The sequence below is a fragment of the Alkalispirochaeta americana genome (assembly GCF_900156105.1).
Lineage (GTDB): Bacteria > Spirochaetota > Spirochaetia > DSM-27196 > Alkalispirochaetaceae > Alkalispirochaeta > Alkalispirochaeta americana.
Map to the genome: position 1 here is coordinate 1 of NZ_FTMS01000001.1, position 365035 is coordinate 365035.

325 protein-coding genes, 6 tRNA genes and 1 CRISPR repeat array are annotated in these 365035 nt (G+C 58.9%); of the genes, 200 read left to right on the plus strand and 131 right to left on the minus strand.

Annotated features, from left to right (window positions below):
• Window positions 1-41: 41 nt before the first annotated feature.
• Window positions 42-7271 (plus strand): FlgD immunoglobulin-like domain containing protein, encoded by a 7230-nt coding sequence (locus BW950_RS00005; RefSeq protein ID WP_234968984.1) that lies wholly within the window; start codon window positions 42-44, stop codon window positions 7269-7271.
• Window positions 7272-7323: 52 nt separating this feature from the next.
• Here the strand turns inward: BW950_RS00005 and BW950_RS00010 are convergent, their stop codons facing one another.
• Window positions 7324-8637: a hypothetical protein gene (locus BW950_RS00010; protein WP_143559073.1), complete on the minus strand. Its 1314-nt coding sequence runs from the start codon at window positions 8635-8637 to the stop codon at window positions 7324-7326.
• A gap of 56 nt (window positions 8638-8693) precedes the next feature.
• A complete protein-coding gene (locus tag BW950_RS00015; protein WP_076487251.1) occupies window positions 8694-9992 on the minus strand; it encodes a DEAD/DEAH box helicase in 1299 nt (432 codons plus the stop codon).
• Between the two features lie 513 nt (window positions 9993-10505).
• On the opposite strand from BW950_RS00015, the gene BW950_RS00020 reads away from it, so the two are divergent.
• Both BW950_RS00020 and BW950_RS00025 read left to right on the plus strand, forming a co-directional pair.
• A complete protein-coding gene (locus tag BW950_RS00020) occupies window positions 10506-10775 on the plus strand; it encodes an amphi-Trp domain-containing protein (RefSeq protein WP_076487252.1) in 270 nt (89 codons plus the stop codon).
• A gap of 137 nt (window positions 10776-10912) precedes the next feature.
• On the plus strand, window positions 10913-12073 hold the full coding sequence (locus BW950_RS00025) for an ROK family transcriptional regulator (RefSeq protein ID WP_076487253.1): 1161 nt from the start codon (window positions 10913-10915) through the stop codon (window positions 12071-12073).
• A gap of 55 nt (window positions 12074-12128) precedes the next feature.
• Here the strand turns inward: BW950_RS00025 and BW950_RS00030 are convergent, their stop codons facing one another.
• From BW950_RS00030 to BW950_RS00045, 4 genes are all read right to left on the minus strand, one after another.
• On the minus strand, window positions 12129-15203 hold the full coding sequence (locus tag BW950_RS00030; RefSeq protein ID WP_076487254.1) for an efflux RND transporter permease subunit: 3075 nt from the start codon (window positions 15201-15203) through the stop codon (window positions 12129-12131).
• Entirely contained in the window at window positions 15200-16336 is a 1137-nt protein-coding gene (locus tag BW950_RS00035; protein ID WP_076487255.1) for an efflux RND transporter periplasmic adaptor subunit, read from the minus strand. The genes BW950_RS00030 and BW950_RS00035 overlap by 4 nt, the downstream gene beginning before the upstream one ends.
• Window positions 16333-18750 carry a TolC family protein gene (locus BW950_RS00040; RefSeq protein WP_083943592.1) on the minus strand — a complete coding sequence of 806 codons (2418 nt, stop codon included), beginning with the start codon at window positions 18748-18750 and terminating at the stop codon, window positions 16333-16335. The genes BW950_RS00035 and BW950_RS00040 overlap by 4 nt, the downstream gene beginning before the upstream one ends.
• A gap of 205 nt (window positions 18751-18955) precedes the next feature.
• Window positions 18956-19885, minus strand: a complete 930-nt coding sequence (locus BW950_RS00045; RefSeq protein WP_076487257.1) for a helix-turn-helix transcriptional regulator — start codon at window positions 19883-19885, stop codon at window positions 18956-18958.
• A gap of 105 nt (window positions 19886-19990) precedes the next feature.
• Between BW950_RS00045 and BW950_RS00050 the strand changes: the two genes are divergently transcribed.
• The 11 genes from BW950_RS00050 (at window position 19991) to BW950_RS00100 (ending at window position 26903) form a co-directional block, all read left to right on the plus strand.
• Complete coding sequence (locus BW950_RS00050; RefSeq protein ID WP_327077614.1) at window positions 19991-22177, plus strand: ATP-dependent helicase; 2187 nt, start codon at window positions 19991-19993, stop codon at window positions 22175-22177.
• Entirely contained in the window at window positions 22174-22854 is a 681-nt protein-coding gene (locus BW950_RS00055; RefSeq protein WP_076487258.1) for a hypothetical protein, read from the plus strand. Before BW950_RS00050 ends, BW950_RS00055 begins: the two co-directional genes overlap by 4 nt.
• Window positions 22835-23137: a hypothetical protein gene (locus BW950_RS00060; RefSeq protein ID WP_076487259.1), complete on the plus strand. Its 303-nt coding sequence runs from the start codon at window positions 22835-22837 to the stop codon at window positions 23135-23137. Before BW950_RS00055 ends, BW950_RS00060 begins: the two co-directional genes overlap by 20 nt.
• 38 nt (window positions 23138-23175) lie before the next feature.
• Window positions 23176-23448: a hypothetical protein gene (locus BW950_RS00065; protein ID WP_438938425.1), complete on the plus strand. Its 273-nt coding sequence runs from the start codon at window positions 23176-23178 to the stop codon at window positions 23446-23448.
• Between the two features lie 88 nt (window positions 23449-23536).
• Window positions 23537-23983 carry a 50S ribosomal protein L13 gene (gene rplM, locus BW950_RS00070; protein WP_076487539.1) on the plus strand — a complete coding sequence of 149 codons (447 nt, stop codon included), beginning with the start codon at window positions 23537-23539 and terminating at the stop codon, window positions 23981-23983.
• Between the two features lie 4 nt (window positions 23984-23987).
• The gene (rpsI, locus tag BW950_RS00075) at window positions 23988-24374 is read left to right on the plus strand and encodes a 30S ribosomal protein S9 (protein ID WP_076487261.1); all 387 of its coding nucleotides are present in this window, start codon (window positions 23988-23990) and stop codon (window positions 24372-24374) included.
• Window positions 24340-25053: a regulatory protein RecX gene (locus tag BW950_RS00080; protein ID WP_076487262.1), complete on the plus strand. Its 714-nt coding sequence runs from the start codon at window positions 24340-24342 to the stop codon at window positions 25051-25053. The genes rpsI and BW950_RS00080 overlap by 35 nt, the downstream gene beginning before the upstream one ends.
• Before the next feature lie 60 nt (window positions 25054-25113).
• Entirely contained in the window at window positions 25114-25734 is a 621-nt protein-coding gene (locus tag BW950_RS00085; protein ID WP_076487263.1) for a response regulator, read from the plus strand.
• Between the two features lie 9 nt (window positions 25735-25743).
• Window positions 25744-26124: a response regulator gene (locus tag BW950_RS00090; RefSeq protein ID WP_076487264.1), complete on the plus strand. Its 381-nt coding sequence runs from the start codon at window positions 25744-25746 to the stop codon at window positions 26122-26124.
• Window positions 26125-26131: 7 nt separating this feature from the next.
• Window positions 26132-26431: an acylphosphatase gene (locus BW950_RS00095; protein WP_076487265.1), complete on the plus strand. Its 300-nt coding sequence runs from the start codon at window positions 26132-26134 to the stop codon at window positions 26429-26431.
• A 10-nt stretch (window positions 26432-26441) separates the two neighbouring features.
• The gene (locus BW950_RS00100) at window positions 26442-26903 is read left to right on the plus strand and encodes a PPC domain-containing protein (RefSeq protein ID WP_083943594.1); all 462 of its coding nucleotides are present in this window, start codon (window positions 26442-26444) and stop codon (window positions 26901-26903) included.
• 172 nt (window positions 26904-27075) lie between these two features.
• Here the strand turns inward: BW950_RS00100 and eno are convergent, their stop codons facing one another.
• The gene (gene eno / locus BW950_RS00105; RefSeq protein WP_076487267.1) at window positions 27076-28371 is read right to left on the minus strand and encodes a phosphopyruvate hydratase; all 1296 of its coding nucleotides are present in this window, start codon (window positions 28369-28371) and stop codon (window positions 27076-27078) included.
• A gap of 149 nt (window positions 28372-28520) precedes the next feature.
• On the opposite strand from eno, the gene proS reads away from it, so the two are divergent.
• On the plus strand, window positions 28521-30242 hold the full coding sequence (gene proS / locus BW950_RS00110) for a proline--tRNA ligase (RefSeq protein WP_076487268.1): 1722 nt from the start codon (window positions 28521-28523) through the stop codon (window positions 30240-30242).
• On the plus strand, window positions 30235-31200 hold the full coding sequence (locus BW950_RS00115; protein ID WP_076487269.1) for a GNAT family N-acetyltransferase: 966 nt from the start codon (window positions 30235-30237) through the stop codon (window positions 31198-31200). The genes proS and BW950_RS00115 overlap by 8 nt, the downstream gene beginning before the upstream one ends.
• A gap of 3 nt (window positions 31201-31203) precedes the next feature.
• Here BW950_RS00115 and BW950_RS00120 read toward each other — a convergent pair whose 3' ends face one another.
• Window positions 31204-32139, minus strand: coding sequence for a lysophospholipid acyltransferase family protein (locus tag BW950_RS00120; RefSeq protein WP_076487270.1), 936 nt, complete (start codon window positions 32137-32139; stop codon window positions 31204-31206).
• A 99-nt stretch (window positions 32140-32238) separates the two neighbouring features.
• Window positions 32239-33066 (minus strand): early set domain-containing protein, encoded by an 828-nt coding sequence (locus tag BW950_RS00125; RefSeq protein ID WP_076487271.1) that lies wholly within the window; start codon window positions 33064-33066, stop codon window positions 32239-32241.
• A 104-nt stretch (window positions 33067-33170) separates the two neighbouring features.
• Here BW950_RS00125 and flcA point away from each other — a divergent pair, with 104 nt between their 5' ends.
• Entirely contained in the window at window positions 33171-36530 is a 3360-nt protein-coding gene (flcA, locus tag BW950_RS00130; protein ID WP_076487272.1) for a periplasmic flagellar collar protein FlcA, read from the plus strand.
• Here flcA and BW950_RS00135 read toward each other — a convergent pair.
• Entirely contained in the window at window positions 36527-37564 is a 1038-nt protein-coding gene (locus BW950_RS00135) for a succinylglutamate desuccinylase/aspartoacylase domain-containing protein (RefSeq protein ID WP_076487273.1), read from the minus strand. The two genes, flcA and BW950_RS00135, sit on opposite strands and share 4 nt — an antisense overlap.
• Before the next feature lie 193 nt (window positions 37565-37757).
• On the opposite strand from BW950_RS00135, the gene BW950_RS00140 reads away from it, so the two are divergent.
• The 7 genes from BW950_RS00140 to BW950_RS00170 are packed head-to-tail and all read left to right on the plus strand — an operon-like array spanning window position 37758 to window position 43309.
• A complete protein-coding gene (locus BW950_RS00140; RefSeq protein WP_076487274.1) occupies window positions 37758-38252 on the plus strand; it encodes a SoxR reducing system RseC family protein in 495 nt (164 codons plus the stop codon).
• Window positions 38253-38257: 5 nt separating this feature from the next.
• Window positions 38258-39127 carry an RnfABCDGE type electron transport complex subunit B gene (locus BW950_RS00145; protein WP_076487540.1) on the plus strand — a complete coding sequence of 290 codons (870 nt, stop codon included), beginning with the start codon at window positions 38258-38260 and terminating at the stop codon, window positions 39125-39127.
• A gap of 30 nt (window positions 39128-39157) precedes the next feature.
• Window positions 39158-40537, plus strand: a complete 1380-nt coding sequence (rsxC, locus tag BW950_RS00150; RefSeq protein ID WP_076487275.1) for an electron transport complex subunit RsxC — start codon at window positions 39158-39160, stop codon at window positions 40535-40537.
• The gene (locus BW950_RS00155; protein WP_076487276.1) at window positions 40534-41544 is read left to right on the plus strand and encodes an RnfABCDGE type electron transport complex subunit D; all 1011 of its coding nucleotides are present in this window, start codon (window positions 40534-40536) and stop codon (window positions 41542-41544) included. The genes rsxC and BW950_RS00155 overlap by 4 nt, the downstream gene beginning before the upstream one ends.
• Window positions 41541-42107: an RnfABCDGE type electron transport complex subunit G gene (locus BW950_RS00160; protein WP_076487277.1), complete on the plus strand. Its 567-nt coding sequence runs from the start codon at window positions 41541-41543 to the stop codon at window positions 42105-42107. Before BW950_RS00155 ends, BW950_RS00160 begins: the two co-directional genes overlap by 4 nt.
• Window positions 42104-42727 carry an electron transport complex subunit RsxE gene (gene rsxE / locus BW950_RS00165; RefSeq protein ID WP_234968985.1) on the plus strand — a complete coding sequence of 208 codons (624 nt, stop codon included), beginning with the start codon at window positions 42104-42106 and terminating at the stop codon, window positions 42725-42727. Before BW950_RS00160 ends, rsxE begins: the two co-directional genes overlap by 4 nt.
• Window positions 42728-42736: 9 nt before the next feature.
• Entirely contained in the window at window positions 42737-43309 is a 573-nt protein-coding gene (locus BW950_RS00170) for an electron transport complex protein RnfA (protein WP_076487278.1), read from the plus strand.
• An 82-nt stretch (window positions 43310-43391) separates the two neighbouring features.
• Here the strand turns inward: BW950_RS00170 and BW950_RS00175 are convergent, their stop codons facing one another.
• Entirely contained in the window at window positions 43392-44366 is a 975-nt protein-coding gene (locus tag BW950_RS00175; protein ID WP_076487279.1) for a dihydroorotate dehydrogenase-like protein, read from the minus strand.
• Between the two features lie 36 nt (window positions 44367-44402).
• Window positions 44403-45458, minus strand: coding sequence for an Ldh family oxidoreductase (locus BW950_RS00180; protein ID WP_083943635.1), 1056 nt, complete (start codon window positions 45456-45458; stop codon window positions 44403-44405).
• A 115-nt stretch (window positions 45459-45573) separates the two neighbouring features.
• Between BW950_RS00180 and trxB the strand changes: the two genes are divergently transcribed.
• Window positions 45574-46590, plus strand: coding sequence for a thioredoxin-disulfide reductase (gene trxB / locus BW950_RS00185; protein ID WP_083943596.1), 1017 nt, complete (start codon window positions 45574-45576; stop codon window positions 46588-46590).
• 34 nt (window positions 46591-46624) lie between these two features.
• On the opposite strand, the gene BW950_RS00190 is transcribed toward trxB, so the two are convergent.
• The gene (locus BW950_RS00190; protein ID WP_076487543.1) at window positions 46625-47449 is read right to left on the minus strand and encodes an HD domain-containing protein; all 825 of its coding nucleotides are present in this window, start codon (window positions 47447-47449) and stop codon (window positions 46625-46627) included.
• Here BW950_RS00190 and BW950_RS00195 point away from each other — a divergent pair.
• A complete protein-coding gene (locus BW950_RS00195; protein ID WP_200796767.1) occupies window positions 47448-49370 on the plus strand; it encodes a MinD/ParA family ATP-binding protein in 1923 nt (640 codons plus the stop codon). The two genes, BW950_RS00190 and BW950_RS00195, sit on opposite strands and share 2 nt — an antisense overlap.
• Here BW950_RS00195 and BW950_RS00200 read toward each other — a convergent pair.
• The 3 genes from BW950_RS00200 to BW950_RS00210 all read right to left on the minus strand — a co-directional run bounded on the left by BW950_RS00200 (window position 49351) and on the right by BW950_RS00210 (window position 51617).
• On the minus strand, window positions 49351-49929 hold the full coding sequence (locus BW950_RS00200; protein WP_499697471.1) for a LemA family protein: 579 nt from the start codon (window positions 49927-49929) through the stop codon (window positions 49351-49353). The genes BW950_RS00195 and BW950_RS00200 overlap by 20 nt on opposite strands.
• Before the next feature lie 63 nt (window positions 49930-49992).
• A complete protein-coding gene (locus tag BW950_RS15050) occupies window positions 49993-50883 on the minus strand; it encodes a TPM domain-containing protein (RefSeq protein ID WP_076487281.1) in 891 nt (296 codons plus the stop codon).
• Complete coding sequence (locus BW950_RS00210) at window positions 50880-51617, minus strand: nucleotidyltransferase domain-containing protein (protein WP_076487282.1); 738 nt, start codon at window positions 51615-51617, stop codon at window positions 50880-50882. Before BW950_RS00210 ends, BW950_RS15050 begins: the two co-directional genes overlap by 4 nt.
• 189 nt (window positions 51618-51806) lie before the next feature.
• Between BW950_RS00210 and BW950_RS00215 the strand changes: the two genes are divergently transcribed.
• On the plus strand, window positions 51807-53912 hold the full coding sequence (locus BW950_RS00215; protein WP_234968986.1) for a DUF4954 family protein: 2106 nt from the start codon (window positions 51807-51809) through the stop codon (window positions 53910-53912).
• 3 nt (window positions 53913-53915) lie between these two features.
• On the opposite strand, the gene BW950_RS00220 is transcribed toward BW950_RS00215, so the two are convergent.
• Entirely contained in the window at window positions 53916-55388 is a 1473-nt protein-coding gene (locus BW950_RS00220; RefSeq protein WP_076487283.1) for an MATE family efflux transporter, read from the minus strand.
• Window positions 55389-55618: 230 nt separating this feature from the next.
• On the opposite strand from BW950_RS00220, the gene BW950_RS00225 reads away from it, so the two are divergent.
• Both BW950_RS00225 and BW950_RS00230 read left to right on the plus strand, forming a co-directional pair.
• Window positions 55619-56806 carry a hypothetical protein gene (locus BW950_RS00225; RefSeq protein ID WP_143559075.1) on the plus strand — a complete coding sequence of 396 codons (1188 nt, stop codon included), beginning with the start codon at window positions 55619-55621 and terminating at the stop codon, window positions 56804-56806.
• Window positions 56807-56813: 7 nt separating this feature from the next.
• Window positions 56814-57719 (plus strand): HAD-IIA family hydrolase, encoded by a 906-nt coding sequence (locus BW950_RS00230; protein WP_083943600.1) that lies wholly within the window; start codon window positions 56814-56816, stop codon window positions 57717-57719.
• On the opposite strand, the gene BW950_RS00235 is transcribed toward BW950_RS00230, so the two are convergent.
• Both BW950_RS00235 and BW950_RS00240 read right to left on the minus strand, forming a co-directional pair.
• A complete protein-coding gene (locus BW950_RS00235; protein ID WP_076487285.1) occupies window positions 57720-58556 on the minus strand; it encodes a sensor domain-containing diguanylate cyclase in 837 nt (278 codons plus the stop codon). It lies immediately after the preceding gene.
• Between the two features lie 6 nt (window positions 58557-58562).
• On the minus strand, window positions 58563-59183 hold the full coding sequence (locus BW950_RS00240) for a PAS domain-containing protein (protein WP_159438689.1): 621 nt from the start codon (window positions 59181-59183) through the stop codon (window positions 58563-58565).
• A gap of 148 nt (window positions 59184-59331) precedes the next feature.
• Here BW950_RS00240 and BW950_RS00245 point away from each other — a divergent pair, with 148 nt between their 5' ends.
• Window positions 59332-59913 (plus strand): hypothetical protein, encoded by a 582-nt coding sequence (locus tag BW950_RS00245; protein ID WP_076487287.1) that lies wholly within the window; start codon window positions 59332-59334, stop codon window positions 59911-59913.
• Between the two features lie 20 nt (window positions 59914-59933).
• Window positions 59934-60197 carry a hypothetical protein gene (locus tag BW950_RS00250; RefSeq protein ID WP_076487288.1) on the plus strand — a complete coding sequence of 88 codons (264 nt, stop codon included), beginning with the start codon at window positions 59934-59936 and terminating at the stop codon, window positions 60195-60197.
• On the opposite strand, the gene BW950_RS00255 is transcribed toward BW950_RS00250, so the two are convergent.
• Window positions 60118-61068, minus strand: a complete 951-nt coding sequence (locus BW950_RS00255; protein ID WP_076487289.1) for an AraC family transcriptional regulator — start codon at window positions 61066-61068, stop codon at window positions 60118-60120. The two genes, BW950_RS00250 and BW950_RS00255, sit on opposite strands and share 80 nt — an antisense overlap.
• A 116-nt stretch (window positions 61069-61184) precedes the next feature.
• On the opposite strand from BW950_RS00255, the gene BW950_RS00260 reads away from it, so the two are divergent.
• Complete coding sequence (locus tag BW950_RS00260) at window positions 61185-62792, plus strand: FGGY family carbohydrate kinase (protein WP_076487290.1); 1608 nt, start codon at window positions 61185-61187, stop codon at window positions 62790-62792.
• Here BW950_RS00260 and BW950_RS00265 read toward each other — a convergent pair.
• The 3 genes from BW950_RS00265 to BW950_RS00275 all read right to left on the minus strand — a co-directional run bounded on the left by BW950_RS00265 (window position 62749) and on the right by BW950_RS00275 (window position 66654).
• Entirely contained in the window at window positions 62749-64824 is a 2076-nt protein-coding gene (locus BW950_RS00265) for a cation:proton antiporter domain-containing protein (RefSeq protein ID WP_234968987.1), read from the minus strand. The two genes, BW950_RS00260 and BW950_RS00265, sit on opposite strands and share 44 nt — an antisense overlap.
• A gap of 178 nt (window positions 64825-65002) precedes the next feature.
• Entirely contained in the window at window positions 65003-65800 is a 798-nt protein-coding gene (locus BW950_RS00270; protein WP_076487292.1) for a substrate-binding periplasmic protein, read from the minus strand.
• Window positions 65801-65883: 83 nt separating this feature from the next.
• Window positions 65884-66654, minus strand: coding sequence for a substrate-binding periplasmic protein (locus BW950_RS00275; protein WP_159438690.1), 771 nt, complete (start codon window positions 66652-66654; stop codon window positions 65884-65886).
• 289 nt (window positions 66655-66943) lie between these two features.
• Here BW950_RS00275 and BW950_RS00280 point away from each other — a divergent pair, with 289 nt between their 5' ends.
• Window positions 66944-67666, plus strand: a complete 723-nt coding sequence (locus tag BW950_RS00280; protein ID WP_083943604.1) for a substrate-binding periplasmic protein — start codon at window positions 66944-66946, stop codon at window positions 67664-67666.
• A 90-nt stretch (window positions 67667-67756) separates the two neighbouring features.
• A complete protein-coding gene (locus BW950_RS00285; RefSeq protein WP_076487294.1) occupies window positions 67757-69529 on the plus strand; it encodes a methyl-accepting chemotaxis protein in 1773 nt (590 codons plus the stop codon).
• A gap of 82 nt (window positions 69530-69611) precedes the next feature.
• Here BW950_RS00285 and BW950_RS00290 read toward each other — a convergent pair whose 3' ends face one another.
• A complete protein-coding gene (locus BW950_RS00290) occupies window positions 69612-70346 on the minus strand; it encodes a substrate-binding periplasmic protein (protein ID WP_076487295.1) in 735 nt (244 codons plus the stop codon).
• Window positions 70347-70549: 203 nt separating this feature from the next.
• Here BW950_RS00290 and BW950_RS00295 point away from each other — a divergent pair, with 203 nt between their 5' ends.
• The 5 genes from BW950_RS00295 (at window position 70550) to BW950_RS00315 (ending at window position 75864) form a co-directional block, all read left to right on the plus strand.
• On the plus strand, window positions 70550-71959 hold the full coding sequence (locus BW950_RS00295) for an OmpA family protein (protein WP_076487296.1): 1410 nt from the start codon (window positions 70550-70552) through the stop codon (window positions 71957-71959).
• A 124-nt stretch (window positions 71960-72083) separates the two neighbouring features.
• On the plus strand, window positions 72084-73259 hold the full coding sequence (locus BW950_RS00300) for an ABC transporter substrate-binding protein (protein WP_076487297.1): 1176 nt from the start codon (window positions 72084-72086) through the stop codon (window positions 73257-73259).
• Complete coding sequence (locus BW950_RS00305) at window positions 73256-74632, plus strand: sensor histidine kinase (protein WP_076487298.1); 1377 nt, start codon at window positions 73256-73258, stop codon at window positions 74630-74632. The genes BW950_RS00300 and BW950_RS00305 overlap by 4 nt, the downstream gene beginning before the upstream one ends.
• A complete protein-coding gene (locus BW950_RS00310; protein WP_083943606.1) occupies window positions 74625-75050 on the plus strand; it encodes a response regulator in 426 nt (141 codons plus the stop codon). The genes BW950_RS00305 and BW950_RS00310 overlap by 8 nt, the downstream gene beginning before the upstream one ends.
• A gap of 28 nt (window positions 75051-75078) precedes the next feature.
• The gene (locus BW950_RS00315; RefSeq protein WP_159438691.1) at window positions 75079-75864 is read left to right on the plus strand and encodes a substrate-binding periplasmic protein; all 786 of its coding nucleotides are present in this window, start codon (window positions 75079-75081) and stop codon (window positions 75862-75864) included.
• A gap of 21 nt (window positions 75865-75885) precedes the next feature.
• Here the strand turns inward: BW950_RS00315 and BW950_RS00320 are convergent, their stop codons facing one another.
• The 3 genes from BW950_RS00320 to BW950_RS00335 form a co-directional block, all read right to left on the minus strand.
• Window positions 75886-79014, minus strand: a complete 3129-nt coding sequence (locus BW950_RS00320; protein ID WP_076487300.1) for an efflux RND transporter permease subunit — start codon at window positions 79012-79014, stop codon at window positions 75886-75888.
• A gap of 9 nt (window positions 79015-79023) precedes the next feature.
• Window positions 79024-80133, minus strand: coding sequence for an efflux RND transporter periplasmic adaptor subunit (locus tag BW950_RS00325; RefSeq protein WP_076487301.1), 1110 nt, complete (start codon window positions 80131-80133; stop codon window positions 79024-79026).
• Window positions 80134-80318: 185 nt separating this feature from the next.
• On the minus strand, window positions 80319-81251 hold the full coding sequence (locus BW950_RS00335) for a helix-turn-helix domain-containing protein (protein ID WP_076487303.1): 933 nt from the start codon (window positions 81249-81251) through the stop codon (window positions 80319-80321).
• A 126-nt stretch (window positions 81252-81377) separates the two neighbouring features.
• On the opposite strand from BW950_RS00335, the gene BW950_RS00340 reads away from it, so the two are divergent.
• The 6 genes from BW950_RS00340 to BW950_RS00365 all read left to right on the plus strand — a co-directional run bounded on the left by BW950_RS00340 (window position 81378) and on the right by BW950_RS00365 (window position 87482).
• Window positions 81378-82646, plus strand: coding sequence for a Gfo/Idh/MocA family protein (locus BW950_RS00340; RefSeq protein ID WP_076487304.1), 1269 nt, complete (start codon window positions 81378-81380; stop codon window positions 82644-82646).
• A 108-nt stretch (window positions 82647-82754) separates the two neighbouring features.
• Window positions 82755-84023 (plus strand): ABC transporter substrate-binding protein, encoded by a 1269-nt coding sequence (locus BW950_RS00345; RefSeq protein ID WP_076487305.1) that lies wholly within the window; start codon window positions 82755-82757, stop codon window positions 84021-84023.
• A gap of 77 nt (window positions 84024-84100) precedes the next feature.
• On the plus strand, window positions 84101-85012 hold the full coding sequence (locus tag BW950_RS00350) for a carbohydrate ABC transporter permease (RefSeq protein WP_234968988.1): 912 nt from the start codon (window positions 84101-84103) through the stop codon (window positions 85010-85012).
• Window positions 85005-85850: a carbohydrate ABC transporter permease gene (locus tag BW950_RS00355; RefSeq protein ID WP_076487307.1), complete on the plus strand. Its 846-nt coding sequence runs from the start codon at window positions 85005-85007 to the stop codon at window positions 85848-85850. Before BW950_RS00350 ends, BW950_RS00355 begins: the two co-directional genes overlap by 8 nt.
• Before the next feature lie 38 nt (window positions 85851-85888).
• Complete coding sequence (locus BW950_RS00360; RefSeq protein WP_076487308.1) at window positions 85889-86401, plus strand: nitroreductase family protein; 513 nt, start codon at window positions 85889-85891, stop codon at window positions 86399-86401.
• Window positions 86402-86426: 25 nt separating this feature from the next.
• Window positions 86427-87482, plus strand: coding sequence for a GGDEF domain-containing protein (locus BW950_RS00365; RefSeq protein WP_083943609.1), 1056 nt, complete (start codon window positions 86427-86429; stop codon window positions 87480-87482).
• Between the two features lie 32 nt (window positions 87483-87514).
• Here the strand turns inward: BW950_RS00365 and BW950_RS00370 are convergent, their stop codons facing one another.
• Both BW950_RS00370 and BW950_RS00375 read right to left on the minus strand, forming a co-directional pair.
• Window positions 87515-88666 (minus strand): MFS transporter, encoded by a 1152-nt coding sequence (locus tag BW950_RS00370; RefSeq protein ID WP_076487309.1) that lies wholly within the window; start codon window positions 88664-88666, stop codon window positions 87515-87517.
• A complete protein-coding gene (locus BW950_RS00375; protein ID WP_076487310.1) occupies window positions 88663-89418 on the minus strand; it encodes a YaaA family protein in 756 nt (251 codons plus the stop codon). Before BW950_RS00375 ends, BW950_RS00370 begins: the two co-directional genes overlap by 4 nt.
• Before the next feature lie 97 nt (window positions 89419-89515).
• Between BW950_RS00375 and BW950_RS00380 the strand changes: the two genes are divergently transcribed.
• Window positions 89516-90478, plus strand: a complete 963-nt coding sequence (locus BW950_RS00380; RefSeq protein WP_076487311.1) for an HRDC domain-containing protein — start codon at window positions 89516-89518, stop codon at window positions 90476-90478.
• On the opposite strand, the gene BW950_RS00385 is transcribed toward BW950_RS00380, so the two are convergent.
• The 4 genes from BW950_RS00385 to BW950_RS00400 all read right to left on the minus strand — a co-directional run bounded on the left by BW950_RS00385 (window position 90475) and on the right by BW950_RS00400 (window position 95274).
• A complete protein-coding gene (locus BW950_RS00385) occupies window positions 90475-91053 on the minus strand; it encodes an anaerobic ribonucleoside-triphosphate reductase activating protein (RefSeq protein WP_076487312.1) in 579 nt (192 codons plus the stop codon). The genes BW950_RS00380 and BW950_RS00385 overlap by 4 nt on opposite strands.
• The gene (locus BW950_RS00390) at window positions 91043-93169 is read right to left on the minus strand and encodes a ribonucleoside triphosphate reductase (protein ID WP_076487313.1); all 2127 of its coding nucleotides are present in this window, start codon (window positions 93167-93169) and stop codon (window positions 91043-91045) included. Before BW950_RS00390 ends, BW950_RS00385 begins: the two co-directional genes overlap by 11 nt.
• Window positions 93170-93525: 356 nt before the next feature.
• A complete protein-coding gene (locus BW950_RS00395; protein WP_076487314.1) occupies window positions 93526-94440 on the minus strand; it encodes a DUF7973 family transport facilitator in 915 nt (304 codons plus the stop codon).
• 327 nt (window positions 94441-94767) lie between these two features.
• Window positions 94768-95274, minus strand: coding sequence for a flavodoxin (locus tag BW950_RS00400; RefSeq protein ID WP_076487315.1), 507 nt, complete (start codon window positions 95272-95274; stop codon window positions 94768-94770).
• A gap of 158 nt (window positions 95275-95432) precedes the next feature.
• Between BW950_RS00400 and BW950_RS00405 the strand changes: the two genes are divergently transcribed.
• Window positions 95433-96674, plus strand: a complete 1242-nt coding sequence (locus tag BW950_RS00405; RefSeq protein ID WP_076487316.1) for a GGDEF domain-containing response regulator — start codon at window positions 95433-95435, stop codon at window positions 96672-96674.
• A gap of 32 nt (window positions 96675-96706) precedes the next feature.
• Here the strand turns inward: BW950_RS00405 and BW950_RS00410 are convergent, their stop codons facing one another.
• Window positions 96707-97855, minus strand: a complete 1149-nt coding sequence (locus tag BW950_RS00410) for a GAF domain-containing protein (RefSeq protein ID WP_083943610.1) — start codon at window positions 97853-97855, stop codon at window positions 96707-96709.
• Window positions 97856-98130: 275 nt separating this feature from the next.
• On the opposite strand from BW950_RS00410, the gene BW950_RS00415 reads away from it, so the two are divergent.
• From BW950_RS00415 to BW950_RS00425, 3 genes are read left to right on the plus strand one after another with little or no spacing between them, the layout of a single operon-like run.
• Window positions 98131-100353 (plus strand): methyl-accepting chemotaxis protein, encoded by a 2223-nt coding sequence (locus tag BW950_RS00415; protein ID WP_076487318.1) that lies wholly within the window; start codon window positions 98131-98133, stop codon window positions 100351-100353.
• A 9-nt stretch (window positions 100354-100362) separates the two neighbouring features.
• Entirely contained in the window at window positions 100363-100719 is a 357-nt protein-coding gene (locus BW950_RS00420; RefSeq protein ID WP_076487319.1) for an STAS domain-containing protein, read from the plus strand.
• Complete coding sequence (locus tag BW950_RS00425; RefSeq protein ID WP_076487320.1) at window positions 100719-102866, plus strand: chemotaxis protein CheA; 2148 nt, start codon at window positions 100719-100721, stop codon at window positions 102864-102866. Before BW950_RS00420 ends, BW950_RS00425 begins: the two co-directional genes overlap by 1 nt.
• 80 nt (window positions 102867-102946) lie before the next feature.
• Here the strand turns inward: BW950_RS00425 and BW950_RS00430 are convergent, their stop codons facing one another.
• Window positions 102947-104023 (minus strand): GGDEF domain-containing protein, encoded by a 1077-nt coding sequence (locus BW950_RS00430; protein ID WP_076487321.1) that lies wholly within the window; start codon window positions 104021-104023, stop codon window positions 102947-102949.
• 212 nt (window positions 104024-104235) lie between these two features.
• On the opposite strand from BW950_RS00430, the gene BW950_RS00435 reads away from it, so the two are divergent.
• Window positions 104236-105882, plus strand: a complete 1647-nt coding sequence (locus tag BW950_RS00435) for a MutS-related protein (RefSeq protein WP_076487322.1) — start codon at window positions 104236-104238, stop codon at window positions 105880-105882.
• Window positions 105879-107609, plus strand: coding sequence for a MutS-related protein (locus BW950_RS00440; RefSeq protein ID WP_159438692.1), 1731 nt, complete (start codon window positions 105879-105881; stop codon window positions 107607-107609). The genes BW950_RS00435 and BW950_RS00440 overlap by 4 nt, the downstream gene beginning before the upstream one ends.
• Here BW950_RS00440 and BW950_RS00445 read toward each other — a convergent pair.
• The 3 genes from BW950_RS00445 to BW950_RS00455 form a co-directional block, all read right to left on the minus strand.
• Complete coding sequence (locus BW950_RS00445; RefSeq protein WP_076487323.1) at window positions 107606-108613, minus strand: adenylate/guanylate cyclase domain-containing protein; 1008 nt, start codon at window positions 108611-108613, stop codon at window positions 107606-107608. The genes BW950_RS00440 and BW950_RS00445 overlap by 4 nt on opposite strands.
• Window positions 108614-108842: 229 nt before the next feature.
• A complete protein-coding gene (locus BW950_RS00450; RefSeq protein ID WP_076487324.1) occupies window positions 108843-109958 on the minus strand; it encodes a hypothetical protein in 1116 nt (371 codons plus the stop codon).
• A gap of 219 nt (window positions 109959-110177) precedes the next feature.
• Entirely contained in the window at window positions 110178-110477 is a 300-nt protein-coding gene (locus BW950_RS00455; protein WP_076487325.1) for a hypothetical protein, read from the minus strand.
• 355 nt (window positions 110478-110832) lie between these two features.
• On the opposite strand from BW950_RS00455, the gene BW950_RS00460 reads away from it, so the two are divergent.
• On the plus strand, window positions 110833-111306 hold the full coding sequence (locus BW950_RS00460) for an ASCH domain-containing protein (protein WP_076487326.1): 474 nt from the start codon (window positions 110833-110835) through the stop codon (window positions 111304-111306).
• 81 nt (window positions 111307-111387) lie between these two features.
• Here the strand turns inward: BW950_RS00460 and BW950_RS00465 are convergent, their stop codons facing one another.
• Entirely contained in the window at window positions 111388-112116 is a 729-nt protein-coding gene (locus BW950_RS00465; protein ID WP_076487327.1) for a copper homeostasis protein CutC, read from the minus strand.
• Between the two features lie 161 nt (window positions 112117-112277).
• Between BW950_RS00465 and BW950_RS00470 the strand changes: the two genes are divergently transcribed.
• Together BW950_RS00470 and BW950_RS00475 are read left to right on the plus strand one after the other, a co-directional pair.
• Window positions 112278-112349, plus strand: a tRNA-Gly gene (locus BW950_RS00470).
• Window positions 112350-112527: 178 nt separating this feature from the next.
• A complete protein-coding gene (locus BW950_RS00475) occupies window positions 112528-114060 on the plus strand; it encodes a hypothetical protein (protein WP_076487328.1) in 1533 nt (510 codons plus the stop codon).
• A 24-nt stretch (window positions 114061-114084) separates the two neighbouring features.
• On the opposite strand, the gene murB is transcribed toward BW950_RS00475, so the two are convergent.
• Window positions 114085-115005: a UDP-N-acetylmuramate dehydrogenase gene (gene murB, locus BW950_RS00480; RefSeq protein WP_076487329.1), complete on the minus strand. Its 921-nt coding sequence runs from the start codon at window positions 115003-115005 to the stop codon at window positions 114085-114087.
• Between the two features lie 42 nt (window positions 115006-115047).
• Between murB and BW950_RS00485 the strand changes: the two genes are divergently transcribed.
• The 15 genes from BW950_RS00485 (at window position 115048) to phnE (BW950_RS00555) (ending at window position 131015) form a co-directional block, all read left to right on the plus strand.
• A complete protein-coding gene (locus tag BW950_RS00485) occupies window positions 115048-115578 on the plus strand; it encodes an RNA polymerase sigma factor (protein ID WP_076487330.1) in 531 nt (176 codons plus the stop codon).
• Window positions 115559-116233 (plus strand): hypothetical protein, encoded by a 675-nt coding sequence (locus BW950_RS00490; protein WP_143559077.1) that lies wholly within the window; start codon window positions 115559-115561, stop codon window positions 116231-116233. Before BW950_RS00485 ends, BW950_RS00490 begins: the two co-directional genes overlap by 20 nt.
• Window positions 116230-116760: a hypothetical protein gene (locus BW950_RS00495; protein WP_076487332.1), complete on the plus strand. Its 531-nt coding sequence runs from the start codon at window positions 116230-116232 to the stop codon at window positions 116758-116760. The genes BW950_RS00490 and BW950_RS00495 overlap by 4 nt, the downstream gene beginning before the upstream one ends.
• Before the next feature lie 62 nt (window positions 116761-116822).
• The gene (locus tag BW950_RS00500) at window positions 116823-118466 is read left to right on the plus strand and encodes a transglutaminase domain-containing protein (RefSeq protein ID WP_076487333.1); all 1644 of its coding nucleotides are present in this window, start codon (window positions 116823-116825) and stop codon (window positions 118464-118466) included.
• 33 nt (window positions 118467-118499) lie between these two features.
• Window positions 118500-119786 carry a serine hydroxymethyltransferase gene (glyA, locus tag BW950_RS00505; RefSeq protein WP_076487549.1) on the plus strand — a complete coding sequence of 429 codons (1287 nt, stop codon included), beginning with the start codon at window positions 118500-118502 and terminating at the stop codon, window positions 119784-119786.
• A gap of 78 nt (window positions 119787-119864) precedes the next feature.
• Window positions 119865-121091 (plus strand): cyclic nucleotide-binding domain-containing protein, encoded by a 1227-nt coding sequence (locus BW950_RS00510; protein WP_076487334.1) that lies wholly within the window; start codon window positions 119865-119867, stop codon window positions 121089-121091.
• Between the two features lie 25 nt (window positions 121092-121116).
• Window positions 121117-122025: a DMT family transporter gene (locus BW950_RS00515; RefSeq protein WP_076487335.1), complete on the plus strand. Its 909-nt coding sequence runs from the start codon at window positions 121117-121119 to the stop codon at window positions 122023-122025.
• Window positions 122026-122111: 86 nt separating this feature from the next.
• Window positions 122112-124313: an MFS transporter gene (locus BW950_RS00520; RefSeq protein ID WP_076487336.1), complete on the plus strand. Its 2202-nt coding sequence runs from the start codon at window positions 122112-122114 to the stop codon at window positions 124311-124313.
• A gap of 147 nt (window positions 124314-124460) precedes the next feature.
• Window positions 124461-125126 carry a metal-dependent transcriptional regulator gene (locus BW950_RS00525; RefSeq protein ID WP_076487550.1) on the plus strand — a complete coding sequence of 222 codons (666 nt, stop codon included), beginning with the start codon at window positions 124461-124463 and terminating at the stop codon, window positions 125124-125126.
• 155 nt (window positions 125127-125281) lie between these two features.
• Window positions 125282-126196 (plus strand): cation diffusion facilitator family transporter, encoded by a 915-nt coding sequence (locus BW950_RS00530; RefSeq protein ID WP_076487337.1) that lies wholly within the window; start codon window positions 125282-125284, stop codon window positions 126194-126196.
• 61 nt (window positions 126197-126257) lie between these two features.
• Window positions 126258-127247, plus strand: a complete 990-nt coding sequence (locus BW950_RS00535; protein ID WP_076487338.1) for a hypothetical protein — start codon at window positions 126258-126260, stop codon at window positions 127245-127247.
• A gap of 264 nt (window positions 127248-127511) precedes the next feature.
• Window positions 127512-128522 carry a phosphate/phosphite/phosphonate ABC transporter substrate-binding protein gene (gene phnD, locus BW950_RS00540; protein WP_076487339.1) on the plus strand — a complete coding sequence of 337 codons (1011 nt, stop codon included), beginning with the start codon at window positions 127512-127514 and terminating at the stop codon, window positions 128520-128522.
• A gap of 75 nt (window positions 128523-128597) precedes the next feature.
• Window positions 128598-129389: a phosphonate ABC transporter ATP-binding protein gene (phnC, locus tag BW950_RS00545; RefSeq protein WP_076487340.1), complete on the plus strand. Its 792-nt coding sequence runs from the start codon at window positions 128598-128600 to the stop codon at window positions 129387-129389.
• Complete coding sequence (gene phnE / locus BW950_RS00550) at window positions 129382-130185, plus strand: phosphonate ABC transporter, permease protein PhnE (protein WP_076487341.1); 804 nt, start codon at window positions 129382-129384, stop codon at window positions 130183-130185. The genes phnC (BW950_RS00545) and phnE (BW950_RS00550) overlap by 8 nt, the downstream gene beginning before the upstream one ends.
• Window positions 130182-131015 carry a phosphonate ABC transporter, permease protein PhnE gene (gene phnE / locus BW950_RS00555; protein WP_234968990.1) on the plus strand — a complete coding sequence of 278 codons (834 nt, stop codon included), beginning with the start codon at window positions 130182-130184 and terminating at the stop codon, window positions 131013-131015. The genes phnE (BW950_RS00550) and phnE (BW950_RS00555) overlap by 4 nt, the downstream gene beginning before the upstream one ends.
• Before the next feature lie 184 nt (window positions 131016-131199).
• Here phnE (BW950_RS00555) and nifJ read toward each other — a convergent pair whose 3' ends face one another.
• Window positions 131200-134409: a pyruvate:ferredoxin (flavodoxin) oxidoreductase gene (nifJ, locus tag BW950_RS00560; protein WP_076487342.1), complete on the minus strand. Its 3210-nt coding sequence runs from the start codon at window positions 134407-134409 to the stop codon at window positions 131200-131202.
• Window positions 134410-134640: 231 nt separating this feature from the next.
• Between nifJ and BW950_RS00565 the strand changes: the two genes are divergently transcribed.
• On the plus strand, window positions 134641-135909 hold the full coding sequence (locus BW950_RS00565; protein ID WP_076487343.1) for an alpha-amylase family protein: 1269 nt from the start codon (window positions 134641-134643) through the stop codon (window positions 135907-135909).
• 42 nt (window positions 135910-135951) lie between these two features.
• Here BW950_RS00565 and BW950_RS00570 read toward each other — a convergent pair whose 3' ends face one another.
• On the minus strand, window positions 135952-136473 hold the full coding sequence (locus tag BW950_RS00570) for an isochorismatase family protein (protein ID WP_159438693.1): 522 nt from the start codon (window positions 136471-136473) through the stop codon (window positions 135952-135954).
• A gap of 41 nt (window positions 136474-136514) precedes the next feature.
• Here BW950_RS00570 and BW950_RS00575 point away from each other — a divergent pair, with 41 nt between their 5' ends.
• Window positions 136515-137741 (plus strand): mechanosensitive ion channel family protein, encoded by a 1227-nt coding sequence (locus BW950_RS00575; protein WP_083943614.1) that lies wholly within the window; start codon window positions 136515-136517, stop codon window positions 137739-137741.
• On the opposite strand, the gene BW950_RS00580 is transcribed toward BW950_RS00575, so the two are convergent.
• The gene (locus BW950_RS00580; RefSeq protein ID WP_076487346.1) at window positions 137668-138147 is read right to left on the minus strand and encodes an RrF2 family transcriptional regulator; all 480 of its coding nucleotides are present in this window, start codon (window positions 138145-138147) and stop codon (window positions 137668-137670) included. The two genes, BW950_RS00575 and BW950_RS00580, sit on opposite strands and share 74 nt — an antisense overlap.
• A 98-nt stretch (window positions 138148-138245) precedes the next feature.
• Between BW950_RS00580 and BW950_RS00585 the strand changes: the two genes are divergently transcribed.
• Window positions 138246-139109 (plus strand): aminotransferase class IV, encoded by an 864-nt coding sequence (locus BW950_RS00585; protein WP_076487347.1) that lies wholly within the window; start codon window positions 138246-138248, stop codon window positions 139107-139109.
• Here BW950_RS00585 and BW950_RS00590 read toward each other — a convergent pair.
• The gene (locus tag BW950_RS00590; RefSeq protein WP_076487348.1) at window positions 139018-139788 is read right to left on the minus strand and encodes an NUDIX hydrolase; all 771 of its coding nucleotides are present in this window, start codon (window positions 139786-139788) and stop codon (window positions 139018-139020) included. The genes BW950_RS00585 and BW950_RS00590 overlap by 92 nt on opposite strands.
• Window positions 139789-139888: 100 nt before the next feature.
• On the opposite strand from BW950_RS00590, the gene BW950_RS00595 reads away from it, so the two are divergent.
• Genes BW950_RS00595 through BW950_RS00605 form a run of 3 tightly spaced genes read left to right on the plus strand, consistent with a single transcriptional unit; the run spans window position 139889 to window position 143734 of the window.
• Entirely contained in the window at window positions 139889-141331 is a 1443-nt protein-coding gene (locus BW950_RS00595) for a lyase family protein (protein WP_076487349.1), read from the plus strand.
• 37 nt (window positions 141332-141368) lie between these two features.
• On the plus strand, window positions 141369-143054 hold the full coding sequence (gene purD, locus BW950_RS15275; protein WP_076487350.1) for a phosphoribosylamine--glycine ligase: 1686 nt from the start codon (window positions 141369-141371) through the stop codon (window positions 143052-143054).
• Entirely contained in the window at window positions 143051-143734 is a 684-nt protein-coding gene (locus tag BW950_RS00605; RefSeq protein ID WP_200796769.1) for an HD domain-containing protein, read from the plus strand. The genes purD and BW950_RS00605 overlap by 4 nt, the downstream gene beginning before the upstream one ends.
• Here BW950_RS00605 and BW950_RS00610 read toward each other — a convergent pair.
• From BW950_RS00610 to BW950_RS00645, 8 genes are all read right to left on the minus strand, one after another.
• Window positions 143690-145450, minus strand: a complete 1761-nt coding sequence (locus tag BW950_RS00610; protein WP_076487351.1) for a response regulator — start codon at window positions 145448-145450, stop codon at window positions 143690-143692. The genes BW950_RS00605 and BW950_RS00610 overlap by 45 nt on opposite strands.
• A gap of 126 nt (window positions 145451-145576) precedes the next feature.
• Window positions 145577-146494: an AMP-binding protein gene (locus tag BW950_RS00615; protein ID WP_076487352.1), complete on the minus strand. Its 918-nt coding sequence runs from the start codon at window positions 146492-146494 to the stop codon at window positions 145577-145579.
• On the minus strand, window positions 146487-148001 hold the full coding sequence (locus tag BW950_RS00620) for an AMP-binding protein (protein WP_076487353.1): 1515 nt from the start codon (window positions 147999-148001) through the stop codon (window positions 146487-146489). Before BW950_RS00620 ends, BW950_RS00615 begins: the two co-directional genes overlap by 8 nt.
• Window positions 148002-148036: 35 nt before the next feature.
• Entirely contained in the window at window positions 148037-149566 is a 1530-nt protein-coding gene (locus BW950_RS00625) for a sodium:solute symporter family protein (protein WP_076487354.1), read from the minus strand.
• 18 nt (window positions 149567-149584) lie between these two features.
• Window positions 149585-149818, minus strand: coding sequence for a hypothetical protein (locus BW950_RS00630; protein WP_076487355.1), 234 nt, complete (start codon window positions 149816-149818; stop codon window positions 149585-149587).
• A 160-nt stretch (window positions 149819-149978) separates the two neighbouring features.
• The gene (locus BW950_RS00635) at window positions 149979-150965 is read right to left on the minus strand and encodes a carbohydrate kinase family protein (protein WP_076487356.1); all 987 of its coding nucleotides are present in this window, start codon (window positions 150963-150965) and stop codon (window positions 149979-149981) included.
• Between the two features lie 168 nt (window positions 150966-151133).
• A complete protein-coding gene (locus BW950_RS00640; RefSeq protein ID WP_076487357.1) occupies window positions 151134-152489 on the minus strand; it encodes an MFS transporter in 1356 nt (451 codons plus the stop codon).
• Window positions 152477-152878 (minus strand): DUF2721 domain-containing protein, encoded by a 402-nt coding sequence (locus BW950_RS00645; RefSeq protein WP_076487358.1) that lies wholly within the window; start codon window positions 152876-152878, stop codon window positions 152477-152479. Before BW950_RS00645 ends, BW950_RS00640 begins: the two co-directional genes overlap by 13 nt.
• An 88-nt stretch (window positions 152879-152966) precedes the next feature.
• On the opposite strand from BW950_RS00645, the gene BW950_RS00650 reads away from it, so the two are divergent.
• Window positions 152967-154280, plus strand: coding sequence for a glycosyltransferase (locus BW950_RS00650; protein ID WP_076487359.1), 1314 nt, complete (start codon window positions 152967-152969; stop codon window positions 154278-154280).
• A gap of 42 nt (window positions 154281-154322) precedes the next feature.
• Here the strand turns inward: BW950_RS00650 and BW950_RS00655 are convergent, their stop codons facing one another.
• Window positions 154323-154811 carry an FKBP-type peptidyl-prolyl cis-trans isomerase gene (locus BW950_RS00655; RefSeq protein ID WP_200796770.1) on the minus strand — a complete coding sequence of 163 codons (489 nt, stop codon included), beginning with the start codon at window positions 154809-154811 and terminating at the stop codon, window positions 154323-154325.
• Window positions 154812-155076: 265 nt separating this feature from the next.
• Between BW950_RS00655 and BW950_RS00660 the strand changes: the two genes are divergently transcribed.
• A complete protein-coding gene (locus tag BW950_RS00660; protein ID WP_076487361.1) occupies window positions 155077-156828 on the plus strand; it encodes an AMP-dependent synthetase/ligase in 1752 nt (583 codons plus the stop codon).
• A gap of 105 nt (window positions 156829-156933) precedes the next feature.
• Window positions 156934-158568 (plus strand): ABC-F family ATP-binding cassette domain-containing protein, encoded by a 1635-nt coding sequence (locus BW950_RS00665; RefSeq protein ID WP_076487362.1) that lies wholly within the window; start codon window positions 156934-156936, stop codon window positions 158566-158568.
• A 50-nt stretch (window positions 158569-158618) separates the two neighbouring features.
• On the opposite strand, the gene BW950_RS00670 is transcribed toward BW950_RS00665, so the two are convergent.
• Window positions 158619-158692 (minus strand) — tRNA-Ala (locus tag BW950_RS00670).
• A 167-nt stretch (window positions 158693-158859) separates the two neighbouring features.
• The gene (locus tag BW950_RS00675; RefSeq protein ID WP_076487363.1) at window positions 158860-159216 is read right to left on the minus strand and encodes a Dabb family protein; all 357 of its coding nucleotides are present in this window, start codon (window positions 159214-159216) and stop codon (window positions 158860-158862) included.
• Between the two features lie 147 nt (window positions 159217-159363).
• On the opposite strand from BW950_RS00675, the gene BW950_RS00680 reads away from it, so the two are divergent.
• The 9 genes from BW950_RS00680 to BW950_RS00720 all read left to right on the plus strand — a co-directional run bounded on the left by BW950_RS00680 (window position 159364) and on the right by BW950_RS00720 (window position 168518).
• The gene (locus tag BW950_RS00680; RefSeq protein ID WP_076487364.1) at window positions 159364-160140 is read left to right on the plus strand and encodes a sensor histidine kinase; all 777 of its coding nucleotides are present in this window, start codon (window positions 159364-159366) and stop codon (window positions 160138-160140) included.
• Between the two features lie 4 nt (window positions 160141-160144).
• Window positions 160145-160864 carry a response regulator transcription factor gene (locus BW950_RS00685; RefSeq protein ID WP_076487365.1) on the plus strand — a complete coding sequence of 240 codons (720 nt, stop codon included), beginning with the start codon at window positions 160145-160147 and terminating at the stop codon, window positions 160862-160864.
• Between the two features lie 151 nt (window positions 160865-161015).
• Window positions 161016-161924 carry a phosphate/phosphite/phosphonate ABC transporter substrate-binding protein gene (gene phnD / locus BW950_RS00690; RefSeq protein WP_076487366.1) on the plus strand — a complete coding sequence of 303 codons (909 nt, stop codon included), beginning with the start codon at window positions 161016-161018 and terminating at the stop codon, window positions 161922-161924.
• A 115-nt stretch (window positions 161925-162039) separates the two neighbouring features.
• Window positions 162040-162810 carry a phosphonate ABC transporter ATP-binding protein gene (gene phnC / locus BW950_RS00695; protein WP_076487367.1) on the plus strand — a complete coding sequence of 257 codons (771 nt, stop codon included), beginning with the start codon at window positions 162040-162042 and terminating at the stop codon, window positions 162808-162810.
• On the plus strand, window positions 162803-163603 hold the full coding sequence (gene phnE, locus BW950_RS00700) for a phosphonate ABC transporter, permease protein PhnE (protein ID WP_076487368.1): 801 nt from the start codon (window positions 162803-162805) through the stop codon (window positions 163601-163603). Before phnC (BW950_RS00695) ends, phnE (BW950_RS00700) begins: the two co-directional genes overlap by 8 nt.
• On the plus strand, window positions 163600-164397 hold the full coding sequence (phnE, locus tag BW950_RS00705; protein WP_076487369.1) for a phosphonate ABC transporter, permease protein PhnE: 798 nt from the start codon (window positions 163600-163602) through the stop codon (window positions 164395-164397). The genes phnE (BW950_RS00700) and phnE (BW950_RS00705) overlap by 4 nt, the downstream gene beginning before the upstream one ends.
• A 117-nt stretch (window positions 164398-164514) precedes the next feature.
• A complete protein-coding gene (locus tag BW950_RS00710) occupies window positions 164515-165528 on the plus strand; it encodes an ABC transporter substrate-binding protein (protein WP_076487370.1) in 1014 nt (337 codons plus the stop codon).
• A gap of 119 nt (window positions 165529-165647) precedes the next feature.
• On the plus strand, window positions 165648-167336 hold the full coding sequence (locus BW950_RS00715) for an ABC transporter permease (RefSeq protein ID WP_076487371.1): 1689 nt from the start codon (window positions 165648-165650) through the stop codon (window positions 167334-167336).
• 21 nt (window positions 167337-167357) lie between these two features.
• Window positions 167358-168518: an ABC transporter ATP-binding protein gene (locus BW950_RS00720; RefSeq protein ID WP_200796771.1), complete on the plus strand. Its 1161-nt coding sequence runs from the start codon at window positions 167358-167360 to the stop codon at window positions 168516-168518.
• A gap of 93 nt (window positions 168519-168611) precedes the next feature.
• Here the strand turns inward: BW950_RS00720 and BW950_RS00725 are convergent, their stop codons facing one another.
• The 5 genes from BW950_RS00725 to BW950_RS00745 all read right to left on the minus strand — a co-directional run bounded on the left by BW950_RS00725 (window position 168612) and on the right by BW950_RS00745 (window position 174217).
• The gene (locus tag BW950_RS00725; RefSeq protein WP_076487372.1) at window positions 168612-169715 is read right to left on the minus strand and encodes an ABC transporter ATP-binding protein; all 1104 of its coding nucleotides are present in this window, start codon (window positions 169713-169715) and stop codon (window positions 168612-168614) included.
• The gene (locus tag BW950_RS00730; protein ID WP_076487373.1) at window positions 169712-170782 is read right to left on the minus strand and encodes an ABC transporter ATP-binding protein; all 1071 of its coding nucleotides are present in this window, start codon (window positions 170780-170782) and stop codon (window positions 169712-169714) included. Before BW950_RS00730 ends, BW950_RS00725 begins: the two co-directional genes overlap by 4 nt.
• A 1-nt stretch (window position 170783) precedes the next feature.
• Entirely contained in the window at window positions 170784-171683 is a 900-nt protein-coding gene (locus BW950_RS00735; protein WP_076487374.1) for an ABC transporter permease, read from the minus strand.
• Complete coding sequence (locus BW950_RS00740) at window positions 171673-172593, minus strand: ABC transporter permease (protein WP_076487375.1); 921 nt, start codon at window positions 172591-172593, stop codon at window positions 171673-171675. The genes BW950_RS00735 and BW950_RS00740 overlap by 11 nt, the downstream gene beginning before the upstream one ends.
• 76 nt (window positions 172594-172669) lie before the next feature.
• On the minus strand, window positions 172670-174217 hold the full coding sequence (locus BW950_RS00745; RefSeq protein WP_076487376.1) for an ABC transporter substrate-binding protein: 1548 nt from the start codon (window positions 174215-174217) through the stop codon (window positions 172670-172672).
• Between the two features lie 197 nt (window positions 174218-174414).
• Between BW950_RS00745 and BW950_RS00750 the strand changes: the two genes are divergently transcribed.
• The 3 genes from BW950_RS00750 (at window position 174415) to pcnB (ending at window position 177287) form a co-directional block, all read left to right on the plus strand.
• A complete protein-coding gene (locus BW950_RS00750; protein ID WP_076487377.1) occupies window positions 174415-175167 on the plus strand; it encodes an HAD family hydrolase in 753 nt (250 codons plus the stop codon).
• A gap of 106 nt (window positions 175168-175273) precedes the next feature.
• Complete coding sequence (locus BW950_RS00755; RefSeq protein ID WP_076487378.1) at window positions 175274-176101, plus strand: Mrp/NBP35 family ATP-binding protein; 828 nt, start codon at window positions 175274-175276, stop codon at window positions 176099-176101.
• A 7-nt stretch (window positions 176102-176108) separates the two neighbouring features.
• A complete protein-coding gene (pcnB, locus tag BW950_RS00760) occupies window positions 176109-177287 on the plus strand; it encodes a polynucleotide adenylyltransferase PcnB (protein WP_076487379.1) in 1179 nt (392 codons plus the stop codon).
• Here the strand turns inward: pcnB and BW950_RS00765 are convergent.
• From BW950_RS00765 to BW950_RS00775, 3 genes are all read right to left on the minus strand, one after another.
• Window positions 177255-178550 carry a tetratricopeptide repeat protein gene (locus tag BW950_RS00765; RefSeq protein ID WP_076487380.1) on the minus strand — a complete coding sequence of 432 codons (1296 nt, stop codon included), beginning with the start codon at window positions 178548-178550 and terminating at the stop codon, window positions 177255-177257. The genes pcnB and BW950_RS00765 overlap by 33 nt on opposite strands.
• 125 nt (window positions 178551-178675) lie before the next feature.
• On the minus strand, window positions 178676-179542 hold the full coding sequence (locus BW950_RS00770; RefSeq protein WP_076487381.1) for a hypothetical protein: 867 nt from the start codon (window positions 179540-179542) through the stop codon (window positions 178676-178678).
• Entirely contained in the window at window positions 179539-180627 is a 1089-nt protein-coding gene (locus BW950_RS00775) for an RluA family pseudouridine synthase (protein ID WP_076487382.1), read from the minus strand. The genes BW950_RS00770 and BW950_RS00775 overlap by 4 nt, the downstream gene beginning before the upstream one ends.
• A gap of 28 nt (window positions 180628-180655) precedes the next feature.
• Between BW950_RS00775 and BW950_RS00780 the strand changes: the two genes are divergently transcribed.
• The 8 genes from BW950_RS00780 to BW950_RS00815 all read left to right on the plus strand — a co-directional run bounded on the left by BW950_RS00780 (window position 180656) and on the right by BW950_RS00815 (window position 188942).
• On the plus strand, window positions 180656-181171 hold the full coding sequence (locus tag BW950_RS00780) for a divergent PAP2 family protein (RefSeq protein ID WP_234968991.1): 516 nt from the start codon (window positions 180656-180658) through the stop codon (window positions 181169-181171).
• A gap of 1 nt (window position 181172) precedes the next feature.
• Window positions 181173-182810 (plus strand): hypothetical protein, encoded by a 1638-nt coding sequence (locus BW950_RS00785; RefSeq protein WP_076487384.1) that lies wholly within the window; start codon window positions 181173-181175, stop codon window positions 182808-182810.
• Window positions 182811-182815: 5 nt separating this feature from the next.
• Complete coding sequence (locus tag BW950_RS00790; protein WP_083943620.1) at window positions 182816-184192, plus strand: RnfABCDGE type electron transport complex subunit C; 1377 nt, start codon at window positions 182816-182818, stop codon at window positions 184190-184192.
• A complete protein-coding gene (locus tag BW950_RS00795; protein WP_076487386.1) occupies window positions 184189-185190 on the plus strand; it encodes an RnfABCDGE type electron transport complex subunit D in 1002 nt (333 codons plus the stop codon). The genes BW950_RS00790 and BW950_RS00795 overlap by 4 nt, the downstream gene beginning before the upstream one ends.
• Window positions 185169-185654 (plus strand): hypothetical protein, encoded by a 486-nt coding sequence (locus BW950_RS00800; RefSeq protein ID WP_076487387.1) that lies wholly within the window; start codon window positions 185169-185171, stop codon window positions 185652-185654. Before BW950_RS00795 ends, BW950_RS00800 begins: the two co-directional genes overlap by 22 nt.
• On the plus strand, window positions 185651-186223 hold the full coding sequence (locus BW950_RS00805) for an Rnf-Nqr domain containing protein (protein WP_076487388.1): 573 nt from the start codon (window positions 185651-185653) through the stop codon (window positions 186221-186223). The genes BW950_RS00800 and BW950_RS00805 overlap by 4 nt, the downstream gene beginning before the upstream one ends.
• Window positions 186224-186225: 2 nt before the next feature.
• Window positions 186226-186822, plus strand: a complete 597-nt coding sequence (locus BW950_RS00810; protein WP_076487389.1) for an Rnf-Nqr domain containing protein — start codon at window positions 186226-186228, stop codon at window positions 186820-186822.
• 92 nt (window positions 186823-186914) lie between these two features.
• A complete protein-coding gene (locus tag BW950_RS00815; protein WP_076487390.1) occupies window positions 186915-188942 on the plus strand; it encodes an alpha-amylase/4-alpha-glucanotransferase domain-containing protein in 2028 nt (675 codons plus the stop codon).
• 60 nt (window positions 188943-189002) lie between these two features.
• Here BW950_RS00815 and BW950_RS00820 read toward each other — a convergent pair whose 3' ends face one another.
• From BW950_RS00820 to BW950_RS00835, 4 genes are all read right to left on the minus strand, one after another.
• Window positions 189003-190319: a fibronectin type III domain-containing protein gene (locus tag BW950_RS00820; protein ID WP_076487391.1), complete on the minus strand. Its 1317-nt coding sequence runs from the start codon at window positions 190317-190319 to the stop codon at window positions 189003-189005.
• A 176-nt stretch (window positions 190320-190495) separates the two neighbouring features.
• Window positions 190496-190951, minus strand: coding sequence for a cytidine deaminase (cdd, locus tag BW950_RS00825; RefSeq protein ID WP_234968992.1), 456 nt, complete (start codon window positions 190949-190951; stop codon window positions 190496-190498).
• Window positions 190952-191001: 50 nt separating this feature from the next.
• On the minus strand, window positions 191002-191502 hold the full coding sequence (locus BW950_RS00830; RefSeq protein WP_076487392.1) for a hypothetical protein: 501 nt from the start codon (window positions 191500-191502) through the stop codon (window positions 191002-191004).
• A gap of 14 nt (window positions 191503-191516) precedes the next feature.
• On the minus strand, window positions 191517-192740 hold the full coding sequence (locus tag BW950_RS00835) for an LL-diaminopimelate aminotransferase (protein ID WP_076487393.1): 1224 nt from the start codon (window positions 192738-192740) through the stop codon (window positions 191517-191519).
• A 150-nt stretch (window positions 192741-192890) separates the two neighbouring features.
• Between BW950_RS00835 and BW950_RS00840 the strand changes: the two genes are divergently transcribed.
• Window positions 192891-193418, plus strand: a complete 528-nt coding sequence (locus BW950_RS00840) for a GAF domain-containing protein (RefSeq protein ID WP_076487394.1) — start codon at window positions 192891-192893, stop codon at window positions 193416-193418.
• On the opposite strand, the gene dinB is transcribed toward BW950_RS00840, so the two are convergent.
• Complete coding sequence (dinB, locus tag BW950_RS00845) at window positions 193415-194677, minus strand: DNA polymerase IV (RefSeq protein ID WP_076487395.1); 1263 nt, start codon at window positions 194675-194677, stop codon at window positions 193415-193417. The two genes, BW950_RS00840 and dinB, sit on opposite strands and share 4 nt — an antisense overlap.
• On the minus strand, window positions 194655-196763 hold the full coding sequence (locus BW950_RS00850) for a hypothetical protein (protein WP_076487396.1): 2109 nt from the start codon (window positions 196761-196763) through the stop codon (window positions 194655-194657). Before BW950_RS00850 ends, dinB begins: the two co-directional genes overlap by 23 nt.
• A 58-nt stretch (window positions 196764-196821) precedes the next feature.
• On the opposite strand from BW950_RS00850, the gene BW950_RS00855 reads away from it, so the two are divergent.
• Window positions 196822-197331: a nitroreductase family protein gene (locus BW950_RS00855; RefSeq protein ID WP_076487397.1), complete on the plus strand. Its 510-nt coding sequence runs from the start codon at window positions 196822-196824 to the stop codon at window positions 197329-197331.
• A 37-nt stretch (window positions 197332-197368) separates the two neighbouring features.
• Here BW950_RS00855 and BW950_RS00860 read toward each other — a convergent pair whose 3' ends face one another.
• From BW950_RS00860 to hflK, 4 genes are all read right to left on the minus strand, one after another.
• Complete coding sequence (locus BW950_RS00860; RefSeq protein WP_076487398.1) at window positions 197369-198505, minus strand: D-alanine--D-alanine ligase family protein; 1137 nt, start codon at window positions 198503-198505, stop codon at window positions 197369-197371.
• 10 nt (window positions 198506-198515) lie between these two features.
• Window positions 198516-200069 (minus strand): UDP-N-acetylmuramoyl-L-alanyl-D-glutamate--2,6-diaminopimelate ligase, encoded by a 1554-nt coding sequence (locus BW950_RS00865; protein WP_159438694.1) that lies wholly within the window; start codon window positions 200067-200069, stop codon window positions 198516-198518.
• Between the two features lie 78 nt (window positions 200070-200147).
• Window positions 200148-201149 carry a protease modulator HflC gene (gene hflC, locus BW950_RS00870; RefSeq protein ID WP_076487399.1) on the minus strand — a complete coding sequence of 334 codons (1002 nt, stop codon included), beginning with the start codon at window positions 201147-201149 and terminating at the stop codon, window positions 200148-200150.
• Complete coding sequence (gene hflK, locus BW950_RS00875; RefSeq protein ID WP_076487400.1) at window positions 201146-202156, minus strand: FtsH protease activity modulator HflK; 1011 nt, start codon at window positions 202154-202156, stop codon at window positions 201146-201148. The genes hflC and hflK overlap by 4 nt, the downstream gene beginning before the upstream one ends.
• Window positions 202157-202332: 176 nt before the next feature.
• Between hflK and BW950_RS00880 the strand changes: the two genes are divergently transcribed.
• The 4 genes from BW950_RS00880 to BW950_RS00895 all read left to right on the plus strand — a co-directional run bounded on the left by BW950_RS00880 (window position 202333) and on the right by BW950_RS00895 (window position 208939).
• Complete coding sequence (locus BW950_RS00880; RefSeq protein ID WP_159438695.1) at window positions 202333-203376, plus strand: peptidylprolyl isomerase; 1044 nt, start codon at window positions 202333-202335, stop codon at window positions 203374-203376.
• A gap of 67 nt (window positions 203377-203443) precedes the next feature.
• A complete protein-coding gene (metG, locus tag BW950_RS00885; RefSeq protein ID WP_076487402.1) occupies window positions 203444-205762 on the plus strand; it encodes a methionine--tRNA ligase in 2319 nt (772 codons plus the stop codon).
• Between the two features lie 7 nt (window positions 205763-205769).
• The gene (locus BW950_RS00890) at window positions 205770-206804 is read left to right on the plus strand and encodes a lipid II:glycine glycyltransferase FemX (RefSeq protein ID WP_234968993.1); all 1035 of its coding nucleotides are present in this window, start codon (window positions 205770-205772) and stop codon (window positions 206802-206804) included.
• Window positions 206801-208939, plus strand: coding sequence for a formylglycine-generating enzyme family protein (locus BW950_RS00895; protein ID WP_076487404.1), 2139 nt, complete (start codon window positions 206801-206803; stop codon window positions 208937-208939). Before BW950_RS00890 ends, BW950_RS00895 begins: the two co-directional genes overlap by 4 nt.
• A gap of 12 nt (window positions 208940-208951) precedes the next feature.
• Here BW950_RS00895 and BW950_RS00900 read toward each other — a convergent pair whose 3' ends face one another.
• From BW950_RS00900 to BW950_RS00910, 3 genes are all read right to left on the minus strand, one after another.
• Window positions 208952-210160 (minus strand): adenosine deaminase family protein, encoded by a 1209-nt coding sequence (locus BW950_RS00900; RefSeq protein ID WP_076487405.1) that lies wholly within the window; start codon window positions 210158-210160, stop codon window positions 208952-208954.
• Window positions 210161-210247: 87 nt separating this feature from the next.
• Window positions 210248-211777 (minus strand): UDP-N-acetylmuramoyl-L-alanine--D-glutamate ligase, encoded by a 1530-nt coding sequence (gene murD, locus BW950_RS00905; RefSeq protein WP_234968994.1) that lies wholly within the window; start codon window positions 211775-211777, stop codon window positions 210248-210250.
• Window positions 211774-212736 carry a hypothetical protein gene (locus BW950_RS00910; protein WP_076487407.1) on the minus strand — a complete coding sequence of 321 codons (963 nt, stop codon included), beginning with the start codon at window positions 212734-212736 and terminating at the stop codon, window positions 211774-211776. The genes murD and BW950_RS00910 overlap by 4 nt, the downstream gene beginning before the upstream one ends.
• A 113-nt stretch (window positions 212737-212849) precedes the next feature.
• On the opposite strand from BW950_RS00910, the gene BW950_RS00915 reads away from it, so the two are divergent.
• Entirely contained in the window at window positions 212850-214163 is a 1314-nt protein-coding gene (locus BW950_RS00915; RefSeq protein ID WP_076487408.1) for a FecR domain-containing protein, read from the plus strand.
• Window positions 214164-214189: 26 nt separating this feature from the next.
• Here the strand turns inward: BW950_RS00915 and BW950_RS00920 are convergent, their stop codons facing one another.
• The 6 genes from BW950_RS00920 to BW950_RS00945 all read right to left on the minus strand — a co-directional run bounded on the left by BW950_RS00920 (window position 214190) and on the right by BW950_RS00945 (window position 221258).
• Window positions 214190-215617: a serine/threonine-protein kinase gene (locus BW950_RS00920; RefSeq protein ID WP_076487409.1), complete on the minus strand. Its 1428-nt coding sequence runs from the start codon at window positions 215615-215617 to the stop codon at window positions 214190-214192.
• 50 nt (window positions 215618-215667) lie between these two features.
• A complete protein-coding gene (gene amrB / locus BW950_RS00925) occupies window positions 215668-216468 on the minus strand; it encodes an AmmeMemoRadiSam system protein B (RefSeq protein ID WP_083943621.1) in 801 nt (266 codons plus the stop codon).
• A 164-nt stretch (window positions 216469-216632) separates the two neighbouring features.
• Complete coding sequence (locus tag BW950_RS00930; protein ID WP_076487411.1) at window positions 216633-218054, minus strand: NFACT RNA binding domain-containing protein; 1422 nt, start codon at window positions 218052-218054, stop codon at window positions 216633-216635.
• Window positions 218045-219490 carry a bifunctional folylpolyglutamate synthase/dihydrofolate synthase gene (locus tag BW950_RS00935; protein WP_076487412.1) on the minus strand — a complete coding sequence of 482 codons (1446 nt, stop codon included), beginning with the start codon at window positions 219488-219490 and terminating at the stop codon, window positions 218045-218047. The genes BW950_RS00930 and BW950_RS00935 overlap by 10 nt, the downstream gene beginning before the upstream one ends.
• Window positions 219487-220812 (minus strand): histidinol dehydrogenase, encoded by a 1326-nt coding sequence (gene hisD / locus BW950_RS00940; RefSeq protein ID WP_076487413.1) that lies wholly within the window; start codon window positions 220810-220812, stop codon window positions 219487-219489. Before hisD ends, BW950_RS00935 begins: the two co-directional genes overlap by 4 nt.
• A complete protein-coding gene (locus BW950_RS00945) occupies window positions 220809-221258 on the minus strand; it encodes a hypothetical protein (protein WP_076487414.1) in 450 nt (149 codons plus the stop codon). The genes hisD and BW950_RS00945 overlap by 4 nt, the downstream gene beginning before the upstream one ends.
• 224 nt (window positions 221259-221482) lie before the next feature.
• On the opposite strand from BW950_RS00945, the gene fabV reads away from it, so the two are divergent.
• The 4 genes from fabV (at window position 221483) to BW950_RS00965 (ending at window position 226835) form a co-directional block, all read left to right on the plus strand.
• A complete protein-coding gene (fabV, locus tag BW950_RS00950) occupies window positions 221483-222655 on the plus strand; it encodes an enoyl-ACP reductase FabV (RefSeq protein WP_076487415.1) in 1173 nt (390 codons plus the stop codon).
• Window positions 222656-222731: 76 nt separating this feature from the next.
• Entirely contained in the window at window positions 222732-224546 is a 1815-nt protein-coding gene (locus tag BW950_RS00955) for a DEAD/DEAH box helicase (protein WP_076487416.1), read from the plus strand.
• Between the two features lie 127 nt (window positions 224547-224673).
• A complete protein-coding gene (gene rpsD / locus BW950_RS00960; protein ID WP_076487417.1) occupies window positions 224674-225288 on the plus strand; it encodes a 30S ribosomal protein S4 in 615 nt (204 codons plus the stop codon).
• Between the two features lie 272 nt (window positions 225289-225560).
• The gene (locus tag BW950_RS00965; protein WP_076487418.1) at window positions 225561-226835 is read left to right on the plus strand and encodes a cyclic nucleotide-binding domain-containing protein; all 1275 of its coding nucleotides are present in this window, start codon (window positions 225561-225563) and stop codon (window positions 226833-226835) included.
• 17 nt (window positions 226836-226852) lie between these two features.
• On the opposite strand, the gene BW950_RS00970 is transcribed toward BW950_RS00965, so the two are convergent.
• The 15 genes from BW950_RS00970 to BW950_RS01035 form a co-directional block, all read right to left on the minus strand.
• Window positions 226853-227146: a heavy-metal-associated domain-containing protein gene (locus BW950_RS00970; RefSeq protein WP_076487419.1), complete on the minus strand. Its 294-nt coding sequence runs from the start codon at window positions 227144-227146 to the stop codon at window positions 226853-226855.
• Between the two features lie 67 nt (window positions 227147-227213).
• Complete coding sequence (gene mutL, locus BW950_RS00975; RefSeq protein ID WP_076487420.1) at window positions 227214-229154, minus strand: DNA mismatch repair endonuclease MutL; 1941 nt, start codon at window positions 229152-229154, stop codon at window positions 227214-227216.
• Between the two features lie 7 nt (window positions 229155-229161).
• Complete coding sequence (locus BW950_RS00980) at window positions 229162-231609, minus strand: FecR domain-containing protein (protein ID WP_076487421.1); 2448 nt, start codon at window positions 231607-231609, stop codon at window positions 229162-229164.
• Between the two features lie 33 nt (window positions 231610-231642).
• Window positions 231643-232983: a hypothetical protein gene (locus BW950_RS00985; RefSeq protein WP_076487422.1), complete on the minus strand. Its 1341-nt coding sequence runs from the start codon at window positions 232981-232983 to the stop codon at window positions 231643-231645.
• Between the two features lie 232 nt (window positions 232984-233215).
• Window positions 233216-233386: an IS66 family insertion sequence element accessory protein TnpA gene (gene tnpA / locus BW950_RS15630; RefSeq protein WP_438938424.1), complete on the minus strand. Its 171-nt coding sequence runs from the start codon at window positions 233384-233386 to the stop codon at window positions 233216-233218.
• Between the two features lie 503 nt (window positions 233387-233889).
• Window positions 233890-235238: a CRISPR direct-repeat array (repeat unit 32 nt; unit sequence GTTTCAATCCACGCCCCCGCGCGGGGGGCGAC).
• A gap of 190 nt (window positions 235239-235428) precedes the next feature.
• Window positions 235429-235719, minus strand: coding sequence for a CRISPR-associated endonuclease Cas2 (gene cas2, locus BW950_RS00990; RefSeq protein WP_076487423.1), 291 nt, complete (start codon window positions 235717-235719; stop codon window positions 235429-235431).
• 4 nt (window positions 235720-235723) lie between these two features.
• Complete coding sequence (gene cas1c / locus BW950_RS00995; RefSeq protein ID WP_076487424.1) at window positions 235724-236755, minus strand: type I-C CRISPR-associated endonuclease Cas1c; 1032 nt, start codon at window positions 236753-236755, stop codon at window positions 235724-235726.
• On the minus strand, window positions 236752-237411 hold the full coding sequence (gene cas4 / locus BW950_RS01000) for a CRISPR-associated protein Cas4 (protein ID WP_076487425.1): 660 nt from the start codon (window positions 237409-237411) through the stop codon (window positions 236752-236754). Before cas4 ends, cas1c begins: the two co-directional genes overlap by 4 nt.
• A gap of 26 nt (window positions 237412-237437) precedes the next feature.
• Window positions 237438-238028: a Fic family protein gene (locus BW950_RS01005; protein ID WP_200796772.1), complete on the minus strand. Its 591-nt coding sequence runs from the start codon at window positions 238026-238028 to the stop codon at window positions 237438-237440.
• A gap of 60 nt (window positions 238029-238088) precedes the next feature.
• Window positions 238089-238970: a type I-C CRISPR-associated protein Cas7/Csd2 gene (gene cas7c, locus BW950_RS01010; protein WP_076487427.1), complete on the minus strand. Its 882-nt coding sequence runs from the start codon at window positions 238968-238970 to the stop codon at window positions 238089-238091.
• A 38-nt stretch (window positions 238971-239008) separates the two neighbouring features.
• Window positions 239009-240766, minus strand: coding sequence for a type I-C CRISPR-associated protein Cas8c/Csd1 (gene cas8c, locus BW950_RS01015; RefSeq protein WP_076487428.1), 1758 nt, complete (start codon window positions 240764-240766; stop codon window positions 239009-239011).
• On the minus strand, window positions 240763-241482 hold the full coding sequence (gene cas5c, locus BW950_RS01020; protein ID WP_076487429.1) for a type I-C CRISPR-associated protein Cas5c: 720 nt from the start codon (window positions 241480-241482) through the stop codon (window positions 240763-240765). Before cas5c ends, cas8c begins: the two co-directional genes overlap by 4 nt.
• 16 nt (window positions 241483-241498) lie before the next feature.
• Complete coding sequence (locus BW950_RS01025) at window positions 241499-243754, minus strand: CRISPR-associated helicase/endonuclease Cas3 (RefSeq protein ID WP_083943622.1); 2256 nt, start codon at window positions 243752-243754, stop codon at window positions 241499-241501.
• Window positions 243755-243876: 122 nt separating this feature from the next.
• Complete coding sequence (locus tag BW950_RS01030) at window positions 243877-244932, minus strand: helix-turn-helix transcriptional regulator (RefSeq protein WP_200796773.1); 1056 nt, start codon at window positions 244930-244932, stop codon at window positions 243877-243879.
• Window positions 244933-245236: 304 nt separating this feature from the next.
• Complete coding sequence (locus BW950_RS01035) at window positions 245237-250210, minus strand: hypothetical protein (protein WP_076487431.1); 4974 nt, start codon at window positions 250208-250210, stop codon at window positions 245237-245239.
• A 61-nt stretch (window positions 250211-250271) separates the two neighbouring features.
• Here BW950_RS01035 and BW950_RS01040 point away from each other — a divergent pair, with 61 nt between their 5' ends.
• Both BW950_RS01040 and BW950_RS01045 read left to right on the plus strand, forming a co-directional pair.
• On the plus strand, window positions 250272-251177 hold the full coding sequence (locus BW950_RS01040; RefSeq protein WP_076487432.1) for an ion transporter: 906 nt from the start codon (window positions 250272-250274) through the stop codon (window positions 251175-251177).
• Between the two features lie 2 nt (window positions 251178-251179).
• A complete protein-coding gene (locus BW950_RS01045; RefSeq protein ID WP_234968995.1) occupies window positions 251180-251575 on the plus strand; it encodes a DUF503 domain-containing protein in 396 nt (131 codons plus the stop codon).
• A 37-nt stretch (window positions 251576-251612) separates the two neighbouring features.
• Here BW950_RS01045 and BW950_RS01050 read toward each other — a convergent pair whose 3' ends face one another.
• Genes BW950_RS01050 through BW950_RS01065 form a run of 4 tightly spaced genes read right to left on the minus strand, consistent with a single transcriptional unit; the run spans window position 251613 to window position 254824 of the window.
• The gene (locus BW950_RS01050; protein WP_076487433.1) at window positions 251613-252293 is read right to left on the minus strand and encodes a late competence development ComFB family protein; all 681 of its coding nucleotides are present in this window, start codon (window positions 252291-252293) and stop codon (window positions 251613-251615) included.
• The gene (locus tag BW950_RS01055) at window positions 252280-252738 is read right to left on the minus strand and encodes a hypothetical protein (protein WP_076487434.1); all 459 of its coding nucleotides are present in this window, start codon (window positions 252736-252738) and stop codon (window positions 252280-252282) included. The genes BW950_RS01050 and BW950_RS01055 overlap by 14 nt, the downstream gene beginning before the upstream one ends.
• Window positions 252739-252771: 33 nt before the next feature.
• The gene (locus tag BW950_RS01060) at window positions 252772-253554 is read right to left on the minus strand and encodes a tRNA lysidine(34) synthetase (protein ID WP_234968996.1); all 783 of its coding nucleotides are present in this window, start codon (window positions 253552-253554) and stop codon (window positions 252772-252774) included.
• Entirely contained in the window at window positions 253544-254824 is a 1281-nt protein-coding gene (locus tag BW950_RS01065; protein WP_076487435.1) for an HD domain-containing protein, read from the minus strand. Before BW950_RS01065 ends, BW950_RS01060 begins: the two co-directional genes overlap by 11 nt.
• A 38-nt stretch (window positions 254825-254862) precedes the next feature.
• On the opposite strand from BW950_RS01065, the gene BW950_RS01070 reads away from it, so the two are divergent.
• The 3 genes from BW950_RS01070 to BW950_RS01080 all read left to right on the plus strand — a co-directional run bounded on the left by BW950_RS01070 (window position 254863) and on the right by BW950_RS01080 (window position 258508).
• Window positions 254863-255426, plus strand: a complete 564-nt coding sequence (locus tag BW950_RS01070) for a hypothetical protein (RefSeq protein WP_076487436.1) — start codon at window positions 254863-254865, stop codon at window positions 255424-255426.
• A 72-nt stretch (window positions 255427-255498) separates the two neighbouring features.
• On the plus strand, window positions 255499-258357 hold the full coding sequence (locus BW950_RS01075; RefSeq protein WP_159438696.1) for a tetratricopeptide repeat protein: 2859 nt from the start codon (window positions 255499-255501) through the stop codon (window positions 258355-258357).
• 78 nt (window positions 258358-258435) lie between these two features.
• Window positions 258436-258508, plus strand: a tRNA-Met gene (locus BW950_RS01080).
• Between the two features lie 134 nt (window positions 258509-258642).
• On the opposite strand, the gene nrdR is transcribed toward BW950_RS01080, so the two are convergent.
• Window positions 258643-259104, minus strand: coding sequence for a transcriptional regulator NrdR (nrdR, locus tag BW950_RS01085; RefSeq protein WP_076487438.1), 462 nt, complete (start codon window positions 259102-259104; stop codon window positions 258643-258645).
• Between the two features lie 152 nt (window positions 259105-259256).
• Window positions 259257-260900 (minus strand): methyl-accepting chemotaxis protein, encoded by a 1644-nt coding sequence (locus tag BW950_RS01090; protein ID WP_076487439.1) that lies wholly within the window; start codon window positions 260898-260900, stop codon window positions 259257-259259.
• Window positions 260901-261002: 102 nt separating this feature from the next.
• Here BW950_RS01090 and cysS point away from each other — a divergent pair, with 102 nt between their 5' ends.
• Window positions 261003-262673: a cysteine--tRNA ligase gene (gene cysS / locus BW950_RS01095; RefSeq protein WP_076487440.1), complete on the plus strand. Its 1671-nt coding sequence runs from the start codon at window positions 261003-261005 to the stop codon at window positions 262671-262673.
• On the plus strand, window positions 262673-263218 hold the full coding sequence (locus BW950_RS01100) for a SufE family protein (RefSeq protein WP_076487441.1): 546 nt from the start codon (window positions 262673-262675) through the stop codon (window positions 263216-263218). Before cysS ends, BW950_RS01100 begins: the two co-directional genes overlap by 1 nt.
• A gap of 134 nt (window positions 263219-263352) precedes the next feature.
• Here the strand turns inward: BW950_RS01100 and BW950_RS01105 are convergent, their stop codons facing one another.
• Window positions 263353-264834: a ketol-acid reductoisomerase gene (locus BW950_RS01105; RefSeq protein ID WP_076487442.1), complete on the minus strand. Its 1482-nt coding sequence runs from the start codon at window positions 264832-264834 to the stop codon at window positions 263353-263355.
• A gap of 160 nt (window positions 264835-264994) precedes the next feature.
• Here BW950_RS01105 and BW950_RS01110 point away from each other — a divergent pair, with 160 nt between their 5' ends.
• The 7 genes from BW950_RS01110 to BW950_RS01140 all read left to right on the plus strand — a co-directional run bounded on the left by BW950_RS01110 (window position 264995) and on the right by BW950_RS01140 (window position 271429).
• Window positions 264995-266476: an aminoacyl-histidine dipeptidase gene (locus BW950_RS01110; RefSeq protein ID WP_076487443.1), complete on the plus strand. Its 1482-nt coding sequence runs from the start codon at window positions 264995-264997 to the stop codon at window positions 266474-266476.
• A 65-nt stretch (window positions 266477-266541) separates the two neighbouring features.
• On the plus strand, window positions 266542-267543 hold the full coding sequence (locus tag BW950_RS01115) for a sugar ABC transporter substrate-binding protein (RefSeq protein WP_076487444.1): 1002 nt from the start codon (window positions 266542-266544) through the stop codon (window positions 267541-267543).
• 182 nt (window positions 267544-267725) lie between these two features.
• Complete coding sequence (locus BW950_RS01120) at window positions 267726-268091, plus strand: response regulator (RefSeq protein ID WP_076487445.1); 366 nt, start codon at window positions 267726-267728, stop codon at window positions 268089-268091.
• Window positions 268092-268102: 11 nt separating this feature from the next.
• The gene (locus tag BW950_RS01125; RefSeq protein ID WP_143559082.1) at window positions 268103-268615 is read left to right on the plus strand and encodes a hypothetical protein; all 513 of its coding nucleotides are present in this window, start codon (window positions 268103-268105) and stop codon (window positions 268613-268615) included.
• Between the two features lie 93 nt (window positions 268616-268708).
• Window positions 268709-269968 carry a zinc-binding dehydrogenase gene (locus tag BW950_RS01130; RefSeq protein WP_076487447.1) on the plus strand — a complete coding sequence of 420 codons (1260 nt, stop codon included), beginning with the start codon at window positions 268709-268711 and terminating at the stop codon, window positions 269966-269968.
• 67 nt (window positions 269969-270035) lie between these two features.
• Window positions 270036-270518 carry a low molecular weight protein-tyrosine-phosphatase gene (locus BW950_RS01135; protein ID WP_076487558.1) on the plus strand — a complete coding sequence of 161 codons (483 nt, stop codon included), beginning with the start codon at window positions 270036-270038 and terminating at the stop codon, window positions 270516-270518.
• Window positions 270515-271429, plus strand: coding sequence for a fructosamine kinase family protein (locus BW950_RS01140; protein ID WP_159438697.1), 915 nt, complete (start codon window positions 270515-270517; stop codon window positions 271427-271429). The genes BW950_RS01135 and BW950_RS01140 overlap by 4 nt, the downstream gene beginning before the upstream one ends.
• Before the next feature lie 8 nt (window positions 271430-271437).
• Here BW950_RS01140 and BW950_RS01145 read toward each other — a convergent pair whose 3' ends face one another.
• Entirely contained in the window at window positions 271438-272013 is a 576-nt protein-coding gene (locus BW950_RS01145; RefSeq protein ID WP_159438698.1) for an NAD(P)H-dependent oxidoreductase, read from the minus strand.
• A 167-nt stretch (window positions 272014-272180) separates the two neighbouring features.
• Here BW950_RS01145 and BW950_RS01150 point away from each other — a divergent pair, with 167 nt between their 5' ends.
• Genes BW950_RS01150 through BW950_RS01175 form a run of 6 tightly spaced genes read left to right on the plus strand, consistent with a single transcriptional unit; the run spans window position 272181 to window position 277380 of the window.
• Window positions 272181-272483: a metal-sulfur cluster assembly factor gene (locus tag BW950_RS01150; RefSeq protein WP_076487448.1), complete on the plus strand. Its 303-nt coding sequence runs from the start codon at window positions 272181-272183 to the stop codon at window positions 272481-272483.
• A gap of 42 nt (window positions 272484-272525) precedes the next feature.
• The gene (gene sufC, locus BW950_RS01155; protein ID WP_076487449.1) at window positions 272526-273317 is read left to right on the plus strand and encodes a Fe-S cluster assembly ATPase SufC; all 792 of its coding nucleotides are present in this window, start codon (window positions 272526-272528) and stop codon (window positions 273315-273317) included.
• Window positions 273289-274689 (plus strand): Fe-S cluster assembly protein SufB, encoded by a 1401-nt coding sequence (gene sufB / locus BW950_RS01160; protein ID WP_076487450.1) that lies wholly within the window; start codon window positions 273289-273291, stop codon window positions 274687-274689. The genes sufC and sufB overlap by 29 nt, the downstream gene beginning before the upstream one ends.
• Complete coding sequence (gene sufD, locus BW950_RS01165; protein ID WP_076487451.1) at window positions 274686-275990, plus strand: Fe-S cluster assembly protein SufD; 1305 nt, start codon at window positions 274686-274688, stop codon at window positions 275988-275990. Before sufB ends, sufD begins: the two co-directional genes overlap by 4 nt.
• 6 nt (window positions 275991-275996) lie before the next feature.
• Window positions 275997-276299, plus strand: coding sequence for a Rieske (2Fe-2S) protein (locus BW950_RS01170; RefSeq protein ID WP_076487452.1), 303 nt, complete (start codon window positions 275997-275999; stop codon window positions 276297-276299).
• Between the two features lies 1 nt (window position 276300).
• Window positions 276301-277380: an L-threonylcarbamoyladenylate synthase gene (locus BW950_RS01175; protein ID WP_076487453.1), complete on the plus strand. Its 1080-nt coding sequence runs from the start codon at window positions 276301-276303 to the stop codon at window positions 277378-277380.
• Here BW950_RS01175 and mtaB read toward each other — a convergent pair.
• Both mtaB and miaB read right to left on the minus strand, forming a co-directional pair.
• The gene (gene mtaB / locus BW950_RS01180) at window positions 277346-278701 is read right to left on the minus strand and encodes a tRNA (N(6)-L-threonylcarbamoyladenosine(37)-C(2))-methylthiotransferase MtaB (protein ID WP_076487454.1); all 1356 of its coding nucleotides are present in this window, start codon (window positions 278699-278701) and stop codon (window positions 277346-277348) included. The genes BW950_RS01175 and mtaB overlap by 35 nt on opposite strands.
• Window positions 278698-280101 carry a tRNA (N6-isopentenyl adenosine(37)-C2)-methylthiotransferase MiaB gene (gene miaB / locus BW950_RS01185; protein WP_076487455.1) on the minus strand — a complete coding sequence of 468 codons (1404 nt, stop codon included), beginning with the start codon at window positions 280099-280101 and terminating at the stop codon, window positions 278698-278700. The genes mtaB and miaB overlap by 4 nt, the downstream gene beginning before the upstream one ends.
• 250 nt (window positions 280102-280351) lie before the next feature.
• Here miaB and BW950_RS01190 point away from each other — a divergent pair.
• From BW950_RS01190 to BW950_RS01455, 54 genes are all read left to right on the plus strand, one after another.
• Window positions 280352-280424 (plus strand) — tRNA-Thr (locus BW950_RS01190).
• Window positions 280425-280457: 33 nt separating this feature from the next.
• Window positions 280458-280531 (plus strand) — tRNA-Trp (locus tag BW950_RS01195).
• Between the two features lie 51 nt (window positions 280532-280582).
• Complete coding sequence (gene secE / locus BW950_RS01200) at window positions 280583-280762, plus strand: preprotein translocase subunit SecE (RefSeq protein WP_076487456.1); 180 nt, start codon at window positions 280583-280585, stop codon at window positions 280760-280762.
• A gap of 26 nt (window positions 280763-280788) precedes the next feature.
• The gene (nusG, locus tag BW950_RS01205) at window positions 280789-281346 is read left to right on the plus strand and encodes a transcription termination/antitermination protein NusG (RefSeq protein WP_076487457.1); all 558 of its coding nucleotides are present in this window, start codon (window positions 280789-280791) and stop codon (window positions 281344-281346) included.
• A gap of 111 nt (window positions 281347-281457) precedes the next feature.
• Window positions 281458-281889 carry a 50S ribosomal protein L11 gene (gene rplK, locus BW950_RS01210; RefSeq protein WP_076487458.1) on the plus strand — a complete coding sequence of 144 codons (432 nt, stop codon included), beginning with the start codon at window positions 281458-281460 and terminating at the stop codon, window positions 281887-281889.
• A 1-nt stretch (window position 281890) separates the two neighbouring features.
• On the plus strand, window positions 281891-282565 hold the full coding sequence (gene rplA / locus BW950_RS01215; protein WP_076487459.1) for a 50S ribosomal protein L1: 675 nt from the start codon (window positions 281891-281893) through the stop codon (window positions 282563-282565).
• Between the two features lies 1 nt (window position 282566).
• The gene (gene rplJ, locus BW950_RS01220; protein ID WP_076487460.1) at window positions 282567-283106 is read left to right on the plus strand and encodes a 50S ribosomal protein L10; all 540 of its coding nucleotides are present in this window, start codon (window positions 282567-282569) and stop codon (window positions 283104-283106) included.
• 87 nt (window positions 283107-283193) lie between these two features.
• Window positions 283194-283580 (plus strand): 50S ribosomal protein L7/L12, encoded by a 387-nt coding sequence (gene rplL / locus BW950_RS01225; protein ID WP_076487461.1) that lies wholly within the window; start codon window positions 283194-283196, stop codon window positions 283578-283580.
• A gap of 100 nt (window positions 283581-283680) precedes the next feature.
• Window positions 283681-287181: a DNA-directed RNA polymerase subunit beta gene (gene rpoB, locus BW950_RS01230; protein ID WP_076487462.1), complete on the plus strand. Its 3501-nt coding sequence runs from the start codon at window positions 283681-283683 to the stop codon at window positions 287179-287181.
• A 14-nt stretch (window positions 287182-287195) separates the two neighbouring features.
• Window positions 287196-291422 (plus strand): DNA-directed RNA polymerase subunit beta', encoded by a 4227-nt coding sequence (gene rpoC / locus BW950_RS01235; protein WP_076487463.1) that lies wholly within the window; start codon window positions 287196-287198, stop codon window positions 291420-291422.
• Window positions 291423-291508: 86 nt separating this feature from the next.
• A complete protein-coding gene (gene rpsL, locus BW950_RS01240; protein ID WP_076487464.1) occupies window positions 291509-291883 on the plus strand; it encodes a 30S ribosomal protein S12 in 375 nt (124 codons plus the stop codon).
• A 15-nt stretch (window positions 291884-291898) separates the two neighbouring features.
• Window positions 291899-292372 carry a 30S ribosomal protein S7 gene (rpsG, locus tag BW950_RS01245; protein ID WP_076487465.1) on the plus strand — a complete coding sequence of 158 codons (474 nt, stop codon included), beginning with the start codon at window positions 291899-291901 and terminating at the stop codon, window positions 292370-292372.
• A gap of 323 nt (window positions 292373-292695) precedes the next feature.
• A complete protein-coding gene (gene tuf / locus BW950_RS01250; protein ID WP_076487466.1) occupies window positions 292696-293886 on the plus strand; it encodes an elongation factor Tu in 1191 nt (396 codons plus the stop codon).
• A 70-nt stretch (window positions 293887-293956) separates the two neighbouring features.
• Complete coding sequence (gene rpsJ, locus BW950_RS01255; RefSeq protein WP_018527807.1) at window positions 293957-294265, plus strand: 30S ribosomal protein S10; 309 nt, start codon at window positions 293957-293959, stop codon at window positions 294263-294265.
• A gap of 13 nt (window positions 294266-294278) precedes the next feature.
• A complete protein-coding gene (rplC, locus tag BW950_RS01260; RefSeq protein ID WP_076487467.1) occupies window positions 294279-294911 on the plus strand; it encodes a 50S ribosomal protein L3 in 633 nt (210 codons plus the stop codon).
• 16 nt (window positions 294912-294927) lie between these two features.
• On the plus strand, window positions 294928-295569 hold the full coding sequence (gene rplD / locus BW950_RS01265; protein ID WP_076487468.1) for a 50S ribosomal protein L4: 642 nt from the start codon (window positions 294928-294930) through the stop codon (window positions 295567-295569).
• Window positions 295566-295850, plus strand: a complete 285-nt coding sequence (locus tag BW950_RS01270; RefSeq protein WP_076487469.1) for a 50S ribosomal protein L23 — start codon at window positions 295566-295568, stop codon at window positions 295848-295850. The genes rplD and BW950_RS01270 overlap by 4 nt, the downstream gene beginning before the upstream one ends.
• Before the next feature lie 12 nt (window positions 295851-295862).
• Window positions 295863-296690, plus strand: coding sequence for a 50S ribosomal protein L2 (gene rplB / locus BW950_RS01275; protein WP_076487470.1), 828 nt, complete (start codon window positions 295863-295865; stop codon window positions 296688-296690).
• 9 nt (window positions 296691-296699) lie between these two features.
• A complete protein-coding gene (gene rpsS / locus BW950_RS01280; RefSeq protein WP_018527812.1) occupies window positions 296700-296981 on the plus strand; it encodes a 30S ribosomal protein S19 in 282 nt (93 codons plus the stop codon).
• An 11-nt stretch (window positions 296982-296992) separates the two neighbouring features.
• Window positions 296993-297343 (plus strand): 50S ribosomal protein L22, encoded by a 351-nt coding sequence (rplV, locus tag BW950_RS01285; protein ID WP_076487471.1) that lies wholly within the window; start codon window positions 296993-296995, stop codon window positions 297341-297343.
• A 1-nt stretch (window position 297344) separates the two neighbouring features.
• The gene (gene rpsC, locus BW950_RS01290; RefSeq protein ID WP_076487472.1) at window positions 297345-298055 is read left to right on the plus strand and encodes a 30S ribosomal protein S3; all 711 of its coding nucleotides are present in this window, start codon (window positions 297345-297347) and stop codon (window positions 298053-298055) included.
• Complete coding sequence (gene rplP / locus BW950_RS01295) at window positions 298055-298480, plus strand: 50S ribosomal protein L16 (protein ID WP_076487473.1); 426 nt, start codon at window positions 298055-298057, stop codon at window positions 298478-298480. Before rpsC ends, rplP begins: the two co-directional genes overlap by 1 nt.
• 1 nt (window position 298481) lies before the next feature.
• Window positions 298482-298688, plus strand: a complete 207-nt coding sequence (gene rpmC, locus BW950_RS01300) for a 50S ribosomal protein L29 (RefSeq protein WP_076487474.1) — start codon at window positions 298482-298484, stop codon at window positions 298686-298688.
• Between the two features lie 20 nt (window positions 298689-298708).
• Complete coding sequence (gene rpsQ, locus BW950_RS01305; protein WP_281109828.1) at window positions 298709-298963, plus strand: 30S ribosomal protein S17; 255 nt, start codon at window positions 298709-298711, stop codon at window positions 298961-298963.
• A gap of 13 nt (window positions 298964-298976) precedes the next feature.
• The gene (rplN, locus tag BW950_RS01310; protein WP_076487475.1) at window positions 298977-299345 is read left to right on the plus strand and encodes a 50S ribosomal protein L14; all 369 of its coding nucleotides are present in this window, start codon (window positions 298977-298979) and stop codon (window positions 299343-299345) included.
• 9 nt (window positions 299346-299354) lie between these two features.
• Complete coding sequence (gene rplX, locus BW950_RS01315; RefSeq protein WP_076487476.1) at window positions 299355-299663, plus strand: 50S ribosomal protein L24; 309 nt, start codon at window positions 299355-299357, stop codon at window positions 299661-299663.
• On the plus strand, window positions 299663-300214 hold the full coding sequence (gene rplE, locus BW950_RS01320) for a 50S ribosomal protein L5 (protein ID WP_076487477.1): 552 nt from the start codon (window positions 299663-299665) through the stop codon (window positions 300212-300214). Before rplX ends, rplE begins: the two co-directional genes overlap by 1 nt.
• Before the next feature lie 15 nt (window positions 300215-300229).
• On the plus strand, window positions 300230-300415 hold the full coding sequence (locus BW950_RS01325; protein ID WP_076487478.1) for a type Z 30S ribosomal protein S14: 186 nt from the start codon (window positions 300230-300232) through the stop codon (window positions 300413-300415).
• Between the two features lie 9 nt (window positions 300416-300424).
• A complete protein-coding gene (gene rpsH, locus BW950_RS01330) occupies window positions 300425-300823 on the plus strand; it encodes a 30S ribosomal protein S8 (protein WP_076487479.1) in 399 nt (132 codons plus the stop codon).
• Window positions 300824-300836: 13 nt separating this feature from the next.
• Complete coding sequence (rplF, locus tag BW950_RS01335; RefSeq protein WP_076487480.1) at window positions 300837-301376, plus strand: 50S ribosomal protein L6; 540 nt, start codon at window positions 300837-300839, stop codon at window positions 301374-301376.
• 14 nt (window positions 301377-301390) lie between these two features.
• Window positions 301391-301750, plus strand: coding sequence for a 50S ribosomal protein L18 (rplR, locus tag BW950_RS01340; RefSeq protein WP_076487481.1), 360 nt, complete (start codon window positions 301391-301393; stop codon window positions 301748-301750).
• Between the two features lie 23 nt (window positions 301751-301773).
• On the plus strand, window positions 301774-302256 hold the full coding sequence (rpsE, locus tag BW950_RS01345) for a 30S ribosomal protein S5 (RefSeq protein ID WP_076487482.1): 483 nt from the start codon (window positions 301774-301776) through the stop codon (window positions 302254-302256).
• A 3-nt stretch (window positions 302257-302259) separates the two neighbouring features.
• Complete coding sequence (gene rpmD / locus BW950_RS01350) at window positions 302260-302439, plus strand: 50S ribosomal protein L30 (RefSeq protein WP_076487483.1); 180 nt, start codon at window positions 302260-302262, stop codon at window positions 302437-302439.
• Window positions 302436-302900, plus strand: a complete 465-nt coding sequence (rplO, locus tag BW950_RS01355) for a 50S ribosomal protein L15 (protein ID WP_083943627.1) — start codon at window positions 302436-302438, stop codon at window positions 302898-302900. The genes rpmD and rplO overlap by 4 nt, the downstream gene beginning before the upstream one ends.
• A gap of 5 nt (window positions 302901-302905) precedes the next feature.
• A complete protein-coding gene (gene secY / locus BW950_RS01360) occupies window positions 302906-304228 on the plus strand; it encodes a preprotein translocase subunit SecY (RefSeq protein ID WP_076487484.1) in 1323 nt (440 codons plus the stop codon).
• Window positions 304229-304243: 15 nt separating this feature from the next.
• On the plus strand, window positions 304244-304360 hold the full coding sequence (gene rpmJ, locus BW950_RS01365; RefSeq protein WP_076487485.1) for a 50S ribosomal protein L36: 117 nt from the start codon (window positions 304244-304246) through the stop codon (window positions 304358-304360).
• Between the two features lie 3 nt (window positions 304361-304363).
• Window positions 304364-304729 carry a 30S ribosomal protein S13 gene (gene rpsM / locus BW950_RS01370; protein ID WP_076487486.1) on the plus strand — a complete coding sequence of 122 codons (366 nt, stop codon included), beginning with the start codon at window positions 304364-304366 and terminating at the stop codon, window positions 304727-304729.
• Window positions 304730-304744: 15 nt separating this feature from the next.
• Entirely contained in the window at window positions 304745-305128 is a 384-nt protein-coding gene (gene rpsK / locus BW950_RS01375) for a 30S ribosomal protein S11 (RefSeq protein WP_076487487.1), read from the plus strand.
• A gap of 25 nt (window positions 305129-305153) precedes the next feature.
• Window positions 305154-306206 carry a DNA-directed RNA polymerase subunit alpha gene (locus BW950_RS01380; protein ID WP_076487488.1) on the plus strand — a complete coding sequence of 351 codons (1053 nt, stop codon included), beginning with the start codon at window positions 305154-305156 and terminating at the stop codon, window positions 306204-306206.
• Window positions 306196-306693 (plus strand): 50S ribosomal protein L17, encoded by a 498-nt coding sequence (gene rplQ / locus BW950_RS01385; RefSeq protein WP_076487489.1) that lies wholly within the window; start codon window positions 306196-306198, stop codon window positions 306691-306693. The genes BW950_RS01380 and rplQ overlap by 11 nt, the downstream gene beginning before the upstream one ends.
• A gap of 173 nt (window positions 306694-306866) precedes the next feature.
• Complete coding sequence (locus BW950_RS01390) at window positions 306867-308225, plus strand: amidase (protein WP_076487490.1); 1359 nt, start codon at window positions 306867-306869, stop codon at window positions 308223-308225.
• Between the two features lie 38 nt (window positions 308226-308263).
• Window positions 308264-309658, plus strand: coding sequence for a sensor histidine kinase (locus tag BW950_RS01395; RefSeq protein ID WP_076487491.1), 1395 nt, complete (start codon window positions 308264-308266; stop codon window positions 309656-309658).
• Complete coding sequence (locus BW950_RS01400; RefSeq protein WP_076487492.1) at window positions 309655-310344, plus strand: response regulator transcription factor; 690 nt, start codon at window positions 309655-309657, stop codon at window positions 310342-310344. Before BW950_RS01395 ends, BW950_RS01400 begins: the two co-directional genes overlap by 4 nt.
• A gap of 135 nt (window positions 310345-310479) precedes the next feature.
• Window positions 310480-311760, plus strand: coding sequence for an ABC transporter substrate-binding protein (locus BW950_RS01405; RefSeq protein ID WP_076487493.1), 1281 nt, complete (start codon window positions 310480-310482; stop codon window positions 311758-311760).
• A gap of 96 nt (window positions 311761-311856) precedes the next feature.
• On the plus strand, window positions 311857-312747 hold the full coding sequence (locus BW950_RS01410; RefSeq protein WP_076487494.1) for a carbohydrate ABC transporter permease: 891 nt from the start codon (window positions 311857-311859) through the stop codon (window positions 312745-312747).
• On the plus strand, window positions 312737-313636 hold the full coding sequence (locus BW950_RS01415) for a carbohydrate ABC transporter permease (RefSeq protein WP_234968997.1): 900 nt from the start codon (window positions 312737-312739) through the stop codon (window positions 313634-313636). Before BW950_RS01410 ends, BW950_RS01415 begins: the two co-directional genes overlap by 11 nt.
• Before the next feature lie 124 nt (window positions 313637-313760).
• Window positions 313761-314636, plus strand: coding sequence for a MurR/RpiR family transcriptional regulator (locus tag BW950_RS01420; RefSeq protein WP_076487495.1), 876 nt, complete (start codon window positions 313761-313763; stop codon window positions 314634-314636).
• Window positions 314629-315930, plus strand: coding sequence for an ABC transporter substrate-binding protein (locus BW950_RS01425; RefSeq protein ID WP_076487496.1), 1302 nt, complete (start codon window positions 314629-314631; stop codon window positions 315928-315930). Before BW950_RS01420 ends, BW950_RS01425 begins: the two co-directional genes overlap by 8 nt.
• A gap of 96 nt (window positions 315931-316026) precedes the next feature.
• Window positions 316027-316893, plus strand: a complete 867-nt coding sequence (locus tag BW950_RS01430) for a carbohydrate ABC transporter permease (RefSeq protein WP_234968998.1) — start codon at window positions 316027-316029, stop codon at window positions 316891-316893.
• A complete protein-coding gene (locus tag BW950_RS01435; RefSeq protein WP_076487498.1) occupies window positions 316883-317728 on the plus strand; it encodes a carbohydrate ABC transporter permease in 846 nt (281 codons plus the stop codon). The genes BW950_RS01430 and BW950_RS01435 overlap by 11 nt, the downstream gene beginning before the upstream one ends.
• 77 nt (window positions 317729-317805) lie before the next feature.
• A complete protein-coding gene (locus BW950_RS01440; RefSeq protein ID WP_143559083.1) occupies window positions 317806-318201 on the plus strand; it encodes a hypothetical protein in 396 nt (131 codons plus the stop codon).
• A gap of 28 nt (window positions 318202-318229) precedes the next feature.
• Entirely contained in the window at window positions 318230-318877 is a 648-nt protein-coding gene (locus tag BW950_RS01445) for an HAD family hydrolase (RefSeq protein ID WP_083943628.1), read from the plus strand.
• A 152-nt stretch (window positions 318878-319029) separates the two neighbouring features.
• On the plus strand, window positions 319030-319878 hold the full coding sequence (locus BW950_RS01450; protein WP_076487501.1) for a hypothetical protein: 849 nt from the start codon (window positions 319030-319032) through the stop codon (window positions 319876-319878).
• Between the two features lie 147 nt (window positions 319879-320025).
• Window positions 320026-321333, plus strand: a complete 1308-nt coding sequence (locus BW950_RS01455) for a hypothetical protein (RefSeq protein WP_076487502.1) — start codon at window positions 320026-320028, stop codon at window positions 321331-321333.
• A gap of 53 nt (window positions 321334-321386) precedes the next feature.
• On the opposite strand, the gene BW950_RS01460 is transcribed toward BW950_RS01455, so the two are convergent.
• Together BW950_RS01460 and BW950_RS01465 are read right to left on the minus strand one after the other, a co-directional pair.
• Window positions 321387-323300: a bifunctional 2',3'-cyclic-nucleotide 2'-phosphodiesterase/3'-nucleotidase gene (locus BW950_RS01460; RefSeq protein ID WP_076487503.1), complete on the minus strand. Its 1914-nt coding sequence runs from the start codon at window positions 323298-323300 to the stop codon at window positions 321387-321389.
• 157 nt (window positions 323301-323457) lie between these two features.
• Window positions 323458-324693, minus strand: coding sequence for an ROK family transcriptional regulator (locus BW950_RS01465; RefSeq protein WP_076487504.1), 1236 nt, complete (start codon window positions 324691-324693; stop codon window positions 323458-323460).
• A gap of 144 nt (window positions 324694-324837) precedes the next feature.
• Between BW950_RS01465 and BW950_RS01470 the strand changes: the two genes are divergently transcribed.
• The 6 genes from BW950_RS01470 to BW950_RS01495 all read left to right on the plus strand — a co-directional run bounded on the left by BW950_RS01470 (window position 324838) and on the right by BW950_RS01495 (window position 331902).
• Window positions 324838-325884, plus strand: coding sequence for an ABC transporter substrate-binding protein (locus tag BW950_RS01470; protein WP_083943629.1), 1047 nt, complete (start codon window positions 324838-324840; stop codon window positions 325882-325884).
• Window positions 325885-325982: 98 nt separating this feature from the next.
• Window positions 325983-327497 carry a sugar ABC transporter ATP-binding protein gene (locus BW950_RS01475; RefSeq protein ID WP_076487505.1) on the plus strand — a complete coding sequence of 505 codons (1515 nt, stop codon included), beginning with the start codon at window positions 325983-325985 and terminating at the stop codon, window positions 327495-327497.
• Between the two features lie 6 nt (window positions 327498-327503).
• Window positions 327504-328511 carry an ABC transporter permease gene (locus BW950_RS01480; protein ID WP_143559084.1) on the plus strand — a complete coding sequence of 336 codons (1008 nt, stop codon included), beginning with the start codon at window positions 327504-327506 and terminating at the stop codon, window positions 328509-328511.
• The gene (locus BW950_RS01485; protein WP_083943631.1) at window positions 328501-329481 is read left to right on the plus strand and encodes an ABC transporter permease; all 981 of its coding nucleotides are present in this window, start codon (window positions 328501-328503) and stop codon (window positions 329479-329481) included. Before BW950_RS01480 ends, BW950_RS01485 begins: the two co-directional genes overlap by 11 nt.
• A gap of 20 nt (window positions 329482-329501) precedes the next feature.
• Window positions 329502-330683 carry a Gfo/Idh/MocA family protein gene (locus BW950_RS01490; protein WP_076487507.1) on the plus strand — a complete coding sequence of 394 codons (1182 nt, stop codon included), beginning with the start codon at window positions 329502-329504 and terminating at the stop codon, window positions 330681-330683.
• Window positions 330684-330771: 88 nt separating this feature from the next.
• Window positions 330772-331902, plus strand: coding sequence for a sugar phosphate isomerase/epimerase family protein (locus BW950_RS01495; RefSeq protein WP_076487508.1), 1131 nt, complete (start codon window positions 330772-330774; stop codon window positions 331900-331902).
• On the opposite strand, the gene BW950_RS01500 is transcribed toward BW950_RS01495, so the two are convergent.
• Genes BW950_RS01500 through BW950_RS01525 form a run of 6 tightly spaced genes read right to left on the minus strand, consistent with a single transcriptional unit; the run spans window position 331894 to window position 339812 of the window.
• Window positions 331894-333282, minus strand: a complete 1389-nt coding sequence (locus BW950_RS01500; protein ID WP_076487509.1) for a sensor histidine kinase — start codon at window positions 333280-333282, stop codon at window positions 331894-331896. The genes BW950_RS01495 and BW950_RS01500 overlap by 9 nt on opposite strands.
• A complete protein-coding gene (locus BW950_RS01505; protein ID WP_076487510.1) occupies window positions 333279-334040 on the minus strand; it encodes a response regulator transcription factor in 762 nt (253 codons plus the stop codon). The genes BW950_RS01500 and BW950_RS01505 overlap by 4 nt, the downstream gene beginning before the upstream one ends.
• Before the next feature lie 42 nt (window positions 334041-334082).
• A complete protein-coding gene (locus tag BW950_RS01510; RefSeq protein ID WP_076487511.1) occupies window positions 334083-334394 on the minus strand; it encodes a PG0541 family transporter-associated protein in 312 nt (103 codons plus the stop codon).
• On the minus strand, window positions 334391-337564 hold the full coding sequence (locus tag BW950_RS01515; protein WP_076487512.1) for an efflux RND transporter permease subunit: 3174 nt from the start codon (window positions 337562-337564) through the stop codon (window positions 334391-334393). The genes BW950_RS01510 and BW950_RS01515 overlap by 4 nt, the downstream gene beginning before the upstream one ends.
• Window positions 337561-338508: an efflux RND transporter periplasmic adaptor subunit gene (locus BW950_RS01520; protein ID WP_076487513.1), complete on the minus strand. Its 948-nt coding sequence runs from the start codon at window positions 338506-338508 to the stop codon at window positions 337561-337563. Before BW950_RS01520 ends, BW950_RS01515 begins: the two co-directional genes overlap by 4 nt.
• Before the next feature lie 17 nt (window positions 338509-338525).
• Complete coding sequence (locus tag BW950_RS01525; protein WP_159438699.1) at window positions 338526-339812, minus strand: TolC family protein; 1287 nt, start codon at window positions 339810-339812, stop codon at window positions 338526-338528.
• A gap of 397 nt (window positions 339813-340209) precedes the next feature.
• Here BW950_RS01525 and BW950_RS01530 point away from each other — a divergent pair, with 397 nt between their 5' ends.
• Window positions 340210-342147: an aldehyde dehydrogenase family protein gene (locus BW950_RS01530; protein ID WP_143559085.1), complete on the plus strand. Its 1938-nt coding sequence runs from the start codon at window positions 340210-340212 to the stop codon at window positions 342145-342147.
• A gap of 133 nt (window positions 342148-342280) precedes the next feature.
• Window positions 342281-343657, plus strand: coding sequence for a hypothetical protein (locus tag BW950_RS01535; protein WP_076487516.1), 1377 nt, complete (start codon window positions 342281-342283; stop codon window positions 343655-343657).
• Window positions 343658-343749: 92 nt separating this feature from the next.
• Here BW950_RS01535 and BW950_RS01540 read toward each other — a convergent pair whose 3' ends face one another.
• Together BW950_RS01540 and BW950_RS01545 are read right to left on the minus strand one after the other, a co-directional pair.
• Window positions 343750-344127, minus strand: a complete 378-nt coding sequence (locus BW950_RS01540; RefSeq protein WP_076487517.1) for an FHA domain-containing protein — start codon at window positions 344125-344127, stop codon at window positions 343750-343752.
• Between the two features lie 99 nt (window positions 344128-344226).
• Window positions 344227-345144, minus strand: coding sequence for an HU family DNA-binding protein (locus tag BW950_RS01545; RefSeq protein ID WP_083943634.1), 918 nt, complete (start codon window positions 345142-345144; stop codon window positions 344227-344229).
• 146 nt (window positions 345145-345290) lie between these two features.
• Between BW950_RS01545 and BW950_RS01550 the strand changes: the two genes are divergently transcribed.
• From BW950_RS01550 to BW950_RS01565, 4 genes are read left to right on the plus strand one after another with little or no spacing between them, the layout of a single operon-like run.
• Window positions 345291-345821 carry a hypothetical protein gene (locus tag BW950_RS01550; protein WP_076487566.1) on the plus strand — a complete coding sequence of 177 codons (531 nt, stop codon included), beginning with the start codon at window positions 345291-345293 and terminating at the stop codon, window positions 345819-345821.
• A 7-nt stretch (window positions 345822-345828) separates the two neighbouring features.
• Window positions 345829-346905: a metallophosphoesterase gene (locus BW950_RS01555; RefSeq protein ID WP_076487518.1), complete on the plus strand. Its 1077-nt coding sequence runs from the start codon at window positions 345829-345831 to the stop codon at window positions 346903-346905.
• Complete coding sequence (locus tag BW950_RS01560; protein ID WP_076487519.1) at window positions 346889-348481, plus strand: serine/threonine-protein kinase; 1593 nt, start codon at window positions 346889-346891, stop codon at window positions 348479-348481. The genes BW950_RS01555 and BW950_RS01560 overlap by 17 nt, the downstream gene beginning before the upstream one ends.
• Window positions 348482-350752: an FHA domain-containing protein gene (locus tag BW950_RS01565; protein WP_076487520.1), complete on the plus strand. Its 2271-nt coding sequence runs from the start codon at window positions 348482-348484 to the stop codon at window positions 350750-350752.
• Between the two features lies 1 nt (window position 350753).
• Here the strand turns inward: BW950_RS01565 and BW950_RS01570 are convergent, their stop codons facing one another.
• Together BW950_RS01570 and BW950_RS01575 are read right to left on the minus strand one after the other, a co-directional pair.
• Window positions 350754-351485 (minus strand): PEGA domain-containing protein, encoded by a 732-nt coding sequence (locus tag BW950_RS01570; protein ID WP_076487521.1) that lies wholly within the window; start codon window positions 351483-351485, stop codon window positions 350754-350756.
• 15 nt (window positions 351486-351500) lie between these two features.
• Window positions 351501-352619 carry a hypothetical protein gene (locus tag BW950_RS01575; protein ID WP_076487522.1) on the minus strand — a complete coding sequence of 373 codons (1119 nt, stop codon included), beginning with the start codon at window positions 352617-352619 and terminating at the stop codon, window positions 351501-351503.
• Between the two features lie 246 nt (window positions 352620-352865).
• Between BW950_RS01575 and BW950_RS01585 the strand changes: the two genes are divergently transcribed.
• Window positions 352866-354374: a PEGA domain-containing protein gene (locus BW950_RS01585; RefSeq protein WP_076487524.1), complete on the plus strand. Its 1509-nt coding sequence runs from the start codon at window positions 352866-352868 to the stop codon at window positions 354372-354374.
• A 383-nt stretch (window positions 354375-354757) separates the two neighbouring features.
• Here the strand turns inward: BW950_RS01585 and BW950_RS01590 are convergent, their stop codons facing one another.
• The 12 genes from BW950_RS01590 to BW950_RS01645 all read right to left on the minus strand — a co-directional run bounded on the left by BW950_RS01590 (window position 354758) and on the right by BW950_RS01645 (window position 361166).
• Window positions 354758-354937 (minus strand): hypothetical protein, encoded by a 180-nt coding sequence (locus tag BW950_RS01590; protein WP_076487525.1) that lies wholly within the window; start codon window positions 354935-354937, stop codon window positions 354758-354760.
• Between the two features lie 117 nt (window positions 354938-355054).
• Window positions 355055-355909, minus strand: a complete 855-nt coding sequence (locus tag BW950_RS01595) for a major capsid protein (RefSeq protein ID WP_076487526.1) — start codon at window positions 355907-355909, stop codon at window positions 355055-355057.
• A 2-nt stretch (window positions 355910-355911) separates the two neighbouring features.
• Complete coding sequence (locus tag BW950_RS01600; protein ID WP_076487527.1) at window positions 355912-356466, minus strand: hypothetical protein; 555 nt, start codon at window positions 356464-356466, stop codon at window positions 355912-355914.
• A 472-nt stretch (window positions 356467-356938) separates the two neighbouring features.
• Complete coding sequence (locus BW950_RS01610; protein WP_076487529.1) at window positions 356939-357208, minus strand: hypothetical protein; 270 nt, start codon at window positions 357206-357208, stop codon at window positions 356939-356941.
• Between the two features lie 271 nt (window positions 357209-357479).
• A complete protein-coding gene (locus tag BW950_RS01615; RefSeq protein ID WP_076487530.1) occupies window positions 357480-357968 on the minus strand; it encodes a hypothetical protein in 489 nt (162 codons plus the stop codon).
• A complete protein-coding gene (locus BW950_RS01620; RefSeq protein ID WP_076487531.1) occupies window positions 357968-358438 on the minus strand; it encodes a helix-turn-helix domain-containing protein in 471 nt (156 codons plus the stop codon). The genes BW950_RS01615 and BW950_RS01620 overlap by 1 nt, the downstream gene beginning before the upstream one ends.
• A gap of 7 nt (window positions 358439-358445) precedes the next feature.
• The gene (locus BW950_RS01625) at window positions 358446-358625 is read right to left on the minus strand and encodes a helix-turn-helix domain-containing protein (protein ID WP_076487532.1); all 180 of its coding nucleotides are present in this window, start codon (window positions 358623-358625) and stop codon (window positions 358446-358448) included.
• A gap of 23 nt (window positions 358626-358648) precedes the next feature.
• Window positions 358649-358960: a hypothetical protein gene (locus BW950_RS01630; protein WP_143559086.1), complete on the minus strand. Its 312-nt coding sequence runs from the start codon at window positions 358958-358960 to the stop codon at window positions 358649-358651.
• A 291-nt stretch (window positions 358961-359251) separates the two neighbouring features.
• Window positions 359252-359608: a hypothetical protein gene (locus BW950_RS01635; protein WP_076487534.1), complete on the minus strand. Its 357-nt coding sequence runs from the start codon at window positions 359606-359608 to the stop codon at window positions 359252-359254.
• Entirely contained in the window at window positions 359605-360849 is a 1245-nt protein-coding gene (locus tag BW950_RS01640; RefSeq protein WP_076487535.1) for a tyrosine-type recombinase/integrase, read from the minus strand. The genes BW950_RS01635 and BW950_RS01640 overlap by 4 nt, the downstream gene beginning before the upstream one ends.
• A complete protein-coding gene (locus BW950_RS15055) occupies window positions 360846-360995 on the minus strand; it encodes a hypothetical protein (RefSeq protein WP_159438700.1) in 150 nt (49 codons plus the stop codon). The genes BW950_RS01640 and BW950_RS15055 overlap by 4 nt, the downstream gene beginning before the upstream one ends.
• A 97-nt stretch (window positions 360996-361092) precedes the next feature.
• A tRNA-Asp gene (locus BW950_RS01645) sits at window positions 361093-361166 on the minus strand.
• A gap of 219 nt (window positions 361167-361385) precedes the next feature.
• Here BW950_RS01645 and BW950_RS01650 point away from each other — a divergent pair.
• From BW950_RS01650 to BW950_RS01660, 3 genes are all read left to right on the plus strand, one after another.
• Window positions 361386-362594: a hypothetical protein gene (locus BW950_RS01650; protein WP_143559087.1), complete on the plus strand. Its 1209-nt coding sequence runs from the start codon at window positions 361386-361388 to the stop codon at window positions 362592-362594.
• A gap of 14 nt (window positions 362595-362608) precedes the next feature.
• Complete coding sequence (locus BW950_RS01655) at window positions 362609-363853, plus strand: hypothetical protein (protein WP_076487537.1); 1245 nt, start codon at window positions 362609-362611, stop codon at window positions 363851-363853.
• Window positions 363854-364097: 244 nt separating this feature from the next.
• Window positions 364098-365035 (plus strand): cache domain-containing protein (locus BW950_RS01660; protein WP_200796774.1); only part of this gene is annotated, 938 nt, incomplete at its 3' end.

A 365035-nucleotide genomic window follows, 5' to 3' on the forward strand; every position in this document is an offset into this window, starting at 1 on the left:
CAGGAGTTGGCATTGGTGCCGGTGACGCCCTTGAGACGACGGTGAACACGGTGAGTGCGCGCTCGACCTCCGGGGGCATCTTCCTGCTTGAAACAGACGATCTGATCGTGGGCGACGCTGGGGTAACGGTGCAGCGGGTGGGTGCCAACGCGGGCGTGACGCCGACAACCGACGCCACACAGAGCGATGTACGCACCACGGCGGACAACGGAGCGATAGTACTACGCACAACCGATGGGTCGATCACGCTGAACGAGGGAACAGCGCCAGCAGGCAACACCGCAGTTGTAACCCACGGCAGCGGGAACGTCCTGCTTCAGGCCCAGGGAACGAATCAGGACATCGCCGTGAATGCGGACGTGCTGAGCACCAGCGGGAACATCAGCGTGCTTGCTACGCGCAACATCGACACAGCAGTGACGGTGGACATTGCGACTGGGGACACCGGCACGATAGACGTTGAGGCGACAGCCGGCAGCGTGACAATGGCTGACAACAGCCGGATCACCACAGAGGAAGGTGATATCCGGGTCCTGGCAGGGCAGGACATCGCAGTAGCTGGTATCGCCACCGACGGAGCAGCTGGCTCGGTATCGCTGACGGCAACTGCTGGCTCGATTACTGATGCCGGTGATACGAACGTTGATGTGGTGGCGAACCAGCTGCGGATGGTGGCAGGAGTTGGTATTGGTGCCGGTAACGCCCTTGAGACGACGGTGAACACGGTGAGTGCGCGGGCAGCAGGAGGGGGAATCTTCCTGCTTGAAACCGACGATCTTATTGTGGGCGACACGGCGGTAACGGTGCAGCGGGTGGGTGCCGATGCGACAAGCGGTGATCTGACCGACGCCACACAGAGCGATGTACGCACCACGGGGGATAATGGGTCGATAGTGCTGCAGACAACGAACGGGTCGATCACGCTTGACGATGGATCTGCAGCGGCAATCGGAGGTGACGACGGCAACAGCGTGGTAGCCCACGGCAGTGGAAATGTGCTGATCCAGGCGGTTGCCGGTACGGTGACGGGGAATGCCGATATCCGCTCGGGCACGGGCCACATCACGGTGAAGGCTGATAATGACATAGCGCTGAACGCCGACGTGAATGTCACGACCGGGACGCCGGGAACGGTATCGCTGGACGCGGAAGATGGAGCCTTGACGATGGCCGGGAGCGCTGCGGTGACGGCGACGGGTTCTTCGGCACGGGTTGCAGCGCAGAATGATATTACGCTGGGGAACGTGAGCGCGGCGGATATCTCGATCATCTCGCAGGCGGGCGCGGTGATAAACGCGACTGACAGCACGAAGAACGTGACGGGGACGAACCTGCGCCTCGCGGCAGCTGAATCGATCGGCGCATCCGATCGGCACCTCACCACGGCGACCGACCGGGTGACGGCACGATCGACGAGTGGGGACATCTTTATCACCGAGGACGATGGACTGCGGATCGACGCGGTAACGGTTACGGTGACGGAGGTACAACCGGACGCCGGGACGAGCGACATTGAAGATGTGTCTCAATCCGCCTTGGTGTCGCAGGGTGGTAACGGAGAAGTCAGATTGCAAGTTCTATCCGGCGACCTCGTACAGGACTCCGAGAACGGAAACATCGCGACGACGGGAACCGGTGAGATTCACGTAACGGTAGTTGTCGGCAGTATAGAGATGGAAGACGGCGCCGTTACGGAGACGACAGACGGTACCATTACCTATGAGGCGGAAGTCAATATAACGGTCGGTGAGTTAATTAGCGCTACCGGGGCCGTTGATATAACGGCAACGACCGGGAGCATTCTTGCTCAGCAAACTCTGGATGCGAACCGGGGATTGCGGGAAACTCCCGTATCGGAAATAACGACTACCGGTGTTATCGATCTGCGGGCCGGATCGACGATCGGCCGGGGCGAACCGTCTTCCGACACTGACCCGGACCCCGTAGACGGCCCCTTCCAGATCAAGACCGGCCACACTGCCGTCAACGTGCTGAACGCCCCGGAGGGTGTCTGGCTTGAAGGTGTCGGCGGCGAAATCGTGATCGGAGACATAATCGGCGATGTGGGGCCTGTCACGCTGACGGTGTTCGATAATCTTGCCTTTATTCGCCTGACGAAGACTGTTATAACCGACGGGCAGGATATCGTCTTTGGACGCCCGGTCCGGGTCGATGAATCGGGAATTACCGTATCCACGGGACCCGGCGGTGGTCATATCGATTTCACCGCAACCCTGGACAGCCTTTCCGGCGAGGGCAACGACCTGACCCTCACGGCGGGAACCGGCGACGTGTTTTTCCGCGCGGCGGTGGGGCGCGACGGCTCCGGTTTTACTGGTGATGGGGTAGCCGGCTTTAACGAACCCGCCATGGGTTCGATCACCATCAGCAGTGCCGACAATGTGCTCATTGGTGCAGGCATGACGACCCGGGTAGGCACAGGCAGTAGCACCGCCGATCTTGCTATTACGCTCTCGGGGACACTGACGATTATTGACACCGATGGTGATGAAGACACCGATACCTTTGACGTTGACCTGGGAGGTTCCTTCACACAGACCGATTCTGGCGAAGACGCGACAGTGGAGATTCAGGGAGACATCAGAACTGGTGTAAACGCTGATCCTGATCCTCCGATCGAAGGAACGGTGAGCTTTGATGCGCCGATCACCCTGACCGGACACGTGCGAATCGACACCGATGGAGATAGTAGCGACACCGGCGCAACGGTGACCTTCGCCAACAGTGCAACCATTGCAGGCAACGGCAGTACCGAGGATGGAGAGACTGGCGGTCCCTGGGATCTGCGGATTAACGCGCCCGCGGCTACGGTGAGCTTTGGGCAGAATGCAGGAGCAGAGAACGGTCGTCTTGGGGGTGAGGACGGCGTTTCCCGGCTACGTGATATCCAGATTGATGATGCGCAGGAGATGACCTTCAACGGCGAGGTGTTTGCACGATCGTTCACGCAGCTTGCGGCGACGGAAGACACGGGACAGACCACCTTTGAGCGAGCCCAGGATTATCGCATAGCAAACTCTGGGTTCAGCTTCGCCGGGCATGGTTTGACTATCAATGACGAGTTGTCGTTGATCGGCGGTATGTCGGTGGCAAATGCGGGACCCTTTGAGACGAAAGCGGCAAACGGAGGCGATCCTCGTCGTGGTGAAATCATCGCCGATGGCGGGGTTGCCCAGACCGGAGATGGTGTAAACAGCATCGGGGCCGACATAAAGACTGATGGAACCGACATTGAGGTTACCACTGCAATCACGTTGACCGATGGTATCACGATGACGACGGTAGATGGTGCAGGGGAGGGAAATATTTACCTCACCGGCGCGGTAGATGGCACGAGCGAGGGAGGCCAGCCCCTGACGCTTTTGGCCGGCGCGGGTGAGATTTCCGTTCAAGGAGCGATTGGCGCGGCGACAGAACTTGCCACCCTGATAATCGACGCGATGTCCGTCACGCTGAGCGGGATCGGCGATTCGAGTCAGCCTGGTGTGGCCGGTGATGTCAACGTAGACGCTCGGGAACGCATAACCCTGGCAGGCTCCGATGTTACGTATTGGACCGGTGGAAGGCAGCGCTACGATGTGCCGGATGCCGGCATAGGGACTATCCTTGCTGTAGAGAACACGGGGTCCAATCAAACGCTCATCCGGTCCGGTGCCGGCGAAGACGATGGGACCATCCTGTTCCGGGATCTCTATATCGATTCCCCCGACGCGCAAATCGTCTTTCAACACGAATCAAGCGCGAAAATCTCATTACGAAACCTCTTCTTCTACCGAGGAACGGTTGATCTTGGCACTCATAACGTAACGTTGGCAACCGATCGATTCGGTGGCGGGCCAGGCGCCGGCGACGTCGCGATCTTTGGGGAGTTCTACGACGGTGAAGACCCGGACCGCGCCCCGGACGTGCCGAACAACAATTTCTTTGCCTACCCCGGTTTTGATCTGTTGTACGGAGGTTCAGACCCGGCGTACACACCTGGCAACGCGGGGTACACCGTCGCGACCGGTGTGTTCGGAACAGATCCAGCCGGAAACTGGGCAGCTTTCGCTGACCTCACCGGTTCCACGATCACCGTAACGGGTAACTTTTACGTCAACGGCGCCGGGATGACGGTTTCTGATCCAGCAGGTGAGACCTGGACCCTGACCATCCAGGATAACTCCAGCGCCGACATGATCTCGCCGGCTCCCAATCCACGTTTCGGCTCACCCTATGCGGTGGCGTTCAACATGGAAGTCAGTGGGAGCCAGGCAGCCGGAGGCACGGTTTCGGCCGCGGCGGGACTGCCGGCCGGTCCTCCCGGTTTGCCTTCACCTTACGCGGACGAGCACAATAACGGCGTCCAGGACAGCGGCGGCACGGCAAACTGGGTTTTCTCGCGCCCGCAGATCACCGCGGCTTATACGATCAGCGACAGGGTGGTCCGGATCGAGTTCAGCGAGCCCCTTGCCAATCAGAACGACGAAATACGCATCGCGATTGAAGGTAACGACGCGCTGACCTACGCGGATGCCGGTACGCCTGCGGACCCCGGTGGTACCGGTGGCACGCGCATATTTGCCGAAGCCTACCGTGCGCCGGCAGGACACGTGGTGGGCGATCCCCTGGACGAGAGTCTGCTGAATGCGAGTAACACCACCACCGGTGCAGGCAACCTGGACGTGATCTACGTGCGCCTCGACGCATCGAGCGAAGCCGTGCACGAGGCCCTCCGCTGGAAGACCGACGCCTCCGGTTCCGCTTCCCCGGATGATCCGGTCAACGCGGGTGCGGGCGGCGCAGATAGCACCGACCGGGTCGGCAACGACGCGCTCGACAACATCCCCGATCTCTTTTTCCTGAAAGGGGCCTTTCACGGTGCCGAGGGCCGCACGCCCGCGCGCAACTACGGTCACAACGCCTTCGATCGTTACGACCAGACCCGGGACCGGGCCGGTCCAGTCCTCTACCGCGTGGAATACGGTCGGGCTGTGCATAACAATCCGGCCATCCATCCCTACGACGCCCACAACTACTTTCAGCTGTCCTATTCGGAGCCGGTCAATTTCGGTGACTCTGCGGGACTCACCATCGATGACCGCACCGCGAACAATCTGCAGAGCAATACCACCTTTGAAGAGAGCGGGCAGAGGGGCGGCGACATCGTGACTGCCGGTGAGGGCCGGGCGAGCGTTGTGGGTTACTTCGATTATGATGCGGGGGGCTCCAGGGAGATGGAACGGGGCAGCCGGCCAGGTACTGTATCGGACGGGGAGGCCAACGCATTGTATCGACATGACGAGGATAATCCGCTGCCTCGGCCCGAGCACCAGCTGCGTATCTTCCTTTCGGGCTACCTGAATGGAGCAATAGGCAGCGGGCTTTTTCCCGGCTGGCACGCGGACGTACCCGATCCGGGCGCCGACGGAGCAACGATTGAGGTTCAGGAAAATGCTTTTATCGAGGACGCGCTCGGAAACCAGGTAAATCACCTCATTCATCCGCCGGGTTTCACCGCCGGTCCCGACAACGACGAGTTCCTCCCGGAGTGGGACGTAGACCCGCCCCGGTTCAGCACCTTCAACGTCAGTGGCGACGATCTGGTCTTCGAGATCGTGGCGATCACGGACCCCGTGACAAACCTCATCAACCGTCTGGAGTTCCACGTCCTGGACAACAGCCGCATCGACTTTGCAGGAACCCACCCCGAGGCGGTTCCCGAAGCAGAGCGCTGGGACCCTCGCGACGAGGGCAAGACCGACAGTCAGGGCTTCCCCCTGACCCACACCAATACCCGTCCCCACGAGGGAATCCGGGAGAGCACCTGGAACCGCGAGGCCTTCACCATCGGCGAGGCCGGGTCCGAAACCTTTCCCGTGGTGCCTCTGGAGATGGTGAGGGACGTGAACAACTCCCTCTTCGGCGAGGGAATCAACATCCGGGACGACTCCTACTTTGCCCTGCGCATCCCCGAGGGGGGCGGAGATAACAGAAACTGGGGTCTCCTGACCGACCTGGAGGTTCGCTACAACCACACCGAGGCCTTCACCACCGATCTCGCCGGGAACCTCCTGCCGAGCTTCGGCTTTGATGGAGTGCCCCCCATGCGCGTGATCCAGCGTGTCCCCCCCCGGATGCAGCTTGTTTTGGGCCGCGCGGGCGGGCGGGACCTCTACGTCAAGTTCAACGAGCCCGTCATCGGCCCGGACAATGACCAGATAACCCGCCAGGCCTTCCGGGTTCGCCGCGAAGGAGGGGACTGGGAAACACCTGCAGGGCTCGAGGTGGTCAGGTCCGGTGATGGCAATTCGGTCTGGGAGGTGCTCCTCCGTCTGGCAGAGCCCGCCCTTGGAGCAAATGACTTTTTTGCCGGCAGGATCGCCCCCAGTGGGACTCCAGAGCACCCGATCCGGGACCGCTCGGGGAACGCCATGCCCCAGGAGGATACGAGGCGCCTGAGTGATCTGCTCCTGGGCGTGGTGGAGCCCCTGTGGGCAACCGATTCTCTGGGGATAAACGACGCGGGCCAGGGAGGCTTTCGCACCCTTCGGGAGTTCGATGGCCACCAGGAACTCTCCCGCACGGATATCACCCTCCAGGCCAGGCTCCATACCGAGCCCCCCTACGAGGGAATCCCCCTGCGGCTGATTGTCGACGCCGATGTTCCCTCGTCCCGCAAGTGGGGCCCTGAAGGGGCGACGGGCCGGTTCTGGATGCCCGAGCTCCTGCCCGGCCTGATCGATCCCGGTGTTGAGGGGGGTGTCCCGCCCCACTCGGGAGCGATGGAGATCGTCCCCTACGACGTGGACGGTGGCTTGCGGACCTTCCGCATTCCCGGTTCATCGGGACCGGTCTCGTCGGGCCAGGAGCTGGAGTTTCTCTTCCGGGCAGGGGGAGTCGGTGCGGCGCGCCTTCTGAACCCCGAGGATCTGCTCTCGCTTGCGCCCTGGCGGATCGCCCTGGGCACGGGTTTTATCGCCCAGCGCGCCAACGTGACAATTCTGAATAACGTGATCTATCCCGAAGCGGGGGAAAGCACCGTCCTGGTCTACGAGCTCTCACGACCGGGGATGGTAACGGTCCAGGTCTTCTCCCTGGACGGAAGCCTCATCCGGACGCTCCAGCGCGGCCGTCAGGGCCGGGGAACCTTCCGTCTTGCCTGGGACGGACGAAACAACAGCAACCAGATCGTGGCCCGGGGAATATACTTTATCCGTGTGGTTGCTCCCGGGGTCGACGAGTACCGGAAGGTCCTGATCGCGAAGTGATGGCGCGGCGCGTGCACGTCGCCCGCCGTCGGTGCCGAAGTTGGGCGTCCGGTTATTTGGGCGACCAGAAAAGTTCAGGAGCCGCCACCAGCACCGATCCCGCGTCCAGGTAGCGTGGATCGCCGGAGTCACCGGGCTCCACCACCAGAAAAAAGGCAGTCTCCCCGGGCGGTGCCGGGAAGGGCACCTTCACTCCCGAAAAGGTCCATTCGAGCCGTTGCCACCCGGCGGCATCGTTCACGGGCAGAACCTTCCTCGTGGCCGTTCCTGCAGGGAGAATCTCGGCCGATCCGGCCTGGACGATTCCCGCCGAGATGAATCGGGCGGGGAACCGGTTTCTTCCCTCCTCGGGATCGTTCACGGTGGGGTCATTTCTCACGTGCAGACGAAACCGGTAGGTCCCCCCTCCCGTGAGATCGGGGCGCCCCTCCTGGACGTAGGGCACGGCCAGGACCAGATAGTGGGGCTGCTCCCGGACAAAGCGGATGTTGTCAAAGACTCCCTGGATCTGGTCCTGATCCAGCGAGGTTGTCACCGAGTTGAAGGAGAAGAACAAGGGAGTCCCCTCGATGCGGTTCAGGGTATTGGGGTTCTCCGGTCGGGCCGGGAGCTTTCCGTCGTCCTCGGTGAGGGAGGTTCCCGGAAAGGAGTAGATCAGATTATCGCCGGGGGTTTGGGGCTGGAGAAGCCACTTTTGAAGGTGATCATCGGTGTCAACGTTGTTATTCAGCTCCAGCCGGAACTGATCGTTCTTCAGGCGGTAATCCAGGTGAAAGGCGTAGGATACAGCCTCCCCTTGGGGAACGTCTTGAGGAAATCCGTCTGTCAGGGCTTCTTCCAGATTTGCGGCGTAGCGGGCGGCGGCTCCGGCGAAGTCCAGCCCCAGCGACCGCTCGCCCCCGATGGGGTCCAGATCAATCCGGTTCGGCCCCTCCTCCAGGGAGGGGTTCGCTTCCGGAGCAGTCGTCGCGCTCCACCAGTTGCCGCCGGGCAAGCCGGGCAAACTGTCGTCTTCAAAATCACCGTTCCGAAAAAGGTTGGGAATCTCCAGGCGGTACACCGCCTCGCCGGGGAAGTCCGGTGGCGGATCGACCCCACCCGGATCACCCGGATCGGGGAGCCTCTCCCAGCGGAGGAAATCCACCGTGCCCCCTGTAGCCTCGGTGAGGCCGGGCATGGGAAACCAGGGCTGGCCTGTGACGAGGTTCTCACCGCCAAAGGTCTGACCTCCCAGCAGATTAACGCCGGTGTAGTCGCTCCAGTCCGTACCCGTGGTGTCCCAGGGGCACGAAGAGAGCAGGAACAACAGCGCCCCCGCCGCACCGAGCGCGGCCAGGGAGGCACAGGAACATCGCCGATACATCACACTAGATAATATATCGGCAAAGAAAGAAAAAATCTAACGGTCTTAACTAGACTGTCTTAACTGGCCTGTCGCAGCGGCCGGGCAGCCTGGGGACGTCCCGGGCGGGACCGGGAACCCTGGGGCTTGCGGAAGTTTCTGCCGCCCCTGTTTCCGCCGCCTTGTCCGGGCCCGCGAGACGGGCGATCCCGGCGGGTCGCTGCCGTGGCAATGGAGGTGGAGTGAAAGGGATGATCGGCAAAAACGGGAATCGCCTTTTTCAGCGCCCGTTGAATCAGGGAAAGACAGTTCAGCTCCGTCTCGTCGCAGAGCGAGAGAGCGATCCCCGATTTTCCCGCCCGGGCGGTGCGGCCGATACGGTGAACGTAGCTCTCGGACTCGTTGGGCAGCTCGTAGTTGATCACGTGGTCGATATCCTTCACGTCGATACCCCGGGATGCCACGTCGGTGGCTACCAGCACCTGGACCCGCCCCCGATCAAAGTTTGCCAGTGCCCTGGACCGGGCGTTCTGGCTCTTGTCGCCGTGGATATCATCCGAGGGGATCCCGCTCTTGGAGAGGTGCTTCGCCAGGTCCCGGGCCCGGTGCTTTGTCCGGGTAAAGACCAGGGCGCGGAAGCAGCCCCCCTCGGTGAGGATCATCTTCAGGGCGTCCTTTTTCTCCTCGCGGGAGACAAAGAGCACCTTCTGGTCGATGTCGGGATCGCTGGAGCGGTCCGATTCAACGCTGATCCGTATCGGATCGTGCAGAAGCTGGTCTGCCAGCTGGGCAACCGGGCCGGGAACGGTGGCAGAGAAAAAGAGGGCCTGCCGCTTTTCGGGAAGCTCCTGGATAATCCGTTTCACATCGGGGATAAATCCCATATCGAGCATGCGGTCTGCTTCGTCCAGGACGATCATCTGAATGTCTTTCAGGGTGATGAATCCGCCACCCATAAGATCCAGAAGGCGTCCCGGGGTTGCCACCGCGATATCCACACCCCGCCGGAGGGCGCTGATTTGAGCAGATTTGCTTACGCCTCCGTAGATCACGGCTGTGCTCATGCGCAGGGGGCGGCCAAAGGTGGTAAGCACCGTGGCAATTTGTCCCGCCAGTTCCCGGGTGGGCACCAGGATGAGAGCCCGGGGAGCTCCCCGGCGGGGTCTGGTCTGTTCTTCAGCAAGCTGACTCAGCAGGGGCAACGCGAAGGCTGCTGTCTTTCCGCTACCGGTCTGGGCCGAGGCAAGAATGTCGCGTCCCTCAAGTACGGGAGGAATGGCCTGGGCCTGGATGGGGGTAGGGGTGAGAAATTGGTTCGCCTGGAGTGTTTTCTCCAGTCCGCTCTGCAGACCGAGTTCGAGAAATGATTTCTGGTTCAAAAGTGTGTCCTTTCGCTCACGGTCTCCTTGCGCTGAGGCCCTCGGTATTGCATGTACCGGGGCGCAACGATGGAGCCGGGCCGAGTAATAATGTGAGAAGATGTGGACTGCGCTACGCTTCGCCTGTGATGTGACGGGAAGCCGGTAAACAGGACAACTGATCGCGCCGCTTCAAAGCGACGGGGTTGTATCGTACAGGGAGTCGACACAATCTCACCATCGGGCGCGGAGGGATCTCTTCGTTAAACTGGAACCAACAATACCGGAATCGATTCTTCTCGTCAAGACCCCGGCATCGGACCCGCCAGTGGTCCCGGCATCAGAGCACATCAGAGCAACCGTGACCCCGGCATCAGAGCAACCGTGGCCCCGGCGTCAGACCCACCAGTGGCTCTGGCATCAGACCCACCAGTGGCCCTTCGGGGAGTCCTGGTGTCGGCTGTACCCGTGGAGTATCTCCGGGTTATACTCCGGGTATAGTAATGGAGACCATCCGGGAGGTATCTGATTATCATGAAAATGAACGTCTTTAAGGGAAAAGAGACCCAAAGCAGAAAAGAGGCGGCCGATTTTCTGAGACAAATCGCCGAGCGGATCGAGGCCGGACGGATTGTTCTCGGCAGCGGCACTCAGGAAGCGTCCCTGGACATTCCCGAGACGGTGAAACTCGAGGTGGAGATCGATCAAAAGCGGAAAGACTCCCGGGGCCTCAGGCACAAACTGGAGCTTGAACTCACCTGGTACGAGGGAGATACTTCACATCAAGGGGTAGAAATCCGCTAGCCCCTTGATTGTGCCGAGGCGGTGAATAATACTCGAGGGGAGCGCTTTCGGGAGAGCCTTTTCGCGAGTGTCTGTACGCAAAGACCTGCTCTGTGGTACCTTGCGTATATTTTTATTCTCAGGAAGTAACGGACGTTATGGACCATCCCCTACGAAGTTATGATATCAGGCAGAGTAACGAGAAGCTTGTTCTGAAGATGCTCTTTGACCACGCCTCGATCTCCCAGTCCCACATTGTGCACCAGACGGGGCTCAAGGCCCCCACGGTGTACCGCATCTTCTCAAAACTGGAGAAAGCCGGCTTTATTGAACCCTGCCGAAACGAAGATGTCCCCGAGGACATGATCCCCCCCGAACGCAAAGGGCGGCGCCCCAGTTTCTACCGCGTTGTCTCCAGCAGCGCCTATGCCCTGGGGGTCGATTTCTCCAGCCTCGGCGTGGCGGTGATCCTCGTGGATTTTCGCAACAACGTGATCTTCCGGGAAAACCAGGAGTTCGCGGCAGGGCCGGATCGGGGGCAGATTCTCACGGTGATCGAAAAGATGATTCGCCGGGCTCTGGATAAAACCGGAATCGCCACGGAAGCCATCCTCGGGATCGCTCTGGCTGCCCCGGGAGTGGTCAACACCGAGGAGGGCTTTGTCCAGGAGTACCCCAGGATAACCGATCTGGAAAGATTCCCTCTACGGGAGCACTTCGGCGCAATTTTCGGTGTGCCCGTCTTTGTTCACAACAACGCCGCCGTTATAGCCTCAAGCGCCTTCCGTTACGGTGCTGCCCGCAATTCCGGCAGTCTGCTGGCCCTGCTGGTTCGTTCCGGCATCGGTGGAGCCTTGATCAATCAGGGGCAGATTTTTCTCAGCGGGGCTTCCACGGCTCTGGAGGTGGGGCGCACCACCCTGGAGGTGGGCTCCTGGGATGATCTGGCCAAAGACAGGCGTCCTCTGGAAGCCCGGGTTGCCGAGATCCCCCTTTTGCAGCGTCTGCAGGAGCGCTTCCCGCTCTCCAGCTGGACCGAGGCGGGGCAAGGACTCTCTCTGGAAGAGGTAGAGGATGTCTTGCAGGAGGAACAGCTCCTGTTTGGGGCTGCCCTGCGGAATATGGTGCACCTGCTGAATCCCGAGGCGTTGCTGGTCATGTCCCGGTTTCGCCTTCTCTCGGATTTCCTCGCCCGGGCCGCCGAGCGTGCCGTGCCGCACAAGAAGGTGATCTCCCTGGTCTACGATCCGGTGCAGGCCTGCTACGGTGCAACGGACATCGTCTTTCAGCAGTTTTTTCGGGTGATCCCCGGAGAATAGCGCCTCCCGAGACTCCGGGCAGCCCCGTCAGGGGCCGCCCGGAACAGCAAAGAGATCAGGCCTTTTGCTTCTTGCCCGGCAAAGGCGGAACGTCCACCTTAAAGAGCAGCGAATACATGGCCGGCACGAATCCCAGGGTGAGAATCGTCGAGAAAATCAATCCGAAGATGATAGCGATGGTCATACTCTCCCAGAGCGGACTGCCCCCGAACCACAGCGGCAGAAGCCCGAAAATCGTGGTCAGCGTGGTGAGCAGGATCGGCCGGATTCGCCGTTGCGAGGCCGTGACAATCGCCTGGTAAGGCTCCAGCCCGTTCTCGTCGATCTCGATCTTGATCCTGTCCAGCAGAACCACGGCGTTCTTGATCACGATTCCCGCCAGAGAGATAACCCCCAGGAGCGTCATGACCCCGAAGATCGACCTGGTCACGATCAACCCGAAGACAACCCCGATCAGACCGAAGGGAATCGTCAGAAGGATGATGAAGGTCTTCCGCAAGGAGTTGAACTGGAGAATCAGCAGCAACAGCATGATCAGCGCCGATATGGTGAGCTTGTCGAAGATAGCCTTGTTCGCCTCGGTGGTGGCGTCGGCCTCACCGGCGATCTCGTAGTGGTATCCCCCTGCCCAGCGTGTGCTCTCCTGGGCCAGCCACTCATCCAGATCGTTCGCAATGGCAATCGCGTTAAACCCTTCGTAGGCATCGGCTTGGATCGTCACCGTTCTGGCCAGATCCCGGCGCATGATTCGCGAGGGAGTCCACTCCAGGTTGAGGTTGGCGATCTGCTGAAGCGGCACGGACCGTCCCGTGGTGCTTGAATAGACCGAGACAGTCTCCAGCTTTGACACGTGTCCTTCGGGTGCCAGATCTGACCGCAGCGTGATGGGTATTACCTCGTCGGCACCGCGATACTCCGAGACCTGCAGACCCGTGAGCGCTGTCTGGAGCGAGATCGCCACTTCCTGACTTGTTATCCCCGCCGCCTTGGCCCGGGCCTCGTCGATATCCACAGCGAGTTGTTTTGTCCAGGGGCCCCAATCGTCGCGTACCCCGTAGATTCCCTCGATAGAGCGCATGCGATCGCGCACCAGATCGGCGTATTCGAAGATACGGTCCTGATCAGATCCGGAGATACGAACCTCCACGGCCGCATCCACGGGAGGTCCCTGCACCAGGGGTCGGGCCCGCACCCGCACCTCGGGATGATGTTTCTCGAGATAGGCGTTGGTCTGGTTTATCACCTCGGGGATATGCCGCTGGTGAGTCAGGTTCACCACCATTACAGCGTATTCCGATCGGGGTGGTTCCGGGGTAAAGGGCAGATAAAAGCGCGGCGCATCGCCTCCGATGTAGCTGTGCCAGGTTTTAACCGAATCCTCCAGGGGCCCGCCGTAGAAGGCTTCTATCTCTTCCACCAGATCGCGGGTTCGTTCAAGCCGCGTTCCTGCGGCGTATTCCATCTCCACGGTGATCACCGCCCGGTCGTTGTTGGGAAAGAACTGACGCTCCACCAGCTGGAACGCATAGAAAGCCCCCACAAGGCTCACCGTGAGAATCACGATGATCATCACCCGGTGGTGCAGGAAGAAGTGGAGAACCCCCGCGTACCACCGCTGGAAGGGGGTGTCGAACTCGTCGGCGCCCCCCTCGGGCTGGGCCTTCAGGTATCGCGCCGCCATCATGGGGGTCATGGTGAGCGCAAAAACCCAGGAGAGAAGAAGCGTAATCGTGACTCCCCAGAAGACGGGGCTTGCGTACTCACTCAGGGAGTGTTCTGCCAGAAGGGCCGGCAGAAAAGCCGCACAGACGATGAGGGAGCTGATCAGAAGGGGCGAGCCCAGCTCCTTGGCCGAGCGGATCGCTGCCTCCCGGGGCGAGAGCCCTCCCGCAGAGAGGACCATGGTGGATTCAGCGATAACGATGGAGTTGTCCACCAGCATCCCCAGGGCGATGATCAGCGAGGCCAGCGAGACCTGGTCGATCCCGATCCCGAAGAGGAGAAAGACAAAGAACGTGGTGAGCATGGTCACCGGTACCAGGGAGGTCACCACCATGCCCATGCGGAAGCCGATGCTGATCAGCATGACCGCCATGATCGTCACCATGGCCTGAATGAGGTTGATTCCGAAGTTGTTCACCCGGTCCCGGACGTGATCGGCCTGGATCGCCACAAAATCGAGGTTAATCCCGATGGGCAATTCCTGCTGGTACCGGGCCACCACCTCTTTTACGTCATCGCCCAGAATATTGATGTTCCCCCCGTCGCGGAGGCTGACGCCCACGGCAACGGCCGGTTTTCCCGTGGTGTGCACGTGGGTCTGGGCCGGTTCCTGGTATCCCATATGGACGCGGGCAATATCCTGAAGAAAGAGCACCTCTCCCCGGGCAGGCAGGGGAATAAGAAGATTTTGCAACTCTTCCAGGGACTCGAAGTTACCCGTGGGGCCCAGGATGATCCGCTCCCATTCCGTGAAGACCTCTCCACCGGGAAGGACGATGTTCTGGGCGCGAATCAGTTCTCTCAATTGATAGGGAGTGATGCCGAGCTCTGCCAGGCGCTCGTCGGAGTAATCCACGTAGACACGGCGGTCCTGAACGCCGTGGAGGCTCACCGAGGCCACCTCGTCGGTGGCGATCACCCGCTCCCGAAGCTCCTTGGCGATCTCCTCCAGTTCCTCGTAGCTCACGCCCTCGCCGCTGACGGTGACGATCGTTCCGAAGACATCGCCGAAGCGGTCGTTCACAATGGGGCCGATGATCTGCTCAGGCAGGGATCGCCGGGTGTTGTCCACGGAGATCCGAACCTCATCCCAGATCGGAGGCATATCGGTATACCGTTCCGAGACGTCCACGTAGATGATAGAGACGCCTGTCCGTGATTGCGACCGGACCCGTTCCACCTCGGGGATTTCCTGAATCGATTCTTCCAGAGGCTTTGATATGAGTTGTTCGATCCGCTGGGGGCTTGCCCCGGGATAATAGGTGACCACCACGGCGGTTCGCACGGTAAACCCGGGGTCCTCCGCCTTGGGTGCCTGAATATAGGAGATTACTCCCGCTACGGAAAGGCACAGGAGAATCGCCACGGTAAAGCGGTTTTTCTCAAAGGAGATTTTGGTAATATTCACCGGGTTCCTCCCTCCATCTCGGGCAGGATGCGCACCAGCATATCCTCCGAGAGATGATTCAGCCCCAGAGTTACCACGCGCTGACCCGATTCGACTCCCTCCAGTATTTCAACCTGGTCCTGGAGCAGTCGGCCGATAGCGATGGGGCTGCGTTTCAGGCGGGCCAGGTCCACTCCGTTTTCGTCCTGCTCGTCGGTGGGCTCGATCACGTAGAGAAAGTGTCCGTCCCGGTCCTGGGCAACGGCAGAGCTGGGTACGCGCACGGCAGCGCCCTCCCACTGGATGGCCTGGGGAAACTGAACCCGCGAGACCATGCCTGCCCGCATCCATTCCGGGGCCTGGTGAAGCCGAACCGTCACGGGGAAGGTTCCCGCTCCGGCAGCAGCACCCCCGCCCACGCCTGAAACCGCTCCGGTGAGGACCTCTCCGGGGTAGGCCGAGACGATCACTTCGGCGGGATTGCCCGTGGAAAGGGAGGCCACCACCGAGTCGGGAACGGAAAGGGTCACCTCCCAGCGGTCCTGGGAGACGATCATCACAATGGGGTGTCCCACGGCGATGTTCTCGCCGGCGTTTGCCACCCGGGCCGAAACACGGCCGCTGAAGGGTGAGGTTACCCGGGCGTAGCTCAGCTGGAGATCAGCCAGTTCAAGCTGCCTCTGGGCGCCGTTCACCGCTGCTTCGGCCGATTCTGCCGTGGCCCGGGCCGAGTCGTAGTCCTGGCGGCTGGCCAGTTCCTGCTGGTAGAGGTTGCGTACCCGGTTGTAGGTGGCTCGGGCTGCCGAGGCCTGGGCCTGGGCACCTGTGAGTTGCGTTGCCGCGGCATCGCGCTGGAGCTGGAGCGGTTCAGGATCGATCCGGGCAATCAGATCACCCACCTGGACATCGTCTCCCACGTCTACCAGGATTTCCTGGATCATTCCGGCCACCTTGGGACTCACCCGGGCCTCGCTGCCCGAGCGGGTGCGCCCGACAAAACTGCGGGCCTGGGTCTCATGGGCATCCACTACATACTGCCACCGCACGGGTCGGGGAGTTTCGGTAATATCGTTGCCGTTTCCGCTGCACCCGGCCAGTGTGAGCGCCAGGGCCAGGGGAACAGCGAATACAGTGAGGAGGGAAAACTTCTTCATCGGGATTCTCCTTGTGAAATGGTTTCAAGCAGGGATCTGATCTCGGCTTCTCGTGCCGGAAGGTGTATCGCGTCGGTTGCACCCAACGCCCTGAGCAGGCGGGTGAACTCCCGCAGATATTCGTAGGTTGCGTCCTGCACCAGCTGTCCTGCTGCGCTGGCCCGGTTCTGGGTGTCCACCAGCTCGGCCGCCGAGGCAACGCCGGCGTCGTAGGCGCGGGTTGCCAGGGTGAGGGCCTCGGAGGCAGCCTCGTTGGCCTCCCGGGCGTGGAGCATCGATTCTGCCACGGCGATGGTCCGTACAAAGGCCGAGCGGAGGCGCTGTTCGATCTGGCGGCTCACCGATTCGGTCTCCTTCACCAGTTCCTCCAGCTCGGCGTCTGTTCTGGCCAGGCTGGCCCGCCTCTGGCCTCCCGAGTAGAGGGGCAGCGAGGCCTGGATTCCTATGGACCAGGAGGTGTCGCCGGGCATATCAAGGTTGTTTAGCAATCCGGCTGCCAAGGGGTCTGATGGCGTGCCGGGATCCTTCCCGCCCGACCAGTACTCGTGCTCCACCTGGCCCACCATGGCCACCGTGGGGGACCAGAAAGAACGGCTTCGCATCTGTCGCTCCCGTGTCCTGGCCGCGATAGCCTGGTTCAGAGCCTGAACCTCGCTGGAAGAATCAAAGGAGAAGCGAACGAGATCCTCCTCCAGGCGCTGGAGCGCTCCCAGGTCAGTGACCTCAAAGAAAAGTGCTCCTGCGGGAAGCACCTGGAGAGGATCCTCCAGGCCCCGTTCCCGGGGGTGCAGGTCTGTTCGCTGCGGCCGGTTCAGCAGGCGGTTTACCTGCATCTGGGCCTGTTGCTCCAGAGAGAGGGCGTCGGTAAGCTTGCGCCGGGCCAGAGCCAGCTCACTGCGGAAGCGGTAGACGTCATCGGGACCTGCCGCGCCCACCTGGCGGCGGGTCTGGGCCCGGTCCAGGTGAAACTGGAGCTGATCCACATCGTTCTGGTGAAGCTCCACCAGAGCCTGGGCACGCAGGAGGTCAAAATACGCCAGGGAGACCGCCTCGGCCGTATCCTGACGAAACCGCTCGTACTGAAAATCCTGGCTCGAAGAGATCAGCTCCTGGATCTGCAGGTTTGCCCAGGCAGGCTCGCTCCAGAGAACCTGCTGAAATGAGAGAGCTCCCACAGCAGAGAACTGGTCGGGAAAGAAAAGGCTCTCTGCCCGATCCTCGTCGAGAATGCGAAAGGTAGTAGAGGCGTTCACCTGGGGCAGCAGGTTGGACCGGGCACCAGCGACGTTGGCATCGCCTGTGGCGAGCCCCGCTTTCCGGGCCGCCAGGTCCAGGTTGTGGTCCAGGGCCGTCTCCACCGCCTCCTGGAGATTGATCCCCTCAAAACGATCTTCCCGCTGGACAAAGCGGGCCTGGAGCAGAGCTTCCCGCCGGGGAGAAACCCCGGCCCGGCGCAGGGCGTCCCGATCCAGAAGAAGCATGCCCCGGGCACGCAGGCTCTGGACCCTGCCCAGGCTGGCTCCCCGGTTGATCACCTCCCGGTATTCCGTGGCGGCCCTGGTGGCAGCGATATCCTGGACGTACTCGCGCAGAACTCCCACGGTAGCCACCTCGTGGGGGCTTCTGCCCAGGGCTGCAAAGGTGGGTATTCCCCGGGTGTGGAGGCTTCCCATAAGCGACCGGGCCTGGTCTGCCGGAGCATGGGGAAAGGGCAGCACGTAGGCGGCGCTCCCGGGAGCCAGGAGGACCTGGTCAGGGTCAATGTGTGTCTCGATCGGGACAATCTCTGCCGAGGGATGGTCCAGGCCCTGGAGGGTTTCGGAAAGATTGTCCAGAAGCACCATGTACGGGGCAGGCACCAGAATGGAGACATGGTCCACCGGAAAGAGCCGGGCGATGCGGGCCACATCCTCCTGAACACGCAGGGGAAGTTCCACGGCGATGATTCCCGGCGAGAGAGCTCTGTAGTCGGCCCTGGTGGTGCCACGTACCGCCTGGGGCAATACAAAGGGAGCAACCACCGGCACCTGCCTGGCGGGATTATCCTCTTCCAGATTGATCGCCGCCTCTCCGGCCAGGACCCCCAGAACGAAAATGATGTCCAGATCCTCCGAGGCTCCCCTCAGATCGGAGATCGTCCGGGTTGCTTCCTCAACGGTCCAGTCTCCGGTATGGCGGTGATCGGGAGAAACCTCCACGGGCCGGCGCACCGCCGCAGAGAAGGATTCAATAAATCGTTTTTCCAGATCCGGGTTTTCTTCCCAGGGGCCGTCGAAGACCACGCCGGCCCGGATTGTCTCCGGCATGGCCTCGGCCGCTTGTGCCGAGAGGCTCTCCCCGGCGGCGAACAAGCCCGCGGCCAGGATCAGGGCCACACCCCACAGGCGGGGCGCACGTAATAGGTTCCATTTCATCCTGCTACTCCTTCGTTATGACGCAAACGCGTGAGACCTGAAGATACCCCCCGGGAGGGGAGCGTTTCTATCGGCGGTTTTACGTATTTTCCCCGGAATTCAATATACGTAAAACTACGGATTTCTTCAAAAACCTCCCCAGGGGCGCGACCGCCGGGGAAAAACACCAGGAAAGACCACCAGGAAAGACCACCAGGAAGGACCATCAGGAAGGACGGGAGAGAAGCCGGAAAAGCTCGTAGCGGGAACGGACGCCGCATTTCTTGAAGGTATTCGCCACGTGGGTGTCCACGGTCCGAACGGCGATTCCCAGCTCCTGGGCGATAGCCGCGTTGGTCTTTCCCTCAAAGAGGTGTTCCAGAATCTCCCGCTCCCGTTTTGTCAGGCCGAAGGTCTCCACAAAGGTCCGGGTCGGCTTTATCTGGGAGTGGGCGGCGCTCTCTTCCCGGAGCGTGCGGATCACCGCAGCCAGAAGAAGCACGTTGGCACCGATATAGCCCGCCACAAAGATCAGGTCGGCCCGCAAGACCCGAACCTCGGGAAAGGCCACGCTGGCAATGAGCCAGTTGGGGATATGGGCCATGGCCAAAAAGGCGAAGGCCGCCCCGAATCCCCGGAAGAACTGTTGCCAGGGCGATTCGGGGAGCCTGCTTGCGCAGGAAAAGGATCCCAGGGCCACCAGCACGGCAAAGACCGCCAGAGCCATGTGAAGAAAGAACGAGGCCCAGAGCTGGATCCCCGGCACATTCAGGGCCAGGGGGGACCATTGGAGAAGTGTCACAAAAAACCAGAGCCCCGTCACAACCAGGGCCGTGGCACGCATCACCCGCACCCTGCGGCGCACCCCGGGCCAGCGGAGAAAGCGTGTCACAAAGCGGATCTGGGCAGCCAGGGTGGCTGCTGCGGCAAGACCAAAGAGCAGATCGCTCAGCACCGTGGGTATCCGGTCCACCACCGCCCAGTAGGAGGCCGAAAAGGAAACGGCCGTGATACACAAGTAGCCGGCCAGAATGTTGCGGGTGTATTTCCCCTCGGACTGGGGCGTTACCTGCCCCAGGATAACCACCGTGAGGAGAAGCCCGAAACCGGCAAAGAGCGCTGCCAGATTGAGGAAGAACCAGATCTCGTTAAGCATGGGTGGTGCTCCTGTATCGGTGCTCGTCGGTCATCTCCCAAAGATAGCACATCGGGCAGGACTCTCACAAACGCTCGACGAGGTCCGGCCCCTCCGGTATGATGGATGATGATGATGCACAACAACGCACCGGGAGTGACTGCGAGTCTGCAGCAGGCCCTGGCAGGCCTCAATCCGGGGCAGCGCGAAGCGGTTCTCCACCAATCGTCTCCCCTCCTGATCCTTGCCGGTGCAGGTAGCGGAAAAACCCGGGTAATCACCGTCAAGATCGCCTATCAGATCGAGGCGCTGGGCCACGATCCGCGGTCGATCCTGGCGGTAACCTTCACAAACAAGGCCGCCGGGGAGATGCGGGAGCGTGCTGCGGGGCTGGCGGAACGGGCAGGAGATGTCACGATCCGTACATTCCACAGTTTCGGTGCCTGGATGCTGCGACGAAACGCCGATGTCGCCGGGCTGCCCCGGGGCTTCTCGATCTACGATGATTCCGATGCGGTCTCGCTCCTCCATTCTCTTTTCCCCGAGCGGAAACGCCCCGATCTGGCCCGCTACAGCCAGGCCATCAGCCGGGCCAAGGATTACTGCCTCACCCCCGAGGATGATCTCCTGGAGATAAGCGAAGATCCCGACTTGCCCCGTATCTACGCGGCCTATCAAAAACGTCTGGAAGAAATCGGAAACGTGGATTTCGGTGATCTCATCATGCGCCCCGTGAAGCTTCTGGAATCGGAACCTGCCGTGGCGCAACGCCTCCAGAGCCGCTTTCGTTCCATTCTGGTAGACGAGTATCAGGATTCCAACGTTGCCCAGTATCGGCTTCTGCGAGCGCTCTGCGATCAGACCACCTTTGTATGCGTGGTAGGCGACGACGATCAGTCGATTTACCGCTTTCGTGGAGCTGAAGTGCAGAACATCCTCTCCTTCTCCCGGATCTTTCCCGGGACCAGGGTGGTGAAGCTCGAGCAAAACTATCGTTCCACCGCCCCGATCCTCGATCTGGCCGGTGCCGTGGTGGCTCGCAACGAAGGCCGCCTGGGCAAGCATCTCTACACCGAACGAACCGAAGGTGATGTACCCCGGCTGATCCTCCTGGGAGACCAGGATCAGGAGGTCTCCTGGGTGATCGAGCAGGTCAGGTCCTGTCAGAGGGAAGACCGCCCGGGGGTAACGGCGGTTCTCTACCGCACCAACGCCCAGTCCCGACCTTTCGAAACAGCCTTGCTTCGGGAGGGGATACCCTATCGGATCGTGGGAAGCCTTCGGTTCTACGAGCGGGAAGAGGTAAAAGACGCCGTGGCGTTCCTCCGTTTTCTGGCAAACCCCCGTGACGAGGTGGGGTTCCGCCGGATCGTGAACAAGCCTGCCCGGGGGATCGGCGCCAAAACGCTGGATCGGCTGCTTCAGCACCAGGGAGTAGCCCGGGGTGATCTGCGCCGTGCCTGCGAGTACGGCTTGGGAGAGGTGAGCAAAAAGGCTGCACTGGCCCTGAAGGAATTCCTTCAGGTTTTTGACGAGATGGAGCGCCGTCTGGAGGGGGATCAGGATGCGGAGTTGACCCCGGCAGGGGAGAAAACTCTGGCCTCTGCGGTGGAGCATCTTCTGGAAATCAGCGGCCTGAGCCGGTATCATCAGGAGCAGGATCAGATCGCTGGCACGCAGAAGCTCCAGAACCTGGAGGAGCTGGTCAATGCGGCGTCGCTCTATCCGCTCTCCCGGGAGGGGCTGGTGGAGTTCCTTGAGGCGATCGAGCTGGACAGCTCCCGCGATGTAGCATCCTCCGAGGATGCCCGGGTGGTCCTCATCACCATGCACAACACCAAGGGGCTCGAGTTTGACCGGGTGATCATCACCGGCCTGGAAGAAGGGCTCTTTCCCCGAAACGACGATCCCCGGGAACTGGAAGAAGAACGGCGTCTCTTCTACGTGGCCGTTACCCGCGCTCACCAGGAGGTGACCCTCACAAGTTGTCGCCGCCGCCGCCTTCACGGTCGCTTCATGGATCTTCTGCCCTCCCGGTTTCTGGCTGAGATCCCCCGGGATCTGGTGCAGGTAGAGTCCTTTCAGGGCGGGGACAGGGCCTCCCTGCAGGATGGCTCCCCCTGGCAGAAGGGAACACCGGTCTATCATGACGACTACGGTTCCGGAATCGTGATACGATCCTGGCAGGCCGGGGCAGAGCGTTGTGTAGAGGTCCGGTTTGAAACAGGCATGACAGGACAGTTTTTCCCCGCCTACGACAGCTCGCTGGAACGGGTCGCCGGTGCGGAGAACTCCTGGGGAGATTCCTGGTGAGCGGTGGAGCAGGGCTTTTGCCGGACGGGCGCCGGGTGCGACGGGCCCGGGGATGGCGTCTCTACGATCAGGCAGGAGAAAGGTACGCCGATTTCTGGCAGGCCGGGGGCAGTGCCTTCCTTGGCCACCGTCCGGGTTCTCTTGCCCGAACTGTGGCAGCCGAGATTGATCGGGGCCTCTGGGCGCCCCTGCCCACCCCCTGGCAGGCCCGACTGGAGCGGTCTCTGGCCCGTCTGGCCCAGAGGATCGGGTCCAGACAGCTCTTCCTGCCGGAGGACGGCCTGGCCCGGAGCCTTCCCCGCTGGTACCCGCTCTCGGAGGAACCGGCCCCTGAGGAGGCTCTGGTGATATTGCCCTTTCCTGCAGCCCGGGAGGGGGCATCGTCGTTGCTCCAGGCGGGACTGGCCGTGGCATCGGAATTGCTGCGGCACTATCTCGATTCCCCCGAAGCGCAGGAACGGCTCGATCTGGCGCGGTCCTTGCCGGTTCCCCCGGGATGGAAGCGGGACGGTCTCTACTGGATTCCCTCGCCCCAGGCGGTCCTGCCTCGGCACGAGGCGTTGCGTCGCGGGATCCTTCTGCCGCCGACCCCGGGGGAGCGGCTGATCTGCCCCGGTGAGTTGAGCCGGCGGGAACGAAAGAACTGGGAGGCCCTCTGTGGTTGCTGGACCGGGTGAGCTGAGTGTTCTGGTGACGGACCTGGCCCTGACGGGAGTGGGGGTCTTTCTTGCGATCATGCTCTGGTCCATGACGCGGGAACCGGCCTGGATGCTGGTTATTATCGGAATCATCCTCCGTTGGGGAGATCTGGTCTTCCAAACACTGGATAGATTTGGTATCATAGGTGTTGCCGATTTGCGGGTACTGAACCTACCCCTTTTCTGGGTTGTATTGCGTGCTGTCCCGATTGTGTTCATTATTGCCGGGATCGCTTCAATGATAAAACAGCTGCAGGAATAGGCAGTTCATGTTGTGTGGGAGGTAAGCACGTGGGTGCAATGGTGTTTGGTGTAGCTCTGGTTCTGTTTGCGGTGTATGCGGTGCTTCCGGCATCGGTGCCCTTCGCCGTACTCAACTGGGGAGAACAGGTTCTGGTGGTCCTGGCGGGGGGCGTACCGATCCTGGCGTTGTTTATTGGGCTTATCGCGGTTATGATTGGAATCGCCGATATCAAAGACAAGAAAGAAGCAAAAAAGGAAGAAGCGGAAGAAGCGCGGGCAGCTGCCCGGGAAAAATCCGGGGAAGTATCTCCCGAAACGGATAAATCCTGAGGTATAGATGGTCTCGCCTGTATCCCGGTTGACAAGAATCGCGGTACATGGCAAGGTGAGCGTCCAGTTTTTTCCCCGAGTTGAGAACATGAAAACGATATTTGTCAAACCGAACGATACAGAACGGAAATGGTACGTGATCGACGCCGCAGATCAGCGCTTGGGGCGTGTTGCCGTAGAGGCAGCAAAGTTGCTTCGTGGTAAGCACAAGCCCGAGTTTGCTCCTCACCAGGAAATCGGCGATTACGTGGTTATCATCAATGCGGACAAGGTCACCGTGACAGGCCGGAAAGCAACCCAGAAAATGTATTACCGCCATAGCGGGTACTTGGGGTCTTTGCGTTCCGAGTCCTTCCAGAAAATGCTCAAGCGTCGCCCTGAGTATCCCCTGGAGCACGCTGTGCGGGGCATGTTGCCCAAAAACCGCCTGGGACGCAAACTTTTTACCAACCTTAAGGTGTACGCCGGGGTCGAACACCCCCACACCGCTCAGCAACCGGAGGTCTATACGATCCCCCCGGTAAAGGAGTCGTGATCGCATGGATCAGTATGTAGGAACAGGACGCCGAAAGACGTCAGTTGCCCGGGTGTATTTGCGGCCCGGTTCAGGAAAAGTAACAGTTAATGGCCGTGAAGCGAATGACTACTTTCATCGCGCCGAGAACATGGTTGTCTTCAAGCAGCCTCTGGTGGTCACCGAGAAGGAAAGCTTGTTTGACCTCCTGGTAACGGTTCACGGAGGCGGCGAGAGTGGTCAGGCCGGAGCTATCCGGCACGGTCTTGCCCGGGCTCTGGTCAAATACGACGAGGCTCTGCTGCCAACCCTTCGGGCCAATGGTTTCATGACCCGTGATTCCCGTATGGTGGAGCGCAAGAAGTACGGACAACGCGGTGCGCGCCGTCGCTTCCAGTTCTCCAAGCGTTAAACACTATCCGCCGGACACTCCGGTTGTTATCAAAAGGATACGCCCGCACGCGAACATCGCTGCGGGCGTTTCCGTTTTTGCAGCGCTATCGCTCAATCCCTCCCCATCGGCAGAGCAAAACCGCTCAAAACCCCTGATCCGCCTCATTCGCTTCGATATCGCCCGGGATGTGATCTCCCGACATACCGGTCAGCCGGTGCAGGAAGGGCTCTCCCTTGAGATAGACCTCCTGAGAGACCTCGCTTTCCGAAGTGGCTTCCTCTTTGCCCCCGCTGTTGCCGTGGACCTTCTGGCCCGGCGCGATCACAGCCAGGCGGAACTGCGGCGCAAGCTCTCGGCCCGGGGGTTCAGCCAGGACGCCGTGGAGACGGCGCTGCGCAAAGTCCGGGACGCCTCCTGGCAGAGCGATCTCCGGTTCGCCAGCTCCTGGGTTCGTTCCCGCATGAGCGGCCGGGGTACCAGCAGAAGAGCGCTCCTGGCAGGTCTTGCTTCCCGCGGCGTAGACCGCGAAACAGCCGCAGCGGCCCTGGAAGAGTATGAGGAGGAGAACCCCGAGTGCTTCAGGCGGTCCCTTCAGCTGACATATGAGCGCCTTGCAGGTCAAAACAAAGAAACTATCATTCGAAAGCTTCTCAGAAAAGGATTCGAGGTCGTGGAGATCAATAAAATTGTTCGTTGACATTATTGAGTTTTTTATATTATCATAGTAGGACGATCAGATAGAAAGAGGAAATAACGTATGGCACGAACAAACAAGAAAGAACGTGTATTTTCGGCACACGAGGTGGCGAACATATGCGGAGTGGTCAATCAGACCGCAATCAACTGGATCGACAAGGGACATCTTGAGGCCTACACAACTCCTGGTGGTCAGTACCGCGTCTATGCCGATATCCTGGCAAAGTTTCTCCAGAAGCAGGGAATGCGCCTCCCCGATGAACTCAAGCAGATTCTGGCCGAGCAGGCCCGGATAGAGCAGGTTCTTATTGTTGACGATGATAACGATTTCAACGATCTGGTGAAGCAGTTCCTGGACAAGCGCTACCCCGACTACAAGGTGAACCAGGCCTTCGACGGCTACGATGCGGGCAAGGCAATTTCCGAGTTCAAGCCCGATGTGGTTCTTCTTGACATCAATCTTCCCGGCGTTGACGGTTTCAAGCTCTGTCGCCAGATCAAATCGGACGACAACCTTTCCCGGCCCATAGTAGTCACCATCACCGGTATGGCCGACGACGGGACCCGCGAGCGGGCTCTTGAGGCTGGCGCCGATGCCTTCCTGCAAAAACCGATTGACGTAGAGTCCCTCCCTGCCCTCATCGAGGAGCTTGCCGAAAATCGGGCTACCCGCCGAGCCTAGGGGGAAACCATGGCAGGGGATGCCCGAGTTCTGCTGGTAGAAGACGATGACACGCTTCGTTTGGACCTTCGGGATTATCTCCAGCAGAGGGGCTACCGTGTGCTGGTCGCTTCCGACGGTGTCGGGGCGATCAAGCATCTCCTGGATGAGGAAGTCGATCTGGTGGTCACGGATTATCGAATGGCCACCTTCGGGGGAGAGTACTGGATTCGGTTCCTTCAGACCTTCTGCCCCACACACCCCGTTCTTGTCACCAGCGCCTTCCTGAAACACGGCACGGCGGTTCCCTTTCCGATGGTACCCAAACCCTATGCTTTCGCCGATCTTGAACAGCATATTTCGGAGATCCTCGCTGCGGCACTTCCTGCCGAAGAGGAATCCTCCCGATGAGGCCCGCATGAACGGCGATGCCACAACTCACGAAGCCTTTGAGGCGGTGGTCCGGGGCCGGGTGCAGGGAGTGGGCTTTCGCTACAGCACCCGTCGGGTTGCGCTCCGCCAGGGCCTGGTGGGGTGGGTCATGAACAATTCCGACGGCTCTGTCCAGGTCTACGCCGAAGGGCCGCCGGAGGCGCTGCAGAAGCTGGAATCCTTCCTCCGGGAGGGGCCTCCTGCAGGAGTTGTCACGGCCTGTTCTATTGTTTCGCGACCGCTTCCTGCGGGAAGGTTCACCACATTTTCTATTCGGCATGGCTAGGAGCAGATTTGTGAGGCCTCTTTTCACCGCCCTGGTGGTGGTGCTTCTGGGAACAGTGCAAGCCCATGGGCAGGATTGGCAACTTGCTCCTGCCTACGGAGACCGGCAACTCTCGGCGGGTTTTCTCCCGGATCCACACCTTGTCCGTGTCGTTGCGGGGGGCGATGTCGATCTCTCGCAGGTGGGGTATCAGGGGTTCATTTCCGAAGCTCCCGACTTTGATCTCTGGTACAAGGCGGGCGATGAAGGGCTCACCATAACCGTGGAGAACGCTTCGGGGGGCACGGTGCTTCTGGTGAACGACCCCCGGGGTCACTGGCATTTCAGGAGCAGCTCCGGAGGTTCCCCCCCGCTGATACGCTTCCCGACCCCTCCCGAGGGGCTCTACAACATCTGGGTTGGTTCCCTCAGGCGGGGCACGTATCCCTCGGCCTCGCTGGTTATCACAGAGTTCTATCCCTATCCCCGCTGATCCGCCCTGATTCCTGCCCTGCCTCGAGTCTGTCGCCTCCAGGCTTCTCCCGGGTTCCCTTGGGTTCCCCCGGGTTCCCCGGGGATAGCGTTAATGCCAAAAAAAAGAGCACGGAACGTGTGTTCCGTGCTCCCTGGTTCAGACAAAGCTCCTTCAGTCGCCCCGGTGGTCCTTAGCGCTTGATGGAGTTGAAGGCCTTCATGCCGGGGTACTCGGCGGTACGATCCAGCATCTCCTCGATCCGCATGAGCTGGTTGTATTTTGCCAGTCTGTCGCTGCGGGAGAGGGAACCTGTCTTGATCTGTCCTGTCTCCAGGGCCACCACGAGATCAGCGATGAAGCTGTCCTCGGTCTCGCCGCTTCGGTGGCTCACCACAGCGGTATATCCGGCGCGCTTGGCCATATCCACAGCCTCGAAGGTCTCCGTGAGAGTTCCGATCTGGTTCACCTTGATCAGAATACTGTTGGCGATGCCCTTCTCGATTCCCATGCTCAGGCGCTTGGTGTTGGTCACAAAGAGGTCGTCACCAACCAGCTGTACCCGGTCTCCGATCTTGTCGGTGAGGATCTTCCAGCCTTCCCAGTCGTTCTCGTCCAGACCATCCTCGAGAGAGATGATGGGGTACTTGCTTGCCCAGTCGGCCCAGTAGTCGGCCATCTCGGCGCTGGAAAGCTCGCGGCCGTCGCTCTTCTTGAAGACGTACTTCTTCTTGGCTGCATCGTAGAACTCGCTCGCTGCGGGGTCCAGGGCGATCATGATGTCCTCGCCGGGGACGTAGCCTGCTGCCTCGATCGCCTTGAGGATGACCTGAACGGCCTCTTCGTTGCTCTTGAGGTTCGGCGCAAACCCGCCCTCGTCGCCAACGGCAGTGCTGTAGCCTGCGTCGTGGAGGATTTTCTTGAGGTTGTGGAAAACCTCGGTGATCATGCGGACACCGTTGCGGAGGCTGTCGGCGCCAACGGGCATAACCATGAACTCCTGGAAGTCCACGGAGTTATCGGCGTGGGAACCGCCGTTGATGATATTTGCCATGGGAACGGGAAGAACCGTGGAGTGGTAGGCACCCAGGTACTTGAAGAGGGGAAGTCCCAGGTGATCGGCGGCAGCACGGGCCACGGCCATGGAGACACCGAGGATCGCGTTCGCACCCAGCCGTGCCTTGTTGTCGGTACCGTCCAGCTCGATCATGGTGCGGTCAACCTCGACCTGATCCAGCGCGTCCAGACCCTCAACCTCTTCGGCAATCTCGCCGTTCACGTTCTCGATCGCCTTCAGAACACCCTTGCCCATGAAGCGGCTCTTGTCACCGTCGCGAAGCTCCACTGCTTCGTGCTCACCCGTGGAGGCTCCCGAAGGTACCGCGGCGCGGCCCATGGATCCGTCTTCCAGGTATACGTCCACCTCAATGGTCGGGTTTCCCCGGGAGTCGAGAATCTCGCGGGCTTCTACTGTTTCTATCATGCTCATAGGTCTCTCCTGATTTTTTGTGTGTTCCCAAGACTATGGAGAGGTCCGGCGGTTCGTGTCAAGGTTAAAACCGGAAGAGGTGCTATTCGCCATCCCGGGGGCGATGTAATGGTTGCTCCAAGGCCATCATTGGCCTACAATTTTCGGACATGCTGTATTCAAGGCAATTTACAAAAACAGTTCTCTCCGTCCCCAAGGATGTTCGCACGTCGGGGTATCGATATCTCCTTCAGGCCGGGTACATCCGTTCTCTGGGGCCGGGGCTCTTTTCCTACACTCCTTTGGGAATGAGGGTCCTCCGGAACCTGCAGGGAATAGTCCAGGAAGAGATGGAACGCCTGGGAGGTCAGGAGGTTCTGACACCACTGGTGAACCCCCGGGATATCTGGGTTTCCAGCGGGCGCGACAGTCTTATCGAGCAGGAGATGGTGCGGTTCAACGACAGGAGCGGACGGCGTCTGGTTCTTGCCCCCACCCACGAGGAGGCCATGGTCGAGCTTGTCCGGCAGGGCCTCCGCAGCTATCGGGATCTGCCGATCTTCCTCTATCAGTTCCAGACCAAGTTTCGTGACGAGTCACGGCTTCGCAACGGACTGGTGCGGACTCGAGAGTTTCTCATGAAAGACGCCTATTCCTTCCATCGGAGCTTTGCCGATCTGAATGGATTTTTCCCCAAGGTCCATGCCGCCTACCAGCGCATCTTTTCGCGCTGCCAGGTGCCGGTGATCGCTGCCCAGGCCGGGGTCGGCTATATGGGGGGCGAGCGAAGCTACGAGTTTCTTATGCCCTGCGACAGCGGCGATGACGATCTGGTCCAATGCGATTCCTGCGGCTACGCGGCAAACGGTGATGTGGCCTGCGGTGATGTAGATAACGTCCAGAATCCGCCGCTGCCCATGGAGCCCGTGGGCCCCCCCGAGGGCAAGACGGTACGCACCCTGAACGGGATGCGTCAGGCCCGGGATATCCCCCGGGACCGACTGGCAAAGGCGATGCTCTACAGAACCAGCCATGGCTTGGTCATGGCCGTTATCCGGGGTGATCACCAGGTGAGCCAGGAGAAGCTGAACCAGGTGATAGCTGAACCGATTCTGGGTCCCGCCGATGGTAAGGATCTGGCCGGGATTAACCTCTCGGGGCCCTGGCTTTCGCCGCTGGATCTGCCCGACGAGGCTCAGGAGGCTCTTTCCATCGTGGTGGACGAGAATCTTGCGGCAGGATGCAACCTCTTTGCGGGGTCCAACAGGCCCGGTGAGTGTTACCGCAATGTGAACTTCGGCCGCGATTTCGGAGCCGATCACGTGGCAGACATTATCCGCATTCCCGAGGGGGCCCAGTGCCGGCATTGCCTGGACGGGGTGCTGCGCAGGGTGCGGGCCGTGGAGTTGGGGAACATTTTCCGACTCGGCACCTACTACACCGCGGCGATGAATCTCTCCGTTCGCGATGAACGGGGCCGACAGATTCACCCTCACATGGGGTGCTACGGCATCGGTATGGGACGGCTCATGTCGGCGATCGTCGAGGCAAATCACGACGACCGGGGAATTATCTGGCCTTCCGAGGTGGCTCCCTTCTCGGTCTATCTCATGTCTATCGGAAAATCTCTCTCCGTGCGGCGGCTCGCTCAGGAGTTGTATCAGGAACTCCAGGAGATCACTCTCTACGACGACCGCTACGAGTCGATCAGCCACAAGTTGAAGGATGCGGACCTTCTCGGGATACCCATTCGGGTGGTAATATCCCGGGAGTCCGTCACGGACGGGGTAATAGAGGTGGCTCGTCGCTCCGGCACCGAACCCTTGCGGGTTCCCCGGGAGGAGCTTGTTGCCACTGTGAGGTCCCTGCTATCGGAGGAGTCTCGTGTTTGAACTGACCGACGAACTGGTCCGGCAGATTATCTTTGCCATGGAAAATCAGAATATCCACTATATGCTGGATACGGAACTGGGAGTTTTGGTTCGGGAGGAGCTGGTCCCTCCCGAAGAGCGCCCTCCCCAGGAGGAATCTCCCGAGGAGGAACAGCTTCTGGAACCTTCGCGACGCTACCAGCCCCTTCCCGGTTGGACCAGTGCCGACGGGTTCTATCTCATGGAGCGGTTTCTCGGCGAACTCCACAATCCCGTGGCCCGAAACGCGCTTCAGGAGATTCTTCTCAGCGGAAAACGGGTCTTCCGCCGGTTCAAGGACACGATCCGGGAATACCCCGAGGTGGAAAAGCGCTACTACCGCTTCAAATTTGTGGAGATGCGCCGCTACGTTCGGGAGTGGTATTCCCGTCTCATGGAACTTGCCGGTCTGGATACCCGGGAACTGGAGGCTGATCAGGATCTGGACGATCTGGTCCTGACCGATATCTCCCTGGTTTCATTGGACCAGGCTACGCGGCAGGAGTTGTCACGGCTGTTCTGTTCTCTGGACCAGGAGGCCTTCACCGAAGCCTATCCCGACCTGCCAGAGGATCTGCGCTTCTACCTCCAACGCAACCGGTTCGGATCTTTTTCGGGCGACCCCGGATGCGAAAAAAGCAGGATCTTCGGAGCCTTTACTCCCCAGGAAACACTCTGCGGATTCTTGTGGCTCTTCAGGGAGGCCCTGGAAGGAGATGATATTGTCTGGGAGATCCATCAGCTCTACGTGTATCCCGAGCACCGGGGGCTGGGGGTTGCCTCGTCGCTGCTGGACTGCGCGATAGACCAGGCCAGGGCCGAGGGGGTCTCGCACCTGATCTCGCGCCTTCCCGGCACGGCCACGCCCCAGAAGGCGTTGTTGCGCCGGGTTGAGGGAGAACCCCTTCGGCGGGACCATCTTGTTCCGCTCGCCCCCTGATTGCTATTGGGGGGAGAGATCGATGCTTGTGGGCTGAACACCCTTCTCGGCCAACCCCTTGAGCGCGACCTGGCGGGTCTGCTCGGCCTGAAGGTGGAGCCTCTCAAACTCTTTTTCGATAGCGCCGGTGACGGCCCGCTTCGCTTCGTCGCCCCCCTCGGGGAAATTCTGGCGGGCCTTGGCACGGAACTCCTTCGTGCTGGTTACGGGGCTCACGTTGTAGACCATCACGTCCGTGCCGGGGGTATCCTGCTCCATTGTTCCCGAGGGATTCACCCGCAAGGTGTTGCCTGCGATCCCCACCATCACCATGTGGTCAAACCCTTTGATATAGGAGTCGGTTTCCAGGAGGATCTGCTTTGTTTCGGGTTGTCCCGGGCGGTAGCGCGTTCCCCCAGGAAAGAGCAGCACCATATGGCCGGAGTTCTTGAGGCGGATCATCTCCCTCAGGGCGCTTCGGTTGATGCTGCGGCTCCAGGCCCGGGCGTCGTCGTATTCCGGTGTTCCCTCCAGGGCAGCCAGGGATCGGGCCGGATAGATCACGATTCTCGTGTAGGCCTCGGTAAAGGCCAGGACGAAGCGGCTTTCTTCGTTGAGTTTTGCCCCTGCCATGGCCACGATTGAGTCCAGGACCTCCTGGCCCTGATCGTAGTTCTGGGCAAGATAAAAAAAGCAGGGTATGTCAAAATTACTGTAATGTTCCAGAAGGAGAATGCAGGACTCGCCCTTTTGGGCATGGTGAAAGAGCTCCTGCAGGTGCTCGTAGCCGGTTATCCGGCTCCCGGGAAGAACCAGTTTGGAGATGATCTTTTCCACCAGAACACGGTTGGGTATGTTTGCCGGCTGAAAGACGCACTCCGGGTTTACCGTTTGCTGTTGCCGCGAGTTGCGGATCAGCTGCTCTGTAATCTGCTTGAACTGCTCGTCAATATGAATCATTGTTACTCCCACCCTCGATTAAATGTTTCAATCGTAACTACCAAATACAGTAGACCCGGCCCCTGCCTGTTGTCAACGCGCTTCTGCCGCGAGGGCTGGTTAGTTCCGGCGGGAGCGTGCGGGGACCGTCACCGAGGACACCAGGGTGCCGTGCTGTCGGTCCCGGGCGTAGTTGCGGTGAAAGGGGTCCAGCACACGTTCGCCGTCCACCAGGAAATAGTAATAATGCTGACCCGGGGGCAGGGGAATGCGGACGGAGTAGAAGGCCGGATCCTCCGGATCCCGCCGCAGGGGGTGACGAAAAGGGTCCCAACCGGAAAAGCTTCCCATCAGGGTTATCCGTGGTTCGTGAAAAGACGAGGCGCTCACCTGTCTCTGCGTTACTGTCTGGAGCGTCGGGGAGATTCGCTGATCAAAGGAGAAGCGGAAGGTCACCGTTCCGTCGGAGTGGAACCGGGGTGATTCCTCACGATAGAGGGGTTGCTCCGGCAGGGAGATCAGTCCCAGGGTAACGCCCCGTGGATCGGTCCGTTTGCCCGGGGCGTGGGGATCTGTGATCCATACCCCGTCGACAATGAGTCGGTATTCCAGCGTTTCCTGGCCCCGGGAGTAGGGGTAGGCCAGGTAAAAGAGATCGGAGCGGTCCTGGCGAGCCCGGGCCGTGAAGGTATGCTTCTGTTCGAAGTTTTCGTGGGCGAAGGCGATGGCCACGTGGCGGGCGTAGCTCTTTTGCTCGTAGGTAAAGATGACAAAATCGTCCAGCACCCGGGGAGGACCTGCCTCGGTGATGCCGGCAACGCGAAGAAAGGAATCAATCGAGAGCAGCTGTTGTTCCCTCGCAACGACGGTTCCGCCGGCAGAGCCCCCCCAGGGAGTTCCCGCCCAGGGAAAAAGAAGAAGAAACAAGGCAAACGAAAAAGCTTTCATGTGTTACTCTCTATCGGTATCTTCCTGGTCCCGCTTGATGAAGCCCGGGTGAAAATCCCTGCTTGAAAATCAGGAAGAATGCGCCGAAAAGGTATCCAGGAACTATGCCGTCAATTGAGCGAATCGAAGAGTTTCATGCATCTCTTGCACAGTTAGGCAACGAACCGGAGATCGCTGCGAACCGGGGCGAGATAATCGAGCCACCGGTTCCGCCCAAGTCTGCCCTGGACGATGATGATCTGTCGAGCCTTCTGGGCGACGCCTCGGAAGACAGTGAATCCTTTGCCCGCAATCAGGCCGAACGGTCACAAGAGGAAGAGCTTCAGGATACGTCGGCTCTTCTGGCCGATCTGGATACGCTCTTTGATGACGGGAATGGTACTGACGATGGTGCCCCTGACGGGAAAGGCCCTGATCCAGGCGACAGAACCGACGACAGCGATGCCGGGGCCGATGACGATCCCTTTGCAGCTGTGGACTTTGGCGACGACGATATCCCGGGACCTCCTGATTTTTCTTTTGACCCCGACGAGTCTTTCGATTCAGAAGGGGCTTTTGATTCGGAAGATGCCTTCGATCTTGAAGAGGCCTTCGCATCCGAAGACGCTCCTGATCCTGTGGCCGATGATGAGGAATCGCTTTTTGGTGAGGATGATTCTCCAGGCGATGATTTCTTTGGTACCGACGAACCCGGCGACGATCCCCTTGGAGAAATCGAAGACCTCGATTCCCTGGAAGATGCCGATGGGCCGGGCGACTTCGATTCCCCGGATGACTTTGGTACCGACGAACCCGGCGACGATCCCCTTGGAGAGATTGAAGACCTCGATTCCCTGGACGATGCCGATGGGCCGGGCGACTTCGATTCCCTGGATGACTTTGAAGCCCCGGACGACTTCGATTCCCCGGAAGACCTGGACTCCCTGGAAGACCTGGACGAACTCGATGAGACCGAGGAGCTGGATCCGGAGCTGGAAGCGCTCTCCCAGGCCGCTCTGGGAGCTGACCTCCCGGCCGGGGAGGGAGATGATCCCTTCGCCGATCTCCAGGATTTCCAGGTGGGAGATTCCTTTGACGACGGCTTTGGCTCCCAGGTGGATGCCGAGTTTGGTGATCTGCTGGATTCGGATAGCGCCGAAGGCGAGACAGATGACCCACAGGCCGCTGGTCCGGAGATGGACCCTGACGAGCTGAGCGATGATCCCTTCGCCGATGACGATGACCCCTTCGATCTCCCCTCGGTGGATGACGACCTGAGCAGTCTCTCCGACGAGGGCTTCAGTCTGGGAGATTTCGGTGAAGAGTTTGATATCGACGAAGATTCGATCGATGAGTTCGCCGGTCTCGAGGTGGATGAGGATGTCCTGGACGACGACGGAGAGGACCTGGAGGCGGCTCCCTCGGCCCTGAAAGACCGCCAGTTTTCTGACCAGGAGTTTTCGGCAATCCAGAAGACCCTGAACTCCCTCCCCTTGAATGTTCGGATTGCCGCAGAGGAGGCGATCGGTTCCGGCAAGGGAGCTGCCCAGGCCGTGGAAGCTCTCCTGAAGGGGCTGATCCAGGGGGAGAGCCCTTCGGTTCTGGCTGAACGAGTTTCAGACATAACGGGAAAACCCCTTGTTGTCCCCAAGGGCTACCAGAAGCTCACCGGGGCAGCCTTTGATGCCTACCGGCGATCGGTCCGCTATCGTCTTGTCCACGTGGTGCTTCCCCTGGTGCGGGTGGCGGCCCTGGCTACCGTGGCAGCCCTTATCCTGGGGTTTTTCGTGCACCGCTTTGTCTACCGGCCGATCCACGCGGGAATGCTCTACCGCCAGGGCTACGCCCACGGCCAGGAGGATCGCTTCCACCGGGCAAATGAGACCTTCCAGCGCGCCTGGGAACTGCGTCCCCGACGAATCTGGTTTCTCCGCTACGCCCGGCTCTACGCAGAAAAACGCCAGTACGATCTGGCTGTGGAAAAGTACGACCAGCTTGTTTTCGGCATGGATGCGCAGGATCGGGATTTCCTACGGGGCATGGCCGCCCGGGGCCTCCTGGCCGAGGTGGTGACGGTGGATTCCCGGGGACGGGGGAAGACCGTCTACGATTTCCTTCGGGTGGATCGCGAGGCGATTCTCGAGCATGGTCTGCTTCAATCGGAGGTCCTGGCGAATTACGAACGAGCCGACCAGCTCTATGAGATTTTGCTCTACGGCGATGAGTTTGATTACGATGGCTTGATGGGCCGTGGAGATAACGCCCTGCGCTGGGCCCGGGAAGATTCAAGCCAGTACGAACGGGCTCGCCTGGCCTACGCTGATCTTTTGGCTCGCTATGGCGACATCGATCCCGTTCTCATGCGGTTTCTGCGGTATTTTGTTCGGACCGATAACCTGGAACGAACCCGTGAACTGGTTCACCTCTTTGAGGTTCAGTCTCCCCGGACCGAGGTGGATCCCCGAATCTACGCCGAAGCGGCAGGCTATCTTCTGGACAAGGGAATCCGCGCCGATGTCCGGTCCATGCTTGTGCGGGCCATGGGGGTGGAGCGGGAGACTCCGGAAATCCATTATCACATGGCTCGCTACGCCCGGGAGATGCAGGCTCCCCTGGAGGAACGCCGCGCCCTGGATAACGCCCGCATGACCTTTGCGGCCGCTGAACCACTCTCGCGAGAGCGATTGCGCCAGCAAATTGATACCGATATCCGAAGCGCCGAGTACTGGTTTGTCCGGGATGAGCTGCTCAAAACTGTATCCGATTCTGATGCCGCCCTGGAGCGCTATCAGGAGGCACTCTCGGCAGGGCTCCTGGCCCCCGATCGGGAGCTGGCACGGGTTTTTGCAGTGCGGGCCGATGTGGAATATTACGCTTCGGGAGATTTTGAGCGCGCCCTGCGTCTCTACGATCGCGCTGCTTCCCAGGGGTATCGGCCCGACGAGGTTGAGTTTAAACGGGGGTTTATCAACTACGAGTTTGGCCGCTTCGATCGGGCCATGGAACAGTTTCTCGCGATTGGCTCGGGTAACGCCCTGGAGGGAGGCGATAACGTTCTCTTCGCCCGGGGAAACACCCTCTTTCAGCGCGGTAACTACGTTGCTGCCGAGGCAACCTATCGCAGTCTCATGGGTCGGCTCCTGATGCGTCGCGACCGGATCCAGACGCTCCTGGTGGAGGAAGATTCAGCCCACCGGGGCCTTGTGGAGTATCTCTACCGGGTCAAGAATAACCTGGGCGTCACCCTCCATCGCCAGACTGAACGGAGTCTCTCCTCGGAGAACCTCCAGGCCGAGGCGCTGGTATTCCTTCAGCAGTCGGCGGAGATCGCCGAGAACTACCTTCGGGATCGCGATACGGGGGAACGGGCTCTTGCCCGAAATCTGGCGTACCTCAACGTTCGGGAAATCCTGAACCCCACTCGGGACTACCGGCCCCAGATTTTTCAGCGCTTGCCCCGGGATATGGAACAGGTGCTCTTTTAGCGGGGCACCAGGGGCAGGGTCTGTTCTTCCGTGAGGGTGAAGGCCGTTCGTTTTTCGTAGTACGAGGCCTCGTTGATGAAAACCGGCCTCAGCCCTCCCGGTCCCTGGTACGGGATGGTGTTCCCCTGAAAATCAAGAAAAAGCGGATCTCCCGGGGCAAGGATCGAGAAATCCCTGCCCTGGAAGTCGGGGTGAATCATGGCGGTGATGGCTCCCCGGTGATCGCGGGGATAATCCTGGTCTCCCGTGAACCGGTAGACCAGGAGTGTCTCGGGGATTTCCAGGGGGGTGTCCCGGTTCCAGGAGTCCACGGTTTTCACCAGGCTGTTCACGATGCGTTCGTTCATGATCTGGGTATCCCCCCGGACAAGGCCTTGCGGTATCGGGCCAATCTCCACCTCGATTCCCGAAGTGGTGATCTCGGCAAGGTAGGGGTAGTCTCCGGGGTGGTGTGACGCCGCCGGGCCGCCTCCGCCGGGCGCCCCGGCTCCGGCGGAAGTATCCCGCAGGGCCTTGCCGCCCGGTGCCGCGAAGTAGCTCAAGACCCGTAGCTGCGGTAGCTCTGCCTGAACCGCCGCTGCCAGAAGGCGGGCAAAGAGATCTTCCTCGTTGATAATCACCGTAGGCCCCAGATCGGCCGTGGTGGTGTGAAGATCAATGAGCAACTGGCAGGCAGGATCGGACCCGCCCTTGGGGCCAAAGCGCTGATTCAGGACACCCGCCCTTTGTCGCTCGTAATCGGGCCAGTCCTGGCAGGAAAGATCCTCTGTGGCAAAACAGCGGTTCAGATCGAAATCAACGTAACGCCGATTCAGGTGGACCGCTTTGGGGTTTGCGATCACCGGGGTGAGCTGGAAGGTCTCGGGCTGCTGTGGCCGGGGAAGCAGATCCGGAGAAGGCTCCCGGTCAGGTTCTTCGCCCTGACGCCGTCGCACGCAGGTAACCCCCGTACGTTCGTTTCCGTGAGTTCCTCCGCAGAGGACTGCGGAATGAACGATGAAGGAAGAGAGAAGAGGGTGTTCGGAGCGTCTCATGGTATATGATTCTGGCTCAACTTCGGCTCAATGACAACTCATTTCTTTGTGTGATTTCTTTTGCACTGCAATAAAGAATTATTCATTTTTAATAGTGCATTAAATTACGATTTATCGTGAAAACAGTTGCAAAAACACCGCTCTGCCCGATATAATCGCGCCACACAAGAGTCGATCCCGATCGGGGAAATCTATGGATATAAAAGAATGGGGCTGTCGCGAGGTATCGCGACAGGGAGTTGTGGCGGCTGTACAAGACACCGTCGCCGATGTCGAGATTCTTCAGCGCAGCGCCTGCGCCGGATGCCACGTGAAAGTCCTCTGTGCTGCCGGAGAGTCGGCAGTGAAGACGGTCCAGGTTGCTCACCAGGGGAATTTGCGTCCGGGCATGACCGTCAGGGTCTCTCTGGAAGAACGCATCGGCTGGATCGGTGTGGCTGTGGGGTTTGTGCTCCCCCTGGTTCTGGTGGTGACGGTCCTCTTTTCCCTGAGCCGGGTCGTGCCCCGGGAGGAGCTGGCGGGACTGGTTGCAGTGGCCTCGCTGGTTCCGTATTACGCTCTTGTCTATGCGTTTCGTGGGTTTTTTGCCCGGATCGTTCATTTTCGGGTTTCCGAGGTGGACACCGGGACGGAGGAGCAGCGAGGTGGTGCTCCATTCCATATCGTGCGGAAGGAAGGTACGTCGTGAGCCAGATGATTCTCTTTTCGGTACTTACTCTTGGTGCCGTGGCCGCGCTCTTTGCCACAATCTTATACGTGATCTCGCGTGTGTTTGCTGTGGAGGAAGACCCGCGGGTGGCGGAGGTAGCCGAGATGCTGCCTGGGGTGAACTGTGGAGCCTGCGGATTTCCCGGGTGTCCCGGTATGGCGGAAGCGCTGGTGGCGGCTGCCGACACGGGCGATATTTCTCACATGACCTGTCCCCCCGGGGGTGCAGAGACGATGAGCAGGATCGGGAGCTATTTCGGGCTCGAGGTCGGGGCTGTAAAGGCCAGCGTTGCCGTTCTTCGCTGTGGCGGAACCCGTGAGTGTGCGCCGCCCAAGACCGCCTACGATGGTCCCCGTAGTTGCGTTATCGCCCACAGTACCTTTTCCGGTGAAAGCGGGTGTCCCTTCGGGTGTCTGGGCTACGGGGATTGCGATGTGGTCTGTCCCTTCGATGCAATCACCATGAACGCCGAGACAGGATTGCCCGAGGTTGATCAGGAGCTATGCACCAGTTGCGGAGCCTGCGTGAAGGCCTGCCCCCGTTCGCTTTTTCAGATTCGGCCTGTGGGACGCCGGGATCGGCGGGTCTGGATCAACTGCCGCAACCGGGAGCCTGCACTGGTGGCAAAGAAGAACTGCTCCGTGGCGTGTATCGGGTGCGGCAAGTGCAAGAAAGTTTGTGACACCGTGGTTCAGGCGATCACTGTGGAAAACAGCCTGGCCTTCATCGATTCCGACAAGTGCATTGCCTGCGGAAAGTGTGTTGCGGTGTGTCCCACCAAGGCGATCGCTGCAACCTTTGATCCTCCCAAACCCAAGCCCAAGAAAGCAGAGACGGAGCCCTCCTCCACCTGATGGCGGGGGCTGTGCAATTAAGGAGCAAACATGTCCAGAGTCAAGACCTTTTCCGTCGGCGGGGTTCACCCTCCGGCGAACAAGCTGACCGGCCACATGGCGATTGCGGAGCTTCCCCCTCCGGCCACGGTGATGATTCCTGTGAGTCAGCACATCGGCAAACCCGCAGAAATTGTGGTGGAGCGCGGGGCTCAGGTTCGGGTAGGAACCGTCCTCGCCAAGGCCAGCGGATTTATTTCAGCAGCGATTCACTCCTCGGTTTCGGGGAAGGTGAAAAAGATCGACACCGTGATCGATGCCCAGGGACACCGCCGCGATGCGGTGATCATCACCGTTGAGGGCGACGAGTGGGATGAAGCGGTGGATACCTCGCCGGAGCTGGTGGAAGAGATATCCATGGATCGGGGAGCGATCGTCTCCCGAATCAGCGAAGCCGGGATCGTCGGAGCTGGCGGGGCTACCTTCCCCACGGCGGTGAAGTTCTCCATTCCCGAGGGCCGCACCGTGGATACGCTGCTCATCAACGGCGTAGAGTGCGAACCCTACCTCACGGCTGATCACCGGATGATGCTGGAGCAGGCCGACGAGCTTATCGTCGGGATCCGTCTGCTCATGCAGGCATCGGGAGCAGCCCGGACGATCATCGGGATCGAGGTGAACAAACCTGACGCGATCGAGCTGCTTGAGAAACGACTCAAGGAGAAGGCCTCGGCGGGGAAGATCCCCGAAGGCTTTGTCTCGGTGGTGGCCTTGAAGGAACAGTACCCCCAGGGTGGAGAAAAGCAGCTCATCGAAGCAACCACGGGCCGGGAAGTTCCCAGCGGAAAGCTCCCTCTGGACGTGAACTGCGTGGTGAGCAACGTGGGAACGGCCATTGCCGTGTACCAGGCGGTACAGAAGAACCGTCCCTTTATTGATCGCGTGGTCACCGTTACCGGCAAGGAGCTGGTAGCCCGTGGCGGCGGAGGCAATTTCCGGGTCCGTCTGGGAACCCCCCTGCGGGACCTGGTGGCCGCAGCCGGTGGGGTCCCCGAGGGAACGGGCAAGATCGTGATGGGCGGACCCATGACGGGACGGGCCGTGACAAGCCTGGATGTGCCCATCACCAAAGGATCGGGGGGGCTCATCATGCTCCCGGAAGCGGAGGCTCGCCGCTTTGCGGTGTGCGCCTGCATCCGTTGTTCCCGGTGCGTTACAGCCTGCCCCATGGGCCTTGAGCCCTATCTGCTGGAGAAGCTGGTCCAGCGGGAGCGCTTTGAAGAAGCCGAGCAGGAAGGAATCATGGATTGTATTGAATGCGGTAGTTGCAACTTTGATTGCCCCTCCAACCGGCCCATCCTGGACTGGATGCGCCTGGGGAAAGCAAAAGTGGGCGAGTTGCGGCGTGCACGAGTGAGGGGGAACCAGTGAGTACGCAGGTTACAGACCCGAAGGGGCTGGTGGTTGCGCTTCCGCCCCATGAGCGGGCAAACCAGTCGGTGGCACGGATCATGTGGACCGTAGCCCTGGCACTGGTGCCGACAACGCTGGCGGGAGTGTGGTTTTACGGAATCCGGGCGGTGATTGTTACCGCCGTGGCTGTTCTTGCGTCGGTAGCCGTGGAGCACCTGATTGTGCGCTACGTCTTCAAGTGGGAGACCACCACCGTTACCGATGGTTCTGCCGTGGTCACGGGGCTGCTTCTGGCCTTCAACGTTCCTGCCAGCCTTCCCTTGTGGCAGATGGTGATCGGCGCTGTGGTGGCGATTGGTATCGGCAAGATGGCCTTCGGCGGGATTGGCAACAATCCTTTTAACCCCGCTCTGGTGGGCCGGGCCTTCCTGCTCATCAGTTTCCCCGTGGAGATGAACACCTGGCCCGTTCCGGGAGCGGCTCGTCTGAGCCTCGATCTCTCGGCTGTCACGGGGGCAACCCCCCTGGGGCTGGTGAAAGACCCCGGTGCGGCGGGGCTCTCCGGTGTGGATCTGCCCTCATATCTGGATCTCTTTATCGGGAATATCGGGGGATGTATCGGTGAGGCCAGCGCGCTGGCGGTTATTCTGGGTGGCCTCTTTCTGGTCTGGCGGGGCTACGTGCCCTGGCAGATGCCCCTGGTTTTCCTTGGAGGCCTCTCCCTGGTAACGGGGATCGCCTGGGTTGTTGATCCCGGTGTCTACATCGACCCCCTCTATCACGTCCTGGCCGGCGGGGCCATGCTGGGGGCCTGGTTCATGGTTACCGATATGACGACCTCGCCCATGTCGCTCACAGGGCGGATCATTTTTGCCGCTTCGGCGGGGGTCCTCACGGGAGTCATCCGCCTTTTCGGCGGCTTTCCCGAGGGTGTAAGTTACTCGATCCTCATCATGAATGCCCTGGTGCCGGTGATCGACCGCCACGTGAAGCCCCGGAAGTTCGGGTACGGAGGTGAGAAATGAAAAAACTCGAGTCAACGCTTCCGAACATGTTTATTGTTCTTACCCTGATCGCCCTGGTGTCGGCCTCGGCCCTGGCGGTGACCAATTTCAAGACTGCTCCCATTCTGGAAGAGCTGGCGCGGCAACGCCGGATCCAGGCGGTTGCCCAGGTTGTGCCCGCCTTTGACAATATCCCCACGGAGGAGTCCTTCTTCTCTGCTGAAAATCCGCAGATCGAGATTTTTCCTGCCACCCGGGAGGGAGAATCCGTAGGGTACGCCGTGCAGTCCCTCTCGACAAACGCCTATTCCGGTTCAATCGAGCTGATGGTGGGCTTTGACCGGGAAGGAGCCGTGACGGGGCTGAGCATTCTCCGGCATCAGGAGACTCCCGGCCTGGGGGCACGGATTACCGAAGAAGAGTTTCGCTCCCGCTTTGTGGGGCTGCGCCCCGCCGAGCAGCCCGTGGCGGTAGTGAACGATGGCGGTACGGTGGACGCCATAACGGCGGCCACCATCAGTAGCCGCGCCGTGGCTGAGGCTGTTCAGCGCGGCTGGAAGGCCCTTGAGGGAGGTGCCCAATGAGCGATATCAACATGAAGAAGGAGTTTCTCAAGGGCTTCCTCAAGGAAAACCCCGTCTTTGTTCTGCTTCTGGGAATGTGCCCCACCCTGGGAGTCACCTCCAGCGCCATGAACGGCCTGGGCATGGGGCTTGCAACCACGGCAGTTCTCCTGGGGAGCAACGTCGTGGTCGCTCTGGTGAAGAACCTCATTCCCGACAAAGTGCGTATTCCGGCTTTTATCGTGGTTATTGCCAGCTTTGTCACCATAATTGACCTGACGATGGCTGCCTTTCTGCCGCCGCTTCACGAGCAGCTGGGGCTCTTTATCCCCCTGATCGTGGTGAACTGCGTTATTCTGGGGCGGGCCGAGGCCTTTGCGAGCAAAAACGGTCTGGTCGCCTCGGTGGTGGACGCCCTGGGTATGGGCTTTGGTTTCACCTTCGCCCTGACCCTTCTGGGGGCGGTTCGGGAAATGCTGGGAGCAGGGGCTCTCTTCGGACTTCCCCTGCCGTTCCTGAGCGATAACCCGATTCTTCTCTTTGTGATGCCTCCCGGGGCGTTTCTGGCACTGGGATTTCTGATTGCTGCCGTGGAAGCGGTGCGGAAAAAAGCCGCCGCCCTGTCGGCGGGCAAGGCCTAGGGGGATAGTATGGACTATATGGTAATTATTATCGGGGCGGTCTTGGTAAACAATATCGTCCTTTCACAGTTTCTCGGGATCTGCCCCTTTCTGGGTGTCAGTTCCCGGGTCTCCACCGCTGTTGGCATGGGGGCTGCCGTTGTCTTTGTCATGACCATGGCAACGATTGCCACCTTCCTGATTCAGACGTTGATTCTGGAGCCCCTGGGGCTGGTCTTTCTCCAGACCGTCTCCTTCATTCTGGTGATTGCCAGCCTTGTGCAGCTTGTAGAGATCGTGCTGAAGAAGGTGAGCCCTGCTCTCTATCAGGCTCTGGGGGTCTTTCTGCCTCTGATTACCACGAACTGCGCCATTCTTGGTGTGGCGATTATCGTGGTTGGTCAGGGGTACACCCTGGGGCAGGGCGTGGTATACGCGATCGGCAGTTCTCTGGGGTTTGTCCTGGCCCTCTATGTCTTTGCGGGATTGCGCGAGAAGATGGATCTCCTGGATATTCCCAAGGCGATGCGTGGTGCTCCTATCTCTCTGGTAACAGCAGGGCTTCTGGCGCTGGCCTTTGGAGGCTTCGCCGGCTTGGTCTAGGAAGTTCTCCTTCCACCAAAAAAAGCGCCCTCTCTGCGGAGTGGGCGCTTTCTTTTTAACCGCGTAATCGGGGTGGTGGGGGTTATTCGTGCCCCACCAGAGCCTTGATATACTGCAACCGTTCGAACGCCTCGGGGGTGGAGCTTTTCTTCTGGCTGAGCTTTCCCCGGAACTGGCCTATGGTGGAGTAGCCGTGGCGATCCATCCAGGAGGCAATCTCGTCGCGCATTGTTGTCAGATGGCTGTACTGGTTCTGGTAGAGGGTGGAGCAGACCTGAGTCACCTCGGCACCTGCCAGAAGGGCTTTTACCGCATCGGCTCCGGTGTGGATTCCCCCGTTCGCTGCCAGCTGGGCCTCGGTCTTTCCGTAGGTCACGGTGAGCCACCGGAGGGTGAGGGCCAGGTCAGCGGGGATGCTCAAGGGGGAGCCGCTCTGAAGGCGCAGGGTTTCAATGTCTATATCAAGCTGGTAAAAGCGGTTGAAAAGCACCACTGCCTGGGCACCGGCCCAGCGCAAGCGATCCACCAAAGCGGGGATAGAGGTGAAGTGCTGGCCAATCTTCACTGCGATGGGAATATTCACCCGGGCCCGAACCGCTTCCACAGTCCGGATATAGAAATCCAGGATATCGGCCTCGTTGCTTTTATAGTCGTAGGGCATGAGGGAGATGTTCAGTTCCAGGGCGTCGGCCCCGGCTTGGGCGATCTCGGCCACGTGGTCTTCCCACCAGTTGCGGGTTACGGCGTTGATGCTGGCAATAACAGGGATGTTCACGGAAGCCTTTGCCTCGTGAATCACCTTGGTATAGCCTTGGATTCCTGCATCGGTTTCCAGTTCCCGAATGTAGTCCAGGGCTTCGGTATGCTCCGCTCCTCCCGATTCATCGTCGATGTGAGCCTGGATCTCCTCCTCGAAGAGCGATTTCAGGACAACCGCTCCTGCTCCGGCGGCCTCGCATTGTTTTACCTGTTCCGCTGTGCGGGTCAGACCGGAACTTGAGACAACCAGGGGGTTCTCCAGCTGGAGCCCCATATACTGTACGCGTAGATCGGCCATGTAGCTTCCTTCAGATAATGGATAATTTGTTATATATTAGACCCTATGGTCCGGGGTGTCAATTATCCCGGGGGGCAAGGGGGCAATCCCCGGGGCATTATCTCCCGGAGGGCCAACGCCCAGGGTTTCGCTCCACCCCTCCAGGGCCGCCCAGGTTTCTTCCCTGACGTGGATCTCCTCTCGCGGACCAGGATTCGCCCCGGCTGCGCCGGGAAGGCGTTCTCCCCGGGCTGCCATCTGTTCCTCCAGCGTCTTGACCCCCCGGGAAAATGATTCCGGGCAGGATCCATCGGGAGCGATGGCGATCACGGTCTGGCTGTGACTGTTGATGCCCCCCGGCCGCTGGATCGCCGTGGTGGTTTCTCCACCTGCCAGAACCGCCGTGAGGACTTCCTGCATCAGGGCCAGGCCGAAGCCCTTGTGCTCCCCGATGGGCCGCAGACGCCACCCTTCAAGAGCCTCCCCGGGGTCCGTGGTGGGCGTTTCATCAGGACCCAGAGCCCAGTGGGGCGGGATCGATCCCCCTTCCCGGCGGAGTGTCTGAAGATGACCGATAGAACTGTAGGCCAGGCATGAATCGAAGAGCAGGGGAGGCGTCCCGGGGGCACCAAATCCCAGGGGATTGTTTCCGATAATCGCCTCGGTTCCGCCAGGGCCTGTCATGGTGGGGTCGGTGTTGCTCAGGACCAGGACCAGAGCTCCCCTTTCGGCACCGCGCTGCACGTAGGGGTAGGCAGCCAGGAAGTGGTTGCTTCGGCGTACCGTGGCCAGGCCGATTCCGTAGTGCCCGGCCCGTTGCAGTGCCCCCTCCAGGGCGTGGCTGCAGCAGAGTTCTCCCGGGCCGCCGTCGCCGTCGAAGGCCAGAAGCGCCGGCTCATCCCGCAGGACGGTGAAAGAGGGGGCAGGGTTGATCCGGCCGGAATGGAGCAGCTCCAGCCGGTGGGGAAGATCATGGATATCGTGGTGGCCCAAGCCTCGCCGGGAGGAACGGATGAAAACGTCCGCGATCGTTTCGGCTGACACCAGGTCTGTTCCGGCAGCCTGCAGAAGCCGGGTGATCCAGGGCCGCAGGATGTCTTGGTGGATGTCCATAGCCCGGCACTCTACCATGTCTTCCCGGCGCTGTTCGACCCTCTTGGTCAGGTACTGTTGATAGTGTTGATCGGTTGCTGTTGATAGGTTTCGAATATTTCCCTACCTTAGAGGTATGGCATATTCTTTCAAGGTGGATTCTCTCCAGGAGTCCAGGACAGAGTCTCTAAAAAAACAGAGCGAACAGGACCGGGTCGAAGAGGTTATTATCGTGGGGTCAGGGCCTGCAGCCCACACCGCAGCGATCTACGCTGCCAGGGCTGATCTGGAGCCGCTCCTCTTTGAAGGGTTCATGGCGGGCGGGGTCGCTGCGGGGGGGCAGCTGACCACAACTACGGAGGTGGAGAACTTTCCCGGTTTTCCCCAGGGCATCACCGGGCCGCAGCTCATGGAGGCCATGCGCGACCAGAGCTCCCGTCTGGGTACCCGAATAAAGACCGAGACAGTTCAGGAGGTGGATCTCTCGCAGACCCCCTTTCTGGTGAGCACGGGCAGTGCCGCCTATCGGGCCAGAACTCTTATCGTGGCCACGGGGGCCACGGCACGCCGCCTGGAGTTGCCGGGAGAGGATCAGTACTGGCAACGGGGCGTTTCAGCCTGTGCGGTCTGTGACGGTGCCCTTCCCATTTTTCGCGACAAACCGCTGGTGGTGATCGGCGGTGGCGATTCTGCCTGCGAGGAGGCCTCGTATCTGGCGAAGTTCGGGAGTTCCGTCACCATGCTGGTACGCCGTGATGTCCTGCGCGCCTCCCGGGCCATGCAGAAGCGGATTCTGGAGCATCCCCGGATTACGGTCATGTGGAATACCAACGCTCTGGAGCTTCAGGGAGACGGGAAACTCCTCTCCCATGTGCTGGTTCGGAACAATGTGAGCCAGGAAGAACAGATCCTGCCGGCCAGCGGGCTCTTCTACGCCGTGGGTCACGAGCCGAATACTGCTTTTCTGGGGGGGCAGGTGGAGCTTGACGAAACGGGCTATATCCTCACCCGGGGGCAGTCCATGGTTACCAGCGTTCCCGGCGTCTTTGCCTGCGGCGACGTGCAGGACAGGACCTATCGCCAGGCCATAACCGCAGCCGGCACGGGTTGCATGGCCGCCTTGGAGGCTGAACGGTACCTGGCCGGCCAGTAAGGCGCGGCCACAGGCCAGCCCCGGGGAAGATCCGCTAGAGGTAGCGCCGGGGTGTCTCGCCGATGATCCCTGCCGTGAGTTCAATGTGATCCCGGGCAGGGCTCACGGAGAGTTTCGGAAAGAGCACCTCCTCAACCTGGAAAAACCCGACGGACTGGGTCATTTCTATCTCGATGCGGATCGGCTTTTCCCGGCCCGCCGAGAGAGTGATCCGTTCCACCGCCGAAGAGGAGTATTTGTGGATATCCCCAACCCGGGCCTCGGTGTTGATCAGCAGGGGTATCCGCGCCCGGCCCTTCTCCATATCACAGCCGTCGGCGATAAGAATGAGCCCCGCCTCGACGGAGTGGATCCTGATCGTCCCCATATGCCCCACAATGCACTCGGTGATGAGAGAGCGAAGCATCACGTGGCGCCCCACATCGTCCGGGCAGTACTGGTTCAAATAACGATCCACGATGGGTCTGCCCAGCTCGGTGCTGTAGCGCTCGTGATCCTGGCGCGTTACGGACATGCCGATATCGTGGAGGAGCCCCGCCGTGAAGAGGGCAAAAACGCTATCCTCGAAGGAGCCGATCCCCTCCTGCTCAAGACTCATGGGAATACCCGCCTCCCGGAGCAGGCTGGCAAAGGTCAGGGCGTTCTTCACCACTTTTCTCATGTGCACCGGGCCATGATCGTTAAAACCCAGGCGGCGGATGCTGACGATGTTGGCGTAGTCCTGGAGGGCCTTGATCTCCTCGTCCTGGAGCATCGCCCGGGCGATGGCTGTCAGAGACGAGGGGACCAGCTCCAGAATGTGCCGGTCCAGACTCGATTCCTTGGGAGACTTCCCGGAGGGGCGTATTGCGTCGCTCATGCCAGAACTGTACCGCTCCTGCCCGTCTTGGTCCACGGGGGGCAGGGCGGGAATTCTCCGGGGATCGGCTCTCATGGATCGGCTCCTGCGCTCCGATACACAGAAAATGGACGCAGACCTTGTCAGAGAGCTCCGGGAGCGGAGTATTGCTATAGGATCGGGAAAAGGGGGTGTGGGAAAATCCACCACGGCCCTCAACATCGCCTTGCTTTTGGCACGGAAACAGCTTCGGGTGGGGCTGGTTGACCTGGACCCCCTTTCGAACGTAGCCGTTATTCTGGATCTGCCCGAGGGGGCTCTCCAGAAGGTGCTTTCTCACCACGAGGACCAGGGAAGTCTGGGGAAGTTTGTTATCCCCTATACGGATTATCTTGATCTGGTGTTTCCCCACCCCGGGTCGGCCAAGGACAAACTCTTTACCCGCTTTGCCCGGCAACTGGTCGAGGCCTACGATATTCTCATCTACGATATGCCCGCAGGGATCAGCGTCGAGGAAAACCTGGGGTTTCTCCCGTCTACGGGTTCCCTGGTGGTGGTGACCAACGCCGAACCCACGGCCCACGTTTCGGCCGGAGGATACCTGCGGAGCGTCTTTGAGATCGTCCCCGACATGCCGGTGATGATCTGGCACAACCGGTATCAGCCTGCCGGTGAGAGCGGTTTTGATCCTCGTGCCGTGGCAGCGAATTACAACAAATACGTGGAGCCTGAGCTTCAGATCACCCGACAGGAGGAAGCCCGCCTGAAGGATGTGGCTTTTGTTCCTTCCGATCCTGCCCTGAACCTCCTGCAGACCGAGCTTGATCCGACGGTGACCATTCTGAGCAAGTTGCGGGAACTCTTTTCCCTCATTCTGGACCAGCAGGTGCGGGACCGGGTCTCTCTTGTTCCCGCCGGGGCCAGGAGTCGAGATCTGATTTCCTATTATATCACCCGGAACCCCGCTCCCGAGGATACCGCCCGGGCAGTGAGGGATTTGGACACCTTCCTCCTGGGTTTGCTCCAGGGAAGCGCCCGGGAAGCGGTTCGCTCCCTCCTGGCGAGTCTGGGCGAGACGGCCCGGGAAGGAAATAGTCCGGGCCAGGCGGCCTCCGGGGAATACCGGATACTCTCGGAAAAGCAGGCCGAAGCGGTGGGAGATGTCCTGGGGGCGTTACGTCGCAGCGAGCTCCATCAGGAGCTTCTGCGGGTTCTGAGGATTCTCGACGAGGCCATAACGGCGATTGTGGAACAGTCCCGGGGATTTCTTCCGGCGGGCTCCCTCGATCACAGCCGGATTGTGCGCGGTGCCGTACCCCGGCTTCTGCGGCTTCTGGCGCAGGAGGCCGAGATGCTCCCGGGATTCTCCCGGAACGCTGCCTCGGTGGCACTTTTTCTGATCGCCGCCGACAAGGAGTTTGACGATGCCGAGACGCGGACCCTTCTGCTTCGCCTGGTGCCCGAGCGGCGTTCTTCCCGGGGAGTTGTCCAGCGCGATCGGTATCGCCAGATCCTGAGGCTCTTGAGCCGGGACAATCACTACCACACCCTCTTTTTCCAGGTGGTGAAGGCAATTTTCCCCGGTATCACCCGGCGGATCTCTTCCCTGAACCAGGAGTTTTCCCTGGGCCCCCTGCTTCTGCGCGACGACCAGGGAAAGATTAACGCTCCAGCCTACGTAAAACTGAGCACCCACCTTTTGCACGACACGGTGAACGCCGGGTTGGGAGTGTCGATCAGCGCCACCTACAACGCCGCGAGTCAGGCGATTCGCCGGGGCGTGGAAGCGATTCTTCAGGAGCGTGGTTGGTCTCAGGGCGGATCAGGAGAGGGGCCTCGTCGGGAGGGATCAGCCCCCCCGACGGGCTCTGTTGCCGGGCCCGACACCGCTGCGGCCCTCTCGGTCAGTTCTCCAGCCTCGGTCAGTCCTGCTGGAAATTGACCTGGGGCACGGTGCGGGCGCTCTCGCTGATCTCGAAGTATTCCCGCTGGCTCAGACCGAACCGGGGGGCCAGCATTGAGGCGGGGAACGTCCGGATCCGCGTATTGAACCGACGGACCGCCTCGTTGTAGCGGTTTCGTGCCACGGCGATGCGGTTTTCCGTTCCCGCCAGCTCATCCTGGAGCCGGATGAAGTTCTGGTTTGCCTGAAGCTGGGGATAGTTCTCCACCACCACGAGAAGTCTGCTCAGGGCACCCTGGAGTTCCTGGTAGTGCTCTGCCGTCTCGCTCACCGTGGATGCTCCGGCCAGGCGGGCCCGGGCCTGGGCGATATCGGAGAAAACCGCCCGTTCGTGTCCGGCGAAGCCCTGTACCGTGGCTACCAGATTGGGGATCAGGTCGCTCCGTCGCTGGAGCTGGTTGTCCACCTCGGACCAGGCTGCCGAGACCGTTTCATCGGCCACGATCAGGCCGTTCCGCTGGTTGATCATCCACCCCGACACCACCAGGATCACCACCAGGATAATCAGGATTTTCTTTGTGCTTTCTGTCATTTTCATGTTGAGTTCGCTTTCCGGGAGCCCCTGGCGGGGCTCCTCCCGAGAGATATATTCACCGGGGATCTAAAACCCCCGGGAGGCTCCACCGCCACCAAAACCACCGCCGCCGAAACCGCCAAAACCGCCGCCGCCGCCGCGGAATCCTCCGCCAAAGCTGCTGCCATGGAAGGATGTGCTGCGATGGTATCCACGGTACTGGCTTCCGAAGCCGCCGCCGTAGAACCCCCGGCGGAAGCGGCCGAACACCAGGGGCCAGAAAATAAAGCGCCCCCCGCCGAAGAGGAAAAACACCAGAAGCAGCACCAGAACCTGTCCTGCCTCGTTGCCCGAGGAGGCTCCCCGGGCGGGGGCTGCCGCTTCGGTTCTTTCGGTAGCTGCGCCGACATCGGAGAGGTCTGTTCCCGTCTCCTCGCCGATGATGCCCGCCAGGACCCTGGTTGCTTCCAGAAAACCCTCGCCGTAACGGCCTCGCTGGAAGGCAGGAACCAGGACCTGGTCGATCACCGCCCCGGCGCGTCCGTCGGGGAGAACCCCTTCCAGGCCGTAGCCCACCTCCAGGCGTATCTGACGTTCCTCCATGGCCAGGATCAGGATAACCCCCCGATCAGATCCGGCCCCGCCCACACCCCAGGCATCGGCCAGGGCAATTCCAAGATCTCCCACCGTGGCAAACCCCAAATCTTCAAAGCTCTTTACCGTCACCAGGGCAATTTCTGCGTCGGTCCGGTCGGCCACGGCCCGGGCGATCAGCTCTATCTGCCGGGCTGCATCCCGGGGAATAACACCAGCGAAGTCGCTCACGTAGCCCCGGGGCGAGGGAAGGGAACCCCGGGCCTGGGCTTCGAGCACACCGCCGCCGGTGTGAGCGTTGCCGCCGGGAAAAAAGGCCCCTCCGGAAAGCGACAGAGAGAGCAAGAAAAGACAGGGCAGAGCCCGTCTCCCGAAGATTCTCATCCGTCACCTCCCGATTCCAGGGTGTTCCTCAGGGAGTCCACGTGCTGCGAGAGGTCCGAGAGTCGTTGATCAAGCTCCCAGCTCAAAGCAACCGGATCGAGCGATCGGTTGTCCCTCAACTCAAGAAGTTTTCGGAACGGTCCCGGCTCCAGGTCATAGAGGCGGTTCACGGCATCAATCAGCTCCCGGGGTTCTCCGGGGATCGTCTCCTCGCCGGCAAGACGGACCAGCCCCCGGAAAACCGCCGCCAACGGACCAAACCAGTCCAGCAACTGGGCTCTCACCACCCGCTTGCGCCCCCGCGCGGCCAGCACCATCTGACGCAACGATACCAGGTTTCCACGAAGCTGGTGCTCCAGCTGGTGCCGCAGGTTTCTGTCCTGCAGGTTCAAAGCCTCGGTAGGGTCCTCGCCAAAGATCGTCCGGTGGGTCTGGCGGATATCGGCGTATTCCAGGGGGAACACATCGGCCGAGGAGAGAAACTCCGTTTTGGTGAGGATCAGGGGGGTGATTCGCTCGGACCGGAGAAACCGGCGGGCATCGCTGCCGAAGCGCTGGATCTGGGCCCCAGCGGGCTGGTTCAGCAGGATCAGGGCGTTGATATCGGAGACGCCCTTCTGAAAGGTGCCCCGCACATAGCTTCCGTAGAGGGTAACCGAATCAAGATTATCTCCGAAGGAGGAAGAAAGCCGCTGGGTCAGGGCCTGTTCCATTCCGTGTTGTATTGTTTCCATGGCCTTAAGATGACTCATGACGGCCCTGTTGGCAAGTGATCTGTTGGCAAGTAATCGGCTGACACGTGATCTGCTGACACGTTTTTCTTTCTTCGGGGTGATCAGAAAGGCTCGAAATGTACTATTCTGGGAGATATGCCGAAGGATACGCAAAACGACGCAGAAGTACACGACGCAGGATCAGAGCAGGTGAAAATAACAGAGAGGACGGCGATGCGCCAGGGCTTTGTTCCCGGCGACGAATACGCCCTCAGAAACACCCAGGTCCAGCCTCCCCCGGGGGGCTGGCGGAATCTCACCTCCCAGGAGGTGGAGCGGCTGGTAAAAAACAACAACTACGCTGAAAACTGGGATACCCTGCTGGTAGCGGACCCCTTCGACGCCGGGCAGATTCGCAACAACCGGTTTTTCGGACTTGTCCGGCTGGGGGCTGTCCGCGATGTGGTCCTGGAGTACCACGACCTGCTCCTGCCTGCGGGTATCTCCAACAGTCTGATTATCTCCTGCGATATTGGCAACGATGCAGCGCTTCACAACGTCTCCTATATCGCCCACTACATTGTGGGCGACCGGACGATTCTCTTCAACCTCGACGAGGTCCATACTACAAACTACGCCAAGTTCGGCAACGGCATCGTCAAGGACGGGGAGGCTGAAGATGTTCGCATCTGGCTGGAGGTGATGAACGAGGGTGGAGACCGGAAGATCCTGCCCTTTGACGGCATGCTCAGCGCCGACGCCTATCTCTGGGCACGCTACCGCGACGATCGGGCGCTTCAGCAACGGCTTGTGGAGATCACCCAGAAGTCCTTTGATTCGCGCCGGGGCTACTACGGAACCATCGGGAACGGTTCGGTGATAAAAAACTCGCGAATCCTGAAAGACGTCAAGGTGGGCGACGGCTGCTATATCAAGGGAGCCAACAAGCTCAAGAACCTGACGATCAATTCCTCTCTCCAGGAGCCATCCCAGATCGGCGAGGGGGTCGAGCTGGTGAACGGAATCATCGGCTACGGCTGCAGTGTCTTCTACGGGTGCAAGGCCGTGCGGTTTATCCTGGGAAACAACTCGGGCCTGAAATACGGGGCCCGTCTGATAAACTCTTTCCTGGGAGATAACTCCACCATTTCCTGTTGCGAGGTGCTGAACAACCTGATCTTTCCAGCCCACGAACAGCACCACAACAACTCCTTCCTCGTGGCTGCCGTGGTCAAGGGACAAAGCAACATCGCCGCCGGGGCAACCCTGGGGTCCAACCACAACAGCCGGGCCAACGACAACGAGATCGAAGCGGGGCGGGGCTTCTGGCCCGGCCTTGCCACAAGTCTCAAGCATAGCTCCCGCTTTGCCTCCTTTGTCTTGTTGGCAAAAGCCGATTATCCGGCAGAACTGAACATTCCCTTTCCCTTCGCCCTGGTCTCCAATAACGTATCCCGGGATCGCCTGGAGATTGCCCCGGCCTTCTGGTGGCGTCACAACATGTATGCCCTCCAGCGGAACGGCTGGAAGGTGCGCCACCGGGACCGCCGCCTCTCTCCCGGCCAGGCAATCGAGTTCGATGTGCTGGCCCCGGACACCACCGAAGAGATCTGCCAGGCCCTGACGATTCTGGAGCCCTGGAAGGACGCCGAAGGCCCCGTGGAAATCTCCCGGGAGGGCCTCTCCGGGGAGAGCTTCGGCTACGAACGTTCGCGCCGGCCCGTGGTGGTCCATAACCCCGCAGGGGCTTGCCAGGCCTACCGGGAAATGCTCGTCACCTACGCTGTTACCACGCTCCTTCCTCTGGCGGAGGAACTGCTTCAGCAGGGCCTGCCCCGGGGCGGTGTCCCGGAAGCGCTGGACGCCGCCGCTGAGGGAGCCGCCCGGGAGTGGGTGAACCTGGGGGGACAACTTGTGCCGGAGGACGAGGTGAAGCGGTTGCGCCAGGATATCGGCCAGGGCATCCTGGCCGACTGGGACTCGATCCACCAACGATACCAGGATCTGTGGAACCGCTACGAAGCCCAAAAGCGCAGCCACGCCGCAGAGTTGCTACGCTTTTGGGGGGGACAGGAAAGGATCGACGAACCCCTCTGGGCCCGGGCCTGCCGGGAGGCGATCGCCCTTCAGGAGATGATCGCCGAGCGGGTCTATCTTTCCCGTCAGAAGGACGACCTGAACCCCTTCCGCCGCGCTACCTACCGCTGCGCCGAAGAAATGTACGCCGTGGTGGGGTCGGCCGGGGAAAACTCCTTCGTCCTGCAGGTGCAGGCAGACACAAAAGAGCTGGCCCGCCGCATCGCCGGGGTAGGGTGATCGCTAGAGAGGATACCCCGTTGCATCGGAAGGATCCGGCACGGGGTGCAACAGAGCCTCTTCGGGATCGGTCAGGACGTTGATCCACCGACCCGAGCGAACCCGGTTGATCCCCATGATCAGCTTGCCGATCTCTTCCAGGCCAATGCAGAGATACACCAGGTGTGCAGGCAGACCCAGGAAGAGCCCCGATATGAAGGCTGCCGGAACCCCCACGAGCCAGAGAAATCCCACGTCTACCCCCAGGGCAAAGGAAGTGTCTCCACCGCCCCGGAGAATTCCCACGATCAGGTGGAGGTTCAGCACCTTGGCAACCATCACCAGAGCGAAGGCGCGCATCAGGTTTGTCACCATGGTCCGGACCTCGGGCGTGACGGAAAAGAATCTCGGCACCAGGGGCGCCACCCCGAAGAACACCACCACTCCCACCAGAGCCGATACCAGGGGCAGTATCTTGAGCAGGGCCAGACCGATTTGCTGCGCCGGGTTCTCGTCGATGCTGGAGTAGCCCAGCCTGCCCTGGTGGGCACCCTCGCCGATCCGGTTTCCAATGAGAATCGCCGTGGCATTGGCGGAGCCGATAAAGAAAACCAGCATCAGGCGCCCCACGGTATCGGAGATGGTATAGGCCGCCAGATGCCCCGTACCCATCCGGGCAAAAACCACCGTATAAAGGGTGAACCCGATGGACCAGAAAATCTCGTTGAAAATAACCGGCGCGGCCCTGCCGAAAAACCGGCGCGCAAAGATCCTGTCAAAACGGAAGAGCTCCCGTGGCGAGGCCGCCACAGGGCCTTTTCGGCGGTAGACCACCACGAGGATCACCGCGAGCTCCAGAACGCGCGAGACCGCCGTGGCGATGGCGGCGCCCCGTACTCCCAGAGCGGGGAAAAAGCCCACCCCGAAAATGAGCAGGTAATTTCCCAGGATATTCAGACAGATCGAGACGGCCGTGGCCAGAAGTGGCAGTCGCGAGTCGCCCACGCTGCGCAGGGCGTGGGCGTAGCCCATGGTGATCGCCGTAAAGAGGTAACTCATGGCCACGATCCGGAGATACCGGGCTCCTTCGTGGATCACTGCCTGATCGGGGGTGAAGAGCGAGAGCAGCTGTCGGGGGATCACGACGCCTGCGACAGTGAAGAAAAGCGCTCCCCCGCAACCCAGGGACAGGGAGAGCCCCATGGCCCGGCGGACGCCCGAGATATCCCGGCTGCCCCAGAACTGGGAAGAGAAGACGGCGCTGCCGCTCCCCACACCAAAGAGAAAGAGCGCCAGAAGGAAAAATATCTGGTTTCCCAGGGCGATAGCGCCGATCTGGACCTCGCCAAGCTGGCCGATCATGAGGGTGTCGGCCAGATTGAGACTGGTCATGAGCAGATGCTGCAGCGAGATGGGAATAGCCAGCTTGAGCAGGGCCGGAACAAAAGATAGATCGACCCCCAAGGGGCCTGGGCGGGCAGAGAGAAGTGTCTTCATAGGCGTGTACTCCCGAAGACTACTCCTCTTTTTGTGCTTGGGCAAGATGGTTGCCGGAACACCTCGGGGTGCTGAGGGCCGATGAAGTCCGGGCCGGGGAAAACCGGGAGGAAGAGCGCCGAAGGAAATAAAAAATTTCACAAAACGGTTGCAGAAAATCAGCTCAGGACCGATAATGAAGAATCCTTCTCGGCCATGGGCCGACAGTTCTTAAGGAGAATCGACAGATCATGAAACAATGTATGCAAAACAGGCGGTTTTTCGCCTCTCTCCTGGCCGTGGCGCTTCTTCTGGGGGTTGCCGGAGTTCATCTTTCGGCTGATCACGCCCGAACCCTGCCGGCCCGGGTGTTGCGAACCCACGTTATCCCGATCTATTCCTTCGCCCGGGAGGATTTCAAGGACGACTTCCGTTTTGATATCGAGAGCGCCTCGGCCGATGTGGATATTTTCTCCATCGGTTTTGCCCTGGAATACGGTATCACCGACTGGATCACCGCGGCGGCCCAGTGGACCCCCACGGCGGTGCTCTGGTCAAAGATCGATGCGGATATAAAGCTTCCAGCAGTTCCACCAGCGGGAGAACCCGCTGGCGATCCCCAGGTCGGCACCTGGTTCGATCTCTTTCTGGGGGCCAAGGTGCAGGTTGTGGGAGAGCGGGCCCCGGTGCGGAGCGACCGCATCAGGTTTGCCCTGGCCCCGGGGGTCAAGATCCCCACCTCGGGCGAGATCGACTGGGACGATGAGTGGGACAATGCGAAGGATGGTGACGACTATATCCTCACCGCCCCCGACAGGAACATCTTCGGCTTCGGGGGCCGCTTCTTTCTGGACTACATCGTCTCGCCCTCGCTCTTCATCAACTTCTACGGCGAGGCGATCTACTACCCCGGCACGGGGAACGCCCCCAGTCTGCCCGTGCACGCGATTGCTTCCACAGCTAACCTGGACACGGACGACTTCAGCTACGGCTACGATATCACCCTGGAGGTGGAGCCCCACTACATCCATACCGCCTCGCCGGGCCTCCAGATCACGGGGAGCCTCCCCGTGACCTTACGAGTTTGCTCCCGAGGTCCGCCACGACGGCACCCGCCTGAGCAAGGTCGAGGGCAAACCCTTCTCCGCCCTCGACCCAGGCCGTTCCTCGCGGCTCTCGGTGGAACCCACGGTGGAGTTCTTCTTCCGGGGCCTCACGGTGCCCACGGCCCTGGAGGTGAGCTACCGCCGGTCCATCGCCGGGGAGAACGCCAACGTCCTCAACGCCGTGGTGATCAAGATCAAGAACTACCTCCGTATCTGATCCTGCCCCCTCCCTCCGGTCGCCTTCAGGGGCGGCCGGGGTGCCCCCTTTTTCTCTCATGTGTTAAACTTTCTTGTGTTAAAATAGTTCCATTCTCAGAGTTGCGAACGGAGTAATATAACCATGACAGGCGATAACAAACCAGAAAGCACGAAACCAGCCGGCACCGCAGGGGCCGTGGCGAGCCTCGGCGCTGCCGCAGAACGCCCGGATCGGCTCTACGAAGGCTACATCTTCGATCTGGACGGCACAATCTACCTGGGATCGGAGCTCCTGCCGGGGGCGCTCCGGCTGATCCAGGCCCTGCGGAGCTGGGGAAAGCGGGTGATCTTCCTCTCCAACAACCCCACCCGGGATGTAGACATGTACGTGCAGAAACTTCAGGGAATGGGTCTCGAGGCGGACTCCTCGGAAATCATCACCACGGTCTTTACCACCACCCAGTGGATTCTGCAAAACGCCCCGGGTGCGGTGGTCTATCCCATCGCCGAGGAGCCCCTGGTACGGGCCTTCCGCGCGGCGGGGATCACCATCTCCGATGATCCCTCAAAAATCGACATCGTCGTGGCCAGCTACGATCGGGACCTGACCTGGAAAAAACTCCAGATCGCCTTCGAAGCGATCTGGTATCACCGGCGGGCCAAACTGATCACCACCAACCCCGACCGGTTCTGCCCCTTCCCCCGGGGCCACGGCGAGGTAGACTCCGGGCCCGTGGTGGCAGCCCTGGAAAACGCCACGGGTCGCCCCCTGGACGTGAACTGCGGCAAGCCCAGTCCGGTGATGCTCCAGACCATCATGACGGCCCTGGACCTGCCCGTGAAAGAGTGTCTCACCACGGGGGACCGGCTCTACACGGAGATCAAGATGGGAATCGATTCCGGCATGGACACGGCCCTGGTTTTTACCGGCGAGACCACCCCGGCCATGCTGGAGGAAGAACCCCGGGAGCGGTGGCCCACGTGGCACCTGGAGAGGATCGATCAGCTCCTGCCCCAGCGGTGCTGGGAGGAGCTGGGCTGGGACTGATCACGCCAGATTGACCCGGTCCCGCCCCGCCTCCTTGGCCTGATACATGGCGCGGTCGGCCCGGGTAATAAAAGCGTTCAGATCCTCCCTGCGCCGGGGGATACCTCCGGCGACACCGATGCTCACCGAGACGGTCTCCTTCAGCCCCGGCACATGGAGGCGGGCTATCTCCTGCCGAATTCGCTCGCAGGCGATCCGTGCCGTGGCGGGGCGCGTTCCGGGAAAGAGCAGGACAAACTCCTCGCCTCCATAACGTGCCAGAACGTCGGAGGAGCGGAGTTGCTCCGTGCAGCAAGCGGCGATCGCCTGGAGCACCCGATCCCCCAGATCGTGGCCGTAGCGATCGTTGACGGCCTTGAAGCGATCCACATCGACCATGGCAACCGTCAGTGGCTGGCCGCTGCGGGTGGCCGTCTCAAAGAGAAGCCGCCCCTCAATAAGAAGACGGTGACGGTTTGCCAGCCCCGTCAGGGCGTCGGTCATGGCCATGGAATAGGTCTTCTCGTGGAGCCGGGCGTTTTCCAGAGCAATCGCAATATGATCGGCGAGGATTGCCGCCAGTTCCACGTGGTGGTCCGTGTAGACCCCCCGCTCGCGGTGATCGGCCGAGACCAGCCCGATGGCACTGCCGTGGCGTATCAGGGGAATCCCCATCCAGGACTGGATCGTCTCCTCTCCCGAGGGCTGGATAAAGGCAGGGAAGTCTGTGGTCACATCGAGGGAGATGAACGGTCTCTGCTCCTGGATAGCTCGGGTACTGAGACTTCCCGCTTCGGGGAAGGGGAACCGCAATCCAACCACCTTCTCGGGGTTCCTGAACCCCGTGCAGCCGATCACCTCCAGTTATGTGTCCTGAAGGATCTGGATCGAGGCCGTCTGGCAGGGGATGATCTTTCGGGTCTGTTCCAGGATTCGCTGCACCGTATCGTGAATACTCAGGGAGGCTCCGATCACGGCAGCGGCCTCGCGGAGCACCAGAAGCTCCCGGTTTTTCTGCTGCAGGGCTTCCTCCAGTTCCTTGTGGGCGGTGATATCCGTTTCGGTCCCCACATACAAAAGGGGCGAGCCCTCTTCGGTGGTGCCCCGGGACTCACCCTTGCTGACAACCCATCGGTAGGTGTCGTCGGGGTTGCGAATGCGGAAGGTTTCTTCAAAGGATCGGCTCTCGCCGGTGTATATCTTTCGGGCCGCCCGGGCGATCCGGTCCCGGTCCCGGGGATGGAGGCTCTCCAGAAAATTCTGCCAGGCCTCCTGGGGTTCTATTTTTTCTCCCCTGGGCAGGGGGCGTCCAGGGAAAAAAAGGCCCTCCCCGTAGTGTGTTGCGTGCACCCCCAGGCGGGAGAGGAGTTCCACCAGCTCCGCATCGGCGAACAGGGCCGTCCAGCGGGGTGCCTGGTCCCGTGGTTGATCACGAGCCTGGCCATGCGTCTGGTCATGCGTCTGGTCACGTGGTTGATAACTCATACCTGAAAAAAGTGTAATCTGCCTTCCGGGGTATTTCCAGCGCTTTCCGATCTTGCGTTTCGAGCCACACCATCCCTTGCGGGACAGAACTCTTCCGGGTACCCTGAAGTGCTTTCGGGTACCTTGAGCAAAACGAAAGGGAGTTATCATGAAACGATTATCGGGACTGATCGTCCTGTTTACTCTGACGGGGCTCGCCGCAGCCGTAGCCGATGCTGATGGGGTCATAACCCTTCGGAACATCGGGTCCGAGGGATGGCAGGTTACAGATGTCCAGGGCCGGGGCGTCTCGGCCAGCGGGGTTGGCCTGGTTCGGATCGGGTTGGAAGTGGGAAACCGCTATCACTTCGACCTGTCCTCGGTGGACAGCGATCTCTTTGCCATGGAAATCCGCGATCGAAGTGGTCGGGTGCTCTTTTCACAGAAGGACGACGACCCTCCCCAGGGGTGGGAGGAGGCCGCTCCCGTTATTACCGACGAAGGAATCACCTTCACCCTCACGGAAGAGCTCGCCGGGCGCATCGGAACGTACCGTGCCGTAAGCTATCCCGCCATGGTGGGCTTTCTGCGGGGAGTTGATCCCGCAGCAGTGGAGCGTGCCCGGAGAGACCGCCAGGAGGCGGCCACCCCCGGTGCAGAGGAGACTCCCGCCCCAGGGGAGCCGTCCCCCGACGCAGACATCCCTGACACCGACGTCGCCCCCGACGCAGAAGCGCCCGAGGCCTCCTGAGAATCCCCGGAGAGGACTCAATGGAACTCTATGTGTTACGCGAGCCCGGCCTCGGCCCCCGGGGCTATCTCAGGATACGCTCCGGGGAAGCCACCTTCACAGCCCTGGAGAAGGCCTCGGTCTACCCCCGGGAGGGGCTGATCGCCCTGGGACAGACCCTGGAGGAACTCTTCCGGCGCCATCCCGGCCTGCAGGTGAAACGGATCACCGTTGTCGAGGAGGATCATCCCCTTTCCCGGGAAGATCTCCAAACCCTCGGGATCGGGAGCCTTCGGGAGGTTTGACCATTCTGGTGTCGTAGCCCGTGGGATTCTGGCGGTAGTATTGTTGCCGGTAGGTCCGGGGGCTCATCTGGGCGTAGCGACGGAAGCTCCGCGAAAAGTGGAAGGGGTTTTGGTACCCCAGTTCCCAGGCTATCTCCTTGATCGAGAGGGTCGTGTCCAGAAGCAGCGACGTGGCCACGTCCATGCGCAATCTCCGGTAGTATTGCAGCGGTGAGACCCCCAGGTGCTGCGTGAAGAGCCGGGTCAGGTGTTCCCGGGATATGTCCAGAGAATCGGCTACGGCCTCCATGGAAATTCTCTCCCTCAGATGCTGTTCGAAAAGACGAATTGCCCGGCTGATATGGACGTTGTAGTCCTCGGGACGGTCCCGGGAAATCCTGCGCTGTCGGGACCAGGGCGCTGGTTTGTCCCCAGGGCTGATCTCGGCGGCCAGCTCCCATAAAAACGCCTGAAGCAGGTGGGCTGCTGCCTGGCGCCGGGCTGGATGGGGGTGCGCAAAGCCGTTCTTGCAATCCTCAAAGAGGAGCCGTTGCCGGGCTCCCCCGTCCCGGGGAAAGGCTTGCCTGAAAAGATCATCATCCAGAATTCCCCTCAGCGGGTCTTCCGAGGCAGGAGTAAAGAGCAGGGCATAATAGGAAACCGGAGTACTCTCCGCTTCGGGCCGGATCGCGTGGCGCTCTCCCGGAGGGGAGAAGAAGAGCCGTCCCTGGGACAGGACAAAGCGGTCCCGATCCCGTTCAAACCGCCCTTCGCCGCCCAGGAAAAAATGAAGTTCGTACTCGTCGCTGTCGTGGCTATGGTGCCGGGAATGCCAGGCGAGCAACTCCGGCGAAGAGAGCCGGTACACAAAGACCACGTCTTTTATCTCCACCCTGGGAGCCTCCTGTGTCAAAATATGGTTCATAGTATCAAAAAAAGGAATGTTTGCATCGCTGGAGTCCGGGTACTATCAGAAGAAGACCCGATCATATCCGGAGGATAGCGACGATGGAACGAGCATTGACCCTGGGGATCGATATCAGTACCCAAAGTATTTCCGCTGTAGTTCTGGACCCTCGGGAATCTCCCGCCAGAGCCGTGGCGCACCTGAGCCTTTCCTACCGGGACGACTCCCGGCTAAACCGCTTCGGAATCCATCGGGAGTCGCTCCTGGTGCCGCCTCGCGTGCCCGGCGAGGCCGATCAGCCGCCGGAGATGTTTCTTGCAGGGCTGGATGCTCTCCTGGGAGACCTGGCAGCGGCGGGGGTTCGCCTGGGGCAGGTAGGAGCCGTCTCGGTGAGCGCCCAGCAGCACGGCCACGTGTATCTCACGGAGGCCGGCCTGGAGGCGATCGCTGCCCTGGGCCGGGGAGGGGAATCCCCTCTGGTGAAGCGCTTCGACGGGGCCTTTTCCTACGGAACGGCCCCCATATGGCAGACCTCCAATTCCCAACCCCAGGCGGAGGAAATCAGGGACGCCCTGGGAGGCGTGCTCCCCGTGGTGGAACGTTCGGGATCAAACAGCCCGGCCCGCTTCACCGGGGCAGTAATCCGGCGTACCGCCCAAACCGTTCCTTCCATCTGGGAGAAAACGGCCCGAATCTCCCTGCTGAGCAGTTTCTTTTCGGCTATCCTTTCGGGAAACCCCGATTGTCCCATAGACTGGGGGAATGGTTCGGGAATGACCCTCATGGATTATCACACACGGCAGTGGTCTCCGGAGCTTCTCCAGGCAGTAAGCCAGGGCTTGCCGGGCGGGGCTGATGCCCTGAGGGCAAAGCTCCCCGGACTGGCTTCCCCCGTGGCAGAGTCGGGCAGAATCGCCCGGTATTTCCAGGAGCGGTTTGGATTTTCGCAGGATTGTATTGTAAACGCCGGAAGTGGCGATAACCCCCAGTCCAAGGTGATGATCCGGGGAGATTTGCTCTCTTTGGGAACCAGTTTCGTCTATATGGTCGATACAGGAACACCCCTGGTGGACCGCAGTGGCTACGCCAACAGTATGTACGACGGTCTGGGAAACCCCTTCGTCTTTGCCTGCCGAACCAACGGGGCCATGGTCTGGGACCGGCTCAGAGGTATCTACGGAGCTGACCTTGCCCGGGCAGAGGCAGCTCTGGAGAAGGTCCGGCCCGGGGCGGAAACGATAGTATGGCAACCCTACGCCGAAAGTTATCCCCAGGTTCCCCCGATCGATCTGGAAGAGGCCCGTTCGGGAGGGGGCGATTTTTCCCGCCTCTACAGCGGGATTGTCGATTCATCGCTGGTTCTGACCAGGCATTACGCAGGAACTTTCGAGGTGAGTCGGGAACCGCTGGCGCTCACGGGGGGGCCCTCGGCGAGCCTTGCCATCAGGCAACGGGTTGCTGCCATCTTCGAGCGTCCTGTGATCGTTCTGGAGAGTTCCGGGGCTGCCCTGGGGAGCGCCCTGGCAGCATGGCAGACCCTGTGCAACGCCCGGGGGCACAAAGCTGAACTGGATCGTCTGCGGCAGGACCTGGTTCCTTCGGGAGAGATGGTCTATCCCGATTCAACCATGGCCTCGGCCTACCGGGAGCTGGCCTCGCGACTGATCAGGCGCGCCCCTTTCGCGAGCTCTCCGTCAGCGTCTGGATAACCTCACCGGCGCTGCGTGAGGCCAGAAGCTTTTCCCGGGCCTCTGCCTTGTGGAGTGCCCCGGATATTGCTGCCAGGACCTGCAGATGGGGACTCGCCTCGTGATCGGGGCTCACCAGGAGAAAAAAGATCGTGCTGGGCTTCCCGTCCAGGGCCTGAAAGTCCACCCCCTCCGGGGCCAGCCCCAGGGCAAGACGAAGCCGGGAGGTGCCACCGGTCCGGGCATGGGGGATAGCAACCCCCTCCTGCATGCCGGTGCTCATGACAGATTCCCGGGAAAACACGTCTTTTTCGGCGATCCTTCTGTCATCCAGGGGATGTTCCCGTTCCATAATATCCAGTAACTCCCGGATGATCCCGTCCTTGGTGGTCGCCGTGAGGCTCAGGGAGATCGCCGGAATCGCAAGGTACCGGTTCCAGTCAAAGGTCATGCGTGATATCTCCTCCACCCGGTTTGCCTGCAATTCCGGGGGCGCGGAAAAGTTTTTGAGCCTGGTCACAGTATACTGCAGATTCACGATGGATTCGTAGACCAGGTTATTGATAAAGGTAACGTCCTTCTTCTGGCTGGTGAAGTGAATCCCCCGGGAGACAGCCTGAAGGACGATGAAGACCGAGTCCTTGCGGATCTGGTACATCTGCTCGCGGTGGTTTCCCAGGTGAATGAAAAAGCCTTCGTTCCCCAGGGCCGTGAGAACTTCCGAGGTCAGCATGGTGCTGATCCGGTTGGAGCCAAAGTCAAAACGGGTTATCACCGAATCGTCCCGGGGTGCCTCGAAGGTGGTTCCCCGGGCGGGGTGTTTCAGGGCTTTTTCCAGGAGCGGAGGCGCCGCAATGGTGGAGACCAGGGTCATGAGCACGGCCACGCCGAAAAGCTCTTGCGAGAGAATGCCACTGCCGATCCCGATACCGGCGATGATCAGGACCACCTCTCCCCGGGGGACCATGCCCAGACCGATCCGGAGGCTTCCCAGGTTGGTAAAGCCCAGCAGTCGTGCCGGAAGGGCGCTGCCCAGAAGTTTTCCTGCCACGCCCCCTGCCAGAGCGTAGACCAGGCCAAAGCCGATTACCTGGGGTGACGAGAAGGCCCGGAGATCCACGAGCATTCCCATGACCACAAAAAAGATGGGAACAAAAAATCTCTGGAGGGGTTCCATCTGCTCCTGGAGCAGATAATTGATATCGGTGTTGGAGAGGGAAAGGCCCATCACGTAGGCCCCGATAATCATGGCCAGCCCGGCGGCTTCGAAAATCCCCGCCAGAAGAAGGGCGAGGCCGAAAGCAAGAACAGCAATCTGGCTGGGAGCCTTCACCAGCTTGAGGATGCGGCTGATCTGACGGGCCATGAGAAGCCCCGCCAGGGTGAAGCCGATCCACATCCCAAAGGCCTGGAGGGCGATGGTGGAGACGGTTTTCCATTGAAAGGCCTCTGCCCCCGGGGCGGCGAGAACTCCGGCCAGTCCCACGATGACTGCCACCAGAATGATTCCCAGGACGTCGTCGATAACGGCAGCAGCCAGGATGGTGACCCCCTCGGGAGAGTCAAGCTTCCGGTGCTCCGAAAGAACCCGGGCGGTGATCCCCACCGAAGTGGGAACGCAGAGAAGCCCCAGAAATAGCGCCTGCGGAGAGAGCCAGGCTCCTCCCAGCCAGATTGCTGTCAGGGCATAGCCCGCACCAAAGGCGATCATCATCCCCCCCAGCCCCACCAGAGAGCCTTTCAGGGCGAAGCGAAGGAACATCTTGATATCCGTCTCGAGGCCGCTGAGAAAGAGCAGGATAATCGAGGCTATTGTGGCGAGGCCGTAGAGCTCGGGCGATACCGGTATCTCTCCAGGATGAAGAGGAAAGAGCCCCCGGGGCAGCAAGGGAAGCGGGAGTGATCCCAGCAGGTAGGGGCCAAGGAGAACTCCTGCCCCGATCTCTCCCATCACACCAGGAAGATTGTATCGGCGGGCCAGGTGTCCTGCTCCATGGGCAGCAAAAAGAATAAGGGCAAGTTCCACCACCAGGTAGGTCATTCGGTGTGTCATAAGGCGAATGATACTTCTCTTTCGTGTTTCAGAGAAGATTCAGATTTGAGAAAAGATTTTTATTTGAGAAAAAATTCTGATTTGAGAAAAGATTCGGGAGACGGGATGGCTTCCGGGAGAAGAATTTCTTGTTTTTGAAAATCTCCGGCCTTTCTTCGGATGCCCTGTGCCCTGTGCCTTATGGCGGGAGGATTCCGGGGGATTGGTCGAGGTAGTTTTCTGCGATCTGCCGGATCTCGCCGCTGGCGCGCATTTCTTCAAGAATGGATCCAAAGGTGGAAACAAAGTCCTCCTTGAAGACGTACCGGTCTCCTCCTTCCCTGGTGATTCCCAGGTGACCTGCTTCGGAGCCCAGAAGGGGACCTTCCCGAAATTCGGGCAAAGGAATACCGCAGGCTTCTATCTCTGCGATTGCGGCTTGTATTGACAGGCGGTCGTTGGCGTAGCCGTCAATTCGTTGCTGTGCAAGTTTCAGTATACCCGATCTGGTATTGCGCGATTGATCGATAGTGAATATCCCCCGGTCTCTCCAGGGCTCCAGGGCCATGAAACCATCGTTGGTGCCCAGGACTGTTCCCCGGAAATCCTCGGGCCAGGAAGAGTCTCGGGTGAAGAGGCTCTCTGCCCGGACGAGGAGTATCAGTTCTTCATCAAGCATTTTCAGGGAATAATCCATAAAGGGGCGTTCCCGGGGGCGCTCGTAGGGAGGGAATAGGGCAAAGCCCTCACCGGTTTCCATGTAGAGCACACCGCGCCTCCAGGGAACTGGCTCAATTGTAATCACATAGGAGGGCATCCTCTCCGTTACAGCCCGCACGATCTCTGTGTATATTCCCCGGGGCTGTCCCTTTTCACTGTACGAATAGGGGGGATACCCATCATCGCAATAGATCGTTACCTCCCAGGGCGGACCACCCCCGGGTGCGCTTTCTCCAGGCTGACCCGGGAGAAAGGGGGGCGTGAGGAGGAGAACCATACAACAAGCGATACCTCGTGGGATCACAAGAGACTCTCTCTTTCTTCCCTGCCTCTCCCGCAGGCCCGGTTCTTCGGGATGCTCTATTGATAGTTCCTCATGATGTTATCAATGGTGCCGTCGCGTTTCATTTCATTTATCACCGTAACAAAGGTTGCGGTGAAATCTCGCCTGAAGGGAAACGCAGCGTCCGCAGTATTGGCGATTCCCAAATAGCCCTGCTCTGTGCTTATGAGTAAAATCTTTTGCAGGGATTCCAGGGGTCCCCGTAAGGAGCGATCACTCTCCCGCAGCTGACTGGCGGACCAGCGGATGGAGTTCGGGTCGTTGATAAAGTAGTCGATGCGGCCAGCCACCAGTTTTCGCAGATTGACTTCATTGTTCTCTGCCTCATCGAGGATGATACCATAGTCATCCCGGGCTTTTTCTCTGTCCGGTACGGAGAATCCTGCGTTTATACCAACCCGTTTTCCCGCAAAGTCTTCGGGCCAGCGGGTTCCGGTATCCGGGCTCAGTGCAAACAGGGCATACCCTTCGTCGAGTATCGCAACGGGATAGTCCATGTACGGTCGGTCCTCCGGTCTGTAATACGGAGGTAGCAGACCAAAAGCCCGTCCTGCTTCCACGAGCTGAAGTCCTCTTCTCCAGGGAACCCCGGTTAACCGGAGGGTGTATCGATCCATGCGGTCGATGGCCTCCCTGATAACGTCGATGTAGATCCCCTTTGCCTCTCCGCCCGCAGCTTCCCAGGTGTATGGCGCATAGTCGTCGTCATAGAGGATTTCCACCTCCTGAGCCCCTGCCAGGGAAATCATGAACCCTGCACAGATCAATCCACAGGTCAGTATCTTCATTGTAAGGCCCTCCTCCATCACGTGCTAAGACATAATGAAATTCTCGTTCATTGGGGTGTGGGTGTGCAAACCTGGTTTCCCAGGGATTTAGAGCCCGATGTTCGATCGCTTTGCATACGATTTGCTCATGCATTATGGTTTTTGCATCAGGCCTAGAGCCTGAAGGGGGATTCGCGCATTCTGTTCCCTCTGATTTTGATAGGCAGGTGGTTGGCCGGTTTTTTATGAATTTTGTGGTAAACTATCGAATTCAGGAAAAGGCAGCAAAGAATGCGAAAGGAGCCCGACGATGATGAAGAAAGCTATCTTGTTGATGATTGCATTGATTGTGATAACAGGAGTTGCCCATGCCCGGCGGGGGGTCACCGTGGCCAGCGGAGACTGGGCACCCTACCAGGGAGATACCCTTCCCGGCGGGGGGCCTGCCGGGGTGATCGTGGCCGAAGCCTTTGCCTCCCAGGGGTGGGAGGTGACCTTCGAGTACCTTCCCTGGGCACGGGGATTAACCCTGGCGCAGCAGGCCCGGAACGATGGAACCTTCCTCTACGGCTACAGCGAGGAGCGGGACGAGACCTTCCTCTACAGCGATCCCATCATTACCCTGGATACGGTTATCTTCTACCGGAAGGATCGGCCCATAGATTGGACCACCCCGGAAGATCTGAAGCGCTACACCCTGGGGGCTGTGCTGGAATACAACTACGGCTTCATCCGCGAGAGCGACGGCTTCACACTGGACAGAATCTCTGACCCGGTGGGCAACTTCCGCAAGCTTGCCGGCGGACGGGTCGACGGGGTTCTGGAAGAGCTCCTGGTGGGGTGGGATCTGGCAGAACGGGCAGGTGTGGCCGACAGAATCGCCTATCATCCCAAAGCGATCGATTCGGAACCTTTCCACTTCATTGTCTCCCGAAGCCATCCCGATGCAGAGCGGATCATCAGCACCTTTAATGAAGGTCTTTCTGCGCTTCGTGCCTCGGGACGACTTGAAGAGGTGCTTTCCAGGAATTAGAATCAATATGACGGGCCCCGGGCGTGGGCCGTCCGGGGTGGCAGGGGCCGGGAAAAGCGGCTCTAATTGGTGATACAACGGGGGATATGGATGAAGAACGGGAGAAGCGGATCGCTGCTGAGAAAGATCGTCCTGGTTCAGGTGGCCTGTGTTTTTTTGATCATGGCCGCCGTGGGGTTCCGGGACTATCGCGTGCGGGCCGTACAAACTCGCCGGCAGATGGAAGAGAACGCAGGGTACGTTGTGGAGCGAGCGGCCAACAGTCTGGGGCCGCACATGTGGAACTACGCTCACGACGCAGCCGCTGTGCAGCTTGCTGCCGAGCTGGGTGCCTGGGACGTCCTGGGTTTTGTGGTGAACGAGGGCGATTCCCTCTGGCTGGCCGTCGCCCAGGACGGGGCAGGCGAATTGATCCGCCTCGAAGCAGAGCAGGATATAGCCGCCCTCCAGGGCCGGGCCTCCCTGGAGAGGGTGAGTGCGGTCCATCATAACGAGCAGGAGCTGGGGTCTGTGCAGGCCCTCTTCACTGATGAGCCCCTGCGGGCGGAACTCGCGGGGCAGCGGCGGCGCGCGATCCTGAATACCCTGATGATCGGTTTCGTCTTGTCGGTCTCTCTCAGCCTCGCCTTGAGAAGCATGGTGGTCAAACCCCTTCGGAGCATTGTCTTTCGGCTTCGGGACATCGCCGAAGGTGAGGCCGATTTGACGCAGCAGTTGATGATCCGCAGCAAGGACGAGGTCGGGGAGTTTGCCTCGCTCTTCAACCGCTTTGTTGAGACCATCCGTGAACTGGCGGCCAGTATCAAGTTTTCGGTCAACCAGACCGCTGCCACATCAAGCCAGGTGGAGGAGCAGTCCCGCCTGGCCTACGGGGCAACCGAGAATATATCTTCCGGAGTCGGAGAGATCCAGAACTCCTTCGAGGGGCTCAGCGGCAATATCGACGAGGCCACTGCTGCGGTGGAGCAGATTCTCGGGAATATCCACGAGCTGCGCAACACCATACAAAGCGAGACGGCGGCGGTCACCGAGTCTTCGGCATCGATTGAAGAGCTTCTCTCGTCCATCAGGACCATCTCCTCCAGTACCGACCGCAAGGCGGAATTGGCCAAGGTTGTCCAGAGCCGCACCGACGAGGGGGACGGGCGTATCAGCGACACCACGGCCGTGGTTCAGGAAATTGGTGCCGATGTTGGCCAAATGACTGAAATTGTCGATGTGATCAACAATATTACGGCCCAAACCAACCTGCTCGCCATGAACGCGGCGATCGAGGCGGCCCACGCGGGTGAGAGCGGTCGGGGCTTTGCCGTTGTTGCCGAGGAGATTCGCAAGCTCGCCGAATCGACCAGCGAAAACTCCAAAGTGATAACCGAGACGTTGCGCAAGGTGGTGGAGCGTATCCGCCGGCTGGAGGAGACGTCGGAGCACACCGCCGAGGTCTTTCAGGAAATCCGCTCGGGCGTCCAGGAGGTCTTCCTCTCTTTCAGTGAGATATCTTCGGCCATGTCCGAGATGAAGGACGGCACCGACAGCATTAACGAGGCCATGGTGTTGTTAAACAACATGAGCCATCAGGTCCAGGGTGGAGCCGATGAGATGCAACGCGGTGCCGAGACGATCAATGCATCGATGCAAAAGATCAGTTCCGTCAGCGGTGACGTGGGAGATCGCATCGCCACGGTGAAAGGCGAGAGTCAGTCCATATTTGGTGCCATGGAGTCGATCCTGTCGCTGGTAGACGATAACCAGAAGCGGGTTCGCCTTCTCAAGGATGAGACCGCCCGATTCAAGACCGATTCTGATTCCGGGGCATCTGATTCCGGGGCAGAAGGAGAAGAAGGGCAGGGCTCGAAGCAATAACGGCAGGTGATCCGGACTGTGGATACCAACGTGCCCACAGTCCGGCTTGCCGCCACCGTTCCGGCCCCTCCGGGAAGGATCTTTACCGAGGGGCGTATTTTCTGATTATTGCGTCGTACCTTCCGTTGGCCCTGATCTCTGCCAGGCCCTCGTTGAAATCCCGCATATGCTGCTCGTTGACAAAGGCAACCCGGTAGGGAGTTTCGGGGAACACGGCAAACTCCTCTGTGGCAACGCCGGTATCCACACCCGTTTCGGGGTCGTGAATGAAGTGCTGGAGTATCCTGGATTCACCCACGGCCACGTCGACCCTGTCTCCAAAAAGCATCCGGATCTGGACTCGCTGGTCGGCAACCTCGGAATATCCCGGGCTGTTGCGGGCCGCCGATGCGAAGTCGGAACCCAGGACGATCGTGGCCCGCTGGAAGGAAACCATCCGCAGGTTGCCCAGGTCCGATATACTGCTGACATCAAGGTTTCTGTTCCGCAGTCCCACGGCAACGTTGTTAAACACCAGATAGACGTCGGAGAGGTGCCGCCCCGTGTCGTGGGCCTCCAGGATTCTTGCCCCAGCCTGGGTGTTGCCCTGACGGACAGTCTCGATAACGCGGGCAAGCGGAAACAGTTGTGGCCGCAGGGTGTGCCCCCTGGCTGCCAGGGCTTCCTTGATGATCTCGTACTCCAGCCCGCTCAGGGAGCCGTCGCTGGCTTCCATTACATAGGGAGGAACGGGAGCAAAGCCCATTGTTATCTCCGCAGCCGATACCGCACCCGCCCAGAAAGCGACAAGAACAGCGAAACATGCAATCTTTTTCATGGAATCTCCTTTTTTTTGTGACTCAATCTCCATTGAACCGTTACGCCTGAGGAAATTGTATTTTGATTTTCCCAAAAGTCAAGTAATACAATGGAATGATTTTTTTGGAGTATTGATAATTCAGTCTCTGATTGACCGGGTTTTTGAAGCACTTTTTTCCAGATCTGCCGGATTCAGGTGCATCATGAGCTATACTCATTCCCATGGTGGTGAGACTCCGTTGCATTCTTCCTGTCCTGGTTGTGGCCAGGCTCCTCTTCTCCTCTGTGCCGTCGCTCCTGTCTCAGGAATCCTCCGGGGGGATGCTCTTCGGAATCTCTCCGGGAGACCGAATGACGATTGTCACTCGCAGTAATCTTCGAATATCCCGGGACGGCCGGTATCTGGGGTTTCGTTTTGGCGAGGAGCGGGTAATCCTCGATGAAGACCAGGGGGTATCGCTCGAGGAACGACGGGGGCTCCCTCCAGGAACCTTCTACCGGGGCACTGCCTTCAGACTCTCCTCGACCGTGCGGGACCAGCGTTTGCTGGCGCGTTCCCTCGATGAGGTCATCCCCCTGAGCGTCCACGTGAGTTACGATGGAACCTACAGCGTCTCCTCGCCGGGCCAGGCCCTGGCGGTTCGCTCCATTCCCTCCTTTCCTGATGGGGAACTCTTTCCCGGGGATGTCTGGGAAGCCTTTGGCGAAGTGGTGGTCGATCCTTTTGAGGACAGTCTGCCCACCCGCGTGAGGGTCTATATCGCCTATCGCTTTGAGGGGCCTGCCGAATATCAGGGTCAGGAGGCCCTCCTCGTATCGGCCCAGTACGCTCTGCGCTACCGCAGCGGCGACGATCGGGCCGGGGACCCCGATCTTTTGCAGGCTCAGGGGCGGCACCGTCTTCAGATATATATGAGCGCCGACGGCAGGAACCCCCTTTTTATCAGGGATACCCTGGAGGATCAATTTCTCTACCGCGATGGCACCCGTCTGGATATGAGCGGCTTTCGCCTCACCTTTTTTGATACTCCCCGGCCGCGGACCGCAGGGATTCTGCGGGAGCGTCTTCAGGAGATTCTGCCGGGGATCGCCCAATCTCCCGGCGACCATCCCCCTCTGGAGAGGCCTGTCGTTCCGGGAGATCAGCCCCTTGCGGAAGAATCCCCTCTCCCTGAGGATCCTCTTCGCCCTGAGGCCCCCCTTCTCCCCGGGGACCAGCTCCTTCCAGAGGACCAGGCCGTTCCGGAAGAGAGGATAACCCTGGAAGAGACAGACCTGGGGCTGCGATTCACCCTGCCAGCGATCCGCTTTGTGGCAAATCAGGCGGTGATTCTCCCCGAGGAAGGTGATCGTCTGCAGCAGCTTGCCCAGGCTCTGGAGGAGGCCTGGAAACTGAGCCCCCAGGGAACCTTTCTGGTGGTGGGCCATACCGCCGATGTGGGCACCCCCGAGGGGCAGCAACGCCTCTCTGTCGAACGAGCCCAGGCGATTGTCCGGGAACTGACGCGGCGGGGCCTGGCCGAGGACCGCTTTCTTTACCAGGGCCGGGGAGCTTCGGAACCCCGGGCAGACAACGCGACCGCCCAGGGGCGAGCCGTGAACCGGCGGGTTGAGGTCTATCTGCTGGAATAGAGCTGGAATAGAGCTGGAATAGAAAGGACGCCTGGCAGAGCCTGACGGTCCAGACGAAAGAGGCATCCCGAGGGTTGCATCCACCGGGGATTGCATTAGACTGGAATAGCAGAGGGTATGGTCTATGGTTTTGCCACAGTTTCATCGTCTGCTGGTCCTCTGTGGGGCCCTGTTCTTCCTGATATCTGCTGCGCCGGGTGAGGTCGCCTCTGCAGAGACAGATTGTGGGAGTTCCTTTCTGGCGGTCTTCACTCCCACTACCGAGGGAAACACCTATTGGCCCGAGGTCCACCGCGCCATGGCGGCGGCAGCCGATGACCTGGGAATCGGGATACGGTTTTTCGAGTTCCCCGTGGACGATCGGTTTGCCAAATCCCTTGAGGGAGTTCGCCTTTTGCAGGAAGACCCAACCCCGGCGGCAGCCATTTTCTCCGTAGCTTTCGGGCAGGCTCAACCCCTGGCTGTCGCAGCGCACCAAAGAGGTATACCCTTTCTTATCCAGGGTCCTCTTTTCCCCGGCGATCGTGAAGCTCTGGGCGGAGGCCCCGGGCAGGATATCTCCTCCTGGATTGGCACCTTTCAGGAGGACGAGGAGGCAAAAGGATTCTTCCTGGGGCAGGCGTTGATCGAGGCTGCTGAAGCCCGGGGCCGGTATGACAGGGACGGCTTCATCCAGGTGGTGGGAGTAGGTGGTGATACTTCCTGGTTTGGCTCCCGTCTTCGGGAAGAGGGGTTGCGTCGAGCCGTGGAAGATCATCCCCGGGCCAGACTTCTTCAGACTGTGCCCACGCGGTGGACCCCCGAGGAGGGGCGGCTCATGACGGTTCGTCTCCTCCAGCGTTATCCCCAGGTCTCGGTGATCTGGGCCGCCAGTGACCAGCTGGCCCTGGGCGTGCTCCAGGGGATACGGTCGATGGAGGGAGTTCCCGGCGAGACTCATTTCACCGGAGGGCTCGATCTCTCCCGGGTCGGGCTTCAGGCGGTTCTGTCGGGGGAGTTCACCGCCACGGTGGCGAGCTCCAGTTATTCCTACGCAGAAATGGTGGTGTACCTCTACGATTACCTCCAGGGAATCGAATTTTTCCGTGATACCGGCCGTGAGTTCTCCCCCCGGCCCTACGGTGCCACCCGTGATAACGCCGAACAGATCCTGGCGCTCCAGGATGTATACCGGGACGTGGACTATCGCCTTTTTTCAAAGCACTATAACCCTGAAATGACCCGCTATGATTTTGCTCTCTCCCGAATCCCCGATCTGGTCGGGGAGGATGCCGAAGCCACGAAGGAGAAACATCAGTGAAGGCGTATCCCCTGAGTCTCTCTCTCCAGTACCTGCTGGTTGTGGCCGTGGCCAGTGTTTTCTTTTCGGGGGCAGTCATGGCGTATCAGGTGAGAACGTATTATCAGCGGGGACTGGCCGACCGTGAAGCCCTTCTTGAGACGATCGGGAAAAGTTATCTTCCCCTGATCTCGTCACGTCTCTTCTATTTTGATGAAGAAGAGCTGGAGCTTCTTCTTCAGGGGCTGGTTCTTTTGCCCCACCTGGAGTACGGGGCCATTCTGGAAGCCCGGCAGGACGAAGCGTTCCTCCTTCTGGAGAAGGGCAGGGAACCCTCCCGGGGAGGGCGCAGGGATATCTTCCCCTTGGTGTACCGCTTCGGTCAGGAGGATCGTTTGATCGGAGAGCTCCAGGTAACAACCAGCCTGAAGGAGTTTCGTCAAATTCTTCTGCGTCAGACCTCAGCGATCGCCGCCGCCAGCGTGGTGCAGATCTTTGGATTTGCTCTGGTCGTATTTTTTGCTGCCCGGAGGCTTATCTTCGTGCCTCTCCGAAAAATTTCGGAATTTCTTCACACCCTTGATCCGGCCCGGCCTTCGGGAAAAAGACTGGATCTCTCTCGCAGCCCCTGGGAGGGCACCTTTCCCGATGAACTGGATGAGATATCCCGGGCTCTGAACGCCATGCTTTCCCGCGCCGATCAGGCGATCCTGAGCCTGGAACAGACTCAGGACAATCTTCGTTCTACCCTGGAAGAGAAGCAGTCTCTGCTACAGGAACTCTATCACAGAACCAGAAATACCCTCCAATCGGTTCGGGCTATTCTCAAGCTTCGGGCTGCCCAGGCTCGGGATAACCGGGAGCTTCAGGAGACGGTGCGCGATGTGGATAACCAGATTCTTGCCATGGCTCTGGTGCAACAGGCGCTCTACGAATCGCAACACCTTTCCCGCATCGATATGGAACCGTACTTCCGAAAACTCCTGGAAGAGATCCTTCAGAGCTACGGGATGTCAGATTTCCGAAACCATGTTGTCATGAAGATCGATCCTGTGTCGTTCCTGATCGACACAGCCGTCCCCTGCGGCACGTTGCTGGTGGAACTTGTATCCAACGCCCTGAAACACGCCTTTCCCGAGGGGCGTGGCGGAATGATCTGGATCATCCTGGAAGTGTTGGAGGGTTCGCTCTTTCGCCTCACCGTGGCCGATGATGGTGTCGGGGTTGGTGCCGATTTTGACTGGCGACGGGTGAGCACCATTGGTTTTCAGACCCTTCGGGCGATAGGAGAAAACCAGTTACAGGGGCAGGTGAGCTTTGCCGGGACCGGTGGTGTCCGCTGGGATATCGTCTTTTCCACCGAGGGTTACACCGAGAGAGTTTCTCATGGCTGAGAGGTCGCTGGCAGTTCTTATTGTGGAGGACGAGGTCTTTATCGCTCTTCACCTTGCTCTGGAGCTGGAAGCGGAAGGCCATTGCGTGGTGGATCGGGTCGCTTCGGGGCAGGAAGCGCTCCGGTGCCTCCGGTCCCGGCCGGTGGATCTCGTTCTCATGGATATCGGCCTGGCTGGCCCCCTGGATGGGATACAAACCGCCGGGCAGATCAGGGATTTTTCCCGGGTCCCCATAGTGTTCATGACGGGCTATGCCGATCGGCTTCATCAGGAGGCGGTGACAGCTGTAGATCCTCTGGGGTGCCTGGTCAAACCCGCGGGGGTCCGGGAGCTCAAACCCCTGCTGGAGAGAGCTTCTACCCCGCAATCCAGCAGGACCATGTCAGACCGGAATGCATCGGAGGAACCCCTTGGATAAAAGGAAAAGCCCGGTCCCGAGGCACGGAATGTTTTGTGCAATGCTTTTTTCGGGGCTTCTGGTGTGCCTTGCTCCCCTGGGAGCTATCCAGGAAGATTCTCGCCAGGTGATCCGTCTCGGGGTTGATGATTTCCCCCCTTACATCTCTCGGGACCAGCCGGGATACGGTGTTCTGGCCGAGATAATAACCGAGGTTTTCGCGCAGGCCGGCCTTGAGGTCCGCTATCTTTTCATGCCCTGGAACCGGGCTCTCCTGCATACAGAAGAAGGTGATCTTCTGGAGGGTACGCCCGGATGGTTTCGCACCCCCCAGCGAGAAGAGGTGTTTCTTGTCTCGGACCCGATCGTATCTGACTGCCAGTCCTTTTTCCACCTGAAGGACCGTTCCATTTCCTGGAACACCGTGGAGGATCTGAAGGGGTTTGTTATTGGAGCTACCCGCGGCTACGATTACGGGGCTGCTTTCATGAAGGCCCGGGAGGAGGGAACCCTGGATGTGGAGTGGGTTTCCCGTGATATCTATAACTTTCGCAAACTCTTGCTCGGCCGCATCGACCTCTTTCCCATGAACACCCTGGCCGGTTACAGTCTTCTTGGGGAGCACTTCCCGCCAGAGGAGGCGGCCCGGGTGACACATCATGACACACTCCTGAGAAGCCAGGATCTCCATCTCCTGCTCTCACGAAACCCCGGGGAGAACCGAACCCGTCTGGAGCAGTTCAACCGGGGGCTTCAGGAATTGAGGCAGAGCGGCCGGCACGCCGAACTGCTTCAACAGGCGAATGTTCCCGTGAGTTGTCCCCACGCTGATTGAGAACTTCGATCCGGCCAAAGATCAGGCGCTTTCGGCGTTGTGAGCAGCCTCTCGGGGCTCCTTCCGCTGGCGCAATCGCTCCAGAGCCCGATATTTGATGGTCAGCAGGGCCGGAACCACCACCAGGGTTGTTATCGTGGCAAAAGAGAGACCGTAGAGCATCGTCCAGGCGAAGGCCGTCCAGTACTCGCTGGATTCGCTGCCCACAATAACCCGGAACTCGTGAACACTGAAACTTATCCCCAGCGCCATGGGAACCAGGGCCAGCACCGTGGTGAGAGCCGTCAGCAAGACCGGCCGCAGCCGGGTTCGCCCCGCCTCGACCACGGCAAGACGCCAGGCCATGCCCTGGGATATGAGCCTGTGGGTGTAATCCACCAGAACGATACAGTTATTCACGGCAACTCCTGCCAGGGCTATGGACCCAATGCCGGACATGATCACGATGAAGTTCTTCCCGCTCAGGGCAAATCCCCAAAAGACGCCTCCCAGGGAAAGGAAAACCGCGAAAAGGATAATAAACGGATCCATCACACTGTTGAACTGCGCCACCAGGACAATAAAGATCAGAAATACCGCCACCAGAAAGGCCTGCATCAGAAACGTTGTAGATTCATCGCGGATATCGAATCCCGCTCCTGCGCCGATGGAGTAGCCCGGAGGGAGATCCTCCTGGATGGCTTGGATCTCCCCTTCCACCTCGGCGATCACCGCTCCCCTGTTTTCTACCTCCCGGTTGAAGTTCGCCCAGACGCTGACGGCCCGGTTCATGTTTCGCCGCTTGATGACGCTCACCGTGGAATGGGGTTCCACCGAGGCTACGGCGCTCAAAGGAACACGCCGGCCATCGCGGGCCACAATCTGGACACCCCGGAGCGTGCGCAGGGAGTCCCGGGCATCGTCGCGGTAGCGCACATTGATATCGTATTCCTCGTCGTCGAACCGGAAGGTCCCGGCCCTGGTGCCGGTTACGGCGGAACGAATCGTCCCGGCTATTTCGGCGGTGCTGATCCCGAAATGGGCTGCCCGCGCTCTGTCAATGGTGATGCGGTACTCCGGCTGGTTGGCCTCGTGGTCGTTATCGAGGTTCCGGAAAAGATGATCCCGGGCCTGAAGGACCTCCATAACCCGGGAAGCGATTTCTCCCATAACCTGATAATCGTCACCACGAATCTCGTAGGAGATATCATCCCCCGTGGGAGGCCCTGAATCGTCTTCTGTTACCGTTACAACCGCTCCGGTGATCGCCTGCACCTTCCGGCGGAGCTCGTCCAGGGCGGTCCGTCCGGGGATCTCGCGCTGGGCGTAGGGGCTGAAGGTGAGATCCACCGTCCCCAGATGGCTTTCGGTATCGCCACCACTCCTGCCGGAGAGGGCTGAATAACTCTGGATCGACATGGCCGTTTCGGGAATCAGGGCCTCGATCTGACGGACCGTCTCGTCGGTTCGGGCCAGAGGCGTTCCCTGGGGAGCCTCCACCCGGATACGGCCCCGCTCCGGATCAAGATCGGGAAAAAAGAGAACCTCTGCCCCGAAGGTACCGTAGGCGGCAAAGCCGGCCAGAACCAGTACCGTTATGAGGGCCACGGTCTTTGCTGCATGCCGGGTTGCCCGTTGCAGAATCCAGGTATACCAGTTTTGAAATCGGAGGAACCCTCCGCCTCCCTCCTCCATGCGCCGGCGCTGCTTCTCGTTCAGCGAGAGAAAACGGGCGCAGAAGACGGGGTTTATGGCCAGCGCCACAAAGAGCGACGCCGAGAGGACCACGATCACCGTCATGGGAAGAAACCTCATAAAGTCCCCCATGACTCCCGGCATGAAGATGATCGGGAAAAAGGCCAGGAGGGTGGTGACCGTGCTGGCCGCGATGGGACCGGCCACTTCGCCGGCGCCGTCGATCGCGGCCTGGGCCGGTGTTTTCCCCTGGGCCTGGTGACGGAAGATATTTTCCACCACCACGATCCCGTTGTCCACAAGCATCCCCAGGGCCAGAATCAGGCTGAAGAGAACAATGGAGTTGAGCGTTACCCCCATGATCTGGAGCACAAAGAAGGAGAGAAGCATCGCCAGAGGAATAGCCAGTGCCACAAAGAGGGCGTTGCGTTTTCCCAGAAAGAGCACCGTCACCAGCAGGACCAGGACAAAGCCTGTGGCCATGTTATTCTCCAGATCCATGAGCATATCCCGGATATAGACAGACATATCGTAGGAAATGGCCACCTCTGTTCCTGCCGGCAGATCAGCCGCCGCTTCCTCGATTCGGGCGGAGAGGGTATCCGCCAGGTTGATAATATTTGCACCCAGGCGTTTTTTGACGCTCAGCGTTATCGCCGGAGTGCTGTTGAAACGTGAGAGGGTCTGGTCGGGGGTATTCTGGAACGCCACATGAGCCACCGTTGAAAGGGGCACCCGTCGATCGCCCTGGGAGAGAATAATCTGGCCGAAGTGGGCGGGGTCGGAGATCTCTCCCGTTACGGAGAGGGCGTAGTTTTTCTCCTGGCTCTCCAGGGAGCCTGCGGGAATTGTCACGTGCTCGCGCTGGATCGCTCCGGTGACATCGTCGATGGAAAATCCGTAGCTTTCCATGCGGAAGGGGTCCAGTTCAACCGCCACCTCTCGCAGGGGATGCCCGGCGCGTTCCACATCGAGTACGCCCGGAATCCGCTGAAGATCTTCCTGGAGGAGTCGCGATGCCTGATCAATCGCCTCCACGCCATCGGGGTGGGAGAGAACCGCCACAAAAACGGGCCAGTCGGAAAAACTGAACTCCCGCACGTTGGGGTGATCGGCGTCGTCGGGAAGTTCCGGTATGGCCAGATCCACCCGGTCCTTGGTTCTCCGCAAAGCCTCTTCCACGGACACATCGGAGGTGAACTCGGCAAAAATGAAGGAGACGTTCTGACGGCTCTGGCTGCTCAGTTCCTTCAGGCCGTTCAGGCCCTCCAGCTCCTGTTCGATCCTCTGAGTTACCAGAGTCTCGATATCATTGGCGGGAACCCCGGCGTAGGTGGTGGTGATGAAGATGTAGGGCTGTCGAACCTCGGGCGAGGATTCCCTGGGCAAGGTGATGTAGGCGATGACGCCCACAACGGCAATGAGGACCGTGAAGCAAAAAACGGCCATGTATTTTTCTATGCAGAGGCGTATCATGACGGGCTCCTAGTCTATTATGGCAACGCGGGTGCCGTGGCGCAGGCGGTTGAATCCCTCGGCGACCAACAGTTCGTCCCCGTTGAGCCCCTCGAGGACGACCGTTCCCGTTTTGTCGGAAGGACCCGGTTGAATCGGTTGTTCCCGGGAAACTCCCTCCTCCACGGTCATGACAAAGGACTGGTTGCCGCGGGTAAAGATCGCCCGGTTGGGGACAACGACAGCCTGGGGGTGGTTCCTGAGCTCCAGCTGCACCCGGGCGGTTTGTCCTTCCAGCAGAACTCCCCGGGGATTGTCGATCTCGATTTCCACACGGTAGGTCAGGGTGCGGTCGGACTTGCGGCGCGAGAAGGTTCGGGGAACACCCTCGAAGGAACCATCGGGGATGCTCGAGAAGAAAACCTTTGCACGAGTCAGTTCGCGAAGGCCGGCGATGTCAGCTTCGGGCACTCCCACGGAAACGACCATCCGGGAGAGATCTGCCACGTGGAAGGTCACGTCCCCCGGCTCAAGGTGGTCGTTCAGTTCGATATGTCGGGCCACCACCGTTCCCGAGATCGGTGTAATTGCCAGGGAATCTTCTCGCAGTCGGCGTGTGTCCAGGAGGCGGGATTGCGCCTGGAGCCATTCCAGACGGGCCTGATCAACCCGGACCTGAAAGGATGAACCCTGTTCCAGAAAGCGCTGCTCCCGGCGGTAGCTCTCCCGGGCCAGTTCCTCGGACAGCAGGGCCGTGCGGTAGCGCAGTTCGGCCTGTTCCGGATCGATCTCTGCCAGGGAATCACCTTTTTGGACCAGGTCTCCCTCCCGGGCGTGGAGGGCAACCACCCGGCCTGCTGTTCCGGCGCTGAGCGCGGCCTGGGCAATACCCCGGACTTCACCGAAGTATTCGCCGTATTCGGTAAAATCACGGCGCTCCGGTGCAATAACGCGAACCAGCCTGGGCTCGGCTTGTCCGTCCCGATCTGCCAGCGTTGATTTGTTCTCCTCCTGGGCCTCCAGGGGGGTCGATCGGGCGGAGCCGATGATGAAAACAGCAGCCCCCACAGCGGTGAGCGTTGCCATGCTCAGGAGCAACTTCCTCGAAATTCTCGGATGCTTCAGTGTTCGTTTCCTCATGGTTTCTGATCCTTGCCTTCGGGGTCTTGAGACCGGACAGGTTTTTCTTCCAGGTGCATTGTCCGGAAAATTCTGCGCTGCCGATGGGGAAAGGCATCCTCTAAAGCGAGGGAATGGGTGGCCGCATCGGTATCGTCCTGGAGAAGGCTATCGTGTTTTAACGATAAAATCCACAAATATAAAAATTATCCTGTGAATTTTTCAGACCGCTCCTGATCTCTCGGGGCGCCATCTCGAGGAGCTTGCCGTCGTTTTCGGTATGCCGAGGGATTTTCTCCGGCAAAATCCTTAAAGGCTCGGCTGAAGGTGTAGATACTCTCATAGCCGCAGCACTCGGCGATTGCTCCGATGGGAGTAGTTCCCTGGGAGAGCAGGCGCATCGCCTCGGTCATGCGAACCTCAATGATGAAACGCCCCAGGGTCTGCCCCATGGTTCTTTTAAAAAGCGTCCGGAGATAATTCTCGGAGTATCCCAGAGTGGCGGCAAGACCCCTCACGGTTCGCGTTTTCTCGTGGTACACCGTTTTCAATATTTCTCCCGTGAGCGTCTCGGTCTGGGCTCGCTGGTATACCTGGTGATCGGTCTCATCGAAGGATTCTGCGATATGGGAGAGCAGGAGTGCGGTGCAGTAGGGAAGCGTTCTGGCCTGGTTCAGAATAAAGGTCCGGGCAGTCTCTTCCAGCAGTAGAAGCGTCTCATCGCTGTAGGTGAAGGGGGTATAGCGCAACCCCTCAAAATAAATTGTCGGGGGAATTTCGAAGGTCAGAAAGGCCAGCGAGAGCCAGCCCTGACCCTCGCGTATGAAGCGATGGTACTGATAGGGGAGAATCAGCAACCCCTCTCCCTGGTGGAGATGAATTATAGAGCCGTCCAGAAAAATCCTGATGGGTCGGGCGAGATTAAACAGGAGAACGTGGCGGTAGTGAAAACTTGTTTCTGCTCCCAGGCTCTGGGGGTGAAATCGGTCCCGGTAAAAAAGAAGAATGTTTTCCGGCACGGGGAAGAGAACAGTTCCCTTCCCCTTGTAATAGTTGCCCGGGTTCTTGATACCCGACCAGAGAGATTCCACCGATTTGTGGAGACAGTGCGAAAGGGACGAAATCTCGGGATCGCTCATGGTTCCAGTATATCATGCCTGCACCATCGGAAATGGTAAATAAACCTGCGTTTTTGCCATGGTTTTTCTTAAAAGGAGGTTCATACTGACCCTGTATAAAATCAACAACCAACGCGGGGGTTTTTCATGGAACCAGTAACAGCAGTAGTAATCGGCGCCGGCAGCAGGGGCCGCGATGCCTATGCCTCCTACGCTTTGCGTCATCCCAACGAATTACAGATTGTGGGAGTGGCCGAGCCGGATGAGGCCCGACGGAACCAGCTCGTGCAGGAACAGCAAATTCCCGAGTCGGGGGCCTTTGAATCCTGGGAAGGCCTTCTGGAAAAAAAGAAGTTTGCCGACGCCGCCTTCATCTGCACCCAGGATCAGATGCATCTGGAGCCGGCTGTGGAGGCCATGAAGAAGGGCTATCATCTTCTTCTGGAAAAACCGATCGCCCCGACGCTGGAAGAGTGTCTGGAAATTCATGGAGCGTCCCGGAAATATGGCGTCAGCGTTGCTGTTGCCCATGTGTTGCGCTATTCGCCTTTCTTTATGGCCCTGAAACGGATTATCGATCAGGGTGCGATCGGAGCCGTTCGGGGTATTCAGCATAACGAAAACATCGGGCATATTCACTATTCCCACAGTTTTGTGCGGGGCAACTGGCGAAGCCGGGCCGATTCCTCGCCCATGATTCTGGCCAAAAGTTGCCACGATCTGGACATTCTCTCCTATCTTGTCGACGGCGAGGGCATTTCCCTGGCATCGATGGGGACGAGGGGCACTTTCTCTGGCCAAAACGCCCCTGCTGGTGCTCCCCGGCGCTGTCTGGAAGGCTGTCCTCAGCAAGTACCCTGTCCCTACTATGCCCCGAAGGTCTATCGCCAGGGAGAAACGGGGTGGCCCGTGAACGTGATCACCACCGATCTTTCTCCCGAGGGTATCCTGCGGGCCCTGAGAGAGGGGCCCTACGGGCGATGCGTCTACGCCTGTGACAATGACATGGTCGAACACCAGGTGGTATCCCTGGAGTTTTCCCGGGGTATCACGGCGGCCTTTACCATGAGCGCCTTTACCCACGATACCAGTCGCACCCTCAAGGTTATGGGAGAAACGGGCGAGATTCGCGGTCACATGGAGCGGGAAGTCCTGGAGGTGCACGATTTTCGAACCGGCGAAGTTCAGACGATCTCGCTTGGGGGGTGTCATAACGGCACCCGCCACGGTGGAGGCGACGAGGGTATTGTGCGGGACCTGGTCCTCCACCTTCGGAGCGATCGGAAGACTCCTCTGAAGACAACCCTGGATCTGGCCATGGAGAGCCATGTCATGGCTTTTGCAGCCGAAGAGTCCATGCAGACCGGCAAGACGATCGATCTGGGGGTCTACAAGAAAGAACATGGAGTTTTGTGATGGCCCAGGGCGGGATCTGATGCCGGGGACATCCCCCTTCAGAGGACCCTGTTGAGGAGCCTCAGCAAAAAGAACCAAACCAGCAGAACCAATCAAGGAGGATCTGGCATGAAAAAGAAACTGGTTGTGTCGGGAGCCGTTATGGCAGGAATGGTCCTGGCTTTTTCAATCATGAGTTGCAACTCCGGCGATGATCGCCCGGTGACATTGCAGATCATGTACTGGGACAATGTGCAGAAACCCGTAATCGATGCGGCCATAGCGGAATTTCAGGAAATTCACCCTGCCATCCGTGTTACTTCAACTATTGTGCCCTGGGGGCAGTATTGGCAACGGTTGCAGACTACCATGGTGGGGGGGACGGCTCCTGACGTATTCTGGATGAACGTACCCAACTTTCCCCGCTATGCAGAAAACGGGCACCTTTTGAATCTTCAGCCCTACCTTGATGCAGCCGGGATAGATCCCTCGGTGTATCCGCAGGATCTGATCGATCGATATCGCCTGGATGGGGAAATTCACGTCATACCCGAGCAATTCGATACGATCGCCTTGGCCTACAATCGGCGACTCTTCGATGAAGCTGGTCTGTCGTATCCCGATGAGACCTGGGACTGGAACACCTTGCGGGAAAAAGCGTTGCTTCTGACAAAGGATCGCTCTTCGGGAAGACAATACGGGTTTATAGCAAACTCCGACAGTCAGGCCGGCTATTACAACTTCATGGTCATGAACGGAGGACGGATCATCTCGGAGGATCGAAAAACATCAGGTTTCCGGGATACCGGGAGCATTGAGGCGATTCAGTTTCTGGTTGATCTGATGTACAAGGATCGGTCGGCACCGCCAGGACAGGAGCTTTACGAGCTGAACAATCCGCTGGATCTCTTCGTTTCCGGCAGCGCAGCCATGGCAACGATCGGTGCCTGGTCTGTCCCGGTTGTGTACGGGGCATTGGGCGAGGATGTAAATGTTGCGCCTCTTCCCAAGAGTCCCTCCACGGGGGAACGACGCTCCATTATCCACGGCCTTGGCTGGGCTGGATCGGCTCGCACGAAATATCCCGATGAGACATGGCTGCTGCTGGAACACCTGATCTCTCCGGAATTTTCTGCCCGGCTGGCTGAGGAGGGGGTCACCATTCCCAGTTACGAAGGGATGGCTGATGACTGGGTACAAGCGATTCCTTCAATGGATTTGCAGGTCTTCATCGACGCCCAGGGCTACTCCTGGCCCTATCCTGTCTCCCGAAACACCTCGGAGTGGATGAGTATCGAGATGCGGGAAATGCGTGACGTCTGGCTGGGAGCCTCGGAGGTTTCCGAGGCTATGGAAGCCATAGCCGAAGGAATGGACCAGGTTCTGGCTGCAGAATAACCACTATTCAGGTTATACGGCGCGTCGGGGTTAACCGGCCGCGCCGGATGTATGAAAAAGGGGATGCGATGAAGGGTGTGCCAAAAGATCGGAACTGGCTTCGGTGGATCGAGAAGGAATCAACCCAGGGGTATTTGATGATCGCCCCGAACTCGATAGGACTTCTGGTGTTCTACATAATACCGATTTTGTGGTCGGTGCTCCTGGCCTTTCACCAATGGGACGGACTCTCTGCCATGGAGTGGGCGGGGATAAACAACTTTCGCGTTCTTGTGGAGGATGTGAATTTTCTGTCAGCCCTTCGTAATACCGCCGTCTATACGGCTCTGGTTGTTCCTGCGATTCTTCTCCTGGTTCTCTCTTTTGGAATGCTTCTGGCTCATGATGTCCTTGCGGTAACCAGGCATCTGAGGACCCTCTATTTCCTTCCTCTTATGACGATGCCCGTGGCCGCCGCCCTTGTCTGGAAGTGGTTGTTGAATATGCGATTCGGACTGGTCAACAGGGTTCTGGCAGGTCTGGGCATAGACCCCGTTCCCTGGCTCTCCTCCTCTTCGTATGTGCTTTATTCCATTGTTTTCATAGGGATCTGGCTTGGAGTGGCATACAACCTCATCGTCATCATCGCGGGGATCCGAGGTATTCCCCGCGGCTATTATGAGGCTGCCGAGATTGATGGAGCGTCCGGGTTGGATCGCTTCTTTCGCATTACCCTCCCTCTTTTGACACCCTCCATTTTCTTTATCCTGGTCACGCAGCTGATCACCTGTTTTCAGGTTTTTGACACTGCCTTTGTTATTTTGGGGTCCGACCCTCCCGGTTCTCTGCATCGGGCTGGAAGCACTGTCGTCATGAGCATCTACGAACAGGGTTTTGTGTTCTTCAACATGGGGTATTCGTCAGCTCAGGCGGTAGTGCTCTTTGCGGTTGTCCTTTCCATCACGATCGGGCAATTTTCTTTCCAGAAAAGGTGGGTTCATTATGGGTAATCGAATAAATCGGCAAAAAGGTGATGTTGCAAGAAAAGTCATCTATGGAATTGTCGTTCTGGGAGGCGGAATCCTGATGGCCCTCCCTTTCATCTGGATGACTTTGTCCTCCCTGAAAACCGAGGCGGAGCTGATGATGACGCCTCCTTCGTTTTTCCCCCGCAACCCCGTTACAGAAAACTATGCCCTGGTAATGCGGGATCTTCCTTTTCTGCTGTTCTATCGAAATACCATCATGGTAACGGTCCTGCGCTCTGTCTCACAGATTCTGTGTTGTTCCATGGCGGCTTTCGCCTTTGCAAAGATTCGATTTCCCGGAAGAAACATGATTTTTCTGGGCCTTCTGGCAGTTCTGATGGTGCCCCATCAGATGATCCTGGTTCCCAATTACATTATCATGAGGTTTCTGGGGTTATCGAATACCCTTCTGGCTGTGGCCCTGCCGGGAATGTTCAGCGCCTTCGGTATGTTCCTGTTGCGGCAGTTTTACCTTACCTTGCCCGATGAGTTCCTCGACTCGGGTAAAATTGATGGATGCACCCACTTCGGGATCTTTGCGAAGCTCTACTTTCCCCTCACCCAGACGGCTGTAATGGCGCTGCTGATTTTCACGGTGATGTACTCCTGGAACGATTTTATCTGGCCTCTTATTATCAGCTCTTCCGACAGAACCCGGGTCCTCTCCGTGGGAATCGCTTTGCTCCAGGGGCAAAGCCGGATTTTTTATAACCAGATCATGGCAGGGGCGGTGATGGCCACGTTGCCGGTGATCGCGCTGTTTGTCTCGCTTCAACGATATTTCGTGCAGGGAATTGCTCTCACGGGAGTCAAGGGATAAGACTGGCCCCTTTCTCTCTGGTTGATTACACTAGAGGCATGACTGTACAGGAAGCAATCAGAACACGGAAAAGCGTGCGGGCCTTCTCGGATCAGCCCGTGGAACACAGCAAGATAGAGGCCGTCCTGGAAGCGGCGCGCCTGGCACCCTCGGCGAGAAATCGCCAGGAATGGCGTCTGGTGGTGGTCACCGGGGAAGAGACCCGGAAGCAGCTCATGCACGCCGCAGGAAATCAGCCCTTTGTGGGCGAAGCCCCGGTGGTGATCGTCTGCTGCGCCGAAACGGCCAGGGAGAAGATGACCTGTGGCCTTGAGAGCTACCCCATTGATGTGGCGATCGCCATCGATCATATGACCCTGGCGGCCGTGGAGCTGGGTCTGGGCACGTGCTGGATCGGAAAGTTCGATCCTTCGGCGGTTCGGGAGATCTGCGGAATCCCCCGGGAGATCGAAGTGGTGGAGCTGCTCCCCCTGGGATACCCCAAAGATCCCCAGGTGACGGAAAAACCGCGTCTGGCCCTGGACGAGATCGTCCGGTGGGAGCGCTGGTAAAAGGCCGAGAGGATACAGCCGTTTCATGGGTCGGCACAAGCGGGGTGGTCCACGCCATAACCTGCGTCACACCAAAGAGCTGGAACAAGCCTTTCTCGGATTCCTTGAGGTGTACCTGACCGAACGGAATATGGACGGGATAATACCCTTCCTGAGTCCCCACATGACGGGGTTTGGAACGGCTTTAAACGAGCGGGGCGATTCCCTGGAGCAGTCCCTGGAACTCTTTGCCCGGGATCTGGAGCAGGCCCCCGATCCGATTCCTCACGAACTGCTCTTTCTTGAGGCCCTTCCCCTTGGCCGTGATTCAGGCTTTGTCCGCGCCGAGGCCGATCTTCATGCGTCTGTTCTGGGTCAACGGGTGGATCTTCTCAACTGTCGGTTCACGGCTGTTTTTCGGGACTGCCCCAACCGGGGGATGTGGTGCATTGAGCATTTCCACATCTCTCTTCCCTCGGTGGGTGAGGGAGATTACGAATCCTATCCCGTGGCAAAACTGGAGGAGCAGGCAACTCTTTTGGAGCGGCTGGTCCAGGAGCGAACCAAAGAGCTCCGGCAGGCCCGGGATCGGCTGGAGGTGGTGGCTGCCACAGATACGCTTACGGGTATTTCCAACCGTCTCAAAGCTGGTGAAGTGTTGCACCGGGAGCTGGCCCGGTTGCAACGGTACGGAGGGGTTTTCTCGGTTGTTCTTCTGGATATCGATTTTTTCAAGACCGTCAACGATCGCTTTGGTCATCACGGGGGTGATCAGGTCTTGCGGGAGACGGCAAGGCTCTTGCGGGAGGGGGTTCGTGATACCGATACGGTAGCGCGCTGGGGTGGAGAGGAGTTTCTTCTGCTCTGTCCGGAGAACTCCGTCGGGGAGGCCGCTGCCTTGGCGGAGCGGCTCCGGGGAACCTGTGCTACCCATGATTTTGAGATACCCCGTCGCGTAACGGCAAGCTTTGGGGTGGCTCAGGCCGTTCCCGGCGATTCGCCTGAATCGCTGGTGGAGCGGGCCGACCGGGCGCTCTACCGGGCCAAGGAAGGCGGAAGAAACCGGGTGGAGGCCGACGAAGGGCCTTCTCATCCTGGCTAGTCCCGGGGTGGCCTGGAGAGGAGCCCCGAAGTTCAGGGTCGAGCCCTTCTCCAGAGCGCAGTAAAAAGTGCCGTGGCGACGACGATCACCAGGCTTCCTCCCATAAAGAGCGCCTTCAGCCCCCACCCCTGGCTCACCGGTCCTGCTGCCAGGAGCAGGACCAAACCGAGAACCTCGGCAATCAGCGATACCAGCGAGGAGACTGTCGCCCTGCCTTCGGAGCTGATTCGTTCCTGGATCCATCCCTGGTAGATAACCTCGGCGGCCGCCATCATGAGATAAAAACCGAAGTAGAGGGGCAAGAGGAGGCGGTGCCCGGTGATCACGCCCATCCATAGCGCCGCCGCTGCCAGTGCGATCCACCAGGCCAGCCGGAGTGGATTATCCAGCCTGAATCTGCGTTGCAGGGGGGCCGCCAGTCCGGAGCCCAGGGCCTCCAGAAAGAACCGGGTTCCTCCCCAGAGACCGATCGCTGCCAGGGGAACGCCCAGGGTGTGGCCAAAGAGAAAATCGTACTCATCCAGGACCCCCCAGACAACAGTGGCAAGGCTTCCGTAGAGAACGAACTTGATGAGCCCCGGGATGGCCATGGCCAGAGACACCTCCTCTTTCAGGGAGAAGGGGGGCTTGTCGGGGGATGCCAGGCAGGATCTCTCTTCCGGGAGTGTCGCCGCGCAGAGCGCCGCCGCTGCCATGGCCAGAGATGAGAGAAGCATCACCGCCGACGGGCTATGTGCAAAGAGCAATCCTCCCCCCAGGAGAGAGAGTAATATGGCCCCCCGGGCTGCGGCGGCTCCCCAGCCTGCTATTTCAACAAAGCGCGCCTCCCTGTTTCGGGATTTCAGGGCATCGTAGAGAAGTGCCTCGGTTGTTCCGGTATTGATCGCCTCTTGCAGTCCCCAGAAGATAAACCCCAGGGCAAAGCCGGGAAAGTCCGGGCGGATATGCCAGACCAGAAATCCTGTTCCTTTCAGGGCCATACCGATCACCAGAGACCACTTCCTGCTCCACCGGTCGGCGATCATTCCCGAAGGAACCTCAAGGAGGATTACGGGGACGCTCCAGATTGCCAGGAGCCACGATACCTGCAGGTAATCAAGACCCGATTCCCGGAAAAGGATCACGTAGACGGGATAGACCAGAACAAGGTCCTGAAAAAAACGAAAGAGAATGTAGCGGATCATCCCGGCACGGTCCGGACGAAGACCGGCTGGTCCGGCTTCGAGAGATCCTGCCGGTACCGATAGCCGTCGGCGCAAAAGCTCTGCAGATCTTCAACCCCCTGGGGCCGATTGGTGACTATCCACCGGGCCATCTTCCCCCGGGCCCGCTTTGCATGGATGGCGATCGTCTTGCAGGTGTCTCCCCGGTCCTCCTTGAAGAGGGGGGTGATAAAGCTCCCCTGGAGCATCGCCGGGACGATGATGCGGGAATACTCCTGGGAAGCCAGGTTGATAACGGGAGCTCCTTCGTCTCCCAGGGCCGGGGTTATTTTTTCTCTCCAGTAGTGGTAGAGGTTTTTCTTCTCTCCCACGGCGAGGGGAGTGGCCATTTCCAGGCGGTAGGGGCTGATCGAATCCAGGGGCCGCAGGAGGCCGTAGAGCCCTGAGAGGATGCGCAGATGGTTCTGGGCGTAGAGGATATCGGCTTCGGATATGCTCGGAGCGTCCAGCGCCCGGTAGACCTCGCCGGTGTAGGCATAGATCGCCTGGAGGCGGGGGGCCCGTTCCTCCTTCCAGAGGCGGAACGCCTCGGCTGTCTCCCCGGACAAGCGATCGCTTGTTTTCATCAGGCGGGCCAGCTCCCGGGGAGATAAGGCCTGAAGACAGCGGGCAATTTCCCGAGCTTCCCTGTCAAAGCGTGGTTCCGAGGATTCTTTCACGGACGGGTGATACTGGAAGTTCTGGGTCTTGGCGGGTGAGAGCAGGACAATCATGGCAGGGAAGGTACAATTTTTTTAGGGTTTTGGCACGTGGGGCCGAAGGTCCCCTGCAACGCTTGCGGGGTTTTTCCGGAACGGATAGGCTGGTGCGATGAAAGAGACTTCTCCTTTGCAGAACGATACCAGGGAGTATCGCTATATTGACTCGGACCCGCTCTTTGCTTCCTACCGGGATAGTCTTGCGCAACGGCGTGTCGGAATTGTGGCCCTTGATCTGGAAGCGGAGTTTAATCTTCACGTCTACGGGGAGCATTTCTGTCTGCTCCAGATCTTCGATGGCCACGAGGCCGTCCTGGTAGATCCCCGGAGGGTTTCCATGGACCCGCTTCGGGCGTTTCTGGAGGATCGGGACCTGCTCAAGATCACCTATGATTCGGCAAGCGACCGGGCCTTGCTCTTCCGGACCCAGAACATACGTATGCGGGGGCTTCTTGATCTGCGTCCCGCCGTGGAGCTTCTGGAGTTTGAAAAGCGTGGTCTTTCGGCGGTCCTCGAGGCGACTCTTGGCATTGCCCCGGTGGGAGGAAAGAAAAAATATCAGCAGTACAACTGGATGCGCCGCCCTCTTGATCCCGGGGCTATCGTCTATGCTCTGGAAGACGTGCTTCACCTCTTCGAGCTTCAAAAGCATCTCTTTGCCCTTCTTCAGGAGAAGGGCCTCCTGGAGCGGTATATCCTGGAGAACCTGAAAGTTCAGGATCTGGATCCCCAGGTAGGGCGCAGGCCCGGCTTTCTTCGCACACGGCGGTTCTACAGCCTTTCCTCCCGGAAACAGGCCCTTCTGGAGGCCCTGTACCAGGTTCGGGAGGGCTATGCCCAGGGAGAAAACGTGCCCCCCGACAGGGTGCTCCCCAACCGAACGCTCCTCGACATAGTGGATGAAAAGGTCCGTCTGGAAGACCTCCGGCCGGGGCGCGGGATCACGCGTGGTGTCTTCTCTTCCATGATATCCGAGATGATCCAGGCGCGGGACGGAGAGGCCTTGCCTCGGGAGACGTCCTCTTCCCGGCCAGTGATCCCCGGTCAGAAAGATTCTGCCGGGGTATCCCCCTAATCTCTCAGGGGCTGGTGGTTCCACTCCTCGCCGGGGAGCACCAGGTTTTCCAGGCAGGCAAGATCCTGGTCTGTCACCACCTGGGGGGCCAGGGTGGTTCGAAGCAGATAGCGCCCGCCCCAGGAGCGCAGAACCTCCAGTGACTGGAGTATCGCTTCGCCGCTGCCTCCCACTCGGTGGTACTGGCCGGGTGCCGTCTTGAGATCCAGAGCGACCAGATCGATAGGGTGATTCCCGAGTATCTCCTGAAGGCGCTCCGGAAAAGCTCCCGAGGTATCCAGTTTTACTGCCAGTCCCAGGGAGGCGATCTCCTCCACCAGGTCGCCCAGGTCCTGGTGGAGCAGGGGTTCTCCCCCGGTGATGACCACCCCTTGCAGGAGATGCTTCCGGCGCTCCAGGATTTCGAAAATCTCTCCCCGGGGAATGAATGAATCCGGTTCGGGGCCGGTGATTAACTCCGGGTTGTGGCAGTAGGGACAGCGCAGGGGGCACCCGTGGGTAAACAGCACCGCCGCCACGCGCCCCGGATAATCAAGGAGCGTTGTTTTCTGTATCCCCAGTCTCTCAAGAGGCATGGGGTTCCAGGGCGGTGCGCTCTCCCTTCTTGATCTGGTAGGTCTCACGCTCCGAGAACTCGGCCCGTTTCCCCTTGTTCCAGTTTTTCAACGAGCGATAGTACCCCACGATGCGGGAATAGACCTCGGCTTCCTCACCGCAATGGGGACAGGTGTGATGCTCGCCACTCAGGTATCCGTGACTCGGGCACACCGAGAAGGTGGGGGAGATGGTGAAGTAGGGTACGTGGTAGTTCTGGGCGATTATCCGCACCAGCGAGGCACAGGCCTGCCAGTCCTCGATGGCCTCACCCAGAAAGGCGTGAAACACCGTGCCCCCTGTGTATTTTGTCTGGAGCTCGTCCTGAATATCCAGGGCATCGAAGAGATCCCGGGTGTGCTCCACGGGCAGATGCGAGGAGTTTGTATAATAGGGGGTGTCGTCTCCGGCGGTGATGATCGTGGGATACCGCTCCGTGTCGTGTTTTGCCAGACGGTAACTGGTTCCCTCGGCGGGAGTTGCCTCCAGGTTGAAAAGATCTCCCGTCTCCTCCTGGTATTTCACCAGGCGCTCGCGCATGTGGTCCAGGATTTTTCCGGCAAAGGATCGGGCCTCGGGATCGCTGATGTCCTTATCCATGAAATTGCGCAGGGCCTCGTTCATCCCTACCAGGCCAATGGTGGAGAAATGATTGTTCAGGTGTCGCAGGTACCGGCGCGTATAGGGAAAGAGCCCGCTCTCCATGAGCTGGTTTACCACCTTTCGCTTCATGGTGAGGCTCTCTGCGGCCAGGTCCATCAGGTGATCCAGGCGCTGGAAAAACTCCGTTTCTGATCGGGCCAGAAAGCCGATGCGGGGCAGGTTGATGGTAACCACGCCGATGGATCCAGTGAACTCGTCGGATCCGAAGAGCCCGCCCCCCCGTTTCCGAAGTTCCCGCTTGTCCAGTTGCAACCGGCAGCACATGGACCGCACATCACAGGGGTCGAGGTTGCTGTTGAGGAAGTTCTGAAAATAGGGGGTGCCGTAGCGGGATGTCATCTCGAAGAGGAGCCGGGCGTTCCCTGTTTCCCATGCAAAATCCTGGGTGATATTGTAGGTGGGAATCGGATACTGAAAGCCCCTGCCGTTGGCGTCGCCCTCTATCATCTGCTCCAGAAAGGCTCTGTTGATAAGGTCCATCTCTTCCTGGCATTCGTTATAGGTGAAGTCAAGGACGCGGCCTCCCACCACGGCGGGCTGATCGCGCAAATCGGGGGGTACCGTCCAGTCCAGGGTAATATTGGTGAAGGGCGCCTGGCTTCCCCACCTGCTGGGTGTGTTCACGCCGAAGACAAAGCTTTGTATCGCCTGTTTCACCTCGTCGTACCCAAGATTGTCTACCTTTACAAAGGGAGCCAGATAGGTGTCGAAGCTGGAAAAGGCCTGGGCTCCGGCCCACTCGTTCTGCATGACTCCCAGGAAGTTCACCATCTGCTGAACCAGCGTTCCCAGGTGTTTTGCCGGCTTGCTGGCGATTTTGTCCGATATGCCGCCAAGGCCTTCCCAGATGAGTTGCCGCAAGGACCAGCCGGCGCAGTAGCCGCTGAACATGGAGAGATCGTGAATGTGGAAATCGGCGTTGCGATGCGCCTCGGCCACGGCTGGAGAATAGACGTTGCGCAACCAGTAGTTGGCGGTGATGGTTCCGGAATTGTGGAGGATAAGGCCGCCCAAACTGAAGTTCACGTTGGCGTTCTCGTTGACCCGCCAGTCCGAGCGGTCCAGATAGCCGTCCATGGTATGCTCTATGTCCAGCATGAGTGAGCGGGTTGAGCGGATCGCTTCGTGGCGGGCCCGGTATATGATGTAGGCCTTGGCGACAGCCACCTGGCCTGAGAGAATCAGGGTCTCTTCCACCACGTCCTGGATCTCTTCGATCGCGGGGGCTGAATTGGGGTGACGTCCCTCCAGGTGCCGGGCCAGCCGGTTTTCGGCATCCTCTACCATGCTATAGAGTTGTTCCCGGGAAATCGGTTCATTTTGTGCCTTGAAGGCTTTCTCGATGGCCAGGGCAATTTTATGATTGTCGTAGGGCTCCAATTGTCCGTTTCGTTTTACCACACTGCGGAACAGGTGAGTGGTGGTGGTCTCCATGGGGTTCCTCCCGGAAAAATTGTTTTAGGCTATATGGTGTCTGAAAGCTTGTTTTGAAACTTATACACACTGTATATGGTGTTCATGTTGAGGTCAAGCGGAATGGTGGCGGATGTGATTACACCAGCTGTGACGATTTCCGGACGATTTCCGGACGATTTGCGGTAGAGGCCTGATCAAGACAGGCCATTGCAAGGATAGCCGCTGGAACGGGGAAAGACAAGCACTCTGCGACAGGTCTCCGGGAGTATTGACGACGGTGGGCCGCCGGCGGGCCTGCCGGGATTCGGGGCACAAAAAAAGAGCGACCCGGGCTGTGTGCCGGGCCGCTCCCGATGTAACCGGAAAGGAGTTTCTTAGAACACCAGAATTACAACGGTTGTCATGACGAAGATGGCGAAGGCCGGGGGATCAATGAAGGTGTCACCCCAAACCAGGAAGAACCGGGTGTGGAGTTCTGCCAGGAAGGCAGAGATAACACCGATCAGTCCTGCCGCCAGCACTGCCACCAGTACGGGAGCTCCGCCTCCGAAAACCGCCAGAGCGGCCAGGGCTGCGGGGAGAGCGATGTGGTGCGTTACCGGCATGGGTCCCTTGGTTTCAAGGAAGATCAGGGAGAATGCAGCGATACCGAAACCGATGACTGCGCTTCCCGTGAGGATGGAAATCCATCCCGAGACCATACCAACACTGATACCAACCAGGAAGATGAGTTCGGGGCGGCTCATGAAGGGGAGCCATGCGTTCGAACGATCTTCTGCGAGAGCCATGCGGCTGGGGGAGACGCTTGCGTCGTGCTTGCCAAAAAGGCCGGTGTTTCCGAAGGCCAGACGGGCGATAAGGGCACTTACCCAGACACCAACGGCGATCGTATCGGTGGGAGCCCCAACCGTGACGAGAGAAGCGTTGATGATGTGACCGATGATTCCGAAGATACCACCAACCACGAGGACCTGCCAGAAATCGCTCTTTACGCCGAAGGTCATCAGGGGAGTGGCGATGTCTTTTCCGTTGTCCAGCATGCCTTTTTTGGCCGCAAAAGCTGCCGCAGCCACACCACCACCGAAGGCGATGTTGGGTGCAAAGAACGTACCGAAGGCGATTCCGCCAGTTACCCAGTCAACCCCGCCGTTTATTGCCAGCATCTCACCGGCAATGACCATGATACCGGTAAAGATAAAGGCCGGCAGAGCGCCGATCGATGCACCGAACAGTCCTCCACCAAAAGCGGTGAGAAAAACTACAGGATCCCACAAACCAAATTCTACCATTTCCTGCTCCTTATTAAGTAGATGTAAACCACAGCACCGAAGAATTTCTTCGACCGTATGTATTGTAGAGCTACCTGTAACAATCGTCAACAAAAAAGTTTCTTTTGAATCGCCAGTATGTGGTATGTCAAATTATGTCGTTTTCACGTTACGCCGGTATCGTGGCCAAAGGTGAGGCCGGTGGCGCCAGTAAGATGCGGGAAAGCGAGAGGCGGGAAAAAATGATAAATGGGCGGATAAGGATCGAGGGGTCCTGGCCCCGGGAGTTGCAGTCCGGGTGCTGGACCCCTCGAAAAGGTGAGCCGACACAAACAAACAAGCCGTGGATTAGACGGCGGCTTTAATCGTGGAAATCCAGTTGGCTATTCTCTCCTCGGTGAGCTCCGCCTGGTTGTCCTGGTCTATGGCCAGCCCCAGGAAGAGACCGTTCCGCACCCCCCGGGATTCCTCGTGGGTGTAGCCTTCGGTTGAGGTCTGGCCGATGATTGTCGCTCCCGCCTGTTCTGCTGCCTCGGCCAGTATTCCCAGGGCGTCCACAAAAGAGTCGGGATAACTTTCCTGATCTCCCGTGCCAAAGAGGGCAACCTTTTTCCCCGCCAGGGGTGCCTGTTCCAGAAGGCCGAGCTTCACATGCCAGTCGTCCTGGAGATCGCCAATTCCCCAGGTGGAGGCTCCCAGCAGTATCAGGTCAAAGGACCCCAGCTCCTTCAGGGAGTCCTCATTCCAGTCGGTGACGTTCACAACGTCGGCGTTTTCCAGGGCTTGTGCGATCGACCGGGCCACATCCTCGGTGGCGCCCGTGGAGGAGCCGAATACAATCAATGTCTTTGCCATACCTGTTTCCTTTCGTGCTCTAGTTAATCATGCCTAACAAAATTAATCAATAGGAACTTCGTGGTTTTTTCGGCACCCCGGGGATCAGCGAGGAGATTTTTTTGTGCCGTTGGAGTATACTTTCCCGGACAGGTAGAACCCCACAGCGAGAGGTGCTTATGCTCAGGATACTGCATATTGACAGAAGCGAGCTTTTCAGGAAGGTAATGCGGGAGCTGGTGACCCGGTGCGGCCATTCCGTGGTGAGCGTGCCCACCAAAGAGGACGCTCTCGAGACGATGGCTCAGGAAGAAATCGATCTGGTTGTCACGGCGCTGAAACTCGACGATGGCGGAGCGGAATCACTTATCACCGCCATGGCCGGTACGCCAAGCCGGGATATTCCCGTCATTGTTGTTACATCGACCGATTCCCTGGAGCAGCGGGAGCGGCTCTTTTCGCTGGGTGTGGTGGAGTATATGCTCAAGAACGAGCTCTCGGAAGACCGCTTTATCCGGTATCTGGAGACGCTGGCCTCGGACGATGAGCTCTCCCGTTTCATGCGAACCCTCAAGATAGCCGTTGTGGACGACTCCCAGGTAACGCTCAAGATCGTATCGCGCATCCTCTCCATGAACGGGTTTTCCTCGGTGACCCTCTTCGATCACCCCGAAAAGCTCCTCCAGGAAAAGGATCCTTTCGATCTCTACATTTGCGATATCGTTCTTCCCGGCATCTCCGGGGATCATCTGGTCTCGCTGATCCGCCAGGAGCATCAGGACGCGATCATTATCAGCATGTCCCAGTTCAGCGGAGAGCGGTCGCTCTCGAACATTCTGGGCGCCGGAGCCGACGACTACATCCACAAACCCTTCGATTCGGCGGGACTCATGGCCCGAATAAAGGTAAACGTCCGGTCCTACCAGCTCAAAAAACGGTTGGAGATGCTGGCCGTAACGGATGGCCTCACGGGGCTGTACAACCACCGCTATTCCTATGATCGGCTGGAGCAGGAGATTTCCAAGGCCAAGCGGTATCAGCGCGAGCTTTCGGTCGCCATGATCGATGTGGATGACTTCAAAGGCGTGAACGATACCCAGGGGCACCGAAAGGGCGATGAGGTCCTGGCGGGGATCGCCCGGCTTATGGAGGAAAACCTCCGCAAGTGCGATATCGTGGGGCGTTACGGGGGGGAAGAGTTTCTGGCAATCTTCCCCGAAACCGATCTGGACGATGCCCGGGTGGTTGCGGACAAACTCCGGCGTGTCCTGGCCGATCATGACTTCCAGGGATCGGGAATCACCGTCTCCGCCGGCGTGGCCGCCTTTGACGGAAAGGAGAGCGCCCAGGTCCTGGTATCGCGGGCCGATGCGCTTCTGTACCGGGCAAAGCACCAGGGCAAGAACCGCATCGAGGGGTGATCGCTGCCACAGGCTGGTCGGGCGCTTTGGGGCTACACCGGGAAAATCAGCCTGAAAACCTGCCCGGGACACTTCCGGGGGGCTTCCACCGCCCTAAGCCGCTCCCGCAGGGGGCGGAGCATAAGGAAGGCCATTCCGTCGGGGGCAAAGGTGTGGGAAGAGCCGGAGGGGGGCTCGTTGCGGGCAGACACGGCAAGTTCTCCCTGGTGATGGTTGTCCGTGAGGGCGATGCTCAGGGTCAGGCTTGCCCCGTCGATCTCCCTCGATCGCCCCAGGATGGCCAGGACCTCTGTTACCGTAAGGACCAGATCCAGGGCCCGGGCCAAGGGAAGGCAAAAGGCCTCGATCTCCAGCTCCAGAGGCGGCAGGGGAACTCCCAGGGCGACACTCTCGTCGCGAAGGGTCTCAAAAAAGGGTTGTATCGCTCCAAAGAGATCCTTCACCTCCACCTGGGGGGCCGGGGGGCGGGTGCTGAAGAAACGGTAGGCTTGAACCAGCGAACTGATTCGTGCGCAGGTGCGCTCGGCCAGTTCCTGCTCGGAAAAGCTGGAGAACATGGTGACGTGGATCTCCCGCATGCGTCCGATAAAGGCGATCAGCTCCATCGTCGCTGATTCGGAAGCGAGCAGTGTTGCTCCGGAAAAGACTCTGTCCAGGACGATGGTAAGTGAAAAAAGAAGATCTATCTCCGTCGCAGACCATTCCCGCTGGTCGGTGCAGTCATCGAAACCCACAAACCCCCAGAGTTTTCCCTCGGCAAAGATAGGAAGAATGAGGAGCGATTTGATCTTCTGCTCCTCCAGAATGGGACGCTCGGGAGCGGGAAAATCGCAGATATTTCCGAAGACGGGCTTGTTTTCAAGAAACAGATCAAGCCAGCGGCCGTAGCCGGATTCCCGCAGGGGCAGATCCTGGAGTGTCTCGTTGTCGATCTCGCGGGAGACCCCCGATGCTGCCCACTCAAAGCGATGGGACGTACAGACAACGCCCTCCGGGGAGGTGTGATTCTGGAACACGTAGACCCGGTCCACGTGAGCGGCTTCGCCCACTCTTCCCAGAGCTTCGCCGATTGCCCCCTCGGGCAGGGACTCCGACAAGAGTTCCTGATGGGCTTTCAGAACTTTTTCCAAAACAGCGCTCACCCTGTCGCTGGAGCAGGGACGAGATAGTGAAGATTCCACAGGCGGCCTCCCGGAGTGTTATTATTACATCATCTGCAGACCAGCCACGCCTGCAGACCTCCACCGTGCATGAACCCGGCGGATTCCAATATTATACCACGGGTTTCCCTGCACACAACGGCTTTCCCGCCACCACGATGCAAAGATAGGGAACTTCGGGGGAGTTTCGTCCGGCCGTTGCGTTCAGGCCGGTCTTGTCTCATACTTTTTACTGTGCACAAGATTTTTCAACACAGGATTACAACACAGGAATCAACAGAAAGGGTAAAGCTGTTATGAGGGAAAAGGAAAAATATCGGGTATCCGGTCTGCAGACCTTGCGGGGCAGGATGATTTTTCTCTTCGGAGGCGTCTCGGCCCTGTTGCTCCTGCTTATGGGTGCTTTCCTGCTGTGGCAGGGAGGACGCGCCCAACGAAGAACGGTGGACGAACTGGTTCAGGAGATTGTCCTTGCCCGCGCAGCCGAGGCGGGGCGATGGATCGAGGGAAACCGGGAGATCCTGCGCCAGGTCTCGGCGTCGCCCGAGTTTTTTCGGGGAGATTTTGAGGCAGTCACGGACACCCTGATAGCCCGGCATGACCGGCGGCCCGAAGAATACGAGGATTACTTTTTCCTGGATCTTCAGGGCGATTTTGTGGATAGCGCTGCCTACACAGGAAACCTCATGCACCGCGATTACGCCGAGGCCATCCTGAAGAGAGGCGCCTCGTTTTATGTCGACAACGGGCTGGTGAGCTCCACCACGGGAAACGGTATCACCGTGATTGCCCAGGAGGTTCGCGATGATCGCGGTGTGCTCCAGGGCGCGCTGGCTGCGGCGGTCTCCCTGGACGCCATAGTGGAGATGACCCGGGGAATGAACTTTGGAGAGGCTGGCCACGGTGTTATCGTCGATGGGGCCGGCCTGGTGATCGGCCATCCCGATCCGGCGCTGGTTATGAACCTGAATACGCTGGACGCACCGGACTGGCCGGGACTTGAGACGATTGGACGCCGGATTACCGAAGGATCTGCCGGTGCCGGGGATTTCCGGAATCCCCTGGGAGAACGGTATCACGGTATTTTTGCCCCCATCCCGGGTTCAAACAACTGGAGTGTTGCTTTTTTCCTGCCCTATTCCGATATCAACGCTCCCGTATATCGTCTGGCCTGGGTGATCGTTGGAGCGGTGATCCTTGCGCTGGCAGGTGTGGTGATAACCACGGTTCTTGTAGCAGGGCGTATCGCCGCGCCGATCAGAAGCGCTGCCCAAAGGCTGGAGGAGCTTGCCCAGGGCTCCCTTGATTCCGCCGGAGATCCGAAAGCGGCCAGCCGGCCCGACGAGATCGGTGTTCTGGCGCGTGGCCTTGATTCCCTTCAGGAGCGCCTGCGCCAGGTGGTCCTTCAGGTGAAGGGTTCAGCCCGGAAGGTTGCCCACGGAAGCAGCAGCCTTACGACTATCGGCAATCACACTGCCCACGGTGCAGGCGAGATGGCCAGTGCCGCCCAGCAGCTTTCCCAGGGGGCCTCGGAGCAGGCCGCTTCGGTGGAAGAGGTCTCGGCCTCGATAGAGCAGATGACCTCAAATATCCAGCAAAGCGCTGACAACGCCGAGGCAACAGAAAAGATTGCCACCCAGTCGGCGATAAACGCCGAGCAGAGCGGGGCTGCCGTGGGAGAAACGGTCCTGGCCATGAAGCAGATTGCTGAAAAAATCAGCATCATCGAGGATATTGCCCGGGAGACAAACATGCTCTCTCTGAACGCCGCCATCGAGGCGGCCCGGGCGGGTGAACACGGAAAGGGCTTTGCTGTTGTCGCTACGCAGGTACGAAAACTGGCGGAAAACTCCGCTGAAGCGGCCAAGGAGATCAGTGAGCTGAGCATCTCCTCGGTGAAGGTTGCCGAAGGAGCCGGCCGTCTTCTGGAGGAGACCGTTCCCAATATCCGGAAAACCTCGGAGCTGGTGCAGGAGATAAGCGCCTCCAGTCGGGAGATGAGCGTCGGGGCAAAGCAGGTGAACCAGGCAATTCTCCAGCTGGACCAGGTAGTGCAGCAGACTGCAGCCTCTTCCGAGGAAGTTGCCTCGGCAAGCGAGGAGCAAACTTCCAGAACCGGGGAGTTGGCGGCTGCTTCGGAGGGGCTTTTGCAACAGGCCCGCGCGCTGGAGGCGGCGATCTCCTTTTTCAATACCGGTGCTGACGGTGACGACGGCCACGATACTGATACCGATGTCGGGCCGGCCGACAGGCCGGCAAAACCCGACAGGTCCGGGAAAACCGGGATCGCCGAAAAAACAGAACCCCCGAGAACCACTCTCCCGAGACCGGGGGCGGCCGGAGAGAGTGCTTCCGGCAGGGCCTCGTCTTCTGGCCCACTGAGCCCGTCCGGGCCACAAGCTTCACCCCCGGCCGGAAATAAGTCCCGGGAGGTACCCCGGATCACGGGGATAACCCTTCCCCAGGATACAGGCAAGGGGCTGCCCGACGATATCGATCTTGAGTTTGAGGATATGTAGGGGTGTTATATGGCAAAGGTTGAAATGCAGGACCAGGATGGTCTTCGGACGGTTGTGGTTCAGGGCGGTGTGACAATCGGCGATGTGGACGAGCTCTACCAAATCCTTGGCGAAGCTCTGGATCAGAAAGAGGGCACGTTGCTCCGGGTAGATACCCGGGGCGTCACCTTTGCAGAGCTTCCCTTCGTCCAGCTCCTTCTTGCGCTGGTGCGGGAGGCCTCGGCCCGCTCGATCCCGCTCGACTTGACCTCTGCGGCGGGAGCTGTCTTTGAGGAGGCTCTTCATGAGTTGGGGTGCACCCAGTTCTTCCGACCCGCCGGGGAAGGATCATCCCGGCCCGGCGGACAGAGAGAGGACAGAACATAATGGATTTTTCCAGCGAACCCTTTTGTATCGAAACACGGGAGCTTCTGAAAAAGCTCGAGCAGGATCTGGTTACCCTTGAAGAGAATCCCCGGGACGAGGAATTGCTGAATCGGATTTTCCGCAACGTTCATACCATGAAGGGATCGGGGAGTATGTTCGGGTTTGAGAACATATCGGAACAGGCCCACGTCATGGAGAGCGTCTTCGATTCACTCCGCTCGGGGGCGCTCCAGGTAACAAAGGAGATCATCGACGCATCCTTTGAGGGGCTGGATCGGATAGAGGTCATGCTGGACGATCCGGATTGCAGGGCCGACACCGGAAGATGGAGGGATATTCTGGATCTCCTCCCCTCCAGGACAGAGGAGCAGCCCCCCCTGGCGGAGGCTGCCGGGGGATCGGCCTCGCCCGATTCTTCCCGGGGCGGGGCGTTGCAAGACGGGTCGGGCAGGCCCGGTCTGGAAAAGCAGGATCAACGAAAGAGGAAAAAGGGCCCGTTAACGGTCTTTCATATCCGCCTCCGGCCAAAGGAGTCGGCTCTCCAGAGCGGTAATAGCGTGATCCCGCTCTTTCGGGAACTGGCCGAGCTGGGCGAGCTATTGATCTTCGCCAACGATCGTCGTCTTCCTGCCTGGAAGGAGCTGAAACCGACCCACTGCTATATCGACTTCGATATACTCCTTTCCTCCACGGCGGTGAAGGAAACCGTGGAGGAGGTGTTCATCTTTATTGCGGCCCACAGCGCCGTGGAGGTGACGCCCGTGGCCTTTGTGGAGGAAGGGGATGACCCGCCACGGCTGGGTGAGATTCTCCAGAGACGGTGCAATCTCTCGGAAGAGCACGTGGAAAAACTTCTGGAAGAACAGAAAAAAAACAAGCGCCTGGGAGAGCTGGCAATAGAGAAGGGTTACGCACGGGAAAGCGATGTGGCCGTTTCCCTGGAGGCTCAGAACTTTTTCAAGGATCAGCACAAGAAACATCAACAGAAGGTGCAGTCCTCGTCCCTGATGGTTCCCGATCACAAAATAAACAGCGCCGTTAATCTGGTGGGTGAGCTGGTAACGCTCAAGGAACGGCTTCTTCGCCGGGCCTCGGAGCTGAAAGATCCCGCTTTGAACACTATCGCGGAGAACCTGAACTTCCTCACGGGAGATCTCCGCGAGGGGATTATGGAGATGCGTCTGGTGCCGCTCCAGGACACCTTTGTAAGCTTTCGGCGACTGGTGCGGGATATCTCCCAGGATATGGGTAAAAAAGTGGATCTCCAGGTAGAAGGGGGCGACACGGAGCTGGACAAGAATGTGATCGATGTTCTCAAGTCGTCGCTGGTGCACATGATCCGCAATAGTGTCGATCATGGGATTGAATCTCCCGAGGAACGGGTTGCTGCAGGAAAGTCTCCTGTGGGAGAGATCCTGCTCCGGGCCCAGTACGTAGGGTCCCAGGTGCAGATAGAGGTTTGCGACGATGGTCGGGGGATCAATCTGGAGAAGGTTCGGAAAAAAGCTGTCGAGCGGGGTGTTCTTCCTCCCGAGGCGGAGTTGAAAATGGAGGAGGTTCTCTCGATCCTGGCTGCTCCCGGGTTTTCTACGGCCGATCAGGTCTCCTCGGTATCGGGCCGGGGAGTTGGAACCGACGCAGTTCTCACCGAAGTGGAGCGTTTGTCGGGGCAACTGTTCCTGGAGTCCGAGCAGGGCCGGGGGTCTACCTTCACAATCCGTCTGCCCCTCACCCTTGCCATCATTGACAGCCTCCTGGTTCGTCTGGACCGGAAGTTTTTCACCATCCACCTGAACGATGTGAAGGAATGTTTTATCCTTCGCGATGCCCCGGCCCTGCTGGGTCAGGGACAGCAGGTTATAAACCACGAGGGACATCCCTTGCCGCTGGTGAACTTGCGCAGACACATGAAGATGGGAGGAGATGTTCCCGACATCGCCAATGTGGTGGTGGTTGATTCGGGATCACAACGGGCGGGAATCGTGGTTGACCAGATCATGGGGCAAAGTCAGGTGGTGATAAAGCCCCTGAACGGGGCGGTCCGCACCGTTCCCGAGATCAGCGGGTCCACCATCCTGGGAGACGGCAGTATCTCCTTTATTCTGGACGTGCCCCGGATGATCACGGGGCTCTATGCACCCCGGTGAGGTCTGCCGAGCCTGACGAAGGGGGACCGCTGGTGCGGGCTCCTATCCCGGGAGGATCCAGGTTTTCAGGAAGCGCTCTTTCAGGAAGAGCGCTCGCTGGAGCAGGCCTCGTCCATAAACTCGATGATGTGCTCGCTCAATTCGTCCAGGCTCGTTTCCCGTTTCCGGTCTTTCTCGCTGTAGAGGTGGATATCGGCTCCCTGGAAGAGTTCTTCCGGTGACGCCGGGGTTCCGGAGTAGACGCCAATGCTGACGCTGTAGGGAACGGGGGCCTGCCCCTTTCCCCGTTCCAGGGCCTCTTCCAGCCGCCTTCTGGCCTCGGCTGCTCCTGACTGATCGGTCTCGGGCATGACCACGATGAACTCATCCCCTCCATAGCGCGATACAAAGTCTGTTTCACGGACCGATTCTTTCAGAATTGAGGCCAGGTGCTGCAGGACCATGTCGCCGGCAGCGTGCCCCCAGGAATCGTTGATAGCCTTGAACTGATCCAGATCGATCAGGAGGGCCGCCAGGGGAGCCCCTGTTCGCGTGCATCGCCGGATCTCCCGCTCCAGGGTGCGCCCCAGGCTCCGGCGGTTCTGAAGCCCCGTGAGGCAATCCTCCAGGGCAGCCCGGCGGAGGGCTCTGAAATAATAGGCCTTCTCGATTGCGATTGCGGCAAAATCGGCGATTGTGCAGAGCACCTTCATATCCAGGGCGGTGAAGGCCTCGCCGTTGACCTTGTTGATCAGTTCAATTACCCCAAAGACCCGATTCCGCGCAATCAGCGGCACCCCGATGATGCTCTTTGTCTTGAACTTGGTGAGTTCGTCGATGGACGGATCGAAACGGGCATCCCGGGAGACATCCTCGATTATCAGAGGTTGACGGTTATCAGCAATCCAGCCCACGATCCCCGTTCCCGGGGGAAGCCGCTTTCCCCGAAGGGCAGCGACGTTTTCGCCGCCGATCGCTACGGCGAAGACCATCTCCCCGGTTTGATTGTCTTTCAGCAGGAGCGACCAGTTGCGGGGGGCAAAGACGTTGCCAATATGCTTCATTACCTGCTGGAGCGTTGCCTCCAGAGTGGTAGCGGCAGCGATATCCCGGGCCATGTCGGTGAAGAAGCTCAGACGAATGAGGTCTTCCGTGGCGGTATTCTGTGCAGAGACCATGGTTCCTAACTATACCCCCTTTGACGTGTCTGTCCAGAGTAATCCTGTAAAAGAGGAAAAGAATTCAGGAAAATAATTTTATGGGCGATATCCCCGTGGCCCTCGTGGCCCTCGTGGCCCTCGTAGCCCCCTGGGCTTACCGGGCCTTCCCGTGGCCGGTTTGATGAAAGATGATTCTTCCGTTATCCTCGCACCCGAGGAGTCCCTACTGTATGAGTTCAATTCTCCGGGCTGAAAACGAAGCGGACCAAAAGACCGGGGCCGAAGCCTTGTCGCACCAGACCCTGGTTGACCTGAACCTTCACCGGGCGGTGGCCGATATCACAGCCGGCAAAACAGAATACTGCCTGGAACCTCTCTACGCGCTTCCCCTGACCACTCCCGACGAAGTGCTTTTCCGACAGGAGGTATTCCGGGATCTGGAGAACCCCCGGTTGTCCCAGGGACTCAACGCCTTTGCGCGGCAGCTGTGGGCGGTGCGGCGCAACCAGGCCCTGGGCCGGGCGGCCTCGTATCCAAAAGAGCAGCACCGTTGGTACCTGGATTCGGTCACGGACTATTGCGAGGCCCTGAAGGGGCTTGCCCGGACCCTGGCGGAGGCTCCCCTCGTGTCGGCTGGTCTGAAGGGGTTCCGCGACTGGCTTGGTTCGTACCGCGAGAGCGAACCCTTCAGGCAGTTGTCGGCCCGTCAGGAAGCCCTGCAGCAGGAACTGGGAGCTATCAGGTTTTGTATTCTTCTGGACCCTCCCGATATCCAGGTTCGTCCCTGGCAGGAAGAGGAAGAGCTGGAAGGGCCGGTGTACAACCTGTTTGAAAAGTTTCGCCAGGGGACCTCCCGAAACTATCTGAAAGACTATCAGGGTTCGGGAGCGATGAACCACCTGGAAGCGCAGATTCTGGACCGGGTCGCTCTGATGCACCCCGAAACCTTCTCCCGCCTGGAATCGTTTTGTGCATCCGCTCAGGATTGCATCGATCCCGGAATAAAGACCTTCGATCGGGAAATCCAGTTCTATTTGGCCTATCAGGACTATCTGGCCCCCCTGCGGCAGGCGGGGCTTCCCCTCTGTTATCCCCTGGTGTATCCCCTGGTGTATCCCCTGGCGTATCCCCTGGCCGGTGAACCCTCCTCATCCTGCCGGCAGCAGGCCAGTCTGCAAGGGGACCACCAGGCCGGCGACCTGCCCCGGAGCAAGCCGGAAGAGCCGCCACGGATCATCTGTCGGGGTCTCTACGACCCGGTCCTGGCCCGGGAGCTGATCGATCAGGGCATGAAACCCGTGGAAAACGACCTCTCCCTCTCCCCGGAGGAGCAGGTTCTGGTCGTCACCGGTCCGAACCAGGGAGGCAAGACCACCTTTGCCCGGGCCCTGGGACAGCAGTTCCACCTGGCCGCGCTGGGGTGCCCTGTCCCCGGTCGGGAAGCCCGCTTTCCCCTCAGCCCCCGGGTTCTTACCCATTTCGGAAAGGAAGAGAACCTCCAGGAACTTCGCAGCGCCCTGGAGGACGACCTTCACCGTCTGGAAGAGATCCTGGATCAAACACAACCCGGCTCGGTTGTGGTTTTGAACGAGATCTTTTCCTCCACAACTCTGGAAGACGCCCTGGAATTATCGCGCCATGTTCTGGAAGAGCTCCGTGCCCGGCGAGCCCTGACGGTGATGGTCACCTTCCTGGACGATCTGGCAGAGGAGACCCCCGGTCTGGTGAGCCTGGTGGCGGGAATTGATCCTTCCGATCAAGGAAGTCGCACCTTTCGAGTCATCCGTGCCCCCGCAGACGGTCGCTCCTACGCCGCCGCCGTGGCCGCCCGGTACGGACTAACCTACGAGCAACTATGCCAAAGGATAGGATCATGAGAGTCTTTCTCCTTCACAGCCCCCATGACACGCCCACCCCGGCTACCCCGGCTACCTCGGCTACCTCGGCTACCTCGACCACTTCGGCTACCTCGGCCACCCCGGCTACTTCGGCCGCTTTAACTACCTCGGTCACTGCCGGCGGCAGTGCGCCTCCGGGCCACGATGGGCCGGGCCAGACACCCCGGCAGGAAGCACCAAAGCCTCAGAACCTCCGCACGGATGACCTCATGAGCGATCTGGAACTGGAACCGCTCTTGCAGCACATGGCCCAGGGAGATCCCCTCATCCGAAAAACCATGGAGAACCAGCTCCTTCAGAACACCCTCACCCTTGAAACGATCCACTATCGCCAGCAGGTGATGCGCGACACCCTGGAGAACCCCCAGGTGGTCCGCGCCCTCTATGAACAGATCGGAGCAGTGATGGAAGAAGAGGGGCGGCTCTATCAAGGAATCTTCTCCACCCAGCCAGCCTCGGTCCTGCAAAACGCCCTGATGCCCATGGAAGCCTTCACAAACCTGCTGGAAGAACTCTGCCGGACAGCCCGGACCGAGCAGGACCACTTCCGGTCGGAAGGGTTTCGGCACCTCTTCGGAATGCTCCAGGAGGAGCTGCCCCGGGAATACCTGGAAGAGATCCGGTCCATGCTCAAAATCCTGCGGCTGGATCAGGGAACCCTCCTGGGAGCAACCCTGGGGCCGGGAAACAGGTGCACCCGATTCTCCCTCCTGCGGCCCCGGCGGGAACGACGATGGAAAGGGTGGCTTCGCAAGAAAATCCCCTCGCCCTATACATTCTCCCTGGCCGAAGGAGACGAAATAGGCTATCGCATCATCGAAGAAATCAAGAACCGGGGACTCAACAAAGCCTCTCACATTCTCCTGCAATCGGCTGACCATCTCGTGGGATTCCTGGGTCGCCTCCGGGAAGAACTCTCCTTTTATGTGGGAGCCCTGAACCTGCGAGACGCCCTGGAAGCTGGTGGAAACCCCCTCTGCATGCCCCTCTGCGAACCCTGCTCCATACCCCCTGGAAGCGACCCTCCCAAACCGCGGGAACACCGTTTCTCGGGGCTCTACGACCCCGCCCTGGCGGTGCAACTTGCGGAACCTCTGGCGGGAAACGACGCGATCCTCGACGGATCAACCCTGGTAATCGTAACCGGCGCAAATAAGGGGGGGAAATCCACCTTTCTCCGGAGCATTGGCACGGCCCAGCTCATGATGCAATCGGGAATGTTTGTCCCGGCCCAAACCTTCCGGGGCTCTCTCTGTCGCGGCCTGTTTACCCACTACCGGCGGGGAGAGGCCCACACCATGAACAGCGGAAAACTTGACGAAGAACTCCGTCGCATGAGCGAGATCGCCGACGCCCTGGTCCCGGGATCCCTGGTCCTCCTGAACGAAACCTTTGCCGCCACCAACGAGGGGGAAGGTTCCGAGATAGCCCGGGGCGTTGTTCAGGCTCTGGTAGACAGGAACATTACTCTCTTCTTTGTGACGCACCTCTATGGATTGGCAAAAAGCCTTCACGACCAGAACCGACCGGACTGGGTCTTTCTTCGGGCTCACCGGGACGATCAGGGAGGACGAACCTACCAGGTCACACCGGGAGAACCCCTCTCGACCAGCTTCGGAAAAGACCTCTGGCACAACCGCTACCGGGAGCCATCGCCACCCCAGCCGGCAAACCAGCCGGCAAACCAGCCGGCACCCCGGCCCTAGGACTCGCCTTTAGCGCAGGACTCTCCTCCGGGACAGAACTCCTCTCCAAAGACAAAAACCTCCTGGGAATTCCTGCGCCCCTTCAAGTGAAGCGTTGTGGCACGGCCCGTACGGCGCGTCCGCATCTTCCCGTGAGCCTCGCCGGACACAAAAATGCAGCCCCCCGGACAGGAAGCCGATAACCGCGACGCCGTGTTCACCACATCACCCATCACCGTCCAGTCCAGGGAATCGCGGCCCCCCACAGCCCCCACCACACCCGTGCCATGGTGAAGGCCAATACCAAGAGAAAGAACCTCTTCGCGGCCACTATTGAAAACCCCCATCCTTTTCTGGATCTCCCAGGCAGCTCGAAAAGCCTGACCCGGGTTCGGAAAAACCGCCATCACCGCATCGCCCACAAACTTGTCGATATCCCCGTCGAACCGCTGAATCTGATCAACCTGGATATTGAAAATCTCGTTCACCGTGGTAACAACATCAAAGGAATCGCTCTGCTCGGCGTAGCGCGTGAACCCCCGGATATCGGAGAAAAAAATGGACACCTCCTGGCGGTGCGGAGCCGTGGAAAACTCCCCCGTCTTGAGACTCTCCACCATCTGGGCCGTGGACCTGGACACATACTTCTCCACAGCAATCTTCTTGCGAAAAATCCTCACCATCTGGTTAAACCGGTTCCCCAGATGCTCCCACTGGCGACTCCCGCCCAGACGCACCTTGGTGGCATAATCACCCTGGATCACCTGCTCTATGGCCCGGGCGATCCTCCCCACAGGATGAAAATGAAGAAAACTCACCACCCCCGACCAGCAGACAAAAAAAAGCACCCCCGCGCCCGGAGCCAGAACCCGTCCGGGAAACCCCTCACGGAACCCTGGAAAAAAGAAATCAACCCCCGCCGCCACAGCCCCGGCCAGGACGAACCCCGCCAGAACCCACACCCAATGCACCAGGGCAAAAGTAGCACGCCGCCCCGTCTCGCTCGTCCCGGGCAGAAACTTCATGACCCCTCCTCACGAAGATCAAGTCTATCCCCGGGAAGGTGAAAAAACAAAAAATCACCGCACATCGGCATATTCACAAAGCAAACCCCGGGCCTCTCCCGGGCGTGCCCCCGGCCCTTCGGCCGGGGTCGCGTGCTTCGGGGGTCCCGTACGGCCCCTCATCGGGGCCGCACCGCCTGCGGCGCCCCTGCGCCCGCTCACGCATCCCTCCAGGGATGGCCTCTGTCAATCAGTCGCCCATGATCCCCATATCTTCCAGGAACCTGCCAAAACGGAACAACTTCTCGGCATCATATTTTCTGGTGTCGGTGATGACCCACCCCGTGGCTTCTCCCGGTATAGCATCTTCCTTGAGGTCGCCCAGGACTAACCCTCCTGCGCCTTCGGCGCCAAAGCCGATATAGCCCAGGGAGTGGCCCTGGATAGTCAAGGCTCCATCAAGTTCAATCGTCTCCCAGTCTCCATTGTCTTTCGTCGTAATAGTCATGTCAAAACGTCCCCGGAGTGTTACCCCGTCCCCCGGCCGGAACCCGTCCAGATGAATCGCCAGCTTCCCCTCTTCCCGGTTCAGCCACTCCACCAGGACAGCGGAATCCTTTGTTACACTCTCCTTGGAGGGATCTTCCATGAGAGCCTGCGCGCGCTTCACCAGGATGCCTTCGATAAGGTTTCCCGTGCTGCTTACTGCGCGAAGGGCATCGACAATTCCTGACATTTCGTGCCAGGTCCCGTCTTTTCCAAATCGCACCTGTCCCGATCCTCCGCGCGGTTCCTCGCCGTGACCATCCAAAGGAAGTTTGGTGAAAATCAGTTGTGCATCATCAAAAGAGAGGTGCGATATATCACCCTCCAGTCCGGTCTCCAGGGGCGTGCTTGTGGACAGGGTAAGGGATTGCTCTTCATCCGCGATGGAAACCTCCACGGTGATCGTTCCATCCAGTTTAAGGCCCTTCAGGTCTGGAGGAAATCCCTCATCAGGGGTAGTTGGTTTGAACTGGTTAAACTCTATGCTGACGGTGCCTCCATTCTTCAGAATCGTCTTTAGTTCCTCGCCATCGGGGTCCACCGTCACAGACCCTGTGTGCTGTGACATCTCCTCATCCAGCGCCTCGATTACAAAGTGAATCACCCCGATCGTCCCGCCTGCCTTGATATCGGAGATCAGAGACGCCTCTTCAACCCCTTCCGGTGGCGCCGGAACCTCCTGGCGTCGCGGTCCCGAGCTCGAACTGGTTCCCGTATCGCAGGCAACCGCTGTTATCATGGCCGCCAGCACCACTCCCATCACGGCCGCATTTCTGAGGCGCCCCGTCACGCGCCAACCCCTCTTTGTTACCTGGTTCATGACAAACCCTCCTGATATGTATTGGTTCATACACAAAGCCTAGCCCCGGAAAAGCAAAGAGGCGTGCCAAAAACGTAATTGGGACATAATTGGGACCTCTAACGCGCTGAATCGGCCATGATCTGTAGCTGGAAGAGGATCGTCATGACAGGCCTGGGGGGAAGAGGAACGCCGCGCCCGCCCGGAGAAGGGCACGCGCGGTCTCGAGAAAGGGAATCCTCAGGATTGAGGTTTCTTCATCTCCTTGATCTTGATACCCAGGAACGCTACCAGAATAAGCAGGATACCCACGTGGGTAAAGACCATGATGGGCATATACTCCAGGTGGTGATGAATCCGGTGAAGCTCCCGACGAATCTCCCAGGTTCTCCACTCGTCAAGACGCTCCACGGCTGTGATGAGCGCCTCTTCTCCGGTCTGGGGGGGCTGCACCGTTTCGGCAAAGGCAATTCCCGAAGAGAGCAGGACCAGCAAGAGCACAAGAGCTCCAACAAACAGGGTTCGGTTTTTTCCAGGCATAAGGTCGTCCTCCTTGTGACGTTTCCGCATAACGGTAATTGATGTGTCGCAAGCCAATATAGTTCGGCTTAACTAACAATAGTTGTGTACCCTAACTAAGCCGACCCTGTCAAGCCTCGGGGCGAAACATTTTTCCAGACTCCGGGCTCCAGACTCCAGACTCCAGACTCCAGACTCCAGACTCCAGACTCCGGGCTCGGCAGCAGGTGGTGACGACCGATATATTTCCCGCAGGTAAACCCTGACCCGCCTGACTCCCTATCGGTGAATCCCGATTTTGTTTTTGCCCCCCCCCAGGGCCTGCCTGAGATGGTACAGACGGGCCCGTTCCTGATAAACTGTTAGGGAGGTGTACATGGAAGAGCGAAGCCAGGCCTGTTTGGAAAAATATCTCGAATCGTTACCCCCGGAAGATGCGAAAAGGTATACTTCCTTCTGTGCCGACTGTTTTTGTTCGGATGAGTACAACGCAAATTTGTGCGCTGATCTGATTCTTCGCGGAGAAAAGCGGGCAACCTGCTCCATGGACTACTGGTACACCCATGCAGGCGAAGCGTTGCCGGAAGTTGGGAGCCTTCAGGTAGTTACCAATTGGGACGGCGAGCCCCGCTGCATCATAGAGATCACCTCCGTATCGAAGTGTCGATACAACGAAGTTACTGCCGATTTTGCCGAAGAGGAGGGCGAGGGCGATAAAACCCTGGCCTGGTGGAAAAAAGCTCATTGGGATGCTTTTTCGCTTGAATGCAAAGAGGTGGGAATACAGCCCGATGAAGGGATGATGCTCGTTTTGGAACGCTTCAAGGTGGTCTTCCCGGAGCCCCGCTGACCGAGGGGGCATCCCGAAAAAGTCCCGGGATATCGCCAGGTCCGCCTGGTTGTACCGTTAAAACCACCCGGTAAACCCACCTTATTCCGACAGGATTCCCACCATTTTTCGAACCTCTTCCTCGTCCGCAACGTAGACATCGCCGTAATCGAGAACCTGGGTGTTGATGTAGCGCAGCGGATTGGGCGCAACCGTGCGCGTCGAGGCGTGGTATTCCACGGCACCGGTCCTTCGGCGCAGTTCCGCAAGGTTGTTGCTCTTGAGGCCAGCCCCGGGCATTACGCAGATGCGATCCCGCGCGTTCTCCACCAACCGGGCGAGGATGTCTGCCGCATCGGGGGCGCTGCTTTTCCCGCCGGAGGTAAGGATCCGTTCACACCCGCACTGAACGAGGTCTTCCAGGGCTTTAAACAGATCCGGTGTGCCGTCGAAGGCCCGGTTGCAGGTGACCCCCAGGGGATATGCCCACTCAACGATGCGCTTCATCTGCTCTGTATCTATTTCCGCATCGATCGTGGCAACTCCAACAGAGATACCATCGCAACCAAGATCCTTGCAGGCCTCTATATCCTGCCTGATAATCTCGAACTCGTCGTCGTTATAATAGTAATTCCCCGAGCGTGGCCGGATAATGGGATAGAGCTGGATATCAAGGTGTTCCCGGGCTTGCCTGATGGTGCCATAGCTTGGCGTGGTCCCGCCTTCCACGGGGTTATCGCAGAGCTCTATCCGCGCTGCTCCGGCCCGTTGGGCAATTCGACAGGATTCAACGTTAAAAGCACATATCTCAAGCAGGTTGGTAGCAGGCATGGTGTCTCCTCGGTTTCGTTTTGGCCGGACCCGTCAGGGCATGGATCTTCCGGTAGTTCGGGCCAATCATAGGAGTAGCGTGATCAAGGTCAAGAGTCAACGAGTCAAGGGGATTTCTTGACGACCCCCGATCGGCGTGATAATCTTTGTGTCGGTATCGTGCGAGCGTCGTATAGTGGTTATTACCTCGGCTTCCCATGCCGAAGACGTGGGTTCGATTCCCATCGCTCGCTCTTCCCGGGGATCACGCCTCGGGCCTTCCGCGATCATTCACTTTTCTGGTTCTTTTTCTCCTGGTTCTCCTCCTTCCGGTCTGCATGCCGCACAAGACACCTGCTCGTTGCAGGGGTATCTCCGGGATAGTTTCTCCGGGATCAAAGCGGCAGGTTCGGAAAACCGGTCTTGCAGGTCGTGCGATCACGACACCCGATAGTTCAGCGGTGGTGCCGCCTGGCGATCTTCCTCTTTCTTGCTTCCCTGACGGGCCCGGGAGGGCATGCCCGGGAACAGCAGCAGAGTGTCCCTCGAAGCGGTGAAGTCCGGTTGCGCCTGGATCAGGAAGGGCTCATCCAGGGGCGTTTCGATTGGACCTGGGGGCCGGTTCGCTGGTTCGGTCTTGGCAGTTCGGAGATCATGCTCCAGCAGGAGGAGGCTGCTCCTGCGGGGTATCAGCAAAAGTCGGTATCCCTGCGCTCGCCCCTGGAGGACCTCTCCTGGACCATGGGGGTCCAGGCTGGCCCGCTTCTTCTGGGACCGATCAGGGGCAGGGGAATATACCACCGTTTTCTTGATCCCACAGCGGGGGGCGTCCGCTGGGGAGCGCTTTCCGAGGATTCCCGGTTCGTTCCAGCCCTTCATGAGGGGGCTCAGGATCGCCTTGGTGCGGCTCTCTCTTTTGGAGGGGGGGCTGTTCCTCTGGGGCTTGATATCTGGTATCTGGCCCGGGAGGATCGGTACCAGACGGAGGGTCTCCGGGGGTGGTTTGATCTGTGGCCTGGAGGATCGGCAGGGCGTGTGGGGGTTCTTCTGTCGCGGGTCACCCTGGATGAGCAGCGTCTTCGGCCTCTGGTGGAGGAGGGGTGGCTCTTTCCCTCGCCGCCCCTGAGGGAGCCTCAGGGCGAACGCCAGGCGATCACCTGGGAGCTGGATCGCCGGCGAAGACCGGGCGACGATGGGCTGTGGGCACGGTCTCTGGGACCCCGGGCACTGATCGAGATGTGGCGCTATCAGGGCGGAGGCACGGTTGTTCCCCGCCTGGCAGGAACCGCTTCGGCCTCGGCGGGGCCACCGGTCTTGCGCTGGTCCGGCCGGGTCTCGGCCGCCGAGAGGGGGTTTCGGACTGTCGAGGGCGGGAGGCCCCGCTACTCCCGGTTCTCTTCCCTTGAGGCCGCTCATCGGAGTATCCATCGCGCAACGATTCTGGAAGGCCATGTGCGGTGGGCCGAGACCCGGGGGTGGCAGGAGGAGCAGCCGGGGCCGCAACGGCAGGAGCTGGACGGGCTGGTCTCGGCGGGCAGACTTCGCCTTGCCGGGGCTCCCTTTCTGGATCGGGTCGCTCTGGCGGGCACGGTCCGGCAGTATCCCCGGGAGGAAATCGCTACCCTCTACCGGGGCGAGGCCCGGCTTCATCTGCGTTCGCCCGGCGGGGGCGTCCGGTTCCGGGTGTCGGGCGGAGGTGATAGCCGCGATCAGCGCAGCCTGGCGGGAGTTTTCTCTCTCCTGGCTCCTTTGGGCGCGCGCCGACGGTCTCTCTCGGTGAGCGCCGCAGGACGGGTTCAGTGGGATTCCCGGGAAGGACCAGCCCACTGGTACGGTTCCCTTGATGCGGGAGTTCCTCTGGGAAAGGGATGGCGGTTTATACCGCGTGTGCGGGTGGACCAGGATGTTCGCCGCGACGATCCCCGGGAGCTGACCGGATCGATCACCCTGGAAGGGCGTTTTTAGGAGATGGAGGGTGTTCCCGGGAGATCAGTCCCCCAGGAAAAGTACTTCCGGCTCCAGAAGAATGCCTCGTGCCTGATGGACCCGGCTTTGTACCTCCAGGACCAGGTCTCGGATCTCCCGGGCCCGGGCGTTGCCAGTGTTGATAATGATGTTGCCGTGGCGGGGACTGACGAGGGCTCCTCCTCGCTGGAGGCCGCGCAACCCGACCTCGTCGATGATCTGCCCGCTGGGAGCCCCGAAGTCGCGGTTGTTCTTGAAGATGGATCCTGCACAGGGGGCCTCGAAATGACCCTTGGCGCGGCGGTCTTCCTCGTTGCGGCGCATCTCTTCCCACAGGGGTGAGCGCTCTCCCCGGTGCAGCGCAAAGGTTGCTCCCGTGATGAGGCGGCTCCCCTCCTGAAAGGGAGATCGCTTGTAGGAGAAATCCTCGGGCCGGGAGGTGTAGACCCCGGGAGTGCCGGCCTGGCTTCCCGTAAGAGCCAGATAGGAGACCTCTTTCAGGACATGAGATATTTCCCCTCCGTAGCACCGGGCGTTCATCCACACGGCGCCTCCCACACTGCCCGGCATGCCGTAGATGAAAGCCAGCCCTGCCAGGTTTCGGTCTGCTGCAGCGGCGGCCAGGGTGCTCACGGAGGTTCCCGTTTCTGCCCGGAGAAGGTCGCCCTCCTGGCTGATACGGTTGAGTCGACCCGTGTGAAGGACGATTCCGCGCAGACCCCTGTCGCTGATCACCACGTTGGCACCGCCTCCCAGGACGGTGAGGGGCACCTTCAGTTCCTGGCTGATGCGGATAAGTTGCGCAGCTTCCTCTTCCGAAGAGGGCTGCGCCAGCACCTCGGCGGGGCCGCCTACACGAAAAGTGGTATACGGTGCCAGAGGTTCTTGGGAGGAGAAGGGTATGGCGAGGTTGCATTTTTCCAGTTCTCGCTGTAGGTTGGCCATTATCAGAGGATACTATGTAACCTTTGCCGGGGTCCATGTGTTATGAATACCAGCAGGGATGAGCAACGTTTTTTCAATCAGGTCTACGCATCGTCCTTCCCCGTGGTCTTTCGGGTGGTACTCCGGATCGTTGGTGATCAGGAGTCGGCAGAGGAGATATGTCACGACGCCTTCATCAAGTTTTTTCAGCACAGCCTCTCCCTTCCCGACGAAAATCAGGCGCGGTACTGGGTTATCCGGGTTGCCAAGAACCTGGCCTTCAACCTGGCAAAGCGCAGGGGTCGGGAACGTACAGCCTTTGAGAAAGCCTTTTTCGAGCCGCAGCGGCCGTCACGTTCCGCCGATTCCGACACGCTTGAGAGCGAGTCCCAGATGCTGATTCGGCAGACCGTGAATCGGTTGCCCAAGAGTCTTCGGGACGTGATTGTGCTGAAGGAGTACGGGGACCTTCCCTACGCGGAGATTTCCCAGGTTCTGGGCATCACCGTGAGCAATGTGAAGGTCCGGGTATATCGGGCGCGGGAGCGCCTGGCGTCGATGCTGGAGGAGAAGGATGTTCATATTCCAGAGTAGATTGGCCCGGCAGGAAGAGGTTATCTCTGCCCTGGTGGATGGGGAACTCCCCCCTGAAGAGGAGGAACTGCTCCGCAGGGATCTTCCTCGGAAAGAAGGCCTGGAGGAACGGATGATACGACATCGGGCGCTTCAAAGGGCTCTTTCCGGTACCCCTCCCGAAAGCGATCTCTGCGATGAGGCGCAAAAACGGGTTCACGAGCAGGTGTTTCGCACGCTTCGGGTGCGTCCCTTCCGGACTCCCTGGTGGCAACAGTCCCTTTCGGTTCCCCTGCCTGTGGCCTCTGCGGCCGTGGCGGTATTCCTTCTTGCGGGGCTTCTGGCAACGGGGTTGTTTCAGGGGGCCTCTGTTCCGGGTCAGGACGGGTCTGCGCGGCAGGGGCTGGCGGGACTCTCCCTGGAGGATCGGAATATTCATGTCCAGGTCAACGTGGACGCAACCCAGACAGAACAGTTTCTGCAGTGGCTGAACGACCAGGGTCAGGCGCAACAACTCACCATTCAGCTGCCCGAGCAGGCCCGGTTCCAGTTCCGGGGTGATCCGGTCATGGTGCGCCGGGATCCCGTTCATGATCTGGAAATTCTGCCTCTTGACGAATACACCCATGGGGAGCATCAGCTTCAGGAGCTCCAGACCGGGGAGTTCCCGGAATGATTGTGCCTTCCGCCAAGCCTGTGCCGATCGTTCTTCTGACGGCCCTTCTTTTGCTGGGCGGTGCCGCCGAAGCGCGGGCGATATCGGCGGATGATCTGGCGGAGTCCATTGACGCCTTTGTCCAGGGTGCGTTGCGCCTCCACATTAACGCACGCCTGGTATCGCCCGATCAGGAGGAGGCCGTCTGGTCCATGGACCTTACCCGGGCAACCATCGGGGGGCGGTCTGTGCGGGTCCGACTGGACGGCACGGGAATTGTGGTGGTGGCCGACTTTACTCCCTACTGGGAGAGTGAGAACGAATTGCTCCTGGTTGCCCAGGGGCAGACCTGGATATCCGATTCCCGGGACGGGGGGGAGACCACCTATCGGACCTCATTCATTACCTTGCCTATCCGTTTGGGGGAACCCATCATCTTTTTACCCCTGGGAGCCGGTACAGCCGGGGCCGACGAGGGGATTGACACGGACCTGGCCGATCATCTCAATATCGAGCTTGAGGTCTCTGTGGAGCGGTATCAATCCTGAAACGGTCAAAGACATTTCCCATTCTCCCGATTCTCCTCTTTCTCGTCTTGCTTGGTGGTGCTATGGCCCTGCTCTGGAACGCCCGGCGACCGCCCCTTCTGGAGGAGCTTCGCCCCAACCAGGTTCGCGAGGGAGATCGTGTCACCCTCACGGGACGGTATCTGGGCGACGAGGGACGCCTTGAGGTAGATGGCGTTGCCCTGGACAGGACGGCTTTGACGGAGTGGAGTCCCTCCCGAATCGTCTTCACCATGCCCCCGGATTTTCCCAGCGGAATGGTGCGGGTGCGGACCGACGGGGGGCTGAGCAACGCCCTCTTTCTGACCAGTCAGCACGACATCCCGCAGCTTGTCCGGCAGAACCGTCTGCGCGTTGCCCTGCTCACTCCTCCGCAAGCAGGCCGGGGGGATCTAGTCACCATCCAGGGGGACGGCTTTGGTCCCCGAACGGCTCAGGCTCGTCTGGAGTTTCGCCCCCCTTCGGAGAAGGGGATGCAACCGGGAGAGCCTGTCTCCTTTGGAGGAGATCAGTGGTGGATCGTCTCCTGGTCGGACCGGGTGATCCGCTTTGCGGTGCCCCAGGAGCTGCCCCCGGGAGAGCTGGAACTGTTTATAAACGGCCAGCCCGGAGAGGTCTCCCTGGAGGTGACAGCTCCAGGAGCTCTTCTGGAAGAGGGGCTTCCCCGGGAGTATCTCCTGAGGCAGCGTGTTGATTTTCCGGCCCCTCCCGACGCGACAGTTGTGTTGCTTCCCCGTATTCCCCGGACTTCCGGCCAGATTCCGGGAGGTGCTGTTTCTCTCCTTGGGGATGACGAGGGGGGGCACTCCCCTGGTGCCTGGGCGTACCGGCCCGTCCCCAGGCCTGTGCGGCAGGATGAGGATAAGGCCGAATCCCGGGATGAGGAGCACCCCCGGGATCAGGGGAAGAGCGAAGATCAGCCGGAAAAACCCCGGCCCGAGGTGGTGGAACGGATTGATCGGGTGGAGCGGCGCTCCCAGCGCTGGGAGATCACGGCAAACCCCGGGCGTGCTCTTCTGGAAGATGACGGGTTTCGTCGGGCCTTCCGCCTCTTTCTTGCCGACCAGGAGGATTTGCCCGTCTCGGCGGCGGCGATCCAGCAGATACGCAGCCGGGTGATCAACCTTCGAAACCCTCCCCTGCCCAATGCGCGCAGAATTCACCAGGAAGTTTTGCGCCGCCTCACGCCCGATCCAGAGGGGACCCACTCCTGGGAGGAGGCTCTCGAGGGCGAAGGGGCTGCCCCGGGAGCATACGCCGATCTCACGGCGGCGCTCCTGCGCGCTGCCGGTATCCCCGCCCGCCGGCTCTGGGGAGTGCTTCTGAAGGATAGCGGAGAGACCGTGGATCATGCCTGGGTGGAGGCCTTCATTCCCCGGGTTGGCTGGATCCCCCTTGATACCGCCTTGGGTTCGGGAATGTACAGTAACGATTCCCGGGAAAGCGAGTTCTCCCGGGTTCTCTCATTTTACAAGGAGCCCCTGGAGAGCGATACCTTTGGCGCCCTCGATGACCGGCGTATTGCCCTGCGAGTAGAGGGGGTCTCTGACCCCCGGCGTTTTCCCCAGGGGGCTCTGGTGGAGGGGCCTCACGGGTTCTCCGGGGGAACCTTGCGGCTCGAGGCAGCGCCAGGCCGTGTCATCGACGCAGACACTCCTCTGTGGCACCGCCCGGACCTTCAGAATTGACAGAGGAGGCGCTTTGTTTCTATGCTGTCGATTATGGAAACATTACGCCACCGGGACTCCGAACTGTACGATGCAATTTGTCGCGAAGCCGAGCGCCAGAAGACCAAGCTGGAACTGATCGCCAGCGAGAACTTCACCAGTGATGCTGTCCTGGAGGCAGCGGGAACGGTTCTGACCAACAAATACGCCGAGGGGTACCCTGGTGCGCGCTACTACGGTGGCTGCGAACACGTGGACGTGGTGGAAAACCTTGCCCGGGATCGGGCTTGCGCCCTCTTTGAAGCCGAGCACAGTAATGTTCAGCCCCACTCGGGAAGTCAGGCAAATATGGCTGTCTACCTGACGTTGCTGAAACCGGGTGATACTATTCTGGGTATGGATCTTGCTCATGGGGGGCACCTGACCCATGGTGCTGCGGTAAATATTTCGGGCAAGCTCTACAACGTGGTGAGCTACGGTGTGGATCGCGAGACCGAGTTGATCGACTACGATAATGTGGCGGCCCTGGCCCGCGAACACCGACCACGCCTGATTATCGCCGGAGCATCGGCGTATCCCCGCCAGATCGATTTTGCCCGCTTTCGCCAGATAGCTGACGAGGTGGGGGCCTTCTTTGTTACCGATATGGCCCACATTGCAGGACTGGTGGCAACGGGGGAGCATCCCTCGCCGGTTCCCCACGCTCATTTTACCACCACCACCACCCACAAGACCCTGCGCGGCCCCCGGGGAGGGCTTGTGCTCATCGGAAAGGACGCCGAGAACACGATAGGAGCGGTCGCTGCCAAGTCGGGGCGGGTGAAACGATGGTCGGAGTTGCTCGATTCCGCAGTGATGCCGGGAATTCAGGGAGGGCCGCTCATGCATGTGATCGCAGCCAAGGCCGTGGCGTTCTACGAGGCGCTGCAACCGGGGTTTGCGCTCTACCAGCGGCAGGTGATCTTGAACGCCCAGGCTCTGGCAAAATACCTGACCGAGGGTGGCCTTCGCCTGGTTTCGGGGGGCACCGATAATCATCTTCTCCTGGTGGATCTCTCATCCTGGGAGGTTTCCGGCAAGGAGGCCGAGCAGATGCTGGACCGGGCGAACATCACCTGCAACAAGAACGGCATTCCCTTCGATACCCGAAGCCCTCTGGTTACCTCGGGAATTCGTCTGGGGACGCCGGCTCTTACGACCCGGGGCATGAAGGAAGACGACATGGCCTTTGTGGCTCAGGCGATTCTGGATGTGCTGAGAAGCAAGGGGACCGAGTCAACAATCAAAACCGTGGCGGATCGTGTGGACGCCTTCTGCTCGGATTTTCCGCTTCATGTGTGAACGCAGAAAAGATCGAAAAGAAAAATTGACATCTTTCCTGGAGGTGACTATGCTGATGGGCGGTAGGAACATGAGATAATGCCCACGCCACTGCAACTGAAGATAGTCAATTTCACGAAAGATGCCTATATCGTCGTCGAGGGCAAGCAGAACGCGGACCACTTCTATATTCTTCGCAGTGGCAAGGTCCGCGTCAGTAAAGAGGTGGAGGTTGTCCAGGAAGAGGGGGGCAACGTTCTGGGGCCGGGTGATTTCTTTGGCGTTGTTGCTGCCATGTCGGGGCACAGCCATATCGAGACTGCCCAGGCACTTACGGACTGCTCCGCGATTTCGGTAAACAAGGAAAACTTCGGGGATCTGATCGTTCAGAATACCCCCGTGGCAATGAAGATCATCCAGGGGTTCAGCCGGCGCATGCGCTATCTCGATGAGGCCCTGGCGAGGATCACCCTGCAGCAGAGTTCCGAGCCCGACATTGGACACCTCTTTTTTGTGGCCGAGTTCTATGCAAAGCAGAGCCAGTTCAATCAGGCCCACTATGCCTACCATCAGTATCTGCGCTATTGCCCGAACGGGCCCCATGCGGAACGGGCCCGGCAGCGTCTTGAGAAGATCCAGCCCTATTCCCAGGCGGTGTATCTCGACGGTAGCGAGACGGAGTTTACCCGGATATACAAAAAGAACACCATGATCTTTTCCGAGATGATGCCCGGGGGCGAGCTGTATATCATCCAGAAGGGGTCGGTGAAGATCACCAAGATCGTGAACGACAACGAGGTGCTTCTGGCGGTGCTCAAACAGGGTGATATTTTCGGGGAAATGTCCCTGATCGAGAACAAACCTCGCTCGGCCAGCGCGATTGCCTTTGAGGATACCCAGCTTCTGGCGGTGAACCGCGAGAACTTCGCCCGCATGGTCTCTTCCCAGCCCCAGATCATTACTCGTCTCACCCAGCTTCTGGCGGAGCGCATCTGGTTCATCTACAAGCAGCTGGCCAACACGCTCCTGAAAGACAAGGTGGGGCGCCTCTTCGACGGTCTCCTGATCCAGCTGGAGCGCAATCGGGTGCCTCTGCGCCAGGGCGAGGCCTATACCTTCGAGTTCGGGCCCAAGGAGCTTATCAACATGGTGGGGCTTCCCATGGCCGAAGGGCGTGAGGCGATGCGGGAGCTGCTCAAGAACTCCCGCATCAAGGTTCTGGAGGACCGGATCGTCATCTCCGACAGGGCCGAGATCGAGAAGCAGGCCAAGTACTATCGAAAAATGCAGAAGATAGAACGGGCCCGGCGCCAGAGCCGTCTGTAAAATCCGCAAGGAGCCATAACTCCCAATGAAATCACGACTTTTTTTCAACGATACCTTGCTCCTTCTGACAGCGGCGATCTGGGGCTTCGCCTTTGTGGCGCAACGCCTGGGCATGGATCACGTGGGCCCTTTTTTCTTCACGGGGGTCCGGTTTCTCTTGGGGGCGCTGGTTCTGCTACCGGTGGCTCTCCTTCGGGCTCGGCCTTCCCGGAGGGTTCTGGTCTTGCTTGTGCCGGGGGCGGCCCTGACGGGGCTGGTCCTGTTTGCAGGATCGGCCTTGCAGCAGATCGGGTTGGTGTATACCACCGCCGGGAACGCCGGTTTTATTACCGGCCTCTATGTCGTGATGGTTCCCGTGCTGGGCGTCTTTCGGCGCCAGACTGTGGGCGGGTTGCGCTGGGGGGCGGTGGGGCTTGCCGTGGTGGGCCTCTACCTTCTGAGCGTTCAGCGGGGGGTCTCGGTGAATCCCGGTGATCTCCTCGTCATGGGTAGCGCGTTCTTCTTTGCCCTGCACGTGCAGCTCATTGATCACCTCTCCCGGCGTTACCCGGTGCTCTGGATCTCGCTGGTTCAGTATGGTGTGGTTGCCCTGGTCAGCCTTGCGGTGGCGGCAGTGCTGGAGCCTGTTAATCCGGCGGGGTTGCGAGGGGCTGCTATTCCCATTCTCTACGGGGGAGTGGGGTCCATCGCCATCGCGTACACCCTTCAGACCGTGGCACAGCGCCGGGCAACCCCTTCCCACGCAGCAATCCTTCTGAGCCTGGAGGGGTCCTTCGCGGCTCTGGGCGGGTGGCTGATTCTCTCGGAGGTTCTTTCCGTGCGGGCTGCTTTGGGGTGCGGACTGTTGCTCTCGGGAATGGTTCTCTCCCAGGTAGCGGGGTTCCGGCGAGGGGCTCTTCCCCGGCAGGAGACGCTTCCTTCGGCGGCTTCCTGACGTCGCAGACCTCCTGATGTCGCCTGTCTTCCCGATACACCTCGCCAGGGCTATCGGAAGATTCTTTCCCCGGCTATGATAGCCCCATGAGCAGTCGCACAGCCGTACTCTCCGCTGCCGAGCGGGAACGGGGGTTCTCCTCCTTCTCCAGGCATATCAGCTGGAACGGTCTGGGGGTCTTCCTGCTGAACGACACCATTGTATCTCTCATGGCGATCCACTTCGGGGCAAGCAACCTCGAGCTGGGCTATATCAACGCAGCCTTCCACGTGACGGGGGTCGTGTCGCTGGTGGTGCCGCGCCTCTTCAAGGGGTGCAAAATCACCCGCCTCTTCGGCATGGCCTGGATGATCCGAGGCTTTGTGGTGATTCTCTACGGGGTGCTCTTTTTCCTCAGCGGCTATGCGGCCCGGGTGGCGATCATCACGATCTTCACCGTTTTCTGCATCACCCGGGCCATGGGGGTTTCCGTGGCCCATGCGGTGCAACGCGATGTCATGCGGGATCGCGAGATGGGAGGCGCCATGGTGCGCCTCAATATTCGCCTGGCCTATTCGCAGTTTGCCTCGCAGCTCTTCGGTTTTTTCCTCCTTTCCCTTGCTTTTTTTGAGGGCTTGGGCGGGTTGATCACCATCGTGTATATCGGGGCGGTGATGAACACCGTGGCATCCTTGTATCTCCTGAAAATCCCCGGCCGATCCGTGGTGGAACACCCCGGGTCGGGGGCGCTTTTACGGACGGCCAGGCGAATCCTTCGCCACCGCCACCACGTGGTGCCCCTCCTGGTTCACGCCCTGGGTATGGGGTTGCATGTGCTCTTTGCCTTCCAGGTAGCGTTTCTGCGGCGCGTTCTGGAGATGCCCGATAATATTGCAATTCTTTTTACCCTGGTGGGGGCCGCAGCGTCCATTCTGGCCAACAACTGGCTGAAACCCTTTGCCGATACCCTGGGTGAAAAACCTCTTCTGATAATCATGAATGTGGGGCTGGCTACCATGGCCCTGGTTTGGGCCTATATTCCGGCATCCCTGCCTGTGGCGGTATACTTTCTGGTGGGGTTCTTCACGTTCTTTTTCCTGCGCAGCCTGCTCACCCTGAAAAGCGCTGCCCTGGTCCGATCCATCCCCGAGCGCGATCGCGTTCCCTACACGTCCATGGCAAACATGCTTCTGGGAGTTGTGGCGCTCTCCCTGGGGTTGGCCGGGGGAATCCTGGCTGATGTCTCGGCCCGGGTTCCCTTTGTGGTTCACGAGTACAGCCTCACCTTTTTCTTTACTTTTCTGGTGGCTCTCGCCACGGCGGTACTGAGCTTTTTCCTTCCCGACGGGAGAAGTCTCTCTCTGCGCGAGACCGCCGAGATTGTTCTTTCCATCAGGAACCTGCGGGCCTTTCTGGACGCAAACCAGCTTGATTTCGCGGGAGATCCCTCCCGCCGGGAGAGCTTGCTCCTCTCGCTGGAGCGCAGCCCCACCCCCATTGCGGCGTCTCGCCTGCGGGATCGCCTGCGGGGGCCTTCGGTGGCCGAGAGAGAGCGGGTTCTGCGCATACTCTTCCGTTCGCCCCGCCCGGAGCTCCTGGAGGATATTCTGGCGGAGGCCGCTGACCGGGGCAGTTACACCCGCAGGGACGCGCTTTTCTGTCTGGGAGCCTATCCGGGCACCCGAAGCGAGGAAATGCTGAAAGAAATCGCCCGTCGGGAAGAGGGCCGCGAAGAGGGGGCGATCGCTCTGAAAAGCCTTGCCCGGCTGGATTGCCGCGAAGTGCTCCCGCAGATCCGGCGGTTGATGGCAGGTTCCCTTTCGCCCCGAATGGAGCTGGATCTGGCCGTGGCCGAGGCGATCCTCGACCCCCAGGGGCCTCACCTGGAAGAGCTTTTCAGCCGGGCCTTTCGTCGGGGAAGCCGGAGCTTTGCCGAAACACGTTTTTCCATCGCCCTGGGGCAACTGGGATTCTCTCCGGGCTTCCAGGAATACCTCCGCTCCGAGACGATGGCCCCGGGCAGGGGAATGCTGGAGCTGATCGAAGACGCCAGCGAGTTTTCCCTGATTCTGAAGCATCGAGAAGAAATGCGTGATCACCTTCGGGAGGGAGACTGGAAAAAACTCTGGGAGATGGTACAGGCCTTCTCCCGGGCGGAACTGGAAGGACTCCCCCAGGCCCCTCCCTGGGTCACAGGGCTTGCCCGGTCCATCGGCGAAGCCCACCCTCCGGACATCCTGGCGCCGGCGGGAACTCTGGCAGGATTGTATGTGTTTCATCATTGTCTCGACGCCATCGTCCAGTCCTGAGCCTGGCCGTTTTGGTGCGGTATGAATCCCGGGGTGCACAGGATCAGATGTTGCACCGGACTGACCTGCCCATGGGGGGGGGTGGCTTGCGCAGGGTGATCAGGATCGGTACCATGGCGAGTCCAGTTTTTTGGGAGGTTGCAGAGGGTGCCCACGAGCACGGTTGAGCAGTATATCAAGACAATCTACCAGCAGGAGGAGCAGCTTCCCGGAACGCTTGTCCCCATGAAGGACCTCTCGGCGGCCATGGAAGTAACTCCCGGCACGGCCACCACCATGGTTAAGCACCTGGCAGGGCTTTGCCTGGTCTTGTATGTCCCTCGCAAAGGTGTTTCTCTCACTCCCGAGGGGCGCAAGCTGGCGCTCACCATGGTACGTCGCCACCGGCTGATCGAGACCTTTCTGGAGAAGGTCCTGGGGTACGATTGGGCCGAGGTCCATGACGATGCCGAAGATCTGGAACACGCCGTTTCGGACCGCTTTGTGGAGCGCATAGACGCCTACTTGGGATACCCCGCAACGGATCCTCACGGGGCACCTATCCCCTCCGAAGAGGGGCTGGTGAAGAACTCCCGGGCGATCCCCCTGGACCAGTGCGAAGAGGGGCAGCGGTTTCGCATCTCCCGGGTGGGGGACACCCAGGAGGAGTTTCTCTCTTTCCTGAAAGCCCACCGGCTTACGCCGGGGGAGGAGTTTATCCTGGAGACCCGAAGCGCTCTGGCCGGCACCATAACGGTTCGTCACGCCCTCTCGAAGGAGTGCCTTACCTTGGGGTCTGATCAGGGTGCGCGTATCGCAGTTGCGCCCCAGTAGTCCCTTCCCGTATATTTTACATCAGTAATTTTGTGTCGGCCCTTTTGGTCAGTCCTTGGGGCAGAGGTTCAGCTCGTTGGACATTGCGCCTGGCGTGCATCAAGATGTAGCGGACATCTCGATGTGCAGACATCCAGATACAAAGAGGTGAGAATATGGCAGTGACCAGTCAATTCAAATCCGAACGCCTGGCGTTGCGGATATCGCTGGTCGGTACGATGGTGATGGCGGGATCTGACCTGGTAGTGGGCAGTCTTGTCAATTCGAACGCGATTCTTCTGGACGGAGTCTTCTCGCTCCTGAGTATGGGCATGACCGGCCTGAGCCTGTATACGGCCTTTCTGATTTCCAAGCCCGACGACGATTATTTCCAGTTCGGCTATGCCCACCTGGAACCCCTGATCAACGTGGTGAACGGGGTGTTTATCCTTTCGGCATGTCTTTTTGCCTTTGTTCAGGGCCTGCGAACGCTCTTTATGGGAGGCCGGGAGATCGCTCTGGAGTTCGCTCTGGCCTACACCGTTTTTACAACCCTCTTCTGTTTCGGCATTTTCTTCATCGAGCGTCATATCGCCCGGGTGGCAAACTCCGAGATCGTCCGGGTTGATACCCAGGAATGGCTTGTAGACGGGATCCTGAGCGGCACGATCCTGGTAGGGTTCTCGGTAGCTCTGATCCTCTCGTTTCGGGGATACGCTCACCTGAGCCCCTATGTGGACCCCGTGCTGGTAACGGGGATGTCCCTGGCAGCGTCGATCCTTCCCTTCAAGGTGCTTCGACGAAACTTTGCCGAGGTTCTTCTGGTGGCTCCCGAGGACAAGTATCAGGAATCTGTGGAGCAGCTGATAAAAGAACTCTGCAAGAAATACAAGTTCCAGGATTACACCTGCCATCTGGCCAAGACGGGGCGCGAGTACGATCTGGAGATTAACTTTTTGATCCACGATGAGGAAAAATGGTCCACGCGCCGGCAGGACCGTGTCAGAAAGATCATTTGGGATAAAACCCGCAAGCTGGGCATGAAGACCTGGCTCACCGTCAGTTTCACCATGGACAAGCGCTGGCTCTAGCTGACGCTTGCACCCCTGGTACGGCATGAATCTTTCGGACATAGCGGCTATGATAGGCGGCATGAACATCCAGCTTTACGATCAGCGGGAGCAGGCGCTTCGGGACAAACTCAAGGCCGCTCTCAGGACGATCGACCCCGCCATGTATGCCACCTGCCGGCTTATGGAGTCGGAGTTGGGAAATCTTTCCCGTGTTTTCTGCAGCTATCCCTCTATCCTGGATAACCAGCATTTCGGCGATGAAATCCACTCGGTGGATACGCTTATCGAGCGGCTCTTCCGGGACGGTTGCGATCATACGGTCCTGCTGCCCACCAAGGTCATGGTGGGGCGAACCTTCACAGTGGCCAAGTTCAATTTTTTCGGTTTTCTCAGGAAGGTCTGCGCCCGCTACGGAGCACTCGCTGAATACGAGGAAGAGATTCAGGCCCTTTGGGAACACCTGCTCTTCTCGTTGCTTATTGAGGATGTTTACCAGGTCATTATCGAACGAAACGGATTCTACTCTCCGGAACTGCGCCGGGAAGCGGCCCTGGAGCTGATCCACCTCTGGGAATACCGCTTTGATCAGACCGTCACCGAGTATGCGCCTGCCGTGGTGGAACTCTGGCGGGCGCGGCTTCAGATCGCCCCGGTCTTTGGCACCATGATGGGAACCATGGAACTCATGCGGCTCTCGTCGCTTCTTTCGGAACGGTGGTACCATTTTCTGGACGAGTTGGGGGAGAACCGGGAGGTACAGCAATCTCTGGAAGAGTTCGTCTTCGGGATTGTTCACGAGGAGGTGTGCCTGGTCCGGGAAACCATGGAGCGCCGGGGAATCACCACTGTGAATCGTGAGAGTCTGCAGGAGATGCTCTCCCAGGAGGTTCCCCTGGAGCCCATTCAGGGAGACGACCCCCGCGAGATGTACCGCTTTTATCACCGCCGCAGCCGCAGGATACTCCGGCGCCGGATCGCAGGGAACGAGGGGCCTCAACGAACACTGGAGGAGATTCTTCTGGTTTTTTTGGTACAGCACCGTCTTGCCAGCAGGAAAACCCGCTCGTGAAAACCCTGTCGTGAGAAGGCCTCTCGTGGAGATCCCCCCTGTGAAGAACCCTTCGAAGAAAAGGCAATGACAATAATCATTTTTTAATCAAAAACGAAAGTGACAAATGTAACTATGCTGTTCTGAAACGAGCCGTGGTATAATTCGGCACGTTGGTGTTGTTCCGGGATGATCTTGTCCCGGAGTATGTTGTTCCAGGAACAGCAGGCGCCGTGAACAGACTGTTCCGGAAGGCCTTCCTGTTCCACAAAAAAGGAGAACCCGATGAAGAAACTGTTTGTTGTTGCAGTGATGGCCCTGGCCCTGACCGGTGCGGTCTTTGCTGGAGGTTCACGGGAGCGGGGCGCGGCCCTGGAACCGATCCCCTCCTCGGAGTGCCCGCCTGCGGCACGGGGGCACTTCGATGCCTTCTTTTGTGATAAAGACGGAGACCTCCTGGCTGACATGCCCGAGGACGAGCGGTTCTGGCTTGATCCCCAGACCCTGGTTTTTGCCTATACTCCCGTCGAGGACCCTGCAATCTACGAAGATATGTGGCAGCCCTTCCTGGACCACCTGGCAAAGGTGACGGGACGAAACGTCCAGTTTTTTAGTGTCAGCTCCTACACTGCCCAGGTGGAGGCCATGCGAGCGGGCCGGTTGCACATAGCCGGTATCTCCACGGGGCCCACGCCCTTTGCCGTGAACCTGGCGGGATACGTTCCCATCGCTATTATGGGTGGTGCCGATGGCCAGTTCGGTTATACCCTGCAGATGTACGTTCATGTCGACAGCGATCTCCATAGCCTGGAGGATCTGAAGGGCAAGCGGGTTGCCCACGTGACTCCCACGTCCAACTCCGGCCATCAGGCTCCCATGGCGCTCTTCCCCGAACACGGCTTGACCCCCGGGGTTGATTACGAACCGGTCTTTTCCGGCAGCCACGAGAACTCTGCTCTGGGTGTTGTTGCCCGTGACTACGATGCAGCTCCTGTGGCATCGGAGGTTGTGGACCGCATGGCAGAGCGGGGGCTTTTTGATCCCGCCGATGTGCGGATCATTTTCGAAACCGATCCCTTCCCCACGACCTCCTACGGGATTGCTCACCGGCTCCATCCTGATCTGCAGGAGAAAATCCGCGAGGCCTTCTTCTCCTACAGTTTTGCAGGAACCCCTCTGGGTGACGAGTTTGAGGTGGACGGATTTATCCCGATCACCTACAAGGAGCACTGGAGAGCGGTACGCACGATCCAGGAGCACAACCAGGTTCGGTATCGCCTTGAGGATATCGATTAACCCTTTTCTCCCTTCTTGCGGAGCGGGATATCCCGCTCCGCCCTTATCCCCCTACAGTATGGAGTGACACAAACAATGCTGAAGATAACAAACCTGGAGAAGAGCTACACAAAGGGAGCCCCCGTACTGAAGGGGCTTAATCTGACAACGGATCACCGGCGGCTTACGGCGATTATCGGTTCTTCCGGAGCGGGAAAAAGCACGCTCCTGCGATGTATCAATCGTCTGGTAAAAGCCGATTCCGGGTCGATCGAGCTGAATGGGACAGAACTTCTGTCCCTCTCGGGCCGAGCGCTCCAGGATTCGCGGCGCCAGATCGGAATGATCTTCCAGGCCTACAATCTCGTGGATCGTCTGACGGTAATGGAGAACGTCCTCTCGGGGCGCCTGGGATACACCGGCTTCTTTCGCGGTGTCTTTCGCAAGTTTCCCCAGGAAGATGTTGACCGGGCCTACGCGCTCCTGAAACGGGTGGGGCTTTCCCAGTACGTGAACAAACGGTGCGATGCGCTCTCCGGTGGCGAGCGGCAGCGGGTTGGTTGCGCCAGAGCGCTGATGCAAAACCCGCAAATCCTCCTGGCCGACGAACCCACGGCATCGCTGGACCCAAAAACATCGGAGCGGATCATGGAGCTTATCGCCGGTATTACCGAAGAGCTGGATCTTCCCGTTCTGATCAATCTCCATAACGTTCCCCAGGCCACCACGTACGCCGACAGAATTCTGGGGCTGCGCCACGGTGTGATGATCTTTGACGGAAACCCCGATGAGCTCACCGAAGACTGGCTCGAGCAGATCTACGCGGGTCACGAGGATGATCTCAAGAAACAGATGAAAGTTGGGTCAGCGGAGCACGACGATGAGTGAGGCAACTACGCAGTATCGATGGCGGCGTCCCCACTTTATAGAAAATCCCTGGGTGCGTTACACCGTCCTGCTGGTGACGGTGCTGTACCTGATCTTTGCGCTTCAGATGGTGCAGGTCAGCTGGCAGCGTGTCCTGGACGGGATACCCCGGGCGTGGAACATGCTTCGCATGGCGTTCCCTCCCGATTACGGTTCGCGGGGCCGCCTGATCGTACGGGGATTCATAGAGAGTTTCCAAATGACCGTGATAGCCACGGCGGGCGGGGTGCTCTTGAGTATTCCTATCGGGTTTATGGCGGCCAAGAACATAGCACCCCTGCCGGTTTATGTGGTGGGGCGGCTCATTGTTGTGGTAAGCCGCAGTTTGCATCCTGTGGTCATGGGTGTTCTCTTTGTGGCGGCCGTGGGCTTTGGTGCGTTTGCGGGAATCCTTACGCTGATTATGTTCACCATCGGGTTTGTGGGAAAACTTCTGGCCGAGGCGATCGAGGAGATCAAGTTTGGCCAGGTTGAGGGGGTTCGATCCACCGGGGCAGGCTTTCTTTCCGTTCTGGTTTATGCAGTTTTTCCCCAGGTTCTCCCCCGGCTTGTGGGGCTTTCCATGTACCAGCTGGATATTAACTTGCGTGCCTCGGCCATCGTGGGGCTTGTTGGAGCAGGAGGAATCGGGGGAACGCTGAACACTGCCTTTGGCCGCTATGATTACGCTACGGCTTTCGCGATTCTTCTTGTCATGGTGGCTCTCATCCTGGTCACGGAGGGAATCAGCGGTTATCTACGGAGGCTGACAAAATGAGTACAGGCAACAACGGTTCCACGCTTTCACAGATGTCCCGGCCCGAATACTACCAGTGGTTTCGCTTTACCCGGTTGCAGAGAATTGTTCGAAGTATCAGCTACATCCTGGTGGTGGCGCTCATGTATTGGGCCCTCTCCACGGTGAACATCTTCTGGCCCTGGGTCTGGTCGGCGCCTGCCCAGATCGGCGATATGATGTTTCGAATGTTCCCGCCCTCGCTGGTGCAGCTCAACCCGATCCTGTACGCCCTGGTGGAGTCCATTAATATTGCGTTACTGGGCACGATCATCGCAATCATCCTTGCCCTCCCTGTGGCGTACTTTGGGGCCCAGACGGTGACCCCCAACAGGGTGACGCTCTGGCTTGCGCGGTTGATCATTGTGGGAACCCGCTCGGTCGATACCCTGGTCTGGGCACTGATCTTTGTGGCGGTCTTCGGTCCGGGTTCTTTTGCGGGAATCATGGCCGTGGCGTTTCACTCGGTCGGGTTCTTGAGCAAGCTCATCGCCGAGGCAATCGAGGAGATCGACTGGGGGCCCATCGAGGCACTTGAGTCGGTTGGGGCGTCCCGGGCTCACGTGATCGCCTACGGGATTGTTCCCCAGGTTATTCCCAGTTTTTGTGCGATCTCGATCCTGCGGTGGGATATTAATATCCGGGAATCCACCGTTCTTGGTCTGGTTGGGGCCGGAGGTATCGGGCTTATCTTTCAGGGTGCGATCGATCTCTTTCAGTGGAACACGGTCTCCATGGTGTTGATCGTGATCGTTATGGTGGTCTTTGCCGGTGAGGTGATTACCAGCATGGTTCGGCGCAAGCTGATCTAGGAAGGGTGATCAAGGCGGTGCAGGGGGTTTCCCGGAGCTGGGTCAGCTCTGGAGGAAATCCCTGGCTGTGATGATCAAGAGACCAAATAAAAACCCCGGCGGGATATCCCGCCGGGGTTTTTTATTGTTGCAGTGAGTATGGATCCGGGAGGATTGCCCTGGGGCAACCCGCCGGATCACACCATCAGGCGTCGGAGAGTTTCTTCAGATCCTCAAAGCGACGCTTGTTGTCTTTCTTGGCCAGCTCGTGCAGGCGGGCAGCCTCTTCAGGCTGGGAAAGTTCCAGAGCCCGGTAGCGGATCTCCGCACCGGTGTAGACGTTGAAGTCCACCGTGGTCTCGGGAGTCTCCCACTGGAAAGGGGCCTTTCCGGCAAGCTCGTTGGCGGGGTTGAAGCGATAGATTGGCCAGTAACCCGACTCGGCAGCGTTTTTGGACTGCTTCACGGAGTTTTTCATGTCGTAGCCGTGGGCGATACAGGGGCTGTAGGCCAGGATAATGGACGGTCCGTCATAGGCTTCCGCCTCCAGGATCGTCTCAAGGACCTGGTCCCTGTTCATGCCCATGTTCACGCTGGCCACATAGACGTGCCCGTAGGTGGTCATCATGAGCCCCAGGTTTTTCTTGCCCGTCTTTTTTCCGTCGGCAGCGAACTTGGCGATCGCTCCCCGGGGGGTGGACTTGGAAGCCTGGCCTCCGGTATTGGAGTAGACCTCGGTATCCATGACCAGAACGTTCACGTTTTTCTGCTGCGCCATGACGTGGTCCAGACCGCCGTAGCCGATATCGTAGGCCCAGCCGTCACCGCCGAAGATCCAGACCGAGCGGTCCACAAAGTAGTCGCCCAGCTCGATGATCTTGGCCAGGACAGGCTTGGTCTCGGTGGTGGCGTTTTTCAGCGCTGCCGGGAGAAGCGACCTGGTCTGGTCTGCGGCATCTTTGGCCTCGCGGCTTACCGATGTCCAGAGGTCAAGGTTCTTCTTGAGCGACGCTGCCAGTTCTCCCGTGGTGCCCTTCTCGAGGAGTGCCTCCACGTTGTGCTTCAGCTGGTTCCGGTGAGCGTCAATGGCCAGGCGCATTCCAAAGCCGTACTCGGCGTTGTCCTCGAAGAGGCTGTTTGCCCAGACAGGACCGCGGCCCTTGCTGTCGGTGGTGTAGGGTACGGCCGGGAAGGTTCCTCCGTAGATCGAGGAACAGCCCGTGGCGTTGGCGATCATCATCCGGTCTCCGTAGAGCTGGGTGATGAGACTCACGTAGGGGATTTCTCCACAACCCATGCAGCTTCCGGGATACTCGAAATAGGCTTCCTCGAACTGGGCGTCCAGGGCCTGAACCCGTTCGCTCTTGGCGGCCCACTTGGTGGTAACCGGTCCGGGGCGTCCGCCCATTTCAAGCCGCTTGGTGCCCGTGGGGATCTGTCCGTCCAGGGGCATGGCGCTCACCGGGATATCGTCGCCCTTCATCTTCCAGATCGGCTCCAGAATCTTTCGGCCAAACTCGCTGCCCGATTCGGGAACCAGGACGGTTTCGGCGACGGACTTTTCGGCCTGTGCGGGAATGGGGACTTCCTTCACGGCGTCAATGGCCATGTCGATGGCCTTCCAGTTCTTCTCGACGATTTCCTGGCCCTTGCTGGTAAACTGCTTCTCCACGTACTTCTTCACCAGCTCGATCGCCTTGTCGGGATCGATAACCTTGGCAAGCTTGAAGAAGGCCACCTGCATAACCGTGTTGATCCGGTTGCCCAGGCCCGCTTCCTTGGCCAGTTTGGAGGCATCCACGGCGTAGACCTTCACCTTGCGGTCCAGGATGGTCTGCTGCATGGAGGCGGTAAAGGTGGAAAAGACATCCTCCGGCGCAGCCGTGGTGTTGATCAGGAAGGTTCCTCCCTGGGAGATTCCCTCGAGGATGTCAAAGCGTCCGATATACTGGGGCCGATGGAGCGCGATGAAATCGCTGGTGGTGAGGAGGTATTCCGACTGGATCTTCTCTTTTCCGAAGCGCAGGTGGCTTACGGTGAAACCGCCGGACTTGTTGGAGTCGTAGCTGAAGTAGGCCTGAACAAAGAGGTCTGTCTCGGCTCCGATGATCTTGATCGAGTTCTTGTTGGCACTCACGGTACCGTCGGAACCGTAGCCCCAGAACTTGCACCGCACGATACCTTCCTGCTCGGTGTCGATTACATCGCCCACGGGAAGGCTCTTGTTGGAGACATCGTCGTTGATACCTACGGTGAAATCGTGGGTTGCTGCGCCGTCGGCGTGATCGTAGACGGCCTTGACCATGGCGGGGGTGAACTCCTTGCTGGAGAGACCGTAGCGACCACCGATGATCTCAACGTCCCGGCCCCGCAGGGAGTGAACCACGTCCAGGTAGAGGGGTTCGCCCGGTGCGCCAGGCTCTTTGGTCCGGTCCAGGACCACGATTTTTTTTGCCGAGGCGGGAATTGCCTTGGCGAGATCCTCGGCAGACCAGGGGCGGTAGAGGCGGACCTTCAGGAGACCCACCTTTTCTCCCTGTTTTACCAGATGGTTTACCGTCTCCTCGATCGTCTCGACACCGCTTCCCATGGCGATGACCACTTTCTCGGGGTTGTCGGCACCGACGTACTGGAAGAGATCGTAGGTGCGGCCCGTTTTCTCGGCGAAGAGCTTCATGTACTTCCGGATGATCTCCGGGGTGGCGTCGTAGAGGTTGTTCACCGTCTCCCGACCCTGGAAGTAGACGTCAGGGTTCTGGGCGCCCACCTTCACCATGGGCTTCTCCGGGCGAAGCGCGTTGGCGCGGAACTGCTCCACGTGCTTCATGTCGAGCATGTCCCGGAGGGTGTCGTAGTCCAGCTCCTCGATCTTTTGCATGGAGTGGCTGGTCCGGAAGCCGTCAAAAAAGTGAACAAAGGGGATTCGTGATTCCAGGGATGCCAGGTGAGCGATGGCGGCCATGTCCTGGGCTTCCTGTACGTTGGCGCTGGAGAGCAATCCGAAGCCGGTCTGGCGCACGCCCATGACATCGGAGTGATCCCCGAAGATGGAGAGAGACTGAGCTGCGATGGAGCGAGCCGAGACGTGAAAGACCGTGGGAAGGAGCTCCCCCGCGATTTTGTACATGTTGGGGATCATCAGGAGCAGACCCTGGCTGGCCGTAAAGGTGGTGGTCATGGCCCCTGCTGTAAGGGATCCGTGAACTGCACCGGCGGCACCGGCCTCGCTCTGCATTTCGATGATTTCCAGGGGTTCCCCGAAGAGGTTTTTGCGACCCTCCGCGGCCCAGGCGTCAGCGAACTCCCCCATATTGGAGCTGGGTGTGATGGGGTAGATCGCCGCCACCTCGCTGAAGGCGTAGGCGATTCGTGCCGTCGCCTCGTTTCCGTCGAGTGTGATAAATTTTTTCGGCATATTTCTTCCTTTATCTCGTGATTGTCGCCTCAGGCCATGCCGAGATACTCGGCGCGGGAGCCGACGGTTCGGGAGATTTGATGGGATAACTATAGCTCTCTTTACCGTTCAATGCAAGCGTGATGATGTTCTCCGGGATCGTTTGTTGTTCCCGATTTCACGATAACCGGCCTGGTGGCCTGGCCGCAATTTTCCCTTGCCGGGGGAGCTCCTATTCTCTATTCTGGGGGAATGACGAGCACACTTGTTGATCTTGTACAGGAGTTGTACCCCGACGCTCCAGACCTAGTTGAGCGCATTCAGGGACTGATAGATCGGGTGCGGCCAGCCCTGGAAGAACATCGGAGTCATTTTTCTTCCCTGCCGGGGGAGTTCCCCCTGGAAAGCGGCGATGCCCTGCTGGTATTGACCGGGAATGTCTCTGGCGGGACCGATCCGGAGCAGCTGCAGTACCTTCTGGAAGAGGTCTGGGAGAACACTTTCTCGGCCATTCGCCTTCCTTCGGTGGCCGATTTCTCCGACGGGGCACCGGGAGAGCTGGCCAGGGACTATCGGCTCATGACAGATCTGACCCTGGATACCGAGGGAACGGCGGAGCAAGGTCTGGTTCTGCTGGAGCAGCTGCTGAAAGATCTTTCCCGGGGGGTGCAGATTCTCGGGCTTTCCCTGTCTCCCGAGGGTTCCCGGGAGGGGTGCTTTATCAGGAAGGTGTTAAAAGAGGCCGATCCGGGGCTTCTTCTGGCGGGTGATCATTCCCGGGGCGACGATCTGGCCTGGCCCGGGGGCGAACCCCGGGGAGGTCGAGAGCCCCTGGGGGAGGTTTTGCTCGAAGCGGTCCTGAAGGAGGACACCCGGGAACTGCAGGAGTGGATTCTGGCGCTGCCCCAGCCGGAAGGGAGCCGGACCTGGATCAACCAGGTGCCGCTTCTCTTCAGGGGTGGTGAAGAAGGCTTTCGGGTGGATGAAAACCTCCCTCTGGAGCAACAGGCCCAGAGCATTCTCTCCCTTCAGACTCTGCAGTGTTCCCTGGCAGGGGTTCCCGCTTTTGTTCAGGTCCCGGCCCTTCCGAATGCACCTGATGGTGCCGACGGAACGGCCAGTGACGATTTCCGGGAGCTGGCCGGGCTGGTACTTCCGCACCTGGGGCAACTCCTGCAGATACGCTTTGGGGAGCCTGCCTTCGCTCCCCTGAGCCCCCAGCGGGTGATTCCTGCTGATCCCCGGCTCATGGTACTGGAGCGGGGCGGTGGCGGGGACAGTTCGATACTCTGCCTGCAGAATCTCTCGCGGGACTCCGTGGAGTTTCGCGATCGTCTGGACAAGTATCCCTGGCCCGAGAGCGGCGTGGTGGAAGATCTTCTCACGGGGGATCTTCTTTTTCCATCCCGGGAAGGGCCTCTCTTTTCCTTCGAGCTCCAGCCCCGGGAGGTGCTATGGCTCCGCTTCGGAGCGTCTTCCCCAGGAGAATCCGGCCCAGGAGAATCCGGGCTCTCGGGCTGATCGGGCTCCCCGGCAATGGAACGGCACCCGGTCAAGGGGGAGTCAACGGATAAGCCGGGATATATCCTTGAACTCCGGGGCGGCACTGGACCGGGTGAGCTCGAAGAGAATCGACTCCGTCGTGGTCAGGCGAGCTCCCTCCTGCTGAAGGCGGAGAAGGGCCGTCTCCCGGTCCCGGGGTGTCCGGCTGGAGACAGCATCGACGGGCACCACGGGGATGAATCCCCGTTCAAGCAGATCCAGCGCCGTCTGGAGCACGCAGACGTGGGTCTCTATCCCCGCAAGGATGACAACCTTCCGGTTGAGACCTTCCAGATGAGCCATGCAGGGGTCGTCGTCGCAGCAGCTGAAGGAGGCCTTCACCAGGAGGGCCGCCTTCTCGCCGGCGGCATCCCGTACCGAGGGAAGGGTGAAACCCAACCCCTGGGGGTATTGCTCTGTCACGGTCAGGGGAAGGTCCAGCAGGGTTAGCCCCTTGCAGAGGGTAACGATCCGCGCTGCGGTTTGATCGGCCTGATCCATAACGGGAAGTATCCGTTCCTGAACATCGATAATTACTGCCATTGTATTGTCACGGGTAATGCGCATTCTGCTATTATGAAGGAATGAACGAACTTGTTGAACTCCCGCCGCTCCTCTCTCCATTCCTGCTGGAGCCCATGAGACTGGGGGTGCTGGATCTGCCTTTTTCGCCCCTCCAGCTGGTGCTCGAGTTCTTTTTGCCCCTGCTCCTGGTGGGAGCGCTCTTGCGAATAGTCTTTTTGATCCTGCGGGGCTTCATCCGGGAGCTGGCAATCGCCGATCCAATCAAGGAACGGGCGGAACGGTGGACCCACCGGGTAACGCGCCTGGCCTGGATCACGACGATCTTTCTTCTGGCCTCGCGTTTGCTGGGAACAGAGATGGTCCGGTGGATATCCTTCGCCGTGAAGACCCTGAATCAGCCGTTTTTCCAGTCCGGGGGGACATCTATCTCGGTGGTGACGTTGCTTCTGGTGATTCCTGTCTTCTACTTTGCCGGATGGTTTTCCAGGATCACCCGCCAGTCTGTGGAACAGGGGCTCATGCGCCATCTGAATCTCGATGCGGCCCGGGCTTTTTCGCTTTTGAGCGTTGTCCGGTTTGCTGCCATGGGCCTGGCTATCGTGGTGGGGCTCAGTGTTATTGGAATCAATCTCTCTTCTCTGGCGGTCCTCTTTGGTGTGCTGGGTATTGGTGTCGGCTTTGGCCTTCAGGATGTGGTGGCTAACAGCTTTGCCGGGATCATCATTATTCTTACCAGGCCTATCAAGGAGGGGGACCGGATTCTGGTGGGCTCTCTCGAGGGAACGGTGCAGCAGATCAAGTTCATTCACACCATCGTGAACACCGTGACCAACGAGACGCTGATCATCCCCAACTCGGAGATAACCAGCACCGCCATGCATAATTATTCCTATAACGATCTCTCGATTCTGCTGCTGAACGCGGTCCAGGTGAGCTACTCCAGCGATCTCGACCAGGTGGGGGAGGTGTTGCTGGAGGTGGGGCGACGCTGCCCCTTTGCCGTTCCCGGCAAGGAGCCGCTCTACCGGGTGGTCTCCTTCGACGATTCGGGGATCACCCTGCGCCTGGGAACGTGGATACGCGATGCCCGGGAGCGCATGCCTGCTTCAAGCTGGTGCAATCTGGAGATCTGGAGAGCCTTTCGGAAGGAGGGGATCGAGATTCCCTTCCCCCAAATGGATGTGCATGTGCGCAGCGGAGTGGCTGGGCCGGTTAGTCCTGCAGACTCTTCTCCAGGAGAGCCTGAAGTTTCTCCTGATTCTCTTCAAGGATCGTTGCCAGAGTAATGGTTTCAAGGTACTGCAGAATCTGGTCAGAGATGGTTTTCCAGACGCTGCGGGCGATGCATTGTTCGGTTTTGCTGCAGGGGTCTGAATCGTCTTGCGGATCCGCTGATTCAGGCAGGGTGCAGGGAGTGCAGGGGGTCAGGTCCAGCCCCTCTTCCACGGCAAGAAAGATAGCTTTCACCGTGATCGTTGCCGGGTCCCGGTGAAGCATGAATCCGCCGCCTGGTCCGCGAACGGAGTTGATCAGGCCTGCTTTTTTCATCTTGAAAAAGATCTGCTCCAGGAACTCCGGGGATATCTTTTCTTCTCTGGCTATGGCTTTGATAGGCTTGGGTTTTCCCTGGGATGTTGCCGCCAGGTTGATCAAGGCCCGCAGGGCGTAACGGCCTTTTGTGGTTATTCTCATGGTTTGCTCCGGGGATAGGAAAAATATTTTCTGCAGTATAATAAGTGCGAGGGAAATACTCAAGTTTGTTCGGCCGTCTGTCGGCAGGAGGAGAGGGTGTGAAGGAGATACGTTTGGAACTGCGGCCGGAGGGCCTGCGGGAGGTATTGCAGGAAGCGCCAGAGCCCCTCTCTTCTCATGGAGTTTATCTGGTGGCTCGCACCTGGCAGGGCGACAAGGTTCTGGACCTGGACGGACACTTTCAGCGGCTTGAGGATTCCGCTCGTGCCCTGGGGCATGATCTGCACGTTCCCCGTGAGCAGATCCGCTCGATCCTGGCAAATCACCTTCCTGGAAGATATCAGGAGTCTCGGGAGTCTCGGAAGGCGGGAGATATCCGGTTTCGTGTGGCCGCTATGCTGGAAGACCCTCCGTGGTACGGGATTCATCTTGAGGAGGCGCGACCGGTTCCCCCGGAAATTCTCCGGGAAGGAGCCCGGTGCCGAATTCAGCGGGGAGCGGCGCGAAACCAACCCGAGGTGAAGGCTGTTTCCTGGATACACCGCCGCCAGGCCTTCTGTGCCGGAGGGGCTGAACAGGGGGGTTACGAGTACCTCCTTACCGATGATCAGGGGCGTATTCTCGAGGGGGCTACCTCAAACGTCTACGCCGTGATGGATGGAGTCTTGCGGACCGCCGGGGAGGGAGTGCTCCAGGGGATCGCCCGAAAGATCGTCCTCCGTACGGCCCGGGACCTCCTGCCTCTGGAGCTTTCTCCCGTGAAGGAGAATGACCTGCCTCGGGTGAGGGAGCTTTTCATCTCTTCAGCAACGCGGGGAGTGGTCCCCGTGAGCCGGATCGACGATCATCTGCTGGGGCCTCCGGGAGAGATTACCCGGGAGATTTCGTCCCGTTACAACCGCTGGCTTGCGGATCATCTGGAACCGCTGGTTCTGCCCGGAAGCAGGACTGACTCAGGGTAGAATACTCCCGGGATGTGCGGGGCCAGAGGGGCAGGAGGGCCAGAAGTTCTGCGAGGATCATCGCCGTGGCACCCCAGAGGGGCCGGGAATCCAGGATGTAGGCGGGGACGGTACGGGCAACTCCGTGAACCATCAGGCGTGCCGTGCCTGCCTTTTCGGTCAGGTGAGCCGGTGAGATGAGAAGTATCCTGGCTACCTCCCGGGGGTTGGGGGAGAACCGGATGGTTTCAAGGGGGCTCTCGGTAAAGGCGACCACGGGGGTTACCAGGTAGGAACTCACCGCAACGGTGAGGGGAGAGAGGCTCCCCATCACGGTGCACCGCCCGGTTTCCAGGCCTGTCTCTTCCAGGGTTTCCCGAAGTGCTGTCGCTGTGAGGTCTGTATCCTGCTCCTCCCGTCCCCCGCCGGGAAGAGCAAGCTGCCCCGAGTGGGGGCCTCCATCGCGGGAGCGCTCTATCAGGGGTATCAAAACCTCCAGGCCGTCGGGGCTGTAGCGGGGGATCAGCACAATAAGGACGGCGCCCTCCCGGCAGGATCCGGAGTGAGTCCGGTGTGGATGTGCTCCGCTAAAGGGGGCCATCTGCTTGTGGGCACGGTATCCCGGGAGGTTTGCTGCGGGACCGTGTAAAGGTGCCTGGAGGGCACCAAGCAGGCGATGAAACTGCTGCTCCTGGGTCATGGGTAGAAAGCTACTGTCGGGGTGAGGGAAAGATCAAGACGCCGCTTCTGATTTGTCGTGCCGGTCTTTACAAAGGTCCCGGTTCTTTCCATCATAGCGTATGCAAAGTGAGAATCGTTTTCGCAATCTGTCTCCCCTGGATCATCGGTATTATCTGGCAAACCAGGCTCTTTTTGACCGTCTGGCCGATATTCTCAGCGAAGAGGCCTCTGTGGCGCAGTGCGTTCAGGTAGAGGCGGTATTGTTGCGGCATCTGGTTTCCCATGTTCTTCGCGAAGATGCCCGCAAGGAGGAGTACCTTGAGAAGATCCGGGATCTGCCCCGCCGGGTCAGTGCCGGGGAGGTCTACCGGGAAGAGGAAACCACGCGCCATAATGTGCGGGCTATCGTAAATGTGATCCAGCGCCACCTTCCGCAGGAGATTCAGCACCTGGTCCACCTGGGAGCAACCTCGGTGGATATACTGGATACAGCAGCGGCGATCCGGTATCGCGAAGCGACGCAGCAGGTGGTGGTGCCGCTCCTGCTGGACCTCCAGGAATTGCTGATCAAACTGGCCGAGGATGAGGCTGAGACGGTTTCTATCGGGCGCACCCACGGTCAGTATGCGGTTCCGATTACCCTGGGCTTTGCCATGGCAGAGTATGTCTCCCGTCTGGGTGACAGCATTGCCAGAATCGCCGAAGCAGCGGGCGATCTTCGGGGAAAACTCGCCGGTGCCGTGGGGGCATACAACGCCACCAGTGTTCTGCATCCCGATCCTGAAGAGCTGGAGCGGCAGGTTCTGGCCGATCTGGGGCTTGCCCCGGGGGAACACGCCACGCAGATTGTGAGCCCCGAACCGCTCCTGCGGCTTCTTCTGGAGATGAACACCGCCTTTGGGGTGGTGGCAAACCTCGCCGACGATTTGCGGCACCTACAGCGTTCCGAGATCGGGGAGTTCTCCGAATATTTTGCCCAGGGTCAGGTGGGATCCTCCACAATGCCCCACAAACGCAATCCCTGGAACGCCGAGCATGTGAAAAGTCTCTGGAAAGCCTTCTCACCCCGGGCCATGACCTGGTTCATGGATCAGATTTCTGAACATCAGCGGGATCTTTCCAACTCTGCCTCGGGTCGTTTCGTGGTAGAATATGTAGCAGGTTTTGTGGCGGCTCTGGAGCGGATGCGTTCTATCATCGAGCGTCTCCGGGTCGATCGGGGCGGGATCGAGCGGAATCTTCGGGAGGGTGCCCGGCGGGTAATTGCTGAACCGCTATACATCCTTCTTGCTGCGGGCGGAGTTGCCGATGCTCACGAGCAGGTGCGGCGTCTCACCCTGGCGGCTGATGAGGGGCAGGGCGAACTCCTTGAACTGGTGCGGGCCGATGAGGCGGTGTGGTCCACCGTTTCTGCCACCTATCGGCGTCTGACCGGGGGAGATCCGGAAGAGTTCTTTGCGGATCCTTCCCGCTACACCGGTCGAGCCGCTGCCCGAACGCGCCGGATTTGTGCAAATCATCGAGAACGGGTGGCTCAACTTCGCAAAGACAGTCCTTCCTGAGGGAGGGCGGGCCGCTTGGTTCAGGGAGGAGGGTAACGTGAAGATTCTCATTGTCGGTTCCAGCGCCCGGGAGCACGCCTTTGCCTGGCGCCTCTCTGCAGGTGACCCCTCGGTGGAGGTGACGGTGGTCCCGGGTAACCCCGGGATCGCCCGGGAGTACCGGTGCCTGCCGACAGAGGTCACACCTGATCTCCTGCGTCAGGAAGCCCCCGATCTGGTGGTGGTAGGCTCTGCAGCCCCTCTGGTAGCGGGGCTTGCCGACGAGGTTCGTCGCCTGGGTATCCCCGTCGTGGGGCCTCCTGGGGAGGCCGCACGCCTGGGAGACAGCAAAACGGCGGCCAAGGAGATGATGGTTCGTCACGGAATCCCCACGCCCTCCTTTCGCTCCTGCACCGATACTGAAGAAGCTCTTGCGGCGGTGGATGAACTGGGTATCCCCGTGGTTGTGAAGGCCGATGGCCTCACCCGGGGATCGGGCGTGACCGTCTGCACCTCCCGGGACGCCGCCGAGGTCGCCATCGACGGGGCTCTGCGGCAACGTCGCTTCGGGGCGGCCGGCGAGCGGGTCGTTATAGAAAAACATCTGCGGGGAGACGGAGTCTCGCTTACCGTCCTGGTTGATGAATCGGGCTACCTCCTCATGCCCGTTGCCCGCAGTTACGAACAAGCAGGAGAGGGCGGGCAGGGTCCAAATACCAGCGGAATGGGGGCGATTATTCCCAACCCCGCCGTCTCGCCGGAGATTATCCAGGTTATTGAGAGTCGGATCATCAAACCCAGCGTAGAGGCAATTCACCAGGAAGCCGCCCCCGGGGCCGGCGCTTACCGGGGATTTCTCCACTTCGGTCTGATCCTCACCGGCGATGGCCCCCAGATGGTGGATTACAAGATCCGTTTTGGCGATCCCGAAGCGCAGGTGACACTTCCTCTCCTGGAGGGCAACTTTGCAACGTTGCTTCTGGGGCTGGCCCGGGGGAGGCTCATGGAGGCTGCCCGCGAAGCCTCTTTCGGGGTGCGCCCCGGTGCTGCCTGTTCGGTGGTGGCCGTTTCAGCGGGGTATCCAGGCCCGTCTGCCCAGGGAGAACTGCTTCGCGACGACGGGGGCGGGCCTGATGAAACCCGGGCGGTCTTTTACCACGAGGTCCGGGAAGAAAAACAGATCCTTTCCACCGCCGGGGGACGGGTCTTTACGGTCTCTGCCGTGGGTGACGATCCAGACCAGGCACGACTCCGGGCGTATCAGAGGATGCTGCAGATATCCTTTCGGGGGATCTCTTTCCGGCGCGACATCGGCGGGGATGCGATTATCTCCCGGGTGATGGAAGAGGGAACGGTCTTTTTGCCCCAGTTCAGCAAACGGGGGGGGATACTCCCGGTGGTGGTTCAGGAGGCTGACAGCGGCGACATTCTGATGGTGGCCTACGCGAATGCCCAGGCCCTGGAACACACCCTGGCCTCGGGGCGTGCCGCCTTCTGGAGCACCAGTCGAAACAAGCTCTGGATCAAGGGCGAAACCAGCGGCGACACCCTGACAGTGGAAGAGGTTCGGGTTGATTGCGATCAGGATGCCCTTCTTTATCGGGTCCGTCTGAACGGGCAGGGTGTCTGCCACACGCAGGATCTCCATGGAAACCACCGGAGGCGGTGCTTTTACCGATCCCTGCAGGATGATGGACAGCTCTTCTTCGACGAAGGCCCCGGACCGAAGGGGTGCTGTTCTTGAACCACACAAAGCCTCCCGGCGAGGAGACTCCTCTCCTGGATCGCCTGGACCCTCTCCTGGATCGCCTGGAACAGTTGGCGTGGCTGAAGGAGGTCCCGCGGACGGGCTGGGTTTTGCGGGGCGTGGAACGCCCCGAGTCCGTGGCTGATCACAGCTGGGGGACGGCACAACTCTGTTTGCTTCTTGCTCCGGCAGGCGTAGACCGCTTTCGTGCCGTGGCCATGGCTGTGGTCCATGACATCGCCGAGGTTGAGACCGGTGATATTCCCCGAAGGGCATCTGCCGATGCACAGCCTCTCTCGACGGTCAGAAAGGAGCAGCTCGAAGAGGCTGCCCTGGAACGACTTTGTCGGGATGGATTGGACGTGCCTGGAGGGATATCCCCCGATCTGGCGTCGGTGGGAGAGCTTTGGCGGGAGTACGCCCGGGGCGAGACGGAAACGGCTCGCTTCGTGAGAGACATGAATCTGATCGATATGTGCCTGCAGGCTGTTGTGTACGAGAGAGGCCGTCGCTATGACCCCGAAGAGAACCAGCAGGCCTTTCCCGACTATCCTCGTCTGGAAGAGTTCTTCGCTACCAGCAGGAGCCGGTTCTGTACAATTCTTGGCAAGCGTCTGTTTGGTGCCCTGGAGCTACGATACCAGAAGATCCTCGGCGAAGGCCACGGTGAAACCTAGCCCCTCGGGGAGAGTGTTCTCCTGGCAGGTGCCTCGCAGTTGACTTGCCAGGACCTCCAGCATATCGGGACAGCCCTCGTGCCAGGTCATACTGTTCGTGGAGCCCCCTGCCGGTGATGAGAGTTCATCGGCCGGACAGCTTCCGGTGATTGTGAGGACCAGCTGCTCCTCCCGGGCGACCAGAGAGACGGTGATGGCGATGCGTCTTGTTCGTTCCGGTATCAGGCGTTCCATGATTTCGGTAATGATCAGCGAAAGAGGAACGGCCGAGCGCATGGGCAAAAATTCTGCCTCCACGTGATAGGAAACATCGGCGGTTACCCGGTATTCCGGGGTGGTGAGACCCAGGCAGATGATCCGTTCAAGCAGGGGCCGGGCCTTGATTCGGGAAAATGATTGCTCCAGGTAGAGCTCGTCAAAGACCTCGCTCACCGCAGCGATCCTGGTGTCCACGTGAAGGGGGTGGCTGATGCGGACCAGGCTTGCCACCAGCTGGAGATTGTCCCGAACCCGATGCTGTACCTCGTGGAGCAGAGCCTGGCGTTCGTCTTCCAGGTGTCGCCGGGCTGTGATGTCTGTGAGGGCCAACTGGATTCCCATGATCCGGTTGGCCCTGTTCCGAAAAGGGCTGGCATGGACCTCCCCAATGATCTCGGTGCCGTTGGGTAACACCACGGGAACCTCCCAGAGATTTGTCTCGGGGGTTTCCCCCGCGAGGAACTCCGCCAGAATCTCCGAGAACTGTTCCCGGGCCTGATCCCGGTGGGAATCGGCAACGTAATCCCAGGGTTTGCGGCCGAGCATTTCCTGGGGGGATCGTCCTATCATGCGTCGGCAGGAGCGGCTCACGTAGTTGATAAACCCCTCCTGGTCGGTGGTGCAGATCAGGCTGCTCGTGCTCTCCACGATGTTCTCGTAGTATTCCTCTGACAGGAGCCGGTCCGTTACGTCCTGCCAGAGTAGAGTGGTGCAACAATCCCCCCGGGGAGGAGCGGATATTCTTCGGGCCCGCACAAGCCTGGTGCCTCCCGATGCAAGGGGAACCTCCACCTCTACAGCCAGGGTCTCCTGGTTCTCCAGGAGAGAGTCAAAATTTTGGCGGGTCTTGGGGTGGAGGAAGGTCTCCAGATCGCGCCCCAGGATGAGCTCTTCCGGTCTCTCCAGAAGATTGCTGAAGGCAACGTTCATCCATATCACCGTCCGGGATGTATCGACCCGGCAGATACCGTCAGTAATATGATCCAGAATCTTGTCTGTCTCAGCCTTGAAATCGATCAGTTCCCGGGTGATGTGGCGCGAATGGATCTCATCGGCTCCCACAACGCGACCCTTCTCGCAGATGGTTCGCATCTGCTCAAAATGGGTAATGGAGTCCTGGAGGTATTTCAGGGTGCTGGCGATGGGCCCTTTGGCGATATAGATGTCGCAGGGCACGGCCTTGCGAAGTTCCGGAGCCTCCGCTGCCACGCCGGAGATCACGATGGTCTTGAGATCGGCCCATTCCGGGACGGCGTGGATGATTTTCAGCAGTTTCTCGCCGCTGATGTTGGGCATGATCAGGTCCGTGATGAGGATATCGGGGATCTCTTCCTCAATCGCTCTGAGGGCGGCAAGACCGCTGTCGGCGGTTCGAACCTGGTATCCCAGTGATTCCAGGCCGATGCGCAAGAGATCAAGAATGTCCGGGTCGTTATCGACTACGAGAAGGCGTGCCATACAATTAGTGTGGTACCATACCCGCTTTTTTACATTCTGTCACCATACATCCTTCATATATCCTTCATTTTAAAGTCCGGGACATAAAGTCCGGGACATAAAGCCCGGACCACAAAGCCGGACGGTTTATTTTCGGTAGGCCAGGGCCCGGGTCTTTTCGTAGCCAAAGAGCTCGTCCCGCTTCAGATCGCCCGGTTCCACGGTTTCGCCAAAGGACTCCTCCAGGCGTGCCGCAAAGGCATCGCGAAACGACTCCAGGGAGGGCCGTTTTCCCGTGAGCTCCTCTACGCTGGTCAGGGGCTCCACCACTTTATCCTTGACCTCGGGTGTTACCCAAATGACCTTGAAAAAATCCTCTGTCTTCAAGGGGCCCAGGAAGCAGACTGTGTTGATTACGTAGAGATTTTCGATCTCCGAGACCAGGATGGTGGCCAGTTTTCTGCCCCGGGCACGGATGCTGCCCCGGTGCTTGTACCAGGCCTCATGGGCGCCCAAGTCATGGAGGGTTTTCTCCAGCATCTCTCCCACCCTGCGAAACGCCTCGTCTCCGTCGGTGAAACGGCTTTTTTCCACCACGAACTGAACGTTTACCGTTGCCTCGGGGCTGACAAAGACCAGCGTCCGCTGGCCCGCCAGAATTACCTGTTCCAGGGCGGGAACCTCGTCACGGATCTCGTCGAGAAGACTGACAAAGTTGGCCAGAAGGATGATCGCTCTGGCACCGCAGTCGTTCAGGATATAGGCGATCTCCCGTCCTTTGTACATGGCATTAAAGGGAACGGCCGTGGCCCCCAGTTTCTGGATTCCGTAGAAGCAGTAGATGAACTCCGGAATATTGGGGAGCATCAGGGCCACCCGGTCTCCCGGCTTGATCCCCAGTTTTTTCAGGCCGTTCGCCACACGGTTGGCGCTCTTGTCGAGTTCGCCGTAGGAGATTCGCCGGTTTGCAAAGCGGATCGCTTCCTTGCGCTTCAGTTTTCTGGCAACTTCCTGGAGAATTTCTCCCAATGGTGCGGGTTCTGTTATGATTGGCTGGTTAGACATGGCTGGAATCCTCCCGATTGATGAGTCGATCGTCCTGGGCCTCTCCGCGCAGTTCCCGGCGCAGAACCTTTCCGGCAGCGCTCTTGGGCAAGGCCGGGACGAACTCGAAGAGTTTGGGTACCTTGTAGGGTGCCAGGTGGGCTGTGCAAAATTCAGAAAGCTCCGCCTGGGTCAGGTCCTCTTCTTCCTTGAGAACCACAAAGGCTTTCACCGCTTCGCGGCCCCGCTTGTCCTGGACCGCCACAACGGCCGATTCCTGCACCGCTCGATGGGTCGCGATCGTCTCCTCCACCTCCCGGGGCGATATATTGAATCCTCCCCGGATGATCAGGTCCTTCTTCCGGTCTGTAATAAAATAGTAGCCGTCGCTATCGCGATGGCCCAGGTCCCCCGTATGAAACCAGCCGTCGAGGATCGCCTCTTCCGTGGCTTCGCGGTTGTTCCAGTACCCCCGGGTGACCACAGGCCCCCGGATCACGATCTCTCCCTCCTGGTTGTCAGGAAGCAGGGTTCCTTCTTCATCCATGATCGCCATCTCGATGCTCCCCGCAGGAGGACCGATGGACCCCTCCTTGTAGGCCTCGCCGCTGGGGTTGAGCGAGACCGCCGAGGTTGTCTCGGTGAGTCCGTATCCTTCGTTGATCCGGGTCTGGAAGAGTTCTTCAAACTCCTGAATCGTTGCCACAGCCAGGGGGGCTCCTCCGGAGATGCACCCTCGCAGAGATTTGGGGATGCTCTGTTTTCTCACGCGGGCGGATTGCAACAAATGCTGGTACATCGTGGGAATCGCTATCAGCAAGGTCGCTTCCTGTTCGGTTATGGTGGAGAGGAGGTTTGCCGGAGAGTAGTGGGACACCAGGGCCATGGAACAGCCGTTAAAGACCGATGCCACCAGTCCGTTGGAAAGTCCATAGACGTGAAAGAGAGGCAACACCAGAACGACCCGGTCTTCGGTGAGCATCTCCATCACCGAGGGAACCACCTGGGAACACTGAGAGTAAAAATTGGTGTGGCTCAGCATGACACCCTTGGGTTTTCCCGTGGTGCCCGACGTGTAGAGCAGGACCGCCGGTTGATCCATATCCACCGATTCGGCGGTGAAGGAATCGGAAGCCCCGGTCATGAGTGCGTTCAGCGAGACCGTATCCACGGGCTGCGCCCCGGAGCGGCCGCTTCGGGGCTGGCGCGCCACGTCGATTCCCTCTTTTTTTGCCGTTTCCTGATCAACCGAAAGATCTGCCCCGGCGATGATTCCCTTGCGGGACACTCCCTGGATCACCACCGTATCGGGAAGCTGATCTTTGGAGAGCATGTATTTCCCGGCGATTCTTCCCTCGGCCAACCCTGTCGCGTAGGCCAGGATGTCGGCGGCGTCACCCGAGGGGTTAAAGATGAGTCGCATTCCCCGGGAGCCGGGAGTCCTGGACTCCTCCTGTCGGGACGCCTCTTGCCGGGAATCCCTCTGCCGGGGAGTCCTGGGGGTCTTCCTGAAAAAATTGAAAGCCATCGTCTTGATCCTCCTCCCGGAGTCTTCCTCCGGAATCAGCGGGTACTCTCGGCGAGGAGAAACTCCTCGACCTCGTCGAAAAATATCGCCTCGGTCTGCTCGTCGATGGGGGGACTCAGGAGACTCACCACCACGTAGACCAGGGCGTTCACGGGAAGGGTAGGAATAACGGGGTGGAGATCAAAGAGCAGAACCCGGGCCCCCTGGGCATCTCGTACAATCAGACCCAGAATGAGATAGATCGTTCCCACCAGCGTGGCCGCTATGGCACCCTGTTTTGATCCTCGCTTCCAGAGAAGGCCTCCCACCAGAGCCGGCGCCCACTGGGCAAAGCCGGGCACGCTCACGTCGGTAAGATAGAGAGCCATCGCTTCCTGTCCCAGCCCCAGCTCAACAGCGGCGGTAACCAGAAGACTGGCCGCCACAATAGCTATTACGGCCCACCGGGCGATAGCTGTGATCTCCCGGTCTCCGGCATCGGGTTTGATCACCCCCTGCACCAGATCCCGTGCCACGAGAATGCTGGACATCATGAGTTGGACCGCAGCGGTGGAAATGGCCGCTGCAACCACCCCCATGAGGACAAAAACACCGAACCAGGGGGGCAGATAGGTTTGAATGATGGTTTGTACAATCCTGTCAGCCTCGGCAGCATCGGTTATTCCCGGCGCCACGGCAGGAGCCACCAGGGAACCCCAGATGAAAGGGATGATATAGAAGAAAAGTCCGCCCAGGGTGAAAATCAGCAAAGGGAACCACTTGAAGAGCTTTTTGTCGCGGGCCGTCATGGCACCAATGGTGATATGGGGCCACGAAAAGGCCAGAAGTCCCACAAGAAAGGTGCCAAAGATCAGCACCGGTGTGTAGGTCCCCTCCGGGCCGGGTGCTGCCAGTTTGGCTGGCTCTGCTTCAGCAATCCGGGCGGCCGCCTCGGCAAGGCCTCCCTGGGGAAAAAGCACCGCCACGATCCACAGGAGAGATCCCAGAAGCGCTGTCACGTAGACTGTTCCCAGGAAAATATTCACCCAGGCAACGATACGCATTCCCCCCAACAGCACCAGGACGATCAGCAGGACCGCCGTGTAGGCTGCGCCCACCCAGAGAGGGAGTCCGGTGAGCGCCTCAAACCCCCGTCCCACGCCCAGGGGCTGCACACCCACATAGGGAACAATGAAGGCCAGAATTGTCACCGAAAGGATGAGTCGCAGTGCTTTGGACTGATACCGCTCAGCCAGGAGCTCCACGGGGGAGAGAAACTGGTTGAGTTTTGCCAGGGCCCACAAGCGTGGCCCCAGGAACATATACAGGCCGGCAAAACCGGCAACAGATCCCCAGATGAAGAAGACGTACCCCGGACCTTCCCGGTAGAGAACTCCCGGGAAGCCGTAAAAGGTCCAACTTGAAGAGATGGCGAAGAGAACAAAGAAGAACATCACCACCACACCAATGGTTCGGCCGCCCAGCATGAAGTCCTCGGCCGTGCGGGCGGATATTTTGTATCCGTAGGCCGCCATGGCGATGATAATCAGACCGAAGAGGCCCAGGGCAAAGAGATCGAATGTCATAACGGTACCTCCCGAAGATCAGCGATAGGGCCAGAAAAAGAAAAAATAGACCACGTAGGCCACCAGCCAGGCCACCACAAAGGAGACGCCCGTAAAGAGGGGCATTGTCATCCATCCAAAAAACAGGATCGGTTCACCACCGGGGGGTAGTTCGAGCAATCCCGTGAACACTGTCGCTGCCAGGGCAACAATCGTTGCCAGAAGAAACAGGAGGTACACTCTCCCCGGGCCATGACCCAGCATTTCGCGCATGCCGCGCCTCCTTTTGAGATAAGGTGAATAGGTAAATTCAAACTACAGCGGACGGGGGGGCCTGTCAATAAAAAAGCGGTCAGTGACCGACAAAAATGCAGAAAAAAGCCCCCCTGAGCCCGGGGGGCGGTTGTATTCTTCCCCGGAAACCTCGAAATCCTCAGGAAATGGTCAGAAAAATCTCTCTGATCCGTTCCCGTTTGTCTCTGGGGCGGTGTTCGCTGGAGAGGGCCGATCCCTGGGTCCGGCAGTATTCGCTGGTGGCGATTCCCCAGCGCACCGCCTGGTGAAGGTCGCAGGCTTGTTCCCCCTGGTCCAGCTGCTCTGCCAGGGATGCTGCGAGAGCCCCCGTGAAGGGTTCCCAGTAGGCTGGCGCGGGCTGGGTGGTGAGGGTTGCTTCCAGGGGCAGAAAGGTCCCACCGGCGGTTCTGAAAAAGATGTCTCCTCCCGTGGCAACGATGATCACCGCCGACACCCCCAGGTGCAGGAAATTCTCCGCCGCTGCGGGTGCATCGGGCTGGCCCGTAAGGATCAGAGCCTGCTCTTCCGTGAGGAGTAGCAACTCCGTCGCGGCGCAGGTGAGGGGGAGATCCCCCAGGAGGGAGCCCTCCCGAGGCAGGAGCGTGTCCGATGCACTGTGGACAATCGTGAGGGCACCCGCCGAGCGGGCACGGTCCACCGCTTTGTGGAGGTCGGGCAGGAGCGGAGCCAGTGTGCCTGTTGCCTCAAAGGAGGTGATGGTGTGGTGATAAAAGGTCTCGGGGATATGGTTGAGGCAAAACTTTTCTGTTACTCCGGGGGTGTAGGTTGCTTCAGGGATATCCCTGGTTTCCTGGAGACCGGTCTCCTCCCGGGGCGGCTGGTTGTTCCGGGCAAAGTGCATCTGAGGCGTTTCCCCGGGGGTCTGAATAAAGTGATCCCAGTGGATCGATGTTCTGGAGAGGAGTTCCACCAGGCGGTTTCCGGCAGGGTCGTTCCCCCGAAGACCGTAGAGCGAAACGGGAAGGCCCCGGGGTCTCAGCAACTGCGCTGCGTGAAGAAGTGCCACTGCCACGGAGCCTCCCAGGATGCCCCGGGAGGGGTCCTGGCAGGCTTTCCGGGGGTATTCGAGATAGGGAGCCCCGATTCCCGCAATTGTCACATCCATGGGCACCTCACCGAGGCAGGTTTCCTTTGTTCCATGTTCATGTCTCCTCCCGGGCAGGTTCCGTGCAGGTCCCTGTCAGAGTTATGCGGTTGCAACCGAGTGACAGCTTACCATGGTTCGTACCGATTTTGGAGAGGACTTTCTCCGGTGATTATCCTGTCCCGGGAACTATCCTCTCCCGCCCGCCTCTTTTTCCCTGCGGGCGATCTTCTGCTGAATTTCTTCGTGGCGGGCCCGGGTAATGGGATAGAAATGAAGGATCACGATGCCTGCGATGAAACAAAGCGCCGGCAAGGGGCCTGCGATCAGGCGGATTCCCAGGAGTGCCGAAGCCGGCTGTTCAGGAACTATTCCTCCGAGGGTCTCGCGATATCCAAAAAGCGTGAGTACCCATCCGTTCAGGGCGATTCCCAGGGCCTGGCCGATCTTGGCCATGAACGTCCACTGCCCGTAGAAGACTCCCTCCCGGCGGATGCCGTTCTCGGCATAATCGTAGTCCACCACATCGGGGAGGATCGCAAAGGGCATCACGTACTGCGTTGCAAAGCCCGCCCCGGCCACGGCCATGATAAGGTAGGCCAGGCCGGGACCTGTTTTGTGTCCCAGCACATAAAAGATCAGCACCGCTGCGGCGAAGATTCCCATTCCCAGATTATAGCTGCTGCGTTTGCCGATATGCCCCGAAATCCGGACCCAGAGGGGAATCCAAACCATGGTTGAACCAAGAAGGATCGGCATGGCGATCTGAAAGGCCCCCTCGTCCTGGTATATGAAACGGAAATAATAGAGAAGCGCCCCCTGGAGAATATTTATCCCCGCGATATGCAACGACCAGGGAATCAGGGCCAACAGAAAGGGCTTGAGACGAAGAACCTCCAGGTGCGAGCGAAGAAGGTTTTTCTGTGGCACGTTTTTCCGGAGCGGTTCCTCCCGGACTGCCACCACCACCACCAGGCTGGAGGCGGCGATCACTCCGCCGATAACAACACTCATGGCAACCCATCCCGGCGCCCCGCCTCCAAAGAGGTGTACCAGGGGAAGAATGGCCACAGCCCCGATGAAGGTCCCCACCACGGCAAAGGACATGCGGTAGCCGTTGAGAAGGGTTCTCTCGTGAAAGTCATCGGTCAGGTCCGGTGTAAGCGCTCCGTAGGGAATGTTTATGAAGGTATAGCCTGTGTTCACCAGGCAGTAGGCCAGGACAACCCACAGAAAGGGCCGTCCTGGGGCCGGCAGGAACATCATGATCAGACTTGCCCAAATCAGCCAGGATCCGGCGAATATCCAGGGACGGCGGCGTCCGAACCGTCCGGGAGTCCGGTCAGAGAGATAGCCCGTGACGGGATCGCTCAGGGCATCCCAGATCTTTCCTATCATCAGGGCTGTGCCGGCTGTCGCAGCCGCCATCCCTGCCACATCGGTCAAATAAAAGAGCAGATAGAACCCGCTCATGGTGAAGAAGAGGTTTCCGCCGAGATCTCCTGCGCCGAAACCGAGTTTGACCCTCCAGGTCAGTCGTCGCATGGTTCGTCCATGTCGGCAAGCTGGAGCTGGAGCGCCCCGATAGATATGTTTACCTCCCAGAGTGAGAGAGCCAGAGAAGCCAGCATTGCCGCCAGGGCAGCAATAAAGAGAAACTCTCCTGCCAGGATGCGCCCCATGAAGAGAAGCAGCATGGTAACCACACAGAGGAAAAAGGAGGTTACCCCCATGGCCTGCATCCAGACAATGATCTTCAGACGCAGTCGGAGATTTGTGATCTGGCCTGCCACGTGGGTTTTGGGGTCTTGCTGGTACTGCTGGTGCAACTGGCGCACGAGACCCGCCAGGGTGATGAATCGGTTGGTGTAGGCGAGCAACAAGAGGGATATACCGGGAAAGAGTAACGCCGGAGTAGTGAGTGTAAAATCCATGGAAAGAATGTACTATATCGCGGGGCCTGGAGGCATCTCCTTTCCCCTCTGAAAAAGAGTGTTTATACTGTCACGGGGGGTGAAATGTATGAAAATTGTGATTTTTACGGACACGTACTTGCCCAAAATCGATGGCGTCGGAATATCGACCGATCAATTTTGCCGGCTCCTGGTGGCGAGAGGTCATGAGTTTATTATCTGCGCACCCCAGTACGGTGGTGACCACAATCAGCCCGACCAGAGTGAGGGTGAAGGCGAGGGTATCAGGATTATTCGCTTTCCCAACAGGGCCCTTCCTTCCTATCCCGAGGTCAAGCTGGCACGGCTCTCGCTCCGGAGGATCCGCGAAGCCATGGCAGATAAACCGGACCTGGTTCATATCCAGACTCCGGGGCTCCTTGGTCAATACGGCATCGCCGCCGCCCGGCTCTATTCCGTGCCCGTGGTGGGCACCTATCACACCATGGTGAACGAGGTGGGGATGTATCTCTCACCCTATCGGTTGTTCAAGCTGGACAAACTGGTGGAGAAGGTCAAGGATACCCTCTCGCTGGACCTCAGAACCGAGCTCACCCGGGCAGAGCACTCCAACCGGCGTTCTCTGGCAAATAAAATCATCCTGCGTCTTACCAACGAACTCTATAACCGCTGCGAGGTGGTTATTTCTCCCACGGAGCTGATCGCCTCAGAACTGCGCGCCGCCGGGGTCCGTCGGCCCCTGAAGATCGTCTCCAACGGTCTCGACCTCGAAACCTTCCACGGGGAGCCCCGCCAGCTCGAGGGAGGGGAAATCCGCTATCTCCACGCAGGGAGAATCTCTTTTGAAAAAAACGTGGACATTCTGCTCTGGGCATTTTCCAGAATTCTCCAGGACCAGCCCCGGGCCACGCTGGACATCGTGGGCGACGGCCCGGCGCTTCCAACATTGCGGACCGAGGCGGAGCGGCTGGGAATAGCCTCTTCTGTGTCATTCAAGGGCTTTGTCCCCCGAAGCGAGCTGGCGCAACTGTACCCCCGGTATGATTGCTTCCTGACGGCCTCCACCATGGAGACCCAGGGCCTGGTTGTCCTGGAGGCTCTTGCCAGCGGGCTTCCCGCCGTGGGCGTCGATTCTTACGCCTTGCCGGAGCTGATCCACTCCGGGGAAAACGGCTACCTGGCACGACCCTTCGACGACGAGGAGATCGCTGTGAAGGCGATTCAGGTTACCTCCGATGCCGAGCGCTACGCCCGGTTCTCCCGGCGGAGTATCGAGATCGCCCAGGGTCACGACGTGAACCGGAGCGCGGACCTGCTGGAGGAGATATACGCGGCCGCTGTGGGGGGGAGTTTCCGGACGGGCCGCCGGAAGCCCGGCCCGGATCACCCCTCGGAAACGCCGCCCCAGTTTCCCGATTTGTGACCGGCCCTGCCGGACTGCCCGGCGGGGAGCCCCGCCTGGGGTCTAGTGGTCTACGCTGCCGGGGCCCTGGTGGACGTGGCCGTGGTCCAGTTCATCCTGGGTTGCGGCCCGGATATCGGCGATCTCCACGTCAAAAATCAGGGTTTCACCCGCCAGGGGGTGGTTTCCGTCGAGGGTTACCTGCTCTTCACCCACATCAATGAGAGTTACCACCAGATCCTGTCCTTCGGCAGCTTGAGCCCGAAACTGCATCCCCGGGGTGAGTGCTTCTTCCGAAGGAAGGTTGTCGCGGGGAACGGTGAAGACCAGCTCTTCCTGGCGCTCGCCGTAGGCATCGCCCGGGGCTATGGTGGTGTTTACTTTGTCTCCCACGGCTTTTCCCTCCAGAGCCGATTCCAGCCCGGGAATGATGTTCTGGTGGCCGTGGAGGTACGCCAGCCCTCCTGTCTCGTCGGAAGAGTCGAGGACTGAGCCCTCGCCGTTGCGGAGCGTGTACTGAATTGTTACTACCGAATCGTTTGCAATGGTCATGATGGAAGCCTCCTTGCGGCTTGTGTCCGTTCTGAGTGTTCCGCAGATGTAAGTGCCCCGCAGAAAAACAAAAAGCCGGGGCTACGTGTCCGGCTTGGAGCTTCCCCAATCTGATGCGGGCGAGACACCTCTCTTCTGCCCGTTTCCTCCATTGTAGGGACCGCCCGGCCAGGGTGTCAACAGCACCTTCCCGGATGCAGCAAGATGCAGCAAGACGAAAAAGCATCCTTTCCAACAGGCCCTGGTAAGGTGTAGACTGGTACCAATGGCACACACAGCAACAAAAGGACGATCCCTTCCCTGGGATTTCCTGGATGAGTATCGAGGCGAACTTTTTTCCGGCACATGGCCAACCCTTCCTCAGTTGTTTGAGGTTTCCCTTCGCCGCTTCCCGGACCGTCCCTGTTTTACCGTGTACGAACCCGACCGGGTATCGCTCACATACCGGGAAGCTCACGACCGAATCACCGCCGTGGCGCGGCATCTGCGTTCCCTGGGAGTTCGTGAGGGCGACCGCGTCGCCGTAACAGGCAAGAACAGCCCCGAGTGGGCCGTGGCCTATCTGGCGGTGCTCTATGCGGGAGCTGTGGTAGTTCCCATCGATTACCAGCTCCACGACCAGGAGATTGCAAACCTGATCAAGGCAGGTGGGGCCGAGGTCCTCTTTGTCGACGAGGAACGGTTCGATTTCTTTCAGGCCGGAACGGTTCCCCTGAAGGCGGTCCTCAGCCTGGCCCGATCGAAAGAGCCCTATCTGTACAGCCTTCAGGATGACCTTCAGAGTCAGCAGGAGGCACTTCCTTCGGTCTCTGCCGATACCACGGCGGCCATCCTCTTTACCTCGGGCACAACGGGGCGGCCCAAGGGGGTCGTCCTCTCTCACGAGAACCTGGTGGCCGACTGCTTTCTGGCTCAGGCGAACCTGACGCTCTATCATACCGATGTGTTCTACGCGCTCTTGCCCCTGCACCACAGTTATTGCATGTTGGCGGTCTTTATCGAGAGCCTCTCCGTGGGGGCCGAGACGGTTTTTGGAAAGCGTGTGGTTATCTCCCAGGTTTTACACGATCTGCGGGCTGCCGAGGTGACGATGTTCCTGGGTGTTCCCCTGCTCTTCAACAAACTCCTGGCGGGAATAATGAGGGGTGTTCGCGAAAAAGGTCCTGTGGTGTACGGAGTTATCCGCATCCTCATGTGGAAAAGCGGTGTCGTCAAGAAACTCACCGGGATTAACCTCGGGAAAAAGCTCTTCAGCACCGTCCTGGAGAAGGCCTCGCTCTCCACAATCCGTATCTGTATCTCCGGAGGGGGGCCTCTGGCTCCCAGGGTGTTCCGCGCCTACAACCAGTTGGGGATCGATTTCATCCAGGGCTACGGTCTCACCGAGACATCGCCCATCCTCACGCTGAACCCCGTGGAACGCTACAAGGAGACCAGCGTAGGGAAAGTCCTTCCCGAGACGGATATCCGCATCATCAATGCCGATGAACGCGGCGTGGGCGAGATCGTGGTAAAGGGACCCATGGTGATGCAGGGCTATTACGAGATGCCCCAGGAGACAGCCCGGGTCTTCACCGACGACGGCTACTTCCAGACCGGGGATATGGGATACCTGGACAATGAGCAGTATCTCTATCTCACGGGGCGGGCCAAGAACCTCATCGTCAGTGAGGGAGGGAAGAACGTTTATCCTGAGGAGATCGAAAACTCCTTCCAGCTCTACGACGAGATCGCCCAGATTCTGGTGCGGGGGTACCAGTCCGAGCGGACCCCGGGGGCAGAGCTGATCGAAGCCCTGGTATACCCCAACAAGGATTTCTTCGCTGCCGGTGCTCCCGGTGGGGCAGGCCCTGAACAGGCGGCGTCACCGGAAGCGGTGGAGGCCCGCATCAAGGCAATCATCGATGAGGTGAACAAGCGTCTTCAGCCCTATCAGCGCATATCCCGGACGCAGCTGGTGGAGCAGGAGATGGCAACCACCTCCACGAAAAAAATCAAGCGTGATACGGTAGATTAGAGAGCCCCCTCCCGTTTATACTGTTCCCGCCGGGGTGCTTCTGCGCCCCGGTGGATAACCTCTGTTGTATCCTCACACCGCAACCCAACTCACAAGGATAGATATATGATTAGTGCATCAAACATAACCCTCTCGTTTGGCCAGAGAGCTCTTTTTAAAGATGTGAACATCAAGTTCACTCCCGGAAACTGTTACGGCATTATTGGTGCAAACGGAGCCGGAAAATCGACCTTTCTCAAGATTTTGTCGGGCGAGATCACCCCCGACAGCGGAACCATAGCGATCACGCCCGGAGAACGCCTGGCTGTGCTCCAGCAGGACCAGTTCCAGTTCGATCAGCACCCGGTGCTCCACACGGTCATTATGGGCTACCGGAAGCTCTACGATGTGATGGTAGAAAAGGATGCGATCTATCAGAAGGAAGATTTTACCGAAGAGGATGGACTTCGGGCGGCGGAACTGGAAGGCGAGTTTGCCGAGATGGGGGGCTGGGAGGCCGAATCCGAAGCGGCCCGCATGCTCTCCGGTCTGGGGATAGAAGAAAAGTACCACCACAAGCTCATGGCCGATCTCGAGGGAGGTCAGAAAGTGCGGGTGCTTCTGGCCCAGGCTCTCTTTGGTGAGCCCGATATTCTCCTCCTCGACGAGCCCACAAACAACCTGGACCTGGAATCGGTGTCGTGGCTCGAGGACTTTCTCTATGCCTTCCCCAACACCGTGATCGTTGTAAGTCACGACCGGCACTTTTTGAACACCGTCTGTACCCACATCGCCGATATCGATTTCGGGAAGGTCCAGCTCTACGTGGGAAACTACGATTTCTGGTACCATTCCAGTCAGCTCGTGCAGAAGCAGATGCGGGACGAGAAAAAACGCCGCGAGGATAAGGTTGCAGAACTGCGCGAGTTCATCCAGCGCTTTTCCTCAAACGCCGCCCGTTCCCGTCAGGCCACGAGCCGGCAAAAGCTGATCGACAAGCTCTCAATAGATGATATCCAGCCCTCAAGCCGGAAGCGTCCCTACGTCAACTTCGATCCCGAACGTGATCCCGGCAAAAAAGCCCTGGAGATACGGGGGCTCTCCCTCTCTGTCGAGGGGGAAGATGTGTTGAAAGATCTGACTCTCACGGTCCACCCGGGGGACAAGATCGCCTTTGTGGGGCCGTATCACCAGGCAAAGACGGCGCTCTTCTCGGTTCTTGCGGGAGTTGCGGAGGCAGAGGCGGGTGAGTACGAGTGGGGAACCACCATGACCACGGGATATTTCCCCAAGGACAACGCCTCCCACTTCGAGGCCGATCTTTCTGTCATCGAGTGGCTTCGCCAGTACACCAAAATTGAGGAAGAGGCCTACGTTCGGGGCTTTCTGGGCCGGATGCTCTTCTCGGGGGATGAGTCGCTCAAGAGTGTGAAGGTTCTCTCGGGGGGGGAGCGTGTTCGATGCATGCTCTCGATGCTCATGCTTTCCCGTCCCAACGCGCTGATCCTGGATGAGCCCACCAACCACCTGGACCTGGAATCGATCACTGCCCTGAATGATGGTCTTATCGATTTCTCCGGTAACGTCCTCTTTTCCAGTCACGACCACGAGTTTGTGAACACCGTGGCCAACAGGATTGTGGAACTCACTCCGGGAGGAATCATCGACAAGACCATGCCTCTTGACGAGTACCTGAAGAGCGACGATGTCCGGGAGTTGCGGGATTCGCTCTATCACGGTCACCATACCCTGGAGATCTGAGACCGCAGAAGAGACGATACAGAAAAGAGCCGCCCCAGGGCGGCTCTTTCTGGAGAATACCGGATTCGAACCGGTGACCTGTTGATTGCGAACCAACCGCTCTAGCCAACTGAGCTAATTCCCCGGTTTGTTCATCCTGTGAAACCACCCCGTGAGCCACTGTGCCGGAAGAGGCCGACCGCGCCATGACAGGGGGCCTTCCACCAAGGGTGGCCATGTGAAAAACTACCGGCCCCCCGGGCTTTTGTCAAGAAGAATCTTCGGGCTGCCGGAGCTCGGGGCCAGGGTGGTTCAGTTATCACCGGTGTCACGGGCATCACCGGCGAACTTCCCGGCAGAAGGTTCCGGGACCAGGTAATCCACAACCTGGCGGGACTCCACCAGCTCGCCGATGAAGGCCACAACGGCCTGGTGTTCAGGATGAATCTGGTAGGCCTCAAGGGCCGCCTGGTCGGAAAATTCCGAGTAGAGGGCAAGATCGGCCGATGCTCCGGTGCGACTTGTATCGACCCCTGCCTCGATCCGGAGCAGGCCGGGAATGCGTCCCTGGAGAGCCTCGATCCGTTTTTGTATCTCCCTGGCGTTTTCTGCAGCCCGGCGACCCGCCGCCCGGGGTTTCAGCTTCCAGAATACAAGGTGTTTGACCATAGTGAACCTCCCGGAGATTTTTTGCATCCTACCATATCCGGAACGAGGCCGGGGAGGGGGCAGGTCTTCCGATTATTTCCCCTCCGATCCTTTGAGACTCGCCTTCCCATGGTGCCCTAAACCTGATTAATTGGTTATCCTTGCTCCATGGCCTTGTCCTGGATAGCCCGGTTTTTCCCGGCGCGCCGGAGAGATCAGGAGCTCGACGAGCTGCGGCGCACTCTGGAGGAAAAAAACCGTATCCTCTCTACTCTGGCTCACGAGCTCAGAACACCCCTCACGGTGATGCAGACCACCACGGCCGTGCTTCTTGAGGAGCGCCCTGGCCCACTTTCTCCCCGGCAACGGCATTTCCTCGAATCGATGCACGAGAACACCTGCCGGATGGTGCAGTTTTCCGAGACAATTCTGGCCGACATCAAGGTTGGCCGTGACTGGATTCCCCTGGATGCGCAGCACCTGAACCTGCGGCGTATCATCCAGCGGGTAAAGACCTCCATGCAGCCCGTTCTGGAGGAGCGAAACCAGTCCCTGCGCATCACCTTTCCCTCGCTCCTCTCCCGTCCCCGGGGCAATGAAACCTGGATATACCACGTTCTGACCAATCTTATTCACAATGCGGCAAAGCACGCCGGCGAGGGAGGGGTCGTCATGATTTCCGTAAATCAGCACGACCATTGCGTCTCCGTTACCGTGAGCGATAACGGCCATGGCCTGCTCCGGGCGGGCCGGGAGAAGATCTTCGAGGAGTTTTATCAGGAGGAACCCCAGGCGGATTCCTCCCTCCAGGGCTCCGGTCTGGGGCTTGCGATCGTGAGGAACGTGATCGAGCGCCACGGGGGAAAGGTTTATGTCACCACGGCGGCCGGGTTGGGAACGATGGTCTCCTTTACCCTTCCTCTGGAGCCCGAAAAGAAAGGATGACAACGTGTCCCGGATTCTGGTAGTTGATGACGAACCGGCGATTGTGAACCTTCTTGTCTTCATTCTGGAAGACCAGGGCTATCGGGTGAAGTCTGCAGACCGGGGCGATACGGCCCTGGAGATCGTTCGGGAGTGGATTCCCGATCTGGTGATCCTTGATATTGGCCTGCCCGGGATTGGCGGGCTTGAGGTGTGTCGAGTCCTCCACGACAAGGGCCTTCCTGTGCTGGTCTTGAGTTCCCACGATAAAGATGATCAGGTTGTGGAAGGCCTTGAAGAGGGTGCCGACGATTACGTGACCAAGCCCTTTAACCACCGGGAGCTGCTCTTGCGGGTGGACAAGCTGCTGGTGCGAACCCGGAATCAGGGTGATCCCGAGGTGGGCCCCGGGGGCGGGGTGAAAGGATCTTTTCTTCAGCAGCCCCTGGTTCTCGGGGAACTCCGGATCGATCCCTTGCGGGGCGAAGTGTTTCGGGGAGAGGCGGCGCTGCAACTCACGCCCACGGAGTTCCGCTTGCTCTCATTGCTGGCTCTGGCGCCGGGTCATCCCGTGGCGGTGGAGACGATCCTGGAACGGATATGGAACAGCACCGACTGGGAGGGCGGCGCCGAGATGGTGAAGGTGAACATCCGGCGTCTTCGGCAGAAGATCGAGCCCGATCCTTCGCGGCCTGTGTACATTCTGAATCGTCGGGGCATGGGGTATTTTCTGGCGGAGGAGTAATTGTAGAAGGCCCCGGGCAAGGGGTTTTCCGCTTTTGCGAGGGAGTCCTCTCTGGGTGTAACCAGAAATAAACCAGATTGTAACCATATTGTTCCTTGCGGGAAGGATTATTCCCCCTGAGAATGAGACCATATTCTGTAGGAGGAAATGAATGAGACGAGTTTTATGGATGGCCCTGGCTGCATCGGTTTTGCTGACTGCCGTTGCTGTTGCCGGAGGACGAAGTGAAGAGAAAAGTTTTGTTGACGACGGCCGTTACGACCGTAGCGATTGGCCTGAAGTGGTTCGGATCGGGGTTCTTCCCGAAGAGGACCAGGCCGTTATGATGGAGCGCTACCAGCCTTTTCTGGAGCATGTTGAGGGAGTTCTGGGAGTAAAAACCGAGCTCTTCTTCGGAAATGATTTCACCGCCATGGTGGAAGCAATGCGGTTCGAGCATATCGAGGTGTCCAAGTTTGGCCCCTCTGCCTACGTGATGGCTGCCGAGCGGGCCGGTGCTGAAGCCTTTGTGCAGGGTGTCCGCGACGCCAGTGCCCCCACGTACAAGAGTTATATCATCGCGCGGGACGACAGTGGTATTGATACCATCGAGGATGTGCTGGGTCGAAACTTTGCCTGGGTTGACCCCGCTTCCGGCTCGGGCTACCTCTTTCCCCGTGCGATGATGCTGGGAGCTCTGGATACCACCGACGAGAAGATGGACGCGCTCTTCGAGAACGTCATTTTCAGCGGTGGCCACGATGCCTCCGTCCGGTTTGTTATTAACGGTGATGTGGACGCTGCCGCTGTATCGGACAGTCAGATTCAGCGAATGCGGGCTGCCGAGTTCCCGGGGATGGAAAATATTGTGGTTGTTGCCGAGACAGACCCCATTCCCCGCTCTCCCGAGGCGTACCGAAGCAACCTCCCCGACAGTCTGAAGCAGGCACTTTTTGACGCCTACACAACCTTTGATGATCGGGACTTCCTGGAAGCCCACAACTATCATGACGGGTTTGTGCCGGTCACCGATGCCGCCTACGACGTGGTTCGGGATACGCAACAGCGTCTCGGCCTCTAACGGGACGACCCTGAACATTCCCTTGTGCGGACCGGCGGGAAAACCCCGGCGGTCCGTTTCTGTCTTTCACAACACGCTTGTTACATTATAATTATTATATGGAGAATATACTCAAATGTCCTCAACCCCCATTCTGTCGGTTTCAGACCTGAAAAAAACCTTTCCCGATGGCACCCGCGCCCTGAAAGGTGTCAGTATCGATGTGATGCCCGGCGAGTTTCTGGTGATGATTGGCTCAAGCGGGGCGGGAAAATCGACGTTTTTGCGCTGTACGAATCATCTTTTCAAACCAACCTCGGGCAAGATTGTTTTTGAAGGAAAAGACATATCCGCTGTAAAAGGTCGGGCCCTGCGGGATGCACGCAAACATCTGGGTATGATCTTCCAGGGATACAACCTGGTAAAACGCCTGACAACGCTGGAGAACGTTCTTCTGGGTCGTCTGGGGTATATGTCCAGCATAACCGGAGCCCTTGGTATCTATAGTCGGGAGGATCGTCTTCGGGCCGTGGACTTGCTTGAACGGGTCGGTCTGGGAGAACAGCGCTTCAAGCGGGCCGACCAGTTATCGGGAGGCCAGCAGCAGCGGGTGGGAATTGCCCGGGCTATCGCGCAGCAGGCACGACTCATTCTGGCCGATGAACCCATCGCGAGTCTTGATCCCAAAGCATCGGATACGGTGATGAGTTATCTTCACCAGGTCTCCCGGGAAGAGGGAATCGCCTGTATTGTAAACCTCCATCAGGTGGATTACGCAAAAAAATACGCCGACCGGATTGTCGGTCTCAAAGATGGCGAGATTGCATTTTTGGGATCTCCCGAGGACGTTACCGACGAGGTCATCAAGAATCTCTATGGCGAAAAGGGAGACAAGATCGATGACTGAGGGAGTGCTTGAGTATACACGGCGCAGGCTCGTCCGGCGGCGATGGATATCGGGGGGGATCGTTGCCGGTTTCGTGGTGGCGATCATAGCCTCTGCCCTGGGCACCGGGTTCCAGGTGCGGGATCTCTACCGGGGAATGCCAAATATCATAACCTTCCTGGTGGAGGACCTTCTTCCGCCGCGCTTTTCCGTGTGGCGTCGTTTCTGGAAACCCACGGTAGAGACCGTTGCCATGAGTTATGCCGGAACGTTCTTTGCGGTGATCTTTGCTGCTCCCCTGGGGTTTCTGGCGGCACGGAACGTGAGCCCCAATCCGGTGGTGATGCAAATTGCCAGAGCCTTCGCGGTGTTTATGCGAACCATTCCTCCTCTGGTATGGGCCCTTTTGCTGGTGGCCATCGTGGGAATAGGGCCCTTTGCGGGTGCGCTTGCGCTGGGGCTCTCGGGAGCGGGGATGCTTATTAAATCCTACGCTGACAGTATCGAGGATATCGACCCCGGTCAGGTGGAGGCCGTTGTGGCTACGGGGGCCTCTCGCTTTCAGGTGCTCATGAAAGGGGTTGTTCCCCAGTTTTTACCCTCCTTCGTTTCCTGGTCGCTCTATCGCTTTGATCTGAATATCCGGTCAGCGGCGGTGGTCGGTCTTGTCGGTGCAGGAGGGCTCGGCTTTGCCCTCTCCACATCGGTGCGGCTCTTTCGCTATAACGAGGCAGCCGTGGCTATTCTGTGGATACTGGGACTCATTCTGGTTATCGAATATGTAACAGCTTTTGTCAGGGGGAAACTGCTATGATCGAGACGAGTAGCCCCGATCTCTATGGACGGTCGATCGTTCGCCGTTTGACGCCTCTCTGGTGTTTTCTTGCCTTGACGGTACTCTTTCTGCTGAGTATCGCCGGGATGAATCTGAACTTTGCGCGCATTGTAGCCGGTGTGGACCGTCTTGGAATTATGCTGGGACAGATGTTTCCACCGGATTTCTCCATTCTCGGGCGCATTATGGATCCGGCGATCGAGACCCTCTTTGTTGCCATTCTTGGAACCTTTATCGGAATCATTCTCTCGCTTCTCATCGGAGTTCTGGCGGCTCACAACATAACGCCCCATCCTGCGGTGGAGGTCCTGCTCAAGGGGTTCTCCGCTTTTGCGCGAGCGGTGCCAGCGCTCATTTGGGCGCTTCTCTTCATCGTTGCTGTGGGGTTGGGTCCGCTCCCGGGCATACTCGCTTTGGCGGTGAACAGCATCGGGATGCTTGGCAAGGTCTTCGCTGAATCCATCGAGGAGATAGACCAGGGACAGATTGAGGCGGTGGCCGCCACGGGGGCCACGCCGGTACAGATCGTTTTCAAGTCTGTTATCCCTTCGGTAACACCTGCCCTGGTGGCGTGGTCTCTGTTCCGATTGGATATCAACATCCGCTACTCCGCCGTCCTGGGTGTTGTTGGAGCGGGAGGAATCGGTCTCGAACTGGTGCGTTCTACCCGGATGCTGGCATTTAACGAAACCCTTACAATTACACTGGTAATATTTCTCATGGTTTGGGCTGTTGAATTTGTCAATAACCAAATAAGAAACTTCGTCCGGTAATGACTCAGGACCAGAAGGTCATTGTAACCTGATTGTTCCTTGTTGATTTTCCGGAGGGGTGGCTACAATAGTGCATCCGTGAACGAATGAAGCGGAATTATTTGAAGGAGGATTTTCATGAAAAGAGCACTGATGCTTGGTGTGGTCGCTTTGATGAGCGCCACGGTGTTGTTTGCAGGAGGCCGCCAGGAGGCAGGCCAGCGGATTACCGCATATACAACCCTGGACGAAGAGCTGGCGCGGAACGTCTTTGCCGCCTTCACCCAGGAGACAGGTATCCAGGTTGACTGGGTGCGGCTCTCCACGGGGGAAGCTGTGGCCCGGATCGAGGCCGAGCGGGCAAATCCCCAGGCCAGCATCTGGTACGGAGGAGTTGGTCTTGGACATATCGAAGCGAAGAACAAGGGGCTCACAACACCCTATAACTCTCCCGCCGCGACCATGCCCGATCAGTTCCGCGATGCCGATGGGTACTGGTCGGGAATCTACGCAGGGCCCCTGGCCTTCGCGAGCAACAATAACGTCATGGCCCGTCTCGGAATTGATCCCCCTGATTCCTGGGAGGCCCTTCTGAACCCCAAACTGCGTAACCAGGTCCAGATGGCAAACCCCGGCTCCTCGGGAACCTCCTACAACGTTCTTGCCACGATGGTGCAGGTCCACGGTGAAGAGGGCGGATTCGAGTACATGGACCGTCTGGACCGCAACATAACCCAGTACACCCGTTCGGGCTCTGCCCCGGGACGCAACGTGGCCATTGGTGAGGTGGGAGTTGCTATCGGATACGCCCACGATATCGTGCGGCTTATTGCCGAGGGATATCCCATGACCATGACCGTGCCCGACGGTACGGGCTTTGAGGTTGCCGCCGTTTCCCTGATCGCGAATGGTCCCGAGGATCAGCAGGAAGCCGCCCGGAAGCTCTTTGATTGGGCCCTGGGAGAGACCGCTGCCAAGCTCTACGCTGAACAGTTTGTGGTTCCCTTTGTGGACGTTCCTCTTGCACCGGGTGCAGTTCCCATTCGGGAGGTAAACGTGATCGACCAGGACGACGAGTGGGCTGCTCAGGAGCGGGCTCGCCTGGTGGACAAGTGGAACGATACAATCGGTGCCTCTTCGCGGACCGAATAGACCCGATTTCGATTCATACCCTGTCCGGGGGCGGTTCGCTCCCGGACACATCTGCCGTGCCGTACAATGGACGGCCTGTATATCCGGCCTGTAAAACCAACCTGTAAAAAGGAGAACCGATGTCGTCACAAGCAATAGCCCGGGCTCGCCGGCGTGCTGATTTTGCGCAAGTTCTTCGCGAGCCTGTGGTCGTAATAACGATTTTGGCGATATTCGCAATGCTTGCGCTCTTTATTATTTATCCGATCTACGCGGTCTTTCGCCTGAGTCTTACCCAGGACGGAGCCTTCTCCACTGCCGTATATCAGGATCTTTTTTCCCGCGTGCGTTACGTGCGGTCCATAACTAACAGTATTCTTCTGGGTACTGTCGTTGCCACCCTGGCGACGATTGTGGGATTTGTCTTTGCCTTCGCCATCTATCGGGGGGGGATTCGCTTTCGGGGATTTTTCCAGACCATGGCGATTCTCCCGATCATATCGCCGCCTTTCATGTTCGCTCTCTCGGTTATCTTGCTCTTTGGACGCAACGGGCTCATCACAGCCCGTCTTCTGGGGCTTGATACAAGCGGAATCTACGGCCTGCCGGGGCTGGTCCTGGTCCAGACGATCAACCTCTTTCCCATCGCCTATCTCACCTTAAGCGGGATTCTTCAGGGAATTGACCCCGATGTGGAAACCTGCGCCATGAATCTGGGGGCGTCACGGTTCACCGTGTTCCGCACCATCACCCTTCCCCTGGCAAAACCGGGTATCCTTGCGGCCTGGCTTGTTGTGTTTGTCAGCTCCATGACCGATTTTGGGAACCCCATCATGATCGGGGGGAGTTTTGATGTTCTCTCGGTTCAGGCCTACCTGGAGTTTACCGGAATGGGTAACCTGCCTCGAGGTGCTGCCCTGGCGGTGCTGCTGCTGATCCCCACGGTGATGGTTTACTTTCTTCAGAAGTACATTATGGGCCGGGGTTCCTACGCTACCATTACGGGCAAGTCCTCAAAACGGGGAAAACCCAATTCCAGTCCCGGCTTGCGGGCGCTGCTGACAGTTTTTTGCCTGGGCATTACCGTCATCGTGGTGCTTTTCTACGGAACAATCATTGTTGGAAGTTTTGTCCGACTCTGGGGCGTGGATTGGAGCTTCACCCTGAGGCATTTCAACTACAGCTGGGATGTGGGGCTCTCCACCCTGAGAAACACGATCTTCCTGGCCCTGATTGCTACGCCGATTACGGCGCTTATGGGAACAGCTATCTCCTTTCTGGTGATGCGCAAGCGCTTCCCCGGCCGAAACGCCATGAGCCTTCTGGCGATGCTGAGCTATGCCATTCCCGGTACCGCCATCGGTATCGGCTATGTTCTGGCCTTTAACGTGGCTCCCTTCCGCTGGTCCGGTACGGCTTTCATCCTGGTGACAGCCTATGTTTTCCGCCATGTGCCTATTGCCGTGGAAAGTGGTATTGCAGCGCTGAAGCAGATATCACCCGAGATAGAAGAATCTTCCACGAACCTGGGCGCCAGCAGCGCCAGAACATTCCAGAATGTTACTCTGCCGCTTATAAAGCCGGCCTTTTTTGCGGGGGCAACCTTCTGCTTTGTGCGGAGCATGACCGCCATCAGTGCGATCATCTTCCTCGTATCGGCCCGTTGGAACCATGTGACGGTCCTCATCCTGGCGCAGACAGAGATCATGCGTCTTGGTGTTGCCTCGGTCATGTCGTTTATTCTTATTCTTATTATCATGGCCGTTATCGGAATCATGATGAAGCTTACCGGTCTCAAACGGGATCAGGTCTTTTCGTCGGGCCAGTAGGGTCCGGGAGGGAGAAATATAATGGAACAACAGATGATCGATCGGTCTGCCGCTGCGGAGTTTGCAGCAGACCCCGGGGACTCAAAAAAGCCCGATTATCTCGTCCTGAAGGATATTGTAAAGGATTTTGTCGATGGTTCCGGAGGAATTGTCCGAGCTGTCAACTCCGTTTCCCTGAGCGTGAGCAAGGGAGAGTTTGTGACGCTTCTGGGCCCTTCGGGGTGCGGAAAAACCACGACCTTGCGGATGATCGCCGGGTTCGAGAGTCCCAACGGGGGAACCATCCAGCTCGACGGAAAGGATATCACCCAGGTTCCTCCGTTCCAGCGAAATATGCCCATGGTTTTTCAGAGCTATGCGCTTTTTCCGCACCTGACGATCTTTGACAACATCGCCTACGGTCTCAAATTGCGCGGAGTGAGCCGCGAGGAAATGCGCCACGATGTGGCTGTGGCCAGCCAGATGGTAAATCTCGTGGGTCTGGAAAAACGCTATCCCGGGGAGTTGTCGGGAGGACAGCAGCAACGGGTTGCTCTTGCCCGGGCCCTGGTGTTGAAGCCCGATATCATTCTCTTCGATGAGCCGCTCTCGAATCTGGATGCAAAATTGCGGATCCAGACCCGCACCGAGATCAAGCGTGTTCAGCAGCTCCTGGGTATTACCGCGCTCTACGTGACGCATGATCAGTCCGAGGCCTTGAGTCTCTCCGATCAGATCGTGATCATGAACAAGGGCGAGATCGTCCAGCAGGGACCGCCCGAGGCGATCTACAATGAACCCAACAGCCCCTTTGTCTCGGATTTTATCGGGAACGCCAACTTTCTTGACGGCGAGGTGGTGGATGTTCAGAACGATCAGGTCACCCTCTCGGTGGGGCCGGCCCGGTTTACGCTTCCTGGTTCTCGCTGTCCTGGTGATATTCGGTCCGGTGAGGCGATTCTTCTTTCGGTAAAACCCGAGGCGATCAGGGTGACCGGATCTGCGGGAACGGGAGCAGAGCTTTCGGGGAAGATCGATGTCTCGGCCTTTGTTGGGCCCATCACGGAGTACAAGATCATCTTTGGTGACGGGATTATCACCGCCCTGCAACCCAACAGACCGGGCAAGACCCATGTGTATCGTTCCGGCGAAGAAGTGGCCCTTGAGTTTGAGGTGGAGTCTCTCCGGGCGTATCGCGCCTGATCACTGCGCCGGGATCAACCCGGAAAAGCCCCTGCCCGATTTCTCGTGCAGGGGCTTTTTTTGTGCGCCTCCCGGGGCTCTTCTCTCCAGATTTCAGGGGAAGCTGCGGTCGGGGCCGCCCGACGAGGCCTGGCGGAGGCTGCTCACGATGGCTTCGCCGGTTTCCCTGATCCGGGGACCCGTTACGGGGTCGTCCACATTATGGCAGGCCACGGTGTGTTCGGGGCCGAGCTGTCGCGGTTGAGGGACCTCCCGGGAGCATCGCTCTGTTGCAAAGGGACAGCGTGTGGAGAAGACACATCCCGGAGGAGGGGATGCAGGGCTTGGCACATCTCCTTTCAGCAACAGGCGGGTTCGGGATTTCTCGATCTCCGGATCCGGGATCGGTACTGCCGACATCAGGGACTGGGTGTAGGGATGGAGGGGGTTCTGAAAAAGCTCATCGTAGCGAGCCAGTTCCATGATTTTTCCCAGATACATCACCGCGATACGGTGAGATATGTGACGCACCATACTCAGGTCGTGGGCAATAAAGAGGTAGGTCAGCCCCAGCTCTCGTTGCAGGCGAGCCAGAAGGTTTACCACCTGGGCCTGGATCGCCACGTCCAGGGCCGATATGGGTTCATCGCAGACCACAAACTCCGGGTTCAGCGCAAGAGCCCGGGCAATACCCACGCGTTGCCGCTGACCTCCCGAGAATTCGTGGGGAAAGCGTTTCCCGTGGTCGGGATCAAGCCCGACCATATCCAGCAGGTCCGCTACCCGCTTGCGGATTGTCTCTGGTGTCTCCCTGTTCTGGATCACCAGGGGTTCCGCGATGATCTTTGCCACGGAGTGGCGCGGGTTCAGCGACGAGTAGGAGTCCTGGAAGATCATTTGCATCTTGGGGCGGGTGTTGCGCAGGTCCTGCCGCGATAGTTCGGTAATGGATATCCCGTCGATCGTTACACTTCCCGCTGTGGGTTCATAGAGGCGCAGCATGCTTCTTCCGGTGGTGGATTTTCCGCACCCGCTCTCGCCCACCAGTCCCAGGGTCTCGCCTCGGGGGATCTCGAAGGAGATATCGTCCACGGCGCGGACGGCACCCACGGGACGGCTGAAAATGATCCCCCTGGTGATGGGAAAATGCTGTTTGAGATTTTCTACGCGGACAAAGGCGTCTGCGGCTGTATCCTTTGCTGTATCGTTGTGTCTCATGACCTTCCTTTCGAGGGGACGTGGTTCTTGTTCCCGGGGGGGAGTTTTCGAGGTTCCCGGGTTTCCAGATCATACCAGCAGGCGCTCTCGTGAGATATCTCCTGGTTCTGGCCCGCAGAAACGGACCCCACGGGAAAGAGGCGGGGTCTCCAGGATGTGCAGCGCTGGAAGGCCCAGGGGCAACGCGGGGCAAAGGGGCACTGTTGGGGCGGGGCATAGAGATCGGGCGGGGTGCCCGTAATGTCCACCAGTTCGGGGGTGTTCTCGTGAAGTTTCGGAAGCGCTCCCAGAAGCCCCACCGTGTAGGGGTGCCGGGGATGAGAGTAGACGGGATCGGCGGGCCCCTGCTCCACCACGGTTCCTCCGTACATCACCATAACCCGGTCAGCGATGCCCGCCACAACACCCAGGTCGTGGGAGATCCAGATCACGGCGATACCCCGCTCCTTGCCCAGGCGGTTCATGAGATCCACAATTTGGGCCTGGACCGTTACATCCAGGGCTGTAGTGGGTTCATCGGCGATAATGATGTCGGGATCACAGGCGATCGCGATGGCGATCATGACCCGCTGGCGCATGCCGCCCGAGAACTGGTGGGGGTAGTTGCGGTATCGGGCTTCGGGATCGGGAATCCCTACCTGTTCCAGGAGCGAGATCACCCGTTTCCGTGCCGCCTCGCCCCGCAGATCGGTATGCTGCTCCAGGGTTTCCTCGATCTGCCTGCCGATCGTCATGAGGGGATTCAGGGAACTCAAAGGGTCCTGAAAGACAAAGCCGATCCGGTCTCCCCGGATCGCGGCCATCTCCTTCCGGTTCAACTTGAGCAGATCCATGTCGGTCTTGTCCGTGCGGAACCGGGCAGTGCCGGAAACAATTTTCCCCGGGGGTTCCGGGATGAGCCGCAAGAGGGACATCATGGATACACTTTTCCCGCTGCCGCTCTCGCCGACGATTCCAAGGGTTTCGCCGGGAAAAAGATTGAACGAGACGCCGTTCACGGCGTGAACCGTCCCGTCTACCGTGTCAAAATGGACCTGAAGGTCCTGGACTTGCAAGATTGGTTTCATATCAGGAGGCGCTCCGTCGCATTTTGGGGTCCAGAATGTCCCTCAGCCAGTCTCCCAGGAGGTTCATGCTGAGAGATGTTACAACGATGGCCAGCCCCGGGAAGGCCGCTATCCAGGGGGAAAACTGGATGTACTGGCGCCCTGCGGCGAGCATGTTGCCCCAGCTGGGAATGCTGGGGGGCACGCTGAGGCCCAGAAATCCCAGACCCGCCTCGTAGAAGATCATTCCCGACATCTCGAAGGTGGCCACCGTGAGAAGGGGGCCCACCAGGTTCGGCAGGATGTGATCTACCAGAATGCGGCTGCGCGTGGCCCCCAGGCTGATCGCCGACTCCACGTAGCCGGACTTGCGTATTCGCAATACCTCTCCCCGTGTGATCCGGACAAAGAGGGGCGCGTTGGTAAAGCCGAAAATAAGAATCACATTCAAAAGACTTCGCCCCAGAACAGAGGCCACCACTACCACCAGCAGGAGATAGGGAATCGCCAGAAAGAGGTTGGTTATGCCCATGATGATATTGTCTGTGAGCCCTCCCGTGTACCCGGCGATCATTCCCAGGACCATTCCGATGGTGGCGGCGATGAGGACCCCCAGGAATCCCACCGTCAGGGACACCCGGGTGCCCACCAGAATGCGGCTGAGCATGTCCCTGCCCAGGTTGTCCGTTCCCAGGGGGTATTCCCAGGTCCCCCCCTCCTGCCAGGCCGGTGGCAAACGGCTTGCCCGGAGATTTTGCTGGAGCGGATCGTGGGGAACGATCCGTGGCGCCAGAGCGGCCGTGGTGAGGATCAGTGCGAAAAGGATGACCCCCGCCAGCCCCGCCTTGTCCCGGCAGATCAGTCTGAAAAAACGTGCGGCCGGTGATCGCAGGCCGGCATCGTCAAGAGTATTAATCTTCATAGCGAATCCTTGGGTCGATCAGCGCGTAGGCTACATCGGTGAGAAGGTTCAGAAGCACGACAAAGCCGGCGCTGAAGACGGCGATAGCCTGGACCAGGGGGAAATCCCTCGCCTGGACCGCTTCGTTTATCATCCGGCCGATTCCCGGCCAGGCAAAGATCGATTCGATATAAATGGAGCCGCCCAGCATATAGCCGAACTGAACGCCCACGATACTTACCAGGGTGATCGCCACGTTCCGGAAAATGTGGCGGAAGAGAATGTTTCGTTCCAGCAACCCCTTGCTGTAGGCTGTTCGGATATAGTCTTCACTTCGAACTTCCAGGACCGCCGATCTTACCAGGCGGGTGAACTTCCCCAGGGGGAAGAATCCCAGGGCTATGGCGGGCAATACCAGTGAGCGAAAGCCCGATCTGCCGAAGGTAGGAAACCACTGAAGTTGCACCGAGAAATAGACGATGAGCATCAGGGCAAGCCAGAAATTGGGCACCGTTTGGCCCACCAGGCCGATTGCCCGGCAGAGGGTATCCCAGATGCTTCCCGGACGGGACCCTCCGATGATTCCCAGGGGGATCGCGATGAGCAAGGCAAAGGCGAGAGCTGCCAGAGCAAGCTCGAGGGTCGCCGGAAGGCGGGCAATAACCAGGGGCATCGCCTGGGATCGATAATGGAGGGATCGCCCGAAGTCACCTACCATGGCGCCGCGCATATAGGAACTGAATTGGCGGTGCAGGGGTTCGTTAAACCCCATGGCTTCGCGAAAGACCTCCACCTCTTGGGGCGATGCGTCCCGGGGCATCATGAGCCGTGCCGGATCACCTGTGAGGCGGACAATGAAAAAGACCAGAATTAATACGCCAATCATAAGAAGAATCGACTGGATCAATCTGGAAAAAAGATACCGTTGCATAGGTTCTCCTGAAATGGGGATAAGAAGGCCGACCCCTGGTGAGGCCGGCCTTTCCGGATCGTATTATACTATGACCCTAGCGGAGCGTGGTGAACATCAAGAAGTAATCCTCCGCTGCCCGGGGCCGGTAATCGACCACGTTGTCCCGGGTTGCCTCAAAGGTCTCCGGCACGTAGAGATAGATGAAGGGAGGATCCTGGTACATATAGTTGTGGAGTTCCTGGTATAGTTTCGCCCGCTCGTTCTGATCGATCGTCACGGAGATCTGCGCCAGGTAGCGATCGATCTCGGGATCGCTCCAGGCCGAGAAACTGGCGTCCCAGCCGTCGAGGGCGCCCTTCAGGCGGGGAAGAGACTCTCCGGACCGTTCGGACCAGCTGTCACCGAAGAGGGGGGGGAGCTGCTTGTCCCCTTCCAGGTCCCAGAAACGTCCCGATTCCATGATGTCCAGGTCAGCCCGGATTCCCACATCGGCCAGGTATCCCTGGACCGCCTCGGCCACCTGTTCAAAGTTGGTGTAGGCTCCGCTGGGAGCGGCAAAGCCGATGCTGAACCCCTCGGGGTAGCCCGCCTCTGCCAGAAGCTGCCGGGCCTTGTCGGGATCGTAGGGGTAGGGTTCTATTGAGTGGTCGTAACCCAGGTTCGATTCGGTCATGAGCCCTGTGGAGAGCCGGGCTCGTCCGCCAAAGAGGCTGTCGATGATCGCCTGACGGTCCACGGCGTAATTCATGGCGCGCCGCACCCGGGCATCCTCGGTGGGTTCGCCCACGCCTGAGGTGAGGTTGTTGAAGGCGATGTAGAAGACCCGGTCGATCGGGTACGTTACGACGTTCACGCCCGAGACGGACTCCAGCGCTTCGGCCTGCTCGTAGGTCAGGCGGTTCACAATGTCAATCTCTCCGGTCTGGATCGCCGCCATGCGGGTTGAGGCCTCGGGAATGGGGCGGTAGATTACGCGGTCTGCCTTGGGCAGGCCCATGCGCCAGTAGTCGGGGTTCCGTTCCAGGATGATCCTGTCCTCCCGAACCCATTCCACAAACTGGAATGGCCCGGTTCCAACGGGAGCCTCGCCGAAGGCATCGTCACCCACCTCCTCGGTGTAGACCGGGGGTACAATATTCCAGTGTTGTGCCATGACGCTCAGAAAGAGAGGGTCCGGCTCCTCGGTGGTTATGCGCAGGGTGTATTCATCAAGAGCCTCTACCTCTTTTGCCCGGGCCCAGCGGTCACTCCACTCCATGACGGGCCGTTGCCCTCTTTCCCAGGAGTAGACCACGGCCTGGGCGTTGAAGGGTTCGCCGTTGTGGAAGGATACGCCCTCCCTCAGGTGAAAGGTGTACTCCGTGCCATCGTCAGAGACCTCCCAGGATTCGGCCAGGGCTGGCTCGATGATGTTCTCATCGTTGGCCCAGACCAGGCTGTCGAACATTTGCCATGAAACATTCTGGGCGTTTCGCTCGGCGGCGATCGATGCATCCAGGGAGTTGGGAAAGTTGGGAACCGCCACTCTGAGGGTGACGAGTTGATCATCCTCCTCCTGTTGGGCCTGGCAGCCTGCGATGATCAGGGCAGCCGCAAGGGTTGCCATAATCGCTGTGGAGGCCAATCGTGTTTTCTTTTTCATGCAATCACTCCTTTTGTGAACACAGGTTTGTGAAATCAAGATAGGGACAAAGGCAAAGATTCATCTTCTCCTTGCTGGAATTATGCCCTATAATGCATTGAGTTCAAAGCATACCAGATTGGGCCGGGCGTGTTTAGTCCCCCCTGTTTCAGGTACATTATGAGTCGGAATGTGTGAAAAATCCATGAGGAAAGAGTATGAAAATGAGAGACGTTCGGGCAATTCTTTTCGATAAAGACGGGACCCTCTTTGACTTTCGGAAGACCTGGATTCCGGTGATGCGAAAGGTCTCCCTGGAGGCCGCCGGAGGTAACCGGGGCCTTTCAGACGAGCTGTTGCGAGCTGCCGGGTACGATCCCGGGACGGATACGTTTCTTCCCGACGGGCCGATCGCGGCGGGGAACTCCGGGGATATCGCCCGGGCCTGGGGTCCCCTGGTTACAGGCTACTCCCTGGAGGATCTTCAGGCGATGATCGATAGCGCCAGCTCCCTGATGGGGCCCGGGGCGTCCGTGGCGGTGTGCGACCTTTCCGGGCTTTTTGGAGAGCTTCGCCGTGCGGGCTACCCCCTGGGGCTGGCTACGAGCGATTCCGAGGCAGCGGCTCGCGCCACCCTGGAGCGGTTTGATCTGGCAGGGTTCTTTTCCTGGATCGCTGGATACGACAGCGGGGATGCGAAAAAACCCGATCCGGCAGTGGTAGAGGCCTTTGCCCGGGCTGTGGGGGTTGATCCCCGGTCCGTGGCGGTGGTGGGTGATACCTGGCACGATCTGGCCATGGGGCGAAACGCCAAAGCGGCGCTGGTGGTGGGGGTCCTCACGGGAGCGCTGGGGCGGGACAAGCTTGAGGGGGGCTGTGATGCGGTCCTGGAGAGCATCGCAGATATTCCCTCGCTCCTGAACTCCCGTTCCGGCCGGGACACAGATGCGATAACAGCACGAGATAAATAGTAAGAGCAATAAATATTTGAATATCGATTCAATTTTTCATTCTGCCCCGGTCGGACCGGTTTTCGGGTGTAGCCCATAGCCCGTTTCCTGTGGTACGATCAGGGACATGATGGAACAATCCGATAATCCTCAGGATATCATGCTTGCCCGGCGCCTGGAACGGATACGATTCCGGGTTGCCGTTATGAGCGGCAAGGGGGGTGTGGGAAAATCGACGATCAGCGCGAATCTTGCCTGGCTCCTGGCCCAGGGAGAACGCGAGACGGGACTCCTGGATACCGATTTGCATGGCCCCAATCTGCCGTTGATGCTGGGAGTGGAGAAGGCCTGTTTTACGCCCCTGGGCGAAGACGAGATAGAGCCCGTTCCGGTGGCTCCTCACCTTCGGCTGGCAAGCGTGGGAAATATCGGTCATGATCCCCGAAAAGCTTTCATCTGGCGCGGACCCATGAAACTGGGTGTGATTCGCCAGTTTCTGGCCTGTGTGGTCTGGTCTGATCTGGATTATCTGGTGATTGATACGCCTCCCGGAACGGGGGACGAGGTGCTTACTATTGGCCAGTATGCTGCTCCTGTAACAGGGGCTGTTATTGTCACGACACCCCAGGATGTGGCGGTGCTGGATGCCCGCAAAAGCGTTGATTTTGCACTCCAAATGAATATCCCCGTTATTGGAATTGTGGAAAACATGTCCGATGGCGAGGGGATGGCGCTCTTCGGTCACGGTGGCGGAGAGCGGGCCGCCAGGGAGCTCTCGGTGCCCTTTTTGGGACGGGTCTCGCTGGATCCGCGCCTGGTGCGCTCCGGCGATACGGGGCGTCCCTTTGTGGCCGACCATCCCGAGACCGCCACGGGGCGTGAGCTTGCGGGGATTCTCGATCGCGTTATGGCCTGGTGCGAGGAGTCACCAGAAGACCCTTCCGGAAAGGATTAAGCAAACGGTGCGAAAACGTTACTCCCGGTCTCATGAAGGGCGGATTGTTCAAAGTGCTCTTGTTTATACCGCAGCCGATCATGGTATAAAGCCTGAACAGATCGATCACGATGCGGTCAAGGTGGTGCGGCGGTTGCAGCAGCACGGCTACGAGGCGTATATCGTTGGCGGTGCGGTGCGAGATCTTCTCCTGGGGAAGAGCCCCAAGGATTTTGATGTCTCCTGTTCGGCCACGCCGGCCCAGATCCGGAAGATCTTCCGCAACAGTCGGGTTATCGGCAAGCGCTTCCGCCTGGTGCATATTCTTTTTCGTGATAAAATCATTGAGGTCTCCACCTTTCGCAGTTGCGAGGCCGAAGGGTTCAAGAACGTCTACGGTTCCATAGAAGAGGATGTGCAACGCCGGGACTTCACCGCCAACGCGCTCTTTCTGGATCCCCTGGACAACCGGGTGATCGATTACGTGGGTGGCGTGGAGCATATCCGCAAGAGAGTGCTGCAACCGGTTATTCCTCTTTCGAGAATTTTCTGTGAAGATCCGGTGCGGATCATCCGGGCCGTGAAGTACGCCCAGGCAGGGTCGTTGCGCCTCCCCTGGCGCGTGACGCGGCGTATCAAGCAGGACCGGGCCCTTCTGGCCGAGGTTCCCTCGAGCCGCATGACCGAAGAGCTCTTCAAGATCCTCTCCACGGGGTCTGCTGGCGCGATCATCGACCAGCTCCTGCGGCTCGATGCGTTTCGCTATATCCTTCCTGTGCCGGCAGAGTTGGCTCTTTCGAACAAGCACTATCGGCAAAAATTGCTTGATCGCCTGGAAGCTCTTGACCGGAAGAGGGCTTCTTCCTCGGAAGGGCTGGATCGAAAGGACCTGCTGTGTTTCTTCTGTGCCGACTATCTGCTGGATTTTGGCCCCTTTGCGGACCAGCAACGAATTCCCTTCCGGGAGGGGTACTACGCCATGAAGGAGTTTCTTCAGCCGGTCACTCCTGCCAACAAGGAAGTCGAAGCCGCCCTGCGGGAAATCTTCCGGAACAAGGGGCGCCTTCTGCGTGAGGAGCCTGCCGAGTACCGCGATGATCATCGCGCCGGCAGGCACCGTCGTCGGCGGCCCAGAAAGAGGTCTGGCGGTGGCAACGAAGGCGGGCGCGCTCCCTCAGGAGCGGCCCCGTCGACGCCGAAGGCGTGACAATAGTTCTTCTGCCCGGTCCTGGTATTCAGGCTCCAGAAGAATCGCCTCTTTCAGGTATTCCTCGGCCTCCGTCAGGCGGTCCGAGGCAAAGGCGGTAACGGCCAGCGCGTAGAGTGTGGTGGCTCTGTCGGCACCGCGATCGAGTGCGCGCTGATAGAACTGGTCGGCCCGGTCGTGGTCGCCTCGCTGGTAATGAATCAGACCCAGAAAATACGGCGGCACGTAGTGATCTTCCTCAATGAAAGCTGCTTGAGTAAAGCTCTCCTCGGCTTCCTCCAGTTCCTGGCGGTGAAAGGCTGAAACTCCCTTCTCGACCCATCCCCGGAAGGTGTTCCGGGAACTGATGTAGGACAGAAAGGCTTCCTCCAGGCGCTCCTGCTCGATCCACCGGAAGGCGCTGCGGTAGACCCGGCGGACATTCTCTTCCAGACTTGCTTCCTCCGAAAGGGCGCTGATGCTGTCCCAGAGAACCCGGTTTATCTCGGGATCCTCGGCGTTCAGGAGAAAGGAGATCATCCCCCAGGCTTGAGGATAGAAGACAGAGCTGCTCTCGAGGACTTCCCGGGGGGTGACCGCCAGAATCTCCTCCAATGCCATGGGTGTGGCTTCGGAGCGCCCTGACAGGATATCCTGCAAGGGATCCAGCCAGTTCAGGTTCTCCCGAAAGCTGATGGTCCGGTACTCCGGATCGTACTGGACTGCCTCAAAATGCAGGGCGAAGCCTTCCCGTATCCACAGGGGCGGGTTTGGCACGAAGGCACGAAAGAACTGGACAAAGCTCTGGTGGACCAGGGCAGGAGGGAGCTGCATCCGCCCCGGGTGGTCATTTCCCTCCCGGCCATGGGCTGCATTTCGGGAGAAATCGAGACCGGCCAGGGTGTTTTTTGCGGGGTCGTCGTAGTGGAGATAGACGAAGTGATGATCTCCCCTCTCCAGGGATTCCGGAAGAAACTGATCGAACTCCCGGGGGCTTCCAAAGAGCTCCACCCGGAAGGGTGTTTCCAGTGTTTCCAGGGGGAAGCGAAACTTCCGGTTGTAGAGGCTCAGCAGTGCTTCCATGGTGTCTGCCACGTCTTCGGCCTCGGCCTGGCTTGTCCGGGAAATAACAAGATAGTGCTCGCTGCGGACCTGATGGGGCCTGCTGTTCCCGTGGGCCGGTTCCGGAAGGGCACCGATTATCATGAGCAGGGAAAAGGCCAGCACCAGCGGGATCGTTGCAGAAACTGATCCTGCCTGTCTTTGCAAGGGTCGGTCGGTCATGGGTTCCTCCATATTGGTAAAACTATCGGCGTCTTTGCAGTACCTGTGTAGTTTTCCGGTCTGTTCGCTCTTCGGCCGGGCTTTTCAATCCTTCAGTCTGGTGCCTTCAGTCCAGTGCCTTCAGTCTAGTGGGTGTCTGTCACGTTATCAATGATAATGTTGAGGGCGTCGATGATGATGCCGGTAAAACGCTCGACGTGATCCACCACGTACTGCTGCAAGCCGTAGATGCTTCCCTTGAGCTCTAGTCGGTAGGGGACGCGCAGATGCACGTCTATCCGGTAGCCCCGGTGGTCGGTGCTGATGCTCACCCTGCTGACGTTGAGACCGGGTGTTTTCTCGGCCACGCAGTGCATGATCATTTGGGTAAGGGCCGCCTCGCTGATAGTGACCGTTCCCTTGCTGCTGAAGGATGGTCTGACTACCGTTTTCTCGTAGGCCTTGTCCCGCTGTACCAGCCCCATGCCGCGTTTCCAGATTACCCGGATCGAGTCTCCCATGATTTTGGGATAGTTTCGTCGAACCTCAATTGAAGGAACGGGTATGACGTGCCGCCCCGAGGTAGTTCGATGGGTGATGGCTGTGCGGATTTCCTCGGCTGTGGCGATCTCTTCTATTCGAATAATCCGTTTTGGTTCCGGCAGTTTCAGGGCGCTGCATATTTTGAGGATCATCCGGTCCGACGTTCCCAGGACAAGAATCTTCTTGAACTTTGATTTCTCGACGGCGTGCCGCACGGTTCGCCGGTGAGACCGTTCGGTGAACAGGGCCGTTCGGACCGCCGCCATGTAGGCCTCCTCCCGCTTCGCCGATTTGCCGGCCACGATCCGCTGGTCTTCGATCAGGAGGCCGTCATCTATCAGGAGGCTGATGCCGTATTTTTCCATGACCAATCGCGCCCGGAAGCTTTTACCGGTGCCGCTTTTGCCGACCAGGGCGTAGACCTGAACCCCCCGGAAAAACCAGAAGAGGTTGGAGAAGAAGTGGCTCATGGGTTTATTGTAGCGCTCCGGGACGAGGGTGGACAAGCTTTTGCGGCCAGCCCATCGGCCCGGACCAGTATTTCTGCAAGATTCCCGAAGGCCGCCGCCAGGTTTCTGGCTCCCTCAGGAGGAAGGGGAGCTGTCCAGCTTGCGGAGAGGCCGGGAATTATCAGGGCTCGTGCGTGAAGAAGGTAATGAGAACCAAACCTGCCGACAGGCCGGGAGGCGGTTCCAGCGGGCTTTCGGGGCTGGTACTTTCTGTCTCCCTCCAGGGGATAGCCGGCGGCGGCGCAGTGACACCGGATCTGGTGGGTTCGTCCGGTGTGAGGGATCACTGCTGCCAGGGTGGATTTCCTGTCTCCGACCAGGGGGATTATCTCGGTTCGGGCCGGAGCGTAGCGCGGGGGTTCTTTGGGGGAAAAGTCCTGGAGCGAACCCCGGGGATAGGCCTTTCGTTTCTCGTTGAGGTAACACAGGGGCAGATCCACCGAGAGGGGGTCCGTGAGGCGGCCCTGCAGGACCGCCAGGTATAATTTTACCGTCCCGCCTTCGGTCTGGAAGGCCTGGCTGAGGTCCTGGGCACCCCGGGTTGAAAGGGCAAAGAGTTGTACCCCCGTGGTGTTGCGATCCAGCCTGTGGACCGGCCCGGGCCGGAAACTGAGACTCTCCTTCCACCACCCCCGGGCCCGGGCGATGTCCCGAAGGATTCCTTCGAGGGAAGCCGGACCCTGGGAGGATAGCCCCTGGGGTTTGGAAAGGGCGATCCAGTGGGGTGTCCGTTCCAGGATGGGAATAGTCCAGGAGCCGGCGATGATCTGGTCGTTCTGCAGGCGGGGCTCGTGGGCCGTTTCCCGGGTTTTTTCGGGTGACCCCGACGGAGAGGGCTCTTCCTGTGAGCTCTCCCAGGAGGGGGCTGTTATGATATCGCCTTCCTGGAGGCGGCTATTGTGGTGGCAGCGTCTGCCGTTTACCCGCACTGCACCGCGTCGGACTGCCCGGGCCAGGGCTCCCGGGGGAATCTGGGGGAAAGCTTTTCTCAGGACCCGATCCAGCCGGCGCTGGTGATCGTCGTTTTTGACCGCAAGAGATATCATGCCGTGATTGTAGCTGCTTCAGGCAGACTTGACAAAGGGCAGATACAGCGGTGAAACTCTCCCGGTGCGCAATCCGTCTTTCCACTATGTATATGATCTCGTTTCGAGCCGAATTTTTCTGGCGGGTTTTTTTAGCTGGTTTCTCGCGCAGTTCCTGAAGATGGTAATCGATTACGGGCGGGGAAAAACCCGAGGGTCCCGGGATATGGTGGCTGTCTTTATCTGGAAAACCGGGGGCATGCCCTCGAGCCATTCAGCCCTGGTAACGGGTCTGGCCACGGCGATCGGCTTCTCCCAGGGGGGGAGTTCTCCCCTGTTTGTGCTTTCGCTTTTTTACGGGGGGCTGATCATTCGGGATGCCCTGGGTGTGCGCCGTGCTTCGGGCCTCCAGGCGCAGGCTCTGAACCGCCTGGGACGGGAGCTTTCCCAAAAGATGGATATCCCCTTTTTGCCGGTGAAAGAGGTGAGCGGCCACACCCTTTCCGAGGTCTGTGTGGGGGCGCTCCTCGGGTTTGTCATCGCCACCGGATTTATTCTCCTTTGATATGGCTCGTCAGAACGATCGCCACACCCATCTGGTCCGGATTTTTCTGGTGGTACTCCTGATCCTGGCCTCGTCAATAGCGATGATGAGGGCTGCTCCCGGTGATACCAAGGCCATGGCTGCTCCCTGGAGTTCCTTCGAGGTGATTCTGGTCCCCGAGGAGGAGTCTCTCCAGGAGGTGAGGCAGCGCCTGGTGGATGCAGGAAAGGCGCCTTTGGACCGGTATACCGCCACGGTGGAGGTGGAAGATTTTTTCCAGAAAAGTCATATCCCCGTGGCTGAACTGGCTTCCCGCTTTGATCAGGGAGATCCCCGGCTTGATCCGTTCCTGCGAGCTCTGCCGGAACTCTTCCGGGGGCGCCTGGATACGCAGGAGATGGAGTTGATTTTTCTCCCCACCCAGCGCTCCCTCCAGGGGTTGGTCGAGGGAGAGGGCGTCGCCGGGGAGCGGGCCCGTATCAGGGGGAGAGAGGAGCTCCTCCTCCTTCTTGAGGGGCTGTCTGTAGAGATCGCCGGTTCCGGCAGATCGCCCTCCCCCTTTGCCGGTGCTTCTGCGGCGGTGGCAGCCCTGGCGTCGCTGGTGTTTGTACGCCGCCGGTGGTGGCCGGTGGTACTGGCGGGGGTGGTGACGGTCCTTTATGGCGTCGGCTCCGGCCCTGTGGAAGAGGCCGGGGCAGTGCTGCTCTTTCTTGCCTGGGCGATATGGCAGGATCACTCCGCCCGGAGGGAGGTGGAGTGGCTTTCCTACAGAGTCCCTCCAGGAAAGGACAGGGAGTTTCTGCGTGTCTCCGTCTCTGCGGCGGTGGCGGCGGGTATCACCGTGGCGGTGATCGTTGGAAGCCACAGAGCTGCCGGCTCCCGAGGGGTTCTGTCGTTTCTTCTTTTTTTCCTTGTTCTGGGGTTTCTCTGGCTTCTCTCTTTTTTCGTCGGAGTCTGGAGGGAAGATCGACGGGAGCACCGGCTTTTTATCTCCCGGCAGATTCTTGCCGGACGGCCTCCTGCCCGTCCGGTGGTGTTCCGGATAGCTGCCGGTGGTGCTCTTCTTGCTGTTCTGGCTGTGCCGCTTCTTCTTTCCCTGGCTGAAGGTCCCCGAGCTGTTTCTTCTGCCCCTGCTTCCGGAACGGGCGGGCTGGTTATTCCCGTTCCCTGGCAGGTGCCGAAGGGCGATCAGGACATGTCCTGGGATGAGCAGGTTCTCTCGGTGGGGTTGAAACGCCCCCCCGGAGAATATCCTCTCTCCATAGCGGGCTATCTGGCTCACCGCAGGTACCAGCAATCACTGCTCTACGGAGGAGATTTCTCTGTGCCCGACCTGGGAGAACGGATCGAACTGACTCGCTTTACCCGGGAGGAAGGGCGAATCATGGATTTCCCCGAAACCAGGCTGGTCTTTGACCTGGCCTGGCTGGAGGCCCAGTTTGAACCTTCGCCCCAGTCGGTTTATCGGCTTTTCACCTCCGAGGGAACGCGGACGATGATCGCTCATCGGGAGCTGAAGTTGCGCCCGGTCCTGGAGGCCCGGGCGGGGTGGGCCTTTCTTGCCTTTCTTGCAGGCGGATTGGCTCTTGTCGGTGGTATGCGCTTGCCCTACCGGAGTCGGCTTGGTACGGTTGGGCTTGCCTCGAGAAAAGTGGAGTAGCAACTATGGGTTCTATTAATATTGGGATGCGTGGTATCAGAGGAAAGGCTGTCAGGGAGCGTTCTGTCAGCAGAGTTGGCGTTGGTGGAATCCGCCCGCTGCGGGAAGAACGGCAACTTGAGGGGGGCTTCTGGAATGCCGCGGTGCCTGCGGTGTGTGTCGTGCCGTTGCAACAGCACGCGGGAAGTCTGGTGTCGCCGCTGGTGCGTCGGGGAGACCAGGTGCGAGAGGAGATGCCGATTGCCGATGGGTCGGGGCGGTTTGCGCTTCCCGTGCATGCACCGGTTCCCGGTCGCGTTGCCACGGTGGGGATGACAGAGCTCCTGGATGGCACCCGAAGTCTCGCTGTAAAGATCGAGCTTTCGGGTGAGTTCGATCGCCTGGGGCGGCAGCGGGAAGAAAATGAATGGGAGGGGCTGGAGCCGGAAGAACTGCGAGGTCTGGTTCGGAACGCCGGCATTATTTTGAGCGGCCGTTCCCCCGTGCCCCTTCATCTGTACCTTCGACGGGGGTGGGATGTGGTCCCCCCCGTGGTGGTTCTTGATATGGCCGAGACCGAGCCGTACATGACGGCAAACAGGGAAATAGCCATCCATTATGCCCGGGAAGTCCTTACGGGTTTTCAGATCGCCGCCAGGATTGCCCGGGCCGAAAGATGGCACATTGTGGCCGTCCGGGGCGATCGCGGGGCGTGCCGGGCGGTGCGCCAGGCCAGCGCGGGAACTGCCTGGAGAAAAACCCTTCGAATCCATCGGGTTGCCCGGCGTTACCCGGCAAATCTGGAGGAACAGATACGCCGGAAGGTCTTGTCGTACAGGGCTCTCCGCGAGGAGAGCGGGACCGTTCTGGTGATCGACCCCGCTGCTGCTCTGGCCGTCTACGAGGCGGTGGTCCTGGGAAAGCCCCAGACAGATCAGGTGGTAGCCGTGGGAGGGGGGGCTGTGAAGCGGCCGGCCCACGTGCGGGTGAAGGTAGGAACGCCTGTGGCCGATATATTTGCTGAATGCGGAGCGCTGCGGTCTGCGCCGGCCCGGATTATTGCTGGAGGACCGCTTACGGGAAGGGCTATTCACAACATTGAAGCACCTCTCCCCAAGGGGGTTTCGGCCCTTCTTGCCCTTACCCACGAAGATGTGCGGGCCGGTGCAGAAATGGCCTGCCTCTCCTGCGGGGCCTGCCTGCGAGCCTGCCCGGCTGGAATCTTCCCCGTCCAGGTTTGCAACGTCCTGGCCGAGGGGCCTGGCGGGGAGGCTGCGTCGGACTTGATGCGGTGTGTTGAGTGCGGTCTGTGCGCTCACGTCTGTCCTTCCCGCATCCCTCTGGTGGAGCGGTTGCGGCGAGGCAAGAGAATGCAGAGAAAACATGCAGAGGGGTGGTTATGAACGATAGAGTTGCTGCAGGAGCTGTAGAGCTCCCGCAGTTTCCTCATTCCTTTCGGTATCTCACCGTCCACGGGATCTACTGGAGGCTTGTCGTGGCCGCAGCAATCCCGGTAATAGCGGGGGTGCTGCGGGGCGGTGTTCCGGCTCTGATCCTGGTGGTAGCCTCCGTAACGGGAGCGGTCCTGGCCGATCTGCTTGCCGCTGCGTTGCTTTCGGGACAATCGGCCCTTCCCTCGGAGGGGCGGGCGGTCTATCTCGGCCTGGTGGTGGCCGCCCTGTTGCCGGTATCGGTGGATCCGGTCATCGCCACGGCGGCCTCGCTGCTGACGGTCTTTGCCGGAGTCTGGCTTTTTGGCGGACCGGGGCGGTACTGGATTCATCCTTCTCTGGTGGGAATCGCCCTGGCGGGAGCCCTGGTTCCTTCGGCGGGAACGGTCCTTGAGGGAGGAGGGGCGACGCTCTTCTCCTTTCTTCCGGAATTGCTTTCTCAGGCTGTGCCTTCCCTTGAGCATTTTCTTCTGGAGCCCTTGGGCGTCCGGGTTCCCCGGGAGGCCTGGAGTCTCATTCTGGGAGAGACGGGGCTTTCGGGATCTGCCATGACGGCGGGGCTGGTTTGGCCGTCGCTTCTGGGGGCGATGATTGTTTTCGGTGAGGATCTTGCGCCAGCGGTAACGTCCCTTCTCTTTCTTCTCTCCTATCTGGGGCTGGTGTGGCTCCTGGGGGGGCTTCCCCTGGGGGAGGGGCTTGCCGGGGGAGATCCGCTTCAGGCGATGTTTATGACCAACGCGGTCTTTGTTCTTGTCTTTGTCCTGGCTGATCCCGGTAGTCGACCTTCCTCCCGGGGGGGGATGGCTGCCTTCGGTATTCTGGCGGGATCCCTGGCTGCCCTCTTCTGGGTTTCCCGGGAGGTGGTGATCCCTGCAACAGCAGCGGTTTTTATCGCCGGCTTTTTTATTCCTCTTCTGGATATTCTGGTATGCAAGGTGAGGCGGTGGTGAAGGAATCCTTGCAACGAACAGGAAAAACCCTGGGGCTGGTTCTGGGCGTGCTCCTGGTGGTTCTGACGGCTCATCTGGTCTTTGGCCCCGGAGCGGAACGAATTCAGGCCAGGGAATTGGCCCGGGCGCTCCGGGAGGTATCCCATGGTGCGGAGATGGCCCCGCAGGGGGTGACTCTGGAGGGCCGGGACTACTGGGAGGTCCCCTCCACAGGGGGAGTAGTGATCCGGACCAGCGCCCGGGGGTATCAGTCCCGGCTGGATTTGCTCTTGTATCTCCGGGAGAATCTTTCCCTTGACCGGTTTCTTGTCGTCCAGGGCTACGAAGGGCCCTATCTGGAGCAACTCCTCTCCCGGGGAACGCTCGATGGGCTCAGCGGGGCCACCTGGACGAGAGGTGCCATTGAACAGGCTCTGGTGAGCGCCCGGCAGGACCTCATCAGGACAAGAGAGGCTGTGGAATGAACCGAGACATAATAAAGGGTGTAGCCGAGGGGAATCCTCTGTGGGTGACCCCCCTGGCTTTGCCCCTTGCCCTCTTCGCGAGTCAATCCTGGTATATGACAGCGATCTTCGCTCTGGCTGTTCCTCTGTTGCTGGTGCTCACTCATGCCATCGCGGCACTTCTGGAGCGCTGGTTTCCGCCAGATTATTCGTTGCTGGTGGTGTTGCTCGTGGGGGGAGCGCTCATTTCGTTAACAGAGTTGGGCCTTGCCTTTGCCGGAATCATCCTGCCCACCCGGGCGCTTTATCTTTTTCGATCCATCGCTGTCTCGGGGGTGATGCTCTGGCCGGTGAGAGAGGGCTGTCGCCGGGGTGAATCCTATGCGGATCGGATCTGCCGAATAACAGGGTTGGCCTTGGGTTTTCTTGTGGGTCTTGTGATATTATCGGTTATACGCATTCCCATTATCCAGGGGGGCTTCAAGCCGGCCAACTCTGTTGCGTTCGGTCTTTTTCTGCTCGCCCTGGGGCGTATTGTGGTAAATAAAGTGTCCGTCCGGGGAGATTCCCCGCACAAGGAGAATCATTAGACATGCAACTTGGAGCCTTGCTGCTGACCGCGGCGGTGGCACAGAATGTTGTGCTGGTCCATTTTCTGGCGCCCTGGCCCCTGCCTGATCTGGTTCGATCGGTTCGGCGGAGTGTTCTTTTTTCTCTCGGTATAACGCTTGCACTGGTATGGGTCTCCCTGCTCTATGGAGCTCTTTTCCGGTTTGTTCTGCTTCCGCTTTCTCTGGAGTATCTGGCAACGGTTTCCCTTCTGGGGGTGCTGGCCTTCTCCTCTGCCGGAGGAATCGCGCTGGTTTCGTTTTTTTCCCCTTTCTCCCGGGAGCACTGCGCCCGGGTTCTCCCGGTGGTCTTCTTTAACAGCACCCTCTTTGTGGTGCCCATGGCGATCGCCGCCGAGGTGGATTCCCTCCGCCTCATGCCTGCCGTGGCTGCGGCGGCAGGGCTGGGGCTTTTTTGTGCGCTGGTTCCTGTCGCGGCTGTCATACGACACCTCCAGGGGGTTCGCTTGCCCCGGGTCCTTCGGGGTGAGGTGATCGTGCTTCTGGCTGCTGCAGTTTTTGCCCTGGCGCTTCAGCAGATCGATGGCCTGCTTGCTTCATTTATTTATCCGCTGTGGTAACTACAGGATGTGGCGATGCCTTCCAGATACAGATGGATCATCCCGGCCGGGTTGCACGGCAAAGGAGGAGAGAGTAAACTTCGCTCGGTGTTATGAGTTCGATTAACCTCATTCTTGGTTCCCACAATAGCCAAATTCTCGATCTCTCCGAAGCTGATCAAAAAGCTCAGTATGAGTATAGTATCAAGCCGTTTCTAAAGCTTCTCTACAATCGGAGGGATCTGAACTTTACGCTCTACTATTCTGGACTTCTTCTGGAGTGGCTGGAGAAACACCATTCCGAGTTTGTCGATGTTCTCCTGGAGATGGTTCGGCGAAAGCAGGTAGAGCTTCTGGGGGGAGCCTTTTTTGAGCCTCTCTTGCCTCTGATTCCCAAGACGGACAGAATTGGTCAAATCGAGCGCATGACCACCCATCTGCGCAAGTGCTTTGGTCGACGCCCTCGGGGCGCGTGGGTTCCTGAAAGCGTCTGGGATCAGCGGATCGCGGCGAGCATGAATACCGGCGGGCTGGATTACGTCCTCTTGCGGGAGTCCGTATTTGGCGGAGGGCTCCCTCTGGAGAACCAGTTCTGGCCCGTCCTGACCGAGGATCAGGGGAAAACCCTTCTTGTTCTTCCCGTGGCGCATCATCTGAGTGAGACGCTCTTTCAGCAGACCCCTGAGGATGTGATGGCCTTCCTGAGGCGTGTGAACGAAGAGAATCCCCCACGGCAGGGAGGGGACAATTCAGCCCTGCGGCCCGTGGTGGCCCTGATGTTTAACGGAGCTCAAATTGGCTACAGCCCCGAGCAATCCGCTGCGGCCATGGTGTGGTACGAGCGGTTTCTGGATCTGGTGACGGCAAACCGGGACTGGATTCATGTGGATGTGCCCGGCAGAATGCTTCAGCAGGGACGGCCCGTGGATCGTGTCTATGCACCGGCCAGCACGGTATCGGCCCTCCTGGGGCGGTTGTCGCCGAAGGGAGCCTCCGAGGAAGATCGGGAACCACCGGGAAGTGGCGAGGCACTCCGGATGGAGAAGAGCAGTTTCCGCTCGATCATGGAGATGTATCCCGAGAGTGCACGTCTCTACGCCCGAATGCAGCATACCCATGTGCTGGTAAACCAGATTCGCGGGGACAAGTACCGGAAAATGACGGCCCGCGAGGAGCTGTGGCGGGGGCAAAGCCATTTTGCTTACTGGCCAAACAGCTCCGGGGGAATCTATCGGTCAAATCTGCGCAAGGCTACCTACGCGGCTCTGATAGAGGCCGAAAAGACCACGCGGGAGCGGGGCGTTTTTATTCCGGCTATCTCCCGGGTCGATGTGGATCTGGATGGCCGCGAAGAGGTTTTGTACCAGGGAAACGAGATTAACGCCTATCTTCACCGCTTTGGTGCACGCCTCTTCGAGCTGGATTGCATCAGCAAGAACTGGAATTATCTGGATACCTTTCAGCGGTGCCCCGAGGAATTCCACGACGAGGCCACGGTGACGGCCGGGTACGACCTCTGGCCCAGGGCCGGTTTTGTGGACCACCTCCTCCTGCCCGAAAACACCGCTGCCGAGTTCTCCCGAGGGGAGCGGCGCTCTCTCTGTGACATCTCTTCCCTGGAATACCAGATCAAATCTCTTGACAAGGATCACAACGCTGTCGTTTTTCGGGGCACCTGCCGAACGGATGATACCCTGGTGGAGTTGGTCCTGCAGAAGCGGTATCGCTTTATCAAGAACCGTATCGAGGTTGACTATGAGATCGAGAACACCGGGATGGAAGCTCTGGAGGCGGTCTTTGCTGTGGAGCTGAATCTCTCCTTCCATTCCCTTGAGGTGGACAGTCTGCGCCTGCACGTCCGTCAGGGGCGCTTGCGACAGGAGATCGCCCCCGATATGACTGAGCTTCAGGGGATATCGGACATTCAGTTTCATGATTTGCGCAATAACACGAGGATTCAGGTCAATCCGGGGGAACGGCCCGATCTGTGGAGCTTTCCCGTGGAGGCCGTCGGGTTTCTGGGAGATCGCCTTCACTGGTTTTACCAGTCAAACTGTAGTGTCTTTCGCTGGCCGCTGAATCTCTCCCCGGGCGAGGCCCGGACCATCTCCCTTTCCGTCAAAGTGGAACAGAATCGATAACCCCCTCCACCTTCCGGGGGGCTCTGATCCGGGAGCGGTGCCTGGCCTGTGGGGTGCTCTTCAGGAGCCTCCCTGGAAGGTTCTCCGCTGGAGGATTCCTTCAGTCCAGGGCCGGACTTCCTGGGAGAGCGGCCCCCGGGCTGCCAGAAGAAACTCCGCGAAGGCCGGTTCCCGGCGCCCGTCAAAGTAGAGGGCTTGTCCCAAATAAAACCGTACCCGGTGCTCAAGATCCTGGCTCAAGGGGAGTTCCAGAATATTTCGCAGGAGTTCCGTGGTGCGGGCGTAGTCCCCCTTCTCGAAATGGCCAGTGATAACCTGTGCCACCGTTCGCTCCGTCCCTTCTGTTGCGGAATCGCGCTCCTGGGGAAGAATCCGGGGGATCGGGTTGAAGAGCTGGTCCCGGGGGGCATCTTCCAGAAGGCGTGCCAGGCTGCGCCGGGTTTCGGGGTGCAACTCCTGGGGCTGTCCCTGATAGGGGATGTCCCGAACGATCAGCCGATGGCTTCCCGGGACAGCCTCGCTGGACAGTTCCAGCATCGGTAGCGGGGCGGGGCGTTTGGGAGGGCTTGTCAGCCGAAGGTGGGAGTGGATGGTTCCCCGGAGGGGTATTTCTGTAGACTCCCGGAGTACGTTCGATCCGGGAACGATCTCCACGGACCCTCTCTCGACGAGAGAGGTGTCGAAGACCCCGTAATAGTAGGCTACACCGGGGATGGCGTGGTCAACGAACCGTCGGGTATCGCTGTCGATGCGTTCCAGCAAGGTTGCTTCTGCCAGGGCTGTGTCGTCGGTCAGGGGCTTCAGGCTGCGGTAGATCGCCAGCTCCCGGCCTCCCCGGGAGGGGGTGAACCGGAGAACCACCACCGTGTCCTGGGGCTGGGCCACCAGATCGTAGACGCGGGCAGCCCGGTCTTCTTCGGTATCGAGTCGGGAGACCTTCACGGGGCGAATTGTCTTGTTCCGGAAGGGAACAAAGACGGGAAACTCCTGGTCCTCGCTGTCTACCGCTACCACGGCGTAGAAATAGGATCCCACCTCGGGAGGGGTATCGAGATAGGTCTCCACTCCCGGGTATGTGGTGTGAAGGTGTTGAGCTCCGGGAAAGGTCTCAGGGGTGATTTCCCGGGTGTGGCGGTAGATGCGATAGGTTCCGCCAGGGAGATCCTGGGAATCTCTCCAGGTGAGGCGGATCTGGGGGTCCCGAAGGGCAACGCGAAGCCGTGATACAAAGGGGGCAAAGACCTCCTGCCTCGCTTCGTCCGTCTGCTCCCTGGGAGGGGTTTCCCCGGGCTGAGTTTCTCCCTGGAGGGGAGATGGTCCTGTAACCGCAACGGCGATCATGAAGATAAGAAAAAACCGGGATGTCCTTCGATTCATGCACTCCTCCCTTGTCTAGTCATCGGCATGGACGCGCCCCTTCCGTAGCCCCGGAAGGGTGTAAAAGGCTTCCGGAGGTGCGATCGCCCGGGAAACGGATCAATCGGGAGCTCACGCCCCGTTCAAAAACCAGATGACCCTTCAGGACGATGGCTCCTTCCGGATGATGCCCCCCTTCAGGAAAAGGACGAGAAGGGATGGGGGAGAAGTTCTCCCAGGGTGAGGGTCCGCTCTATTCCCTGGAGACTTGCCAGATGGATCGGCGTGGAGGGAGGGCAAAACTCCTGGATTACCTGGAGGCAGAGGGCGCAGGGCACCGCCGGGGGGGAGGCATCGGTGACTACCATAATCCGGGCAACAGAAATGGTGCCGTAGCGGGCGATGGCGGTGAAGAGGGCGTTTCGCTCTGCACAGACCGTGGCGCCGTAGCTGGCGTTTTCCACGTTGCACCCTGTGATGATATCCCGGGGGTTGTCCAGCAGAAGGGCTGCTCCTACCTTGAAGCCCGAGTAGGGCGTGTAGGCCTTCTGACGGGCCTCCAGGGCCTTGTGAAAGAGTTGTTCCTGTTCGTCCATAGGAAGGGTATTGTATCGTCCGGGGTGAAAGGGTGCAATGTTTTCTTCGGTTTTCATGGCTCCGGGGCCTTTCCCGGCGCCGGGAATTTTCCGGCCTTGGGCACCGCCTATTGGCCGGGAAGGATGGTGGAATAGACATAGCCCCGGGGCCCCTGGCGGGGAATCTCCTGGAGATACTGCAGAAGTTCCTGCCGGCTCCACCAGGAACGGGATAGCACCAGCCGGTGGGTCTCGTCGAGGGAAAAATTATGGCGGTATGGGCCAAGTCGTTCCAGTCGGAGAATTGCCCGGAGCATGACATCGGGGTCTTCCGGATTGAAGCAGATTCGCACCGACCTGACCGCCCGGGAGAGTCCTGCCAGGATCTCATCTTCCTCGTTCTGGTAATGAACCGAGAGAAAATCGGGAATTCCCTGCCGGGAGATTTCCCGATCCACCGGGGATGGTTCCTGGAGGTGTTCTGCTTCCATGAGGACCATCCGTCCCTGTTGACGGCGAACAGCCCGGCGAAGCGCCCCGGGGACGGGGCCCGCCGCCAGGGCGAGGCCACCCCGGGGAATAAAGGTGGAAAAATGTGCAACCTCCCGGGAGGAGGGAAAGATGGCCATGGCTTTTCCCTGTTCTATTTCAGGGCTGCCTGGATTCGTTCCATGGCCCGCTCGACCTTTTCCCGATCGTTAAAGGCGCTGATGCGAATATAGCCTTCTCCGGCCGCTCCGAAACCTGCTCCCGGGGTTGTGACCACACCGGCTTTCTCCAGGAGTAGATGGAACAGTTCCCACGAGGGGCGCTGAGCATCCACCCAGACATAGGGCGCGTTTTTTCCGCCGTAGCTGTTGAATCCTGCCTGGTCCAGCCCCTGACGGATGATCCGGGCGTTTTCCAGGTAGTAGTCTGTGAGGGATCGGACCTCTTCCGTGCCCCGGGGGGTGTAGATCGCTCCGGCAGCGCGCTGTATGGGGTAGGAGGCTCCGTTAAACTTGGTGGTCTGGCGGCGGGCCCAGAGATCCCGCACGGCCACGGGGGTGCCGTTGCTTGTCCAGGCCTGAACCGTGGGGGGGATGACGGTATAGGCACAGCGGAGGCCCGTGAAACCTGCCGTTTTGGAGAAGCTGCGAAACTCCACGGCGCAGGTTTCGGCTCCGGGTATCTCAAAGATCGAGTGAGGCAGATCGGGGTCCCTGATGAAGGAGACGTAGGCGGCATCAAAGAGGATGAGGGCTTGGTGTTTCCGGGCGTATTCCACGTATGCAGCGAGTTGTTCCCGCGTGGCGGTTGCTCCCGTGGGGTTGTTGGGGAAGCAGAGATAGATCAGGTCCACCTCTTCTTTGGGCGGAGGTGGTACAAAACCGTTTTCTTTCGTGCCTGCCAGGTAGGTGAGTCCCTGGTAGCGACCGTTCTCGAATACTCCTGTGCGTCCCGCCATAACGTTGGTATCGACGTAGACCGGATAGACCGGGTCCGGCACGGCCACGCGCAGGTCAGGCGAAAAAAGCTCCTGGATATTTCCGGTGTCGCATTTGGATCCGTCGCTCACAAAGACGTCGTCGGGAGAGATCGCTACCCCCCTGCTCTGGAAGTCCTCACGGGCGATCGCCTCCCGAAGAAAATCGTAGCCCTGTTCCGGTCCGTATCCGCGAAAGGTGTCGGGTGATGCCATCTCGTCTATGGCTGTGTGGAGTGCCTCCAGGGTAGCGGCTGGCAGTGGACGAGTTACATCGCCGATTCCGAGCTTGATTATGTCCTGTTCCGGGTGTGCCTCCTGGTGGGCCCGGATGCTTTTGGCTATATCCACAAAGAGGTAGGATGCGGCGAGTTTCTGATAGTGTTCGTTAATTTGTATCATCTTTGTTTGTCTCCAGTTTTCGTCCCGGTTCTTGTCTCCGGTTCTTGTCTCCGGTAGATAAAATACGCGATAGTAACGGTCATGAAAAGGGTGCGGCCGCGAATCCTCGCAGAGCCGTGAGAAGACGACGATCATGAAGAGGATGCAATAATGAGAGAAAAAGAGCGGGAGCCCTCACGAGCCACGGTCGACTATGGGGTCCTCTTCCAGGCGTGCCGTCAGGAGTTGCTTCGGGGGGCGCCGAGGCAGGCGGGGCTGCAACTGGTCTGTGATCTTTTGAGACGGGAGGTTTCCCATTACGACTGGTTCGGTTTGTATATCGCTGTTCCCGAAGAACGGATGCTGGTGCTGGGGCCTTTCTCGGGGTCTCCCACGGAGCATGTGCGGATTCCCTACGGGCGGGGTATCTGCGGGCAGGCGGCGGAACGGGCAGAGACGTTCCTGGTGGACGATGTTTCCGCCCAGGAGAATTATCTTGCCTGTAGTCTCAGTGTCCGTAGCGAGATTGTGGTGCCGATATTCGGGCCTCCCGGTTCGGATCGGGAGGGGGTGGTGATCGGCGAGATCGATATTGATTCCCACAGGCCGGGAGCCTTTTCCGGGGAGGACCAGCGGTTTCTTCAGGATCTGGCCCTTGAAATGGCTCCCTTTGTTCCGAGGGTCCCTTCCGTCGGCTAGGGGGATTCCTCTTCTTCTTCCCGTGAGGTTTTCATCCAGAGGCCTCGCTGGATCGATCCGTTTCCGAATCGGTCGCGAAGTTGGCGGATTGTGGGGTCCAGGGCGTCTTCCCGGGAATCCCGGTCCCGGGTTTCCCGGGGAAAGAGGTCCTGCTGAAGGGGTTCGGTCCAGGAGTTCCTGCGGGCTTCTCCGGCGATTCCCACCCCCAGAAGCCGCAGGGGTTTTCCCTCCCGTCGTTTCTCCAGGAGTTGCCAGGCTACGGTGGCAAGTTTCCGGGTTCCCTCGGGGGGATCGGTCAGGGTGCGGGAGGCGGAGTGCGTCTCGAAGGAGGGGAAACGGAGCTTTACCTGCACTGTGGGGCCGCGCCAGTCTTCCTGAAGAGAGCGCTGGATCACCTCTTCGGCCATTGCCAGGAGATGCTGCTTCAGGAGCACCGGATCAGCGATGTCCTCAGGAAAGGTGCGTTCTGCCGAGATGCTGTGTCGCTCGTGGAGGCCTTCGTGGATGCCCGGGTCCTGGCCACGGCAGAGCAGGTAGAGGAACTCTCCTGTAGAAGCTCCAAAATGGCCCCGGAGGAACTCTGCCCGCTGTTCTCTCAGGGCCACAACGGTATTGATCCCCAGCTGTTCCAGCCGGCGCCGGGTGACCGCGCCCAGGCCCCAGAGATCTTTCAGCTTCAGGCTCGCCACAAAGCGGGCTTCTTCTCCCGGAAAGACGCGGTAGAGCCCGTCGGGCTTGTCCACATCGCTCGCCAGTTTTGCAATGAGTCGTGAGGGGCCAATGCCGACGGAGATGGTCAGTCCTGTGGCGGTGCGGATCTCCTCCTTCAGCCTCCGGGCGATCTTCTCGGGAGGGCCCAGGAGTCGTTCCGTGCCGGTCATCTCCAGGAAGGCTTCGTCGATGGAGACGATTTGTACCCGGGGAGAATAGTTTTCGAAGCGGCTGGTGATCTCCCGGGAGATCTGGCGGTATCGCTCCATTCTGCTGGCTGCCACGATCGCCTGGGGGCATCGTTTCAGGGCCTGTTGCATGGGCATGGCGCTGTGGATGCCGAAGCGTCGGGCCTCGTAGCTGCAGGCGGCCACCACACCCCGCTTGTTTCTGCCGCCCACCAGAAGGGGCTTTCCCCGGAACGCGGGGTTGTCCAACTGCTCCACCGAGGCGAAGAAGGCATCCATATCGACATGAAAGAAGAGTTTTTCTCGGGGGGGCTGGCCCTCGGCGGGGGTGGTGTCGCTACTCCAGGGTCGCTCGCTCATAAAGGGTCCATTTCCGGGTTATCCGGTCCCGGTTGATCAGGTTCCCGGTGCCGGTACTGCCTGCGGTACTCGTGCCGCTTATGCTGCGGGAGTCCGGGGAAAGATAAAAGGAATCCTCCAGAATCGACGCAGGAAGGGAGAAGCTGCTTGTTGCTGTGGTGGTGATTGTCACCGGCAGGGTATCGGCGCGGAATACCAGCGTTCCCCGGGTTCGCTGGGGAGGAAGTGGGCCGGTTTGCACGGAGAAATGGGCGTGACGACTGCCGACAGGTTCCTTCATGGGATGATCCGAGGCATAGAGCTGTATCGGCTGGTTTGCTTCAAAGGATATGTCCAGGGTTTCGGCCGATTCCTGGAACTCCACGGACCAGTGGAGGGAGTGGCGGTCCAGGAGACGGGATGTCTCTGTGTGCAGTTGGAGCGGCGGTGCAGGCCCGGAGAATAGATCCTCCTGACAAGGGATCTCTTTGCATCGGATCGGCTCCTCTCCAGCAACAAGGATCGTTACCTCCGAGGAGATCCTCCTGTTCCCGGAGGTGATGCTACGATGCCCCGTCAGAGAGAGCTCTCCATCGGGATGGCCAGGTCCGGAAAGCTCCTGCCCCAGGGAGAACTCTTCGGTCACCCTGAGGGGCAGGGGCAGATCCTTCTGGAAATGCGTGATCATTGTCGCCGCTGTAAGGGCGAGGCCCACCGTGGCGGTCATGGTCAGAAGCGGTACCAGAGGAATCCGGGAGGCGATCGCGTCAAGGCGGAAGAACATGAGAAGCGCTGGCAGAAGAATCGCCGCTGTGAGAGCTTCCCGGTAGAGGGGCGGCGTGAGGAGCGCGGTGATCATGGGGAGGTCTGCTGCGGGGGTCAGGACGGCGATCAGGTAGACCAGGGGGGTAAGGGCAAAAATGAGGGTGACCATCTTGATCCAGGCCCGGTGGCCCAGGCTGAAGAGGACACCAAAAAAGAAACTTACCGTGAAATAGGCTCCCATCACCAGGCTGGTCAGTCCCGAAGCGATTGCTCCCACCAGGAGAAGGAGCACGGCTGTGCCGGAATAGACCGCCGTGGCACGGCGAAGGCGATGTCGCAGGGTGGTGGCCATGATCCCCAGGGCGGTACAGACCGCCGAAATTTTGCCTGCCACCAGAATTGTTGGTGGCGGAGGGTGGGGGAAGAGTCTCAGGATGGCACGGATTGCCAGGTTTGCAGCCACGAGACTCCCCAGAATCACCAGGAGGCTGACAAAAATCGCCGGCATGTTATGTCCCATGGACCTGAGATAATGGAGTGTCCGGCGGGGAAAGCTCACGGAGTAGAGCAGCAGCACCAGGGCAAGTCCCACGAGGATTCGCACCAGGGTGAATTCGTCGATGATCACGGGACGGGGCAGAGGAAGGATCAGGTAGTTGATGTCCTGTTGCCGGAAGGCTTCCCGGGAGCTCTGGAGATGGTCGAGCAGGGGAGGAATTGTCCGGGAGAGATCCCGGGGAGTTTCCAGAAAGAGTCGTGCTGCCGGAACTCCCTCCCGGAGGGCGTTGTCGAGGGGGGGATCGGCCAGGCCGTAGCCGAGGCGGGCTGCGTTCAGCTGGGCTGTGTTGAGTCCGGAGAAATCAGCTGCCGTGATCGCCTGTACGAGCCAAAGGGGGGCTGCCCCGCCCGGAACGGCTACGCGCCACTCCGTGGAAGGGCCCGGAGCAAGGAAGATGCGAGGAATATCGGGGGCGACCTGGGGCAGCCCTGCGGCGATCCGTCCGCCGTCGCCCGCCTTGTGACGAGGGGCTGTCAGGAGCAGGGCGAGACGGGAATCGGCCAGATGCGAGAGGTGCAGCAGAAGCTCTTCGTCACCGGGATGGGCCACCACTACCAGCAACAGGGGGTCGTCTCCCCGGGAGATCAGGTAGTCCTGGTGGAAGCTGGGGCCTCCCGTTTGATCGGGCAGAAGGACCTCCTGAACCTCTGCCTCGGGAAAAATATGGTGCAACCGGGATGCCTCATCCCGGGCTGCCCCGGTGGCAGTCCCCGGGAGTGCCCCGGAGGGGTGGGAAAAAGCGAGAAGGATTGATACACTCAGAAAGATTCGGTTACGGCTCATGACGATCTATACCCCGAGCATAGGGAGGGGAGGTCCCTTGGGTCAAGGAGGAGGAACCATGGAAATGCTTCCGGAAATCGCCCATCGCCGCAGTATTCGCGTCTATAAACCGGAGGCTCTGGCGGGCGATGCGATCAACCGGATTCTGGAGGCGGGACGGCGGGCTCCGTCGGCAAAAAACCGGCAGACCTGGCGCTTCATCGTGGTGACCGACCGGGAGAAAAAAGGGAAGCTCGCCGAGGCCTCCTTTGGCCAGGAACAGGTGGAGCAGGCCGGCGCGGTCTTTGCCCTCTGTACCACCAACGTCGATTACATCATGCCTAACAACCAGCCCAGCCACCCCGTGGATATCGGAATCGCCTCGGCCTTCATGATGCTCCAGGCGGAGCACGAGGGGCTCGGCTCCTGTCCGATAACCACTTTTCAGGAGGCCGATGTCAAGGTGCTTCTCAGTGTCCCCCACAAGATGCGGGTGGTGATGTTGCTGGCCGTGGGTGTTCCCGGAGAGAGGGGTGAGTTAACACCCCGGTTTCCTCCGGAACGAGTGGTGGGGTACGAGCACTGGTAGTCTCGCCGCAATCGGTGCTATCGGGTGCTATCGGATACTACCGGGCTTGATAATCCCGCATTGAGCGATGGCGGTCCCGTTCCAGGGCGAGGGTGAGAAGTTCGCGCAGCAGTTCTGCGTAGGTGACCCCTCCCTCCTGGACCATCTTGGGATACATGCTGATCGGGGTAAAGCCGGGGAGGGTATTGATCTCGTTCAGGTAGATCTGCCGGGTCTCGCGGTGCAGAAAGCAGTCAACCCGGGCGAGTCCGGCGGCGCCCACGGCAAGAAAGGCTTGTCGGGAGAGTTCCTCAATTTCCCTGGCCAGGGCCGGGTCCAGATCAGCCGGAATCTTCAGCGCCGCTCCTGCAGGGTCGGTGTATTTCGCCTCATAGTCGTAGAACTGGTGCGAGGGGATCACCTCGCCGGAGGGAAAGGTCCGGGGATCGGAGTTTCCCAGGACAGCGGTCTCTATTTCCCGCACCGTCAGGGCCTGCTCGATCAGGACCGTGGCGTCCACTCGAAAGGCCCGTTTCAGCGCCGCTCCCAGGTGCGCAGAATCCTCCACGCGGGTGATGCCGACGCTGGATCCCGCGGCGTTGGGCTTCACAAATACCGGAAATCCGAAGGTTCCGATGATCCGCTCTGTCGCAGTTTGGGTTATTTGGGAAAGAGCGTCTGGCCCAGGGTTCTTTCCTGAAGGGGCCTGGTTCACAGTGATGGCGTCGGTCACGGTGATATAGGGCACCACGGGAAGGTTGTTCTGTTCCCAGATCTGCTTTGCCCGCACCTTGTCCATGCCCAGGGCGCTCCCGGTAACTCCGCTCCCCACGTAGGGAAGGTGGCACATTTCCAGGAGGCCCTGGATCGTGCCGTCTTCGCCGTAGGCTCCGTGAAGGACGGGGAAAACGCAGTCTACGGGAAGAACCGTGCCTGAGGTATCAACGATTCCCTCCCCGGGGTGCAGGGCAAGGGCGCTTTCAGGGTCCGGGATGATCGTGAGAGCACCCGTCTCCCGGGCGCACCGGAGTTGCTCGGTCTTGTCCTGGAGGAACCACCGGCCCTCGAGGGTGATGCCTGCCAGGCTCAGGGAGACGTCGGGCATTTTCTCCAGCTCCCGGATCACTCCTGCTGCTGAGATCAGCGAAACCTGGTGCTCCTGGGACTGGCCCCCATAGAGAACGACTACATTCATGGAACACGCCTCATGGGGTGCAACTCTTCTGGAGAGCTGCTTCCAGCTCCTGGGCTACCACGGCAGCCTCGTCCCAGGGGGCAACTCGGTCGGCGTAGATGATCGACGCTTCGTGGCCCTTGCCGAGAAAGAGGAGGGTGTCTCCTGGTTCGGCCAGCTCCAGGGCCCGGCGTATGGCCGTGCGCCGGTCCGGCTCCAGGATGAGCCGTCCCTCACTGCGGATGGATGGGTCTGCCCGGTCGCACCCTTGGGCGATTTCTTCCAGAATTGACCAGGAATCTTCTCCCCGGGGGTCTTCATCGGTGAGAATGACTACCTGGGCATGGCGGGCCGCGATCTCTCCCTGCATGGGACGCTTTTCCCGGTCCCGTTCTCCTGCCGATCCAAAGACCACGATGAGCCGGTTTCGGGTGAAGTCCTTCATCATGGGCAGAACCGTTTCGAAGGCTCCCGGTGTGTGGGCGTAGTCAACGATGGGGAGAAATGGCGTCTCCCGGGAGACGATCTGCATCCGTCCGGGCAGGGGCTTGATCCTTTTCAGGACATCGAAGAGATCCAGGGGGTTTCGGTCGAGGAGATGGGCCGCCGTGAGAACGGCTGCCAGGACGTTGTCCACGTTGAACCGTCCCGGAAAGGGGATGGTGACCTCCCGGGCCTCCCTGTTCCAGTGAACGACGCAGCGGGTCTCCTCGGCGGTGGACTCCAGATCGGTGGCAATGAGGTCCGCTTCGGGATTCTCCACTCCGTAGGATATGACTTCCTGCCGGGTGGCATTGCGGAAATAGTAGGCGTTGGGGTCGTTGGCGTTGATCACGCCGAAGATGGGCCAGTCGGAATCGCCGATGCGTTTTGCGCTGCGGTCCAGCGCCCGGAAGAGGTTTGCCTTGTCGCTGCGGTACTGTTCGAAACTTCCGTGGAACTCCAGGTGTTCGTGGTTGATGTTGGTGAGAACCGCCGCGTGGAACTGGACATCCCGAAGCCGGGAGGTTCGCTCGCTCAGGCCGTGAGAGGTGGCCTCCACCACGGCTACCTCCTTGCCGTTGTCGATCATCTCCCGAAGAAAGCTTTGAATCTCGGGAGCTTCCGGCGTGGACTGGCGAAAGCTGTTTTTTTCGGGCCGGATATCCCGCTTGATCAGGACTGTGGAGATAAAGCCCGATTCCAGATCCTGTTGCGTCAAAATTTGATCGATCAGCCAGGTGGTGGTGCTTTTTCCGTCGGTGCCGGTGACTCCTATGAGGGGAATCTCCCGGGAGGGGTTATTGTACAGCCGGGCCGCCAGGGTGCTCAGGGCGTGGCGACTATCGGTGACCTGAATATAGACTGCTTCGGGTTCCAGCACATCGGGCAGTACTTCGCAGAAAATTGCCCGTGCTCCTGCGGCGATCGCCGGGGTGATGAAATCGTGCCCGTCCACGTGAATGCCGGGAAGTGCCACGAAGGCGCTATCCGGGCCGGCCTGGCGGGAATCATAGACAAGACGGCGGATCAGGGGATCGCCGGAACCGTGGGAAGCGACAGTGGGAAGGCACTTGGCCAACCTGGAGAGATGCATTTCAGCCATGGCCCGCATGGTAGCAATTGCGGTGGGTCAAGGCAACCATCCCGGGGGCCTCCCGAAGGAGGCTTCCCCGAGAGAAGACTAGCCTTCTTCGCTGTAAAGAAAGTTGAAATAGTCCATATCGGTGCTGAGGGTCTTGCGGAACTGAGGCATCGTCTTCCGGTAGGACTCGATAGCCCTCCAGAACGCAAAGAACTCCGGATCTTGCCGGTAGGCATTGGTATAGATCGTTGCCGCTTCGGCATCGGATGTTCCCCGGATCGTCTCGGCCCGTTCGTAGGCCTCGGAGATGATCGATCGGCGCTCGTTGTCCCGCTGTCCCAGAAGCTCCTGCTTGCGGCCCTCGCCGTAGGAGCGGTAGGCTTCGGCGATCTGCCGTCGTTCCGAGACCATCCGTTCGTACACGCTTTCCGTGAGGTCCGCCGAATAGCGGATCTGGCGAATGACGATATCCTTGATCTCGATGCCCATCTCCTGGGCGGTCTCGTTGGCCCGGGTGAGCATGACTTCCGAGAGAGCCTGGCGGCCTATGGAAATGTTGGGCTGATTTTCCACCACCGCCAGGAGGTTGGTAATCTCACGCAGGCGTCGGTCGTCGCCGTCTTCGGCTGCCAGTTCCGCCTGGGAGGGCATGGGCTGGGACCGGACGATCTCGTTGATCACGTTTGAATCACGCACCGCCTCTTCCAGGGAGTGCCCCGAGATTACCGTACGCACGGCGCTCTCGATCACGTCGTTCAGACGCGAATAGGCTCGCTCCATGGTGGTGACGGCCCGGTAGAAGAGGTCCGGGTCCTGAATGACCCAGCGCGCCGTGGTGTCTACCCAGATAAACTGGTTTTCCGAGGTGGGCATTCGCCGGGCCTCGCCGTCCCAGGAAAGGATCCGTGCCGAGTAGGGGACTACCTGGTCGATCACGGGGGTCTTCAGGTGAAGGCCTGCATCCTGGGTGACTTTTACGATCTGGCCAAAACGGATGATCAGGGCCTGACGTCCTTCGGGGACGATATAGAAGGGGCCCAGGATCACAAGAAAGATACCCGCTACGAGGAGTACCGTGAGGATTGATGATATCTTTTTCATCGGGCACCTCCCGTGGTGAGACCCTGGCGCTGCATGTTCAACAGAGGAATGAAGTTTGACAGATTGCGATCGATCAGCTCAGGCCGTTCCGGCTCCTGAGACGAATCATCGGGTATGAAGACGTCCTCCACCATCTCGTAGTAGAGACGGGTTCTGGTTGTGCGGGGATCGTTGCGGTACTCCCTCAGGACGTTTACAAAGCGCGATGCGTCTCCCCGGGCACGGTTGACCCGCTCTGCAGCGTAGCCCCGGGCAATCTGCACCATCTGTTCTGCTTCACCCCGGGCTCGGGGAATTTCCCGGTTATAGGCCTCACGGCCCTCGTTGATCAGGCGGTTCATGTCCTGGATCGCCCGGTTCACATCCTCGAAGGCGTCCTGAACCCGTCCCGAAGGAGGTACGATGTTCTGGAGGCGCACGGCCGTGACGGTTACACCCAGGTTGTAGCCCTGGAAGACATCGTTCATTTGATCCTGGGCGAACAGTTCGATTGCAGGGCGTTCGTCACTCAGGACGTCGATGATCGCCCTATCTCCCACGAGGCGGTTTACTGTGGACTGCGAGATATCCCGGATCGTCCGCTCCTGGTCTTCCACGTTGAAGAGCCAGTCCGTGGGGTTGGTGATGCGGTACTGGATGATCCACTCCACATCGACGATGTTCAGATCCCCCGTGAGCATGAGGGATTCTTCCTTGTAGTCACGCTGGGACATGACCGATGTTACTCCCGGCTGCTGGAGGCGAAAGCCGAATTGCATATTCTGGACTGCCTGGGTTGGTACGTTATAATTTTGTTCCATCCCCAGGGGCAGTTTGAAGTGAAGGCCCGGGGCTGCTGTCCGGTGATAGCGGCCAAGCCGCAGTACTACGGCCTCCTCTGTCTGATCGACCACGAAAAAACTTGTGGTGATCATGCCAAGGAGGAGGATTACTACTGCGACGATCGCCAGCGCTTTTCCATTTATTGAAAAGGGAAAGCGGGGCGTGGAGTCGTCCTGTTCCGACATAGCGAATGCTCCTTAAAGATTGTGACCCTGCATCCAGGATCGGTATGGTTTGGTTCTCTCCCACACAGTAGCCCGCCGAGGGAAGGGCGTCAAGGAAGCTCCTTTACAGACTCCATCGATTTATGGTGGACTGGGGAGATTACAACGAGTACAACGATACACGAAGGAGAATAACAATGAAACATACACGAATAACCGCGATAACGGCGGCATTGTTCCTCCTCCTGACGCTCCCCTTGTGGGCGCGGGGAGGACAGGAAAAGGAACAGGAGGCGGAAACTTCCGCCCCGGCAGTCCAGGAAGAAACCAGGGAAGAGAAAAGCCTTTCCCGGGATGAACTGGCAGCTCGGGTAAACGGCCGGGGAATTTCCCGGGAAGAGTTCGACGATGTGGTGGAGACCAACATCTACCGTTTCGAGATGCATAATGACCAATCGTTTCCCCAGGATCGCCGGGGGGAGCTGGAACGGCAAGTCCTGGACGGGCTGATTACCCGCACCGTTCTGGAAACCGAGGCCGAAACGCAGGGGATTGTGGTCACCGACGAGCAGCTGAGCGAGGCCCTCGAGCAGTTCCGGAGTCAGTTTCCCGACCGGGAGTCCTACCGGGCAGCTCTGGAGCAGCAGGGGTTTTCCGAGGATCTCTTTGAGGCCGAGGTTCTGCGGCAGATTGCGATCGAGACGCTGATTAACACCAGGGCTTTCGAGGGGCTGACCGTGGACGAAGCGACGGCTCGGGAGTTCTACGATGCTCATCCCGATTATTTCGAGCGCCCCGAACAGGTAGCCGCCCGCCATATCCTTCTCTCGGCTGAGGAGGGGGCAGACAAGGAGCAGCTTCGGTCCCGGCTTGGCGAGATCCGGCAACAGCTCCTGGACGGCGCTGATTTCGGAGAGATGGCCCGGGAATACAGCGATTGTCCCAGCTCGGCTGAGGGCGGTGAGCTGGGGGCCTTTGGCCGGGGTCAGATGGTTCCCTCTTTCGAAGAGGCTGCCTTTTCCCTGGATGCCGGGGAACTCTCGGATATCGTGGAAACCCAGTTCGGTTTCCATCTGGTCCAGGTGACCGAACGGATTCCTGGCCGGGTCATCGCGTTCACCGATGTGCTTCCCGAGATCGAGGAGTTTCTCCTGGAAGATCTGCAGAACGAGGCCGCCCGGAATTACGTCACGTCCCTGCGCGAGGCTGCGCAGATCGAAGAGTTCGTCCAGATCGACTGATCCCTGCTTCTCCCCCGGGGCCGGTATGGTTGACCACCCGGGGGAGCAATCCCTATAGTGAGGCGTCATGAAAAAACGCCTCATTACCAGCGCACTTCCCTACGTAAACAATATTCCTCACCTGGGAAATCTCATCCAGGTCCTCTCGGCTGATGTGTTCGCCCGGTTTTGCCGATCCCGGGGGTACGAGACCCTCTACGTCTGCGGCACCGACGAGTACGGCACCGCCACCGAGACCCGGGCTCGCGAGGAGGGAATATCCCCCGAGCAGCTCTGCACGCGGTATCACGCGATTCATACCGAAATTTATGAGTGGTTCCATATCTCTTTTGACAAGTGGGGCCGAACCTCGACGCCCGAACAGACTGCGATCGTTCAGTCAATTTTTCGCAATCTCCATGATCAGGGGTATATTCGGGAGCGGACCATCGAGCAGCTCTACAGCGAGAAATCCCGGATGTTTCTGGCCGACCGCTACGTGGCGGGAACGTGCCCCAAGTGCGGTCACGGCGATGCCCGGGGAGATCAGTGCGAAGAATGCGGATCGCTGCTGGATCCGACAGACCTGATAGAACCCCGGAGCGTAATGGACGGAACACGGCCGGTGATCCGCGAGACCACGCATCTCTACATTGACCTCCCGGCGATCCTGCCGAAACTCCAGCAATGGATGTCCGAGGCGAGCGAGCGAGGCCGCTGGGCCCGCAACGCAATTCGCATGACCGAGGCCTGGATACGGGATGGCCTGAAAGAGCGGGCGATAACGCGGGACCTCAAGTGGGGAATCCCCGTTCCCCTGGAGGGGTTTGAAGACAAGGTTTTTTACGTATGGTTCGACGCTCCCATCGGGTATATTTCGATCACCGCCACCCTGACTGACCAGTGGGAGCAGTGGTGGAAGAACCCCCGGGAGGTGGAACTCTTCCAGTTTATCGGAAAAGATAATATTCCCTTCCACACGGTGATCTTCCCCTCGTCGCTTCTGGGGAGCGGTGAGGACTGGACCATGCTGCACCACATGAGCTCTTCGGAGTACCTGAACTACGAGGGCGGGCAGTTTTCCAAGAGCAAGGGCATCGGTGTCTTTGGTACCGATGCCCGGGAGACGGGTATCCCCGCCGATGTGTGGCGGTTTTACCTCTTCTACAACCGGCCCGAGACCAGCGATTACACCTTTACCTGGGACGATTTCCAGGAAAAGGTAAACGGTGAGCTGATTGGAAACCTGGCGAACCTGGTGAACCGCACCACCACTTTTCTGGCGCGCTTCTTCGACGGAACTCTTCCTCCTGAGGTGTCCCTGGATAGCGCCGGATCACAGGATCGTCAGGCTTTCTGGGATGAGGTCCGGCAGCGCGAGGCCGAGATAACGGAGAAGCTGGAGTGGGCCGGACTCCGGGAGGGGCTGCGACGGATCTTTGCGCTTTCCAGCTACGGAAACCGGGTTTTTCAGGCGGCTGAGCCCTGGAAAACCCGCAAGACCGACCCCGAGGGAACCCATCTGCTTTTGGCCGATCTGGTCTATCTGGTGCGGGATCTGGCGATCCTGATCGAGCCCTACCTGCCCGCTACGGCAGAACGGGTCAGGTCTCTCCTGGGTGCGTCTGCGGAGGGGGCCTGGAACTGGACTGCCCTGGGAGATCCCCGGGGGCTTTCCCGAATTGCCACTCCCGAGATTCTCTTCGAACAGCTTTCGGACGAGCTGATCCAGGAGTTGCGGGACCGTTTTTCCGGCAGCCAGGCCGATCGTGCCCGGCGGGCCCGTGAGGCCGGGGACGCGACGAAGGCAGACGCGAAGGGGCCCGGTTCTCCCCGGGAGGGCAAAACCGGCGCGAAGAGTGACAAAAACAGAAAGGATCATGCCGTGAGTGAACGACTTGAGGATCAGTTTGCAGAAAAGGTTGAGCTTCGGGCGGCAAAAATTCTGGAGGTGGAGCAGCACCCCGAGGCGGACAAGCTCTATATCGAGCGGCTCGACGATGGCACCCCCGAGGGGCGGACGATCGTCAGCGGTCTGCGCGGCCACTATACTACGGAAGAGTTGGTGGGCAAGACCATTGTGGTGGTGGCAAACCTGAAACCAGCCAAGCTCCGGGGGGTAAAAAGCGAGGGAATGCTTCTGGCCGCCAGCTCCGGTGAGGGAGACCAGGAGATTGTGGATGTGCTCTTCCTGGAAGGGGTCGAGCCGGGGTCCCGGATTCTTCTGCAGGGGCAGGAGCAGAACGCCTCTCCCCAGGATTCTCTGAAACGCCTGAAGGTGGATGATTTCTTTGCGATTCCCCTTCGTGCCGTGGACGGGGCGGTTCTTGTGGGCGAGACACCGCTGGTGGACGCCGGGGGGGCTCCCCTGAAAACAAGCCGCCTCTCCCATGGATCGGTGGGGTGACTCCGGCATGACGGGATCGCTCCTGCAGACTGCCTGGTGGGGAGAGCTGAAGGAGGAGTTCGGCTGGTCCGTGACCACCGCCACCGAGGGGACGCGGGTCTTCTGCCGTTCCCTGGGGCCTTTCAGGCTGGGATACATTCCCTTCGGGTTTTCCCGGGCGACCGGTGATCCTCCCGGGCCGGGAGCGATCGGGCAGGTGGTTCAGTCCATGCGAGAGGCTGCGAAGGATCTCCCCGGGAGACCCCATCTGCTGCGGTGGGACGTGCCGTGGCAGGTTGATCACTTTGATCGGAGCGAGGCTGTGGCTGCAGGGCTTCGTCCTGCTCCTGTCCGCGTCCAGCCCCCCGATACGGTGGTGGTCTCTCTTCAGGACGAAGAAGAATCCCTGCTCTCGCGGATGAAATCAAAGACCCGCTATAATATTCGCCTGGCCCAGCGCCGGGGTGTCCTGGTAGAGGCCTTTACAGCCGATGATTCCCGGGCAGACCGGGAGCTGATGCTGTGGTACGAGCTCTATCAGGATACGGCCCGGCGTGACCGGATCACTATTCATCCCTTCTGTTACTACCGGCGGGTTCTGGAGTTATCCCGCCGGGACGGGGCTCCGCGTCTTACGCTGTATCAGGCCCGGCACGAGGGGGATCTGCTCGGCGGAATCGTGGTGGTTTCCTGGCAGGGGACCTCGACCTACCTCTACGGTGCCGGAGCCGATATAAAACGCAATCTCATGGCGAGCTACCTGTTGCAGTGGGAGGCGCTTCGCCAGGCCCGGGCCCGGGGGGATCGGTCCTACGATCTCTTCGGGATCCCTCCCTCGGATGACCCGGCTCATCCCATGCACGGGCTGTATCGCTTCAAGACCGGCTTCGGGGGGGAACTGCTCCACCGGCCGGGATGCTGGGACCTTCCTCTCCACCAGCATCGCGCCTGGTGTTTCCGCAACGCCGAGAGGGTGCGGGGATGGTACTACCAGGGGCTGCGCAAGGGTCTGGAGGGAAGCCTCGGCCGGATCAGGGCTGCCGCCGGGAGACCGGGGGCATGATGAGCTATCGCCGTTGGCCCGTCGGCAGGGGGCTGCTCCGGATGGTTTTTCGGTGGTTTTTCCCAGGTGTCCCGGGGCGGCTGCTCCCGGGGGGGGTCGCTCTGGGGCTGGTGCTCGCGGGAATGCTTGCGGGGTGCCGGAGTGCTCCCGATGAAGACATCCTCCCGGAGCTGGTCGACTGGGGGGTGCATTTCCACCAGGCTCCTGCCGATGGAACGGAGCTCGCCACCGACGAGGTCCGACTGGTGATTTCCCCGGGAACTCTGGACATCGGCAGGGTCCAGGCGGTGGTCCTTCGGCTGAACTGGACGGAGCCTGATCCCGACATGGGGGTGATAGCCGGCGATTTCGAGAAGCGAAAGGAGCTCCTGGAGCTCGCCGATCAGAACCCGCCGTTGATATCCTTCCTGCTTCCCCTGGAAGGGGTCCCCCAGGGGGCTCCTGTCAGGGTCGGGGCCTTTCTGGAACTTCAGGAGGGGGCGCTGGTGCCGGTGAAGGAGCCCTTCACCGTTACCTTTGAGCTCTCCCTGCCGCAACCGGGGGGGCTTCAGGAAGAGCTTCTGACGATAGACCCCCGGCCGGTCCTCTCCTGGGCCAGGGACGAGGCAATTTCGGCGGTGGAGATTTCTTTGGCAGGGGAACGGGAGATCCTGGTCCCCGGCGATGGGCCTGGGGACGACCAGGTATCGCTCCGTCCCTCCCGGGATATTCTCTCTTCCGGGGAGCTTCTCCGGGGAGGCGAGTTTCCCTGGCGCCTGCGCAGCGTCTCTCCCCGGGGAGTTCGGGGCCCCTGGTCCGAGGCTGGTCTCATTCGCTATGACCTGACCGAGAGTGTTCCCGTTTCCACAGGTCTCAGGTCGGGCGATCGCACCGTTGTGTCCCGGCCGGCCCTGGTTTGGGCCGGGGTGGACGGTACCAGTCAGTATCACCTGGAGTATTATCTGGAATCGGAGGAGCACCGCCTCGAGGGGCTGGTTATCACCGAAGAGAGTCGTCACCGTTTTTCCGGTGAGGAGGCGGAGTTTTTCTCATCGGCAGGAGCCGGAGCAACCCTGCGCTGGCGGTTGCGCGGCGAGAACCTTCGGGGAACCCCTACTCCCTGGAGCGACTATCACGAGACAGAGCATCTCCTGCTGATCTCGGCCCTGGAGCCGCTGATTCATCCCGGCGCCGAGGCCCAGGTGCTTCTGGGGGCTCCCCGGGGAACCCCCGGGGCCCGCCCCGACGAGATGCCCCAGGTGCCGGTGGTGCTGGATGGCCCCTTGGGGGTCGCCCGGACGCCGCTCACGGTGGAGGCCGTGGCGGAACTTTTTAACCAGGGCCTCCGGTCGGGAGAACTCTCCCTCTCTGGAGGGCGTCTGGTGGAGGTCCGGCAGGAGGTTCCTCTGCTGGCGCTGGAGGGACTCGACTTTGGTTCCCAGTTTGGACTCAGGGAAGAGGTGGGGGCCACTCAGGGAGAATCCCGTCTGGGCGTTGTGCCGGGATATCGCTCGCATCCTGCTGTGGGAATCACCTGGTTCGGGGCGGTCTGGCTCATGAATCGTCTTTCGCTGCTCGAGGGGCGGGACCAGGCCTACGAGATACGGGGGGACGAGGTTTTTTGGGACCCCCGGGCTTCGGGGTATCGCCTTCCCACGGAGGCCGAGTGGGCTCTGGCCGCAGCAGCCAGGAGACGTCTTCCCCGGGAAGGGTGGGCGGAGCCGCTGGTGGTCTTCCGGGAGCTCTCCTCCCGGGACCTTCGGAACATCAACTTTCTCCGCAGCGGCGACGCCTGGGAAGATCCTTTGCCGCCGTACACCCGGGCCGGGGGGCCCACGTCACCTGTGGGGGCTCTCACCGGGGCCGCTCCGGCGGGGGTTCAGGATCTTTTGGGGAATGTCTGGGAATGGTGCTGGGACTGGTACAGCCCTGAGCGGGGAATTCCTCTGCCCCGAAACTACGCAGGCCCCGAGGAGCCCGCGCCCGATCTCTACGGGAGAGTCTTGCGTGTTGTCCGCGGTGGGGCCTGGAATACTCCCCGGGAGGGGTTGCGTCCAACAATGCGAGGGGCCTTCGCCCCTGCTGCGGCGAGCCACAGCATCGGGGTTCGCCCGGCCCGGGGGGCTGCAGAGTACCCTCCCGGGGAAGTGCAATGATCTCCGGCGGGATCAGGTAATTCCGTACTGCTTTTCCAGCTCTTCGTAGCGGGTAATGACGCGACGCACGTATTCCCGCTTTTCCGGGTAGCGCTTGTACGAGAAGGATCGTTTGAAGCCGTAGACGATGATATCCTTCAGTTGTTTTGGCGGAATTGAAAAGGTCTCCAGGGCCAGTTCTATCTCCTTGGTCACGGTGGTGTGCGATACAAGGCGGTTGTCGGTGCAGAACGTCACCGAGAGGCGGTGTTTCAGCATCTCTCTCAGGGAGTGATCCTGGACAGAAGGAATATCCGGTGCCGTCTGGAGGTTGCTGGTGAGGCAAACCTCGATGGTTGTCCGGTTGTTGGCGATATAGTCGATCAGACGCTCCACGTATTCGTCGGGGTTCTCGATCGAGGTATCCCGGATATGATCGGGGCTGAAGAGCCGAAGGCCATGGCCGATCCGGTCGGCGTGAAGTTTTGTTATGGCCTGGAAGATCGATTCGGGTCCGTAGGCTTCTCCGGCGTGGACGGTTTTGTTCAGGAAATGCTCGTGAACGTAGTCAAAGGCCTCCTCGTGATCCCCGGCGGGGTATCCGAACTCGCTTCCTGCCAGATCGAACCCGACAATCTGCAGATCGGTCTCGTTTCGAAGTTTTACCGTAGCCCGGGCCAGCTCCCTCGAGGCCATCTGAATGATCTCCTGCTGACTTGAGTAGCTGTGGACGGAGCTGAGGGTCTGGTAATAGCGGGAAAAGTTGGGTGCAAAAAAACGCATGGCGATCACGATGATGCCGTAGTCGAACTCGGGTTCTTCCGGGGGAAGGGTGGCGTTTATCTCTGTCCGGGCCCGGCGCAACCCTTCGTCCACGGCGTGCATGACCTGGGAAAAGGGGAGCTCCTCCGTGACGTGCAGCTGGGGAGCAAAGCGCACTTCCAGGTGCCGCACGCCTTCCCGGGCGTTGTCCCAGGCAAGTTCGAAGGCGATCTGCTGGAGGTGTTCTGCCCGCTGCATCACCTTTGTGGTCAGGCCGAATCCCCGCAGGTATTCGTCGAGGCTTTCGTAATGAGGTTTGAAGACCAGCTCGTTCAGCCCCTCGGGAGTATACGAAGGGAGTTCTATCTTCTCCTCCCGGGCGATATCGATCAGGGTCTGCTCCCGCAGGCTTCCATCGAGGTGGACGTGAAGGTCGGTCTTGGGAATACTCTGAATAAACTCTTTTGGATAGTGCTGCATGGTTACACTATACCCCCGAAGGAAGGCCCCGAAAACCCGGAAACGAAAAAACCTGGAAACGGGACAAAACTGATCCCGCGAGACTCCCTAGAGGGGCTTCTGCCGAGTTTGATCAAGGGTTGCCCGCACCAGATCGCGGAACTGGTTGCCCCGGTCGAACTCGTTCCTGAACATCCCGAAGGAGGCGCAGCCCGGTGAGAGCAGGACCGTCCCCGGGGTGTTCTGCTCTTTCCCCTGGTCGAGGGGCAACTTCAGGGTCAGCTCCCGGGCCAGCTCCAGGGCCAGGGAAAAGGCTTCATCCAGGGAGTTACAGGGGCCGTGGAAGGGCACGTTCTGGTCCCGAAGGAGCGCCAGAAGCCGCTCTGTGGCAGACCCGGCCAGGAGAACCAGGGCACCTCCGCCCGAGACGGCCCTTTTTCCTGCTTCTGCCAGGGGAGAGAGATCGAGCCCCTTGTCGCTCCCTCCTGCCAGAAGGATTGTTCCTTCGGGATAGGCCCGGGATGCTGCTTCGGCGGCCTCGGGGATGGTGGCTGCCGTGTCGTTGACGAAGGAGATGCCTCTTTTTTGTCCCAGGTGCTCCAGTCGATGGGGAACTCCTGAGAAGGTTTCTGCTCCCGAACGTATTTTCCCGGGGGGGACTCCCAGATACCAGGCTGCCGAGGCAGCCATGGCAAGATTGCCCAGCATGTGGTCTCCCCTGAGAAGGGGTGTCTCCGGAAGCAGCCCCGGAGGGACGGTCTCCCGGGAGATGACCGCCAGAGTTACTTCGGCAGACCTGGCCAGGGCGCGCCGGAACCGGTCGCTCCAGGGGGGCTGTTCTCCCAGGATGCAGAGGGCTTTCTTCTGAAAAGACTGGAGAAGCTCCTCCTTGTCCAGGACATATTCCTCGAGGGAAGGGTAGTAGTCCTGATGATCGGGGAGGATGTTGGTAATGATCCCCACCGAGAGGAGGAGTTCGGGAAAGAGAATCTCCCGGGGCAGGGGCTGGCCGGAGCGTTGGCCGTTATGGTCTCGGCAGAATCGAAGGTCTCCCAGTTGAAACGACGAGAGCTCCAGCACTACGGGATCTCCCGGCTGGAGTTCTTCGAGGAAGCTCAAGGGAGATATGGTTATGTTTCCTCCCAGTTTTGTCCCGGGGAAGTGCTGTGCGAGCAGGGAAGCTGTGGCGCCGGCGGTGCTGCTCTTCCCCTTGGTTCCGGTGATCGCTACCAGAGGCCCGGGAGAAGGCCCGGCCTGCCGCCAGTGAGCAAGGAAGAGGGCGATATCGGTGGTCACGGCCGGTGCCAGCCGGAGGAGGGGGGCACTGCGGGGCACGGCGGGATTTTTCACCACCAGATCTGCTTTGGAAAAGTCTTCTTCCCGGTGCTCTCCCAAAACGCAGCGGACTTCCCGGGGAAGTTTCTCCAGGGTCGGGGCAAGCTCACGGGGCGAGCGCAGATCGGTGACGGTTACCCGGGCTCCGCAGGATGTGAGGTAGCGCGCCGCCGCAAGGCCGCCCCCGTGAAGCCCCAGCCCCATGACGGTGACACGACGCCCCTTCAGGGGAGACTCCTTCTCGGGAGGTTTTGTTTTTGGTGGTTCTGTCCCTGATGGTTCTATGCCTGATGGTTCTGTCACGCCGGGGCTCCGGGAAGATGCACTTCGAACTCCTTCATATCATCCTGATTCAGGTAGGCCCGGAGGGAGATGTCCTGCCAGGGGGCCTGAAGATCCTCCGGGACCAGTTCTTTCAGTTCCTGAAACAGCGGAAGATCTTCCGAAAAGGGTTCCGATCGGAGGGTCTGCTGGATCGCTTCCAGGTGGGGCTCCAGAAAGAGCCTGGTCTTGTGGAGAAGCGGCACGGCCCGGGGCCGTTCCTGGACGCGGAGATCCAGGGGGGTGTGGGAGAGGGTCCTGAAACGGCTTGTCAGGGGGTAATAGGGGTAGAGCCGTTTCCCCCGGGGGATCACCAGGCGGGAGAAAAACTTTGTCAGGTCGTTGTCGATCCAGATTCCCTCCACAAAGTAGCCTCTCCCGGTCTCACCGATCCAGGTATCGGAAATTAGTTGATCTACCCGGAGTTCCCGGGGCTCTTCTCCCACGGGGGGATCAGCCAGGGGAAGGAGACTCGCCTCCAGGGGGGCCAGGTTGCTCTCGTAGCGAGGGGTCTGGTCGTTGGAGCCTTTCTCTATGACCCGGTGGAGGGTTGGTCGAAAGGATATGTCCAGGCGGAGGTGAAAGAGATAGTGCCGCCCCTCCAGGCGAAAAAGTTTGTAAAATACGGGGCGGAGGATCTCTCTGGGGTCAAAGGCATAGCGGAGACCCTGGAAAATTTCCGGCAGCAGCTGGTACAGATCCTGCAGGAGCGACTGGATCGCTTTTTGATATTCCCTCCCGGGCGTGGCAAGGCGGACATCGTGATGGATGGGAAAGGAGGGAACCTGAAAGGCTGTGTCCAGCTTCAGAAAGAACTCCTCGGCCTGGTTGAAATGAGCGGTATAGCTCACCTCCTGGGGGAGGGGGTTCTGAAGAAGCTCGGTTATGGTCTCGTCGGGAGCGACGAAACACAGTACGCCAGGGCTTGTGGAGAGGTTCACCCGTAAAAAGTACTCTTAAACGGTATCTCGCGCAAGTCTTCGGGGGAATCGGCGGGTGTCGTTCCTGGGCTTTGGCAGTTGTGATTCCCCGCCCGTGGCGCTACAGTAAGAGTATGAACCGTTTCTTTTCGTCTGGTCCTCGCGGGCCGATTCGGGGTTTCCCTGGTCTTCTCCCTGCCGTTTTGATTCTGGCCATGGTCGCCGGGGCAGGTTCTCTCTTTGCAGAGGGGGCCCGTGGCGCCGGGGCGCCTGGTGATGCCCGGGCAGAACGCCCTTTTGCGGTGGTGATCTACGCCGAAGGGTACGATGTATCGATCTTTCGCAACGGCCAGCTTTCCTCCTACGATGTGCTCACCGACGATGTGATCGGCATGCCCCTCTTGGCGGGTGATCTCGTTCAGACCGACCCGGATACATTTCTGGAGATCCAGCTTGTGCCGTCCCGCACGGTGGTGAAAGTTGCCGAGAACACCACCTTCGAGATAGAACGGCTGGGTCAGGAGGGCGGCGGCGGGCTGGCTGTCTCCTACGGGCGTCTGCGCGCCAGGGTGGAGCGAGCGCTCCGGGATGACCCCTTCGAGGTTCGCGGGTTTTCAGCCGTGGCAGGGGTTCGCGGGACTGATTTTGGATTTGATACGGTGGTTGACCGGGCCAGTCCCGGGGAGCTGCAAACCCGGGTCTATACGTTCTCGGGAAGCGTGGAGGTGCGGGACCGTCCTGACCCCTCGATGCCCGCCGATAGTGCCGAGCCCCAGGTGGTCCAGCTTGGTGCAAACGAGATGGTTTTGGTGAGGACCGAGGTTCCTGAAGCGCTGGCGCTGCGGGACGAGACCGATCTGAGGCCCCTGGATCCTCCCCTGGGGGAGACCGCTCCGGCCCGGCCGGTCCGGTTCGAGCGCCGGGAGCTTGAAGAGGAGATTCAGGTTTTCTGGCAGCAACAGGATTATCGCGAGGAGCCTCTCGATCCGGCTGCCATCGACGAGCGCTTTCCCGGTGTCCGCCAGAGGGTGGATGAGATCGATCAGGAGCGGCGGCGTTTGGAGGAGACCCGGCGTCTTCGTGAGGGCGGTGAAGCCCCGGCCCTGGAGGCGTTCCTGCCGGGAGAGGAGATTCCTCCGGGGCAGGAGATCGTTCCCGACAGGACCCTCGATCTGCAGGACGACAGGCCCTCGGGGAGAGCCCGCCGGGTTATCGAACCCCGGGATGCTCCTTCCTTGAGCAGGCAGACCCGCCGGGCTGGTCACTGGATGGTTGGTCTGGGGCTCGCCCTGGAGATTTGGGGTGCCTCGCTGGCCTGGTACGACGATGGCTACCGCAGTGTTTCCGACCTCGATCAGGGAGGAGCCTCGGTGGCGCTCATGGGCTCGGGAGCGGTGCTCATTACCTCGGGGCTGATCTCGTACCTGATCAGCCTTGTGGCTGACTAGTCTTCCTGTGGCTAGTCTTCCTGTGGCTAGTCTTCAGGAGGGGCCAGGGTGATCTCTTCCAGCTCCTGCACCGTCGAGGTGATCTCTGTAATGAGCCAGCCATGGCGGGACGGTTCGAGTCTCAGCACGTCCCGGGTCCAGGCGATGATGATCGCCGGTTTCTCCTGATCGTCGGCGGCGGCCCCCTCGGGTCTCCAGAGGGCATAATCAACTTGGGCCAGGAATGCCTGGTCATCCTCTCCGAGGGGAGTGATCTCCAGATTCGATATCCCGTAGGGTATAAGGTCCGGCGGGTTTCCCGCTTCCTGCCATTCCCGGGGGGTGCGAAACCGGCTGTGCCGTTCGTGAGCGGTCTGGACCCGGTCGATCACATAGAGATTTGTCACCTCCCGTATCGTTGCGCGGGCAACGCCCTTCCCGGTGGCGTCGTCCATAAAGAGATGGTCCAGGGCGTTCCAGGCCTGATAAAATCCTTCTACCAGTTCCAGGGGAGCAAGCCCGGCTGTGGCAGGGGCTGCCAGACGGCTTCTGATCATCGCTGCAGGGATCGTTGAGAGCACCAGGGCTACGGCGGCGATCACCACGATGCGGCTGCGGTTTTTTCGCCAGAAGGTTTTTCCCCGACGCTGGCGCTGGTCGCGTTGAAACTGCTCCAGGGCGGAGTCCTGTCTGGCCTGGCGCTCCTGGTGAGGGATATCCTCGAGCCAGGCTCCCCGGTTTTCCCGGACCGCTTCCAGGATGAGCTCAAGCGCCTCAAGGTCGGCCGGCCGTGCGCCCTGGAGCAGGTCGTCCAGAATGGATGCGACCTGGGGGAGCACCTCCGGGCGGAGACTATGGAGGGGTCTGATCTCCACGGTTGGGTCCTCGTCCTGTTTGGCAGGTCCTTTTGCCGGAGGCTCTCCAGTCAGGGCCTGATAGATGATTGCCGCTGTCTGATAGACGGCAGCAGGGAGAGGACGGGCTGCTGCTTCCCGGCCCAGGCGATCGTTCCAGTAGGGCTCAAGCAGATGATTCCGCAGGGTTCCCGGTAAACCCTGGTTGATTTCCCGGCACAGGCGGGAGTCCAGGAGGAGCAGATCCCCCTGGGGAGTAACCAGGGATGTTCTGATGTTGCAAAGGGAGTACCGCCCCTCGGGCAGTTCCCGCACCAGGGCCTGGAGAAAAGGGGTGACCCATGGGGGGACGGGCTGGTCCGGTTTCCAGGGAAGGAGTTCTTCCAGGGTCTCGCCCTCCAGGGGTGGGCCGGCCAGGTAGTAGGTTCCTTCGAGGCGAAGAACCCGGGCTATGGGCCAGGGCGTGGATTTGTGGGGGCCGGCGATACAGCCGCCCCGGCGGGCTGCGGCGCTCACGTTCTGTGCGGTGTGGCCTCTGGGCTCTATCCCACAGCATAGCGCCAGAAGGGGTGGGTCCTGGCCGGAGAGAAGGATTCGGCTTGCGGTGGATTCCTCGGTCATGATGTGTTGGTCCCTTTCCCTGCCTCGACTGGAATGTGCTCTGCCGGGGCCTAGATGTAGGCGATCGATGCGAAGACAACGCTCGCCGTTTCGCCGTGATAATCGGTCTCAAAGGTACCACGGCTGAGCAGGGAAGGGCGAGTGGTATCGCCTGCCAGGATGTGACCGACTGCGAGGGGAGAGAGGGAGCGGGGGGGAGAGGAGATTGTTTCCAGGGGGGCCAGGATCGCCTCCCCGGGAGCGTCCATGATGAGTCTGATCATGTTTCTGGCCCGCGCATCGGCCTCGCGGGGCGTTGTGAATCCGCTGAGATTGGCGCTGACCAGGGTGACGACCTCCCTCGTCATGACAAGGTGTGAGAGGGTTCTTGCCACGTAGCGGATCTCCAGGGGGGTAAGCTCCTCCACCAGCAGGGGGAGCAGGGGAACCGGCCCGAAGAGATAGTGCAGGGGCGGGAGCATCAGCTCCAGGCTGTGGTTCTGCAGGTGAGCGACTTCATCGAACTGGAAGATCGTCGAAGATTTTGCCAGGGAAGAGAGGGTTTCTGTTTCTATGGGGAGCTCTCCGAAGGGTGTGGAAAAGCTGGTCGACTCGGGGAGCAACACGCGCCCCCGGGTGTCAGCGTGGGGTGCTGCCAGGAGGATGATCATCTCGGGCCGCCGGTCAAGGACGGTTCGAAGGGCCTTCATTACGTAGGGAAGGGTGATGCTGTAGGCCCCGTAGGGAGCAACCACTGTGCGGGAGTGGCCGGGTGTTGCCGAGGTGTTGGCCAGGGCCCGCTGGAGGGATTTTCGCAGTTGCTCCGGGTCGCTCTCGTAGTACAGCCCTTCGGCAAGCATTGATCGAATCATCTTTGAAAGTATAGATCATTTCCCGGGGGTCTTCGAGTGTTGTCGCATCTTTTTGTTTGGCCTTTTCTGGTGCTTGCACATTACTTGCACGGGGCCTCTGTACGGAGCCTCTGTATGGGGGGGCTGCGGGGGCTGCACGGCATCTGGAGATGCCGTGATTGTGGTCAGGGTTCCCCTGGCGAAGAGAGGTCCGATCCGATGCCCAGGGCGCGAAGCCGTTCCTGGTCGAGGCGGATTTCCAGGTTTTTCTCTTGCGTGGGAAGAACCAGCCCTCTGGGGCCGTCCTTGGCACGGCGCAGGTATTTGACCTGGGTGTAGTAGAGGTGGGCCTGGCCGTTTTTTCTGGCCTGGCTGAAGAAGACCGCCAGGTTTCCCGCATCAAGAAGGACCTCCAGGGGAACGGAGCGGTTTTTCTGGCCCTTGATGAAGACGTATCCTCCGGGACAGTCCCTGGTGTGGAGCCACCAGTCGTTTCCCCGCACGGACTTTCGCAGGAGGTGGTCGTTTTCCCGGGCATTTCGTCCTACCAGAATCTGAAAGCCCCGGGAGGAGAAGTGAAGGCCTGGCCCGGTGCTTTCCGTGGCCCGGTTGCTTTTGCCGGTTTGCTCCAGGTGGTGGGCCAGTTCCCGCAACCGGGATATCTCGCATTGGTCCAGCTCGTGCAGGGTCGCCTCCGCTTCGGCGATTCCCCGCTGGAGATTTTCGGCGGTATCCTGAAGAAAGGCCTGGTTTTTCCGGGCCTTGGCGGCCTTTTCGAAAAAGGCCTGGGCATTCTCGGGAAGAGACGCCTGGGGGTCCAGGGTGATCCTCACGGGGCGGTTGTCCCGGGCATAATCTTCTACATCGAGCCAGGTGTCGCCGGGTTTTCCCCGGTAGAGGAAGGCGAGAATCAGTTCTCCGTAGTGCTGGTATTGATCGGCGTCGGCTGCCTGGGTCCGCCCCCGGTCTATTTCGGCCAGGCGTGCCAGAAGCCGGTCCCGGCGGCGTTCCAGCGTGCGCCGGCAGGTTGTTTCCAGCCGTTCCCGTTCCAGGGTCCGCTCTTGCTGGTGATAGATCTCTTCGATCGCGTCGTTGAAGGACATCGTTTCGGGCACGGGACGGACATCCCGGAGCTCGAACCGTTCCGGCGGGGAGGGGAGAAAGATGCGGCCGCTTTCGATGTCCTGGGAGGGTTTGCGGAAAAAGGCATCCAGGATTGTATCCGAGGTATCGGTGACGACGATGTTTGAGCGGGTGCCCCAGAAGCGCAGGTAGGTCTTGGTGAGTTCTCCGTTGTGGAGAATCTCCAGTCGGACGATGCGGTCCTGGAAGAGGTGCTCTGCCGAGACGATGCGGCCTCCCCGGAGGCGGGCGTGGAGAAAGGACTCAAACCGCTGGTGGCTTCGTTTTGCCCGGGGCGGGGCGTTTGTTTTGTGGAGGCGAACCCGGGGATGTTCCAGGCATATTCGGAGCCACCATGCCTGATGAGGCTGATAGAGCTGGAGGAAGAGGTTGCGGAAATCGGGTTGAATAATTTTCTGGATCGACTGTCCCGGGAGTTCCAGCTCCTGCAGAATCAGGTCGATTTCAGCGTTGTTCAGTGACACGGCTGCGTTCCCTCCGGAGGGGCTTCGGCATGGAGGGGCTCCTTCAGGGCAAGGCGGCGGATTTCTCCCACCATGTAGAAGGATCCTGTCACCAGAATGGGCGGGGCTTCCCTGCAGGAGGAACGATCGAGGCTGTTCAGCTCCCGGGCCCGGATCAGGGCTTCCCCGGGATCGGGGATCAGCTCCGCAGAAAGGCCTTCCTCCTGAAGGGTTCGAAAAACGGTCCGGGGATCTCCCGGTTTGAACGTTCCCGGTCGGGAGACGATCACCCGGGATACGCCCGGTCGGAGCGCTTTGGCGATGCCCCTCAGATCCTTTCCGTCGACCACTCCCAGGATTGCCACGCTTCCCGGCCGGGTCAGTGTTCGAACTGCTTGAGCTACGCTCTCGGGGGTGTGGGCGCCATCCAGGTAGAGGTCTGCCAGGCGTTCGCCCCGGCCCGGAAGGGTTGTTCGGGTCAGGGCTTCTTCCAGGATCTGCCGGGGGGCCTGGCGGACTGATTTCCGTCGGAGCAGTTCCCGGTAGGCCTCCAGGGCCAGTGCGGCGTTGATCCGCTGAACCTCGCCTCCCAGGGTCAGGGGGATGGTACGGGGCAGGGGATGCAGGCGCAGCAGGGGCGCGCCGAGCCGGGCTGCCTCCAGGGCAAGGACCCGTCGGGCGTCTCTTCGCTGGGGGGCTGTGATCAGGGGGATGCCCTCCTTGATGATCCCTGCTTTTTCCCGGGCTATTTCCGGCAGGGTGTCTCCCAGGTAGTCCTGGTGTTCCAGCTCCAGCCGGGTGATGATCGTCAGGATGGGCTTGCAGAGGTTCGTCGCGTCCAGGCGTCCTCCCAGACCCGTCTCAAGGACGGCGAACTCGCAGCCAGCGGAGGTGAAGGCACAGAAGGCCAGGGCCGTGAGAAGCTCGAAGGTTGTGGGGAGCTCATCGGGGGGGCAGCCTTCCTGTTCCAGGGAGGGTACCAGATTCCAGACCCGGAGGCTCTCGTTCAGGAGGATTTCCTCGGGTGAGGCGTCCCGGGTGGTGTTCCCGTCCCGATCTGTCTCTTCCCGGTCTGTCTCTTCCCGGTCTGTCTCTTCCCGGCCGCCAGTCAAAACCCGGAACCGCTCCCGATAGTCAGTCACGTGGGGAGATGTGTAGAGCCCCACGCGGTGGCCGGCAGCGGCAAGGAGCTCCGCCGTGAAGGCTGCGGTTGAGCCCTTCCCCTTGGAGCCGGCCACGTGGATTACGGGAAGCCCGGCGTGGGGGTTTCCCAGGCGCTGAAGGAGCGTTTCCATGCGGTTGAGGCGATACTGGCGCAGGCGGGGGGTGCCGCCTCGCTCCAGGTTGGTGCGGGACTCGAAGCGTCGGAAGGCCTCGTCCAGGGTCCATTGGTCCGGGGAAGCCTGGCTCCGGGATTGCCGGTTTTGAGGGTGCTCATCCTGGTTGCCCGGGGTCATGACGAGGCAGTGTCCTCGTCGCGGCGCCGCAGGGCCATGGCATGAGTATAAAACCCTTCGCTGTCGGCCAGGGTGATCACATGATCCTTCATGGTCTGGTATCCCCGGGGAGTGATCTCGATCAGGGAGGAGCTTTTCCGGAAGTCTCGCACCGAGACAGGCCCGAAGGTGCGGGCCCACCCCCCCGTGGGGAGAACCGCGTTGGGTCCTGCTGCGTAGTTTGCCAGACTGAAGGCGCTGTGCTCGCCGATAAGGATCTCCGAGGCGTTGGTGATTCTCGAAGCCAGGGCCCGGGAATCCTCACAGGTGATCAGCAGGTGTTCCGGGGCGAAGTCGTTTACGATCTCCACGGCCTGGTCCTCGTCGGCGGCCACGATGATGCCCCCGTAGCCGGTAAAAACGTCGCGAAGAAAGGTTTTTCGCGGTTCCGGCACCTGGTCGATCAGGGAAGATACCTGATCGGCCACTTCCCGGGCCAGTCTTTCCGAGGGAGTGACCAGAAGCGCCGATGAATCACTGCCGTGTTCAGCCTCGATCATCAGGTCCAGCGAGACCTTCCAGGCCCGGGCGCTCTCGTCGGCAAGAACGATCGACTCCGAGGGGCCTGCAGGAACTCCTACATCGACCCGGTCTGCGACGATTCGCTTGGCTGCCGCAACCCAGGCGCTTCCGGGGCCAACAATCTTGTGGACCGCGGGAACCGTTTCCGTTCCGTAGGCCAGGGCGGCCACGGCTTGGGCGCCTCCGGCGCGGTACACCCTTTCCAGACCGCACCGGCGGGCTGCGTAGAGGACTGCCGGATCCACAGATCCGTCGGGTCGGGGTGGTGTGGTCACGGCCAGGAGGGGAACCTCGGCCAGGACGGCAGGTACAGCCAGCATATAGAGCATGGAGGGGAAACTGCCTCTGCCGCTGGGCACGTAGAGGCCTACCTTTTCTATGGGGGTGGAGCGCTCCGAGGCGATGATCCCGGGGCGGACCTCCACAGTGATCATGGCTCGTTCGACCTGGGCCTGGTGAAACCGGCGGATATTTTCGATGGAGAAATCGATCGCCTCCCGGAGTGTTCGGGGGAGATCCGCTTCGGCCTGGTCAAACTCGGCGGGTGACACGGCGATCCCCCGGGATGAGATGTCGGCCTGGTCCAGTTCCCGGGCGTAGCGGATGAGGGCTGCGTCGCCCTCCTGCTCTACTGCCTGGACGATCGGCCTGGCCTGTGCAACCAGGGATTCGATATCGATCTGGGAGCGAGCCATGATGCGCGCCCGTTCGGGATCGCTCAGGGCATCCCAACGTTTTGGTTCTATCTTCGTGGTGCTCATACCGCGGGATCATACCACGCAGGGGGCTGAGAAGGTAGATAGCGGTGGTGGATCGCATCGAAAAGAATAAAGATTCCCGCCGTCAGGGCAGAGCCGATGGCCACCCCCTGAAGGAAGGGATGCTCCGTGGTCAGGGGCGTTGCCAGGGCTCCCGCCAGGAAGGCCAGGGTCTCCAGGCGCAGCGCCATCCCCAGGCATTTCCGCAACCTTTGGGTCTGGGCCACAACGCGGTATTCGTCGGGGTAGCTCCCTGCGCCCTGCCGTGCCCGAAGTCCCGCCAGATATCCCAAAAGCAGGAGAATCGTTCCTCCTGCTGCGGCGGCAACGCCGGCTCCGCGCCCGGCCAGGGGAGCCCCCAAGAGAGCTGCTCCCCCTGAAATGGCAAGGATGCTTCCCAGGAGTATTCTTCGTAGCGCAAGGTGTGTCAGAAAACGATAGATATCCATTATACTTCCAGAATAGAAGGTTTTTGTGGCGCTGGCCAGAGGCTGCTATCTGTGATATTTTAACGGTCTCGGGCCGAGATACGGCCCCTGCTCCCGGTGCTCCCTCCACAGGAGGCGGCGAGGCAACCGCAGAAAGGCCACCGGCCAGAGCGGGCGTTGTCCGAGCGCCGCCAGAGAGCAGGCACAAAGAGCCAAACAGAGAAAACAGAACGGGGAAAAGAGCTATGATTATTCAACCGATGATACGCAACAATATCTGTATGAACGCCCATCCTGGAGGGTGTGCGTTGAACGTACAGCAACAGATCGCCCACGTGCGCCAGGCAGGCCCCGTGACAGCACCCAAACGGGTTCTTGTCATCGGGGCTTCTGCCGGATACGGCCTCTCGTCGCGGATCGCCGCTGCCTTCGGGGCCGGCGCCCGGACAATCGGGGTCTCCTTCGAGACACCCGCCAAGGGCTCCCGCACCGCTTCGGCGGGCTGGTACCTGGATCAGGCCTTCCAGAAAGAGGCTGGCGCAGCGGGGCTTCAGCACAAGAGCATCATCGGCGATGCCTTCTCGCACCAGGTGAAAGAAGAGACGATCCGGGAAATCCGCTCCATGATGGAGCAGGTAGACTTTGTGGTCTACAGTCTGGCTTCGGGGGTGCGGATAGATCCCGATACCGGTGAGATGTACCGGTCGACCCTCAAGCCGATTGGCCGCGACTATCGGGCTCTCTCCCTGGATAGCCGAACTGGTGAGGTGGCAGAGGCCACCGTTCCCGCGGCGACGGAGGAGGAGATCGCCCAGACCGTGAAGGTCATGGGTGGCGAGGACTGGGAGCTTTGGATCAAGGCTCTTCAGGCGGGGGGAGTTCTTGCTCCCGGGGCTGTCACCGTGGCCTATTCCTACATCGGTCCCAAGCTGACCTTTCCCCTCTACCGTGATGGAACAATAGGGCGCGCCAAGGATCATCTGGAAGAGACCGCCCGCAGTCTGGACACGGTCCTTCGCGAATCCGGCGGACGAGCCTGGGTGTCGGTAAACAAGGCCCTTGTGACTCGTGCCAGCTCGGTGATTCCCGCCGTTCCCCTCTATCTGGCGCTTCTCTACCGGATCATGAAGGAGAAGGGGCTCCACGAGGGGACGATCGAACAATGCCTCCGGCTCTTTTCGGAGAAACTTTTCACCGGGGAAGAGCCGCCGGTGGATTCCCTGGGCAGGATTCGTATTGATGATTGGGAGATGCGCCAGGACGTGCAGGACGAGGTCGAGCGGGACTGGGAGAAGATCACCGTCGAGACCCTCCCTCTTTTGGGGGATGTCGAGGGGATCAAGGAGGATTTTCTCAAAATTCACGGGTTTGGATTCCCCGAGATCGATTATTCCGCCGATGTGGAGGTCTCCTCTTGAGAACTTCGATCCAGAACGCCGATACAGCGCCTGGATGCGTTGTCGCTGAGCGCAATATCCGGTAGGCTTGAGGCATATGAAATTCGACGAACTCCAACTGGACAGTGCGATTCTTTCCGGCGTTGCGGCCGCCGGGTTTGAGGAGTGCACACCTGTACAGGCACAGGCTATCCCCTTGGTGCTGGACGGGCGGGATGTGATGGTTCAATCCCAGACCGGAACGGGAAAAACAGCCGCTTTCTTGTTGCCCACCTTTCATCTGCTTTTGCATAACGAACGCTTTCGCGGTACCACCGCTATTGTCATTGCTCCCACGCGGGAGCTAGCCGTTCAAATCAAGGACGAGGCAAATCTCCTGGCAGAGGGGTTGCCCCTCAGCACCGAGGTTTTTCACGGTGGTGTCGGCTATGAGGGGCAGCAAAAAGCGCTCTCCCAAGGGGTGAATATCCTGGTGGGAACTCCCGGCAGAATTCTTGACCTGAGTCAGTCCGGTTCCATGGACTTGCGGACAAACGGTGTGGTTATCATCGACGAGGCTGATCGGCTTCTCGATATGGGGTTTTACCCCGATTTGCGCAAGATGCTTCGCAGGATGCGTCCCCGGGAAGAGCGCTTGAATATGCTCTTCAGTGCCACCCTGGGAACGAAGGCCCGGAATATCGCCTGGGAGCACATGAACAACCCCGCCGAGATCGAGGTTGCCCCGGAGCAGGTGACGGTTGATAAAGTGCAACAGGAGTTGCTCCATGTGGCTTCCCGGGACAAGATGTCGGTGCTCCTGGGAATTCTGGAGCGGGATCAGCCCCGGAACGCGATTGTCTTCACCAACACAAAACGGGCGGCCGAGGAAATCTCCCGGCGTCTGGCCATGAACGGCTTTCCTACGGAGTATATCAGCGGGGACTTGCCGCAAAAGAAGCGCCTTTCGATCATCACAAAACTGAAGGCGGGAGAGGCCGAGTTTCTTGTTGCAACCGATGTGGCCGCCCGGGGTCTTCATATCGACAACCTGGATATGGTGGTCAACTACGATCTTCCCGAGGATATCGAGGCCTATGTGCACCGGATTGGGCGTACCGCCCGGGCCGGAGAGAGCGGCAAGGCCGTTACTCTGGCGTGTGAGCGCTATGTCTTCAGCCTCGATGCGATCGAGCGGTATATCAATCAGAAGATTCCCGTGGGGGAACTCACGCCCGATTTGTATCGGGAGGATGCCAGTGCCGGCAGGCGGATTCACCTCGAATCGGGAGGACGTGACCGTGACCGTGACGGACGCCGGAGTCGTGATCGTGACGGAGGACGGCGCAGTCCCGGTGGCGAGAGACGGCGGGAACGTCCCCGCTCCGAAGGTCGGCACCACGAAGGTCGCCGCCACGAGGGGCGGTCTGCCGAAGGTCGGCACCACGAAGGTCGCCGCCACGAGGGGCGGCAGGAAGACCACCGCGACGAGCGCCTCCGGGGCAAGAAAACGCCTCCGCCAGGGCGAATGCGGCGAAGTGCCGAGCCTGTGGGGGCCGCACCTAGCTCGGGCGATACCCTGGAACAGCGCCTGGCCTACTACCGGAAGAAATACGGTGAAGATTTTCAGCCCACCGACGAGATGCTCGCAAACCTGGGGGGGGATCAGCCCCGGAAAAAAAGCAAGCGCTCCTCCGGCCGCCGTCGCAGCGGGGCCTCGGCGTCCAGGGATTCTGCTTCCAGGGCCGGGGCCGGCACACCCGCTCCGGCACAGAGAGCACCTGCAGCGGGAGCAAAGGCATCCCCCAAGAGGGACGCTCCGAAAAAGGCCTCACCGGAAAGGGTTCATCCCCCGGCTGGGGAGGTCTCCCGGGAGGAACCCCGGGGTATTGTGGGAAAACTCAAGGGTCTCTTTGGAGCCCGAAAGAAGTAGTCATAAAAGTGCAGTCATGAGACTGTAAGCAATCCGACTGTAGTCAATCAGACTTGACAGGGCGTGGTCGTTGGCATATTATTTCGCCTCGATACGCGTTCGTTGGAAGAAACAAGGAGAATAGTGAATGGCCCGACCTTCAAAAGCCCGAGGCAAAATTGCACGCCATCTTGGCATTAACGTCTTTGGAAACCCTAAGTACGACCGTCTGCTCAAAAAGAAACCGTACGGGCCGGGCAACCCCAAAAAGGGGCGTATTCGCGAGACCGAGTATGCACGACAGCTGAAAGAGAAACAGAAAGTCAAGTTCGCCTACGGATTATCGGAGCGACAGTTCCGAAACCTTTTTTACAAGGCAAAATCCATGCGCGGCGTGGCTGGACACAACATGCTGATCATGCTGGAACGGCGGCTCGATAACGTGGTGTATCGCATGGGAATGGCTGCAAGCCGACGGCAGGCCCGTCAGCTCGTAAGCCACGGTCATATCCATCTCAACGGACGCAAGATGACTGTTCCCAGTGCGCTGGTACGTCCCGGTGATCTGATCGCCGGCAAGCCCAAAAAGAGCAGCGAGATGCTCATGCGCCGACTCGTCTCGGAGAACTCTTCCCGGCAGGCTGCGCCGTGGATTGAAGTCTCTCAGGATGATCTCACCGGTAAGGTGTCTATGCTTCCCACGCGGGATATGATTCCCACGATTGCGGAAGAACAGCTTATTGTCGAGTTTTACTCGAAGTAAGACTGCACAAGCAGACCGGCTGTCCCCACGGGGGGTGGTCGCCGTTCGAAGAGAACGGGGTTGCAGAGGGAACGGGGTCGCTTCGGCGGCTCCGTTTTTTTTTGTGCTGCGCCCGGCAGGAGTACCCCCGCAGGAGTACCCCCGGAAGGAATGTCTCCGACAGGGCCCCCGGCAGGGCACGTCCCGAGAGGACGCCCCCCGGATTCCCCGATCCCGGGCAAGCGTGCCTTCTCCTGTTCAATAGATTTCACCTCCCTGCCGATACTTCAGACATGCGACGTTTTCCCGTTATCAGCAGTGATCCGGCCCTGAACGATCGGATCAAGCGAATATGCAGCCGCTTCGGTCAGGCCTTTGAGCCCTTGTTTCTCACCTCCTCCGAAGAGGCCCTGGAGTATATCCGGTACGAGCTTCCCGAGTTTCAGGTGGTGCACTTTTCAGATCCCCTGATCGACGGAGTTGCCCTGATCCAGGCGATCACGGAAGATCCCTGGCTTCATTACGGGGGCGTAATCGGGGTCTATTCCCGCAAGGATAGCTCGCGTGTGGAGAACTTGCCCCGTGAGACCAACGTGGTCACCATGATCCGTCGGGGAGAGTTTGTGGAGACCTTCTTTCGCGTTCTTTATCTGCTCCATAAAAACAGGCAGATTCTCTTCCAGAGGGACTTGCAGATGGATTTTATCGGGACCATTCACGGAAATCTGGAGATGGATAACGATCCCTACAACGCCCGGACCTATGCTGCGCTCATCGCGAACTTTCTCTTCAACAGCAACTACATTGACCTGGAGCTTCGGGATCGCCTTCACGTCACGCTCTTTGAATTGATCATGAACGCTATCGAGCATGGCAACTGCGGGATCTCCTATGAAGAGAAGAACCGTCACCTCCACGATCAGGGTGATATCATCCCCCTGATCCGGGCGAAATGCAAAGACCCCGATATCGGCAGGCGTCGTGTGGGTGTCTCCTATACCATCGGAAGGGAGTCATCGAGCTTTACCGTCTCCGACGAGGGGGAGGGCTTTGACTGGCGGACCCGCTTTGAGGATAGCCAGGTGAATCTCGATCTGCACGGCCACGGTATCCGCATGGCGCGCCATTACTTCAGCGGTCTCTCCTATAATGATCCCGGGACTGAAGTCTCCTTCGAGGTGCGCCACCAGAAGGAGGCCAACGCCACGCCTGGCCTCTTTTCCGATGAACGTCCCATCACCCTCGAGGCGGGCGAGGCCGTTTTCCGCGAGGGTGATGATTCGAACGATCTCTACTACATCGTGAGCGGTACCCTGGACATCCTGAGCAAGGATCAGCTGGTGGCAACCCTGACACCGGACGATATATTTCTGGGGGAGATGTCCTTTCTCCTGGGAAACCGCCGGTCTGCCACGGTGGTGGCCAGAACGGCCAGTACCCTGATCAAGGTATCAAAAAATACCTTTGTCTCGGGGATTCGTCGTCAGCCCCATTACGGGATTTTCCTCGCGCGCCTTCTGGCGCAACGCCTTTCCCGTCTGAACCGCCAGGTTGCCCTCACGGGCTAGGGGATGTACTCTCGGGGCTATCGATCAAGGCCCTCGGAGTCGGGGCTGTCGGGGCTGTCGGGATCGAGGCTATCGGGATTGATCCCGGGAGGGGATGTGCTATCCAGGGTGATATCGTAGCCGATGGCCTGGACAAAGCCCCGTATTTTGCTGATCGTTTGGGGGTTTCCGTCAAAGTCCAGATGAAGTGTGCCGGTGGCCCGGTCAACCCGGGCTGTGTCAACTCCGGGAAGCCTGCGCGCCATATGAACAATTCCGATCGAGCAGGATGTGCAGGTAGCCCCCGAGAGGGAAAGCGTTGCTGTTTTCATGGGAAAAATGTACTAAAGCTTACTGTTATGGTAAAGTTTTTTCTTTAAAACTCCGGGAAGGCCCGTGCTACCGGCGACCGATTTGCTCTTCCAGTTGCGCCCGATTCACGGTGATCCACAGAGGACGTCCGTGGGGGCATCGGGGCTCTTCCAGCTTCAGAACGCGGCGTGCCAGCTCCTCTCCCGTAATGCTATCCAGGTAGTCGCCCGCTTTTATCGCTGCCTTGCAGGCGATCCGGGCGAGAAACTCCCGGTCGAACATCTCCTGAATTCCCCCCAGTTCCAGAACCGTCTCAATCAGGGTTTCCCGGCAGAGCCGGTATTCACCGGGCAGGGCCGTGATGCGCCATCGCTGTGGGCCATCCTTTTCCAAGATGATCCCCAGGGACCGGTATTCTTCCTGATGGTTTTCCAGAAGCTGATCCTGATCGGGTGTCGTCTCGAACTCTTCGGGAATGAGGAGTTTCTGGGGTATCCGGTCCGACGCGAGACGATCATAGAGAAGCCGCTCGTGGGCGGCGTGCTGATCGATCATGTATAGTTCCTCTCCCCGTTCCACCAGATTAAAGGTGCCAAAGACTGTCCCGTGAAAGAGCAGTTCTTCCTCTCTCCCGGGCGGGGAACCTCTCTCATCGTCCAGGTGCTTCGGGTTTTCGGGCAACGGTCCGGTGGATCGGGAGGGAACGGCCTGGAGGGTATGCTGGAAGGGTTCTCTCCGGGAGGGCCCCCCGAAGGCCGGGGTTCTGTTGGCGGGTGGCCGGCCTGGAAAAGATCTGCTCGGGGAGGGCTCTCTCCCCCCAGGCTCGGTGAAGGGACTGCCGGACCGTCCTTCCGGAGGAGGCTGATTGGAGGGCCCCCGGGGAAAGAGGGGCTGGGATTCGGCCGCTTCGCTCCGGGAGGACTCCTCCGGGGATTCCCGCCGGGTTTCCCATTGGGCTGCCCGGAGAGCAAAGGCCCGAAGATGGCTGCGGAGGAGATCCACCAGGCGGTGGTGGATCTCGGCGGCTCTGCGCAGCCGGACTTCACGCTTGGCAGGGTGGATATTGAAATCGGTCAGCTCGGGATTGACCGTGAGGAACACCGCTGCCACAGGAAAGACGCCGCCGTGCTGGACGTCCTGGTAGGCGTACTCCACGGCCTGGACAAACTTGAACTCCGTGACGCGACGGTTATTGATGTAGATGTGGATCGCCTTGCGGTTTCTCCGGATAACCTCGGGATGAGCCGCGATAACGGTGCAGGAGAAGCCTTCGCCGCTGCCCTGTAGTTGGGTAAGGCTCTGGGGGGGGCAGATTCTGGAAAATATCTGGCCGGCCCGCTCCAGCAGGGTTTGCTCCGGCAGTACTTCCTGACGGCCCCCTGCCGCAGGGAAAGAGAACCGCACTTCGGGAAAGGGAAAGGCCTTCTCCAGGATCGTCTCCCTGATCGCCTGGCTCTCGTTTTGGGCCCTGGAGAGGAAACGTTTCCGGGCCGGCATGTTTGCGAAGAGTCTTGCCACGGTAATCGCCGTGCCCGGTCTGGGAGGGGCTGGTTGAAGGCGCTGCAGCTCGGCGTCGCGGATTTCGGCCCGGTGACCCGAGGACTGGCCTTTCATGGTGCTTTCGATGGTGAGGTCGCTCACAGCGGCGATGCTCGCCAGGGCTTCTCCGCGAAATCCCAGGGAAGTGGCCCGTTCCAGGTCTTCCAGCGACCGGATTTTGCTGGTGGCATGGGTCTGCCAGCAGAGGAGGAGGTCCTCCCGGCTCATGCCGGCCCCGTCGTCGCGGACCCTGATCAGATCGCTCCCGCCGTTCTCCCAGGAAATATCGATGGACGATGATCCTGCGTCGAGGGCGTTGTCGAGAAGCTCTCTTACCACCGAGGCGGGTTTTTCGATCACCTCTCCTGCAGCGATCCGCCGGGAAACCTCCGGCGGAAGAAGGGCGATCCCCGTCCGCTGCTCCTGGTGTTTCTGGTGCTCCTGTGGTTCCTGGTGCTCCTGTGGTTCCTGGTGCTCCTGTGGTTCCATTCCCCTACTAAAACCCGATCTCGGTCTGAATGACAACCATGGGGGTCATCTTGGGCCTTCCATCGGAGTCATAGATGATCTCTCCGTCCTTGTCCCGTTCCAGCGTTGTCGATACCCGGGCCGTGATCTTCACCAGATCGCTGACAGGATAGGTGATATGGCCTGCCAGCGTAGTATGTTCGTCGAGGAGGTCCGACTGATCGTAGCCGCCCCATTCTCCCAGGGCTGCAGCAAAGTAGCGTCGCCGGTACTCGGCGCCCATCCCGATGCCCAGAGGAAGAACTCCCTCGGTAAGGGTGAGGCGGAGCAGAAACTCGTCCTCCGAGAGGGCTTCCCAGTGTCCTGACGAAGAGATCTCCCAGGGCCACCGGTAGCCTGCTCCCAGATGCAGGATCTCGAAGAAGGTGATCTCTGCTTCTCCTGCTACCGCCATGGATTGGTCGCGATATTCCTTTGCATCGGGGTCTGCCAGATAGGCCAGGGTTTCGGCGGCGTAGCTTCCCCGGAGGCGGTCGTAGGTGGGGCCGTAGAAGCCCGGCCGGAAGGCTCCGTTATAGTACTGGTACTCCAGGCGGTAGCGCAGGGACGATGTCCAGCCCCGGATTCCCGTGGTCCAGCCGAAGTTTCGGGGGCGACCGGAGTCAAAATCCACCAGCGCGTTGGTTTTGACGCCCGAAGAGATCGATTGTCCTTCCAGGTCTGTGGAGTTTCGTACAAAGGGAACCAGAAAGCCCGCCTCGGTGTAGCCTATGAGCGACGATGTTTCCCGCCGGATGAAGGGGATCGCCACATCCATGGCCAGGGCAGTGAAGAGGGGATCGCCCTGATCGGCCGCTTCCTGGGCTCCCGAGGGTTCCTGGGGGAGGGCCGTGGCGGGGCGTCTGTCGGTGACAACACTAAACCCCACCTCGGCAGGATTCACCGGAGCTGCGGGGCGGGCGAAAAGACGGCCTCCATATATTCCCGGGTCTGCCGCATCGTTCACCATCGCCTGAAACCCCCACTCGGGGCGGTCTATGGCGAGAAAGACACCCAGGCGGCGGGTAGCTGGAAATTCCAGGTCGTTGGCGTAGTCTCGCATGAGCAATCCCTGGCCGATGGTAAAGGAGTTCAGGTTTCCCAGGTGGAGCTGGAAGGGGTCTCCCTCGCGGCCGTAGCGGAAATACTGAACCTTCAGGGCCAAGTCGGTGACCAGATCGTGAAGGGCTCCGGCGGGGTCGTCGGACCAGTCCTGGTCGGTTCCGAAGGACCACTCGTTGTTTCCCTCGGGCTGGTACCAGTCGTCGGGGTCAAAGATGTTTTCCCGGTAGGTAACAGGAAGGTAGAACGCTGCATCCAGGCGGTTTGTGGTGATTCGGGGCTGAAACACCACCTGCCCGTAGGTTTCCCGGTTGATCGTGACGGCTCCCATCTGCATTCCCGTGGCCTGGACCAGTCGTCCCAGACCGCGCTCAAGGGTTCCCGGAGGGGCCGGATCTTCTGGATCGGGGGCTGTCTCCCGGGGGCGTTCCAGGGGAACCGCCACGGTGGCGGTGAGATCCGGATCGCGGTCCCGGGGCTCTTCCTGATCGGCCGCTTCTTCCTCGACCCGTCTCGAGAGAAGGCTCGACGGGTCGAGGAACTCAAAGCGAAGTCCCTCCTGAAAGTCCCCGATCCGTTCATCGCTCCAGGCTTGGGGCAGAAAGGGTTCCTCTCCCAGGGTGATTCCCTGTCGGGCGGCCAGGTAGATTTCTCGCTCCTGATCCCGCTCGGTGACAATTATCTGTCCCGAGAAGACGAAAATCTCTTCCAGAATCAGGTCTTCTTCGGTCGGCGGCGGGGCCGGAGAAAATTCTTCCCGGGCGACATCTTTTTCCTGTCCCGGCGGTTCCTGTCCCGGCGGTTCCTGTCCCGGGGGTTCCGGTCCCGGCGGTTCCTGTTCCAGGTCTCCCGGCTCCGGGTCCTCTGGTTCTGCATCATCCAAATCCCCGGCAGTCCGGGGCCGCAGGGAAACTCCAAAATCCGTCCCCCGAACACCCAGGACAGCGCCGGGGATATCCATGGTGTAGCGGGCACTACGGTCCCTCGTAGGGGCAACCACAAGTCGCGCAGCCCCCCTCCGGAGGGTGCTCCTGGTGGTTGACGCCCCTTGGTGGCCCTGGAAGGTGTTGATCTCGAAGGATGTATGGGGCGCGATCCGCAGGAGGCTCCCCGCAGGATCCAGGCGCAGTTCCGCCCCGCTGTAGCCCGTGGTCATGCGATCCCCCGGCGAGAGGGCGATGCCCAGAAAGAGGTCGACCGTGAAACCGTCGGAATCGATCACCTCCAGTTCATGAAGATCGTCGGCGTACTCCAGAATTGCCACGGATCCTTCCTGGGCCCAGACCAGGGAATTTCCCGGCAAAAGGAAAATACCTGCCGAGGGGGCCAGCAGCCCCGCCAGAAGGAGAAGAATAACCTTGTAACCACGCTTCATGATGCCTCCTGTCCCCGCTGATCGGCGAAGATCCTAAAATGCAATGGTTGTCTCCAGCCCCGAGGTAATCGTCCAGGGGTCTCCCTCGGCCAGAGGATCGTGGCGCAGATCGGTCACCAGGGAGATGACCACCGGGCCGGACCGGATGTTCAGACGGATGCCCAGAAGGGTGTCCTCTGCCTCCAGGATGTCGGCTGGTTTGGCCAGGTCGAAGGTCTGGTAGGTGCCGGAGAAACTCAAGCCGGGAAACCCCGGAAAGGCTCCCTCGGCGATGGTCAGAGTGCTCTGGAGATCGGGGCCGACCCCTGTTCCGTCCTCGAAGGGCCCGCTCATGGTGGTCACGAAACGCAGGCCTTCCTGGGCAGAGGAAAATCCCAGGCGGGCGAGCCAGCCCAGGGTTCCCTTCACGTCCCGGTCGCCGTCGTATACCCGAAAGCGTTCAACCCTGCGGCGGTCGTAGCTGCTGTCGAAGTAGGTGGGAATAAAGTTGTCTTCGTAGAGGCGTAACTGCCCGCCGTAGAGGATTCCCAGGGGACCGGCCCGGAGAACCCCGCCTGTGCCGACCATTCCCCCCAGGCGGTCATCCTGGTTCACTACATCGCCGAAGACGGCCAGACGGAGCCGCTCCGCCTCCACCAGGGGAATGCGGGTATCCACACCCCAGATGATCACCGGGTCCGGTGTGGATTTGTCGGCGAAGGGGTTTTGGGGCGACTCCTGTTTCTGCACATGGTAGTAGGGATCGCGGTCCACCGCCAGGGTTCCGCCCACCTGAAGGCGGGAGAGCAGGGGAAGATTCATCCCTCCCAGGGGGCGGATGAAAAGCCGCCCGGCGATCACGTCCCAGGCTGCGGTATTCGCCACCACCGTCTCGATTCCCCCGTAGGGGAGTCCCACCGCCAGGGCATCAAGATCGAAGAGAGCGCCAAAGAGGGGGCGCTCAGGCCGAAAGAGCTGGTTGGAGTAGGATTCCATGATGAATCCGTTCCCCAGGGTGGCGTCGGAGAAGGACCCCAGGCTGAGGAAGAGAGAATCACCTTTTTGGCCGTAGCGCAGGTAATCGATTTTGGGGAGGTAGAGTTCCAGGACATTCATCTCCCCCCGGGGGTTCCAGTCTTCTTCGCGGATCTCGAAGTCCTGGCCGTCGCCACCGGTAAAGCGGTAGTGAATTTCCAGGTTGAGGCCCAGGCTGAATTTCCCTGCCGTCAGGTGTGGCCGCAGGGCCAGGAGTTGATAGGAGATAGTCTCCCCTGTTTTTTCCTCGGAGAAGGAGACGACTCCCAGGCCGATGGAGGTGCCTGTTTCCAGGCTTTGAAGGGGCAGGGTTCCCAGGAGGGTTCCCAGTATTCCTGCCAGTAGTATTGATCGCTTCATCTGACCGCTCCTTGTCTAAATATAATCGGCATGGTGAGGTATTGCAATTTATCTGTAAACATCGGGTTCTGTCGCTGGATTCAGGGGAGTTTTTATTCTGCTGTTGCGACGGCGCCTTCAGTTCCTTCTGGCGCTACCACCGAGGCAATCCGGATCTACCGGGACAAGGGCGTGGTGGAGAAAGGGTTCCACCGGATCCTGTTTCCGGTCACCAAGCGACAGCGGAAATCTATCAGGCCTTTGGCATCGTCCCGCCGGTGCAGGTATAATTTTTCCGGGAAATTAGGATGGAACTCGCCGATATTCCCTGTGCCCTGCAGTATGCCCGTTGGCTCATGCCGCTGTCACGAAAGTCTCGGCAGATTTTCTGCCACCGTTCTCGATGCTCTGGTGGTGCTTTCATGGGTTTGCCTCCTGGAGAGACATTCTCTCCAGAAGCACCCGGTATTAACAGGTGGGGATAATGTTACGGTTACGTAAAAAAATCATATCATCGCATGCGCCACCACCAAACTCGCCTTTGTCAACGATCAGAGTTTTCCGATACGCCCGACAGCGGACTCGCAGGATCGGGACTAACCGACTGTAATGGTATTTCTTGTACGCTCCGTGACGGGTGAAGCAGCCGAGCTTTCTGCAGTGCGGACAGCCTTCTTCCCTGAGAATTGATCTCCAGAAGATTTCTATCCAGCTGAGGCTGTAGTCAAATACGGAACGGTCGATTAGTATAACTGTAGTTGGTGGGGGAAATCGGGTAGGCCGCTAACCTATGAGCCCGGTTTCCTTTCCCCTTTCTTTCAAGTCTCAACTACAGTATTTCGGTTATATTCCCTGATTCATAAACAATTAGTGCGGGCCTCAACAGGGGCGACTAGCGTCCTTCCAGCTTTGCAAACTCGGATACCTGTTTCAATCCACGCCCCCGCGCGGGGGGCGACCGAACCCACCACCAAGCCAGACCCTCCTCAATCAGTTTCAATCCACGCCCCCGCGCGGGGGGCGACGTTCTCGCGTAGCCTCTTCCTGTGCGATTCTTCTGTTTCAATCCACGCCCCCGCGCGGGGGGCGACCGATGAGGCACCGCGCACGACACCCGGTTCTCTGGTTTCAATCCACGCCCCCGCGCGGGGGGCGACGTGTTCGTTCCCTGGGGCGTGTGAGCCTTATCACGTTTCAATCCACGCCCCCGCGCGGGGGGCGACGGTAGATCGCTCCGGCAAACGGCTCGACCTCGCTGTTTCAATCCACGCCCCCGCGCGGGGGGCGACCTGGATGGTTTTTTTGCTGAGCTCAGGGACGCCGTTTCAATCCACGCCCCCGCGCGGGGGGCGACCAAAGGACTTGCATATCCGGCTGGCGGGGTTTGGTTTCAATCCACGCCCCCGCGCGGGGGGCGACGGCATTTCTCCCAGGATAGAGAAGCTATTTTTGTGTTTCAATCCACGCCCCCGCGCGGGGGGCGACCTGCCGCCGGTCAGTATACCGGCAAAAATCAAGGTTTCAATCCACGCCCCCGCGCGGGGGGCGACGTCCCGTGGCGAGCAGGGCGCACATTGAGCTATGGTTTCAATCCACGCCCCCGCGCGGGGGGCGACGTCCCGTGGCGAGCAGGGCGCACATTGAGCTATGGTTTCAATCCACGCCCCCGCGCGGGGGGCGACCACACTCCATCATTGCCTTTATATCGGCCTTCATGTTTCAATCCACGCCCCCGCGCGGGGGGCGACTCGGCGTCTACCTCACGCTTCTGGGCGCGATGGTGTTTCAATCCACGCCCCCGCGCGGGGGGCGACCCTGATGACTGGCCGGTGGGTGCTTGTGAAACTAGTTTCAATCCACGCCCCCGCGCGGGGGGCGACGTCCCTTGATACCCACTGACCTGACCCATCCAGCGTTTCAATCCACGCCCCCGCGCGGGGGGCGACCTCGGAAAATCCGAGAAAGCCAGCGGGAAAATTTGTTTCAATCCACGCCCCCGCGCGGGGGGCGACGAGAGCAAAGGGGGTTGGTCGTGAGTGATGAGATGTTTCAATCCACGCCCCCGCGCGGGGGGCGACCTGAGCGGGCGATGAGCCGATATTCTTTCAAGCTGTTTCAATCCACGCCCCCGCGCGGGGGGCGACCCATGACAGGAGGCGGGGAATGAGGAAAATAGTAGTTTCAATCCACGCCCCCGCGCGGGGGGCGACCGACCGGCCTTTTACCCTGTGGCAACGCGGCGATGTTTCAATCCACGCCCCCGCGCGGGGGGCGACCTTCCAATTATAACTCTTTTTTGGCCTGTGAGTTAAGAGCGCCGATTCGCGAACGTCGTTCACGCTCGACGAGCGAGGCTGCTTTTCCTTCTCTATGCTGTAAAAGATCATTGCTACAAAAAGAATTACGGCTTCCGCGAAACCTCCGGGAGTTCCTGAACCTTTACGGTTCGCGATGTCTCCTCAGCAGTCAAACTATCATCGGTCCTTCCATGTCCAGGGACGGTTTTGCGCCGATGTGCTCGACCTTGCGTTTGTAGTTTGATCCGAGATGATAATAGCGGAGACTGTCCTGTTCCCGGTCTATGATCTTCTCGAGGTTATTTTTTAGCCGCATCCACTGGGCGGGGTCAAGGATGCACTCGAATACGGAGTACTGCACGCGTTGTCCGTAGTTCTGGCATTCCTTGGCAATTTTACGCAATCTCGCAGCTCCGCCGGGTGAGGTCACCGCTACATCGTAACTGACAAGCACCATCATGTCGTTATCTCCAGAAAAAAGGTGGATATCCGTCGATATCGCCCCGAATATACCGGGCGAGTAGATTTGCCTGAACAAAGAACAGTAGGCCGATGGGAATAGATTCATCGATGTACGGATGAAACACTTCTTTTTGTTTTCTGGTCTGGTATTCGGTCAGAAGCGTCTTTCGCGTATCATCGTCCATTACGACAGCACCGTTTTCCGCGATCTTAAACCCGGCCTTGCCGATCTGACGCCGGTTGATCAATGAAAGAACGAGACGATCCGCGATTACCGGTCGAAACTCTTCCATCAGATCGAGCGCCAGTCCTGGGCGTCCCGGCCGGTCCCGGTGCAGAAACCCCACCGACGGGTCAAGGCCAACGGTTTCCAAAGCAGATCTGACATCATGAGCAAGTAGCGTATATGTGAACGAGAGCAAGGCGTTCACTTCGTCCAGCGGGGGGCGACGGTTACGTTCCCGGAATACGAACGTCTCTTTCTGGTCGATGATTAAATGATTGAATACGCTAAAGTAATGTGCGGCGGCGATTCCTTCGATACCGCGGATCTCGTCGGTTGTTGTCGCCTTATCGATCTGGCGAAAAAAAGCGGCCATCCTGGAAGATGCTGCTTTCAGCGCGGTTCCATCCACTTTTTCCTTATGGTCACGAAGGGTGCGGTTTACGGTGACTCTGCTATTCGCAATCTTAGCCGATACAACATTTGCTGCTATCTCTCGTGTCGCCATCGGATCGTCCGCTTTCCGGTACTGTTCCCGGCGCAAGAGAACATTTCCGCTTATCGGCCCCCGTACAGAGGCGAGAAACCGTCCGTATTCCGTCAGGAAAGAGACACTGACATCCTTTTCGGCACAGAAACCCAGAAGAAAGGGCGAACAGAGAACGTTGCCAAAGCAAACCAGACCGCCGAGACCGTGTATTGGCAGTTGTAGAACCTTCTTTGTCGCCTGTTCCACCACGAGGGTTTCGCCCTCCTTGCGGAGGTAGCTACCTTGGGTGGATACGTAGAGAGTGTTGAGCAGCTTTCTCAAGTTTCTTCCTCCTTTAGTCCCAGGCGAAGTTGGTTGGCTACATACCGGGACACGCGTTTACCTCCACCTGATGTAGCCCGGGGCATACAGAGCTCATAGAGAGAGCAACGGTCACACTTCTGTTTCCTGTACTCAGCTTGTGGGGTTTCCGTGGACAGGAACAGCTGCTGCACGAGCCGAATCACGGTCTGCGTCCGGTCCCGCAGTTCCTGATCAAAGGCAACGGTGGAACGACGATGTTCCTGCAGATAGTAGAACTGCCCTTCCGGAATACCGGTACCGAACATCTCTTCAAGACACAGGGCCTGGGCACAAAGCTGTACGTTGTCCACATCGGCAGGTTTTGTCTTTCCCCGTTTGAACTCAACCGGGCGGATCATCGCGTACTTACCGGTTCCGGATTTCTCGAACTCCACAAGATCAGCTTTTCCGATCAGCCCGTGTTCCAGCGATCGAACCGCCATACCGTACTCGGCGCGCCGGGCACGCCGGGACTCATGGTGTTCCTTGTCTACACGTTCGTGGAGAATGCGCCCTTCAGCCGTGTAGAGGTTCTCCCGCCAGAGCTGCTCGATGTGTATGAGCGCAACCTGCCGCTCGCAATACATCGCATGCTGCAGCGCGGAGATCGGAATCAGTTCGTCTTCGGTGAACACTTTTTAGCACCCATTTTAGTACCCATTTACCAGTTGACGGTTTTCCTCCAGCGGGCGTTGTGTCCCCGTCCGGTTGATTGGATTCGCTTGTCGTCACGCAGTCGTTTCAGAATACGCCGGACCATCTCCAGGCTCACCTCGAGACATCTGTCACGGATCCCGGAAATGCTGAACGATTGGTTTTTTTTCGCGATCGCCTGCAGGATCAGTTCCGTCTTGTTTCCTCGCCCGTTTCCAACGTCGGACAGCCGTTGTTCATACTCCTTGTACGCACCGGCATCCCAGGTATCCCCCCGCACGAGACGATGCAGATCCAGCACTGTCTTCTCAGTTATCGGGATCGCGTCACCGTCGTCGTGAATCCGCGACAAGGCCTGACGGTATTCCCGCACCTCTTCCTCGTCACGATCACGCAGATGCGGGGGCCCGAAAACAACCGTGTTGATCCGGGATTGATCAATTTCCACGCCTTCTATCCGGTTAGAAGAGACGGTGCTCTCCACCAGAGCGTGCTGCCAGAGTGCCTGGAGTTTCTGCGACGCCCGTCGAGTAAGCATTTCCTGCCTGCCTTTGAACTCACCGAGATCGGCCAGATACCACCGAACGGTTGCCGGCATAGATGAAAACTCTCCCGGAAAACGCCGCAGAGTCGTCACAGCGAGAAACTCCTTTAACTGTTACAGCATCTCCGTCATCTGCACAGTATCCGGCAGTTTTTCGTGATGCACAACGATCTGGTAATCGGAAAACGCTCGTGAGGGACCGTTCTCGCTACTTGCCCTTCGGACTTCGATTGTCTCAAACAGTTTGTGTGCCGGAGCGTTTCCGAGCTTGGTGGCGTGTTTGAAGACGAAGAGCTTCCGGGCGGCCATTTTGCCCCGGGCAGCAGCGTGATCGTGCTCGAACATATTGATCAGAGCTTCCCAGAAGAGCGCCAGATCTTCCTCTGAGAATCCGGTCTGTCCCGCCAGGTGAGCCGAGATGTATCCCTCGGCACGATAGAGGCCGTACGGAATGATATTCTTTTTACCCATGGTACGGTTATCGCCCTGTTGACTTTCCGCTTCCCGCTCCGTAGCAACAGCCATCCGAGTAATCGATATCTCCCGGGGAATCACCGGATCGATACTGCGGGCGAAATTCATCTGGGCCGGGCCTCGCACTTGCCCGCAGTTCACTTTCAGACTCATCACCGCGCCAAATGTACGAACATCGAAGAAGTTTGCGCACATCCACTCACGCGCTTTTTCTACCTCTTCGCCGGAGCCTTTGCGTTTGCCGTCAGTGGTCTTGCTGGCACCGATCGCTTTGTGAGCACGCTCGTGCGCGTGGACCAGGATCGCTTTTTCCCGTATATAGATCTCGTACGGGGATGCTCCTTGCTTCACTATTTCCACATAGTTGCGAACCTTGCGTTTAAGACATACGTCGGTCACGATTCCGTAATTGGTTTCCGGATCAACCCGAGGCAAGTTGCCTGCGTCAGGATCTCCGTTGGGATTACCGTTCTCAACGTCAAACAGATATACAAACTCGTAGCGATTGTTCAGTTCCGTCATCTTCTTGTTCCTCCGTGGTTCTGTAGTGCGTTTTGTGTTTACTCACCGTCAGTGGTGATGTCGACTTTTTCCGATTTTGTGAAGAACGCTTTTCGCTGGTGGTAATAGCCCAAGGCAAACATTCCCTGATCCTCAAGGCTGAGATGAGATGGAAAACGATCGATCCCATCTACTATTTCCTGAATAAGTTTTTCTTTGAACACCTTTGGTCCCTGCTCCAGCTTTGCCAGGTGGTGTTGATTCAATCTGAGCAGTTGAGAAAAAACCACTCCCGGTGTCGCCGAGGCGGCGCTGTAGAAGCGATCCTTGATCGTTGCATTTGTTCCGGGGATCGCTTCCGCCTGTGCTTTTTCCAGTACCGCAAAAAGCCGTCCCAGGCGGTACGCCACGTTGGTGGCATGCTCGTTTAACACTTTTGTCACCTCCATCGGTTTTGATTGTATTCGTGCGTTTCTTGTCAGCACCGCTTTGATCAGTGCCGCCCGATAGTATCCGATTACGCCATCCGCCCTTATCCGATCAATTAGCGCCGCGAGGATGTATGAGGGGTAAGCCGCACCGGTGAGGACCGATCGGGTCATTGCTCCCGCGAGGGTCGGTTTGATGTTCTCACTCTTGTGCTGTGGGGCCGTCTCGATGAGCAGATGCCAGATCCCGGGAAATTCAAGCTCATTGTCGTATTCGCGGACGATCTCCAAGTCCCGGAAGTGCTGTCCCAGAACTTTGTCCAGCTCAGCTACCGTCCCGGAGTGCCAGAATCGCACCGCCAGACGGGATGCATTTGGGGCGAGGCCGAGGATATGGAAGCGGACCGACTCGTCGATATCTTCCGGCTGCTTGCCGCTTCGGATCGACTGCAAATAGGTTCCCACAGATGCTGCCGTTTCTGCTCCTGACAGATTGGTCTCACGCGGATCCATCACGAATCCAAGAAAATTCTCGACGGGAGTTGTTCGTTCCGCCCAGAAGACTGTGGTCGCATCACCGATCTGGATCTTCTGCCGTGACTCAAAGCGAAGCAGGTGGTTAAGTGCGGTGGTGTAGGCAAAGGCGGCGTCCGTTCCTACTGGCGCGTTGTAGCTTTGCTCCTTCCCGTACGACGTAAATGTATCCAGATTGAACGATACGATCGCCGCGCCCATTGTCTGAGCGTCCCGGACACCTTTGATCTTGTTATGAAGTCGCGCGACCGTCGCCCTTTTCCCGGTGATCAGACAGGTCTGCTCCTGCAACGGTTCGTCGCCATCGCCACGATCGTTTGCTCCGGACGCCCAGGCGTTTATCCAGGTGTCCCGTACGAGAGGCCGCTCGTGAATGTAGCGCTGCTCGTCTACCAGTCGGAAGACAAGGTTCGTGCCGACGATCTCTAACCAGCTTTCAAGTGACGGTGCGTGTGCAGGGACCCATGCGTCGAGAAAGCGCAATGTAGCTCGCATTCCTTCATCGTCGATGCCGTCACCGATCTCGTGGTTCCATGCCCGGAAAGCCTCAAATGTTTTCTGGCTTCGCTCAGGTTTGCCCTTATCGTCTGCGCCGAGCACGTATCCGGTATTATCCCACAGGAAGTTTGCTGCGATGTTCACCGATTTTACGACTGCTTCAGGCACCATCATTGAGACGGGACGTGGCGTCTTCCGGGTTGTATCACGGATATCCTGTATCTGAACCAGATTTCCGTCATTATCGAGAACGAGTGCCCAGGAGATATTCTGCGGCGAGTATCCGGGTGGCGCAATGCCTGATCCGGGGTCGCCGTTTAAACGCTGGTAGTACGAGTACAACTCCTGCAAAATCATGACAGCACCTCCTCGCTTTCAAACGGCGGGACGTGGAGGACGCCGTTATCCAGGCGAGCACGGAAAAACCGCGGCGTCATCTCGTTCTCAAAATCTATATCGTGCAACATCCAGCCCAGTTCGCGGGTCGCATCGCTGCCGGTCAACAGTGTTTGTGGTATTTCATCCTTATCGATCCACGAGAAATCCACGGGGAACTCTCGCGTCCCGAAGTACGGCTGGTGAAAGCACTGACCCTGCTTTGCGCGACGGCTGAAGATCTCCAGATGTTTGGCGGGTTTGTCGTCGCTATGCTCGACCTCGCCCATCTCGTCCGGAGTCTTCGCTCGATCGGTCAGACGAAACGATGCTTCGATTACATAATCCACGTCTTTGAGAACGAGGGAGGCCCGCTGCTGTCGGTCCTCCTCGATAAATACCTCGACTGGTGATGTTCCGTCGCTCATCGCTCGCCGGACCGTGCCAATTGGTACCTTCACCCCGGCCGAGCCGGAAACACCCAGCTCGTTTCGTCGGATGTTGGTAAACCGGATTGGCGCGAGTACATGGATTCGTTCGACAACCCACCGGATCGCTGGTTTCCAGTAGATTGCCTCCAGGATTCCCCGCGCCGCAGATGGTGTCATTACGTCGTAACTCACCCGTTCCACTTTCATTTCGGGACGAGTAAAGCACGCATACCGTCCGCTGACACGGAGGGCTATACCGTATGCCATCCCTTCACCTCCTTTCTTACCCCATGACAATTAGGTTTTCCGCCAAGTAAAACGACGGTACCGTCGGATTAAGTCCGAGACGATCGTCGTACGCTTCTTTCATGCCAAAGTCGGTCATTACATACTGCTCCTCCCTGATTCGCTGTACGTATCCTGCCTGTAATAGCGTCGCCACCGCACGTGGTCTCAGTGAGACGGTGTACGGCTGAAGTCGACGGAGGATCGCCCCGGGGTAATCTGTTTTTTCCAGCGCCCGGCAAAGATTGCGGGCATGTTTATCGTTTGGTACGATGATCCCGATCTGCTCGTCAGCGATCAGGCGATACTTCCCTGATACAGTCTTGAAGGGGAAATCACCGCGAGTAGTACCAGTCCGGAAGTCGTCGAGGATTCGCTCCTTGTCGAGGCCTCCACTCTCATCTTTGATCCAGTAGAGTTCCCGGAAGAACTCCCGCACCGTGCTGGATCGCAGAATTTTCGACTCACGCCCCCGGAGCACGAGTTCCGCGATTTGCGCGTTCTGCCGGAAGTATCCTGCTGGTAAGCCACCTTCAGGACGAAAGACATGAACTTTTCCGCGACCAGCCAGTTTACCCTCCCGATTACAACGCCCCGCCGCCTGCACGATTGAATCGATACCTGCAAGTGCCCGGTAAACGACGGGGAAATCCAGATCCACGCCTGCCTCCACCAGCTGGGTGCTGACAACGCGGCATGGTTTACGCTCTGCCAGGCAATCACGTATTTCGTCCAGAACGGCTCGACGGTGGGTCGGACACATCAGGGCGGAAAGGTGGAAGACATCGGCGCTTTCCGCATCGAGCAGTTCCACCAGTTTGCGTGCGTGGCCGCGGGTGTTGACGATGCAGAGAACCTGTTCTTCCGTTGCGAGGCGGCTGGCAAGTTCTTTATCCTGTACTTCACCGATCATCGTGGCATCCACCCGATCGAACACTCGTTCCAGTTCTTCCGGGTTGCTGACTATTTCCCGTACCTGTGGAAGTCCTCCTTGGAAGGACTCGTTCGCGATTAACGCAGGCTGTGTGGCCGTGCAGAGAACGATAGTGGATCGGTATGTCTCGGATAATTCGCGAATCACTTCTATTGTTGGTTTCAGAAACGGCACGGGCAACATCTGAGCTTCATCCAGAATAACCACGCTGCGCGCCACATTATGCAATCGCCTCGTTCTGGATGACCGGTTGGAGAAGAAGGACTCGAAGAACTGTACGTTGGTCGTTACTATGATCGGGGGATCCCAGTTCTCGCACGCCAAACGGCGTCGTTCTTCCCGGTCTTCATCGACATCATCGCGATCCGGCACCAGGTTGGAATGGTGCTCCAGCACTACCTCGTCGCCGAAAACTGACCGGAATATCTGTGCTGTCTGTTCGATGATCGACGTATAGGGAATTACGTAAATTACCCGGCGCAAGTCATGCTGAACAGCGTGATCCAGGGCGAATGCGAGTGACGACAATGTCTTGCCTCCCCCGGTAGGTACCGAAAGCGAACGTAATCCGGGAGCTTCCCGCGCAGCGCACCGGCACTCTGCCAGGATCTGTTGTCGCTGCCGGTTTACTACTGTCTCGGGAGCGTTTCCGACGAGCTTTATCAGGTGTTCATCGAGTTTCTTTTTCAGCATAATGATCGTAGGATACGTCCCGCGGGCATTGTGTCGGTCCGGATCCACGAAGGCTTCCGTATCGAGAAAATCCGCATCCACTAGGCATGAGAAAACCATGCGGGTAAAGAACGCTGCCTGAAATCCGAGTCTGCGTTGGTCAGGATTCGGTCCGGTGAACGGAACCGGTTCTATCTCCGGCAGTTCGTCCGCGAGGAGTCCCGGACTCGGCTCACTTCGGTTAAGCCGACGCGACAAACATGACTCGTCGTCGCCGGAAGCGCCGTCGGGTATTCCCGTATGGTGTCCCGCGACGCAGTACGCCAGGAGTTTGCCGGCACCGGGCGGTTGCACGATTTTTTCGATTGCGTACTTGGCTCCCGGCGTTGAATGATCCGCGCGCTGTGCGTTTTCTCCTCGTATCAGGGCCCGGATTCTGCGCTGGTACTGTGAGAGACACTTCCCGTCGTCGTGAAGCAGACCGGCAACAACACCCCAGTTGCGACAACCGAAAAGGTCTGCGAAGATGCCGGCTTGTTTGGCCACACCGTGCAGGTGTTCCTCCAGTGGCTGCAGTGCACCGTCATTACGACTGTGCCCGACGAGGAATGACGGATCGTCTATCCGCTTGTCTAAGGTTATCTCCATGTAAAACTCTCTTGTTGCCGATACTCAATTGTCATGACCCGTATTTTCCGGTATCAGTGTTGCAGGTGCGGCAACACAAATCGCGAATGTTTCTCCGGTACGTGGGTCGGTGACGTCAAAGGCTACACAAACGTTTCCTTTTCTCTCTTGCTCTTGCTCTCGCGGTAAACCCCCAATCCCCGCTCAAAATCCCGCCGATGCTCCTCCCGGAGCCACGAGGGCTCGATTACTTCAACATCGGGACCCCAACCCCTGATCCAGGGATACATCTCCCGCGGTTCCGCTACGGCACCGCTCCAAATCAATCCGCCATCCTGCTGCGGTTCCAATGTCTGGCTGCCGTGCCACAGCGTTTCCGCGACGCGGTCCGCGACTGCCGGTCCGAAGCGAAGGACAACCTGCACGGGTGGGGCATCCCCAGCCCAGATACCCCATGCGTGCATCAGCCGGGAGGGAACCTTCTCCACGGGGATCGCTTTCAGGAGGCCCTCGTCCGGCTCCAGCAGGGTTATCTTGCGGATACGTTCTATCTTGAGCGTCCGGAAGCGGCCGGACGATGTGTGGTGCAGCGGGATGCCAGGTTTGCCGTCGGTCTGGTTGTTGGAGTCAAGGTCCCACGCCAGCAGGTGAACTGAACGTCCCTCATGGTGTGGTTCCAGCGTAAGCGGAACGAGTCGATAGATACGATCCTCGCCGTGATTCCGGGAATAGTGCGTTACTTCTATCGGTCGGTATTCCGTGATCGCGATACCCAGTTGTTCCATGATGGCACGGTATCGCACCCCCGGTTGATGTCCCGAGCCGGAGGGGAAGCGCTCGATCTCCTCTGCTGTTTCCCGAATTCGGTCAGCAAGACGGATACTGACTCGACCCTGGGCGTCCGCCAGCTTGCGGAGTGCCGCTGAAGCGTGTGGAAAGGGAAATTTCATGACCCGCGCGAAGAGGCGAGCCGCCAGATGCAGGGCCTCCAGTTCAAACATTGTCAATCTGATCGTGGTGAGATATCCCTTTTTGTCCAGAAACAGGCGGCCGGAATCGGATTCCTGCAGGGGAAGCATTGACGTTAGCGACGTGACATCCCGGCCGATAGTACTGCGGTGGACTCCCAGCCGGCCGGCAATTTCCGAACGGGACAAGCCATCGGGGTGATCCAGCAGAAGGCGTTCAATCTGTTGCATCCGGTCAGATTTAGCCACCTCTATAGTTATACAATGAATTTTCGCTAAAATGGGAATGAATGTTCCGCTCATCGTCACGAAGGGGGGATGAGTTAGCGAATACGTTGATCTTTTTCTCTTCGGGCCATGTCAGACGGGTAAAATCACGCTCCTCCGGGAAACCTTTCCCCATGCGCTATGGCACGATCTTCTGGAGAGCGATATCTTTTTCAGGCTCAGTGAACTCCGCCCCGGGTCAGTTCGCATGACGGATAACACCTGAATTTCCACGACCTCGATTACAGCTCTTCCCACCGCGCCGATCTCAATAGCGCAGCACCCCCTCCACCCCCGCCTGGATACCAAAAATGTGGAGGGCTCCCTCGTCGTATTCGGCGGTGTCGGTGTACCAGCCAAGATCGGCGTAGAGCCTGATCTCGCTGGAGGGGTTGATCACCAGGGTTGTGGAATGGCCCAGCTGGATCTCCCTGGTTTCGAGGTTGCCGTCGCGGCGTGTGGCCGAGGCGGTGAGCCGTTCCTGGTGCTCCAGGAAGGGTGACGTCTTCTGGCGTCGGAGAACGTCCAGAGGTGGATAGCTCTCCTGGCGCCACTGGTAGCCCAAAGTGGTGGAGGTTACGGTCTTGACCTCGTCGTTGCCTGTCACGGTGAGGGTGGTTACCAGCGAAGCCTCGCGGTGCGGTGCTATCAGCAGGGTCGTTTCCTGGAGCAGGGATGTCTCCCAGCGGGTGATCTCTCCCGGCACCGCTTCGATCAGGGAGAGGCTGAGGCGGTTGCGGAACTCGTCGCTCTCGTACCGCTCCGTCAGGGGGCGGCTTCCCCGGGACCCGAAGAGGTTTATCGCCCGGGCTGTGGCGGTGATCTGGTATGTGCGGGTATCGGTCCGGGTATCTCCTTCCCAGAGGGTGCGGCGCTGCAGGCTCCCCTCGGCCTCGGCGGGCAGGATCAGGTCCTGGAGGCGGGAGGCAAAAGAGCGGGTAAAGCCCAGGCCCGCCCGGGATTCGTAGCTGCGGTTCTCGCTGTTGCCCGAGAGGTCCTCCAGCCCCAGCGATTCCGGGGAGAGGAAGAGTTCCGCCAGGGGAGGGGCGCTCAGAATGACCGGTTCCCGGTGGAGCGCCCGGGCCCAGAGGGAGGCGTCCCGGGAGAGGGTGTCGCTCTCGACGCGCCGGGTGCTGCTGTAGGTGCGCTGGTACCGGGGGGTGATCCGCCAGAGTCGACGCCCCGGATCGGACTGCTCGTGGGGGATCGTCAGGTCCAGGAAGGCTTCCTGGCGTTGGGTCCCCGCTGTGGCGCTTCTGTTGCGCCAGCTGCCGCCGCTCTTCAGGGATGCTCCGTGGAGGAAAGCTCCGTGCCAGGACCCCTCGCCCGTCACCGAGGCCCGCCGTTCCTGGCGGGACGTTTCGCCCGAGGGTCCCTGGGAAAGGACGAACCGTCCTGTTTCCTGCCAGGACTCGCTGTAGTCTCCGCTCGAGAGCCTCCGGTCCAGGTCGGTCAGTTCGGCTGTGCCCTCCAGGGTGAGGTCCCAGGTTTCTCCCGAGGGGAGGGCCGCCCTGGTCTTCCAGTTCAGGAGGGTTTCCCGGTCGTCGCTGCGGTGAAGGTGGGAGAGGCGGTACCGTCCCAGGCGCGGGTCTCCCAGGGAGAGGGCGAGCCGTCGCTCTGCCAGGGGGCTGCGGGAGTCAAAATCCCGGTAGAACTCCTCTTCCAGGGTGAGTTCCCCCTCGCCGGGGGGAATCAGGGGGATCACCAGGTGGTGTCCCGCAGCGCCGGTGGTGCCGTAGCCCTCCTCACCCCGCAAGGCCAGCTCGCCCGAAACCCGGAATCGCTCCTGGCGATAGCTCGCCCGGCTGGTGGTGTCGAGGGTGCTCACCGAGGAGTCGCTCTCGCTGCCCCGGAACCCCTCGGTGTGAGCCCGCATTCCCTGCTCCAGGGTGAGGGTTCCCGGCCCCAGGGGGATGGTCCAGGCCGCATCCAGCCGCCCGGCGAAGGCGCTTCCCGCCCGGGGGTCCCGGGCGTGGAGTTCGTCGAAGTACAAGGCGCCCTCCGGGGATACCCCCACAAGGGTGATCTCTCCCAGGTGCAGCAGGGCCTGGCGGTCCCGGGGCAGCCGGGCTCTCTCGATCGTTCCGGACCAGCCCGAGACGGCCACAGACCCCGAGGAGAGATTCAGGGTGATCTCCCTCCAGGGGTCTTCCCCGGTTTTTCCCTGCAGGGCCTCGGCAGGGAGGGTTATGGTCAGGGTCTCCCGGAGGGGAGCTCCCCGATAGGGGGCCAGGGTCAGCTCCACCCGGGCCTCCGGGGGGGGATCGTCCGGATCGGTGTCCAGGTAGGCGTAGAAGACCAGGGTATCGTAGTGGTTCACCGAGAAATCGGGCAGGGGGAACTCGGCCCGCACCGGCGAGGGCTCCGACGATGAATCTTCCTCCCAGGATATCTTCAGAACGGGCTGGTCCCTGTCGTCGGGGTTGAACCGGCTCCGCACGGGGCCAAAGCGGGAACGCAGAGAGGGGGTGGCCGGGTCATCCTGCACTGCAGCCAGGGCGTTCCGGTCCCGTCCCGAGGTGATCGTGGCGTTGCCCCGCCGGTCCAGCTCCACCTCGCCGATCAGGAGCCGGCCCGAGAGGCCCGAGTTGCCCGGGTTTGTCACGAGGAAGCGCACGCCCCGAAGATCGGCCAGCCGCTCGGCCTCCTGGGGGGTGAGGGTCACGGTATGGCGCTGCCAGCCCGGGGCGGGGTCCAGCGATTCCGCCCCGGCACCTCCGGGGAGGGAGAGGATTCCCTGGGGAACCTCCTCCAGCAACACCCCGTCCCGGCGCGGGTCCTCGCGGTGGGGCGCCGTGAGCCCCGGGGCGTCCTGGCCTGCCCGGCGGAGCGATCCCGCCAGGGGGCCCTCGGGAAAGATAAAGGGAAAGGTCGGGTCCAGGGCGCTGCGTCCCGTGGCGGCCGTGCCGTCCCCGTCCAGGTCCTCTCCCAGGGCACCCAGGTGTATGTCCAGGCGGGGGTGGTCGGTCTGATTCTCGTCGGCCGGAAGATACCGGTAGGTCACCGTCACCTGCCGGGTATCGCGCAGGTCCGCCGGTGAGGCCGGGGCCCGCAGAAGGGCTCCCACCCACTGGTCATCCGCCAGGTCCTGCCATTCCAGGACGCCCACCGTGCCGGTGTAGGCGCTGTCGGTGCTGCGGGCCAGGTAGGGCCCCAGGCGCGCGCCTTCCCGGTCGGGATCGGCCTCCCGGGAGGTCTGGTAGGGCTGAAGAGAGGTGGACCCGAAGGTTCCCGTCTCCCAGTAATCCCGGTAGAGCGCTATTGCGCGGCTTTCCCGGGGAAAGGTCCGGGCCACCCCGGGGAGGTCCTCGGGAAAGGACGAGGGGAAGAGCGTTCGCTCCCGGGGTGCCAGGGTGAAGCTCCGGGCTTCTCCCCCGAAAAGCCGGAAATAGCCGGTGGTATCGGGTTGGTAGAGCTGTGCCGCAGCGGCTGCTTCCAGGGAGAGGCGGTTTCCCTGGAAGGTGGCTCCCGCCGAGACTGTGCCGTGGCCGGGGTGCTCTTCCATCTCCCGGGAGTATTGGGCCTCGCCAACGCTCCATCGGAGCCCTCCTGCCAGGGTCAGGAGCAGGGATTCCCGGGGTTCCCAGCGGGTTCCTCCAATAACGACCAGATCGTTCACCGGTTCGTCGGGAGTATAGACGCGGTAGCGCACTTCTATCTCTCCCCCCTGGCCGCTCTCCCGGGGCAGAAGAATCTCCCCCGTGTCGTAGTCGATCCGGGCTCCCCCCAGGGGGCGGCCGTTGCGTGTCACCGTCACGGTGCCGGGCACGATGTCTCCGTCCAGGTAGCGGGTTCCGCTGTCACCCTCGTATTCCAGAAGAATGTCGAAATCGGCCCTGCGGGCAGAACTCTCTGCGCCGGGTCCGTACATCGCGGCGTGGGAGGCCCGGGGCGAGCGGTCCGCGAAGGGGTGCATCCAGCGGAACCGGAGGTTTTCCTGGGGGTCAGCCTCCTCCCGGCGGATCACCCGCAGGAACGCCCCCTCTCCCACGGGTTCAATCACATAGAGCTCCTCCTCTGCCAGGGGAGTTCGGGTATTGCGGTGTACCAACCTCACCCGGGCATCGCCCCGCTCCAGGGCCCTGCCCGCTTCAGGGGGCAGGGAGTAGTGGTTTGCCGCAGCGAAGGGCGAGTAGAGGCCGGGCGAGGTCAGGATCACCCCCCGGCGGCCGGAGCCGCTTCCGGCTGTCACGGTCATTCGGTGGAACCCCGGATCTGTCCCGTAGGACTCCTCAAAAGCCGGGGCCGGAGTGTCTTCGTAGGGGAAGGGCACCGTCTCGTCCGTGGGGGTCCGCTCCTTGTCCAGCTTCACCACCCATCCCGAGGTATCCACCAGGGGAGTGTAGGATGCCGCCAGGGTGGTGTGCGGGGCAACCTGGGGCGCCAGGCGAATCATTCCCAGGGTTTCGTCCAGGACGTAATCTCCCTTTTCGGGGTCCAGACGGCGGAACCGCAGGGGCCGGTCCGGTTTGTCGGGGGTGATCAGAACGGACCCTTCCGGGTCCAGGGCGTAGACCGTGACATTTCTCACCGGGGCCTGGGGCAGCAGGAAGACCCTGTTCTGGAGGTATTCCTCGGGGGATATCCGCCGCTGCTCCAGCGCTCCCTGGTTGAAGCGGCGCTGCTCCAGGCGGGAACTCTCGAGCTGGAGCAGCAGTTCGTGGTAGGTCCGGGCCGTGGCAAGCCGGAGCACTGCTCCGGGATTGGGGGTGGTGCCGGTGTTTCCCCGGGCGCTTCCCGTGTACTGGTAGGGGTAGGAGGAGATCGTCAGGGGAACGTTTCCCAGGACCACCTCCTGGATCAGCTCATCCTCTTCACCGATATAGCCCGCCGCGAGGGTATTCAGGCGGGATTGATCCTCGAAGGAGGCCTCGAAGAAGAACTTTTGATAAAGCCAGAGTGATATTACCAGGTCCAGGGTTTGGGAGAAGGGCTCCGTTTCGAACCCCCGATAGGGATACGGCGCGGTTACCCGTCGGCCCGTGTCAGGCAGTTTGGGGTGCAGGGCAAAGCCCCAGGAAACTCGTGTCGAGGCCAGCCAGCTTCCAAGCAGGTGGATCTCTACCTCGGCATCTTCCCGGTCCAGGGAGAAAAGCGCAGCCGGGGCCTCTTCCTGTTCAAAGGGATTATAGGGCTCCCAGGCTGAGCCGGGCCGCAGAGGGATCACCAGAAAAAGCAGAAGAAGCGGGATAAACCAAGTCGCGCGTGATATTGATCTGGTTGAGCCGTCCCGCATGGCCATAGTATGATGCAGGGGTGGTGTTTCTGAACAGCAAGATCGAAAAACCAGGTGGTGCAAGAGAATGAAAAAAACACGGGCTATTCTTGAGCTTCTGGCCCTGGTGGCGGTTCTGGCCGTCCTGATGCAGACAATCCTGGAAGATCTGGCCGTTCTGGCCGGTTGGAGTGTTTCCCTTCGGAGGGGGCTTCTCTTTGCGGGGCTGGGTCTGGATGTTTTTCTTACCATTGAATATATCCTTCGAGGATATCACGCATACCGGTATCGACACTTCCGGAAGTATCTTTTTCGTCAGGGGGGCTGGATCGATCTGGTGGCGAGCATGCCGCTGCTGCTCCTGGCAAGCGGCCCTGCTGCCCTGGCAGAGTTGGCCGGGGGGCTTGCTGTTGCCCCGGGGGGGCTGCTCCTGGCGGTGCGGCACCTGCGTCTGCTCCGGTTTCTGAAGCTTTTTCGCTATCTCGGTCCTGGTTCCGGTGCGGTGGCTGGTGGTTCCCTCCCGGCGGGCCGCATCACCCCGGTCGTGCGGGGACGGGCTCCCCTGGTTGTGGCGGCGGCGGTGGTGGCTCTGACGGGGGTCGAGCTGGCGCTTCCCTCGGGAAGTATCGCCGAAGCGGAGGATATCCAGAGACAGGAGCGTACGCTCACCGCTCTTCAGGAGCAGAACCTCCTTGGTCAGCCCGAGGAGCTGCGCCGGTTTCTTGAGGCCCGGGAGGTGCTCCTTCTGGAATACCAGGGAAGGGTTCTCTACAGCCGGTACAGCCAGACAGACTATGAAGACCTCTACGGCCCTGGTGATTACCAGGTTCTGGAGCGGGGCGATCTGTTGATTTTCGGTGATCTCAAACCGTTTCTGCGCAACCGGGCTGCGGCGGGTCTGCGCTACGCCACCCTGGCGGCTGTCCTTGTTCTGGGGATCGGATTTCTGGGAGCAGGGGGTATTCCGGGAGGCACCAGGGAGGAGGATCCCTAGCCATGACCGTCACCATGCTTCTGGCGATTCTGGAGTTGCCGGGGCTTTCGTCGCTGAAAGACAAGCGCCGGATTGTGCACAGTCTTCGGGACCGTCTCATTCGTACCTACAAGGTGAGCGTTGCCGAGGTCGATCTTCAGAACAGTCACTGTTTTTCCCAGATCGGAGTAGCCCTGGTGAGTAACGACAGGGTCTACGGCGAGCGGGTTATGCAGAAGGTCCTGTCCTTTCTGGAAAATAACCTCCCGGGACGGATCTCGGACGTTCAGATTCACAGCGAGATCTACGAAACGCCCCCTCCCGAAGATGATCATCCCGAAGATGATTCCCTGAGGGCAGGATGTCACCTGGAAAACCACCTGGAGCCAGCGGGCGATCGGAAGCCGGAAGCCCCCTGACGGTGATTCCCGTTCAGGGGAGGGCGTCACGAGTGCATCAGGAAAACATGTACAGATCGGGCAGGGTATGGTCCCGTTGCATGCTCACCATCGTTGCAACGGCCTTCTCGCTGGTGCACTCCAGGGAGAAAAAATGTGTCACCGGGTTGAACCCCGGACCCTCCAGGAGAATCTCGAAATCGAACGTCCGGGTGGCCTGTTCTTCCTCGGCCACCACCGAAGCGGGCCAGAAATTATACATGCCGCGCGTTTTTTCCGAGGTCGTGTAGGGGTTGCTCCAGCGGTTGTCGAACATGGCGGCCTCGGTTCCCCCCTGCCGAAGGGTGACGGTGATCTCGCTGAGGGGGAAAAAGCTGTTCCCGTCCAGGACGCGGCCCTTGATGGTGGGAAAGTTGAAACAGGGGCCGGGAGGGACCGATCCCGAGGGAGTGCCGTAGAAGGCCCTGGAGACGGCGCTGACCCGCTGCAGCCCTTCATGGGCCAGACGAACCAGATCAACCTGGAGTTGGGTGTCCCCCCGGAGTTCTTCCGTCAGGTGGGCGTAGCCCCGGCCCGAGCTGATGTAGCGTGGGGGAATCCGGTTCAGAACGTAGCAGATTGCATCGAGGCGGCACTCCTGGGAGGTATTGTACCGGGGAGACTGGCTGGCGCTATCCTCGTTGCATACGTCCTGGACCACGGCTGCGGCGATCTCTTCCAGAAGATTACGAATTTCCATGGGCGTCTCCTGTTTCTGTTTCAAAATTAATCTCGAAGATCTCCTGTTGCGCCTCCACGGCGTCGCGGAAATCCCGGACCGTCTCTTTCAGGGCAAAATAGTTGAGGCCTGCAAAGTAGATCTTGGAACAAACCGTGTGGACGATCTCCTCGTCGGCGATCTGAATGGTGAAGTAGCACCCAAACTCGTAGAGGGTATGCATGACCTCCTCGATGCGCTCCCGAACGAAATCGGCCATGGCGCCGGAGAAGGTGAAGGTATAGGCGAGTTCCAGGAACTTGGAATCGGCATCGATAAAGAGATCCGCTTCAAAGCCATCGGGGGTGGTAAATCCTGCGTCGTAGCTCTCCTCCGAGAGCTCTCCCGGGTGTAGCTCGTATCCCAGCTCACGGACGAGGACACTCACGCGGTGGATGCGCTCCTGCATCAGACGGTTCTGCTTCATCTCTCCCGTGATTGTACTGCATCGTGGCGGTGATCACAACTCGGGCAGGTACTCATGATCAATATTCGTGTGGGCCCGGTTGATATTCTCCCGGACCTGAGGGTTGATCCTGGCCATTTCCTCGATGAGCGGACGGATTCGCGCCCGCACGTTGGTTCTGTGGAAGGGGCAGTCGATTGAGGCCACTGGCAGGTCCAGTGTCTCTGACACCGTCTGGATCAGCTCCTCCCGGACCTCGCAGAGTGGCCTGATGACCGAAAGACCTCCCGAAAAGAAGGGTTGGACCGGCATCATGGTGGAGAAGCTTCCCCGGAAAAAAAGATTCATCAACGTGGTCTGAACTATATCGTCCAGATGGTGACCTGTGGCGATCAGCGGCCGTTCGGGCCAGGACCGGACATAATCAAAGAGGATTCGCCGCCGGTTTCTGCCGCAGCGGTAGCAGTCAAACCGCCCGCCGAAGGAATCGGGCCTCATCTCGGCCGTGAGGACCGTGAAGGGAATCTCCAGGGCAGAAAAATAGCGATGCAGCGCCTCCAGGGACTCCCTGCTGTGGGGGTGTTCCCGCCAGTCTACAAGAACCGCCTCAAGGCGGTAGGTGATGGGAATGAACCGCAGACGCAGGCGCAAGGCCAGGGCCAGAGCCAGAGAATCCTTTCCCCCTGAGACGGAGAGCAGGACCCGGTCTCCCTGACCGATCATTCCATGACGATTGATCCCCTTCCCGGCAGAGCGGAGAAATCGCATGATCACCGGAGGCGGCTGCTGGTGCAGATAACGGGTGATTTCGGCAAAGCCCTGGTCCTCACCGGTCACGGAGCACCTCCTGGAGATATTGCAGGGGGTCTCCCATGGATGAGGCCGTCTCGGGAGGCGCAATAAGGCGAACCTTTCGGAGCGTTGCCGTAAAGCGGGCCACCACGGAGGGTGAAAAAACGCTCTCCTCGGAAAAGCTGGAAACCTCCCGGGAGCGTACCGGCAGGTCCGCCTCGAAGGAAATCGCATCGGGGAGGTCCAGGAGAACCTGGTGGTCCTGGAGCGATCGGTGTCCTCGGGCACGAAGATCCCGGGCAATCTGTTCTTCCAGGCCCTGGCGGTGGTGGTTGTCCTCCAGAAGCCGGTGACCGGGGATATCCGCCGAGAAGGGGACCTCTGCCAGGGGTTTCAGGAGATTCCTCCGGCCCACCCGGCGGATCAGCTCGAAGGGAGGAAAGGCTTTCCCCCCCAGGCGCGAGAGAAGCAGTTCGTCGTCCAGCCCGTAGAGTTCTTCAGGAGCGATAACTCCCTCCTGAAGCGCCCGGTAGACGGCGTTTTTTATCATTGCCGTGGCCACGCGCACCGTCCGGTGCCAGTAGACGGCACGGTACATGAGATACTTGGAAAAGAGCACCGTTTCCACAGCGGCAACCCCCGCCTGGTCCACCCCGATCCGGCCATCTCCGGCGGGGACGATCCTGGTCAGGGCAAAATCAACATCCTGGATTCCGTAGGGGACGCCACAGAAAAAGGCGTCCCGGTTCAGGTAGTCCAGCTTGTCAGGATCGAGGCTGCCCGAAAGAAGGGATCGGTAGAAGGGGATCTCCCGGTCATCTCCCGCAGGCAGACTCGTGTCCACGATGGCAGCCACCCTCTCGGGTGATACCTCCAGGTTGTGGCGGAGCTTCCGGGCCATCTCCCCTGATTGCACCAGCAGACCCGTGAGTTCCTCGTGTTCTCGCAGAGGAAGGCTTTTGAAACTGTGGGTATAGGGAAAATGACCCAGATCATGCAGAAGCGCTGCAGCCAGAAAGGACCGGACCCCCTCCAGGGAGAGCTCGGGCGTTTCGGGGTGACGCAGGAGGTGCTGGAGAAGTCGCCGGGCCAGGTGGAGCACGCCCAGGCTGTGGTTCAGCCTGGTGTGGGTTGCCCCGGGATAGACCAGATAGGTGGGGCCCAGCTGGCGGATTCTGCTCAGTTGCTGGAAGGCGTCGGTGTCCACCAGAGAGAGCAGGGCTGGCGTGAGATGAATATGGCCCCAGAGAGGGTCCCTCACCGGTTCGGTAAAACCTTCGTCGAGGTAGCGCAACGTTTCCTGTTGTCCCGTCATGGCGGACTATATTACCATTGTCGGGTGAGGTTGTGGCAATGAGCAGACGGGGTGTTTTCAGAACCTGCCGAACCCTGGCGGTGCTGCTGGTCGTCTGGGGTCTCTGTCCCGGTGTGGCCCGGGCTGATACCGCTCTTCAGGATCGCGAGCCCCTGCGGGTGCGGTCCCTTCGGGACGAGACCACCAGGACCGTCGTGGGGTTCTTCGGCCCCCCCTCGGAGGTTGCTCCCCGAGCGACCCTCGCTTCCAGGGATTTCCTGGAAACTCTTTGTCCCGACGATGAGCGACTGGTGGCGTGGCTTGTGAATCCCGAGGGGAAGGATCTTCCTCTCCATGATTTTTCTCCCCGGGTTCAGGATTATCTGCCCCGGGAGCTCGAAGAGGCCCTTTCCGGGGCCCGGGGGTTTACCGCAGCCTACGGGGTCGTCCCGGCTTCCGGGTCCGCCCGGGGAGAGGATGATCCCCGGGAGATTGTGCTCTTCTACCGGAACAAAGCCTTCACGCTCTTTCTCTATCACGAAGAAGGGGCCCGTGTGGATGGCGAGGTTCTCCCCCGCCAATGGACGCGCCGCCGAAGCCTTGCTTCCGGGTGGGGGTATTAATTCCCGTCTCCCCCCGGCCGATACTTACAGCAAATGTACTGTATTCTAGTGGAAGCGGGTGGCCTTCACCAGATGGCGCGGATTCACCCATCCTGGCACCGGCGGTTTTTGCTGGAGCTGGGCGAACTCTTGCGCCGGTATGGTTTTGCGCTCCTTCGTCACGATGGCGATCAACTTCTCTTTCTGCAGGAGGAACCGCCCCGGGTTTCCTCCCAGGAGGAAGCTACCGCAGTGGTGGGGGAGCTCCTGCGCGGGCTCCAGACATTCCTCGTCAATTGCGCCGAAAATCTTCTGGATTACACGGTTTTGCTCGAGGCCGACGTGAAAGACCGGGCCGGTGCAGCCGGGGCGTTCCCTCTCTTCGTTCAGCGCCTTTCTTCGGTTCGGCAGGAAAACACCCTGTATCTCACCGAAGAGGCAGCAGAGTATTTTCATGCTCTTCTTGAGATGACCCGGGAGGGGGCGTTGTTTCGTGTAATCTCCCTGTCCCGGGACGATCACGACAGGCCCGGACCCTACGATCGGGTGCTTCGGCAGGGGTGTTCCCAACCAGCGCTGGATCTCATCGTTGAAACCCTCTCCCGGGAGGGGAAGCACCGGGGATTCTGGTTTCATGGTCCGGATCGGTCAGCCGTGGCAACCCTGGTTGGAACTATTCTGGAAAGGGACGGCTCCGGCCCGGCGGTCCTGATCCAGTGTTCCCGGGCCATGACGCGTCGGGACTTCCTGCGCAGGGTGATCCAGGCGATCCCGGACACTCCGGTCCCGGAGTCGGAACGCTCCGAGGAAGATCGGGTCTACACTGCCCTGCGAGAGCAGCTGAAGGAACCCTGTCGGGGCTACCTGGCCCGGAATATGGTTGATTGTGACCTTCAGGGTACCGCAGCGTTTCTGGTGCGGCGGTTTTTTCTGAGCGATTCCCAGCGCCGGGTCTACCTGGCCGATTGCGATCTCTGCGAGGGAGCGGCCCGGGAGTTCCTCTCATGGATTCCCGAAACGACCTCGCTGGCTCCCCTGGTAGTCTCCTCTGCCGCTCCTCCTCCCGAGGGGAGTCAGGAGCTTTGGACGGTAACTGATCTTTCCCCCCAGGGGGACAGCCCTTCGCCGCCCCCGGCCTCATTGCTCACCACAGCCTCGGAAGCGCGGAATCGCGGCGAATTCAGCCGGGCTCTCCGCTATTGGGTGAACTGCTTCGGCCCGGGCCGGAGCCTGGGAGCTATCTTTCACCGGGGGCTGAAACCGCAGTATCGGAGAGTTCTTTTCCTTGTGTTTCTCGCCGATGGACGGGGAGGGCTCTCGTTTCTGGACGATCTCTGCCGTGGTGCAGGGCTTTCCCCGGTGGAACAAAGCCATGCCCTGAGAGAACTCGTGCAGGTCGGGCTTCTTTCATCTCTGAATCCCCCGAGAGTTCACGAGGCGGTGGCGCGCACCGCTGATACGATTCTGGAGTCCCGGGGCCGGAAAAAGCTGGAACAGCAGGTTTCCAACCATTTGGCTGAACGCGTTATGGCGGAATCCCTGCCGCTCACTCCCGAACTCTGGGAGCTCCTGCGCAGCGGTCTCTCCCGGAAGGACCAGATCCCCCTTTTGCATCTTCTTCTTCAGAGAATCGCCGAGGGAGGAGGAGAAGATGAGCTGGAGGGGCTTGCCAGGGATCTTCCCCGGGAGATGAAAACCAGTCTGGATAGCGCAGAGCTTCGCCTGGCCCTGCGTTGGACCAAAGGTCCCGGGGCCTGCCCGGACCTGGCTGAGAGGCTTTCTCTCGGGAACGACCGGGCACCCTCTCCCTGGGAAAGTGATTTTATTCTTGCCCTGGCAGAGTACGAGTTAGCGCGACGGGACTACGTAAAAGCGCTCAAACTCTGTAAGACTGCGCTTCTTCTGAACCTCGAAGGGGCGGAACATGGCCATGGCAGGGTATCGGCCGCTCCCGGGGGTCGCTCCTGCCGGGGAAACGCCCATCTTCTGATGGCCCGGATCGCTCTCTATCAGGGGCAGGTCAGGGAAGCCGCGCAGTATCTCTCCTTTGCCCGGGACGAAGGAGAGGGGGACGCTCTTGTTTTCTGCGAGGCCAGGAGTCTTGAGGGGGTGCACTGTTTCCTCCTGGGAAATTACACGCGGGCTGATCGGATTTTCGGGGAAGTCCAGCCGCGTCTTTTTGAGGCAGGGGCAACCCACCAGCTTCTTCTTTCCTGGTTTGCCAGAGCTCGCATACGGTTCGAACTGGGGGAATACACCGAGGCTCGGGCCGGTTTTGCCTTTCTGGAGCGATATAGCGGAGAACGGGGAATTCCCCCGATACAAAACGTCGCCCGGGCATGGAAAAGACGAGCGACCTTTTTTCTGAGCGATAGTTCCGGAGAAGACCCCGAGGAAGGGGATCCCCGGGCGGAGGATCTCTCCCGGGAGGAGGTCTTCTTTCTCGCCGAGGCCCTCTGCCGGAGAGGACATTTTGACCGGGCCTTGCCTCTCCTTGAGGATATCTGTGCCGCCGAAGAGGGGACCGATCGCTGGCCCCGCCTGGGTGTCGCCTGGGAGAACGGCTTTGCCCCCCTGGAGGATCTTCTGGTGGCCTCGTCGTCCGGCGTGAGCGAGCTGGGTCGTCTTGCCACGGCCTGTCGGGCCTGGGCGCTGGCAAAGACAGGCAGGATGGACGAGGCGGTGCCTCTCTTCTTCGGCCTCACCCGGGGAGGAAACGGCGCGGCTCAGGATCCTCAGGCCCTGCTGTTTACGTACCTTTATTCCACGGTGCTTCCCGAGAAGCGGTCTCCCGATCAGGATGACCGGGCCACCGTTCTGGGAAGGGCTGTAAAGCTCTGCCAGGAGCGGTCGAGCCGGATCGAGGGGTACCAGGACAGGATGCGATTTACCCGTGATAATCTCTGGACGAGGGAGTTGCTGGAGGCGGCCCGCCGGTATAACCTGGTCTAGGGGAAATAGGTCCTCCACAGGACCGTTCCCCCTTGACAGGTTGGAAGCGTTTCGGTAAAGTCTGCCCTCGTAACAGAGGGTGGCGTAGCTCAGTCGGTAGAGCAAGCGGCTCATATCCGCTCGGTCAGGGGTTCAAGTCCCTTCGCCACTATCTTTTTATCAAGCGCATTCCCTGGGGAGTGCGCTTTTTTATTATTTCCGGTCTCTGTATATTCTCTGGGGTCTGGATTTTCTCTGGGGCTAGAAGGGCGGTCGTTGCGGCTACCCAAGGCAACCCTGCTTGAGCTATCCCTGCTCAAGCAGCTCGATTTCGCGGATAAACTCGTGGACACTCTCAAAGTTCCGGTAGACCGAGGCAAAGCGCACGTAGGCAACCCGATCGATCGTGTACAGGCGACCCAGGACCATCTCTCCCAGGCGGGATGCAGGAATCTCGTGGGAATCCATTCCCTCGCGGGTGGCCTCCTCTTCAAGCTCGTCGATCATGGAGAGAATCGCGGTCTGGCTCACCGGTCGCTTCCGCAGGGCCTGCTGGATTCCCTTCTCCAGCTTTGCCCGGTCAAAAGGCTCCCGTCGGGACTCGCTTTTTTTTACCACCATCAGGGGCTTCTCCTCGATTCGCTCGTAGGAGGTGAAGCGGTATCCGCAAACCTCGCACTGTCGGCGGCGGCGAATCGTTCCCCCATCGGCCAGGGCCCGGGATTCTATAACACGGTCTTCCAGAGATGTACACTTTGGGCAACGCACAGGCCTCTCCCGATTTCTTGAGCTCCGCAGGTTCCGGCGGTCGCCTACTCTAGCACAGGGGCAGGGGGTTGTGCAATTTTCCCGGAGCCCCCGGCCTGTGTCTCACGTGGGAGTGCGGGTGCGGGTGCATCTGCCGGTGGGGCCCTATTATATCAAACCCTGTGATCCTCCCCGATTTTTATCGCCAGAGAGCGATGAATCAGTTCAGAGACCTGCCGGTCCACCGTCTGGGCCTGCTCTCTCACCCTGGTGAGCTTCTGCATGATCTGGCTTCCGTTTTCGTTATGGGACGAGAGGAGCTCTATCTGGCGGGAAACTTCCTGAAGCTTCTCCGTGAGGTCCTGAAAGGATCGCTGGTATTCATCAAGATTCGTCTGAGTCTCCATGGCCACCTCTGCCACGTGTTCGGAATCATTGTGAATTGCAGCAAGGTCATGACCCAACCGCTCGCCGAAGGAGATGAACCCCTGCGTGCTGGTATCGATCGTCTCGATATATCGACGGGCGCTCTCCAGTTCGCTGTGGATTCTCTCGTAGGAGTTCTTTGCCCGTACGCCATCGCTGGTGGAGGCATCCACGGATTCCTTCATCTCCGTTATGATCGATGATATCTCCGAGGATCGCTGGTTTGCATCGGTGGCCAGGGACCTGATCTTGTGGGCCACCACAGCGAACCCCCGGCCTGCGCTTCCGGCGTTGGCCGCCTCGATGGAAGCATTCATGGCGAGCAAATGAGTCTGGTCGGCGATGTTCCGGATCATGGCGTTGATTTCCGTGAGTTGGGTCTGACGCTGCTCGATCATGCCGATCCGGTTGAGGACGCTCGCCAGATCGGTCTCTCCTGTCTTGCAGGCCTCTTCCAGGCGCCGGGCGGCCTCGCGGGTTTGCAGAATTTCCCGGGAGGTCTGGTGGAGTGTGTTGTTCAACTCCTCCCGGACCTCCAGGGAGTTGCAAAGCCGTTCTTCCTGCTCCCCCAGGCGGAGCAAGACCAGCGCCATTGCCTCGGTGACGCGGGAGAGGGTGCTTTGCGAAGTCTGAAGACTGTTGTGCATTGTCCCTGCATCGGAACTGATCTGGTGGACCGTATCGGAATAGGCGGAGAAGATCGTCTCGATGCCGCCCATCTTGTCCTGGGTCTCGCTATGGGTGTGCTTGAGAGGTTCCTGAAGACCGTTCATCTCCTGAATGATCGTTCGCAGTTTTACCAGGGCCTGATGACTTTGCTCGTTGGAGTCGGCTGCCTGTTTCAGGAGAATCTTGGTGACGATCCCCACCACCATCCCTGCCGCTCCTCCAAAGAAGAGAACCACCGAAAAGAGCGGTATTCTTGCTATCAGGGCGGCGTTGGCACTGCCGGAGATATGATACCCCAGGATCGTTGCCGCCACGGCGCAGGAGGCCAGGGGAAAGGCGGGGTGCACCACCACACCCGTAGGGAAAATGACCACCAGGAGCAACCCCAGCACGGAAATGAGGACCGTAGCGTATTCTCCCGGAGGGGAGAGGCCGGGCAGGGCCAGAAAGGTGATAATCAGTATAAAGAGGGAGAAGAACAATATCCCCCCTGTCACGATCCGCCCCCGGGAGATAAGGATCAGACAGGCCAGCCCGTTCGCCAGGGCTATTCCTGCGGCAATCGTGGCCGGAATATTCTGGAGAAGGACAAAGAAGATCGGCGCGAGGACCAGGGCGATGACACTGAGGATCGCGACAAACCAGAGGGCTACCGTCTGTTCCAGCCCGGCCGTGCCGGCACGGCTTTTTCCAAAATCCGGCAAAAACGCTCGTTTTTTCATTGCCCCAAGTATAACGCAGGAGAAAAGAATCTTCCCGGGGATCGGAAAAAAAGTTGTTTTCGATCTTGCCGAAAAATCCCCGGCTGGGTACCGTTTACCCCTATGGCAGATCAACCACTGTACGAGCAGATCGGTCTCACCGTGTTCAACTCCCTGAGTCGTTCCCGGGAGACCTTTCGTGCAATCAACCCTCCCCAGGTGGGGATGTATGTATGCGGCCCCACGGTTTACAGCGATCCTCATTTGGGGCACGCCCGGGCGGCTCTCGCCTTTGACACGGTCTTCCGGTATCTGCGTTTTCTGGGCTACCGGGTGCGCTATGTCCGAAACATCACCGATGTGGGGCATCTGGAAGACGAGACCACCGAGGCCGGAGAGGACAAAATACTCAAGCGGGCTCGCCTGGAGCGGCTCGAACCGATGGAGGTGGTCCAGCGCTACACCCTCCTTTACCGGGAAGGGATCAGCAAACTTGGCTGTCTGCCTCCCTCGATAGAGCCTGCCGCCAGCGGGCACATCGTGGAGCAAATCCAGGTGATCGAGCGGATCCTTGCAGCGGGTCTGGCCTACGAGCAAGAGGGGTCGGTTTATTTCGACTTGAACAAATATGTTCGTCAGGGAGGAGCCGTTCAGGGATCTCCCTACGGAAAACTTTCGGGAAAAATCTTCGAGGATCTCCTGGAAAACACCCGGAATACCTCGGGCCGGGAAGAAAAGCGGAACGCCCTGGATTTTGCCCTCTGGAAGCGGGCCGAGCCGGGTCATATCATGCGCTGGCCCAGCCCCTGGGGTGAGGGGTTTCCCGGTTGGCACCTGGAGTGCACCGCCATGAGCACGCGTTATCTGGGCGAGACCTTCGACATCCATGGCGGAGGATTGGACCTGCAGTTTCCCCACCACGAAGCGGAAATTGCCCAAAGTCATGGTGCTTTCGGAGAGGATCCTGCCCGATACTGGCTGCACAGCAACATGCTTACCGTGGCAGGGCAAAAGATGGCCAAGAGCCTGGGTAACTTCATAACCCTGGAAGAGATCTTCTCCGGTGATCACCCAGCCCTGGACCAGGCCTGGGACCCCATGGTGGTCCGTTTTTTTATGCTCCAGTCCCATTATCGAAGCACCATCGATTTTTCCAACCAGGCCCTGGGGGCCGCCGAAAAGGGCTTCGGGCGCCTGATGGCTGCAGTTCAGGTGGCAGCGCACTACCTGGCGGAGCTTCCTGAAAATCAGGCAGAACCTCTGCCCCGGGCCACCTCTCAGGAAGATATCGCGGCCCGTCGCGCCGCAGCGCCCCAGGTGGACACCCTGGCTGCCGCGGGCCGCAGGGTGCCCTTCCCGGGGAACATGGCCTTTGCTGCCGGGGATGATCACGCCCGGGCCGTGGCCTCCCAGATCGAGGCCTGCTGGAGCGCCATGAGCGACGATTTTCACACTCCCCGGACAATCGCCGCGCTCTTCGAGCTGGGAAAACTCATCCAGCGGCCTGATCACCTCCAGGCAGCCCCCGAGGTCCGCAGCGCCGCCGCTCGCACGCTGGTGGCGTTTTCCCGGGATGTACTGGGTCTCCTGCCCCCGGCTTCGAACGCAGCTGGTGGATCGGCAACCACCGAAGCCCCCCTGGAGGCAGCCCTGGAGCTGTTAATCGAAATCAGGAAAAAGGCACGGGACGAAAAGGACTTTTCCACGGCCGATGCGATTCGTGATCGTCTCAGTGCAGCAGGAATTCAATTCAAGGACGGGAAGGACGGGACCACAGGATGGACGCGAAAATAATGAAAAGTCTCGGCGATATGCAGGCCTATCTCGATGAAATCACGGAGGAGCTGCTGCTGCTCCGGGAGATCGATAACCTGGAGATGTACCGCCTCTTGACGGATCTGGGGAAGGAGCTCAAAGAGCTCCCTCCCGAGGAGTGTACCGAAGAGAATTACGTCTACGGTTGCATCAGCAACGTCTACATCGTGGACGAGTACGATCAGGGAAGAATGTTCTACCGGGGGAACTCCGATGCCCACGTGGTCCGGGGGTACCTGGCCATCCTTCTGAAGGCCCTCAGCGGACTGCCCCCCGAGGACGTAATAACCGGTACAAAAGAAGCCGTGGAGGCCTTTGCCCGCAAGACCGACCTGAAGACATCGCTCACGCCCAACCGGGCAAACGCCTTCGGGAACATTTACAAGCTCATGGTTGAAAAAGCAGCCCGGCGCATCTCCGGCGGGAGCGGAGCCCCGGAGCCCCGGCAAGGCCCGGAGCCCCGGCAAGGCCCGGGCTCCGGAGAAGACCCGGAGCCTGGAGAAGACCCCCGCCCGCAGGCGTAGGCCTTCACCTCTCTCGAGGGTCTGCCCCGCCAAGGGCCGGCCCTCAGGCAGAGCCGCCGGGCCCCAGGCCCTCAGGCAGAGCCCCCGGCCCTCAGGCAGGGCCCCAGGCCCTCTCAGGCAGAGCCCTCAGGCCCTCAAGCAGAGACGGAGATATCCACGCTGGGCCGGTAGGCCAGAAGGGTCTCCACCGCCTGGTGGACAGGATGGGCCTCGAAGGCCTTGATCAGCTCCGGATCGGCAGCCTCTCCGGCCTCGACGCGGGGAAAACCCAACTGGCACAGAAGGTAGTCGAAGCGGGGTGCCCATTTCCGGCTTCCCAGACGGGCCGTGGTGGAACAGTTATCCACCATGTAGCTCACACCCCGGGCGTGCATATAGGGATTCAGGCTGTCCACAGCCTCGATCACCGATTCGTTGACCACCTCGGAGTAGACGTGGCCCGCCGCCAGAAGAACATCGATCTGGGCGATCATCGTCGCCACGTAGACACCAGCCGTGAAAGCATTCAGAGGAGCGCTCTCGGCCGTGCGGGCTGCGCGCACTCGGGAACCAACCTTCCACATGGGGGTGTTGTCAATCGTGTCCAGGGGATACTCCTGGAGGCGTGCGCCCGCCAGAATGACCGACCTGATCTCGTTCCCGCTGGCCACCTCATCGTAGATCTCCTGGAGGATCTCCCTGGCCGGGCGGTATGCGGCGCTGTAGGCGGCCTCGAAGGTCTGCCTGTCTCCCGGGGAAAGCTTGCTGTAGAGCGCCTTTATTCCCTCGTGGGAGATCGTCTTCGAGATGGGGCCGGTAATGCTCTCCACGGTCTCGTTGAAAGATTGCTCGGGAGTCATGCCCTGCTCCACAAAACGCCGGTACATCGCCTCGGCAATACCGTGGACTGCCCCCAGGAGGATACCCCGCTCGCCGTAGATATCCGAACGGTATTCCATTTCCAGGGACGTCATGAAAGAGAAGGGTGCACCCAGGGCGACGGCCCAGGCGATAGCGTAATCCGTGGCCCGGCCGTCGATATCCTGTTCCACGGCGAAACTGCTGTTGATCCCTGCTCCCTCGGTGGTTCGGCCCTGCTCGTAGAGACGTCTGACACTGGGCCCCATGCCTTTGGGACAGACACCGATTACGTTCATGTCTTCAGGGAAGGACTCTCCCCTGGACGTCAGGTGTCCCAGGAGGAAACCGTGGGAAAGCCCCAGGGTGGCGCCTTTTTTCATCGCCTTGAAAACATCCTGATAGAGCTCGGCCTGGGCGGCGTCGGAGATCAGAAGCAGCACCAGATCGCTCTGGGCGATCACCTGCATCATCTCTCCCAGGGTTCCGTCGGACTCGGTGAAGCCTGCTGCCTCGGCCTTGCTCCACGATGACGACCCCGCGCGGAGCCCCACAGTGACGGTGATATCACTCCCCGCTTCCTTGAGAGAATCCCGCAGGTTCTGGGCCTGGGCGGGACCCTGGCTTCCCCAGCCTATCACGCCAATGCGGTTGATACCGACGAAGGCCTCGGGCAGCTTGGAAAACAGATGGCGTCCGCCACGCACAATGTACTCTTCCGTTCCGGCCAGCGTGATCTTCTCTTTTTCGAACACGCGGGTAGTAAAATCGAACTTCATAATACCGTACCATACCAGAACCGCCGGAAGATCGACAAGACTAGCCTTCCCGCCGGAGCTCCGGCAGCTCTCCGGGTATTCCCTTGCACGGCCTGGGGGGGGCGGAATCAGGAAACATCTGCTCTGGGCAGAAGGGGGACTTTCGTCTTACTATTGTTTCATGAGTAGTGCAATCGATGGTCTGAAACCAAAAGAGGTCTGGAATTTTTTTGCCGAGATTTCCGCCATTCCCCGGGAATCGCGGAAAGAAGAAAAAATACGCAACTACGTTCTGGAAAAAGCCCGGCTCTGGGGGCTTCCTTCCCGCAGCGACACCATCGGCAACGTGGTGGTGGAAAAACCGGCATCGCCCGGTTTCGAACACCTGCCGGTGACAGTCCTCCAGGGTCATCTGGACATGGTCTGCGAGCAGAACCGGGGCACTGGCCACAACTTTGACACCGATGGAATCGAACTGGTCCGACAGGGTGAGTGGCTTCGGGCGAACAACACCACCCTGGGGGCTGATAACGGCATCGCCGTGGCGATGATGCTGGCCCTTCTGGAGAGCGATGAGCCCCTGGGCCCGCTGGAGTGCCTCTTCACGGTAGACGAGGAAACAGGTCTCACCGGAGCCCTCGAGATGGACCCCTCCCTGATCAAGGGGCGTATCCTGATCAATCTGGACAGCGAGGAAGAGGGGTATTTCTATATCGGCTGTGCCGGCGGGTGCAACACCTACATGGAGCTTCCCCTGGTGCGGGAGTCGTTCCCGCAGAACTCCTCTCCGGAGAAACCTGCCCGGGGAGCTCGCCTGGAAATCACCGGTCTTCAGGGTGGCCATTCCGGCATGGATATCCACGAGGGACGGGGCAATAGCCTGGTTCTGGGAGCGCGGTTGCTGGCCGAGCTCCGGCAGGAGTTTCCGGCCCTGATGGTCTCCCGCCTTTCCGGTGGGGGAAAGCATAATGCCATTCCCCGGGAGCTTGTAGCTGATCTGGCCTGGGCCGGCGTGAAGGGCCCTGATTTTGACCAGCTGCAGCGCCGGGTCGCCGACTGGGAGAAAACCTTCCGGCAGGAGCTCGGTTCGCTGGAGCCGGGGCTGAAGGTCTCCCTGAAGGAAAGTGAACTGCCGGAGCTGGTCCTCACCCCTGCCTGCTGTGATCGGGTGATCAACTTGCTTCTGGCCATTCCCCAGGGCGTGCTCGGTATGAGTCACGACGTCCCCGGTCTGGTGGAAACTTCGAACAACCTCGCTGCCGTGGACATGCCCGGAGACCGGCTCCTGGTCCTCACCAGCCAGCGCTCTTCCCGAAACACCCTCATCGACTGGGCCGGCCGTCATGTGGCCGCCCCGGCCCGTCTGGCCGGGGCCGAGGTCCGCGTTGGTGAGTGGTACCCTGCCTGGACCCCCAATGCCGAGAGCCCTCTGCTGGAGCGGGCTGTCCAGGTCTATCGGGACCTCCGGGGCCAGGACCCCCAGGTAAAGGCTGTTCATGCCGGGCTGGAGTGCGGCGTGATCCGTGATCGGGTGGGAGAAATGGACATGATCTCCCTGGGACCCGATCTGGTGGGGGTTCATACCCCGGAGGAGAAGCTGCATATCGCCTCGACAGAGCGGACCTGGGAGTTCTTGCTGAAGTTTCTCCAGGCTCTGGGCTAGAGAAAAAAGAGCAGCAGGGGTGCGGCTTGCGTGGCCGAACCCGTAATACGCAGAAGGAGGGCAGAGTGGTTTTCGGGAAAGGCCGATCGCGAGACATCTTCTTTTGCATGGTGCTGTTGATGGTTCTGTCGCCGGGGATGCTCTGGGGCACGGGGTTGCGGGAAGAGCCGCCAGAACGGCCGGGGCCGCCTCTCCAGGAACCGCTTCGTGCCTTGCCCTCTTCCGTGGTTCGGGTTGCGCTTGTCCCCGGAGGCGGCGATGAGGCATCCCTGGAGAAGGGGGTTCGACAGGCCCTGGAGGATCAGAACAGGACCCTCGCCGGAAGAGAGCGGCTGGTGCTTTTTCAGAAAGATTCTCCACCCCCGGGCGCGCTGGATCTTCAGATAAACCTGGTGGAGCGGGCCGTGGCAGGAGGCGCTCATGTGATCCTCCTGGACGCCCTTGATTCGCGGGGGCTTGTGGCTGCGGCAGAACGAGCCCGGGCTGCGGGAGTTCTCGTGGTGACCCTGATGCATCCTCTGGAAGAGGGCGGTGCCGACTTCCATGTAGGAACCGACACCGCTGCTGCCAGCGGAAGTGTGGTGGAGCATCTTTTCCTCTACGGGGGAGCGGGGCCGGTGGCGCTTCTTCCGGGAGAAGAACGACCCCGGAGTTTTCCGGGAAGAGCCCGGCAGGTCCTGCGGTATCTGGATGAGAACTACCCCGAGGTGCGAATCCTGAAGGCCTCGCCCCCGGGGCCAATCTCCCGGGAGGCTGCTGCGGTGGCCGCGAGGGGCCTCGTTGCGGCGGTCCCTGACCTTGCCGCTATCGTCGCCACCGATGGCGCGTCCCTGGAGGGCGCCGCCCGGGGTGTCCTTGAGGCTGGAGGAGCGGGAAGGGTGGCCGTCATTGGCTTCGATAAAACCCCGGAAACGGTGGCATTTCTTGAAGAAGGCGTCATACGGGGGATCCTCGTGGAGGATCCCCTGGCGATCGGCTATGTTGCCATGGTTCGGGCCGTGGCGGCCCTCCGCGGAGAGGATGTGCCGAAAGAGATCTTTGTCCCCTATCGCCTTGTCGGCCCCTAGGGAGGGGGTTCAGGCGAGCCGCCCCGGTCGAACCTCCCCGGTCAATCGTTTCCTGGCGATCTTCCCTGGCGAGTTGAAGAAACAACCCCTGTAGTTCTATTATTGAGGGTGCGGATATCTGTAACGATACAGGCCGCGAGAGTAAAGACACGGGTAGCAAGAAAACAGGAGATGGAAAGAATATGGCTAAACGGATACTGGTAGTTGACGATTCTGCAGCGGTTCGTCAAAGCGTTTCCTATGTTTTGGATCAGGCCGGCTACGAGGTGGTCCAGGCCGAGGATGGTATGGACGCGCTCAAGATGCTCGACGGCAGCACGTTTGATCTGATCGTCACCGATGTAAATATGCCAAACATGGATGGAATAGCGCTGACAGGGAAAGTCCGGGAACTGGATGCCTACAAGTACACCCCCGTGGTAGTACTCACAACGGAGTCGCAGGAGAGCAAGATGAGCGCCGGCAAGGCGGCGGGCGCGACGGGGTGGATCGTGAAGCCCTTCGATTCGGAGAAACTCCTGCAGGTGGTAAAACGGTTAGCCGGATGACCTCTTTGGCGATGATCATGATCGCACTCCTCTTGCACGCCGGGGGTGCAGGGGTTGACTCCTCATCATCGGTGGAGATCGCCCTCTACCAGGGAGCTTCCCTTGAGGGCCGCTGGCAGGGCGGGACGGTCCGCCAGGAAGGGATCTATTCTCTCCCGGGGGATTCGGGAAGGCTTTTTGTCCAGCGCCTCCACGAGCCGGATCTCACCTACGCGGTAGTGTTTCAGCCTTCCCGGGGAGAGAATCCTCCCTTGCTTGCACTGCTTTCTCTGGCGGCGCTTCACCGGGATGGGGGGCTGCCTCGCTCCGGTCTCCCCGAAGGAGAACTCCTTATTCCCCTGGAGGCTCTTCACAGCGCCGCAGCAGAGAACCAGGCCTCCCGGCGGGATGGTGTCCCGGAAGAGAAGGCTCCGGAACAGGGCGAGCTTTCGGGCGAGTCCGGAGCTGTTGTGCTTCGCTGGAGACCCGGCGAGGTCGAGGCTTCTGTCGCGGATCAGGGGATTCTCGCGCTCCTTCGTTACTGATCTCTTTGTTATTGCTTTCTTCTCTTTTTCATTCTTCGTTCTTATGGTAGTATTTAGAAAAGCATACCGCAAGCAGTGCGAGGAGTAGAGAGAATGAAAACGAAAGCGGTTCGAATGTACGGGAAAAATGATCTCCGTCTGGAAGAGTTTGAGCTCCCTCCCCTGCAGCCGGGTGAGATCCTGGCCAGGGTGGTCTCCGATAGTCTGTGCATGTCTTCCTATAAAGCAGCGATCCAGGGGAGTGGGCACAAGCGGGTGCCAGCCGATATCGATCAGAAGCCGGTTCTGCTTGGACACGAGCTCTGCGGTGAGATCCTCCAGGTGGGGGCAAAATGGGAGGGGCGCTTTTCCCCGGGGCAGCGTTTTTCCATTCAGCCGGCTCTGAACTATCGGGGTTCTCTCGATGCACCCGGCTACTCCTACCGCTATATCGGTGGAAACGCCACCTGCGTGATTATCCCTGAAGAGGTGATGGAGATGGATTGTCTCCTGGAATACCAGGGCGACGCCTTTTTTTTGGGGTCCCTGGCGGAGCCAATCTCCTGTGTTGCAGGAGCGTTCCATGCCAACTACCATACCACGCAGGGTTCCTACGACCATTCAATGGGGATTGTCGAGGGCGGGAAAACGGCGATCCTCGCGGGAGTCGGGCCAATGGGGCTGGCTGCAATCGATTACGCGATTCATAATCCCCGGCGGCCGGGGTTGCTGGTAGTAACCGACATCGACCAGGAGCGCCTGGACAGGGCTGCCCGGGTCTATACGGTCGAGGATGCGCGCAACCATGGCGTGGACCTTCATTACGTAAATACCTCCAGGGGGGAGTCGGAACAGGCCCTCCTGGACCTCACCGGGGGAACGGGCTACGACGACGTCTTTGTTTTCGCGCCGGTCCGGTCCGTTCTGGAGCAGGGAGACCGTCTCCTCGGTCACGATGGGTGCCTGAACTTTTTTGCAGGCCCCTCAAACTCCGATTTCAGGGCCGAGCTGAACTTCTACGAAGTCCACTATTCGGCGCACCATCTGGTGGGAACATCGGGGGGGAACACCGACGATATGCGTGAAGCCCTGGACCTGATGGGGCGCGGCCTGGTGAATCCCGCGGGAATGATCACCCACGTGGGCGGCCTGAACGCAGTAATAGAGACTACCCTGAATCTTCCCTCGATTCCCGGAGGGAAAAAACTGATCTACACCCACAAGAATCTCCCCCTGGTGGCGATCGATGAGTTTGCCGAGCGGGGTAAAAATGAGCCCTTCTACGCAGGGCTGGCAGAAATTTGTGAAAAGCACAACAATATCTGGAGTATCGAAGCTGAGGAGTACCTTCTGAGAGAGGCTCCGGAAATCTAGAAGCCGATCCTGAAAACAATGAATTTCGGCAAAGCAATTCAAGATTGAGGAGGCCCCTGTGCGGGTGATGTTTGTATGTACCGGAAATATTTGCCGCAGCCCCCTGGCCCAGGCCATTCTGGAAAAGATGGCTCTCGACCGGGGAGTTTCGGAGCAGATCCAGGTAGAGTCTTCGGGAACCGACGGATGGCATGTGGGAGAGAACGCCGATTCGCGCATGCGTGAGACCGCAGCCGCCCAGGGTGTAAACCTGAACCATCGGGCCCGGCAGTTTTCGGCCGGGGACCTTCAGGAATACGACCTGGTCTTTGCCATGGGAAGAAACCATCTCAAGGCGATCCGTGAGATAGCCCGCCGGGAGGGTGGCTCGGCCCGGGCAAAGGTGGTCCTCTTCCGGGAGTTCGATCCGGCCCTTTCGGGCGGGGGGAACCCCCCCGATGTGCCCGACCCCTATTATGGCGGCGCCGAGGGGTTTCGCGAGGTCTACCGGATTGTGGAGCGCACCTGCGACGAGATTCTGAACGAGATTCAGGAGGAGCGTCTGCCGTGATCGATGCCGATCTTGAGAAGATACTGCTTCCCGTCCAGACCCCCGAAGAGGCGGTAATCCTTCTCTTTGGCCGGACGGCAACAATCGGGACGCGCCGTGCCGTGGGCGGGGGTAGCATCAACGATACGGCCCTGCTCGAGCTCTCCTCGGGAGAGACGATCTTTCTCAAGGAGAACGATCTGCACCAGGGGAGTCTCTTCCAGGAAGAGGCTCGCGGGCTGGTTGCTCTGGCCCGGGCGCCCCGGGGGCCTCGCGTCCCCCGGCCCTTGGGTCTCTTTTCCGGCAAAACCCGTCAGTACCTCCTCATGGAATACGTTCCGTCGGGGCGCCCCCGGGGGGATTTCTTCACCCGCTTCGGTCGTGCTCTGGCCCGGCTTCATCGGAGCTGCCGAAACCGATCCTGCGGATTTGCCCGGGATAACCACATCGGGGCCACTCCCCAGCCGAACCCCTGGACAGAAGACTGGATCCGGTTTTTTTCCGAACAACGTCTTCGCTTCCAGGGCGAGCTGGCCAGAGCCAGGGGCCTCTGGGGGACAAGGGATCTTCGCTCTCTCGAGTCTCTGGTGAAGCGGCTCCCCGATCTGCTTCCCCAGGTGGACCAGGGTGAGGCATCACTGCTGCATGGTGATCTCTGGGGCGGCAATTTCATGGCCGACAGCGATAATGCTCCCGTACTTATCGATCCAGCGGTTTACTTTGGCCATCGCGAAGCCGATCTGGCCATGACGGAACTCTTTGGAGGGTTTTCGCCCGCCTTCTACGAGGGGTACCGGCAGGAGTGGCCTCTGGAGCCGGGCTATGGCGAGCGGAAGGATATCTACAACCTCTATCATCTGATGAACCACATGAACCTCTTCGGCGGGAGTTATCGGGCCAGCTGTCAGGCAATTCTGCGCCGTTTTTCCTAGAGAGATTCTCACAGCCAGCGCAGGACAAGCTCCTCCGCCTCCAGAAGCCATTCCCGACGATCGCGAAGGGTGCTTTCCCGAACGCCGTAAAAGGTTTTGAAGCTCACCGAGCGGATACCCACATATTCAAAGACCCGCTCCCTCCAGATCGTATTCATCGCATCCTGACTCAGGGGATTGGTCTCGTCGGTGGTGGAGATCACCAGCCCTTTCTTGTCCGTCAGGAGGGGGACCAGGTGCTTGTGAAGAAATTCGGGACCCCGGTAGTCGAAGGCAACCCCCGGGCGGAGAATCCGATCGATCCAGCCCTTGAGGATCGCCGGGGGCATACCCCACCAGTCGGGATAGACCAGTATCAGTCCTGCCGCCTCACGCAGTTCCCTCGTGTGTTGTGTTACCAGATCGTCAAAGCTGAAGCGCCGGCGAATCTCCTCGTTTTCCAGGACCGGCTGGAAGTGCTCTGCGTAGAGATCGTGGCAATGGACCCCGTGTCCCTCGTCCCCCAGGGTGGCAGCGATCCGCTCCACCAGGGCATGGGTAAAACTATCGGAGCGGGGGTGGCTGTAGACGACCAAATAGATCACAAACGGTTTCCCTCTTTCCCTATCTTTCAGTATACTCATTGTGCGCGGAAAAATCATTCATCTTGTGCAGGCGCCTTGTTCGGAATTGTTCTTAAAAAAAGCTGGAAAACGGTTGCTTAAGAGCCCTCGGAAGCGGTACCTTACAAGAGGAGTTAGGAACAATAAACATGATTAGCAAGACCGATATACTCGAATCCCTGAAAAAGGTCATTGATCCCGAGATCGGGATCAACATCGTCGATGTGGGGCTCATTTACCGTGTCGAGCCACGGGAGGACGCTGTGGAGGTGGATTTTACCCTCACATCACCGGGGTGCCCCCTGGCCGATACGATCAATCAGGAGATCATCGAGGTGATCAAGAAAGATCACGGGGTGAAAGAGGTGGTGACCAACCTGGTGTGGAACCCGCCCTGGAGCATGGAGTTTCTCAGCGAAGACGCACGAATAAGTCTGGGATACCCCATCTGATCCAGCTAGCAGTCTGAATCAATTTTTTGCAGGAGAAGCACAATGAAAATAGAAATCAAGGATCTGCACGCGCGCATTGCCGATACGGATATTCTCAAAGGGGTAAATCTCACCCTCAATAGCGGAGAGATCCACGCTCTCATGGGGCCCAACGGCTCGGGGAAGTCAACCCTGTCCAATGTGATGTTCGGAAACGAGACCTACGAGGTCACGGGTGGCCAGATCCTGGTGGACGGCCAGGACATTCTGGAGATGGAAACCCATGAGCGAGCTCAGCTGGGGCTCTTTCTTGCCTTTCAGTACCCCGTTGAAATCCCCGGTGTCACGGTGGGGCGCTTTCTCAAGCGGGCCGCAGAGATTCGCTTCCCCGGCGACGATGCCCGGGTCCGGTCCTTCGTGAAGCACCTGCGCTCCAACATGCAGTACATGGAGATGGATCAGCAGTTTATCAACCGCTACCTGAACGAAGGCTTTTCGGGCGGGGAAAAAAAGCGGATGGAGATTCTCCAGATGCTCATGCTGGAGCCGGAGTTTGCCATTCTCGACGAGACCGACAGCGGCCTCGACATAGACGCCCTCAAGATCGTCTCCCAGGGGGTAAACAAGCTCCGCGACGAGACCCCCTTCGGGGCACTTATCATCACCCATTACCAGCGAATGCTGGATTATATCAAGCCCGATTTCGTACACATCATGTATCAGGGGCGGATCGTCACTTCCGGCGGAGCTGATCTGGTGGGTGCCCTGGAAGAACATGGCTACGATTGGGTAAAGAAGCAGCACGGCATACAGGAGGAGGCGAGCCATGAGCAGCAACCAGCAGGTCTCGCTTGAGGATTACAAGTACGGTTTTCACTACGAGGACAAGTCGGTTTTCAAGACCCGCAAGGGTCTGAACGAAGAAGTAGTCCGTGCGATCAGCTCGGCCAAGAACGAGCCCGACTGGATGCTTGAGTACCGTTTGCGGGCTCTGGAATCTTTCCAGTCGCTGCCCATGCCCTCCTGGGGTTCCGATCTGAGCGACATCGACTTTGAGGACATCTTCTATTACGCAAAACCCACCGAGGAGCAGGCCCGGTCCTGGGAAGATCTGCCCTCGGAGATCAAGGACACCTACGACCGCCTGGGAATCCCCGAGGCGGAGCAGAAGTTCCTCTCCGGCGTGGGCGCTCAGTACGATTCCGAGGTGGTCTACCACAGCATCCGCGAGGACATCGAAAAGCAGGGAGTAATCTTCCTCTCCCCCGAGCAGGCCCTGGAGAAACACCCCGAGATCGTGAAAAAATATTTCGGCACGGTGATTCCCTACAATGACAACAAATTTGCCGCCCTCAACACCGCCGTGTGGAGCGGGGGAAGTTTCGTCTACATCCCCAAAGGGGTCCGGGTGGATATCCCCCTCCAGGCCTACTTCCGGATCAACAGCCAGAACTTCGGCCAGTTCGAACGAACCCTCATCATCGCCGAGGAAGAGAGCTTTGTGCACTACGTGGAAGGCTGTACCGCTCCGGTCTATACCACCGACAGCCTCCACAGCGCCGTGGTGGAAATCATTATTCTGGACGGGGCCCGGGTGCGGTACTCCACCATCCAGAACTGGTCCTCCGACGTCTATAACCTGGTGACAAAACGGGCCGTGGCCTACAAAAATGCCACCATGGAATGGGTCGACGGCAACCTGGGCAGCAAGCGCACCATGAAATATCCCGCAGTCTACCTGAAAGGCGAGGGCGCTCACGGAGAAGTTCTCTCGATCGCCTTCGCAGGAAAAGGTCAGGAGCAGGATTCGGGAGGCAAGATCGTTCACGCCGCCGACAACACCACCTCCACCATAACCAGCAAGTCCATCAGCAAGGACGGAGGGATCTCCACCTATCGGGGGCTCATCAAGGTTGACGAGGGCGTGCGGAACGCCCGCAGCAAGGTCGAGTGCGACGCCCTCCTGATCGATGGAGAGAGCACCACCAACACCTATCCCTATATGGACATCAAGAGCGACCAGGTAGCGATAGAGCACGAAGCAACGGTGAGCAAGATCAGCGACGACCAGATCTTCTATCTCATGAGTCGCGGTATGACCGAGGAAGAAGCTGCCGGCATGATCGTCAACGGATTCCTTGATCCGCTGGTAAAGCAGCTCCCCATGGAATACGCCGTGGAGTTGAACCGCCTGATCGAGCTCGAAATGGAGGGATCCATCGGATGAGTACCGCTGTCTATACCAACAGTTCCCTGGAGACCCTGGGGGCATATATCGAGGGGCTTGCCGAGCCGGCCTGGCTCAGGGATATCCGCAAGGTTGCCTTGGAGCGATTTTCCCGCCTCGAATGGCCCTCGGCGCAGGATGAAGAGTTTCGGCGAACCGATCTCTCGTCCTTCGATTTCGACGCCTGGAGTTTTTCCCGCGACGAAAAAACACTCACGCAAGAAGCCCCGCCCCGGGCAACACCGGGAGAGATCGTGTTTGAAGGCGCCGCCACAGCCAGCCGTTCTCTTGACCCGGAGCTGGCGGCAAAGGGATGTCTGCTTGCAGGGTTCGAGGAGGTTGCCGCCGGAGCGCTTCCTGAAAAGGTGGCCCGGATCGTGGCCGAAGCCCTGAGAAAGGGGCTGGAGCGCGCCGATAACCGCCTGGCTCTGTGGCACTACGTCACCATGACCCACGGCGTGGTTCTCTATGTCCCTCCCTTTCTGGAGATTCACGAGCCTTTCAGGGTAACTTTCAGCGAGACAACCGCCGGTGTCATGCGATCACCCCAGGTTGTGGTGGTCGCCGACGAAGGAGCCCGGTTTTCCCTCCTTCATCAGAGCGATACCGAGGTGTCCGGGGAGGTTCTCTTCAACGAAGGGATAACCCTCGATCTGGCCCAGGGGAGCAAGGTGGATTACTTCCTCCTGCAGGATGTGAACATTGATTCCTCCTATTTCTCCAACGGCTATGCTTCGGTGGGGCGCGACGCTGCCTTGCGTGTATATTCTGCCGTCTTTGGCGGTCTTCTGAGCAAATACCGCATGGAAGGCGAGATGGCCGGCCCCGGGGGCGATGCCTATTTCGGAGGGGTCTATTTCCCCCATCAGGATCAGCACGTGGATATGAAGACGGTCCAGGATCATCGTGCTCCCAAGGCCCACAGTCTTGCCCTCTACAAGGGAGCTGTGGCCGACGAGGCGCGGAGCGTCTTTCAGGGGCTTATCAAGGTCGACCATGATGCTCTCGACACCGACGCCTACCTCACCAACAACAATCTTGTTCTGGGCGATGAGGCCGAAGCCGATTCGATCCCCATGCTGGAGATCAATACTGACGAGGTGCGTTGCAGTCATGGCTCGACCACGGGGAAACTCGATGCACGACAACTCTTTTATCTGGAATCCCGGGGGTACACGCCGAAAGAATCCCGCCGCCTCCTTATTGAGGGCTTCTTCGCCGAGGTCTCGGCATCCTTTCCTCAGGAGGCTCGGGAGCGGATAGAGACGATTGTCGATGCCCGAATCCCGGTGGAGGACTAACCCTTCATGGCACAGTGGCGCGAGGTCTGCCGGGAAGAATCTTTCCGAAAGGCGACCTCCTTCACCCACCGGAGGAAGGAGATCGCCCTCTTTAAACTGGACGATGGCGTCCACGCGATAGCCAATTCCTGCAGCCACGAGTATTCTCCCCTCTGCGAGGGGATGGTGGTGGGGACCCACGTCTATTGCCCAAAGCACGGATCCCGTTTCGATATAACCACCGGAGCGGTCCTGGATCTCCCTGCAACAAGCCCCGTCAAGACCTACCCGGTAAAGGTCGAGGATGGGGTAGTCTACGTCAAGGTCTGAGATGAACCGCCAGGGCGAGAGGGGTAACTCCTGCCCCCGGGGCACCGGTCTCCCCGACCAGGAAGAGACGCTCCTCCTGGACGCCTCCGGGGCCGACCGGGCGGGGCAACTTCTTGCAGAGGGGCGGCTTGTGGTCATCCCAACGGAGACCGTCTACGGCCTGGGGGCCTCTGCGGTGGACCCCGGGGCTGTCCGAGCTGTCTTTGCAGCCAAGGAGAGGCCCCTCGATAACCCGCTCATCGTTCATTTTGGAGATTCCTCCGATGCTGTCGCTGTGGTTCCCTCCCCGCTGGGGCTCACCCGGGCGCTTCTTCAGGCTTTTGCGCCGGGGCCGCTCACGGTGATTGTCCCCGCGCCATCCTGGGCGGTTCCCGAGGTGCGGTGCGGCTTGCCCACGGTGGCCTTGCGTGTTCCCGCCCATACCCTGGCCCGGCAGGTCATCTCCCGGGCAGGCGTTCCCGTGGCCGCTCCCAGTGCCAATCGCAGCGGACGTCCGAGCCCCACCACCCGGGAGATGGCCTGGGAGGAAATGGCCGGTCGGGTTGCGGCTCTTGTTGATGGGGGATGCTGCACCGTGGGAATCGAATCGACCGTGGTGGACGCCACCAGCGACAGGGAGGTGGTGATTCTGCGGCCGGGCACGATCAGTCGTCAGGAGATCGCTCGCCGCCTGGGGTGCCCGGTCCGGCTTCAGGCCCGGGGAGATCGCCGGTCTCCCGGAACCCGCTATCGCCATTATACGCCCCGGATTCCCGTGGTTTTGGCTGCCGCAGCCGATCTGGAGCAGGCCCGGGAAGAAGCGGGAGAACTCTTCCCTTGTGATTCATCCCAAGGGCAGGAAGGGGTTCGGGTGCTGTCGGTGGAGACCTTCGGGAGCTATGAAGCCTACGCCGAGGGAGTGTATCGGGCGTTCTGGGAGGCCGAGCGCCGGAATTGTTTTCTTATTCTTGCCGAGGATCCTCCCCGGGGAGCAGCCGAAGGGCTGGCCGACAGGTTGCATCGAGCGGCCCGAGGCGTCTATCGCCCTGGCGGGCTTTCAGGCCAGATCAGGGAGAATAGCAATCCAGAAGCGAGGCCGTGAGGACAGGGTCGTCTCCGGCGGCCTCAATCCCTTCCAGGGCTACACGGTAGAACCGGTTTGGCTCCGGGGAGATCCGGGAAGATTCTCCGGAGAACCGGACCGGCACGTAGCGTGCTCCCAACCCCTCGGCCCGGATATCTCCGGATCCAGGGCCATCCCCGGGGCTGCCCGAGGGAGTGACCTTTTCCACCAGAACAATTTCCCCGCCCCCTACCAGACTGGACCGGTAGGTTCGTTTTGCCTCGGCGGCTGTTGCCAGAACAGCTTCGCTCCGGCGTCTCTTCTCGGCGGCTGAAATCGGGCCGGCAAGGCCGGCTGCCCCGGTGCCCCTCCGGACCGAGAAGGGAAAGGTGTGGACATGACCAAAGCGGATATCTCGTATCGCCAGAAGGCTCTCCTCAAAGTCCTTTTCGGTCTCTCCGGGAAACCCCACAATAATATCGGTGGTCACATTGAAGAGAGGAGTCTCCCGGCGCAGGCCCTCGATCATTCTCCGGTAAGTCTCGCTGGTGTAGGTTCGGTTCATCGCTCTCAGTATTCGGTCGCTTCCGCTCTGCAGGCACAAATGGAGGTGCGGGGTCATGCGGGGGTGTGCAAAGAGTTCCAGAAAATCCGGGGTCAGCTGGTCGGGTTCCAGGGAGGATATCCGCAGGCGAAACGACCCGGGAAGCTCCAGCAGATCCCGCACCAGGGCAGGGAAGGGCATCTCCTCCCGGGGGCACCGGTAGCGGCTCATATTGACCCCTGTCAGCACCAGCTCGCGGGCTCCCCCGTCCAGGGCCTGGCGGGCCTCTTCCAGCACCGCCCGGGCAGGACGGCTCGCTCCGGGTCCCCGTACAAAGGGAATGATGCAGAAGGAGCAAAAATTGTCGCATCCATCCTGGATTTTTATGTTGGTTCGGGTGTGGAAGAGTTGCTCCGGCGTAGCAAAGCCGAAGATATCCTGTGCGAGTTCCCGGGGATCCAGGATCTCCCCGGCGAGATGGGCCTCCAGAAGGTGGGGGATTGAGCTCTTTCTGCTGTTATCCACCAGGTATACCCGGTCGCTTCCCGGCGAAAAATCGGGGCTGCTCTCCACAAAACACCCCGTGAGGATCACCGGTGCCGTCGGAGGAGCCTGGCGCAGAATGCGGTAGAGCACGTTGCGGCTCTTTCGGTCAGCCTTGTTTGTTACGGTGCAGGTGTTGATCACGTAGGCGTCGGCGCGAGGGTCTTCCTGAAACGCCACGGGATGCCAGCCGCGCTTGCTAAGGGTTGTGGCGATCGAGTCAGTCTCGTACTGGTTCAGTTTGCATCCCAGCGTCTCGAAGGCGACCTTCACAGAAGGATGTCTCCCTGAGGTATGGCAAGGGCCTGTTCAGAGGTGCCGGGGGCGATACCAGAGGAAGGCAGAATCTCGCCAGCCACCGAAAGGGGGCGTGCGTCGGTGATGCGAACCGTTACAAAGGACCCCGGTTCGATGTTTCCCGGGTCGGTCATGCGTACGGGGATTCGTCCCTCGGTTTTTCCGCTGAGAAAGCCTGGTTTTCGGTCGAAGCCGTCCACAAGAACCCGTTGGGTTGTTCCCGGGAGCGACCGGGTGAAAGCGCCTGAGGTTTCTTCCAGAATGCGGGTGAGCCTGTGGAGCCGCTCTTTCTTGATCTCCTGGGGCACGTCGTCGGCCCAGCGGGAGCTGACTGCCCCCGGGCGCGGCGAGTATTGGGCGATGTAGGCCATATTAAAGCGAAACTCCTCCATGGCTGCGCAGGTATTCAGGAACTGCTCCTCGGTCTCGCCGGTGAACCCCACGATGATATCGGTAAAGAGCGTCGCCCCCGGCAGGATGCGCCCGATCGAGTCGGTAACAGATCGGTAATCCCGGAGCTGGTAATTTCGGTTCATCCTGGTCAGGACGGTATCGTCGCCGCTTTGCAGGGGAAGGTGGATCTGTTTTGCCAGGGTCGGGTAGGCGGCAATCTTCTCCAGCACATCCTCTTTCATATCTCTGGGGTGCGGAGAGGTGAAATAGACCCACAGGGGGTGTCCCCGGGTGAGGGCGCCTATCCGGTCCAGAAGCTCGGGGAAGGTGATCTCCCGGCTGTGGCGGTCCAGACCGTAGCTGTTTACGTTCTGGCCCAGCAAGGTGATGGTGCGGTAGCCACGATCCAGAAGCGTTTCAATCTCCCGCAGGATCTCGCCGCTTGGCCTCGAGACCTCGCGCCCCCGGGTATAGGGTACGGCGCAGAACGTGCAGAATTTATCGCAGCCGTTCTGGATAGGCACGTAGGCCTCAAAGGAAGAGCTGTATGTGGGAGGCACCTTCCAGTAGGAGTCCAGGCCTGTCTCGCTCGGGGGGGGCGGTTCGTCCCGAAGAGCCGGGAACGTTCCGTTCAGTGCGGTGGTTACCCCGTACTGGCGGAGCATCTGGGGGAGTTGGGGCAGATCCTGAATCGAAAAAATCAGGTCGAACCGCCCCAGAAGTTTCCGGTGATCTTCGGGAAGGATGCACCCCGAAGCGAAGGTAATCAGAGGCCGGTGCTCTTTCCATTGATTCCACTTGTGGATCTTGCTATATACTTTGTCGATCGCTTTTTGCCGAACCGAGCAGGCCACCAATCCGATAAGGTCGGCCTCTTCTTCTTTCTGGCAGGAGGTGTATCCCGCCTCCTCCAGAACGGTGCGGATGCGCTCGGCATCGGAGAGGTTCATCTGGCATCCCAGAGGGAGTAAGTAGTAGTACATTCAATTCTTCTCGCTTGTGCAGTAACCGTCTGTGCACAGTAATTTTGGTTGTCCAGTAATATGGTAATATATTTTGCGGAGCGTATAAAGCGTACGAACAGGCACGGCCGAGACTCGATGATATCCGGTGAACTCCCTCAGAATCAACAGGGGCGACGGTCCCGCCAGGAGAGGGTTTTTTCTCTGTCTCCCCTTCGAAGAGGTTGACACTTTTTTCGGGAACTGATACCTTCCGTCCAGCCTGACAGTCGCCCTTGTAGCTCAGTCGGTAGAGCACATCCATGGTAAGGATGGGGTCATCGGTTCAAATCCGATCGAGGGCTGCGGCGGACTCGCTGTGCGGGTCCGTTTTTTATAGGCCAGTAGCTCCAATTGGTAGAGCGCCGGTCTCCAAAACCGGATGTTGCGGGTTCGAATCCTGCCTGGCCTGTCTCTCGGCGGGGTTGCGTGCGCCGTTCTGGGATCGAGCGAGGAGTCATTGGTGAAAAAACTAGTCGAATTTATCAGGAACAGTTACGCAGAGCTTAAAAAGGTAACGTGGCCCTCGCAGGAAGAAGTAGCGTCTTCTACCCGGGTGGTCCTGGTTTCCGTTCTTATCTTTGCAGTCATTCTCGGTGCGCTGGATTACTTCTTCCTCGCCGGGATTGATTTTCTCTTCTGATCGCTGCTATTCTGGAGCGATACATTATGGCAAAAAACTGGTACGTGCTTCACACCTACTCGGGCTACGAGAACAAGATAGAGAGATCTATCCGTATGCTCATGGAGGAAGGGAAGCTGGGGGATGCGGTGATCGATATCAAGGTCCCCGCAGAAGATGTGGAGGAACGCACAAAAGACGGCAAGCGTCGCGTCACAAGCAAGAAGTTTCTCCCCGGTTACGTCCTGCTGGAGATGGATTTTCCGGAGGTTGGCTGGAACTCTGTTCTGGCCCAGATCAAGCGCATTAACGGGGTCACTGGGTTTGTTGGTTCTGCCCCGGGTGCAAAGCCCCGGCCTATCTCCCAGGAGGAGGCTCGGGTTATCCTGCAAAAGACCGGTGAGATCAAGGGTGATTCCGTGCACCGCCAGAAGGACTCCTTCGTTCAGGGCGAGACGGTTCGCATCACCGAAGGGCCGTTTAACACCTTTACCGGTGTTGTTGAAGAAGCAAATAACGAAAAATCCAAGCTTCGGGTTACGGTGGGGATCTTTGGAAGGTCAACACCCGTGGAGCTCGATTTTTCTCAAGTTGAAAAAATTTAAGTCGTTTCTGCGTCTGGGTTTTTGCATATGTGTTTTGCATATATAAAAACCTGGTGGGAGTCGCCCGGGCACAGGATGCGCCGGGGACGGTAGAACCACGAGGGAGGTTGTATGGCTAAGAAGAAGGTAGTGGCGCAGATCAAGCTGCAGGTGCCTGCCGGAAAGGCAACACCGGCTCCTCCGGTTGGTCCCGCTCTGGGACCTCACGGGGTGAGCGCACCGCAGTTTGTTCAGCAGTTTAACGATGTTACAAAGAATTATGAGCCCGGTCTCACAATTCCCGTAATCATCTCGGTTTTCTCCGATCGGTCTTTCACGTTTGTCACCAAAACGCCTCCGGCGGCGGTGCTGATCAAGAAAGCTCTTGGTCTGGCCAAGGGGTCGGGCGAGCCCAACAAGGCCAAGGTCGGAACAATTACCCGGGCCCAGCTGGAGGAGATCGCCAACACAAAGATGGCCGATCTGAACGCGAATGACCTGGATTCCGCGGTGAAGATTATCGCCGGGACTGCCCGTAGCATGGGCGTTGAGGTGGAGGCCTAGTATGAAGCGGGGAAAGAAATACCGAGAGGCGCTTGCAAAGATTGATCGGACCAGAAACTACCCCCTCTCCGAGGCGGTCGCTCTGGTGAAGGAAACAGCCTTTGCAAAGTTCGACGAGACGATTGAGCTCTCCATGAACCTGAACCTGAAAAAGAGTCAGACCGTTCGGGATACCCTGGTTTTGCCGAACCAGTTTACTGGTGACAAGAAGATTCTGGTTTTTGCCAAGGGTGATAAGGCGGAAGAGGCTCGCGCTGCCGGTGCCGCCTTTGTGGGCGACGATGACCTGATCGAAAAAATTAAAGGCGGATGGCTTGATTTTGACGTGGCCGTTGCCACGCCCGACATGATGAAAGATGTGGGTCGTCTGGGTCCTGTGCTGGGTCGTCGAGGGTTGATGCCCAACCCCAAAACCCAGACCGTTACCATGGATATCACGGGGGCACTGGCTGAACTCCAGAAAGGTCGGGTCGAGTTTCGTTCCGACAAGACCGGGGTTGTTCATATCGCCGTTGGAAAAGCCTCCATGGAGCCTTCTGCTGTCGAGGAAAACGTCCGTGTGATCGTTTCCGAGGTAGAGAAGCGCAGACCCCCCGAGGCGAAGGGTGTCTTTGTGAAGACTGTTGCAATTTCTTCGACGATGGGTCCCGGCGTCCGGGTCTCAATGGGAGACTGACATGAAACAAGGTTACGAGACGCGAGTTAACGAAAACAAGGTTAATGCTGTTGACGCCCTGAAGGAGCTCTTCTCCGGCGCCAGCGATTACATCTTTACAGATTATCGGGGGCTTACGGTATCCCAGATTTCGGAGCTTCGGACGAAATTGCGGGAGAACGGCGCAGATTTTCGGGTTGTAAAAAACCGTTTCGCCAGGATCGCTTTTCAGCAGATGGAGAAGCCCGATGTGGCGGATTATCTCTCGGGCCCCACGGCAGTTGCCCTGGCTCCCGATGATTCCGCCCCCGTGGTGAAGGCCATGGTGGATTTCTCCAAGGGCGCTCCCCTGCAACTCAAGGGCGCGCTTGTGGCCGGGCAGGTCTACAACGCCGAGCAGGCTGTCGCTTTCAGCAAGCTTCCCAGCAGGGACGAGCTTATTGCTCAGCTTATGAGCGTGATGCAGGCGCCGGTTCAGAACTTCGTCTATGCTGTTAACGGTGTGCCCACCAAGCTGGTGCGGACCCTCCAGGCAGTGGCGGATCAAAAAGCAGAGGGTTGACCCTCACAGAAACAGGGAATCAACCGGCGTTAGTCTTCGCGATTGTTGCCTGCTATCGCCGGATACATTTTGAAAGGAGAAGGTAATATGGCAGCTACAAAAGAGGAAATCCTCGAAGCTATTGCAGGGATGACCGTGCTCGAAGTAAGCGAGCTGGTCAAGATGATGGAAGAGAAGTTTGGTGTTACTGCGGCGGCTCCCGTTGCGGTCGCTGCGGCTGGTGCTGGTGCTCCCGCCGAAGAGGCTGTAGAAGAGCAGACCGAGTTCGACGTCATTCTGAAGGGTGTCAAAGACGGCACCAAGATTCAGGTTATCAAGGCAGTTCGGACCGTAGTAACCGGTCTCGGTCTCAAGGAAGCCAAAGAGCTCGTGGAGGGTGGCGATAAAGCCGTTCGCGAGGGTGTTTCCAAGGAAGAGGCTGCCGAGATCAAGAAAACACTCGAGGAAGCTGGCGCTGAAGTCGAGGTTAAGTAACGCCGAACGGCCTATTTTTCTCAAGAGTCGCTTGTACGCCACCGGTGTGTTTTACGCCGGTGGTGCGTTTTTTTCGAAAGTCCGTGGTCGGGAGGTGTAAATGTTTGACAGAGAACGAGTTGTCAACAGGGTAGAGGTCGGAACCGCAGGGCCGGGCGTTATGGAACTGCCAGACCTGGTTGATATACAGCTCTCTTCATATGAGCGGTTTTTGCAACGGGAGCGTTTGAAGGCAGGAAAACCTCCTCTCTCACAGGGGCTTCAGGAAGTATTCGAGATGGCTTTTCCCATAGAAAGTCCTTCCGGGGACATGCGTCTGGAATACGATCATTACCTTCTTGACGAAGCAAATATAAAACTCGGTGAGGAAGAGTGCAAGAATAAGGGCGCTTCCTACGCCTGTCCTGTTAAGGCTCGTATTAACCTTATTTTCCTGGAAACAGGAGAGATTCGCCAGAAAGATATCTACATGGGTGATATCCCTCTCATGACGGAGCGGGGAACCTTCATCATTAACGGGGCCGAGCGGGTCGTGGTCAGCCAGATCCACCGGAGCCCTGGTGTAATTTTCGCGCATGACAAGGGCGTGTACAGTTCCCGGATTATCCCGTACCGGGGAAGCTGGCTGGAGTTCGAGATAGACCAGAAACGGGATCTGATTTACGCAAAAATAGACCGAAAGAAGAAAATCCTGGGCACCCTGTTTCTCAGGGCCATGGGATACGATACGCGCGAGAAGATCATCGATCTTTTTTACCGGCGCGAGACCGTTTCTCTCACGGAAGACCGTCAGGCCCGCGATCACATCGTAGGTCGGGTTCTTGCCCGGAAGATAGTGATCTCTGTCGAGGCCGGGGAGCGCACCCTCTATCGTGCCGGTGAAAAACTTCACCCCCACGATCTGGACGAGTTGCTCCAGCTTGGCGTCTCCGAAATTGAGATTGTTGATGATGATCATGACGATTCCCTCCATGCCGACATCATCCTGAACTGCTTTGAACGGGAAGAGTCCAAGTTCGTGGGCGACGATTCCGATCGGGACGAGCCATCCCGGGAAGATGCGCTCTCGGCAATCTATGCAGTAATCCAGCCTGGTGAGCCGATCACTATGGAGGGGGCTGAGAGAGATTTTCAGAGCATGTTCTTTTCGTCCCGCCGTTACGATCTGGGTCGCGTGGGGCGCTACAAGCTGAACAAGAAGTTCGACTACGAAGAAGCCTCGGAAGAACATACCCTGACCAGGGAAGATATCGTGAACACCATGCGTTTTCTCATCAAGGTCTATATCGGAGAGGAGAACGTCGACGATATCGATCATCTGGGAAATCGCCGCATCCGCTCCGTGGGAGAGCTTCTTGCCAACTCCCTCAAGACCGCCTTCAGCCGGATGGAGCGCATCGCCAAGGATCGTATGTCCCTGAAGGAGACCGATACGATCAAACCCCAGGACCTTATCTCCATCAAGCCGGTTGTTGCGGCCATCAAGGAGTTTTTTGGCTCTTCCCAGCTGTCGCAGTTCATGGACCAGGTAAACCCCCTCTCGGAGTTAACGCACAAGCGGAGGCTCAACGCCCTGGGGCCGGGAGGCCTCTCGCGCGACCGGGCCGGCTTTGAGGTTCGTGACGTCCACTATACGCACTACGGCCGGATGTGTCCCATCGAAACGCCTGAAGGACCGAATATCGGGCTTATCGTCTCCCTGGCCAACTACACCCAGGTGAATGAGTACGGTTTTCTCGAGACTCCCTACCGGCGTGTTGAAAACGGCAGGGTTACCGATCAGATCGAGTATCTCTCGGCCATGGACGAGGAGAAATCCTACATTGCCCAGGCCAACGCGCCGATCAGCGAGGACGGCGAGTTTTTGAACGATCAGGTGTCTGTTCGTAAGGGCGGTGATTATAACACGCGCGCCCCCGAGCAGATTCAGTACATGGACGTCTCGCCAAAGCAGATTATCAGCGTGAGCGCGGCCCTTATTCCCTTCCTGGAGCACGACGACGCAAACCGTGCCCTTATGGGTGCCAACATGCAACGTCAGGCGGTTCCTCTGGTTTTTCCCGAGCCCCCCCGCGTAGGAACGGGTATGGAACGAAAGACCGCCTACGATTCGGGTGTTTTGGTAAAAGCCCGCCGAGCAGGAACGGTTGTGTATGTCTCCAGCACCCGGGTTGTGATCGATCCTGACGAAAAAAAGGATCCCCAGGATCAGGACGTGTACAACCTGGTCAAGTATCAGCGGACAAACCAGGATACCTGTTATCTGCAAAAGCCCTACGTTCAGCTGGGGCAGCGCGTGGCGGCACGAGAAGCGATCGCCGATGGGCCGGCTACCTTCAAAGGTGAGCTTGCGCTGGGGCGCAACATCGTTGTGGGCTTTGTCCCCTGGAATGGGTACAACTACGAGGATGCGATTCTCATCTCCGAGAAGGTCGTCAAGGAAGATATCTTTACCTCCATTCATATCAAGGAATTCTCCGTCGATGTGCGGGAGACCAAGTTGGGACCGGAGAAAATCACCGATGATATTCCCAATGTAAGCGAGCGTGCTCTTGCAAAACTTGACGGTGAGGGAATTATCCGTGTGGGGGCGAAAGTCACTTCCGGGGATATCCTGGTAGGAAAGGTAACGCCCAAGAGCGACGCCGAGACAACGCCGGAGTTCAAGCTTCTCAACCAGATCTTTGGCGAAAAGGCCAAAGAGGTTCGCGACACCTCCCTGAAAATACCGCACGGTGCCGAGGGTACCGTGATCGACGTGCAGCGTTTGCGTCGCAGCGAGGGCGATGATCTCTCTCCCGGTGTGGAAGAGGTTGTAAAGGTTTTGGTGGCTACCAAGCGCAAGCTTCGTGAGGGTGACAAAATGGCCGGGCGCCACGGAAACAAGGGTGTTATTGCCCGGGTGCTTCCGGAAGAAGATATGCCCTTTACGCCTGAAGGTATTCCTCTTGATGTATGCTTGAATCCTTTGGGAGTTCCCAGCCGGATGAACCTGGGGCAAATTCTCGAGACCGAGCTGGGCTGGGCTGGCCTCGGGCTGGACGAGTGGTACGCCACGCCGGTTTTCGAGTCGGCCACATCGGAGCAGATTCAGGAGAAACTCAGCGCTGCCGGGATCAGCCCCGACGGAAAAACCGTCTTGCGCGATGGCCGGACGGGGGAACTCTTTGAGAACTCCGTTACCGTGGGTGTCATGTACATGATCAAGCTCCACCATCTGGTGGACGACAAAATGCATGCCCGTTCCACCGGCCCCTACTCCCTGGTGACGCAGCAGCCTCTGGGAGGAAAAGCCCAGTTCGGTGGCCAGCGGCTGGGAGAGATGGAGGTCTGGGCTCTCGAAGCCTACGGGGCTGCAAATACCTTGCAGGAAATGCTTACAATAAAGAGCGACGATATGAACGGCCGGGCAAAGATCTACGAAAGCATTGTAAAGGGCCTTCCGGCGACGGCGGCGGGCGTTCCTGAGTCTTTCAACGTTCTGGTGCAGGAATTGCGAGGTCTGGGTCTTGATATGTCGATCTACGATTCCAAAGGAAAGCAGGTTCCTCTCACCGAGCGTGATGAGGAACTCATTAACCGGCAGGGCAGCAACTTCTAAGGAGCGAAACCGGTATGCGCGATATTCAAGATTTCGACAGTATCAATATTCGGCTCGCCTCTCCCGACCAGATCAGGTCGTGGAGTTATGGCGAGGTAAAAAAGCCTGAAACGATAAACTACCGCACCCTGCGACCGGAGAAAGACGGCCTCTTCTGCGAACGGATCTTTGGAACCACCAAAGAGTGGGAATGCTATTGTGGCAAGTTCAAGAGCATCCGCTACAAAGGGGTTATCTGTGACCGTTGCGGTGTAGAGGTGGCCCACCCCAAGGTTCGGCGTGAACGGATGGGGCACATCGAGTTGGCAAGCCCCGTCTCTCATATCTGGTACTACCGCTCGGTGCCTTCCCGCATGGGACTGCTTCTGGATCTGACCGTGTCGGAGTTGCGCTCCGTCCTGTACTACGAAAAGTACATCATAATCGATCCGGGTGATACCGATCTCAAGCCCTCGCAGCTTCTGGCAGAGGAAGACTTCTGGGAGGCAAAAGAGCGGTACGGTATGTCCTTCTCGGCTGATATCGGCGCAGAAGCGATCCGCCGTCTCCTGGAGGGGCTCGATCTGGAGGCTCTCTCGATCGAGCTGCGGGAACAGATGGCAATTAAAGGGGCCAAGGCGGACAAGCGTCTGTTGAAGCGGGTTGAGATCGTTGAGAACTTTCGCGATTCCAGCAACGAGCCCTCCTGGATGGTTATGGACGTGATCCCCGTGATCCCTCCGGAACTGAGGCCCATGGTTCAGCTCGACGGAGGGCGTTTTGCCACGAGCGATCTGAACGATCTCTATCGACGTGTCATAAACCGTAACAACCGGCTTAAGCGCCTTCTCTCTCTGAACGCTCCGGACATCATAATCCGCAACGAGAAGCGCATGCTCCAGGAGGCTGTGGACGCGCTCTTTGACAACAGCAAAAAGAAACGCGTCGTCAAGGGAGCAAGCAACCGGCCCCTCAAATCTCTTTCGGACATGCTCAAGGGGAAGCAGGGAAGGTTCCGGCAGAATCTGCTGGGTAAACGCGTGGATTATTCGGGGCGCTCGGTTATCGTGGTTGGGCCCGAACTGAAACTCCACCAGTGTGGACTTCCCACGAAGATGGCTCTGGAACTCTTCAAGCCCTTTATCATGAAGAAGCTTGTCGAAAAAGATGTGGTGTATAACATAAAGCGGGCAAAAACCCTGGTGGAGCAGGAAGAGCCGGAAGTCTTCGCCGTTCTCGATGAAGTGGTGCGGGAGCATCCTGTTCTGCTTAACCGTGCGCCAACGCTGCACCGTCTGGGAATCCAGGCCTTTGAGCCTGTCCTGGTGGACGGTAAGGCGATCAAGCTTCATCCTCTGGTATGTCACGCCTACAACGCTGACTTTGACGGGGATCAGATGGCCGTCCACGTTCCTCTGACCCAGGCGGCGCAGATCGAGGCCTGGACCCTTATGCTGGCTTCCCAGAACCTCCTCAACCCGGCAAACGGACAGCCCGTGGTCTTTCCCAGTCAGGATATGGTCTTGGGAATCAACTACCTGACCCGGAATCGGCCCGATGCCAAGGGGCAGGGCAAGCGCTTTTCCAGCCCTGAGGAGTTGCTCCATGCGCTGGATGCCAGGGCTGTGGATTACCAGGCCCTTATCAAGGTTGAAATCGACGGTGAGCTGGTGGAAACGACGGCTGGCCGGGTTCTTCTCAACGACGCTTTTCCCCCGGATGTTCCCTTCGTAAACGAAACGATGGGAGACAAGGAGTTGCGGCGCCTGATCGGACGGGTTTTCGCCGACCTGGGGCCGGCAGTCACAGTCCGGATGCTCGATGCGATCAAGGACATGGGGTTTCGCTACGCCACGGTTTTCGGGGCTACCATCGGAATCGATGATATTATTATCCCCGACGAAAAGCCTGGGATGATCGGAACTGCCAACGAAGAGGTTGCCCAGATCCAGGGGCAATATCTGAGTGGTGTTATTACCCAGGACGAGCGTTACAACAAGGTCGTCGAGGTCTGGAGCAAGACCAACGAGGACCTGACGAACCGGATGATGGATCGTCTCATGAAAGACCGCGACGGGTTTAACCCGGTTTACATGATGGCTGATTCAGGAGCCCGGGGAAGCAGGAGCCAGATTCGCCAGCTGGCGGGGATGCGCGGGCTTATGGCAAAGCCCTCGGGAGATATTATTGAGCTTCCGATCCGGAGTAACTTCAAAGAAGGTCTCTCGGTTATCGAGTTCTTTATCTCCATCAACGGTGCGCGAAAAGGGTTGGCCGATACAGCCTTGAAAACAGCCGACGCCGGGTACCTCACTCGGCGACTCGTCGATATTGCCCAGGATGTGGTTGTGTCCGGTGAAGATTGTGGCACGATCAACGGCATCGACATGACCGCCCTGAAGGATGGAGAAGAGGTCGTAGAGCCTCTGGGTGATCGTATTCGCGGTCGCTTTACTCTTGAGCGGGTCCATCACCCCATTACGGGAGAGGTGATCGTCGATGTAAACGAGGAAATCACCGACGATGTCGCTGATCAGATTGAGGCGGCCGGTATTGAGGATGTCCGTATTCGTACGGTTCTCACCTGCGAAGCCCCTTACGGGGTCTGTCAGAAGTGCTACGGTCGAAGCCTTGCGGACAACCGGGTAGTCAACATCGGAGAGGCTGTGGGAATTATCGCTGCCCAGTCGATCGGACAGCCCGGAACGCAGCTCACCATGCGTACCTTCCATATCGGAGGAGCTGCCACCAAGACGGCCGAGGAAAACCGTATATACCTCTCTTATCCTGCGATGATTCGGCGCCTCGAGGGAAGTGTCATCGATCTGGAAGATGGCTCTCGCATGTTCACCCGTAAGGGGTACATCTTTGTCGCTCGTGTGATCGAAAGCCATGGTCTCGACGAGAGCTGTGACCTCAAGGTCTCTCAGGAGGAACGGGTTGTTCGCGGTCAGGTAGTGCTTGTGCGCGGAGGCGATGAGGTTCTGGCCGAGGATAACGCCTACGCCGTGATCCGGGAGGATCGGTTGTACCTGGTTGCGCAAGAGCAGCGCCTGGAAGTCCGTAACGGTGCCGAGGTCTACGCCAGGGAAGGCTCCTTCCTTGACGCACAGGAAACAATCGCCAGTTTTGACCCCTTCAGCGAGCCCATTGTGAGTGAGCACTCCGGTACGGTTCGGTACGAAGATATTCTGGAAGGGACTACCCTCAAGAAAGAGATCAACGAGGAAACGGGTAATACCGAGAGCCGGATTGTGGAACATCCTGTTGAGGGTATGCAGCCCCGGATCCTGATCCTCGATGGCCAGGGAGAAGAGCTTGCTGCGTATCCCTTGCCAAACGGTGCCTACATTGGGGTTTCCGATGGTGATGCCGTGCAGGGTGGCCGCGTTCTGGCAAAGATGCTTAAAGAAAGCGCCAAGACCCGGGATATCACCGGTGGTCTGCCTCGGGTCGGGGAGCTCTTCGAAGCTCGCAGGCCCAAGACAGCGGCGGTTCTTGCCCAGATCAGCGGAACGGTAAAAACAGGAAACGTGGTAAAGGGAAAACGGGTTGTCCTGGTGGAGGATCCCTACGGGAGGGAGTTCCGTCACCTGGTTCCCATGGGGCGACATATGCTGGTCCGGGATGGCGACCCTGTCGAGGCTGGTGAGCCGCTCTGTGATGGAGCGATTGACCCCCACGAAATCCTGGGAATTCTGGGAGAAAACTCCTTGCAGTCCTTCCTGGTGAACGAGGTTCAGGAGGTCTACCGTCTGCAGGGGGTTGTGATAAACGATAAGCACATTGGTGTCATCATTCGCCAGATGATGCGAAAACTGGAAATCGTCCAGGTCGGAGACACGCGCTTTATCTTTGGACAGCAGATAGACAAGCCCAAGTTCCATGAGGAAAACGCCCGCGTAATTCGTCAGGGAGGCCAGCCTGCTGTGGCCCGGCCGCTGCTTCTGGGAATAACCCGGGCAAGTCTCAACATCGACTCCTTTATCAGTGCAGCAAGTTTCCAGGAGACAACTCGTGTTCTCACCAACGCTGCCATAGCCGGCTCCACCGACCAGTTGCGCGGCTTGAAGGAGAATGTCGTTATCGGGCACCTGATCCCGGCGGGAACAGGAATGCGGAATTACCGCAACATCCGGCTCTTCGACGATGAAACGGAAGATCTGGACAGTCACGTCGCAGAGATTCTGGAAGAGCGGGCTAAGGAGAAAGAGGCCCAGGCACAGTCCGCCGATACGGTGGATGTGGATATCACCGAATAGAAATCCAGCAGAGTGCCCGGGTGTATTGACATGACCCGGGTGCTCTGGTAAGGTTTCGATCTACAAAAACGGAGTATAGAAGAGATATGCCAACTATCAACCAGCTTATCCGTAATGGACGGGAGCGTCAGTTTAAAGGAACAAAGTCGCCGGCTTTGCAGAATTGCCCGCAGAAGCGGGGCGTCTGTACCCGTGTTATGACAGTTACCCCCAAGAAGCCTAATTCGGCCTTGCGGAAAGTTGCTCGTGTGCGCTTGTCCAACGGGATCGAGGTTACGGCTTATATTCCGGGGATCGGTCATAACCTTCAGGAGCACTCGGTTGTGTTGCTTCGTGGAGGAAGGGTGAAAGACCTGCCTGGTGTCCGGTATCACGTTGTTCGCGGGACCAAGGATACCTTGGGTGTTGAAGATCGCCGGAAGGCGCGGTCCAAGTACGGCACAAAGCGGCCGAAGGCGTAAGGGAGCAGATAAAGTATGCCAAGACGACACATTCCTCAGCGGAAGCCGCCTCTGGCGGATCCTCAGTATGGAGATGTTACCGTTTCCCGGTTTGTGAATCGCATGATGCTGGACGGGAAGCGTGCTACCAGTCAGCGGATCATGTACGAAGCCCTCGGTGACATAGAAAAGAAAGTCTCCGATGCCACCCCTGTCGAGGTGTTTCGCAAGGCCCTGGATAACGTCATGCCCGTCATCGAGGTTAAAAGCCGCCGGGTGGGTGGTTCGACCTACCAGGTTCCGGTGGAGGTCAAGGAAGGGCGTCGTGAAGCTCTGGCAATGCGCTGGATAATTAACGCCGCCCGTTCCCGCAGTGGCAAATCCATGGGGTTGCGGCTGGGTCAGGAGCTGGTCGATGCCTACAACGGCACCGGGACGGCTTTCAAGAAGAAGGAAGATACCCATCGGATGGCAGAGGCAAACAAAGCTTTTGCTCATTACCGCTGGTAAAATCAAAAACCCTGGTGACATGCCATTGCAATGATGGTATAGTCATCTATAAGTTTTCGGGATTATGTGCGTGCCGCCGGGTTTTTGGTGGCACGCAAACTGGCCCCGAGGAGCCAAACCGCAGGCTTTTGCCTGCAGGTGGCGCCGTACAGCTGTGGCCGTTGGCCTGGCAGACCCCTGCGGCTTCCTGTTCTTGACAACAAGAGCAATGGTTCCTTATAATCCAGTCCCAATTCAGATTACCGGTCGGGGGTTCCTTGCCGGTGCAGTCTGTGCGAACATTCAATTATTTTCGTCGTTGTAACGGTGCAAGGAGGATGGCGATGGCCAAGAGTAAATTCGAGCGAACAAAACCGCACGTAAACGTCGGTACGATCGGTCATGTTGACCATGGAAAGACAACGCTGACAGCAGCAATGACAATGGTGAGCGCTGCGCGCTACGGCTCCCGTGTCATGAGTTATGATGAGATCGACAACGCTCCCGAAGAAAAAGAGCGAGGTATCACGATCAACACACGGCACGTTGAGTATGAGACGGATGCCCGTCACTACGCTCATGTCGACTGTCCCGGGCACGCTGACTATGTCAAGAACATGATCACCGGTGCTGCCCAGATGGATGGTGCTGTGCTGGTTGTTGCTGCCACTGATGGTGCGATGTCCCAGACCCGGGAGCATATTCTGCTTGCTCGTCAGGTAGGTGTTCCCCGGATCATTGTTTTTATCAACAAAACCGATCAGGTTGATGATCCTGACATGATCGAGCTTGTTGAAGAAGAGGTTCGGGATCTCCTGAACTCCTACGATTTTCCCGGCGACGAAGTTCCTGTTATCAAGGGAAGCGCTTTTGTTGCAATGGAAAACCATGACGATGCCGAAAAGACCGAGAAAATCATCGAGCTTTTCAACGCCATGGACGAGTACTTTCCTGTTCCCGAGCGGGCCGTGGACAAGGATTTTCTCATGCCAATTGAGGATATCTTCTCCATTCAGGGTCGTGGAACGGTTGTTACCGGCCGTATCGAGCGTGGTATTCTTCGGGTTGGTGATGAGATTGAGATCGTGGGTATCCGCGATACCCAGAAGACCACCTGTACCGGTGTAGAGATGTTTAACAAGCTTCTTGATGACGGTCAGGCCGGTGATAACGTTGGTGCCCTGCTTCGGGGTATCGACAAAAAGGCTGTTGAGCGGGGTCAGGTTCTTGCGAAGCCTGGTTCGATCACTCCTCATACCAAGTTCAAGGGTCAGGTGTATGTCTTGAGCAAGGAAGAGGGCGGTCGTCATTCACCCTTCATGTCGGGTTATCGTCCCCAGTTCTACTTCCGGACAACCGACGTGACCGGGACTGTTATGTTGCCCGAGGACAAGCAGATGGTTATGCCCGGTGACAACACCGAGATTTCTGTTGAGTTGATCAAGCCGATCGCTATGGATCAGGGGCTGCGCTTCGCGATTCGCGAAGGTGGCCGAACGGTTGCCAGCGGTCAGGTGATTGAGGTCATAGAGTAAGCGGCTTTTCGGCCGTCGCCAGGCCTTGTTGCGGATGCGGCAAGGCCTGATTTTTTGTCTTGGAGGAACGATGACCGGCGATAAAATTCGCGTTCGTCTGCGTGGCTTTGATGTCCAGTTGGTTGATCAAAGTGCCGCGTCGATAGCGCAGACTGTTTTAAAAGCAGGTGCAACTGTGTCTGGTCCCGTGCCGCTGCCTACTCGCACTAACAAGTTTACCGTTTTGCGGTCGCCGCATGTAAACAAAAAGTCCCGGGAGCAGTTCGAGATGCGGACCCATAAACGGCTCATTGATATCATAGAGCCCTCTTCGGCAGTGATGGATTCCCTTATGAAGCTTGAGCTTCCTGCCGGCGTGGATGTAGAGATCAAGCAGTAACAGGAAGATAACGATGGTTGGTCTGATTGGAAAGAAAGTCGGAATGACTCAGGTCTTCGACGATTCGGGGCAGTTGATCCCTGTTACCGTCTTGAAGGTTGAGCCCAATGTGGTTGTTGCTCACCGGACGGTTGACCGCGACGGGTATTCCGCTGTGGTGCTCGGTGCAAATCCTCAGAAAGAATCGAGGATGACCAAGCCGGTGCTGGGGCAGTTTGCCGAGGGAATTCCGTCGATGCGCGATCTCTACGAGTTTCGTGATTTTGGCCGGGAGTGCGCCGTGGGTGATGCCCTTGGTCTTGATGTAATGCAAGATGTGGGATACGTGGATGTTACGGGGACCACAAAAGGAAAGGGTTTTCAGGGTGTCATGAAGCGCCATAATTTTGGCGGTGGCCGGAAAACTCACGGTTCAAAGTTTCATCGGGCGAATGGGTCCACTGGTATGGCTGCTTATCCTGCAAAGGTGATCAAGGGGACCAAGATGGCGGGTCGCATGGGCGGCGAGAGAAGTACCGTTTTGAGTCTTCGGGTAGTTAAAATCGATCAGGAAAATCAGCTGATCCTTGTAAGAGGAGCGGTGCCTGGTCGGAAGAACGCCGTTGTGCGTATTCGCCCGGCTGTAAAACGGCCCATGATCGGCTGAATAGAGGTTCGGAACGATGGATGTACAGGTAGTATCAACAGCAGGCAAGGAATTGCGTACCGTAAGCCTCTCGGAGCGGGTTTTTTCCCGAGACGTGAGTGATGGTGCGATTTATCACGCGATTCGAAATGAGCTTGCCAACAAGAGAGTAGGAACAGCTTCCACAAAGACACGAGGTTTCGTGAACTTTGGAGGGCGAAAGCCCTGGAGGCAGAAGGGGACCGGTCGTGCCCGTGCTGGCAGTCGGCGCTCCCCGGTGTGGGTTGGTGGAGGTACCGTTTTTGGTCCTCTTCCCCGGGATTACAGTTACCGTCTTCCGAAAAAGATGAAGCGGGCTGCCATGATGTCTATCCTTTCTCAGCAGATGCAGAGCGGTAATGTTCTTGTGGTTGAGGATTTCTCGGTTGAATCGGGAAAGACAAAGGATATGGTTGCTCTGGTGCGGAATCTTACCGATGCCCAGCGGGTAGTTCTGGTTACCGCGTCGGACGATCCCATGGTGAAGCGGTCAGCTCGTAACATTCCCTGGCTTCGTTTCCTTTCCTGGAATCGTCTGCGTGCGCACGATCTCTTTTATGCGCACAAGGTTGTAATGATGGAATCGGCAGCCACTGCTTTGGGCGACTTTTATGCAGCCCCTGCGGAGGAGAAGGAATGAATCCGGAACAGATTATTTTAGAGCCTATTCTCACGGAGAAGACCAACGGGATGCGCGAGGAGGGTGTGTATGCCTTTCGTGTTGACCAGCGGGCAAACAAGGTTCAGGTGAAGGGGGCTGTTTCGACGTTGTTTAATGTGCACGCTCAGGAGTGCCGGATTATCAACGTGAAGGGGAAGCCCAAGCGCACCAGGTCCGCCAAGGGACGAACGTCGTCCTGGAAAAAGGCGGTGGTAACTCTTGCAAAGGGTGAGCGCATCTCAATTTTTGAAGGTGCTTAAGAGAGGTTATTGATGGCAATTAAAACCTATAAGCCGATTACGCCCGGCTTGCGGTTCAAGACAACGTTGAAAAATGATGGTGTCACCGAGGGGAAGGCTCCCGAGCGGTCCCTCACGAAGGGAACGTCCTTCAAGGCGGGGCGTGACACCAACGGGCGTATCAGCGTTCGTCGCAAGGGTGGGCGGCATAAACGCCGCTACAGGGAGATCGACTTTAAACGGGACAAAATGAATGTTCCGGCGGTCGTGAAAGCGATTGAGTACGATCCGAATCGAAGTGCGAACATCGCTCTGTTGTGCTACGCCGATGGCGAGAAGCGGTATATTCTTGCTCCTCGTGGTTTGCAGCAAGGTCAGACGGTGGTGAGCGGGCAGAAAGTTTCCCCCGATGTGGGTAACTGCATGGCTCTGGAAAACATCCCTCTGGGAACGGTGGTTCACAACGTTGAGCTGCAATTGGGGAAGGGCGGCCAGTTGGCTCGTTCCGCAGGAACCTCTGCCACAATTGCTGCCGCCGACGGTGACTACGTGACGGTGAAGCTTCCTTCCGGTGAGATGCGAATGATCTTTCGTCGTTGCAGGGCTACGGTTGGTTCTGTCGGAAACGAGGATCATATGAATGTGACCCTCGGAAAAGCGGGGCGGGCGCGTTGGCTTGGTCGCCGACCAAAGGTTCGTGGTGTTGTCATGAACCCGGTTGATCACCCCCATGGTGGTGGTGAGGGCCGAACCAGTGGTGGACGCCATCCGGTGAGTCCCTGGGGTGTGCCCACCAAGGGCTACAAGACGCGGAAGAAGCGGAAGACTTCCGGCAATTTTATCGTGAAGAAGCGTAAGTAGGAGCATGGTGTGTCGCGTTCAATAAAAAAGGGACCGTTTATAGAAAAGAGTCTCTACCGTCGGGTGCTGGACATGAACAAGGCTGATCAGAAAAAAATGATCAAGACCTATTCGCGGACGTCCACGATTATCCCCGAGATGGTGGGGCTTACCATATCTGTGTACAACGGCAAGGCGTGGGTGCCGGTTTATGTGACGGAAAATCTTGTAGGGCATAAGCTCGGGGAGTTTTCTCCCACTCGATTGTTCCGGGGGCATGCCGGATCCGATAAGAAAGCCGGAAGACGGTAGAGGACGGTACGATGGGATACAAGGCAGTAGCCAAGTACGTTCGGATATCACCTTTTAAGGCACGGGTTGTTGCTGATCTCGTGCGTAGAAAGCCGTATCCGGAGGCAATCGCGATTTTGAATAACCTCCCGAACAAAGGGGCTGGTCTTATTCGTAAAGTTATTCAGTCGGCAGCAGCGAATGCGCTGAGTAACAATCGCAGTATGGATGAGGGAATGTTGTACGTCAGTGAGTTGTACATTGACGAAGGGCCCCGCTTGAAGCGTCTCTGGGTTCGCGGACGCGGACGGGCGGATATGTTGCTCAAGCGGATGAGTCACATCACGGCAGTTGTAGACCGCATAGACCAGGTGGGGGAGTAACGTGGGACAGAAAGTCAATCCGTATGGCATGCGCCTTGGGATAAACAAGACCTGGCGCTCTAAGTGGTATGTAGATCCCCGGGAATACGCGGATACGCTCCATGAAGATCTTCATCTGCGGAAGGTTTTGAACAACGCCCCTGAAACAAAGGGAGCTGACATCGCTGAGGTTGAGATCATTCGTCATCCCCAGCGGATAACCCTGGTTATCCATACCTCCCGGCCAGGTGTGATCATCGGGACCAAGGGTTCCAATATCGAGAAAATCGGGACTCGTCTGCAGAACATTGCAGGGAAAAAGATCCAGATCAAGATCAAGGAGATCAAGCGGCCTGAGACTCATGCCCAGGTTGTGGCGCTGAATATTGCCAGGCAGCTCAAATCTCGCGGATCATTCCGGCGGACGCTGAAGATGGCGGTAAACAACGCCATGAAAGGCGGTATCCAGGGAGTGAAGGTTCATATTTCCGGTCGCCTGGGAGGCGCGGAGATGTCCCGAAGCGAGCAGCAGAAAGCAGGACGGGTGCCGCTCCATACCTTGCGGGCCAACATTGACTACGGCTTCGCCGAGGCACTGACCACCTTCGGGACGATCGGTGTGAAGGTCTGGATGTTTCACGGCGAAGTTCTTTCTGCTGAGACCAAGCAGGACGCCGGCGCAGTTGTTCGAAAGAACCGGCGCGAGCGAAGCGGCGCGAGGAGTAGTGCATAATGCTGAGTCCAAAACGAGTAAGGTTCAGGAAGCGCCAGCGGCGCGTGAACCGTGACCTTCGCGGAGCAGCAACCCGGGGTAACTCGATTTCTTTCGGGGACTACGGGCTGGTTGCGCTCGAAGGGCAATGGCTGACGAACCGGCAGATTGAGGCCGCTCGTATCGCCATGACCAGAAAGATCAAGCGTGGTGGAAAAGTGTGGATACGGATTTTTCCTGATGTGCCCTACACAAAGAAGCCCGCTGAAACCCGGATGGGTAAGGGAAAGGGAAACCCCGAGCGGTGGGTTGCATCGGTAAAGTCCGGAACGGTTTTGTTCGAGCTTGCAGGGGTTGGTCACGAGCTTGCAGAAGAAGCGATGACCCTTGCTGCGAGCAAGCTGCCGATCAAGACGAGATTTGTGGCACGGAGAGGTGTGGAGTAATATGCGTAATTCCTTTCACGATCTGACGTTTGAGGAGCTTGTTGCCAAGCGGGAAGAACTCCGTCGCAAATATCTCGACGTGCGGATGGGCCACGTGGTGGGACATGTGGAGAATCCGTTGGAAAAGCGAACGTTGCGGCGGCAGGTGGCCCGATTGAATACGCTGATCTACAACCACCCTGACGTGCAAGTTAACGAGGGAGAGTAGACTGAATGGCAGTTCAGGTGATCAAGACAGAGGGTAGGAAAACTGCCCAGGGCCGTGTGGTAAGCAATAAGATGGATAAGACGATTGTGATTCGTGTCGAGGGTCGGCAGGTCCATCCCTTGTACAAGAAGTACGTCTCTTTTTCCAAAAAGGTGAAGGCTCATGACGAGTCTAACGAGGCAAATGTGGGGGATCTTGTTCGCATCGTCGAATCTCGCCCCATCAGTCGTGATAAACGGTGGCGCCTTGTAGAAATCGTTGAGCGGGCGCGTTAAGGGTGGTGATTGTATGATTCAGATGCAAACATTTTTGAACGTGGCCGACAACAGCGGTGCAAAAACCGTCCAGTGTATAAAAATACTTGGGGGAAGCAAACGGAAGTACGCTTCGGTCGGCGACATTATTGTGGTGGCTGTGAAGGATGCTTTGCCGAACGCACCGATCAAGAAAGGCTCTGTCGAGCAGGCTGTTATTGTCCGGACGTCGAAGGAGATTCGACGAAAAGACGGGACGTATATTCGTTTTGATGACAATGCCTGCGTGATCATCGACAAGGTCCAGAATCCCAAGGGAAAGAGAATCTTCGGTCCCGTGGCGCGGGAATTGCGCGACGCGAACCACATGAAGATAGTCTCGCTTGCTCCCGAGGTTTTGTAGGAGCGTTGTATGAAAACGAAGTTGAAGAAAGATGACACGGTGATGGTTGTCGCCGGAAAAGACAAAGGGAAGACCGGGAAGATCCTGAAGATCGACCGGGCAAAGAACCGGGTTCTCGTCGAGGGTGTTAACTTGGTGAAGAAAGCTCAAAAGAAGCGCAGCCAGGAAGACACCGGCGGAATCATTGAGCGCGAGGCTTCCATCGATATTTCGAACGTCATGTTCGTGGAAAAGGATGGGAAACCTTCCCGCTTGGGATATCGCGCTGAAGGTGATGCCAAGGTCCGGTTTTCTCGGCGAACGGGAGAAACGATCTGATGGCAACACATATTCCAGCGATGCGGAAGATTTTCAACGAGAAGATCACCCCGGAGCTTCAAAAAGAGTTTGGCTATACCTCGGTTATGCAGGTGCCCAGAATTGAGAAGATCGTTCTGAGCATGGGCGTAGGCGAAGCGATACAGAACAAGAAGGCCCTGGAAAACTCCCAGAACGAGTTGACCCTGATTGCCGGTCAAAAAGCTGTGCGAACGAAGTCGAAGAAGTCCATTGCGAACTTCAAGCTCCGTGACGGCATGGAGATCGGAACCAAGGTAACGCTTCGCAGTGACCGCATGTGGGAGTTTCTTGATCGTCTTGTGAACATCGCCTTGCCGCGTGTTAAGGACTTTCGGGGGATAAACCCGAACGGCTTCGACGGGAACGGAAACTATTCCCTGGGTATTGTCGAGCATATTATTTTCCCGGAGATCGACTATGACAAGATCGATCAGATCACGGGGTTGAATGTCGTCGTGGTAACTACTGCGAAGACCGATCAGGAAGCGCATGCGCTTCTTTCAAAATTGAACTTGCCATTCCGGAAGTAAGGAAGAGGGGGCTCGATGGCTAAGAAGTCACAGATAATTAGGGCGCAGCGAAAACCGAAATATTCGACACGGCGTGTAAACAGGTGTCGTATATGCGGAAGGCCTCGCGGCTATCTTCGCAAGTTTGAAATGTGCCGTGTGTGTTTCCGGAAGTTGGCAAGCGAAGGGTTAATCCCCGGTGTTACCAAGTCGAGCTGGTAGGAGAGAGTAATGAGTGTTTCTGATCCCGTAGCCGACATGCTTACCAAAATTCGGAACGCCAGTATGGCGCGGTTCGAGAAGGTGGATGTTACCCCTTCCAAACTGAAACTTGAGATCATCAAGATTCTGAAAAACGAAGGCTACATTAAAAACTTTAAGCGGGTGGCTCAGGATGATCGCGATACGATTCGCGTCTTTCTGAAGTATGACGACAAGCAGCAGCCGATCATTCACGGCATCAAGAAGATCTCGACTCCCGGACGACGGGTGTATACGGGGTACAAGAAGATGCCGCGGATACTGAATGGCTATGGAACATTGATCGTTTCAACCTCTACCGGTGTTACCACCGGGCGCAAGGCTGCTGAAAAGTGTGTCGGCGGCGAGCTGATCTGCTCGATTTGGTAAGGGAGAGTACGCAATGTCTCGAATAGGACGTTTGCCGATCGATGTGCCAAAGGGCGTGACGGTCACCGTAAACGATATGAACGTAACCGTGAAGGGTCCCAAGGGCGAGCTCAGTCAGCTTCTCCGCCCTGAGGTTTCTCTGGATATCCAGGAAAACTCCGTTGTGGTGAGTCGAAAGAACGACTCAAAAAAAGCCAAGGGTTTTCATGGACTGTATCGTCAGCTTGTTGCCAACATGGTTGCTGGCGTGACGCAGGGATTCAGCCGGACTCTTCTTATCAACGGAGTCGGCTACCGGGCTGAGGTGAAGGGAAATTCCGTCCTTCTTAACCTTGGGTACAGCAATCCCATTGAATATGTGATACCCGAGGGAGTTACCATAACCGGCGAAGGTGCAAACAAGCTGGTTATCCAGGGAATCGATAAGCAGCTTGTGGGTAAAACCGCGTCGGAGATTCGGAAAGTGCGTCCTCCCGAGCCTTACAAGGGCAAGGGTGTGAAGTACGAGGACGAATACATACGGCGTAAAGTCGGAAAGTCCGGTATAAAGTAGGCAGGTGAATCGATATGAAGCGAATAATTGAGAAGAACCGCCGCCGGGTCAAGCGAAAGACCCGGATACGAGGGCGCATCAAGGGTACTGCCGAGCGCCCGCGATTGACGGTGTTCCGGTCGAACCGGAATCTGTACGCCCAGGTCATAGACGATGTTTTGGGCCAGACCCTTGCTTCGGTTTCGACGGTTTCGGGAGAGTTCAAGACCATGGCTCCCCGCAAGGAAGATGCTGAGAAGCTGGGAGAGGCTCTGGGCAAAGACCTCGTGGCCAAGAATATTTCCGAGGTTGTCTTTGACAGGAACGGGTACCTGTATCACGGCGTGGTGAAAGCGCTGGCTGATGGGGCCCGTAAAGCGGGCGTCAAGTTTTAGGGGGTTGTTCCGTGGATCATGGAATGGAAAAAGAGTTTGCCGAGAAGCTCATTAAACTGAATCGTGTGGCGAAGGTAGTGAAGGGCGGTCGTCGTTTTTCCTTCTCCGCCCTGGTTGTGGTTGGCGATAAAAACGGCAGGGTCGGTTACGGTTACGGAAAAGCCAACGATGTTTCGGAGGCGATCCGTAAAGGTGTCGATCGGGCAAAACGCAGTATGATCGAGATCCCGCGGCAGAAGTTCAGCATACCCCATGAGGTAAACGGCCGGTTCAAAAGCGCCGAGGTGCTCTTGAAACCCGCTGCTCCTGGTACGGGGATCATTGCCGGTGGGCCCGTTCGCGCGGTTCTCGAGGTTGGTGGTGTGCACGATGTCTTGAGCAAGTCCATGGGAAGCCAGAACGCGATCAACATCGTAAAGGCTGTCTTTGCCGGTCTGGAAAGTCTCATGAATGCCCGGGAGGTTGCACGAAACCGTGGCAAGGGACTCAAGGAGATGTGGGGTTAAACTATGAAAGTGCGAATTACGCTCGTTCGAAGTCCCATCGGTCGAAAACCGGCACAGCGTCGGACTGTGGAGGCCTTGGGTCTTCGGAAGATCCGGCAGAGTGTGGAAAAAGAGTTGAACGCGCCCCTCCAGGGCATGATCGACAGAGTTTCCCATCTCGTGGAAGTTGAGGAAGTGCAATGAATATGATTCGAGTGCCTGCAGGTGCAGTGCGTAACCGGAAGCGCCTTGGTCGGGGAATAGGATCCGGCCTGGGAAAGACTTCCGGAAAAGGGCATAACGGACAGAACGCCCGTTCCGGAGGCGGCGTGCGGCCCGGTTTTGAGGGTGGTCAGATGCCGCTCTACCGGCGGATTGCTCGCCGGGGATTTTCCAACTACCGCTTCAAGGTCGAGTATCATCCGATCAATCTGGATGTGCTTTGCCAGTCTTTCGAATCGGGAGCAGTCGTCTCGCTGGAAGTCCTGAAAGAGCGGCGAATGGTGGGGAAGAACGTGAAGTTCGTCAAGATCCTTGCCCGGGGAGAGTGCTCACACCCTCTCACTGTTCAGGGGTTGGCCATCTCTGCCGGGGCAAAGGCAAAGATTGAGGCGGCGGGTGGTTCCGTTGTCGAAGCGGTGCGTGATACCGGCTCGGAAGGGTAAACTGTATGGCTTCGAATCCGATCGCTGATATTTTTCGAATTCGGGACCTGCGCGAAAGGGTTCTGTTTACTCTGGCCATGCTCGCGATTTATCGCCTTGGTGCAACGATTCCCATTCCCGGGATCAACATCAACGCGCTTCGCCTGTACTTTATGACCCAGGCTGGAACGGGAGTTTCTGTAACAGACTATCTGGATTTCTTCGCTGGGGGGGCCTTTTCCCGCTTCAGCATCTTCATGCTGGGTATTATGCCGTACATTTCAATGTCGATTATCATGCAGCTGATGCTGCTGGTATTCCCGGCGCTGAAAAAAATATCCGAAGAAGAAGGCGGTCGAAAGAAGATTCAGAACTATACCCGTTACGGGACGGTGGGAGTGGCTCTGCTCCAGTCTTTCGCGGTGACGGTCTACGCTGACAGCATCCCCGATGCGATCACTATCTCCCGGGGGCTCTATACCTTTGTTTCCATCCTGTCGGTCACGTCGGGAACGCTCTTCCTGATGTGGATAGGAGAACAGATCAACCAGCGCGGTATCGGAAACGGTATTTCGCTCCTGATCTTTGCCGGTATCGTTGCGCGCATGCCGAATGCCTTCTGGATTCTGATCCAGAGTGTTCGCAGCGGCGATCTAAACCCGGTTTTTCTCCTGGCGGTTATGGGGATGTTTGTAGGTGTAGTTGCTCTTGTGGTCTATGAACAGCGAGGGCAGCGGAAAATTCCGGTGCACTATGCCAAGAGGGTAGTTGGCCGCAGGATGTACGGGGCACAGAATACGTACGTGCCTTTCAAGATCAACCCCTCGGGGGTTATTCCGGTGATTTTTGCTTCCAGCATTCTCACCTTTCCTCTCCAGGTTGCGCAGGGGTTCGGGCCGGAAGTTCGCTGGCTTCAAAGAGTTGCCTTTTGGATGAGGCCCGACGGGAACCTCTACCTCTTTATATATACCGTCTTGATCGTGTTCTTTGCCTACTTTTACACTCAGGTGACGCTGAACCCGATTGAGATTTCCAAGAATATCCGCGAGAATGGCGGGTCGATACCAGGGATTCGCAGCGAGAAGATGGAAGAGTACTTCACGCGGGTATTGAACAGGATCATCCTCCCCGGAGCGATTTTCCTGGCCTTTATCGCGGTGATTCCCAGTCTGGTTCAGCGGTGGTTCAACTTTCCCATGGAAGTCGCCTTTCTGATGGGAGGAACATCGTTGCTGATCATGGTGGGAGTCGACCTTGATTTGATGTCGCAGATAGAGGGGCATCTCAGGATGCATCATCACGAAGGACTGACCAAGCGCGGTCGGATTAAGTCAAGACGCAGTTTGTAGTCGAAGGATGGTTTGATGAAAGTTCGTGTCAGTGTAAAACCAATTTGTGCCGGGTGCAAGATTATCCGACGGCGTGGTGTCGTTCGTGTGATTTGCAGTAATCCAAAGCACAAACAACGGCAGAAGGGGTAAGGGATGGCTCGTATAGCAGGAATCGATCTTCCCAACAAGCACGTCGACGTTGCGTTGACGTATATATACGGGATCGGCCGTTCCTCGGCAATTAATATTTGCAAGACGGCAAGTATTGATGCCGAGCGGCGAATCAACGATCTCTCGGCGGAAGAGTTGAATACGCTTCGGCAAATTATAGAGAACGATTATACCGTAGAGGGACGTTTACGTACTCTGGTCTCGCTCAATATTAAACGGCTTATGGACATCGGATCCTACCGGGGACTTCGTCACCGGAAAGGGTTGCCTGTCCGGGGGCAGCGGACGCGCACAAACGCCCGTACCCGCAAGGGTAAGCGGAAGACCGTTGCTGGTAAGAAGAAATAGGGAGGCGAGAGAACTTTGGCAAAAATTGCAAAGAAAAAGAAAGAGAAAAAATCTCTCTACGAAGGACGTGTGGTTATTCAGGCCACATTCAACAATACCATTGTGACGATCTCCGATATGAACGGAAACGTCGTCTCCTGGAGCAGCGCAGGATCCCTGGGTTTCCGGGGCGCAAAAAAGTCTACTCCCTTCGCGGCACAGACAACGGCAGAAACGGCTGCTCAGAAAGCTCTGCAGTTTGGCTTGCAGGAAGTCCACGTCTTTGTGAAAGGTCCGGGGATCGGTCGGGAATCTGCTGTCCGTTCATTGGGGCAACTCGGTTTGAGAGTGCGCTCCATTGAGGATATCACAGCGATTCCTCACAATGGATGTCGACCGCGAAAAAGCCGACGCGTGTAATCACGGCTTCTATAAGGAGATTGGAATGGCTCGAAAAGCTCTTCTCAAGGGTTTTAAACGGCCCAAAAATATATCGTTTGAACCCAGCGGATCGACTCCCGATTACGGCACCTTTGTAGCCTATCCCTTCGAAAGGGGATATGGGACGACCGTGGGGAACTCGCTTCGCCGGGTTCTCCTGAGTTCCATTCCGGGTTACGCAGTAACGGCTCTCCGGGTGACGATGTACGATTCCGAGGGAAACCAGCGGATGCTCTCCAGCGAGTTCGAGCCGATTCCGGGTGTTCAGGAAGATACTCCGGATATCGTGAACAAGTTGAAGCGGCTGCAGGTTGCTCTGCCCGATTCGATGGATCAGAAGGTTCTCTTTCTTGAGTTCTCCGGTCCTCAGACGGTAACAGGGGCGTCCTTTTCGGCAGAGGGTGTGGAAATCTCCAACCCCGATCTGCCCATCATGACCCTCATGGAAGATGCCCGGTTTGATATGGAGATCCAGATTGATCTTGGGCGAGGGTATGTACCTGCTGAGGCCAGTGAAGAGTACCTGGACGGAGTGGGGACGATCGCCGTGGACGCGATGTTTTCTCCGGTCAAGAGGGTGAAGTTTTCCATTGATAATGCCCGGGTGGGCCAGCGCAACGATTATGATAAGCTGATCCTGGATGTCTGGACCGACGGAACAATCTCTCCCGTTGATGCCGTGGGCGAAGCGGCGAAGATTGCGAAGGATTATTTTGACGTCTTCATTAACTTCAATGAAGATGAGGTAGGTCGGGACGATGACGAAGACGAGGACATGAAGTTTGTCCGCCAGATCCTGAGCACCCCCGTGGAAGAGCTGGAGCTCTCCGTTCGGGCCAGCAACTGCCTCAAGAACGCAAACATCAACACCCTGGGTGATCTGACACAGCGCACCGAGGACGAGATTGCGAAGACGCGGAACTTTGGGAAGAAGTCTCTTCAGGAGATTAAAGAGAAGTTGGACGAATGGGATCTTGGTTTGGGGATGACCGATTATTCGGCACTGAAAGAGAACCCTATATTCCTCAAAAAGAAGGAAGAGCAGAATGAAGCATAAGATCGGATATAATCGGTTGGGGCGCAAAACAGCCCATCGAAAGGCCATGACTCGGAATATGCTCACTTCGTTTTTTCGGCATGAGCGTATCAAAACCACGAAGGCAAAAGCTCTGGTGGTGCGGCGTGCAGCGGAAAAGATGATTACCCGTTCCCGGGTGGATAGTGTCCATAACCGGCGGATGATCGCCCGCGATATCAAAGACAAGGCTGTCTTGGCAAAACTCTTTACTGATATCGCCCCGCGCTACCTTGAGCGTCCCGGTGGATATACGAGGATTCTCAAGCTTGGCCCCCGGCACAGCGATGCGGCCGAAATGGTGATCCTTGAACTGGTCGCCGATGAGGTCGAAAAAAAGGTCGAGGGAAAGAAAAAGGCCGCCAAGAAAGTGGCCCCTGTGGTTGAGGCACAACCCGAGGAAGCACCCGCTGAGACTGTTGAGGCCGAGTCCGGAGAGGACAAAGCCGAGGCGACTCCGGCGGAATAACCTGCGGGTATATCCTTCGGGACACACGAAATCGGGTGAAGCCGGGTTTTCCGTTCTTGACGGGTATCTGGCTTCCCGGACGTTAGGTCTTGATCTTTTGAAAGCAGCTCTCAGGGGCTGCTTTTTTTATTCGATGATGAGCCGATTGGTATCCTGACAAAGGAGTTTTCGTTATGCGTGATCTATACCGCCCCCTGGACGAAGGGATCGTCCGGCGATCTCTGGAAGACTGGAAGCGCCTGTGGCACGAAGACCCCTCCCGCTGGGTAAAGGAATTGCGGGACCGGCCAGCCCGATACGATCGGGCTCTTTGGCGGAGAGCTTTCCGGAGCTGGTGGAACGAAATCCCCCGGGAGGAGTCAGATCTTCCTCTTCAGGGAGTGCCTGTGGCTGTGAAGGACCTCTTCGATGTAGCAGGGGATGTGACGGGATGCAGTTCCCGGGTGCTTCTGGAAGCCCTCTCTCCCGGACCGGCCCGCAGAGATGCTCCCCTGGTGCAGCGTCTGCGGGAGAAGGGCGCCTTTCTGGCAGGACGGACCCAGATGAACGAGTTCGCCTACGGATTGGACGGAAAGAACGCATCCCAGGGTGACTGCCCTCATCCTCTGGACAGCAATCTCATCCCGGGGGGGTCTTCGAGCGGTTCGGCCTGGGCCGTTGCCGCCGGTATTGTGCCTGTAGCCCTGGGGAGTGATACGGGCGGCTCTATCCGGGTGCCTGCAGCACTGTGCGGTCTCTGGGGGTTCCGGCAGGGGTGGAAAAAAGAAGAGCTTCAGGGGGTGTTCCCCCTGGCTGCATCCTTTGACACGGTGGGGTGGTTCTGTGCCGGCCCTCGGGACATGCAGTTTCTTCTGAAAGAACTCCTTCCTTCGGGAGATGGTTCGGGAAAGAATGAAGGGCCTTCCCCCGGGGCTGTGCGCTTTTTCTCCTACACGCCCAGGGAAGTGGTTCTGGACGAGACAGTCCGCCGGGCCCGGGAGGACTGGGAAAAAAATCTCTCCGAGGGACCATCCCCGGTTATGGTGGAAGCTCTGCCGGATGCCTGGCGGATCAGACTTGATGCAGTCATGGAACATGCCCTGGACGCCTATAATGTGATCTGTTCCCGGGAAGCCTGGCTGTGCCATGAACCCTGGCTCGATCTCCATCGGGACTACTACGATCCCCTGGTCTGGGCGTTGATCGATCGAGGTCGTCACTGGAGCGAAACCCGCGTCTCCCGGGCCCGGGAAGTGATTTCAGAGGTTGTTCAGGTGGTGGAGGAGATTTCTGCTGCGGGAGACGGGCTCCTCCTTCCGTCGGTGGCCACGCCTACTCCCGATGGGGCATCGTTGGGGCAGGAATACCGGGAGACCACCTTGCGCCTTAATATGGCGGGATCTCTGACGGGCTTCCCGGCCCTGGCCGTCCCCCTCCATACGGGAGGAATCAGGAGCTGCGGGGTCCATCTTCTGGTTCCTCCGGGATCGGAAGGAGTGTTCCAGACCGTTCTGGACGCCCTGGCGCCTCGGGAGAGGAGACTCCGCAGGTAAGGCCGGGGGGTCTGCACCCCGAGGAAGGCATCCAGGGGATGACAGCCATTCAGGATGGCGAGGGTATCAGAAACTTAGAGAAGGAAAAAAGCGCTGGTTTTCTTCTGGCATCAGGTATACCATTGATCGGCATGAGGCCCCTCCCCTGGTTTCTGCGAATTTCTTCCGGAGGATTGTTCTCTCACCCTCCACGGAATACTCCCTGGGTACTTTGCGCACTTTTTTTTTCTGCCTGGGGAATCGCCATGGTGGCCTTTCAGGAATTCCCTGCGGGGTTTTGGCAGGATGTCCTTCTTCTCGGAGTTCTTGCAGGAGGGCTGCTGGTGCTGCTCCTTCTGGGCTATTCTCCCCTCCTGCTTGGCCTGGCGGTCTTTGTCCTCTGGCTCCTGGCGGTGTATCTCAGCTTTTCTCTTCCTTCGCCGGGAGCGGCGCCCCTGTTGCCGCTTTTGGGGGCAGCAACGTTGCTCTCGGTGGTGCGAAGCAGCACAAGAGGCGTTGTTCTAACGGTAACGATGCTGGGCTGTTTCATCTTTGCGGCCTATCCTGTTGTGGTAACCTACAATCATAGCGTTGCAGGGCTTGATCTGGCCGGCCGGGTTTTGCTGGCCGGGCCTGCCCTGGTGTTACACCTTGTGGCAAGGCTCTCGGCACGGATAGAGCAGACCCTGGAGCGGGAGCGGCAAAAGAACCTTCAGCTGGAGAAGACCGTCGGAGTTCTGTCCAGGGCCAACGTGGGATTTCAGCAATACGCCCAGAATCTGGAGGTTCGTTCCCGCGATGAAGAGCGAAAGCGGATAACCCGGGACCTCCACGACACGATCGGGTACATGATCAGCGCGATCACCGTGATGCTGGATGCGGCCTTGGGGTTTTTGCACTCCTCCCCCGAGCGCTGCGCCGAGGTCCTGCAGAAAGCCCGGAATCATGTGGATGCAACCCACCAGGAGACACGGACCGCTCTCCATGCCCTGCATTCTCTGGAGAGCGCCACTGCCTTCGGGGTGGAAAATATCCATGAGATTGCCAAGTCCTTCGGGGCCGCCACGGGAGTGAAGGTCGAAGTCTTTTTCAGCAACGTTGCAAAAACCTACGGCGGAGTCGTGGATGCAACGATGTACCGTTTTGTCCAGGAGGCTCTGGTCAATGCCTTTCGTCACGGGAAGGCCAAAAATATTCAGGTGGCGCTCTGGCACCACCCGGGAGAGCTCCAGGTCTACGTCCGGGACGACGGGGAAGGTTCTTCCGACCTGGAAGAGGGAATCGGCTTTCTGGGAATGCGGGAGCGTCTTTCCCAGGTGCAGGGACAGCTTGCCTACGAGACCCTGAAAAGCGGGTTTCGCGTAACCGCACGCATACCGGTAGAGCCAAACCCGGAGGCCGGTAAAGCCAGGAAAGACGCCCCTGAGGGAACCCTGAAGGAGGAGGAACGATGAAAATCCGTGTTCTGCTCGTGGACGATCAATTGCTCTTTGTGGAAAACCTGAAGCTGGTCCTGGAGGCAAACGCCTCCGATGTGGTTGTGGCAGGAATAGCCCGGGACGGCCTTGAGGCGGTTCGCATGGCGAAAGAACTCCTTCCCGATGTGATCCTCATGGACGTGCGCATGCCGAAACTTGATGGGGTTGGAGCTGCTTCCAGGATTCTTGAGATTCTCCCCCGGGTGGCGATCATTATGCTGACTGTTTTCGATGAAGACGATTACGTTCTGGAGGCGCTTGAGCAGGGGGCGACAGGGTATCTGCTTAAAAATACCAAGCCCGAAACGCTCATCTCCTCTGTCAGGGCTGCCCACGAGGGAGCCGTGCTGATTTCTCCCTCGGTTGCCCAAAAGCTGGTTGCCTCGGGGGGCGGGGCCCGGCACGGCAATGCCCACTCGCCGGCTCCCTGGGTGAAAGAGCTCTCCAGCAGGGAGCGGGCAGTGCTTCTCCTCCTGGCGGAACACCGCAGTAATTCCGAGATGGCCCGGGAACTGGGCATTTCCGCTGCCACCATTCGTAATTACGTAAGTGCTCTCTATGATAAGATGGGAGCCGACGACCGGTTTCACGCCCTGCGGATGGCTTCGGAGAACCGGGTCTTTCTTCTTGATCCCGAGCAAATTTCTTCACATCTATCCTGAAATCGTGACTTTTGTCATACCCTCTTGAGGATATCCTGTGACATTAATCACTTTGTGATTTTCCGAAAGAGCCCTAGGATCTGAAGATGGGGTCATTCTTCGCAATGGTCCCGGAGAATAATAAGGGGGAGAGAGATGAGAAAAGGAACAACCTTGATTGTTGTTGCGTGTATCGCTCTGGCCTTGGGAGCCTGCGGTAACGGTGGTTCGGCTCAGAGGAAAACAGAGCCCGGTCTGGTGCGGCTCACGTTCTATTACCCGGTGGGGGTGGCAGGACCTCTGGCACGGGTGATGAACACCTATGTAGAGGAGTTTAACGACCTTCATTCCGACATCGAAATTGTGCCTGTTTATTCTGGCGACTACGATCCCACCATGCAAAAAGTTCAAACCGCCGTTATGGGGGGCAACCCTCCCGATCTGTTTATTGTAGAGATATCCGAGTTGCCGACACTCCTTGCGATGAACGGAATTGAGCCCTTGAGCTCCTATGCATCCCCGGAGTTTCTTGCTGACTTTTTCCCGGCCTTTATGGAGAACAGCTACGATGAAGAGGGCGAGCTCTGGGGAATCCCCTTCCAGCGAAGCACGCCGGTTTTTTACTGGAACAAGGAGCATTTTGCCGAAGTGGGACTTGATCCTGATCGTCCCCCCGAGACGTGGCAGGAGGTTCGGGACTTTGCAGGAAAGCTGAACCGCCCCGGACGGCACGGTGTCACCATCTCCGGAGGTTGGGATGATTGGCTCTTCCAGGGGTTTGTCCGTCAAAACGGATCGGAACTGATCAACTACCGGGAGCGACGAGTCAATTTGAACTCTCCCGAAGCGGTGGAAGCCCTGGAGTTTTGGGTAGCGCTTACTCAGGAGGACAAGGTTGCTCCGCCCCACAGCACCTGGGCTTCGACTCCCCCGGATTTTGTCGCTGGCCAAACCTCCATGCTCTACCATTCCACGGGAGTTCTGAGTTTCCTCCGAAGTTCTGCCCAGTTTGATTTTGGTGTTGCCTTCATGCCCGGAAACGTGCGTTACGGTGCCGAAGTGGGAGGCGGGAACATCCATATGGGACGGGGAATACCCGAAGCAAACCGAAGGGCGGCGTGGACGTTCATCGAGTTTCTGACAACACCCGAGATGGCGGCTCGCTGGAGTCGGGATTCGGGGTACGTCTCGGTTCGGGCCTCTTCCTATGATTTGCCTGATATGAAGGAATACACCGAGCAGTATCCGGAATATCTGGTGGCCCGGGACCAACTGGACTACGCCTCAGGAAAAATGATGGCCCCTGCCTTTCAGGAGATCCGGGAGTACCTGAAATCAGCCCTGAACGAATCAACGGCGGGAAATATGACGCCCCGGGTTGCTTTGGATCGCGCCCAGCGTCAAGCAGAAAATCTGCTCAAAGAATGGCTTCCTTAAACGGACTACCACAGCACTGACCGTTTATGTTTTCCGGCGTGCGGCGCTGCTGCCGCGCCGCACGCCATCTTTACCTTCCAAAGAGGAGCTGTTGCCGTGGCCTTCACGTTTGCTTTCAAGCGATCCTATCATCCCTATTTGTATCTTCTACCCAGTGTAATTTTCCTTGTTCTCTTTACTTACTGGCCTGTGGTCTATTCTTTCGGGCTCAGTTTGTTCCGCCAGAGCGTCATATCGCCGGTCCCGGTTTTTGCAGGTTTCGGAAACTATCGCGATGCTTTTCAGGCTGATATTTTCTGGACCGTTGTGCGAAACACCCTCTTTTTTGTTCTGGGAACGATACCCGTGACCATGGTGATCTCTCTTATGATGGCCGTTCTGCTGAACGAAAATCTCGGTTGGCTTCGCAACGTCTATCGGGTTGCCATGTTTTATCCCACCATGATTCCCATGGCCGCCGCGGCCATGCTGGGGGTCTGGCTCTTCAACCCCGGGATTGGTCTCATAAACCACTATTTGGGCCGTCTGGGCATACCTCCCCGGCAGTGGCTCTACAGCATGGATTGGGCCTTGCCGGCTATCATGATCACGGCGGTTTGGAAGAATTTTGGCTATTTCATGATCATTTTTCTTGCAGGGCTCCAGAGCATCAGTACCGAGCTCTACGAAAGTGCTGATCTGGAGGGAGCCGGGTTTTTTCAGAAGCTCCGGCTGATCACGTTGCCCCTTCTCGGCCCCACGTCGATGTTTGTGGTGGTGGTGGGGGTGATTACCTCGTTCCAGGTCTTTGATCTGGTCTATGTGATGACCCAGGGAGGCCCCGCCGACCGGACAAACGTTATGGTCTACTACATTTATCAGTATGCTTTTCGGTTCTGGAATATTGGCCGCGCTGCCGCGCTGACCGTGCTCTTTCTGGTAGCCCTGATAGGGTTCATAGTTCTGCTGGTTCGCTCCATGGAGAAGAAGGTCCATTATGAAGTCTGATACTCGTCGAACGATTCAGGGTGATCAAAAGGGTGGAGTCTCTTCTGCAGCTCTGCCGGTGGTCACATTCCTTCGGAAAAAGAAGATATTTCTTCACGTGATTCTTATGGCAGTAGCGGGCATAACGATTGTTCCCTACTTGTGGGCTCTCTCGACATCGCTGAAGACACGGGCTGCGGTCTTCACCCCCGAACCCCAGTGGATACCGAATCCGCTGGTTCTGATAAACTACATGGAAGTGTTTAATATGGCTCCCTTTGGCCTTTATTTGGTTAACACCATCATTGTGGTGCTGGGGGTTCTGGCTGTTCAAATTTTTACGGTGACCACTGCTGCCTACGCCTTTTCACGTCTCACCTTCCGGGGAAGTAACATTCTCTTCGTGTTCTTTATCATCCAGATGATGCTCCCTGTTCATGCGATTATTGTTCCCAATTACCTCACTGTGCGACACTTGGGAGTTCTGAATACACGGCTTGCCATGATGCTGCCCTTTTTTGCATCAGGGTACGGGACCTTCCTTTTGCGCCAGGCCTTCCGGCAGGTTCCCCGGGATTTTGAAGATGCCGCGGTAATAGATGGGTGCTCGGGGCCGATGTTTATCGTGCGGGTTCTTATGCCCATGGCAAAGCCTACCTTCGTAGCTTTTGGCCTTATCAGCATTGTTACCCACTGGAATGACTTTTTCTGGCCCCTGGTTGTCACCGATACTCCGTCGGTACGCACTCTCACGCTGGGGCTCGCCATGTTTGTTCAGCAGGAGAGTGGTGCCGATTGGACCCTCCTTATGGCGGCTACCATTTTTGTTACGGCTCCCCTCCTGGTTCTTTTCGTGGTGTACCAGCGGAAGTTTATCGAGAGTTTCATGTCGGCCGGTCTGAAAGGATAGTCAGCGTGTCCGGGAAGGATGAGGCTGCAAGTAAGTAAGAGATTCTTATTTTTACCAGAGTTTTGAATTTAAGAGAATAAAAACGTTGTGAAGTAAAAAAAGATGGTGTATATTTACTTCTGTGATGTATCGAGTCGACTGGATGGAGCGGATCGAGCATGCCCGGGAACACCTGACACGCCTTGAGCAGAGTCTTCTGGACTTTGTGAACGGGAACCCGGAGAAGGCCGTGTTGCTCTCGCAGAAGGATTTCCTTCGCCAGGCTCAGGTAAGCAAGCCGATTCTGATCAACTTCTTCCGGAAGCTGGGCTATTCCGATTACCGAAGTTTTCAAGCGGGAGTGGAGCAGTTTTTTTCTACCCACATAGATTCTTTCCGGGCATCGCAAGACCTTCACAACCGGGTCAGAACCATTCCCGAGATGATCGACCAGGCGGTACATGTGGATATGCGAGCGATGGGGCGCCTCCTGGAGATTGTGCCGGAACAAACCCTTCGCGTCTTTGCTGAGAAAGTTTTTAGGGCAAGGACTGTGTATGTTGCGGGGATGGGCACGGGTTATTACCCGGCGCATTATCTTGCACAACGACTCCGGCGATACCGGATCGTGACCGTTCTGATTTCCCACGAGTCAGACCATTCTCCTGATGAGATCTATCCCCTTGGCAGTGAGGATGTTCTTGTAGCGTTCGGATATACCCGGGATGACAGCTGGCTCTTTCCCCTGCTTCGGCTTTGTCGGGAACGCGGAGCTCTGTCCTTTCTTGTTACTGCAACGATACACCCTGACTATGTGGGCTCCTGTTCACACTACGTCCATGTTCCCCGGGGGGAGGTTCGTTTCAAAAACTCCATGGCAGTGCCAATGGCTTTTTCGAACTTGCTTCTCCTGGCGTTTGAGGTGATTCACGGTGATCATGCTGAAGAACAGCTTCAACTGTTGGAAGAGACCCGGAGATCCTGGGTCAGAGAAACACGGCAAGGAGGAGATGATGAATGAACGCAAAGTTTTCTTTGTAGGGCTCGCAATGATGGTTCTCGCGGGCGTGGTCTACGCATCGGGAAACAGGGAGAAGACGCCAGGAGATGTAACGATTCAAGTGGCCTATCCCGTAGCGGTGGATGCGCCTATTTCGGATATTCTTGACCGCTACGCCCGGGAGTTCGAGGCAAAAAACCCCGGAGTAACGATCGAACCGGTTTATGCAGGAGGATACCCCGATATCCGGACCATGATTCAGACCACCATGGACGGCGGAGGGTCGCCACCGGCACTCTCGGTTCTTCTGGCAACAGATCTATTTGATCTTGCGAATGCCCGATATATCGAACCGATCACGGACCTGATCCAGGCCATGCCCGACGGACAGGCTTATCTGGAAGACTTTATCCCGGTTTTTCTCTCCAACTCCTACTACATGGACGAGATATGGAGTCTGCCCTTCCAGCGTAGCGCCGTCATGCTCTACTACAATGCGGATTTGCTGGAAGAGGCGGGAATAGAGGCTCCCTCGAATTGGGCGGAACTTGCAGAGGCCGCTCAGGCCCTTACCGTTCGGCAGAACGGAGAGGTTCTGCGTTGGGGTATTGAATGGCCTTCGTCGTGGCCCTACTGGCTCTTCCAACCACTTGCTATGGGGGCTGGGCAAAACATCGTCGGAGAAGGGGATGCCGAGGTGTTTTTCGACCATCCCGATGTAATAGCAGCAATCGAGTACTACAACAGTCTCTCTGACCGGTATCAGGCGACGCCCCGGGGCGTACAGGCTTCCTGGGGAAATGTTGTTCCCGGGTTTGTCGCTGGGGATTCAGCCATGATAGTGCATACCTCAGGAAGCCTTGCGCGAATCCTGAGTCAGGCTGACTTCTCTGTTGGTGTCACAGGAATTCCCGGCCGTGACGGAGGCCAGTTCAGTGTTCCCGGTGGCGGAAATCTCTACATCACCAGGGGGATCCCCGAGGCCCAAAGGCAGGCGGCCTTTGATTTTGCTGTCTTTCTCACCGAACCTGATCGGGTGGCAGATTTCAGTATAGCCACCGGTTATATCGCCCACCGAAATAGTGCTTTCGAAACACCCGCTCTTGGGGAGTATATCCGGCAGCATCCCCAGGCCGGGGAGGCTCGGCAGATTCTTGCCACGGCGGGGAAAGAGTTGTCGCTACAGAACCTTGGAGAGGTGCGGAATATTTTCCATAACTATCTGGAAGCTGCCTTTAATCGCCAGATGACGCCTGCCGAGGCCATGAGAGAGGCCCAGCGCGAGGCCGATGCTGCTCTGCGTGATTTTCGCTGAGTTTATCAATTGAGAAACGGCCAGCCCCTCAAAGGGGTTGGCCGAATCATGTGTCACAGGATCTTCACAGGAGACGTTATGCTCAGGGAAAGGCGTATGCCGTTGACACCCTATATGCTGATTTTGCCCACGCTGACCTTTGTTGTCATCTTCACTATCTATCCTACCATTGCGAGTGTGGTGGCCGCTTTCTTTCAGCATCGCCTGAACGTGCCCCGCTTTCGTGAGCCTCTGTTCTATGGTCTGGGGAACTACCGGGATCTTCTGGAGAGCTCCACTTTTCGGCTTATCCTGAGGAATACAATCGTTTACGTGCTGGTGCTGGTGCCGATGGTGGTAACAACAGCACTTGTCTTTGCCCTCTGGCTGAACAAGTACAAGGGTGCATTTTTCCGAATAGCGATCTTTCACCCTGCTATCTTGCCCATGGTTTCGGCTGCAACGATCTGGTTGTTTTTCTTTACCCCGGGCTACGGAATATTCAATCAGTTTCTTCGTTTCTTTGGATACACGGGGCCCCAGAACTGGATCGCAAACCCTCGAATGTCTCTGTGGGCTTTGCTGATTGTGCAGTTCTGGAAGGACTCAAGTTTTTTCATGATCTTTTTCCTTGCGGGGGTGCAAAATCTTCCTCGCGACGTCTATGAAGCGCTTCGAATCGAAGGGGTCGGGCCGGTTACGACGTTTTTCCGATTCACTCTGCCTCTGCTCAGGAGAACGAGTCTTTTTGTAACCACCGTCGCGGTGATCGGCGCTTTTCAGGCGGTGGACCATGTTTTTATTATGACCCAGGGCGGGCCGAGCAACAGCAGTAATCTATTGCTCTATCATCTCTGGCAGGTGAGGTTCGAGAGTCTGAATGTTGGCCGCTCCTCGGCGATTACGGTGTTACTGGTTCTGTTACTACTGCTCTTTACTTTGACAAACTTTTTTGCCAGCGAGAGGCGAACCCATGAGGTATAGTGCTGGAAGAAGACCGTTCCCGGTTCTGCGCATTCTGGGGCTCTGTGGGGGAGTTTTGCTCTGCTTCCTCTGGTTTGCTCCGCTGATCTGGTCCGTTGTGGCGAGTATGCGACCACCCCTGGAATCATTTTCGAGAGGGCGCGTATGGTTTGGTAGCCATCTCAGTCTTGATAATTTCGCTCGTGCCCTCGCTATTGCTCCCTTTCCGCTCTATTTCAGAAACACAATATATCTGGTCACGGTAATTCTTTCGGTTCAGCTGGTTACCAGTTCTCTGGCAGCCTTTGCTTTTGCCTTTTACCGGTTTCCGGGAAAAAATGTGTTTTTCACCATTATTCTCGCCCAGATGATGATTCCCACGGTGGCTCTGCTGGTTCCAAACTTTCAGACAATTCGAATACTGGGCCTGTACGACACGGTATGGGCCATGGCGATACCCTTTTGGGGAAGCGCTTTCGGAACGTTTCTTCTTCGCCAGGCCTTTCTGAGTATACCCCGTGATTACGGTGACGCTGCACTGGTTGATGGGTGCGGATGGTACCTGACGCTTCGCCTTGTCTATCTGCCCATGGCCACCTCGTCGCTGGTGGCTTTTTCAATCTCCTCAATCAACTGGCACTGGAATAGTTTGATCTGGCCCCTTATCGTCACGCAGTCAGACAGAACGCGGCCCCTCACGGCCGGTTTGGCGCGGTTTACCCAGCTTGGCGAGATAGGAGCCCAATGGGGCCTTATGTCGGCGGCAACGCTGATCGTTGCGATGCCTCTCTTCCTGGCTTTTTTGGTGTTTCAGCGGAAATTTCTCGAAGGCTTCATGAACTCGGGGTTGAAATGATAATTCAATGGAAATGGAATGATCCGGAACACATTGATGCCCACCGGCAGGACTTCTCGGAGCCCCCCGAAAGGGTGATGGATTGGTTGGTTGAAGAACACCTCTCTTCTATTTCTCCTGCCCACAGACAGGGATGGGTTCATGCCTCCTATGAATATCCGCGGTTTGCAGGAGTATCCGGTCTCAGGGAGGTTCCCCCTGACGGCTCTGCCTCTTTCTGGGGGTATCGAAACAAGAGGACTATCCCCTCACACCTTTGCGAGGGGGAGAAAAGCCTTACGAGAGAGATCTGTCTCTGGGGGTGGTGGGACTCTCCCTGTTTTGTTGTCCATACCCTCTACCCGGGAGCAAAAGCTCCCCGTGAGATACATGACCCGGACCTGACACTTCAGGAGATTGCCGGGGCCATAGAGTTCTGGAGGGTTCACGCTATTGTTGTAGAGAAAGGAGACTGGTCTGAATCTCACCATTGAGTACCTGAAGGGGATCGCGCCGAAGGACATGAGAGGGTCTGTAGCGATTTTTGATATCGATTCCACCATTATGGATACTGCCCCGAGAAACTTCAGAATTTTGAGAGAGGCCGCCGAGGAATATCCTGTCATTGCGCCTGCGGTGGACCAACTCTCTGTTGGCGACATGGGGTGGAATGTTCTCGATGCCCTGAAATCTTGTATGACCCTGTCAGAAGACCTGGCAAGAAAAATATCGCGTTTCTGGAGTGACCGGTTCTTTACGAACCACTATGCTCTGGAAGATGCTCCGTACCAGGGAGTTGCCGAGATACTCTGGTGGATACACCAGGAGGGATGCCTTCTGGTGTATCTTACTGGACGAGATGAACCGGGTATGTCCACAGGGACACGGCAATCTTTTGTTCAGGCCAATCTGCCGGCAGGAGAGGGGACTCGTTTTATTCTGAAGCCGGATTTTGAGACGCCTGATCTTGTTTTCAAGCGAAAAGCCCTGGAGAGTATCGGCAGAATGGGAACTGTCTGGGTGGCTGTGGAGAATGAGCCGGCCAACGCGAATCTCTTTGCCCAAATGTTTCCCGATGCGCGGGTTCTGCTGATCGATACAATCACGAGCCCGAATCCGGACGTTCCTGATCCGGCAGTAATACGGTTCTGTCGATACGGGCCGGTCTGATCCCCCCCGTTAGTCCTCATTTGCCCGGCCGTGCGGCCGGGTGGCTGGGCGGCAAAATTTGCATCCTCGCCAATCCTGTGCGAGACTGGGAGGAACGGGTGTCGCCTGTTTTGCGGCACAGCTGTTTCAAACGTAGTGCAGGGAGGAAGGCAATGGATATTCTGCAGAAAGAGTACGATCAGTTTGGCCCATGGGTACTGGTCATCAGGGAAGAGGAAGATATTCCCCAGCAGTTTTTGCGGGTAAAAGACGATATCGCCGCTGCCCGTTACGCGATCAAGATACCCATTAACGTAGAGCGGAGGAACCTTCGCAAGGGTATGCCTCTCTACAATACCCTCCTTGCCCTCACGGAGGAGGAGATCCTTCTCTTCCAGCGCACAAAGTACGCCGTGGACAAGACAGTGATCCCCTACGGAGACCTTCTCTATTTCCAGTACGGCCATAACCTGCTCCTGGGAGAACTCCTTCTGGCCACGGCCGATCACTTTGACTCGGTTATCTTTAATCCCGTGGAAATAGAGCCGCTGGAGGAGGTTCTGCGAATCATCCGCAGGAGCTTTGTGAACAACGATGTGACGGTGGACGTGAAAACCCTGCCCGAGAACAGGGATGAAAAATCCCACTTCTACGAATCGCTGGTACTGGCGGATTTTCGGGACGAAGAGGTGACTCCCGTGGAGTACCAACCCTACCGGGAGTACCGCTCTGAGGGGCGGAGAAAAAAGCAGGTTCTGCAGGATACCCTGTTTCTTGCAACAGCCCGGGAACTGGTGGTAATTAATCGGGACAAGCCCACCAAAAGTGAGGATGATGCCGATTACGGCTACCGCTACACCTTTATCCCCTACGACCGGATCACGGGAATAACCCTGGATCCCGACGAGGGAGACGAAAGCGTTCTGGATCTGTCCGTTCATTTCGGGGAGAGCCGGGTTGTCTTTCCCGTGGCGCCCGATTTTTCCCAGGAACGGCTCACGGCGCTTCTTGACCGCCTGTAACAGGCGGCATTTCCGGCTGCACCGGCCTGAGCAACAGCAGGGGAACGGGCGTGCTATCGGGGTTTTCCCGGTTTAGCACTTGCCTTTTTCCCTGTATCAATCATACTTCATTGTATGAATTCAATACGAAAAAATAGGGCCGCTCTGATGTTCACAGCGGCTCTGGTTGTCCTGGCAGGGGGGGCTTCCCGGGCAGATGCGCAGAGTGTAGATCCGGCTTTCATGGCTGACCTGCGGGAAGCTTTGCAGACCAATACCTACCTGCTCTCCACGGGAGTGCGGGCAACTCTTCCCAGCCGTTTGGGGCGCGATCTGATCGAGCGTTCCGAGGGGACCCGCATCGGGCTGATCGGCGGGATCTCGGCCAATGTCTACGAGCAGGACCAGACCGATGATGTCCAGCACGAAGAGGATGAGGCGGCCACCTCGTTCTTTGAGTTCCAGTTCTACGAGATCCCCCTGGGAAAGCATGTGGAGGTTACCGGCCTGGTGGGCTACTTCGGTGAACCCGATCACATGGAGGAGGATTTTGATAACTGGAACCTCTTCAGGCCGGTCAAAGACAGAATTCCGCCGCCCACGGGGATAAAGCTCAAGCTGGGCGATGACGAGGTAGAGTACTACCCCCTGGGTTCGGGGCGGGTCGTTCTGGAAGCCACCTTCTTCAACCACCTCCAGCTCGGGTTCGGCTACACCCAGTACGCCTACAAGATCGTCTCCCGTCCCGATGGAGGGACAGAGAGTGATGAGTTCCTCGATCTCTCGATCATGCACGTCTCGGCCAACCTGCGAAACCTGGGGGCACTGGTGGGTCTTTCTGAAGAGGGAGGCGGTTCGCTAGGGCTCTTTAACAAGGTCTCCTTCTCCGAGGACCAGGGGTACCTGGGGTCCGTTCACTTTGTCCCCACGGGGCTCATGATGCTCCCGGCGGTAGAGATCGCCGTCTTCCCCGAGCTGGACGACCTTTTTATCGGGACGCTCTTCCTGGAGACTCCCCCCACCTACCTGGGATCGCTCTCGTTAAAGCCCTCCTTTGCCAACAAAAGCACCTGGTTTGCCGAGGTGGATGTCTTTTATAACTTCTATAATCCTCTGTTGTGGTTCTACCGGGAGTTTCTTGCCGAGGAGGGCGAGGAGTTGCCTCCCCCCGATACGGCCCGGGAACGCCAACGCTTCTTGAGAGGGGAACCGGGGCATATTATTTCTGTCGGGGTCGGGCTCACCTATACCAACCTCTACCCCTACGGTATCCGGGGCGAGACCGACTACGATGGCCATATCAGCCCCTACTTCTCCATGAACGGAGCCTTCCGGTGGGCCGAGGGGCTCTATGGGTACGGAGAAATTTCCTTGCGCCAGGATACCCTGGACAGCGTTCCCAACATGCTGGGTCTCGATCAGGGGAAAGAGGGGGTGGTCTCGATGAACTTCGGGATCGGTTTGCATCTGCAGTAAGAAGCCGCAGGAATCCGGGGTGCTCCCCGGATTCCCTGGCAAGGCGGGACTCGTCAGAGCCGGGGAAGATCCACGGCGAAGACGGCCCAGCCCTCGCTGTCTTCCTCCACAAAGGAAAGACCCTGGAGGTTGTGGCGATCCACGTAGTCCACTGCCCGAGGTGAGGAACTGAAGTAAAGGGGGCCAGCTGTTTCCACGGGCTTGATACGCCAGTTCCGGGAGGGTTCGGGATTGATCACCTGGCGCTGGCTGATATAGTTGATAATCTGCTCCCGGTTGATATCGGTGGTGGCCATGAGGATATTCTCCTCTGTCATGTGAGGGAAACTTCCGCCGCCGGAACCCCGGTAATTGTTTGTTATCACCAGAAAGATCATCTCTTCGGCAAGCTCCGTTCCTTCAAAGGTTGCCGATACCACCCGTTTGCCTGCGGGTTTTGTCACATCCAGGAGATACTCGATTCCCTCGATCACGTCGAAGTTATAGGCGCGAAAATCGTAGTTCACCAGGTGCTGTGGTTCCGCCCTGGCGGGGTCGATCTGGTTGAAGTTCTCGGCAGAGCGCTCCAGCCAGTCCCGGACCTGGAGGCCGTTGAGCTTCGCCACGTAGACCGTGTTGGGAAAGACATAGAGATCGGTTACATCGCCGATGTTTACCTCTTGCGAGACCTGGGTGAAGTCCAGGGGGCCATTCCTGCCGGCGATAAAGGGAGCGGCCGCGCTGAGAATGGGGATGTCTTCCCATTCCGTGTCGGCAAAGATCTGTTGGGCATACCAGAGTTGGGCCTCGTTTACAATCTGCGTTACGGCCGTATCTTTCACGCGGGAGAAAAAGGAGGCGATCTCCCGTTCGGTCTCCCCGATGGGGGTGCGCACGTAGGTCAGGGTTTGCTCGTGCCGTTCCCGAACGATCTCCTCGATCAGGGGATGCGAGGCAACCTCTTCTGTGATGGGTCGAAGGTGGCTTTCACCGGAAACGACCTGCCACGAGCCGTTGCTGTGACGAAGGTTCAGCTCTATCACGCCGAGGTTTCGTCCCCAGGCGCCGGGCATCACCGAAGGAATTCCGTGAAGAAGACCGCGATCGTTGTCGATTTTCTCGGGGTGTTCCTCAGCGAGGCTGGCGAAATCTCCCGGAAAGCGGCGGTGCTGGTGTCCCAGAGCCATGGCGTCTATTCCCGGAACCTGGGCGAGCCACCAGGCGGCGTTTCCCCGGGCGCTATAGGAGTCTTCCGGGGCCGGATCTATTCCGGTGTGGGCCACGGCGATCACGATATCGGCCTTTTCGCGTACCTGGGGGACGATCTTTCTGGCCTGTTCTGCAATATCGGGAGCAATTATCTTCCCCTCCAGGTGGCGGCGGCCCCAGTCCATGATATGGGGAGGAACAAAGCCTATCACGCCGATCTTGATGGGGATGCCATCGATCTCGCGTTCCAGAATGACATAGGGGTCGGTGTAAAACTCTTCGGGATTATCGGCCCGCATGATATTTGCTGAAAGCCAGGGGAACTCTGAGCCCCCTTGGGCCCGTTCAAAGAAGTCCAGGCCGAAGTCGGTCAGCTCGTGGTTTCCCACGGTGGCGGCATCGTAGCCCATGGCGTTCATCGCCAGGATGATCGCCTGGGTCTCGTCGCCCTGCAGAGGCTGTACTTCCGCTTCCAGATCTCCCACGAGACTTCCCTGGATATCATCGCCTGCCGAGAAGAGAAGTGTGTTGGGGAATTCCTGACGGGCCGCCTCAACCAGAGTATAGATCTTGCTGAGGCCGATCGTCTCGTCGGGGCGGTCGTTGATGTAGTCGTAGGGCATGATGTACTGATGCAGGTCCGTGGTCGTGAGGACCGTCAGGGTATGCTCCGTATCGGGGCGTGTCTCCGGGGGCGTTCCGGCGCACCCCGTTGCCGCCAGGGCAAGGGCCACGGCCAGGGCCGTCATCAGGGACAGTAACGTTTTTTGTCTCCGCATGGTCAATTCCTCCTTATGAAATAGACAGGGATAGCTAAGAAAAGGTTTTCTTTGAGGCTAGGACTGTTTTTTGTTTCTGTCAAGGTTTTCACGGCTGGTTTTCACGGGAGCCTTTTCGGAGCACCCGCTTTCGGGGAGGGTCGTTTCGGAAAAGGAGTTATTCTGCCGGGAGCCGCCGGTCCAGGGTCTCCTGGAACCGGGCGAAGGAGAAGAGCTCGTCGATGATGAGAATTCCTGCTCCGGAGGGACCGCTCCGCGCCATGAGTTCGGAAAAGCGAATGGAAAGATCGATCGTGGCCAGGTGGGGTGAGCGCTTGACGATGGACTCCCTGATGGACGAGAGAAAGAGATTCCCCGAGTTTGCAACCCCGCCCCCGATATAGACCGCCCCGGGGTTGGCAAAGTTCACCAGCTTGGCCAGAACAGAGCCGATCTTGCGTCCGCTCTCCTGGATAATCCTGATCGAGGCCATGTCTCCGCGCTGGGCGCAATCACCCACATCCCGGGAGGTGATGCGGCTTTTTGACTGAAGGATATTCTCCAGCAGGGGGCTTTCGCCGGTCATGGCCGCCTCCAGTCCTTTGGAGGCGATAGCCGGAGCGGCTGCAATAGCCTCAAGACACCCCTGGTTTCCGCAGTGACAGAGACGGGTTTCTCCATCGATACCGATGTGGCCGATATCTCCAGCGCATCCCTTGGAACCCCGGTATATCTTCCCGTCCAGGATGAGACCCGAGCCAATGCCGGTTCCCACCTTCACAAAAATGAAGTCCTTCTCTTCCTGAGCCGCTCCGGAAAAGCCTTCTCCCAGGGCCATGACGTTTACGTCGTTATCTATCAGAACGGGACAGCCAAAATGCTCCTCGTAGACCTTTCTTAAGGGATACTGGTTCCAGAGGGGCAAGTTCGGAGGGGAATCAGAGGTTCCTTTCCGGAAATCCACAGGAAAGGGGAATCCGATACCGATTCCCCAAAGTTTGTCCCGGGGAATTGTTGCCTTCTGGAGCAACTCCTCGATTTTTTCCATGATGAATCGGTTTGTCGGTTCCGGTTCAATTACCGAGGTCATCTCCCAGGACCCTTCCACCAGGGTGGTCATGGCAATATTGAAAATATTGATCGTCAGGGCGTGGATGCCCAGGAGAACTCCCACAACGCAGCCCGAGTCAGCGGCAAGTTCCAGTCTGAGTTTGCGTCGGGCCTTCTCCCCCGTGCCGGGTGATTCCTCCCTGATGAGGCCCCGGGAAAGAAGCCGGTTGATCTGAAGTGAGACAGTTGATTTTGAGAGACCGGTTCTATTGACGATATCGGTTCTGTTGACGGGGCCCTCGGTGCGAATGATGTGAAAGATAAGCGCCACCGCCGACGGTGTCTGATAGTAAAGGCTCCTCATGGTAGCGATACTCTAAAGCCGTAATCAAGCTATGTCAAGGTTTGGTACTATTATGTTCGATTAGTGCACAAAAAAGATTGACGACAAGATTATTACGTCTTATAGTGAAGCATCATCGTTGGAATGTTGGATGAGGAGGTTTGGATGAAGATGAAAAGAGTTTTGGTTTTGGGTCTCCTTCTGGGGCTCTTGGTATCCGTTTTGGTCAGCGCCGCCGGCCGGGGAGAAGCCAAGTCTGAAGGGTTTGTCATTGGTGTGAGCAACCCCTGGGTAGGGAGTGAGTGGCGCACCCAGATGGTAGACCGGGTTCAGGAGGTCGCACAGCCCTATATTCGAGAGGGTTTCATTAAAGAAGTTGTTGTCCAGAGTTTTGATGTTCCCCTGGAGGGACAGATAGACCAGATCAGAAACCTGATCTCTCGCGGTGCCGATGTGATCCTGGTGAACCCGGCCGATGCCAACGCCCTGAACCCCGTCATTCGTGAAGCGGTCCAGCGGGGAATCATCGTGATCGCCACCGATACAGAGGTATCATCCCCCGATGCAATAAACGTGGCAATTGACCAGGCCGAGTGGGCACGGATCAGCGCCAGGTGGCTTGTGGACAAGCTTGGGGACCAGGGGAAGATTGTTGCTATCAACGGAATTTCCGGTCATCCCGCCAACACAGCCCGTGTCAGAGGATATACCGAGGTGTTTCGTGATGCTTCGGGGATCGAAATTCTCAACCAGGTGAATGCAGACTGGGACAACGCTCTGGGGCAGTCCACCATGCAGAACCTCCTTGCCACCTATCCCGACATCAACGGGGTCTGGGTCCAGGATGGCATGGCCGAGGGAGCGCTCCGGGCGATCCGTTCTGCCGGTCGGGACGATATCTACGTAACCGGTGAAGCTCGGGTGGGGTACCTCAACCTCTGGAAAGAGACGGGAATCGACGGGATTGGTGTTGCCAACCCTCCGGGATGTATGGCGTCTGCTCTGGAAGTTGCCGTTCAGCTCCTGAAGGGGCGCGAACTGAAGGATGGCGTCCTGTCAGGACCGTTCGGGAATACCCTTTATGTTCCCGTTCCGGTGGTGGTTACCAACCTGAACTTTGACACGGTCTACAACGAATACAAGGGATACCCCGACTACTACTCTGTGGACGGGCATATTACGCCGGCCCAGGCTGAGCAGTTCTTCAAGTAAGGTCTCCCGAATTATGCATCGGGAAGACGATCTATCGGGAAGACCCGTCTGATTGTGTGGATCTCCCCGCTTTGGCGGGGGATCCACAGGACAAGCACATGACATTATTGAGCGCACAATCAATCAAGAAGCGTTTTGGCGGGGTCACAGCCCTGAGTGGTGCCGACTTCGATCTGCGGTCCGGGGAGGTCCATGTCCTTCTCGGGTCCAACGGGTGCGGGAAGAGCACTCTCTGCAAGGTGATCTCCGGTGTGGTCCGGCCTGACTCCGGTACGGTTCGGGTGAAGGATCGTCTTTTGGAGGATATAACGCCGCGCCTTTCCCGGGAACGGGGGGTGGGTGTGGTCTACCAGGAACTCAGTCTGGTTCCGAGCCTCTCGGTGGCCCAGAATATTCTTTTGGGAATGGAGAAGGTTAACGGGCTGGGGATTCTCAGGGATACAAAAAACGAAGAGGCCCTGGAAGAAATCTTCTCGGAATTTCGTGATCTCTTTCCCCGGGGTTTCTCCCTGGAGACCATGGTTCATGCCCTTACTCCTGATCTCCAGCAGCTTGTGGAAATCATGAAGGTTCTTGCCAGGGACCCGGAAATTCTGATATTTGACGAGCCCACGGCGTCGCTTTCCAAAGAACAGATAGACCTGTTTTTCGGAATTCTGGATCGCCTCAAGGCGAAAGAAAAGGGAATCATTTTCATCAGCCACAAGTTGGAGGAGATCTTTCGGGTCGGTGACCGGATTACCATCATGCGGGGCGGCAAGCATGTGGGGTGTAGCACCATCTCCTCCATAACCCGCGACGAGATCGTGCATCTCATGGTGGGGGATATCTTTCAAAGCGAGTACCGAAAAAGTTCCCCCTACCGATCGGGGCGGGAGCTTCTGGGTGGACGCGGTTTGTCGGGACGTTCTATCAGGGAAATAGATTTTTCCCTGGGGCAGGGTGAGATCCTTGGTCTTGGGGGGCTTCAGGGGCAGGGCCAACGAGCGTTCCTTCTGACCCTTTTTGGTGTAGAGCCATTACACGAGGGAACGCTGGAACGGGAGGGGAGAGCGGTTTCCCTGAAATCTCCCAAACAGGCCATGAGGGAGTCCCTGGCGTATATCTCGGGAGACCGAAAAAAATACGGGGTTTTCCTCATCCGTTCCATCCTGGAAAACCTCTTTATTTCCAGGGTTATCCTGAACACAATGCCTCTTTTTCGCCGGAAAACTCTGAAAGGCTCTGCCGATTCGGTTATCCAGGATCTGGGGCTGGTCTACGATACGCTGGACAGACCTGTGAGCACCTTGAGCGGAGGAAACCAGCAAAAAGTTATCATCGGCAGGTGGCTTCTGAACAACCCTGCAGTCATCCTCATGGATGATCCCACCAAGGGTGTCGATGTGAAAACGAAAAAAGATCTCTACGAGCTGATGGAGCGAATGTGCCAGGCCGGGTGTTCGGTAATCTGGAACTCCTCGGATGATCAGGAGCTTTTGCAAAACGCCGACAGGGTGCTGGTTTTCCGCGAGGGGCGGGTGATCCGGGAGCTCTCCGGCAAGGATCTGAACGAGTCGACCCTGTACCGAGCTGCCCTGGGGGTGGACGATCCCGCCGAGGAAGGAAGGTAAATCGTGGTGAAACAGTTCTTTTCCCTGGCCGGTGCAGCGTCGGGGGTGAAAATGTTCTTTCTGAAGGGCGAGGCCTGGAGATTGTCGTTTCTGGTGATGCTAGCCCTGGTGGCGGTGATTACGGCGGTGCAGCCCGGCTACATTCTGCCCTACAACCTGCTTGTCAAGTTGAGAACGTGGCTTCCTCTCATACTGGCTGCCTACGGCCAGACCTTTGTTATTCTCGGGGGAGGTATCGATCTTTCCGTGGGAACCATGATCGCCCTGGTGAATGTCACGGCTGTTGAGGTGATGGCTGCAGGCGGGTTTTCTCCCCCGAGTATCGTCCTGGGGCTTCTGTGCGGAATTGCCGCAGGGCTGGCTGCGGGGGCGGTGAACGGTTTTTGCGTAGCCTATCTGCGGTTTCAGCCCATCATCACGACCTTTGCCACGGGGATCATCTGGACCGGGCTGGCCCTATGGATACGGCCCGAATCGGGCGGAGGCGTGCCCATGGAGTTGTATGATCTCTACTCGGGACAGTTCCTCTTCTTTCCTCTGGTCGTCTGGGTGGTGCTTGCCCTTTTCGGGCTGTCCTGGGTCCTGAAAAAAAGCTCCTTCGGGGTACACCTGAAGGCCGTGGGGGGCAATGCCCCCGCTGCGTTTGAAACGGGTCTTCCCGTGGCACGGATACGACTTTCGTCATACATGATCTGCAGCGTTTTCGTTTCGCTGGCCTCGTTCTGCATTCTGGGAGAGACGATCACGGGTAATCCCTACGCGGGACAGGGCTACGATCTGGAATCGATCAGCGCCGTTGCTCTGGGAGGAACGAGTCTGGCCGGTGGTATCGGTGGTCCCGTGGGAAGTGTCTTCGGAGCTGCCATTCTGAAGCTGGTCAACGACGCCATCTTCTTCCTGGGGATACCGGTCAACTTTCAGCGGCTTATGCAAGGTCTCATTCTCGTGGGAGCTTTGGCAGCGGGTGGAGTGCTTTCGAAGAAGAACAGGGGAAAAAGCAAAGATGAATCATAACAGTTCTGGAGAAATGAAGCAGCACATCGCCCGGGTTCTGGACCCGACGGTGCTGGTCTTCTCGCTCTGCCTGGTCTTGCTTGCAATCGGGCAGATTGTCTCTCCCGGTTTTGCCGCGCCACGGCAGATTATCAATATGCTGGTGGTGGCCTCTTTTTTGGGAATCGTAGCTGCCGGTCAGAGTTTGGTGGTAATCGGCGGAAAGAACGGGATTGATCTTTCCGTGGGAAATCTGGTGACCTTCGGGGCGATTGTGGGGGGCGCCGTCATGAGGCAACAGGATCAGAGACTGATGCTGGCGCTCCTGGCAGTGCTCTTCTTTTCCTTTTTGGTGGGACTTCTCAACGGCACGGGGGTGGTCTTTTTCGGAATACCTCCCCTGGTGATGACCCTGGGCATGGGGATTATTGTGGCTGCCACCAACAGGTTTATTACTGGCGGTGTTCCCGTGGGAGGGGCGTCTCCGCTGCTGAGGATCCTGGTTGTGGGACGAATAGGGGGCGTTCCGGGAATCCTCTTCTGGTGGATTCTTATCGCGGTGCTGGTGCTGGTCCTTCTCCATAACAGTCGCTACGGCATGAATCTCTACGCTTTGGGAAGCAACGAGACGGCAGCGAAGCTCTCGGGTGTGTCCGTTGTCCCCATGAGGATTATCACCTTCGGACTCTGTTCGCTTCTGGCCGGGCTGGCAGGTTTCCTCTACCTGGGCTATCTGGGCTCTGTCTACAACATCACTCTGGGGGACAAATACACCCTTGCGTCGGTTGTGGCGGTTGTTGTGGGCGGAACGGCCCTTACAGGAGGAGTGGGGGGATATCGAGGGGTGTTTTTTGGGGCGATCATGCTGCAGTTGCTTGAAAGCCTCTTGATAACGCTCAGGATGGAACAATTTGGCAGGAATATCACCTTCGGGGTGGTTCTCCTTTTACTGATTTTTATGTACGGCCGCGATAAGAAACTTCGCATGTGATGGCGTGAAGGAGAATGGATATGAGTGTAATGAGAGTTGGTGTAATAGGAACGGGTCTGATCGGCCCTGTCCATATAGAAGGACTTCAGAGAAACCCCGATCTGGTCCAGGCTGTTGGTGTGGCAGGAACCTCCCTGGACAAGGCCCGGGCAACGGCGCGCAGGTACGGCCTTCCCAAGGCCTACGAGTCCTGGGAAGAGATGCTTCAGGACCGGGAGATCGATGCTGTTCATGTATGCTCTCCCAACCATCTTCATCACGGTATGGTGAAGGCGGCCCTGCTGGCGGGGAAGCATGTGGTGTGCGAGAAGCCCCTCGCCCTGACCCGTGCCGAGGGAGAGGAGCTGGTCGAACTGGCGACCAGCCGGGGGCTTTTTCACGGGGTGCATTTCAACCTTCGCTATTACCCCCTGGTTCAAAACCTGAAACGGAAAATCCGGTCGGGCCATCTGGGGAAACTTGTGAATATCCACGGAGGGTTTCTTCAGGATTGGCTCCTCTATCGGGATGACTACAACTGGCGTCTGGAATCATCCAAGGCGGGCGACACCCGGGTGGTGGGAGACCTGGCGTCGCATTGGTTTGACATGATCGAGTTTCTCACGGGGCAGCAGGTTCAGCAGGTTTGCGCCGATTTCTCCACGGTTCACCCCGTCCGCAGAAAACCCCTGGGTTCGGTTCAGACCTTTTCATCGGCGCCTTCCTCGCCGGACGATTCCGGGGCCTGGGAAGAGTACCAGGTCGATACGGAGGACCAGGCATCGGTCCTCTTTCGGACAGACCAGGGCGTTCAGGGGAGCGCCCTCTTCAGCCAGGTTGCGGCGGGCCGGAAGTGTTACCTGAATTTTGAGATCCATGGTTTGGAGCAGGCCGCCGGGTGGAACTCGGAGGAGCCGAACCATATCTGGTACGGCAACAGGGAGGGAACAAACCAGGTCCAGGTCAAGGATCCTTCATCCTTTGAGGAAGAGGCCCGGAAATATTGTTCCTATCCCGGGGGGCACCAGGAGGGATTTGGTGATACGGTGAAGCAGTTCATGCGCGATTTCTACTCCAGCGTCCAGGCCGGAACAGCCGGAGATTATCCGTCTTTTCGGGACGGGCTTCGGGAAATTGAGGTCTGCGAAGCGCTTCTGACGAGCGCTCGTTCGGGTTCGTGGCAGAAGGTCCAGGGTCCGGCGAAGGACAGCACAAAAATATGATGGAAAAACCGCGAGGTTAGAGAAAGAACAGGGGTGTTGCGTCGGGGATCGCCGGCGCGATAACAAATGACGGCAGGGGAGGAAGAGAATGAATAATCCTATTTGGCTGATGACCTCGGCATTTCCGGGGCTGGGGCTGGAAGAGATTCTTGCCAGAGCAGAGGGGTTGGGAGCCCAGGGTCTGGATGTTTGTGTGTTTCGTCGCGATGGAACCAGAACGGACCACGTGGCGACTCATATCGACTACGAGGATTTCTCGCCGCGCAGGGCCCAGGAGGTGCTGGATCTTTTTGCAGCCCGGGATATGCGATTTTCTCTGGGGGCCTACGAAAACCTCCTGGGGGGCGACCCCGGGGAACGGGTTCGAAACCAGAACCATCTGCTGGCGCTGATCCGGATTGCTCATCTTCTGGGGGGCGATAAAAACGGGGTGCGCGTGGGGACTTTTGTTGGGTACAACCACGAGCTGGGAAATACCGAGGGCGGTTTCGAGAAGAACCTCCTGGAATATCAGCGCATCTTTACCCCTATCATCAAGTACGCCGAGGATCTGGGGGTTACTGTGACCTACGAAAATTGCCCCATGGAAGGATGGCGCTCCCCGGGATACACGTCGACCTATAACAACCTGCCGGGAACGCTGGCGGCCCGAAAGCTCATGTATACCCTTATTCCAAGCGCCGCCCACGGGGAGATCTACGATCCCTCCCACGATGTGTGGCAGCACACAGATCCGGTGGAGGTGTTACGCCATTCCGACTTCTCTCGAATAAAGATGGTCCACGTAAAGGCCACGCGTCTCAAGAAAAACAGCATAGCGGCTCACTGGGGGGGGATGTATGCCATGCAGCTTGTCTCCCGGGATCTGGCCGAGCGGGCGGGGGTTCCCGTTCCGGCCCACGAGTGGGATCGTCTGAACTACGAAGCCATGCTTCCCGGGTTCGGAGGCAGCGACAGCATGGACTGGCGTGCCTTTGTGGAGGCCTTGCTGGAGAAGGGCTTTTCCGGCCCCTTTTCCATAGAGAATGAGGCCGAGCTCTCGCGGGGGACGGAGAACCTGGGAGCGATTCTCCAGGGATTCTCCGGTGCAATCCACTCGCTGATGCCCCTTCTGTGGCCACTCACTTCCGAGGGCTACCGCTTTGATGGTTCCCGGCTGGAGACCCTGGGAGGAGCCGCTACAAAAGATGTTCCCCTGGTGACGATGGATTCACTCTGACGAACCGGGCTTTCCCGGTATCAGGGGGCCTCTCACGGTGATAGAGGCCCCTCCTTCGGGAGATGGTCCTGCTGAAACGGTAAACCCCAGGGTTTCGGCGATGGATCGCACCGTGGTGAGGCCGAAGCCGAGGCCCGGTTCGTTCCTGCCGTGGGAGCCCCGGCGGAAGGGTTCAAAGACCTCGCGTGGAGAAACTTCGCCGAAACCCGGGCCGTCATCAGCGAATTCCAGTTCAAAGATTGTATCTTTTTCTCGTGGGTGAACTCGAAAAAAGACAGTGTTTTTCTCCTGGGTGTAGCGGATCGCGTTCTGATAGAGATTTTCGAAGAGGCGTTCCATCAGGCGGCGGTCCACCTGAATCAACTTCTTCCGGGGGATTGCGATCTCCTGAAGGAAGTATCGTCCTGTAAGTTCCACGTCTCTGCGGATTGTTTCGGCAACGTCCGAAAAGTAGTCTCCGGCAGGGACCACGGCCAGTATTGCTTGGTGATCGGGAGATTCCAGGCGGGAGAAATCGATGAGCTGATCGATTCGCTCCTGGAGCAGATCTGCCTTGGAGGAAATCGCCTGGAGTGCCTGCTGGCGTGATTGGGGTTCACCGAAGACGTTGTCTTCCAGGGCTTCAACATATCCTTTGATGGTAGTCAGGGGAGTGCTCAGATCGTGAGAAAGCCCCATGAACATCCGGGTTCGCTGTGTCCGTGCCTGGTCCAGGGTGAGACGAAGGAACTCCAGATCCTGAGCCAGAAGGCCGAACTCATCACGATATGCTGCAGGAACGGGGGTGGTTATATCGCCTGCGGCCATGCGATGGGTGGCATCGCGGAGAACGTTCAGTTTGCTGGAAAAGTCCTGCAAAATGGCGGTGCCGACAAGGCTTCCAGCCACAAGGGCCAGGGCTACTAAAGTAAGGGGCAACAGATGCCGCCTTCCGGGATGTCCCCCGGGTGGCTTGATCACGGGGTGTTCGTAGATCACATAATACCGCTCATTACCGGGGGCCTGAACCGACAGGAGGCTGAATCGGGTCTCTCCCAGTTGCTCCTCGATGTGGGTCAGCAACTCCTGTCTGGGGTCATGACTTTCTGCAAGGGCCGTCCTTACCGGATGAGTCCCGGGAGAACCGGCTGCTACCTCCATCTCCTCGCTCAGTACGACAAAGGCAAAATCCCGATTTTTCAGATCCTCCTGGGCAAGCGTTCCCTGCCGTATTTGATCAGTTAGTTTTGTCTCGACCCATTCCTGCCATTCCAGGACCTCCCGGAAGAGAGCGACTTCTCGGGAGAAGGTGGTGATCATGTAGTAGGAGAAGGTAATGAGAAAGAAGGGGGTCAGGGTGAGGGCAATGATCATGGCCCTGATTTTTGTGCTGTGCTTCATGGGGCGGTTTCCCGGGTGGAGGCGGGGGGGCTGCAGAGAAGAACGTAGCCGTAGCCGTGGCGGGTGATGATATACTGTGGATCGGCAGGGTCCTCCTCCAGCTTGCGGCGCAACCGTTGAATGTGAACAGCCACGCTGGAAAGATCTCCGTAGTCGTTTCCCCAGACGGCCTCGTAAATCTCCCGGGGACCGGCCGGTCTCCCCTTCCGCTGGATCAGATAGCGCAGAAGGGCAAACTCCCGGGGTGCCAGGGAGATTTCTGTTCCTTCCTTTATGACCTGTGATGTTTCCAGGTGTACCGATACCGCTCCCAGCCGGATTGCCCCTGCCTCTCCCTCGGGAGGGAGCGATTGGGTTCCTTCCTTCGACAAGGATACACTTCCTCGCTGTTCTACCTGAACTCTCCGAAGGAGAGCCCGGACGCGAGCTACCAGAACTCGGGGCGAGAAGGGTTTGGTCACGTATTCATCGGCTCCGGCGCCCAAGCCGAAGACCACGTCCATGTCTTCACGGCGAGCGGTCATGATGATCACCGGAGTGTCCCCGGTGCGTCGCAGGTTCTGGAGAACCTCGAAGCCGTCTATGCCGGGCAGGTTTATGTCCAGCAGGATCAGATCCCGGGGGTGTGACTTCAATGCCGCAATAGCAGCCTCGCCGGTTCCGGCAATTTCCGTGCTGAATCCTTCCCTGTGAAGATAGGCGCTCATCAGTTGAGCGATATCGGCATCGTCTTCGACAATCAATATTGATCCGGTCATAGCTCTCCCGACTCCCATTATACTGCGTCTGCTCCTGAATCGTTATACTTCCTGAAGATCTACCGTCGAGGAAAAGAGCTTGATCCCCTCTCCGGGATAGAGAGCTTTTACCTCCCTCACGGCCCGGACAAGACGATCCTTTTCCTCCCGGTCGCAATAGATCAGTATCAGGACGTTCTCCTCGGGCCAGACTTGATCGCCCCGGCGTTCTCCGCTCGATCCTCGGCCGAAGACGGGGCACAGCCGGGTGAAGGCCGTTCCTGTCTGGTGGGCCTGGAATCGATCAAAGAGGTCCTCCTCTATTGCCTGGTTCAGAATTATTTCCACCCGGAGACAGCTCCTGGTTTTGGTCATGGCAAGACTCCTTTCGTGTTTTCCCGATGATCCTCATCGAAATAATGCTCGAAGCGTCGCTCAAGCCTGGCCTGGCGTCGTTTCCTGAAAATGTCGGTCTTGCTGTTTATGGCAGCATAGAGGAGCGGTACAAAAAAGAGCGTCAGGATGGCGCTCGCCGTGAGCCCTCCCACCACGGTAATGCCGATGGGCCGAATCAGTTCTGACCCCTGCCCCTCCAGAAACGAGACTGGCACGAGCCCCAGAATGGTGGTGAGGTTAGTCATGAGGATCGGCCGGAGCCGGTTTTCTCCTGCCTGGAGACAAGCCTCGGTGAGGGGAACGCCCCGCTTCCGCAGAAGGTTTGTGTAGTCCACCAGGACAATACCGTTGTTCACCACAATCCCCACGAGCATGACGAACCCCACGGCGCTCAGGATGCTCAGGTTTACCCCCATGAGAAGATGGGCGACGATCACTCCGATCAGGGTGAGCGGAATAGTGAAGAAGATGATGAAGGGGTCCACAAAGGATTCGAACTGGGCTGCCATCACCCCGAAAACCAGGATTATGGCTACCACGATGATCGCCAGGAAGACCTGACCGTACCGCTGGAGGTCCTCAAAATCTCCGGCAAAGAGGATGACCACCCCTTCCTCGGGAGGGACTCTTTCGTTCAGGAGGCGGCGTATCTCCTGCTCCGTCTGGACCAGCTGGGCTCCCGGGGCCAGATCCGCCTCTACCGTAACCTGCCGCGCCTGGGCTTCACGGCGGATCGTCACGGGGCCCGAGGTTCTCCGGTAGGAGGCGACACTGGAGAGGGGCACTCGTATTCCGCTGGAGCTGGTCACGGTGATGCGATCCAGGTCGGGCAGGTGGGTCCGGTCTGATTCATCCAGGATGAGCACAATATCGTACTCATCACCATCGCGGCGGAACTGCGATGCCGTGATACCCTCTATGTTGGCCCGTATCTCCTGGCCGATAGTGGTGATGCTCAGACCCATGGCGTAGGCCCGTTCCCGGTCTATCCGGACGTCGATCTGGGGAAGCCCTTGGGTAAGGTCAGACTCGGGATCCAGAGCTTCGGGGATCTCCTCGAGAATTTTCAGTATCCGGTCGCTGATCTCCCCGGCCCGGTTCGTATCGTCGGTTCGTATCCGGATGCTGATGGGACGCCCCCCGCCCAGCCCTCCCTGGCCGCTTCCAAAGGAGAACTCCACCCCGGGAAAACGGGCAAAATAGGGACGCAGTCGTTCCTGGATTTCCCGGGCGGATTCAATCCGTTCCTGGTAGGGAGGGAGGGTTATGGTGATGGAACCGGTATGGGAGGAGCCACCTCCGAAAGGTCTTCCGGTTCCTCCTCCTCCGGCGTCAACCACGATGTGCTGGAACCCTGCTATCTCGTGACGGACAATATCATAGAGTTCCAGGAGAATCTCTTCGGTTCGGCCCAGGCGGGTTCCCACGGGCATGGTCACGTTGAGCTCCAGACTATCCTCGTCCTGGGCAGGGAACAGTTCGAATCCCGTGAACCCTATCAGCCCGAGGCTCCCCCCGAAGAGGGAGAGGACCAGCAGGGTGGTGATTATCTTGTGGCGCAGCACCAGGCCCAGAAGGCCGAGGTAGCCCCGGTCCAGCCGGGCAAAGAGGGAAGCCATGATCCAGTCCAGTCTCTTCAGAAATCCCCGGAGAGGCCGCTGGGCCGGGGTGATCAGGGGGAAGTAGTGGCTGGCCAGGACAGGAACCAGAAAAATTGCCACCAGAAGAGACGATATCAGGGAGATCACCACGGTGAAGGCAAGCCCCGCAAAGAGCTCCCCCGCAATTTCAAGGCGCTCCCGAAAGAGCACCAGGGGAACAAAGACGCACACCGATGTGAGGGTGGCCGCCACGATGGCGTTCACCATCTCCCGGGTTCCCAGAAGGGCTGCTGGTCGCAGTTTCACTCCTTTTTCACGGTAACGATAAATATTTTCCAAGATGACGATGGAGTTATCCACCAGCAGACCTACTCCCAGGGCCAGGCCGGCCAGGGTCATGAGGTTCAAGGTCAATCCGGAGAAATACATGATCGTCAGGGTGATCACAATCGAGGCGGGGATCGAAACGGCGATAACCAGAGTGGACTTGAGGCTTCGCAAAAAGACAAAGAGGATGATCACCGCCAGGAGAGCCCCCATGAGGGCCTGACTGGTAACCGTTGTCAGGGAGTTTCTGATAGATTCAGTGGTATCGTTGATCACGCTCAGCCGGACTCCGTCGGGGAGTTCCTGGTTGATCCGGTCGAGCCGGGACAGAACGTTATCTGCTGCTTCCACGGAGTTGGTATCGCTCTGTTTCTGAACATTGATGTATACCCCGGGAACGCCATTAATATAGACAGCCTCGGTTTCCCGGCGGGTTCCCAGGGATACGCGCCCGAGGTCCCCCAGCCGCACCGGGGTGTCTCCACGCCGGGCCACCTGGGCCTCCTCGATCTCCCGGAGGGAGGAAAACTCCCCCGTCGTGCGTACCACAAAGTCGGTGTCCCCCTCGATCAGCTGGCCCCCGCCGATCTCCCGGTTCTGGGAGGCCACGGCCTGGGAGATTTCCGAGATCGTAAGGCCGTAGGCATCCAGCCGGTTTCGCAGGAGATCGACCCGAACCACCTGCTCCTGTCCACCCTGAATCTGGGCCTGGGCAATATTTTCGATCTGCTCAAGCCGGGGTTGAACCAGATCCAGTGCGATTTCCCGGAGCTCATCGGGCGATCGGTCTCCTGTCAGCTGGAGCATCAGTACGGGGATCATGGACGGGTCGAAGCGGAAGATCATCGGCGATGATGCATCGTCGGGGAGGGCTCCCCGGGCCAGTTCCAGCCGGTCCCGGATGTCGTTGGTGGCGGAATCCATGTTCGTTCCCCAGGAGAACTCGACGATCACCATGCTGTTGCCCTGACCGGTGGTGGAGGTCAGGGAGTGTATGTTGGAGACATTGCTCAGGAGAGATTCCAGAGGGCGTGTCACCAGGCGCTCCACCTCTTCGGGGCCGGCTCCATCGTAGTCGGTTGTTACCAGGAGCACTGGTGGATCGATTTCCGGTAACAGATCTATGGAGAGATCCAGAGCTGTGTACGCGCCAAAGCCGATGAAAATGGCGAAGATCACAAAAAACGTGGTGGGCCTGTCGACAACGCTGCGTATGATCATCGGAGATTCTCCTCCAGAAGGCGCACCGGGGTTCCGTCGGAGACCCGGTTCTGACCGCGAATGATGACCCGCTCGCCTTCAGAGACTCCCTGGCGGAGTTCCGCCAGGCCGTCTATCTCTATGCCCAGTGAGACAGGCCTCTGGTAGGCTGTGTTTTCGTCATCCACCACGAAGACGTAGGTTCCCTCCCGGTGGTGGCGGATCACTGCGTCCTGGGGAACGACCAGCGCCCGGGGCTGCTCTTCCAGAATGATTCGGGTTCGGGCAAAGAATCCCGGCCGGATCCTCCGGTCCCCCTTCAGAAAGACCAGGGTAGCCCCGATGGTCCTGCTTTCGGGGTCTGCCAGGGGGCTCATTCTGGAAATCCTGGCGGAAAACACCTCTTCCGGAAGGGCATCGAGCCGAACCTCTACGGGGGTGTCGCGGTCGATTCGGGAAATATAACGCTCCGGGATGCGGGTGGTCAGTTCCAGGTCATCGGTGGTGGCTATTCGGGCCACCGGTGTCTGAAGGTTGATCCGGGAACCGGCCTGAAAGGGGAGTTCTACCACGGTTCCACTGATGGGTGCGGTGATAGAGCTGAGGGAGAAGCGCTGCCCCGCCCGGGAGGGATCTATCCTGGCCAGAAGCTGGTCTCGTGTGACCCGGTCTCCCTCCTGCACGGGCAGATCCAGGAGTTCGCCTGCCACATCGGCAAAGACCTCCACCTGTGAGGCGGGGCTGATCTCTGCGGGAATATCCAGGTAGTCCCGCAGGGGGGACGGGGCCAGGGTGATCACCTCCACGGTGGTTGCGTACTGTTCCTGATCTTCCCTCGGGGGGCTTTCGGTCCGGGGCCCCCCGCAGCCGGCGAGAATCGCCAGGGCCAGGAATAACAGCGGGAAGAGGGCCATCGTCACCGGCTTTTTTGATGATCCAGGTATTTTCATGCCGGGGTTTTTCATAACGGGTTCTCCTTCTCTCATCTTTCCGATGTGCTTTTCTCTGATGAGGTTTGCTCTGATGTGTCCCGGGTTTCTCCCGGGAGAGGGGTCTGTAGCAGGTGCGAAAGGTCCAGAAGCAGATCCCGGTAGGTGTGCTGTTCCTGCAGAAGCTGAAGCCGGGCATCGGCCAGGTCTATTTCGGCATCGCGCACTACGGAATAGTCACGGAGCCCGCCGGCGTAGGCCTCCCGGGCCAGTTCGTAGGTCCGTTCTGCCAGAGCTATATTGCTCCGGATCGACTGCATCGCCTCAGCCGAAGACTCAAGAGATCCCAGAAGATCCACTACCCGGACCTCCACCGATTCCAGCACCTCCGCTACCCCGATGCGGGCCTGGATAATCCGGTCTTCCTGGTTTTCTATTTTTTGTCGGGTGGAGGAACCCGGCAGAAATCCGTCCAGGGGCTGGCGCAGGGTCACGGAGAAGCTTCCTCCGTCGTCCCAGTTCCGGCCCTGCCAGAGATCATCCGACCAGGGATCCCCCGTGAGGGACGGGGCCAGGGATACCCCCAGAGAGAGGCTCGGCATCAGGGCAGAACGGGCCAGATCTTTTTGAATTCTGGCCGATTCGATGGCCCGCTGCGCGGCCCGGACCTGGTCGTTCCGGGATGCGAGTCCCAGAAGTTCCTCCTGATCGAGCTGGAGGAGCTCTTCCGGTTCGACCTTCCCCGTGAGGTGAACTCCCTCCATGGTGCGAATCCCCAGGGTGGTTCCCAGGCGGTACCGGGCAGTCTGAAGGCTCCGGCGCTGCTGTACCAGGGCTGGTCTCTGGTTCTCTGCAGAAACCTGGACCTGCCGCAGGGTGAGTTCGTCCACCAGACCGGCTTCGTACTGATTCCGGACCTCCTCTACCCGTTCCAGGGCGGCTTCCAGTCGACGTTCTCCCAGAAGAAGTTGTTCCTCCTGCATCAGGAGCTGATAAAAGGCTTTGCGGACCTCCAGATCGATTTCCCGGGTAGCATCCTCCAGTTCAACCCGGGAGTCCCGGTAGGACTGAGTTACGGCTCGTATGGAATGAATCATTTGGGGCGAGAGGGTGAGGGTCGCCGAGAGGGCTGTGTCCAGACGCCACCGTGCCGGATCGTCCTGGCCGGGAAGGAACGCTTCCGGAGACTCGTTCGGTCGTGCCAGTGAACCCTGGAGGGCGATCTCGGGAATAAAGAGGGAGTGCCGGTACTGGTAGTCCCGGGCAGCCATGAGGGTGTCTATTCTCCGCGACCGGAGGCCCAGATGAGCTGCCAGGGCAAGGTCGACGGCTGTTTCCACATCCAGCTCCAGCGGCGGTTCCTGCCCGGGAATCCGGGTTGAATCCCCGATAGACACTTGGGCTGACAGAAGCGGGGTCGCAAGACTAAAAAAAACGAGGGTTAACCAGCAGAGGGTCTTCATGGGGGAGAGAATAGGAATGTTCCAATGTTAGGAGAATGTCGACGGCATAAACAGCGGATGAATGAGAGATGAACAGGAGCCCCGGCGGAAGGGTTCAAAAATTTCTCTGACTTTTCGATCGATTTAAACTTCATTTAAGTTGCATTTAAGGTTTGTCCTCTACACTCCAATAGGGGGGGCAGGTCCCCTCCTCTTTTGCACCGGGCGGTGATCTTCGGATTTCACGGTTCGGGCAGCCCAGGTAACGGAATTAAAGATGGAGAAGGAGGAAGGCATGGGAACATTTAGAAAAGCAAAACCCTTTTGCAGCGTTCTTGCGATTTTGCTGGTTATATTTCTTGCGTCCAGTTGTCAGATGCTGGGAATCGCAAACCCTTTCAGCAGCGGTGCTGACAATTTTGACCGGGCCAGGCGTGCCCTGGACAGTGGCGAGCACGATGTGGCTCTGATGAACGCTGCGGCCGCCATCAACAGAGACGAAAAGCACTGGCCTTCCTACAAGTTTATTGTAGAAAACTACGAAGGGTCTCTTGCCAAGGTTAATGCTCGTCTGGCCGAGCTGGACGAGAAGGAACAGACCGCCGAGGTTCTGCAGGAAAAGGTGGCAATTCTGCGGAATATGTACTGGTTTGTTCGCTACGTCTCCCGGATGCCCGGAGACCAGCCGGACTCCAGGGTCATCGAGCGGGGTAAGGACTCGGTAACCGTGGCTCTCACCGATTACGAGACACCCCTGGCCGAGGCTCGGGAACAGGGATACGCCATCGCCTTTGCTCAAGCCTCGGTGCTGATTGAGGCGGGGGAGTACGAGGAGGCGATCGAGGCGTTACAAGTCATCACCCGCTCCTTTGTGCAGGGGGCAGAAGAGCGCGAAGCTGCCGAGATCACGATCGCCGGATTTCTTGTCGAGTCGGCAACTCCCCTGGTGGGCGCTCTTTCCATGGAAAACCTTGAGGCGGCAACCCAGATCCTGATAGCGGCAGCACGGTTCGAAGAGACCGAAGAAGTTACGGCTCTCACGGCAGAGCTGAACAGCAAAGCCCCGGACGTTCTCTTTGCTGCAGCTGAAAGAGCGGCCAGGCGGAACAATGTGGACGCCCTGGAAGAAGCCCTGGGCATAGCGGTGAAAGCCAGAAACTATGTCGACGACAACGACCAGGTGAACCCGGGAATCTATCCTTACGCGCAACGGCTGGCCGATCTCTATTACGGCGAGGCTCGTGGTGCTGCACGGACCTTTGACGGTAGTTCCAGCAGTAAATGGGATGCCGAAAACCTCTTCCTGCGGTACGTGGCTTTTGTGCAGGGCTGGCCCTCCGTCACCGGCCATGAGGACTCGATAGAAAAGTTCGCTGAATTTATCGAATCTTCCAGAACTGTGGTCCACGTTGTTCTTGATCCCGCCCACGCTGCCTCCCGTGACAGTGTCCTGCCGGCTCTGAAGAGCGTTCTGGAAAATCAGCGGGGCAAGGTCATGTGGATGTACACCAGCGAGAACCGGGAGCTGGCCGATCAAAGAGTGCGGCATTTTCGGGGAAGCGGCCGCTGGTGGAGCAACAACCAGCAGGAAGCAGAGCGCCTCATCTATCCCGACAGCAGCAACACCTTCCATAACGAAGTAAACAAGCTGACAACGGCAAGCAGTCTGGACGAGGCCCGGCAGTTCAATATTGACTTCCTGGTCAAGATCTCGGCCGATGCCTCTGCAGGCAATACGCGCTCCACCCAACGAAGCGAGGTGAAGCAGATATCGGCCTACCTGAACATGGACGGTTCGGCGCATCTGGACGCGAACAACAGCAAGGTTAATGGTTGGCACGCTGCTCGCGTCCTTGCGGAGAATACCGGGACAATGGATACGTTCAACCAGAAGCTTCAGGAAGATGGCGTGCGCGAGTTTTGGCGCAACGAGTCTGTGAACCATCGGTACCAGGCCCTGGTGGCCCCGGTAACGGTCAACTACACCCTGGAGGTTATCCGTGTTTCCGACGGACGGAGCGTGTACAGCACTCGTGTCACGCACCGGGACGAGGCGAAGAGCGACGAAGTGCTGGTGGGCGTGGATACCGACGTGTCTGCCATCAGATCCTTGCTGGAGCAGCAGGTCCGGGAGGCTCCCACAAGCTTTCAGCCCAGTACCGGAAGGATCGAGCACGCCGGCTTCAGACAGCTGAACTTTGCCCCTGTGGCAAATGCGATTGGGCGGAGCTGAAGACAGATAACAGGGAAAGTTCTGGCGGAGAGCCCCAAGGCTCCGCCAGGGACGTATAGGTTCCTGACCGTTCTGCCGGTTGCCTGGTGCAGCCGGGAAGAACGATCGGGATGATCAGACAAAGGAGATTTCTATGATCAAGTGTGGATCGAAGAGGAGCTTTCTGGCTCTTGCAGTGTCTGTCTTGTTTTTTGCTTCCTGTATGACCGCAGGCAACCGGGAATACCGGGCTGCAGAGCGGGATTACGACGCAGGAAACTACGTTGGGGCGGTGGAGAACGCCGTGAAGGCTCTCCAGGCAAATGACGAGCACGAGGATGCTCCGGGTCTGTTGCGCAGGGCCTTGCCCAAAGCCACGAGTCAAATCCAGGAGCAGATCAGCCAGGCCAAGGCATCGTCCGAGGAGTTCCCCTACGAAAAAGCGGTTGCTCTCTACGAGCAGGTTGTGAAACTTCACAGCGATGTGAATGATCTTCGGCTGGGTTTTTCCACGGAAGATTACAGTGCTGAGCTGGAGGAGGCCCGCCAGACCGCAGCCGAAGCCCGTTACCAGGCAGGAGATGCTGCTCTGGCCCAGGGCGGATTTCAGAATGCCCGTGTAGCCCTGGATCATTTCCGCACCGTGGGAAATTATGTAGAGGGGTACAAGGATACGGCTGACCGTATTGCCCAGGCAGAAAGCGCATCCCTGGCACGACTCTACGTATACGTGAACGACGCCGAAGGCGAAATCGCCCAGGGACTTGGCACCAGGCTGATGTCCGATAACAATCTGGCCAGGGTCACCGATCTGGTTCCGGCAGGAAGCCTTGGTGTAGGTACCCGGCAAAACGCTTCCTCCGTTTTGGCTGCTGCCAGAGCGCAGGGGATCGATCTGCTCCTCTATGTGGGAATTGACACGCTTACGCCCGATTCCAAGGCTGATGCTCGGGGGCTGGAGATCATGGGCGCCAATGCTGTGGAGCTGGATATTTCCTACAGCGTGACCGCCGAGGGTCGCTGGCAGGTCTATGATGTGGCCAGTGGTACCGTTCGTAACGAGGACTCGCTTCGTGTGAGGACTGGAGAGTCCTTGAAGTTACAGTATCTGCGGCCCACGGGTGAGACCGAGGTGGGATTTGATGATGGGGGAAGAAATGCTGCCTACACGCAGCTGGAGACAAATCTGATCCAGTTTGTGAGGTTTATTACCCGAGCCACTAACTTTGTGGATGCCCTTAATGTTTCGGCCTTTGAGAACATGAGTCTGACCCAGATGGGAGAGGCCCTGGATAAGGTTGTCCTCTTTCCTGGTGTTTATGCCTTCTCGATAGAGGATGGTGCCAGGCCCAACGCCGGTATGTCCTTTGCGGAGGCTCGCGAGAGATCATCGAAGATGCAGTCTGTAGTGGATGCCGTTACGAGGCGAGCCGAAGGGATGGATGAAACGGTTCTCGAGGCTATGCGCGGAATGGCCGGGAGAATAGAAGTAGCCGCTGCAAGGGAGACGCTGGGTCCGCTGTCGCAGTAATTCCCTGCGGGAGATGAGACCGGGGGCGCTGTCGGGACTGGTTGTTCCGGCAGCGCCCGTGTTGTATCAGGACCGGTATATTCCGGGACCTGTCAATATCGAATTGTGAGGCGGGTGGTTCCCACGACAACCAGATCCTGGTCCTTCAGGAGCTGGGTCCTGTTTGTCGGTAGTCGCTGGTCGTTCACAAAGGTGCCGTTGGTGCTTCCCGTGTCTTTGATAAAGGCCTCCCCCTTCCTGAAGGTGATTATCGCGTGGAACTTGGAGACCAGGGGGTCGGCGACGATCACCCCGTTATGTTTGTCCCGGCCAATCCCGATGGATTTCCGCGAGAGGACCTTGCTCTTTCCGTGGGCCTCCAGCAGCGGTTTCAGACCGCACCGGATTGTGGCGGCTTCCCGGATTACCAGATCATCATCGCCTCCGGAAACGAAGGTGTCCTGTGAAAAAAGATTCTTCCGTTCTCTCATGATCCTGATGCTCCGCCCGCCCTCTCGGTGTGTATGGTTCCCCGGGGTCCTGTTTTCCCGGGGGGGGCATTATACCGTTTTTTTGCGGGGTTGTCCCGGTTATTCTCCCTCTTCGGGGTGCAGAAGCTGGTCGATCCGCTCCGGGGGGAGCTCCAGGGCGCAGTGTTTGAGACGGGAAGAAAAGGAGATCCGGGGAACGGCTCGCTTGGGTTTTGCCGGTATCAGCATCTCCTCTCCTGTTCCGGGGTGGCGGCCCATTCTGGCCTTTTGAGGGTGCCGCAGGTGGAGCCGGGCTGATCCCAGGGGGCCCAGAGAGACTCGTTCTCCCAGAAGAACTCCTGTTTCCACCATGGTGAGATAGTCCAGGATGATCTCCCGGGTTTTGTCCTGGGTCATTTCGTTTCGTGCTGCCACGTATTGCACCATGGACCGCAGGGTAAACCGCTCCGGCCCCTGCTCCCGGCAGGGGGCAATCGTCCGGTTTGCCTGGAGAAAGCTGTTGGTCAGAAATATTCCCCCCTGGCGCAGACGTTCTTTCTGGTCGGTGCAGGAAAGCCCCTCCCGGAAGGTTGCTATGGAGAGGATCTCCGAGCTTCGGGTGATCAGGGTTCCCCCAAAGAGGGCGGTCTCTCCCGTGGCAAGATCTTCTTCCAGCCAGGCCTCTTCCGAGCGTGCAAGATCGGGAACGTCCTTGCGCAGGGAGATGCTGGCGTACTCGAAGGAGCGCTTTTTCTGGTGGTCCTGGGGGCCCAGAACGATGAGTGACCCCGAGCAGGTCAGGAGAAGCGCTCCCCGGGGATCATCCCGGCAAAACCTCGTCTCCTGAATCATCTGGAGAGAAGCGGTTTGCTCCCGGAAGAGACGGACCTTTTCCAGCCAGTTCTGTGTTACAGCCTGGAGAGCCGCCTCCCGGGGGACCAGGTCTGTCTCTTCTGCTATTGCAGCAAGGTGGGGTTTCATCGCTTCCGGTACCGTCCCGGGCAGTGTCTCCTTGCGGGGGTTATCAATGTGGGGCATGGGTTCCTCCTCAATACTGGAAATCCACCGTCAAGTGTGGAATGCTTTCAGTGTATCACGCCAGTGAAAAATCACCGGCCGTGTCGCGTCGGCTCTACCGTGCGAGCGGTATCACGCCGATAGACCAAACCGGACAGGGAGGAACCGTGGGAGATTTTTTTCATCAGGTACCAAAGACAGTTCAGGAGCATCTGCGCCGAATAACCGCTACATCGGGGTTGCCCGATACCGGGGAATCGCTGGAGCTGATCGCCCAGGGGTGGCTCGAGAAAAGAGACCTCTTCGAGCAGCGTCAGGAGGAGCATGGTCTGAGCGAGGTTTCGTCGTTCTCCGCCGATGAGGCCCACGGGGCGCTGGTCCTGACCTACTCGGGCTCCCTTATTACGGTGGGCCCTCTTGCCGAGGAAGGGCGGCGGGTGGAGTACACCTCGATCGGTTTGCGCCAGGATGTTCCCGATGCGGCCACGGCCGAGGCAACCGATCTGACTGCCGATCTTGCCGTGAATGATCTGGCCTCTTTTTCCCGGGGGCCGATTCACACAAGCTCTGCCGTTTTTGCCATTGCACTTGTGGAGGAGGACATGGATCAGGACGAGGAGCAGGAGCTGCTTGCAGGGGTCACCCAGGTGCTGGCCCGGGATTTTGTTGAGGTCAACAAGACGCTCCTCCGGGAGTGACCGTCCAATGGGTTTTGGGGACGATCTGGCTCCCGGGGACGAATCATTTCGGGAGCGTTTTGACCGGATTTTGCGACGGAAGAAGCCCCCCGGCCCCGGGGAGCTGGCCGGTGATATGGAGCGGGCCTGCGCCGTTCTGGAGAGCGAGCCCTCCCGCCAACGCCCCCCCGACAAGGAGGGGCTGCCCGGGGGGATCGTGCACCTTCGCCCCGAGCTTCCTCTGGTGGTGCTGCCCGATATCCACGCCCGCCTGGACCTGCTGGCCTGCGCCCTGAAGGCTTCCTTCCCCGATCATGGAATCGATCAGCCTCTTCTGGAGGCTCTGGAGCAGGATCGGGCGCAACTGCTTTTTCTGGGGGACTACGTTCATTCCGAGGCTCGGGCCCGGGAGCGCTGGCTCAAGGCGTACAAGGAATTTACCCGGGGGTTTCGCAAACACGCCTCCATGGACGAGGAGATGCGGGAGAGCCTGGGGGTTCTGCAGGTTGTGGCCCTTCTGAAAACCTTCTATCCTGACCGGGTTCACGGGTTGAAGGGCAACCACGAGAACATCACCAACGAGAAGGGCCAGGGGAACCATCCCTTCGGCAAGTTTGTTCTGGAGGGGGCCATGGTGGTGGAGTATATGAAGCGGTTTTACCCGGGTGCTCCCCTGGAGGCCCTATACCGCTTCGAGAAGGGGTTGCCCCTCCTGGCCGTGGGACAGTCCCTTCTGGCGAGTCACGCCGAACCGGCCCGTTTTTTTGACACCTCCCGGGTGATCAACTACCGGAGCAACCCCGATGTGGTGGAGGGGCTTTCCTGGACCGATAACGGCCAGGCCCGGGAGGGAAGCGTGGCGGCCATGCTCGATCACTACCTGCGGTGCGGAGCGTCTCCCGAGGCGGTCTATCTGGGGGGGCACCGGCCAGTGGCGGGCATGTATGCCCTGCGGGCCCAGGGGCGGTTTGTGCAGTTTCACAACCCCGATCTCCATGTTGCTGCCCTGCCACCGGTGAATCGGCCCTTCGATCTCCAGCGGGACATCGTGAATCTTCAGGACCTTTCAGATCAGGGGGAAGCCCGGCATGGCAAAAACAGTTGAGACCATAGGCAAATACCAGGTGCTTCAGCGCCTCGCCCAGGGGGGTATGGGGGCGGTCTACACGGCCCGGCACCCCACCCTGGACCGGACGGTGATAATAAAGAAGCTCACCCTTCGGGGAAGCGCCGACATGCGCGAACGCTTCCGCCGGGAGGCGCAGATCATGATGGATTTGCGAAACGACGCCATTGTGGATGTCTACGATCACTTCCGCGAGGGGTCTTCCTACTACATCGTCCTGGAATACGTGGAGGGGGTGTCCCTGGAAGAGTTGATCCGGCAGCACCGCTACCTGTCGGAAGATGCGGCCCTGCTGATTTTGCGTGAGGTGTGCCGGGCCCTGGCCTACGCCCACGAGCGGGGTGTGGTCCACCGTGATATCAAGCCAGCCAACATCCTGATCTCCTCCCGGGGCGAGGTGAAGCTTGTCGATTTCGGGATTGCCACTATTCACGGTGGTGAGGAGGAATCGGCCCTGACCCGCGAGGGCATGACCCTGGGAACTCCCAGCTATATGGCGCCGGAACAGTTCCAGAATACCCGTTCCGTGGACCACCGGGCCGATATCTATTCCGTGGGAGTGGTTCTCTACGAGATGGTCACGGGAAAGCGGCCCTATCCCGGCACGTTCTCGCCCGAGGTGATCTCCCTGATCCAGAAAGGGCGCTATCCCCGGCCTCGAAAGCTGAATCCCCAGGTTTCTCTCTTTACGGCCCGCATGATCGGCAAAATGCTGAAGCCTCTTCCGGCGAGGCGCTTTGCCGATCTTAACCAGGTTATCCGCCGTATCAACCGCCGTCTGGGGTTGCGGCCCCACGGCCGGACCGATTCTCTGGTGGAGGCCTGCCTGGAGGGTGAGGTGCTGCGGGTGCGGCCCCGGCGACGGGGGAGGGTTATCGCTGCGGCAGGTCTGGTGGCGGTGGGCCTTCTGGCTCTTGTCGTTGCCGGGGGGCTTCACCGGGGGTTGCATCGGGAGTTCTTCCAGGCCGATGCCTGGGGAGCTCTGGATGTAACGGCCCGGGTCCGGAGAACCGGTCTGGAAGCGGAGGATATCTTTCTTCGGGGAACCCTCTTCAAGGACGACGGGGATGGCATACCGGCCCTTGAGGAGGGGGCGTTGCGCTTTTCCGCCCAGGCCGTGGAGGAGACCCCCCAGTATTTTCTCTTCAGGGCAGAACGAAGGCATCTGCCCCCGGGATCGTACCGCGCAAAGATCGAGGCTGGTACCGCCCTCTGGTGGCATTCCTTTGAGGTGCCGCCCCTGAGGGAGGGGCCGCGTCATCTGGCTGCGGATTTTCTGGATCTGCCCGAGCTCCCCCTGGAGGTTACCTTCGATGTGAGGGACCGCGAGAGCGGTCGGCGCCTGACCGATGAGGCCGAGATCTTTCTCTTTCTGGAAAACCGCCGCCTTCCCTGGTCGGAAGAAGCGGCCGCCCGTCTGCGCAGCGGTCGGGTCTATCGCTTTCAGTTTCGCCTTCCCGGGTACCGGGAGCAGCTCTTTAGTCTGGCCATCGGGCCTGAGCAGGCCAGACTTCATCTCCAGGTCCACCTGGAACCACTGAAGGAGAGTCCCTGAATGTCTCTATTGATACGACGTCTGATATATCTCGCCATGGGAGTGCTGGCGGGGGTTGCCCTGTGGCCCCTGGTGGAGCTGATGCTGCTGCTCCAGCGGTTTTTTCCTGCCTACCTTGTTTTTAGTATCGCCTCGGGGTTGCTCTTTGGCGCGGTCATGGGGGCCTTCTTCGGGATGATCGATGGAATTGTGGCGGCCAGGCTCCGCCGGATCATGACCGGGGCCGGCCTGGGCGGGGCGATCGGTGCTGTGGGGGGAGCGTTGGGGTTTGTTCTGGGCCAGGGGGTTCTCTTCTTTCTGAGCGATCCCGGCCGGGGGGGGCTGATCGTCTCTCGCCTGGCGGGGTGGTCTCTCCTGGGGGTCTGCGTGGGAGCCTCCGAAGGAATCCGCCGACGGTCCTGGCTGCGAACGGGCATGGGCGTCTCGGGCGGTATTCTGGGGGGGCTTCTGGGAGGGATTGCCCTGGAGTTTCTTGCCCGCCCCCTGGGGTTTGTGCTCTACGGTTTTCTGGTGGCCGGTTTCTACAGCCTGATCGAGGGGCGTCAGAGCAGGGGCGTTTTTCGCCTTCTGAACGGCCAGAACAAGGGGAAGGAGTTCATCCTGAACCAGCGGCGCCTTGGTATCGGCTCCTGGTCCGGGAGCGATATTCTTCTTCAGGGCTATTCTGGCACGGCCCCGCGACACGCCGAGCTTCGCCAGAAGGGGGGAGATCTCTATCTGAAGGCCCTGGTGCCGCCCGAAGAGGGGACCACGAAACGCAACGATCGTCCTCTGGATCAGGAGACGTCCCCGGTACTGCTCAAGTTCGATGATGTTCTGCAGATCGGCTCGGCCAAGTTTCTCTTTCGGCCCCTGGCGATGGTGCTGGTTGTTCTGGCTACGCTGGCGATGCCCCAGGAGGGAGCTGCCTGGAACCTGCGGTTGGGCCAGGTGAATACCTCCCGTCTTTTGGGCCGTCAAACGGTGGATCTCTATCTGGGAATCACCGATCACGAGGGATCGCCCCTGGAGGGGGTGGCCCTGGAAGATCTGCGGGTTCTGGAGTCTGCCGACGGGAAGAACTTCACCGCCAGGCCGCTTCTTTCCCTGGAAGAGCGGGCCGGGGAGCGGGAAGGGATACGTGTGCTCCTTCTGGTTGACAACTCCGGGAGCATGTACCCCGCCAGGATGCCCGGGGTCAAGGCGGCGGTGCGCCAGTTTCTGCAGGATCTGGATCCCTCCCGGGACCGGGTTGGTCTGGCAACATTCAACACTCATTACCAGCTGCTGACGGCTCCCACAGAGTCTTTTGCCACGGTGGAACTGCTTCTGGAGACAATCAGTCGACCAAAACCGGACGAGGCCTTCACCGAGCTCTACCGAGCCATTTCCCTGGCAGCAGAGGACCTGGCGGGGGTAGAGGGGCGGCGGGCCGTGCTGATCCTCACCGACGGGGAGAACTACCCCTTTGCGGTGCATCGGGGAGATCCGCACCCTCTGTACGGAATGGAAACGGTTTCGGCCGGGGAGGCCCGGGATGCGCTCCTTCGCAGGGGCGTGGGAGCCTTCGGGATCAATTTTGCCGGGGGTACCGATCCTCTTTTTGAGGAGATCGTTCTTCCCAACGGGGGTGTGATTTTTGATGCCGCCGACGGAATCGAGCTGGGGCAGGTATACGGCGAGATTCGCCGGGGAATGCTTCAGGAATATCGTCTGCGCTACCGGGCGGGCACCATCCCCTCGCAGAAACGGTACCTGCGGATAGAGGTTGATGCTCCTGAGGGGACAGTGAGTCGGGAGGGGGCCTATTTTGCGGGAACCCTCTTTGGCCTTCCCCGGGAAGACTGGAGCCCCCTGACGCTCCTTCTTTTCCCCGGGGCGCTGGCCGCAGCGGCCCTGCTGGGACGGCTTCGCTTTCTGAACCGCCGGAAGAGCCCCAATCTGGAAATCCTCGGTCTCCGGGGCGGAGCAACCCGGGTGCTGGATCTTTCGGGTCAGGAGACGGTGATCGGTGCCAGCGCCGATGCCGATCTGACCATGACCTCCTCGCCCGACATGAGGGACCGCCACGCCACGATTGTGCGCGACGAGAAGCGGGGGATCTCCACGGTGGTGAGTGCCCAGGAGATCCTGGTGAACAACCAGCGCACCACCCGGCGCGTCCTGGAACCGGGCGATGTGATCCAGCTTCCGGGCGCTACCCTGGTTTTTGACGACCCCCGGGAGGGGCGGGGTGATGAGGGAAAAAAAGGGGGCGGCCCCGAGGCCGCCCCGAAGAAACCTTCGACGTGAGTTAGTCCAGGGACCAGGAGAAGTTGGGCGTGATGGTGTAGCTCTGGCCGGGCAGTACCGATATGTCCTGCCGCAGTTCGAGGCCGCCGCTTTCCAGAGAGACGGTGTGGCGTCCTGCCGGGAGCTGGAAGGATGAGCCCGACTGGACTTCGCCGTTTACCCGAACCCGCACCAGATTGGAGGGGTTTCGCTCGCGGGAGTTGAGAAGTCCCGAGGGCATGTTCACCCGAACCGTGGCCAGAGCAGGTTGCAACTGGGCCACCACCCGTTCGTCGCGGTTCAGATCCAGGGTGGTCTCCCAGTCCTGGTAGCCCATCTCGGAGACCCGGATGGTGTAGCGCCCCGGCCGCAGACGTTCGCTGTGGTTCGTCATTCCCCGGGGGTTCCCGTTGATAAAGACCCGGGCACCACGGATGTTGGACTCCACCTGGAGGGTGAACTCCTGGAGCTGAAGGTTGGCTCGCAGGGTCTGATTGCCCGTGAGCTGTACCGATTGCCGCCAGACCTGGTAGCCCGGGGCCGAGACCTCCACGGTGTGGTTCCCGGCGGGAAGGTTCATGGTGTTTCCCTTGATGACCTCCCCGTTAATGCTGATCTGGGCGTTGTTCACGTTGGTCTGGACGGTGAGATCGTGGGTGGCCGGGGCCCGGCGGGTTGTGGTCCGCTGGGCCATGGCAGCCGCCGGCAGGAGAAGTCCTGCCAGCAGAAGGATTACAAATCGTTTCAGGTTCATTCCTGTCTCCTTACGCTACCGGATCCGGTCCACGGCATGGGGGCTGAGGGAGAGAGATCGGATGCCTATTGGGGTTCTTGGGGTTTCATCATCGAGTTCGGACTCGACCCAGCGGGTCTGGGTGAAGATTTCAAACTCGTTTTTGGGATCAGGCCCTTCGAATGCCGGAGTGAGTGTAAAAATCTGCAGGGTATCCTCTCCGGTGTTCCAGGGGAGCACCCAGGTGCCGTAGTGCTCACCGGCCTCATTGCCGCCCTGGTTGAGCATTAGGTGAACCCGGGCGCTGGCTGATTTTTTGCCTGGTTCTCCCGTGAGGGATGTGTTGCCCCGCGTGAAATTATTGACGTAGAAGCGCAACTCGTCGTCGGGGATGTCATCTCTCTCACCCGGAAGATCATTGGAGAACCAGTCTGCCGGGGTGTTTTCTGGATCTCTGACGGTAATGGTCTCCACCCGGGGGATTCCGGCGAGGGTACCTACTGTCACATCCCGGTGGAGCTTGATATCGAGACCCTGGGCGGTCCCATCCTTATTTCCGTGCCACACCTTTCCTCTGGTGTCACCACTACCGGTATAGTAGGTCAAATAAGCGTCCAGGTCGATCGATTCGTCCTGCCACTCCAGCAGGATGGTCAGGGAGTAGACGTCCTCATTCTCGTAGGCGATCATGGGAGGGGTTTCCAGGGTCGCTCCCGCAACGGTCACCTCCATGGGGACAAAGCTCCAGCCATCTTTTACTCCCTGGATCTTGTACTGCCCGCCGGTGACTCTGTCCATGATCAATGTAGCCTTATCAGGATCATCGCTGTCTTCCCACTCTTTCCCCTGAACGAAACGACCATGGCTATCCACCGTGGCTGTGTAGGCCGGTGTCGACGAATAGAGACCGGTTGCCTGCTTTTGATAGAAGCGGACCACGGCGTCCGCCAGGGTATTGTTTCCGCTGCCCTTCCAGTATTCAGTGGCAGCCCCTTCGGCAAGGGCGTTCACCACGGAACCTTGAACTACAGAATAGGTAGATAATCTATCCACTGTTTTTGTTTCTGTTTCCAGAAACAGATCATCGCACCCCGTAAGGGCAAGGACCAGCAACGCTCCCAGCACCACAAAACTAACAGACAGAATCCGTTTCATGATCGTTCATCCTCCTGGATTGTATATGGTATCAGTCTATCAGGCGGCTATTAAAAAAATCTTGAATTTCATAATACCGCCTGCCGCTTTCAGTATCCGCCAAGCCTCGGGGCTTTGCCAGTCTTTCCGGGGAAATCTCATAAAATATTGCGAAGTAAAAAATAAAAGCCTAGGATATATCCAGGGAGCTTTCCATTCCCGGGATTATGTATCCCCTGGAGTCGGGGATGCCAAGGAGAAACAAAAATGATAAAGCATGTTCGGCTGGCACTGCTGGTGGTTGCCGTGGCCCTTGGTGTCGGGGCAGGAAACCTTTTTGCCCAGGCAATGACAACCCTGGAGTTGCACAGTAACGTTCGGGGTGCCGAGGTGTATATTAATGACAGGCTCGTGGGGGAGGCCGATCCGGTTTTCTCCATGCGTTTGCGCAGCAGGGGCTATTCCCTGCGAGTTACCGCGCCGGGCCACGAGGACTTCACCTCGTCGATCCGCCTCCAGGGCCCCCGTCAGGAGCTTCGGGTGGAGCTTGTGCCGCTGGCTGGAACAGCAACAAAGCCCCCGCCGGAGCCTCAGCCCGACCCTGCCCCGGCTACCCCTCCGCCCCCGGCAGATCCGGGTGTGGCCGTTACCTTTCACTGGCACGCAGCGGACACGGCCGATATCTACATTAACGGCGTGGCCCTGCGGGAGTTTTCTCCGCCCTACGCCACTCGCCGCGACGAGGCCCCGCTCATGCCCTTTCAGCACTCGGGAACCCTCCGGGATGGTGATGTGATCACCGTGGGGACGCGCCGGGGCGGAAGTTTCGGGTTCATGATGGCCGTGGTGGATCAGCAGGGACGCGTTCTGGTTCGGACAGACCGGAACTGGCAGTACTATGATCCCGCCGGTTCAGGGAACTGGTACAACCCCTCCTTTGCCGAGCCCCGCCTCCGGGGGAGCGTGGGGGTAAATCCCAGCCCCTGGGGAAACCAGCGGCATCTGGTGAGCAACTACGGGCCGGGGATCGAGTCGATCTACTCGCCCTCTACCTCGGACAGACGAGCCTACCTCTACTATCGGGTTTCCCTGGGCCGGGAGGCTCCCCGGGTTGCCGAGGAGCCGGCTGCAACCGCACCCTCCCGGGATGCGCCCTCGTCCCCTGGGGTTCAATCGGGTGTATCGGTGAGTTCCGGGGGCTTCTTTCTGGGGCGTTACCGCATGGGGCTCAGTGTCAATCGGCCCAGGGTTGAAGGGTCAATACTGGATTTTCGTGGCGACGGGACCTTTCAGGTGATCTCCCGGGGGCCTCACGATGGTCATCTGGCTTCGTCGGGCCGGTGGCATCTCTCGGACGATGTCTTTAGTCCTGGTGATCCCCGGGGGCCTGGGGTTGTAGTGGACTTTGAGGGGGGAGGATTTTTCGGTTCCCAAGCACAGTTGGTGGGCCAGGGTTTGTCCTACTATCACCATGTTGTGGGCGACGGGATGCTCTATCTCATCAAGGAGATCGAATGGGATGTCACGGGAGAATGGATGAACGACGGCCAGAGCGGGGGCTTCCGGTTCCATAGCGACGGGACCTTTGATCGCTATAGCTTGCATTATCCCGAGCGGTGGCGGCGTGAGACCACGAGCCGCTGGACCACGGCGGGTAATATGATCGTTTCCATGCCGGAAGGAAGAGTTCTGCTTCTTCTGGAGGACCCGGGGACGGCCTACAACGTGGACCGCAACAACCGGAAGGGGACGATTCGGTATAGCCATACTCCGTAACGCCTTGGGCCCCCCCGAGGGGGCCAGGGGATGGAATCACGCCGGAGCCGAGGACGGTTCCGGCGCAAAGAGACCACGCCACAGCTGTTGCCGTGGCGCGGGTTATCTGATCAGGATGTGGAAGGGATATGTCCGGTTTTGGTGGATGGTTGAACAAGCCCTCTGATTGCAAGGGCTTTTCGGAACGGGAGTGACGGGGATCGAACCCGCGATCTCCGGCTTGACAGGCCAGCCTTATCCCTTTTTCAGTCTATACCCTTATGCGTAACTATAACACTGGTATAGGCTTGTGTCAAACTGATATAGAACGGCATACACAAAAATATGATCTCAGACTAGCTATGAATCTCAGAACTGATCTCAGACGAAATCGGGGGGGTAGGTTATTTCAACCGGCGGAGGATCACCGAGATCCGCTGGCGCAGTGCTTTGTTGAAGGTGATAAACAGGGAGTCGGGAAGATCCTCGCCGATGATCAAGTAGTCAGCGAGTAGATCCGTTACCGTCGCCTCGATCGAGTCCGCGAATGCTTCCACTGCTTCACGGTCGTCGCTGTTGGTCATGTTGAAAAAGATGGCCCCCCGGCTGGAAAGGAGCGAAACAGCCGGGGGACCGGGAAAGGGATAACATGGCTATACGAACCCCGCCGGATCTCCCGGCGGGGAAGGCCTACGTAATCATCAGTCGCCGCTGGGCTCCGTGGCCTCGTCACACGTCGCAACGGCAATCGTAGCCGCTCTAGTGACCCGCGCGCCGTATACCGCCAGCCCTCGCATTATATCCGCGAACTGTTTCGGGTGCCGGAGCATCTCGGTTTTGTTGATCGCCAGCGCCCAGGTAGCAGAAATCTTGCTACCGGCGACGATCTTCCACTTGTCACCGGAGGTGTTCGGTGTCTGGTGAGACATCAGGACATCGAATCCAGCGTACCGCGCTACCAAACCCTCCGCCAGTTCACCGGCGTTGTCGGTGCTGTCGGCAATGTTCGCCGTCACCAGGTCCTCCACGAACCACGGGGGAACGATCACGAACCGCCCTGACCGGGGGGTTTTCGCATCGTCCAGCTTCCGTGCTATCAACCGGAGTGTTTCACCAACGTTCACACTGTTGATATCCAGCGGGGTGGTTTCGTCGCCCAGGTCATCGGTGATCGCCCCGCCGGCGGCAAGGACCCCGCCCAGGTAATCATCGATCGTTGCCTGTAGCTGGAACGCCGCTTCACGGGCATAGGCGGCCATGATTGCCGGTTTCGCCATTGCCGCGTCGATATCATCGATCACCACGTTGAAATACTTTTGCTGGTCGATCGTCATGGTCTGGGACGCGTCGTCTACCTCTTCTTCGTCCATGTCGGTGTAGGTCATGTAATCCTTTACGGTGACCGCACCGATCGAAGGGATCTTGACCGCGTTGCCCGGTACTACGTCGCCCAGGTAATCCTCGTTGAACGCGCGTGCGTAAACCAGATTCTCCCGGAGACTCTCAAGAATCGCCTGCCCGACGATCGTCGGGATTGTATGTGCACTCAGTGGCATATTTAGTCCTTCAGGCCCATTGCTTTACGGAACTCGGAAACATCTGCGTCGTCGAACTCGCGGAAGGTCGTTGAGCTTCCACGGGCGCCGCCGCCGCTGTTGTGGGGAGCCAGCAGGAAGTTCTTTGCTTCCTCGCTGCTACTCCACCGGGTCAGGTATTCCCGTAGGGAGATACTTTCCTCATTCTCAAGCAAGAAGTCCTTTGCTGTTTCTTTGGATACGTGAGGTTCGCGATGCTGGCCGTCGGCCTTTACCTCAGCGTCAATCCGAGAGCTCAGCATCGTTCGTGCTACCTCGCTCATCGTAGGAACAACGTTCCTGCTTACGAACCCGTCAATCTCACGATTGACCAGGGTAGAACGAATCGCGTCACGCTCCGCCTGGAGCAGCCCGGAAGTGTCGTTGACCTTCTGGGTCGCCTCGGTCAGTCGCTCGGAGAGCTCCCGATTCTTGGCTAGCAATTCGTCTCTTTTTGCCAGAAGGGGAGCCTTCAGCCCGTTGAGCCAGGCCGCCCCTTCGTTGGTTTCTATCCATGATTCCAGTTCTTTCGGGTCCATCTGATCCCCTCCCGTCTCAGTTCCGATCTCAGTATTTACCGGACCGGTTATGTAATTCCCGCTCTGGCAACACGTTGCTTCCGGCGTCACCGGCCTTCAGCGCCGGTGACCCTATGCTGTGAAGACGGCTGCGCCTTCCCGTGGACAAGCAACGGTCAGAACCATCCTTCTGCCCCCCCAGGTCTCCCCCTTTGGTGACATGCGGCAGCTCTGGCGTCCCATTTTGCTGGTGTTTCCTTAGGCCCGACATGGATAACACCGGAGCCCCTGAGAAACACCGGACGAGGTCCGTCGTCATACCGGGAGCCTTTCAACGTTAAGATCCGGTCTCTGGGCTCCGTTTTCGGGATTTTCTCCAATACCTTCCCTCCGATCTCGATTGTTTCACATTCCTCATGGATAACAATCAATCGCAGGGGGAGGTTTTCAGGTCGGCAAAGTTGTCGGTGTAGTGCGAGAACCTTTGCTTTTCTCATCGGTCGCCCCGATTTAAGCGCTCTTCGATCTCCTGAAGCCGGTCTTCAATCTCGCTCTCCTTCTCTAGTCGGAGAGCTCCCAGGTACTGAGACAGCCCCCATACCAGTTGCCGGTACTCGTCCTGGCTAATCGTGCCCCGCGCGTACTCCCGGAGCACTCGCGCGAACGTCTGGCGCGTGCTCGCCACGCTCCGGAGCCTGAGGGCAAAGGGGACCCCCCGGCTCTGCTTCCTGTTGTTCTGTTCCGTCAAAACGCTATCACTCATAGTCCATCGCCTCGTTTCGGACTTTCGGCAAGGAACCGACCCGGCGGATACCGAGTTGTTCCGTGCTAAAAGTATTACGTTGTAATACCATTTCGTCAACCGCTATTTGTTATCTTTGGCATCTTTCCACGCATCCGCGGGGTGGCGAACTCCCGGAATGGTGCCGTTGAAACCTCCTTTCGATTGCCCAGTTCTGTGTCAGTCATGACCTCCTCCTCCCGTTTCCGGCTATGCCGGTATTTTCAACCTGGTCGCTGACCAGGTTGGTTTCTCAGTTATCCGCGCTCCGTGTTGTCAGTTCTGCATTGACCTGGACGGCTGCGGTCGTCTCTGAGGAACCAGGCAGTTTCACTCCGAACTTTCCCGCGATCTCTGGTGTGGTTGCGTTGATGGGATACTCGGTCCAGTCTTCGGCCCGGACGTCCTGCCCGCATCGGGCACACAGGTAGGTTTTCTGCTGCAAGGGTCCATCAGAGATCATCGTTCCACCCTTGTCGGGGAAGCATCGGCAGGCGAACCCGCGCCAGTCATATCTCTTGGTCTGCCGGCCCCGCACGCCCCCCCAGGCATCGTGGAGCTCCTTGATGCCGGGTAAGGTTTTATATCTGGCCGAGATTGTCCGAACGACCTCAGCGAAGAGCAGCGGCAAATCAGTTTCAGGAACTTTTCTAACAATCCATTGCTCAATCACGTCTGAAGCCTCGCCGAATTCTTTGCCGTAATAGCCTTCGAGTTTTCGTATGAACTGTGCGGTTGTCATCAGCTGTCCTCCGGTAACAATTCAAATGGGATGTAATCATCCCCCCTGTCTGGGGGCGTTATGGTTACGTTCTCTGGGAAACGTTCGAGGCTCAGATTGAGCCTACTACGAGGCTCAGATTGAGCCGACAAGCGTTCAGATTGAGCCGACAAAGGTTTTTCTTGTAGGTTCAGATTGAGCCGACTACGAGACGGAGGAACGACCAGATATCGGTTGACTGTGCGTCCTTGGCCGTGCTCGATTCGTATCAGTTGGTGCTTTTCAAGCTCCGGTAAAGCGCGAACTACGGTCGCCCTCCCGATGCCGCCGGTCCTGGCGATCGTATCAATCCCGGGGTACGCGTAGCCGTCCGCGTCCACGAAACTGACAAGCGCCAGGTAGGTTATGATCTCCCGTTGCTTCAGCTGGTGGGTAGAGAGTGATTTCATCATCTCGGCAAACCCCTTCCGGTTTAACCAGTCCCAGGACATGAGCGCCTCATTTCGGCGCTACGGTATTCCGGGAAATGAATTCCTCAATCTGGCTCTCCCGGATCATGGACCGGCCGCCGATCTTGACGTATTCGATCTTCCCCCGGGATACCCACACGTACAACGTGGCCGGCTTGATCCGGAGTTGCTCTGCAGCCTCCGGTATGGTCAACAAACGGTCAGACATGGCGTTCCCCTCCCAGGGTTCAATTACTCAGAATCCGAGTTACGTAGTTGCCGTTCGATTTCGTCTTGAAGGTCCAGAAAGCGATTCTTCGCGGTTTCGTCGAAGGCATCAGGAAGGCCATGCTCCCCGGCTTCGTGAAGTGCAAGAACCTTGTCGTAGTACCGTATCGTAGTTACTGCTTGTCTCGGGTTCTCGATCAGATCAAGTCGAAGACTATTGATTCCGGTCATGAGCATGTACCTCATGATCTTCTGTGAGCTCTCGCCGGTTAGCTTGGCGAAACGATCGATCTCGTCTTTCATTGCCTTGGTCATCCGAAGATTTACTTGCGTCAAAAATGTTTTCTGTTCACCCATCAGGTTCCTCCCGGGAATAATATAAAGAGGATATATCATGAGTCTATATAGGCTGTCAATACCTATGCTGATATTTATATCCTGGACTAACAACTTCTCAGATCCGGTCTCAGACCGGCGGGGGCGGGAAGGGGGTAATTCCTTGTGTGCAATAAAAAAGGGACCCTGGTGGGTCCCTGGGTCACCGGCTTTCTGAGCCGGTGATTATACAATTCTTTTATATATCTCTACTTTTGCCACCGTCATAATTATTTCCACCCCCCCGGAGTTTCAACCGGTGCCGGGAAACTGTAGAATGTTATCCGGCGGGTCCTCGTCGGACAATTGTCGCCTTTCCCATTCTTCCTCATCTTTCAGCCTTCGGTATGCAGGGTGAGATTTCGTAATTCGGCGCATCACGCCGATTGGATAATCACTGAATTCATCGATGCACGTTTCTATAAGCCAGCGGATAACCCTGTTCCGTTCGTGGTTGAATTCCGCCTCGGTGAACGATCGAGGGCATAGGCCTTTTTGCTTACTATCGATATTGTCTGCTTTAATGCCGCGATGAATGAGGTTTTCAAACTCTTCCAGATCGTCTTTGCTCATCGAAATATGAATGGTTTTGGTCTTTTCGTGTTTCATGCCGCCCCCCCCTTTATCAGCTGCAGTCCCCGCTGTAGATCCGTGATGCCCCGGAGTGTCTCCGGGTCCGCGTGGTAATAGTTCGCCGTCATTGCCGTGGTAGCGTGTCCGAGAATGAGCCTGATCGTCTCCGGGTCCATTCCAGCCGCCACCGCCTGGGTATTGAACCAATGCCGCCAGGAGTGAAACGTAACCCGCCGGCGCGTGATCTCCGCTTCCGGGATCTCCGCGATTCTCACCAGAGCCTCTGTAAGAGCTTCTCCCGCCGCTTTCGCCTGCATGGGTCGGTGTCTCCGTTCGGAATAGAACACAAGCGATTCTGGGCCAATGTGCGGGCTCTGGTGACAAATGGCGACGATCTCCCGGAGGATTTCCGGCGTTATCGGAGTGTAGCGCGTTTTTCCGGTCTTTGTAGACTTCCGTCGGTGGTACTGCGTATCCCAGGAACCGCTGATTACTAGGTGCGTCTTTCGGATGTCGCACCGGCGCAAGCCCAGGACCTCGCCCCGCCGGAGTCCGGTTGACGCCGCAAGGAGGTTCGCCACATAACACCGACGGTCCGGCCAGTCCTCGGAAAACAGTTTCTTGACCTCCCGCATGGTGAGCGTTCCTCGTGCCTGGTGGGCCTGGCCGGCTTTCCCGATCTCCGGGACCTTCTGAATCAGACCATCCGCTTTCGCCCGGTGCAGGATCTTTCCCAGGCAAACGAGGATATGATTGACGGATTGTCCGGCCAGGGGTACGGCTTCCCGTCCCTCGGGGACCGGTTGTGTCCCGGCAAGCAAGCGCCGCCGGAAGTCCTTCACGACACGATCGTTGACGGCTGTGAGCTTCATCTTTCCGAAGTAGGGGAGTAGGTAGTTTTTAAGGTATCCCGCCTGGGCGTCCAGTTGACGGTCTCCGACGGTCTTTCCGGCGTCCGCCAGGTCTTCCCGGTATGGTCCGCCTGGGTCAAAGAATCCGCGTGCGTAGGCATCGAATCGGGCTCGCTCCCGGGTCACAATACTTCCGCTCTGGGCGTATTCCATTGCCGCCGCGATAGCTTCCCGCTTTCCGGTGATTACCGGCCGCTGCTTTCCTTGTGCATTGACGATGACCCGCCCGGTTGCCCGTCCGCGGATCCGCGTAGACTTCGCGTTGCTGTACGTGCCGTCTGGGAGTATGTATTGACAATACCAAGTGAAATCGTCGCCCTTGCGGTTCGGTCGCGCGTGGAGCGCAAAGGGTAGGTCTTTGGTCATGACCGCACCTCCTCGCGCTTCGCGCGATCTTGGGCGGCCTGCAGTTTCCGGGAAATTGCGTTCTCCCGGCGGTTGTGACCGGCATAATGAGCCTTGTGCAACTCATACAATAACCGGTTCAGTTCGGCTTTCGTCGTGTCTTTCATCGCTCCGTTCCTCCTCGTCTCAGACTTGGTCTCAGACTGAAAAGGCAACGGACCATGACAGCGTTTTATAAACCGTTCCCCTATAACGATTTAAAAACGGGAGTGACGGGGATCGAACCCGCGATCTCCGGCTTGACAGGCCGGCGCGATAACCAACTTCGCTACACCCCCAGATCGCTCTGCGATGACTTGTTTGTACCGTGAATCGTTGCGGTGTGTCAACTGGTTTTGTGGGCCAACCGGATTTTTTCTGTTCTTCTGAAATATCTTTCGGGTTTTCCCGGGACACGGGTTTTTTGGGTGCTTTTGTTGTATAGTTGAATAGAGAATGGTTTGCAGAATATTGCCCGGAGCACTGCCGGGCCGGCTATGGAATGCGAGGGGGCCGACATGAGATGGAGAGAGAGAGCAGGAGCGCTGGCAGTAGTGCTGGCGGTGATCCTCGCCGCAGGGTGCCAGTGGGAGACGCCCGAGGAACTGCGGTTGCGGGGAACTCCTTCGGTGGCGATTCCTGCGGGGGCAGTTGATGTTGCTCTGTTTGAGGAGTTGCTTGATGGGATTCTTGAGGATATTTCCTTTGGTGATGAAGATGGTGATGATTCTTTTGAGGTCGGAGATGTGACCGAGGAAGAGGGGCTGTTTACGATTCGGGCGAGTCTTGGGATTGATCCCGATGGTTTGGGACTCGGTTTGCCTGATGAACACCTCCTTCCTGACGGCTATGATAGCTATGAAATGGGTATAGTCGAGACAGTCAGAGCCATTGATCTCTCGGAGTTGCTGAAACCTGTCTCTGAGAACCTGGAACTTGCCGAGGTAACAGGGTACCTGGAGATTGCTTTTTATGCAGACAATGACGGTGAAGAGATAGAGGTTCGTATCTTTGCCAAAACCAACGGAGACGATTCAAAGCGATGGCTTTTGGGTGGGGAGGGCGTTTTCGAATCTTTTGAAAGCCCCGGGTCCGAAGGCGGACCAGTCAAAAAATATCTGGATCCAGCTAGTCTCACAGACTTTGTAAACGCCCAATCTGAAAACGGCAGCATCACCTACGAACTGGTAACAGATGCGGATGGTGCAGACGCTGTGGACTCCATCGAGCTGGTTCTGGACATCCCCTTCCTGATTGAAGCCACAGAGAACACTTTACTCAACTTTGACGACGATAATGCCCTGGAAATGGACGAAGACATCTTTGGCCGCGATCCCGCTGATCCCGACAAAGATCTGGATGATCTTCTGGATGCTCTGCGGGGCAGCAGTGTGGAGTTCTCTGTAACGATAAATAATGCCCCCTTTGATATCACTCTGGGAATGATTCACCCAGGCCAAAACCTTTTAGAGAATGACAAAACTGACTCTGAAAAATGGTTCCTGGAATTTAATCGCGAGTCTGATTCTAATGGCGATGGAACCCAAACCTTCACCCTGACGATCCCCCCGGAGAAACTGGATGAGATGATAGACGCCGGGGAGTTCATTCCGGAGTTCCTTCTGCTGCTGGAAAAAGATGGGCAGATAGGAATCAGGAAAAACCTGAAAATAACGGGGGGCCACTTCAGGGCCACAATCGACTACGACCAGACCTTCGAGTTCTGATGAGGGGGAACAGCATGAACAGGAACAAAAGAACCAAGATACTTTCTGTCCTGGCGGCGCTCCTCCTGACGGGACCGGCGCTTCTCCAGGCCTATAACGGAATCAGCCCCTGGAACCACCGGAGCAACCCCGCCTATCTGGGGCACAGCTCGCGGAGCTATCTGGAAGTGGGCGCCGGAGCGGACGTCTCCTTCGGGAACAGCGTCTTCTCCCTGGGAGACATCTTCAGCGAAACCATCCTGGTGGATCTGGACGACATCTACGATCGAACCCCCGACGACGGCCTGCGCATGGTGGGAAACGCCTCCCTGGGGGCCCACATAACGATCCACCTGGGGCGCCTGGGGCTGGGGGTCTACGCCGATACCAGCAACCTCTCGCGTCTCACCGTACCCAGAAGCTTTATCCGCCTTCTGACCCAGGGGAACGAGCTGGACCGGAACTACTCCGGATCGGCCGAGCTGGTGCAGGAGTCTTTCTTTGAGCAGGGCTTCTACGGCTCCTACCGGTGGCGTCAGTACGTTATCGGGGCAAAGGTGGGAGCCTTCGCACCGGTGATGTACGCCGATTCCGGCTCCAGGGCCCGCTATTCCTTTATTGCTAAAGAAGACGGTACCGTTGAAGGAGAAATGAGTGCCTCGGGGGATATCTATACCTTCTTTGGCGAGGACGGACCCCAGGGAACGATGGGAACCAACATGAGCCTGGGGTTCTCGCGCCTGGACGATGAGGGCAACCCCTGGTTTGGCGCTGCCCTGGTGCATATCCCGCTCTCGCCGGCCCGGCCCGGCTACGGCGCATCCCTGAGCGATCTCTCCTTCTCCTTTGAGTCCGGAGGTATTCTTGCCGCAATTGAGGACGGTAAGGATCCCTTCAAAACGGTGGAAGAGGAGGGCGATCTCGATTTCGATCGCCTCGATTCGGGAGACCAGCCCGATATCCACATGCCCTTCCGCGTGTCCGGGTATTACCGGCTTTCGCTCCCCTTTGTGGACCTGACACCCGTGGCGGAGGTGGTCTTTGGCGATAACAGCCGCCTGAACGCGGGGGCCACGGTGGAAGGGAACGTCTTCCTCCTGAAGATGCTCTCGGCGAGCCTGGGCTACCGGGATTATCTCTGGGAGGCCGGGGCGGGGTTGCGCATCCCCCTGCGCGCCGCCGAGCTTGCCCTCCATCTGCGTTCTGCCGCTCCCGAGCTGGAGGGGGTTGTCGATACCCGGGGCATGGCTATGTCCATTCTCTTTGCCATGGGGTGGTAGCCTGCCGGAGCAGTACTGCTGGATCGCATCAGGTGCCGACAGGGGGGGGCGTCCTCCTTGGAGGCACCTTTTTTTATGCCCGCTATTCTAATTTTTTTCACATGAAACTTGAAAACCCTTCGGATAATTCGTAATTTTAACGTGTAATATTTCCCTTTTCTATCTCCTGGCGGTCCTCTGAAAGCAGTGTTGCCGGGCGAAAACAAGTGACGAACGAGATAAAAACAGGACAGGCAGGAATGAAATGAAGAAAAAACAAAAACCTCAGGATGGTTCCGGTGGGCCCAGGCTGCCCCGAATGAGCTGGGCCGGCTTTTCCCGATCCCTGAGGTTGCGCATGGTGGTTCTCTTTGGAGGCACGGCGGTGCTGCTTTTTGTCGCCGTGGGGGCCTTGCTGGTCTGGCGGGTGAGCACCGTCCAGCGCGGCACCGTTATGGAGATGGCGGGGCAGATCGTGGATGCCCGAAGCGCCGAGGTGCGGCGCTGGCTCGAGGGTCACGTCCAGGAAGTGCGGGGCATGAGCAGCCTGAATGTGATTCGGGGGGCCGATGTTGAGGAAATCGCCGAATACCTGGAAGGTCGCCAGGGCACGTTCCACCCGGAGCACGAGAACGTCTTTTTTGTGGATACCCGGGGCCAGGCTGTTACCAGCGACGGGGCGCGGGCGGATCTCTCGAACAGAAGTTATATCCAGGAGGTTCTGGGCGGGGCCGATTACGCCATAAGCAACGGTCTGGAAAGCGCTGCCACGGGGAACGCCGTGGTTGCCGTGGCCCACGCTGTGCGGACCCCCCGGGGTGATGTTGCCGGTGTATTGGGAGCCTCGGTGACCCTCGATTCCTTGAGTCAGCTCACCCGAGGCATGAACTTTGGTGAGGGCGGATACGGGGCGGTAATCGGCGGCGACGGTGTGGTAATGGGCCATCCCAACCGAGCGGTGGTGATGAATCTGAATATCACCAACGCCCCGGACTGGCCCGGCATGGAGGCGATCGGCCGGGGGGTAACCCGGGGTGAGCGGGGCGCAGAGTATTTCACCAACCTCCGGGGGCTGCGTCACCTGGGGATTTTCTCCCCCATTATCGGATCCCCCCGGTGGGGCGTGGTCTACATCCTTCCCATAGCCGACCTGAACGCTCCCGTCCAGGAGCTCACGGGGATTATCACCACGATCTTTCTGCT

Bases quoted from the DNA above. Each gene is read 5' to 3' on its own strand.
- BW950_RS00020 (WP_076487252.1), top strand. From the start codon at position 10,506: ATGAAAATGAACGTCTTTAAGGGAAAAGAGACCCAAAGCAGAAAAGAG.
- BW950_RS00025 (WP_076487253.1), top strand. From the start codon at position 10,913: ATGGACCATCCCCTACGAAGTTATGATATCAGGCAGAGTAACGAGAAG.
- BW950_RS00035 (WP_076487255.1), bottom strand. From the start codon at position 16,336: ATGAAGAAGTTTTCCCTCCTCACTGTATTCGCTGTTCCCCTGGCCCTG.
- BW950_RS00040 (WP_083943592.1), bottom strand. From the start codon at position 18,750: ATGAAATGGAACCTATTACGTGCGCCCCGCCTGTGGGGTGTGGCCCTG.
- BW950_RS00045 (WP_076487257.1), bottom strand. From the start codon at position 19,885: ATGCTTAACGAGATCTGGTTCTTCCTCAATCTGGCAGCGCTCTTTGCC.
- BW950_RS00050 (WP_327077614.1), top strand. From the start codon at position 19,991: ATGATGATGATGCACAACAACGCACCGGGAGTGACTGCGAGTCTGCAG.
- BW950_RS00065 (WP_438938425.1), top strand. From the start codon at position 23,176: ATGGTGTTTGGTGTAGCTCTGGTTCTGTTTGCGGTGTATGCGGTGCTT.
- rplM (WP_076487539.1), top strand. From the start codon at position 23,537: ATGAAAACGATATTTGTCAAACCGAACGATACAGAACGGAAATGGTAC.
- rpsI (WP_076487261.1), top strand. From the start codon at position 23,988: ATGGATCAGTATGTAGGAACAGGACGCCGAAAGACGTCAGTTGCCCGG.
- BW950_RS00085 (WP_076487263.1), top strand. From the start codon at position 25,114: ATGGCACGAACAAACAAGAAAGAACGTGTATTTTCGGCACACGAGGTG.
- BW950_RS00090 (WP_076487264.1), top strand. From the start codon at position 25,744: ATGGCAGGGGATGCCCGAGTTCTGCTGGTAGAAGACGATGACACGCTT.
- BW950_RS00095 (WP_076487265.1), top strand. From the start codon at position 26,132: ATGAACGGCGATGCCACAACTCACGAAGCCTTTGAGGCGGTGGTCCGG.
- eno (WP_076487267.1), bottom strand. From the start codon at position 28,371: ATGAGCATGATAGAAACAGTAGAAGCCCGCGAGATTCTCGACTCCCGG.
- proS (WP_076487268.1), top strand. From the start codon at position 28,521: ATGCTGTATTCAAGGCAATTTACAAAAACAGTTCTCTCCGTCCCCAAG.
- BW950_RS00120 (WP_076487270.1), bottom strand. From the start codon at position 32,139: ATGATTCATATTGACGAGCAGTTCAAGCAGATTACAGAGCAGCTGATC.
- BW950_RS00125 (WP_076487271.1), bottom strand. From the start codon at position 33,066: ATGAAAGCTTTTTCGTTTGCCTTGTTTCTTCTTCTTTTTCCCTGGGCG.
- flcA (WP_076487272.1), top strand. From the start codon at position 33,171: ATGCCGTCAATTGAGCGAATCGAAGAGTTTCATGCATCTCTTGCACAG.
- BW950_RS00135 (WP_076487273.1), bottom strand. From the start codon at position 37,564: ATGAGACGCTCCGAACACCCTCTTCTCTCTTCCTTCATCGTTCATTCC.
- BW950_RS00140 (WP_076487274.1), top strand. From the start codon at position 37,758: ATGGATATAAAAGAATGGGGCTGTCGCGAGGTATCGCGACAGGGAGTT.
- BW950_RS00145 (WP_076487540.1), top strand. From the start codon at position 38,258: ATGATTCTCTTTTCGGTACTTACTCTTGGTGCCGTGGCCGCGCTCTTT.
- rsxC (WP_076487275.1), top strand. From the start codon at position 39,158: ATGTCCAGAGTCAAGACCTTTTCCGTCGGCGGGGTTCACCCTCCGGCG.
- BW950_RS00160 (WP_076487277.1), top strand. From the start codon at position 41,541: ATGAAAAAACTCGAGTCAACGCTTCCGAACATGTTTATTGTTCTTACC.
- rsxE (WP_234968985.1), top strand. From the start codon at position 42,104: ATGAGCGATATCAACATGAAGAAGGAGTTTCTCAAGGGCTTCCTCAAG.
- BW950_RS00170 (WP_076487278.1), top strand. From the start codon at position 42,737: ATGGACTATATGGTAATTATTATCGGGGCGGTCTTGGTAAACAATATC.
- BW950_RS00175 (WP_076487279.1), bottom strand. From the start codon at position 44,366: ATGGCCGATCTACGCGTACAGTATATGGGGCTCCAGCTGGAGAACCCC.
- BW950_RS00180 (WP_083943635.1), bottom strand. From the start codon at position 45,458: ATGGACATCCACCAAGACATCCTGCGGCCCTGGATCACCCGGCTTCTG.
- trxB (WP_083943596.1), top strand. From the start codon at position 45,574: ATGGCATATTCTTTCAAGGTGGATTCTCTCCAGGAGTCCAGGACAGAG.
- BW950_RS00195 (WP_200796767.1), top strand. From the start codon at position 47,448: ATGCCAGAACTGTACCGCTCCTGCCCGTCTTGGTCCACGGGGGGCAGG.
- BW950_RS00190 (WP_076487543.1), bottom strand. From the start codon at position 47,449: ATGAGCGACGCAATACGCCCCTCCGGGAAGTCTCCCAAGGAATCGAGT.
- BW950_RS00200 (WP_499697471.1), bottom strand. From the start codon at position 49,929: ATGAAAATGACAGAAAGCACAAAGAAAATCCTGATTATCCTGGTGGTG.
- BW950_RS15050 (WP_076487281.1), bottom strand. From the start codon at position 50,883: ATGAGAATCTTCGGGAGACGGGCTCTGCCCTGTCTTTTCTTGCTCTCT.
- BW950_RS00210 (WP_076487282.1), bottom strand. From the start codon at position 51,617: ATGGAAACAATACAACACGGAATGGAACAGGCCCTGACCCAGCGGCTT.
- BW950_RS00220 (WP_076487283.1), bottom strand. From the start codon at position 55,388: ATGAAGACACTTCTCTCTGCCCGCCCAGGCCCCTTGGGGGTCGATCTA.
- BW950_RS00225 (WP_143559075.1), top strand. From the start codon at position 55,619: ATGAAACAATGTATGCAAAACAGGCGGTTTTTCGCCTCTCTCCTGGCC.
- BW950_RS00230 (WP_083943600.1), top strand. From the start codon at position 56,814: ATGACAGGCGATAACAAACCAGAAAGCACGAAACCAGCCGGCACCGCA.
- BW950_RS00240 (WP_159438689.1), bottom strand. From the start codon at position 59,183: ATGAGTTATCAACCACGTGACCAGACGCATGACCAGACGCATGGCCAG.
- BW950_RS00245 (WP_076487287.1), top strand. From the start codon at position 59,332: ATGAAACGATTATCGGGACTGATCGTCCTGTTTACTCTGACGGGGCTC.
- BW950_RS00250 (WP_076487288.1), top strand. From the start codon at position 59,934: ATGGAACTCTATGTGTTACGCGAGCCCGGCCTCGGCCCCCGGGGCTAT.
- BW950_RS00260 (WP_076487290.1), top strand. From the start codon at position 61,185: ATGGAACGAGCATTGACCCTGGGGATCGATATCAGTACCCAAAGTATT.
- BW950_RS00265 (WP_234968987.1), bottom strand. From the start codon at position 64,824: ATGACACACCGAATGACCTACCTGGTGGTGGAACTTGCCCTTATTCTT.
- BW950_RS00270 (WP_076487292.1), bottom strand. From the start codon at position 65,800: ATGGTTCTCCTCCTCACGCCCCCCTTTCTCCCGGGTCAGCCTGGAGAA.
- BW950_RS00275 (WP_159438690.1), bottom strand. From the start codon at position 66,654: ATGAAGATACTGACCTGTGGATTGATCTGTGCAGGGTTCATGATTTCC.
- BW950_RS00280 (WP_083943604.1), top strand. From the start codon at position 66,944: ATGATGAAGAAAGCTATCTTGTTGATGATTGCATTGATTGTGATAACA.
- BW950_RS00285 (WP_076487294.1), top strand. From the start codon at position 67,757: ATGAAGAACGGGAGAAGCGGATCGCTGCTGAGAAAGATCGTCCTGGTT.
- BW950_RS00290 (WP_076487295.1), bottom strand. From the start codon at position 70,346: ATGAAAAAGATTGCATGTTTCGCTGTTCTTGTCGCTTTCTGGGCGGGT.
- BW950_RS00295 (WP_076487296.1), top strand. From the start codon at position 70,550: ATGGTGGTGAGACTCCGTTGCATTCTTCCTGTCCTGGTTGTGGCCAGG.
- BW950_RS00300 (WP_076487297.1), top strand. From the start codon at position 72,084: ATGGTTTTGCCACAGTTTCATCGTCTGCTGGTCCTCTGTGGGGCCCTG.
- BW950_RS00310 (WP_083943606.1), top strand. From the start codon at position 74,625: ATGGCTGAGAGGTCGCTGGCAGTTCTTATTGTGGAGGACGAGGTCTTT.
- BW950_RS00315 (WP_159438691.1), top strand. From the start codon at position 75,079: ATGTTTTGTGCAATGCTTTTTTCGGGGCTTCTGGTGTGCCTTGCTCCC.
- BW950_RS00320 (WP_076487300.1), bottom strand. From the start codon at position 79,014: ATGATACGCCTCTGCATAGAAAAATACATGGCCGTTTTTTGCTTCACG.
- BW950_RS00325 (WP_076487301.1), bottom strand. From the start codon at position 80,133: ATGAGGAAACGAACACTGAAGCATCCGAGAATTTCGAGGAAGTTGCTC.
- BW950_RS00335 (WP_076487303.1), bottom strand. From the start codon at position 81,251: ATGAGCGATCCCGAGATTTCGTCCCTTTCGCACTGTCTCCACAAATCG.
- BW950_RS00340 (WP_076487304.1), top strand. From the start codon at position 81,378: ATGGAACCAGTAACAGCAGTAGTAATCGGCGCCGGCAGCAGGGGCCGC.
- BW950_RS00345 (WP_076487305.1), top strand. From the start codon at position 82,755: ATGAAAAAGAAACTGGTTGTGTCGGGAGCCGTTATGGCAGGAATGGTC.
- BW950_RS00355 (WP_076487307.1), top strand. From the start codon at position 85,005: ATGGGTAATCGAATAAATCGGCAAAAAGGTGATGTTGCAAGAAAAGTC.
- BW950_RS00360 (WP_076487308.1), top strand. From the start codon at position 85,889: ATGACTGTACAGGAAGCAATCAGAACACGGAAAAGCGTGCGGGCCTTC.
- BW950_RS00365 (WP_083943609.1), top strand. From the start codon at position 86,427: ATGGGTCGGCACAAGCGGGGTGGTCCACGCCATAACCTGCGTCACACC.
- BW950_RS00370 (WP_076487309.1), bottom strand. From the start codon at position 88,666: ATGATCCGCTACATTCTCTTTCGTTTTTTTCAGGACCTTGTTCTGGTC.
- BW950_RS00375 (WP_076487310.1), bottom strand. From the start codon at position 89,418: ATGATTGTCCTGCTCTCACCCGCCAAGACCCAGAACTTCCAGTATCAC.
- BW950_RS00380 (WP_076487311.1), top strand. From the start codon at position 89,516: ATGAAAGAGACTTCTCCTTTGCAGAACGATACCAGGGAGTATCGCTAT.
- BW950_RS00385 (WP_076487312.1), bottom strand. From the start codon at position 91,053: ATGCCTCTTGAGAGACTGGGGATACAGAAAACAACGCTCCTTGATTAT.
- BW950_RS00390 (WP_076487313.1), bottom strand. From the start codon at position 93,169: ATGGAGACCACCACCACTCACCTGTTCCGCAGTGTGGTAAAACGAAAC.
- BW950_RS00395 (WP_076487314.1), bottom strand. From the start codon at position 94,440: ATGGTAGAATTTGGTTTGTGGGATCCTGTAGTTTTTCTCACCGCTTTT.
- BW950_RS00400 (WP_076487315.1), bottom strand. From the start codon at position 95,274: ATGGCAAAGACATTGATTGTATTCGGCTCCTCCACGGGCGCCACCGAG.
- BW950_RS00405 (WP_076487316.1), top strand. From the start codon at position 95,433: ATGCTCAGGATACTGCATATTGACAGAAGCGAGCTTTTCAGGAAGGTA.
- BW950_RS00415 (WP_076487318.1), top strand. From the start codon at position 98,131: ATGAGGGAAAAGGAAAAATATCGGGTATCCGGTCTGCAGACCTTGCGG.
- BW950_RS00420 (WP_076487319.1), top strand. From the start codon at position 100,363: ATGGCAAAGGTTGAAATGCAGGACCAGGATGGTCTTCGGACGGTTGTG.
- BW950_RS00425 (WP_076487320.1), top strand. From the start codon at position 100,719: ATGGATTTTTCCAGCGAACCCTTTTGTATCGAAACACGGGAGCTTCTG.
- BW950_RS00430 (WP_076487321.1), bottom strand. From the start codon at position 104,023: ATGGTCTCTGCACAGAATACCGCCACGGAAGACCTCATTCGTCTGAGC.
- BW950_RS00435 (WP_076487322.1), top strand. From the start codon at position 104,236: ATGAGTTCAATTCTCCGGGCTGAAAACGAAGCGGACCAAAAGACCGGG.
- BW950_RS00440 (WP_159438692.1), top strand. From the start codon at position 105,879: ATGAGAGTCTTTCTCCTTCACAGCCCCCATGACACGCCCACCCCGGCT.
- BW950_RS00445 (WP_076487323.1), bottom strand. From the start codon at position 108,613: ATGAAGTTTCTGCCCGGGACGAGCGAGACGGGGCGGCGTGCTACTTTT.
- BW950_RS00450 (WP_076487324.1), bottom strand. From the start codon at position 109,958: ATGAACCAGGTAACAAAGAGGGGTTGGCGCGTGACGGGGCGCCTCAGA.
- BW950_RS00455 (WP_076487325.1), bottom strand. From the start codon at position 110,477: ATGCCTGGAAAAAACCGAACCCTGTTTGTTGGAGCTCTTGTGCTCTTG.
- BW950_RS00460 (WP_076487326.1), top strand. From the start codon at position 110,833: ATGGAAGAGCGAAGCCAGGCCTGTTTGGAAAAATATCTCGAATCGTTA.
- BW950_RS00465 (WP_076487327.1), bottom strand. From the start codon at position 112,116: ATGCCTGCTACCAACCTGCTTGAGATATGTGCTTTTAACGTTGAATCC.
- murB (WP_076487329.1), bottom strand. From the start codon at position 115,005: ATGGCCAACCTACAGCGAGAACTGGAAAAATGCAACCTCGCCATACCC.
- BW950_RS00485 (WP_076487330.1), top strand. From the start codon at position 115,048: ATGAATACCAGCAGGGATGAGCAACGTTTTTTCAATCAGGTCTACGCA.
- BW950_RS00490 (WP_143559077.1), top strand. From the start codon at position 115,559: ATGTTCATATTCCAGAGTAGATTGGCCCGGCAGGAAGAGGTTATCTCT.
- BW950_RS00495 (WP_076487332.1), top strand. From the start codon at position 116,230: ATGATTGTGCCTTCCGCCAAGCCTGTGCCGATCGTTCTTCTGACGGCC.
- BW950_RS00500 (WP_076487333.1), top strand. From the start codon at position 116,823: ATGGCCCTGCTCTGGAACGCCCGGCGACCGCCCCTTCTGGAGGAGCTT.
- glyA (WP_076487549.1), top strand. From the start codon at position 118,500: ATGGAAACATTACGCCACCGGGACTCCGAACTGTACGATGCAATTTGT.
- BW950_RS00510 (WP_076487334.1), top strand. From the start codon at position 119,865: ATGCCCACGCCACTGCAACTGAAGATAGTCAATTTCACGAAAGATGCC.
- BW950_RS00515 (WP_076487335.1), top strand. From the start codon at position 121,117: ATGAAATCACGACTTTTTTTCAACGATACCTTGCTCCTTCTGACAGCG.
- BW950_RS00520 (WP_076487336.1), top strand. From the start codon at position 122,112: ATGAGCAGTCGCACAGCCGTACTCTCCGCTGCCGAGCGGGAACGGGGG.
- BW950_RS00530 (WP_076487337.1), top strand. From the start codon at position 125,282: ATGGCAGTGACCAGTCAATTCAAATCCGAACGCCTGGCGTTGCGGATA.
- BW950_RS00535 (WP_076487338.1), top strand. From the start codon at position 126,258: ATGAACATCCAGCTTTACGATCAGCGGGAGCAGGCGCTTCGGGACAAA.
- phnD (WP_076487339.1), top strand. From the start codon at position 127,512: ATGAAGAAACTGTTTGTTGTTGCAGTGATGGCCCTGGCCCTGACCGGT.
- phnC (WP_076487340.1), top strand. From the start codon at position 128,598: ATGCTGAAGATAACAAACCTGGAGAAGAGCTACACAAAGGGAGCCCCC.
- phnE (WP_076487341.1), top strand. From the start codon at position 129,382: ATGAGTGAGGCAACTACGCAGTATCGATGGCGGCGTCCCCACTTTATA.
- phnE (WP_234968990.1), top strand. From the start codon at position 130,182: ATGAGTACAGGCAACAACGGTTCCACGCTTTCACAGATGTCCCGGCCC.
- nifJ (WP_076487342.1), bottom strand. From the start codon at position 134,409: ATGCCGAAAAAATTTATCACACTCGACGGAAACGAGGCGACGGCACGA.
- BW950_RS00565 (WP_076487343.1), top strand. From the start codon at position 134,641: ATGACGAGCACACTTGTTGATCTTGTACAGGAGTTGTACCCCGACGCT.
- BW950_RS00570 (WP_159438693.1), bottom strand. From the start codon at position 136,473: ATGGCAGTAATTATCGATGTTCAGGAACGGATACTTCCCGTTATGGAT.
- BW950_RS00575 (WP_083943614.1), top strand. From the start codon at position 136,515: ATGAACGAACTTGTTGAACTCCCGCCGCTCCTCTCTCCATTCCTGCTG.
- BW950_RS00580 (WP_076487346.1), bottom strand. From the start codon at position 138,147: ATGAGAATAACCACAAAAGGCCGTTACGCCCTGCGGGCCTTGATCAAC.
- BW950_RS00590 (WP_076487348.1), bottom strand. From the start codon at position 139,788: ATGACCCAGGAGCAGCAGTTTCATCGCCTGCTTGGTGCCCTCCAGGCA.
- BW950_RS00595 (WP_076487349.1), top strand. From the start codon at position 139,889: ATGCAAAGTGAGAATCGTTTTCGCAATCTGTCTCCCCTGGATCATCGG.
- BW950_RS00610 (WP_076487351.1), bottom strand. From the start codon at position 145,450: ATGGCACGCCTTCTCGTAGTCGATAACGACCCGGACATTCTTGATCTC.
- BW950_RS00615 (WP_076487352.1), bottom strand. From the start codon at position 146,494: ATGTCTAACCAGCCAATCATAACAGAACCCGCACCATTGGGAGAAATT.
- BW950_RS00620 (WP_076487353.1), bottom strand. From the start codon at position 148,001: ATGGCTTTCAATTTTTTCAGGAAGACCCCCAGGACTCCCCGGCAGAGG.
- BW950_RS00625 (WP_076487354.1), bottom strand. From the start codon at position 149,566: ATGACATTCGATCTCTTTGCCCTGGGCCTCTTCGGTCTGATTATCATC.
- BW950_RS00630 (WP_076487355.1), bottom strand. From the start codon at position 149,818: ATGCGCGAAATGCTGGGTCATGGCCCGGGGAGAGTGTACCTCCTGTTT.
- BW950_RS00635 (WP_076487356.1), bottom strand. From the start codon at position 150,965: ATGGATGTGACAATTGCGGGAATCGGGGCTCCCTATCTCGAATACCCC.
- BW950_RS00640 (WP_076487357.1), bottom strand. From the start codon at position 152,489: ATGCGACGACTGACCTGGAGGGTCAAACTCGGTTTCGGCGCAGGAGAT.
- BW950_RS00645 (WP_076487358.1), bottom strand. From the start codon at position 152,878: ATGGATTTTACACTCACTACTCCGGCGTTACTCTTTCCCGGTATATCC.
- BW950_RS00650 (WP_076487359.1), top strand. From the start codon at position 152,967: ATGAAAATTGTGATTTTTACGGACACGTACTTGCCCAAAATCGATGGC.
- BW950_RS00655 (WP_200796770.1), bottom strand. From the start codon at position 154,811: ATGACCATTGCAAACGATTCGGTAGTAACAATTCAGTACACGCTCCGC.
- BW950_RS00660 (WP_076487361.1), top strand. From the start codon at position 155,077: ATGGCACACACAGCAACAAAAGGACGATCCCTTCCCTGGGATTTCCTG.
- BW950_RS00665 (WP_076487362.1), top strand. From the start codon at position 156,934: ATGATTAGTGCATCAAACATAACCCTCTCGTTTGGCCAGAGAGCTCTT.
- BW950_RS00675 (WP_076487363.1), bottom strand. From the start codon at position 159,216: ATGGTCAAACACCTTGTATTCTGGAAGCTGAAACCCCGGGCGGCGGGT.
- BW950_RS00680 (WP_076487364.1), top strand. From the start codon at position 159,364: ATGGCCTTGTCCTGGATAGCCCGGTTTTTCCCGGCGCGCCGGAGAGAT.
- phnD (WP_076487366.1), top strand. From the start codon at position 161,016: ATGAGACGAGTTTTATGGATGGCCCTGGCTGCATCGGTTTTGCTGACT.
- phnC (WP_076487367.1), top strand. From the start codon at position 162,040: ATGTCCTCAACCCCCATTCTGTCGGTTTCAGACCTGAAAAAAACCTTT.
- phnE (WP_076487368.1), top strand. From the start codon at position 162,803: ATGACTGAGGGAGTGCTTGAGTATACACGGCGCAGGCTCGTCCGGCGG.
- phnE (WP_076487369.1), top strand. From the start codon at position 163,600: ATGATCGAGACGAGTAGCCCCGATCTCTATGGACGGTCGATCGTTCGC.
- BW950_RS00710 (WP_076487370.1), top strand. From the start codon at position 164,515: ATGAAAAGAGCACTGATGCTTGGTGTGGTCGCTTTGATGAGCGCCACG.
- BW950_RS00715 (WP_076487371.1), top strand. From the start codon at position 165,648: ATGTCGTCACAAGCAATAGCCCGGGCTCGCCGGCGTGCTGATTTTGCG.
- BW950_RS00720 (WP_200796771.1), top strand. From the start codon at position 167,358: ATGGAACAACAGATGATCGATCGGTCTGCCGCTGCGGAGTTTGCAGCA.
- BW950_RS00725 (WP_076487372.1), bottom strand. From the start codon at position 169,715: ATGAGACACAACGATACAGCAAAGGATACAGCCGCAGACGCCTTTGTC.
- BW950_RS00730 (WP_076487373.1), bottom strand. From the start codon at position 170,782: ATGAAACCAATCTTGCAAGTCCAGGACCTTCAGGTCCATTTTGACACG.
- BW950_RS00735 (WP_076487374.1), bottom strand. From the start codon at position 171,683: ATGAAGATTAATACTCTTGACGATGCCGGCCTGCGATCACCGGCCGCA.
- BW950_RS00740 (WP_076487375.1), bottom strand. From the start codon at position 172,593: ATGCAACGGTATCTTTTTTCCAGATTGATCCAGTCGATTCTTCTTATG.
- BW950_RS00745 (WP_076487376.1), bottom strand. From the start codon at position 174,217: ATGAAAAAGAAAACACGATTGGCCTCCACAGCGATTATGGCAACCCTT.
- BW950_RS00750 (WP_076487377.1), top strand. From the start codon at position 174,415: ATGAAAATGAGAGACGTTCGGGCAATTCTTTTCGATAAAGACGGGACC.
- BW950_RS00755 (WP_076487378.1), top strand. From the start codon at position 175,274: ATGATGGAACAATCCGATAATCCTCAGGATATCATGCTTGCCCGGCGC.
- BW950_RS00765 (WP_076487380.1), bottom strand. From the start codon at position 178,550: ATGACCGACCGACCCTTGCAAAGACAGGCAGGATCAGTTTCTGCAACG.
- BW950_RS00770 (WP_076487381.1), bottom strand. From the start codon at position 179,542: ATGAGCCACTTCTTCTCCAACCTCTTCTGGTTTTTCCGGGGGGTTCAG.
- BW950_RS00775 (WP_076487382.1), bottom strand. From the start codon at position 180,627: ATGATATCTCTTGCGGTCAAAAACGACGATCACCAGCGCCGGCTGGAT.
- BW950_RS00785 (WP_076487384.1), top strand. From the start codon at position 181,173: ATGGCTCGTCAGAACGATCGCCACACCCATCTGGTCCGGATTTTTCTG.
- BW950_RS00790 (WP_083943620.1), top strand. From the start codon at position 182,816: ATGGGTTCTATTAATATTGGGATGCGTGGTATCAGAGGAAAGGCTGTC.
- BW950_RS00795 (WP_076487386.1), top strand. From the start codon at position 184,189: ATGAACGATAGAGTTGCTGCAGGAGCTGTAGAGCTCCCGCAGTTTCCT.
- BW950_RS00800 (WP_076487387.1), top strand. From the start codon at position 185,169: ATGCAAGGTGAGGCGGTGGTGAAGGAATCCTTGCAACGAACAGGAAAA.
- BW950_RS00805 (WP_076487388.1), top strand. From the start codon at position 185,651: ATGAACCGAGACATAATAAAGGGTGTAGCCGAGGGGAATCCTCTGTGG.
- BW950_RS00810 (WP_076487389.1), top strand. From the start codon at position 186,226: ATGCAACTTGGAGCCTTGCTGCTGACCGCGGCGGTGGCACAGAATGTT.
- BW950_RS00815 (WP_076487390.1), top strand. From the start codon at position 186,915: ATGAGTTCGATTAACCTCATTCTTGGTTCCCACAATAGCCAAATTCTC.
- BW950_RS00820 (WP_076487391.1), bottom strand. From the start codon at position 190,319: ATGAATCGAAGGACATCCCGGTTTTTTCTTATCTTCATGATCGCCGTT.
- cdd (WP_234968992.1), bottom strand. From the start codon at position 190,951: ATGAAAACCGAAGAAAACATTGCACCCTTTCACCCCGGACGATACAAT.
- BW950_RS00830 (WP_076487392.1), bottom strand. From the start codon at position 191,502: ATGGCCATCTTTCCCTCCTCCCGGGAGGTTGCACATTTTTCCACCTTT.
- BW950_RS00835 (WP_076487393.1), bottom strand. From the start codon at position 192,740: ATGATACAAATTAACGAACACTATCAGAAACTCGCCGCATCCTACCTC.
- BW950_RS00840 (WP_076487394.1), top strand. From the start codon at position 192,891: ATGAGAGAAAAAGAGCGGGAGCCCTCACGAGCCACGGTCGACTATGGG.
- dinB (WP_076487395.1), bottom strand. From the start codon at position 194,677: ATGAGCGAGCGACCCTGGAGTAGCGACACCACCCCCGCCGAGGGCCAG.
- BW950_RS00850 (WP_076487396.1), bottom strand. From the start codon at position 196,763: ATGAGCCGTAACCGAATCTTTCTGAGTGTATCAATCCTTCTCGCTTTT.
- BW950_RS00855 (WP_076487397.1), top strand. From the start codon at position 196,822: ATGGAAATGCTTCCGGAAATCGCCCATCGCCGCAGTATTCGCGTCTAT.
- BW950_RS00860 (WP_076487398.1), bottom strand. From the start codon at position 198,505: ATGAATGTAGTCGTTCTCTATGGGGGCCAGTCCCAGGAGCACCAGGTT.
- BW950_RS00865 (WP_159438694.1), bottom strand. From the start codon at position 200,069: ATGGCTGAAATGCATCTCTCCAGGTTGGCCAAGTGCCTTCCCACTGTC.
- hflC (WP_076487399.1), bottom strand. From the start codon at position 201,149: ATGAAAAAGATATCATCAATCCTCACGGTACTCCTCGTAGCGGGTATC.
- hflK (WP_076487400.1), bottom strand. From the start codon at position 202,156: ATGTCGGAACAGGACGACTCCACGCCCCGCTTTCCCTTTTCAATAAAT.
- BW950_RS00880 (WP_159438695.1), top strand. From the start codon at position 202,333: ATGAAACATACACGAATAACCGCGATAACGGCGGCATTGTTCCTCCTC.
- metG (WP_076487402.1), top strand. From the start codon at position 203,444: ATGAAAAAACGCCTCATTACCAGCGCACTTCCCTACGTAAACAATATT.
- BW950_RS00890 (WP_234968993.1), top strand. From the start codon at position 205,770: ATGACGGGATCGCTCCTGCAGACTGCCTGGTGGGGAGAGCTGAAGGAG.
- BW950_RS00895 (WP_076487404.1), top strand. From the start codon at position 206,801: ATGATGAGCTATCGCCGTTGGCCCGTCGGCAGGGGGCTGCTCCGGATG.
- BW950_RS00900 (WP_076487405.1), bottom strand. From the start codon at position 210,160: ATGCAGCACTATCCAAAAGAGTTTATTCAGAGTATTCCCAAGACCGAC.
- BW950_RS00915 (WP_076487408.1), top strand. From the start codon at position 212,850: ATGAACCGTTTCTTTTCGTCTGGTCCTCGCGGGCCGATTCGGGGTTTC.
- BW950_RS00920 (WP_076487409.1), bottom strand. From the start codon at position 215,617: ATGACCGAGGAATCCACCGCAAGCCGAATCCTTCTCTCCGGCCAGGAC.
- amrB (WP_083943621.1), bottom strand. From the start codon at position 216,468: ATGATTCGATCAATGCTTGCCGAAGGGCTGTACTACGAGAGCGACCCG.
- BW950_RS00935 (WP_076487412.1), bottom strand. From the start codon at position 219,490: ATGACCCCGGGCAACCAGGATGAGCACCCTCAAAACCGGCAATCCCGG.
- hisD (WP_076487413.1), bottom strand. From the start codon at position 220,812: ATGAGCACCACGAAGATAGAACCAAAACGTTGGGATGCCCTGAGCGAT.
- BW950_RS00945 (WP_076487414.1), bottom strand. From the start codon at position 221,258: ATGGATATCTATCGTTTTCTGACACACCTTGCGCTACGAAGAATACTC.
- fabV (WP_076487415.1), top strand. From the start codon at position 221,483: ATGATTATTCAACCGATGATACGCAACAATATCTGTATGAACGCCCAT.
- BW950_RS00955 (WP_076487416.1), top strand. From the start codon at position 222,732: ATGAAATTCGACGAACTCCAACTGGACAGTGCGATTCTTTCCGGCGTT.
- rpsD (WP_076487417.1), top strand. From the start codon at position 224,674: ATGGCCCGACCTTCAAAAGCCCGAGGCAAAATTGCACGCCATCTTGGC.
- BW950_RS00965 (WP_076487418.1), top strand. From the start codon at position 225,561: ATGCGACGTTTTCCCGTTATCAGCAGTGATCCGGCCCTGAACGATCGG.
- BW950_RS00970 (WP_076487419.1), bottom strand. From the start codon at position 227,146: ATGAAAACAGCAACGCTTTCCCTCTCGGGGGCTACCTGCACATCCTGC.
- mutL (WP_076487420.1), bottom strand. From the start codon at position 229,154: ATGGAACCACAGGAGCACCAGGAACCACAGGAGCACCAGGAACCACAG.
- BW950_RS00980 (WP_076487421.1), bottom strand. From the start codon at position 231,609: ATGAAGCGTGGTTACAAGGTTATTCTTCTCCTTCTGGCGGGGCTGCTG.
- BW950_RS00985 (WP_076487422.1), bottom strand. From the start codon at position 232,983: ATGAAGCGATCAATACTACTGGCAGGAATACTGGGAACCCTCCTGGGA.
- tnpA (WP_438938424.1), bottom strand. From the start codon at position 233,386: ATGAAAGCACCACCAGAGCATCGAGAACGGTGGCAGAAAATCTGCCGA.
- cas2 (WP_076487423.1), bottom strand. From the start codon at position 235,719: ATGATGGTGCTTGTCAGTTACGATGTAGCGGTGACCTCACCCGGCGGA.
- BW950_RS01005 (WP_200796772.1), bottom strand. From the start codon at position 238,028: ATGCCGGCAACCGTTCGGTGGTATCTGGCCGATCTCGGTGAGTTCAAA.
- cas7c (WP_076487427.1), bottom strand. From the start codon at position 238,970: ATGACGGAACTGAACAATCGCTACGAGTTTGTATATCTGTTTGACGTT.
- cas8c (WP_076487428.1), bottom strand. From the start codon at position 240,766: ATGATTTTGCAGGAGTTGTACTCGTACTACCAGCGTTTAAACGGCGAC.
- cas5c (WP_076487429.1), bottom strand. From the start codon at position 241,482: ATGGCATACGGTATAGCCCTCCGTGTCAGCGGACGGTATGCGTGCTTT.
- BW950_RS01025 (WP_083943622.1), bottom strand. From the start codon at position 243,754: ATGGAGATAACCTTAGACAAGCGGATAGACGATCCGTCATTCCTCGTC.
- BW950_RS01030 (WP_200796773.1), bottom strand. From the start codon at position 244,932: ATGCAACAGATTGAACGCCTTCTGCTGGATCACCCCGATGGCTTGTCC.
- BW950_RS01035 (WP_076487431.1), bottom strand. From the start codon at position 250,210: ATGGCCATGCGGGACGGCTCAACCAGATCAATATCACGCGCGACTTGG.
- BW950_RS01040 (WP_076487432.1), top strand. From the start codon at position 250,272: ATGAAAAAAACACGGGCTATTCTTGAGCTTCTGGCCCTGGTGGCGGTT.
- BW950_RS01045 (WP_234968995.1), top strand. From the start codon at position 251,180: ATGACCGTCACCATGCTTCTGGCGATTCTGGAGTTGCCGGGGCTTTCG.
- BW950_RS01050 (WP_076487433.1), bottom strand. From the start codon at position 252,293: ATGGAAATTCGTAATCTTCTGGAAGAGATCGCCGCAGCCGTGGTCCAG.
- BW950_RS01055 (WP_076487434.1), bottom strand. From the start codon at position 252,738: ATGAAGCAGAACCGTCTGATGCAGGAGCGCATCCACCGCGTGAGTGTC.
- BW950_RS01065 (WP_076487435.1), bottom strand. From the start codon at position 254,824: ATGACGGGACAACAGGAAACGTTGCGCTACCTCGACGAAGGTTTTACC.
- BW950_RS01070 (WP_076487436.1), top strand. From the start codon at position 254,863: ATGAGCAGACGGGGTGTTTTCAGAACCTGCCGAACCCTGGCGGTGCTG.
- BW950_RS01075 (WP_159438696.1), top strand. From the start codon at position 255,499: ATGGCGCGGATTCACCCATCCTGGCACCGGCGGTTTTTGCTGGAGCTG.
- BW950_RS01090 (WP_076487439.1), bottom strand. From the start codon at position 260,900: ATGAAAAAACGAGCGTTTTTGCCGGATTTTGGAAAAAGCCGTGCCGGC.
- cysS (WP_076487440.1), top strand. From the start codon at position 261,003: ATGGCAGATCAACCACTGTACGAGCAGATCGGTCTCACCGTGTTCAAC.
- BW950_RS01100 (WP_076487441.1), top strand. From the start codon at position 262,673: ATGAAAAGTCTCGGCGATATGCAGGCCTATCTCGATGAAATCACGGAG.
- BW950_RS01105 (WP_076487442.1), bottom strand. From the start codon at position 264,834: ATGAAGTTCGATTTTACTACCCGCGTGTTCGAAAAAGAGAAGATCACG.
- BW950_RS01110 (WP_076487443.1), top strand. From the start codon at position 264,995: ATGAGTAGTGCAATCGATGGTCTGAAACCAAAAGAGGTCTGGAATTTT.
- BW950_RS01120 (WP_076487445.1), top strand. From the start codon at position 267,726: ATGGCTAAACGGATACTGGTAGTTGACGATTCTGCAGCGGTTCGTCAA.
- BW950_RS01125 (WP_143559082.1), top strand. From the start codon at position 268,103: ATGATCATGATCGCACTCCTCTTGCACGCCGGGGGTGCAGGGGTTGAC.
- BW950_RS01130 (WP_076487447.1), top strand. From the start codon at position 268,709: ATGAAAACGAAAGCGGTTCGAATGTACGGGAAAAATGATCTCCGTCTG.
- BW950_RS01135 (WP_076487558.1), top strand. From the start codon at position 270,036: ATGTTTGTATGTACCGGAAATATTTGCCGCAGCCCCCTGGCCCAGGCC.
- BW950_RS01150 (WP_076487448.1), top strand. From the start codon at position 272,181: ATGATTAGCAAGACCGATATACTCGAATCCCTGAAAAAGGTCATTGAT.
- sufC (WP_076487449.1), top strand. From the start codon at position 272,526: ATGAAAATAGAAATCAAGGATCTGCACGCGCGCATTGCCGATACGGAT.
- sufB (WP_076487450.1), top strand. From the start codon at position 273,289: ATGAGCAGCAACCAGCAGGTCTCGCTTGAGGATTACAAGTACGGTTTT.
- sufD (WP_076487451.1), top strand. From the start codon at position 274,686: ATGAGTACCGCTGTCTATACCAACAGTTCCCTGGAGACCCTGGGGGCA.
- BW950_RS01170 (WP_076487452.1), top strand. From the start codon at position 275,997: ATGGCACAGTGGCGCGAGGTCTGCCGGGAAGAATCTTTCCGAAAGGCG.
- BW950_RS01175 (WP_076487453.1), top strand. From the start codon at position 276,301: ATGAACCGCCAGGGCGAGAGGGGTAACTCCTGCCCCCGGGGCACCGGT.
- miaB (WP_076487455.1), bottom strand. From the start codon at position 280,101: ATGTACTACTACTTACTCCCTCTGGGATGCCAGATGAACCTCTCCGAT.
- nusG (WP_076487457.1), top strand. From the start codon at position 280,789: ATGGCAAAAAACTGGTACGTGCTTCACACCTACTCGGGCTACGAGAAC.
- rplK (WP_076487458.1), top strand. From the start codon at position 281,458: ATGGCTAAGAAGAAGGTAGTGGCGCAGATCAAGCTGCAGGTGCCTGCC.
- rplA (WP_076487459.1), top strand. From the start codon at position 281,891: ATGAAGCGGGGAAAGAAATACCGAGAGGCGCTTGCAAAGATTGATCGG.
- rplJ (WP_076487460.1), top strand. From the start codon at position 282,567: ATGAAACAAGGTTACGAGACGCGAGTTAACGAAAACAAGGTTAATGCT.
- rplL (WP_076487461.1), top strand. From the start codon at position 283,194: ATGGCAGCTACAAAAGAGGAAATCCTCGAAGCTATTGCAGGGATGACC.
- rpoB (WP_076487462.1), top strand. From the start codon at position 283,681: ATGTTTGACAGAGAACGAGTTGTCAACAGGGTAGAGGTCGGAACCGCA.
- rpoC (WP_076487463.1), top strand. From the start codon at position 287,196: ATGCGCGATATTCAAGATTTCGACAGTATCAATATTCGGCTCGCCTCT.
- rpsL (WP_076487464.1), top strand. From the start codon at position 291,509: ATGCCAACTATCAACCAGCTTATCCGTAATGGACGGGAGCGTCAGTTT.
- rpsG (WP_076487465.1), top strand. From the start codon at position 291,899: ATGCCAAGACGACACATTCCTCAGCGGAAGCCGCCTCTGGCGGATCCT.
- tuf (WP_076487466.1), top strand. From the start codon at position 292,696: ATGGCCAAGAGTAAATTCGAGCGAACAAAACCGCACGTAAACGTCGGT.
- rpsJ (WP_018527807.1), top strand. From the start codon at position 293,957: ATGACCGGCGATAAAATTCGCGTTCGTCTGCGTGGCTTTGATGTCCAG.
- rplC (WP_076487467.1), top strand. From the start codon at position 294,279: ATGGTTGGTCTGATTGGAAAGAAAGTCGGAATGACTCAGGTCTTCGAC.
- rplD (WP_076487468.1), top strand. From the start codon at position 294,928: ATGGATGTACAGGTAGTATCAACAGCAGGCAAGGAATTGCGTACCGTA.
- BW950_RS01270 (WP_076487469.1), top strand. From the start codon at position 295,566: ATGAATCCGGAACAGATTATTTTAGAGCCTATTCTCACGGAGAAGACC.
- rplB (WP_076487470.1), top strand. From the start codon at position 295,863: ATGGCAATTAAAACCTATAAGCCGATTACGCCCGGCTTGCGGTTCAAG.
- rplV (WP_076487471.1), top strand. From the start codon at position 296,993: ATGGGATACAAGGCAGTAGCCAAGTACGTTCGGATATCACCTTTTAAG.
- rplP (WP_076487473.1), top strand. From the start codon at position 298,055: ATGCTGAGTCCAAAACGAGTAAGGTTCAGGAAGCGCCAGCGGCGCGTG.
- rpmC (WP_076487474.1), top strand. From the start codon at position 298,482: ATGCGTAATTCCTTTCACGATCTGACGTTTGAGGAGCTTGTTGCCAAG.
- rplN (WP_076487475.1), top strand. From the start codon at position 298,977: ATGATTCAGATGCAAACATTTTTGAACGTGGCCGACAACAGCGGTGCA.
- rplX (WP_076487476.1), top strand. From the start codon at position 299,355: ATGAAAACGAAGTTGAAGAAAGATGACACGGTGATGGTTGTCGCCGGA.
- rplE (WP_076487477.1), top strand. From the start codon at position 299,663: ATGGCAACACATATTCCAGCGATGCGGAAGATTTTCAACGAGAAGATC.
- BW950_RS01325 (WP_076487478.1), top strand. From the start codon at position 300,230: ATGGCTAAGAAGTCACAGATAATTAGGGCGCAGCGAAAACCGAAATAT.
- rpsH (WP_076487479.1), top strand. From the start codon at position 300,425: ATGAGTGTTTCTGATCCCGTAGCCGACATGCTTACCAAAATTCGGAAC.
- rplF (WP_076487480.1), top strand. From the start codon at position 300,837: ATGTCTCGAATAGGACGTTTGCCGATCGATGTGCCAAAGGGCGTGACG.
- rplR (WP_076487481.1), top strand. From the start codon at position 301,391: ATGAAGCGAATAATTGAGAAGAACCGCCGCCGGGTCAAGCGAAAGACC.
- rpsE (WP_076487482.1), top strand. From the start codon at position 301,774: ATGGAAAAAGAGTTTGCCGAGAAGCTCATTAAACTGAATCGTGTGGCG.
- rpmD (WP_076487483.1), top strand. From the start codon at position 302,260: ATGAAAGTGCGAATTACGCTCGTTCGAAGTCCCATCGGTCGAAAACCG.
- rplO (WP_083943627.1), top strand. From the start codon at position 302,436: ATGAATATGATTCGAGTGCCTGCAGGTGCAGTGCGTAACCGGAAGCGC.
- secY (WP_076487484.1), top strand. From the start codon at position 302,906: ATGGCTTCGAATCCGATCGCTGATATTTTTCGAATTCGGGACCTGCGC.
- rpmJ (WP_076487485.1), top strand. From the start codon at position 304,244: ATGAAAGTTCGTGTCAGTGTAAAACCAATTTGTGCCGGGTGCAAGATT.
- rpsM (WP_076487486.1), top strand. From the start codon at position 304,364: ATGGCTCGTATAGCAGGAATCGATCTTCCCAACAAGCACGTCGACGTT.
- BW950_RS01380 (WP_076487488.1), top strand. From the start codon at position 305,154: ATGGCTCGAAAAGCTCTTCTCAAGGGTTTTAAACGGCCCAAAAATATA.
- rplQ (WP_076487489.1), top strand. From the start codon at position 306,196: ATGAAGCATAAGATCGGATATAATCGGTTGGGGCGCAAAACAGCCCAT.
- BW950_RS01390 (WP_076487490.1), top strand. From the start codon at position 306,867: ATGCGTGATCTATACCGCCCCCTGGACGAAGGGATCGTCCGGCGATCT.
- BW950_RS01395 (WP_076487491.1), top strand. From the start codon at position 308,264: ATGACAGCCATTCAGGATGGCGAGGGTATCAGAAACTTAGAGAAGGAA.
- BW950_RS01400 (WP_076487492.1), top strand. From the start codon at position 309,655: ATGAAAATCCGTGTTCTGCTCGTGGACGATCAATTGCTCTTTGTGGAA.
- BW950_RS01405 (WP_076487493.1), top strand. From the start codon at position 310,480: ATGAGAAAAGGAACAACCTTGATTGTTGTTGCGTGTATCGCTCTGGCC.
- BW950_RS01415 (WP_234968997.1), top strand. From the start codon at position 312,737: ATGAAGTCTGATACTCGTCGAACGATTCAGGGTGATCAAAAGGGTGGA.
- BW950_RS01420 (WP_076487495.1), top strand. From the start codon at position 313,761: ATGTATCGAGTCGACTGGATGGAGCGGATCGAGCATGCCCGGGAACAC.
- BW950_RS01425 (WP_076487496.1), top strand. From the start codon at position 314,629: ATGAATGAACGCAAAGTTTTCTTTGTAGGGCTCGCAATGATGGTTCTC.
- BW950_RS01430 (WP_234968998.1), top strand. From the start codon at position 316,027: ATGCCGTTGACACCCTATATGCTGATTTTGCCCACGCTGACCTTTGTT.
- BW950_RS01435 (WP_076487498.1), top strand. From the start codon at position 316,883: ATGAGGTATAGTGCTGGAAGAAGACCGTTCCCGGTTCTGCGCATTCTG.
- BW950_RS01440 (WP_143559083.1), top strand. From the start codon at position 317,806: ATGGATTGGTTGGTTGAAGAACACCTCTCTTCTATTTCTCCTGCCCAC.
- BW950_RS01445 (WP_083943628.1), top strand. From the start codon at position 318,230: ATGAGAGGGTCTGTAGCGATTTTTGATATCGATTCCACCATTATGGAT.
- BW950_RS01450 (WP_076487501.1), top strand. From the start codon at position 319,030: ATGGATATTCTGCAGAAAGAGTACGATCAGTTTGGCCCATGGGTACTG.
- BW950_RS01455 (WP_076487502.1), top strand. From the start codon at position 320,026: ATGTTCACAGCGGCTCTGGTTGTCCTGGCAGGGGGGGCTTCCCGGGCA.
- BW950_RS01460 (WP_076487503.1), bottom strand. From the start codon at position 323,300: ATGCGGAGACAAAAAACGTTACTGTCCCTGATGACGGCCCTGGCCGTG.
- BW950_RS01465 (WP_076487504.1), bottom strand. From the start codon at position 324,693: ATGAGGAGCCTTTACTATCAGACACCGTCGGCGGTGGCGCTTATCTTT.
- BW950_RS01470 (WP_083943629.1), top strand. From the start codon at position 324,838: ATGAAGATGAAAAGAGTTTTGGTTTTGGGTCTCCTTCTGGGGCTCTTG.
- BW950_RS01475 (WP_076487505.1), top strand. From the start codon at position 325,983: ATGACATTATTGAGCGCACAATCAATCAAGAAGCGTTTTGGCGGGGTC.
- BW950_RS01485 (WP_083943631.1), top strand. From the start codon at position 328,501: ATGAATCATAACAGTTCTGGAGAAATGAAGCAGCACATCGCCCGGGTT.
- BW950_RS01490 (WP_076487507.1), top strand. From the start codon at position 329,502: ATGAGTGTAATGAGAGTTGGTGTAATAGGAACGGGTCTGATCGGCCCT.
- BW950_RS01495 (WP_076487508.1), top strand. From the start codon at position 330,772: ATGAATAATCCTATTTGGCTGATGACCTCGGCATTTCCGGGGCTGGGG.
- BW950_RS01500 (WP_076487509.1), bottom strand. From the start codon at position 333,282: ATGAAGCACAGCACAAAAATCAGGGCCATGATCATTGCCCTCACCCTG.
- BW950_RS01505 (WP_076487510.1), bottom strand. From the start codon at position 334,040: ATGACCGGATCAATATTGATTGTCGAAGACGATGCCGATATCGCTCAA.
- BW950_RS01510 (WP_076487511.1), bottom strand. From the start codon at position 334,394: ATGACCAAAACCAGGAGCTGTCTCCGGGTGGAAATAATTCTGAACCAG.
- BW950_RS01515 (WP_076487512.1), bottom strand. From the start codon at position 337,564: ATGATCATACGCAGCGTTGTCGACAGGCCCACCACGTTTTTTGTGATC.
- BW950_RS01520 (WP_076487513.1), bottom strand. From the start codon at position 338,508: ATGAAAAACCCCGGCATGAAAATACCTGGATCATCAAAAAAGCCGGTG.
- BW950_RS01530 (WP_143559085.1), top strand. From the start codon at position 340,210: ATGGGAACATTTAGAAAAGCAAAACCCTTTTGCAGCGTTCTTGCGATT.
- BW950_RS01535 (WP_076487516.1), top strand. From the start codon at position 342,281: ATGATCAAGTGTGGATCGAAGAGGAGCTTTCTGGCTCTTGCAGTGTCT.
- BW950_RS01540 (WP_076487517.1), bottom strand. From the start codon at position 344,127: ATGAGAGAACGGAAGAATCTTTTTTCACAGGACACCTTCGTTTCCGGA.
- BW950_RS01545 (WP_083943634.1), bottom strand. From the start codon at position 345,144: ATGCCCCACATTGATAACCCCCGCAAGGAGACACTGCCCGGGACGGTA.
- BW950_RS01555 (WP_076487518.1), top strand. From the start codon at position 345,829: ATGGGTTTTGGGGACGATCTGGCTCCCGGGGACGAATCATTTCGGGAG.
- BW950_RS01560 (WP_076487519.1), top strand. From the start codon at position 346,889: ATGGCAAAAACAGTTGAGACCATAGGCAAATACCAGGTGCTTCAGCGC.
- BW950_RS01565 (WP_076487520.1), top strand. From the start codon at position 348,482: ATGTCTCTATTGATACGACGTCTGATATATCTCGCCATGGGAGTGCTG.
- BW950_RS01570 (WP_076487521.1), bottom strand. From the start codon at position 351,485: ATGAACCTGAAACGATTTGTAATCCTTCTGCTGGCAGGACTTCTCCTG.
- BW950_RS01575 (WP_076487522.1), bottom strand. From the start codon at position 352,619: ATGAAACGGATTCTGTCTGTTAGTTTTGTGGTGCTGGGAGCGTTGCTG.
- BW950_RS01585 (WP_076487524.1), top strand. From the start codon at position 352,866: ATGATAAAGCATGTTCGGCTGGCACTGCTGGTGGTTGCCGTGGCCCTT.
- BW950_RS01590 (WP_076487525.1), bottom strand. From the start codon at position 354,937: ATGACCAACAGCGACGACCGTGAAGCAGTGGAAGCATTCGCGGACTCG.
- BW950_RS01595 (WP_076487526.1), bottom strand. From the start codon at position 355,909: ATGCCACTGAGTGCACATACAATCCCGACGATCGTCGGGCAGGCGATT.
- BW950_RS01600 (WP_076487527.1), bottom strand. From the start codon at position 356,466: ATGGACCCGAAAGAACTGGAATCATGGATAGAAACCAACGAAGGGGCG.
- BW950_RS01610 (WP_076487529.1), bottom strand. From the start codon at position 357,208: ATGAGTGATAGCGTTTTGACGGAACAGAACAACAGGAAGCAGAGCCGG.
- BW950_RS01615 (WP_076487530.1), bottom strand. From the start codon at position 357,968: ATGACAACCGCACAGTTCATACGAAAACTCGAAGGCTATTACGGCAAA.
- BW950_RS01620 (WP_076487531.1), bottom strand. From the start codon at position 358,438: ATGTCCTGGGACTGGTTAAACCGGAAGGGGTTTGCCGAGATGATGAAA.
- BW950_RS01625 (WP_076487532.1), bottom strand. From the start codon at position 358,625: ATGTCTGACCGTTTGTTGACCATACCGGAGGCTGCAGAGCAACTCCGG.
- BW950_RS01635 (WP_076487534.1), bottom strand. From the start codon at position 359,608: ATGAAACACGAAAAGACCAAAACCATTCATATTTCGATGAGCAAAGAC.
- BW950_RS01640 (WP_076487535.1), bottom strand. From the start codon at position 360,849: ATGACCAAAGACCTACCCTTTGCGCTCCACGCGCGACCGAACCGCAAG.
- BW950_RS15055 (WP_159438700.1), bottom strand. From the start codon at position 360,995: ATGAAAGACACGACGAAAGCCGAACTGAACCGGTTATTGTATGAGTTG.
- BW950_RS01650 (WP_143559087.1), top strand. From the start codon at position 361,386: ATGAGATGGAGAGAGAGAGCAGGAGCGCTGGCAGTAGTGCTGGCGGTG.
- BW950_RS01655 (WP_076487537.1), top strand. From the start codon at position 362,609: ATGAACAGGAACAAAAGAACCAAGATACTTTCTGTCCTGGCGGCGCTC.